Below are 457,804 nucleotides of genomic sequence, written 5' to 3'. Positions count from 1 at the left end.
ACACCTTGACCTTGTCGGCGTAGTTCGACAGGGACGTGCCGCCGGGCAGCGACGCGGTCGACGTCGGGGTCTGCGAGACGCCGAGGACGTTGGTCCACTGGTCGCGCAGCTCGGTCGCGTTCGCCGGGGCGACGGTCGTGTCCGACGTGCCGTGCCAGATCGACACCCGCGGGCGGGCGCCGGTGTAGCCGCTGTAGGCGTTGCGGACCAGGTCGCCCCAGGCCGCGGGGGTCTTGTCGACGCCCGGGTTCATGCAGCTGAAGGCGCTCGTCGTCGAGGTCGCGCAGCGGTACGGGATGCCGGCCATGATCGCGCCGCCGGCGAAGACGTCCGGGTACGTGGCGAGCATCACGGCGGTCATGGCGGCACCGGCGGACAGGCCCGTCACGTACACCCGGCCGCGGTCGATCTGGTAGTTGGTGGCGGCGTAGTCGACCATCTGCTTCACGGACAGGGCCTCACCGGAGCCGCGGGCCGTGTCGCCGGTCTCGAACCAGTTGAAGCAGCTGGAGCTGTTGTTCGCGGACTTCTGCTCCGGCAGGACCAGGGCGAAGCGCCACAGGTCCGCGTACTTGCGCCAGCCGGCGTTGGTGAAGTAGTCGGTGGCGTTCTGGGTGCAGCCGTGCATGGCGACGACCAGCGGCGCGTTCGCCGGCAGGCCGTCGGGGCGGTAGCTGTACATGGCGAGGTTGCCGGGGTTGGAGCCGAAGCTCGACACGGTGGTCAGCGACGCGGCATAGGCGGGGGTGGACACGACGGTCAGGCCGACGGCGGTGCCCACGGCGGCGAGCACGGGCAGGACGAAGCGCAACCAGCGGGGCATGGCGGTGCCCTTTCCTCTCGGGGGATGCCCACGCTAGGTGTGACGCTTCACGCACCACTATGTCCGTTGTCCACACATTCCGGCCCGGTTCAGCGTGCGGGGGCGGCGTTAGGCTGAGGCGTGACCAGCATTCTGGGTTTTGAGGTTGTACGGGCCGGCCTGGTCGACTACGAGACGGCCCTGGCCGAGCAGCGGCGGATCCACGAGGCCGTCGCGAGCGGCGCCGCACCCGACACGGTGCTGCTGCTGGAGCACCCGAGCGTCTACACGGCGGGCAAGCGGACCGAGCCCGCGGACCGCCCGTTCGACGGCACCCCGGTCGTCGACGTCGACCGCGGTGGCAAGATCACCTGGCACGGGCCGGGGCAGCTGGTGGGCTACCCGATCGTCAAGCTGCCCGACCCGATCGACGTCGTGGCGTACGTGCGCCGCATGGAGCAGGTCCTGATCGACGTCTGCGCCGAGTTCGGCCTGGCCACGGCGCGGGTCGAGGGGCGCAGCGGGGTGTGGGTCGCCGCCGACGAGCGCGGGCCGGACCGCAAGGTCGCCGCGATCGGGATCCGGGTCGCCCGGGGTGTGACGCTGCACGGGTTCGCGATCAACGCCGACTGTGACCTGTCCCGCTACGACATCTTCGTCCCGTGCGGCATCCGCGACGCGGGCGTGACGTCGCTGTCGGCCGAGCTGGGCCGCGACGTCACGGTCGCCGAGGTCCTGCCGGTGGTCGAGCGGCACCTGGCGACGCTGCACCAGAGCTGACGCGGCTGGTGGGGGGCCTGTCCGCACCGGGCAGGCCCGCCGGACATCGACCTTGCCGGCCGCGGACATAGACCACCGACGTGTCGTCGAGCACCACCGTTTCGTGATTGCCGGGTGTACGGATCGGGAACCTCGCGGACGTGACGTCAATCGCGTTCCCGGCGGCTGGGCAGGCCTCGGGCGTAGGCTTTCCCGTGTGACCGCCGTTGTTCCGGAAGGCCGTCGTCTGCTGCGCATCGAAGCGCGAAATGCGGAGACGCCGATTGAGCGCAAGCCGCCGTGGATCAAGGTCTCCGCGAAGATGGGGCCTGAATACACGCACCTGCGAGGCCTCGTGCAACGCGAGGGCCTCCACACGGTGTGCCAGGAGGCCGGCTGTCCCAACATCTACGAGTGCTGGGAAGACCGCGAGGCGACGTTCCTCATCGGCGGCGACCAGTGCACGCGCCGGTGCGACTTCTGCCAGATCGACACCGGTAAGCCCGCCGAGTTCGACGCCGACGAGCCGCGCCGGGTCGCCGAGTCCGTGGCGACGATGGGCCTGCGCTACGCGACGGTGACCGGTGTCGCCCGCGACGACCTGCCCGACGGTGGCGCATGGCTCTACGCGGAGACCGTCCGGCAGATCCACGGCCTGGTCGACGGCTGCGGCGTGGAGCTGCTCATCCCCGACTTCAACGGCGAGCCGAAGCTGCTCGGCGAGGTCTTCGAGGCCGGCCCCGAGGTGCTCGCGCACAACGTGGAGACCGTCCCGCGGATCTTCAAGCGGATCCGTCCCGCGTTCCGCTACGAGCGCTCCCTCGACGTGATCACGCAGGCCCGCACCGCCGGCCTCGTCACCAAGTCCAACCTGATCCTCGGCATGGGCGAGGAGCGGGCCGAGGTCACCCAGGCGCTGCGCGACCTGCACGACGCCGGCTGCGAGCTGGTGACGATCACGCAGTACCTGCGGCCGACGCCGCGGCACCACCCGGTGGAGCGCTGGGTGAAGCCCGAGGAGTTCGTGGAGCTGCGCGAGGAGGCCGAGCAGATCGGCTTCGCCGGCGTGCTCAGCGGGCCCCTGGTGCGCTCGTCCTACCGGGCCGGCCGCCTTTACCGCCAGGCCCTGGACAGCCGCGCACTGAAGGCGTGACAGCCGGGCGCTGAAGGCGTCAGCGGCCAGCGAAGCGGCTCGGGCCGCGCACCAGGAAGCACGGCATCGGCTCACGCCGACGCCGAAGGCGGCGACGTGAGCGCTTCCCATTAGAGTGGGAGGTATGGCAAAGGCCCAGGAGCCGGAGAAGGTCTCCTTCTTCACTCGGCTCAAGCAGATCGGCATGGTGTTCTCGTTCACCGCCAAGCGGGACAAGCTCTTCGTTCCGCTGGTCCTGGTGGTGGTCCTCGTGCCGCTCATCGCCGTCGGCGTGGCCATCGGGCTCGGGGTGTCCTGGGTATGGGCGCCGATCGGTGTCCTCGCCGCGCTGCTGGGCACCGTCATCGTGCTCAACCTGCGCTCGCAGAAGGCCATGATGCGCGAGGCCGAGGGGCAGCCGGGCGCGGCCGCCTCGATCATCGAGAACATGCGCGGCGACTGGCGGGTCACCCCCGCGATCGTCTCCACGACGCAGTTCGACATGGTGCACCTGGTCATCGGCCGGCCCGGCGTGATCCTCCTCGGGGAGGGCAACCCGAGCCGGGTCCGCGGCCTGATCAACCAGGAGCGCCGCCGCCTGGTGAAGGTCATCGGCAACGCGGAGCTGCGCGACTTCGTGATCGGCAACGAGGAGGGGCAGCTGCCCCTCGCGAAGCTGCGCAACACGCTGGTCCGGCTGCCGCGCACGATCACCGGCAAGGACGTCAACGCGCTCGACAAGCGGCTCACGGCCCTGTCCGCGCGCCCGCAGATGCCGCGCGGCGCGATGCCGAAGAACATGAAGCCCCCGAAGGGCGCGTTCAAGGCCATGCGCGGCCGCTGAGCGATCCGCTGCGGGACCTACGAGGCCGCCGGCTGGGTGTTCACGACCCAGGAGCCGGCGGCTTTGTCGTGCAGTCCCCGGCCGTCCCTGTCCATGATCAGCGCCGGTACGAAGAGCAGCAGCAACGCGCCCCGCAGGATCGCCCGGGGCACGCCGATCGCGCCGCCTGTGGCCATTGACACACACCGGATGCGCAGCAGCCGCATCCCGAGGGTCTGGGCGAAGAAGCCGAGGAACAGCCCGTACACCACCAGCAGCAGCCCGGGCGCGAGCCACGGCACCTCGACCGGATCCGCGAACGCCCTGCTGATGACCAGGCACAACAGCCAGTCGACGAGGATGGCGCAGAAGCGCCTGGACAGCGATGCAGCGGTGAGCTCCACGGCAGGCAAGCCTACCGGGCGCCTCACCTGTCACTGATTTGTCAAACGACTGTGGCGAAACACAGTGGAAACAATCGAGACATGCCCGGGCAATCGCACGGTTCTACGGTCGCCCTCAACCAGCCACCTTCACACTGAAGTGATCACCACGAGACTGGTACTGCCTGCGACCTGGAGGACGAGTGTTCGCCAATTCTGACGAGCTGCTGCGATACGTGAAGGACGAGGGCGTCCGCTTCGTCGACATTCGCTTCTGCGACCTGCCGGGCGTCATGCAGCACTTCAATGTCCCCGCCGAGGCGTTCGACGAGAGCGTGTTCAGCGACGGTCTCGCGTTCGACGGTTCGTCCATCCGTGGCTTCCAGGCGATCCACGAGTCGGACATGATGCTGCTGCCGGACCCGACGTCCGCCTTCATCGACCCGTTCCGGATCGAGAAGACCCTGGCGCTCAACTTCTTCATCCACGACCCGTTCACGCGCGAGGCCTACTCGCGTGACCCGCGCAACGTGGCGAAGAAGGCCGAGGCGTACCTCGCGTCGAGCGGCATCGCCGACACCGCCTACTTCGGCCCCGAGGCCGAGTTCTACATCTTCGACTCGATCCGGCACGAGACGTCGGCGAACCAGGCCTACTACTACATCGACTCGGTCGAGGGCTGGTGGAACTCCGGCAAGGAAGAGCCGGGCGGCAACCGCGGTTACAAGACCGCCTACAAGGGTGGCTACTTCCCGGTCCCGCCGGTCGACCACTACGCCGACCTGCGTGACCAGATCGTCCAGCGCCTCCTCGGCGCCGGCTTCATCGTCGAGCGCTCGCACCACGAGGTCGGCACCGCCGGCCAGGCGGAGATCAACTACCGCTTCGGCACGCTGCTGCAGGCCGCCGACCAGCTCCAGCTCTTCAAGTACATCGTGAAGAACACCGCCTGGGCCGCCGGCAAGACCGCGACCTTCATGCCGAAGCCGCTCTTCGGCGACAACGGCTCCGGCATGCACACCCACCAGTCCCTCTGGCTGGGTGGCGAGCCGCTGTTCTACGACGAGGCCGGCTACGGCGGCCTGTCGGACACGGCCCGCTGGTACATCGGTGGCCTCCTGCACCACGCTCCGTCGCTGCTGGCCTTCACCAACCCGACGGTCAACTCCTACCGCCGCCTGGTCCCCGGCTACGAGGCCCCGGTCAACCTGGTCTACTCGCAGCGCAACCGCTCCGCGTGCACCCGTATCCCGGTCACCGGCACCAACGCCAAGGCCAAGCGCGTCGAGTTCCGCGTCCCGGACCCGTCGGCCAACGTCTACCTGGCCTTCGCGTCCATGCTGATGGCCGGCCTGGACGGCATCAAGAACAAGATCGAGCCGCCGGCCCCGATCGACAAGGACCTCTACGACCTCCCGCCGGAGGAGGTCGCCAACGTCCGGCAGGTCCCCGCCTCGCTCGACGAGGTCCTCGACACCCTCGAGGGCGACCACGGCTTCCTCCTCGAGGGCGGCGTGTTCACCCAGGACCTGATCGACACCTGGATCTCCTACAAGCGGGCCAACGAGGTCGACCCGGTCCGCCTGCGCCCGACCCCGCACGAGTTCGCCATGTACTACGACGTGTGAGTTGACGTCAGCGCGCTGATCCGGCGCTGTCCCCGCTGACCAACTTCGCGGGGACAGGCTCCGGCCAGACGCACGAAACGGCGGTCACGCCAGGCTCCCAGCCGGCGTGGCCGCCGTTTCGCGTGTCTGGCGGGCCCGTGCCGACCCGGGCCGACCCGGGCCGGCGCGGTCAGGTGGCGAAGACCCGTTCGACGGCCTGGCGGCCCCGGCGGGCCACGCGCAGGTACTCGTCCAGGAACTCCTGGGGCTCCACGCCGCCCAGGATCCTCGCCACCGCCGCCAGGTCGGGGCCCTGGCGGGGCAGCTGGTCGGTGGCGCGGCCACGGACCAGGGTCAGCAGGTTGCGGACGTGGGAGGCCTGCTCCCAGGCGGCGCGCAGCGCGGCCGCGTCCGCCTGGTCGACGAGGCCGGCGTCGGTGGCGGCGGCCAGGGCGTCCAGGGTGCGGGTGGTGCGCAGGGCGGGGACGGTCCGGCCGTGCAGGAGCTGCAGCAGCTGGACGGTCCACTCCACGTCGGCGAGGCCGCCGCGGCCGAGCTTCGTGTGGGTGGTGGGGTCGGCGCCGCGGGGCAGGCGTTCGGAGTCGACGCGGGCCTTCAGGCGGCGGATCTCGTGGATCTGGTCGCGGGTGAGGCCGCCGTCGGGGAAGCGCATCGTGTCGGCGAGCTCCAGGAAGCGTTCGCCTACGCCCGCGGAGCCGGCGACGTGGCGGGCGCGGAGCAGTGCCTGCGCCTCCCAGACCTTCGACCAGCGGGCGTAGTACTGCTGATACGCGAAGAGGCTGCGCACCAGCGGGCCCTGGCGGCCTTCGGGGCGCAGGTCCGCGTCGACGCCGAGCGGCGGGTCGGGGGCGGGGCGGGCGAGGAGGCGGCGCAGGTCCTCGGCGACGGTGAGGGCGAGCCCGCTGGCCGCGTCGTCGGCCATGCCGGGTGGGGGTTCGTAGACGAAGAGGACGTCGGCGTCGGACGGGTAGCTGGTCTCCTCGCCGCCGAGCCGGCCCATGCCGATGATCGCGAACTCGAGGCCGCGGTCGGCGGCGGGCGCCGACGTGACGCCGAGAGTCGCGCGCAGCGTCGCGTCGATGACGGCGGACAGGGCCACGCCGACGGCCGAGACCTCGAGGAAGCCGAGCAGGTCGGCGCAGGCGATGCGGAAGAGCTCGCGGCGGCGGGAGGCGCGGACGGCGTTGATCGCGGTCTCGGGGTGGTCGTGGCGGGCCGCGGCGGCGGCGAACTGCGTCGCGAGCTGCGCGGCGGTGCGCGGGACCAGCTCGGCGTCGTCGGCGAGCAGCCGCAGCGCCTCCGGATCGTGGACGAGCAGCTCGGTGACGTAGCGGGACAGGGCGAGCAGCCGGGCCAGGCGCAGCGCGACCGGGCCCTCGTCGCGCAGGAGCCGCAGGTACCACGGGGTGTTGCCGAGCTTGTCGGACACCTGCCGGTAGGCCAGCAGCCCGCGGTCGGGCTCCGGGGCGTCGGCGAACTCGCTGAGCAGGACCGGCAGGAGCTGCCGCTGGATCGCCGCGGTGCGGGAGACGCCGCCGGTGAGGGCCTCGATGTGGCGCAGCGCCCCGGCCGGGTCGGCGAAGCCGAGCAGTTCGAGGCGGGCCTTGGCCGCGGTCGCGGTGAGCCGCAACTGCTCGCTGGGGACCCTGGCGACCGCCTCCAGGAGCGGGCGGTAGAGCAGTTTCGCGTGCAGCCGCCGTACCTCCTGAGCGTGCCGGACCCAGTCGGCCCGGAAGGACTCGACGGCGTCCCGCGCGGCGTTGGGACGGTAGCCGAGGGCGTGCGCGAGCCAGCGCAGCGCGGCCGGGTCGTCGGGCACCGTGTGGGTACGCCGAAGGCGCTGCAGCTGGAGGCGGTGCTCGACGGTGCGCAGGAACCGGTACGCGCGCAGCAACGCCTCACCGTCGGCGAGGCCGACGTAGCCGCCCTCGATGAGGGCCCGCAGCCCGGCGATCGTGGTCGGGGTCCGCAGCGACTCGTCGGCGCGGCCGTGGACGAGCTGCAGCAGCTGCACCGCGAACTCGATGTCGCGCAGCCCGCCGGGGCCGCGCTTGATCTCGCGGTCGAGCTCGCTGCGCGGGATCTGCTCGATGATGCGCCGGCGCATCGCGCGGACCTCGTCGACGGCCTCGGGGCGCTCGGCGGCGGACCAGATCAGCGGCTGCAGCTCCGCCAGCCAGCGGGCGCCGAGCTCGAGGTCGCCGGCGGCGGGCCGGGCCTTCAGCAGCGCCTGGAACTCCCACGTCTTCGCCCACTTGCGGTAGTACGCGAGATGCGAGGCGACGGTCCGCACCAGCGCCCCGCGGCTGCCCTCCGGGCGCAGGGCCGCGTCGACGGGCCAGGCGACGAAGCCGCAGATCTCCATCATCCCCGACGCGAGGGTGCTGCCGGCCCGCATCGCGACCTCGACGTCGGCGCCGCCGACCGGCTCGCAGACGAACACGACGTCGACGTCGCTGACGTAGTTGAGCTCCCGCCCGCCGCACTTGCCCATCGCGACGACCGACACCGTGCAGACGTCGGCGAAGGAGGGGTGCTCGACCTGGACGATCGCCAGGGCGGCCGCCAGCGTGGCGTCGGCGAGCTCCGTGAGGCGGCGCATCGTGACGTCGACGTCCGCGGCACCCGTCAGGTCGGCCGCGACGATGCGCAGCAGCTCCCGCCGGTACGAGCTGCGCAACGACGGCACGGTCGACACGTCGCGGGTCGTGAAGCCGGCGGGGCGCTTGTTCTGCTCGCCGAGCAGCTCCTTCCACTCGTCGGGGTTGGCGACGAGCAGGTCGCCGAGGGTCGCGGACACGCCGAGCACCCCGATGAGCCGCTGCCGCAGCGACCGGTCGGTGAGGACGGCCTCGCGGACCTCGTCCCCGGCCGCCGCTCCTGCTGCCTCGATGAGCCGGTGCAGCTGGAACAGCGCCAGGTCGGGGTCGGCGGCGAAGTACAGCGTGTCGAGCAGCGTCGCGGCGTCGTCGTCGACGGGCCGGCGCGCCTCGGCGTCCCACAGCCGCAGCCCCTCGGGGCCGGCGAGCGCGGACGAGCGGGCGTCGTCGGTGAAGCCGAACCGGGCGAGGTGGCCGGCGGGGGGCATCAGGCGGGCCCCAGCAGCGGCAGGGACCGCGGGCCGCCGTCGCCACCCTGGAAACCATCGGGGGCGCGGCCCAGCGCGACGGCCGCGAACCGCTCCGCGAACGGCTGCCACACCTCGGCGACGTCCGGCAGCGCCTCCTCGACGCTCTCGAGCAGCTCGATCGGGTCGATGCCGAGCTCGCCCAGCGTGCCGACGCCGTCCATCGCCCACGCGGCGAACATCTCCAGGTCACACTCGATGTGGAACTGCAGCCCCCACGCGGACGGGCCGATCCGGAACGCCTGCACCGGGTAGTGGGTGGACGCCGCGAGCAGGGTCGCGGTGACGGGCAGCTCGACGATCTCGTCGTGGTGCCAGTGCAGCACATCCGGGGCGAACGGCACCGCGGCGAACACCGGGTCGTTGTCGGCGACGTCCCGGCGGGCCACCAGGCGCACCCCGATCTCGGGCCCGGCGGCGCTGCGCTCGACGGTCCCGCCGTGCGCCTGCGCGAGCAGTTGCGCGCCGAGGCAGATGGCGAGGGTCGGCACCTTGTGCCGGACCGCCTTGCGCAGCAGGCCCTCCAGCTGGGCGAACCACGGCGCGCCCCGCTCCCCGTCCGGCCCGGGGAACGCGTCCTGCTCGCCGCCGAGCACGACCAGCGCGGCATACCCCTCCAGGTCGGCGGGCAGCTCCTCACCGGCGTGCGGGCGGACGACGGTCAGCTCCAGGCCGCCGCCGGTCAGCCAGCCGCCGAGGCGCGCCAGGCCGTCGCTGGGGTCGTTCTCCACCACGAGCGCCACCCGTCCCCGCGGGGACCCTTCGATCGTCACGACCCGACAATAACGGCGTGCGAACGCTGCGGCGCGGAGACGTGGTCGGACTGGTGTCACCGTCGGGCCCGACCAGGCCGGACCGGGTGGCCCGCGGCATCGAGCTGCTGTCGGGCTGGGGGCTCGAGGTCCGTGCGGGCCGGCACGTGTTCGACCGCAGCGGCTACCTGGCCGGGCACGACGACGACCGGCTCAGCGACCTCAACGAGGCGTTCGAGGATCCCGAGATCCGCGCCGTCGTGTGTACGAGAGGCGGCTACGGCGCACAACGCATCGTCGACGGGCTGCGGCTGGCGTCGCCGAAGCATCTGGTCGGGTTCTCCGACATCACCGCGTTGCAGCTCGCGGTGTGGCGGCGGACCGGCTGGGCGAGCGTGCACGGGCCGGGCGGCGCGTGGTTCGACGACCGTCTGCCGGCCTCCTCGGCGGAGTCGTTGCGGGCCGCGCTGTTCACGTCGGGGCCGCTGCGGTCGTACATGGGCGACGACGAGGAGACGAGTGCGGTGACGGTGCCCGGGCCGGCGGTCAGCGGGGTGCTGCTGGGCGGGAACCTCTCGATGCTGGCCAGCACGGCCGGCACCGTCGACATGCCGTCGTTCGCCGGGGCGATCATGGTGCTGGAGGACGTGGGCGAGGCGCCGTACCGGGTGGACCGGATGCTCACGCACCTGCGGCGGGCGGGCGCGTTCGAGGGCGTCGCCGGGGTGGCTGTGGGGCAGTTCACGGACTGCGTGGGCGCGGGGCCGACGGTCGTGGACGTGCTGCGCTCGTGCCTCGGTGGTCTGGGGGTGCCCGTGCTGGGCGGGCTGCGGATCGGGCACGGGGTCGGTCAGGAGACGGTGGTCCTGGGCGCCCGGGCCGAGCTGGACACGACCGTGGGCTGCCTCACGTCACGCGCCGACCAGTCTTTTGACTGATGGCGTGGGGGTGTTGCTGGGGCAGGATTGCGGCATGAGTGAGCTTCGCGAACGAATCATGTTGCAGGGTGAACTTGGCGCTCATGTCGTCGGGGAGCGAAGCGAGCCGGCGGCATGAGTTTCGTGACGACGGGGTTCGGTGGCAGGCGGCGTTCGCAGGAGCCTGACCTGCCGCCGGGGCAGTATCTCGCCCATGACTTTCCCGTGCTGTCCGCCGGGCCGACGCCGAAGCTGAGCACGGACCGGTGGGAGTTCGTCATCACCACCGAGACCGGGGCGCGGACGACCTGGACGTGGGCGGAGTTCACCGCGCTGCCGCACGAGGACGTCACCGTCGACATCCACTGCGTCACGAAGTGGTCGAAGCTGCAGACCGGCTGGCGGGGTGTCGCGATCGACACGCTCATGCAGGACGTCGAGTCGGCCGCCGACTTCGTGATGGCACACTCCTACGACGGCTACACCACCAACCTCCCCCTGGAGGACCTCCTCGACGGCCAGGCGTGGGTGGCCTACCGCTACGACGACGAGCCGCTCACCCCCGAGCACGGCGGCCCCGCGCGGCTGCTGGTCCCGCACCTGTACTTCTGGAAGTCCGCGAAGTGGGTGCACGGCCTGCGGCTGATGCTGGAGGACGAGCCGGGCTTCTGGGAGGCGGCCGGCTACCACGACTACGGAGACCCATGGCGCGAGCAGCGGTACCAGGGAGACTGAACGGTCCGGAGCGGAGCGGAGGAGCCGTGCAGCATGGGCACAGTCCGGAGGTCAGGCGGCCGGAGCGCAGCGGAGGGCGACTGACCTGGCGTAAGGCGACGCTTCTGGAGGCGCGCTGGGAGACGTCTTCGGCGCGGACCCTGGTCTTCGACGTGCCGGAATGGCCGGGGCACCTGCCGGGGCAGCATGTCGACCTGCGGTTGACGGCCGAGGACGGTTACACGGCGCAGCGCAGCTACTCGATCGCGTCGGCGACGGGTCCTGCCGCGTCGGGTGCCGCCGCGTCGGGTCTCGCTGCGCCGGGTGGCGACGGGCTGGGGGCGGGTGTCGTGGAGATCACCGTCCAGCGGCTCGACGACGGTGAGGTCAGCCCGTTCCTCGCTGACGTCTACGACGTCGGCCAGCCCATCGAGCTGCGCGGGCCGATCGGCGGCTGGTTCGTGTGGCGACACACCGACCCCGCCCCGGTCCAGCTGGTCGCGGGCGGCTCCGGCATCGTCCCGCTGATGGCGATGATCCGGTCCCGCGCGGCGCACGGCGTGCGGACCCCGTTCCGGCTGCTCTACTCGGTGCGGACCCCGCAGGACGTCATCTACGCCGACGAGCTGCGCGAGCGCGCCCGCGACGACCGCGGTCTCGACGTGCAGTTCATCTACACGAGGGTGCGCGGCTCCCGGATCGGGGTCGCCGACGTCAACACCCACGCCTGGCCGGCCGACTTCGCCCCCGCCGTCTTCGTCTGCGGCCCGACCGGCTTCGTGGAGACCGCCGCCGACGTCATGGTCGCCCTCGGCCACGACGCCAGGAGCATCCGGACCGAACGCTACGGCTGACGCCACCCGGGCAGCATCCACCGGCCCCGGCCGACCACCGCCGGGGCGTCCGGCGGCGGCTCGGCCTGTCCGGGCGATGCGGGCCGCTCACGAAGGATCCGGCCCGCCTCGGCAGCGGAGCTACATGATGCCGAGGTAGCGCTCGCGCTCGAACGGGGTGACGACGCGGCGGTACTCTTCCCACTCGGTGCGCTTGTTCTTCAGGAAGAAGTCGAAGACGTGCTCGCCGAGGACCTCGGCGACCAGCTCCGAGCCGGCCATGGCGTCGACGGCCTGGGACAGGTTCTCCGGCAGCGACTCGTAGCCGGCGGCGCGGCGCTCGCCGTCGGTGAGGGCCCACACGTCGTCCTCGGCGCCCGGGGGCAGCTCGTAGCCCTGCTCGATGCCGCGCATGCCGGCGCCGAGCATGACGGCGTAGGCGAGGTAGGGGTTCGTGGCGGAGTCCAGCGAGCGGACCTCGACGCGGGCCGAGTTGGGCTTGCCGTAGGCGGGGACGCGGACCAGGGCGGACCGGTTCGTGTGGCCCCAGCAGACGTAGGCGGGCGACTCGGTGATCCGGTTCGGCACCGACTGCGGGAAGAGCCGCTTGTAGGAGTTGACCCACTGGTTGGTGATCGCGGTGTACTCCCGCGCGTGCACCAGCAGGCCGGCGATGAACGCCTGGCCGACCTTCGACAGCTTCATCGGGTCGCTCGCGTCGTGGAACGCGTTGCGCTCGCCCTCGAACAGGGACAGGTGCGTGTGCATGCCGCTGCCGGGCTGGTCGGTGAACGGCTTCGGCATGAAGGTGGCGTGCACCCCGTGGGAGAGCGCGACCTCCTTGATGACGTGCCGGAAGGTCATGATGTTGTCGGCGGTGGTCAGCGCGTCCGCATACCGCAGATCGATCTCCTGCTGGCCGGGCGCGACCTCGTGGTGGCTGAACTCGACCGAGATGCCGATCCGCTCCAGGGCGAGGACCGCCTGGCGGCGGAAGTCGCGGGCGACGGCGTGGGTGGTGTGGTCGAAGTAGCCGCCGGTGTCGACCGGGGTCGGCACCGAGCCGCGCTCACCCAGCGACTCCAGCAGGAAGAACTCGATCTCGGGGTGGGTGTAGAAGGTGAAGCCCTTCTCCGCCGCCCGCGACAGGGCCCGGCGCAGCACGTGGCGCGGGTCGGCCCACGACGGCGAGCCGTCGGGCAGGGTGATGTCGCAGAACATGCGGGCGCTCTCCCCCGACATGCCACCCTCGAACGGGAACACCTGGAACGTCGTCGGGTCCGGCTTCGCGACCATGTCCGACTCGTACACGCGGGCGAAGCCCTCGATCGCCGAGCCGTCGAAGCCGATGCCCTCCTCGAACGCCGACTCCAGCTCGGCCGGCGCGACCGACACGCTCTTCAGCGTGCCGAGCACGTCGGTGAACCATAGGCGCACGAAGCGGATGTCGCGCTCTTCGAGCGTCCGGAGCACGAACTCCTGCTGACGGTCCACGGTGGTTCCCCCACGAGCTGCGGTATTCGGCTGATTCGGGCAAGTCTCGCCCGGACGTGTTACGCCCAAGTTACCGGACCTACCCATCCCACCCCGCACTGGAGTGAACGTCACAGGAGCACCCCGTGCGGCGTTGGTCCACACTTGAGGCATGCCACGGTTGCGCCTCGCGCTCGCCCAGATCGACCCGACCGTCGGGGACCTGCCCGGCAACTCGTCCCTGGTGCACGGCTGGACCAGCAAGGCGGCCGGTGCGGGCGCGCACGTCGTCGCGTTCCCGGAGATGATGCTGACCGGGTATCCGGTCGAGGACCTCGTGTTCCGCCGGTCCTTCGTCGCCGCCTCCAAGCGGGCCGTCGACGACCTCGCCGCCCAGCTCGCCGGCGACGGCCTCGGCGAGACCGTCGTCATCGTCGGCTACCTCGACGCCGACGAGGCCGGCCCGCGCAACGCGCTCGCGGTGCTGCACCGCGGCACGCAGGTCGCCACGTACTTCAAGCACCACCTGCCCAACTACGGCGTCTTCGACGAGGACCGCTACTTCGAGCCCGGCGACACCCTCACCGTCATCCGGGTCGGCGGCGTCGACATCGCCCTCACCATCTGTGAGGACCTGTGGCAGGAGGGCGGCCCGTTCGCGGTCGCCGCGGCCGCGAAGGTCGGCCTGGTCGTCAACATCAACGGCTCGCCGTACGAGCTGAACAAGGACGACACCCGCCTGGCGCTCGTCGCCCGCCGGGCCGCGGAGGCGCGGGCGACCATCGCCTACGTCAACACCGTCGGCGCGCAGGACGAGCTGGTCTTCGACGGCGACTCGATGGTCGTGCGCCCCGACGGGTCGCTGATCGCCCGGGCGCAGCAGTTCGCCGAGCAGCTCATGGTGCTCGACCTGGACCTGCCGGCCGCGGAGCCGGTCCCGCCCGTCGTCGAGGACGCCGAGATGCGGGTCGTCAACGTCCTCATCTCCGACAGCGTGGTGGCCGCCGACCAGCCGGCGCCCGCCCCGGAGATCGCCGCCCGCGTCACCGACGAGGCCGAGGTCTGGCAGGCGCTCGTCGTCGGCCTGCGGGACTACGTGCGCAAGAACGGCTTCCGCGGGGTCGCGGTAGCCCTGTCCGGCGGCATCGACTCCGCCGTCGTCACCGCCATCGCCTGCGACGCCCTCGGCCCGGCCAACGTCACCGCGGTGTCGCTGCCGAGCGGCCACTCCTCGCAGCATTCCAAGGACGACGCCGAGGACATGGCCCGCCGCACCGGCCTGGACTACCGCGTCGAGCCGATCCAGCCGATGGTCGACGGCTTCCTGGCCAACATGGCGCTGTCCGGCCTCGCTGTGGAGAACCTGCAGGCCCGCGTCCGCGGCGTCATCATGATGGCCATCTCCAACCAGGAGGGCCCACTCGTCCTCACCACCGGCAACAAGAGCGAGCTCGCGGTCGGCTATTCCACCTTGTACGGCGACTCCGTCGGCGCGTTCAACCCGCTGAAGGACGTGCCGAAGACGCTGGTGTGGAAGCTCGCCCGCTGGCGCAACGAGGAGGCCGAGCGGCGCGGCGACGTGCCGCCGATCCCCGAGCGCTCCATCTCGAAGCCGCCGAGCGCCGAGCTGCGCCCCGGCCAGCTCGACAGCGACTCGCTCCCCGACTACGAGGTCCTCGACGCCATCCTCGCCGGGTACGTCGACGGCGACCTCGGCCGCGACGACCTGATCGCCGCCGGCCACGACCCCGCCGTGGTCGACCGCACCCTGCGCATGGTCGACCTCGCCGAGTACAAGCGACGCCAGAGCGCCCCCGGCACGAAGATCTCCATCAAGGCCTTCGGCCGCGACCGCCGCCTCCCCATCACCAACCGCTTCCGCGAGACCCCCTCCTGACGCTCCTGTTTCCGCTCACCACGGGACAGGGCAGGTCAACGGTGCGGGTGGGAATCCGCGCCGGGGATCCGTCGCGCCCGCGGTGCGGCGGGTGCACAGTGAGATTCAGCATCCGTACTGCCGGAAGGTGGGGTGCGGTGCGACCATCGGGGGTGTAAGGCCCGGGGACCCCACGACGGGGCCTCGAGGAACCCGAAGGAGGACAGTGATGTCCGAGGTTCAGTCGCTGTACGGCGGTGCCGTCAACCGCCGGGTGCGCACCAGGGACCTGCTCGCCGCCAAGGAGCGCGGGGAGCGGTGGCCGATGCTGACGTCGTACGACCAGTACACGGCGGGCATCTTCGACGAGGCCGGCATCCCGGTCCTGCTGGTCGGTGACTCGGCCGCGAACAACGTGTACGGCTACGCCTCGACGGTGTCGGTCACCGAGGACGAGCTGCTGCCCCTGGTCAGGGCCGTGGTCCGGTCCACGCGGCGGGCGCTGGTCGTCGGGGACCTGCCGTTCGGCTCGTACGAGGAAGGGCCGGCGCAGGCGCTGCGGACCGCGGTGCGGTTCATGAAGGAAGGCGGCTGTCACGCCGTCAAGCTGGAGGGCGGCGTGCGGGTCGCGCCGCAGATCGCCGCGCTGACCGGGGCCGGGATCCCGGTGATGGCGCACATCGGGTTCACGCCGCAGAGCGAGCACACCATCGGCGGCTACCGGGTGCAGGGCCGCGGGGACGCCGCCGACGAGGTGGTCGCGGACGCGCACGCGGTCGCGGAGGCCGGCGCGTTCGCGGTGGTCCTGGAGATGGTGCCGGGCGAGGTCGCCAAGCGGATCACCCACGAGCTGCGGATCCCCACGGTCGGGATCGGCGCCGGAGGGGACACCGACGCGCAGGTCCTCGTCTGGCAGGACATGGCCGGGATGCGGACCGGGCGGATGCCGCGGTTCGTCAAGCAGTACGCGGACCTGGCCGGCGTGCTCGGCGACGCGACCCGGGCGTTCGCCGACGAGGTGCGCTCCGGGGTGTTCCCGGCCCAGGAGCACACCTTCTAGCTGGCCGTCCTAGCTAGAAGGTGTGGGCGCCGGTCGTACACCGGCGGAAACGGCGAACCGCTCAGCGCTCGGGACGCGAGCCCGGCCGGCGCAGCCCCTGTGACATCTGCGCCGGCTGGTCGGGCTGCCCTACAGGGAGACCTCGAGCTTCTCCAGGCCTCTGATCACGAATCCGGGCTTCCACTGCGGCTCCCGGTCCAGCCGCAGGCCGGGGGCCTTCGCCAGCAGCGCGCCGAACGACGCGGCGAGCTCGATCCGCGCGAGCGGCGCGCCGAGGCAGTAGTGGATGCCGGCGCCGAAGGAGATGTGCGGGTTGTCGCGGCGCTCGATGTCCAGGCGCTCCGGGTCGGTGAACACGGCGGGGTCGTGGTTCGCCGAGCCGAACAGCAGCGCCACCTCCTGGCCCTTGCGGATGGTGTGCCCGCGCACCTCGATGTCCTCGAGCACCCACCGCTCGAACATCTGCAGCGGCGTGTCGTAGCGCATCAGCTCTTCGATCGCCGTCGGTAGCAGCGCCGGATCCGCCCGGAGTTTCCGCAGCTGATCCGGGTTGCGGAACAGGGCCCACCAGCCGTTGCCCGTCACGTTGACGGTCGCCTCGTGCCCGGCGTTGAGCAGCAGCACGCAGGTGCCGATGAGCTCGTCCTCGCTGAGGCCTTCGACCGCGGTGAGGGCGCTGATCAGGTCGTCCTGCGGGTCGCCGGCGCGGTGCCGGGCCAGGCCGCGCAGGTAGTCGGAGAACTCCTCCGAGGCGCGGACCGCCGCGGCCGCCGTCTCCCGTGGCGGATTCAGCTCGTACATCCCGCAGATCGCCGCCGACCAGGGGCGCAGCAGGTGCCGATCCGGCTCGGGGATGCCGAGCAGCTCGGCGATGACGGTCACCGGGAGCGGCTCGGCGACCTCCGCGATCAGGTCGCCGCCGCCCTTGGCGACGAACGCGTCGACGAGGCCGTCGGCGAGCCGCTGGACCACGGGGCGCAGCGCCTCGACCCGCCGCGGCGTGAACGCCTGCGACACGAGCCGCCGCAGCCGGGTGTGGTCGGGCGGCTCGCGGTCGAGCATGCCGTTGTTGTTGAGCGTCCAGAACGGCTCGTCCTGCGGCGGCGGGGGCGTGCGCCCCATCTCCTCGTGCGTGGCCACGTGCAGGTAGGTGCGGCCGAGCCGCCGGTCCCGCAGCAGCGCGTTGACGTCCTCGTGCCGCGACACGAGGAACTGGCCGCTCGGCTCGAACCAGCTGACCGGGTCCTGTTCCCGCAGCCGCCGGTACCCGTCGTAGGGGTGCGCGACGAACGCCGGCGACCACGGGTCGAAGGCGCTCACAGGTCCGTCACCCGCACGCCGGCGTGGACCTTGTACCGCTTGTTGATCGCGATCAGGTTGGCCGTGAGCGCCTCGACCTGCCCCGCGTTGCGCAGCCGGCCCGCGAACACGCCCCGCATGCCGTCGACCTTCCCGGCGATGGCCTGCACCTGCAGCGCCGCGTCGCGGTCGTCGCCGAGGACGAGCACGTCCAGGTCGATCTTCTCGATCTCCGGGTCGGTCAGCAGCGCGGCGCTGACGTGGTGGAACGCGGCGCACACCCGCGCCTCCGGCAGCAGCGTCGCGGCCTGCTCGGCGGCACTGCCCTCGGCCACCGGCAGCGAGAACGGCCCCTGCTTGTCGAACCCGAGCGGGTTGACGCAGTCGACCACGATCTTGCCGCCGGTCAGGTGCGGCGCCAGCTCCGCGACCGTCGCCGCGTGGCCCTCCCACGGCACCGCGATGACCACGACGTCGGCCTGGCAGGCGAAGGCGTTGTCGCCGCCCTCCGCCGGCTGCTGGACGCCCGGCAGCGCGTTGAGGTCCTCGGCGGCCTGCGCCCCGCGCTCCGTGGAACGCGACCCGAGGACGACCCGCAGGCCCGCCCTGGCGAACCGGTACGCGAGACCGCGCCCCTGCGGGCCGGTGCCGCCGATGATGCCGACCCGCAACGCCGAGACGTCGGGCAGTTCGATCTGGTCGTAGGTCATGACTCAAGTCTTACCGTGCTGAAGAGCACCTTGCGGCTGGCGGGGTCCGCAGCTGTGAGGATTACCCGGATCCGCTCCCCCAGCGGCAGCCCGTCGCCCTCGCAGCGGGCCCGGACCGCCGGCTCGTCGAGGGCGATGTCCGCCCGGTGCTTCTCGACGTCCAGCACCGCCGCGTCGAACTCCTCACCGATGCGGTGCTCCAGCAGGACGGCCTCGACCAGGTCGATCGCGCCCCGCTCGGCGGCGTTGGCGACCCGGTCGGTGCGGCTCATGACCTCCGGCAGCCGCGGCAGCGCCTCCCGCGCCCACCCCGGCACCTCGGCGCCGTTGTGCAGGGCCAGGCAGACCTCGGTGACGTACCGGTCGGCGAGGCGCCGCAGCGGCGCGGTGACGTGGGCGTACGGGGCGGCGACGGCACCGTGCAGCGGCTGCTCCGGCCGCGCGCCGTCGAACGGGGTGTAGCCGGCGCCGCGCATCATCTCGGCGGCCTGGTCGATGAGCGCCGCCGCCCGCGGGTCCATCGGGTCGAGCGCCGCGATGACCTCGCCCGGGCCCTTCCCCTCGGGCCAGTCGAGCCGCAGCGCCTTCGCCGCCAGCCGCAGCCTGCGCACCGCCTCCTCCTCCGGCGGCGGCATCGTGCGCAGCAGCCCGATGCCGTGCTCGAGCATGATCTGCGCGGCGGCCATGCCCGTCAGCAGCGAGATCTGCGCGTTGTACTCCTCGACCGGCACCGGCCCGCGGATGGCGAGCCGCCAGCCGTCGCCGTCGGGCTCGATCTCCTGCTCGGGCATCGGCAGGTTGATCGCGCCGCGCTCCAGCCCCTTGCCGGTGAGGAGCCGGCCGATCTCCGGCAGGAGACTGATCGACGCGTGGGCCCGGCCGGCGTCGACGTCGCGCTGGACCTGCTCGTAGCTCAGCTTCGCCCGGCTGCGGACCGTCGCCCTGCGCACGTCGACCGCCGTGGTGGTGCCGCTCTGGTCGATGTCGATCGTCCACAGCACGGCGGGCCGGTCCTGGTCCGGCAGCAGGCTGGCGGCACCCTCGCTGAGCACCGCAGGGTGCAGCGGGACCTTGCCGTCCGGCAGGTACACCGTCTGCCCCCGCCGCCAGCTCTCCTGCTCGATCGCGGGCGCGTTGCCGGTGAACGCGGCGACGTCGGCGATGGCGTAATACACCCGGTAGCCGCCGTCGCGCCGCTGCAGGAGCAGTGCCTGGTCGAGGTCCTTGGACGTCGGCGGGTCGATCGTCACGAACTCGAGCGCCGTGCGGTCCTCGCGGTCGTCGTGCGGGTCCTTGGCGGCGGCTTCCGCCTCCCGATCGGCGGCGTCGGGGAAGCCGGTGGGCAGGTCGAGCTCTCGGCGCAGCCCGGAGAAGTCGATGCGGGCGGCTCGGATACGTCGTAAGGCCACCGCACAGTCTTACCACCGGCACCCCGTCGCACGGCAGCGCCACGGTCCCTCGTTCCGGACCGTGGCGCTGCCGTGTGGTTGTCGCTGTCCGCCGTTACGGGCGGGCGAGGCTCGCCCAGTCCTCGGGCGTCATGCTCGCGGCCTCTTCGACGTTGTTGCCGTTCTCGCGGCCGGGGATCGCCTCGGTGGCGGCACCACCGGCGGGCGCCACCGGGGCACCCTCGACGTCACCGATGCTGCCCGCGTCGAGCCCACCCTCGGACACGACGGCCGGCGGGGTCGCCGCCTCCGCGGGGGCCGGCGCGCTGGCGGCCGGAGCCGGCGTGTCGGAAGCCTCCGAGGCCGCCTTCTTCGCCGCCGTGGACCTGGCCGCCTTGCTCGGCGCGGCCTTGGCGGCCTTGCTCGGCGTGGCCTTGCTGGCCGTGGCCTTGCTCGGCGTGGCCTTGGTGGCCCTGGTGGCCCTGGTGGCCCTGGCGGCCTTCGCGGGGGCCGCCTTGGCCGCGGCCGGCGCCGCCGCCGACTCGGTCGCCGCCGGGGTCGCCTCGGTCGCCGGCGCCTCGGTCGCGGCCGGGGCCGCCGTCTCGGTCGCCGCCGGGGTCGCCTCGGTCGCTGCCGACGCGGTCTCGGTCGCCGCCGGTGCGGTCTCGGCCGGAGCCGGGGTGGCCTTGGCCGCGGCCGACTTCGCCGCCCTGGCCGGGGCGGCCTTGGCGGTCTTCGCCGGGGCTGCCTTGGCCGCCTTCGCCGTCTTGGCCGGGGCCGCCTTCGCCGTGGCCTTGCTCGGCGCCGCCTTGGCAGCGGTCGACTTCGCGGTGGCCTTGGCCGTGGGGGCCGTGGCGGTGGCGGTGGCGGGCGTCGCCGTCTCCGCGGCGGCGGCCGTGCCCGTGGCCGCGGCCGCCTTCGCCGGGGTCGCCTTGGTGCCGGTCGCCTTGGCGGCCGTCGACTTCGCAGCCGTCGACTTCACAGCCGTCGACTTCGCAGCCGTCGACTTGGCGGCCTTTGCCGGGGCGGTCTTCGTGGCCGGGGTCGCCTTGGCGGTGGTCGCCTTGGCAGCCGTCGACTTGACGGTGGTCGCCTTGGCAGCAGCCTTCGCCGGGGCCGCCGCCGTCTTGGCCGGAGCCGCCTTCGCCGTGGCCTTGCTCGGCGCCGCCTTGGCAGCGGTCGCCTTCGCAGCCGTCGACTTGGCGGCGGTGGCCTTGGCAGCGGTCGTCTTCGCGGCGGTGGCCTTGCTCGCGGTCGCCTTCGTGGCTGCCGCGGGCGCCGCCTTGGCCGTGGCGGCCTTCGCCGGGGCCGCCTTCGCCGTCGTCGCCTTCGCCGTCTTGGCCGGGGCTGCCTTCGCCGCCGTGGCCTTCGCCGTCTTGGCCGGGGCCGCCTTGGCCGTGGCCTTGCTCGGCGCCGCCTTGGCCGCCGTCGACTTCGCGGCGGTCGTCTTGGCAGCGGTCGCCTTCGCGGCGGTGGCCTTGGCGGTGGTGGCCTTCGTGGCCGCGGGCGTCGCCTTGGCCGCACCCGCCTTAGCCGGAGCCGCCTTCGCCGCGGTGGCCTTGGCCGCCGTGGACTTGGCTGCGGTCGCCTTGGCAGCCGACTTGGCCGGAGCCTTCGCCGGAGCCGCCTTGGCGGTCGTCGCCTTCGCGGTGGTGGCCTTGGCGGTGGTGGCCTTCGCGGTCTTCGCGGGGGCCGCCTTCGCCGCCGTGGTCTTGGCAGCGGTCGCCTTGGCAGCCGACTTGGCCGGAGCCGCCTTCGCGGTCGTCGCCTTGGCGGTCGTGGCCTTCGCGGGGGCCGCCTTCGCCGTGGACTTGGCGGCCGTCGACTTCGCGGCGGTCGCCTTGGCAGCGGTCGCCTTCGCGGTGGTGGCCTTGCTCGCCGTGGCCTTCGTGGCCGCGGGCGTCGCCTTGGCCGCACCCGCCTTCGCCGGAGCCGCCTTCGCCGTGCTCTTCGCCGCCGTGGCCTTGGCCGCCGTGGACTTGGCAGCGGTCGCCTTGGCAGCCGACTTGGCCGGAGCCTTCGCCGGAGCCGCCTTCGCGGTCGTCGCCTTCGCGGTCTTCGCGGGGGCCGCCTTCGCCGCCGCGGACTTCACGGCTGCCTTGGCGGGGGCGGGGGCCGACTTGGCCGCAGCGGCGGTCTTCGCCGGAGCCGCCTTCGCCGCCGCGGACTTCGCCGCCGTGGACTTGGCCGGGGTCGCCTTCGCCGCCGTCGCCTTCGCCGCTGCCGTCTTGGCAGTGGTGGCCTTCGCCGCCGGAGTCGCCTTGGCCGTCGTCGCCTTCGCCGCCGTCGACTTCGCTGCCGGAGTCGCCTTGGCCGTCGTCGCCTTCGCCGCCGTCGACTTCGCTGCCGGAGTCGCCTTCGCCGTGGCCGCCTTCGCCGCCGTCGACTTCGCTGCCGGAGTCGCCTTCGCGGTGGTGGCCTTGGCTGCCGTCGACTTCGCGGCAGGGGTGGCCTTCGCCGTGGCCGCCTTCGCCGCCGTCGACTTCGCTGCCGGAGTCGCCTTCGCGGTGGTGGCCTTGGCTGCCGTCGACTTCGCTGCCGGAGTCGCCTTCGCCGTGGTCGCCTTAGCTGCCGTGGACTTGGCGGCGGGGGTGGCCTTCGCGGTGGTGGCCTTGGCCGCCGTCGACTTCGCGGCGGGGGTGGCCTTCGCCGTCGTGGCCTTGGCGGCCGTGGACTTCGCGGCGGGGGTCGCGGACTTGGCCGCGGCTGCCTTCGCGGCAGGGGTCGCCGACCTCGTCGTGGCCCGGCCGGTCGTGGACTTCGCCGCCGGAGCCTTCGCCGCGGAGGCGCCCGTCGTCTTGGCCGCCGGGGTCTTCGCGGTCGTGGTGCCCGCGGCCTTCGCAGCGGGGGTCTTCGCCGCGGAGGCGCCCGTCGACTTCGCCGCCGGAGCCTTCGCCGCGGAGGCGCCCGTTGCCTTGGCCGCCGGGGTGGCCGACTTCGCCGCCGCCGACCTCGCCGCCGGGGTCTTCGCCGCGGAGGCGCCCGTCGACTTCGCCGCCGGGGTGGCCGCCGTCGCCGACTTGGTGGACGGGGACTTCGCGGCAGTGGCCGTGGTGGCGGTGCCGGTGGCGGTAGCCTTGGAAGCGGCCGGGGTCGTCTTCGTCGCGGTGGCCCGCTTGGCGGCGGGGCGCGCCGCCCTCGTGGACCTCGGCGACGACGAAGACGGGGACGCGGCGGCGGGAGCCGCCGTCGTGGAAGCCTCGGACGTGGCTGCCGGGGTGGTGGCGGTGGGCTGGGCCACCGTCGAGCTGGTCGCGCGCCGGCGGGGAGCGGCGGCGGCGACGGTCTTCGCGGCCCTGGCGGGGGTCGCGGTCAGTGCAGCGTCCGCTGCTGGAGTTGTCGTGGCCGCGCTCGTTGCGGCCGATCTCGTGGTGGCCTTCTTAGCTGCGGCCATCGTGGTCCTCCTGGAGGAGTTCTCCCGCATCCTGCGGGATGTTCGCGGTTGGGTTGTGCGGATGGAGACGGGTCGGACCGGAGTCGTATGCCGGGGCGGTTCGCGGTCGCCTTCGGCTCCGACGTGTTGCTAGCGCTTGCCTTCCCACCGTTCGTCTTCGGCATCCCACGCCTCGTTGCGTTGCTGGACTGTTTCCAACGCCCGCTGCGCTTCTGACGCCGAATCATAGGGGCCGAGTCGATCCCTTCCGGCGCACATGTCTGCCTCGGACTCGACCCGATGGTGGGAAAGGCACCAGTAGTACCGCTCAGCACCGCTGCTGCTCATGACATCACTGTGCACCGCAAATGAAACACGCGCCACCGAAACCGGCAAATAGCTGGTTGGGATTCCACAGTAGACGCAACCGCCCGACTCCGGGAGCGGACGCCCGCAGAAGGTCCGGAAGTCGTCGCGAACCACCCATCGGGTGGCCGGAAATCCTTGTGAGTCAACGATTCCGTGAATGGGCCGGCGGCGGCGGACGGCTCGCGGCAGGCACCGATGAGCACGGATGCCTGTGGTCACGATCACCCGAGGGTGAGCCGTTCGGTGGAGCGAGATTCGAGTCGGACGGGCGATCCTCCCACCATCGTTAGGAGGCGAACAGTCCACGGTGGACGCGGGGCTGCGGGGCCCCGATACTCGGTGCCGTGAACCTGAACGCAGCGGTCCTCGCGATCGGCGGCTCGGCCGCCCCGGGCGACGTCGTGAAGTCCCTGACGGGCGGGCGTCCCGCACTCGCCGCCGACGGGCACGCCCTCGTGCTCTACGACGACGCTGCGGCAGCCGTACGGGACGTCGCCGGCTACCTGCGGCCGCGCGCCATGACGATGGTCCGGTTCGGCCTGCACGTCGGCGGAACACCGCAGGGCGAAGAGCGACTGACCGGGCCCGTGGTGGCCGCCGCGACCCGCCTCGCCGACCTCGCCGGGCCCGGGCGGCTGCGCGTCTCCGCCGACGCCGCCGGAACGCTCGGCGACACGGTGCCGCTGGACCCGGCCGGCGACGGCTCGTACGAGATGCGCAAACGCTAGCGGGGTGGGGTTGCCCCGCGGGGCGGCGGCGGGCTGCGGGACAATTGAGGGGTGAGCCTCCATGCCGATGACCTGCCGGACGTCCTTGCCATCACGCCGCTGACCGCGCCGCCCGACGTGTCGCTGCGGCCGCCGGGCTCCAAGAGCATCACCAACCGGGCGCTGATCTGCGCGGCGCTCGCTCCGGGACGCAGCACGCTGACGGGGGTGCTGTTCGCCGACGACACGCACGCGATGCTCGGCGCCGTGCAGGCGCTCGGCGCGACGCTGACCGTCGACGAGGCCGCGCACACCGTCGTCGTCGACGGCGTCGACCCGCGCACGCAGACCACGCCGGCGAGCATCGACGCCCGCCAGTCGGGCACCACCGGCAGGTTCGTGGTGCCGGCGGCGGCGCTGCGCCCGGCGCGCAGCGTCGTGGACGGCGCGCCGCAGCTGCGGGCACGGCCGTTCGGGCCGCTGACCGACGCGCTGCGCGAGCTCGGCGCGACGGTGGAGGACCTGTCCGAGGCCGGGCCCGGGCTCCTGCCGATCGCGGTGACCGGGCCGGTCGCCGGCGGGAAGGTCGCGGTGCCGGGCCACCTGTCGAGCCAGTTCCTGTCCGGGCTGCTGATGGCCGGGCCGCTGATGTCCGACGGCCTGTCGGTGGAGCTCACCTCGCCGCTGGTCTCCGTGCCCTACGTCGAGGCGACCACCGCCGTCATGGCCGCGTTCGGGGTCACCGTCGACGGCCTGCACGTGCGCCCGGGCGCGTACCGGGCGACGGACTACGCGATCGAGCCCGACGCGAGCGCCGCGTCCTACGTGCTCGCCGCCGCCGCGATCACCGGCGGCCGGGTCACCGTCGAGGGGCTCGGCACCAGCAGCCTGCAGGGCGACGTGCGCTTCGCGGACCTGCTGGAGCAGATGGGCGCGCGGGTCGAGCGGACCGCCGACCGGGTCACCGTCACGGGCACCGGCACGCTGCACGGCATCGACGTCGACATGGCCGACATCTCCGACACCGCGCAGACCCTGGCGGCGGTCGCGGTGTTCGCCGACTCCCCCACGCGCGTGCGCGGCATCGGCTTCATCCGCAAGAAGGAGACCGACCGGATCGCCGCGATCGTCACCGAGCTGCGCCGCGCCGGCATCGACGCGGTCGAGGACGAGGACGGCTTCACGGTCAACCCGGGGACGCCCGCGCCGACGGCCTTCCACACGTACGACGACCACCGGATGGCGATGAGCCTGGCGCTGCTCGGCCTGCGCGTGCCCGGCATCGAGATCCGCGACCCGCGCTGCGTGTCGAAGACGTACCCGACGTACTTCATCGACCTGGCGCGCCTGTGAGCGACCTCCTCCTCGCCCGGCGGGCCGCGCTCGCCGGGGCCGAGGTCGGCATGCGCTACTTCGCCGCCCTCGCCGGGCTGCCGAAGGAGATCAAGGCCGACGGCAGCGTCGTCACCGAGGCCGACCGCGCCGTCGAGGCCGCGATCCGGGCCGTGCTGGCCGAGGAGCGCCCCGGCGACGCGATCCTCGGCGAGGAGGGCGGGCTCACCGGCACCGGCGGCCGGCGCTGGATCATCGACCCGATCGACGGCACCGCGATGTTCGTCGCCGGCGACGACCGCTGGCTCGTGCTCGTCGCTCTGGAGGAGGACGGCGAGATCGTCGCGGGTGTCGCCGCTGTACCGGCGCAGGGCACCATCTGGTGGGCCTCGCGAGGCGGCGGCTCGTTCCAGGGCGGCATCGGCGGCGACGACGCGCGGCGGCTGCGGGTGGCCGCCGACGGCGCCGAGACGCCCGAGGGTGCGACGCTCGGCGTCATCCCCGACGACTACGTCTTCCGGCCCGAGCGGGCGATGCTGGAGCCGCTGACCGCCGTGGCGCGCAAGGAGCCGTGGCCGGTGCACGCGGCGCTGCTCGTCGCCGACGGGCGGCTCGACCTGTGCGTGCAGACCCGGGGGCAGATCTGGGACTTCGCGGCGACGTCGCTGATCGTGCGGGAGGCCGGTGGGCGGTACAGCGGCCTCGACGGCCGGCCGGAACCCGGTCCCGGCCCGTCGGTTTTCGCACGGAGCGCCACTTTGCACGCCGCAACCCTGAAGCTTTTCGACGGGCCTTGACACTCATCGATGCATTCGTCCAGCATGTCCGGCGGGGTCGTACTACATCACGCTTGGAGTCGCTGTGCGCCGTGCCCGGGGGTTGCTGTCCGCTGTCGTTGTCCTGCTCGCGTTGCTGGTCCCGGCGTCCGCGCACGCCGCGCCCAGCCCTGGCGCGTCCCCCACGGCCGCCGAGGACGATCCCGCCACGAAGGGGTTGACGCGCACGTCGCTGGACCTCGGCGGCGGTGAGGCGCAGGCGAACGCCCTCGGGCCGGTCGGCATCCCGGGCGCCTCGATCTGCCAGCGGTTCTACATCTACAGCTACCGCGCGGCGCGTTACGTCTCGGAGGAGCAGGGGTACACCGGCAGCAGCCACAACATGCTGCGGGCCCGCTCCACGGCCGGCGCGCTGGGCACGTGGGAGCACTTCCGCCTCTGCGCCTACAACGGCCGGACCGACACCATCTACATCCAGGCCAGCTCCGGCTACCTCGTGACCGCCGAATACGGGTACAGCGGCAACCTCCGCGGCATGATGCGCGGGCGGGGCGAGTGGCCGGGCGTCTGGGAGGTCTTCGAGGTCTGGTCCGACGCCGGCGTCTACTACCTGCGCAACCAGTCCACGAAGGGCTGGGTCAGCGTCCGCGTCGACATGACCGGCAGCTCCGCCAACATGTTGCGCGCCAACGGCGCGAGCGCGGGCCCGTGGGAGATGCTGGCGTTCACCTCGGTGGCGTGAGCGCCGGCAGGTCCCGGCCGGCCAGCTCGTTGGCCTCGCGCCAGGCCTGGATCCACAGCGGCGTCATCCGGAAGTACACGTAGCCCTTCCCCGGCCGGAACCCCGTCTTCTCGGCGAACGCGTCCTTCGTGCCGTCCGTCAGGTCGCCGGCCGGCACGGTCTGCACGGCACACTCGATGAGGACCACGTCCCGCGTCGGCCCCACACCGACGCGGGCCCGGCCGTTGGCCGCCAGGTTGCGCGCCGTCGGGTTGTTGACGGCCGTCGAGAACAGCAGGGTCGCCCCGTCCCACAGGAACGACAGCGGCACCATGCACGGCTCCCCGTCCGCCGACGCCGTCGCCACCCACGCGTCGACGTCCTCCTCCAGCCGCCGTACCGTGTCCGCCACGCGCTGCTCGGTGCTCCGTGCCGCCTGTGCTGTCATCGCCACTCCCCCTGGTCCCGGTCCCCTCAGTATCCGGGGCGCCTCAGCGCATCTGACACAGCACCCGCACGTCGTGCAGCCCTTCCGGCGGGACGACCACGGGCTCGTCGGCGCGACACCATGGAGCGCCGCTGTTCACGGGCGCTCCGGTCGCGACGTACCGCCCCGGCGTCAACCTGATGCTGAACCGCCCGTCGGCCGCCGAGGTGGTGCTCGTGGTCGTGCCGTCGGCAGCGTCGAACCACACCGTCCCGGCGGTGCCGCGCGAATACCCTGGCATCGGCCCGCCGACCATCAGGAGCGTCCCGGTGACGACCGCTCGGGCCGCGCCGGCCGGCTGCTGCTTCTGCCCCCACAGCGTGGGCCCGGCGGTCGCTCCCAGCGCCACCGCCACGACCGCCCCCACGACGGCGAGGTGCCGCCGGTCCCGGTTCCGCCGCTTCCGCACCACCTCGTCGAACGCCGGCGCCTGCCCCGGCTCGTGCCGCTTCGCCTCGGCCGCCAGCAGATCCCCGAGCTCAGACATTCGACGCCTCCTCTCTCAGCAGCCCCGCGAGCGCGCTCCGGGCCCGGCTCAACCGCGACTTCACCGTCCCGGGCGCGACGTCCAGCAGCTCGGCGGTCTGCTCCACGCCGTACCCGAGCAGGTGATGCATGACGACCACCTGCCGCTGCCCGACCGGCAACCGCCGCAGCGCCGCCGTGAGATCCACCCGGTCCCCACTCGGCGGCGACGCGTCCACCGGCGGCCCGTGCCGCAGCAACGCCCGCAGGGCACTCCGCGCGTTCCGCCGCCGGTTGGCCACCAGCCTGATCGCCACCGTCCGCACCCACACCTCCGGCGACTCGAGCCGGGACACGTGCTCCCACCGCCCGAGCAGCCGCACGAACGCCTCCTGCACGCACTCCTCGGCCTCCGCCCTCCCCCCGGCGACCAGCGCCACCACACCGACGAGCCTCGCGTAGCTGGCCGCGTACAAATCAGACACCGCATCGCTACTGGTGGACCTGCCCATACTCCTGTCACCCCCGAACCCCCGCCCCGGTTCCACCCCCGACCGACAATTCTTCGAACCCCGGCCTGGGCGTGGAGGTCGTGGTCGGCGTCGTCCTCATCGCTGTGGCCGCCATCCGAGCCGTCAGCTGAAGGCCCCCTCCGGCACAACCGCCGCCGCGGCGGCGGCCACGCCGACGATGAGACCGGACGCGGAGTGGAGCAACGGACGCGACCGGACGGGCCGGCGGCGATGGCGCGCGGGACGCGTAGGTCCTGCCGCGCGCTCAGCGCGCCGGCAGTGCGCCGCCGCGGCGGCGCATGGGGGTGCGGGTGGGAACCCCCGCCGGGGCCCCGCCGCGGAGCGGTGGGGGGTGTCGCAGCGACGGACGAGTCGACCTGTACGCCGGGTTCTGTCCTCGCCCGGAGGGGCGGGGGCGGCCATCCATCTCGGCCTGCCGTTGCCGGCAGGCTCCAGCGGTCTACCCGCAGGCTCGGGCGGGCCGCCCTCGAACGCCTGCGTCTGACCTTGCTCCGGGTGGGGTTTACCTAGCCGCCCCGGTCACCCGGGGCGCTGGTGGGCTCTTACCCCACCGTTTCACCCTTACCCGGCCCCGAGGGGCCGGGCGGTCTGTTCTCTGTGGCACTGTCCCGCGGGTCGCCCCGGGTTGCCGTTAACAACCACCCTGCCCTGTGGAGCCCGGACGTTCCTCGGCGGCACCGGTGAAGGTGCCGACGCGGCCGCCCGGTCGACTCGTCCGTCGTGATGACTATGGTAGGCGGCACCATGAACCTTGCAGACATCGCGCTCCTGTCCGGGGCCGGGCTGGCCGCCGGCACGGTCAACGCGATCGCCGGTGGCGGGTCGCTGATCACGTTTCCGGCGCTGATCGCGACGGGGTTGAGCCCGGTGGCGGCGAACGTGACCAACTCGGTGTCGGTGTTCCCGGGGTACGTCGCCTCGGTGTACGGCAGCCGGATGGACCTCAGCGAGCTGCCGCGGCGGACGGTGGCGGGCATCGTGCCGACGTCGGTGGTGGCCGCGGCGCTCGGGTGTGTGCTGCTGCTGATCACGCCGGCGAGGGCGTTCGACCTGGTGGTGCCGTTCCTGGTACTGGCGGCGGCCACCACCCTGGCGTTCCAGGACCGGCTGCGCAAGCTGGTCGGCAACCCGCGGGACATGTCGCCGGCGCGCAGGACGCTGAGCCTGCACGCGATGGTGTTCGCCGGTTCGCTGTACGGCGGCTACTTCGGTGCCGCGCTCGGCGTCATGCTGGTCGCGGCGCTGGGTCTGGTGCTCGACCAGTCGATGGCGAGGATCAGCGCGCTGAAGAACGTCGTGTCCGCGATCGCCGGCCTGGTGACGGTCTGCGTGTTCGCGCTGTTCGGGCCGGTCGAGTGGGTGGACGTGCTGGTGGTGGCGCCGACCGCGATGCTCGGCGGCTACGTGGGCGCCCGCCTCGCCCGGCGGCTCCCGTCCGCGGTGCTGAAGTGGCTGATCGTGGCGTTCGGCACCGGCGTCGGCCTGATCCTGCTGTACCGGGCGCTGACCTGACCTTCCGCGCCGGCAACGCGCGAGCGGCCTGCTGTACCGGGTGCTGACCCGACCTCCGCGCCGGTGACGCGCCGGCGGCCAGCACCAGAGCCGCCGCGGCGCCCGTTATGAGGCGGTTGCGCGGGCCTGGCATCAGCTCAGGTGTGCTGTGTCGTTGACGGTACGCACGGCGACCCCGCCGTCAGGCCATGAGTCGACGATCGAGAGGCCGGCGGGGTCGAGGTACAGGCGGTACATGAACGCGTCGCCGGCGGCGAGGGCGTCGCGCAGCATCGACTTGATCGGGGTCACGTGGCTGACGACGGCGATCCGCTGTCCCGCGTACTGCTGCTGGAGCCGCCGTACCGCCCGCCGCACCCGGATGGTGACCTGCTGCAGCGACTCCCCGCCGGGCGGCGCGACCAGGGGCGAGGCGAGCCAGCGGTCGAGCTCGGCCGGGTACGCGGCCCGCACCTCGGCGAACGTCAGCCCGTCCCACTCGCCGAAGTCGCACTCGACGAGGTCCTGGTCGGTGACGATCTCGACGTCGCCGACGAGGCCACGCACGGCGGCCGCGGTCTCCAGGCACCGCCGCAGCGGCGAGCTGACCACGGCGGCGAGGTCGGGGGCGAGGTCCCGGATCCGGACGGCGGCACGACCGGCCTGGTCGCGACCGCGGTCGGACAGCGGGATGTCACTGCGCCCCGAGTAGCGTTTCTCGGCGGTGTACGCCGTCTCGCCGTGCCTGACGAGCAGCATCCGCAACGGCGACCCGGTCGACGGCGGCGCCCAGGACCGGGCCACGGGCTCGGCGGGCGCGGCATCGACGCCCGACGTATTGACCAATGCCTGTGCTGTGGCGTCCGTGGAACCGGACGAGCGGGCAGGACCGGCCGATCCCGCGCCCGAAGACGAGCCTTCAGAAGAAGACAGGCCCCGAGACGAAGACGAGTTCGCGGCGGCGGCGACGGCGCGGGCGGCCGCGCGGCCCGGTGAGTCGGGGCCCGCGACCGGAGCGGCATCCGCAACAGCGGAACCAGAAGCAGCGGCGGAACCAGCAGCGGCGGCCGAACCAGCAGCGGCGGCCGAACCAGAAGAGGCGGGAGAGCCAGGAGTGGCGGGTGGGGTGGAGGCGCCGTCCATGGCGGCGTTCGCCAGGCGGTCGGCGTGCTTGTTCCGCTCGCGGGGGATCCACGAGTAGCGGACCGAGCGGAACGAGCGGGCCAGGTCCCCCGCCTCCGCTGCCAGGGGGACCAGCCCGGGGTGCTTGATCTGCCAGCGGCCCGACATCTGCTCGACGACCAGCTTCGAGTCCATGCGGACCTCGACCTCGTCGGCGCCGAGCTCGGTGGCGGCGCGGAGGCCCTCGATGAGGCCGGTGTACTCGGCGACGTTGTTGGTGGTGACGCCGAGCCGGCCGAGGCGTTCGGCGAGGACCTCGCCGGTGGTGGAGCGAACGACCGCGCCGTAGCCGGCGGGGCCGGGGTTGCCCCTGGACCCGCCGTCGGCCTCGATCGTGACCTTCACAGGCCGGACTCCGCGGTCCGGACGAGGATGCGCCGGCATTCTTCGCAGCGGACGACCTCGTCGGCGGCGGCGGCCTTGACCCGGGCCTTGTCGCCGCCGGCGAGCTCCAGGCGGCAGCCTTCGCAGCGGCCGTGGCGGAGCATGGCGGCGCCGATGCCGCCGCTGGACTCGCGGATCTTGTCGTACAGGGTGATGAGGTCGGCGGGGAGGTCCGCGGCGAGGGGCTTGCGGCCGGAGCGGCGGAACTCCTCGTCCTTGGCGATCCCGGCCAGGGCCTCGTCGCGGCGCTGCTCGGCGGCGGCCCGCACGGAGCGGGTCTCGGTGAGCCGGCCGGCGACCTCGTCGAGGGCTGCCTGCGCGGTCTCCCGCTGCTCCATCAGCTCCAGCTCGGCGTCCTCCAGCTCGCCCTGGCGCCGCTTGAGCGTGGCGATCTCGTGCTGCAGGGCCTCCAGCTCGCGGGCGGGGCCGGTGCCGGCGTCGAGACGCGCCTGGTCCTTGTCCTTGCGGGCACGGACCTGCTCGGCGTCGCGCTCGAGGCGGCTGATGTCGCGGTCGAGGTCGTCGACGGCGACCTGGGCGCGGACGCGCTGGTCCTCCATCGTGGACAGCTCGCGGGCCAGCCGGTCGAGCTCCGCGTGCTCGGGCAGCGACTTGCGCTTGTGCGCGAGCTGGGTGAGCGCGATGTCGATCGCCTGCAGGTCGAGCAGGCGACGCTGAGCCTCTGGGTCGGCCTTCACTGGTTGCGGTCCTCCAAGGTGAACGTCCACGGTGAGGTGTCCACATCGGACACGATGGTCTGCAGGCCGGCTTCCTGCCGCAGGAACGCCGCCACGTCGTCGAGCCACGGCCGCTCCGACGCCCAGTGCGAGACGTCCAGCAGTGCGGGGCCGCCGTTGGCCAGGTGCTCGTGCGCCGGGTGGTGGCGCAGATCCGCAGTCAAGTATGCGTCAACGCCGGCCCGCGCCGCGTCGGCCAGGAACGCGTCGCCCGCACCCCCGGACACGGCAACCGTCCGGACCGTGTCCGTGGGGACCCCTGCCACCCGTACATCACCCACTGCCGACGACACGAGCGCGGCCAGGTCCGACAGTGCCATCGCAGATGGCAGCTCGCCGACGCGCCCGTGGCCGCGGTCTTCGGCGGTCGGGACCAGCGGCCGGAGGCCGGCGAGGCCGAGCCGTGCGGCGAGCGCGTCGGACACGCCGGGGGCGGCGACGTCGCCGTTGGTGTGCGCGGTGTACAGGGCGATGCCCGCCTTGATCATCCGGTGGACGATCGCGCCCTTGTACGTGGTGGGCGCGACGCTGGACACGCCGCGCAGCAGCAGCGGGTGGTGGGTGAACATCAGGTCCGCGCCGGCGGAGACCGCCTCCTCGACCGTGCGGGGGTCGCAGTCCACGGCGAGGAAGACCTTGGTGACCTCCGCGGACGGCTCACCGAGGGTGAGACCGACCCGGTCCCAGCTTTCGGCCCACGAGGTCGGGTAGCGCTGCTCGATGAGTTCGACGAGTTCGGCGACTAGCACGGCGCGACGTTACTCCACCCGCGGCGGGCCGAGCGCCTCGACGGGCAGATGCCAGGGAAAGCGGTCCGTGATCCGCTCGCCCGTGCCGGGCGGGTGGAGGGGCAGGACGTCGGGGCCGTAGAGGACGGTGACGCCCCAGGCCCGCAGCTTCTCGATCGACTCGCCGAACGCGGGGTGCCGGGCCATGGCGGCGTTGGTGAAGGGCACCGCGACGATCGGCAGGCCCATGCCGAGGCCCTCGACGACGAGACCGAGGGCCAGGGTGTCGGCGATGCCCGCGGCCCACTTGTTGATCGTGTTGACGGTGGCCGGGGCGACGATCATGGCTTCGGCCTGCGGGAGGATGTCGGGGTCTCCGGGGTACTTGTACCGGTGCCGGACGGGGTGCCCGGTCTGGGCGATGAGGCTCGGGATGTCGAGCCACTTGAGGGCGTCCGGCGTGGCGACCACGCAGACCTCCCAGCCTTTCGCCTGGGCGAGCGACACCAGCCTGCTGGCGTGCTGCGTGACAGGCGATCCGCACATCACGGCGTAGAGGACATGACCGGCCATGCGGGCATTGTGCTACCCCGTGCCCTACACCCCCACGCTCATGTGCTCGGCGAGTTCAGCGACGGGTGCCGAGGGGGTGCCTCGGGTGCGCCGCAGGACGTCGCTGAGCACCTCCCGGGCCAGCGGCCGGCAGCGGATCTCCGAGGGGGCGAGCCGGTCGCCCTCCAGGAGCATCTCGCTGGCCTGCTCGATGTCGCCGAGGAGGGCGTGGGCGCGGGCCTGGTCGAGGTAGTGGTGCGCGCGGCGCTCCGGCAGCAGCGCGTGGAACGCCTCCAGGTCCAGCGACTCGTGCACCTCGATCGCGTGGCGGCCCTCGCCGAGCTCGACGGCGGCGGCGGCGCGGTGCAGCTGCACGTTCGTCGGCCCGAAGCAGGACCAGTAGTAGTTGTGGTCGCCGTCGAGCCCCCGGGCCGCCTCCTCCGCCCCGCCGAGCAGGTCCCGGACGGTGGCGCCGTCGCCGATGCGGGCGGCGGCCATCGCGCCCTGCAGCAGCAGCGTCCCGTAGACCGACAGGCGCTCCGGCGCGCAGTCGTTGCCGTCGGAGCCGGGGGCGAGCCGGTTGGCGATGTTGACGTTGATCTCGAGCGCCGGGCGGGACCGGCCGAGGGCGAGCAGCGCGAGGGCGACCCTGGTGGTGGCGGAGCCGGCCAGGAGCTGGTCGCCGGCGCGCTGCGACACCGCGATCGACCTGTCGGCGGCGAGCCAGGCCAGCTCGTGCTCGCCGAGCTTGCGCAGCGCCGACGAGGCGATCTGGTAGACCTGCCCGAGCAGGTGGGCGGCCTCGCGGCCCTGCCCGCCGTCGGCGTAGGCGGTGTCGGCGGCCTGGGACTCCCGCAGCAGGCGGGGCAGGGTGCGGGCGAGCATGCCGTACTTCGCGTGCTGGTAGCTCAGCCACGCGTGGGTGACGGCCTTGCGCATCTCGGCGAGGGGCGGCGGCTCGGGCGGCGCGTAGAAGAAGGCGCTGATCTGGTCGTAGCGCTCCAGGGCGGCGCGGATCTCCTCGACCTCGACCTGGTCGACGCAGTTGACGCTGTCGGGGCGCCGCTCGGGGTCCTTGCCCAGCAGGATCTGCACGTCGAGCTGGAGCACGTCGGCGATCTCGTAGACCACCGAGAACTTGTCCAGGCGTCGCACGCCGCGCTCGACCTTGTCGACCCAGCTCTTCGACTTCCCGAGCCGGTCCGCGAAGACCTGCTGGGACATCTTGCGCCGGTTCCGCCAGTAGGCCACGCGCCGCCCGATCGGCAGCTCATCCACGCCGCTCACCTCCGGAGGTCACCCGCTCGGCCGAAATCGCACCTTTTGTGCGGTTCGTCCGGCGTTCGTGCTCATACGTTCTGAAGTGCAAGTTGCAGACCCCGTTGCCATTGCCAACGACGCACACGTCGTCCGGTGACGCGACGTGGTTCTGTGCGCACTTTCGAGTGATCTCCGCTGCTAGGAGGAGCACATGCGGTCCTGGGAACGCGCCAAACTCCGCAAAGCGGCCGTCCGGTACGCCGAACACGGCTGGCACGTGCTGCCCGGCGCCTTCCTGGTCGGCCAGCACGCGGGCCGGCACGCCAGGGAGCGCCGCTTCGACTGCGGCCAGCCCGGCTGCCGCACCGTGGCGTGCCACCCCACCGCGAACACGCCGAGCCGGTCGCCGGCGGCCGTCGCCGAGTGGTGGCGCGTACACCCCTACAGCGTCCTGTTCCCGACCGGGTACGCCTTCGACGTCCTGGAGGTCCCCGGCGCGCTGGGCCGGGCCGCGCTGCTCGGCGACGGCTTCGTCGCGGCGCGCGGGCCGGTCATGGTGGCCCGGCAGAAGGGTCAGGGGGACCGCTGGTCGTTCCTGGTGCTGCCCGGGCACGGGCTGCTGCCGGAGCTGGCCCAGCAGCCCGGCGTGGTGCTGCACGGGCAGGGGTCGTGGGTGCCGGCGGCGCCGAGCCCGCAGTTCGGCGGGCGGGTGCGCTGGGAGCTGTCCCCGGAGTCGCACGGCTGGCGGCCGGCGGAGCCCTACGCCGTGCAGGCCCTCATGCTCGACGCGATCGGGGCCGGACCCATGGCGGGCGCGGGACACCGGGGCATCTGGCGCACCGCCGCCTGACCCCACCACAGCAGACGGCCGGTCCTCTCGGGGGGACCGGCCGTTGCCGTTGTCCGCGACCGGGCCGACGCTCAGGCACGAGCAACCAGCGCCGTCGATGGCCGAACGCCCGCGACCAGTGCCGCGACGGTCGTCGGCGCCCGGGGGCGGGAGGCCTCCGCCGCTCGGGCACGGGACGTCGCCCGAGCGGCGGGGGTCGACGAGCGCGCTAGGCTTCGGAAAAAATTCACGTGCAGAATTCATGCCGCTGCCCAACGTAGCGTCGGTGTAGCCCTACGTCGACCCTTGTCCTCCGACTGGGCTACTCAAGGGTTGCGTGAATACCTACTCAACCCTGAGTGTTGATCTACTCAATTGATCAGTAACTCACCAGGACATCCACGGTGGCCACCACCCGGCGGACGTCGGCGCCCGCATTCCGGTCGGGCACCTCCACCGGCTGGGCGGCGGGGTCGACCCGGACGATCCGGCCGCCCTCGGGCAGCCTGACGCCGCGCGCCGCGAGCAACGCGGTCAACGCACCGTAGACGACCGCCTCCGCCCGGTCGGCTGCGGCCCACACCTGGAGCCCGATCCGCCAGCGGACCTGACGTGCCCACGGCAGGCGGGAGCGGACCGGCTCCCCCACCGCTTCCACGAGCAGGACCGGTGGATCACTCGTCGGACTGGCCGGTCGCGAGGTCACCAGGGTCGCGTCGGACAGATGGTGTTGTGCGCGCAGGTACGCCACGACGAGGCCGACCGCGTCCGGCTGCGCCACGGCCGTCACCGCCCCCGTCACCCTCGTCCCCCTCGCCCGTGTCCTTGTCGAGGACAACGGGACGCGCACCGCCTGGTCGCGGTACCAAAGATACATTTCATATTCCCCGAAGAAAGGATTCATGTGTGATCGGAGAAACGGCGCGTCCGGTCGAACGGTTCGTTGATTTCCGCCGCCAGTGGTTGCCACCGCCCCCCACTCCAGGGTAATGACCAGGAAAGATCGGGTGGGTGCTTTTGCGACAAACATCGGCGCCCCCCAATCGGCATTTTGCCGCCGACCGGAGGGCGCCGGAGCGCGGATCAGCTGAAGCGGGCTCCCTCGTCGCGGCGGTGCGCCCAGGCCGCGAGTCCTGCCGCCGCGACCGTCCAGGCGGCCAGGGACACCATCGCGGTGGCCGACACCGTGAAGTCGCCGACCGCGGCCCAGAGCAGCTCGGCGGCGCCGCGGGTCGGCAGGAACGGCGCGATCGTCTCGACGAACCCGGGCGCGTCGCCGGGCGCCGACAGCAGCCCGCCGCCGAACGCGAGCGGGAAGAAGATGATCTGCGCGACGGCGAGGGCGGCCTTGGTCGGCAGGGAATAGCCGATCGCCAGGCCCATGAACGTGAACGGCAGGGCGCCGAGCACGACCGCGCCGAGGGCGAGCAGCAATTGCACCGGGGAGGCGGTGGCGGCGGTCAGTGCCGCGCCGATGACGACGACCGGGATCAGCGACAGGAACATGAACGTGAGCCCGGACAGGACCCGCCCGGTGAAGGCGACGGCGGGCCCGGCCGGCAGGGTGCGGCTGTAGGGGTCCCACGGCTGGGCGCGGTCCTCGGCGACGCCGACGCCGTAGGTGAACAGCGAGCTGGTCATCACCGCGAACATGACCATCGAGGCGGTCGCGTAGGTGGCGCCGGCCGGGTCCTCCCCGGCGAACGGCACGACGAAGAACAGCATCGACGCGGCCGGGAAGAACGCCCCGCCGACGACGGCGACGGGGATGCGGGCGGTCTCCAGGATGCGGAACCGGGCATGCGTGAGCGCGAGCGACATGATCAGCGTCCCGTCAGGGTCAGGAATGCCTCTTCGAGGCTGGTGGGCCGGACCTGCAGCCCGCGGAACGGCACGCCCGTGGTGACGAGGTCCCGCACGAGCTGGTCCGGGTCGGCGGTGAGCAGGGAGGTGCGGCCGTCGGCCTGCTCGACGCCGACGACACCGGGCAGCGCCGGCAGCTCGGGCAGCGTCTCGCTGTCGAGGCTGACCCGGTGGATGCCGACCATGGCGCGGATGGCGGTGACGGTGTCGTCGGCGAGGACCCGGCCGCCGGCGAGGACCACGACCCGGTCGGCGAGGGCCTCGATCTCCTCCAGGTAGTGGCTGGTCAGCACGACGGTGCCGGTGCGCCCGTACGCCCGGATGTGGTCCCACAGGTCGCGGCGCGCCTGCACGTCCAGGCCGGTCGTCGGCTCGTCCAGGAACACCAGGTCGGGGCGGCCGACGAAGGCGAGCGCGACGGCGAGGCGGCGCTTCTGGCCGCCGGACAGGCCGCCCGTCTGCCGCCCGGCGACCTCCGTCAGGCCGAACCCTTCCAGGAGCTCGCCGGTGGGGACCGGGTCGGCGAAGTGGGCCGCGACGAACGCCACGCACTCGCGCACCCGCAGCGTCGCGGGCAGGCCGGTCTCCTGCGGGGTGACCCCGATCCGGCGGCGGGCGGCCGGGTCGCGGGGGTCGCCGCCGAAGAGCTCGACGGTGCCGCTCGTCGGGCGCCGCAGGCCGACGAGCAGGTTGACGAGTGTCGACTTGCCGGCGCCGTTGGGGCCGAGCAGCCCGACCACGCCGCCGGCGTGGATGTCGAGGCTGACGCCGTCGAGCGCGACCTGGGCCTTGGCGCCGGTGCCGTAGCGCCGGGTGACGTCGACGGTGCGGGCGAGGAGCATGAGGACTCCCTGGTGGGGTCTAGGTGTTGGGATCCAGGAGGGCGCGGACGGCGGCCGTGTAGTCGTCGAAGGCGACCCGGCCGCGGTCGCTGAGGGCGGCCGAGGTCGTCGGGGTGCGGCCGCGGAAGGACTTGACCAGGTCGACATAGCCGGCCTGCTCGAGCTTCGTCAGGTGCACCGACAGGTTCCCGGCCGTCATGTCGAGCAGCTCCTGCAGGCGGGGGAAGGTCATCCGGTCGCCGGCGGGCAGCCCGGACAGCGCGGCCATGATCCGCAGCCGCGCCTGGGCGTGGATCACGGGGTCGAGCTCAGCCACGCCGCCGTCCCCGCCACCAGAGGACCACCGCGAGCAGGCACAGACCGCCGCCACCGCCGGCGGAGATCAGCAGCGAGTGCCAGCCGGGGCCGAGGGCGACGCCGGCGATGTTGATGACGGTGAGCCAGGCGCCGAGGACGAACATGTCGCGCGACAGCCAGATGGCCGCGCCCGCCATGTACATGACGGCGACGGTGCCGACGGAGACGCAGGCCCACAGCAGGCCCTGCTCGTCCTGGGGCAGGTATCGGACGAAGCGCCCGGTGGTGGAGCCGACGCCGGCGAACGCGAGGAACCAGGCGATCCCATAGGCCGTGCCCTGCCACGACGAGCGGCCCTCGACGCCGCGCCCGCGCCGGACGGACGCGACCAGGGTGCTCACCATCGCGGCCGCCATCGCCGCGAACAGCACGACCAGCGGCAGCCACTCGGGCAGGTCGACGAAGACCCGGCCGCCGGGGCCGAACCGCAGGAACAGCAGCCCGTGACCCACCAGCCAGGCGAGACCCCAGGGCAGGTAGTAGACGAGCGGGTTGAGGGTGATGGTGCTGGTGACGGCCGTGCGCTCCTGCTGGATGAGGGCGAGGGACTCCGCCGGCGAGGCGGGCGGCGCGTCGTCATCGACCGGGGTCATGCAAACTACTTTACGCCGCAAACCTATTTGCCGGAAGAGAGGGCCGCCCATGCGGACGGCCCTCGCTACCCGTCGATCAGGAGTCGCCGCCGGTCTCCCCCACCGGGGCGGCGTTGACGTCGTCGATCGCGTACTTCTTCGCCGCGTCCGCGGCGGCCGACGCCGGCACCTCGCCGCGGCGGGCGAGCTGGCGCAGCGTGGCGACCACGACCGACTCGGCGTCGACGTGGAAGTGCCGGCGCAGCGCGTGCCGGGTGTCGGACAGGCCGAAGCCGTCGGTGCCGAGCGACGTGTAGTCGGTGGGCACCCAGCGGGCGATCAGGTCCGGCACGGCCCGCATGAAGTCGGAGACCGCGATGACCGGGCCCTCGGCGCCCTGCAGCGCCTGGGTGATGTACGGCACCAGCGGCTCGTCGGCCGGGTGCAGCAGGTTGTGCTCCTCGGCGAGGATCGCGTCGCGGCGCAGCTCGGTCCACGACGTCGCGGACCACACGTCGGCGGCCACGCCCCACTCCTCGGCGAGCAGCTTCTGCGCCTTCAGCGCCCACTGCATGCCGGTGCCGGAGGCGAGGATCTGCGCCTTCGGGCCCTCCTGCACCGGTGCGGGCAGGTACTTGTAGAGGCCCTTGAGCACGCCCTGCACGTCCAGGCCCGCGGGCTCGGCCGGCTGGAAGATCGGCTCGTTGTAGACCGTCAGGTAGTAGATGAGGTCCTCGGGCTTCTCGCCGTACATCCGGTTGACCGCGTTCTCGGTGATGTGCGCGATCTCGTAGCCGAACGCCGGGTCGTAGGCCACCACGGCCGGGTTCGTCGCCGCGATGAGCAGCGAGTGACCGTCCTCGTGCTGCAGGCCCTCACCGTTGAGCGTGGTGCGGCCCGCGGTGGCGCCCAGCAGGAAGCCGCGTGACATCTGGTCGGCGGCCGCCCAGATGCCGTCGGCGGTGCGCTGGAAGCCGAACATCGAGTAGAAGATGTAGACCGGGATGATCGGCTCGCCGTGGGTGGCGTAGCTGGTCGCCGCGGCCGTGAACGACGCGACCGAGCCGGCCTCGTTGATGCCTTCGTGCAGGATCTGCCCGTTGGTGGACTCCCGGTAGCTCAGGAACAGCTCCCGGTCGACCGGCGTGTAGTTCTGCCCGTGCGGCGAGTAGATCTTCGCGGTCGGGAAGAGCGAGTCCATGCCGAAGGTGCGGGCCTCGTCGGGGATGACCGGCACCCAGCGCCGCCCCATGCCCTTGTCGCGCATCAGGTCCTTGAGCATGCGGACGAACGCCATCGTGGTGGCGACCTTCTGCTTGCCCGAGCCGCGCTTGATGTCGCCGTACACCGACGACTCCGGCAGCTTCAGGTCCACGTGCTTGGTGCGCCGGTTCGGCACCGGGCCGCCCAGCTGCGCGCGCCGCTCGCGCATGTACTGCATCTCGTCGGACTTCTCGTCGGGCCGGTAGTACGGCACCGCGTACGGGTTGTCGCCGATCGCGCTGTCCGGGATGTCCAGGTACAGCCGGTCGCGGAAGTCCTTGACGTCCTGCAGCGTCAGCTTCTTCATCTGGTGGGTCGCGTTGCGGCCCTCGAAGTGCGAGCCGAGCGTCCAGCCCTTGATCGTCTTGGCCAGGATGACCGTCGGCTGGCCGGTGTGCTCGGTGGCCGCCTTGTACGCCGCATACAGCTTGCGGTAGTCGTGGCCGCCGCGCTTGAGGTTCCAGATCTCGTCGTCGGACAGGTGCTCGACCATCTTGCGCGTGCGCGGGTCACGGCCGAAGAAGTGCTCCCGCACGTACGCGCCGGACTCCGCCTTGTAGGTCTGGTAGTCGCCGTCCGGGGTGACGTTCATCAGGTTGACCAGCGCGCCGTCGGTGTCGGCGGCCAGCAGCGGGTCCCACTCCCGGCCCCAGACGACCTTGATCACGTTCCAGCCGGCGCCGCGGAAGAACGCCTCGAGCTCCTGCATGACCTTGCCGTTGCCGCGGACCGGGCCGTCGAGGCGCTGCAGGTTGCAGTTGATGACGAACGTGAGGTTGTCCAGCTCCTCACGGGCGGCGACGCCGATCGCGCCGATCGACTCCGGCTCGTCCATCTCACCGTCGCCGAGGAACGCCCATACGTGCTGCTGGCTGGTGTCCTTGAAGCCGCGGTTGTGCAGGTACCGGTTGAACCGCGCCTGGTAGATCGCGTTGATGCCGCCCAGGCCCATCGAGACGGTCGGGAACTCCCAGAAGTTGGGCATCAGCCGCGGGTGCGGGTAGCTGGGCAGGCCCTTGCCCATGCCGCCGTGCGACAGCTCCTGGCGGAACCCGTCGAGCTGCTGCTCGCTCAGGCGGCCCTCCATGAACGCGCGCGCGTACATGCCCGGCGAGGCGTGACCCTGGAAGAAGATCTGGTCGCCGCCGCCCGGGTGGTCCTTGCCCCGGAAGAAGTGGTTGAAGCCGACCTCGTACAGGCTGGCGGCGCTGGCGAAGGTCGAGATGTGACCGCCGACGCCGACATCGGGGCGCTGGGCGCGCTGCACGAGCATCGCCGCGTTCCACCGGATGTAGGCACGGATGCGCCGCTCCACGTGCTCGTCGCCGGGGAACCAGGGCTCACGCTCCGGCGCGATCGTGTTGATGTAGTCGGTGGTCGTGAGCGGCGGCACGCCGACCTGTCGCTCCCGCGCGCGCTCCAGCAGGCGCAGCATCACGTACCGGGCGCGCTTCGTGCCGCGCTCGTCGATCACTCCGTCCAGCGACTCGACCCACTCGGTGGTCTCCTCCGGGTCGATGTCCGGCAGTTGACTCGGCAGGCCGTCGCTGATCACTGGGCGCTTGCGTTCGGTGGACACAGGCGTTCCTTCTAGGTGTAGGACCGGTCGCCCCCGAGGTAGGACGGTGGTGGCCGGTCGGGATGGCCTCTGGGTGTTCGGGTTGAGGCAATGTGTGAGCCCATGTCCCATCCTGCCTGCCCTCAGTGCAATCCGTCACGTCTACGGGGCGTCAACTGCGACGCGCGACACGATACCGGCGGGTAACTTCTGCGTGACAAAACCGCGACTGATCGACCGTACCGCGGGTCCGGATCGGCTACGGTCCGGCCGTGTCCGACAACTCCGCCTGGTGGCTGCTGGTCCCGGTCCTCTGCGTCACCGCCTCGATCATCACGGTGGTCGTCGTCATCACGTTCGTCGTGCGCCGGGTGGTGCGCGGCGCCGTGAGCTCCGCCTTCAACAACACGACCGGCGGCGGGCTCCGGCGCGGCGGCCCGTCGTCCCCGTCCCCCTTCGGCGCCGACCCGCTCGGGCCCGACTGGACCCCCGACGGTGGCGGCTCCGGCCCCTCGGGCGGGCACCACGGCCCCCACGGCTCCCATGACTCTCACGGCGGCCACGTCCATGGCTGGGGGCACAGCATGGACCACGGCCACTCGCACTCCCACTCGCACGACTCCGGGTCGTCCTGGTCGTCCTCCGACTCGGGCTCGTCGTCGTCCAGCGACTCCGGCTCCTCGTCCTCGTCGGACTCCGGCTCCTCGTCCTCGTCGGACTCCGGCTCCTCGTCCTCGTCGGACTCCGGCTCCTCGTCCTCGTCGGACTCCGGGTCGTCGTCCTCTTCCTCCAGCGACTGAGGCCACCGGCCTCCCGTTGCGCGCGTTGACTACCGTGCGGCTGTGCCTGACAACGCGCCCTCGGGCCCACCGTCCGAAATGATCGCCGTCATCGTGATCTTCCTGGTCGTGGTGGTCGTGGTGGCCGCCATCGGCGCCGCCCGCGGCGGCGGCCGCCGCTCCGGGTCCTCCTCCGACGCGACCTCCTCCGACACCGGCTCCTCCGGCTTCGACTGGTCCTCCGGTTCCTCGTCCGACTCAGGCTCCTCCGACTCGGGCTCCTCCGACTCGGGCTCCTCGTCGTCGTCCTCGTCCGACTGACAGACTGGGGTCCATGCACTCCGAGGTCATCACCGTGCGCACCGGCTCCCGGCCGGTGGTGCGCGACATCACGGACGAGGCGTCGCGGTTCGTCGCCGGGCACGCGCCGGACGGCGACGGGCTGCTGCACGTGTTCGTCCCGCACGCGACCGCCGGCGTCGCGATCATCGAGACCGGCGCGGGCAGCGACGACGACCTGCTGCGCGCCCTCGACGACGTCCTGCCGGCCGACGACCGCTGGCGGCACCGGCACGGCTCACCCGGCCACGGCCGCGACCACGTCATGCCGGCGTTCGTCGCGCCGTACGCGACGCTGCCGGTCGTCGGCGGCCGGATCGCGCTGGGCACCTGGCAGTCGATCTGCCTGGTCGACCCGAACGGCGACAACGCCACCCGCCAGGTCCGTTTCAGCTTCCTGACCGGATGAGCGCGTTTCCTGCCGGGGTTCCCGGCCCCGGCGCGGGAGGATTCTGACGTGATCGAGCGTCGCGTCGCCGTCGTGTTCCTCGTCGACCCGCAGGGGCGGGTCCTGATGCAGCACCGTGACGCCCACGCGAAGGTCTCGCCCAACCAGTGGGCGATGCCCGGCGGCAAGATCGAGGACGGGGAGACGCCGGAGGAGGCGGCCCGCCGCGAGGTGCGGGAGGAGACCGGACTGACCGTCACCGACCTGGAGCACTACGTCACCGGTACAAGACCCTCGGTGACGACCGCCGACGGTCTGGTGGAGATGCACGTGTACTACGCGGCCACCGACGCCACCCAGGACGACATCGTGCTCGGCGAGGGGCAGGCAATGGTCTTCCTCACACCTGAGGAGGCACTCGCCCGCGACCTCGGCGTGACCGCGGCACTTCTGGTGCCGGGCTTCCTGGAGTCTTCGCAGTACAGAGCCCTGGCGACGCGCAACGGGCCGTGACCGTCGCGACACCGGGCGACGCGTCGGACTGGCAGACGAAGACCAAAGTCGGCCATGCTGTCGAGCGTGACCACCCCTCAGGACCTCGACGAGCGGTTCCGCGCGGAGCTCGCCGGGCTCGTCGCCGCCACGGTCATCCGGGACCTCGACGAGCCGGTGCGTGACGACACCGCGCTCACCGGTGTGCAGGCCCGCGAGTTGTACGACGCCCAGTGCACCAGCCGGCACCTCGACCTCGCGGCCCGCTGGCTGCGCAGCTTCAACGCCGGTTACTACACGATCGGCTCGTCCGGCCACGAGGGGAACGCGGCGGTCGCCGCGGCGCTTCGCCCGACCGACCCCGCCCTGCTGCACTACCGCTCCGGCGGCTTCTACTGCATGCGCGCCGCCCAGGTCCCCGGCAGCGACCCCATCCGCGACGTCATGCGCGGGGTCGTCGCCTCGGCGAAGGAGCCGATCGCCGGCGGCCGGCACAAGGTCTTCGGCCACCCCGACCTGCACGTCGTGCCCACCACCTCGACGATCGCCTCGCACCTGCCGCGCTCGATCGGCGTCGCGTACGCGCTCGGCCGCGGCCGCCGGCGCACCGGTTCACACGCCGACGCCGGTGCCGGCACCAACGGCCACGGCTGGCCCGGCGACGCCGTCGTCGTCTGCTCCTTCGGCGACGCGTCGATCAACCACGCCGCCGCGACCGCCGCGTTCAACACCGCCGGCTGGTGCGACCACGTCGGGCTGCGCCTGCCGCTGCTGTTCGTCTGCGAGGACAACTCCCTCGGCATCAGCGTCCGCTCCCCCGAGGGCTGGGTCGCCGCCGCCCTCAGCAGCCGCCCCGGGCTCCGGTACTACACCGCCGACGGGTGCGACAGCGCGGCCACCTACGACCGGGCCGCCGAGGCCGCCGCCTGGGTGCGCCGCTTCCGCCGGCCCGCGATCCTGCACCTCACCACCGTCCGGCTGATGGGCCACGCCGGCGCCGACGCCGAGATGGCGTACCGCACCCCCGTCGAGATCGCCGCCGACCTCGCCCGCGACCCGCTCGTGCACACCGCCCGGCTCATCGTCGAGGCGGGCGTCGCCACCCCGTCGGAGCTGATGGCCCGCTACGACGAGCTCGGCTGGGACGTGCGCCGGGTCGCGGAGGAGGTCCTCGGCGAGCCGAAGCAGGCCAGCGCCTCCGAGGTGACGGCGCCGCTCGCGCCGCGCCGGCCGGTCCGCGTGTCCCGCGCCGTCGCCGACGCCGCCGCCGACCTGGTCGACGAGGCCGTGGACCCCGACGCGGGCAGCGACATCGGCGACGACCTGGAGTTCTCCGAGGCGTACGAGCCGCCGCACTCCCACCGCGCCCCCGACACCGACGCGCCCGCGGCGCCGTCGCCTTCGGATTCGCCGTCGCCTTCGGATTCGCCGTCGCCTTCGGATTCGCCGTCGCCGTCGCCGTCGCCGTCGCCGTCGGATTCTCCGTCGTCCTCGGATTCGCCGTCGCCTTCGGATTTCACGGCGACCGAGGTGCCGGACGCATCGGAACTCTCGGAAGTGCCGGAAACATCGGAAGCGTCGCCGGAGCCGGCCGACACCCGCGCCAACGGGCATCCGCCGACCCGCGCGGCCGCCTTCAACGGGAAGCTCCCCGAGCGCGCCGGCCCGCTCACCCTCGCCCAGACGATCAACGCCGCCCTGACCGACGCGATGCTCGCGTACCCGCAGATGGTGGTCTTCGGCGAGGACGTGGCGGCCAAGGGCGGCGTCTACGGGGTGACGAAGGGCCTACGGGACCGCTTCGGCAGCGCGCGCGTCTTCGACACCCTCCTCGACGAGACCTCCATCCTCGGCCTCGGCCTCGGCGCCGGGCTGGCCGGGATGCTGCCCGTGCCCGAGATCCAGTACCTGGCCTACCTGCACAACGCCGAGGACCAGCTGCGCGGCGAGGCCGCCACCATGCAGTTCTTCTCGCAGGGCGCCTACCACAACCCGATGGTCGTCCGGGTCGCCGGCCTCGCGTACCAGCTCGGCTTCGGCGGGCACTTCCACAACGACAACGCCCTCGCGGTGCTCCGCGACATCCCGGGGCTCGTGGTCGCCGCGCCGGCCAGGGCCGAGGACGCGGCCCCCATGCTGCGCACCTGCCTCGCCAGCGCGGTCGTCGACGGCAGCGTCTGCGTGTTCCTGGAGCCGATCGCCCTGTACCACACCCGCGACCTGCACGGCGACAGCGACAACTGGTGGCTGTCGGAGTACGCGCCGCCCAGCGAATGGTCGGCCATCCACGTGCCGATCGGCCGGGCCCGCGCGTACCACAGCGGCCCGAACGACGACCTCACCATCATCACGTTCGGCAACGGCGTCCGGATGTCGCTGCGGGCCGCCGCCCGCCTGTCCGAGGAGGGCGTCGCCTGCCGGGTCGTCGACCTGCGCTGGCTGTCGCCCCTGCCCGTCGGCGACATCATCAAGCACGCCTCCGACACCGGCCGCGTCCTCGTCGTCGACGAGACCCGCCGCTCCGGCGGCGTCGGCGAGGGCATCATCGCCGCCCTGGTCGACGCCGGCTACGTCGGCGTGGCCCGCCGGGTGGCCGCGGTCGACTCGTTCGTGCCGCTCGGCCCGGCCGCCAACCACGTCCTCGTCTCCGAGGAACAGATCGTCCAGGGAGCGAAATCGCTGTTGGCCCGGTAGTTTGGACCTTTAGTTTTTCGATCGCATCGGTGCGCCACTTGCGTTGACGGCCCGTACTGTGTGGACTACGCGCTAACAGTGGTGTTGCGACAGGAGGCAGTGGACAGTGAACGCGACCGCGGGTCAGGCCGAGGTGAAGAGCCTGGCGGACCGGTTCGGCGTCGAACCGGGCATGGTCGTTATGGAGATGGGGTACGACGACGACGTCGACCAGGATCTCCGCGACGTCCTGATCGACCGGTGCGGGGACCTGGTTGACGAGGAGACCGACGAGGTCGTAGACGTCGTGCTGCTGTGGTGGCGCGACGACGACGGTGACCTGGTCGAGACGCTCATCGACGCGCTGGGCCCGCTCGCGGACAACGGCGTGGTGTGGCTCCTCACCCCGAAGGCCGGCCGCCCGGGGCACGTCGAGCCGAGCGATATCAACGAGTCGGCCCCCACCGCCGGGTTGCAGCAGACCTCGACGGTCAACGCCGGCAAGGACTGGACCGCGGCGCGCCTGGTCGCCCCGCGCGCCGCGAGGTCCCGCCGCTAGCTTGTCGGTGCGCTCGCCTTCCCCTCCGCAAGGAGCCATTGAAGGCGAGCCCTGACCCCCAGCCCGGCCTCGCCACCTTCGTCAGGCACCCGGGCCGTTCCCTCCTGCGCTCAATCCGCTCCTCGCCCACCCGCCGAGGTGCCGTTCCCCGCTGGACCGTGGCCACGCCCTGGCCTTCCTCGCCGCCACCCCCATGATCGTCTCGCGGATCGGGTCGCCCGGGCAGCCAGATCCGCTATCCGATCACTGCGCCACCCCACCGGCCGGCCGCCCCGCGCCACCACGATCGCGCACAAGTCCGCCCCTGTCCCCCGATCGTGGACACGCGCGGCCCCATCCCCCGGCTTCACCCACACCCCGCGTCGGCTCGCACCAGCCGGGGGCCGCGGACTTCGCACCCACGCTGGCGCTGCCCGGCAATGCCACCCTCCTCAGGCCGACCGCTCGCCACCGCCGGGAACCATGACCGACGGACAGCGATCCGCCCTTCAATCCGCGAGAGGGCGCGGAGTCCGGCATCCGGAGCGTGGCACCGGTCGCCCGGAGCCCGCACGGCTTGTGGTCGTGCGGGGTCCAGCAACCACCATCGCGGTGAGCGTGGCGCCCGGCCACATGAGGCGAAGGGTGCGGCAGGTCGGCGGTGGGGTCAGGCGGCTGAGGAGCGGGTCTGGGTCGGCTTCCAGGTCGGGGTCGGGGACGGGGAGTTGGACCAGGACTTCGAGGGGGTCGGGGACGGGGACGGGTTGCCGCCGCCCGAGTTGGACTGGGGCTGGTAGATGCGGACGTCGGAGAACGTGACGTCGGCGGCGTCGCCGCTGGGGGTGAAGGCGCCGAGGTTGACCTTGCCGCGCTTGATCGATTCGTTGACCTTCGAGCCGAGCTTGACGCCGTTGGCGTAGACGGTGATCTCCGAGCCGATGACGACCAGGGCGACGTACGGGTCGCTGGTCATCTTGACCGGCCAGGACGCCAGCTCGTTGCTCTGGCTGGGGGCGGCGTCGCCCAGGGCATACAGGCGGATCACGCCGTCGCAGACGCCCACCGTGTACGCCTCCTGGCCCGCCCTCGCCCACATGCCCGCGCAGCCGCTCACGCGGTGCACCTTCGCCTCGATGCCGGCGTCGGTCATGTTGACGTTGAGCGTGTCCTTCAGCGTGCAGCCGGTCAGGCCGCGCGGGTCCGACACGACGTGCAGGTCGTCGCTGGACGCGTCGCACCTGCCGCCCTCGGACTCGTCTTGGGAATACCACAGCTCGTGCAGGCCCCGGTCCTGGAACTGCTTCCAGTTGCCGGGCACCCACGACGGCCGGTCCTGCTGCGAGTACGGGGGAAGCGTCTGCCCCTCGGCCGCCGTCGGCGCCACGGACCCGCCGCTCGTCACGGAGGTCGTGGGCTGCTGCGCGACGTCGTCGTCCTTCTTGTTGTCGCCGACCTCGGTGTACACCACGTAACCGGCGAGCGCGAGCGCCAGCACCAGGATGCCGACGAGCAGCGGGATCGCCACGTTGCGCCGCGCCGGCGGGGGCGGCGGCTCCTCCCGCGGCATCGGCGCGTATTCCATCCGCGACGCGGACGGCGAGTCGTAGACGCGCTGGACCGGCTGCGGCGGCTGCGCGACCCTCGGCGGCTGCGGCGGCGGCACGGGAGCGTGCCCCTGCTGATACCCCTGCGGCCCGCCGCGGTGCCCCTGCTGAACGGGTGGCGGTGCCATCGGGCGGAGCCGCTGCGTCGCCTCCGCGTCGCCGAACGCCGGGCTGACCGGCGCCGCGCCGGCCTGGAAGCCACCCGCCTGGTATCCGCCCTGGTATCCACCGGGCCCGCCGCTGACGGGCGGCGGCGCGCTGACGGGCGCGTTGGCAGCGGGAGGCGCGCTCATCGGAGGCCCGCTCATCGGCGGCGCGCTCATCGGCGGGCCACTCACCGGCGGACCGCTCATCGGCACCGCGCTGACCGGCGAGACCCCACCGGGCGGCGTGCCCTGCCCGTGCTGGAACCCGGCGGCGCCCTGCCCGCCCTTCCCCAACTGCGCCGCCGCCTGCTGCGCCGCCGCCTGCTGGGCTGCTTGCTGAGCCGCCGCCTGCTGCGCCGCTGCCGCCTGAGCAGCCGCCGCCTGGGCCGCCGCCGGTCCCGTCTGCTGGGCGCCGGCCGCCGGCGCACCAAAAGCGCCGGCCGCGCCGGCCACTGCGGCACCCGCGACACCCGCGACACCCGCCGCGGCAGCACCCGCGACACCCGCGACACCCGCCGCGGCAGCACCCGCGACACCGGGCGCCTGACCCGCCGGTCCCCCGCCGGGCACAGGCCCGCCGGACCCGGCCGGTGGCCCGGACTGCGGCGGCGCCATACCGGGCTGCACGCCCACGTTGACCCAGGCGCGGAGGCTGCCCTCGGCGACCACCATCTCGGGCTGCTCGATGATCGTCGGCGCGACGCCGAGCTCCTTCTGCAGCAGCGTCGCCACGAGCGGGATGCGGCTGGACCCGCCGACGAGGAACAGCCCGGCGAGCTTGCTGTTGTCCAGGCCCGCCCAGCGCACGACGGCCGCCGTGGTGCGGACCGTCTGCTCCAGCATCGGCCGGGCCAGGTCCTCGAACGCCTCGCGGGTGATCTCGACGTCCGCGGCCGCGATCGGCACGTGCAGCCCGGTCGACGGGGTCCGGGACAGCATCTCCTTCGCCACCCGGGCGTCGTCCCACAGCAGCCGCCGGTGCCGCCGGTCCTCGGTGGTCTGCGGGCTCTCCAGCCGCGCCCACACCGGCGGGTCCTCCAGCTTGCGCTTCGCGTGGTCCACGATCAGCGCGTCGAGATCGATGCCGCCCAGGTCGTCGATGCCGTCGACGGCGCGGACGTCGAACCCGTCGCCCGCCCGGGTCACGACGCTCGCGTCGAAGGTGCCGCCGCCGAAGTCGTACACGAGCAGGCCCTGCTCAGCGGTGAGCGGGCGCTGCAGGACACCCGCGAAGTAGTGCGCGGCGGCGACCGGCTCGGGCATGAGCGCCGGCTGCGGCAGCCCCGCGATCGTCGCGCCCTCCACCAGCGCGAGCCGCCGCGACACGCCCCACGCCGCCGGGTGCGTCATCGTCACCGCGCCGATCTGCCCGCCGGCGACCCGCTTGGCCTCCGCCGTGACGTGCGACAGGACCGCCCCGATCAGCGCCGGCACCGTGAACTCGCGGTCGCCGAGCAGCACCGTGCCGTCGTCGATGCGGCGCTTCGGGCTCGCCTCGAAGCGCGCGGGGTCGACCCGCGCGGCGTGCACCGCGTCGCGGCCCACCAGGACCTGCCCGTCTGGCTGCGCATAGACGCAGGACGGCAGCAACGGCGAACCGTCGAACAGCAGGGGGCGGACCCGCCCATCCGGCCACGCAAGCAGCGCAACGGTGTGGGAGGTCCCGAAGTCGATGCCCAGACGTGGACCGGCAGTCATGCGGGCGAGTGTAGGCCCCCGGTACGACAAAGTGGCATGCTCGTGCCATGACCCTGGACGTCGGTGCCGAAGCGCCGGACTTCGCACTCAAGGACCAGAACAATCAAGAGGTCCGCCTGTCGGATTTCCGCGGGCAGAAGGCGGTGCTCCTGGTCTTCTACCCTCTGGCCTTCACCGGCACCTGCCAGGGCGAACTCGCCTCCGTCCGGGACGGGATCGCCGACTTCCAGTCCCCCACCGTCCAGGTGCTCACGGTGAGCGTCGACTCGCCCTACAGCCACAAGGTGTGGGCGGACCGTGAAGGATATGACTTCCCTCTCCTGTCGGACTTCTGGCCGCACGGCGCGGTCGCCCAGGCGTACGGCGTCTTCAACGACAAGGCCGGCTTCGCCAACCGCGGCACGTTTCTCATCGATTCGACCGGCGTCATCAGGTTCACCGAGGTCAATGGCCCAGGTCAGGCCCGCGACCAGGACCGGTGGCGCACGGCGATCGCATCGTTGCAGAGCTGATACAGACCTGATACCGACTGGGGCGGATGAGGCGCGGCAGGTAGCATCCTGGGGTACCCGGGTTCGCGTCGCCGTGACAGCAGTTCGGGGCGCGTAGCTCAGTGGAAGAGCACCCGCCTTACAAGCGGGGGGTCGTTGGTTCGAACCCAACCGTGCCCACCAGCACACACCTGGCATCAACGCGGTCGAGAAGGCCTTGAGAGGGCGCGGCGATGTCCGCACGGCTGGAGGACTACCTCGACGGGCCGCGGTTCGTGGGCACGGTCGTCTACGAGCCCGGCTGGTACCTGCTGAGCGTGCCGGACGAGGCGCACGCGGAGCTGCTGGCGCTGGTCGGGGAAGGCGTGGAGCTCAAGCCGGCGGCGCGGCCGCACGTCTCGGTCATGAAGGGCGAGGCGCCGTGCCGGAACGCGCGCGACTGGGGGACGGCGTTCGCCGGGGAGGCCGTCGCGTTCCGGGTCGCGCCGGTCGTGCACGGGGAGAACGGGCTGCACCTGTGGGTCGACTGCCACAGTCCGCGGCTGTGCGAGATGCGGGAGCACTTCGGGCTGAGCACGCTGCGGCGGGAGGACGGGGCGTACCTCGTCAACTTCCACCTGACGGTCGGGCGACGGAAGAAGGCCGTCGGCGCGCGCAAGCGGCCGCAACTGCGGCTGTCACCGCAGAGCCACATCGACGTCGAGACCGGCATGCAGCACCTGTAGGGCGGCCTACGGCTTGTGCGGGCACTGGTGCAGCGGGCGCCGCGGGATGCGGGCCGGGCGGCGGATCGAGACGAGCCGGGCCGGGCGGATCGACGGAGCGGCGTGCGGCGCGGAGGTGGAGGTCGCGGTGCGGGACACGGCGGCCAGGTGCGAGGAGAGCGCGGCGTGCAGGAGCGTCGGCGACTGCTGCGGCATCGGCTGCATGCGCCGGTTGCTGCCGGTGTACGTCGAAACCGCCGGCGCGGGCGTGTACACCCGCTGCGCCGGGATGCGGGGCGCCGCCGGGACCGCGTCCGTGGCGGCAGGCTCGTCCTTCTCCGGCCTGGTGACCACGAACGCGACGATCGCCGCCACGACGACCGGGACCAGGTAGAGGAGGGCTCCGGCGTATTGCTCGGTCACGACGACGACTCCCAACGCTGCGCACAACTGACCTGCGCAACGCTACGGATTGCCCCGCATCGACGATGTCATCCGGTCGGTTCGCCCTGCAAGTCCGGGCGGGGTGCAGCTGAGGTGCAAACCTCCCGGAACCAGGCGAACGACGCCCGCCGCGTCCGCTCCTGCGTCTCGAAGTCGACGTGGACGAGGCCGAAGCGCTGGTCGTACCCCTCGGCCCACTCGAAGTTGTCCAGCAGGGACCACGCGCAGTAGCCGCGGACGTCGACGCCCGCCTCGACGGCCTCGCGGACGGCGGCGAGGTGCCCGGCGTGGTAGTCGATGCGGAACTGGTCGTCGACCGGCGCGTACGAGCAGCCGCTCTCGGTGATCCAGATCGGCGGGAGGCGATCGCCGTACACCTGCCGCAACTGCACCAGGAGATCCTTCAGCGCGGAGGGCACGACGGGCCACCCGAAGTCGGTGGTGGGGTAGCCGGTGATGTCGAGGCGGCTGAACGGGAGGTCCTCACCCTCGACCGGGGCGCTGATGAGGCTCGGGTTGTAGTAGTTGACGCCCAGCGCGTCGATCGGCTGGGAGATGACCCGCAGGTCGCCGTCCATGACGATCGAGTCGATGTCGGCGGTGGTGAGGGCCTCGACGATCGGCGGGTACTCGCCGAGCAGGACCGGGTCGGTGAAGAGCCGGTTCTGCACCAGGTCGTAGAACATGGCGGCGGCCTGGTCGTCGTCGGACCCGCTCTTCGGCCACACCGGCGAGTAGTTGTTGGCGAGGGTGATCGGCGAGGACGAGACGCGGCGCAGCGCCGACACGGCCAGGCCGTGGCCGAGGAGCTGGTGGTGGATGACCGGCAGCAGGTCCATGCCGAGCTGCTGGCCGGGCGCGTGGACGCCGAGGACGTGCCCGAGCACGAGGTGGATGTACGGCTCGTTGAGCGTCACCCACAACTTCACCCGGTCGCCGAGGGCCTCGCCGACGAGCTCCGCGTATTCGCCGAAGCGCATCGCGGTGTCGCGGTTGCCCCACCCGCCGAGGTCCTGCAGGGCCTGCGGCAGGTCCCAGTGGAACAGGGTCGCGACCGGGTCGATGCCGCGGGCGAGCATCCCGTCCACGAGCCGGTCGTAGAACGCGATCCCGGCGGCGTTGGCGGGGCCGTCGCCGGTCGGCTGGATGCGCGGCCACGCGATCGAGAACCGGTACGCGGTCGCACCCAGCTCCTGGATCAGGTCGAGGTCGGACTCCCACCGGTGGTAGTGGTCGCAGGCCACGTCGCCGGTGGCGCCACCGCGGGTCGTGCCGGGCGTGCGGCTGAACGTGTCCCAGATGGACAGCCCGCGGCCGTCCTCCTCCGCGGCGCCCTCGATCTGGTACGCGGCGGTGGACACACCGAACTGGAACCCCATGGGGAAGTTCTTTGGAAAGTCCGACATGATCGCACGCTACCGGCTGCGGCAGTATTGGGCCATGGCACACGAGATCCCAACCGCCGAGCTCGCCCCGGGCGTGCAGCTGCCCACGATCGGCTTCGGCACCTGGCAGATCACCGGGGCGTCCGCGTACGAGTCGACCCGCACCGCGCTGGACGTCGGCTACCGGCACATCGACACCGCGACCATGTACGGCAACGAGGAGGACATCGGCCGGGCGCTGCGCGACAGCGGCGTCGACCGCTCCGAGGTCTTCATCACCACGAAGCTCCCGCCGTCGCAGGCGGGCCGCGAGCGGCAGACGATCGAGGCGAGCCTCAAGGCGCTCGGCGTCGACGCCGTCGACCTCTGGCTCATCCACTGGCCGCCGTCGCGGGGCAGGTCCGTGCCGGTGTGGGCGGAGTTCCAGCAGCTGCGCGACGCCGGCCTGACCCGCACCATCGGGGTCAGCAACTACGACGCGGCCCTCATCGACGAGCTCGTCAAGGAGACCGGTGAGACCCCGGTCGTCAACCAGGTCTCGTGGAGCCCCGGCGAGCACGACGAGCGCTTCCTCGCCGACATGCGCGACCGGCGGGTGGTCGTCGAGGGGTACAGCTCGCTGAAGAACACGCCGCTGGACGACCCGCGGCTGGTCGCGATCGCCGAGGCGCACGGGGTGACGGTGCCGCAGGTCGTGCTCCGGTGGCAGCTGCACCACGACATCGTCATCATCCCGAAGTCGACGCACCGGGACCGGATGGAGCAGAACCTGTCGGTGCTCTCCTTCTCCTTGACCGCCGAGGAGCTGGCGACCGTCGGTTCGCTCTAGGCCACCCGTTTCTCCTCAGTTCTCCTCAGTTCTCCTCAGTTTCTCCGTACAGTCCGGTCCACGCGCGCCCGCCAGCCTCCGTCGCGGGGCTGGCGGCGCAGCTTGGCCAGGGCCTCGACCGCGCCGGTCACCAGCTCGTCGTAGTCCGGCTCCGGCCCTTTCTGGATGAGGAACGCCAGGCCGGCGGAGTTGCTGACGGCCCACCCCGCCCGCCGGCCCAGACGGTGCGCGGCGTCCGCGCCGTGCGCCGTGACGAGCTGGATGTCGAAGGGGTGCCGCACCTCGCCACCCTCCCTGGTCACAACGATCCTCGCCTGTGCCAGGGTGTCGTCGCGGTTGAACAGCGCCTGCCACCATCGGGTCCTCGGCGCCTCGACGACGACCTCGACGCCCTGGCCGTGCTCGCCCGGGTCGCCGGCGGCCGCGACGGCGCGCACGAGGTCGACCACCCTCGCCGTGTCCGACCTGCGGAACGGCACCCAACTGTTCACGGCGACATCTTCGCGCACCATTTTCCTCAGGTGTCTCTGCCGTCGGTCGTTCAGCCGGACAGAACATCCGAAAGGACGTCTGTCATGCGCCGCTGGCTCGGCTCCCGCCGCCTGTACACCAAGATCCTGTTCGTGGCCGCGGTGGCGGTCGCCGGGACCGCCGCCACCGGGATCGTCGCCCTGGTCGGCATCTCCGGTCTGAGCGACACGCGCAACACCGAGGTCGGCAGGTCCGCGCCGTACATCGCGGCGCTGCACTCCGCCGCGCTGACCGCCAAGACCGCCGCCAACGACGAGCGCGGCTACCTGCTCGGCGGCGACACGCAGTTCCGCGACGAGGCCCTCGGCCGCAAGACCGGCGTCGACGCCCAGCTCGCGACCGCCCGCCGGCTCGCCCCGTCCGGTCAGGCCGTCGAGGAGATCCAGGCCGCGACCGACGCCTGGTTCGCCGCCCTCCAGGCCGAGTTCACGCTGTTCACGACCGACCGCGCGGCCGCCGTGACCGCCGCGTTCGGGCCGAACCGTGACCTGCGCAAGTCGTACGAGACCCTCCTCGACAAGGAGATCACCCGGGCCGACCAGGCCCTCGTCGCCGGGCGCGACTTCAGCGACACGGTCTCCTCGGTCCGCCGCACCGTCGTCACCCTGCTCGTCGTCGCGCTCGCCCTGGCCGTCGCGCTCGCGCTCTACATCGCCCGGCTCATCGTGCAGCCGCTCAGCCGCGTCTCCCACGTGCTGCGCGCCGTCGCCGACGGCGACCTCACCCAGGACCCCGACGTCGACCAGCGCGACGAGGTCGGCCGGATGGCCGCCGACCTGCGGACCGCGACCGGCAACCTGCGCCGCACCGTCGCGACCCTCGCCGAGCACTCGGCGGTCCTCGCCAGCGCCTCCGAGGAGCTCGCCACCACCAGCCGCGCGAGCTCCGAGGGCGCCGCCACGGGCGCCCGCCAGGCCGCCGCCGTCGCGACCCTCGCCACCGAGATGTCCGGCGCCATCTCCACCGTCGCCGCCGGCGCCACCGAGATGGGCGCCTCGATCCGCGAGATCGCCCAGAGCGCCACCCAGGCCGTCACCGTCGCCGGCCGCGCCGTCGAGGTCGCCGGCACCACCAACACCGTCATGAGCAAGCTCGGCGACTCCTCCGCCGAGATCGGCAACGTCATCAAGGTGATCACCTCGATCGCCGAGCAGACCAACCTCCTGGCCCTCAACGCCACCATCGAGGCCGCCCGCGCCGGCGACGCGGGCAAGGGCTTCGCGGTCGTCGCCTCCGAGGTCAAGGACCTCGCTCAGGAGACCGCCCGCGCCACCGACGACATCAGCCGCCGCGTCGCCGCCATCCAGTCCGACACCACCGGCGCCGTCTCCGCCATCGAGGAGATCAGCGCCATCATCGGCCAGATCAACGAGTACCAGACGACGATCGCCTCCGCCGTCGAGCAGCAGTCCGCCACCACCGAGGAGATGAGCCGCAGCGTCGAGCAGGCCGCCGCCACCGGCAACCAGGTCGCCTCCACCATCGGCGAGGTGTCCACCTCGGTCCAGCTGACCACCTCCGGCCTCACCGAAGCCGACCGCGCCGCCGGCAGCCTGGCCGAACTCTCCGGCAGCCTCCGCACCATCGTCCAGACGTTCCGCTACTGACAGCCCTCACCCGGTCGCAGGTCGCAGCAGCACGACCGGCGATCCGGCAACGCTGAGGGGGCGGGAAGCTCAGATCCGGGGCGAAACGCCCGATGGGTGGGGTAACCCCTTTGGAGGGCACCCGGATGAGCGCGACCACAGGTGTGCGGGGGCGGATCGGTGACGTGCCGGTCGGCGTGAAGTTCTTCGGTGCGGTGCTGATCGTCATGGTGACGTCCGCGGTCGTGGTCGGGTTGGGTATCGCGGGGCTGAACCGGCTGGCGGCGGGTGGGCAGACCGTGTACGACGACGGGGTCCGGCCCACGCAGACGCTCGCCCAGCTGCGCGCGGACGTGCTGGCGGACCTGAACACGACGGTGAAGTACTTCATCTCCAACGCCGAGTGGCGGGCGAAGCACAAGGAGCAGATGCAGCAGCTCGACGCCTCCATCGCCGCGTCGATGGAGCGGTATGCCGGCGAGACCGCCGACCCGGCCAGCCTCGACAGCCTCCGCAAGGACTGGGCGTCGTACATGCAGATCCGCGACACCGAGGTGCTGCCCGCCGCCGACAAGAACGACCTGAACGGGTTCTGGGACGGCTACAACAAGTCGGAGCAGCTGACCGACGACATGAACAAGCGGTTCGAGACCCTCGTGGCCGGTCAGGCCGGCGCCGCCGCCGCGGAGGCGAAGGCGCTGCGCGACCGGCGGGACAGCACCAACTGGCTGGTCGTCAGCGGCGCGGTGGTCAGCCTGCTGCTCGGCCTCGGCGTGGCGTGGCTGGTCACCCGCGCGGTCGTCGGCCCGCTGCGCCGGGTCACGGGGGTGCTGGAGGGGGTGGCCGACGGTGACCTGACCCGCACCACCGACGTCGGCGGGCGCGACGAGGTCGGCAAGATGGCGTCGGCGCTGAACCGGGCGATCGGCAGCATGCTCACCGCGGTCACGACGATCAGCACCAACGCCGCCGCGCTCGGCGGGTCGTCGCGGAACACGGCCGGTCTCGGCGACACCCTCGCCGGCGGCGCCGCGCAGACGGCGCAGCGGGCCGGCGCCGTGCGCCACGCCGCCCAGGAGGTGTCGAACCACGTGCAGACCCTCGCGGCCGCCGCCGAGGAGATGGGCGCCGCGATCCGCGAGATCGCCTCGAGCGCCGGCGACGCGGCGACCGTGGCGGGCGAGGCCGTCGCCTCGGCGCACGAGACGACCGGCATCGTGGGCCGGCTGGGCGAGTCGTCGTCGGAGATCGGCAACATCGTCAAGGTGATCACCTCGATCGCCGAGCAGACGAACCTGCTGGCCCTGAACGCGACGACCGAGGCGGCCCGGGCCGGCGACGCGGGCAAGGGGTTCGCGGTCGTCGCCTCCGAGGTGAAGGACCTCGCCCAGGAGACGGCCCGGGCGACCGAGGACATCGCGGCCCGGATCCAGACGATCCAGGCGGAGACGTCCGCGGCGGTGGCCGCCATCGAGGGGATCTCGCAGATCACCGACCGGATCAGCGACTACCAGACGACGATCGCCTCGGCGGTCGAGGAGCAGACCGCCACGACCGGCGAGATCAGCCGGAGCGTCTCGGAGGCCGCCGCGGGCGCCGACGAGATCGCCCGCACGATCGGCGGGGTCGCCGACGCCGCCGAGTCGACGAGCCAGACGGTCGAGGAGTCGCGGGCGACCGCCGACTCGCTCGCCCGCATGGCGTCGGACCTCAACGAGACGGTCGGCCGCTTCCGGGTGTGAGGTGGCGCGCCGCCCTACCCGACCACGATGAGCGACCCGATCGCGGCGCGGTGCGTCACGTACTCCTGCGCGACGACGTTGACGACGGCGACGGTACAGTCCGCCGGCCCGTCCTTGACCGTCGTCACCACGTCGAACTCCCCGTACGCGTCGGCGCGCCCCTGCTCCACGGTCAGCACGCCGATCCGGACGAGCAGGTGCGCGCCCGGCCGCAGCCCCCAGACGTGGACGTGCACGTCCGAGTCGCGCGCCGCGGTGCTCGGCGTGACCCGCAGCTCGGGCTTCGTGTCGAGCTCCCGCCGCAGCTCGGCGGTCGCCGCGGCGAGCTCGCGGGTCTCCTCCCGGAGCGGTCGCGTCCCGGAGATGAGCGACACCGAGGCGATGACCCCCACGACGCAGGCCGTCAGCGCCGCCAGCATGGCCCGGCGGGCGTCGCGGGCGGAGCGCTCCGGGATGTCCTCGACGGCTTCCCAGACCAGCGCGGTGTCCACCAGCGGCGACGAGAGGTTGTGCCGGTGGAGCGCGGGCTCGCCGTCCGTCAGCACCTGCAGCTGGACCGCGGCTCTGCGGCGCAGCAGCCCGGGTGCGACGCGCACCGACGTGCCGCCGCCGGTCGCTTCGAGGCCGGCCGACGCCGGGTCGAGGTTCACCACCTCGACCACCGGCACCGTCAGGTCCAGCGTGATGGGGCTGCCGGCGCTGAACTGCTCCCGGGGGATGTCGTGCCGGCCCGTGTTGCGGACCGAGACCCACACCACGAACGGGTCGGCGACCGGCGTCCCGCCGTGCTGGACCGTGAGCGACCCGGCCCGGAGGAACGCCGCGGGGGTGCCGAACCGGACCGTGATCCGCCGCTTCGGCGGTAGCAGCGCCGAATACCCGAGGCGCGCCGAGATGACGGCGAGGACCAGGCTCGCGACCGTCAGCGCGATGGTCAGGCCGTTGAACGCCGGGCCGTCGAGCAGGTTGAGCGCCAGTGACATGGGGGTCCTCGCCTGCCGGGAGTAGGGCCGCGACGGCAGACATTACTGTTCGTCGAACTCTTGCGGATCGGTCGAGCGCACAGACGCAACCGGCCACCCGTCGAGGTGACGGGTGGCCGGTCGGTCGTGCGGTGCGGATCTAGTGCGACGGTGCGGGCTCGAGCGGGTCGACGCGGTGCCGGCCCTCGGCGTCCACCGCGGCCGGCCCGCCCGTCTCCGACGGGGACGTGGGGGCGGCGTGCCGGCCCTCACGCTTGAGGCGGCGGCGCTCCTTCACGCCTTCGACCATGGTGTACAGCGTGGGCACGAGCACCAGCGTCAGCAGGGTCGAGCTGACCAGGCCGCCGATGACCACGATCGCGAGGGGCTGGGAGATGAACCCGCCCTCGCCGGTGAGGCCGACGGCCATGGGCAGCAGGGCGCAGATCGTCGCGACGGCCGTCATCAGGATCGGGCGGAGCCGGTGCCGGCCGCCCTCGATGACCGCCTGCCGGACGGGCATGCCGCTTTCCCGGTACTGGTTGATGAGGTCCATCAGCACGATCGCGTTGGTGACGACGATGCCGATGAGCATCAGGACGCCGATCATCGAGGGCAGCCCCAGCGGGGTGTCCGTGATGAGCAGGAGCAGGATCGCCCCGGTCGCCGCGAACGGGATCGACACCAGCAGGATGAACGGCTGCGCGATGCTGCGGAACGTCGCCACCATGATGATGAAGACGATCGCGATCGCGGCGAGCATGGCCAGGCCGAGCTGCGCGAACGCCTCCTGCTGGTCCTGGGTGACGCCGCCGAGGGTGACGGTCGCGCCGGCCGGCAGGGTCAGCGTGTCGATCTTCTTCTGCAGGTCCGCGGAGACCGTGCCCAGGTCGGAGCCCTCGGCCCGGCCGGTGACGGAGGCGCTGCGGTTGCCGTCGATGCGGGTGATGGCGACCGGGCCGGCGCCCTCCTTGACGTCCGCGATCTCGTCCAGCCGGACGAACGGCGTCTTGCCGCCCTGGACGGGGATCGCGAGCGCCTTGAGCGCGTCGAGCGTGGCCGGGGCCGGGCCGGAGCGCAGGATCAGGTCGCGCTCCTGGCCGTCGACGGTGAGCTGGGCGAGGTTCTGCCCGCGGTACGCGGCGCTGACGATGCCGCCGACGGCCGCGTCGGACAGCCCGTACTTCGCCGCGACGTCCCGCTTGACCCGCACCTCGATGCGCGGGTTGCTGGCCGCGAGGTTGCTCTCCACGTCCGCGATGCCCGGGGTGCCGGTCATCGCCTCCTGCGCGGCCTTCGCCGCGGTGGCCAGGTCCGTGGTGTTGTTGGCCTTGACGACGACCTCGAGCTGGTCGGTGGAGCCGCCACCACCGCCACCGGCGGCGATCTTCACGGTGCCGAACGCCTTCTGGTCGGTGACCTGCTTGCGCAGCTCCTCGATGACCTTGTCGACGTCGGCGTTCTCCTTCGCGGTGACCGAGAAGTTGGACGTGTTGCCCGCCTGCGCGCCGGCGAAGCCGAAGCCGGCCGAGGCGCCGATGGTGACCTGGTAGGACTCGATGTCGGAGCGGGCCCCGAGGAGGTCCTCGACCTTCTTCGTGGCGGCGTCGGTGACGGCGAGGCTGGAGCCGACCGGCAGCTCCTGCGAGATGGAGAACTCCGTCTGGCCGCTCTGGTCGATGAAGTTGGTCTTCAGCTGGCCGGCCAGGATGAGCGTCGCGACGAACACGAGGAGGCTGAAGCCGACGGTCGCCCAGCGGGTGCCGCGGCTGCGGGTGACCCAGCTGACGATCGGCACGTAGGTCCGCTGGAGGCGGCTGCGCTCCTCCTTGTCGAGGGCCTTGGCGAGGATCGCCTCCCGCTCCAGGGCGCCGACCTGCTTCGGCGGGCGCAGGAACCAGTACGCGAGGACCGGCACGACGGTCAGCGAGACCAGCAGCGACGCGAGCAGCGCCACGGTGATGGTGATCGCGAACGGGCGGAACAGCTGCCCGGCGAAGCCGCCGACGAGACCGATCGGCAGGAACACCGCGACCGTGGTCAGGGTGGAGGCGACGACGGCGCTGGTGACCTCGCGGACGCCGGTGAGGATCGCGTGGCGTTTCTCCTCGCCGTACTCCAGATGTCGTTTGATGTTCTCCAGCACGACGATGGAGTCGTCGACGACGCGGCCGACGGCGATGGTGAGCGCGCCGAGGGTGAGCAGGTTGAGCGAGTAGTCGCCGGTCCACAGGCCGATCAGGGCGACGACGACCGACAGCGGGATCGACACCGCGGTGACGAGCGTCGAGCGCAGCGAGAACAGGAAGACCAGGATCACCAGCACGGCGAAGAGCAGGCCGAGGGCGCCCTCCGTGCTGAGGCTCTTGATGGACTTCTCCACGAACGGCGCCTGGTCGAAGACGGACGTGATCGCCACGTCGCCGCCGAGCTCCTTCTTGAGGCCGTCGAGCTTGTCCTGCACCTCGTGGCTGATCTTCACCGCGTTGCCGTCGGGCGAGGCGGTGACCGCGATGCCGAGGCTGGGCTTGCCGTTGGTGCGGGTGATCGACGTCGTCTCGGCGGTCTTCAGCTCGACCTTGGCGACGTCACCGAGCTTCGCCGTCGGCGTGACGTTGAGGTTCTTCAGGTCGTCGAGGGTCGCGAGGGTACCGCCGACCTGCACGGAGAGGCTGCGGTCGCCCTCGGTGAGGGTGCCGGCGGGGAACGACACGCCGTTGGACTTCAGCGCGGCGGTCACCGTCTGGGAGTTGACCCCGGCCGGGAACGCCTTCGCCGGGTCCAGCGTGATCTCGACGTCCTGCTTCCCGGCGCCGGTGACCTCGACGGCGCGCACGCCCTCGATCCCCTGCAGCGCGGGCACGACGATCGCGTCGAGCTGCTGCGCGAACGCGACCTGGTCGCCGGACTTGCTGGCGGCGAGCACCACGGCCGGCAGGTCGTCGGTCGATCCGGCGATGACCTGCGGGTCGACGGTCGACGGCAGCGTCGACTTGATCCGGTTGATCGCGGTCTGGATCTTGTTGGTGATGTCGTCGATGGACGAGCCGAACTCGAACGACACCTGGACCGTCGCGACCCCCTCACGCGTGGTGGAGGTGATGTCGGTCAGCCCCGGCACGCCTTGGAGCGCGTTCTCGATGGGCTGGGTGACCTGCTCCTCCACGATGTCCGGCGACACGCCCGGGTAGGGCGCCAGCACGAACGCGGCGGGGAAGTCGATCGACGGGATGAGCTGCTGTTTCAACGAAGGGATGGCAATGGCGCCGAAGCCCAGGACGACGATCGCGATGATCGCGACCAGCCCCCGGTTCGCCAAACTGAGCCGGGCGAGGAACGACATGTCTGGAGTCTTCTTCCGATCGGCTAAGACAGACGTTAGTTCGTGTGATGCTAACCGTTCGCCTCGCACAAAATGGTTACAGGGGGTACAACTTCCCTGTGAAGACTCACAGGGAAGCGCTGCTGCTGCGCGTGATGACGGCCGAGCAGCGTCTGCGCACCCTGTTCGCGTACGACCGGACCAACCGGCTGTTCTCAGTAAACCTCACGATGCAGCAGCTCAAGGTGCTTATTCTGCTGGCCCGACACGATGGGATCGCCTCGCAGGAGCTGACCCGGCACCTCGGCGTGACGTTGGCCACCCTGTCCGGGATCGTCGACCGCCTCGTGACGCACGGCTACGTCACCAGGGCCGAGGACCCGCACGACCGCCGGATCCGCCGGCTCCACCTGTCGGCCGCCGGGCAGGAGCTCCTGGTCGAGATCATGGACAGCGGCGCCCGCGCCCAGCAGCGGCTGCTGAGCCGCGTCGACGACGACACGCTGCTCTTGCTGGAGACCGTCCTGGCCCGGCTGCTGGAAGCGGCCCGTGAGGATGCGCTGGAGCAGGGCATCGCAATCCCGGATGACCTCGAAAATGCCAGCCACTAGGCTGGGGGTGTGACGGTTCGCGTGCGTTTCGCCCCCTCCCCCACCGGGATGTTCCATGTCGGCGGTGCCCGTTCGGCCCTGCAGAACTGGATCTATGCCAAGCAGCAGGGCGGGGTGTTCGTGCTGCGGATCGAGGACACCGACGCGGCCCGCAACCGGCCTGAGTGGACCGAGGGCATCCTCAACGCCCTCGCGTGGATCGGCATCGCCCGCGACACCTACGAGGGGCCGTATTTCCAGTCGTCGTACGCGGAGCAGCACACCGCCGCCGCGCACGAGCTCTACACCGCCGGGAAGGCGTATTACTGCGACTGCACCCGGGAGCAGATCCAGGAGCGGTCCGGCCCGCAGTTCCGCGGCTACGACGGGTTCTGCCGCGACCGGTCCCTCGGCCCCGGCGAGGGCCGCGCGCTGCGCTTCCGCACCCCTGACGAGGGCTCGACCGTCGTGGTCGACCTGGTCCGCGGCGAGCCCACGTTCGACAACAAGCTCATCGAGGACTTCGTCATCGCCCGCGCCGACGGCTCCGCGGTGTTCCTGCTCGCCAACGTCGTCGACGACATGACCATGGGCATCACCCACGTCATCCGCGCCGAGGAGCACCTGCCCAACACGCCGAAGCAGCAGCTGCTGTGGGCGGCGCTGGGCAAGACCCCGCCGGTGTGGGCGCACGTGCCGGTGGTGGTCAACGAGAAGCGCCAGAAGCTGTCGAAGCGCCGCGACAAGGTGGCCCTGGAGCAGTACCGCGACGAGGGCTACCTCGCCGACGCGATGCGCAACTACCTGATGCTGCTCGGCTGGGCGCCGTCCAACGACCGCGAGATCGTGCCGTGGTCCGTGATCGAGGACGAGTTCCGCCTGGAGGAGGTCAACCCGTCGCCGGCGTTCTTCGACGAGAAGAAGCTCCGCGCGTTCAACGGGGAGTACATCCGCGCCCTGACGCCGCAGGAGTTCACCGACGCCTGCCGGCCGTGGCTGACCGGCACGCCGGTCGCGCCCGGCGGCACCCCGGTCGCCGCTCCCCCGTGGGACCCGGCCGACTACGACCCGAAGGTCTTCGACGCGCTCGCCCCGCACGCGCAGACCCGCATCGCGCTGCTCGCCGAGATCGTGCAGAACGTCGACTTCGCGTTCCTGCCGGAGCCGGCCGTCGACGAGGCCGCCTGGGCGAAGGCGATGAAGGACGGCGCGGCCGACCTGCTCGGCGCGGCGATCGCGGCGTTCGGGACGGCGGCGTGGGACGCGGAGTCGCTGAAGTCGACCCTGGAGGCGGTCGGCGCCGAGCGGGGGCTGAAGCTCGGCAAGGCCCAGGCGCCGATCCGGGTCGCGGTCACCGGCCGGTCGGTGGGGCTGCCGCTCTTCGAGTCCCTCGAGGTCCTCGGCCGCGACCGCACCCTCGCCCGCCTCCGCGCGGCCCTCGACAAGCTCTGACCGCGCGACCCCGGGCAGGGTTCGTCCGGCGGCTTCACCCTGCCCGCGGGTGTGACCCGGACCCGCCCGGGTAGCGGTTCGCCTCGTGAGAAGCCTGGTCGTGCTCGCCGTGCTCGCCGGTGCCCTGCTGACACCCGCCCGGGCCGCCCATGCCGAGGCCGAGGCCGCCCCGCGCACCGGGATCCACGTGCGCGACGGGCGGCTCGTCGAGGCCAGCGGCAGCGACCTCGTGCTGCGCGGCGTCAACCACGACTTCATGTGGTACCCGGACCGCAACAGCTCGTTCGCCGCGATCAAGGCCGCCGGCGCCAACGCGGTCCGGCTCCCGCTCGGCATCGGGCACCAGTGGCGGCGCAGCGGCACCGAGGACATCGCGAAGGTCGTCGGGCTGTGCAAGGCGAACCGGCTCATCTGCATCCTCGACGCGCACGACACGACCGGCTTCGGCCAGGACCGGAAGGCCGCGACGATGGCGCAGGCCGTCCAGTTCTGGCTCGACGTCCGCGAGGCCCTCGCCGGCTCGGAGGACCACATCATCGTCAACATCGCCAACGAGCCGTTCGGCAACGGCACGACGATGCCCTGGGTGCAGCAGACCTCCGACGCGATCCGGGCGCTGCGCGCCGCCGGCTACCGCAACGCGCTCATGGTCGACGCGCCCGGCTGGGGCCAGGACGAGTCGTTCGTGATGCGCGACAACGCGGAGAAGGTCCGCGACGCCGACCCGCAGGGCAACACGCTGTTCGACATCCACATGTACGGCGAGTTCGGCACCGCCGGGAAGGTCAACTCCTACCTGAGCTCGTTCACCGAGCGCCGCCTGCCGATCCTCATCGGCGAGTTCTCCGGCGAGCACCAGTGGGGCGACCCCGACGAGGACGCGATCATGGCCTTCGCGGAGGCCCGCGAGCTCGGCTACTTCGGCTGGTCGTGGAGCGGCAACGACAAGCAGTACAGCTACCTCGACCTGGTCGACGACTTCGACGCCGGGAAGCTCACCGCCTGGGGCCGCCGCTTCATCTCCGGCCCCAACGGGCTGACCACCGGCACCCGCGAGGCCACCGTCTACCGCAACAGCGGCGCCGCCTCCCAGCCCCGGGCACCGCAGCAGGTGCGGGTCCTGGACGTGACCAGCTCGCAGGTCGTGCTGTCCTGGAAGCCCCGGCGCTACGCGATCTACCAGGTGGTGGCGGTCGACGGCGCCGCGGAGACCCGCGTCCTCACGACCAACCGGTCGACGGTGACACTGCGCGGGCTGCGCGGCTCGACCGAGCACACGTTCGCCGTGTACTCCAGGGACCTCCTCGGCACCCGCTCGCCACGCTCCGCGCTCGTCGCCGCCGTCACCACACCGGCGAGCTGACCGGCCGCCCGGCCGTTGTGTCTCCGGTCTCCGGTCACCGCGCCGCGGTGACCAGTCGCTGGCCACTGCCGTGCATCAACGAGCCGCGCCGTCCCGGCGACACGGGCCGATCGGGAGAACGACACCAGGTCTGCCCGACCCGGTGACGGATCCGCGCCGGAACAGGCGCGCACGCACCGTGACGACCGATGTCCGCAGCGGGCACGCTCAATAGGCTCGTCCGGGTTCACCGAAGGTAGCGCCGACGTCACGCGCACCCGGTCTCGACCCGTCAGAGGAGTGCCCGCAGATGCACTTACCGTTGAAACCCGCCGTCTTACTCTGCGCGGCGCTCGCCGCCGTCCTGCCTGCCGTCGCCCCGGTGGGCGCGGCGCCGGCCGCCGCGCACGCCCCAGTCTGCGACGACCTCGTCGAGGTGATCGCGTTCCGCGGATCCGGCGAGGACCAGAACACCAAGGACGGCGAAGCCCACGAGTGGATGGGCCCGCGGCTCAAGGGCATCGTCGACGAGGCCCGGACGATGACCACGTCCGACGGCGTCAACCTCAACCACGCACCCGTCTGGGGCGTGCCGCTCGCCGACTACCCGGCGATCCCGCTCGAGGACTACCTCAACCTGTCGCCGCTCAGCTTCAAGGCCGAGCCCGCGAAGATGCTCGAGTCCGCCGGCAAGGGCGGCACCGCCGCCTGGAAGCACATGGTCGAGTCGCGCCGCGCCTGCCCCGGCCGCCGGTTCGTGCTGCTGGGCTACTCCCAGGGCGCGACCGCGGCCCGGATCGCGCTGAAGTACACGCCCGACTCGTGGATCGCCGGCACGTTCCTCATCGGCGACCCGGAGCTGCACCCGGGCGCCGGCTACGCGAAGGGCACCGGCGCGACCGGCGGCGGCGGTTCGCTGCTCGCCGCGTACCGGACCATGGGCGGCGACGTCGACGCGCTGCTGCCCGACCAGCTCGCCGGGCGGAAGTTCGCCACGTACAGCTTCTGCCACGTCCACGACCCGGTCTGCGACGCGCGGCTGCTGTGGAACTCCGACGAGCACACCAACTACGGCGTGGCCGCCGCGGAGCGCAGGACCCTCGCCACCGTCATCGTCGACATGTACCGCACGGCGCGGAACAACCCGCCGCCGGCGACGGAGAAGGTCGCCCTCGACGTGGTGTTCGCGATCGACACGACCGGCTCGATGACGCCGTACATCACCAACGCCCGCAGCTCCGCGGCGAGCATCGCGGACAAGCTGCGCACGTCGTCCTCCAGCTTCCAGGTGGGGCTCGCCGAGTACCGCGACCACGGCGACGAGTTCGTGGCGCGGGTCGTCACGCCGCTCACCGGCGACGCCACCGCCTTCCGGTCGGGCCTGGACAAGCTCATCGCGGCCGGCGGTGGCGACACCCCCGAGGCCGTCTACTCCGGCATGATCACCGCCGCGGGGGTCGCGTGGCGGCCCACCGCCCGCCGGGTCGTCATCGTCATCGGCGACGCCCCCGCCCACGACCCGGAGGCGGTCACCGGCTACACGAGGGACGACGTCGTCAAGGCGTTCAACGCCGCGGGCAGCTTCGCCTCCGCCAAGCTGGCGCCGTCGTCGACCGGGCCGATCCGCCTGTACGGGCTGGCCGCCGACACCACCCTGCAGGCCCAGCTGAGCGCGATCGCCACGGAGACCGGCGGCGAGGTCGCCCCGATCGGCGACCCGGCCGACGTCGCCGCGAAGATCCTCGAGTCGCTCGCCGACGCCACGTCCGCGCCGGTCGTCACGCTGGGCGTGCCGGCCGCGTTCGCCGGGGTCCCCACGACGATGACCGCGACCGACGCGAACGCCGCCGCCGGTCTCACCTACGAGTGGGACGTCGACGGCGACGGCACCGCCGACGAGACGACCGCGACCGGGCAGCTGACGCACACGTACGCGAAGGCGGGCTCGTACAAGGTGACCGTGCGCGTCAAGGACGGCGAGGGCCACGAGACGGTCGCCACGGCAACCCAGACGGTGACGGCCGCCCCCGGCGTGGTGACCGTGCCGCTCGGCGGCCCTTCCGAGCCGCCGGGGAGCGCCACCCCGACCGCGCCGGCGACGACCCCGCCGGCGACGCCCTCCGGTACGCCGGCCTCACCGGTACCGGCGACGACACCGAAAGCCGAGGACCAGCTCGGACGTACGGGCTCGAACCTGATGCCCCTGCTCTACGCCGGCTTCGGCCTGATCGTGGCCGGCGCGGCGCTGCTGGTGACGATCCGTCGCCGCCGCCTGCGCTAGCCGTCACTCCACCGGCTGACCGTCGCCGCATCGCTCGCGGCGGCGGTCAGCCGGAGCGCCGCGTCGTGTCAGGCGCCCGCGGTGCCGTCGGTGGCCCGCCGACAACCCGGGTGCCCTGGTCCTGGCCGGGCTCACCCGCGGGGCTCCTCCGCGAGCGGGAGCAGGGTGCGGCTGCGGCCGGGGCGCGGGTACTCGACCGCCGCGGCGGCGAGCCGGGTGGCGTGCTCGCGCTGCTTCTGCCAGTGCCCGTACAGCGCCCCCTGCTGCGCGAGCCGCGACACGGCGCGGATCGTCTCGGGGTCGACGTCCCCGGGCGGCGCGTCCCGCCACGGCGTGCCCGGCAGCGGCATGAACACGTGCGAGTGGATCCTGGCGCCGAGCCCCGCCAGCTCCTGCGCCAGCCGCAGCGACGCCTCCGCGTCCGCCGGGTCCTCCCCCGGCATGCCGAAGATCATGTCGACGTTGATCCGGAACCCTTCGGCGATGCCGATCCGCACCGCCCGCCGCACCGACTCGACGTCGTGCCCCCGTTTCGCGGCCGCCAGGACGCGCTCCGACCCCGACTGCGCCCCGACGATGAGGTTGTCGTTGGCGCAGTACCGCTTGACGAGCCGCAACGCCTCGACGGTCATGTGCTCGGGCCGGATCTCGCTCGGGAACGACCCGAAGAACACCCGCCCGTCCGGGCCGATCCCTTCCTTGCAGCTCGCGAGGAGCTCTTCCACCGCCGCGAGGTCCGGCTCCTCCCCGTCGGTCCCGTAGGACAGCGACGTCGGCGTGATGAACCGCACGTCCCGCTTCCCGAGCTCCCGCATCCGGTCCACGTGCCACCGCACGTTCTCCACGCTGCGGTGCCGGAACCGCGCCGAGAACATGAACGGCGTCTGGCAGAACCGGCACGCGTAGATGCAGCCCCTGGTGATCTCGATCGGGTTCATCCGCTTGTACGACAGGGGGAACGCCCGATAGGTCCCCAGCGGCTCCTTGTGCGCCTTCCCGTTGCGCCGCACCGCGCCGGTGCCGTCCCGGTGGACCAGCCCCGCGATGCCCTCCGGCTCGCCGCCGCTGTCGACGAGGTCGAGGAACGTCCGCTCCCCCTCCCCCACCGCCGCGACGTCCCACCCGGCGTCGAGCGTCTGCACGGGCTCCGCGGTCGCGTGCACCCCGCCGGCGACGTGCACCGCCCCGGGCGCCTGCTCCTTGATCGTCGCCAGCTCCTCGGCGAGGGCGGCGGCGTCCGGCGAGTAGAACGACCACAGCACCAGCTTGCGCCCCGGCCGGTCGTTGATCGCCTCGATGGTGGCCCGCGCCGACTCCGCGAACACCACCTCGTACCGCGTCTGCGTGACGTGCTCTTCGAGCGCCGCCAGCAGCGTGTGGAACCCGTAGGTCACCGCCTTGCGGTACCGCAGAATCAGGACCAGGTCGCTCACACGGTGCAGTGTAGGCAGCCCGCGGCGGGGCGCCGCCGCGTGCCGTGCCGCTCGCGCCCTCGGTCAGTCGACGAACTCGATCGGCACGCGCGTGTACCCGGGGACGTCGTCCGGGATGCGGAACTCCTGGGCGCTCGCCGAGGCCACGAGGGTGTTGAGCAGGCTGGTGAGCATCGAGACGATCGCCTCCTTCTCCTTGTCCACGTCGGTGGCGAGGTAGGCGGCCTTCGTGGCGATCTTCCCGAGCACCGTCGCGTTGGCGGTGCCGAAACCGTAGGAGATGATGTGCGGCCTGCGGCGCCACGAGGCGTCGGTGAGCGCGTTGAACTGGGTGGCCCAGTCCTTGTCCATCGGCTCGCCGTCGGTGAGGATGAACACCGCCGGCCGGAGCACGGCTCGGCGGCCGTCGTGCGTCAGCCCGCTGATGTCAGCGTCGATGCGCTGCTTGACCAGCTGGAACATCTTGCCGTAGTTGGTCGTGCCCTGGCACGTGATGGTGGGCAGGTTCTCGACCGTCTCGATGTCCGACAGCTCCAGCACGACGTGCGCGTCCGTGTTGAAGGTGATGATGGAGACGTGTGCGAACTCGGCGACGCGCGGGCTGTTGCCGACCACGTCGAACACGTGGTCGACCGTGTCGTTGAGCAGACTCTCGTGCGATTTCATCGATGACGAGGTGTCGATGACCAGATAGGTCGGCAGGCACTTCGACTTCAGTGCTGGCGCGTTCACGGCGCTCGATCCCTTCGGTTGTCGGACGTACCACGGTCACCCGGCTCGCTCGTGTACTGACGGACGGCTGGCACGCACGCGCTCAGAGCGACGACAGCAGGGCGTAACCGCCGCAGAACAGCGCCACCGCGATGGCGATGAGGATGGCGATCGCGATGAACCCCAGAACCGGGTTCCCGCCGGCGGACGACGAACGCGTCGCCCTGGCGCTGACCCGCGGCGGCGGCCGGCGGATGTTCCCAGTGCCGCCGGCCGGCCGGGTCGGCGAGGTGCGCGCCGGGTTCCTTCCGGCCGGTCCGGGCACGATCGAAGGGGTGGCCCGGGTGCCCTGGGTGCCGGCGGGCGTCCGCCGCGGCTGCGTGGGCATCGGCCGGATCGAGCCCGTGACCGTCGCCCGGCCGGTGGCGGTGACGGGCCCACTGGTCAGGGTGGGCGGGCCGGGCCGGCTGGGCTGGTTGGGCGGGCCCGGCCGGATCGTCTGGGTGGGGGTGACCGGCGCACCGGCTCGGGTGGGCGGGCCCGTCCGCTGCCGTGGCCGCCAGTCGATGACGCCGGACGGGTCGACCGTGCCGAACGCCTGCAGGAGCTGCCGGAGGCTCGGCCGGCCCTGCCGGGTCGGGGCCGTCAGCATCCGCAGCAGGGTGTCCGGGACGTCGCCACCCGAGCCGGAGAGCGCGGCCGTGACCTCGGGCACCTCGCGCTTCGCGGTGAGCACCCGGGCGATCAGCAGCGCGACCCGGTACCGGTCGACGTACGTGTCGACCTGCTGCGGCATCGGTGTGAGCGGGTCCTCGAAGTTCGCCGTGTTGACGTGCGGGCGCGGCCCGTAGGAGCTGCCGTCGATGTCGATGAGGTACACGGTGTGCCTGGTGGGGTGCCAGAACGCGTTGGCGTAGGACCAGTCCGCGTAGACGATGCCGCAGCGCTCGAAGAGCCCGGCGAGCTGGGCCAGCATGACGCAGAACTGGGTCCGGTCGGGCGCGGACTGCTCCGGCACCCCGCGCTTGACGAGGTAGTCGTTCGGCTTGGCGAGCCAGTCGATCGGGAGCCGCTCGCGCCGGATCGACGCCGTCTTGGAGTTCGTCGACTTCCAGGAGACCAGCAGGTCGTCGGGGGCCTCCGGCATGACGACGCCGACGGTGCGGTCGCCGTCGGTGACCCGGCTGACCGGCCAGGCGGTCGACTGCGCCACGAGCGTGCGGTCCGTGGCGTCCGGCAGGGCCGCGGGCTGGGCGATCAGGCGGTCCATGGCGGCGATGTCCAGGGCCGCCGCCGCGTCCCAGGTGTACCGCTTGAACAGCAGCCCCGGGCGCGCCGGGATGCGCCAGACGCCCTCGCTCTGCCCGCCGCCCTGGAACTGGGGCGGGCCGTCGAACCTGCCGAGCACGGGGATCTGCACCACGGCCGGCAGGTGCATCACGCTCATGGCCGTGCCGCTTCCGGGCCGCCGGGCGCGTGCGGCCAGACCACCACCGCGGTGCGGTCGTCGAGCAGGCCCTTGGCCTGGAAGTCGACGTCGAGCATGAACGACGCGAGCGGCGGCGGATCCCGCCACCGGTCGGCGAACCAGTGCTCGGCGCCGTCGACCTGGCTGAACGCGTCGGCGACGCCGTCGGAGAGCAGCGCGACCGCCACCGCCTCGTTCAGGTCGAACAGGATCGCCCGGGCGGCCTGAGGGTAGTGCGGCAGGAACGCGCTGAGCACGCTGCCGTCGAACTGCTCCTTCGCCTCGCCGGTCAGGCACTGCCAGCGCTGCCGCCGCAGCATCCACAGGTGGGTGTCGGCCAGCTGCCCGGCCCAGGCGATGCGCCGTACGCCGGTGGAGCGCGTCGGCAGCACGGCCAGGGCGAGGGTGGTCCGGACGTGTGCGGGGTCGAGTCCCCGCTCGCGGGCGGCCGCGGCGATGTTGCCGGCGACCTCGGCGAAGATCCGCTCGACCGACAGGCGGTCGGGCGGCACCCCCTGGTCCAGCTCCCGGCGCAGCAGCCCGACGGCGGTGCCGACCGCGACCGACGCCCCGAGCTCCGCGCGCGAGCTGTCCGACATGCCGTCGGCGACCGCGATGATGAGGTGGTCGCCGGTGGCGTCCTGGGCGACCCGGTAGGCGTCCTGCCTCGGCTTCGCGGGGCGTTCGCACCGGTGTCCTGCGCCGACCACGGACGCCGCGCGGATCCGCAGGTCGCCCACGCGCGCCTGGTCGGCCGCGACGCCGGGCGGCGACGCCGGCTCCTGCGGCAGCAGCCACGCCATCTGCGAGGCCCGTGACACGGGGGCGAACCGGGGCGGCACGGCGTGCGCCGGCACCAGGTCGCTGTGCGCGGGGCTGCCGGCGTGGGGATCCTGCACCGGTTCGGGCCGGCCCTGACGTGGCGGGGGCGGCGCCTGGTCGGTGCCGTTCCTGCCGCGCTCCGCGGGCGGCCGGCCGTCCCTGTGGTCGTGGCCCGGCGACGGGTACCGGCGCTCGAACTCCCGGTCGATCGGCGGCGGGACCGGCGCCGGCGGGCCGTCGTCGGCGCCGTCCGGGCCCGTGACGCGGCCGCCGGCGCGCTCCCGGCCGCCGCGCTGGGCCGAGCGGGCGTGCTCCCGCCACCCCCGGCGGGCTTCGCCCTGGTGCATGTCCCGGCGCATGCCGTCCTGGCGTGTGCCGTCCTGACGCGCGGTGTCCCGGTCGTCCGGTTCTGAGGCGCCGGTGGCGCCGGTGGCGGTTCCCTGGCCGCGCAGCACGCTCGAGATGCCGTGGCGCAGCCGCGTCAATATCTGCATGGACATCGATCTCTTCTCGTTCGCCAGGGTGCCCACCGCGATGGGCACGAACACCGGGTAGGGACGGCGGTCAGTTGCTGGTCGGCCCGGACTGGGCCGGCCTGCGCTTCCGCCAACCGGCGACACCGGTCGGGTCGGCCGGCGGGGCGGCCTGGTGCGGGCCGGGCGCCGCGGTCGCGTTCCGAGGCTCGGGTGGCGATTGCGGTGTCGAGCGCGGCGCGGTCGGCGGGGCGGCCTGGTGCGGACCGGACGGCGCGTCCGGGGCGGCGGCCGGCGGACCGGCGACCGGCCCGCCGAGCCTCGCGTTCACCGGCGGCGGCCCGCCGGTCGCCATGTTCCGGGTGTTGCGGAGCAGCTGGTCGCGGATCTCCTCGATGTCCATGTTCTGGATCAGGCCGGCGTCGAGCATCCTGCGGAACATCTCGTCGGAGCTGCGGAACACCGCGTCCTGCCGCTGCTCGAGCTCCTGCTGCCGGGCGTGCATCAGCCGCAGCACCTGGAGAGTCTGGTCGGGGTGGTGCCGCAGGTGGGCGGCGAGCGACCCGAACTCCCCCCGCACCCCGGCAGCCACCGCGCGCATGCGCTCGCGCTCCAGCTCCTGCTCCGGCTGGAGGGGCGCGGCGTCGAGGGCGTGCCCGCGGGCGGCGTCGTCGCGCGTGACGTGCGCGGAGACGTGGTCGATCGTCAGGCCGTAGCCGAAGATGCGGACCGGCGGGTCGTAGAGTTCGTTGATCTCCTGTTCGACCTGGTCGCAGTCGGTGATCTCGTACTTCCTGCCGACCTTGCGCATGGCGTCCATGACGCGCCGGACGACGACCTGCTCGCCGTCGCGGACCCCCTCGCGCACGACCTTGACCGGGTCGGTGACCTGCCAGCCGATGTCGACCTTCGCCGCGAAGAAGGAGCTGTCGCTCTTCGCCGGCAGCGGGTCCCGCCCGGTGGAGACGGTGCACTCGTGGTGGGAGATGTCGACCTCGTACATGGTCTTGTACCGGCCGGACATCGCCTCGCCGAAGGTCAGCAGCCGGCCGAGGTCCTCCAGCTTGCCTTCCTGGGTCGAGTACACCGCGGTCACGCCGGCCCTGAGGATCGGCCTGGCGAGCAGCTGCACCCTGGCGACCGGCTGCTCGCTCAGGATCAGCGAGCGGGGCTGCGCCGGGTGGCCCTGTCGAGGGTCCTGTCGAGGCATCGGGTACATCACCGGTCTCCAACCTTCAGGTGACGGCGGCCAGAACGGCCTGCGGATGCCGGCCGCCTACGGACGTCAGGCGATCCCGCCCGCGGTGACCCGCCGCTCCGGAACACCTGGCCGGCGCCGAGCTCGCGGCCGGGCCGCCCGACGACGAGCGGCGCCACGCGATGACTGATGCATACGCCTGCCATTGAGGGCCCTCCGGAGGATTCCGGTCATGCCGACGACGGCGGCGGGCCGGGCGGCCGCGGCGTGACGCACACGGTGCCCATCGGCATCCTCCGGTCGGTCGCCTGTCGCGGTCCTCCCCCATCTGACGGACAGCGGCGCAGGCGGGCACGACCGGCCCTCAGGTCCTCAGGTCCGGCCGCGACCGACACCGGGGTCGAGGCGGTGCCACGACCCCGGCGGTCATCAGGACGTCACGGACGGCCTCGTCTCATCGAACGGCGCGGAAGATCCCGCGCACGAGGTCCTGGATGTCGTGCCGTTCGTCGCCGGCGGTCGCCGCCCTCCGGTGGTCGTGGCGCGCGCCGAGCCCGCGGATGACCGCGGGGAAGAGCCACAGCATGCCCGTGACGATCGTGACGCGCGCCGGCGCCGCGTGGCGTGGCGGTCGGCGTCTCCTGCAGAGCGCGACGAGCGCCCCGACGGCCGTAGGCCGGTAGTGCATGGGAACCCCCTGGTTGATCGCGGATCTTGTCCTTGTTCGCGGTTAGGCATATTGAGCTGGACCGACGTCAATCGGTCCAGACTCCGGAACAATTCCGGATGACCTCGAATAGGCCATTCGGCCGACCGTGCCGCCGGCGCTGGGTATGGCTTTCCGGATCGACGGTTCGTAGGCTGTTCCGGAACGTTCGGCGCCGCGAGTCGAACGTGATCGAGGTGGTCTCAAGGGGGTTGAGCGATCTGACGATCGTCAGTGCCGCCGATCTTTCGACCGCCAGGGATTGGGCGGATTTCGGGCGGCTGCTCAGCCGGTTGAAGCTCGACCGTGGGCTGTCATTCATCCAGATCCAGAAGCGGGCAGAGGCGCTGAGCCTGCAACGGAGCCTCCCGCCAGCGACGGTGAATCCGATCATGAAGGGGATGCGGCGACCGGCGAAGGAGTCGCTGGAGTGCCTGCTCGAGGTCTTCGACGTGCGGCCGGCGGAGCGAACTGCCTGGCTGTCGGCGTGGCAGCGGCTCGTCGAGACGCTGTCGGCCACATCCCTGCCGCGCTTCGACGAGGTGTCGCCGCGGCAGCTCGGAGTGCATGCGGCGATCACGGCCGGCGACAGCAGCGGGGAGCTGCCGGTGTACGTGCAGCGCGACTTCGACGATCATCTCCGCAGCCATCTTTCGGAACAGATCGATCGAGGCCGTTTTGTGCTGCTGGTCGGCCGGTCATCGTCGGGCAAGACGAGATCGCTGTATGAGGCGGTGCGGGTCGTCGCTCCGAATTGGCCGATTGTGCAGCCCTCCGGAACCGCCGAGATCATCGATCTCCTGCACGGCACGCGGCAGCGGATCATTGTCTGGCTCGACGAGATGCAGCGCTTTCTCGGTGCCGATCCGCGGCTTACCAAGGAACACGTCATACGGCTGCTCCAATTCCCCGCGCTGGTGGTCGCGACGCTGTGGTCCGACGACTACCTGATGCGGAGGTCGCCGGGTGGGTCCGGCGTCCCGGCAGACCTCCAGAACGACCGCAGGCTCCTCGATCTCGCAGAGGTCGTGAGCGTGTCCGCGGAGCTGTCCGGCGAGGAACGCGCCGCGGCCGTCCAGGCCGCCAGGACCGACCCCCGGATCCGGCTGGCGCTCGCCGTCCAGGATGCCGGGCTCACGCAGGTGCTCGCGGCCGGGCCCGACCTGCTGCGGCGCTGGGAGCACGCGCCGGACCCCTACGCCAAGGCGGTCATCAGCTTCGCCGCCGACGCGCGGCGGCTGGGGGTGCTGTCGCCGATCACCGAGGCCACGTTCGAGTCGGCGATCGGCGGCTACCTGACCTCGTCGCAGCGCGTCAACCGGCCGCCGCGGTGGCTCGCCGACGCTCTGGCGTTCAGCCAGCAGGAGGTGCACGGTGCGGTGGCGGCGCTGGCGACAAGGGACGATGGCCGGACAGGCCGGCTGACCGGCTATGTCGTCGCGGACTACGTGGCGCAGCACATCCGGCGTGCGCAGTGCCCTCCGGCCGGTGCGTGGGAGGCGCTCGTCACCGGTGTCGAAGACGCGGAAGACCTGCGTCGCCTCGCCTTCGCGGCCACCGCCCGCATGCGCTACCGCCACGAGGAGCAGGCGCTGCGGCGGCTTCTGGAGCTCCACGGAGAGGGCGTCGTCGAGCTCGCCGGGGTGCTGTTGCGCAGCGGGCGTGTTCAGGAGGCGCTCGACCTGCTGCGCCAGCACCTGGACGCGACGCCGGACGACCGCGTCGCGGCGGCCCGCCATGCCCACATCGCCACGCTGGCCCGGCGGGTCGGCGAACTGCGCACCGCCGCGGAGGCCGGCGATGCCGAGGCTGGCCGGCGGCTCGCCGAGCTGTGCGCCGACGGAGGCGTGGCCGATGCGCTGCGAGCCAGGGCGGATGCCGGCAGCCTCCTGGCCGAGGAGGACCTCGCGGCGTTGCTGGCCGACCGTGGCGCCGTCGACGAGCTGCGGTCGCGAGCCGACTCGGGCAAGCAGCCGGCCGCCGACGCCCTCGCCGAGCTGCTGGCCTCGCACGGCCGCAGAGACCTGCTGCAACAGCGGGCCGAAAGAGGAGATCAGGCCGCCGCGCGGCAGCTGATGAAGCTCCGCGACTCGACCACTGCGGCGGACGGCGCCGCGGTGCAAGCGCAGATCGCTCACCTGCGACGCGGGATCATCGGCGGCGACGATGCGGCGGCCCGGCAGCTGACCACTCTGCTGTTCGACCTTCGCAACGAGGCCGAGCTGCGGCGCGAGGTCGACGCCGGCACACTTCAGGCCGCCGAGCGGCTCGTCGCGCTGCTCAACGCCGACGAGAACGTCGACCGTTCGTTCGTCGACCGTCTCCGCACGCACGGCCTCGAAGCGGACGGCGCCCCCTGTGTGCCCGGGGAGGCGTGACGATGGACGCGATCACGATGCCGCGCGGCGAGATGGCCTGGCACAAGCAGCTGGCGGGGATTCCGGTCGACCGCGTCGTGCACCTCGGCGGCGTCCCCGCCGCTGACATTGTCGCGGCGACGGCCCGCTTCGACGACCTCCCGGCGGCGGTCGTGGTGACGTCCGCGAAGGCGGCCGCCGGAAGCGTCGCGGTGTTCGTGTCCGAGGTGATCGACGCCCTCGATGTGGTGGCGCGGCAGCTCCTGCACGGATGGCTGCCCGAGGCCGAGCAGCTCGACGGTCCGCAGGGGGCCGCTGTGGCCGCGATCCGGGCGATCGCGATCGAGCGGGCCCGCGCCGCAGGGCTTCCGAGCGCCTTCCTGGCCGATCTCGCGGAGCGTGCGTTGACCGGCCGGCCGTCACCGCGGGTGCGGTTGCGGCCGGGGACACGGGTCGCAGGGCTTGCCCGTGTCGTCGCGACGGGCTTTCAGCGCGATCGGTTGGTGTTGTCCATGCCGGTCGGTCGCGTCGCTGTCGCGGGCGCGGAGTGGCTCGCCGATCACGGACGGCTGGGCGTCTGGCTCACCGGGGCCAGGCCACCCGGCCCCGAACGCTGCTGCACCGTCCACCTCACGCCACCACCACCGGCGGAGAACGGGGTCGCGGCGGCCGTCGGAAGGCCGCATCCCAGGAGCACGGTCGAGGCCGCCCTCGAGTCCGTGTTGCGGCAGCAGCACGAGCGGTGGGCGTATGGCCGGGCCTGGAACGCGACCTACCAGCCGTCGCCGGTACGCGGCGCGATCCGCCCGGATCTGCTGTGGGCGGCTGAGCGCGTGGTGGTGGAGTTGGACGGGCCGGAGCACTGCCGGCCCGCGCAGTACGACGCCGACCGGTCCGCGACGTCCAGCTCCAGCTGGACGGTTATGCCGTGCTCAGGTTCACCAACGCGCGGGTGCGGCACGACGTGCAGGCGGTGGCGGCGCAGATCGAACACCTCATTCGGACCCGAAGGCACGACTTGGCGAAAGGACAGCAGGGTGGCTGACGACCTCACCCCCTCGGAGAGCGCGCTGCTCATCGTATTGATGGCGGAGGACCGGAAGATTTCCGGACCCGAGCTGAAGGACCTCTACCAGGTCGAACTCAAGAAACCGAGCCGGGACAAGCTCAACCAGGCTGGCTTCATCAGGAGCGAGAAGGTGGGCCGGTCCTATGTCCATGAGCTTGTAGACAAGGGCTGGGACCGGATGCACCAGCCGCTCAACTTCGACAGTCCGCGAGCCCGGACGCTGGGCGCGGCGTTGAGCGCGTTGCACGTCAACCTCCGGGAGCGGGTGCTGGGGCGCGGTGTGTACCACCGGTTCAGCGAGATGTTCGCCCGCACGGCCGAGCCGTCGCACGACGACGTCGACCTGCGGATCCGTGACGCCTACTCCGCGCTGACGCCGCACCCGGGCGCGTGGGTGAAGCACACCGATGTACGGGCAAAGCTCAGCGACGTGCCCGTGGCGACGTTGGACGAGGCCTTCACCCTGCTGAGCCGGGCCGAGGACGTCGAGATGATGCCGGAGTCCAACCAGAAGACACTGTCCGCCGAGGACCGCCGCAACGCCGTGCGCGTCGGGGGGCAGGACACGCACCTCATGGCCATCGGAACGCGATGAACGAAGATCAACGCAAGGCACTGGCGGCGCTCAGGTTCGACTGGGCGCCCGTGCCCGACGACGTCTGGCGCCCGTCACTGTTCCACGTCGAGGGGCTGCACCAGGGCGTCATCAACGACGTCCTGGCGGGGCTGACGGACGCGCACGCGAGCGCCGACGGCAGCCCCTTGGGCCTGGTGCTGAAAGGCCGCCGTGGCTCGGGCAAGACCCACCTGCTGGGCTGGGTCCGGCAGCAGATCCAGGACCAGGGCGGCTACTTCTTCCTGGTCAGCGTGCTGGATGCCGAGGGGTTCTGGGCGAGCGTCCTGGACTCGATGCTCAACGGCCTCTTCCGTACGGTCCCGGACAGCGACACCCAGCTGCGGCTGTTCCTGCGGCGGCTCGCGTCGGTGGTCGGCGCCCCCCGGACGGCGCGCCGAGCCGTCATGGGCGAGACCGAGCTGACCCCGGCCGCGCTGGACGCGTTCCTCCTCGGCCTGGCCGAGCACCACCGGGAGGTCGCACGCGAGTGCGACGACACCCTCCGTGCGCTCGCCCTGTCCGCTTCCGACGACGTCGCGCACCGCGACCTCGCGGAGAACTACTTCAGTTCGGAGCCGGACGCCGACCACGAGGAGCGCGCGCGCTGGCGTATGCGACGCCGTCCCCGCCCCGCACAGATGATCGTGCGTGACCTGTCCCGGCTGCTGGCGCTGACCGGTCCGACGGTGATGGCCGTCGACCAGATCGACACGCTGATCTCGCAGTCGTCGATCACGTCGCAGGACGGCCAGCCGTTCGAACCGGCGGACACCGGCGACTGGGCTCAGCTCCTGGTGCTGGAACAGCTCGCGCACGGCCTGATGGCGCTCCGCGAGATCACCCGCCGGACCCTGACCCTGGTGGCATGCATCCCTCCGTCATGGATGCTCATCAAGAGCCGGACGACCGACACCGTGCGCGACCGGTTCCGCGAGCCCGCCGAGATGCTGACGATCCAGCAGCCGGCCGTGGCCCGGAGCATCATCGAGAAGCGGTTCGCCCACAGCTACGGTCAGATCGGGTTCACGCCGCCGTATCCGACCTGGCCGGTGCGTCCCGAGGCGTTCGAGACGGCGGCCAAGCACACGCCGCGGCAGTTGCTCATCGAGATCGACGAGCACGTCCGGAGCTGCCTGCTGCACGACGAGGTCCGCGAGCTCGAGCGGCTCGGCGAGGCGCCGAGTACCGGACCGAGCCCCGCGCCGCCGCTGGCACCGCCGAGACTCGCGGATGAGGCGCGCGAGCGGTTCGACGCGCGATTCGCCGAGCTCCGGGATGAGGCCGACGTCGCGACACCGCTCGACCCCGACCGTGAGGATGCGATCGTTCCTGGCCTGCTGTCCGCCGGGCTGACGGCGTGGATCATCGAGCAGGGGATGGCCGAGGAGACCCTGAGCCAGGACGGCCCACCCGGCGCGAAGCCGATCCTCCACGCGCGGCTGCGCCGCACGCTCGACGAGGACAACGAGGACCAGGCGCACTGGTCCTTCCGGGCGATCAGCGCCCGGCATCACGGTGTCGCCGCGCTGCACCGTATCAACCGGGCGGTCACCGCGGCGGGCGTCGACAGCAGAGTGGCCAAGCGCCGGCTGTTCTTCCTGCGCAACGGCGCCTGGTCCGGCGCCAAGACACTCGCCGTCATCAAGGAGCTCAAGGGCAGGAACACGGCGACGCTCGCCTTCGGCGAGCCCGACCTGCGCACGCTCGCCGCACTCAAGGTCCTGCTCGACGAGTCCCATGCCGACCTTCCGGCGTGGTTGATGGCCCGGCGACCGGCCAGCGAGGTGCAGGTCTTCCGGCAGGCGATGGCGGACCTGGAAACGCCCGCGCAGCCCGACGCGAGGACCCTCGGCGGCGAGCCGCCGGCCGTTCCCCGGCAGGCCGGCGGCGACGCGCCGTCCGCGGCGCCGATGCTGACCGTCGGCCACGACTTCTCCACCGGCGCGCCGGTTCGGCTGGCCGTGGAGTCGTTGCGTAAGCACGTCGCGATCTTCGCCGGCTCCGGGTCGGGCAAGACGGTCCTGATCCGGCGCCTCGTCGAGGAGTGCGCGTTGCAGGGTGTCTCCGCCATCGTGCTGGACCCGAACAACGACCTGGCCCGGCTCGGCGATCCCTGGCCGGTGCAGCCCGAGGCGTGGGGGGCCGGTGACGCGGACAAGGCCGCGGCTTACATCGCCGGCACCGAGGTCCTGGTGTGGACCCCCCGCCGGGAGACCGGACGGCCGTTGAGCTTCCAGCCGCTGCCGGACTTCAGGAGCGTGCTCGACGACCCGGACGAGTTCAACGAGGCCGTGGACTCCGCGGTCGCCGCACTGATCCCGCGGGCGCGCCTGGACAGCCGGGCGGCCAAGGCGCACCTCGGCCTCGCCGTCCTACGGCGTGCCGTCGACCACTACGGCCGCCGCGGTGGCGGCACCCTGCGCGGCCTGATCGACACGCTCATGGATCTGCCCGACGGTGTCAGCGAGCTCGACGGCGCGGACAAGATCGCCGGCGGGCTGGCCCAGACATTGACCGCGTCCATCGACAATGACCCGATGTTCGGCGGCGACAGTACACCGCTGGACCCGGCGGTCCTGCTGCAACCGTCGGACGGCAGGCGGGCGCGGATCTCGGTGATCAGTCTCGTCGGGCTGCCCGCCGACGACATGCGCCAGAGCTTCGTCAACCAGCTCCAGATGGCGCTGTTCGCGTACATCAAGAAGCACCCTGCCGGCGACCGGCCGCTGCTCGGCCTCTTCGTGATGGACGAGGCACAGACCCTCGCACCGTCGGGGACCATGACGGCGTGCACGCAGAGCACGCTCGCGCTGGCCTCACAGGCCCGCAAGTACGGCCTCGGGCTGGTGTTCGCCACCCAGTCGCCGAAGGGGCTGCACAATCGCATCCCGGGCAACGCCGCCACCCAGTTCTACGGTCTGCTGAACGCCCCGATCCAGATCGACGCCGCGCGGGAGATGGCGAAGGCGAAGGGTGGCGACGTCCCTGACATCTCCCGGCTGCGCTCCGGTGAGTTCTACGTCGCAGCCGAGGGCGAGGCGCCCCAGAAGGTCCGGACGCCGCTCTGCCTCAGCCACCACCCGAAGAGCCCGCTCACCGCCGAGGAGGTGCTCGGCCGGGCCCGGGGGCGGGCAGGTGCCGGCGGCGTCAGCTGAGGACGGGCTCGGTGCGCAGCTCGTGGGCGCCGTCGGGGCGGGTGACCTCGTAGTACAGGCGGCCCGGGACGGTGGTCAGGTAGCGCAGGCCGTGCGGCGGGTGGGGAGAGCCGCAGGGGGCGGCGGGCGCGGCGGTCAGCGGGCCGAAGAGGCCGTCCGGGCCCAGGGCGCCGGTGGCGGTGCCGGTGCGCTCCTCCCAGTTCTCCTCGGCGGTGGCGCGGCCGTCGTACGTGGCGGTCAGCGTCCCCTCGTGGACCGAGACGGCGGAGAGGCGGACACCGCGGGCGTCCCAGTGGCCGGGCCGCGGGGCGAGGGCGACGCCCTGCCAGGCCCAGTCGACGCCGTCGGGGCTGGTGGCGTACCAGGTGGACATGCGGTCGGCGTGTTCGGGGGTTTCCAGGGGGTGGACGGAGGCCCAGAGGTGCCAGCGGAGGCCGTCGAAGTGCAGGACGGGGTCCTTGACGCCGATCTCGGCGGAGCCGGGCAGGACGGTCAGGGCGGGGGCGTCGCCGAGCTTCCCCGGCTCGTCGGCCTCCAGGAGGTCGACCCGCCAGTGCTTGGTGCCGGGGGTGGCGACGCTGACGTACAGGCGCCAGCGGCCCTCGGGGGTGACGACCAGGGCGGGGCGCTCCAAGGAGGCGCCGCCGAAGCGTTCCCTGGTGACCTCGGCGACCGTGGTGAAGTGCACGCCGTCCGACGAGCGGGCCACGACGTTCGCGTACCCGCGGCCCGAGCCGATCGGGCGGCGCAACCGGTACGCCAGGAACACCGACGAATCGAACATGATCGCGCTCGGGCCGCCGGCCCAGTTGCCGGGCCCGCCGGCGGGTGGGGCGACGACGACGTCGGAACCTGTCAGGCGGGGCAGTGCGGGCAACGAAGGCTCCTAGCGGTAGTTGCTGGCGTGCTCGAGGCTCAGCCAGTCGGCGTACGACTCGCCGGAGACCTCCTGCAGCAGCTCGATCTCCTCGACGAACCGGGGCAGCAGCGCGGCACGCTGCTCGGCGGTGACCTTCGGCCGCCGGCCGTGCTGGCGGTGCAGGAGCGCGAGCAGCGGTGTGCTGAACGCCCGGCGCACCGGCACGGGGAACCGATGCCCGATCCTCCCACCGGTGCGCAGCAGGAGGCGCAGGCCGGCGTTGACCCGCGTGTCGGCGACGTACCGGCGCACGTTCTCCGGCGGGATCTGCGCCACGTGCCCGGTGCTGACGCCCAGGAACGCGCAGACCCGGTCGACGGTGGCCGCGGGGTCGTCGCGGAGGTCCTTGTAGCGCAGCAGCAGGAGCCGCTCACGAGGGAAGAAGCGCAGCAGGTGGCGCAGCTGGCTGCCGTACCGGCCGAGGGCCGTGTAGTGCCAGAAGTCCGCCCAGCCGGCCGCCTTCCTGGTCTCCTCCAGCTCGACCGCCCGCAGGAAGTCCGCCTCGGACTCCAGGCCGGCGCCCCACAGGTGGGACCAGTTGGAGTGGGCGCGGTCGACCGGGTCGCGGAGCACCAGGACGAGCTTCGCGTCCGGGACGAGCTTCGCGATGCGTTCGTGCGCCGCCAGGTCGTACAGGTAGAACGGCGTCGCCTCGCCCCGCAGCGCCCCTGCCGGTGCGGGGTCGAACAGCGCCTCGTAGTCCGCCCGGCGCCACACGTGCTCCTGGTAGGTCTGCCGGTCGCCGGGCCCGCCGGTCGTGGGCGGCGGGCCGTCGGACAGGAAGAACTTGGGCTCCTTGACCTCTGGGAGGAAGAGCTGCGGGTGTCGTACGAGTGCCGCGTGCAACGCCGAGGTGCCCGCCTTCGGCACCCCGGCGACCAGGAAGTCCGGCAACGCCATCACAGTCTCCTACCTATCTTTTCGATAGGAAAGATAGCCTAACTGCCACGGGCGGGGGACGACAACGGAGTCCGCCGATGGCATGCTGCGGGGATGAGCGTGGTCTCTGTCATCAACTACAAGGGCGGGGTCGGCAAGACCACACTGACGGCCAACATCGGCGCCGAGCTCGCCGCCCGCGGGCGCACGGTGCTGCTCATCGACCTCGATCCGCAGGCGAGCCTCACGTTCTCCTTCTACCGGCCCGCCGAGTTCGAGTCGCGGCCCACGATCCTGCCGTGGTTCGCCGGTTACCTGGCCACCCGCGCCGCCGAGCCGCTGCACAAGTACGTGGTGAGCCCGCGCGAGATCAACGCCGTGGTGCAGCCCCTGGGTGGCCGGCTGGACCTGCTCGCCGGTGACCTCGGGCTCATCGAGGTCGACCTCGACCTGGCCGCGGCGCTCGGCGGTGCCCGCCTGCGGGCCGGCAGCCCCCGTTACCTGCCGGTGCACCGGCTGCTCGCCGACGCCCTCACCGACCACGCCTTCGACGGGTACGACTCGATCCTCATCGACTGCGCACCCAACTTCAACATGGTCACCCGCACCGCCATGGTCGCCAGCGACCACGTCGTGGTCCCGGCCCGTCCCGACTACCTGTCGACCCGCGGCATCGACTACCTGCGGGCCCGCATGTCCCGGCTGGTCGAGGAGTACAACGCCGCCGCGCCCCACCCGATCAACCCGGAGATCATCGGCGTCGTCTACACGATGGTCCAGTACACCGGCGCGGGCCCGCTCATCTCGCAGCGCACCTCGGTCAACGAGACCTCCCGCATCGAGATCCCCGTGTTCCGCCAGACCATCCGCGACAACAAGACGGCCGTCACCGACGCCGGCGAGCGCAGCCTCCCCGTCGTGCTCGCCCCGCCCGGCACCGCCTCGATCGAGACCCTACGATACGAGTTCCAGCAGCTGACGAGCGAGTTCCTGGCGCGCACCCGGATCTGAGGAGCCTTCCGCGATGACCGACCCCGCCGACCTCGCCCACGACGTCCTGCTCAAGGTCGCGGCGTTCGTGAAGTCCCTGCCGGCCGCGCAGCTGGCGGACCTCGCCTCCGGCGCGGCGAAGCTCACCCTGGTGTCGAAGGCCGGCGCTCCCGCCACCGCGTCGAGGCCCCTGTCCCGCCCCGTCGCCGAGATCGAGACCATGCTGTCGGAGATCGGCACCCGCGCCGCGGCCGTGCAGTACCTCAACGACGAACGCCTCACGGTGGCCCAGCTCCGCGAACTGGCCAAGGTCCTCGGCGTCGCCCTCCCCGGCAAGTCGACGAAGTCCGACATCACCACGAGAATCGTGGACTCCGTCGTCGGCCGGCGCCTGGACGCCTCGGCCATCGACCGCCTGGGCGGCCGCTGACCATCAGCATCGGGCCGGCCGCCTCCGACCGGGTGAGTCGGTCAGTCGCGGCGGTGGCGGCCGGTGGGGTGGGGGCGGTCGGCGCGGGTGTCGAGGAGGGCGGCGGTGCGGTGGAGGACCTCGTCCCACATGGACGTGGGGATGTTGCCGGCGATGAGGGTGGCCAGGTCCTCGGCTAGGCGGTCCAGCTGGGTCAATTCGAGGGTCGGGTCGGGGTCGGGTTCGATGACGGCGCGCTGGCGGGGGATGCGGGCGGTGACGTCGGGGCCGGGTTCGACGGGGAGGGGGTCGCCGGAGCAGACGATGTCGAGGTAGCGGATCGTGCGGGTGAGGGCGACGAACAGCAGCCGGTGGCCGCGGTCGTCCTCGGCGACGATCTCCTCCGGTTCGACGACGATGACGGCGTCGAACTCGAGGCCCTTGGCCTCCTGGGGGCTGACGAGGTTGATCGGGTGGTCCAGCTCGCCCTGGTCGGCGCGGCCCCACTGCAGGTCGTTGGCGTGCAGGGCGAACTCGAGCTCGGACCGGCAGGCGGCGGGGCAGACGATGCCGACGAAGCGGCCGCCGAGGGCGTGGTCCTTGGCGACGAGGGCGGCGCGGCCCGCGCGTTCGGCGGGCTCGACGACGTGGATGCCGGGGTCGGCGGGGCCTTCGCGGACGGCGCGGGTCGGCTCGACGTCGGGGGCGGCGACCGGTAGCAGCTCGGCGGCGAGCTCGTAGACCTGGCGCGGGACCCGGTAGCCGTACCGCAGCCCGACGACGACCTGGGGCAGCACCGCGGGCAGGTGTTCGGTGACCTCCTCCCAGTGGTCGCGGGCCCAGGCGCCGGTGGACTGGGCGAGGTCGCCGACGACGGTGAGGGAGCCGGTCGGGCAGCGGCGGGCGACGGCGCGCAGCTGCATCGGGGAGAGGTCCTGCGCCTCGTCGACGACGACGTGGCGGTACCGCCGCTGCACGCCGTTGAGGAGATCCTCCAGCTCGTCGAGCAGCGGCAGGTCGGCGTTGCTCCAGATCTGTTCGGAGAGCTTGTCGGCGCCGCGGCGGTGCAGCAGCGCCACCTCGTCGGCGGTGAACTCGTCGCCGGCGGCGCCCGCGAGCCTGGCCCGGGAGCCGAGGAGGGCGCGCAGGAACGCGGCGGCGCTCTGCAGGGGCCAGAGGCGTTCGAGGAGGTTCTCGACCGGGCCGAGGCGCTCCGGGTCGGTGGGGCCGCCGCGGGCGCGGACGAGGTCGGCGAGCTGCGCCCTGAGCCGCTGTCGGCGTTGCGCGTACGGGCCCCCGGCCTGCCGTGCGGACGCGACGGCGGCGGCGACCTCGACGCCGGAGAGGGTGAGGAACGTGCCGTCGAAAAGCATCCGCTCCGCGGGCTCGGGGGTGCCGACCCGGTTCTCCAGGGCCCGCGCGAGCAGCCGGGCCATCCTCGCCTCACCCTTGATCCGCCGGGTCTGCGCGGGCTCCGGGCGTCCACGTTGTACGGGCGGCGCCAGCTGGTCGATGTCGAGCTGCACCACGTCGGCGTCGCCGAGGCTCGGCAGGACGGTGCGGATGTAGCGGGTGAAGGCGGGGTGCGGGCCGACGACGAGCACGTCCTGGGGGCGCAGGCGGTCGCGGTGGTTGTACAGCAGCCACGACACGCGGTGCAGCGCGACGGCGGTCTTGCCGGTGCCCGGGCCACCCTCGATGACGAGCAGCTGGTCCAGGGGTGAGCGGATCAGCCGCGACTGGGCGCCCTGGATGGTGGCGACGATGTCGGTCATCGTGCCGGTGCGGCCCCGGTCGAGCTCGGCCAGCAGCGCGTCGTCGGGGCCCGCCTCCGCGAGGGCGGCGACGGCCGTCGCGAGCTGGGCGAAGACGACGTCGTCGAAGTCGCGGATCCGGTTGCCGTCGCAGTGGAACGTGCGCTTGCGGCGCAGCCCGCGCGGGTCCTCGTGGGTCGACTCGTAGTACAGGGCGCCGATCGGGGTCTGCCAGTTGACGACGAGCACCTGCCGCTGGTCGTCGAAGACGGTCTCGCGGCCGATGTAGAACGTGTCGTCGACGCCTGAGCGGCCGGGCGGGTCGGCGGGCAGGCAGTCGATCCGGCCGAACGCGACCTGCTCCTCCGGTGGGGCGATGGCCTCCTTTCGGCTGCGGCGGAAGACCGCGAGCCGGCGGCCGGCGCCCGCGTTGGCGGCCGCGTCGGGGACCTCGCCGAGCTCCGCCCGGGCGCGTTCGCGGTGCTTGCGGGCGAGGTCGAAGTGCTGCTGCTCCAAGGCGATCTCGGTGGCCAGCTCAGCCGGCTTGGACTCCACGGCCCGCCTCTCGCACGATCTTGACCACGCTACGTGATCTCCAGGTTACCCGCCGACAAGGACCTCGGTCGATCCCCCGTTTCGTGCGCAGATCGGCGGGTAGCGCCCGGCCGTGCTGATCAGAGCGGCGTTCCTCGCCCTGCTGCTGTCGTTGCTCGGGGCCGCATACGTCTCGGTGGAGCCCGCCTACGGCGCCAGCGGCATCAAGGCCGAACGTGGGCATCTCGTCGAGGCGAACGGCGAACGGCTCGTGCTGCGCGGGGTGAACCACGGGTACTACTTCGGCAAGGGGCCGAAGTCGGTGTTCGCCGACATCAAGGCGGCCGGGGCCAACTCGGTGCGGGTCGCGCTGTCCAGCGGCACCGGGTTCCCCGCGACCACCCCCGCCGAGGTCGCCGGGATCATCGGGCAGTGCCGGGCGAACCGGCTGATCTGCGTGCTCGACGTGCACGACACGATGGGGTACGGCACGGAGCCCGGCGCGGCGACCATCGCCCAGGCCGTCGACTACTGGCTGACGCTGCGCAAGGTGCTGCTGCGGCAGGAGTCGTACGTCATCATCAACGTCGCCAACGAGCCCTCCGGCCACGCGGTGAACATGGACTGGATCGGCGACACGAAACGGGCGATCGAGCGGCTGCGCGGCGCCGGCCTGCTGCACGCGATCATGGTCGACGCGCCGAACTGGGGCAACGACTCGTTCCACGTCATGTACGACCACGCGGCGGAGGTGTTCGCCGCCGACCCGGAGCACAACACCATCTTCGACGTGCACATGTACGGGCCGTTCAACACCCCGGACAAGGTCTCCGGCTACCTCGACACGTTCGTGCGGCAGCGGCTGCCGATCGTCGTCGGGGAGTTCTCCTCGATGCACCAGTACGGCGACCCGGACGAGGACGCGATCATGGCGTACTGCCAGCAGCACGACCTCGGGTATCTCGGCTGGGCGTGGAGCGGCAACAGCGCCGAGTACCACTACCTGGACATGGTCGACGCGTTCAGCCCGGCCCGCAGGACCGCCTGGGGCAGGCGCCTCATCGACGGCCCGGACGGCCTGCGGCAGACCTCCCGGGAGGCCGGGATCTACGGCGGCTTCTGGTTGGCGGCCAGACGATGAAAAGCTGTGCGGGTGACGAACCAGGAGTCGCCGGCAGGGCGTGACACCCGCCGAAGCCTCGAGGCGAGCGTGCGCTCGATCGAGCGGGCCGCCGGCGCCCTCGCGACCGCGAGCGTGGCGCGGATGGACGAGACGCTGCCATGGTTCCGGGACCTCCCCGCCGACCAGCGGGCGTGGGTGATGCTGGTCGCGCAGGCCGGCGTCCGGTCCCTGGTCGACTGGCTGCGCAACCGGCAGGAGGGCGCGACGCTGCCGCCCGACAGCTCCGACGAGTTCTTCGACGCAGCCCCGCGCGCCCTGGCCCGCTCGATCAACCTCGGCCAGACCGTCCAGCTGATCCGGGTCACGATCGAGGTCGTCGAGGAGCAGCTGCCGCTCCTGGCCGCCGAGGGTGAGGAGGCCGGGATCCGCGAGGCGGTGCTGCACTACAGCCGGGAGGTCGCGTTCGGCGCCGCCCGGGTGTACGCGCGGGCGGCGGAGACCCGCGGCGCCTGGGACGCGCGGCTGCAGGCGCTGCTCGTCGACGCGCTGCTGCGCGGCGACTCCTCCGACGTCCTCGCCAGCCGGGCGGCGGCACTCGGCTGGGCGGACGCGCCGCCGGTCGCGGTCGCGGTCGGCCGGTCCCCCGGCGGGGAGGCGACCGCGGTGCTGCACACCGTCTACCGCGCGGCCCGCCGCATCGGGGTCGAGATCCTCGGCGGCGTGCACGGCGACCGCCTCGTCGTGGTCCTCGGCGGCGCACCCGACCCGATCGCGGCGACCGAGCGGCTCCTCGTCGGGTTCGGCGAAGGCCCGGTCGTGGTGGGGCCGGCGGTGCCGTCGCTGGACGAGGCGACCGAGTCGGCCAGGGCCGCCCTGGCGGGGTTCCGGGCCGCGCCCGCGTGGCCGGCCGCGCCCCGCCCCGTCGCCGCCGCGGACCTGCTGCCGGAGCGGGCCCTCGCCGGCGACGCGGAGGCACGGCGGATCCTGCGGCAGGACATCTACGGCGCGCTCGTGCGGGCCGGCGGCGAGCTGCTGGAGACCCTGGACGCGTTCTACGCCGGCGGCGGCGTCCTCGAAAGCGCCGCGCGCGGGCTGTTCGTGCACCCGAACACGGTCCGGTACCGGCTGCGCCGCATCGGCGAGGTCACCGGGTTCGTCCCGCTGGTGCCACGTGACGCGTTCGCCCTGCGGATCGCGCTGACGATCGGCAGACTGGATCCGTTCGCACCCGCACCCTCGAGTCCGCCGTCCCAGTGATGCACCGGCAGCTGTGACGCAGTCGCGTGACGCATGTCGCAGCGCCACGTGACGCACGTCGCAGGACAGGTGAACAGAGCGTTGCGATGGGTGACGGCGTGGATCTGTTGGGGCAACACCACGCAAACTCTTGTAGGGTTCCTACAAACGACCTGGTTCACTTTGGTGCGTCGCGCTACCCGCGCGATTGACGGAAATCCGGAAAAGTCATAGACGTGCTCGCCGTACTCGCCCCAGGGCAAGGCTCCCAGAAACCCGGCTTCCTGACACCGTGGCTCGCGCTGCCCGGCGCCGAGGCCCGCCTGCGCTGGTGGTCCGTCCTCGCGGGCGTCGACCTGGTCCACCTCGGCACGGAGGCCGACGCGGACGAGATCAAGGACACCGCGAAGACCCAGCCCCTGCTCGTCGCCGCGGCACTGCTCGCCGCGGAGCAGCTGCCGATGTACGACACCACGATCGTCGCCGGGCACAGCGTCGGCGAGCTCGCCGCCGCGTCGCTGGCCGGGGTGCTCAGCCCCGAGGCCGCCGTCACCCTCGCCGCCGTCCGCGGCCGGGAGATGGCCGCCGCGTGCGCGCTGGAGCCGACCGGCATGAGCGCGGTCCTCGGCGGCGACCCCGACGAGGTCATCGCCGCCATCGAGGCCGCCGGCCTGTACCCGGCCAACCGCAACGGCGCCGGCCAGGTCGTCGCCGCCGGTTCCCTCGCCGGCCTGGAGAAGCTCGCCGCCGCGCCGCCCGCCCGCACGCGGATCATCACGCTGCAGGTCGCCGGCGCGTTCCACACCCCCTACATGGCACCGGCCGAGGAGGCACTCGCCGCGATCGCGGCCGGCGTCCCCACCGCCGCCCCGGCGAAGCTGCTGCTGTCCAACCGGGACGGCGCCGTCGTCGAGCACGGCCCGAGCATGCTCCAGCGGCTCGTCAAGCAGGTGACCGCGCCGGTGCGCTGGGACCTGTGCATGACCGCCCTCGCCGACCTCGGCGTCACCGCCGTGATCGAGCTGGCCCCCGCCGGCACCCTCGCCGGGCTCGTCAAACGGACCATCAAGGGCATCGAGATCGTCACCGTCCACACGCCCGACGACCTGACCGCCGCCCGTGACGTGATCACCCGCCACGGCAGCGCGCCGGTCCTCGAGCCGCACCCGCAGGGCAACGTGGTCCTGGCGACGGCGGCAGGCACGTTCACCCCCGCCGAGGACCTGGCCGAGGGCGCCGAGGTCGGCGGCGGGCAGCGCATCGGCACGGTGCAGACCCCGCAGGGCCCGGTCGACGTCACCACCCACGGCGCCGGTGTGCTCGCCGAATGGCTCGTCACCCTCGACGACCCGGTCGCGCCCGGCCAGCCGCTCGCTCGCATTGGAGACCAGCTATGAACCAGCCGACCGGGTCGAAGATCCTCGCGTTCGGGCACTACCAGCCGTCGCAGGTGGTCACCAACGACGACCTGTCCAAGGTGATCGAGACCAACGACGCGTGGATCCGCGACCGGGTCGGCATCGCCGAGCGCCGCGTCGCCGGTGCGGAGACCGTCGCCGACATGGCGACCGCCGCCGCCGGGAAGGCCCTCGCCGCGTCCGGGCTCACCGCCGCCGACATCGACCAGGTGATCGTCGCGACCTGCAGCTCGGTCGACCGCTGCCCCAACGTGGCGACCCGGGTCGCGGCGAAGCTCGGCATCCTGGCGCCCGCCGCGTATGACCTGAACACCGCCTGCTCGGGCTTCTGCTACGGCCTCGCGAGCGCCGACCACGCGATCCGCGCCGGGGCCAGCCGCAACACCCTCGTCATCGGCGCGGAGAAGCTCTCCGACGTCGTCGACTGGACCGACCGCACGACCGCCGTGCTCTTCGGCGACGGCGCCGGCGCCGCGGTCGTCACCGCCACCTACGGCGACGAGCCGACGGGTGTCGGACCGGTCGTGTGGGGCTCCGCGCCCGAGAAGGGCGACGTGCTGAAGATCGAGGGCTGGCGCCCCTACATCAAGCAGGAGGGCCAGTCGGTCTTCCGGTGGGCCACCACGGCCATCGCCCCGTATGCGCAGGCCGCCCTCGACCGGGCGGGCGTGCAGGGCAAGGACATCGCCGCGTTCGTCGCGCACCAGGCCAACACCCGGATCATCGACGGCATCGTCAAGCGGCTCGACCTGCCCAACGCGATCATCCTCAAGGACCTCGTCGAGTCCGGCAACACGTCGGCGGCGAGCATCCCCCTCGCGCTGTCGAAAGCCATCGAACGGCGTGAGGTACCCTCCGGCGCGCCGGTGCTGCTGTTCGGCTTCGGCGGCGGCCTGACGTACGCGGGCCAGGTCGTCCGCTGCCCCTGAGGCACGCCAGCTTTTGTTTCGCCAGCGTTCGACTTCAGGTCGGTGCTGCGTCAACCCAAGGAAGGAAAGCTCTATGTCCACCCGTGAAGAGATCGCCGGCGGTCTCGCCGAAATCCTCGAAGAGGTCGCCGGGGTCAACCCCGACGACGTCGCCGAGGACAAGTCGTTCACCGACGACCTGGACGTCGACTCGCTGTCGATGGTCGAGGTCGTGGTGGCGGCGGAGGAGAAGTTCGGCGTGAAGATCCCGGATGACGAGGTGCCGAACCTCAAGACCGTCGGTGACGCCGTGTCGTACATCGTGAAGTCGCAGGCCTGAGAGCCGTTGCCGCGGTCTCGGGTCGTGGACGGTCACCCCGGACCTGCCCGAGACCGCGTCAAGAAGGTCAGCCCTCATGTGGGTCAGCCAGAGAGGTGTAGTGCTGTGAGTGTTGAGGTCGTCGTCACCGGACTCGGGGCCACCACGCCCCTGGGCGGGGATGTCGCATCCACCTGGGACGCCATGCTCGCCGGGAAGTCGGGCGTGTCGGCGCTGACCGAGGAGTGGGCCGCGCAGCTGACCGTGCGGATCGCCGCGCAGCTGGCCGTGGAGCCCAGCACGGTCATCGACCGGGTGCAGGCCCGCCGCCTGGACCGGTCCGAGATGACCGCGATCATCGCCGCCCGCGAGGCGTGGGCCGACGCCGGCGCCCCCGAGGTCGACAAGCTGCGGCTCGCCGTCAGCGTCGGCTCCGGCATCGGCGGCGCGCAGACCCTGCTCGCCCAGGACGACATCCTGGAGGCCAGCGGGCCGCGCAAGGTGTCGCCGCACACCGTCCCGATGCTCATGCCCAACGGCCCGGCCGCCTGGGTCGGCCTGGAGCTCGGCGCGCAGGCCGGCGTGCACTGCGTCGCCAGCGCCTGCGCCACCGGCGCCGAGGCAATCGCGCACGGCCTGGACCTGATCCGCCTCGGCCGCGCCGACGTCGTGGTCGCCGGCGGCACCGAGGCCGTGATCCACCCGCTGCCGATGGCCGGGTTCGCCTCGATGCGCGCCATGTCGATCCGCAACGACGAGCCCGAGCGGGCGTCCCGCCCGTGGGACAAGGGGCGCGACGGGTTCGTGCTCGGCGAGGGCGCCGGCGTCATCGTCCTGGAGCGCGCCGACCACGCCCGCGCCCGCGGCGCCCGCATCTACGCCCGGCTCGCCGGCTCGGGGCTCACCTCCGACGGCTACGACATCGTCCAGCCGCACCCGGAGGGCGACGGCGCCGTCCGCGCCATCGACTTCGCGCTCCGCGACGCCGGGATCGCCAAGTCCGACGTCGTCCACGTCAACGCGCACGCCACCTCGACGCCCGTCGGCGACCTGGCGGAGATCAAGGCGCTGCACCGCGCGCTCGGCGACCACCCGCTGCTCACGTCCACCAAGTCGATGACCGGGCACCTGCTCGGCGCGGCCGGCGCGGTCGAGTCGATCGCGACGATCCTCGCGATCTACCACGGGGTGGTCCCGCCGACCATCAACCTCGACGACCCCGACGAGGGCCTCGACCTGGAGGTGGCCGCGCACAAGGCCCGCCACCTGGACATCCCGGCGGCGCTGAACAACTCGTTCGGCTTCGGCGGCCACAACGCGGCGCTGGTCTTCGCCCGCGCCTGAGGTTTCGCCTGATCGGACCGGGGGCCTACGGGCCTCCGGTCCTTTCTCGTCTCCCGGCTTCGCGTATTCGGACGCATCGCGCGTACTACGGCTTCCCGGACATGTCTGCTGTGCGAAGTCCTCCGGCTTCGCCCGTACAGGAGCCGCATCACGCACACCGACGGCTCTCCCCGGATATGTCCGCTGCGCGAACATATCCGAAATTTCGGTTATGTCGGGGAGCGCGAGCGAGCGCGGGTCAACCGGCGCCAGTGGCCGGTTTCGCGTCAGCTGCAGGCGCTCGCCGGCAGGCCCTGCACCGGCACCGGTGAGCGGCCCGGGGCCTTCGCCTTGCCGACCAGGACGTCGGCGAGGGCCAGCATCGACGCCTGCGTCGAGGAGTAGGTCGCGACCAGGGTCCCCTTCGCCGAGCGCAGCACGTACGGGGTGTCCACCGCCACCGTCACCGCCGCCGACGAGGACAGGTCGGAGGTGCCCTTGCCGTACCCGAGCAGCCGGACCTCCGAGCCGCCCTGCTTCACCACGGTCGCGCCCGCCGCGGTCAGCGCCGCCTCCAGCCAGCCGCGGGCCGTCTCGCTGCCGGCGCTGGTGACCCGGACCGGTCCGGTGACGAGCGCACCCGTACAGGGGCCGCGCAGGACCGTGACGGCCGCGGCGGCGCTCGCCCGGGCCGCCGCCTTGCCGGCGTCGCCGTCGACGACGGACGCCTCGGGTCGTGGCACCGCGGCGAGCCGGAACTTGAGCGTCAGGATGCGGGTCGCGGCCTCGGTGAGGCGCTGCTTCGTGATCCGGCCGGAGCGCACCGCGTCGAGGAGGCCCTTGTACGCCTCGGTCAGCTTCGGCGGCATCAGCAGGATGTCGTTGCCGGCCAGGACGGCCCGTACCGCGGCCTCGCCCGGCCCCCACTGCTCAGCGGGCTCCATGTTCAGCGCATCGGTGACCACGACCCCGGTGTAGCCGAGTTTCGTCCGCAGCAGGTCGATGAGCACCTTGCTGGAGAAGGACGCCGGTACACCCGGATCCACCGACTTGACGTCCAGGTGTCCCGACATGACGAGTCCGACGTCGGCCTGCGCCGCGGCCACGAACGGCGGCAGGTCACCGGACTCCAGCGCCCCGGCGCTCTGGCCGAGGACGGGCAGGCTGCTGTGGCTGTCGACGGTGGTGTGGCCGTGCCCCGGGAAGTGCTTCACCGTCGCGGCGACACCCGCCGCCTGCAGGCCCTTGACCGCGGCGGACACCTGGGCGGCGACGAGCTTCGGGTCGCTGCCGAACGACCTGGACCCGATCACCCCGCCCGGCTGCGTGCCGAGCACGTCGGCGTCGGGGGCGAAGTCGAGGTTGATCCCGATGGCGGCGAGCTCGGTGCCCGCGGCCTTCCACGCGGCCTCCGTCAGCGCCGGGTCACCGCCCGCGCCGAGGGCGAGGGCGCTGGGCAGCTGCACCATGCCCTCACGGATGCGGGTGACCTGGCCGTACTCCTGATCGGTGCCGATGAGCAGCGGGACCTTCGCGGGCAGGCTGAGCGCGGCGGACTGCAGGCCGGCGGTGAGCTTCGCGACCTGCGCCGGCGACTCGACGTTGGTGGTCTTGTTGGTGCCGGCGGTCGGGTCGTCGGCGCTGCTGGACACCAGGATGATCCCGCCGAGGTGGTACTTCTTGACGATCTCCGCCGGGGTCGCGGCGCCCGCGTACGCCTTGTTGGCCGACACCGAGCCGGACGACACCTTGTCGGCGTTGTTGCCGTACGCGTACGGCATCAGCAGCTGCCCGATCAGTTCCTCGTCGGACAGCTTGGCCACCAGGTCCGCGGCCTGCTTCGCCGGGTCGCCGCCGGGCTTGACCGCCGAGTCCTGCGCCGTGGCGGACGGCGCCGGCGAGCCCGGTTTCCCGTCGGAGCACCCGCTCACGAGGACGGCGACGGCCGTCACGGGCACGAGCAGGCGGGACATGGATTCCAGACGCGGCACCGTGCCACTCAACCATGCACATGCAACTCACGCTGTCTGCATCTTCACCCGACCCGGGTCGTTCTTCAGATCACCCGGGTCCCGTCTCGGCTCGCCGGTACCGTGCTCAGCGTCGCTCAGCTCGCCGCGGTCTGCCCGCCGTGTTCGCTCTGCTCGCCGGGCCTCGCTCAGCCGACGCGGGTGAGCAGGGTCATGGGGACGCCGTCGGCCGCGTGCCGGTAGGGCTCCAGCTCCGCGTCCCACGGGCCGCCGAGGGCCTTCTCCATGGCGTGGGCGAGCGTCTCGTACCCCCGCGACGTCGCGATCAGGCTGCGGAGGCGGTCCTCGGACAGGACGATGTCGCCGTTGGCGCTCGTGGAGCCGTGGAACAGCCCGCGCCCCGGCACGTGCATGAACCGCTCGCCGTCGACGCCGTTGCTCGGCTCCTCCGTCACCTCGAAACGAATCATGGGCCACTGCCGCAGGGCAGCCGCCAGCTCGCCCCCGGTGCCGGACATGCCGGACCAAGAGCACTGCGCCCGGCGAGCCGACGGCTCGACAGGCTGCGGCGTCCACTCGAGTCTGACCGGCGCTCCGAGGACGCGTGCGATCGCCCACTCGACGTGTGACGACACGGCGAGCGGTGACGAGTGGACATATATGACGCCACGCGTGGGCACGTACAACCTCCCGGAGACCGAGGTGCGTCTTCCCCTACGACCTCGAACCCGGCACGGTCTGCCCTGTAGCTATGTGCTTGTGGGACTCATGATGACGATGATGCTCTCGGTGCGCCAGAGAATCGGCAACTCGGGTCCTACGAAATGTCCAACGGGTGGAGCCTCCACCAGGTAACTCACTTTTTTGGGCCGGACCCGTCGGGTGTTACAGTTTTGCTGTCTTTCCTGGGCAGCAGTCTGCGATCTTCGCGGTTCGCGGCCCCATGGGTAGTACAGCACGACCTTCCGTAGTTACAGCCTCGACAAGGAGTTCCCGCCGTGGCGAGCAACACCTCAAAGACCGCGCGGGCCTCAGTCCGCGCAGGCCAGGCCGCAGCCGGCGCCCTGAGCGTGCTGGGTGAGTTCAAGTACCTCATCCCGCTCAACGGCGGCAAGCACGTCTACGTGCGCAACCTGACCAACGGCAAGACCAACCGCCTGGCGACCTCGTCCGACGCGTTCATCGAGGAGATCCGCGTGCTGGCCGGCGCCGGCCACGCGACCAAGGTGCGCGTCGAGCTGCAGGCCCTCAACACCGCCCACCCCGGCCACGGCTGGGACGCGACCGAGCAGCGCCTCGTCGACGCGGGCGTGTTCGAAGCCGCCTGATCGCCTCCTCCGCACAGCTCTTCCACACGGCCGCCGCCCGGGACCCGGGCGGCGGCCGTGTCACTCCATCACTCCGGAAATGCTCCCGAAGATCGCCGGGGTAGTTCGACGTACTTCCGGGTAACAATGGTTCATGGGTACCGTCGTCTCATCCCCCAGTGTGAGGCTCCCGGACGGCGCCCGCCTGTACAGCGTGCTGCACATGCCTGACCCCGCTCCGGCGGCGCACGGTGCGGCACGGACCCCCGTCACGGTGGTCCTCCTGCACGGCTGGACGCTCGACAACCGCCTCTGGCGGCAGCAGATCGCCGATCTCCCGGCCCGCCTCGCCACGTTCACGACGAGGCCCGTCCAGCTGCTCGCCTTCGACCTGCGCGGCCACGGCCGCTCCTCCGCGACCTCCGGCACCGACGCGACCCTCGAACAGCTCGGCGACGACCTGGCCGAGGTCGTGACCCAGCTGGTGCCCGAAGGCCCCGTCGTCCTCGTCGGCCACTCCCTCGGCGGCATGGCGATCATGGAGTACGCCCAACGCCACGCCAAGGCCTTCGCCGCCCGCGTCGTCGGCGTGGTCCTCATCTCGACGTCCGCGGAGGGCTCGTCCCGCACCAGCTACGGCCTGAGCCCACGCCTCGCCCGCGTCATGCGGATCCTCGAGATCCAGGGCGCCGGCCTGCTCGCCCGCTCCGGCGCATGGCGCCCCCACCGCCGCCTGATGCCCCTGCTGTCCCCCGGCGTCCGCTGGCTCGTCTTCGGCGACCGCGTCGACACGTCCTGGGTGGCCCTGACCGCCTCGATGGTCGGCAACGCCCCCCTGTGCGCGATCGGCGGCTTCCGCCCTTCGGTCGACCTCCACCACCGCGTGGAGACCCTGGCCGCGATGCGCGGCCTGCCGGTCGCGGTCCTGGTCGGCACCCTGGACCGGCTGACACCCCCCGCCTGCGCCGAGACGATCACGCGCGAACTCCCCGACGCCGAGCTGATCACCTGCGACGACGCCGGCCACATGCTGCCCATCGAACGCCCCGACGCCGTCACCGACGCCATCGCCGATGTGATCCGCCGCGCCGCGAACACCATCCGCATGGCCCGCCACCGCCCGCGTACCGCAACCCCACCCCCCAAGCCCGTCAAGCTCCCACCCACCGCAAACCCCACGCACACAACCGTCAAGGTCACGCCCACCGCAACGCCGGCGCGCAGCACCGTCAAGGTCACGCCGACCACAACTTCTGCCCGCAAGACCGTCAAGGTCACACCCACCCCAACTCCAGCACCCAAGACCGTCAAGGTCACGCCCGCCGCACCGTCTGCCCGCAAGCCCGCCGCAGCCACGCCCACCGCACCCTCGGCCCGCAAACCCGTCAAGGTCACGCCCACCGCACCCACAGCCCGAAAACCCGTCAAGGTCACGCCCACCGCACCCTCGGCGCGCAAGACCGTCGAGGTCACGGCTGCCGCAACCTCAACGGTGACGGCCGTCAAGGTCACGAGCGGCACGACCACGGCCGCCGAGTCGGCCACCCCCGCGCCGACCGCGACCACACCCGCCGCGAAGACGGCCGCCGGCCCTCCACCATCCACTCCCGCGGCCACCGAACCCCCGCAGTCCCTTCCCACTGTCATCGAGACCGGCGCCGGCGAACCCGAGATCAGCGCGACGGCGGCCTGACGGCCGACCCCGAGACAGCGCGACGGCGGCCCGACGGCACAGGCAAGGCACAACGACGGCGCCGACAAAGCAAATCGACGGCGCGGCAGCGGCGCACAACGACGGCGCGGGCAAAGCACATCGATGGCGCGGCAGCAACTGCCGCGCACGCGTGCACCGCCGCAGCGACGTCGACCCGTGCCGCGCACGCGTGCACCGCCGCAGCGACTCGACCCGTACGCCGTCGCAAGCAACGGCGGACCCATGCACCGCCGCAGCCGACCCATCCACCGCCGCAGCCCCGTGCACCGCGACAGCGATGCGCACGGGTCCGTGCGACGCCCGCGATGCCCGCGACGCCCGCGGTGCCGCGGGCCCGTGCGCGGGGGCGAGCGGTGCTGCGGGCAAGGCCACGTCCACGTCCACGTCGACCGGCGTTGACGCGAGGTCCGCTCCGAGACGTCGACCGGCGTTTGACGCGAGGTCCGCTCCGAGGAGTGTCTGGAGTCCGACCCCGGCGGCGCGACCGGCTCATCCGACCGTAGCACAGCCGAAAAAATTTCTTGTCGGCGTGGCACCCACAGTACCCCCGCCGTCACAGGGCCGGTCAGTGGGGTGGGGTGACGGTCACGCCGTCCAGGGTTTGTACGAAGGCCGGGCCCAGTGCGGTCGCCGGGGTGTGTGTGCCTGGGGGGATGCCGCCGGCGAGGACTGCCTGGACGGCGCGGAGGGAGGCGTCGGCGGTCAGGGCGTAGGCGTTGGGGCCGGTCAAGGTGGCGGTGAGGGTGGCGCCGGAGGCGTCTGTCACTTCGCCCCAGACCTCGCAGCCGGTTGTCGCGCGGCGGGTCTCGGAGGGGCCGCCGGCAGGGATCAGGGCTCGGGCGACCGCGCGCAGCGGGGCGAGCCGGAGCAGCCGCACGAGCGGCGACGCGGCGTTGCGGGGCAGCCGCATGTACACGGTGATGTCGGGCACGCCGGTCGAGTGGTAGGCGGTCACGAGGTCGCCCCAGCGGGTGGCGCCGACGGGGCGTGGGCCTGACGGGAAGGGGACGGTGCGGGAGGGGGTGCCGAACGGGGTCTCGACGAGGCGGCCGTCCACCCGGCGGCGGGCGCCGGACGCGGCCTCGGCGAGGCTGGTGCGGGCGGTGCCGCGGCTGAGGCCGCCCGGGGCGTCGAAGGCGAGCTCCAGCCGCACGGCGCCGGGCATGGCGGCGGTGAGCATCGCGGCGAGGCAGTCGGTGGGGACGACATCGAAGCCGGCGCCGGTCAGAAGGACCACGCCGGCGGTCGCGGCGCGGGGTGACTGGGCGAGCATCCAGTCGAAGACGTCGAGCTCGCCGGTGATGTCGAGGTAGTGCACGCCGGCGGCGAGGCAGGCCTCGACGATGGGGCGGGCGGTGGCGGCGAACGGGCCGGCGCAGTTGACGACCGCGCTGACGCCGGACAGGTCGGGTGCGGTGAGCGGGAACGACCGGTGCGGCAGGCCGAGCGGGTCCGCGATGCCGGCCACGGCGGCGGAGCGGCCGGCGAGCACGGGGCGCTCACCGCGGGCGGCCGCGAGCCGGGCAAGTAGTGACCCACTGTAACCGTTGGCGCCGTACACCATCCATGTCACGGTCGCCACGGTATGAGAAGGTGGAGGCCGCGGCAAAGGTGGAGCCACAGCGAACGCACAGCACGAAGGCACGACAATAGCCAGCGGGGCGACCGCGGGGAGGCGACTGTGCATCACATCGAGACGTGGATGGCGACGCTGTCGCCGATCTGGGTCTACCTGCTGGTCGGCGGCGTGATCGGGATCGAGAGCATGGGGATCCCGGTGCCGGGCGAGATCACGCTCGTCACGGCGTCGTTGCTGTCCGTCACGACGAAGATCGACCCGTGGATGGTGGCCGGGTCGGCGTCGGCGGGGGCGATCATCGGTGACTCGATCGGCTACTTCATCGGCCGGCGGGGCGGGCGGCACCTGCTCGAGCGGGTCGGCCGGCGGTTCCCGAAGCATTTCGGGCCCACGCACCTGGCGAAGGCCGAGCGGGCGTTCCAGCGGTGGGGCGTGTGGGCGGTGTTCTTCGGCCGGTTCATCGCGCTGCTGCGCATCCTCGCCGGTCCGCTGGCCGGTGCGCTGCGGGTGCCGTATGGCAAGTTTCTCGCCGCCAATGCGCTGGGCGGTCTGACCTGGGCGTTCGGCACGGTGTTCGCGATCTACTCGGTGGGCCGGGTGGCGGAGAAGTGGCTGAAGGACTTCTCCTGGATCGCGCTCGCGGTCGCGGTCGTCGCCGGTCTCGCCACGACGTGGTACCTGCGCCGCAAGGCAGCCGCGGAGGCCCGGGCAATGCGCGAGGAAGCCGAGAAGACCCCCGCCACCACCCCGTAAAAGCGCGAGAAGCCCCGCCAAGGACCCTGTAAAAGCGCGAGAAGCCCAGGCAAGGGCCCCGTAGAAGCGCGAGGAACCTCGCCAAGGATCCCGGAGAAGCGCCGGGAAGACCCCCGCGACCACTTCGCGGGAGCGGCGGCGCAGTAGGCTCGTAGGGTTGTTTTTAACCCGGTGCATAGGGGTGGGGCGTTGAACGACGCGGTTCGCGAGTCGGAGATCGCCGCCGAGCAGGCTTACCTCGACCGGGTCTACACCCGCCTCGACCAGCTGCGGATCAATGCGGCTGAGGTCGAGCGCGAGGGTTACAGCCTCGCCAGGGTCGGCAACTTCGGCGCGCTGGTGGAGCGCGACGCGATGGTGTATCACGCCGCGAAGCGCCGCCGCGCCCTGGAGAGCGAGCACGACGGTCTCGTCTTCGGCCGCCTGGACCTCGGCCCCGACGGCCGGTCCGGCGACGGCAAGGACGCCGCGTCCGCGGACCCGGTCGTGCCCGGCGGTGAGGTGCGTTACATCGGCCGGTTGGGGCTGCGCGACGAGACGTACGAGTCGCTCGTGGTCGACTGGCGGGCGCCCGCGGCGGCGCCGTTCTACCGGGCCACCCCCGCCGACCGGATGGGGGTCGTGCGGCGGCGCAGCATCCGCAGCAGCAACGAGAAGGTCGTCAGCATCGAGGACGACCTGCTGGATCCGGAGGCGGCGCCGAGCGACATGGCGGTGATCGGCGACGGGGCGCTGCTGGCGAACCTGTCGCGCGCGACGGGCACCGGCATGAAGGACATCGTCGCCACGATCCAGCGGGAGCAGGACGACGCGATCCGCTCCCCCAGCCTGGGTGTGACGATCGTCCGTGGCGGGCCCGGCACCGGCAAGACGGCGGTCGCCCTGCACCGCGCCGCGTACCTGCTGTATGCGGACCGTAACCGGTACGAGTCGGGCGGGGTGCTCGTCGTCGGCCCGTCGGACGTGTTCGTCGGGTACGTGTCGCGGGTGCTGCCGTCGCTCGGCGAGGACACCGCGTCGCTGCGGTCGCTGGGGCAGCTGCTCGAGGGGGTCCAGGGCACCCGGCACGAGCGGCCGGAGGTGGCCGCGATCAAGGGTTCGCTGCGCATGCAGCGGGTGCTGAGCCGTGCCGCCCGCGGCCCGGTGCCGGACTCGCCTGAGCGGATTCGGCTGTTGTACCGCGGGGAGCTGCTGGTCCTGGAGCGTCCGGCGCTCGACGAGCTGCGTCGCACGGTGCTGAACCTGGGGGTGCGCCGCAACGCCGCGCGGGCGAAGGCGGCCGGGCACGTGCTCGACGCGTTGTGGCGGCAGAGCGTGGAGCTGCTGCCGTCGGGCCGGCAGCAGAAGCGGGAGGAGTTCGCGCCGGACATCGCGGAGCGGCCCGAGTTCGTAACTTTCATGCGGGGCTGGTGGCCGGTGCTGCGGCCGGCGGAGGTGCTCGGCTGGCTCACGGACCGTCACCGGTTGTCGCGGTGGGCGAACGGGGTGCTGAGCAACCGGGAGATCGCGGTCCTCGCCGGGTCGATCCGGCCGGACGACCCGTCGGTGGAGGACGTGGCGCTGCTCGACGAGCTGCAGGAGCTGCTCGGCGACCCGCCGGTGCGCAAGCGGGTGGCGCGGGATCCGTTCCATGTGGCGGAGGGGGTCCGGGAGGTCACCACGTACGCGGACCGGATGGCGGCGGCGCGGGCGCAGGCGGTGGAGCGTCCGGCGGACTACCGCGACTACGCGCACATCATCGTCGACGAGTCGCAGGACGTGTCGCCGATGCAGTGGCGGATGATCGGCCGTCGCGGGCCGAACGCGACGTGGACGATCGTCGGTGACCCGGCGCAGGCGGCGTGGGACGACGCGGCGGAGGCGGAGCGTGCGATGGACGGCGCGATCGGCACCCGGCGCCGGTCGGCGTTCACGCTGACCACGAACTACCGCAACTCGGCGGAGATCTTCGAGGTGGCGGCGCGGGTCATCCGCAAGGCGCAGCCGGACATCGAGCTGCCGACGGCAGTGCGCTCCTCAAACGAGAAGCCCGTACTGACGACCGTGACGGCACCGGAGCTGGAGGCGGCGACCCGGGCGGCCGCTCAGACGCTTCTGGACCAGGTCGAGGGCACGGTCGGGGTGATCACGCCCACGGCCCGCCGCGACGAGGTCGCCAAGTGGGTCGCGGGGCTGGACGAGCGGCTGCAGACGGTGGGTGCGCTGGACTCGAAGGGCATGGAGTACGACGCGGTCCTGGTGGTCGAGCCGGCGCAGATCAGGGACGAGGCGAAGACCGGGTTCAGGACGCTCTACGTGGCGTTGTCCCGGGCCACCCAACGTTTGACCACGGTAGGAACCACACCCTTCTGAACATCGTTCGCACAGTTCTCTGTTCGAGTTTGTTGACTTCTGGTCGGCTAGGTTCGAAGCTGTAGCGCATGCGAGCGCACCTTGCCGCCCTTCAAGGGGGTGTCCACCCGGCCGTCAGTTTCGGCCGGGCCACCGGGGTGCACACCGTCTCTGGCGACGTAACGTCTGCGTTGGAATCTGCGATGGGATTTGCCATCCGCGCAGCCGCGCCAGCCGCTGCGCCTGCGAAGGGAACGGCGTGATGCTCGCACAGCAACGTCAAACGGCCATTCTGGATCTGGTGCGCCGGCACGGTGGCGTTCGGGTGAGCCAGTTGGTGCGCCAGTTCGGCGTATCCGACATGACCATCCGCCGCGACCTCGAGGCACTGGCCGACCGCGGCCTGGTCGACAAGGTGCACGGCGGTGCCACCATCGCCGGCCCCGGATCCACCGAGGAGCCCGGCTTCGACGCCAAGTCGGTGCGTCAGCGCAACGAGAAGGCCGCGATCGTCGAGCGGGCCGCCAAGCTCATCGAACCCCACACGGCGGTGGCGCTGTCCGCCGGCACCACCACGGCGGCGCTCGCCGCGCACCTGGTCGATGTCCCGGGACTGACCATCGTCACGAACTCGATCCCGGTCGCCGACACCCTGTACCACGCCGGCAGGCCCGACCAGACGGTCGTGCTCACCGGCGGTATCCGCACCCCGTCCGACGCCCTCGCCGGCCCGGTCGCCGAGGCGGCGATCGGCTCCCTCAACGTCGACGTGCTGTTCCTCGGTGTGCACGGCATGAGCCCGCGCACCGGTTTCACCACGCCGAACCTCATGGAGGCCGGCACCAACCGCCTGATGGTCTCCGCCGCCCGCAGGCTGGTCGTGCTCGCCGACCACACCAAGTGGGAGATGGTCGGCATCGCCACCATCACCCCGCTCGACGAGGCGGACATCCTCATCACCGACGTCGGGCTTCCCGCCGAGGCACGGGTGCAGCTCGCTGAGCGCGTCGGTGAACTCATCGTGGTCGATCCGAACGGTTAGCCACCCCAACTGGAGAACGAGTGAAGCGCACGGTCACCCACCTCGCCGACGGTCGGGAACTCATCTACTTCGACGAACGCGACGACGCGTCCAGGGACGCCGTCGACCTGCGGGAGCTACCGCCCCCGCCCGCCGCGTCAGAGATGCGTCACGACCCCATCCTCGATGAGTGGGTGGCCATCGCCGCGCACCGGCAGTCCAGGACGTTCCATCCGCCGTCGGACGAGTGCCCGCTGTGCCCGTCATCGCCGGCGTGGCAGAGCGAGATCCCCGCGAGCGAGTACGACGTGGTCGTGTTCGAGAACCGGTTCCCGTCGTTCAGCCACCGGGTCGGGCCGGAGCAGGGCGACATCCTGCCGGGGCTGGTGCCGACCCGGCCGGGCGCGGGCCGTTGCGAGGTCGTTTGCTTCACCTCCGACCACAACGCGTCGTTCGCGTCGCTGTCGCAGGCCCGGGTCCGCACCGTGATGGAGGCGTGGGCGGACCGCACCGCCGACCTGTCGACCCGCGACGACGTCGAGCAGGTCTTCTGCTTCGAGAACCGGGGCACCGAGATCGGCGTGACGCTGTCGCACCCGCACGGGCAGATCTACGCGTACCCGTTCGTCACGCCGCGCACCCGCCGGATGCTGGAGTCGGCCCGGGCGCACGAGGGCAACCTGTTCGCCGACGTGCTGGCGGCCGAGCGCGCCGACGGGTCGCGGGTCGTCGCGCAGAACGTGCACTGGACGGCGTTCGTGCCGGCGGTCGCGCGGTGGCCGTTCGAGGTCCACCTGTACCCGCACCGGCAGGTCCCCGACATCCCGGCGCTGACCCCGTCGGAGCGCGACACGTTCGCCCCGATCTACCTGGAGGTGCTGCGGCGCCTCGACGGCATGTTCGGGCTGCAGATGCCGTACATCGCGGCGTGGCACCAGGCGCCGGTCCGGGTCGACCGGCACCTGGCCTACCTGCACCTGCAGCTGTTCAGCACCCGGCGGGCGCCGGGCAAGCTCAAGTACCTCGCCGGGTCCGAGTCCGGCATGGGTGTGTTCGTCAACGACGTGCGGCCGGAGCAGGCCGCCGCGATGCTGCGGGAGGTCCAGCTGTGACGACGGCCGCGGAGCGCCTCACGAAGGCCGCCAGCATGTGGGCGAGCCCCGGCAGGGTCAACCTCATCGGCGAGCACACCGACTACAACGACGGCTTCGTGCTGCCGTTCGCCCTCCCCCACGCGACCGCCGTGAGCGGCAGCCGGCTCGCTCAAAAAAGCTGGCAGGTCACGTCCGAGCAAACGGGCGAAACAGTGATCTTCGATCTGGAAGACAAGGTCGAAGGCTGGGCGTCCTACGTGGCGGCCGTCGTGTGGGCGCTGCGCGAGGCCGGCGTCGACGTGCCGGGCGCGACCCTGACCATCGCCTCCGACGTGCCGTTCGGCGCGGGGCTGTCGTCCTCGGCCGCCCTGGAGTGCGCCGTCATGGCCGTGCTGGTGGACCTGGCCGGCGTGGACGTGCCGATGCGGGACCGGCCGCGGCTCGCGCAGCGCGCCGAGAACGAGTACGTGGGCGCCCCGACCGGCATCATGGACCAGGCCGCGTCGACGCTGTGCCGGGAGGGTCACGCCCTGTTCCTGGACTGCCGGTCCCTGGCGACGGAGCAGGTGCCGTTCGACCTCGCCGGCGCCGGTCTGAAGATCCTGGTGGTGGACAGCAAGGCGCCGCACGCGCACGTCGACGGCGAGTACGCGGCCCGCCGCCGGGCGTGTGAGGAGGCGGCGGCGATCCTGGGGGTAACGGCGCTGCGCGACGTCGACGTCGACGGGCTGCCCGACGCCCTCGCCAAGCTCGACGACGAGACCATGCGCCGCCGGGTCCGGCACGTGGTGACGGAGAACCAGCGGGTCCTGGACACGGTCGACGTGCTGCGCGCCGGTGACCTGCGCGCGGCGGGACCGCTGATGACGGCGTCGCACGAGTCGATGCGCGACGACTACGAGATCACGGTGCCGCAGGTCGACACCGCGGTGCGGGTGGCGCTCGAGCACGGCGCGCACGGCGCCCGGATGACCGGCGGCGGTTTCGGCGGCTGCGTCCTGGCGCTGGTCGACGAGGAGGGCTGCGACGCGGTGGAGACGGCGGTGCGGGAGGCGTTCGCCGCGAACGGCTTCACGCCTCCCGACACCTTCGTGGTGACACCCGGTCAGGGCACCTACAGCCTCAGCAGGTGAGGCAGGTGAGTCAGCACGTCAGCCGGGCGTCGGCCCAGTCGGCGTGGTCGTAGTCGATCGAACCGGCCCCCGCGGTCACGAGCCGCAGGTTGGTGCGCCCGCTGACGGCCACGTCGACGGCGACGGGTGCCGCCGCGGTCACGGTCGGGCTGGTCCACAGCGTGACGCCGTCGGCGACGACGCTGAACACCACCCCGGTCGAGGACGTGCCGACCTCCGCGTCGATGCCGGCGACGGCGGTGAACCGGCTGCACGTGCCGCCGAGGGGCACGGTGACGTCGCCGGCGGCGTGGACGCCGACGCCCTTCGGGTAGCTGACCCCGCCGACGGTGATGACGCTGCCGTCGCCGGCGGCCTGCTCGCCGTTGGAGGTGTCGCGCTCCGCCGGCCCCCAGCCGTTGGTGGCGGTGCCCCAGGTGCGGTCGCTGACGGCCGTACCGGCGCCGCTGCCGCCGCACACGAGCGTGGGTGCGCCCCAGTCGGCGTGGTCGTAGCTGATGCCGTTGCGAGCGTCGGTGGCGCGCAGCTCCAGCGTCAGGTAGCCGCCGGTGGACACGGTCAGCCTGGTGGGTGCCTGGCCGCCGGTCTTCACGCCCGTGTACCCGAGGAGCCGGCCGTCGCCGTACACCGCGAACCGCACGGAACCGTTGGCGCCGGCCTCGGCGTCGACGCCGACCTGGGCGGTGAACGTGCGGCAGGCGCGGCCGAGCCAGACGTGGACGGCGGCGTCGGCGTGGGCGCCGATGCCCTTGGTGAACGCGGTCCCGCCGATGTTCAGGGCGGCGCCGTCGCCGGCGGCCTGTTCACCGTTGGCGCGGTCGCGTTCGACGGGGCCCCAGCCGCCGCTGGAGGCGAGCCACGGCAGGTCGCTCACCTGGAGGGTGCCGGCGGCGGGCGCGGCCGCGAGGGTCCCGGCGCGGGTCACCCGGAACATCGCGACGCCGTGCGACGGGACGGTCGCCGAGAGCGTGCCCGACGTGGTGCCGGTCGCTCCCGTCCAGAGGTTCTTCGTGGTGTACGAGCTGGAGCCGCCGATGCCGAGGGCGGCGGTCGTGGTGCTGATCGAGGCGGCGGCGCCGCCGCGGTTGAACAGCACGGCCGCGACCGACCCGTCGCTCATCGGTTTCGCCCACACCTCGGTGTCGCCGAAGTCGGCCATGCGGCGGCCCTGTGAGCCGCCCCAGTCCTGGTTGACGGCGATGACGTCGGCGTTGCGCAGCACGTTGAGCGTGGCCGCGGGGACGCTGCGCAGGTCGTTGCCGAGCAGCAGCGGCGAGGACAGCAGCGACCAGAGCGAGAAGTGCGCGACGTTCTCGTCGGCGGTGAGCGGGCCGTTGCCGACCTCGAGCATGTCGGGGTCGTTGTAGTACCCCTTGCGCGCGAACGTCTCCAGGCCCGCCTGCTGGTCCAGCAGCGACGTGACGCTGCCCCAGCTGGCGTTGATGTCGCCGGTGGTGCGCCACAGGCTGCCGCCGGTGTTCGGCGCGAACTCCCACGGCGCGTCGTCGCCCCAGTTGCAGATGCTGTAGACGATGTGCCGGCCGGTGGCCTTCAGCGCGTCGCCCATCGCCTTGTACCGCTGCGCGGCGGGGCGGCCCTGGTTGTTGCAGTTGTCGTACTTGAGCAGGTCGATCCCCCAGGACGCCCACGTCTGCGCGTCGACGGTCTCGTGGTCGAGGCTGGCCGGCAGGCCCTGGCAGGTGGCGGTGCCCGCCGAGGAGTAGATGCCGAGCTTCAGCCCGCGGGCGTGCACGTAGTCGGCGATGGCGGCGATCCCGCCGGGGAAGCGGACGGGGTCGGGGCGCAGGCGGCCCTGGGCGTCGCGGGTCGAGGCCATCCAGCAGTCGTCGATGTTGACGTACGTGTACCCGGACGCCTTCAGCCCGGTGCTCACCATGGCGTCGGCGGTCGCCTTGATGAGGTTCTCGTCGATGTTGCAGCCGAACCGGTTCCAGCTGTTCCACCCCATCACGGGGGCGGTGACGGGACCGGGCTGCGGGGTGGCGGTGGCGGACGCCGGTTTTGTCGCGATCGAAGTGATGACTGTTGATGCGAGCAGGGCCGTGGCGGCGGCCGTCAGGGCGCGCGTCAGCGCCCGGGGACTTCGGTTCATCCCAGCTCCCAGGTTGAGTAAGATCGAAAGTGTTGAATATTGTGGCATACGCAAGCGCGAATGGACACGATCGATCGCCTCGGTGTCGGGACAACTTCGGCAAGGTCTCGAACATGTGACAGTTGGTGTTTGGTTTTGGTCGGGTGGGTGGAAAGTCTTGACAGAAAAAGTTGGAGGATGAGTGAATGCGGTACACCCCGAACGCGGCGTGCCTCACGCCGCGGTCCCCCTCGCTCAAGGGAGTGACCCGACATGATCGATTTGCGTGGCCGCTGGCGGCCTGCCCTGGCCGTTCTCAGCGCCTCCGCCCTGCTGCTGACCGGCTGCGCGAAGTCCGAGGACGACCCGGCCGCGAAGACCACCGCCGACAGCTCGGCCGCGGTGCAGACGACGAAGTCCGCCGCCGCCGGAGGCTCCACCTGCACGCTCACCAAGTTCGGCGGCACCAAGATCGACCTGAAGACGGCCACCATCGGCTTCTCCCAGTCGGAGAAGGAGGCCAACCCGTTCCGCATCGCCGAGACGCAGTCCATCAAGGACGAGGCGGCGAAGCTGGGCATCCCGGCCGCCAACCTGAAGCTGACCAACGCGGACACGAAGTTCGACAAGCAGATCACCGACGTCAGCACCCTGATCGACCAGGGCGTGCAGCTGCTGATCATCGCGCCGCTCAACTCCGACGGCTGGGACTCGGTGTTCCAGAAGGCCGCCGCGAAGAAGGTCCCGATCGTCACGATCGACCGGAAGATCAACGCGAAGCACTGCACCGACTTCCTGACCTTCATCGGTTCGGACTTCTACGAGCAGGGCAAGCGCGCGGCCGACAAGATGGCCAAGGCCCTCAACAACACGGGCACGGTCGCCATCCTGCTCGGCGCCCCCGGCAACAACGTGACCACGCTGCGGACCAACGGGTTCAAGGAGCAGATCGCCAAGGTCGCCCCGAACATCAAGATCGAGTTCGAGCAGACCGGCCAGTTCTCCCGCGAGGAGGGCCAGAAGGTCTCCGAGCAGCTGCTGCAGTCCAAGCCCAACATCAACGGCATCTACGCCGAGAACGACGAGATGGCGCTCGGCGCGATCACGGCCCTGAAGGGCGCCAGCAAGAAGGCCGGCGACGTCAAGATCGTCACCATCGACGGCACCAAGGGCGCCGTGCAGGGCATCGTCGACGGCTGGATCTACTCGGTCATCGAGTCCAACCCGCGCTTCGGCCCGCTCGCGTTCGGCACCGCCGCCAAGTTCTTCAACGGCGAGGAGATCGCGGAGAACATCATCATCTCCGACCGCGAGTACGACTCCACCAATGCCGCGGCCGACCTGGGCCTCGCGTACTGACCCACTGACCGTTCGCAGCTGGCTGTCGCAGCATGGCCCAGGTCGGGGATGATCCCGGCCTGGGCTTTCTTCTAGATGGGACCTCTCGCATGTCCGCTCCGGACGCGCCGCTGCTCGAAGTGGCAGGCGTCAGCAAACAGTTCCCGGGGGTGCGCGCCCTCGACGACGTCTCGTTCACCCTGCGCGCCGGCGAGGTGCACGCCCTCGTCGGTGAGAACGGGGCCGGCAAGTCGACCCTGATCAAGGTCCTCACCGGCGTCTACCAGCCCGACGGCGGCGACCTGCGGCACCTGGGGCAGCCCGTCACGTTCAACGGCCCGCTCGACGCGCAGGCGGCCGGCATCTCCACGATCTACCAGGAGGTCAACCTCGTCCCGCTGATGAGCGTGGCGCGGAACCTCTTCCTCGGCCGGGAACCCCGCAACCGGCTCGGCCTCGTCGACGTCTCCCGCATGAACCGGGAGGCGGCCGAGATCCTCGCCGGCTACGGCATCACCTCCGACGTGCGCCGCCCGCTGGGCCTCATGGCGCTCGGCGCGCAGCAGATGGTCGCCCTCGCCCGGGCCGTCACGGTCGACGCCCGCGTCGTCGTCATGGACGAGCCGACCTCCTCGCTCGAACCCCGCGAGGTCGAGACCCTCTTCGGCGTCATCGCGCGCCTCCACGAGCGCGGCGTCGGCATCATTTACGTCAGCCACCGCCTCGACGAGCTGTACCGCATCTGCGACCGTGTCACCGTCCTGCGCGACGGCAAGCTCGTGCACACCGGCCTCATCAAGGACCTCGACCGGCTGCAGCTCGTCTCGCACATGCTCGGCCGGCCCATGTCCGAGGTCCGCAAGGAAGGCTTCACCAGCTTCGGCGGCGAGCACGCGGCCGCCGACAGCAAGCCCGTGCTGCGGGTCGCCGACCTCAACAGCCGGCACAAGCTCACCGGCGTCAGCTTCGAGGTGCTCCCCGGCGAGGTCGTCGGCCTCGGCGGCCTGCTCGGCGCCGGCCGCAGCGAGACCATCAAGGCCGTCGCCGGCGCGCTGCCGCTGGACCGCGGCACCGTCGAGATCGACGGCACCGTCGTGCGCCGGCCCAACCCGGTCGCCGCCCTGAAGGCCGGCATCGCCGTGCAGCCCGAGGACCGCAAGGCCGAGGGCCTCGCCCTCGGGCTGTCGATCCGGGAGAACATCGCCCTCGCGGTCCTGCCCCGCCTGTCGACCGCCGGCATCGTCTCCGAGCGCAAGATCGACAAGATCGTCGAGACCTTCATGACCCGGCTGCGGGTCAAGGCGTCCGGCCCGCACCAGCGCGTCGGCGACCTGTCCGGCGGCAACCAGCAGAAGGTCCTCCTCGCCCGCCTCCTCGCGACCGGCCCGAAGGTCCTGCTGCTGGACGAGCCCACCCGCGGCATCGACGTCGGCGCGAAGGCGGAGGTCCAGGCGCTCATCGACGAGCTGGCCGCCGAAGGCCTCGGCGTCGTGCTGGTCTCCTCCGACGCGGAGGAGCTCATCGAGGGTTCCGACCGTGTGGTCGTGCTGCGCGACGGCGCCGTCGCCGGCATGCTGCGCGGCGAAGAAGTGACAACGGAGCATCTGATGAACGTGATCGCGACGGCGGCGTCATGACCACCGCCGTGTCCTCCTCCTCGTCGTTCAACAGCGCCACGGTCCGCCGGCTGCTGCCCCTGTACGGGGTGTACGTCGCCCTCGCCGCCCTGGTGCTGTTCAACATCGTCTACACCGACAACTTCCTCGCCTGGAACAACCTGCGCATCCAGCTGGTCCAGGTGACGCCGGTCGTCATCGTCGCGCTCGGCATGGCGCTCGTCATCGGCACCGAGGGCATCGACCTGTCGGTCGGGTCCGTGATGGCGCTCGGCGCCGCCCTCATCCCGCTGTACCTCGGGTACGGGATGGTCCCGGCGATCGTGCTCGCCCTCGTCGGCGGCGTGGTCGTGGGGCTCATCAACGGCGGCCTCGTCGCGTTCGTCGGCCTCCAGCCGATCGTGGCGACCCTCGCCATGCTCGTCGCCGGCCGCGGCGTCGCCCTGGTCGTGTCCAACGGCAAGTACAAGGACATCCGCGACAAGGACTTCCTCGCCATCGGCACCGACGCGTTCCTCGGCGTGCCCTACACCGTGTGGATCGCCGCCGTCCTCGCCGTCGTCGTCGGGTTCGTCGTCCGACGCACCGTGTTCGGCCGGCGGCTGCTCGCCATCGGCGACAACCGGGCCGCCGCGCAGCTCGCCGGCGTCCCCGTCAAGCGGGTCCTGGTCGGCGTGTACATGATCGCCGCGGTCCTCGCCGCCGTCGCCGGCGTGATCCAGGTGTCCCGGATCGGCTCCGCCGACGCGTCCCGCATCGGCCTGCTCATCGAGCTGTCCGCGATCACCGCCGTCGTCGTCGGCGGCACGCCGCTGACCGGCGGGAAGGTCCGCGTCCTCGGCACCGTCGCCGGCGCGTTCCTCATGCAGCTGCTGACCGCGACGATGATCGCCAACAACCTGAAGGACTCGACCGCCCAGATGGTCCAGGCGGTCATCATCCTGGTCGCGGTCTACACGGCCCGCGAACGGAGGACCCGATGACCCTCGTCGCCGAACCCCAGCTCGAGAAGGCCGAGGCGGCCTCGCTGCGCACCGAGCGGATCGTCGAGCTCGTCCAGCGCCAGGGCGCCCTCGCCGTCCTCGGCATCGTGCTCGTCGTCGGTCTCGTCGCGTACGACAACTTCCGCAGCTTCGACAACGCCGCCACCATCCTCGTCTCGGCGGCGCCGGCGGCCCTCATCGCGCTCGGCATGACCTTCGTGATCATCACCGGCGGGATCGACCTGTCCGTCGGCTCCCTCTACGTGCTCGGCGGGGTCCTCGCCGCGTGGGCGTCGCAGTACGGCGTCGCCGCCGCGTTCGCCGTGCCGCTCGCCGTGTGCGGGGTGTTCGGGCTCGTGCAAGGGCTCGTCATCGCGTACGCGAGGCTGGCGCCGTTCATCGTCACCCTCGCCGGGCTGCTCGGCGCGCGCGGGCTCATGCTCGCCCTGTCCAACGAGGGCGGCACCACGTACCTCGTGGACCCCGGCGCCTTCAAGGACTTCGGCAAGGGCGAGCTGCTCGGCGTCAAATACTCCGTCTACCTGGTCGTGGTGCTCTTCGTGATCGGCATGATCGCGCTGTACCGCACCCGCTTCGGCCAGTCCGTCTACGCCCTCGGCGGCAGCGAGGACGCGGCCCGGCTGATGGGCGTGCGGATCCGCGGCACCCAGATCAAGGTCTACGTCCTGTCGGGGCTGCTCGCCGGCCTCGCCGGGGCGATCAACGCGGCCCGGCTCGGCTCCGGAGTCACCGTGCTGGGCACCGGCATGGAGCTCGACGCGATCGCCGCCGTCGTCGTCGGCGGGACCCTGCTGACCGGCGGCGCCGGCACCCTCGGCGGCACGATCGCCGGCGTCCTGCTGCTCCAGGTGATCCAGAACCTGATCAACCAGGACGGCAAGATCACGTCGGCGTGGCAGACGGTGATCAGCGGGGCGTTCATCGCGCTCGTCGTCGTCGCGCAGACCTACCTGGCCCGGCTGCGACGGGTCGCGTCAGGCTAGCGTCCCGGCCCTGCACGGCGTCTCCGTATGGCACTCCGGTCGTCCTTTCGGCCGGGGTGCCATGCCGTTTTGCACCTTGCATTGCTGACTGCCCGACATGTTGCGCACACGGTGTGCGACTCTCACGATGGCCCGGCACACAACATGAACTCCTTGCCGCGTCGGGACCCCCGTCGGCGTTGGGAGGCCAGTATGAGTGTGCCTGGATACCGTGACATGCCAGGTCAGCAGTGGGATCCGCGGCAGCCCGTGGATGCCCGCGAGGCCGAGGACTTCCTCGACCTGTTCCACCGGGAGAACCCGCAGCGCGGCGACGTCCGGGAACGCCTCGCCCGCGTCGTCGACGAGATCGCCGAGACGGGCACGTACACCCACACGTACGCCGAGCTGGTCTTCGGCTGCCGGGTGGCGTGGCGCAACGCGAGCCGCTGCATCGGCCGGCTCTACTGGCGCAGCCTCGTCGTGCGCGACCTGCGCAAGGTCGGCGCCCCCGACGAGATCTTCGAGGAGCTCGTCCGCCACCTGCGCCTCGCCGGCCAGCGCGAACGCAACGTGATCCGCCCCGTGATCTCCGTCTTCGCGCAGCACGTCCCCGGCCGCGCCTCCGCCCGGCTGTGGAACGAGCAGCTCATCCGGTACGCCGGCCACCGCGAGCCCGACGGCCTGATCACCGGCGACCCGCGCAACACCCAGTTCACCGAGACCCTGCAGCAGTACGGCTGGCGGGGCAAACCGGACAACCCCTTCGACGTGCTCCCCCTCGCCATCGAGGGCCCCGGCGGCGACGTCAACCTGTACGACCTGCCCGAGCACGCGGTCTGGGAGGTGCCGATCGAGCACCCGACGCTGCGCTGGTTCGCCGAGCTGGGTCTGCGCTGGCACGCAGTCCCGGCGATCGCCAACATGCGCCTCACCATCGGCGGCGTCGACTACCCCCTGGCCCCCTTCAACGGCTGGTACATGGGCACCGAGATCGGCGCCCGCAACCTCGCCGACCCCGACCGCTACAACCTGCTGCCGGTCATCGCCGAACGGATGGGCCTGGACACCAGCACCGAACGCTCCCTCTGGCGCGACGGTGCCCTCCTCGAACTCAACCGCGCCGTCCTGTGGTCCTTCGACCAGGCGGGCGCCCGCATCAGCGACCACCACTCCGAGTCGGAGCGCTTCCTCGCCCACATCGCCAGCGAGGAACGCGCCGGCCGCGAGGTCCCCGCCGACTGGTCCTGGATCGTCCCCCCGATGAGCGGCTCCACCACCGGCGTCTTCCACCGCTACTACCACGAGGCCGACCAGCGACCCGCCTTCTACCTGGACTCCGAGGCCCGCGACCTCGGCCGCCGCGGCCGCTCCCCGAACACCGCCGAGCCTTCTGAAGCCCCACCCTCATGCCCGTTCCACGAACCCACCCCACCCGCCACACCCCCCGAACTCCGCGGCTGGTTCGGCCGCCTCTTCCACCGCCCCTGATTCCCTATCGGGGATCGGCTGTCAAGGCCCGGCGTGACCGGGCTGGTTTCCGGTCGGAGGATCGTTGGTGGGGAAGGTTGCCTCGTTTGTCCGCGCCTTGTGCGTGTGACCTGTCATGCCCTGTGTGGGCTTGCTGAGCGGCCTTCCCCGCCTTGGTCTTGCTGCTGCGGCATCGGCGTCGGATGTCCTCGGTCACGGTCCACTGCTCGGCGATGATGCTCTTGGCCTGGTCGGGGGCGACCGGTCGGCCGTCGGTGTCGCAGATGACGTAGGGCATGCCGCGGTGCATGACGGTCCAGAGCCGTTCAGCGAGCCGCCCGGCGACGACGCAGAGGGCTTTGAGGCATGACGTGAGCGGCAGCGTGGCGTGGGCGGCAGGATCAGGCGGCGTGACGCGCGTAAGACAGCTGCTGACGACGGCGCAGCCCGTCCGGCCGGAGGCGTCGCCCACCACTCCCCTGCTGATGACGGCGCAGCCGGCCGGCCGGAGGCGTCGCCCACCACTCCCCGTTGCACGGGCCCGACACGCCGGCCACCCCCACGCCAACACCGCGGCTGATTCGGTTGCCTCTTCCACCGCTCCTGACACCTGCAGCAGCGCCTCGCGCGGACGAGCAGCGCGCCGGGCCAATCGCGAGCGACGCGGCCGAGCGACGCGGCCGAGCGACGCGGCCGAGCGACGCAGCCGAGCGACGCAGCCGAGCGACGCAGCCGAGCGACGCAGCCGAGCGACGCAGCCGAGCGACGCAGCCGAGCGACGCGGGCGGCATGACGTGGGCAAGACGCTTGACGACGGCTCGGCCCTGGTCAGGCTGGCGACGTCGTCCACCGCCCGCCCGCACCCCGAGCCCGAACCGCCGGCCGCTGTGTCGCTGTGGCCGAACGGCGCCCTCGTCGGTGGTGCGGGACCCGCTGCCAGTCCTGCACCGCGGCGGCAGGCACTCCGCATCGCGGCTGGGCCGGGCGTCGCTTCCGCTGCACCCGACCGCCTGCACCTTCCGCCGCACCCGATCGCCCGCAGCGGTGCGTTGCGCCGTGGCGAGCAGCGCGCCGGGCTATCGCGCGCGACACGCGCGCGATACGCGTGAGGCGGCCGACGAGTGCTGCGGCGAGCCGCGGGGTGTCGTCCACTGCAGGCGGCGAAGTCGACGTGACGGCTCGACGGTCCCGGTGACTGCTTCCTAGACCGTACCAACAGCCACCTAATCGATCTCCAATCCGGTAAGCAGAACAGTACCCTCCGCAACAAGAAGCCGCCCCAGGTCAGGTGCGAACCGGGGGCGGCCTTGAAACAGCGCAGGAAAGCGCAGGGAAGCGCGGGTGTCAGGACTTCAGGACGGCGTGGAGGGCGTCGACGGCGACGTCCACGTCCTCCGCGGTCACGTGCAGCGGCGGGGCGAGGCGCAGGGTCGAGCCGTGGGTGTCCTTGGCCAGGACGCCGCGGGCCATGAGGGCCTCGCAGGCCTGGCGGCCGGTCATCAGGGCGGGGTCGATGTCGATGCCGGCCCACAGGCCGCGGCCGCGGACGGCGGTCAGGCCGTGGCCGACCAGGGCGTTGAGCCGCTCGTGCAGGTGGGCGCCGACGGTCCGCGCGTTCGCCTGGAACTCGCCGGTGTTCAGCAGCGCGATGACGGCACGGGCGACGGCGCACGCGAGGGGGTTGCCGCCGAACGTGGAGCCGTGCTCGCCGGGGCGCAGCACGCCCAGGATGTCGTGCGAGGCGGCGACCGCCGACACGGGCACGATGCCGCCGCCGAGGGCCTTGCCCAGCACGTACATGTCGGGGACGACCGGCGACGAGGCGAAGGTCGAACCGGTCCGGCCCAGGCCGGACTGCACCTCGTCCGCGATGAACAGCACGTTCTTCAAGGTGCACACGTCGCGCACGCCGGGCAGGTAGTCCGGTGGCGGGACGAGGACGCCGGCCTCGCCCTGGATGGGTTCGATGAGCACGGCGACGGTGGTGTCGTCGATCGCCGACGTGAGGGCGTCCAGGTCGCCGTACGGCACGATCCGGAACCCGGGCGTGTAGGGGCCGTAGTCGGCGCGCGCGTCGGGGTCGGTGGAGAAGCTGATGATCGTGGTGGTGCGGCCGTGGAAGTTGTCGGCGGCCACGACGATGGTGGCCTGGCCGTCGGGGACGCCCTTGACCTTGTAGCCCCACTTGCGGGCCACCTTGATCGCGGTCTCGACGGCCTCGGCGCCGGTGTTCATCGGCAGGACGAGGTCCTTGCCGCACAGCGCGGCCAGCTCCTCGCAGAAGGGGCCGAACTGGTCGTGCACGAACGCGCGGCTGGTCAGCGTGATCCGGTCCAGCTGGGCGTGTGCGGCGGCGATGAGCGCCGGGTGGCGGTGGCCGAAGTTGAGCGCGGAGTAGCCGGCGAGGCAGTCCAGGTAGCGGCGGCCGTCGACGTCGGTGACCCAGGCGCCCTCACCGGAGGCGATGACGACGGGCAGCGGGTGGTAGTTGTGCGCGGTCCAGCGCTCGGCCTGGTCCAGGAAGGGGCCGGTCGACGAGGAAACAGCGGTGGTCATGCGCGCACCTCCAACGTGCAGCACTTCGGGCCGCCGCCGGCCTTGTGCAGTTCGGACACGTCGACTGGCACCGGCTGGAACCCTTTCGACGCTAGCTCCCGCGCGAGGCGGGTGGCGGCGGATGGCAGGACGACCCGGTGGCCGTCGCTGACGGCGTTCAGGCCGAGGACGGCGGCGTCGGCGGCGGTCGCGATGACGGCTTCGGGGTACAGGCGGCGCAGCACCGCCTGGCTGCCCGGCGAGAACGCGCCCGGGTAGTAGGCGACATTGGTCGGCGACAGGACGGTCAGCGCCGTGTCGAGGTGGTAGTAGCGCGGGTCGACGAGCTGCAGGGTGATCACCGGCCGCCCGAAGAGTTCCTGCGCCTCGGCATGCGCGGCGAGCTCGGTGCGCAGGCCGGTGCCGGCGAGGAGGTGCTCGCCGGCGAGGAGGATGTCGCCTTCGCCCTCGTTGACGCTCTTCGCCGGGTGGGTCTGGAACCCGTTGCGCTCGAACCAGGCGAGGTAGGCGGGGCCTTCGTCGGCGCGCTCCGGGTGGCGGAACTGCGCGCCGTAGACGACCCCGTCGACGACGGTGGCGCCGTTGGCGGCGAAGACCATGTCGGGCAGGCCGGGCACCGGGTCGATGAGGTCGACGGTGTGGCCGAGCGACAGGTAGAGCTCGTGCAGCCGGGTCCATTGCGCGACGGCGAGGTCGGCGTCGACGGGCGCGGTCGGGTCCATCCAGGGATTGATCGCGTAGTCAACGGCGAAGTGCGTAGGTCGACACATCAGGTAGCGACGGCTCATGCGATCCAACGTAGGCGCCGCCCGCCCGGCGTTCCATTGCGGAAAGCTGCTTCTTGCCGGCGTTTTCCTGTCTTGTACCGCGATCAGACGGCGATTCGTTGCGTCCAGAACCAAGCGGGACCCGAACGGGACCCGAGCCGGGTGGCCGGGACGGGCAACCGCGCAGCCACCGCCCACACCCGGCACGCAACCGCGCAGCCACCGCCCCGCACCCGGCACGCAACCGCGCAGCCGCCGCCCCGCACCCGGCACGCAACCGGCTCAGCGCAGCTCGCGCCAGTCGCCGGGCTGGGCGAGCAGGCCGGATACGCAGTCCATCGCCGGCTCTTCGGCGTCGAACTCGTAGGTGCGGGAGCGTCCGTCGGCGCCGCCTTCCCGCGACTCGACCCACCAGTGGCCGGCGTCCTCGAAGAGATAGACGTCGCGGCGGGCGAGCCGCCCCCAGGTGCCGTTCCACCAGTGCTTCCTGCGCTCCATGAGGAGACATTCGAACACACGTACCAAGGCAGATGGAAGCCCGCCCCGCTGAAATCGATCAGGTCTGCTTCGTGACGGTTAGCCGGGTGGCGGGCAGGGTACGCCAACGCATGCCTGTGCCACGGAATCTGGGGAGCTGACCATGGAGCAGGACCTCATCGGCCTGCTGGTCGGCGAACACCGCCGGCTCGAGTCGCTGTTCGCCGAGATCGAGACCGCGCGGTCGCCGGTCGCCCGCCGGAGCGCGCTGGACGCCGCCGTCACGATGCTGGCCTCCCACACGGCGACCGAGGAGCGGCTGCTGCACGCGCACCTGCCGGCGGAGCTCGCCGACTACGAGGCGGCCGAGCACCGGCGCATCGGCGAGCTCGTGGCGCGGCTGACGGAGCTCAACGACGTGGATCCCGCGTTCGGGATGCTGCTGGCGGCGCTCCTGGAGGCGGTGCGGGAGCACGTACAGGAGGAGGAGACCGAACTCTTCCCGCGGCTGCCGCAATCGGTGCGTGTGACGGAATGACCAGACGGGTAAGCCGTTCTGCATGGCAGTTCCGGAGGACAGGCAGCCGCTGATCGCGACGCTGAAACGTGCGGCGTTCCACTTGAAGGACGCCGGCATCCCGTTCTGCCTGGCCGGCAGTTTCGCCGTGTACGCGCGGGGAGGCGAGTCCGTCGACCACGACATCGACTTCCTCATCAAGGCCGAGGACGCGGAGCGGGTCCTGACGGCGCTGGCGGAGGTCGGGTTCCGCGGCGAGGTGCCGCCCGAGGGCTGGCTGGTGAAGGCCTGGGACTCGGTGGAGAACGAGGACAACCTCATCGACTTCATCTTCTGCCCGGTGCAGCGGCCGGTCACCGACGCGACGCTCGCCGACACCGACGTGATCGCCGTCAACGCGTGCCACATGCCGGTGCTGTCCGCGACCGAGCTGATGATCCACAAGGTTCTGACGTGGTCGGCGCACTACTGCGACTACGCGCGCGGGCTGCCGGTCGCGCGGTCGCTGCGGGAGCAGATCGACTGGCCACGGGTGTACCGGGAAACGGCCCACTCGCCGTACGCGCATGCTTTCCTGTTCTTGATCGACCGCCTCGGCGTCATGTCGCTGGACGAGACCAGCGCCCTCGCCGCTTCCCTGTGAGGAGGCACTCGTGATCATCGACCAGCACGTCGAGAGCGAGCTGCACCAGCTGCTCATCGAGGACGCCCGCATCGCCGAGCAGGGCATCCGGGTGGTCCGCACCGAGGACGGGGTCAGCCTCGTCGGTGAGGTGGAGAGCGCCGAACGCCGCGACCTGATCTGCCAGGTCGTCCACGAGACGTTCCCGGACCTGCCGGTGCACTGCAACATCGGGCTCACCAGGGTCAACGAGCCGCAGGACGTGGAGGAGCTATGACGTTCGACGAAGGCAGTGTCAATGGCAGTGTCAGAGTCGCCGCGGTCGGCGACGTCCACCTCGACGCGGACGTCCTCGGCCGGTACCGGCCGGCACTGGAGCACATCGGCGACAAGGCCGACATGCTGCTGCTCGCCGGTGACCTGACCCGGCACGGCACCGCCGACGAGGCGCACTGCGTCGCGGAGGAGTTCGGCGGCCTGGCCGTGCCGGTGATCGCGATCCTCGGCAACCACGACCACCACTGCGACCAGCCGGCCGAGGTGACGAAGGTCCTGGAGGACGGCGGGATCACCGTCCTGGAGTGCTCCGGCACAGTCCTGGACGTGGACGGTGTGCGGGTCGGGGTCGCCGGCACGAAGGGCTTCGGCGGCGGGTTCGCGGGCGCGTGCGCCAGCGAGTTCGGCGAGCCCGAGATGAAGGCGTTCACCCGGCACAGCCGCGAGCTGGCCGAGCGCTTCGGAGCCGCACTGTCGGCGTTGGACGCTGATGTACGGATAGCGCTCACCCACTATTCGCCGGTCCCCGAGACGCTGCTGGGTGAGCCGCTGGAGATCTACCCGTTCCTCGGGTCGTACCTGCTCGCGCAGGCGATCGACGCGACACCTGGGGTCGGGCTGGCCGTGCACGGGCACGCGCACGCGGGGTCGGAGCGGGGGACGACGCCGGGCGGGGTGCCCGTCCGCAACGTCGCCCACCCGGTCATCAAGCAGGCCTACAACGTGTACCAGCTGTCGTCGGTACTGACGCCCGCCTAGCTCCTGGGAGGGGCGTCACAGCGGCGTTACCAGTGCGCCCCTCAGGTGGGCCAGGGCGTGGGCGAGCAGGCGCGACACGTGCATCTGCGAGATGCCGAGCCGGTCGGCGATCTGCGTCTGTGTCATGTTGCCGAAGAACCGCATCGCGATGATCTTCTGCTCGCGCTCCGGCAGCTCCGCGATCAGCGGCCGCAGCGACTCGCGGTCGTCGACGGCCTCCAGGTCGCGGTCCATGCCGCCGAGCAGGTCGGCGAGCTCGGGGCCGGCCTCCTCGTTGCCGGTCGGCGCGTTGATGGACAGCGCCCGGTACGCGTGCCCGGACTCGATGCCCTCGATGACGTCCTCCTCGCTGACGCCGAGCTTCTCCGCGAGGTCCGCGACGGTCGGCGAGCGGCCCAGCCGTTGCGCGAGGTCACCGGACACCTTGGAGATCTCCAGCCGCAGCTCCTGCAGCCGGCGGGGGACCCGGACGTCCCAGCCCTTGTCGCGGAAGTGCCGCTTGAGCTCACCGACGATCATCGGGATGGCGTAGCTGGTGAACACGGCGCCGCGCGCCGGGTCGTAGCCGTCGACGGACTTGATGAGCCCGACGTTGGCGACCTGGGTCAGGTCGTCGAGGGGTTCGCCGCGGTTGCGGAACCGGCGGGCGAGGTACTCGGCGAGCGGCAGGTGCAGCTCGATGACCCTGGCCCGGATCCGGTCGTGGTCGGCGCCGCCGGCGGGCAGCTCGCTCAGCAGCGCGAGCAGCGCGCGGGCTTCGGTCTCGAGGTCCTTGTGGTTGGCGCGGTGGCCGGCGCGGGGCCGCGGGGCTGGGCGGTGGACGGTGGCGGTCATGGGGGAACCCCCTGCCTGCTGCCGCGATCCGTCCGCCCTTGGGTGCGGGCAGCGGTCACGGAAGAGATTTCGCCGGCAGACGCCCTGGTCTCGAACGTCCGGCGCGCAACCCGGCACGGCGACCGCGACTGGTTTGACGGTCGAGCCAATCAGCCGTTCAGCTGATGTTGCGGGTCATACAAACGTACGCCTGTCGCCCTGTGATGACAAGGCTACGAAGAGACGTCGGTGAGGGCCTCGTCGTCGGCGTCGGCGTCCGCGTCGCTGTCGGCGTCGCCGGTCCCGCTCTGCCCGGTCACCGCCCGGTAGATCCGCTCGACGTCGGTCGCGGTGCGTTCCCAGGTGTACCGGGAGCGAACCCGGTCGATCGCGGCGCTGGCGTAGCTCATCCGGCGCACCTCGTCGCCGAGGAGCCCGCGCAGCGCGGACGCCATCGCCGGCACGTCCCGCGCCGGCACCAGCAGCCCGGTGACGTTGTCGATGACGCTCTCGCCGATGCCGCCGACCTCGTACGCGACGACCGGCACACCGCAGGACATCGCCTCCAGGGGCGTGAGGCCGAACGGCTCGTACCACGGCGCGCAGGCGAGCACGTCGGCGGAGCGGTACCAGCTGGGCAGGTCCTGTTGAGCGACGGCACCGATGAGCCTGACCCGGTCGCCGACCCCGGACCGGTCGGCGAGCTCCATCAGGCGGCGGGCCTCAGGGTCGCGGTGGATCCGGTCCGGTGCGGGCCCGCCGACGACGACGAGCTCCGCGCCGGGGACCCGGCGCAGCGCCTCGACCAGGTCCGCGAAGCCCTTGCGCGGCACGAGCGGCCCGACGCTGAGGATGCGGCGCATGCCGGGGCGCAGGTGGTCGGCGCGGGGACCGTTCGGCGCGAACACCTCCCCGTCGACGCCGGACGGCACGACCACGGTGTCGGACCGGCGGATGCCCATCCGGCCGAGCTCGACGACCTCGTCCTCGCACTGCGCGACGACCCGGTCGACCATCGTGCCGAGGGTCCGCTCCAGGCCGATCCGCGCCTCGGGGCTGGCGTCTCGGTCCTTCAGCATGCGCCGCTTGACCGTGCCGAGCCCGTGGTACGTCTGCACGACCGGGATCCGGTGCTCCGCCGTCGCGGTCAGGGCGGCCAGGCCGCTGAGCCAGAAGTGGGCGTGGATCACGTCGGGACGGGTCGCGTCGCCGCGCCAGTGGGCGGCGAGCCATCGCCCGAAGTCGCCGACGTGCGGCAGCAGCGCGTCCGCCGGCAGCTCCTCGACGGGGCCGGCCGGCACGTGCTCCACGGTGAACCCGGCGCCCGTCATGACGACGTCGTCGGGGGCGGCGGCGTCCCGGCGGGTGTAGACCCGCACGTCGTGCCCGCGGCGCCCGAGGGCCTCGGCGAGGGCGGTGACGTGGGTGTGCTGGCCGCCCGTGCCCGAGGTACCGAGCGCCAGGGGGCTCGCGTGCACGGACACGATCGCGATCCTCAAGCCGCACCCGCCCGCGGCGAAGACGCCTGTTGCACTGCGCGCACCTCCACGTGGCCGACCGTGCTGACCTGCCAACGCCCCTACCCTGGCCGGTTGGTGGTAAACATCAACGGTCGAGTCGCAACCGGCTCGGGTGACTTCTAGGGTCGGCTGCACGTTCAACTGCACAGGACCGGGATGTGGAGGGCATGGTGGCCAAGCCGTCGGGCACAGGTCGGCCGGGTGCGTCGACGCCGTCTGACGGCGTGGGCACCTCGACGCCTGAGGGCACCGCGCCGTCTCGGGCGGCCTCGGCGCCGGCCGGTGGTGCTGATGGTGGCAGTGCCGAGCCGGCGGAGGCCCTCGCCGCGCTCGTCGCCAAGCTGCGGGCCGAGCTCACCGGCGTCCGCACCGCCATGCGGAACCGGGCCGTCATCGAGCAGGCCAAGGGGGTGCTCGTCGAGCGGCTCGGCGTCAGCCCCGACCAGGGGTTCGACCAGCTGGTCCGGCTGTCGCAGCGCACCAACATCAAGCTGATCGAGGTCGCCGCCGCGATCGTCGGCACCACCTCGCCCGACCCGGACGCCCCCGATGTGGTGAATCTCATCGACGACGAGCTGCGCCAGCACGTCGCGCGCAGCCGTACCCGTACCGCGGCACCCTCCGGCGTCCCCGCACCGGCCGCGGAGAAGCCCCGCCGGCGGGCCAGCCGCTCCCCCGAGGTCGAGGCGCTGCAGTCCCAGCACCAGCTGCTCAGCGCCCGGATCGCGGCCGCCCGCGGCTACGACGAGATCGCCGAGGTCCTCGGCACCGCGCCGACCGCGTGGCCCGCCCCCACCTCGATCATGATCACGCTGCTCGACCCGGACGGCGCGCAACGCGGCGTCGGTGCGTTCGGCATCCCCGGCGAGGTCCGCAGCCGCTGGTCCCGGATCCCCCCGGACCCGGCGCTGCCGCTCGTCGTCGCCGTCCAGGACGTCGAGACGATCTGGCTCGTCGGCGGCGAGGAGGTCACCCGCCGGTTCCCGGTGATGGACCAGCTGCCGTTCAACGGCGACACCGTCCTCGCCTCGCCGCTCATCTCCGGCGAGCGGGTGCTCGGCGCCATCATCATGAGCTGGGCCGAGGGCCTCCCCGACGGCGACGAGCTGCGGCGGTACGTGGCGGCCCTGCTCGAACCCGTCGCGCGGCAGGTCGACGCGCTCATCGGCGACGAGATCGCCAGCGCCTGGTTCCACGTCGAGGGCGAGGAGAGCGCGCAGGCCGCCCCGGCGCAGGTGTGGCTGCCGACCGTCGTCGACGTCCTGCACAACCCCGCCGCGCTGCTGTCGCCGGTGACCGTCGACGGCCAGCTGGTGGACTTCCGCGTCGAGTACGCCAACGTCATGGCCAGGCAGGTCCTCGCCACCGCCCGGGTCGACCCCGACGAGGCGACGCTGCTCGCCGCCTACCCGACGCTCGGCAGCGCCACCCTGCTGCCGGAGTTCGCCCGCATGCTCCAGGACGGCCAGCCCCGCCGGCTGGAAGGCCTGCGGGCCGACCCGCGGGCGGACGGCGTGCCGACCACACAGTCGATCTCCATGCACGCCGTGCGCCTGTGGGACCGGGTGTTCGCGGTGTGGCGGATCGCGACCGAGGCCGACCTCCTGTACGACCAGCTCCTGCAGGCCGAGCGGATCGCCGGCGTCGGCTCGTTCTGCTGGGAGCTGCGCGACCCCGAGCCGCGCTGCTCACCGGAGCTGATCCGGCTCTTCCACGGCGGCCGCGACGCCGCCCGCGTCCCCGTCGACGAGCTCACCGCCAGCGTGCACGCCGACGACCTCCTGGCCGTCCAGGACGCCGTCCGCCGCACCGTCGTGGAGGGCAAGCACCTGCTCGCCGAGGTCCGCGGCGCCGGCCGGGTCAACGGCCGCCGCCTGCGCCTCACCGCCGAGCCGCTCTTCGACGACACCGGCAACGTCACCGCCGTGCGCGGCACCGTCCAGGACGTCACCGAGGAGCGCGCCATCGAGGCCCGCCTCCGCCGCGCCGAGGAGGCCCTGGCCGCGCAGCGGCACCGGGTCGCCGACGAGCGCCGCGCCGCCCAGGCCCTGCAGAAGGCGCTCCTGCCCACCGACCCCGAGCTCGGCCACATGGAAGGCGTCGAGATCTGCGGCCACTGCCGCTCCCCCGAACGCGTCGGCACCGTCGACGGCGACTGGTTCGACGCCACCTCCCTCCCCGACGGCGGCACGATCCTCGTCCTCGGCGACGTCGACGACCGCGGCCTGTCCTCCATGACGACGGCGGCGAGGCTCCGGTACGCGGTGCGCGCCTACGCGGCCCTGGACATGACCCCCGGCGACATCCTCAGCGCCGTCAACGGGATGCTCTGCGCGATGGAGGTCGAGCACACCGCCTGCCTCGTCGTGGCCCGCTACTCCCCCACGACCCGCGAGCTCCGCTGGGCCGCCGCGGGCCAGGTCGCCCCCATCCGCTACACCGCCACCGGCCAGGGCACCGTGCTGTCAGGCCCCCTCGGCCTCCCCCTGGGCGAGGTCACCGAGATGCGCTACTCCGACACGACCGTGACGCTCGAGCCGGGCGACCGCGTCCTGCTCTACACCGGCGGCCAGGCCCGCGTCGACCGCCGCCGCGGCGGCGGCCTGGACCTCGTCCGCCGCGCCGGCGAACACATCGACCTGTCCAACTTCGACGCCGTCGTCACCCACCTCGTCACCAGCCTCAACATCCCCGACGACGAAGACGTCTGCGCCATGCTCGTGCACGTCCCCTGACCCACCTGGGGCGCTTGTGCTCACATGATGATACCGCGCTGGACGGGGGTTTGGGCGGGCGGGAGAATGTGGGAGGCGGCTATCGGGGGAGGCAGCCTGTGCCACGACCATGTTTTTCGCTGGAAGCACCGGGCGCGGGGTCGTTGTGCCCGACCACCCGCGTCCCCACGCAGGCCGCACTGCTCGCCGCCCAGGCCGCCCGCCTCGCCACGCAGGCCTGTGAGTCCGCCCGCCGCCGCACGGACCGCCACCGCGCCAAGGCGGAATTCGCGGCGGCTCGCGCACACGGCCTGGCCGCCCGCCACACCACGAAGCTGACCCGCCTGCGCAACGCCCGCGAGCTGGCCGCCGCAACCCCCTCCCCAACCATCCCGCCGCCGACAAGCCGCCCAACCGCGCCGCCCCCAGCACCTCCCACCACCCCGGATCCGCCAGCCACCACTCCGACAAGCAGCCCCCCAGCCCAAATCCCCGCCGCCGCAACTGCCGCAGCCCATCCAGCACGCCCGAAGCCACCACCCACCGGACCGACACCACCGCCAACGAGTCGCCCGACGACGCCGCCCCCAGCACCTCCCACCAGCGCCAATCCGCCGACCACCACGCCCACACCGCCGACGAGCGGGCGCCCGGCCTCGAACCCCGCCACCACAACACCTCCAGCCCTTCCAGAACCCCGAAGCCACCACCCGCAGGGCCGGCACCATCGGCCGACAAGTCGCGCGGCTGCGCCGTCCGCTGCTGCACCACGCACAGCACAGCACCGCCCGGACCTCACCGGCCACCAGGTCGACACCGCCGGCGAGCAGCCGTCCGGGCGCGTCGCTCACCACAGCGGCACCCAGTCTCTCCGGGGTCACCGAAGCCACCGGTCACCATGCTCACGCCGCCGACGAGCGGGCGCCCGGCTCCGATCTCCACCAACTTCCCGGCTGTCCCGGGACTCCCAAAGCCGCCACTACCCAGCGCCGGGTCTCGGTCGTCCGGGAGTCGCGGCACCCATCCACACCCCGAGCCGCCGGCGGCCGCGGGCTCCGCCATGCGTGGCGCGGGCCGCTGCTTGCCTCCGTCCCAGGTCGCGGGGTGGCTCGTCCGTGTCGTGGTCTGGGGCGGGGTCAGGGGGTTCGGGAGTCCCAGGTCCAGGGGAGGTTGAGGTTGTCGAAGCGGCCCAGGGCGTCTCGGTGGCGGGCGGAGATGACGATGCGGTCGGGGCCGAGGTGGGCGAGGAGGTCGTCGTCGCCGTAGTAGCGGGTGTCCAGGGACGGCCAGTGCCACAGCGGGTCGTCCAGTTCGCGGAGGCGGAGCTGGACCTGGCGGAGGCCGTCGGGGTCCGGGGACAGGCAGACGAGGCCGTGCAGCGGGGTGTACGTGGCCTCGTAGACAGCGGCGTACACGAGAAACCTCGACAACGGCAGGCCGGTCGCGATCGTGTCGCTCTCCACGACGAGCGGGTCGGTGGGGCCGGGGGCGTACGAGTACCAGTCGTCGGTGCCGGACCAGAAGCGGACCAGGCCGGCGGACTCCGTGAGGTCGGCGGGGGCGAGCATCACGTGGTCGCGGCTCAACGGCAGGGAGTAGCGGGACGCGACGCGGTGCCAGTCGGCGAGCGCGGCGGGCAGGCCGGGCGGCAGGTCGAGGTCGCGGCGGGGGCGGTCGGGCAGGCCGTACCAGCGGGAGACGAAGCGGCCGAGGCTGTCGTCGGCGATCACGTCGAGCTCGTACACGCCCCAAATCATGCCCTGTGACCCACCGTTGCCCGTTCGCGACCAAAGCGGCGGCGGCGACCTGGGCAAGACCACCGAGGCGATGAAGACCGGCGCGATCGACGCCTTCTTCTTCTCCGGCGGCCTGCCCACCGGCGGCGTCACCGACCTGTCCACCACCAGCGCCGACAAGGTCCAGCTGTGCGGCCTTCCTCCGGAGCGGGATGCACGATGCCGGCGCGGACGCCCGCGGTGCGCGGCCGAGTGGGTGGGAACGCCCTCGACGGGCGCTGGTCCATGCGAGAGCGGCGCAGCGGACGGCGCGGTCAGGGAATGAGGGTTGTGGCGGGGCGTCAACAGGCGGCCGCGTCAACAGGCGGCCGCGTCAACAGGCGGCCGCGTCAACAGGCGGCCGCGTCAACAGGCGGCCGCGTCAACAGGCGGCCGCGTCAACAGGCGGCCGCGTCAACAGGCAGCAGCGTCAACGGGCAGCAGCTCGCCGACCTGCCGGCGGCGGGCCGCCGCGTCAACAGCGGCGGCGTCAACAGCGTCAACGGGCAGCAGCGTCAACGGGCTGCGGCGGGCGGGGGCGGGCGGGGGCGTCAACGGGCGGCGGCGCGGTGATGGGCGATGATCGTGGACAGGGCGGTCTGGATCTCGCGGGCGGCCAGCTCGGCGCGGCGGAGGGACGCCAGGTCCTCGGCGTCCGCGGGGTAGAACGTCAGGCGGCCGTCCTCGTGCAGGGTCATCGGCACGTCGAGCCGGTCCAGGATCGCGGTGAGCAGCTCCTGGCCGTGGCGCAGCGTCGCGGCGGATCGGCGCAGGGCATCGGCGGTCGCGGCGGCAGCGGTCGGTGCGGCGCCGGTCGCGTCGGCGGTCGCGCGGCGGGAGTCATGCAGCCGCAGCGCCGCCTCGCGCATCGCCCGCCAGTCGCCGCGGACCCGCCACACGTCGTCGACCGTGACCGCAGCGGCCGTCGCGCCGCCGGCCGGAAGAGCCGTGACCGTCACCGCCGCACCTCCAACCGGAAGAGCCACCACAACCACCGCCGACCGGAAGCCACCAGCTGGAGACCGCCGGACGCCGGGCAGCGCCGTCATGGCACCAACCGTAAGAGCCGCCCGGCACCCACCGGAAGCAAGATCTTCTTCCTGTGGATAAACCCCGGCTACTCGGCCCGGTCCTGCATCTCCCACAGGTGGTCCAGGACGTGCCAGGCGTAGCGGCGGGTGGCGTAGCGGCTGGTCCAGCCGTTGTCGGTGAGCGCCGAGCCGTCGCTGGGGCAGCCCAGGACGGTGAGGATGTCCTCACGGAGCGCGGCGATCGCCTCCGTGTCGGTGATCGCCGGCTGCGGATGCTTGATGCCGATCTTGCGACCGTACCCGGCCTCGGCGCCGACGACGTGGTCGATCATCTTGTCGCGGTCCCGGCCGCCGCCGCGCGGGCCCTTGCGCAGCGAGGCGGGGGCGGTCGCGGAGAACGCCCCGAACGCCGCCCACGCGGCGGTGAGCAGCTTCTTCTGCCGGGTCGCGACGGCCCGGGAGACCGCGCGGCCGTCGGCGTCGGGGTGGGCGTCGGGGACGCCGAACTGGGTGGCGGAGGTCCCCGGGCACCGTTCGACGACCTTGAACGTCGGCGAGGCGGGGAACGAGTAGCCGGCCGCCGTGGCGATCGGCTCGTACCGCGCGCCGTACGCCGCGAGGGCCTCCAGCGCGTCGTCCTCGGTCTTCGCGAAGCGGCCCCAGCCCGGCCAGTCCAGGCAAGCCGCGAACACCTTCTTGTCGGTCACCTCGAGATACACGTCGGCCATGACTGTGACCTTAAGCCGCATTCCTCGGCGCCGCAGGGGTGCTTGCATACCATGGGTCACATGCCTGAGCTCGTGAGTTATCTTCGTGACGCACTTCTTGCCGGCGATGTCGAGACCACCCGGGCATCCAACCACGGCAACGCCGCGGCGTTCGCCGACGGACATGAGGGCTACCTGTTCGGCCTGCCGCCGCTGAAGACCTGGACGCTCGCCGAGGTGCTCGGCGTGATGGCCGAGCGGGTCGGCATCGACCCGGACCCGGAGCGGTCGACGGGCACGGACGTGATCGACCCGTACAAGACGGTGGCCGCGCTGGACAGGATGCGTGACCGGTTGCGGGAGGCGGCGCACCGCAAGGAACGCGTCCTGGTGGCGTCCGGCCACCCGGCCGGGATCGTCGAGGTGCACCTGGCGGTCGTGGTGGCGCTGCGCGCCGCGGGGTGCGAGATCCTGACCCCGGCGGCGGGCGCCCCGTTCGCGAGGCCGGGCCGGTATGACGGCCGCGAGTTCCCCCTCGCCGTGCGGTACATCGGCGGCGTGGCCATGGGCGCGGAGCGGGGCATCGCGATGTGGCACACGCACTCCCCGGACGGGATGCGGGAGATGCTGGGCGAGCTGGAGCGCACCGGACAACCCATGCCGGACCTGGTGTTCGCCGACCACGGGTTCGCCGGCGCGGCCGCCGCGGCGGGGCTCGACGTGGTGTCGTTCGCCGACAGCAACGACCCGGCGCTGTTCGTGGGCGAGGCCGAGGGGCGGGTCTCGGTGACGGTGCCCATCGACGACAACGTCCAGCCGCACCTATATGGGCCAATCAGCGCATACCTGCTAGAAGGGATAGCCGCTTAGTGATATGACACGGGTGCTATGGGGCAATTTGGACGAGATTCTTGTGCGCCTCCCCTGCCGATGACAGCATCGGTCGCGGCCGATATTTATCGGTACCGATACAGGGGAGGCTCACGTGAGACTCACAAGGTCCAGACTCCGTAGCGCCGCGGTCATCGCCGCGGGCACCGCCCTCGTCGCAGGCTCGGTCCTCATGCCGTCGCCGGCCCAGGCCGCGCCGCTCGGCAGCACCGACGCGCTCGTCTCGCAGCTCGGGCTCGCCACCGCCGGCTCGTACTGGGACGCCCAGCTCGGCAAGATGGTCGTCACCGTCACCGACGCCAACACCGCCAAGAGCGTCGAGGCGACCGGCGCCGTCGCCCGCAAGGTGAAGCACAGCGGCGTCGAACTGGCCCGCATCACCTCGACGCTCGACGCGAAGGTCTCCATCCCGGGCACCGCCTGGGCCGTCGACCCGGTCGCCAACCAGGTGGTCGTCTCCATCGACCCGACGGTGTCGCCCGAGCATGTCAAGACGATCGAGGCGACCGTCGCGTCGCTCGGCAGCGGCGCGAAGATCGAGCGGCTCCCCGGTGAGCTGCGGCCGACCATCTCCGGCGGCCAGGCGATCTACGCCGGCGGCTCCCGGTGCTCGCTCGGCTTCAACGTGGTCAGCGGCAGCACGTACTACTTCCTGACCGCGGGCCACTGCACCAACATCGGCGCGACCTGGACGACCAGCAGCGGCTCCGTCCTGGGCACCCGGACCGGCACCAGCTTCCCCGGCAACGACTACGGCATCGTCCGGTACGCCGCGGGTGTCGCCCACCCCGGCAACGTGTCGCTGTACAACGGCTCGTTCCAGGACATCACGGCCGCGGGCAACGCGACCGTCGGCCAGTCGGTGCGCCGCAGCGGCTCCACCACCGGCGTGCGCAGCGGGTCCGTGACGCAGCTCAACGCGACCGTCACGTACTCGCAGGGCCAGGTCAGCGGCCTGATCCGCACCACGGTCTGCGCCGAGCCCGGTGACAGCGGCGGCTCGCTGTTCGCGGGTTCGATCGCACTGGGTCTCACGTCCGGCGGCAGCGGCAACTGCAGCAGCGGCGGCGTCACGTACTTCCAGCCGGTCACCGAACCGCTGAGCGTGTACGGCGTCAGCGTGTACTAAAGCACCCCGGGAAAAGCCCTGTGCCGCCCTCCACCCGGAGGGTGGCACAGTGGTGCGCATGCGGGTGGGCATGCGGGTCGGCATTCTGGGGCCGTTGACGGTCGACGTCGGCGGGCAGCCGGTCGACGTCGGCGGCGCCAGGCTCCGGACGCTGCTGATCCGGCTCGCCTGCGAGCCCGGCCGGCTCGTGTCCGTGGAGCAGATCGCGGTCGCGCTGTGGCCCGACGCCACCCCCACCGACCCCGCGAACGCCGTGCAGTCCCTCGTGTCGCGGCTGCGCAAGACCCTCGGCGGCGACCCGGCGCTGGTGTCCGGCACCGGCGGGTACAAGCTGGACCTCGCCCCCGACGACGTCGACGCCTACCGGTTCGAGCGGCTCGCCGCGGCCGGCAAGGCACAGCTGCGCGACGGCGACCCGGCCCGCGCCGCGACGCTGCTCGCCGAGGCCCTCGACCTGTGGCGGGGGCCGCCGGCCGTCGACGACGCGCTCGCCGCCCGCTGGGAGGAGCTGCGGCTCGCCGCGACCGAGGACCACGTCGAGGCCGCCGGCCCGCGCGCACCCGGGCTGGTGGCGCGGCTGCGGGAGCTCACCGCCGCCCACCCGCTGCGGGAGCGGCTCGCCGCCCACCTGGTCGAGGCGCTGCACGCCGAGGGCCGCCGCGCGGAGGCCCTCGCCGCGTTCGAGGAGTGCCGGCACCACCTCGCCGAGGAGCTCGGCGTCGACCCGTCGCCGCGGCTGCGCCGGGCGCACCTGCGGGCCCTCACCGACCGCCCCGCCGGCAACCTGCGCACCCCGTTGACCAGCTTCGTCGGCCGCGACGACGACGTCGACCGGCTCGGCACGCAGGTCCTCGACCGCCGGCTCGTCACGCTGGTCGGGCCCGGCGGCGCCGGCAAGACCCGGCTGGCGACGACGGTCGCCGCCCAGGACCCGCACGCCGCGTGGCTGGTCGAGCTCGCGCCCGTCGCCGAGGCCGCTGACGTGCCCGCCGCGGTCCTGCGCGCCCTGGACACCGGCGGGCAGCTCGAGCCGCCGCAGGTCGCCCGCCGCCTCGACGTCCCCGGCCGGATCGCGGAGCTGCTCGCGCCGACCGACGCGCTGCTCGTCCTCGACAACTGCGAGCACGTCGTGGCGGCCGCCGCGGCACTCACCGAGGACCTGCTCGGCCGCTGCCCGAAGCTGCGCGTCCTGGCGACCAGCCGCGAGCCGCTCGGCATCCTCGGCGAGTCGCTGTTCCCCGTCGGGCCCCTCGCGGCGGACGCGGCGGTGCGGCTGCTGCGGGACCGTGCCGAGGCGGTGCGGCCCGGGTTCGAGGTGACACCGGCCGCGGCGGAGATCTGCCGCCGGCTCGACGGGCTGCCCCTCGCGATCGAGCTCGCCGCCGCCAGGCTGCGGTCGTTCACCGCGGAGCAGCTCGCCGCCCGCCTCGACGACCGGTTCCGGCTGCTGACCGGCGGCAGCCGCACCGCGCTGCCGCGGCACCGGACCCTGCACGCGGTCGTGGCCTGGAGCTGGGACCTCCTGGAGGAGCCGGAGCGCGAGTTCAGCGCCGCCATCGCGGTGTTCCCCGGCACGTTCGACGCCGAAGCGGCAGCGGCGGCGGCAGGTGTACCGGATGCCGAGCCGCTCCTGGACGCCCTGGTCGACCGTTCGCTGCTCCAGGTCCTCAACGACGGCACGGCGGGCGACACCGTCCGGTACCGGATGCTGGAGACGATCCGGGAGTTCGCGCTCGACGAGCTGGCCCGGGACGGCCGGGCCGGACAGGTCAGGTCGGCGCACGCCGCGCACTTCCTCGCGCTCGCCGAGCGGGCCGAGCCGCACCTGAGGACCGCGGCGCAGGTCGACTGGCTGGCCCGGCTCCGCCCGGAGCGGGCGAACCTGCACGCGGCCGTCACCCACGTCTGCGACAGCGGCGACGCCGTCACCGCGTTCCGGCTCGGGGCGGCGTGCGCCTGGTTCTGGACGTTCGAGGACAACCACGCGGAGGCCGCGGCCCTGCTCGGCCGGATCCTCGCCGTCCCGGACCAGGACCCGGCCGAGGTCCCGCTGGACGCGCGCACCGTCGTCTTCGCCGTGTACGTCATCAACAGCGGCTTCGCCGGGGACTTCCAGTACGCCGAAGGACTCCTTGACGACCTCATCGCGCTGGCCGCGCGGGTGCCGCCGGGCACCGGCCACCCGTTCGTGTCCCTCGTCGAGCCGGTCGTGATGATGTTCCGCGACGACGCCGAGCTCGGCGAGGCCGCGATCCAGCGCCGCCTCGCCGCGCCGGTCGAGCCGTGGTCGCGGGGCATGCTGCTGTCGATCCTCGGCCACCTGCGGGAGAACGACGGCGACATCGCCGGCATGCTCACCGCGCAGGAGGCGGCGGCGGTCGCGTTCCGGGAGGTCGGCGAGCGGTGGGGGCTGTCGATGACGCTCGCGTCGATCGCCGACGCGCGGGCCCGCCGCGGCGACCACCCGACCGCCGCGGCGCTGTTCGCCGAGTCGATCGAGCTGCATCACCAGCTCGGCGTGCACACCAGCGAGGCGTACCAGCGGATCCGGCTCGCCGCGCTGCGCCGCCACATCGACGGCCCCGCCGCGGCCCGCGCCGAGCTGCTCCGCTTCACCGAGGACCCGACGGTGCTGCCCCGCGACGCGTCCCACGCGCTGCTGGAGCTCGGCCACCTGGCCCGCCACGACGGGGACCTCGACGAGGCGGAGCGCTGTTACACGACCGCGTGGCGCAAGCAGGAGCACTCGCCGCTGGTCGCACCGCAGTACCAGGCGATCCTGCTGATCGGCCGGGCGCGGCTCGACCTGGCGCGCGGGGACCTGCCGGCGGCCCGGGAACGGCTGTCGGAGGCCCTTTCGCTGGCCGTACCGGCGAGAGACATGCCTGTCGTGGCACAGGTCGCGATCGGGTGCTCGGCGCTCGCCGCCGCCGCGGGGCTGCCGGTGACCGCCGCCGAGCTGCTCGGGGTGGCCCGCGCGATCGGCGGCGGCGACGACCTGTCCAACGCGGACCTGCCGCTGCAGGCGGCGGCGCTGCGCGAGGCCCTCGGCGACGCCGCGTTCGACGACGCCGTGCGCCGCGGCGCGGAGATGGACCGCGCCGCGGCGATGTCGCTGATCTCGGACCCCGCGCCGGCGGTTCAGGCCTTGCGGCGGTAGGCGCGGACGGCGAGCGGCGCGAAGACCGCCAGGATGCCCACCGACCACAGCAGGGTCTTGACCACGGCGTCGAGCACCGGCCCGCCGACCATCAGCCCGCGGGCCGCCTGCATCGCGTCGGCGACCGGGTTGACCTTCACCCACGCCTGCAGCCAGCCGGGGAGCGTGTTCGTCGGCACGAGCACGTTGGTGCCGAAGGTCAGCGGGAACATGATCACGAAGCCGAGGCCCTGTACCGCGCCGGGCTCCCTGACCAGCATGCCGAGCAGCACGAACATCCAGCTGAAGCTGAACGCCATGAACATCACCAGCAGGCACCCGGCCAGGACGGCCAGGGCGTTGGTCCCGAAGCGGAAGCCCAGGGCGTACCCGAAGCCGAGCATCACCACGATCGACACCACGAACCGGATCATGTCGCCGAGCACGCCGCCGATGAGGGGCGCGGACCGCCCGATCGGCAGGCTGCGGAACCGGTCGAACACGCCGGTCTTGATGTCGGTGTTGAGGCTGACGCCGGTCGGCGCCGACGCGAAGAGCACGTTCTGCACCAGCAGCGCCGGCAGCAGGAACTGCAGGTAGTCGTGCCGGGAGCCGGCGATGGCGCCGCCCAGCAGGTACACGAACAGGACGATGAAGATGATCGGCTGGAGCGTCACGTCGAGCAGCTGCTCAGGGGTGCGCATCGTCTTGATGAGGCTGCGCCGCGCCATCACCAGGCTGTGCCTGACCAGGCCGAACGGCCGTCCCGGCACCGCGGCCGTGAGCGTCGTCATGCCGCCACCTCCTGCTTCCTGTCCGTGCCCCGGGTGAGCGTGAAGAAGACCTCGTCGAGGCTCGGCAGGTGCAGGGACAGCTCGATGACGTCGATGCCGGCCTCCTCCAGCCGGCGGACCACGGTGCCGAGCGCTTTGGCGTCGTCGACCGGCACCGACAGCACGCCGCGCCCCCGCGACTCGACCCGGCCCTTCGAGATCGCCCCGAGGACCGCCTCGACCGTGTCGAGGTGCGCCGGGTCGGCCGGGCGGACGCTGATCGTCTGGCCGCCGACGATGTGCTTGAGCTGCGCCGGCGTGCCGTGCGCGATGACCTTGCCGTGGTCGATCACGGAGATCTCGTCGGCGAGCGCGTCGGCCTCCTCCAGGTACTGCGTGGTCAGCAGCACCGTGGTGCCCTCCCGCACCTGCGCCCGGACCATGTTCCACACGTCCTCGCGCTTCGCCGGGTCGAGGCCGGTGGTCGGCTCGTCCAGGTAGACGATCGCCGGCCGGCCCACCAGGCTCGCGGCCAGGTCGAGCCGGCGCCGCATGCCGCCGGAGTACGTCTTGACCGGCCGGTCGGCGGCCTCGCTGAGGTCGAACTCGGCGAGCAGGTGGGCCGCGCGGCTCTTCGCGTCGCGCCGGCGCAGGTCCAGCAGCTGGCCGATGAGGACCAGGTTCTCGGTCCCGGTCAGGTCCTCGTCGACGGAGGCGAACTGCCCGGTCAGCCCGCTGATGCGGCGGACCTCGGCGGGGCGCTTGACGACGTCGTGCCCGCCGACGACCGCGGTGCCCGCGTCGGGGCGCAGCAGGGTGGCGAGGATGCGCACGGCGGTGGTCTTGCCGGCGCCGTTGGGTCCGAGGACCCCGAGCACGGTGCCCGGCTCGGCGGCGAGGTCCACGCCCGCGAGGGCGGTGGTGCTGCCGAAGCGCTTGACCAGGCCGGTGGCCTGGAAAGCGAAGGTCATGGTGGTGTTCCCCCTTTGGTGTGTCCTCCGCCAGGGTGCCTGACGCCGCTGTCATTTCGCGCACATCCGCCTGTCCCGTCGCGCACGGCGATCAGGTGTGGTACTAATTCCTACTAAGTAGATGCGAATACTGGAGAATCTGCGATGACTGTCGCTACCCGGACGGACCTGCTCTCCGTCGCACGCTGGCACGCTTCGGATCCTGCGGACTGGCCGATCGAGCCTCGTTACGATCCGCGCACGCGCTGGTACGGCAAGCTGTACGCCGCCGACGACCACGAGGTGTGGCTGCTCACCTGGCTGCCCGGGCAGGCCACCGACCTGCACGACCACGGCGGGTCGTCCGGCGCGTTCACCGTCGTGTCCGGCGAGGTCGTCGAGCAGACGGTGCAGGACGGGTCCCTGCTCAACACCACGATGTCCGCCGGGTCCGGGCGGCGCTTCGGCGCGCACCACGTGCACCGGGTCGTCAACGCCGGGGCACGGCCCGCGATCACCGTCCACGCGTACAGCCCGGCGCTCACGGTGATGACCCGCTACCGGTTGCACGAGGGGCGGCTTAGTGTGGAGGCCATCCAACAGGCGGGGGCGGACTGGTGAGCGGGCGTTCCATCGACGAGATCCTGGCGTCCGCCCGGTCGCGGCTGACCCGGGTGACGCCGGCCGAGGTGCCCGGGGACGCGGTCCTCGTCGACATCCGCCCAGCCGCGCAGCGGGCGCTCGAAGGGGAGATCCCCGGCGCGCTGATCGTCGAGCGCAACGTCCTGGAATGGCGCTTCGACCCCCGCAGCGACGCGCGGCTGCCCATCGCCGACCGGTTCGACCTGCCCGTCGTCGTCTTCTGCTCCGAGGGCTACACGTCCTCGCTGGCCGCGGCCTCGCTGCAGGACCTGGGCCTGCACCGGGCGACCGACCTCGCCGGCGGCTTCCAGGCGTGGAAGCGTGCTGGGCTGCCGGTGTCCGGCGGGCCGGTGTCAGACTAGGGGCGTGAAGCTCAAGCTGGACCTCCACGACATCTTCAACCGCCGCGGCGACATCGACCGCGCGTTGAAGGGGATCATCGACGAGGCGGTGGCCAAGCGGGCCACCCTCGTCGAGATCATCCCCGGGAAGGGGTCGGGGGCGCTGAAGAAGCGGGTCCTGCGCTTCCTCGACCAGCGCGAGATCAAGGCGCTGTACCACCGGGTGGAGAAGGACTCCGACAACTTCGGCCGGCTCTTCGTCCACTTCCGGTGGAACGAGTCCTCGGGTCGCGGCCGCCGCTAGACCCGTATGTCCAGTGCGACCACGTTCGTCCCGTCGGGGCGGGTGCTCTCCCCGTACCGGACCTGCGCGGCGCCCTCGACGCCGAGGCCGTAGCTGACGTAGCCCTCGTAGTCGCCGACCTGCTCGTAGCCCCGCAGGCGGCGGTAGCCGACGTCGCGCGGGCCGGTGCCGGCCTCGCTGCGCGCCGGGGTGAAGACGATGCTCAGCTTCGTGGTGCCGGGCAGGGTGACGGGGTCTCCGGAGCCGTCCCGCACCACCTGGCGCACGATCTGGAAGCTGTACGAGGGAAGCGGGCCCCTGAACGCGAACGTGATCCGCTCGTAGCCGTCGCCGGCGTGGTCACCGGTGCGCACCTCGACCAGGACCGGCACCGGGGGGACGGCCGGGTTGTGCGGGACGGTGACCTTCTGCGTCGGTTCCGTCCAGCTTCCGTCGGCCTTCTTGGTCGTGGAGGCGTTCGGCGTGGGATTCGAGCGCTCCGTTGCGCCGGCGGTCGCGGCATCTGTGGGTCTTTTGTTCGCTCCTGTACCGGTGGCCTCCGGGGTACAGGCGGCGAGCAGGACGATCAGTGCGAGGGACGGCAGGCGTGTCATGGCACATCGACGCGCGTGCGGGTGGTTCGGTTGTCCTCTGCTGGTGGTTCGGTTGTCCTCTGCTGGTGGTTCGGTTGTCCGCTCAGAACGCGTCCACCGCGTCCGCGAGGGAGCAGACCGCCACCAGGCGCAGGACGGTCCAGTCGGCGTCCTGCCAGTCGATGGTCTCCGGGGTCGGCAGCGGGCGGCCGTGCCTCTGGTGGACGGCGATGACGCTCCGGGCGTACCCGGCGAGGGAGATCGAGTCGACGGCCTTCCCGGCGGCGGTGATGCTCTGCCGGACCGCGGCGGCGTGCTGGTCGACCTTCGCCAGCAGGAACGGCTGCGCCAGGGCCGCCACCAGGCCGTCGACGCCGACCATCGCCATGACCTGGTCGAGGTGGAAGCGGGCGTCGAGCTCGGCGGTGGCGAGGTAGCTCGCGTCGAAGGCGGTCGGGGCGGCGGGGGTGAGTTCGTTGTTCATGGACGATGACGCTAGGCAGTCCGGAGGGCTTCCGGGCCCCCAACAACCATCCGGCACCCGTTCATGACCCACTGCACTCCGTTCGGGTCGTCGGACGCGGGTTTTTGTCGGTGGGGGCGTGCAGAATGTGCTCACCCCACAGGAGGCACACCTTGTCCGACCGAAGCTTCGCCGCACCGTCGCGGCGACCCCTCACGGCCGCGGCGGTCCTCGCGGTCCTGGCCGTGCTCGCCGTCCTCGGCATCGCCGACGTCCAGCCGCCGGCGCCCCGGTCCGCCTCCGCACCCGCCGGTGAGTTCTCCGCCGCCCGCGCGTTCACCCACGTCGAGCGGATCGGCCAGGAGGTGCACGTCACCGGCAGCCCCGCCGCCGACCGGGTCCGCGAGCACATCGTCGCGACCCTCACCGGCTATGGGCTGCGCCCCGAGGTCCAGGACACCGTGGGGGTCAATGCCGGCAAGTTCGGCGACGGCGGCATGGCCCGCGTGCGCAACGTCGTCGCGGTCCTGCCCGGCTCCGCCTCCACCGGCCAGGTCGTCCTCATGGCGCACTACGACTCCGTCCAGGTCAGCTTCGGCGCCAACGACGACGGCGCGGGCAGCAGCACCCTGCTCGAGGTCGCCCGGGCCCTGACGACCGGCGCCCCGCCGCGCAACGACGTCGTGTTCCTGTTCACCGACGCCGAGGAGGCCTGCCTGTGCGGCGCCGAGGCGTTCGTCAGCCGGCACCCCCTCGGCCAGAAGCCGTCCGTCGTGCTCAACTTCGAGGCCCGCGGCAGCAGCGGCCCCGCCGTCATGTTCCAGACCTCCGTGGGCAACGCCGACCTCATCGACGTCTATGCCCGCACCCCGCACCCGGTCGGCACCAGCCTCGCCGTCGAGGTCTACCGGCTGCTGTCCAACGACACCGACTTCACCCCGTTCCTGGCGCAGTCGCGGTTCACCGGCCTCAACACGGCCTACATCGACGGCTCCAGCGTCTACCACAGCCCGTTCGACCGGCCCTCGACGATGAACCGGGCCAGCCTCCAGCACCACGGCGACAACGCGCTCGCCCTCGCCCGCACCCTCGGCGCCGCGGACCTCCCGCCGCTGCTGCGCCCCGCCGCCGGCGACGCGGTGTATTTCCCGTTCGCGGGCCTGCTGGTGCGCTACCCGGCGGCGCTCACCTGGCCGATCGCCGTCCTCGCCCTGCTCGCCGTCGCCGCCCTGGTGTTCCTGGCCCGCCGCCGCGGCCTCACCTCGGTCCCCCGCAGCCTCGCCGGCCTCGGCCTCGCCCTCGTGCCGCTCATCGCGGTCGCGGTCGCCGCCCAGCTGCTGTGGACGCTGCTGGTCGCGCTACGCCCCGGCTATGGCGAGCTGCTCGACCCGGCCCGGCCCACCTGGTTCCGCTTCGGCGTCGTCGCGCTCACCGCCGCCGTCCTGCTCGGCTGGTATGCGCTGAGCCGCCGCCGGCTGGGCCCGGTCCCGCTGTTCACCGGCGCCCTCGGCCTGCTCGCCGTGCTCGGCCTGGTCTTCGCCGCGGCGATCCCCGGCGGCTCCTACCTGGTGGCGCTGCCCGCCCTGTTCGGCGCCCTCGCGGGGATCGCCGCGCTGTACGTGCCGCGCCCCTGGCTCGCCACCGCCGTCCTCACCGCCGGCGCGGGCGTCGCCGTGCTGATCCTCGCCCCGACCGTCGCCCTCTTCTTCCCCGCCCTGGGCCTCGCGACCGGCGCCGCCCCCGGGCTCTTCGCCGCACTGCTCGGCCTCGCCGCCCTGCCCGCCCTGGAGCCGCTCTTCCGCCCCGCCGGCGCCGACCGGCACCGCCTGCTCGGCGCCACCCCCGCGCTCGCGGCGCTCGTGGTCGCGCTCGTCTGCACCACGACCGGGATGGTCGCCGACCGTTTCGACGCGACGCACCCCGAGCCGACCCACCTCATGTACGCCCTGGACCGCGACACCGGCACCGCCCAGTGGGTCAGCCTGGAGCAGTCCCCGGGCGCCTGGACCTCGCGGTATGTCCGCGACCACCGCTCCCTCGACGAACTCTTCCCCGTCCTGCCCGCCGGCGAGCTGTCCACCGGCCCGGCGGAGGCCGCCCCGCTGCCCGCCCCCACCGCCACCGTCCTGTCCGACACGACCACCGGCGACCGCCGCACCGTCACTTTCCGCCTCGCCTCCCAGCGCCCCGTCCGCTTCGTCTCCTTCTACGCCGAGCCGGGCTCCCACCGCGTCCAGCAGGCCACGGTCGCCGGCCGCGACGCCGTCCCGTTCCTCCCCGACCAGAACCGCTTCGGCGTCGTCTTCCACGGCCCACCCACCGACGGCATCGAGGTCACCCTCGTCCTGCAGGGCTCAGGCCCTCTGAAGCTCCGCCTGGTCGACGGCAGCGACGGCCTCGACACCCTGCCCGGCTTCACCCCCCGCCCACCGACCGTCGGCATCTTCGGCAGCCACTCCAGCGAACTCACCGCCGTCGCCGCCACCACCACCATCTGACCCACCCCCGTGGCCGCCCTTCTTTTTCCGGGGGGCGGCCCACCTCCCACCAACCTCGCCAACCGCCACTCCATCGCCCACGCCCGTCGCCGCCCCGACGGTCTGCCCTCCACCGCCGGCGGGGCCGTCCTGTCCGACACGAACCCCCGCCCGGTCCCACAGGGGCCCGCTCCACTGAACCCGCCCTGCTCGATGGCAGGCCTCGACCCCGCCCGCCTTCACCCAGCCCGCCCACGCCCGGCACCACTCCGGCAAGGGCGGTAACGCCACCGCCAGGGAGGCCACCCGCTCTCCTCGGAGACCTGACGCACCACGCGATCGACACCAGCTACGCCCTCAACACCCTGCCCGGCGCCACCGCCACTTCCCCCAGCATCGTTCGGCGGCCACTCCACCACTCGCTCCGTCGCCACCACGACCTGACCTCCACCGCCACGAACCCCGCCCGCCCCTCACTACCTGGCAAACCCCGGCTCCCCTGACACCCCGCCGGCTCGATGGCAGCGACGAGGCCTCGACACCCCGCCCGGCTTCGCCCGGCCCGCCACGCCGGCACCTTCGACAGCCGCCCCGGCAACAGGCGTCCCTCGCCACCTGACTCACCGCCACTTCCTCCCACAGCCCCAACAACCACCCCTCCCCTAGGGCACCCGCAGCCCGCCGACATCGTCAACAGCCATTCCAGCAAGCCCGCAGCGGCCATCACCACGTCCGACCCTCCGGCCGCTCTCGCTCTTTTGTCCCCGGCAGCCCGCCCGCGCCCTCGGGAGGGCTATCTCCTCGGCCGGCGTCGTCGGCAGCCAGTCCGGGACGGAAGGTGACACCGCCACCACCGCGATCTGGCCCCGTCCGCCACGCAGCCACTCCCCGGTGCCACCTCGCGCATCGAGCCGCAGCCCGCCCCAAGGTCAGTGCTGCACCTCTCGACGGATCACCAACTTCGCTCGACCGCCGTCCTCCGGGAGGAGCCGTCCGCGCTCGCCCGCCATCTGTGCGGCAGAGGCGTACACCTGCCATGCAGCATCAACTCCGCAGTTGAGGCCGCATCTGGTCCGTGTTCCGCCCCGAGCTCCGCCAACGCCACGCTTCGGTTGTCGAGCCGCCGGGCGGACGGGGCGTCGCGCTCCGGATGCCGGTCTTCGCGGACCCAGCTTGATCAAAGGACGGTTCTGGCCGTCGGCGTCGCCGGATCCGTCCTTTGATCATGAGCCCGGGCCCGGGCGCCATCCGTGGGTGCTGGTTTCCGTGAACGGCCCGCACCCGCAAGGCCGGCCACCGGCTGCGGTGCGCACGCGCGATTCCCGCCGGGACCCGCCGCGTCAGTGGTGGGGCGGCAGGACGGTCAGCTGGAGATCAGGGCGGTGTGCTGGGACATGAAGTCCTGGACGGTGTTGGTGCGGATCGCGTCGAGCAGGGCGAGGGTGGTGGGGTCCAGGGCTTCGGCGGCGGGGTTCTGCGGGGACGAGAAGAAGGTGCCGTTGTTCGTCTTGATGGTCAGCAGGTTGTCGCCGGTGATGCCCTTCATGGCGAAGATCCAGTCGTCGAGGCCGATGCCGCCGGAGTCGATGGTCATGGACTGGCCGATGACGTCCAGGATCTTCTTGAGTTTCACGGGGTCGGTGAGGACGTCCTTGCTGAGGATCTGCTTGAACAGGGCCTTGATGAACTGCTGCTGGTGCCGCTGGCGGTCGTAGTCGCTGTTCGGGAGGGTCTCGCGCTGGCGGACGTAGTCGAGCGCCTGCCAGGGCTCCAGGTGCTGGAAGCCGACGTGGTACGTCTGCGGGGTGACACCGGAGATCGGGATGAGGGTGGTGCCGCCGGTGCCGTTGTCGCGCTGGAGGTAGGGGACCTTGGTCTCGCCCTTGGCGTCGTGGCCGATGTGGACCGACTTGACCTCCTGATCGACGTACATGTCGACGCCGCCGAGGACTTTGACGACGTTCTGGAAGCCGGTGAAGTCGATGATGGCGGCGGCGTCGAAGGTGACGCCCCAGTTCTCCTTGATCGTGTTGGCGAGGAGAGTGACGCCGAACTTGCGCTGCTCCTTGCCCGTGGTGTCGAGGCCACCGACGGCGAAGGCGCCATTGATCTTGTCGTGGCCGCCGGCGTACGAATGCTTGCCGTTGTCGAACTTGGGGATCTTCACCCAGGTGTCGCGCGGGATCGAGACCAGGTAGGCGGAGTCGTGCGAGGCCGGGATGTGCAGGATGATGATCGAGTCGGAGCGGATCGCCTCGGACTCGTCCTGGCCGGGGCGGGGGTCGATGCCCATGAGCAGGATGTTCTTCTCACCGCTGATCGTGACGTGGCGGCCCTGCTGCTCGGCGGCCGAGACGATCAGGTCCTCCTGTTTGACGTTGCTCGTGGCATAGCCGATCACGGCGTCCTTCGCCACGAACGCGCCGCCCGCGACGATCATCATGAGCGCGCCCGCCACCACCAGCGAGCGCGCCCACCACGGATCCTTGCGGGAACGCCGCAGCGAGAAGGCCGGGTCGTCGGCGAGATGCTCGTGGCGTTGGAACACGTCCCGCAGCTCCTGTTCGAGCGAGGCGTCGGAGGTCATACCCCCATGACGGAATGAAGGGTCCCGCTGATTGCAGTTTCTACGAAAAGACAGGAACCCGGTCAGCCGCCGACGACGAACACGCCGATCACGCTGAGCAGCACGAGCGCGGCGAGGAACACGAGCATGCCCTGCTCGCTGTCGAGGTTGGTGAGCTTGCGGGTCGTGGTCGGCGTCGGGGTGGTCATCGGGGGCCTCCTGTTGCGGTGTGGTGACTCAAACGGTAGGTACACCGTGAACAGGTTTGCTCCCGTCATCGTGCCAGCCCTCTGACCTGCGTTTACAAGCTTGCAAGGGTCTAACCGATGCGGGGTACCCCCTGGTGACGGGTATCCGCGAACAGCTCTGGAAACACCTTGCCCACCTTTGCTACCAGATACTCGCCGTACGTCCCGGTGAATGCCCGCAAATCCTGCCCGTCCCAGCGCGGGCCACCCTCGGAGCCGCCGGAGCTCGGCAGCGGCGGCACCTGCTGGGTGAAGTCGGGATCGAAGAAGAAGGGGAACGACAGCCGTTCGTTGCCGCTGACGTTGCGGACCCGGTGGGGTGTCGAGCGGTACCACCCGCCGGTCATCCGGTCGAGCATGTCGCCGATGTTGCACACGAACGTGCCGGGGATCGGCGGGGCCTCGAGCCAGCCGTCGGGCGTGCGCACCTGCAGCCCGCCGTTGCCGTCCTGCAGCAGCAGCGTCAGCAGCCCGTAGTCGGTGTGCTCGCCGACTCCCCACTCGTCGCTGTCCGGCGGGGACGGCGGGTAGTGGAAGATCCGGAACAGGACGGTGGGGTCGGCGGTGTACGACTCCGCGAAGTACCCGGCCGGCAGCCCGAGGCTCAGCGCGACGCCTCGCAGCACGGTCTGCGCGACCGTGGTCATCCGCGTGACGTACGACAGCACCGCCGGCCGCAGGTCGGGCACCTGCTCCGGGAAGAGGTTCGCGCCGTGCAGCGGCAGCCCGGCGCGGACCTGCGGGGCGTCGGGGCCGAGCTCGGTGCCGAAGTAGAGCCCTTCCTTGCGGTCCGGGACGCCGGAGGTCAGCTCGGCGCCGACGGGGAAGAACCCGCGCCACGCCCGGCCGCCGCGGGCCATCGCGATCTCCATCTTGGCGGGCAGCGGCAGGTCGAAGAACGTCCGCGCCGCCGCGTCGAGCCGGCCGGTCAGCGACGACGGCACGCCGTGCCCGGTGACGTAGAAGAAGCCGTTGTCGCGGCAGGCCGTCTCGATGCCGCGGGCGGCGGAGTCCAGGTCGGAGATGTCGATGACCGGCAGCGCGTCCATGCCAGGAGCTTAGTTGTCAACCGTGGTTGACACGTACCGAAGCTGTCAACTACGGTTGACACATGACGGAAGCAGGCGATCTCGCCGACGCCGCGGCCAGCCCCGATCCCAGAGTCGGGCTGCGGGCGGCGGTGGCGCTGCGCCGCCTCGCCGACGCGCTCGAGGTGCTCCAGGTCGACAACGCCCGCCGGCACGGCTGGTCGTGGCAGGAGATCGCGGACGCCCTCGACGTGACGCGCCAGGCGGTCCACAAGAAGCACGCGAGCCGGGCAGTGACACCGGTACAAGAGACAGGAGCACAGTGATGTTCGAACGGTTCACCCAGCGCGCCCGCACCGCGGTCCAGAACGCGCACGAGGAGGCCAACGCGCTCGGCCACCGGACGGTCGGCACGGAGCACCTGGTCCTCGCCATGTTCACCACCGGCGGGATCGCCGCCGACGTGCTGCAGGCGTGCGCCGTGGAACGTGAAGGGTTCGTCGCCACCCTCACCGGCACCGACGACGCGGCCGCGCTGCGCTCGATCGGCATCGACCTCGACGCGGTCCGCAGCAGCGTCGAGCAGACGTTCGGCCCCGGCGCCCTCGAGCAGGCCGAGCCGCCCCGGCGCGGCGGCTTCCTGTTCCGGCGCAGCAAGCTGCCCAACCGCTTCGGCAACGACGCGAAGAAGGCGCTGGAGCTGTCGCTGCGGGTCGCGCTGTCCATGAAGCACAACTACATCGGCACCGAGCACCTCCTGCTCGGCATCCTGCGCGAGGAGCGCGGCACCGGCGGCCGGCTCCTGCGCGAGCAGGGCATGAGCTACGACCGCACCATGGAGCTCGTCAAGGCCGCCCTGCGCAACGTCGCCTGATTCTTGTCATACCCCTGTGCTTGAGTGTCTGCATGGAACGGACACTGACGTGGCGACACCTCAACCGCGCTTTGCTGGCCCGGCAGTCGTTGGCGTCTCGTGTACGAGCTGACGCCCCCACCGTCCTGGAGACGATGGCTGGGCTCCAGGCGCAGTATGCCCCGTCCATGTACATCGGGCTGTGGACCCGGATCGAAGGCTTCGAGCGCGAGTCGCTGACCCGGCTCCTGGAGGCCCGCGAGGTCGTCCAGGCGACCATCCTGCGCGCCACCATCCACCTCGTCTCACGGGCCGACTTCTGGCCGTTCCTGATCGCGATCCGGGATGCCCGGCGCGACTGGTATCACCGCGTCATCCGCAACAGCGTCGGCCCCGCGGAGCTCACCGAGGCCGCGCAGAGCCTGCGCGAGCTCCTGCGGGAGCGGCCGGTCAAGCGGGCCGAGATCGACCAGCTCTTCGGCCCGGAGGTCCGCGGCGGTGTCGGCATGCATCTCGACATGGTCCGCGTGCCCCCGACCGGCACCTGGGCCCGCCGCCGCGCGGACCTGTTCGGCTTGGCGGAGGACTGGGTCAGCCCGCCCGAGATCACCGTCGAAGCAGCCCGGGAGCTGCTGGTGCGCCGGTATCTCGGCGGGTTCGGCCCGGCGCACCGCTCCGAGATCGCCGACTGGGCCGGCCTGAGCGTCACCGACGTCGCCAAGGTCCTGGCGACGATGGAGCTGCGCCGGTTCCGCGACGAGCGCGGACGGGAGCTCGTCGACCTGCCCGACCAGCCGCTGCCGGACCCGGAGACACCGGCGCCGGTGCGGTTCCTGCCCACCTACGACGCGACGCTGCTCGCACACGCCCGGCGGACCCTGATCCTGCCGGAGGAGCACCGCACCAAGGTGTTCCACGTGCGGATGCCCCAGTCGATCGGCACGTTCCTCGTCGACGGCCAGGTCGCCGGCACCTGGACGGTGAGCAAGACCGGCGTCGTGTCGTGGGAGCCGTTCGACAAGCTACCGGCATCGGTCCGCCGCCAGGTCGACACCGAAGCCGAGGCCCTGACCGCCTTCCACACAACACCGCCCCCACCCCGCACCACGCCACCACCAAAGCCAAGGCCCTGACCACGTCCCACCCACCACCGCCGCCACACACACCCGCGCGTTGCCCATCACCGCAACGGCCGAGACGGGTGCCGCGCGGGAAGCCGCCAGCACCGGTCCCCCGCCACGTCAACACCGAAGCCGAGCCCCTGACCGCGCTCCACTCAACACCGTCGCCACACGTCCCCCATCTCCGCAAACCACCGGAGCGGAAGCCGCCAGCGCCGCTCCACCGACACGTCAACACCGAAGCCACGACGCTAACGGCATTCCACCCAACACCGCACCCGCCCGCCGTCACGTCGCCACCGAACCACAGCGCTGACCGTGTCCCACTCGACGACGCCGTCACCCATCCACGCGCCGCCCATCACGCAAACCACCGGGACAGAAGCCGCCAGCGCCGATCCGCCGTCTTGTCAACGCCGAAGCCAAACGCTGACCACGTCTCAGTCGACACCGCCCCTACCCCGCGTCACGCCGACACCGAACCCACGGCACGGACCGAACACCGCACCCGTGCACCAACACGCAGCCATCGCCGCGAACCACCAGAACGGAAGCCCGCCGAGAAGCCACCGGCGCCGATCCACCGTCATGTCGCCACCAAAGCCGCGACGCTGACGGCATTCCACTCAACACCGCACCCGACCGCTGTCACGTCGACGCCGAAGCCGGAGCGCTGACCGCAGTCCACTCGACACCGCAACCGTCATCCACGCGCCGCCCACCACCGCAAACCGCCAGAACGGAAGCTGGCCGAGAAGCCGTCGGCGCCGGTCCACCAACACGTCAAACACCGGAGTGGCGATGCTGACGGCCCTCCACCCAACGCCGCACCCGCCCCGCATCAACACCGACACCGCGGCACTGACCGCGTCCGACTCGACACCGCACCGTGCGCCAACGCGCCGCTCATCTCCGCAACCGCCGGAACAGGAGCCGTCGAGAAGCTACCGGCATCGGTCCGCCGCCACGTCAACGCCGAAGCCGAGGTGTTGGCCGCTTCCACTCAACGCCGCACCCGCCCCGCGTCACGCCGGATCCGAAACCGAAACTGCGGCACTGACCGCGGTCCGCTCGATGGCGCAACCGTGCATCCACGCGTCGGACTTCTGTGGGAGCGGGCGGCTGGCGTCAGGTTGACGACGGGGGCGGGGTGCTGGCCTTGTTCCATTCGACGTCGTAGTCGTGCATCCAGGCGCTGGACTTCGCTGCGAATCGGCGGAAGAAGAAGGGCATCGTCAGGTCGCGGATGCGGGCGGTGACGGGGCCGGAGATCTTTGCGTCGCGGTTGGCGCCGGCGAACTTCAGCATCTGGGTGGTCCGGGGGCGGCGCAGGGTTTCGTAGTGGGTGAGGGCCGTGTCCATGTCGGGGGTGTCGCGTAGGCAGCGGGCGAGGACGACCGCGTCCTCGACGGCGAGGTTGGCGCCCTGGCCGGCGCCCATCGGGTGGGCCGCGTCGCCGAGGACGACCATGCCGTCGCGGTGCCAGCGTGGTACGCCGGCCGGCAGCGCCTGCATCACGGTGCGGGGGTGCCAGTGGTCGGTGGTGCGGACCAGGGTGGCCGCTGGGCCGTGGTCGGCGTCGAACAGAGCCGCCAGCGCGGCGTGGTCCAGCGGGCCGGTGGGTGGTGCGGGCGAGGGGACCTGCGCCGCCCACAGGGTGCCGGCGGGGGTCGGGGCACACACCATCGTCGCCCTCGCGCCGAACGTGATCGTGAACGCGTCCGGGTCGACCGGGTGTGGTGAGCGGCCGCCGGCCGTCCACAGGCCCGCGTAGTGCGCGGCCGGTGCGGCCGGGTCGATGACGGTCCGCAGCCGTGAGTGGATGCCGTCGGCGCCGACGATGAGGTCGGCGGTCGCGGTGGTGCCGTCGGCGAACACGGCCGTGCGCCCGTGGCCGACGCCGGTCAGCCGGCGGCCGGTGACGATCCGCGCGCCCGACTCCAGGGCCAGGGCGCGCAGCGTCTCGACCAGGTGCCCGCGCATGAGCGTCACCCGTCCGCGGGCGGCCTCGCCGAGCAGCTTGCCGCGGCCGCTGCGCAGCCGTAGCCGCGGCAGCCGCGTGCCGCGGGCGGCTACCGCGTCCCGGCAACCGATCGCGTCGAGGGCCCGCAGCCCGTTGTCGCCGAGGCTGACGAACGACCCGACGTCGCCCGCCGGGTCCGCGTACGCCTCGTGCACCGTCACGTCCCACCCGATCCGTCGCAGCGCGATCGCCGCGACCGGCCCCGCGACCCCGCCCCCGATGACCATGGCCTCCATGCCCGCCTCCAAAACTGAATCTTTATTCGGTGAACTACGATTCAGTTTTACCGACTGCTACGGTCGACCGTCAAGAGGGGAGGTCGCGATGGCTACGCGCAGGGAGAAGGCGGCCCACACCTCCGCCGCCCTCAAGGAGGCGGCCCGGCAGCTCTTCGCCACCCGTGGCTACCTGAACACGAAGATCAGCGACATCACGGCCGAGGCCGGGCGGGCGGTCGGCTCGTTCTACGACCACTTCGCGAGCAAGGAGGAGCTGCTGCGGGCGCTCCTGGCCGACATGCAGGCCACCGCCGGCGAGGCACTCCCCGACCACGACCCGGACCACGACCTGTCCGACGAGACGCAGCTGCGCTTCCACGTCGCCGCGGCCTGGCACACGTTCAAGACCCACCTGCCGGTGATGGTCGCCCTCTTCCAGTCCTCGCTGCTGGAGGCGCCGTTCAGCGGGCAGGCCCGGACCCGCCTCGCCGAGGACACGGAGATCCTCCGGCAGCACCTGGAGCTCCTCGCGTCACGCGGCCACCAGCTGCCGGGCCGCCCCGCCGTGGTCGCCGAGGCGATGGGGGCGATGCTGGCGATGTTCGCCTACGCGCACCTCACCGCGCCCGAGCCGCGCCTGCCGGACGACGAGGCGATCGACACCCTCACCGCACTGCTGCACCGAGGCCTGCGGTAGAAACGTAGGCATGGCACGGATCGTCGTCACCGGAGCACACGGCAAGACCGGACGGGCGGTCGTCGCCGACCTGCTCGCCCACGGCCACCACGTCGTCGCCACCGACGCCGTCGGCAAGGCCGGCCACCTCAGCGAGCTCGGCACCCCCATGGTGGTCGCCGACCTGACCGACTACGGCCAGGCGGTCGAGGTCGTGCAGGACGCCGACGCCGTCGTGCACCTCGCCAACATCCCGGCGCCGGGCATGTATCCGCCGGCGGTGACGTTCAACCGCAACTCGGCGATGAACTTCAACGTGTTCCACGCCGCGCAGAACGCCGGCGTCGGCCGGGTCGTGTGGTCCTCCAGCGAGACGACGCTGGGCCTGCCGTTCGACACTCCCCCGCGCTACGCGCCGGTCGACGAGGAGCACTACCCGTTCCCGACGACGACCTACGCGCTGTCGAAGGTCGTCGGCGAGACCCTGGCCCGGGAGATCTCCGGGTGGAGCGGCATCCCGTTCGTCGGTCTGCGGCTGTCCAACGTCCACGCGCCCGAGGACTATGCCGCCGTCCCCGGCTACTGGAGCGACCCGCACTCGCGGAAGTGGAACCTGTGGGGGTACGTCGACGTGCGCGACGTGGCCGCCGCCTGCCGGCTCGCGCTCGACGCGCCGGTCGAGGGCGCGAGCTCGTACGTGATCGCCGCCGCCGACACGATCATGGACCGGCCGTCGGCGGAGCTGATGCGCGAGGTGTTCCCGGAGGTGCCGCTGACCCGCGAGCTCGGCGAGTTCGAGACGCTGCTCTGCATCGACCGGGCCCGCGAGGCCCTCGGCTACGACCCGCGACACTCCTGGCGCACCGAACTGCGCCACTGAACGCGAACTGCAACGCGAAGCTCGCCACAGCAAACCCGAAGCGCGCCAGTGAACCCCGAAGCGCGCCAGTGAAGCCAGGAAAGCCAGGAAAACGCTAGCTGGACAGCAGCGCCAGGAGCTCTGGCAGAGCGGTCGGCGAGACCGCCAGCTCGTGCAGATTGCACTCCATGCCCGACTCCGAGGCCAGGACGCCGGGCGTGGCGGGGTGGACGCGGCGCCAGCCGCGGGAGGTGAGCGCCGCCTCCATCACCACGACCACGGACGGGGTCGCGTCGAGGTCCTCGGGCTCGGTCGGGGGTTCGGGCTGCGCCGGCCAGTTCGCGGCGACCAGCTCGTCGAGGCGGGTCAGCAGCACCTCGACGACCTCCGCGTCGCCGTTCGCCGGGCGGCCCAGCAGGGTGGCGACCTGGTCGTGCACGGCGCGCGCCTGCCGGACGACCCAGCCGGGCCAGGCGGTGGCCGGCACCGCGGCGAACGTGGTCCACTCCGCCGGCGAGCGGCGCAGGACGTGCCGGGCCAGGGCGCGCTCGTCGGCGGCCGGGAGCGGGTCGAGGGGCACGAGGTCCGCGGCCCGCAGCGCCAGGTGCGCGGCGGTCAGCGGCGCGATGGCGCCGGCGAGGTTCGGGTGCCGGTTCATCAGGGTCGTCCGGGTGTCGTCGTCGACGGACGCGAGGATCGCGCCGACGCGGATCGCGGCACGCCAGCCGTCATGGACGTCCTGGATCGCCGCCGACGCGTGCTGCCACACCTGCTCCTCCAGGTCGAAGGCGAGGTCGGCGAACTCGAACTCGGCCAGGTCGGCCTTCACGACCGCACGGGCCGCGGTGTGCAGCCCGGAGGCGCTGCTGGCGGCCTGGTCGGCCTTGCGCTCCAGGGCGGTGGCGAACTCGCGGGTGGCGCGCAGCACCGCCGCCGCCCGCGGGGGCAGCTCGACGCGCGACGGGTCGGCGGCCTCCTCGTACAGGTCCCGCAGGCGCGCGACGAGGTGGGCGCGGCGGTGGTCGACGACGGCGAGCTCGTGCGCGACCAGCGCGCGGATCTCGTCGATGGTCAGGCAGTACAGCAGCGGCAGCCCGACCAGCAGGACCCGCCGGCGGCGGCTGGCCCAGGCGCGGACGACGCCGTGGCCGGTGAGCAGGACCGCGTCGGGGGCGGCCACCCCGACCCGGGCGGCGACCTCGGTGACCAGGGCCAACAGCGTTCCGGTCGCGGTGACTCCCTCCGGTGGGGCCCCTGGGGGGCGTCCGTAGCGCATCAGGACCCATCTCGCGCGCCACACACTGATTTTGCCGGGCAACGGATCTTCGACGACGGCAACCGACACAGCGAAGCATCCTCATGACGGGGACGCGGCGCGTCAACGCGCACCGACCATCCGGCGGGGGTGAATCCCGAAAGTCACCCGGATCGGTGCCGATGATGCCGTTGAGGACTCGGGGGTGAGATGTACCAGACGTTCAGTCCGTTGCTGGACGCGCTGAAGGAACGTGGAGCGGATCCGCAGGCGGTCGACCGGGCGGCGGAGGAGGCGGAGCGCACGGGGCGGTCGATCCGCGCCGTGCTCATCAACGACCACATCGTCACCGAGGATCAGCTCACCGAGGCGTCCGCCGATGCGTACGGGATCCAGACGCTGGACCTGGTCGGTTACCCGATCGATCCGGCGGCGATCACGAAGATCCCGATGGCGCTCGTCCTGAAGCACCGGGTCCTCGGCATCGCCCTCAACGATCTCGAAATCACCGTCGGCATCACCGACCCGGGTGACGTCCTGGCGCTGGATGACGTCCGCGCCGCGACGGGCCTCACGGTCCGCCCGGTCGTGGTGGCCCGCTCCGAGCTGCGCAAGATCATCGACCGGTTGAAGCGGGAGGAGAACGACCTCGGCGACGTCGCGGAGAGCCTGCGGGCGGAGTCGACGCCGGCCGTCTCGGCCCTGACGACGCTCAACGAGGACGCGCCGATCGTCCGGTACGTCAACTCGCTGCTCGAACAGGCGATCGTGAACCGCGCGTCCGACCTGCACCTGGAGCCCGGCGAACACAACATGCGGGTGCGGTACCGCATCGACGGCGTCCTGCACGAGGTCGACACCGTGCCCAAGCACGTCCAGTCGGCGCTGATCTCCCGGTTGAAGATCATGTCGAACGTCGACATCACCGAGCGGCGCGTACCGCAGAACGGCCGGATCACCGTCGAGATCAACCAACGGGCGGTCGACCTGCGGACCGCGACGCTGCCGACGGTGTGGGGCGAGAAGATCGTGCTGCGCGTCCTGGACACCAGCGGCATGGACCTGAAGCTGGCGAAGCTCGGCTTCAGCAAGGCCAACGCGGAGCGCTTCGCGGCGTCCTACAACAAGCCGCACGGCATGCTGCTGGTCACCGGCCCGACCGGCTCGGGCAAGTCGACGACGCTCTACGCGACCCTCGCCGAGATCAGCAAACCGACGGTCAACATCATCACCGTGGAGGACCCGGTCGAGTACCGGCTGCCCGGCGTCAACCAGGTGCAGGTGGACCACAAGGCGGGCCTGACGTTCGCGGCGGTGCTGCCCGCGATCCTGCGCTCCGACCCCGACGTGGTGCTCATCGGCGAGATCCGGGACCGCACCACCGCGCAGCTGGCGGTCGAGGCGGCGCTCACCGGCCACCTGGTGCTGTCGACCCTGCACACCAACGACGCGCCGAGCGCGGTCACCCGGCTCGTCGAGATGGGCATCGAGCCGTTCCTGGTCGGCTCGTCGGTCGACTGCGTGCTCGCGCAGCGGCTCGCGCGCCGGCTGTGCGACTGGTGCCGCACCGAGTACGGGCCGAACGAGGCGGAACTGGTCAGCGCGCGGTGGCCGTACGAGATCCTCGGCGCCCCCAGCACGCTGTGGCGACCCGTCGGGTGCCGCTCGTGCGCCAACACCGGCTACCGGGGCCGGATCGCGCTGCACGAGGTCATGCCGGTCTCCGCGGAGATCGAGAAGCTGGCGATCGACCGGGCCTCGGCGCACGAGATCCAGGCCGTCGCCCGCCAGGAGGGGCTCATCGACCTGCGCCTCGACGGCCTGGCGAAGGCCGCGGAGGGGCAGACCTCGATCCCGGAGGTGGTCCGGGTCGCCGTGTAACCCTCAACACAGCCGGGGCACTGCCGATGGGCCGCGTGTGGAGACCATGGTGACCAGCGACGAGCGCGCCTCGCTCGACGCGATGCTGGTGTCGCTCGTCCGCGTCGGCGGCTCCGACCTGCACCTGACCGTCGGGGCGCCGCCGACGGTGCGGATCAACGGCGGGCTGCGGTACCTGCCGGGCTACGACGACCTCACGCCCGCCGACACGGAGATGCTGGTCCGCGCCGCCGTGCTCAACGAGAGCCAGTGGAAGCACTTCGAGCAGATCCAGGAGCTGGACTTCGCCTACGCGATCGAGGGCGTGTCGCGCTTCCGGGTCAACCTGTACGCGCAGCGCGGCTCGTTCGGTGCGGCGTTCCGGGCGATCCCGCACAACATCAAGCCCCTCGACCAGCTCGGCGTGCCGGAGCAGGTGGCGCGGTTCGCGCACCTGCACCGCGGGCTGGTGCTGGTGACCGGGCCGACCGGCTCGGGCAAGACGACGACCCTGGCCGCGATCCTGGACCTGGCGAACCGCACCCGCTCCTCGCACATCGTGACGATCGAGGACCCGATCGAGTTCCTGCACGAGCACAAGCGCTGCCTGGTGAACCAGCGGGAGGTGGGCGCGGACACGACGTCGTTCTCGATGGCGCTGAAGCACGCGCTGCGCCAGGACCCCGACATCATCCTCGTCGGCGAGCTGCGCGACCTGGAGACGACGTCGACGGCGCTGACCGCGGCCGAGACCGGCCACCTGGTCCTGGCGACGCTGCACACGCAGAGCGCGGCGCAGACCGTCGACCGGGTCATCGACATCTTCCCGCCGCACCAGCAGCAGCAGGTGCGGGCGCAGATGTCCAACGCGCTGCAGGGCGTCGTCACGCAGGCCCTCGCGCCGCGCGCCGACGGGCAGGGCCGCACGATCGTCGCGGAGATCATGTTCGCCACGCCGGCGATCCGGAACCTGATCCGTGAGGGCAAGAACCACCAGATCCCGTCGTTCATGCAGTCCAGCGGCAACGACGGGATGCTCTCGTTCGACCAGCACCTGGCCGAGCGGGTCCGCCAGCAGCTCGTCACGTACGAGACGGCGCTGGAGATGTGCCACTCGGCGGAGGAGTTCCGCCGTCTCGCCGGCCGGATGTGATGTGAGTCGTCATGACAGCGACGAAGACGTACGACTACCAGTCGATCGACCACGACGGGAAACGCGCCAAGGGCAAGATCGAGGCGTCCAACGAGCTCGCCGCCGCGCAGCTGCTGCGCCAGCAGGGCCTGACGCCGCTCGCCATCACCAGCGCCGACACGCTGATGAAGCGCGACATCACCATCCCCGGGCTCGGCGACCGGACGACGCTCAAGGACCTGTCGGTGTTCTCCCGGCAGTTCGCGACGATGACGCAGTCCGGCATGTCGCTGCTGCGCTCCCTGGCGGTGCTGGAGGAGCAGGCGCAGAAGCCGTCGCTGAAGAAGGCGGTCGGCGAGGTCCGGCTCGACATCGAGGGCGGCATGTCGCTGTCCGGCGCGCTCGGCAAGCACCCGAACGTCTTCCCGACGCTGATGGTGGCGATGATCCGGGCCGGCGAGACCGGCGGCTTCCTCGACAGCGCCCTGGACCGCATCGCCACGAACTTCGAGAAGGACGCCCAGCTCCGCGGGAAGATCAAGAGCGCGCTCACGTACCCCGTGATCGTGCTCCTCTTCACCGTCGTGATGATCAGCGCGGTGCTCATCTTCATCGTGCCGATCTTCGAGAAGATGTTCAAACAGCTCGGCGGCGAGCTCCCGCTCCCCACGAAGATCATCGTGAACGCCAGTCACACGCTCTTCTGGCTGGGCCCGCTCATCATCGCCGTGTTCGTCGTCGTCACGGTGACACTGCGGAAGATGATGGCGGTGAACCCGGCGGTACGGCTGCGGGTGGACAAGATCAAGCTGAAGCTGCCGGTCTTCGGGCCGCTGTTCACGAAGATCGCGCTGAGCCGTTTCTCGCGCAATCTCGGCACCCTGCTCGGCGTCGGCGTGCCGGTGCTGCAGGCCCTGGATGTGGTCGGCGCCACCACCGGAAACGCTGTCATCAGCAACGCCATGGCCGATCTCCAGAACGCGGTGCGCGAGGGCCGGCCGATGTCCTCGCAGCTCGGCACCCACAAGATTTTTCCATCGATGGTCGTGCAAATGGTCGAAGTCGGCGAAGAAAGCGGCCAAATCAGTCAGATGTTGGAGAAGGTTGCCGATTTCTACGACCGAGAGGTGGACAGCGCGGCAGACGCACTCACCGCGTCCATCGAACCGATCATGGTGCTCGTCATGGGTGGCGTGGTCGGCGGGATGATCATCTGCCTCTACCTGCCGATGTTCTCGATCTACCAGAACATCCAGAGCAGCTGAGAACAGCACCTGAGAACCACCGAAAACGAACGGCGCGCCGGGCAGCGGAGCCTCGCCGCAACCACCACCACACCCCATGCAGGAGCAGGAGGCTCACCCATGAAGGAAACGCTGCGCAGGATGCAGAAGAAGCGTGCCGCCGGAGACGGTGGATTCACGCTCGTCGAACTCCTCGTCGTTGTCGTGATCATCGGCGTCCTTGTCGCGATCGCCGTTCCCATGTACCTCAACTACCGCAAGGGCGCGGCGAACAAGTCCGCCGAGTCCGACGTGCGCGCCGCGGTCAGCGCCGCCGAGCAGTTCTACACCGAGAACGGCAACAAGTACCCGGCCGACGTTCAGAGCGCGAACGAGGGTGACGCGATCGACATGTACCTCGTCGTCGCCGACAAGTCCGGCGTGAAACAGACCGCCAACGCGTCGCCGGGCAACAAGCTGTATTTCCACAACTTCGGTGACGGCACGTACCGTATCTGCGGCCAGAACGCGGACGGCAAGACGTTCTACACGTACTTCAGCGGCACCGGCGGCTCGGTGAAGAAGTCGTCGAAGACGGACCTCAAGACCTGCGCCGAGGAAGGCGCCCCGGCCACGCCCTGACCGGTTCCCTGCGTCCGAGGCTTCGGTGGCGGCTCGCGGTGACGCGGGCCGCCACACCGATCTCTGCACGGATCTCCTCACGGACCTTCACGGGAAGGAGCACGCTGATGCTGCTCGCGCTCGTCGGCGTGCTCGGCCTCGCGATCGGGTCGTTCCTCAACGTCGTCATCCACCGCGTCCCCCGCGGCGAGTCGCTGCTGCGGCCGGCCTCGCACTGTCCGCAGTGCACGGCGCCGGTCCGGCCCTGGCACAACGTCCCCCTGCTCGGCTGGCTGCTGCTGCGCGGCCGCTGCGCCGACTGCGAGGCCCCGATCAGCGTCCGCTACCCCCTGGTGGAGCTCGGCACGGCCGCGCTGTTCGTCGCCGTCGCGGCCCGTCTGGGCTGGTCGGCGGCGCTGCCCGCCTGGCTGTACCTCGCGGCGATCGCGGTCGCCCTGGCCCTCATCGACCTCGATGTGCTGCGCCTGCCCAACGCGATCGTCCTGCCGTCCTACCTGGTGGTGCCGGCCCTGTTCCTGCCCGCCGTGGTGCTGGAGGGGGACTGGTCCGCGGGGCTGCGTGGCCTGGTGGGCATGGCGGTGCTCTTCGCCTTCTATCTGCTGCTGTCCCTGGTGTACCCGGGCGGCATGGGCTTCGGCGACGTCAAGCTCGCCGGCGTGCTGGGCCTGTACCTCGGCTGGCTGGGCTGGGCGCCGCTCGCCGTCGGCACCCTGGCGGCGTTCCTCCTCGGCGGGATCGCCGGGATCGCGCTGATGGCCGGCGGCCGCGCCGGGCGCAAGACCGCGGTGCCCTTCGGCCCGTCGATGCTCGCCGGGGCGCTGGTCGCGCTCTTCGCGGCCGCGCCGATCGCCGACTGGTACACCTCCATCCTCCTGCCCGCCTGACGGTTTTTTCTAAGGAGCACGATGGCTGCCGTCAACCTCATCGGACTGGACATCGGCACGACGTCCATCCGTGCGGCGGAGACCAGCAACAGCAAGGACGGGCCGGTCATCAGCAACTTCGGCCACATCCTGCTGGGCCCCGGCGTGGTGCAGAGCGGTGCCGTCCAGGACGAGCACGCCGTCACCACGGCGCTGAAGCAGCTGTGGTCGACGCATCGGTTCCGCAGCCGCAAGGTCGCTCTCGGCGTCACCCACCAGCAGGTCGTGGTCCGCGAGACCTCCGTCGCCAACCTGCCGGCGAAGGAGATGCGCAAGGCGCTGCCCTTCCAGGTCCGCGACGCGCTGCCGCTGCCGCCGGAGAAGTCGCTCATCGACTTCTACCCCCTGGAGGACCCCGGCTCCGCCGACACCGTCCGCGGGCTGCTCATCGCCGCACCCAAAGAGCCGGTCCTCGCCGCGATCCGCGCCGTCGAGGCCGCCAAGCTGCACGTCGCGCGCGTCGACCTGGCGTCCTTCGCCCTGCTGCGGGCCGCGTCCCGGCTCGACGAGCAGGTCGAGGCGCTCGTCGACATCGGCGCGCACGCGACCAGCGTCGTCGTGCACCACGACGGCGAGCCGCTCATCGTGCGGACCATCCCCCGCGGCGGCAACGAGATCACCCGGACCGTCGCCGACCGGCTCGACGTGCCCCTCGAGCAGGCCGAGGAGGTCAAGTGCCGGGTCGGGCTGCGCACCGACACCGACGGGCGGACCGCCTCGGCGCTCAAGGACGCGGTCCGGCCGCTCATCAACGAGATCGGCAGCTCGTTCGCGTACCTCACGGCCGCCGGCCGGCAGGCCCGGGTCAGCCGGCTCGCGCTCACCGGCGGCGGCTCGATGCTGCCCGGCCTCCTCGAGGCCCTGAGTGCCCAGCTGCACGTGGAGGTGATCGCCGTCGACCCGGTCATGCGGGTCCGCGGGCTGCGCCGGGTCCGCCACGGCAGCCTCGAGCACGTCCGCGCCTCGGCGGCCGTGTCCGTCGGCCTGACCCTGGGAGCGTCGTCGTGACCGGGCCGTGGTGGAAGGACGAGCCGGAGCGCAAGCTCACCGGCATCGTCCTGCCGTCCTGGGACGACGACCAGCCCGGCGACCAGCCCGACGACGAGCCCGGCCCGCGGGCCCGCCCCGCCGACCGGCCGCGCACCCGCGCCGCCGACCCGCTGTCCGCCGCCCCCTCCCCCACCGGCCCGCCGCGCACCCGTGACGCCGGCCCGCCGCCCGGCTGGACGGCCGACCTGCCACGCACCCATGACGCCGGCCCGTTGACCGCTGACCAACGGTCCGCCGACCCGCGACCCACCCGCGCCGCCGACCCGCTGACCGATCCGCTGACGGGTCCGCTCGACGCGTTGACCGGCCCGCTCGACGCGTTGACCGGTCCGCGCGGCGCCTGGCAGGACGAGGCGCCGGCCGCGGACGGGCAGCGCCTGGTGCCGCTCGTGCCGTCCGGACCGCCGCCGGTGTGGCCGCCCGCGGACTTCGCTTCGCCGGCCGGCGACGCACCGGACGCGCCGCGGGCAGCGGTGCGGCTGCCGTCCCTGGGCGAGCCGCTCGACGCCCCCCACGGCAGCGGCCCGCTCGAACCGCACCGCGACGACACCCTGGTCGGTTCGCGGTCGCCGCAGGCCACCCGGGCGGCGGCCACGGAGACGGCCGCTCCTCGGCGCGAGTTCCCCCGGTACATCGCCGGCGAGCTCGTCCTCCCCGGCACCGCCCCGCAGCCGCAGGCAGCACCGCAGCCCGCGCAGTTCACCGACGCGCCCACGGCACCGCTCCCCGCGACCCTGCCCACGACCCTGCCCACGACTCAGTCCACGACTCAGTCCACGACGCTGCCGACGGCCACCATGCCCACGGCGACGCCGCCGCCCTCGACCTGGGCGCCGCAACCGGCGTCGTCCCCGCCGCCCGCCGAGCGGACCCCCACGCTGTCCCCGCAGGCCTCCGCCCCCACCACCCGGGAACCCGGACAGGACGCGGGGAAGGCCGCGCCGGTGCTGCCGGGCGTCCAGTTCACCGCGCCCGCCAGGTCCCCGCTGGCCCGCCCCCTGCAGGAAACACGGCCGGACGAACGGCCGGAAGCGCGGCCGGAAGAGCGGCGGGACGCACGGCCGTCGGGGCAGGCCGGCGCGGCCCAGGACCCGGCGCTCAAGGCGCCCCCGCACCACCCGCCGGCGCCGGCCCCCGCCCCCACCGGGCTGCCGCAGTCCGACGTGCCCCCACCACCCCGCCCGACACCGCCGTCGGTCCCGCCGGCGCAGGCGGGATCACCGGCGGCGGGGCCGCAGCCGGGACCGCAGCGCGCGCCCCTGGCCGGACCCGGTGACGCGGCGACCGTGACCCAGCCCGCCGTCCCGGCCGCCGTCCACGCGGCGCAGCAGGGCGCCCCGGTTGCGCAGCAGGACCAGGAGGCACCGGCGCGGAAGAGCCGGGACGGGGCACCGCACCCCGCGTTCCCGGAGGCGACGGCCCGCTCCATGCGGATCCTGCCGATCGCGGCGGACCTGCTGCCCATGGAGATCACCGACCGGCGCCGGCTCAGCACGGTCCGGCGGCTCGTCGTCACGGCGCTGGCCGTGTTCGCGCTGCTGCTCGCCGGCTGGTTCGTGGTCGCCTACCAGCACACCCAGCAGGCGTACGACGAGGTCGACCGGATCAACGACACGAAGGTCGACCTGCTGCGCGAGAAGGCGAAGTACACCGAGGTCGACAGCATCCAGAAACAGCGCAAGGCGATCGCCGACCAGCTGCGGCTCGTGATGGCGCGGGACCTGTCGTGGTCGGCGCTGCTGACGTCGCTGCAGCAGGCGGCGCCGAAGGGCGTCGCGGTGCAGAGCGTCACCGGCTCGCTCGCCCAGACGGACAGCACCGCCGACCCCGACGTGGTCGGCCTGATCACGCTGACCGGCACGGCGCCGTCGAAGGCGGCGATCGCCGCGTACGTCGACACCCTCGGCAAGGTCACCGGGATCGGCAACCCGTTCCCGACGGACGCGACCGAGAGCGACGAGGGTCTCACGTTCACGATCCGCGTCGACATCACCCCGGCGGCGCTCGGCGGCAGGTTCACGTCGCCGAGCGCGGCACCGAGCGCCTCGGGAGGCAAGTGATGCGACCGGAGCGCCTGTGGCTGCTCGGCGGCGCGTTCGGCGCGCTGCTCCTGCTGGTCTTCACCTACTTCTTCGTCATCCAGCCGAAGTACCAGAAGGCCGACGACCTGCGGGGCATCGCCGACGACACCACGACCGAGGTGACCAGGCTGCGCAGCGTGATCGCCGGCCTCGACGAGCAGAACCAGCACATCGCCGAGTACCGCAAGGAGCAGGCCACCAACCTCGCCGCGCTGCCGCAGACCGACTCGGTCGCGGCCCTGCTGCGGGAGCTGCAGACGGCCGGCGAGCTGACCGGCGTCACGGTGAGCGGGGTCAGCGTCGGCGGCGCGGCGGAGGTCACCGTCGGCGGGCAGAAGGTGCAGGCGCTGCCGATCAGCCTGACCGCCGCCGGACCGGCCGCGAAGGTCAACCCGTTCCTGGACCAGCTGCAGAAGGTGCAGCCGCGGGCGCTGCTCATCGGCAGCCTGAACGTCGCCACGACGTCCGCCGGCAAGGCGACGCTGACCCTGACGGTCCAGGCGTTCTACGCCGGTGGGAAGTAGCGCCGGGATGCGACGGACTCCCCCCTCTGACGCCGGGTTCACCCTGGTCGAGACCCTCACGTCGATCGCGATCATCGGCGTGGTGATGACGGCGCTGACGACGTTCTTCGTCTCCACGACGGCGACGCTCAACAAGCAGCGCGGCCTGCAGATGGCGATCCGGCTCGCCCACGACGGTGTCGAGCTGGTCAAGTCGATGCCCGGCCCGTCGCTCGTCACCGGGCGCAGCGCGAAGGACGTGACCGCGCAGTTCGGCAAGCTCAAGAAAGGCCAGATCCCCGGGCTGGCCGGCTTGGACGTGGCCGGCCTGCTCAAGGCGATGACACCGGCCTTCGACACCAACCTCGGCCCGCTCGCGGACAGCGTCACGCCGGTCCTGCCGATCGTGCCGGAGGTCATGAAGGTCAACAACACGGCGTTCGACCGGCAGTGGTTCGTCGGCTCGTGCCAGATGCCGCTCGGCAGCGACGTGTGCGGCCTGCTGTCGCTGCCGGGCACGCTGCTGCCGTTCTACCGCGTCGTCGTCGCCGTCACCTGGCCCAACGACCGGGCCTGCAAGAGCACCGGCGGGGTCTGCTCCTACGTGACGCAGACCCTCGTCAGCGCCTCCGTCGCGGACCCGATCTTCAACCCGCTCGTCACCGTCACCGCGCCGCTGCCGGACAACCCCGGCAACCAGACCGACGAGGTGTCGGTGCCGATGGCGAAGGCGATCACGCTCACCGCGACGACGGCCTACCCGCCGCTGACCTGGACGGTGGAGAACCTGCCGCCGGGCCTGTCCTACACACCCGCCGGGGTCATCACCGGCACGCCGACGGTCGCCGGCACCTACGTGGTCCGGGTCGTGGTCACCGACAAGGCGTCCAGCAACGACGCCTCGTTCAACTGGACGGTGGTCCCCACGCCGGTCGCCGCGCCCGTGGACCAGACCTGGGACGCCGGCTCGGCGGTCTCCTACACGCTGCCGGTCACCGGCGGCATCGGCCCCTACACGTGGGCGGCGACGGGCCTGCCGGCCGGGCTGACGCTGAACACCGCGACCGGGGTGGTGACCGGCACCAGCACCGTGAGCGGCGCGGCGGCGGCCGCCACCGTGAGCGTGACGGTGACCGACAAGAACGCGAAGAAACACACCGCCGCGTTCAAGTGGAACACGAAGGTCGCGGTGCAGTTCCCGACCGCCAACACGCCGATCGCCCTGACGAAGGGCTCCGGATACACCGGCAACGTCGGCGCGGCCGGCGGGTCCGGCGGCTACACGTGGACGGCGACCAACATGCCGCCCGGGCTGACGCTGTCCGCGTCGGGCGCGCTCACCGGCACGGTGACCGGCTCGACCCGCTACCTGGTGACGCTGACGGTGAAGGACAGCAACGGCGTGACGAACTCGGCCGTCGTCCCGGTCAACGTGACCACGCCCGTCGCCACCGACCTCCGGATCGTCACGCCGACGACCGCGGCGCCGGACAAGACCGGGACGAAGGGCACCGCGATCGCCTCGCAGGCGTCGGCGGCGGCCGGCGGCACGACGCCCTACACGTGGGCGGCGACGGGTCTGCCTGCGGGGCTGTCCATCAACGCCAGCACGGGCGCGATCACCGGCACGCCCACGACCGCCGGGACCTCGACGGTGACGCTGACGGTCACCGACAAGGTCGGCGCCACGTCCGTCTTCATGTTCGCCTGGAAGATCACGTGAACGCCTTCCTGTCGCGGCTGCGCCGCGAGGACGCCGGGGTCACCCTCGCCGAGATGGCGGTGACGACCAGCATCATGTCCGCGGTCATGGCCATCTTCACCACCGGGGTCATCCAGCTGTTCCAGGCCGGCAACAACAACGAGCTGGTGGCGCTGACCGAGTCGCAGCTCAACACCGCGTTCCTGCGGCTGGACCGCAACCTGCGCTACGCGGCCGGGATCGGGCCGGTGCACGCCGACGCGGCCGGCAACCAGTTCGTCGAGTACCTCAACACCGAGGTCAGCGGCAAGCCCGAGTGCGCGCAGCTGGAGATGAACGTGGCGGCCAAGGTGCTGCGCCGCCGGGTGTGGCCGCAGACGACGACGCCGACGGCGAAGTGGGTCGTGCTGGCCAACGAGGTCGACGTCGCGAAGAGCTCGTTCACGCTGGTGCCGTCCGGCAAGTACACCGGGTTCCAGCGGCTGCGGATCGTCCTGTCGGTGACCACGAACCCGGGCCGCGGCCACACGGAGGCGCTCACCGACCTGACGTTCACCGCGCTCAACAGCAGCTTGAAGGACGACCCGAACAAGTTCTGCCCGGAGGCCCGAAAATGAGCCTGTTCCGACGGTTCAGAGTGCGCGACGACCGGGGGTCGCTGCCGCTCGCCATGATGCTGACCCTGGTCGGCACGTCCCTGTCGACGCTCATGGTGCCGGTGGTGATCGGGCAGGTGCGCGACACCGCGTCCACGATCGAGCGGGCCAAGGCGCTGCACGCCGCCGAGGCCGGCATCGACGTCGTCATGGGCGGCATCCGCGCCTCCCTGGGCAGCATCGCCAACCTCGTCTGCCTCCCGGTCGTCTCGCCGCTGCTGGGCGTCGTCGGCTCGGGCCTGCCGGGCCGCTACCAGGTGTCGGTGGAGTACCAGGACGCGGTCGGCACCCCGCTGTCGTGCGCGTCGAAGACCTCGCACCTGCTGGCGGTGCCGGCGTTCGCGGTGATCACGTCGACGGGCACGGCGAAGGGCGACCCCGGCGACCAGTTCCCGGCCGGTGACTCGCGGACGCTGACCGCCACGTACGTCTTCCGCACCACCAACGCCAACGTCGAGGGCGGCCTGGTGCGCTTCTACGGCGGCGCGTTCTGCCTGGACGCCGGGTCCGGCTCGCCGGCCGTCGGCACGAGCGTCACCACCCAGCCGTGCAACCCGGGCAGCTCGCGGCAGACCTTCACGTACACGACGGACCTGACGCTGCAGCTGGTCTCGTCGAAGACCGCGGCCAACCCGTCCGGCATGTGCGTCGACTCGGGGCCCAGCCCGGTGTCGGGTGCGCTGCTGCAGTTCCAGGTGTGCGGGAAGGTGACCGTCCCGTACTACCAGCGGTGGAGCCTCAACGACAGCTCCAACTTCCAGAGCACCTCGTCGACCGGCGGGCTCGGCTCGTTCTGCATGCACGCGAAGGCCGGCAGCACCGCCGGCGCGTTCATGGAGCTGATCGGGTGCGGCGGGGCGTCGGACAACACCCGCACGTTCGCGCCGGAGGCGAGCGTCGGCGCCGGCAACGCGGGCGCCCCCAACAACCTGGTGAACTTCAAGCAGTTCGGGCGGTGCGTCGACGTCACCAACTTCGACACCACCCTCGGCTTCCTCATCGTGTGGCCGTGCAAGCAGGCGCCGAACCCGCTCAGCGTGGCGTGGAACCAGCGCTTCACGGTGCCACTGTCTGCCAACGGGAAGGACACGGTCAGCGGGCGGATCACCACGTACGACAACACCAAGACGAACACGCTCTACTGCCTCACGACCTTCAAGCCCGGTGGCAGCACCCACTTCGTGACGATGCAGAAGTGCCCGGCCGCGGGCAAGGACCCGAACGTCGAGTGGGACGTGTCGTACCAGATCGACAACTCCTACCCGACGAGCTACGTCATCAAGGACGCCTACGGCCAGTGCCTGTCCCCGGCGAACCTGGACGACCCGAAGCTGCCCCCCGGCGACATCTTCAAGGGCAGCACCGTCGTCAGCAAGCTCACCACCGCCGTGTGCGACGGCAGCAAGCTGCAGAAATGGAACGCGCCGGCGAACATCGAAGATCCGACACCCCTGAAGAACATCGGGGAGAAGTGACGATCCCGTAAGGGACCTCCTGACGCCCGGCCACGCCGGAGATCAGGGTGCGGTCCGTGCATCGCCTGGATGGCTTCCGGCCTCGCGGTGACGAGGCTGGACGCCATGACCATCACCTGGGAGAAACCGGCGCTGCGGCCGGTCGGCCTCGGCCGGCAGGTCGGCATCGTGACGGCGGCGGTGGCCGCGTACTTCGGGGTCCGCGGCGCCACGGAGGCCGCCACGGACCAGGCCCTCGCCAACGCGGCGAAGGTCGTCGACTTCGAGAAGTCGGTGGGGCTGTTCCACGAGTCGTGGCTGCAGTCGACGCTCGCCGGCAGCCCCGCCGTGGCGACGTTCTTCAACTGGATCTACATCTACGGGCACTGGCCGGTCATCGTCGCGACGCTGATCTGGCTCGCGCGGACCAACCCGGCGATCTACTACCGCACCCGCAACGCGATGCTGCTGTCCGGCGGGATCGGCCTGGTCGTCTTCATGCTCTTCCCGCTCGCCCCGCCGCGCCTGGCGGAGCTCGGCCTGGTCGACACGGTGACGCAGTCGGACGGCGCGTACCGGGTGCTGCAGCCGACGATGTTCACCAATCAGTACGCCGCGATGCCGAGCCTGCACGTCGGCTGGGACCTGCTCATCGGCCTGGCGATCCTGGCCGCGGCGCGCGGGTCTGCCACCAGACCGCTGCTGCGGGCGTTCGGCGCGGCGATGCCCGTGCTGATGGTGGCCGCCGTCGTGCTGACCGCGAACCACTACATCGTCGACGCGATCGCCGGCGCCGCGCTCACCACCACCTGCTGGCTCGTCCTGCGGGCCCGGGAGCGGCGCAGTCCCCGCGGCTATGCCGGATGGGACGGTCTGGCCCTGCGTTAGGGCCTACGCTTTGCACATGGAACACCTGGAGCTGGAGCACCTCGGGTTCCCGGCGGACGTGATCCCGTTGCAGTACCAGGCGCTGCTGCTGTCCGACGACCGCCGGATGGAAGCCTTCGCCGGCGCGATCGCCCACACCGTCCAGCCCGGGTCCAGGGTCCTCGACCTCGGCTGCGGGACCGGCGTCCTGTCCTTCTTCGCCGCCCGGCAGGGCGCCACCGTGACCGCGATCGAGCGCGAGCCGCGGGTCTTCACGACCGCCCGGGCGGCCCTGCGGGCGGCGGTCGGCGACGCCGTCACCGTCGTGCACGCCGACGCCCGCGACTACCTGCCCGAGGAGCCGGTCGACGTGGTGCTGTGCGAGATGCTGCACGTGGGCCTGCTCCGCGAGCGGCAGATCGAGGTCATCAACAGCTTCAAGCGCCGCTACCTGCGGCACATCGGCGGGCCGCTGCCGCGCTTCGTGCCCGAGGCGTGCGTGCAGGCGGTGCAGCCGGTCGAGCAGGACTTCACGTACTTCGGCTACACGGTGCCGGCCCCGGTGTTCCAGCTGCCGGAGAACCTCCAGCCGCGCACCGTCGAGGCCGCCCCGCCGCAGGTGTTCCAGCAGTTCTTCTACACCGACCCGCTGCCGCACGACTGCGTCGGCGACCTGACCTTCGTCGCGGAGCGGCCGGCCGTGGTCAACGCGGTGCGCGTCATCACCAAGAACCTGTTGTCGCTGCTGTACGAGCCGCCCGGCTCCGTCGACTGGACCATGAACTACCTGGTCGTGCCGATGCGCGAGCCGGTCGAGGTGCTCCCCGGCGACGAGGTGCGGATCCGGTTCGACTACTGCCCCGGCGACGAGATCACCGTCCTCGCCGACAGCCTGACGGCCAGCGTCCCCGCCCACGCGCACTGATGCTCCGCTGGCTCACGGTCCTCGCGGTCTTCCTGGTCCTCGGCGGGCTGTGGTGGCTCGTCGCCCGGCGCCGCTCCCCCGACCGGCGGCGGACGTTCGGCCTGGTCGCGTCGGTGTCGGGGACGCTGCCGTGGATCTGGATGATCCTCACGCCGTCGTCGCACGCGCGTCGGGTGCACCTGGACCCGGTCAGCGGCCTCGGCGGGATCCTCGCGTCCGGGTTCGCCGAGGCCGCCGTGCAGATCGTCGGCAACCTGCTCGTCTTCGCGGCGTTCGGCGCGTTCGCCCCGCTGCGCTGGCCGCGGCTCACCCTGGGCCCGGTGCTGCTGCTGGCGGCCGCCGGCTCGGCAACCGTCGAGCTGCTCCAGTACGTCCTGGACCTGGGCCGGGTCACCGCCACCGACGACGTGCTGGTCAACACCCTCGGCGCGGGTCTCGCGTACGGGGCCGGGCGGCTGCTGCCACCCGGCCCTGTGTCACGAGGCCTTGATGTGGAACCGCTCGTCGGCCACGAGGGCGGCGAGCCGGTCCTCGGGCAGCGGTAGCGCGGCGAGGCTCCTGTCGCCGCCGCCGGGCCGGTCGTCCGACTTCGCCTGGGCCAGGAAGACCACCGTGCCGTCGGGGTACCGGTAGGCCGCCCACTGGTCGAAGTCGCGGCCAGGGGCGCCGGTCGCGACGCCGACGGTCACCCCGGCCGTCGTCGTCACCAGCTTGCAGCTCGCCGGGGCGGTCCAGAACCCGCCCGCGACCGCGCAGGCGTCCCCGGTCGCGGCGACCAGGCCCGGCTCGTACACGGTGACCAGCAGCTGACCGACGCCGCCGTCCTTGCCGAGCTGGGTGCTGGCCAGGTAGGACCAGGCGTCCTTGCCGCCGACCTTCCCCTCGTACTGGGCCTGCGACATGCGTGACGAGACCAGCTGGTCGGTGCCCGGGTTGTCCAGTGCCGTGTACGCCGCGGGCACGATCGCGAGGAGGTCCCGCATGAGCTGCTCGCCCTGGTCGAACTTGTGGCCGGCGCGGGCGGTGCGGTCCTGCTGCGGCTGCCCGTCGGGGCCGGTCGGCCAGACCTCCTTGGTCTCGGTGCCCGCCCCGGGCGCGGTGACGGTCCCGGACGCGTTGGCGGGCGGCGGCGTCTGCCCCGGCGCCCCCACCTGCAGCGGCGCGCCCGCACCGGGCCCGCCGCCGGCGACCGCGACCGCCACGGCGGCGACGACCGCGGTCACCCCGAGGCCGGCACCGCCGGCGACCAGGTTGCGGCGGCGGACCGCCCGGCGGCCGGTGGTGACGGCCACCGCCGGCGACATCGGCGGCGGCGGGGTGGAGCTGTCGAGGGCGTCGCGTAGCGACACCCGGAAGTCGTCCTCGTTCATGTCTGCGTCCTCGTCGCTTGCGAGTGGCTGCTGGTCTGCAAGTGCGTGCGAAGGGTCTGCAGCCCCCGCGCGGCCTGGCTCTTCACGGTGCCGGTGGTGCAGCTGAGCAGGGCCGCCGTCTCCTCGACGGACAGGTCCTCCCAGTACCGCAGGATCAGGACCGCCCGCTGCCTGGCCGGCACGGTGGCGAGGGCGGCGAGCAGCGCGATCCGGTCGTCGGGCTCCCGGTCGTGGCTGACGGCGTCCAGCGGCCGGTCGGTGACCCGCACCCGGTGCCACCAGCCGAGCCGGCGATCGTCCAGGAACACCCGGAAGAGCGTCTGCCGCAGGTACCCGTCGAGGGCCTCGTGCCGGCTGACCCGGTCCCACACCACGTACAACTTGGTGAACGCCACCTGCGTCAGGTCCTCGGCCCGGTGCCAGTCGCCGCACAGCAGGTACGCCGTGCCGCGCATCGCGTCCGACCGCGCGGCGAAGTACTCGGCGAACGCCGTGTCCCGATCCGTCATGCGTAACTCACGGGTCCGGCTGTCCGATCGGTTGCACGGACCGCCGGAAAACATCCGTCCCGATACAGTCGGTACGTGACCACGGACAACCCGTTCTTCGCCGCGAGTGACCTGCCATACCAGCTGCCGCCCTTCGACCGCATCGAGACCGGGCACTACCTGCCCGCGTTCGAGCGGGGCATGGCCGAGCAGCGGGCCGAGGTCGAAGCCATCGCCAGCCTGCCGGAGCCGCCGACGTTCGACAACACCCTCGTCGCGCTGGAGCGCTCCGGGCGCGTCCTGCAGCGGGTGTCGGCCGCGTTCTTCAACGTCACCAGCTCAGACACCAGCCCCGAGCTGCAGGAGATCGAGTCGCGGGTGGTGCCGCTGCTGTCCGCGCACGGCGACGCGATCATGCTGGACCGCCGGCTCTTCGAGCGCATCGAGCAGCTGTACGCCCAGCGCGACGCCCTCGCCCTCGACGCCGAGCCGGCCTGGCTGCTGGAGCGGTACCACACCGAGTTCGTCCGGGCCGGGGCGCGGCTGTCCGAGCAGGAGCACGTGCGGCTCCGGGAGCTCAACGCGGAGCTGGCTGCCCTCGCGACCGAGTTCGGCAACAAGGTCCGCGACGGCATGAAGGCCGCCGCCGCCGTCGTCGAGGACGCCGCCGACCTGGCCGGGCTGTCCGCCGACGCGGTCGCCGCCGCCGAGGTCGCCGCCCGCGACCGGGGCCTGACCGGCGGGTATGCGCTGAACCTGATCCTGCCGACGGCCCAGCCGGCGCTCGCGTCGCTGCACAACCGCGAGGTCCGGGAGCGGCTGCACACCGCCTCTGTCGGCCGCGGCTCCGCGGGTGGGGACCACGACACGACCGCTCTGGTGCTGCGCATCGTGCGGCTGCGGGCGGAGCGGGCGCGGCTGCTCGGCTTCGAACACCACGCGGCCTACAACATCGCCGACAACACCGCCCGCAGCGTCGACGCGGTCCAGGAGATGCTGGCGAAGCTCGCCCCGGCCGCGGTCGCCAACGCCCGGATCGAGGCCGAGGACCTGCAGGAGGCGATCGGCGACGCGTTCACCCTGCAGCCGTGGGACTGGGCGTACTACACCGAGCAGATCCGCCGGGACCGCTACGCGATCGACGAGGCGGAGCTGCGGCCGTACTTCGAGCTGGAGCGGGTGCTGTGCGACGGCGTCTTCCACGCCGCCGGCCAGCTGTACGGCATCCGGTTCCAGGAGCGGCCGGACCTTCCCGCGTACCACGGCGACGCCCGCGTCTTCGAGGTCTTCGACCGCGACGGCGGGCCGCTCGGGCTGTTCATCGGCGACTTCTTCACCCGGCCGTCGAAGCGCGGCGGGGCGTGGGCCAACGCGCTCGTGCCGCAGTCGCGGCTGTTCGGCACCGCGCCGGTCGTCGTCAACAACCTCAACATCAACCGGGCGCCGGAGGGCGAGCCGACGCTGCTGACGCTCGACGAGGTCCGCACCCTGTTCCACGAGTTCGGCCACGCGCTGCACACCCTCTTCTCGCAGGTGCACTTCCCGAAGTTCGCCGGCACGCGGGTGCCGCGCGACTTCGTCGAGTACCCGTCGCAGGTCAACGAGGTGTGGATGCTGTGGCCGGAGGTCCTGGCCAACTACGCCACGCACCACCGGACCGGCGAGCCGCTGCCGCAGCCGGTGGTGGAGCGGCTGCAGGCCGCGGAGCAGTTCAACAAGGGCTTCGCGACCACCGAGTACCTGGCCGCCACGCTGCTCGACCTGGCCTGGCACACGCTGACCGTCGAGGAGGCCGAGGCGGTCACCGACGTGCTCGCCTTCGAGGCAGCGGCGCTGGAGCGGGCCGGCGTCGCGGTGCCGTTCGTGCCGCCGCGCTACCGGACCGCGTACTTCGCGCACATCTTCAGCGGCGCCGCGTACAGCGCCGGCTACTACTCCTACATCTGGAGCGAGGTCCTCGACGCCGACACCGTCGACTGGCTCACCGAGCAGGGCGGCCTGCGCCGCGAGCTCGGGGACGCGTTCCGTGACGGACTGCTCGCCAAGGGTGGCAGCGCGGACTCGATGGAGGTCTACCGGGCGTTCCGCGGTCGCGATCCGTTGATCGAGCCGCTACTCAAGCGTCGCGGACTGATCAGCGTTCCTTAGGTTTTGTTAAGACGACTACCGGATGGGGCGCCGCGTTCCCTAAGCTTGCGCGGTGCGTGGCGCCACCCCCCGGCGTAGGCCCGCCGCCGCACGCCGCCTGCATTTCAGCAGGATGGCGCTGCTTGCTGCGGTCGCTCTCGTCGCCTCACTGGTCAGCGTCGGTGTCTCCTGGGCGATCTTCCCGGAGGAGCCGGCGGCGGTCACCGACGACACCTCCTTCGATGCCGCCAAGTTCTACGAGACGAACGCCCGGGCCAACGCGGCCCGCGGGGTCGAGCTGGCCTCCGCCCCGGGCGCGTCCCTGGTGCCGAAGCCGGTCGCCGGGCTGACCCAGGCGGCGACCAACAACGCGTTCATCGTCATCGAGGTCGGCCGGCAGATGGGGCTGCCCGAGCGCGCGTACGTCGTGGCGATCGCGACCGCGCTGCAGGAGACGTACCTGAAGAACATGGCCAACCCGAAGGTCCCCGCGTCGCTGAAGCTCCCGCACGAGGGCAGCGGCACCAACTACGACTCGATCGGCATCTTCCAGCAGCGGGTCAGCATCTGGGGCACCGTCGAGCAGCTGATGGACCCGGCGATCGCGTCGGCGAAGTTCTACACGAGGCTGATGAAGGTCTCCGGCTGGCAGTCGATGAGCGTCACCGGCGCCGCCCAGGCCGTGCAGCGCAGCGCCTTCGCCAGCGCGTACGCCAAGCACGCCACCACCGCGCAGAAGATCGTCGACCAGCTCACGCAGTAGCGGCTCCCGGTTTTCTGCTGTTGTGGCACCACTGGTCCAACCAGTTGATGTGTGAGACAGTCACCGCGTGACATTGACGCCGGCCCCGCGCAGCTCCGTGTCCGACCACGTGTTCGCGCAGCTGCGCGACGCGATCCTCAGCGGCGCCTACGCACCCGAGTCCGCGCTCCCCAGCGAGCGGGACCTGGCGGCGACGTTCGAGGTGAACCGGCACGCCGTCCGGGAGGCGCTGCGGCGGTTGCAGCAGCTCGGCCTGGTGAAGGTCAGCCAGGGCGGCGCGACCCGGGTCCTCGACTGGCGGGCGCACGCCGGCCTCGACCTCGCCATGTCCAGCGGCGACATCCTGCCGGTCGGCACCCTCGTGCGCGACATGATGGAGATGCGCGCCTGCCTGGGCGCCGACGCCGCCAGGTTGTGCGCGCTGCGCGGTACACCAGCCGCGAAGGAACACGTGACCGCCTGCGTCGACGCGGTCGCCGCCGCCGCGCCCGACCTGGACCGCATGGGCGAGGCGAACATCGCGCTGTGGCGGGCGATCGTGGCCGGCAGCGGCAACGTCGCGTACCTCCTCGCGTTCAACAGCCTCGTCAGCGGCGCGCTCGCCGTCGGGCACGTCCCGCCCACGCTGCGCACCGCCGAGCTGCTCGACGTCGCCGGGCACCGCCGGCTCGGCGCGCACATCACCGCCGGCGCCGCCGACTCGGCCTTCGCCGAGGCCCAGGCCCTGCTCACCGCCCCGCTCTCGGATCGCAAGGAGACCCGAGCATGATCCCCGCCGTGCTCTACGCCGTGCCCGCGTTCCTGCTGCTGATCGTCATGGAGGCGGTCTCGTACCGCTTCCTGCCCGACGACGAGGAGCGCGGCTACGAGGTCCGCGACACCACCACCAGCCTGTCCATGGGCCTCGGCAGCCAGATCATCGGCGTGCCGTGGAAGATCCTGGTCGCGCTCGCGTTCGCCGGCCTCTACGTCCTCACCCCGCTCAAGCTCGACCCGACCAGCCCGTGGACGTGGGTGCTGCTGTTCTTCGCCGACGACTTCGCGTACTACTGGTTCCACCGGCTGCACCACGAGGTCCGCGTCTTCTGGGCCGGCCACGTCGTGCACCACTCGAGCGTCTTCTTCAACCTGTCCACGGCGCTGCGGCAGAGCTGGACGCCGATGACCGCCACCCCGTTCTGGCTGTTCCTGCCGCTGCTGGGCATCCCGCCGTGGATGGTGTTCCTGCAGCAGTCGATCAGCCTCGCCTACCAGTTCTTCCTGCACAGCGAGCGGGTCGGCCGCCTGCCGGCGTTCATCGAGTGGTTCTGGAACACCCCCTCGCACCACCGGGTCCACCACGGCGCCAACCCCGAGTACCTGGACCGCAACTACGGCGGCATCCTCATCATCTGGGACCGGCTCTTCGGCACGTTCGAGCCGGAAGAGGCCCGCGTCGTCTACGGCCTGACGAAGAACATCGGCACCTACAACCCGCTGCGTGTCGCCACCCACGAGTACCGCGACATCTGGCGCGACGTGCGGACGGCGGCCACGTGGCGGCAGCGGCTGCGGTTCGTGTTCGGCCGTCCCGGCTGGCAGCCGGCCGCATGAAGCTCTGGCTCTTCTTCGCCGCCGCGGCGGTGGAGCTCACGGGCGTCGCGCTGTCGTGGGAGCCGCTGCAGTGGGTCGCCAAGCCGCTCCTCGCGCCGCTGCTGCTCTGGCACCTCGGACGCTTCTGCCTCGTCGGGTGGGGGCTGGTCTTCGCGACCGCGGGCGACGTGGCGCTCCTCGTGCCGGGCACCGTGCCCTTCCTGCTGGGCATGGCGTGCTTCCTCGGCACGCAGATCTGCTTCCTGGTCGCCTTCCTGCGGCACGGCCGTCCCCGCCGGCTCGTCGCGCTCGGCTACGGGATCCTGTGGGCCGTGCTGAACGCCGTGCTCTGGCCGTCGCTGGGCGATCTGCGGGTGCCGATCCTGGTGTACAGCCTGGCGTTGAGCGCGATGGCGGCCGCGGCGTGGTCGGTCTCCCCCGTCGTCGCCGCCGGCGGCTTCCTGTTCCTGCTCTCCGACCTGCTGATCGGCCTGGGCGCCGCCGGTCTGGGCTTCCCGGGTCGCAACCTGGTCGTCATGGTGACCTACATCGCCGCGCTGTTCCTCATCGTCACGGGCGTCCTGTCACGCGACGGGACCGGCGACAGGGCCGGCGGACGGGTGGCGCGGGCGTAGCGCCGGCCTCAGAGCATGCCGTGTTCGATGATCCAGGAGAGGTTGGCGGTCTCCTCGAAGGAGAAGTCCAGGCTCACGATGACGGCGAAGCGGCGGTCGATCTGGTACGGGGTGTAGCGGTGGACGGCGCACTCCATCCAGATCGGGATGCGCGACGCCGGGTTGGCCAGGACGGCATGCTTGCCACAGCGGTGCTCCATGGGCCGAAACGCTAACCAGAGACGGCGGGCATGCGTCAGCCTGCTGCCTGATACTCCATTTGGTGTACGGGACGGTGCCTCCACGCGGACGACGAACTGGCGACGCCGCGCTCATAGCGTTCGGCACCATGACGAAGAGGAAGATGGTCGCCGCGTTCGCCGCGGTCACGTTCATCGCCGTGCTCAGCGGGTCCGGCGAGCACCTCGCGGAGGGGTCGCTGCCGCTCGCCACGACCCTGGCCGCACTGCTCTGGACGCAGCTGCGGTGGCCGATCACCGGGCTGGTGACGGGCATCTGCAGCGTCGTGGCGATGCGCGTGGCGGAGCTGACGACGGGCGGCTGGCTGTGGCCGGTGACGCTGCTGTACGTGTCGGCGACGCTGGCCCCCAAGCCGCGCCTGCGGGTCGTCGTCGCGATCGGGGCCGTCCACGCGGTCACGGCGTTCAACCTGGAGTGGACGGTGCTGCAGCACGGCGCGGTGCGGACGCTGCAGCACGTCGGGCCGGACGCGCTGTGGCTGACGGCGGCGCTCGCCGTGACCGTCGCGGCCGGCAGCTGGCAGCGCTGGACGCGGACGGCGATCGAGCAGCAGCGGGCCGAGGAGCGGCTGCGGGTCGCGCGGGAGGTGCACGACACGGTGGCGCACACGCTGACCGTCGTCGGGGTGCACCTGAACGTGGCCGCGGACGCCCTGGACAGCGCGCCGGACGAGGCCCGGGAGGCGCTGCGGCTGGCCCAGGACGTACGCCGCAAGGCGATGGGCGACCTGTCCTCGCTGGTCGGGGTGCTCCGCGACGACCGCCGGCCGCCCGCCGAGCCGCTGGACCTCGCGGCGCTGGTGTCGCAGGTACGCGAGGCGGGGCTCGACGCGCGGCTCACCGTCGCCGGCGGGGACGCGCCGCTGCCGGTCCGCACGGCGATCGGCCTGGTGGTGCGGGAGGCGCTGACGAACACGGTCCGGCACGCCGGCGCGCGGACCGTCACCGTCGACGTCCGCTACGGGCCGGTGACGGAGGTGACGGTCACCGACGACGGCGCGGGCTCCCGGCGGGCCGAAGGGCACGGGCTGACCGGGATGCGCGAGCGCGTCGAGGCGCTCGGCGGGTCGCTCACCACGCGGGGCGACGGGAGTTTCACCGTGCACGCGACAATTCCCGCATGACGGTCAACGTGCTGCTCGCCGACGACCAGGCCCTCGTACGCGCCGGGTTCAGCAGCCTGCTGCGGCGCACGAGGGACATCACGGTCGTCGGCGAGGCGTCCACCGGCGACGAGGCGGTCCGGGAGGCCCGGCGGCTGCGGCCCGACGTGGTGCTGATGGACATCCGGATGCCCGGCCTCGACGGGATCGCCGCGACCGGCCGGATCGTCGCGGACCGGGAGCTCGCCGGGACGAGGGTCGTGATCCTGACGACGTTCGAGACGGACGAGAACGTGTTCGCGGCGCTGCGGGCCGGCGCGAGCGGCTTCCTCACCAAGGAGGTCGAGCCCGACGAGCTGCGCCGCGCGGTCCGGGTCGTGGCGGCCGGCGAGGCGCTGCTGTCGCCGAGCGTCACGGCCCGGGTGATCGGGCAGTTCGCGCACCGTCCGGCCGGGCCGTCGGGAGTGCCCGACGACCGGCTCGCCGGGCTGACCCCGCGGGAGGTCGAGGTGGTCCGGCTGGTCGCCGCCGGGCTGTCCAACGAGGAGATCGCGCGGGAGCTGTTCATCAGCCCGCTGACCGCGAAGACCCACGTGACCCGGGCGATCGCGAAGGCCGGCGTCCGCGACCGGGTGCAGCTGGTGATCCTCGCCTACGCCACCGGGCTCGCCCCGTCCTGAGCGGCCGCCGGGCCCACCGCGCCGATCACGGTTTGTGCTGGTCGATGCCGTAGCCGTTGCACTGGCGGCCGCCGTTGATGCAGTGGGCGACGAGCGCGGCCTGGCGGGCGGCGCGTGCCGGCCGGGTCGGGTGTCGCGGACACCGTCACGCGCAGGACCGTGCCGTGGACGCGGCCGCCGTAGACGCGGAACGTGAGCCGGGTCGCGGCCACCGGGGTGGCGGCGACGAGGGCGACGGCGGCGGTCTTCTCCTTCGGCTCGACCCGCAGCGCCACCTGGTCGGTGCCGGGCACGACGCCGTCGGTGACGACCTTCACCCCGACGCTGCGGACGCTCCATCCGGTGCCGACGGCGGCGCCGTAGACGGTGCAGGCTGGCCTGGCGCTGCCGGCGGTGCCGCACGGGGACGCCGCTGGAGCAACCGGGGACGCGGGCTGCGACTGCGCCGCAGACCCACCCGAGTTGCCGACCGCGGACGGCGAGGCGCCGGCCGCCGGTACAGGCGGAGCAACCGCTGCGGGAGCGGCTGAGGGCGACGGGTTGCGGTCGCGCGGCAGCAGCAGCGGTGGCACACCGACCGTGACCAGGCCGATGGCGACCGCCAGCATGCCGAGCCTGACCCGTCGCGAGAATATGCGGCGACCCTACTGGAATCCGCGGTTATGGTGGACGGACCATGACGACGACGAGCGCGGCCACGCGACGACGACGGTAACCACACCGCCGTCCGTCCCCGCCTCTGCCTTCCTCGTCTGGAGTCTCACGATGGTCGTGCCGTCGTTCGCCGCGCTGCTCGCCGCCCGGATCACCGCCGCCCTCCCGTCCGTCCCGGCCGGCTTCGACCCTCAGGTCCGCCTGTCGGAGCACGCCGACCTGCAGGCCGACGGCGTCCTGGCGCTCGCCCGGCCGCTGCGGCGGCCCCCGCGGCAGCTCGCCGCTGAGGTCGCCGCTGAGGTCGCCACTGGGCTGCCCGGCGGCATCGTCGCGGACGTGCGGGTCGCCGGGCCCGGCTTCCTCAACGTCACGCTGACCGGGGAGGCGCTGCTCGGCCGGGTCGCGGAGCGGCTCGCCGACCCGCGGCTCGGGGTCGGGCTGCCGGAGACCGGCGTCCGGACGGTGCTGGACTATTCGCATCCGAACGTGGCCAGGGAGATGCACGTCGGGCACCTCCGGTCGACGATCATCGGCGACGCCCTCGCCCGGGTCCTGACCCACCTCGGCGGCACCGTCGTGCGGCAGAACCACATCGGCGACTGGGGCACCCAGTACGGGATGCTCATCCAGTACCTGGCGGAGCACCCGGCGGACACGGCGGCGCTCACGCAGCGGTACAAGGCGGCGTACGCGCTGTTCCAGGCCGACCCCGCGTTCGCGGCGCGGTCGCGGGCGCGGGTCGTGGCGCTGCAGGGCGGCGACCCGGGCAGCCTTGCCGTCTGGCACGCGATGGTCGAGGAGTCGACGCGCTACTTCTCCGACGTGTACGAGCGGCTCGGCGTCCTGCTCACCGCCGCCGACATCGCCGGGGAGAGCAGCTACAACCCGATGCTGGCCGGCGTCGCCGGGGACCTGGCCGCCGCGGGCGTGGCCCGGGTCAGCGACGGGGCGCTGTGCGTGTTCGCCGACGGCGCCGACGCGCCGCTCATCGTGCGCAAGAGCGACGGCGGGTTCGGGTACCCCGCCACCGACCTGGCCGCCGTCCGGCACCGGGTCACGACCCTGCGGGCCGACCGGATCGTCTACGTCGTCGACGCCCGGCAGGCGCCGCACTTCCGGATGGTGTTCGACACGGCACGGCGGGCCGGCTGGCTCCCGCCGGAGGTCGAGGCGGTGCACGCCGCGTTCGGGGTGGTGCTGGGCGCGGACGGACGGCCGTTCAAGACCCGGGCCGGCGACACGGCCCCGCTCGTCGGGCTGCTCGGCGAGGCGGTCGAGCGGGCCACGGCGGTCGTCGCGGCGAAGAACCCGTCGCTGCCCGCCCAGGAGCTCGCCGAACGGGGCCGGGAGGTCGGGATCGGCGCGGTGAAGTACGCCGACCTGTCCACCAGCCGGACCCGCGACTACCTGTACGACCCGGACCGGATGATGGCGCTGACCGGCAACACGAGCGTGTACCTGCAGTACGCGCACGCACGGCTGCGGTCGGTGCTGGCGAAGGCCGGCTCCGCCGTGCCACCGGTGCGGGCCGACGCGCCGCTGGAGGACGTGGAGCGGGCGCTGATCCTGCGGCTGGACGGCTTCGGCGACGTCGTCGCGGGCGTCGCGGCCGGCTGCGAGCCGCACCGGCTCTGCACGTACCTGTTCGAGCTCGCACAGGCGGTGACCGCCTTCTACGAACGGTGCCCCGTGCTCAAGTCACCCGAACCCTTGCGGGGAAACCGGATCGCGCTGTGCGCACTGACCGCCTCGACGCTGGCGACCGGCCTCGGACTGCTCGGGATCGCGGCTCCTCCGCAACTCTGAGCCCGCCCTCCGTCACCTTCCGCCGCTCTTGCCGCCCTTTCCGCAACGGTACGGCGGCCCGCCACGGCGGTGGACGGACAACACCCCGGTTCGCAGCTCTCCGCCTACACATGCGCTGATCAATGCCCAGGTTTGTGGCTTCTGGTCCCTGAACGCCGCAGCCCGTGGTGCGGACATTGATCGCTCCTGGTGTCAGTCGTGCCCGGTGTCAGCAGCGCATGACGCCAGCCGCACGGGATTGGTCGCGCTCGGCGTCGCTCTCGCGCGGAACGCCCGGGTCGGCACCGCCCGATTCGGCAGACACGGCACCGGCGGCCATCACATCGGACGCCGCGCCGGAAGCCGGGTCAGACCCGTCGGCCGAATCGTGTGTCGCGCCGGCCGCGGGTGCCGGTCCGTCGGCAGGGACGGCTCGGGCGGCAGCCGCATCAGCCCCCTGCGCCGGGACGGCTGCCCGGCAGACGTCGACATCGCCCACCACCCGGTCATCGGCATCACCGACCGCCGGGACGTCGGCGCCGCCCACCACCCGGACGGCGGCATCACCGCCCGCCCGAACCGCGACATCGCCCACCGGCCGGACGTCGGCGTCGACGGCCACGCCGGCGCCGGCATCACCCACGGCCCGGACGTCGGTGTCGCCCACCGCCTCGACAGAGGCGGCGTTCTGGTCGGCGATGTCGTCGGGCGCCGGCTTCGAGACGGCGGCACACGGCGAGACCTGGTCGGCGGGGCCGGGCTGCGACGGGACGGTTGGCGTAGCGCTGACGGCGGCGGGCGTGGTGCCGGCCGCGGCGAGCGTGACGCCGGCGGCGGACTGCAGGGCGGCCGCCTCGCCGCGCCACGGGCGGCCGAGGCGGGCGTGGCGGTGGCGGTCGGCGGCGCGGGCGGCGCGGTAGAGCCGGACGTACAGCGCGGGGGCCGCCCTGATGAGCAGCACCGCCGCGGCGAGGACCACCTGCCGGTGCCGGAGCGCGGCCCAGGCGTCGCGGGGGCGCAGGCCGCGGCGGGCGGCGCCGACCGCGTCCCAGGCGGCGGCGGACAGCTCCCCCGCCGACGAGCGGGCCGCGGCGCCCGCGACCGCCAGGGCGCCGGCCCGGAGGCGGAAGTGCTGCCGGGCGGCGGGCGAGCCGGCGCCGTCGAGGACGAACAGGGCCTCGTCGACGGCGGCGGCGCGCTCGGCGGTGCGCGGGTTGAAGCGGGACACGGGGCGGCTCAGGTGGAAGTACGCGGGGCCGGCGACGAACGCGACCGTCCGCGCCCGCAGCAGCAGCCAGGCCATGACGGCGACGTCCTCGTGGCGCGGCCCGTGCGGGAAGGTGAGCCCGTCGAGCAGGTCCCGGCGGACGAGCTTGTTCGTCACGCCGGAGCGGATGCGGCGGAAGAGGAACTCCTCGACGGCCTGCTGGCCGGTCCACACCGTGGCGGTGTCGCGGGACGGCAGCGGCGGGCCGGTGACACCGTCCTCGGTGACGGGCACCGTGCCGGCCACAACGATGTCAGCACGGTCCTCGTCGCCGAGCACGGCGAGCACGGCCGACGTGAGCGAGGCGAGCAGCTCCGGGTCGACCCAGTCGTCGCCGCCGACGAACCAGACGTACTCGCCGGTCGCGGCGGCCAGTCCCGTGTTGCGGGCCGCGGCCAGCCCGCGCGGGGTGTCGTGCCGCAGGACCCGCACCGGGAACGGCGCGTCGGCAGGCACCGGCCCCAGCTCGTCGGTGTCGTCGACGACGACCAGGTCGACGGTGACGCCGTCGGGCACCCGGGTCGCGAGCAGTGAAGGCAGGGCGCGAGCGGTCCTGCAGACGGGCATGATGACGCTGACCGTGACACTCATCGCCTGGTCACCTCCACTTCGGTCAACGATCCAGCCGCGGGGTGCGACGCGCGCGGGACCGGGGCGGGGATCGCGCCCAGGGCGGTGGCGTAGGCGTCCGCGAGCGCGGCGGCCTGCGCCTGGGGCGTGTGCCGGGCGGCGAACGCCTCCTGCAGCCGCGGCCGCGACGGTCGCCCGGTGGCGAGGACGGTGGCGAGCTCGGCGGCGACGGCCTCGGCGGTGCCGAGGTCCGGGTCGAGGCCGAGGGAGTCCAGGGCGGGGATGCTGCGGGCGACGAGCGGCAGCCCGGCCGCGGCCGCCTCCAGCAGCGGCAGCGGGCAGCTGTCCCAGGCGGCCGTGTGCAGGTACGCGTCGGCGGCGGCGAGATGGTTGCGCACCTCCGCCGGCGACCGCCAGCCGGTGACCCGGACGCCGGCGGCGCGCAGGGCGGCCTCGCCGCGTGGGTCGCCGTCGCCGACCCACGTCCAGGTGACCCCCGGCGGGTCGGGCAGCAGGGCCTTGACCCGCAGGAGGAACTCGAAGTCCTTCTGCGCGCCGACCCGGCCGACGGTGACGACCGACCCCACGTGCCGGGTGCGGTCCGGGCGGGCGGTGCGGGCGCGGGTCGTGTTGGGCACGACGACGGCGGGGATGCCGAACTCGGTGGCGAGGCCGGCCTCGCGCGGGCTGACGCAGACGGCGAGGTCGGTCGAGGCGGCGACGGCCCGCTCCGCGCCGCGCAGCAGGCGCAGCGCGACGGCCGGCAGGTCGGTGCGTTCGAAGCCGAAGCAGTGCGGCGTGTAGAGGATCGCGGGCCCGGTCGCGGAGCGGGCGACCGCCGGGATCACGGTGCGCCCGACGAGGCCGGCCCGGCCGCCGTGCAGGTGCACGATGCGGGGCGCGACGGCGGGCAGGGTCTCGCGCAGCGCCCGGCCGAGCGAGAGCAGACCCCCGCCGGCGTCGCGGCTGCCGGCGAACAGGTCCTCGAACCGGACCGGCAGGTCGGGGGCCACCGTGCGGGCGCGGCCTCCGCCGGCCCTGCCGCGGAAGAGCAGGTGGTGCTCGAACTGGGGCGTGGAGCGGACGAACTCGACGATCGCGGCGGCCGTGCCGCCGTTCATCGACTCGGTGACGTGCAGGATCCGCGGGGTCTCTCGCCGCATGGCAACCTCCCGTTCAGCCGTGCACGGAGAGTATCAGTCAAACCACGCTATGTAGGCGCAAATCGGGCACGCCACACGATCGACTGGAGAGCGCTCTCCACTCGCGCCTTAAGTTCCGCTGAGCTGTGCCCGGAATGTGTACTTTCGCACCCGCCGAGCGTCGCCACGTATTGACGGACCGGCCACACGGGCGCAACATTTGGGAGAGCGCTCTCCAACGGGCGCTTCCCCGCCACCCGGTACCACCGCCGGCACCGGCGACGCGCGTGACCGCCTCACGCGCGTCAGGCAACACCGGACCGGCGACGGCGCCCGCCCACACCCTGGGAGCTCGATGAGTACACGACCGAGTACGAGACGGCTCAGAAGAATCCTGGCCCCCATCGGGGTCACCACCGCGGTGGTCGCATCGATGGTCGTCGGCGCGTTCCAGCTGACCGCCGCCGACGCCGCCGACGCCACCCTGCTCTCGCTCAACAAGCCCTCGCTCGCCTCCTCGCAGGAGCTCGGTGAGTCGCCGCCGGCCGGCGCGTTCGACAACAACCCGAGCACCCGCTGGGGCAGCCAGTGGAGCGACCCGCAGTGGCTGCGCGTCGACCTCGGCGCCACCGCCACCATCACGCAGGTCGTCCTGCAGTGGGAGAACGCCTACGGCAAGGCGTTCCAGATCCAGACCTCGCCCGACGGCAACGCCTGGACGAGCATCTACAGCACCACCACCGGCACCGGCGGCACGCAGACGCTCAACGTCAACGGCTCCGGCCGCTACGTGCGGATGTACGGCACGCAGCGCGGCACCGGCTACGGCTACTCGCTGTGGGAGTTCAAGGTCTACGGCACGTCCACCGGCACCCCGCCGCCGACCAGCGGCCCCGGCTGGGTCGACGCGCCCAACCCGGTCACCGGCGTGACCCCGTCGACGGCGACCCCGCCGGCGACGAACCCGCCGACGACGCACCACGAGTTCCAGGCCAACTGCGAGGTGAGCCGCAGCAACCTCAACGACGACCCGATCGTGTTCTTCGGCCTGCCGGGCGCGTCGCACTCGCACACGTTCATGGGCAACAGGACCACCAACGCCAACACGACCCTGTCGTCGCTGCAGGCCGGCACCACCGCCTGCATCACGCCGGGCGACAAGACCGCGTACTGGATGCCGACCCTGCTCAACAACGGCGTCGCCGTGCAGCCCGTCGGCCGCCAGGTCATCTACTACAAGAGCGGCGTCCTCGACTGGCGCAGCGTCCGGCCGATGCCGGCCGGTCTGCGGTACGTCGTGGGCAGCCCGTCCTCCACGCTCGACCAGTTCAAGAACCACCCGGGCGCGGTCGAGGGCTTCGAGTGCGGTGACCTGACCCGCCAGTGGGACATCCCCGCCAACTGTGTCGCGGGCAGCCAGCTCAACGTCCGGTTCCAGGCCCCCAGCTGCTGGGACGGCCTGCACCTGGACTCGCCCGACCACAAGGCGCACATGGCCTACCCGGTCGTGGGTGTCTGCCCGTCGTCGCACCCGGTCGCCGTCAACATGATCGAGTTCAAGATGGCGTGGCCGGTCAGCGGCAACATGGCGAACGTGGCGTTCTCCAGCGGCCGCGGCTACTCGTTCCACTACGACGTGTACAACGCCTGGGACCCGCCGACCCTGGCCGCACTGACCACCCACTGCATCAACGGTGGTCTGCAGTGCAACCCGCGCGGCTTCGACCAGTACAAGCCGGAGCGCGGCGCGGCGCTCAACGAGAACTACATGCTGCCGTAACGCACGAACACCGGTCGGCGCCCCGTTCCGTCATGGCGGGGCGCCGATCGCTGTCTATGTGACCAGCGCCGGAACGCGTAGAGTCCCGGCCGTGGGGCAGCATGTCGACAGGGTCGTGGCACCGGCCGCCCTGGGACGTGCGGTGCTGCTCGCCCGGGCCGCCGCCACGCTCACCGCCGGCGCCGTCGGGGTCCGCCTCGTCGCCGACCCCCGCCCGCTCCTCGCGGCCCTGGCCGTCGTCGCCGGCACCACCGCCGCCGGGCTCGCCGTGCTCTCCCGCCACCCGCACGTCGCGGGCCACCCGGTCCCCGTCCTCGCCGCTGACGCGCTCGCGGTCGCCGGTGTGCTCGCCCTCGACGGCGGCGGGGTCGCCTTCCACTGCGGCGCCGTCGGCGCGTCCGCCCTCGCCGGGGTCCTCGCCGGCATGCGCGCGCTGCCGCTCGCCGCCGGCTACACCGCGCTCGGCTACACCGTCGCCGCCACGGTCCTGCCCGCCGGCGCCGACCCGGAGCTCGCCGGCTTCATGCTCACGTTCCCGATCGGCTGCGTCCTCGCCACCGCCGGCGCCGCCGTCGCGACCGCCGCCCTGCGCCGCCACATGGAGCTGTCGGTGCGGGTCGTCGCCTCGGCACAACGTACCGCCGCCGCGTCGGAACGCGCCCGCCTCGCCCGGGAACTGCACGACTCCGTCACCAAGACGCTGCGCGGGGTGAGCTTCGCCGCGCTCGCGCTGCCCCAGTCCCTGCGCCGCCACCCAGACCTCGCCGAGCAACTCGCCGGCACCGTCTCCCGCGGCGCGGAGGTGGCCGCCCAGGAGGCCCGCGAGCTCGTCGACGGCCTGCGCCTGGACACCCTCGACGGCGACTTCGCCGGCACCGTCCAGGCGATCTGCCGGCGTTGGTCGCAGGTGTACGGCATCCCGGTGCGACTCGTCACCGCCCCGGTCGACCCGCCGGTCGCGGTCCGCTACGAGCTGTGCCGCATCCTCCAGGAGGCCCTGCAGAACGTCGCCCAGCACGCGTCGGCGGCCGGGACCACCGTCAGCCTGCACCAGGGCCGCCGGCACCTGCTCCTGCGCATCCACGACGACGGCCGCGGGTTCGGGCTGCCCGCCGACCTCTCCGAGCTGCGCACCGCACAGCACTTCGGGCTGATCGGCATGTACGAGCGGGCGAGCACCATCCAGGGGAGCCTGCACGTCGCGTCCGCCCCCGGCCGCGGCACGACCGTCGAGGTGACGGTGCCGGCATGATCGAGCTGCTGATCGTCGACGACAACCCGATCGTCCGGGCGGCGCTGCGGGGTTACCTGGACGGCCTCGACGGCGTCCGCGTCGTCGCCGAGGCCGCGGACGGGCGCGAGGCCGTCACGCAGGCACAGGCGCACCGCCCGGCCGTGACGCTCCTCGACCACCGGATGCCGGTCGCCGACGGGCTGTCCGCCCTCGCCGAGCTGAGCCGGCTCAGCGGCGTCCTCGTCATCACCAGCGACGCCGACCCCGACCTCATCGGGCGGATGCTGCGCGGCGGCGCCCGCGGGTACCTGGTGCACGGCGCGTTCGACCCCGACGAGCTGCGCCGGGCCGTGCTCGCCGTGGCCGCCGGGCACGGGTGGCTGTCCCCGGTCGCGGCGGCCGTCGCGACGGCGACCGTCCGGGCGCAGGCGTCGCGGGAGGAGCTGGCGGAGCGCCAGGAGGAGACGCTCGGCCGGTACCGGCTGACCCGCCGCGAACGGGACGTCCTGGACCTGCTCGCGGAAGGGCTGTCCAACGCGGCGATCGCGCACCGGCTGCTGCTGACCGAGAAGACGGTGAAGAACCACCTCCACCACATCTTCGCGAAGCTGCACGTCCGCGGCCGCATGGAGGCGGTCCTGCTGTGGACCGGCCGCCGATGACCGCCCCGTCCCCCGCGCCCGACCCGTCCTCTGCATCCGGTGCGCCCGCCGCTTCTGGTGCGCCCGCTGCTTCTGGGGCTGGCTTTGGAGCGGCCGCTGCATCCGGCGGGTCGTCTGCGCCCGGCGTGCGCTCCACGTCTGCGGCGGCCGCCGGGTCCCTTGTGGATGGTCCGCGGCGGGAGTGGGCACGGCGGGCCGGCTGGGTGGCCCTCGCCGCCGCGGTCGTCGCCACGGCGACGGTCGTGCCGCCGCTGGTGCTGCCGGACGGTCGCGGCCACCCGCCGGCCGCGACCGCCCCGACACCCCCGCCGGGCGGGCCTTCGCCGACGCCGGTCCCGACGACGCCGACCCTCACCACACCCGCCCCGACGACGCCGCTCTCGGCGCTGCCACGCACCTCGGCGCCTGCCCCGGGGGCCTCGCCACCCCGGACACCTGCCGCGTCCTCGACCTTCGCGGCGATCAGCCTGCACGCAGCCGACGCGGCCAACCTGCGCAACGGCGCCCGCGTCATCGAGTGCCCGACCTGCGTGGGCGGCAGCCGGGTCGGCTACATCGGCGGACCGAACACCCTCGCCATCCGGGTCACCGGCGTCACCGCGGCGGGCGAACGGACGATGACCGTCACGTACGAGACCGCCGAATCCCGCACGCTCCGCGTCGCCGTCAACGACGGCCCCACGCAGTCACTCACGCTGAGCGGCGCCGGCGACTGGCGCATCCCCGCCACCGTGACGCTCCGCGTGCACCTACCGGCCGGCACCAGCTGGATCCGGTTCTTCAACGACGAGGGCCCAGCCCCCGACGTCAACCAGATCCAGCTGCACTGACGACCCGCCGATGCCGTGCCCACACCCGCTCGGCGGGGTTGTGGGCGTGTCCCCCCGACCGACCCCCACCCAACCGGACCAGACCCCCACCAGCATGCACCGGCATCCACCGGACCAGGCTGCCGCCAGCGCCCCACCCCACCGGACCGAGCCGCCACCGCGTCCAGCAGACCAAGCCACCACCAGCGTCCACCGGGACCAAGCTGCCGCCGGCACCCACCCCACCGGACCGAGCCGCCACCGCGTCCACCGGACCAGGCCGCCACCAGCGTCCACCGGGAGCCCCACCTCTGGTGACCAAATCCACCAGACCGAGCCGCCACCAGCGTCCAGCAGGCCAAGCCGCCACCAGCGACCACCCCACCGGACCCGGCCGCCACCGGCGACCACCCCGCCAGAACAGGCCGCCCCGCTGGCATCCACCCCACCGGACCAGGCGGCCGCTGGCGTTCACCGGCTGCGACGAGCAGGTCGGACCCGTCGTCGGGCGGCACGGCCCGTCGTCGCGAGCCGGGCCGAGTCGTCGAGCCACCGGCGTGTGCCGGCCGGACGGCGCGGACGGCAGCGGGATCGGCCCGGCCGGCTGAGGCCCGCCCACCGGTGGGGAGTCGCCCGGCAACACACCGCGGCGAACGAACCACACCGGTGAGCGCTCACGGTCACGGCATCAGAACGTCCCGGCCGTGTTGCACTTGGCCTTCTGGACGATGCAGTTCTTCACCCGGTGGCCCTGTGCGGCGTTGTCCCAGGCGAGGAACGCGTCACCGTGGAACGACGACGCCATCCCCGACGACAGCGTGAACCCGTCGATCGACCCGGGCGTCGGGTAGGCGATGACGAACGACACCGACGGGATCGCCACCGGGAACGCGCCACCGCACTTGCCGTCGTACGTGTAGGCGACGTGCCCCTTGTGCGTCGGGCTGTCCAGGTGGACGCCGTCCCAGCAGTCCTGGAACACGAGCTGGAACAGCAGCGAGGCGCCCGGCGCGCACCGCGGCCAGTTGCCGTCGGCGCTGCGGCCGATCTCGCCGCCGGGGCCCGCGCAGTAGAACTGGTTGACGGTCCCGGCGGGGGTCGGCGCCTGCAGCTTCGCGTCGCCGGCGATCATCCGGAAACCCTGCGGGAACGGCACCGTCTTGCTGGAGTCCGTGAGCCTGGAGCCGTAGTACACGACGACGGCCTTCGGCTCGACCGGCTGGCCGTGCTCGTACAGCGTGGGCACCCAGTACGCGGAGAGGTCCGGCGCCGGCGCACAACTGGTGCCGGCGTTGGCGAGCAGCGTGTCGGCGGTGCTGTTCGCGTCGGTGCTCCGGTTGCCGATGAAGCTGTGCATGTGCGACGCGCCCGGCAGGCCGGGGAAGACGATCGGGTCGTCCTTGCGGGAGTGGCTGTACGTGCAGGACGCGTTGAACTCCGGGACCCGGACGGCGCCGGCGGGCGCGGGGTCCATGGGCATCGCGTTGAACGCGGCGAGTTGCGCGCCCCACTTCGCCTGGTCGACGTCGACCCAGCCGGTCGCCGCCGGGCTGCTGCTGCTCGATGTGGCCGCGGTGAACGAGAACCAGTTGATGTTCACGAAGTCGCCGCCCGCGCCGCTGCGCAGGACCGCGAACACCGGCTGCGGGCCGGCGGTGGCGTGGGTGCCGGTCGCGGACAGCGTCGTCCACGCCTGCCAGCCGCCGGTCGCCGCGATCGGGAACTGCGCCAGCAGCGGCCCGGTCAGCGAACCCGTCCGCAGCTCGACGGTGCCGTTGCCGACGGCGGAGGCGACCCGGGCCGCGGCGGTGACGGTGCCGGCGGGGCCGAGATCGACGCCGTCGAACCGCATCCAGTCGCCGTTGGCGAGATACGCGACGTTCTGACCGCCGCCGGTGTCGACGGTGGTCTCCACCTGTACGCCGGACTGCGCGGCGAACGACTCGGCCTGCACGACGAGCGGGGTGGCGGCGTCGGCCATGTTGACGGCGGAGACGGTGACAGCGGCGAGCACGACGGCGATGACGCCGGCCGCGCGCCTGAGTCTTGACATGAGGCTCCTCCTGGCGGGGAAGGGGGATTGACCGCTTTCCACGCTAGGACCGGCACGACCGCGGCACCTGAGCCCGAAGACCCATTTTCGGGGTCCCAAATTTCGTTCTTCCGGTCAGGTGCGCAGGTACTTGAGAACGGCAAGGACGCGGCGGTGGCCGTCGTCGGGGCCGGGCAGGTCGAGCTTGGCGAAGATGTTGCCGATGTGCTTGGCGACGGCGGCGTCGCCGATGTGCAGGGCGCGGGCGATCCACGCGTTGGACCGGCCCTCCGCCATCAGCCCCAGCACCTCGCGCTCCCGCGGGGTGAGCCGTGCCAGGGGGTCGGCGGCGCGCTGCCGCGTCAGCAGCTGCCGCACCACATCCGGGTCGATGACGGTCTCGCCCGCCGCGACCCGCGCGACCGCGTCGGCGAACTCGGTGATGTCCCCGACACGGTCCTTCAGCAGGTACCCGACGCCAGCCCGTCCGGCGGGCGCGAGCAGTTCTGCGGCGTAGGCGGTCGCGGGGTACTGCGACAGCACCAGCACCGCCGGCTGCGGGTCGTCCTCCCGCAGCGTGAGCGCCGCGCGGAGACCCTCGTCTGTGTGCGTCGGCGGCATCCGTACATCGGTGATGACGAGATCTGGTCGGTGTTCCCGTGCGGCGTCGAGCAGCGCCTCGGCGTCACCGACGGCGGCCGCGACCGTGTGGCCGAACCGTTCGAGCAGGCTGGCGAGCCCCTCCCGCAGCAGCACCGCGTCGTCGGCGAGCACGATCTTCATGCCGGCCGACCTTAGGTCAGGCCGCACGGCAGGTCCACCCGCAGCGTCGTCGGACCTCCCGCTGGGCTGGTGACGGTGAACGTGCCGTCCATGACCGCGGTCCGGTCGGCGAGGCCGCGCAGCCCGGTGCCGGTGGCGGGGTCGGCGCCACCGCGGCCGTCATCGGTGACCGTCAACGTGAGGACGTACCGCGTGATCCGGCCGCTGACCGTGATCCTGGACGCGCCGGCGTGGCGGACCGCGTTGGTCAGCGCCTCGCACACGACGAAGTACGCCGTGGTCTCCACCGCCGCCGGCAGCCGCCGGTCCAGGGGCAGGTCGATGACGACGGGCACCTGGCAGCGTTCGGCGAGCTCCCCGACTGCGGCCGGCAGGCCCAGGTCCGTGAGCACCTGCGGGTGGATGCCGTGGATCAGCTCCCGGATCGACGCCAGGGCCTGCCGCGCCTGCCGTTGCGCGTCCTCGAGCAGGTGGGCCGCCTTGCCGTCGCCGACCTCCAGCCTCGCCAGCCCGAGCGTCATCGCGAGCAGCACCAGGTGCTGCTGGGCGCCGTCGTGCAGGTCCCGCTCGATCCTGCGGCGCTCCGCCTCGAACGCGTCGACCAGCCTTTTCTGCGACTGGGACAGCTCCTCGACCCTGCGGTTGAGCTCGGCGTCGCGCGGCGCGAGCAGCCACCGGGCGAACGCGGCCTGCGTCGCGGCGACGGCGCTCAACGCGTACAGCCCGACCGCCGTCGCCGGCACCGCGAACGCCGTCGCCGCCAGTGCCTCCCCACGGGTGTCGACGACCAGGTCGCCGAACTGGAACGGCACCCCCGCCTGCACGAACACCGGCGCCGCGGCCACGATCAGGCAGTCGACGAGCAGGCCGAGGCTGACCCACCGCGACGACGACGCTGCCCAACAGGTACAGCAGACACCGTAGCGGCCAGCCCGACAGCAGGAACCGGTGCGGTGCCCTCGCCATCGCCTGCCACACACCGCTCACGGCACCGACCATACGGACGTCACCGGCACCGTTCAGTAGACCTGGCTCCACCATTTTTTGTCGTACCTGGTGGATAGTCTGGCGGCGTGAATCGGACGGATCGGTTGTATGCGCTGGTCGAGGAGCTGCGCGCGGTGGCGCCCCGCCCCCGCAGCGCCCGCTGGCTCGCCACCCGGTTCGAGGTCTCCACCCGCACCATCGAGCGCGACATCAGCGCCCTGCAGCAGTCCGGCGTCCCGATCTGGGTCTCCCTCGGCCGCACCGGCGGCTATGCCCTCGACCGCACCCACACCCTGCCCCCGCTCAACATGACCCCCGCCGAAGCGGTCGCGATCGCCGTGGCCCTGCACCGCCTCCACGGCACCCCCTTCCACGCCCCAGCCCGCACCGCCCTGCACAAGCTCCTCGCCGTCATGTCCCCCGCCGACGTCCATCGCGCCACCGAGCTCGCCGCCCGCATCCACCTCGTCGACGGCGCCGACCCCGGCCCGGCCCCCGTCTCCCCCGCGGTCGTCGAGGCCTTCACCACCGGCCGCGTCCTCGACATCGCCTATGCCGACCGCTTCGGCACCACCACCCGCCGCCACATCGAACCCGTCGGCTATCTCGGCGGCCCCACCGGCTGGTATCTGCTGGCCTGGTGCCGCCTCCGCGACGCGGTCCGCTCGTTCCGCGTCGACCGCATCCACGACGTCACCCCCACTCCCGAGCTCACCACCCCACGCCCGCTGCCACCCAACGCCCTCGACATCCCCGGCAAGCTCATCACCCGGATCGCCATCGCCGCCTGACCCACCTCCCGCCACACCCCCGACCGACCTTTCCCGGTCGCCACGCCTCTTCGGCGCCGGCCGATTCCAGGTCGTGGCGTGGGCCGCGGTGGTGTTCGCCGTCCTCACACCGTGGAGCGCGTCGCCTGGTGCTTCTTCCACAACCAGCGCAACGCACTCCGCCCTGGTGGTTGCTGTCCGCGTACGGGTTCGCCGACCCGTCTGGTCGCAGGTCAGGCCAGCGCGGAGGTGGGGGTTCTTCCCGCCCGTCCGGAGGCCGGGCGCCAGGTGGCGTGGTAACCCTCCGTGCCGTGGTCGCGGTGATGTTCCCCGGCCGCCGTCCTCGCATGGTCCAGCGCCGTCGAGGGCGTCATTCGGTGCTTCCACACCGTCGTTGGCTTTCACAATCCACCCACATCCCACCGACCGGCGGAATCGCACCCTCTGCCGTGGTTCACAATCAGCGAAGCGCACCCGGCTGCGGACTTGACCTCCGCCGTCGCGGCTGTCTCTGTGGGTCGGTCGTGGCCGTGGTTGGCATGATCGAAGTCGCTCGGTGGCTGCCCGGACGGCCAGGACCGTCCTTCGATCACGGTGGCGGTCTGCCCTCGTGGTCGCCGTCCGCGCCGTGGTCGCAGTGATGTGGCCCGGCCGCCGTTCTCACATTCCCTGTGGGGCGGCCGGGGGCGTGATCGGCGTGATCGAAGTCGCGGGGTGGCTGTCTGGGCGGCCAGGGCCGTCCTTTGATCACGGTGGGGGTTCGGCTGGCGCCTCGCTGGTTGTGAGGTGAAGGGAAATGCCGACAGGACGGTGTCGTGGGAGGGGGTGAAGGTGGTGGGCAAGTGGCCGGGCGGGAGGACGTGCGGCTCCAGGACGACGGGGTTGAGGAGTGGGAATGAACGGCATCGGGTGGTTTCAGGTCGGGGTCAGTGACGCGGCGGTGGCGCGGCGGTTCTACGGGGAGTTGTTCGGGTGGACGTTCGGCGGGGACGGGGCGTACCAGATGATCACCACGCCGGACGAGAGGTCGGTCATGGGCGGGTTGGCGGTGGGGCAGCCGGGGCACGCGATCTTCTACGTCGTCGTCGAGGACGTGCCGGGGGTGTGTGAGCGGGTCGAGGCGGCCGGGGGCAAGGTGCTCGTGCCGCCGACGCAGACCGAGGACGGGCCGGTGTTCGCCAGCATCACCGATCCGGAGGGCAACCACTTCGGGATCTTCAAGCCGCGGGGGTAGCGCGGCCGCCACGCCGGCGGGGCACGCAGGGGCCCCGCCGGCACGGTCCGGAAGCGGACTGAGCGGCCGAATTGTCCAATATGTGGAATCAGTCGCAGATGACGGCTGTGTATCATCGCCCGGGTGAAGGTATGCGTCGTGGGCACCGGTTACGTCGGCCTCACCACCGGCATCTGCCTGGCCTATCTCGGGCACGAGGTCACCTGCGTCGACCTCAGCCAGGAGAAGGTCGACCTGCTGCGGGCGGGGCGTTCGCCGATCTACGAGCCGTTCCTCGACGAGCTCATGCACGAGGCCGCGCACAACCTGACGTTCACCACCGACTACGCCGAGGGTGTCCCGGGCGCCGAGGTCGTGTTCGTCGCGGTGCAGACGCCGTCGCTGCCGGACGGGCAGCCCGACCTGCGGTTCCTGCGGATGGCCGCGGAGAGCATCGGCAAGACCATCGACGGCGAGTTCACCGTCGTGGTCAACAAGTCGACGGTGCCGATCGGCAGCGGAAACTGGGTCGAGTCGATCCTGCGGGAGTCGTTCGAGGAGTTCCACTCGCGGCGGGCCGCGGGCGAGTTCGCGGTGGCGTCCAACCCGGAGTTCCTGCGCGAGGGGTCGGCGATCCACGACACGCTGTTCCCGGACCGGATCGTCATCGGGTCGGACAACCCGCGCAGCCTCGACGTGCTCAACCGGCTCTACCGGGCGGTGCTCAACCAGTCGTTCACGGCGCCGACGTTCCTGCCGCGCCCCGAGGAGGTCGGCGCGGTCCCGCTCGTCTCGACGGACCTCGCTTCGGCGGAGCTCATCAAGTACGCGGCGAACGCGTTCCTCGCCCTGAAGATCAGCTACATCAACGAGATCGGCAAGCTGGCGAACAAGGTCGGCGCCGACATCAACCAGGTCGCTCGGGGCACCGGGCTCGACGCGCGGATCGGTTCGCGGTTCCTGCAGCCGGGCGTCGGCTGGGGCGGGTCGTGCTTCGGCAAGGACACCGCGGCGCTGATCGCGACCGCCGCCGAGTACAGCTACGACATGCCGATCGTGTCCGCCGCCCGCGAGGTCAACCAGCGCCAGCGCGAGGAGGCGGTCAACAAGCTCCTCGACGAGCTGCGCATCCTCAAGGGCCGCAAGATCGGCCTGCTCGGCCTGGCGTTCAAGCCCAACACCGACGACCTGCGCGACTCTCCCGCGATCGACATCGCCAAGCTGATGATCGCCCGGGGCGCCCGGGTCAAGCTGCACGACCCGGTCGCCGCCGAGCGGTTCCGGGCCGAGGAGCCGGAGCTCGCCGCGAGCCTCTGCGAGAGCGTCGACGAGGTCTTCGACGACAGCGACGCCGTCGTGCTCGTCACCGAGTGGCCGCAGTACCTGGAGCTCGACTGGGGCAAGTACGTCGGCCTCATGCGCACCCCCGTCGTCCTCGACGGCCGCAACGTGCTCGACCCGCAGCGGCTGAGCAGGCTCGGCTACACGTACCTCACCATCGCCGGACGACCCGTCGGCCTCTGAGGAGACGGGCGGCGGAAGAAGCCGCCGCCCGCCCGTACCGGCGAACCCTAGGCGAACCCGACGACCCAGCGCTGCGCGAGGGTGCCGTTGCAGCGGTAGATCTGCATCGCGAGGCCGGCGGCCGCCGACCCGCCGGGCACGTCGACGCAGTAGCCCGTGTCACGGAACCCGACCCGCGACTGGATCTGCACCACGTTCGGCAGCGTCGAGCCGGTGTTGAACTCCTCGTTGCTGATCGCCACGCACGTCCCCTGCAGCAGCCGCGCGTTGTTGAGCGCCCCGTCGAAGGCGTCGAAGCAGTACCCGCTGAGCTGGTTGAGGAAGCGGTACTTGGTGCCGCCGAGGCTGACCGTCTGCCAGCCCTGCGCGATGCTGCCCGCGACGCACGGCTGCTGCACGATCGCCGCGAACTCCGCGGTCGACGCCGGCTGGAGGCACATCCCGTTGCCGACGTTCTTGATCGGCCGGAACACGCCCGCCGCCAGCGGCGCCGCCTTCTCCGCCGGGGCGGCCGCCGCCGGTGCCCCGCTCAGCACCAGCGTCATCCCCATCAGCGCCACGGTGGCCGCGAGACCACCGAGCACCTTCCGCAAACTGAGCCGCATGTCCGCTCTGCTCCCTTCGACAGTCCTTCCCGGCGGAACCCCGCCGGCCTGCCGAAAGCGTCGTCCCCGGCCCTGATCCGCCGTTGACGCGCCGCTGACGCGCCCCCGCAAAGCCGACGCGGCCCGCAAAGCCGACGCGGCCCGCAAAGCCGACGCGGCCCGCAAAGCCGACGCGGCCCTGCAAAAAGGAAGGTCAGTGGGGTGGCGGCTGGTACTTGACGCCGAGGTGGGGACGGGCGATGGCCGCCACCACGGTGTCGGCGCCGGGGTGCCAGCCGAGCCAGGCCTCGCGGCGGCCCTGGAGGCCGAGGCGTGGCGGGCGGGGCATCGGGACGGTGGTGCGCAGGTGGTACAGGTGGCCGCCGGCGGACGGGACGGCACGCAGCTCGTCGATGTCGAACCAGCCGATCGTCGCCTCGTGCCGGCCCGACCGCAGGACGACGCCCCGGTCGGTCAGAGTGGTCGTGCCCGTCAGCCAGCCGAGTTCGGCGGCGACCAGCAGCAGCGCCAGCGCGGCCCAGAGCACGGCGAGGACCGTCCAGCCCCAGCGCAGGCCGAACGTGAGCGCCGACAGGAACGCGGGCAGGTCGTGGTCGCGGCTGTCGATCACCGCAACGGCGACGCTGAACGCGGTCATGAGGACGAGGAACGCCAGCACGAGCAGGCTGACCCGGTGGCTGCGGTGCAGCGCCCGGGCCCGCCGCAGCACGACCGGGGACATGATCAGAATCCGCCCTGGCGGCGGAGCCGTTCGAGGGTCTCCATCGCCTCGTCGGCGGAGGCCTGGAAGCGCTGCTCGGCCTCGGCGACCAGCTTGCTGGGGTCGCCGGTACCGTCGACGACGCCCATCACGTCGTCGCCCAGGATCTCGCGCATGGCCTCCATCGTCTGGCGCCGCAGGTCCTCCAGGGCGCCCTGGGCGGCCCGGAGGGTCGCGTCGCCGAGGTCCTGCGCGGGGCTGCGCATCGCCCGCGGGTCGATGGTGATCCGGGAGAGCCCGGCGTCGCCGCGCGCCTCCGCGGTGACGAGGCCGTCGAGGGCCTCGCCACGGCCGACCATCGCCGCCGACCGGCGCTGGAAGTCCTCGACCTGCCGCATCTGCCGCAGCGACTCCTCGACCAGCCGGTCGGGGTCCATGTTCGGGTCCACGTGCTGTTCCTATCTCATTTCGCCGGGCCGGGCAGCTCGCGCCGGGGCGCGACGTACCCGTTGCCGCCGGTCAGCGGGGAGTAGTCGATCGTGATCACCTTGAAGTCGGCGCCCTTGACGCCGCCGGGCTGCGACTGGAAGGCCTTCGACAGCGCCACGCCCGCGAGCAGGATGGCGGTGGCGCCGCCGGCGATCGCCGTGATGGTCTTCGCGGCCGCGCCCGCGGTCATCGCGACCGCCGACACCGCCGTCTCGGCCGCCGCGCGCACCGCGGGGAACGCCGGCGTGGCCATCGCGAGGCCGACGGCGACGGCGCAGGCGAACGCGAACGTCCCCGCCACGATCGCCATCACCGCGAACGCGTAGTAGGCCGCGGCGACCGTCTGCAGGCCGGTCCCGACGTTCTCCAGGTACTTCTTCAGGTCTTCGACCTCCTGGTTGTACACCGTGACGGCGTTGAGGTAGGCGTCCTTGTCCTCCGCGATCCACTGCGGGCCGACCTTGGCGTTCGCGTTGACCATCCGGGACTTGACCACCTCGAGCGCGGTGGCCGCCTGTTTCCACTCGTCGCCGGCCTGCCAGATCGAGCCGGGGTTGGAGATGCCCAGGCCGACGGCGAGGCCCAGCCGGATGGCGCTGGACACGAACGGTGCCGCCCCGAACGACGAACCCAGCGCGAACCGCAGCATGATGACACCAGAGGTGAACGGGTTCATGACGCCTCCTAGCGGTACATGACCTGGTTGGTCGACTCGGCCTGCTCCCACGTGGTCGCGATGCCGTCGAGCTTGCCGCGGAACGTGCCCAGCTGGTCACGGCCCGCCTTGACGTAGTCGGCGAGGTAGGCCTGGGCCTGCTCGTACGCGTGCTGCAACGGGAACCCGACCAGCCCGAACCCGGGCGACTCGATCACCGCCTCCGCCACCTGCCGGGCCACCGGGTCGAACGCGGGTGCGACGTCCTCCACCAGGTCCTTGCCGAGCTGCCGGATCGCGTTGGACGTGACGTGGATGTCCTGTGCCATCGACCCTCCCCGAATCGTCGTCGAAGATGCGACTGTAGCGGAACCAGGTGGCCGCCGGACGCGTCGGACCTGGTATGGAAGCACCCGGCGACATCCCGCCGCACTGGGACCCGAACAGCCGCAGCCGCGTCGGGCCGGCGGTCGTGACCCTCGCCGCGCTCGCGGGTGCGGGATGGCTGACGCTCGGGTTGGTCTGGCTCACGTACCGCGACGCCCTCAACGATCCGGAAGGGATGGCGGCGATGGGCGCCGGCTTCGCCGGCCTGGCCCTCTCACTGGTCGTCATGCCGCTGACCGCGCTCGCCACGGGGTTCGCCGCCTACCACCGCGCCGTCACCGAGGAGCGCTGGCCCCTGGTGGTCGCCCTGGCCGGGACGGTGCTGACGCTCGGGCTGTGCGGCTGGTGGAGCGTGGTGTTCGCGACCTGAGAGGGCTACACCACGGCGAGCATCAGGTCGTGCGTACGGCAGAACTCGAGCTGGTCGAGCAGCTCCGCGGCGTCGTCGGCGGCGTAGTCGTAATCGCCGCGGTCGATCTCCGCCAGCACCTCGCGCATCCGCGAGACGACCGGCTCGATCGGCGTGTAGTACCAGCCGTCGACCGGTGACCCCGGCGCCTCGACGTTGCCGGCCTCGGGCGCGGTGCAGTTGGGCACGAACAGGTCGTGATCCATCGCCGCCGGCCAGCCACGGTCGGCGTCTCCGAAGCACGTGCCGGCCGCCAGGATCGGCGCCGCCTCGTCGCCGGGCAGCCACCGCCACCCGACCCGCCCGTCGTCGTAGGTGAACTCGGCGACCCGCTCGTGGACGGCGACCCGGAACCGCCGGCTCAGCCCGTTCGCGGCGAGCTCCAGCAGCCACGCGACCCCGTCCCCGCCGGTCGGGTCGCCCTCCAGGACGTCAGCGTCGGGGATCAGATCGAGCAGGCCCGGCCCGTACGAGGTCACCCGCACACCCTAGAACCGGCCGTCAATCCGTCGCCTCACCCCGAGCGGCATGGCGGCCCGCACCGCGGATAGCGGGGCTCCGGGTGGGTAGGAGGCCTCGCCTGCGCACCGCTGCCGGTCACGCGGGTCCCGACCACAGAACGGAAACCCATGAGCAATCCCCCGGTCGCCGTCGTCACCGGCGCCTCCCAGGGCATCGGCGCGGCCGTCGCCGCCGCGTACCGCAAGCTCGGCTACGCCGTCGTCGCCACCTCCCGCTCGATCGGACCGTCCGGCGACCCGCTGCTGCTGACCGTCGCCGGCGACATCGCCGACCCCGCCGTCGGCGCCCGCGTCGTCGAGGAGGCACTGCGCGCGTACGGCCGCGTCGACACCCTCGTCAACAACGCCGGCGTGTTCGTCGCCAAGCCGTTCACCGGCTACACGTCCGCCGACTTCGACCTCATGACCGGCGTCAACCTGCGCGGGTTCTTCGACGTGACGCAGCGGGCGATCGCGGCGATGCTCACCCAGGGCGGCGGCCACGTCGTCAACATCACGGCCAGCATCGTCGACCACCCCACCTCCGGGGCGCCGGCGGCGCTCGCCTCACTCACCAAGGGCGGCCTCAACGCCGTCACGAAGTCCCTGGCCATCGAGTACGCGGCGCGCGGCATCCGGGTCAACGCCGTCTCGCCCGGCGTCATCCGCACCCCGATGCACCCGCCGGAGACCCACGACGCCCTGGCGGGCCAGTCCCCCGTCGGCCGCATCGGCGACCCCTCCGACATCGTCGACGCCATCCTGTACCTGGAGACCGCCGGCTTCGTCACGGGCGAGATCCTGCACGTCGACGGCGGCCAGAGCGCCGGCCACTGAAGAGAGGTGACGCTCATGTCCGACGAAAGCGTGCTCCGCGACGTCCTGGACGGCTGGAAGTCCGCCGTGGACGCCCACGACCCCGACCGCGTCGCGACGCACTTCACCGACGACGCGATCTTCCAGGGCGTGCACCCGTACGGCGTCGGCCCGGCCGCCGTCGCCGCGTACTACGCGCCGCAGCCGATCGGCCTCACCGCCGCCTACGACCTCCGGGAGACCCGCCACCTGTCCGACGACCTCATCCTCGGCTACGCGGCGGTCGAGTTCACGTTCACCGAACGCCCACCGGTACGCGGCTTCCTGGGCGTGCTCGTCCGCCGCTCCGGCGACACGTGGCGGATCGCGCACTACCAGTTCTCGCGTCCCGCCTGATACGTCAAAAAACCGACGTCCGGACCGCCGCCGACCGCCGTCCTCGTTACGACCTTCCGTTCAGGACCCCTCAGGGCCCTGCGGGATACCGGTTCAACGAGGAGAAGCAATGCGTACTGCGGGAACATCGGCAACGCGGTGGCTCGGCGCGGGCCTGCTGGCGATCTCGGCCGCGGTGGCGGTGAGCGGCTCCCCCGCCGCCGCGGCCGGGACCTGCACCGGCACCAACCCCGCCGACGTGGCGATCGCCGACCTGGCGACGGTGGAGAGCACGATCACCCTCGCGGGCTGCGCGGGTAACGCGGCGGCCACGAGCACCGCCGAGGTCCACATCGTCCACACGTACCGCGGCGACCTGGTCGTGTCGCTCGTCGCACCCGACGGCAGCGTGTACATCCTGAGCAACCGCCAAGGGGGCAGCGCCGACAACATCGACCAGACCTACACCCTGAACCTGTCCTCCGAGCCCCTCAACGGCACCTGGCGGCTGCGCGTGCAGGACGCCGCGAACGGCGACAACGGCTACATCAACACCTGGACCCTCAACCCGGTACCGACGAACGGCACCACCTGCACCGCCACCAACCCCACCGACGTGGCCACCGCCGACCTGTCCACGGTCGAGAGCAGGGTGACCATCGCCGGCTGCGCGGGTAACGCGGCGGCCACGAGCACCGCCGAGGTCCACATCGTCCACACGTACCGCGGCGACCTGGTCGTGTCGCTCGTCGCACCCGACGGCAGCGTGTACATCCTGAGCAACCGCCAAGGGGGCAGCGCCGACAACATCGACCAGACCTACACCCTGAACCTGTCCTCCGAGACCCGCAACGGCACCTGGCGGCTGCTCGTGCAGGACGCCGCCGCATCCGACAGCGGGTTCATCAACGTCTGGACCCTTTCCGTCTGACGCACCGCCGGACGGGGCACTCCCGGTGCCCCGTCCGTTCGCAGCATTGACAGCAATGATTCAGGAAGCTTTCCTTACAGAATCGCGGCCGACAGGCCGGTCCGGTTCCGGGAAAGGGGCCACGCTGTGCGCCGGCTGACCACTGTCGCTCTCGCGACCTGCCTTTGTATCGCCCCGTTCGCTCCCTCCGCGGCCGCGGCCGGCGAGGTGAACCTGCTGGCGAACCCGGGGTTCGAGACGGCGGCCGCCCGGTGGACCTGCGCGGCCGGCACGGCCACCACCTGGGGCGGGCACTCCGGCCAGTACGCGCTGACCGGCACCCCGACGCTCGCGTCGACCGCCGAGTGCGCGCAGGTCGTGCCGGTGCGGCCGAGCTCCTCGTACACCGTCTCCGGGTGGGTCCGCGGCGGGTACGCCTTCCTCGGCACCGAGCTCGGCGGGACCTGGTCGCCGCCGAGCGGCCAGTGGACCCGGCTGTCGGTCCCCTTCACCACCGGCCCGGCGACCACGACCGTCCGGGTGTACGTGCACGGCTGGTACGCCCAGGCCGCGTTCGAGGCCGACGACCTCGTGCTCTCCGGCCCGGACAGCCCCAGCACCGTCCCGGCGCCCCCGACCGACCTGAGCCCGTCCGAGACCACCAGCCACTCGGTGCGGCTGACCTGGACCGGCTCGCCGGGCGCCGGCCAGTACCGCGTCTACGAGGGCGGCGCGCTGCGGGCCACCACCGGCTCCGAACCGTCCGTCACGCTGACCGGGCTCGCTCCCGGCACCTCGCACACGTACGCGGTGTCGGCGGTCACCACGGCCGGCGAATCGGCCCTGTCGCAGCCCGTCACCACGAACATCATGCCCGCCCAGACCGCCCCGCCGTACGCTCCCCGCTCGGTCGCCACCTCCACCCCCGCCCCGGGCCAGGTGTGGCTCGCCTGGGAAGCGGTCCAGACCGCCACCGACGGCTACGACGTGTACCGCGACGGGGTGCGGATCGCCTGGAGCTACGGCCCGGCGTACCTGGTGACGAGCGTCCCGCCGGGCGCGCACACGTTCGAGGTGACCGCCCTGAACTCCGCCGGCGAGTCCCCCCGCTCCCACCCGGTCACCGTCACCACCTGACCACCCCGCGCGGCAGCACCGCCCCGGCCGGTTCGGCCCGGGGCGGCGTCTGGGGCGCTACCGCGTGTCGCCGGGGCGGTCGACGATGGTCATCTTCGAGTAGATGACCTGGCGGTACACGTCGCCGCGGTGGCTGACGTGGTCGCCGTCGTCGCCGTGGCTCACGTGGTCCTTGACGGCGACCAGCCGCTCGCCGATGAACTGGTACGTCTGCTGGTCGAACAGCAGCTCCTGCGACAGGTAGCCCTCGACGATCCGGCCGAGCCCGACCGCCGGGCGGCCGTCGATGTTGACCGCGTCGGGGTTGATCGTCATCCCGGGCGCCTGCGCCAGGTGCCGGAAGATCGCCGCCTGCACGTTCGGCGGCACGACGTACTGGCCGATGAACGCGTCCAGCTCGATGCCCATCGAACCGGGTCCGGGCACGGCGTCCGGAACCTTGTCCGGGCGGGTCATCGACGTGATCGTCGACCACGCGATCCGGTCCCAGTACTCGCCGCCCTGCCCACGCCTGGTCACCACGAGCCGGCCGTCCTTGTAGCCCGCCCTGGTCTGCCCGTCGATGCTGTTCCACTCCTGGATCTTGCGGTTCTCGCCCATGCCGGTCCTGATCGGATCGTTCGGGTGCTCGTTCTCGTAGGCCGGCTTGTTGCGCAGCTCCAGCGTCTCGATGTACATGAACTGGTCGGGGCGCGGGTCCTTCCACGGCTTGCGCTCGGCCGTCCAGGCGGCGTTCTCCAGGTACTCGGCGGCGCTGGCCGGGCGGGCGAACGGCAGCACCCCCTTGGCGGCCGGTGCGTTCAGCGTCGGCGCGGCGTCCGGCACCGGCGCGTGGCCGCCGCCTCCCCGCACCACCATGACCGCGGTGACGGCGACCGCGGCGGCGGCCGCCACGACGACCCCGGCCGTGATGGCGAAACGCTTCCGGCTCATGCTGGTCACTCGCTGCTCCTTCGACGACATCCGCTGGTGGAGGGCCGCGCGGGCCCGGTTCTCGGCTGCCTGGCCGGGGACCTCGTCGCCCCCGAACGCCTCGCGCAGCGCGCCGATCTCGTCCATCACTCGCTCACCTCGATCTCGGCGCCGAGCGCCTGCCGCATCTCCTGACGCGCCCGGTGCAACCGGGACCTGGCCGTGCCGGCGGGAATGTCGAGCGCCGCCGCGACCTCCTGCTGGCTGAGCCCCGCCCACGCCACCAGCAGCAGCACCGCCCGGGCCGGCTCGGGCAGCCGTCGTAACGCCTCCGCGAGGCGGCCACGCACGGCCGTCGCGTCGAGCCGCCCGGCGACGGCGTCGGCGTGGTCGCCCGTTTCCTGCGCGTCGACGGCCTTGGCGAGGGCCTTGTACCGCCGCGTCTCGGCCCGCGCGTGACGGGCGATGAGATTGGAGGCGATGCCGTACAGCCACGGCCGCACCCCGGCCCGCGCACTGTCGTAACTGTGCCGGCGGTCGAACGCGACCAGGAACGTCTCCGACGCCACGTCCTCGGCCAGGTCGGGACCGAGCCGTCGGGCCGCGTACGCGTAGATCTGCCGGTAGTGCTGGTCGAACACGGCGGTGAACCGCTCAGGCACGCGTTTCGCCTGTTCAACGAGGTCGGCGCCAGCGTCCTGTCCCTGCGCTGCGCCGGGCTGCGTCATCACGGCCAAGTCCGCCTCCCCCACGTCGTCCACAGTTGCATCACACCTGTAGTTCGCCGGAGGCACAGAAAGTGTTCAGCCTCACCGGGCGCCCGTGACACTGATAGCGGTCAGGGAGCGCGGTGATAGCAGTCAATGAAATCCTCGCCTTCGTCAGTTGCACTGCGTCACCTGCCCGAAGGAGCAAGATGAAGAACCCGAAAACGCGGATGCGAGTCGTTCGCGGCGTCGTGGCGCTCACGGCTGCGGCCGGTGCGGCGTTCGTCGCTCCCGCCGCGGCAATGGCCGAGCCCACTGACTGCACGTACAGCTGGAGCGACGCCCAGCGGGCCGGCGATGCCGCGGTCCGATGCGAACAGGGAACGGGCCGGTACAGGATCGCCATCTCCTGCTCGTACGGGCTCAACGACAATCTCCGATACCTCTACTACGGTGGGTGGCTGTACGCGGGTGGCGGCTGGTCGGCCAGGGGCTGCCCGAACGACATGTACCGCAGGTCATTCAGCAAGCAGGTGGGATAGCGACGCCGGGGTCTGAGTGACCGGCGACGGCCGTGCGTCGGGGCCGCACGGATAGCGCGAGGGCTCTTCAGCGGTGACCACTCACAGCGGTGGTGCCCTCACCGGTGCCAGGTTCTTGTGATGGCGGCGGGGAGGGTGTCACCGCACCGCAAGTTCCGCTCAGACCTTGCGTTTTTCTCCCGATCGACGTTTGCGCCCTGGTCCTCGGTTTCGCCGGCGGATCGGGGCTTTGTTGTGTCTACAGGTTGATCCTGCGTCGCTGACTCCGGTGCGGGCGCCGGGGTTGCCCACGTGTCGCCGCCAGGCGTAACTTCCTCCGCTTGAACCGCGTCGTTCAGGCGCAGTAGTTGTGGAACGTGACGCGGTTCGACTCCTTGCTCGTCGGCTTCGTCACCCGGAGCCAGAACGTCACCGTCTCGGGTCGGCCGGGCCCGACCTTCACGACTGTCGACGCGGAGCCCGTGGCAACACCATCCTCTGTGGGGGTGCCGTAGGACGTGCCACTGCGGACCAGGCCGGCGCTGGACTCCACGTCGAACTTCACCTCGCTGCGCGCCGTGGAACTGACCTGGATGGTGAAGTCGAGCCGGACCGTCTGATCCCACTGGATGCACGGCAGGATGCCATACGACTCAGGGCTCATCTTCAAGGTCGCGCTGGTGACCGTCATCGCGGGCGGCGCAGCACTGGACGGCTTCGGCGCAGGCTTCGTCGTCGTCGTCGTGGTGGTCCGCGTGCCGGAGGGACGCACGCTGACGCTCACCTGTGGTGACCCGCCGGTCGGCGCGCTGACGGGCATGGAACTGCCCGGCGCCGCACTGCCCCGCGACAGTGGTGCCGCAGCACCGCTCGCAACCGGCGTGCCGCCGCAACCGGCGGCGCCGATGACGATCAGCAGACACGTCGAGGCAAGGCGAAACCGGATGCGCATCGCTGGATCGTAGAGGGATTCATCAGCGCCCACCGCCCCGCCACCGGCGGAACAGCGAGCAATCACGCGAGGCGGAGCCGAGCGTCGGGGCGTCGCACCACGGTGCCTGTGCACGGCAACCGCCACGCCGCGAAGGGGCACCGTCAAACGCCTCCGGCAACTTCGCCACCGGAGCGCACCGCCCATCCGGCGAGCAGCGAGTCACAGTGATGCTCGCGCAGCGCGAGCAGGGATCGACCCAAACCGAACCGGACGACCGACATCGAACGCCAGTACCCACCACGCACCCGGCTGGCCGAACGCACGAAGTCGGCGCAGCGACGGTCCTGAGGGGGCGCGGGTGGAGCGCAGCTCCCCCGATGGGGAGCAGCCGGAGGCTGCGCGGGGAATCCCGCCGACCGCCGGCGAGCGGTCCCGGAGGGACCACGAGCAGGGTCCACCCAGGTCGGTGGAGCGCACGACGCACCATGCGAACCGGACAATGACAGCTCTTGGCACCACAGTGAGCACTCGCATCGCCATTCGGGGCCGAAGCCATGCGTGAGGCAGCGCCGAGTCTGCCAGAGTGTCACTATGTAGTTATCTAAGCAACATCTACGATAGAATGTTGCTATGTTAACAACATTAAGCTTCCATGATCTACGTTAGCCCTCCGCTAAGTAGCGAGGATCAGGCAGTCCTGGCGGAGATCCACGAGATGCGACGACAGCTTGCCAGCGTCCTTCGTGCACCACGCCGCTGGCAGGGTGGCCTGCGGCGCACCATGCTCGCGCGCGCGATCCGTGGCTCCAACAGCATCGAGGGATACGTGGTGGCCGAGGATGACGCCGCAGCAGCACTGGACGACGAAGAACCGTTGAGCGCCGACGATCGGACCTGGGCGGAGATCCGGGGCTACCGCCAAGCGCTCGGCTACGTCCTGCAGATGGCGAACGACCCTCATTTCAAAATCGACATCTCGGCGATGCGTGGCATGCACTACATGATGCTCGCGCACGACCTGAGCAAGAGCCCAGGCCAATACCGGACCGGCCCGATCTACGTCCATGACGAAAAACAGGATCTCGTGGTCTACGAGGGCCCCGACCCCGGCAGAGTCCCGGCACTCATGGAGGAGCTCGCTGCCAGCCTCCAAGCAGACCTCGACATCGACCCGCTGGTGCGCGGTGCGATGGCACACCTCAACCTGGTCATGATCCATCCGTACCGCGACGGGAGCGGCCGAATGGCCCGCGCTCTGCAGACCTTGACGATCTCGCGACAGACGATCGTCGAACCGGCCTTCTCAAGCATCGAGGAATGGCTGGGACACAACACGGACGACTATTACCAGGTGCTCGCGATCACCGGTCAAGGCTCGTGGCGCCCCCGACCCGACGCACATCTGTGGGCGACCTTCAACATCCGGGCCCACCACATGCAAGCACAGACAGTGGCTCAGCGGGTCAACGACGCGTCCGAAATCTGGGGGGAGCTCGACACGCTGGTCAGTACGAGTCAACTGCCAGAACGGGTGACCGGGATCCTCTACGAGGCGGTCCTCGGGTACCGGGTTCGCCGCTCTGGCTACATGAAAATGACAGAGGTTGAAAAGCACACAGCGACACGGGATCTCGGCCGGCTCACTGATCTGGGACTGCTGCATCCGCAGGGAGAAACCCGCGGACGGCACTACCTGGCAGGAGACCGACTTCGCGAACTGCGGGAGGAGTGCCGACGTCGGCGCCGCCCTCTCGTCGACCCGTACCCCTGGATGCGCGCACGACTCGCCGAAGGTCACTGACCCTTCCCGATTCGATTCCGGTAGACGGAGCGACTCGAACGCCCGAGCGGAGTGAGCCCGCGGGTGCGGGTCGACGAGAGGGCAGCGATGCACCATGCGAACCGCACGATCCGCGTCGAAGGCTCGCCGCTCACCCCACACACAGCCGGGAACCGACGCCACCAGACCAGCCCGCGACGGTCCTGAGGGGGCGCGGGTGGAGCGCAGCTCCCCCGATGGGGAGCAGCCGGAGGCTGCGCGGGGAATCCCGCCGACCGCCGGCGAGCGGTCCGGAGGGACCACGAGCAGGGTCCACCCAGGTCGGTGGGGCGGGCGGGACTCGAACCCGCGACCGAGGGATTATGAGTCCCCTGCTCTAACCCGCTGAGCTACCGCCCCGAGCGATGGCAAGCTTACCGACCTGCGCAAGCGGGACGCCGCCCGGAAAGGGTCCGGGCAGTAAAATGGCCCCGGTAAGGGGCCGTTTGGAGCTCCCGCGATAGGACTCGAACCTATAACCTGCCGGTTAACAGCCGGCTGCTCTGCCAATTGAGCTACGCGGGATTGCAGCGCTCAGACCCCCCAGGAAACCCGGTGAATCAGGGCGACCGGCAAAGAGTACAGCACGCACCCCGGGGTCGCGCCAGCGGGTTGTGCGCGGCGCGGCGGAGACCATCCCATCGTGTGCCAGATCTCGGCAAACGGGTACATGATCGATGTGTCGGAACGAGGATGGACGGGTAACTCAGGACCAGGACGGCGCTGAAGACGTAACGATGACCGGGCGCCGCTCAGAAGGAGGTTCGTCGCTATGCGCGGCAAGCTACTGTTCCTCGGCGGACTGGCCGCGGGCTTCGTGCTCGGCGCCCGGGCCGGTCGGGAGAAGTACGAAGAGCTCAAGGCGACTGCCCTGAAGATCAAGGAGAGCCCGACGGTGCAGGAAGCCGCCGGGGTCGTCCAGGAGCAGGCGACGCGGCTCTACAGCGAGGGCAAGACCATGGTGACCGACAAGCTGGCCAACAGCCGGTTCGCTGAGAGCGATCTCGGGCAGCGGCTGATGGGCTCCTCGGAGACGACCACCACGCCGGCCATCGAGCGGGACGTGCTGGCGACCACGGGTCCGTCCAAGACGACCCCCAGCGGCGGCACCAGCTACTAAGCGAAAGAAACGACAACACACGAAAGGCCGGCCGCGAGGCCGGCCTTTCGTGTGTGCAGGATCAGGACGAGGACGAGAACGCCGCGTCGAAGGCGGCCGCCGGGGCGTCGAACGCCAGCCGGCGCACGAACGAGAGGGCCTCGGGCGCGCCGATGAGGCGGTCCATGCCCGCGTCCTCCCATTCGATGGAGATCGGGCCGTTGTAGCCGATCGCGTTGAGCGCCCGGAAGCAGTCCTCCCACGGTACGTCGCCGTGGCCGGTCGAGACGAAGTCCCAGCCGCGGCGCATGTCGGCCCACGGCAGGTGCGAGGCGAGCCGCCCGCGGCGCCCGTCGCCGGTGCGGACCTTCGCGTCCTTGCAGTCGACGTGGTAGATCCGGTCGGCGAAGTCGAAGATGAAGTTCACCGGGTCGAGCTCCTGCCACACGAAGTGCGACGGGTCCCAGTTGAGGCCGAACGCGGGCCGGTTGCCGATCGCCTCGAGGGTGCGCTTGGTGGTCCAGTAGTCGTAGGCGATCTCGCTGGGGTGCACCTCGTGCGCGAAGCGGACGCCGACCTCGTCGAAGACGTCGAGGATCGGGTTCCACCGGTCGGCGAAGTCCTGGTAGCCGTCCTCGATCATCTGCGGCGGCACGGGCGGGAACATGGCCAGGGTGTGCCAGATGGACGAGCCGGTGAAGCCGACCACCACGTCGACGCCGAGCTTGCGGGCGGCGCGGGCGGTGTCCGCGATCTCGGCGGCGGCCCGCTGGCGGACGCCTTCCGGCGACCCGTCGCCCCAGATGCGGGCGGGCAGGATGCCCTGGTGCCGCTGGTCGATCGGGTGGTCACAGACGGCCTGGCCGACCAGGTGGTTGGAGATCGCGTAGACCTTCAGGTTGTGCTTGGCCAGGGTCTCCAGCTTGCGGTCCACGTAGGACTCGTCGGAGAGCGCCTTGTCGACCTCGAAGTGATCACCCCAGCAGGCGATCTCGAGGCCGTCGTAGCCCCATTCCGAGGCCAGCCGGCAGACCTCCTCGAAGGGCAGGTCGGCCCACTGGCCGGTAAACAGCGTGATCGGACGCGCCATGAGAGTTCCTCCGGTGTAACGGCGGTGATGAGGGCGCGAGGGAGAGACCTGAAAAGAGGCCGATGAACGCAACCAGCGGCGCGGGTGGGTTGCGCCTCCCACCCGCACCTGTCCAAGGGCCGACCAGGTGCAACACCCAGTTTAGGAACCAGGCGATGCCAGTACAACAGCCAAAAAAGGCGACCCGTCCGCCCGGATCGCACCTGCCCGGCCACGGGGGGAGTCGGCGTCACCACCCGGGACGTTGTGCAGGTGCTGTGGTGCATCCGAGCGGACGGGGCCCGGACAGCGGGGCCGGTCGGCGTCGCGACCCCGCCACCCGTCTGTCCGGTCGCGGGAGAACCCGCGACCGAAGTTCAGGCGCTGAACACCGTGAATTCGTCGACGTCGAAGAGCGATCCGCTGCCGCCGCGGAACACCAGGCACAGCGTGGTCGACGCGTTCGGGACCAGGGCGACCGAGGCCGTGCGGAACGTGTCCCAGCTGCCCGTGTTGGCGACCGCGAGCGTGCCGAGCAGCGCGCCGGTCGCCGAGCCGGCCCGGAGCTCGATCGTGCCGCCGGGGCCGGCCGAGGACCACTTGACGCGGACGCCGGCGGCGGTGCCCAGCGACAGTCCGGTGTACGCGGCCCAGTCGTTGTTGTCGATGAACCCGGCGGTCTGCCCACCGGTGGCGGGGGCGTGCCCGGCGACCTGCAGGCCGCTCATCGACGACCACGCCTCGCCCTGGCGGGTCGTGGCGGAGCGCGTCAGGGTGAGCTGGTCGAGGTCGAACAGGGAGCTGCCGGTGCCACGGAAGACCAGGAACAACGAGGTGCTGGCGTTGGTCGACAGCGGCGTGAACACGTCGCGGAAGGTCTCCCAGCTGCCGGTGTTGGCGATCGCGGCGCTGCCGAGCAGAGTGCCGGTGGTGCTTCCGGCGCGCAGTTCGACGGTACCGCCCGCGCCGGCCGACGACGAGCGCAGGCTGACGCCGGTGACGTTGGACAGGTTCACGCCGGTGAACGAGATCCAGTCGTTGTTGTCGATGTAGCCGGCGGTCTTGCCGCCGACGGCGGCCGCGTGGTTCGCGACCTGGACGCCGCCGGTCGCCGACCACGCCTCGGCCTGGTAGACGCTGCCGGACGGCTGGACCGGCGCCGCGCAGTTGCCGTCGACGCGCTTCGCCGTGTACCGGATGGCACCGAGCAGCAGGTTGCGGAAGTTGGTGTCGGCGTAGCTCTCCTCGGTGTGCCCGAAGCCGGTGTAGAACGACCGGCCGCTGTCGATGGTCTTGCACCAGGTGATCGGGTGGTCGCCGCTCATCGATCCACCCGAGTACGACGACTCGTTGAGCGAGGCCAGGACGTGCGCCGTGGCCCGCGGGTTGGTCTGGTAGTTGTACCACTCGTCGGTGCGGGTCCAGGTGGCGCCGAGGTGGGCCGTGGCCGGGTGGCTGCGGTCCTCGACGTTCACGCTCGCCTGCTGGATCGCCGGGTGCGACGCGAACCAGGCACCGGCGAGCGTGCCGTAGAACGGCCAGCTGTACTCGGTGTCGGCCGCGGCGTGCACGCCGACGTACCCGCCGCCGCCACGGATGTAGGCCTCGAACGCGGTCTGCTGGGCGTCGTTGAGCACGTCCCCGGTCGTCGACATGAAGACGACCGTCTGGTACTGGGCCAGGTTGGCGGCGGTGAACGCGGCGGCGTCCTCGGTGGCGGTGACGGTGAAGTTGTTGGTGGAGCCGAGCGACTGGACGGCGGCGATGCCGTTGGGGATCGACGAGTGGCGGAAGCCCGCGGTCTTCGAGAAGACCAGGACCTTGTACGGGGCATCGGCGGCGCTGGCGGGCACCGGGTTCAGTGTGGCCGCGGCGAGCAGGCCCGCCGTAGCGGCGGCGAACCAGTTCCGGGCTGTGCTTCTGGGCATGACAGATCCTTCACGATGGGCGTGAGCGCGCGCCGTCGCGCCGTCATGATGTCGTCTTCAGTTGTTGCCCGTCCGCCGGCGCGGCACACGTGCCGCGCCGGCCCGACGGACCCTTCCCCGCCGGCTACCCTGCCGCGGGGCGCAACCGCGGCAAGGCCCTCGCTGCCGGCGAGGAAAAGCTTCGTTTTATGCGGTGCTCATCCCCTGATCCCCAGGAGGTGTTCCATGGCGAGCTGGTCGAGGCGTTCGAAGGCCATCCCGCGGGCGGCCACCGCTTCGACGTCGATCTCCTCGGCCCGCAGCGCCGAGAGCGACTCCCCCGGCATCAGCGTCGGCACCGAAAGCTCGTCGACGCGGGCCGTCGCGAGCGCCGCCGACACCTCGGGGTCGTCACGGAACGCACGGACCTTGTCCTTGAGGATCAGGTAGTTGCGCATGCACGCTGCGGCGGTGACCCACACCCCCGCGGCGTCCTCGGTACGTGGTGGCTTGTAGTCGAAGTGGCGGGGTCCCGCGTAGGCCGTCGGGTAGCCGGAGCTGTTCTCCAGCACGTCGACGGTCCAGAAGGCGCCGCGGAGGTTGCCGGCGCCGAACCGCAGGTCCTGGTCGAACCGCGGGCCGTGCTGGCCGTTGAGGTCGACGTGGAAGAGCTTGCCGTGCCACAGCGCCTGGGCGATGCCGTGGGCGAAGTTGAGCCCGGCCATCTCCTCGTGGCCCACCTCGGGGTTGAGCCCCACCCGCGACGGCTCATCCAGGGTCGAGATCAGTGCGAGGGCGTGGCCGATCGTCGGCAGCAGGATGTCGCCGCGGGGCTCGTTGGGCTTCGGTTCGATGGCGAGGCGGATGTCGTAGCCACGCTCGCGGATGTACGCGCACAGGGCGTTGATGGCCTCGCGGTACCGGTCGAGCGCCGCCCGCATCTGCTTGCCGGCACCGGACTCGGCGCCCTCGCGACCGCCCCACAGCACGTAGGTCGGCGCGCCGAGCTCGGCGGCGAGGTCGATGTTGCGCAGCACCTTCTGCAGCGCGAACCGGCGGACGGCACGGTCGTTGGCGGTGAACGCGCCGTCCTTGAAGATCGGGTGGCCGAACAGGTTGGTGGTGGCCATCGACACCACCATGCCGCTGGTGTCGAGGGCCTCGCGGAAGCGGCCGATCAGCTTGTCCCGGACGGTTTCGTCGCTGCCGAACGGGATCAGGTCGTCGTCGTGGAAGCTCACCCCGTACGCCCCCAGCTCCGCGAGCCGGTGCACGGACTCGACCGGGTCGAGCGCCGCGCGCGACGCCGAGCCGAAGACGTCCTGGGCCTGCCAGCCCACCGTCCAGAGCCCGAACGAGAACCGGTCCGCGGGAGTGGGGGCGTAGGGATCGTTCATGCCAGCACGCTCACCCAGGAGGCGTCGGACTTCTCCACGGCGTCGAGCACGAGTTGTACCTGCAGCGCGTCCTCGAACGACGGCGTCGGATCCGATCCGGTGGCCACCGCCTCGATGAAGTCCCGCATCTCGTGGGTGAACGAGTGCTCGTAGCCGATGATGTGGCCCGGCGGCCACCAGGCGGAGAGGTACGGGTGCTCGCCCTCGGTCACCAGGATGCGGCTGAAGCCCTGCTCGGCGGCCGGCTTCGTGGCGTCGTAGTACTCGAGCTCGTTGAGCCGCTCCAGGTCGAAGACGAGCGAGCCGAGCTCGCCGTTGATCTCGACCTTGAGCCCGTTCTTGCGGCCGGTCGCGAAGCGGGTCGCCTCGTAGGTGGCCAGGCCGCCGCCGGAGAGCCGGGCGACGAAGACCGCGGCGTCGTCGACGGTGACCTCACCCGTCGTGGCGCCCGCGCTCGCGGAGAGCCCGCTGGACGCCTCCGGCAGCGGGCGCTCCTTGATGAACGTCTCGGTGATGCCGGTGACGCCGGTGATCTGCTGCCCGGTGACGAACTGGGTCAGGTCGATGATGTGCGCGCCGATGTCGCCGAGCGCGCCCGAGCCGGCCTTGTCCTTCTGGAGCCGCCAGACGAGCGGGAAGTTGGGATCGGTGATCCAGTCCTGCAGGTAGACGGCTCTGACGTGCCGGATGGCGCCGAGCCGGCCGTCGGCGATGAGGTTGCGCATCAACGAGACGGCGGGGACCCGGCGGTAGTTGAACCCGCAGGCGGACCGGACGCCGAGCGCCCGGGCCTTCGCCGCCGCCGCGACCATCGCGCGCGCCTCCTCGACCGTGTTGGCGAGCGGCTTCTCGCACAGCACGTGCTTGCCCGCTTCGAGCGCGGCGATGGCGATCTCGGCGTGGCTGTCGCCCGGGGTACAGACGTCGATGACGTCGATGTCGTCCCGGGCGATCAGCTCGCGCCAGTCGGTCACCGCTTCGGCCCACCCGAGCCGGCTGGCGGCGTCCGCCACCTTCGCCCCATCGCGGCCGCAGACGGCGACCATGGTCGCCCGCACCGGCAGGTCGAAGACCCGGTTCACGGTGCGCCACGCCTGTGAGTGCGCGGCGCCCATGAATGCGTATCCGACCATGCCGACGCGCAGCTCCCCGCTGCTGCCCTGAGTGGACACTGGCGGTTTCCTTTCTGGTGGTTGGCTCTACCTGACGACCTGCTAGGACTTGAAGCCGAGCGGCAGGTACTTGTCGACGTTGTCCTTCGTGATCGTCTCGGACTGCAGGACGATCAGCTTCGGCACCTGCAGCTCGACCAGGTCGCCCATGCCCTTGCCCTGGGCGGCGAGGCGGGCCAGGATGATCGCCGAGGACGCCATCGACGGCGGGTAGGTGACCGTCGCGGTCAGCACCGTGTCGCCGGCCTTGATGTGGTCCATCGCGTCGCGGGAGCCCGCGCCACCGACCATGAAGAACTCCTTGCGGCCCGACTGCTGGATCGCGGCGAGGACACCGACGCCCTGGTCGTCGTCGTGGTTCCACACGGCGTCGAGCTTCGGCGCGGCCTGCAGCAGGTTGGCCATGGACTTCTGGCCGGACTCGACGGTGAAGCCCGCAGCGACGCGGTGCTTGACCGTGAGGCCGTAGGTCTTGAGCGCGTCGGCGAAGCCCTTCGACCGGTCCTTGGTCAGCTGGAGCTCGTCGATGCCCGGGATCTCGCCGATGACGGCGTCGGTCTTGCCCTTGAGCTTCTCGCCGATGTACTTGCCGGCGGCGATGCCCATGCCGTAGTTGTCGCCCTTGATCAGCGAGAACGAGGCGGCCGAGTCGGAGAACTCACGGTCCAGGTTGATGACGATGATGCCGGCCGCGGTGGCCTTCTTGCCGATCTCGGTCAGCTGCGCGCCGTCCTGCGGCAGCAGCACGATCGCGTCGGGCTTCGAGCCGATCAGGGTCTCCAGCGCGGCGATCTGCGCGGGGGCGTCCTTACCGGCGTCGACGACCTTGAGGGTCACGTCGGAGAACTTGGCGGCCTGCGCCTTGGCGTTCGCGGTGATCGCGCCGATCCAGCCGTGGTCGGCGGCCGGGGCGGAGAAGCCGATGGTGACGGCCTTGCCGGGCGCCTCGGTGGCGGCGGCGTTCTCCTTGGTGGTGGTGCCGGCGTCGCTGTCCTTCTTGTCGTTGGACGTGCAACCGGCGAGCAGTGCACCGGCGCCGAGGGCGGCCCCGCCGAGGAGAAGCTTACGGCGGGACATGTCACCCGAGGATGCGCTCATCACGACCTCCTGGTCGTCTGTGGGATGGGGGGGCGGGTAGGTTTTGCTGCATTTTGGGCGTGTTGATCCACACTGCCGTCGACGACGGCGGTGCTGGGTGTTCGGTGGCGATGCGCCCTATCGGGGTGGGACCGAAGTGCCTATCTGTTGAGGCGGGTCCGGAGGAAGGAGCCGACCCGGAACTGCTGGATGAGGACCGCGGCGACGATGATGCCGCCGTTGATGATCCGCTGGACGTCCAGCTGCAGGTTGTTGACGATGAACAGGTTCGTGATCTGGGTGAAGATCAGCACGCCGAGGAGCGAGCCGACGATGGTGCCGCGGCCGCCGGTGAGGGCGGTGCCGCCGATGATCGCGGCAGCGATGGCGTTGAGCTCGTACAGGTCGCCGTGGGTGTTGCTGCCGGAGGTGGTCTGGGACACGATCATCAGCGCGGCGATGCCGCAGCAGAGGCCCGACAGCACGTACAGCAGCATCGTCTGCAGCCGGACGTTGATGCCGGCCAGGCGGGCGGCCTCGGCGTTGCCACCGATCGCGATGGTGCGGCGGCCGAAGGTGGTGCGGTTGAGCAGGACCCAGCCGAGCGCGGTGACCAGCACGAAGATGATGACCATGTACGGGACGCCGAGCAGGCGGTCGCCGGCGAGGCTCTTGATGAACGGGTCCGACGTGATCTGGGTGTGCGACCCGGAGATGTTCTGGGCGAGACCACGGGCGGACAGCATCATGGCGAGCGTCGCGATGAAGGGCACCAGCTTGCCGTAGGCGATCAGGCCGCCGTTGACGAGGCCGGCGGCCGCACCGACGGCGAGCGCGGTGAAGACCATCGCGGCCGGCCCCATGTCCTGGGTCGCCACGGTGGTGCACCAGACGCTGGCGAGGGCCAGCAGCGCGCCGACCGACAGGTCGATGCCACCGCTGATCATCACGAACGTCATGCCGACCACGATCACGCCGATGCTGGACGCCTGGGTCAGCACGGTCAGCTCGTTGGACCAGAGCCGGTCGAGGTCGAGGAAGATGTCGGGACGGGTGACGGCACCGATGATCAGCAGCAGCACCAGGACCCCGATGAGGGCGAGGTTGCGCTTGACGGAATCGGCACCGTCCCGCTGCAACCAGCCCTGCCCGGCGGCGTTCGCCGCGCCCTTGCTCAGCTCCACGGAGTCGGGTGTGGTCGCGGTGCTCATGCTGCGGTCCCTTCAGGGGCGGTGCTCGCCAGATCGGCCCCGTCCAGCAGTGAGCCGGCCATCACGAGGTCGAGCACGGTGTCTTCGTCGAGTTCGTCCGCCGGAGCCTCCCGTACGAGCCGTCCCTCACGCATGACGAGCACACGGTCGGACAGGCCCAGCACCTCGGGCACCTCGCTGGACACGAGCAGCACACCGACACCCTCGTCGGCGAGTCTGCGGATCACCTGGTAGAGCTCGGCACGGGCGCCGACGTCGACGCCTCGGGTGGGCTCGTCGAGCAGGAGCAGCCGGGTGCCGCCCAGCAGCCACCGGCCGACGACGACCTTCTGCTGGTTGCCGCCGGAGAGGGTACGCACGGGGCGCCGGACGTCGTTCGGGCGCAGGTCGAGGCCCTGGGTGATCTTCTGGGCCTCGGAGCGCTCGCGCCCGGCGTCGGTGAAGCCGGCGCGGGCGAAGCGGGTGAACCCGGCGAGGGTGACGTTGCGGTAGATCGGCTCGCCGAGCAGCAGCGCCTGGCTCTTGCGCTCCTCGGGGGCCATGCCGATGCCGGCCTTCACGGCGGCGTTGACGCTGCCCTTGCGCAGCACCTTGCCCCCGATCGCGACCGTGCCGGCGGTGGCGCGGCGGGCGCCGAAGATGGTCTCCAGCACCTCCGACCGCCCGGAGCCGACCAGGCCGGTGATCCCGACGATCTCCCCCGCGTGGACGTTCAGCGAGATGTCGCTGAATCGCCCTTCCAGGCTCAAGCCATCGACGCTGAGCAGCAGCTCTTCCGCCGGCTTGTCCGACTTATTCGACTTATCCGATTTATCCGGGAAGACGTACTCGATGGTGCGGCCGGTCATCTTGCTGACCAGCTCGCGGGTCGGCGTGGCCTTCGCGTCGAGGTTGGCCGCCGTGGTGCGGCCGTCCTTGAGCACCGTCACGCGGTCGCCGATCTCGCGGATCTCCTCCATACGGTGGGAGATGTAGATGACCGCGATGCCCTGCGCCGTCAGCGCGCGGACCATGCGGAACAGGTTCTGCACCTCGTCGTGGGCGAGCACGGCGCTCGGCTCGTCCATGATGAGCAGCCGCGCCTCGCGGGACAACGCCCGGCCCATGCTCACGATCTGCTTCGCGGCGGCCGGCAGCTTGCCGACCTCCCGGCCCACGGGGATCTCCGCGTGGCCGAGCCGCGCGAGGATCTCCGCCGCGCCGTGGCGCATGGTGCGCCGGGCGACGAACCCGGCACTGTGCGGCTCGTGACCGAGGTACATGTTCTCGGCGACGCTGAGGCCGTCGACGAGGTCGAGCTCCTGGTAGATGGTGGCGATGCCGGCCTTCATGGCCGTCTGCGGGCTGTTGAACGTGGCCGGCTGACCCAGCCACATGATCTCGCCGGAGTCCGGGGTGTGCGCGCCCGAGAGCACCTTGATCAGCGTGGACTTGCCGGCGCCGTTCTGCCCGAGGAGGCAGTGCACCTCCCCGGCCCGCACCTCCAGCTGGACCCCGTCGAGCGCACGGACGCCGGGGAAGGTCTTCACCACATCGGTAAGTTTCAGGACGATGTCGTCCGTAGTTGTCATGATGGCCGTCCATATGCGAGTTCGCTGGCCAGGACCGCGGCGCCAACAACGCCGGCGCGGGGGCCGAGCTCGGACAGGACGACCGGCAGATTGCCGGTCGCGAGGGGAAGCGAACGCCGGTAGACGACGCTACGAATCTCCGCCAGCAGGATGTGACCGAGGCCGGCGAGACCGCCGCCGATCACGATCATCGACGGGTTGATGAAGCTGACCAGGCCGGCCAGCACCCCACCCACCCGGCGCCCACCGTCACGGATCAGGCGGATGCACGTGACGTCACCCTCGGCGGCGCCGTCGGCGACGTCCTTGGCGGTCACGATGCCGTTGGCGTTCAGCCGGTCCGCGAGCGCCGGTGAGGCACCGCTGCGGGCCGCCGCCGTCGCGTCACGCGCCAGCGCGCCGCCACCGAACAAGGCCTCCAGGCAGCCGACGTTGCCGCACGAGCACACCGGCCCGTGACTGTCGACCTGGATGTGCCCGATGTCGCCGGCACACCCGTCGGTGCCCCGGTACACCTCACCGTTGAGGTAGATGCCGCACCCGATGCCGGTCCCCACCTTGAGGAAGAGCAGGTTGTCCACCGAGTGCGCGACGCCGCCGTAGCGCTCGCCGATGCTCATGATGTTCACGTCGTTGTCGACGACGACCGGGCAGTTGAACTCGCGCCCGAGCACCTCCCGCACCGGGAACCTGTCCCAGCCGGGCATGATCGGTGGCGAGACCGGAACGCCGTCCCGGAAACTGACCGGCCCTGGCACGCCGATGCCGATGGCGTGCAACCGCTCGAACGAGCCATCCACACGGAACTTGTGCAGAATCTCGTTGACCCGTTGCAGTATTACTTTCGGTCCCGACCTGATGTCGGCGGGTTCCCCGTACGCCGCGACCGGCTCCAGCCGCCCGTCGGTGATCTCGACGTCGATCGAGCTCGCCCCCAGGTCCACCGCGGCGAACCGCAGATCCGGGTTCAGCTCCACCAGCGTCGACCTGCGACCACCCCGGCTCGCCGCCGGGCCCGCCTCGCGGATGAGCCCGGTCGCGACGAGCGCGTCCAGGTCCGCGAGCAGCCGCGGCCGCGGCACCTCCAGGCGATCCGCCAGCTCCGCACGCGACAACGCACCGGTGTCCCGCAACAAGCGGAGCAGGCGCGACTGAACGGGGCCGTCTACCGCACTGACCGTGTTCACAATGGCACCTCCTCATCTGGTCGCAGGCAGGCGTCCGCGACACGCGGCTACACCACCACACCTCCGTTGAGGTGCCGGTTGCCGGGTCGTGTGCCATGCGTTACACCCGTGTTGCGTCGAGACTTTAGGCCCTCCGAAGCGCCGCGTCTAGGTCTTCTATCTCCCGTTACCAAACTTTTGCTGAATCCAACGGAAGTTGACCCTTTTCCGAACGTTACCGCGTTTCCCCAGCTCAAGCTGTAATTCCCCCCACCGCTGCCGCGGCGGACCCCTGCGGGGATCCTCACCCGCACCCCAATGCGCCGCTCCGCGACGCACTGCCCGCACCGAGGCTCGAGCCAGGCCGAGCGGCGCATGCGCGCCGCATCCGGTGGCCGCCCTCCGCAGTGACCAGGGCTCCCCATGCTCCGGGAAGACCTTGCGCCACCTGGGCTGCACAAACCCTTCCGGATCACGGACCCCGTCAGCCCCGACCCGCACCCAGCGAACAGACGTTGACCAATACCCCGCATGCCCCCGCCGCGCGATGGACGTTGCGCGATCCACCCACAGCTCGATCGCTCAACCCGCCGCGGATCCCACACCGCCTGTGGACAAAAGCCGCAAAGCTGGGCATTGATCAACGTCTGTGGCGGCTGGGCGAACAGCGTCTGCCCGCACCGCCAGATCCGCCCCTGGACCAGGCAACAGCCCCGTCACCGAACGCACCACCGCACCCGGACCAGGGCAACGGCCCCGTCGCCGGACTCGACCACATGATCCAAGGACAACCCTGGCCACGCGCACGACCAGACCCGTCCTTGGATCAAGCCAGCACCCGCGACGGCCAGTCACCCGACACCGTGCACACACCGATCCCGAGCACCCGATCGAAGGACAACCCTGGCCACCCCCACCGCCACATCCGTCCTTGGATCAACCGGGCCGGCGCACACCGCAACAGCGCGGTCGCCGATCCCGAGCACTCGATCAAGTGCGGTCATGGCCACCCGCACCGCCAGATCCATCCCTTGGATCAACTGGTCCGGCGCACACCGCAGCTGCGCCGCTCACCGGTCCCGGGCGCTTGATCGAAGGACAACCCTGGCCGCCCACACCGCCAGATCCGTCCTTGGATCATGCGGTCCGGTGCACATCGCGGCGGCGCGGTCGCCGGTCTTGAGCGCTTGATCGAAGGATGGTCATGGCCGTGGGCCTGCCCAGCGCCGCCGGTCCATCCGGATGCCGACGGTCACGGCCGTTGCAACATCCCGCATCGACATCACCACGGCGGCTCGGCCAGGACCCCGCGACAGACCCGAGCCCGGAGCACGGTCCAGCCCCACCCAGCTCGGCCCGACCCGGAAACTGCATCACCCGAGCCGCGCCGCCCGAAGGCCACACCATCCGCAACCACACCGCCCGAAGTCGCACAGCGTGGAGCCAGACAGCGTGGAGCCGGACAGCCCGAAGCCCCGATGCCCCGCTGCCATGCCTCAGCGGCGGCGGGCAAACTCCCACCAAGGCGGAGCCGTCAGCCGGCTGGACGACGCGGGTCGCTCACTTCAGCAGCAGGGTGCCCATCCGGCGGCTGGCCATCGTCAGGCCGACCGCGGCCAGCGCGGCCAGGTACGCCACGTGCCACAACAGCGTCCAGTCCGGCGAGCCCGTCGTGATCGCCCGGAGCAGGGCGACGCCGTGATACAGCGGCGTCAGCTCGATCAGGACCTGCAGCGGCGCGGGGAAGTCCGACGGTGGGGAGAACGTGCCGCTGAACAGGAACAGCCCGAACTGGGTCACGTTGATGTAGTCGAAGTCCTGCCAGGAGCGCAGCAGCGTCGACAGCCCCATCCCGAGCGCCCCGAACGCGAACCCCACCAGCAGCGTCACGGGTAAGGCCACCAGCGCCCACCCCCACGTGGTGAGGTCCAGCGCCGCCATGACCAGGAGGAAGACGGCGGAATACATGCCGCCGCGGCACATCGCCCAGACGAGCTCGCCGACGGAGACCTGCATGGGCGTGATCGGGGTGGCGAGCGTCGCATCATAGATGCGCATGAACTTGAGCTTGCCGTAGAAGTTCATGGTGGTCTCCGCGAGCGCCCCGTTCATCGCGGAGGCGGCCAGCATCGCCGGCGCGACGAACTGCGCATAGGTCACGAGCCGGCCGTCGGGCAGCGCGATGTCCCCGACGAGCCGCCCGACGCCGACGCCGATCGACAGCAGGTACAGCAGCGGCTCGACGAAACCGGACAGCAGCACCCACCAGTACGCCGCATGCCTGGCCGCCGCGAGGTTACGCGCGGTGACGGAGAGGGCCCCGGAGGCGCGGTGGTCGAGACGGGACATCGCCCGCGGGAAGATCAGTGTCGTGACCATCAGTCGCCCAGCTTCCGGGTGAACGAACGCACCGCCAGCACATAGCCCACCGCGCACCACACCGCCAGGACCGCGACGTGGGCGGGCGGCCCCCAGGCGGTCGTGGTGCCCAGTGTCGCGGCCCGGGAAAGCTCCACGCCGTGCCACAGCGGCGACACGTACGCCAGCAGCCGAGCCGCCACAGGCAGGCTCTCCACGGGGAAGAACACGCCGGCGAAGAGCGTCATGGGCACCACCGCCACGCGGAACAGCACCGCGAACGCCCCATCGGTCTCGGTCCGCGCCGCGAACGCGAAGCACGGCGCCGCGCACGCCACGCCCAGCAGCATGGAGACCAGCGGGGTCGTGAGCGCCCACCACGAGTGCAGCGCGCCGAACAGCGCCAGCACCACCAGGAACCCGATGCTCGACAGCGCGACCCGCAGCGTGACGAACGCCAGATGCCCCCGCAGCACGTCACCCACCGTGAGCGGCGACGCCCGCATCGCGTGGTAGACCCGTGTCCAGTTGAACCCGCCGAACACCGGCCACGTCGAGTCGGCGACCGCGACCTGCAGGGCGGTCGAGGCGAGCAGCCCGGGCCCGAGATAGTCCAGGTACGGCACGCCGATCGACGTCGACCGCTCGTCGATGTAGTGCCCGACGGTGATCCCCATCGCGACCAGGAACATCGCCGGCAGCGCGAACGAGCTGAACACGCTCGCCCGCCAGGTGCGTTTGTAGGACACCAGGTGGTATTCGAGCGCCAGGGCGGTCCGGTGAGCCATCAGTCCACCAGCGTCCGACCGGTGAGCTGCAGGAACACGTCTTCGAGCGACCCGCGCCGGACCAGCACGCTCGACGGCGTCAGCCCCCGCGCGTGGACCTGCGCGGCGGCCGCGTCGCCGTCGCCGGTGTAGACCAGGATGCGGTCGGGCAGCACCTCGGTGCGCTCACCGATGCCCTCCAGCTTGCCGGCCAACCCGTCGAGCGGCTCGTTGCCGAACCGCACCTCGAGCACCTCCCGCGTCGAGTGCCGCTCGATCAGCTCGCGCGGCGAGCCCTCCGCGACGATCCGGCCGCCGTCCATGACGACCAGGCGGTCGCACAGCTGCTCCGCCTCGTCCATGTAGTGCGTGGTGAGCACCAGCGTGACGCCGCGCTGCTTGAGCCGGAACAGCCGCTCCCACACCAGGTGCCGCGCCTGCGGGTCGAGGCCGGTGGTCGGCTCGTCGAGCAGCACGATCTCGGGCTCGTTGACCAGGGCCCGCGCGATCGTCAAGCGGCGCTTCATGCCGCCCGACAGCGGCTCGACCTTGTCGCCGGCGCGGTCCGCCAGCTGCACGAACTCCAGCAGCTCCATCGCCCGCGCCCGCGCGACCCGGCGCGGGATGTTGAAATACCGCGCATACACCGTCAGGTTTTCCAGCACGGTCAGCTCGAGGTCGAGCGAGTCCTGCTGCGGGCACACCCCGAGCCGCGCCCGGATCGCCGAACCGTCCCGCGCCGCGTCCATGCCCAGGATCCGCAGCGAGCCGCCGGTCGGTCGCGACACGCAGCCGATCATGCGCATCGTGGAGGACTTGCCCGCCCCGTTGGGCCCGAGGAACCCGAACGCCTCCCCCGCCCGCACCCGCACGTCGATCCCGTCGACCGCGGTGAAGGCACCGAACTGTTTCACCAGCCCGGTCGCCGCGATCAACGCTCCGTCATCAGCCACGTGGCGACACTAACCCGGGGGTCTGACAAAAATCGGTCCGATTTGCCGCCGGCGACGGCCGGTTGGCACCATGTGCTGGTGAGCGTCAACCCGCGCTGGCTCGGGCTGGCCGCTTCCGTCCTCCTCGCCACCAGCGGTTTCCTGGCTGGCAAGCCGGTGCCGCACGACGGGCCGTGGCTGCTCGGTGTGATCGTGTGGTTCGTCGCCCTCGCGATGCTGATCCGCGCCTGGTGGACGCTGCGCGACGCGACCGACCAGCGCGGCCTGCTGGTCACCGCCGCGCTCTGGAGCGTCCCGCTGCTGGTCGCGCCGCCGCTGGGCAGCCACGACATTTACGCGTACGCCTGCCAGGGCCAGCTCTTCGACGCCGGCTTCGACCTCTACGAGGTGGGGCCCGCCGCACTGCCCTGCACGTGGCTGTCCGACGTGCCCGAGCTGTGGCGCGAGACCCCCACGCCCTACGGTCCACTGTGGATCGCCATGGAGGGCGCCGCGGCCTGGCTCGCGCACGGCAGCCTGCCCGCCGCCGTGCTGTTGCTGCGCCTCGCCGCCGTGCTCGGCCTGGTGCTGTGCGTCGCCGCCGTGCACCGCCTCTCCCGCGGCAACGCACTGCTCGCCGCCAGCCCGCTCGTCCTCGTCCACGTCGTGTCCGGCGCTCACAACGACGTCGTCCTCGCGGGCCTGGTCCTGGCCGGTTTCGTCGCCGCGAGACGGCCCGGCTTCGCGGCGGCCGCCGCGTCCGGGCTCGCCTTCGGCCTCGCCGTCGCCGTCAAGGTCACCGCGCTCGGCGCCGTGCCGTTCGCCCTCCTGTTGGTGTTTTTCGCCGGTACGACCAGAGCCCGCTGGACGAGCACCCTCACCTTCGGCGTGACGATCGGAGCGACCTACGCCCTCCTCGCGGTGCTCACCGGCCACGGCCTCGGCTTCCTGCACGCCCTCGGCTCGACCAGCACCATGGTCCAGTGGCTCTCCATCCCCACCGGCGTGGGCATGGCCGTGGGTTACGTGCTGCGCGTGCTCGGTCACCCAGAGTCGTTCGCGACGGCGGTGGCGGTCGCGCGGGCCGTGGGACTGCTAGCGTTGGCGGTGATCCTGCTGGGGCTGTGGTGGCGGACCGCGACCACCTTGGCCTCGCTCAAACGCGCCGCCCACCCCGGCGGCGCACCGATCAACAGCGGCAGCGCGACGGGCCCCGAGCCAGGGGACAGCGTCACCACAGGCCGCGATGCCACGGCCGACCGCGCGACGGCCAGCAGCGCGACGGGCGGCATGACCGGCGGCGACGCGGCTGACGGCGTGACCGGCGGCGCGGCTGACGGCGGCGCGACGGGGCGGCGGGCGCAGGACGTGGTGCTGACCGCGGCGGGGTGCGGCATGCTCGCGGCCGCGGTGCTCGGCCCGGTGTTCTACGCCTGGTACGCGATCGCCGGCATCGCCCTGCTCGCGGGCACGACGCTCACCGGCCGGCTGCGCACGGTCGTGCTGGTCGCCGCGGCCGGGTTGCCGCTGCTGACGCTGCCCGACAGCCTGGGGCTGGCGACGAAGACGAAGGTGCCCGGGGCGTTCCTGGACGTCGCGCTCGTCACGGCCGCCGCCGTCCACCTGGTCCGCCGCCGTCGCCGATCCGCGCCCCCGCCTGCCGCACACTCGACCCAGGGCACACCCGCCGTCAGCGGGCCGGCCACCGACTGACCGACCCAACCAGCCAGCACCGCAGCCACCCCTCGCCGCAGTCCGCCCAAGCGACACTCCCACCCTCAGCGGACCAGGCTCCCGACCGCCCACACAGCGTGGCAACCATCCCACGTCGCGAGCCACCCAAACGGCACCCCACCGTCGGCGGACCAGGCTCCCGACCGCCCACACAGCGCGGCAACCGCCCCCCGTCGCGAGCCGCCAAAAATGGCACTCCACCGTCGGCGGACCAGGCTCCCGACCGACCGACCAGCCAGCGCGGCAACCATCCCACGTCGCGAGCCGCCAAAAACGGCACCCCACCGTCGGCAGACCAGGCTCCCGACCGACCAGCCAGCGCGGCAACCATCCCACGTCGCGAGCCGCCCATGCAGCATCCCACCATCAGCAGACCAGGCTCCCGGCCTGCCACTCCGACCAGCCAGCGTGGCAACCACCCCACGTCGCGGGCGGCTCAGCGGCACCGCCGTCAGCGGACCAGAGGACCCTCCCAACCGTTCAGCGGCGCGGGCGACCCACGTTGTGAGCCGCCCGGTGGTATCGGCGACAACCGGCCGGGGTTCGGGTCGGGTGCTGGGTGGCGGACCGTCCACCCGAAGGGCCGGCTGGGGCGAAACGTTGCGGGCGCGGTCGCCGTCGGGGGCAGGTGGGTGGGGTCAGGCGGGGGTGCCGATCGACTGGCGGGCGGCGGCGACCAGAGCGGCGGTCTGTTCGGTGACGGCGGGGGCGGTGGGGTCGACGCCCTCGTCGTAGCGGACGGTCCAGCGCAGGCCGTCGACGCCGCTGACGCGGCGGGCGACGACGCGGACGCCGAAGCCGGTGGTGAGCGGGTGGTGCGAGGTGTGCGCGATGGACTTGTTGACCCGGGTGCGGACCTGCTCAGGCACCCTGTCGGGGTCGAGCAGCGTGATGACCAGCGGCGTCAGGTCCTCCATGACGACGTACCCACCAGGGCCGTCGACGGGCAGCTCCCGGGCGGCGATGAGGGCCAGCTGCCGGCCCGACCACGTGGCCTTGTGGATCTCGTGCCAGCCGAGCCGCTCGCCCGCGCCGGGGAGCCAGAGGCCGAGGTTGGTGACGACGACCACGGTGTCGCCGGTCGCGCCCGCCCACGACACGACGCGCTCGTCGGCGGCGAGGGCGGGCCGCCGCGCGGGTGGCAGCCGGCGCTTCTTCAGGAAGCCGAACACGACGCTCTCCTTCTGTCGGACGACCGCAGGACCAGACCCCGGCCGCACCCCACCGACCTGCTACCCACCGCGAACCGGCCACGCACCACCGCCGGCAACCCGCCGCCGACCACCGGACCCCCGCCGCGAGCCGACCCCGAGCCGGCCACCACAAACCCGTCGCAAGCCGACACCGCACCGACCACCAGCAGCGACCGCCCGCCTGCGCCGAAGCGGCCACGAGCGCCAGAACGGCCACGAACGCCGGAGCGGCCAGGGGCTCCGGGACACCCGCCCCGCACGCGCACGGTCACCAGCGGCTGGCACTGCGGTCGCGCAGCGCCCTCGCGTGCTGCTCCAGGGAGACGAGCTCGCTGAAGAGGCGCAGATACTCGTCGGCGTGGGTGACCGGGTTGATGCGCTGCTGCTTGGACTTGAGGTCGGCGATCCGGCGGTTGAGGGCGGGCAGCTGCAGCCGGACGATCGTGGCCTCGACATAGCGGGGGTCGGGCTCGCCGTCGAGGCGGAGCGGCTCGACGGCCAGCTCGGTGACGAGGGCCGCGGCGGCCGGGTCGGGGCACGCCTCGCGGACCCGCTCGATCCAGACGGCCCCGCCGGTCGCGGACGAGGCGCCGCCGGCGTCGGCGATCGCGGCGCGCAGCGCCGTGTAGGTGGGGTGGGCGTAGATGTCGGCGCCGATGACGTCGAACATGGGGCCGGCGAGGGCGGGCTGCTGGAGGGCGAGCTTCAGCGCCTCGCGCTCGACGAGGGCCTCGGCGCTGTCGGGCGCGAGGATCTTGCGGGTGGAGGCGGCGGGCGGGGGCTCGACGACGCCCTTCGCGGCGGCGCCGACGGCGCGCTGGACCGTCTCCAGCTCCATGCCCAGGTCGCCGGCGAGCTTGCGGGCGTACTCGGGGCGCAGGGTGCGGTCCTTGATCTTCGCGACCAGCGGGGCGGTGGCCTTGAGGGCGCCGACGCGGCCTTCGGCGGTGTCGAGGTCGAAGCGCTGGATGACGGAGCGGAGGGCGAAGTCGAGCAGCGGCTGGCGGTCGGCGACGAGGTCGCGGACGGCGACGGGGCCCTTCGCCATGCGCAGCTCGCACGGGTCCATGCCGTTGGGGCCGACGGCGATGAACGTCTGCGCGACGAACCGCTGGTCGTCCTCGAAGGCGCGCAGCGCGGCCTTCTGCCCGGCGGCGTCACCGTCGAAGGTGAAGATGATCTCGCCGCCGTAGCCGTCGGCGTCCAGCAGCAGGCGGCGCAGAACCGCGATGTGGTCGGCGCCGAACGCGGTGCCGCAGGTGGCGACCGCCACGGGCACGTCGGACAGGTGGCAGGCCATCACGTCGGTGTAGCCCTCGACGATGACCACCTTGCTCTGCTTGGCGATCTCGCGCTTGGCCTGGTCCACCCCATACAGGACGTGGGACTTCTTGTAGAGCGGGGTCTCGGGCGTGTTCAGGTACTTCGGGCCGTCGTCGTCGTCGAACAGCTTCCGTGCGCCGAAGCCGATCACGTCGCCGGAGATGTCCTTGATCGGCCACAGCAGGCGGCGGCGGAACCGGTCGATGAGGCTGCCCGAGCGGGCCTCCTTCGACAGCCCGGCGGTGATCAGCTCCTGCGCGGAGAAGCCCTTCAGCCGCAGGTGCTTGCTCAGCGGGTCCCAACCCTCGGGCGCGAAGCCGCAGCCATAGCGCTCCGCCTCCTCGCGGCCGAAGCCGCGCTGCGCGAGGAACTCGCGGGCCAGCCGGGCGCCGGGCGAGCCGAGCTGCTCGGCATAGAAGCGGGCCGCCTCGGCGTGCGCGGCGATGAGCCGCTGCTTCTGACCCGTCTGGCGGACCGGCGCGCTGCCCGCCTCGACATACTGCAGCTGCAGGCCGGCGCGGCCGGCGAGCCGCTCGACCGATTCGACGAACGTCAGGTGGTCGTGGTCCATCAGGAACTTGATGGCGTCGCCGCCGGCACCGCAGCCGTGGCAGAAATACACGTTGCGCGCGGGCGAGACGTTGAACGAGGCGGTCTTCTCGTCGTGGAACGGGCACAGCCCTTTCAGGTTGCCGCCCCCGGCCGACTTCAGCGTCACGTGCTCGGAGATCACATCCGCGATCGCGGTGCGCTCCCGTACCAAGGCGATGTCCTCGTCCTTGATCTTGCCGGCCACCCGACGCCACCTCCCCAACCCGAGGCCTACATCCTGCCTCGCGCCTACGACAATTTACGACCTCACCCGTGCAACACCACACCGGCCACGGCCTCGCCCGGACAAAACCACACAGCCACGGCTTCACACGGCCAACACCACACGGGCACCATGGGCGCACATCACCGTGCGATGCTGGCCGCCATGCCGAAACTGCGGGACGAGCGGGTCGCCTGGCTGGCCGTACAGGACCACCTGCGGCGGCGCAGTCGGCGGCTGGGGCCGTGGGGCTGGCTGCTGACGATCGCCACGCTGGGCGCGTGGGCGGTGCTGCGGTCCCAGGGGCGCGGGGCGGCGCGGATGGCGGCGTATTCGCTCGCCGTCGACCACGTCACCGGCTACCTCGACGACGACGAGCGCGAGACGCTGCGCACGCACGGCACGGTGCCGCCGTGGTTCCTGTTCGAGGTCGAGCGGGCCAGGTGGGCGGCGCGCGACAAGCAGTCGCTCCCCGCCGGCCGCGAGACCCGCCTGGAGCGGCGCCGCCGGATCCTGCTCAGGGTCGTCCTCACGGGGACCGTCGCGGCCACCGTCCTCGTGTTGTCACCGACCGTGTGGGTACGGGCGGCCTCCCTCGGCCGTATCGGTCCTGCCTCGACGGCCCCGGACGCGGGCGTCGCGATCGTGTTCGGGGCCCAGGTCGCGCCGGGCGGGCAGGAGCCGATGCCGTTCCTCAAGGGGCGGCTCGACGTCGCCGCGCAGCTGCTCACGTCCGGCAAGGTGAAGGCGCTGCTCATCTCCGGTGACGCGCAGGGCGGATCCGGAGATGAGGTCCGGGTCATGCGCGACTACCTGGCGGGCAAGGGCGTCGATCCGGCCAGGATGGTCGTCGACCCGCACGGACTCGACACCTATGACACGTGCCGCCGTGCCCGCGACGTGTACGGCGTGACGAAGGCCATACTCGTCAGCCAGGAGCTGCACCTGCACCGTGCGGTGACGCTGTGCCGGCGGCTGGGCGTCGACGCGTACGGGGTGCCCGCCCTCTGCGAGGGATGCCAGCAGGTGACGATCTGGTACAACACGGCCAGGGACGTCGCGGCCGGGCCGAAGGCCGCCTGGGAGGCCCTCCGGCACCGGCAGGCCGCAGTCGTGTCACCACCGGATCCATCCCTGCTGCAGGCGATGCGCTGACCCGCCCACCATCGTGGTTTTGGGCACGCCCGGCAGGCACCGGCGGCATACTTGACCCGTCCACGGCGCCGACATCAGATCGGCGCTTGTCCATGCCTGGCCCGATGGGTGGTGCGTTACCGGTGATGATCCCGCGTCCGGGGGTTTCCGGCTGATGGTCACCGTGCTGCGCACCGTCGACGACGTCCTCGCATGGGCGGAGCTGCTGGTCGGGCCGCCGCTGCGCACCGCCGTCGGGCGCCTCCCGGAGCCGTCGCGCGAGGTGGCCGAGCTGCAGCTCGGCGGGCTCGACGAGGACCCGCCCGCCGCCCGTACGCGCGCCGCACTGACACTCGTCTGCGCGGGCGCCGTCGGTGGTGACCCGCACGACGCGGTGGCGGGCGCCGTCGCGGTGGAGCTGGTGCACCACTGGTCGGGGCTGCAACGGGACCTGTTCGACGGCGACCTGACCCGCCTGCACCGGCCGACCGCCTGGAGCGTGGTGGGGCCGCACCCGGCGACGCTGGGCGGGCAGGCGATGCTGGCGCTCGCGTTCGACGTGGCGGCGACCGGCGACCCGACCAGACGCGTGCCACGCCCGCTGCGCCAGGCCAGCCGCGCCACGCCCGACACCGCGCCGTCCGTGCCGGCTGCGCCGTGCAGGGAGCCGGTGCGGCAGGACCGGGCGACGCGGGACAGGTTCACCGAGCAGCACGGCACCCCCGACCCGTGCACCGACGCGCGGCGGCAGTCCGGGGCGGCGTCCGTCGACCGGGCCGGCGTCCGCATCCTCGGCGACACCGTCCAGCAGCTCCTGCACGGCCAGCACACCGACCTCAGCACGGCCCTGGACGCCGCGCTGCCCCGGCACCGCTCCGGCAACGACCTGCTCCGCACGTGCATCTCCGCGGTCGAGCAGCGCAGTGGCGCCCTCTTCGGCTGCGCGTGCGCTCTCGGGGCGCTCGCAGGCGGCGGCGACCCGGCGCGGGTGGAGCAGCTGCGGCTGTTCGGGGTGCGGCTCGGGCTGGCCGTCCGGTTCGCCGAGGACCTGCAGGGCATCTGGGGCGACCCGGCCGTGACGGGCCGCCCGGCGTTCGCCGACCTGCGCGGCCGCCGCCGCTCGCTGCCGGTCGCCGCCGCCCTCGCCGCGGGCGCCGACGAGCTGGCCGACCTGCTGCACCGCGAGACCCGCCTCAGCGAGGCCGACCTGGAGCGCGCCGCGAAGGTCGTCGAACGCTCCGGCGCCCGCTCCTGGTGCGCCCAGCAGGCCGACGACCTCCTCGCGCAGGCCCTGGTCGCCCTCGACCTGGCGATCCCCGAGCCGGCCGCGGTCGCCGAGCTCGTCGCCCTGGCCCGCTGGGCGACCCGCCACCCGGCCTGACCAACACCCCCGCCGGCGATCCACAAAACCCGCGCCTGACCGGCGGCCCATGAAACCGGCGCCTGACCGGCGCGACCCGAGAAGGCGCGCCGGCCGGGTGCGGGTGAGCGTCAGGAGAGGGCGGCGACCACCTGCTCCGCGCGGGTGGCGTGCTTCTGGTACGCGCCGGGGAACGCCGACCGCTGCACCGCCTGGGCCGCGGCGGTCACGCTCATCCGCTGCCAGCCCTCGACCCGGTTGAGGGCGTTGTAGAAGAGCATCGCGGAGTGGGCGGGGTTCATCAGCTCGGCGACGGTGCCCCAGCCCTGGCTGGCCCGCTGCTGGAAGAGCCCGACCGAGTCGTGGTCGGTCGAGGTGCCGTCGTGCGGCAGCCCGAGGGACGCGGGCACGGCGGAGCTGGCGACGTTGTACAGGTCGCTCTCCTGCATCGCCGTCGCGATCGCCACGACCAGGGCCCGGTCGGGCATGCCCTGCGCCCGGCCCTGCTTGACGATGATCGCGGCGTTGTCCATCTGCCGCTGGTCGAGGCCGGCGACGGGCTTGACGACCGGCGGCGCCGGCGGCACGGGCGCGGCGGGCACCGCGACGGCCAGGGGCCCCGTCGCGGGCGCCGGCGCCGCGTCGGCGGAGGGCGCGGACGACGGCCCCGAAGCGGACAGGGACGACGGCGACGGCCAGGACCAGGCGGCCGCGGACTCGGCATACGCGGGGCCGGTGAACATCGACGCCGGCGAGTCAGCCGGCAGGGTGCCCAGCAGCGTGGCGGACAGGACGGCGACCGAGACGGTGCCGGCCCTGGCGCCGAGCACGGGCACCAGCCGGCGATGTCGCGGGTGGAACTGGCGTGGCAACACCTTCAATATGGGCTTCACTACTGATGTTTCCTTCGTTGGCAGGCAGAAGACATGCGGCATCGGCACGCCGCCCGAGGGCGGCATGCTGGAAGGGGGGAACCAGTGGTGAGGTGTTACGAGGGCGCGCGGGCGGCCGGCATCGACGCAGACTCCTTCCGGTGCCGCCTACCGGGTTAGCTGACGGGTTCGGGCGGGAAGTTTCGCCCTACCGCGGCCAGGCCGCGGATACACCCCAGAGGACGCGCATGGGTCCCCGGCTCGCGAAGATCGCGACTCGACGGCGCCCGCCCGGCAGCACCGATGCGGTGCAGGTCGACCGGAGCGGACTCAACGACCCTACTGGGCCGTCTCGGGCCGGGCCAACCGCAGCAACGGCATACCACCCTGAGCACCCGAACGCTCACCGAACGCCGTCACCCGTCTGGTCACCTCGCCGGCGTGACGACCGCCCTTGACCAGGTACATCGCGCGGTCGGCGGCCCGCAGCGCGGCGCCCGCGTCCTCGACCGTGTCATCGATCACGGCCACGCCGACGCTGACCCTGACCCGCATGATCTGCCCCTGGTGCGTGACGGGTGCGCAGACGGCGCGTTCGAGGCGGTCGACCAGCACGCCGAGGTCACCGGCGGCGACGTTGCCCATGAGGACGACGAACTCGTCGCCGCCGAGGCGCGCGACGGTGTCGGTGGGCCGCACCAGCGACTGGAGGCGCTGCGCGACGGCGACGAGGACCGCGTCGCCGGCCTCGTGGCCGAGGGTGTCGTTGACGATTTTGAAGTCGTCGAGATCGCAGAAGAACAGCACGCTGATCACCTGCTCGGTGCGGGCCCGCCGGATCGCGGCCGCGAGGGGTTCGGCGACGGCCTCGCGGTTGGCCAGGCCGGTCAGCGGGTCGCGGGAGGCCCTGCGCACCAGGTCGGCCTCGGTGGCCTTGCGGCTGGTGATGTCCTGCACCTGCGTGATCGCGAACGCGGGCGACCCGGCGACCACCGACATCGTCGCGGAGATCCAGATCGTCTCGCCGTCGCCGCGGACGCAGCGCACCTCGTAGTCGCGGATCGTGCCGGCGCCGCCGGCGAACACCTCCCGGCTGCGCTCGAAGTCGTCAGGGTGGATGAAGTCGCCGAAGCGCATCGAGACGAGCACGTCCTCGTCCCGCCCGAGCAGCTCGCACAGCGCGGGGTTGACCCGGACGAGGCGGGTCGTGTCGGCACCCTCCAGGCCGATCATGCACATGCCGGTGCCGGCGCCGTTGAACGCGAGCCGGAACGCGGCCTCGCTCGCCTCCAGGTGCTGCCGCTCCCGGCGCAGCGCCTCGACCAGGTTGGCGTTGTTGATCGCGATGCCGGCCTGCGCGGCGAGCATCTCCAGCAGCTCGCGCTGGAACGCGCCGGGCCGCCTGCCGTCGGCGGGCAGGTCGACGCTGAGCACGCCGACGAGCGAGCCGTCGGGCGCGCACAGCGGCGCGAACAGGGCGTCGAGGGGGTGCCAGCGCTCCTCCTCCGGGATGCCGTCCGCGCCGTCGGGGGCGGCGGGGATCCAGGACTGGATGCCGTCGTTGTGCCGCTCGTGCGGCAGGAACCTCAGCTGCCCCCACTCGTCGGCGGCGGCGAGGTGCGCGTCGAACTCCGCCGCCGGGTACCGGACGCCGAGCAGCTCCGCCCGCGCCTCCTCGGACCCGGCGATGGCGACGGCCTCGTACACACCCTCCGGATGCAGGTAGTTGACCACGGCGGCGCCGAACCCGACGTGCTCGACGACGGCGTCGGCGATCCGGTTCAGCGTCTCGACGACGGTGCTGCCGGTGTTGATCCGCCCCGTGATCCGGTAGACGGAACGGATGGCGGCCATCGCCATGTCCCGATCTCGATCCACGGCTCGCCTACCCCGATCCGGCCGACCCTGCAGCCCTCACATCGACGCAACGCCTCCGATCCTAAGCAATTACGGGCGCGGTCCGCCGCCACGCGGACCCGGGTCAGCGCCGCGGCTGACGACGGCACGGCGGCGGCCGGCTTACGGTTCCGGCTCGACATCCCGTCGAGCCACACAAAATCGCCTGAAAGGTCGCTATGCCACACAAACTCCGCCGCCTCGTCGCCGGGGGCTGCCTGGTCGCCGCCCCGCTGGTGTACGTGGCGGGCCTGCTCACCGACCCCGCGCTGCGCGCCGGCGACGCCGCGGACGGCGCGTACGGCCGCCACCCCGGTCAGGTCTCGGTGAGCGCCGCGCTGCTGCACTGGAGCTGGGTCCTGCTCGTGCCCGGCATCATCGGCATGATCCACCTGGTCCGCCGGCGCGCCGTGCTCTTCGGGCACATCGCCGGGCTCGTCGCGCTGCTGGGCGTCGTCAACTTCTCCGCGCTGATGCTCGGCGACTTCTTCTACGCCCGGCTCGAGGCGGACCTCGGCACCGCGGCGGGCGACCGCCTCGCCGACGCCGCCTTCGCCGCCGGCGGGGCACAGTGGGGGTTCCAGGTGCCGGGCTTCCTCGGGCTGCTCGGGGTGCTCCTGCTGGGGTTGGCGCTCGCGTACGACCGGCGCGTCCCCTGGTGGGCACCGCCGGCGATGCTGGCCGGGATGCTGGCCGGCCCCGTCTACCCGATCGGCATGATCGCCGGCAGCCTGCTCTACATCGCGGGCTCGGGTGTGATCGGCGTGCGGATGCTGCGGATGACCGACGCCGAGTGGGCTCAGGAGCCGGTGGCGGGCGGGACCGCCGCGGCGCCGCCGAGCGGGAACGTGGCCGCGACGGTGTAGCCACCGCCGGGCCGGGGCCCCGCGTGGAGGGTGCCGCCGTGCAGGGCCGCCCGCTCCCGCATCCCGGCGAGCCCGTGCCCCGTGCCGGCGACCGCGGCCGACCCGTCGTCGCTGACCTCGACGGTCAGCGCGGGCGGCGGGAAGCCGATCTTCACCTCCACCGTCGCGGCCCGGGCGTGCTTGAGCGTGTTGGTCAGCGCCTCCTGGACCACGCGGTACGCGGCCAGCCCGAGCGCCGGCGGCACCGGGCGCGGCGTGCCGGTCGTGCCGATCCTGACCTCGAGGCCGGCGGCGCGCAGCGGCGCGGCGAGCCGGTCCAGCTGGTCGAGGCCGACCGGCGCCCGCCCGTCACGCAGGACGCCGAGCAGCATCCGCAGCTCCTCGACCGTCTCCCGGCCGGACCGCTCGACGCTGTGCAGCAGGTCGCGTTCCCGTTCGCGGGCGGGATCGCCGGCCAGCAGCATCCGCACCCCGCCGGCCTGCAACGTCATCAGGCTGACGTGGTGGGAGATGACGTCGTGCAGCTCCCGCGCGATGCGGGTGCGCTCCTGCGCGGCGGCGACCGCGGCCCGCTCGGCCATCCGGATCGTCCGCTCCGTCTGGCGCCGCAGCAGGACGCCGCTGCCGTACGCGACGCCCATGAAGATCGCGCCGATCAGTCCCTCCGCGAGGTCCTGCCCCGGCAGCGTCTGCAGCAGGGCGTAGGCGGCCAGGACGGTGGCGGCGCCGGCGGCCCGGGCCCGCCGCCCTGACGCCGCGCTGCCCACGGTGTGCACGAGGATGAGATTGGAGTAGAACTGCCAGGCGGTGAGCGGGTAGTCGTCGTCCAGGACCGCGAACCGGAACAGGGCCGACAGCACCGTCAGCACGGCGAGGGTCGCGATCGGGAACCGGCGGCGCGGCAGCAGGATCACGCCGGCGAGCAGCGCCCCGGCGGCGACGAGCCCCGGCCGGTGCACCTGCCCCGGGCCGGCACCGGCCCGCCCGTACGCCTCGACGACACCGGCCCCGGCGACCGCGAGCGCCAGCACGGCGTCGAGCCAGGACGGCCGCGACGGCCCGGGAGCGCCGGTCATCCGCCCGGCCGGACGAGGCCCGCCTCGTAGCCGTACACCACGGCCTGAATCCGGTCGCGCAGCCCGAGCTTGGTGAAGATCCGGCCGACGTGGGTGCGGACCGTCGCCTCCCCCATCAGCAGCCGCGCGCCGATCTCGGCGTTGGACAGCCCGCGGACGAGCTGCTCGAGGACCTCCCGCTCCCGCCCGGTCAGCGTGTCCAGCGCGGGCGGCGCGACGGGCTCGGGGCGGGCGGCGAACGACGCGATCACCCGGGTGGTCACCGCCGGGTCGATAAGCGCGTCGCCGGCCGCCGCGATCCTGACCGCGTCGACGAGCTGCTCCGGCGGTGACACCTTCAGCAGGAACCCGCTGACCCCGAGCCGCAGCGCCGCGTGCAGGTGCTCGTCGGTGTCGAACATGGTGAGCAGCACGACCTTCGGCGGCCGCGGCCCGGCGAGCACCTCCCGGGCCGCGGCCAGCCCGTCCAGCCGCGGCATGGCGATGTCCATCACGAGCACGTCGGGCCGCAGCCGCTGGACGGCCGCGACCGCCTCCACGCCGTCGGACGCCTCGCCGACGACGGTGATCGATCCGGCGGCCGCCGTCTCCACGACCAGCCGCAGGCCGGCCCGGATCATCGCCTGATCATCGGCGATGACCAGCCTGACCTGCTCAGACATACCTGCAGGATAGCCAGCGCGGGCTAGCCCAGCAGCTCGCCCAGCGGCACCTTCGGGTCCTCGAGGCGGACCAGGTCGACGGTGGTGCCGGCCCAGCCGGCGCGGACGAGGGCCTGGATGTCGTCGGTGACGTCCCAGACGTTGACGTTCATGCCGGCGAGGACGCGGCCGTCCTGGACCCAGAAGGCGATGAACCCGTCCGCGACCGAGGTGCCGCCGCGGAAGACGACCCGGTCGTAGCCGCCGGGTGCGACGAAGCCGGAGTACTCCATGCCGAGCTCGAACTGGTCGGAGTAGAAGTACGGCACCCGGTCGTAGGTGGCGTCGCCGAGCAGGGACTTCGCCGCGACCTTGCCGCCGTTGAGGGCGTTGGCCCAGTGCTCGACGCGGATGCGCCGGCGCAGGCCGGGGTGGTCGAGGTTGACGACGTCACCGGCGGCGTAGATGTCGGGGTCGGAGGTGCGCAGGGCGGCGTCGACGAGGATGCCGTTGTCGACCTCGAGTCCGGCGTCGACGGCGAGCTCGGTGTTGGGCTGGATGCCGACCCCGACGACGGCGACGTCCGCGGGCAGCTCCGTGCCGTCGGCGAGCACGACCGACCGCAGCTTGCCGTCGGCGCCGCGGAACTCCGCCACGGAGGCGCCGAAGCGGAACTCGACGCCGTTGGCGCGGTGCAGGTCGGCGAAGACGGTGGCGACCTCGTCGCCGAGGACCCGCTGCAGGGGCAGGTCGGCGACCTCGACGACGGTGACGGTCGCGCCGTGCTTGCGGGCCGCGGCGGCGGTCTCCAGGCCGATCCAGCCGGCGCCGACCACGACCACGCGCTCGGCGCTGCCCAGGTGCGCCAGCAGCGCGTCGGACTCGTCGACGGTGCGCAGGTAGCGCACGCCGGTCAGGTCGGCGCCCGGCACGTCGAGGGTGCGGACCCGGGAGCCGGTGGTGAGCAGCAGCTTGTCGTAGTGCAGCTCGTCGACGCCGTCGAGGGTGACGGTGTGCGCGGACGGGTCGACGCGGGTGACCCGGGTGGCGAGGCGCAGGTCGACGCCGTTCTCGGCGTACCACGACTCGGGGTGGACGAACGCCTTCTCACGGGCGTCCTTGTCGCCCTGCAGGTAACCCTTGGACAGCGGGGGCCGCTCGTAGGGGCGCTCGGTCTCCTCGCCGATCAGCACGATCCGGCCGGTGAAGCCCTCGGCGCGCAGCGTCTCCGCCGCCTTCGCCCCCGCGAGGCTCGCGCCCACGATCACAAATGTCCGCTCGTCAGCCATACGTCCCAGCCTTCCCTACCGGTCCGCGATCCGCCATGGGTTCACACGCCCACGGAACCCGCCGGATCCAGCAGCCGCTGGTGCCAGGCCGTGGCGGACAGGTCGGTGAGGCTGGCCACCTGGTCGATGACGACCCGCAGCCGGGCCGCGTCGTCGGGGGCCGCCCGCCACATCGGGGCGAAGACTGCGTCGAGGCCGTCCGGCGCACGGTCCGCCAGGGCGGCCACGAGCTCCTGGAGGACCGTGACCTCCTGCGCGTAACGCTGCTTCGAGCCCGGGCGGCGCATCACGTACCGCAGTGCCATCCCCTTCAGCAGCGCGCACTGCGCCCGCACGACGGGCGGGACGACCAGGTCGGCCCCGTAGCGGCGGACCGGCGCGTCGCCGTGCGCGGCCCGGGTGGCGGACACGGCGGCCGCGGCGAAGCGCCCGGTGAGCACGCTCGTCACCCGCTTGAGGGCGACCTGCGCGGCGTGGCTGCCGTCGTAGTGGCCCAGCGGCACGAGGACCGGGTCGGCGAGCAGGTCGAGCAGGACGGTCTCCAGGTCCGCGGCGCGTTCGGAGGAGTACGCGGCGGCGACGTCCTCGCACAGCGCGGCCCGCTCGCCGCCGTCGGCGCGCAGCGTGGCGAGGTTGACGTAGCCGCCGTGGACGCCGTCCTCGACGTCGTGCACCGAGTAGGCGACGTCGTCGGCCCAGTCCATGACCTGCGCCTCGAGGCATCGTCCGGCATCGGTGCGGCCCGCGCGCAGCCATTCGAAGACGGCCGCGTCGTCGGCGTACACGCCGAACTTGCGGTAGCCGTCGCGCCGCGGCCACGGGTACTTCGACACCGCGTCGAGCGAGGCCCGGGTGAGGTTCAGCCCGGCGGAGGCGCCGTCCGGCGCGAGGACCTTGGCCTCCAGCCGGGTGAGGACCCGCAGGGTCTGCGCGTTGCCCTCGAAGCCGCCGCACGCCTGGGCGACCTCGTCGAGGGCGTCCTCGCCGTTGTGCCCGAACGGCGGGTGGCCGAGGTCGTGGGCGAGCCCGGCGGTGTCGACCACGTCGGGGTCGCAGCCGAGCCGGGCGCCCATCTCCCGGGCGATCTGCGCGACCTCCAGGGAGTGGGTGAGCCTGGTGCGCAGGAACGCGTCGGCGCCCGCCGTGTGCACCTGGGTCTTCGCGGCGAGGCGGCGGAACCCGGCGGAGTGCAGCACGCGGGCCCGGTCCCGCTGAAACGGGCTGCGGCCGTTGTCCGCGCTGGTCGTGGTGCGGTCCTTCTGCGGCTCGTGCACGTAGCGTTCCGCGTCCGGGTTCACGTGTCGAGCTTAGAGGTCTTCCCGGGTTCTTCGTCCCGCGCCGCAGGAACCGGACCGGACGGCGACGCGGGCGCCTCGCGGCCGGCAGGCGCCTCGCCGGCGGCGGGTGGGGCACGACCGGCAGGCGCCTCGCCGGCGGCGGGTGGGGCACGACCGGCAGGCGCCTCGCCGGCGGCGGGTGGGGCACGACCGGCGGGTGGCTCGTCGAGGGCGTCGACCATCGGCGTCATCAGCACCTTGATCGCCGCGGCGACCGGGATCGCCATGAGTGCGCCGACGACGCCGAGGACCGCGCCGCCGGCGAGCGCCGCCAGCAGCACGGCGATCGGCGACAGGTCGACGGTGCCGCGCAGGACCCGCGGGGCGATCAGGTAGTTCTCCAGCTGCTGGTACAGCAGGAAGAACGCGACCACGACGACGGCGGCCGGCCAGAGCCCACGGGTCACCAGCGCGACGACCGTGCAGCCGACCGCGCCGACGGTGGCGCCGATGAGCGGGATCAGGTCGGTGACCGCGACGAAGAAGGCGAGCGGCAGCGCGAACGGCACGTCCAGCAGGAACAGGCAGGCGAACGACGACACCCCGGCGAACAGCGAGATGATCAGGTTGCCGATCATGTAGCCGCCGACCTTGTCGATCACGACGTCGATCGCCTGCGCCGCGTGGGGGCGGCCCCGCCGGGGCACGAGCCGCACGACGCCGCGCCGGATCCGGGGCAGGTCGGCCATGAAGTAGACCGTGAGCACGGTGACCAGCAGGACGTTGAGGACGGCGCTGAAGACGCTGGTGATCACGCCGAGCGCGCCGCCGCCGATCCTGCCCGGCAGGGTCCTGGCGAGCTCGGTGAGCTTCGCCGTCAGTCCGTAGCGGTCGGCCACCTCGCGATAGGCCCGCGACCGTTCGGGCAGCTCCCGCAGGTACTGCGGGACGTTGCGCAACAGGTCGCCGGCCTGCCCGACCAGCGGCGGGGCCAGCGACCAGACGAACCCGGCCAGCAGCGCCACGGCGAGCACCATGATCACGGCGACCGCGACCGGGCGGCGCACCCCGCGGCGGACCAGCAGCCGCACCGCCGGGTCGAGGCTGACGGCGACGAAGACGGCGACCGCGACCTGCACGAGGATCTGCCGGACGTTGTACAGCGCGAACGCGCCGGCCGCGACGGTCAGCAGGCCGAGCCCGGTGGCGACGGCCCGGCGGTACGCCCGGCCGAAGTCCGTTACCGGGGGTGGCGCAGGATGCAGAACTCGTTGCCTTCCGGGTCGGCGAGGACGAGCCATTCGGTGTCCTCGTGCTGACCGACGTCCACGTGGCGGGCGCCCATGTTGACCAGGCGCTCGATCTCGGCGTCGAGGTCGTCGGGGCGCAGGTCGAGGTGGAGCCGGTTCTTGGCGTGCTTGGGGTCCTGGTGGCGCAGGAAGATCAGCCGTGGGTGGCCGTCGGCGCCGGGGCCGACCACGACCTCCCGCGCGGACACGCTCTCGACCCGCTGGTCGAGGACCTCGGCCCACCATCGGCCGAGCCGCTCGGGGTCGAGCGCATCGACGATCAAGGCATCCCACCGGCTCCCCATGCGCACCTCCGTGGACGGCGTGGGGACCCACCATACGCCGCGCCGTCGGGCGTCGCAGCCATGCCGGAACGCGTGGGGGGACGGCACTTTAGTCGCTTCCCGACCCCCATGTCCCGTAAACGTGCAAATTGCAAAAAGCAGTAACCGATCGGATCAGCGTTATCGCCCGAACGCACGGAGTAGATGATCAAGTGGCTTGGGGTAATTTGCCGGAAGCGCATCGTTACGGCCCCTCCCTCACTTCTGCCGCTGTGCGCCACTTCCTCCTGCCCGCCGGCCTTGTACCGGCCCCCCGCCCGCGAACGGGAGACTCCGTGCCTGCAATCGATGACTGCCTGCGACGCGCAATGACGATCCGGGGGGCCATCGGGGCCAGCCTCATCGACTACACGACCGGACAGTCGCTGGGCATGCAGGGCGGACAGGAGCAGGTCGCGCCGCACGCCGACCCGGCCGCGGCAGCGCTGGGCACCGCGAGCGTCATCCACGCCGCGATGCAGACCGCCGCGTACGCCCCGGCGGTGCCCGGCGACACGGTCGAGGACGTCATCATCAGCACCTCGGCGGCATATCACCTGATCAGGCCCGTCCGGACCGGCTTCGACTCGCGGCTGGTGCTCTACGTGTGGCTCGATCGGGCAGAAGGCAACCTGGCCATCGCAAGGCGCCGGATCCGCGCCCTCGCCGAGGAACTTGCATGATGACAAGTATGTCGGAGGTGGCGGCGTGACCAGTCGGGGCAGGGCGACCGTGAAGGACGGGCGGCAGCAGCCCAAGCTCGGCCGTGGCGTCACCCCGGTGAAGGCGCTCCAGCAGCTCGCCGGCCTCGGCGTGACCGGCGCGCTGACCGTCGTCGGCCAGCCCGGCGGCGTGATCTTCCTCCGCGACGGCCTGGTCAACGGCGTCGAGTCGCCAGCCGCGCCGAGCGTCGACCGGCTGCTCACCGCCGCCGGGGTGGTCGACGAGCGGGTGTGGGAGACGATCCCGTCCCGGCCGGCCAGAGCCCTCGTGGAGGGCGGGCACCTCAGCGCGGCCGAGGTCGAGCTGTGCGCGATCAACGCGTTGTACGACGCGGCCTGGTTCGTGCTGTCCACCGAGCGGGCCGAGCTGCGCTTCGCCCCGGACATCGAGCACTGGCTCGGCGCCGAGAGCACCGTGACGGCGGACCAGTTGTGCGACCATGTCGCCCGGCAACGGCGCATCCTCGACGAGGTGCACCCCTCTGACGTCACTGACACAGCCGCGGTCAGGCCGGTCCTGCGACCGGGCCTGGACCGTGTGCTGCTGTCCGGGCTGCAGTGGGAGATCGTGCTGCACGCCGATGGGCAGCGTACCCCGCAGGACCTGGCCGGCCTGCTGGGGCGCTCCGCGTACGCGGTGACCCTCGACGTGCGGCGGCTCGCGGCGGCGGGCCTGATCGAGTCGCCGCCGCCCATCGGGGACGAGCTCCCGTCGTCGTCAGCGCCGTCGTCGACGCCGTCCTCGTCGGTGGTTGCGGCGTCGGTACCGGCGGCGCCGGCGTCTTCCCCGTCGGCGGATCCGGCGTCGGTACCGGCGGCGCGGGCGGCAACGGCGTCGCCTCCGGCCTCGTCGTCATCGGCTCCATCGCCATCGGCCGCGACGGGACCGGCCGCGGCGGGGCAGCCGGCCGGCTCGGCACCGGTCAGCGGCGGCGGCGAGGAGTTCCTGCCGCAGCGGGTGCCGGGGACGTTCACGTTCGAGGATCCGGCGACCGACACCCGCAGGCACCTGCCGGCGGGGGTCACCGCCCTGGCGGTGCTGCCGGGCGCGATCGACAAGGCACCCGACGACACGCTGCTCAAACGCATCCGCTCGGCGCTGCAGTCCCTGCGATGAGCCGACCGGGAGATGGAGGTAACGCGACGATGACCACCGATGCGGAACTGCGCGGCGCGCTCCTGCTGGAGCTCGGTCGCCTGCGCCGGGCCGTGCCGGAGCTCACCGGGTGCCTGGTCGCCAGCACCGACGGCCTGCTGATCGTCGACGAGGCCGAGACGGTCGTCGCCGAGGGGATCGCCGCGCTCGCGGCGGCGTGCCTCGGCGTCAGCCAGCGGATCGCCGACAGCGCCGGCCAGGACGACTTCCAGGAGGTGTTGATCAGCAGCATGGGCGGGCACGTCGCCATGTACATGGCCGGCCACGGTGCCGTGCTGGTGCTGCTGGCCGCCGCCGACGCGAACGTCGGGCGGCTGCACCACGAGGCGCGACGGTCGATCAGCGTGGTGTCCCACGTGGTGGCCACCGCCGCGCTCACCTTCGCGCAGGCGATCCCGGAGCCGGCCCGGTGGTAGGCCGCAACGGCGGGGCGCACCGGCGACCCAGGCGAACGAACGAACCAACCCCCAAGACCATCGACAGTTCCCCCACGAACAAGCTCACGGAGGTAGCCATGGCGGACATGGAAACGGCGCTCAAGGAACTCATGACCATCGACGGCGCGATCGGCGTCGCGCTGGTGGACTACAACAGCGGCATGGCGCTCGGCGTGCTCGGCGGTTCGAAGGACCTGGACCTGACCGTGGCGGCGGCCGGCAACACCGACGTGGTCCGCGCCAAGATGCGCACCATCGAGATGCTGAACCTCAAGGACGGCATCGAGGACATCCTCATCACGCTGAACAACCAGTACCACCTGATCAGGCCCCTCACCGGGCGCTCCGGCAAGGGGCTGTTCCTGTACCTGGCGGTGCTGCGGTCCCGGGCCAACCTCGCGCTGGCCCGGCACCAGCTGACCCGCGTCGAGGAGGACCTCGACGTCTGACCTCAGCGCAGCGGTTCCGCCCTAACGGGTGTCGGAGGTCGGCTGCTCGGCGACGGCCGCGCGGCCGGCCTCCAACCGCGCCACGGGCACGCGGAACGGTGAACACGACACGTAGTCCAGGCCCACCTCGTGGAAGAAGTGCACCGACTCCGGGTCGCCGCCGTGCTCGCCGCAGACCCCGAAGTGCAGCTCCGGCCGGGCCGCCCGGCCCTCGTCGACCGCGATCCGCACGAGCCGGCCGACGCCGTCACGGTCGATGGACTCGAACGGTGACACACCGAAGATGCCGAGCTCCAGGTAGCGCCAGAAGAACGCCCCCTCGACGTCGTCGCGGGAGAAGCCCCACCCCATCTGGGTGAGGTCGTTGGTCCCGAACGAGAAGAAGTCGGCGGCCTGGGCGATGTCCCCCGCGGTCAGCGCGGCCCTCGGCACCTCGATCATCGTGCCGATCTTCACGTCGACGTCGTGCTCGCCGATGATCTTCTCGGCCTCGGCGCGGATCGTCTCCAGCTCCTGCACCGCACCGACCAGCGGCACCATGATCTCCGGGTGCGCGCCGTCGACCTGCGCGGCGGCCTCGACGATCGCCCGCACCTGCATCGCGAACAGGCCGGGGATGACCAGCCCGAGCCGCACGCCGCGCAGCCCCAGCATCGGGTTCTCCTCGTGCATGCGGCGCACCGCGTCCAGCAGGTCCTTGTCGTGCCCCGGGTCCTGGCCGCGCTCCTCCGCGACGGCGACCTTCACCGCGAGGTCCTCCAGCGGCGGCAGGAACTCGTGCAGCGGCGGGTCGATGAGCCGCACCGTCACCGGCAGGTCCCGCATCTCGCGGAAGAGCTCGACGAAGTCGGCCCGCTGCAGCGGCAGCAGCTCCTCCAGCGCCGCGTCGCGGTCCTCCGCGGTGCGGGCCAGGATGAGCCGCTCGACGAGGGACCGGCGCTCGCCGAGGAACATGTGCTCGGTGCGGCACAGCCCGATGCCCTGCGCCCCGAACCGGCGGGCCCGCGCCGCGTCCTCGCCCGTGTCGGCGTTGGTGCGCACCCTCAGCCTTCTGCTGCCGTCCGCGTGGGTGAGGACCCGGTGCACCGCGCTGACGAGCGGGTCCGCCTCGGCGTCGAGGGTGCCTTCGAAGTACTGCACGACCGGCGACGGCTGGACGGGCACCTCGCCGAGGTAGACGCGGCCGGTGGTGCCGTCGACGGAGATGACGTCCCCCTCGGACACCACGTGACCGTCCACCGTGAACTGTCCCTTGTGGAGGTTCACGTCGAGGTCGTCGGCGCCGCACACGCACGTCTTGCCCATGCCGCGGGCGACCACCGCCGCGTGCGACGTCTTGCCGCCGCGGCTGGTCAGGATCCCCTGCGCGGCGATCATGCCGGGCAGGTCGTCGGGGTTGGTCTCCCGGCGCACCAGGATGACCTGCTCCCCCTCCTTCGCCATGGCCACCGCGTGCTTGGCGTCGAACACGGCCTTGCCGACCGCCGCGCCCGGCGACGCGCCGACCCCGCGGGTGAGCTGCTCGGGCTCCCCGTTCGGACCTCCTGAGAGGTCGAACGTCGGGAACATCAGCTGCGCCAGCTGGGCGCCGTTGACCCGGCGCAGCGCCTCGTCGAGGTCGATGACGCCCTCGTCGACGAGCTGCGTGGCGATGACGAACGCGGCCGCCGCGGTCCGCTTGCCGACGCGCGTCTGCAGCATCCACAGCTTGCCGCGCTCGATGGTGAACTCGATGTCGCACAGGTCGCGGTAGTGCTCCTCGAGCTTCGCCATGATCTTCAGGAGTTCGTCGTACGACTTCTGGTCCTTGTCGGCCAGCTCCTGCAGCGGGATCGTGTTGCGGATGCCGGCGACGACGTCCTCACCCTGGGCGTTGGCGAGGTAGTCGCCGTAGACGCCCGGCTCACCCGTCGCGGGGTCCCGGGTGAAGGCCACGCCCGTGCCGGAGTCGGCGCCCAGGTTGCCGAAGACCATCGCGACCACGTTGACGGCGGTGCCGAGGTCGGTCGGGATCCGCTCCTGTCGCCGGTACAGCACGGCGCGGTCGGCGTTCCAGGACCGGAAGACGGCGCTGACGGCGAGGTCGAGCTGCTCCCGCGGGTCCTGCGGGAAGTCGCGGCCGGTGTGCTCGTGGAAGATCTCCTTGTACGTCCGCACCAGCGCCTTCAGCGCGGCGGCGTCGAGGCCCAGGTCGTCCTTCGTCTTCGCGGCGTGCTTCGCGTCGTCGAGCGCGTGCTCGAACTCCTCGCCGGGCACGTCGCACACGGTCTTGCCGAACATCTGGATCAGCCGCCGGTAGGAGTCCCAGGCGAACCGCTCGTCGCCGCCGGCCTGCGCGGCGAGCCCGTCGACGCTGCGGTCGGTGAGCCCGACGTTCAGCACCGTCTCCATCATGCCGGGCATGGAGAACTTCGCCCCCGACCGCACACTCACCAGCAGCGGGTCGTGCTGGTCGCCGAGCCGGCGGCCCATCTTCGCCTCGAGGCCGGCGAGGTGCTCGCCCACCTGCGGGTCCATGCCCTCCGGCGGGCGGCCGGTCTTCAGGAACTCCCGGCACGCGTCGGTGGTGATCGTGAACCCCGGCGGCACCGGCAGGCCGAGGTTGGTCATCTCGGCGAGGTTGGCTCCCTTGCCGCCGAGAAGGTCCTTGAGATCCCGGTTACCCTCTTCGAAGTCATAGACGAACTTCTCCACTGAAGCCTCCATGGTTGACTGAGCCATCGTTAGGGTTCCCGTGTGCGGGACACCGTAAAGCGGCGTTCCGAGCTTTGGCATGGCCTTGAGACAAGTCGCACAAGGAACGGCACATTCGCCTCTTACGGGTGCAGTTGGGAGCGCTCCACCAAGCACCTTCGCGCATCGTTGCGTTTCGTGTCCGTTTTACGGCTTCCGCATTCCCGCACGTCGTGACGCTTGGACCTGCTCCGTCTCCCCGCTTTTCGATCACGTCCGAGCATCGTTTGTGCGCGCTGCCACCGGCTATCCGAGTAGCCCGGCATGGCATGCTCGAAGGCGTGACGTTGAAGCTCGGTCCCTATGTCGTCGACCCGCCCGTGGTGCTCGCCCCCATGGCAGGCATCACCAACGTCGCCTTCCGGCAACTCTGCCGCGAGCAGGGCGCCGGCCTCTACGTCTGCGAGATGATCACCACCCGCGCCCTGGTCGAGCGCAACCCCAAGACCATGAGCATGATCCAGTTCGGCGCCCTGGAGAAGCCGCGGAGCCTGCAGCTGTACGGCGTGGACCCCGCCACCATCCGCAAGGCCGTCGAGATGGTCGTCGAGCAGGACCTCGCCGACCACATCGACATGAACTTCGGCTGCTCCGTCCCGAAGGTGACCCGCCGCGGCGGCGGCTCGGCGCTCCCTTGGAAGCGCAAGCTGTTCGGGGACATCGTCCGCTCCGCCGTCGAGGGCGCTTCCGGTCTCCCGGTGACGATCAAGATGCGCATCGGCATCGACGACGACCACAAGACGATGCTCGACGCCGGCCGTATCGCCCAGGACGCCGGCGTCGCGTGGGTCGCCCTGCACGCCCGCACCGCCGCCCAGCGTTACTCAGGCACGGCTTCGTGGGAGGCGATCGCCGAGCTGAAGCAGGCCCTCGACATCCCGGTCCTCGGCAACGGCGACATCTGGGAAGCGTCGGACGCTCTGGACATGATGGCGCAGACGGGCTGCGACGGCGTGGTGATCGGCCGCGGCTGCCTGGGCCGCCCCTGGCTCTTCGCCGATCTCGCCGCCGCCTTCGCCGGACGCACCGACCGGGTTCTGCCCACCCAGGGCGAAGTCGCGGCCCTGATGCTGCGCCACGCGACGCTGCTCGTGGAATGGTGGGGCCGCGAAAAGGAAGGCGTCACCGACTTCCGCAAGCACGTCGCCTGGTACCTGAAGGGCTTCCCCGCCGGCGGCGAACTCCGCGCCGCCATGGCCACCAGCTCATCCCTCGCCGATCTCGGCGCCCTACTGTCGCAGCTCGACCCCGACGTGCCCTTCCCCCGCGAAATCCTCGGCCAGCCGCGCGGTCGCACCGGCACCCCCGCGAAGGTGGTCCTCCCCCAGGACTGGCTCGCAGACCGCGACGACGACACCATCCCCGAAGGCGCCGAACTCGACGACAGCGGCGGCTGACCGCGCTGGTATGAGGTGGCAATTCCGCTCACCGAAGCGCGGCTTTGCCGAGCATCTGGCCGCGGTGCACGAGCTCATCCAATGTCGCCGTCGTGGGACGAGGTTCCGGGAGCGTTCCGCAATCGCGTAATCTGCGGTCAGGTGTGCCGGGAAGTCTGGTCGGCGATGTCTTTGTCGACCCCTCCCATAGGAGCTGTATGCGACCCGCACCCGACCAGCCCAGGGGGTCTCGTCAGCGTTCGTTGCTGCTGGGGCGGGGGACGTGGGGTGAGGTCAGCCGGATCGGTGACATCCTGCGCACCGAGACGGTCGGTGGGGCGTTGTTGCTGGTCGCGGCCGTGGTCGCGCTGGTGTGGGCCAACACCCCGTGGCGGGATGCCTATCACGGTCTGAGCGCGGTCCGGGTCGGGCCGCATGGGCTGCACCTGGATTTGTCCCTGGCCCAGTGGGCGGCCGACGGACTTCTGGCCGTGTTCTTCTTCGTCGCGGGTCTTGAGCTCAAGCGGGAGTTCGTCGCCGGGGATCTACGGGATCCGCGGCGGGCGGTGCTGCCGGTCCTTGCCGCCGTCGGAGGCATGATCGGCCCGGCGGTGATCTACGTGGCTGTCAACTCCGGCGCTGGTGGTGCGCTTGCCGGGTGGGCGGTGCCGACCGCGACCGACATCGCCTTCGCGGTCGCTGTCCTCGGCGTGATCAGCACCCACCTGCCTGCGGCGTTGCGGACCTTTCTCCTGACCTTGGCAGTCGTCGATGACCTGCTCGGGATAACGATCATCGGGTTGTTCTATACCGACGACGTGCACCTGGCGCCCCTTGCGCTGATGCTGGTGCCACTCACGCTGTTCGGCGTGCTCACCCACCGGCAGGTGCGGGCGTGGTGGGCGCTGCTGCCCCTCGCCGTGGCGACCTGGGCGCTGATGCACGAGTCGGGGGTGCACGCGACGATCGCCGGGGTGCTGCTCGGGTTCGCGGTGCCAGTACGGCGCCGGCAGGACGGCTCCGGTTGTGAGCTGGCGCAGCGGTTCGAGCGGCGGTGGCGGCCGATCTCCGCGGGGGTGGCGGTACCCGTGTTCGCGTTCTTCGCCGCCGGTGTCACCGTCATCGGCGACGGGCCGCTCAGTGCCCGCTTGACGAACTCGGTGACCCTCGGTGTGGTTGCCGCGCTGGTGGTGGGCAAGACGGTCGGCGTTCTCGGCTCGACGTGGCTGGTGCAGCGGTTCACCAGCGCCCGGCTCGCGGCGGAGCTGAGCTGGTGGGACGTGTTCGGGATATCGATCCTCGCGGGTATGGGCTTCACCGTGTCCCTGCTGATCGGTGAGCTCGCGTTCGGCGCGGGCACCGAACGCGACGCCGAGGCCAAGGCCGGCATCCTGCTCGGGTCGCTGATCAGTGCTGTGCTCGCCTCGATCGTGCTGCGGATCCGCGACGCGCACTACCGCCGCGTACAGAAGATCGAGGAGCTCGACCTCGACGAGGACGGGATCCCCGATGTGTACCAGGCCGGCGATCCGAGGCGCTGAGCCATTCACAGACGTGCGTCGCACGCGTATACCGCGCCCGACCTACCGGCCGTCGCCGGCATGCTCGGCTTCCACCGGCGTGACCTCCGGCTGTGAACCACGACCGGGTCGCCGGCCGGTGTCCGGGGTGTGCTGGTAGACGTCGGGGATGCCGTCGTTGTCGGTGTCGGCGGTTTCCTGCTCGCGCAACTGCCGGTAGTGGCGGTTGCGGAGCCGGAGCAGGACGGCGGCGAGGAGCGCGGCGCCCAGTGAGCCGGTGAGGACGCCGATCTTGGCGTGGCCGTCCAGGGTGGTGCCGGGGCCGTAGGCGAGTTCGCCGATGAGCAGGGAGACGGTGAACCCAACGCCGCTGAGGACGGCGAGGCCGGTGACGTCGAGCCAGGCGAGGCCGTCGGCAAGCCGGGCGCGGGTGAAGCGTTGCACGAGCCAGGTCGCGGCGGTGATGCCGATCGTCTTGCCGGCGATGAGCCCGGTGATGATGCCGAGCGTGACGGTGTCGGTGAGGCTGGCCCGCAGACCGCCGGTCGCGCCGAGGGAGACGCCGGCGGCGAAGAACGCGAACACGGGCACCGCGACCCCGGCGGACAGCGGCCGCCACCGGTGTTCGAAGTGCTCCGCCAGGCCGGTCTGAGCTGCGGGTCCGGTGTCCTGGGCGCCGTCGCGCCGCATGACGGGCACGGTGAAGGCGAGCAGGACCCCGGCGACGGTGGCGTGGACCCCGGATGCGTGCACGAGCGCCCAGGCGGTGCCGGCGAGCGGGAGCAGCAGCCACCAGGACCGGACCCGCCGCTGGACCAGGACGCCGAACAGGGCGAGCGGTATGAGAGCGAGGGCGAGCGCGGTGAGGTGCAGGGTGGTGGTGTAGAAGACCGCGATGATGATGATGGCGAGGAGGTCGTCGACGACGGCGAGGGTGAGCAGGAACGTGCGCAGCGAACTGGGCAGGTGGGTGCTGATCACGGCGAGGACAGCGAGGGCGAACGCGATGTCGGTCGCGGTCGGCACCGCCCAGCCGGACAGCGCCTCGCTCCCGGCCCGGGCGTTGACCGCCACGAAGAGCAGCGCTGGCACGGCCATCCCGCCGACCGCGGCGGCGACCGGGAGCGCGGCGCGGCGCGGGTCGCGGAGGTCACCGGCGACGAACTCGCGTTTGAGTTCAAGACCCGCGACGAAGAAGAAGATGGCGAGGAGCCCGTCGGCGGCCCAGCCGGCGAGAGTCAGGTCGAGGTGCAGGGCCGCGGGTCCGACCCGGACGGCGGCGAGGCCGGTGTATGCGTCGGCCCAGGGTGAGTTCGCCCAGGCCAGCGCGATGACCGCGGCGGCAAGCAGGAGCATCCCGCCGACGGTTTCGGTGCGCAGGACCTCGGCGATGCGGCTGGCCTCGGCCCAGCTGCCCGGCCCGAAGAGACGGTTGCCACGACGGCGACGCGACAGCTGAGGTGGTTGTGGCACAGGTTCCTCCGGAAGGGCTCGGCGAAGACACCGCCGACCAGACTTCCCGGCACACCAAAGTCCATTGTACGGGTTGACTCAGCTGGCGAGGAACCGGCGGACGCGGTCGGTGACTGCCGGCCAGTTGGTGCCGAACCAGACGAAGTGGCTGTCGGCGTCGCTTTCGACGAGTTCGGCGTGGGTGATCGACCTGGTGAGCGCCTCGGCGTGGGCGAAAGGGACGGCGCCGTCGTTGCGGGTGGCGATGACCAGTGCCGGCTGGCTGACGTCGCCGGTCAGGTCAAGTGAGGGGCGCAGGTCGTTGACGAAGCCGTGCCCGGATCGCATCCGGGTGAACAGGTCGATCAGTGCGGCGCGATCGGCGGGGGCGAGCCGCCGCAGCACCGCCTCAGCGGGCAGGGTGGACAGGTCGTCGAGCAGAAACTTGAGGACGGTGTCGGGTGCGCGGTGCAGGAGACGCCGGACCTGCGCCCAGGTCGCACCCTCCAGTCGAGGGGCGAACACGACGTGGGCGCCGAGCCGGGTCCGCCGGTCGGGCCAGGGCAGCGGCCCGACCGCGCTCTGCAGCACGAGCCGACGCACGAGCCCGGGGTGGCGGGCGGCCATCGCCACGGCGGTCGGGCCGCCGCCGGAGACACCGACGACGGCGGCGAGCGAGGTTATGCCGATGTGCTCGCACAGGTCGCGGGCGGCGTCGGCGAAGCCCACTGGCGTGGTGCCGGTCGACAGCGGCGTGCGGCCGTAGCCCGGTCGGGAGGGCACGAGCAGTGTGTGCCCGTCGAACACGTCCTCACCCAGCGACAGGCCGGCGCGCATGTGCCCGCCGTGCAGGAGCAGCACCACGGGGGCGGAGCGGCGCTCCAGGCGATACTCGACGGGTCCGGCGCGAAGCCGCGCGATGTCGGTCATAGGGTCGGATTCGTGGGCGCGCACCAAGGTGCTCCTTGCCGGATCTGGGCGTGGCGGCTGACTCGCCGACCAGACTTCCCGGCACACCGGCATTCACGGTACCGGAGGATCCGGCGGGATGGTCAGGTGTTGATGTCTCGGCGGTTGAACCAGACGGTTCCGGCGGCGACGAGGACGATCGATGCGATGGCCAGGACGGCGGTGTGGGTCCATTGGAAGCCGTTGCGGAGGGGTTCACCGCCGATGTAGTAGTGGAACGGCGAGAGCCGGGCGGCGCCTGGCACTCCGATGGGGCGCGCGAAGGCGTGCAGGGCGTAGGCGAGGACGCCGATGATCGCGGTGAGGGCCAGGACCAGGGCGCGGCGGCCGGTGGCGGCGCTGATGCCGATGCCGAGAGCGCCGAAGACGATGGCGAGCAGAGCGAGGTTGAGGCATTGGGCGGCGAAGCCGGCGACGGCGATGCCGGTCAGGTCGGCGGAGGTGCGGATGGCGAGCATCGCCACGAACACGGTGGCGGCGATGCCGGTCGCGCCGGCGGCGAGTGCGGCGAATCGGGACAGCACGAGGCCGGTGCGGCTGGCGGGATGGGCCAGGAGCAGGTCGAGGTAGCCGGTCTCCTCGTCGCCGGCGACGGCGCGAGAGCCCGTGAAGGCGCCGTAGAGCATGGCGGCGAGCGGCAGGATGATCCCGAACACTGTGGAGCCGAGGTAGCCGGCGGCCGAGGTGAGGTCGTCCATACGCAACGCGTCGCGCATGGCCTGCGGATAGCTGGCGACGGCTTCGGCCATCTGCCCGTCGGCGAGCTGCGGGTAGAAGCTCGCGTACATGACGGCGGCGAGGGTCGTGCCGGCGATCCAACCGGTGAGGCTGCGCCAGTTGTCGGCGAGGGCGCGGATGGTGATCTCAGGTCGCATCAGAAGCTCCCGTGCTGGGCGCGGTGTAGTAGTCGTGGAACAGGTCCTCGAGGGACGGTTCGGTCGCGGTGATGCCCTCCACGGTGAGCCGGACCGCGGTGCGGAGCAAAGCGTCGGGGCTGCCGGTGAGCCGGCACCGCAGGACGGTGCCGTCGATGCGCAGGTCGCTGACGCCGGGCAGGGCCTGGAACGGTGCCAGGTCGGCCGGTTCGGTGAAGCTGAGCTGGATCCGGCGGACCGCGGACGCGCGCAGGGCGGTCACGGTGTCGCAGGCGACGAGCCTGCCGTCGCGGATGATGGCCACGCGGTCGGCGACCGCCTCGACCTCGGCCAGGACGTGGCTGGACATGAAAATCGTGGCCCCACGGGCGGCCGCTTCACCAACCATGGACAAGAAGGTCTGCTGCACCAGGGGATCAAGGCCGGAGGTGGGCTCGTCCAGGATCAGCAGCTCCGGGTCGTGGGCGAATGCCTGCGCCAGGCCGATCTTCTGCCGGTTGCCTTTCGACAGACTCTTGATCCGAGCCTTCTGGTCGAGGTCGAGCCGCTCCGCGAGAGCGTCGATCCGGGCCTGCGGCACGCCCCCGCGGAGCGCAGTCAGAAATCTGAGGCAGGTGCCGACGGTCTGCCGGCCGTCAACGACGAGGTCACCGGGCAGGTACCCGATCCGCCGGTGCAGCGTCACCGCATCGGCGCCGGGGTCGAGGCCGAACACCCGGACGGTCCCGGCGCTCGGCCGGATCAGATCCAGTAGCAGCCGGATCGTGGTGGTCTTGCCGGCACCGTTCGGGCCGAGGAACCCGAGCACCTCCCCGCGCCGGACGGTGAGGTCGAGGCCCGCGAGGCCGCGACGGCGGCCGTAGGTCTTGGTGAGGTTCTCGGCGACGATCACGTCTACGGTCACCCGGCCAACTGTACTGAAAGTTCAGAGTTTTGTGAAGATTCAGAGATCTTCGGTTTCCGGTAGCATGATCGGGTGGACACCAACCTCGTCGACGCCGCCGAACGCTTCGCCCTGACCCTCACCGGCCACGGCCTGCAGCGAATGATGGCCCGGGTCATGGCGGCACTGCTGTTCAGCCAGCAGGAGTCGATGACCGCCGGCGAGATCGGCGCCCAGCTCGGCGTCAGCTCCGGAGCCATGTCCGGAGCCCTGAAGCAGCTCACCGCGGCGGGCCTGGTCGAACGGGTCCCGGCGCCCGGCAGCCGCCGCGAGCACTTCCGGTTCCGTGACAGCGCCTGGGCAACGCTCATGTCGAGCCAGAACGCCGTGCTGACCATGATGACCACCGCCGCCGACGAAGGCCTGACCATCGCCGGTAGCGACAGCCCAGCCGGGCAACGCCTCACCGAGATGCGCGACTTCTACCAGTACATGCTCGACCGCATGCCCGCCCTCATCGACGAATGGCGCCAAACGAGACCGACCCGATAGAGGACCCGGCCCGCCCCCGTGACGCTGGAGTTGGCGAGCGTGACACCGGACGTCAGGACGCCGGACGCGCGGGTCGGTCTCGATGGCGACGGCGTCCAACAGGTCGAACGGTATGTCGTCCTCGGCTGCCTCGCCGACGGACCGACTGGCGGCGGAAGCCTGCTCGTCCATCTCCGCCATGAGGTCGACGACCTCCCACAGCTGCGGCTCGTCGACCCCATCGCCGATCTCGAACCCGTGGGCCACGCGGGTGCAGGTGTCGCCGTTGCGCAGCCGGGTCAGGGCGAGCAGGGGTTCACGGCCGGGTTCGAGGCGATGCCGGCGGGATCGGCGCTGGTCACGTTACCGGCAGATGAGGCCGGCAAGGTGATTCAGGGTCCGGGTGGACAGCGGAATCCATCCCCCACCCATGACCTGCACCGTCACGATGAATGGCTCAACGATCAGGATTGGTCGATACGGATCATCGCAATACCCGGTCGGACCTTGGCGATCGAGTCGAAGTCGGCGTCGACGTGCAGCAGCGTCAGACGCTGCTCCTGCGCTGTCAGCGCGATGACGATGTCCATCGGCGAAGGTCCGCGGTGATGGCCGATCTTGATGAGATCACGCTGAACAGCAAGGACATGACGCCAAGGGTCGTCGAGCGTCGGGCACCAGCCGAACGTTCGGCGCAGCACGGCGAAGAACGGCTCATAGTCCCGGTCAGCACGCACCGAGACCATGAGCTCAGCCTCCACTGGCGGGCAGAGCGCGACGACACCTTGGGCCACATAACGGGGCCATGGATCTGGGATCTGTTTCCTCAGCAGGCGCCACGCAGCTGAGGTGTCTGCCAGATAGGTCATCGTCCAGCCCGCTCGCCGTCTTCCAGCACGTCGAAGTCGAGGATCAGTTCCGCGTTGTCCTGGAGCCACGCGAGCCCTCGGGCACGGTCGTCCGCACTGGTTCCGGCCGCGATCGCGAGCGCTCGGTTGATCGTCTCGCGCTTGGTCTTGGTGCCGAGCTGGCGCTGCGCGAACGCCAGCGTCGCTTCGTCGAGATCAATGACGGTACGAGCCATGACAACCTCCTGATATACATGCGTGTGTCCTGATACCAATCGCAGCATACCTGGGTCAAACATGTCCCGACCAGCGCAAAAGTGGACCCGGCCATGCGGAGCTGTCCGCCAGATCGCAAAGTTCGGCTGTTCCGTCCCCAAGGTCACCCGCCGCGGGGGCGGCTCAGCCCTGCCTGGAAGCGGCGCTTCTTCCGCGATATCGTCACGTCCGCCGTCGAGGGCGCCCAGGGCCTGCCGGTCACCATCAAAGATGCGCCTCGGCATCGACGACGACCACATCACGATGCTCGAAGCGGGCCACATCGCCCAGGACGCCTGGGTCGCCCTGCACGCCCGTACCGCAGCGCAGCGCTACTCAGGCGAGGCTTCGTGGGACGCGATCGCTTCGTTGAAGCAGGCCCTCGGCTTCCCGGTCCTCGGCAACGGCGACATCCGGGAAGCCGAAGACGCCCTGCACATGATGTCCTCCACCGGGTGCGACGGCGTGGTCATCGGCCGTGGCCGCCTCGCCCGACCCTGCCTCTTCGCCGTCTTCGCCGGCCGCTCCGACCGGCAGCTCCCCACCCAGGACGAGGTCGCCACCCTCATGCACCGCCACGCCACCCTGCTGGTCGAGTGGTGGAGCGAGGAGAAGGAGGGCGTGACGGACTTCCGCAAGCACGTCACCTGGCACCTGAGGGCTTCCCGGTAGTCGTCGAACTCGACGACTCCGGCGGCTGACGGACCATTCGCCGGGGGTGGCGGTGGGCGGGCGTGGATGGGCCGAGCATGGGGGCATGGCGCGGGACACGGTGCTGGTCACCGGGGCGGCGGGTGGGGTCGGGTCCGTCGGGCGGACGGTTGTGGAGCTGCTGCGGGAGCGTGGTGTGCCGGTCAGGGCGATGGTGCACCGGGAGGACGGGCGGGCCGAGGCGCTGCGGGCGACCGGGGCCGAGGTCGTGGCCGGGGACCTCACCGACGCGGGTGACGTCGTGCGGGCGCTCGACGGCTGTGGGCGGGTGTACTTCGGGATGGGCGTGTCGGCGGGGTACCTGCAGGCGACCGTCACCGTCGCGGCCGCGGCGCGGGAGGTGGGGCGGCTCGCGGTGCTGGTCAACATGTCGCAGATGACGGTGTCGGAGATGACGCTCACCAGTACCGCGGAATCGGCGCAACAGCGGATGCACCTGCTGGGTGAGCGGGTGCTGGACTGGTCCGGGCTGCCGGTCGTGCAGGTGCGGCCGACCGTGTTCCTCGAGAACCCGCTCTTCAGGGTCACCGGTGGGGAGTTGCGGCTGCCGTTCGGGCAGGCGCGGACCTCGCCGGTCGCGGCGCGTGACGTCGCGGGGGTCGTCGCCGCGGTCCTGGGCGAGCCCGGGCCGCACGTGGGGAAGGTGTACGAGCTGACGGGGCCGCGGTCGCAGGACATGACCGCGATGGCGGCGGAGATCGCGGCGGCGGTGGGGCGGCCGGTCACCTACGTCGACGTGCCGATGCGGCAGTGGATCGACGAGACGCTGGCGCCGCTCGGGCTGCCGGAGCACCTGCGCGACCACCTGGTCACCATGGCGAAGCTGCACCGCGAAGGCCGGTACGACCGGCTGACCCACGACGTCGAGGCGATCCTCGGCCGCCCGCCCACCGCCGTCCGCGACGCCGTCGCCGTTGCCGGCGCCGGAGTCTGACCAGGCTCAGCCGGAGAACCCCAGAGTCAGGTCGGCGGTGGTCACGGCTTGCGGCCCACCGCCGCGTACATGGCGACGTCCGCGGGGGTGGCGTCGGGGTAGGCGTCGCGCCAGTCGCTGACCGCGACGATCCCCGGCGGCACGAGGTCGAGCCCCTCGAAGAAGGCGCCGAACTCCGCCGCGGTGCGGGCGTAGCCGTCGGTGCGTCCCGCGGCGAACATCGCCCGGTAGGCGGCCGCGCCCGCCTCGTCGGCGAAGTCCACGGTCGCGTTGGTGGCGACCAGGTAGCTGCCGGAGGGCAGCGCCGACAGCAGGGTCCGCACGATCGGCAGCGCCTCGGCGTCGGTGTGGATGAAATGCAGGATCGCCACGAGGAGCAGGCCGACCGGCTGGTCCAGGTCGAGGGTGGCGCGCAGGTCCGGGTGGGCCAGGATCGCGGCGGGATCGCGCAGGTCCGCCTCCAGGTAGGCGGTCCTTCCCTCGGGTGTACCGGTGAGCAGCGCCCTCGCGTGGGTCAGCACGATCGGGTCGTTGTCGACGTAGACGACGCGGGACGCGGGGTCGGCGCGCTGCGCGAGCTCGTGCGTGTTGTCCGGGACGGGCAGGCCGGTGCCGATGTCGAGGAACTGCCGGACACCGGCCTCCTGCGCCAGGAACCGCACGGCGCCGCGCAGGAACGCCCGGTTGGCCAGGACGGCGGTGCGCACGGTCGGGAACGCGGCGGCGATCTCGTCGCCGGAGGCGCGGTCGGCGGCGAAGTGGTCCTTGCCGCCGAGCCAGTAGTTGTAGCGGCGGGCAGGGTGCGGCACCGTCGTGTCGATCCGGTCCTGTCCGGTCACGACCGACCCCTCACCGTGAGCGACGTCGAAGCGTCGATGCTGCCGAGATTAGTCGATACGTGCCGCACCAGTGCCCGCCCCCGTGCAACTTCTAGCAGCCCTCCTGCTTCGGCCCCGGCTGCGCGGCCGGCGCCGTGTCGGCCACGGTCACGGACAGCTGCGCGGTGCCGCCGACCTGGGCGCCGGTCTCGTTGACGGTCCGCGAGCCGAGGAACGCGAACGTGACCGGGTCGAAGATCAGGTCACGGCGCCACCCGTCGGGGCCGACGCGGCCGACGGCGGTGCCGGTGCGGCCCGCGGTGTCCTGCGCGTCGCCGACGAGCGTGGCGCCGGGGATGAGCTTCAGCGCCTGGAACACCGCCGCGTGCTGCGCCGCGGGCATCGGGGCCGCGGCCAGCTCGATGCCGGCCTTCCACAGGTAGTGGTTCTTGTCGGCGCCGCCGCCGGGGAACCGGGCGAAGACCTTCAGCATGCCCTGGGCGTCGGTGGGCAGGGTGCCGTAGTACGCGTAGTCCCGCCGGGTCACGTCGCCCTTCACGGGGCACAGGACGCGCACGTCGACGCTGCCGGCCTTGGGAAGGTCCGCCGGGAGCGGCTGCCCCGGGTACGGGCGGGGCTCCAGCTGCTCGGTCCTGGACACGCCCGGCTTCGAGTTGTCGGACGCGACCCAGGTCGTGACCTTCATCGCGTACAGGAAGCGCCCGCCCTCGCCGAGCTCCGCCATGTCGGACATCAGCGACTCGGTGACGACGAACTGCCCCGGTCCCGGGTTGATCGCGCCGGGCGCCGCGGCCGCCAGGTCGAGCAGCTCCGCGACCGAGACGGGCTTGATCTTCACGGCCGGCGGGGCGGACGAGCCGGCGGCCGGCGGCGACCCACCGGCCACCCGCGGCGTGGGCGTGGGGGCCGAGGTCATCATGACGGCCACGGCGACGGCGGCCGCCGCGGTGGCGAGCCCGGCGGCGAAGATGAGCGGCCGGTGCGACCGGGGCCGCGGCGCCGACGCGCGCATCGCCGTCACGAACGCCCGCTCGGCACGCGTCACGTCGGCCATCTCGGGCACCTCGCTGCGGAAGTCGCGCAGTGGTTGCAGGTCGTTCACAGGTCCTCCTGAATGGATGTCGGGTCCGCCCCGCCGAGTGCCGCGCGCATCCTGCTTCGAGCCCGGTTCACCCGGGACCGCACCGTTCCCACGGGCACGCCGAGCGCGACCGCGATCTCCTCGTACGTGAGGTCGCCCCACGCGACCAGCAGCAGCACGTCGCGGTACACCGGACGCAGCGCCGCCAGCGCCGCGGCGAGCCGCCGGTCGACGGCCCCCGCACCCAGCCGCGCGTCGCTGGACACCTCGAACGCCTCCGTCACCGGGTCGACGCCGGTGCGTTCGAGGGCCTTGAGCGCCCGGATCTCGGCGCGCCGGTGCCGGCCCACCAGGTTGGTGGCGATGCCGAACAGCCACGGCCGGGCGTCGAGCCGGTCCGCGGCGTAGCGGTGCCGCTGCCGGAACGCCGCGAGGAACACGTCGGCGCAGACGTCCTCGGCGACGGACGGGCCGAGGCGGCGGGTCACGTACCGCTGGATCACCGGCGCGTGCCGGCGGAAGATCTGTGCGAAGAGCTCGGGCTCATCCTTGGACCGCGCGATGATCACGGCGTCGCCCACCGGTTCGGTGGCCACCGCCGTCTCGGTTGGTCTGGTCATCGGACATCAGGCCTCTCGGCTGTCGGTCAGTACATCTGGTACTTGCCCGACAGCCGAGAGACGGTTCCCGACTTTCTCAGATCACGTGAACGGTCCGCCCAGCCACTGCGGGAGCGCGTTCTGCCAGCGGAAGGACTTGCCGTCGCCGAAGTCGCCGCTGGCGCTCTACACCGGCGACACCGCGACCGGCACCCCGGCCGGCACGGCCGCCCCGGTCGTCTACGCCGCCAGCGGGTTCGACGCCAACACCGTCCCGGCCGTCACCGGCGCCGACGCCCGGAAGTGGATCGTGCACTGATCCTGGTGGCACCCACGGTCGCCGCCGGCGCCGGGAACTTTCCGGACGCCGGCGGCGACTACCCGTCCGTGGAGTGCATGCGGTTCCGGGAAGCGCTGTCCGCACGGATGGACGGTGAGGAAGAGCCGGTCGCGCCGGCGCTGGTCGACGCGCACCTGTCGCACTGCGGCGGGTGCCGGCAGTTTCAGCGGGACGCGGTCGCGGCGACGCGGCTGGTCCGGCTCCAGCCCTTGCACGCCGCACCGATCCCGGCGGAGCGACTGCTGGCGGGCTTCTCCGACCAGCCTTCCGGGGCACGGTCCTTCGTCCTGCCGTCCTTTCGCGGACGGTCCTTCTTCAAACGGTCGCGTCTGGTGTACGCGCTGCGGGTGCTGCTCGGTGCCTTCGGCGCGGCGCAGTTCCTGCTCGGCATCGCCCAGGCCGCGAACGCCGCGACCACGCACGCGCACCAGGCCGGCCACGTGTTCCACGAGTCGGCGGCCTGGAACGTGGCGATCGGCGCCGGCTTCGCCTGGATCGCGACCCGGCGGGCCACCCCGGCGGGGGCGCTGCCGATGCTGACGGCGTTCGTGGCCCTGCTCGCGCTGCTGTCGGCCAACGACCTGCTCGCCGGGGCGGTCGAGACGGCGCGGCTGGTGAGCCACGGGTTCGTCCTCGCCGGCTACGCCATCGTGCTCGCCCTGTCCCGGCCCGCGCTCGACCCGGCCGGCCCGCCGTCGGACCGGCAGCGCCCGCCACGCCGCTGGGGGCGCCCGCCCGCGCTCGACGAGGTCCCGCCGCCGCCCGCTCCCGCTCCCGCGCCGCTGCGCCTGGTGCCTGGCCCCGCCTCCCGCCTCGACCGGGCCGCCCCTTCCTGGGACCGGGCCGTCTCTTGCGGGGACCGGGCCGCCTCTTTCGGGGACCGGGCCGCCTAGACCCGTCGTAGCAGGTACGTGTCCATGATCCAGCCCTTGCGGGCGCGGGCCTCCCGCCGGACCGTCTCGATCTCGTCGATCACCTTCCCGAGCCGCCCGGCGACGAGCAGCTCGTCCGGCGTGCCGAGGTACGCGCCCCAGTAGATGTCGACGTCCTCGTCCCGGTACGCCCGGCAGGCGAGGTCCGCATCCAGCATGACGACGACGTCGTCGCAGCCCTCCGGCCAGCCCGCGCCGAGCCGCCGCCCGGTGGTGATGTGGACCGCCCCGGCGACCCGGTTCAGCATGATCCTGTGCCGGGCGGTGAGCGCCTGCACGCTGGTGATGCCCGGGATGACGTCGTAGCCGACCGCCACATTGCCCCGCGCGGCGATCGTGTCCAGGATGCGGATCGTGCCGTCGTACAGCGCCGGGTCGCCCCAGGCGAGGATCCCGCCGACCCCGTCCTCACCGAGCTCGGCGAGCAGCGCCTCCTCGATCAGCCTGGCCCGCTCGTCCCGCCAGTCCCGCACCGCCCCCTCGTAGTCGGCCGCGGTCCTGTCCCTGGGCGGATCGGCGATGACCACCGTCCGGAACTCCCGCTCCGTCGCGAACCGGTCGCAGATCTCCCGCCGCGCCTCGGTCAGGTCGGCGGTCGTGTCCCCCTTGTCCAGCACGAAGAACACATCGACCGCGTTCATGGCGTTGATTGCCTGCACGGTCACGTGCTCCGGGTCGCCCGCGCCGATTCCGATGATCAGTACCTTCCGCACCGCCCCATGATGTCAGGCCCCGCCCGCCCCTCTGCATGATGGACCGATGACACAGGACCGCTGGGACGAGGTCATGACCCTCCTCGTGGAGTCCGTCCCCGCCGGCCGCGCGACAGTGGTCGTCGACGGCACGGACGCCACGATCGGCCCGGCGGCCGACCGCCTCGCCGCCGCCCTCCGCGCCGCCGGCCGCCCCACCACCCGCTCATCGACCGCCACCGGTTCACCGGCCGCCGCTGGCTCTGCGGGCGCCGTCGGCGAGGTGCTCGTCGCCGATGGGGCTGAGGCTCGGGCGGGGGCGCCGGACGGGTGGGACGTGGTGGTCTGGTTGCGCACCTCGCGGCGCGAGCACGCCGCCGACGGGGCGCGGGGCGACACGGCGGACGTCGTCGTCGACCTGCACGACCCCGCGTGGCCCGTGATCCGGCACGTCGACCCGCGGCTGCTCGACCGGCGCCGCTGGCACCTCGTGGAGTCCCGCGCGTTCTTCGGCGTACGCGCCGGCACGTGGGACGCGAAGTTCGGCGACGACCTGCCCGCGTACGCCGCAGCCGTCGAGGCCGCCGGCCTGCCACCGGGCGGGGTCGTCGTCGACGCCGGCTGCGGCACCGGCCGTGCCCTGCCCGCCCTGCGCACCGCGGTCGGCCCGTCCGGCACGGTCATCGGCCTCGACCACACGCCGCAGATGCTCGCCAAGGCCCAGGAGAAGGGCAACACCGGACTGGTCCTCGCCGACGCCAGCAGGCTGCCGTTCGCCGACGGAAGCATCGACGCCGTGTTCGCCGCGGGTCTCGTCATGCACCTGCCGGACCCCGTCGACGGCCTGCGCGAACTCGCCCGGGTCACCAGGCCCGGCGGCCGCCTCGTGCTCTTCCACCCAACGGGCCGCGCAGCCCTCGCCGCCCGCCACGGCCGCGTCCTCCGCCCTGACGACCCCCTCGCCGAAGCCCCCTTGGCCGCGACGGCCACCCTGTCCGGCTGGCGCCTCACCACCTACGACGACGCCGCCGACCACTTCCTCGCCCTGGCCGACCGCCTCCCCTGACGTTGCCCCGCCGGTCGGTCAGTGCCGACGGGCGGACGGCCGTGTTACGAGGTTGGGGTGTGACGGGCGGCGAGGAGGCCGCGGGCCACCAGGAACTCCCTGGCCTCGGCGGCGGCGGCCGGGGGCAGCTCCGTCCATGGCAGGACCAACGGGTTGATCTTGGCAACGGTCAGGATCCAGAACTCGGGTGTCTCCTTGACCGCCTGGACCGACTCCCAGGTGTACCCGACGTTGAGGCTCTTGGTGTGCGCCTGCACGTCGACGTCGGTCAGGTCGTACGTCACCGTCTCGCCGAGCAGACCGGTCTTCGCCTGCGCTGCGGCGCGCGAGACGAGCCACGGGAAGCAGAACACCCCGGCGCCGATCGCGGCCGGCGCGGCACCCGACGCGACGTCATTGGCGAACATGACGATCCCGACAGCGGCGAGGACCGCCCCCAGGACGTACAGGCGCAGCAGTTTGCCGCCCATGGTGGCCCTGATGGCTCGACGCGCCCGACCCGGCTCCGGCTCGACCGTGAAGCTGATTCGCATCTTTCCCCCATCGACGCGCACACGGTACACCGGCGTGATCGGCACTGGGGGGGCCTCACATCCCGTCGGTGGCGGAGCCGACCGTCCAGTAGACCCGGTTGTAGTCCTCCAGCTCCAGCCGGTCGCCGGACTCCGCCACCCGGTAGGTCGTGACGCCGCAGTTCGCCGGCGTCTGACCCTCCGGCCAGCGCTGCGCCTCCTGGTAGCCCCACCGCTCCAGCAGGAACCGGAAGCACCGCAGCGTCCCGCCGTGCGTGACCACCATGACCTTCTGCCCCGCCCGGTCGCGGAACAGCGTGTCCAGGAACGTGTGCACCCGACCCGTCACGTCCGCGAGGCTCTCCCCGCCCGGCGGCCGCGCCATGAACCCGCCGAACGTCTGCCAGTACTCGTTCAGCCACGGGAACGCCGCTTCCGCCTCCGCCGTCGTCATGTCGTAGGCGAAGCCCGGATCCCGCTCCCGCACGAAGATGTTGGTCCGGACCCGCATCCGCTCCAGCTCCGCCGCCGGATACGCCGCGAGCAGGCCCTCAGCGGTCTGCACCGTCCGCGCATACCCGCTGGTGTACACGTAGTCGAACACCCCGAACCGCTCCCGGATCGCGTGCCCCGTCTGCTCCGCCTGCTTGCGCCCGTCGGCCGTCAGCTCGATCAGGTGATCCGGCACGCCCCGCACCACCTGCCGCGCCGCGTCGTCGGCGAAGTAGACGCTGCCCTTCTTCGCCTGGTTACGCGCCGATTCGGCATGCCGCACGAGCACCAGCAACGCCGGCCGTTTCGCTTCCATCTCCGGATGCCTCTTCTCTGAACGTCGGCTCGGTCAGGACTCGTACTGCTCGGCGGGCGCCTGGATCGCGGTCGAACCCGACACCTCGATGAACGGAATGGTCTCGCCGTTGACGGTGTCCTTCAGCTGGCGGTCGGTGTACGTGCCGGTGAGCCGCAGCCACTGCTCCTCGCGCAGCCCGTCGGGCAACTGGCCCGCCAGGGCGACCTTGACGGGACGGGCGTCGGCGGCGCAGCAGCTGACCATCATCCGGGCCAGGAGCCAGGTGCCGCCGGGGCCACGCATCGCGAAGCCGGTCAGCTCGACCCGCCGGTCACCCAGCGACGTACCCCGGTCGAACACGGCCCTGGACGCATAGTCGAGCATGGTCAGCTTGACCGGGTCACCGGCCGGCAGCGGCGCGAAGTCGGACTTCGCGACCAGCGCCGCCCCCGACCGACCGGCCGCATACGATCCGAGCGCGGGCGGCGCGACCAGCAGCAGCCCGAACACCGGAAGCAGCAGCAGCCACGCGACCTTCGGCCCACCGCTGCCATGCCCGTGCCCGTCGTCATCCTGCTCGTGCTCGTGCCCGTGTCCGTCGTGCGCCGAGACGCCGGCCGCGCCCTCCGGAACACCGGCGGAACCCCCCGACGCGCCGGCAGCGCTCTCAGCGACGGCGAGCCTGGAGGGGCGCAGCTCGTACCAGAGCGAGAAGAGCCCGGCGAGCACCAGGATCGCCCCCGACAGGATCAGGTACGGCTGCAACCCCGGCTTCACATAGTTCAGGTACTGGTCGGTGAGGCTGGCCCGCAGCACCGCACCACCGACGAGCAGCAGAATGACCGCCTGCGCCTGCCTGTTCACACCAGCACCGTCCCGCCCGTCGCCGACATTCTCTCCGCATTCATGACCGCTCCCAAGGACCGCCCCACGACCCGCCCACCGCCGACCGCCCACCCTCCCGCCGCGGCCATCACGCCGACCCCACCCGCACCTACCACAGCGACCCTCAACGGCGTGGTCATAGCAGGACTGTCCCGACCAGGGCGGACACGGCAACCGCGAGGACGAACGTGGCCGGGGCGAAGCGGATGGCGAAGCCGCGGCCGAAGATGCCGGCCTGCATAGCGAACAGCTTCAGGTCGATCATCGGGCCGACGACCATGAAGGCGAGGCGGGCCGTCAGCGAGAACTGGGTCAGCGAGGCGGCGACGAAGGCGTCGGCCTCCGAGCAGATCGACAGCAGGACGGCGAGCAGGCCGAGCACCAGGATCGCGACGAACGGGTCGGCGGCGAGGCCGGCGAGCCACGACTTGGGCACGGCGACGGCGATGACGGCGGCCGCGGCGGCGCCGATGACCAGGAAGCCCCCGGCGTGCAGGACGTCGTGGCGGACGCTGGCCCAGAACGCCGGCCACTTCCGCATCCCGTCGAGGTGCGCCCGGGAGGGCATGCGCAGCCAGCTGCCCTTGCCGAACGCCTGCCACAGCCAGCCCATCAGGCACGCCACGACGAGGCTGGCGAGGGCGCGGGCGACGACGACCCGCGGCTGGCCCGGGAACGCGACGGCGGTCGAGACGAGCACGATCGGGTTGACCGCGGGCGAGGCGAGCAGGAACGCGAACGCGGCCGCCGGGGTCACGCCGCGGCGGACCAGGGCGCCGGCGACCGGCACGGACGCGCACTCACAGCCGGGCAGGACGACGCCGGCGACGCTCGCGGTCGGCACGGCCAGGGCAGGGTGCTTCGGCAGCGCCTTCGCGAAGAACGACGGCGGCACGAAGACGGCGATGACACCCGACAGCACGACCCCGAAGACGAGGAACGGGATCGCCTGGGTCATGACCGACACGAACACCGTCAGCCAGGTCTGCAGCGCCGGCGCCGACAGCGACTCGGTGAGCGGGTCGCGGAACAGGACGACCAGCACGAGCAGCGCGGCGAGGACCTCGACCGAACCGATCCTCCGCCGCCGCGGTCGAGCGGCGGCGGCCGGAGAAGATGGCTCCTGTGTCATCGTCACGCCTGGAGGCTACCGTCCAGGTATGACAGTTCGGCGAACCGCATGAACACAACACGGGCACTGGTGGCGGTGTTCGACACCCCGGTCGCCGCGCACCTGCTGGACTTCGCGACGACGCTCGGCTTCCGGGTCGCCCTGGCCGATCCCGACCTCGAGCGCGTGGTCGTCGACGCCGACACCGACGTCGTGGTCACCGATCACGATCGGCCGGAGCTGGGTGCCGTACTGCGCGACGCCCTCGCCTCGCCGGCCCGCTGGATCGGCGTGATGGGCAACCCGAGGCACCCCGGACCACACGTCGAAGCCCTGCGTGGCCTCGGCGTCCCCGACGACGAGATCGCCAGGGTGCACCGCCCGATCGGCCTGAACATCGGCTCGAGGACGCCGCCGGAGATCGCGCTCGCGACCCTCGCCGGGCTCGTCGCCGACCTGTAACGGCCGACCGGGCGGAACCGACTTCCAATAAGCGCTAGAGACCTTTCGGGGTCAGGGTTTGGGTGGGGATAGGCCGGTGGCGGTGAGGTAGCTGTCGAAGAGGCCGTGGCGGTATTGCATGCGTTTGAGGCGGTTCTTGACGGTGTGTTCCAGGGCGGTGGCGGTCCGGGTGGCGAGGTTGGCCAGGCTGCGTTTCAGTGCCGACCAGACCTTCTCAGTCGGCTTGTCACAGTGCGAGGATCGTTGGACAAGTGGGTGTGAGCACGCCGATCATCGGTAGTGAGGGCCTGCTTCGGCTGGCCAGGTTGGTCGAGCGGCTGCGGGCGCGCGACCTGGACGAAGGCGGCGTGTCATGGACGGCGCACGCATGGATACCCTCCCCAGATCCGCACGTTGACGGGGATCCCGGCGGCGGGGCTGTGGGGGTGGTTGCCGCAGAGGAACCGGCGGGATGCGCTGCGGACCCTGAGCATGCTGCTGGAGCGAGCGGCGGCTGCGCCTGGCCCGGTGGTCAGCGGGAACGGCGGTGATCATGATGCCGCTGCGTGAATGTGGCCAGGAGAAGATCGAGGGTCGGCACCACGATCGGCTGGCGGTGGTGTATGTCCGGCAGTCTTCCCGGCAGCAGGTGCTCGACCACGGCGAGTCGACGCGGTTGCAGTACGGCCTGGTCGAGCGGGCGACGGCGTTGGGGTGGCCGGCCTCGCGGGTGCTGGTGATCGACGAGGATCTGGGGCGGTCGGCGGCCAACGCGGCGGCGCGGCCGGGGTTCGCCCGGCTGGTCGCGGAGATCACCATGGGGCATGTCGGCCTGGTGCTGGGTCTGGACATGTCCCGGCTGGCCCGGGCTGGGCAGGACTGGTATCAGTTGATCGAGTTGTGTTGCCTGGCTGGGGCGCTGCTGGCCGACGGTGATGGCGTCTACGATCCGAATTGGTACAACGATCGGCTCTTGCTCGGGTTGAAGGGCACGATGACGCAGGTCGAGCTGCATCTGATCAAGCAGCGGATGGCGTCGGGTCGGCTGGCCAAGGCCAGCCGGGGCGCGTTGGCGGTCCCGCTGCCGGCCGGGTATGTCCGTCGGGCCGGTGGTGAGGTCGCTTTCGACCCCGATGAGCAGGTGCAGGCCGTGATCCGCCTGGTGTTCGCGCTGTTTGAGCGGTTGGGCACGGTGCATGCGGTGCTGCGGTTCCTGGTCGAGCACCAGGTGCAGATCGGGATGCGGCAGCGCAGTGGCCCGGACCAGGGCGGGCTGGTCTGGCGGCCGCCGCACCAGCAGGGGTTGAGCAACATGCTGCGCAACCCGGCCTATGCCGGGATCTACGCCTACGGGCGCAGCCGCACCGATCCGGGACGGCGGTACCGCAGCGGCGAGGCGGTCCGGGTGCGCCGGCTCGACGCCGAGCAGTGGCTGGTGCGCATCGAGGACGCGCTGCCGGCCTACATCAGCGTCGAGCAGTACGAGCGGAACCTGGCCCGGCTGGCCGCCAACCGGGCCACCGCCGACGCGGTCGGGGCGCCCCGCGACGGGCCTGGTCTGCTGGCCGGGCTGGTGATCTGCGGTATCTGCGGGCGGCGGATGCAGACCATCTACGAAGCCAACCAGCACGGCGGCATCCACCGCTACGCCTGCACCCACCGCCGCCACACCTACGGCGAGCCGCTGTGCCAGCAGATGGCCGGTGCCTTCCTCGACGACTACGTCGTTGCCCAGGCGTTGTCGGCGTTGGCCCCGGCCGCGTTGGAGCTGTCGGTGACCGCGGCGACGCAGATCGAGGCGCACCGCACCGAGGTCGACCGGATCTGGCGGCAGCGCCTGGAACGCGCGGCGACCGCCTGCGACCGGGCGCGGCGCTGCTACCAACTGGCCGAGCCGGAAAACCGCCTCGTCGTGCGGCAACTGGAACGCGACTGGGAAGACACCCTGGCCGCGCACGCACGACTGGCCGACGAATACGAGCGGCACCAGCAGGCCCGCCCCGCCCGGTTGACGGCCACCGAACTCACCCAGATCCGCGCCCTGGCCACCGACATCCCGGCACTGTGGGACGCGTCAACCACCACCCACACCGACCGCAAAACGCTGCTGCGCACCATCATCGACGGCGTCCGGGTCACCGCTGAGGGGGCCAGCGAGCGGGTCCACGTCACCGTGGTCTGGGCCGGCGGCGCGCACACCGACGCCGACCTGACCCGGCCGGTCGCCCACATCGATCAGCTGTCCTACTACCCGCGGCTGGTCGACCGGATCCGAGACCTGGCCGGTCAGGGGCTGACCAGCGCCGCGATCTCGGCGGCTCTGGCCGCGGATGGGCTGCGCCCGCCCCACGGCGGCGAACGCTTCAACCCAGGCGAGATCCAGCACCTGATCCGCCGTCTCGGCATCCGCCCCGGCCTCGACACCGACCGGCGCACCGACCACGGCGAACTCGCCGGCGACCAGTGGTGGCTGTCCACCCTCGCCGCCGAGATCGGTATGCCGATGGCCACCCTGTTCACCTGGCTACGACGGGGCTGGATCAACGGCCGGCAGGACACCCGCCCGCCCTACCGGTGGGTCATCACCGCCGACCAGGCCGAGGTGCAACGGCTCCGGACACTGCACCAACTCCCCGCCGGCTATCACAACCGCCGCCACTGGCTCGACCGAGCCAACCCAGTCAACCCAACCCACACGCCAGACGAACGAGGAGGCCAGCCCTGATGCATAGCGAGACCTACAACACTCGCACTGAGACAACCCCATCTCGGTCGGGTTGAGCTCGGGGGCGTAGCCCGGTAGCCGGTAGGCGCGCAGCCATGGCCGGGCGGCGATCAGCGTGCGCATCCGGGCGGATCTGTGGGTGTTGAGGCCGTCCCAGATCAGGATGATCGGTCCGTGAAGCTGCTGGTGAGCGGCGTCGAGCATCCGGGCGAGGTCGTTCTCCCGGAAGCCTTTCGGTTCACCTTTGCGGCCCCGGTGCAGCATGGTGCGGTAGATCAGCCGCGAGCGGTCACCGGGCCGGTAGCAGACCAGACCCGCCACCGAGACCCGGACGTTGCCGGCGGCGGTCACCGACACCACCGGCGTGCCCCCGCGCGGTGCCCAGGTCGTGGCCTTCCTCGCCCGCAACGTCTGACCGCACTCGTCGGCGAAACAGATCCAGGCGCTCAGCCGCCGCGCGACCCTTTTAGCGCCGGCCACCGGCGCCGCCGCCAATGCGTGATGGCCTGCTCGTCACGCTCCACAGCACGATGCACCGGCAGCTGGGCGGTGTAGCCCAGGCGACGCATCACCTGCCACGCCGTGGCGATGCTGACCCGCTGATGGAACATCGTGGCGATCAACGCCGCGATCCGCTGCAAAGTCCACCGCTGATCCTCGCCGTACCCGGCAGCGGCCGGCCCCAGCTCCAGCTGTTGCCGTAACCGGACCAGCTGCGCCTCGGACAGCACCGGGTCCGGCCCCGGCGGGCCCTTCGACGCCAGCGCCTCGACCCCACCGGCCGCCCACGCCCGCCGCCACCGGTACGCGCTGTTCGCCGAGACCTCCAACACGGCAGCCACACCCAACGCCGTGACACCCTCCGCGAACAGCTCCCCGGCCCGACGACGCACCAACTCCCGCCGCTCCCGCGCAGCCGAGTTCAGACCACCGCCATCGCCGTACCGCATACCCCCAGCACACCGCCGCCACAGGCCAAAGCGATCACCCACAAAGAAGGAGCAACCCAAACCCTGACCCCGAATGGTCTCTAGCGGTAGTTTGTTGCCTGCGGCTTCTGGGCAGTAATAGCCGTGAAGTGTTCGGACTTTTGTAGGTTTGCTGAGGTGTGAGCGATGACTGTGCGTCGTCGGTGTCCACCGGCGCCGGGTTCGTTGGAGGGCTACGCTGCCCGCTTCGATGATCTGTTCGGCAGGCTGGCCCAGCGTCGGGGGTTTCGTGAGTACCTGACCGGGCTGCTCGCGCCGCGTGACCGGAACAAGACGTTGACCTGTCTGGCCGGGGCTGAGCCGGTCATCGGGGCTCAGCATCCGGCGGTACAACGGCTGCAGTTCTTCCTGTCGGAGTCCACCTGGGACCATGAGCAGGTCAACGCCCGGCGGGTGGAGTTGCTGCTGGCTGATCCCGCCACCGCGCCGCATGCCGGTGGGGTGCTGGTCGTCGACGATTCCGGTGACCGCAAGGACGGTACCGCCACCGCGCATGTGGGCAACCAGTGGCTGGGCCGCTATGGCAAGACCGACCGCGGGATCGTCACCGTGACCACCCTGTGGGCCGACGAGCGGCTGTACTACCCGCTGCATGCGGTGCCCTACACCCCCGCGCACCACTTCCCGAAAGGCAAGCACGACCCAGACTTCCGCACCAAGCTGCAGATCGCTGCCGACCTGGCCGTGCAAGCCCGTCAGTCGGGCGTGGTCTTCCGCGCGGTGGCCGCCGACTGTGCCTACGGCGACCAGGACGGCTTCCGGGCCGACCTCCGCGCGGCGGGACTGCCATTCGTCATGGCCCTCAAACCGCACCGGGGGACATGGGCCTACGCAGACCAGGCGTACACCCCCGTCGACGCTGCCCGCGACCTGGCCTGGAACAGTCCCGAAGAGCCGGGCGACTGGACGCCGGCGCCCCGGACGTTCCGCGACGGGCATACCCAGACGTGGTGGGCCGCCGAGGCGCGGCTGGGCTGGTGGGGGCCGGACGGGACGACCCGGCTGGTCGTGGCCACCGCCGACCCGGCCACCCTGCCGGAGAAGGCCACCTGGTATCTGGCCACCGATCTGCCTCGACTCGGCGGCCCCCGGGCTGTCGACAGCCCTCATCCACCCGCGGACCTGGCGGAGATCGTGTGGATCTATGGGATCCGGCACTGGATCGAGCAGGGCTACAAGCAGGTCAAGGACGAACTCGGGTGGGCCGATTTCCAAGCCCGTTCCGACACCGCCATCCGTCGCCATCAGACCCTGGTCAACTGCGCGTTTTGCTTCTGCTGGGATGCCTGGTTAGCAGATCGAGCACCGTCACAGCCAGCAGCACCACCCCCTGATCCCGGTGCTCGAGAGGGGGACCCGCACCCGGCAGGCCGTCGGCAGCCCTGTGCTGGCCCCGAACCATCCGGGAGGTCCGCGGCTGGCTCGTTCCCTGGATCATGTTGCGGCGCTGTTGGCGGGCGTGGTCGAACAGGCCCCCACCCGCCGAGCTCCAGGCACTCCTCGACGCCGTCGCAAGTGGACAACCCCTGTACCTGTACCACCTGAGCTAACAAACTACCGCTAGCAGCCGGGCAGGCGCTCGATCAGGTAGGTCTCGACCTGGTCGAGCGACACCCGCTCCTGCGTCATCGTGTCGCGGTCGCGGACGGTGACGGCGTTGTCGTTGAGCGTCTCGAAGTCCACGGTCAGGCAGAACGGCGTGCCGATCTCGTCCTGCCGCCGGTACCGGCGACCGATGCCCTGCGCGTCGTCGAAGTCCACGGTCCAGCGCTTCCGCAGCTGGGCGGCGAGGTCGCGCGCCTTCGGCGACAGGTCCGCGTTGCGCGACAGCGGCAGCACGGCCGCCTTGACCGGGGCGAGCCGCCGGTCGAAGCGCATGACCGTGCGCTTGTCGACGCTGCCGCTGGTGTTGGGCGCCTCGTCCTCGTCGTACGCCTCGAGCAGGAACGCGAGGACGGCCCGGGTGAGGCCGGCGGCGGGCTCGATGACGTAGGGGACCCAGCGCTCCTTCTTCTCCTGGTCGAAGTAGGACAGGTCGACGCCGGAGTGCTTGGAGTGCGTGGTCAGGTCGAAGTCGGTGCGGTTGGCGATGCCTTCGAGCTCGGAGAACTCCTGGCCACCGAAGCGGAAGCGGTACTCGATGTCGACGGTGCGCTTCGAGTAGTGCGACAGCTTCTCCTTCGGGTGCTCGTAGAAGCGCAGGTTGTCGGCGGAGAGGCCGAGGTCGATGTACCAGTTCCAGCGCTCCTGGAGCCAGTACTCGTGCGCCTCCTCGTCCTTGCCCGGCTCGACGAAGTACTCCATCTCCATCTGCTCGAACTCGCGCGTGCGGAAGATGAAGTTGCCGGGGGTGATCTCGTTGCGGAAGCTCTTGCCGACCTGCGCGATGCCGAACGGCGGCTTCTTGCGCGCGGCGCCCTCGATGTTCTTGTAGTTGATGAAGATGCCCTGGGCGGTCTCGGGCCGCAGGTAGTGCAGGCCCTCGTCGTTCTCGACGGCGCCCAGGTAGGTCTTCATCAGGCCGTTGAACATGCGCGGCTCACTGAAGGTGCCCTTGTTGCCGCAGTTCGGGCAGTTGATCTCGCTGAGGACGAACGGCTTGCCCTCGCCGTGCTTCTCGACGAACGCCTCTTCGAGGTGGTCGGCGCGGAAGCGCTTGTGGCACGACGCGCACTCGGTCAGCGGGTCGACGAACGCGTCGACGTGGCCGGAGGCGACCCACACGTCGCGGGACAGGATGACGGCGGAGTCCAGGCCGACGATGTCGTCGCGCTGCTGGACCATGGTGCGCCACCACTGCCGGCGGACGTTGTCCTTGAGCTCGACACCGAGTGGGCCGTAGTCCCAGGCGGACCGGGTGCCCCCGTAGATCTCACTGGACGGGAAGACAAAGCCGCGGCGCTTCGCGAGGCTGACGACGGAATCGATGCGATCGGCGGCCATGGTTCCTCCTCGGCCTCACGGCGACTGGCTGTCGGCAAGGCATGCTGAAAGTTGGTCAAGACGGGTAAACCGTCAACGTCCACGTCGACGGTACGGTTACGCCCGGGCGAGCCGCACCAGATTAACCGCAGGGCCACGGGGCGGGATCAGTCGACCCCTCCGCAGATCACCCACCGCGTCGTCTGCTGCTCCATGGTGAAGGTCATCAGGGTCTCGGGCAGCCCGCGGCGCTTGACGGTCGCAGGGACCTGCACGAGGTTCACGTCGACCCGGTCCTCGTGCACGACGTAGGCGATGACCTCGGAGCCCTTGTAATGCTCCTCGTACCAGGCGAGGCTGTGGCTGCGCTGCAGCTCGGGGCACAGGTGCCCGCGGGCGGTCTCGTACTCGGTCGCCTGGACGGCGCCCAGGTAGTCGTCGACGACGCTGGTCAGCTGGGAGCGGGCGACGCCCTCCAGGCCGGAGAGCAGGAACCCGCCGCCGAGGACGCCGCCGACGCAGCACAGGACGAGCACGAGCCCGCCCACGCCGAGGCCGATCCACAGGCCGCGCAGGTCCCGGTCACGGGGCGGCGCCGCGAACGGCGTCACCACACCGGGGCCGGGTGGCGGCGCCGGCACCTCGGTCGGCGAGGGCATCATGCCCCCAACAGTAGCCAACTACCCCATCACCTACGCGCGGTCGCTCGCGGTGACCGTGAGCGCGCCGCCGGGGGCGACCTCGGCGAGCTCCTCGAACGCCGACGGCTCGTCGAGCGACTGCGCGAGCAGCGGCGTCGCGTGCATCTTCACGTCGAAGTTGGACAATGCCCGCCGGTACGCGCCGACCGACTGCCACTCCGTGACGATGCTCCAGTGCGCCGGGTCGTCGAACGCGCGGGCCAGGCGTCCGCGGAGATACCCTGGGCAGGCCGCGAGCGCACCGAGCGCGGCGTGGGCCCGCTCGACGAAGCCTTCGTCGTCGCCGTCCAGCACGAACCTTGTCACCACCAGCATGACGCGAGCATACGGACGCGCATTCGGACCCTGAGGAGCTGCCCGAGATGACCCAGCGTGTTCTGTCCCGGCTGGGCCGGATCGGCCCGACCGCGGCGTTCCTCGGCGTCGGCGCGCTCACGTTCCTGGGGCTGGTCCTGCCGGGCGCGCTCGGTGCCGCGGTGCTGCTCGCCCTGGCCGCCGGCGCCGGGTGGCTGCTCGCCCAGACGTGGCACCTGCACCCGTCCCGCGCACGGGTGATGCGGCTGGTGGTCCTCGGGCTCGTGGTGGCCGTGGCCGTCGTGAAGCTCACCTGAAGTTGACAACGATTCCCATTATCAGGCACGCTCGGCAGCGTGGTACTTGAGGTGGACCGGGCCGTCGTCGCCTACGACGGCCGACCAGTGCTCGACGGGGTGACGCTGAGCGTCGCCGCCGCCGAGGTCGTGGCGATCCTCGGTGCCAACGGCTCCGGCAAGTCCACCCTCGTGAAGTCGGCACTGGGTCTGGTACCCCTCGCGAAGGGCGAGATCCGCCTCTTCGGCACCCCGCTCAAACGGTTCCGGTCCTGGCACCGACTCGGCTACGTCCCGCAGCGCGTCGGCGCCGGCAGCGGCGTCCCGGCCACGGTCGGTGAGGTCGTCGCGGAGGGACGGCTCGCGCGGCGGGGGTTCCTGCGCTTCCCGTCCCGCGCCGACCGGCGCGCGGTCGAGGAGGCGCTCACCGCGGTCGGGCTCGCCGACCGCGCCCGCGAGCCCGTGTCGGTGCTGTCCGGCGGGCAGCAGCAGCGGGTGCTCATCGCCCGCGCCCTCGCCGGCACCCCCGAGCTGCTGGTCCTCGACGAGCCGACGGCCGGGGTGGACGCCGGCAGCCAGGAGGCGTTCGCGGCCTGCCTGCACCGCTTCGCCGATCAGGGCGGCACCGTCGTCTTCGTGGCGCACGAGCTCGGCCCGCTGCGGCCGCTGATCACCCGCGCGGTCGTCGTGCACCACGGCGAGATCATCCACGACGGGGCACCCCCGGAGCCCGCCGGCCACCACGCCGAACCCGGCCACGACCACGTCCACCCCCACGCCGCCGTCGAGGCGCCCGGCCTCCTGGGCAGCGCATGAGCCTGTTCACGTACGACTTCATGATCCGCGCTCTCGTCGGCGCGCTGATCACGGGTGCGTCGGCGCCCGCCATCGGCATCTACCTCGTCCAGCGGCGGCTGTCGCTGATCGGCGACGGCCTCGGCCACGTGGCGCTCACCGGCGTCGGGTTCGGGCTGCTGCTGCACCAGTCGCCGGTGCTGATGGCGGTCGTCGCGGCGGCCCTCGGCGCCGTCGTCATCGAGCTCGTCCGCGAGCGCGGCAAGACCTCCGGCGACGTCGCCCTCGCCATGCTGTTCTACGGCGGCATCTCCGGCGGCGTCGTCCTGGTCAACCTGTCCGACGAGCAGGGCAGTCGCAGCCTTGTCACGTATCTCTTCGGCTCGCCGCTGACGACGAGCCGGCAGGACCTGTCGGTGATGCTCGTCCTGGGCTGCGCGGTGCTCGCCGTCGCCGTCCTGCTCCGCCCGTGGCTCTTCGCCGTCTGCCACGACGAGGAGTACGCGCGGGTGTCCGGCCTGCCGGTCCGCGCCCTCAACCTCATCCTCGCCGTCACGACCGCCGTCACCGTCACCGTGGCCATGCGGGCCGTCGGGCTCCTGCTGGTCAGCGCCCTCATGGTCGTGCCGGTGGCGACCGCGCAGCAGATCACCCGCGGCTTCAAGGCGACGATGCTCGTCGCGGTGCTGCTCGGGCTGACCGTCTCCGGCGGCGGCATCTGGATCTCCACCGAGGCCGACACCGGCCCCGGCGCCACCGTCGTCCTGCTCGCCATCGCCGGCTTCTTCGTCGTGACGGTCGGGGCCGCGGCCTGGAGGGCGGCGCGCCGTCGTACAACAGCCGGAAACGCCACCGAGGAGCGCTCCACACCTGAGGTGGTGCTCGACCGTGGTTACTGACAACGGTTACCGTTGCGCACATGTCGAGCATTGAGGGTTACGAGGCGGCCGGCGAGCTGTTGCGTGCCCTCGCCGCCCCGCTGCGCATCCGCATCGTGACCGAGCTCGCCGGCGGCCCCCGCTGCGTCCACGAGCTCGTCGACACCCTCGGCGCGCCGCAGCCGCTCGTCTCGCAGCACCTGCGCGTCCTGCGCGGCGCGGGCGTGGTGCGGGGCTCCCGCCGGGGCCGCGAGATCGCGTACGCGCTGACCGACGACCACATCGCCCACATCGTCGCCGACGCCGTCTCCCACGCCCGGGAGTCGACCGGCTCCTGACCGCCACACAGTGCGGTCACAGCGCCTGTCCGTCAGGCTGGAACGGTGAAGCTCTATGCCGACCGTGCCCCCACCGCCCTGCGGCAGTTCCTCACCGACGTGTTCGTGGTCGCGTGGGTCTATGTCTGGGTCAGGCTGGGGATGACGCTGTTCGACCTCATCCAGAAGCTGGCGGTGCCCGGGCAGAAGCTCGAGAGCGCCGGGACCGGGCTGGCCGACAACCTCAAGGGCGCCGGCGACAAGATCAACGGCGTGCCCGGCGTACCCGACTCGGTCGCCGCCCCCTTCACGAGCGCCGCGAACGCCGCCCGCTCCCTCGCCGACGCCGGCCACCAGCAGCAGCAGATCGTCAACGACCTGGCCTGGATCCTGTCGGTCCTGATGATCGCGGCGCCGGTCGCGATGCTGGTTCTGGTGTGGCTGCCGCTGCGGATCCGCTGGATCCGCCGGGCCGGCTCGGCGGCCCGGCTGCGCAACGCCACCGCCGGCCGCGACCTGCTGGCCCTGCGCGCCCTGGCCACCCAGCCGCTGGGCAAACTGGTGAGGATCGACCCGGAGATCGCCGCCCTGTGGCGCAGGGGCGACAAGCAGGCGGTCGAGGCCCTCGCCACCCTGGAGCTCCGCAGCCTCGGCCTGCGACCTGCGGTGACATCGCTCGGTGAGCGCCCTGCTACCCGCCTGGAGATCAATTAGGCGCGGTGGAGTAGCGTGTTGGTGAAGCGGAACGCCGACGCGCCGCCCGGCTCGGTGCCAGCCTCGGGTCGCCCCGAGCCCGGGCCTAGGTGGAGCGACGACGCCCCGCTCGCAAGCCGCCCGCCCGCGCGCGGGACACGGGCGTGGCGGCCCGCCTCGTGCGCGGGCTGATCGCAAGCAGCCCGGCCGCACACGCGAGGCACGGGCATGGGTGGCGGCCTGCCTCGGCGCGGCTTGATCGCAAGCGGCCCGCCCACGCACGCGAGACACGGGCGGTCAGCCGGGTCTCCGGCTGACCGCCGCACGCGCGGGAAGCCCGCACACGTGGGAAGCCCGCACACGTGGGACGCCCGCACACGCGGGAAGCCCGCACACGCGGGAAGCCCGCACACGCGGGAAGCCCGCACACGCAGGACGCCCCCACGCGTGGAGGTCAGAAGCGGCGGCGGACGTCCTCCGCGGCCGACGCGCCCGGCTCCCAGTCCGCGAGCCACGGGCCTGCGGCCGCGGGCGGGATGATCCCCTCCTCCAGGGACAGGTAGCGGCCCGCGATGACCCGCTTCGCGGCGGCGGACTCGATGGCGTCGGCGTTGTCCCACAGCTCGCGGAAGAGGGCCTCGGCGCGCAGGGTGGCCTGGCGGCAGAACAGGTCGGCGAGCTCGACCCCTTCGGGCCGGGTCGCGCGCTCGCTGCGGGCCTTCACGCACGCCGCGGACATCGCGAACAGCTCGGCGCCGATGTCCACGACGCGGCCCAGGAAGCCCTGCTTGTGTTCGAGTTTGCCCTGCCAGCGGGCCATGCCGTAGAAGGTCTCGCGGGCCAGGCGGCGAGAAGCGCGCTCGACATAGCGCAGGTGCTGGGCGAGCAGGCCGAACTCGCTGTAGCCGGACGGCAGCTGGCCCTTGCCGGCGACCAGGGTCGGCAGCCACCTGGCGTAGAAGCCGCCGGCCCGGCCCGCGGCCTTGGCCTTCGCGCCCAGGCCGGCGTCGGGGTCGATGATGTCGCCGGCGACGGAGAGGTGGGCGTCGACGGCCTCGCGGGCGATCGCCAGGTGCATGATCTCCGTCGAGCCCTCGAAGATGCGGTTGATCCGCACGTCGCGGAGGATCTGCTCGGCCGGGATGGGGCGTTCGCCGCGGGCGGCCAGGGAGTCGGCGGTCTCGTAGCCGCGGCCACCGCGGATCTGGACCAGCTCGTCGGCGACCTTCCAGGCCAGCTCGCTCGCGTACAGCTTGACCAGCGCGGCCTCGATGCGGATGTCGTTCTGGTCGTCGTCGGCGAGGCGGCAGGACAGCTCCAGCATCGCCTCCATGCCGTACGTGGAGCCGGCGATGAACGCGATCTTCTTCGCGATCGCCTCGTACGAGCCGATCGGGCGGCCCATCTGGACCCGTTCGGCGGCCCACTCACGGGCGACGTTGAGGCACCACTTGCCGGCGCCGACGCACATGGCGGGCAGCGACAGCCGGCCGGTGTTCAGGGTGCTCAGCGCGATCCGCAGGCCCTGCCCCTCACCACCGATGACGTTGGCGGCGGACACCCGCACGTCGTGGAAGCGCGTCACGCTGTTCTCCAGGCCGCGCAGGCCCATGAACGCGTTGCGCCGCTCGATCGTGACCCCGGGCGCGTCGCCCTCGACCACGAACGCCGTGATGCCGCCCCGGTGCCCCTCGGAACGGGGTACCAGCGCCATCACCACGAACAGGGTCGCGAGAGTGCCGTTGGTGGCCCACAGCTTGACCCCGTTGAGCAGGTAGTCGCCGTCCCCGGTCGGCACGGCGGAGGTGCGCAGGTTCGCCGGGTAGGAGCCGACCTCGGGCTCGGTCAGCAGGAACGCGGACACCTCACCGCCGGCGAGCCGGGGCAGGAAGCGGGACTTCTGCTCATCGGTGCCGACCAGCTTCAGCGGCTGCGGCACGCCGATCGACTGGTGCGCCGACAGCAGCGCGCCGATCGACGGGTTGACCGACCCGACCAGCGCGAGGGCGCGGCAGTAGTCGAGGTTCGACAGCCCCAGGCCGCCGTACCTGGTGTCGATCTTCATCCCGAAGGCGCCGAGCGAGCCCAGGTCGCGGAGCACCTCATCGGGGATGCGCGCGTCGCGTTCGATCTGCTGCCCGTCGACGCTGCTGATGTACGAGTGGAGCTTCGCCAGGAACTCCTGGCCTTCGGTGGTCTGCTTGTCGGCCGGCGGTGGGTCGATCAGGTCGAGGCGGAAGCGGCCGAGGAACAGCTCCTTGCCGAAGCTCGGCTTGCGCCATTCCTGCTCGCGGCTGGCCTCGATGACCTTGCGCGCCTGTTTCTCCGTGTGCGTACTGCTAGCGGTTGGCGAGGAAGCGACCTGCGTCATTGCGGCACCCCCAGGTGTCAGTCCAGTACCGACCAGGCTATTACCCGCCAGTAGCGAAGGCCATGCCTCGCCGGAGAGGATCAAGCGCCGTGATTTTCATGACGGGAACCTACGAGTGGGAAACGTTCACTGTTACCGTCGGGAAACAACTTCACATCCGACAGGGGAGCGCACAGCGCTGAGAGTGCGGCGAGCAAGCCGCAGACCCTCGAACCTGATCTGGGTAATGCCAGCGCAGGAAGCTCGGTCACCTCAGGCCACGCGCCACGTCCGCACCCGCGGGCGTGGCGTCGCGTCTCCTTCTGGCTCACCCCCGGACCAGGAGGCACCGAAATGGAAACCCGTTGGCGGACCGTCGACATCATCGTCGCGTCGGTCATCGCGGTGGCGTTCGCCGCCGTGTTCTACGCATGGAACAACCTGTGGAGTGCCATGGAGAGCGTCGCCCTGCCGTGGCGCGCGTTCATCTACGGCGTGTGGCTGATCCCGGGCGTGCTCGGCCCGCTGGTCATCCGCAAGCCGGGCGCCGGGCTCTACACCGAGTTCGTCGCGGCGCTGGTCTCGGCCCTGTTCGGCTCGACCTGGGGCCTCGGCGTGCTGCTGTCCGGCCTCGTGCAGGGCGTCGGCGGCGAGTTCGGCTTCGCGTTCACCGGCTACCGCAGCTTCAAGCTCGGTAACGCCCTCGTCGCCGGCGCCCTCGCCGGGGGCGGCGCGGCCCTGCTGGACCTCAACATCTACTACGGCGCGTTCAGCAACACCGACAAGGCCCTGTACGCGGCGATCGTCATGGCCAGCGGCGCGGTCGTCGCCGGCGCCGGCTCGTGGGCGCTGCAGCGCTCGCTCGCCACGACCGGCGTCCTGGACCGCTTCCCCTCGGGCCGCGAGCGGGCCGCCGTCTAAGCACCGTCGAAGCAACAGTGAGCACCGTCGAGTTCAAGGGATTCGGGTGGCGGCACGCCGGGCGCAAGGCCTGGGCGGTCCGCCACTTCGACCTGCGGATCGAGCACGGCGAGCGGGTCCTCCTGGCGGGTGCCTCCGGCGCCGGCAAGAGCACCCTGCTCGCCGCGCTCGCCGGCCTGCTCGCCGAGGACTCCGGCGAGCAGGAGGGCGAGGTGCTCGTCGACGGCGCGCCGGCCCGGCAGCGCAGGGCGGGCACCGGCATCGTCTTCCAGGACCCGCAGACCCAGCTCGTCATGAGCCGCTGCGGCGACGACGTCGCGTTCGGCCTGGAGAACCGGGGTGTGGCCCGCGACGAGATCTGGCCGCGGGTCGACGCCGCCCTCGCCGCCGTCGGCTTCCCGTACGACCGCGACCGCGACACGGCTCAGCTGTCCGGCGGTGAGCAGCAGCGGCTCGCGATCGCCGGCGTGCTCGTGTCGCAGCCGCGGCTGCTCCTGCTCGACGAGCCGACCGCCAACCTCGATCCGGCGGGTGCGCAGCTGGTACGGGCAGCGCTCGCGAAAGCCCTGCACGACGTCGACGCCACCATGATCCTCGTCGAACACCGCCTCGAGGACGCGCTGACCCTGGTCGACCGGGTGGTCACGCTGGGCGAGGAGCAGGAGCCGGTCGTCGTGCCACACCGTCCCGGCTCCGGTCCCGGCCCGGTCCTGCTGACCGCGGAGCGGCTGGCGCTGCGGCACACCGGCAACGTCGTCGACGAGGTCGTCCGCGCCGGCGAGGCCCTCGTCGTCGAAGGCCCCAACGGCGCCGGCAAGTCGACCCTGGCGCTGCTGCTCGGCGGGTTGACGAAGCCGGCGAAGCCCGGCCGGGTGCACGCCCCCGGCGAGCGGCGGCCGCCGCACCGCTGGCGGGCCTCGAAGCTCGCCGGCCGGATCGGCTCGGTCTTCCAGAACCCGGAGCACCAGTTCGTCACCTCGACCGTCCGCGACGAGCTGCTCCTCGGCGGCCGCGACCCGAAGGTCGTCGACGACCTGCTGAGCCGGCTGCGTCTCGACAGGCTCGCCCTCGCCAACCCGTACACCCTGAGCGGCGGCGAACAGCGCAGACTCAGCGTCGCCACGGCCCTCGCCGCCGCCCCGGACCTGCTGATCCTCGACGAACCGACGTTCGGGCAGGACCCGCGGACGTGGCGGGAGCTGGTCGACCTCCTCGCGGACCTGCGGGACGAGGGCCGCGGCCTGGTGATCGTCACCCACGACCGTGACCTCGTGCGGGCACTCGGCGACCGCCGGCTGCGGCTGGACCGCGCATGACCGCCTGGCTGCGCCGTCGCGACGCGACCGCGAAACTGCTCGCGGCGGCGCTGCTCACCGCCGCCGTGCTGTCGACCGTCGACCCGTTCGTCACCGCGGTCGCGATCGGCGTGGAGCTGGCGCTGCTGCCGCTCACCGGCCTGAGCGCGGCGCAGCTGTGGCGGCGCGGGTGGCCGCTGCTGCTGTCCGCGACCGTCGTGCTCGTCTTCACGGTGCTGCTCGGCGCCCGTACGGGACCGGTCGTCGGCACCGTCGCCGGCTTCGAGGTACACGAGCCGGCACTCGGCTACGCGCTGCGGCTCGTCGCGATCGGCCTGCCCGGGTTCGTGATGTTCGCGACGATCGACCCCACCGACCTCGCCGACTCGCTCATCGCGCACGCGAAGGTGCCGCCCCGGTTCGCGATCGGCGCGCTCGCCGCGTTCCGGCTCGTGCCGCTGCTCACCGACGAGTACCGGCTGATCCGCCTCGCCCGGCGGGCCCGCGGCATCGACGCCGGTTGGAACCCGGTCGCGCACCTGCGGCTCGCGGCGTCGGCGACGTTCGGGTTGCTCGTCGGCGCGATCCGGCGCGGCATCCGGCTCGCCACCGCGATGGAGGCCCGCGGTTTCGACCGGGGGCAGCCCCGCACCAGCGCCCGCGAGACCCGTTTCGGCTGGTCCGACGGATCGGTCGTGCTCGCCGGCGCGACCCTAGCGGCGGCATTGATCTTGCTGAAGTTCGTGCATACATAGCCACGTCGCTACCTGATGTTCGTTCAGGCGGTCGAGATTCCCCGGTGAGGACCATCGACACTGAACGGAGCCCCCAATATGGGCCACGGCCACCACCATCACCACGAGGACATGCCGCAGGCTGCCGGCGACGTCCCCGCGGTGCTCGACGCCTCGATCCCCGACAGCGAGCTCTCCCCCGGCGACGTCTCCCGCCGCGGCTTCCTGCGCCGCGCCGGCCTGCTCGGTGCCGCGGCCGCGGCCGGCGGTGCCCTCGCCGGCGCCGGGACCGCGCACGCCCACGGCGACGACGACGACGACCACGCCGGCTTCGACGGCTACGACCGGCACGGGCACGGCCGCCCGCTGGGCAACGGCTACAAGTGGCTCGCCGGCGACCACCACATCCACACCCAGTTCTCCAGCGACGGCATGTACCGGGTCTCCGACCACGTGCGGCACGCCTCCGCGTACGGGCTGGACTGGATGGTCATCACCGACCATGGCAGCACCGGCCACGTGAAGATCGGCGTCGACAAGGTCAACCCCGACATCCGGGCTGCCCGCGACGACTACAAGGACGTCCTCGTCTTCCAGGGCCTGGAGTGGAACATCCCGGCCGCCGAGCACGGCACCGTCTTCGTGCACCCCGGCGCCAACGAGGTCGCGGTCCTGAAGGAGTTCGAGAACACGTTCGACGGCTCCGTCGTCGGCGCCGTCGACCCGTCCCTGGTCACCGAGGCTCTCGCCATCGCCGGCGTGAAGTTCCTCGGCGAGCAGGTCACGAAGCGGCGGGTGCAGGACGCGCTGTTCCTGGCCAACCACCCCGCCCGTAACGGCATCGACTCGCCGCACGAGATCCGCGGCTGGCGCGACGCCAACCCGCGCATCGCGATCGGCTTCGAGGGCGCCCCCGGCCACCAGGCCGCCGGCATCGCCAAGCCGACCGGCGGCGGCTCCGCCCGCGGCTTCTACGGCAACGCGCCCGGCGCCGCCTCGTTCCCCGGCTACCCGCTGGAGAGCTACCGCACCTGGGGCGGCTTCGACTGGATGACCTCCACCGTCGGCGGTCTCTGGGACAGCCTCCTCGCCGAGGGCAAGGCGTGGTGGATCACCGCGAACTCGGACTCCCACGTCGTCTACGAGGAGACCGCGAAGCGCCCCGACAACACCGACTTCAACGCCAACGGCTACCACTTCGACCCGGTGTACGGCCAGCCGGCCAGCCTCACCCCCGGTGACTTCTGGCCCGGCTACTACAGCCGTACCCACGTCGGCGCGCGCAACTTCGGCTACGCCGCCGTCATGGAGGCCCTGCGGGCCGGCCGCGTCTGGGTCGACCACGGCGGCCTGATCAGCGCCCTCGACGTCCAGGTCCGCGCGGGCGGCTCCGGCGTCACCCTGGGCGACTCGCTGGTGGTCCGCCGCGGTCAGCGCGCCGAGCTCACCATCCGCATCAAGCTGGCGAACACGCCGAACTGGGCGAACTTCGTGCCGACCCTCGCCCGCGTCGACGTGATCCGCGGCGCCGTCACGGGCGCCGTCTCCGACAAGGACACGTTCAAGGCCCCCGACACGAAGGTCGTGAAGTCCTTCGAGGTCAACAAGTCCACGGGCACGGTCGCGTTCACCTACGACCTCGGCCCCGTCGACCAGCCCTTCTACGTCCGGCTGCGCGGCACCGACGGCAACCGCACCGCCCCCGGCTACCACGGCCCGGCGGTCGACCCGGCGGGCCCCGCGATCGACGTCGTCGGCGACGCCGACCCGTGGAAGGACCTCTGGTTCTACGCGAACCCGATCTGGGTCTACCCCCGGTAATGGGATTTCCCGACGTCACGGCGGCCGACCACCAGATCCTGGTGGGCGGCCGCCCCGCGTTCACGTACTTCGAGGGCGGCGAGGTCCAGGTCGGCACGGGCACTGCGCCGGAGGGCGCCCGCGCCGTGCTCTTCCCCGGCTGGGAGAAGCTCACCGGCGTGCTGGCGGTCTCGACCGTACTGGCGGACTCCGCCATCGACCGCGTCGTCATCCTCGGCGGCCTGACCGCCGTCCCGGAGATGCTGATCGACACCGGCGACTTCGTCCGCCCCATCTGGCGCGACGGCGTGCTGACCCTGGTGACCCAGTTCGCCCGCGGCGGCGTCCTCGTCCCGTTCGAGTCCGCCTCCCAGCGCCCCTGCTGCCAGGACCACTGATCGCCGCCGGCGGTGCCGTCTCCGGCCCTGCCTGGGACCGCACCGCCGGCGAGTGCCACCCCTGCCAGCGCCGCTCCTGCCAGGATCACCGACCACCGCCGGCATGCCTGCGGGCCTGCGGGGCTGCGGGGCTGCGGGGCTGCGGGGCCTATTGACCACCCTCGGCTGGCGGGCCTGTCAGGACCACCACCGGGGCCAGCACCCCTGCCGCCAAGGCCCCTCTCAAGACCACCGTCCGCCAGCGCCCCAGCCGCCAGGGCCACTGAACCCTCGTCGGAAAAGCGGGGCTGCCAGGACCGCCGACCCGCGCCAGCCGGTGGCAGGGTTCGGCCGCATGCCCGGAGGCCGCCTGCCGACAGAGGCCGCACGCCCGCCGAACGCCGCATGCCCGCCGAACGCACGTCGACCGAACGCACGCCGAACGCCGACCGAGCGCCGCGGCCCACCGGAGGCAGCGTGCCCACCGGAGGCAGCATCGCCGGCGGTGAGCGATCTACGCGCGCGGGCGAGCGATGCAACCCCGAAGCGATCCGTGGCAACGGGCCGATGCCAGCGACCCACGGCAGCGGGACGAGGCGGGCCCCGGTGACGGCCGGCTGCTTCTCACACCGTACCTCAGCTCACCTAATTGATCTTCAATCCGGTGACGGGACAGAAACGCAGTGCAGTTTCAGCTGGTCAAGGTTGGTACGACGGGGTTGGGGATGGCGCCGCCGAAGCGGCGGTCGCGCTTCGCGTAGACCTCGCAGGCGTACCAGAGGTGGCGGCGGTCGAAGTCGGGCCAGAGAGTGTCGACGGAGACGAACTCCGCGTACGCCGCCTGCCAGATCATGAAGTTGCTGGTGCGCATCTCGCCGGAGCTGCGCACCAGCAGGTCGACGTCGGGCAGGTCGGGCTCGTCGAGGTAGCGGGCGAAGGTCTTCTCCGTGATGCGGTCGGGCTTGAGGCGGCCCGCCTGCACGTCCGCAGCGATGCGGGCGGCCGCGTCGGCGACCTCGGCCCGGCCGCCGTAGTTGACGCACATGGTGAAGGTGAGCTTGTCGTTGCGCTTCGTGAGCTCCTCGGCGTACTCGAGCTCGTTGATGACGCTGCGCCACAGCTTGGGGCGGCGGCCCGCCCAGCGGACGCGGATGCCCATCTCGTGGAACTCGTCGCGACGGCGGTGGATGGTGTCGCGGTTGAAGTTCATGAGGAAGCGGACCTCCTCGGGGGACCGCTTCCAGTTCTCGGTCGAGAAGGCGTAGGCGCTGACGTACTTGACGCCGAGCTCGAGCGCGCCTTCGATGACGTCGAAGAGGGCGGCCTCGCCGGCGGTGTGGCCGGCGGTGCGGGGCAGGCCGCGTTGCTTCGCCCAGCGGCCGTTGCCGTCCATGATGATCGCCACGTGCTGCGGCACGGCCTCTTTCGGCAGCGCCGGCGGGCGGGCGCCGGTGGGGTGCTGCGACGGCGGACGGAATCTGCTCACGAACTGTCCTTTCGATCCCGGGCGCGGCCACGGGTGGTGTCGTCCCGGTCTACCAGCGGGAGCGAGCGTAGCGCCCGCTCCAGGTGCCACTGCAGATGCGCCGCGACCAGCCCGCTGGCCTCGCGCCGATGGTTGGGCTCGCTGGCGTCGGCGACCAGCCAGTCCGACGAAGCGAGCGCCGCCATCAGTTCGATCGTCGCAGGCGCCGGGTGCGACGCGCCGGGCGGGCGGCAGTCGGGACACACGGCGCCGCCGGCGGGCACGGAGAACCCACGGTGCGGGCCGGCGGTGCCGCAGACGGCGCACTCCCGCAGCGCGGGTGCCCAGCCGGCGATGCCCATCGCGCGCAGCAGGTAGGCGTCCAGGACGAGGCTGCTGCCGTGCTCACCGAGGGCGAGGGCCTTGATGGCGCCGAGGGTCAGCTGAAACAGGCGCAGCGCCGGCTCCTGCTCGACGGGGGTGAGCCGTTCGGCGGTCTCGGCGATCGCGGAGGCGACCGTGTACCTGGGGTAGTCGTCCATGATGCGGCGGCCGTACAGGTCGACGCCCTCCACCTGGCTGATCACGTCGAGGCTGCGGCCTTCGAGGAGCTGCACGTCGACGTGGCCGAAGGGTTCGAGGCGGCCGCCGAACTTCGACATGGTCTTCCGGACACCCTTCGCGACGGCGCGGATGCGGCCGTGCCGGCGGGTGAAGAGGGTGATGATCCGGTCGGACTCGCCCAGTTTCTGCACCCGCAGGATGACCGCGTCGTCGCGGTACAGCTTCCCCTTGAACCCGGCCCCGGACACCGAAGAACCCTCAGAAGCCCAGGCGGCGCAGCTGCTTCGGGTCCCGCTGCCAGTCCTTGGCGACCCGGACGTGCAGGTCGAGGTAGACGCGGCCGCCGACGAGGTCCTCGATCGCCCGGCGGGCGCGGGTGCCGACGTCCTTGAGGCGGCTCGCCTGGTGGCCGATGACGATCGCCTTCTGGCTGGAGCGCTCCACGTAGACGTCGGCGAAGACCCTGGTCAGGCCGCCTTCCTCGACCAGCACCTCCTCGACCAGGACGGCGATCGAGTGCGGGAGCTCGTCGCGTACGCCTTCGAGGGCGGCCTCACGGATGAGCTCGGCCATGAGGACGTGCTCGGGTTCGTCGGTGAGCATGCCGTCCGGGTACAGCTGCGGCGACTCCGGCAGGTGTTTGATCATGACGTCGACGAGGGTCTGGACCTGCGCGCCGGAGACGGCGCTGACCGGCACGATGTCGGCGAAGTCGCCGAGCTCCTGCACGGCGAGGAGCCGCTCGGCGAGCTTGCCGCGGTCGACGAGGTCGGTCTTGGTGACGACCGCGACGAGGGTGGCCTTCAGCTCGGCGATCTCGCCGGTGATGAAGCGGTCACCGCGGCCGATCTCCTCGTCGGCGGGCAGGCAGAGGCCGATCACGTCGACCTCGCTCCAGGTGGCCCGGACGAGGTCGTTGAGCCGCTCCCCCAGCAGGGTCCGCGGCCGGTGCAGCCCGGGGGTGTCCACGAGCACGAGCTGCGAGTCCGGCCGGTGTACGACACCGCGGACAGTGTGCCTGGTGGTCTGCGGCTTCGCCGACGTGATCGCGATCTTCTGGCCGACGATCGCGTTGGTGAGCGTCGACTTGCCCGCGTTGGGCCGGCCGACGAAGCACGCGAAGCCTGCGTGGTAGTTGTGCTGCACGGTGGTTCAGCGTACTCAGACCTCGAGCTGCAACTGGCGGGGGCGTTGTGCAGGTGTTGTGACGGTGCGTGCGTCGGGTGGTGTGGCGAGGGCTGTCTGCAGCTCGATCGTGCCCTCGACGAGGCCCCGGCCGGCGGATCGGAGCACGATCCGGCCGGGCATGAGCCGGGACAGGGCCGTCGGCACGGCGCTGCGTTGCTCGGTCGCGAGGACCAGGTGCACGCCGACCGCCTTGCCGTCGCCGGCGAGCCGGATGAGGGCGTCGTTGAGCCGTACGTCGTGGCCGTCGACGAGGACGAGGACGCGGGCGCCGGCGTGCTCGGCGAGCGCGGCCCGCTCCACGACCAGCTTGTCGATGGTGGCGAGCAGCGCCTCGGCCTGCTCGACGGCGGTGCCGTCGACGCGGTACACGCGCAGCCTGGTCCCGTCGAACCGGGCCGAGAACGAGGCGGCGACCGTGTCGAGCAGGCTGCTCTTGCCGCCGCCGGTGGGTCCGAAGACGAGCAGGTGGCCGAGCTCGTCGAGGTCGAGCTGCCAGACCTGGCGGGCCTGCGAGTTGGGCAGGTCGACCATGCCGATCGCGGCGGAGAACCCCGACCCGTGACCTGCCGTCTCCGGCTGGGTCAGCTCGTCCAGCGTGTACGACTGGGCGAGCGGCGGCTGCCAGGGCCGCGGCTGGTCGGGGACGCGGGCCTCGCGGTGCGCGGCGCTGATGGCCTCCACGAGCCGCTGTAGGTCCGTCGGCGCGGACTCGTCGCCGCCGACGGGTGCGTCGAGGGCTTCGCGGTCGATGAGCCCGGACTCGAAGCGGACCTCGGTGACCGTGGTCGGGGTGGCGCGGCGGCCAGCTGGGGACCGGAACCCGCCGTAGGCGACCTGGACGGCCTGGAAGCCGCCCTCGGTGGTCCGCACGAACGCCCGCCCGGCGAGCAGCGGCGACAGGTGCGCCGCGTCGGGGCGTTCGAGCACCTCGAGGCTGTCGGCCTCCTCCTCGACGCGCAGCGCGATGCGCAGGTCGGCCTCGGCGCGCAGGTCGTCGTCGACGGCGCCGTGCGGTTTCGCGGTCGCCAGCAGCAGGTGGACGCCGGCGTGCCGGCCGCGGCGGGCGAGCTCCCGCAGGGCGGGCACGAAGTCGGCGGGGGCGTCGACGAACTCGGCGACGACGACGAGCAGGTTCGCCGGGGCCGCCGCCGGGAACTTGCGTTCCATCTCGACGATGTCCTTGACCGAGTGCCGGCGCAGGACGGCCTCGCGGCGGCGCAGCTCCGCGTTGAGCGACACGAGGACCCGGCGGGCCTGGTGCGGGTCGGTGTCGGTGAAGACGCCGACGGTGTGCGGCAGCGAGACACATTCAGCGAAGGTGCCGACGGGCGCGGACCCCGGGTCGGCGTCGGCGGCCGGATCCGACCCGGAAACGGAATCGGAGGCGGGCGGGAAGTCCATGAGGACGAACGTGAGACGGTTCGCCGGGTAGGTGGCGGCCAGCGCGGCCAGGTAGGACCGCAGCAGCCATGAGCGGCCCGAGCCGCCCACCCCCGCGACGAGCCCGTGCGGCCCGTCCCGGCGCAGGTCCACGCTGACCGGCCCGACCCCGCCGGCTGCCATGCCGCCGAGCCCGATCGGCGCGGCCAGCCCGCGGTCGCGGGTCGACGGCACCCAGCGCTTCACGATCGCGCTCGGGCTCAGCTCGGTCAGGTTCAGCACCTCGGCGAGGGGCGCGACCCGCGGCGCGGCGCTGCCGGCGGCGTCGGGCGTGGCGGCGAGCGCGTGCGCGACCCGTGTCGCGACGTCCGCCGGCAGCGGCTCGCCGTCCTGCACGGAGACGCCCGGGGGCAGCTCGTCGCGGGTCGGCGCGCCGACCAGCAGGCTGATCCCGCAGCGCGGGCCCTCCTCGACGAGGCGGGTCAGGGACGCCGGCGGCACCAGCGACGGATCGGGCAGCACGACGACGACGTGCGGCACGAACGACTCGGCGATCGCGTGCCGGCCCCGGCGCCGCTGGCGCAGCAGCGCCTCGACGAGCGCCAGGACCTGCAGCCGGTCCTCCTCGCCCGCGGCGATCGTCCGGGCGCCGGGGGCGATCGCCGCGGTCAGCGTCCGGGTGTGCGGCAGCCAGCCGGTCCAGGTCCACTCCGGCGCGTCGCTGAGCACGACGACGGCGAGGTCGGTGGGGTTGGCGAGGGTCGCCAGCTGGGTCAGCCAGGAGCGCAGCACCCCGTCGGTGACGCCGGTGGGGCCGGCGACGCCGAGCGCGCCGAGGACCCGCAGGTCGGCCTCGACGGGCACGTCCCGGTCGACGGCGTGCCGGGCCCGCAGCGTCTCGGTCCGCTCGACGTGGGCCGGGTCGGCGTCGGGGCCCGGCGGCGGCTGTTCGAAGCGGAGCCGGCCCGGCAGGTCGGCGGTCCGCAGCCGCAGCGTGAGGAAGTCGCGGTCGTCGGGGCGGCGGGCCCAGAGGCCACCGGCCCGCACCGCGGCGAGCTCCGGGTTGTCGATGCTGCCGGCGTACCGGTCGGCGGCGCGGGCGAGATGCGCCAGGCTCGGTGTCGCGGCGCGGCGCATCCGCAGCACCGCCCGGTGCTTGACGGCGGCGTCGGCCTCGGCGCGTTCGACGGCGGCGGCGAACTCGGCGACCGGGTCGAGGGTCGAGCGCCGGAACGCCAGGCGCCGCTTCTTCGGTGGCTGCGGCACCGCCGGCAGCCACACGGCCGGCGCCGCGCCGACGGGCATGTCGAGGGCGGGTGTCTCCTCGACGGTGACGAGGGTGCCGGCGAGGCGCAGCAGCTGCCCGGGGGCGAGGGTGACGGTGCCGGTCAGCGGCTCGCCGTCGATGGTGGTGCCGGCCGGCGAGCGCAGGTCGGTCGCGGCGACCTCGTGGCTGCCGATGCCCAGGTGCAGGTGGCGGCGGCCGGCGGCCGGGTCGGCGAGGACCAGGTCACCGGAGGGGTCGGTGCCGATGACGAACTCCCCCGCCGGCAGCGGCAGCCACCGTCCGGCGTCGGGCCCGGCGACGACGAGCAGCTCGAAGCGGTGCTCGGCGGGCGCGACCGGCGTTTCGGGTGCCTGCTCGGGGGGGCCGAGCACGATCGTGTCGCCGCACCGCAGCCCCTGCGCGCCGAGCGGGCGGGCGGGGTCGAGGCGGCGGCCGGTGCGCAGGTTCCACGCCCAGGTCGCCTGCTGCGGCCGGTCGGCGGGGTCGAGGTCGCTCAGGAGCGCGGTGATGAGGTCGGTGACGGTGCCGCCGTGGTCGGCCCGGAGGCGGACCGTGCGGTCCCGTCCGGTTGACAGCGACGACGGCGTCGTGCCGTCCCGTCGCGCCACTCGCACGTCGATCAGCAGGTCCATGGACCGGCCCCTTCCTTCCCGCGCAGTGCGTCCGTCGGCTACCTGTCGGCGTTGTCCAGTAGGCCTGGTGGCGGGGCGGGCGCACTGCAGGGCTCCGCATCCGACAGTAAGCGCCGGAAGGCCGAGTGGATCGCATCGACGCGCACCAGGATTCCGTCACATACAGCAGTAAAACTGGCGGAAAGCCGCGTCGGTTACCCTCGTCAGCCATGACGGTACGAGTGGCGATGTGGTCCGGCCCCCGCAACATCTCCACCGCGATGATGCGCAGCTTCGGCGCGCGGGCGGACACGGTGGTGGTCGACGAGCCGCTGTACGCGCACTATCTGGCCGCGACCGGCATCGAGCACCCGGGCCGGGAGGAGATCCTGGCGTTCCAGCCCGTCGACTGGCGGGAGGCCGTGTCGGCGCTGGTCGCGGACGTGCCGGCGGCGGTGCACTACCAGAAGCACATGACCCACCACCTGCTGCCGGACATCGGCCGGGACTGGCTGGGGGCGGTCCGCAACGCGTTCCTCGTCCGGGACCCGGCGTACGTGGTCGCCTCCTACGCGAAGGTCCGTGGCGAGCCGACCCTCGCCGACCTCGGCTACGAGCAGCAGGTGGAGATCTTCCGCGCGTACGGCGGCCCGGTCGTCGACGCCGCGGACGTGCTGCGCGACCCGGCGGGCACGCTGTCGCGGCTCTGCACGGCGCTCGGCGTCCCGTGGGACCCGGCGATGCTGGCGTGGCCGGCGGGGCGGCGCGACACCGACGGGGTGTGGGCGCCGCACTGGTACGCGGCGGTCGAGTCCTCGACGGGCTTCGCCGCCTACGACCCGCGCCCCGCCGACGTCCCGGAGCGCCTGCGGTGGCTCGTCGACGCGGCCGCCCCGCTCTACGCGGAGCTGTCCGCGCACAGCCTCTGAGCCGCTACAGCCGCTGGGCGTGCTTGCGGGCATGCTCGCGGTACGTCTCGGCGAGGCGGGTCGTGACGGGGCCGACGGTGCCGTCGCCGATGGGGCGGCCGTCGATCCGCACGACGCCGGCGATCTCGCCCATCGTGCCGGTGCAGAAGACCTCGTCGGCGGTGTACATCTCGACCTGCGACACGTCGCGGACGGCCACGCTCAGCCCCTCGCCGGGCGCGAGCCGGATGACGGTGTCGCGGGTGATGCCCTCCGGGCAGGCGACCGCCCGTGGCGTGACGAGGCCGCCGTCGACGACCGCGAACAGGTGCGTGGCGTTGGTCTCCGCGACGAACCCGCGGCCGTCGAGCATCATCGCGTCGTCGGCGCCGGCGAGGTTCGCCTCCATCTTCGCCAGGATCGAGTTGATCAGGTTGTTGTGGTGGATCTTCGGGTCGAGCACGTCCGGGCCGGGGCGCCGCACGCTGGAGGTCACCAGGGAGAGGCCGCCCGTGTCGTACACCGGCGGCTTGTGCTCGGCGAGCACGATCAGCGTGCAGCCGGACGCGTTGAGCCGCGGGTCCATGCCGCTGGTGACCTTGACGCCCCTGGTCAGGGTGAGCCGCACGTGGACGCCGTCGCGCATGGCGTTGGCGTCGAGAGTCGCCCGCACCGCGGCCACGATCTCCTCGTCGGCGGGGATCCGCTCGAAGCCGAGCGCCAGGGCCGAGCGCCGCAGCCGCGCCAGGTGCTCGCGGAGGCCGTAGACGCCGCCGTCGTAGACCCGCAGCCCCTCCCAGACGGCGTCGCCGCCCTGCACCACCGAGTCGAACGGCGAGATCCCCGGCTCGTCGCGGTGCCGCAGCACGCCGTCGACCCAGTAGCGGATGTCGGCGTTGCGGGGGTCGTACTGCTGCAGCACGTGTTCAGGCTCCTTCGGATACGGCCTCAGCGGCCTCGATGGCTTCGTCGCCCAGCTCCACCAGCAGCTCCCTGAGGTGGCCCGCCGCGGTGAGCAGCAGCTCGTCCGGCACGGGGGCGAAGAGCCGCGCCTGCGCCCTCGTCACGGCCCGCACGACCCGCTCGGCGACCGTGACCCCCTTCGGCGTCAGCCTGACCCAGGCGACGCGGGCGTCGGCGGCGTCGGCGGCCCGCTCGATCACGCCGTCCTGCTGCAGCCTGCGCAGCACGTTGCTGATCCCGCCGGACGTGAGCAGCAGGCTGCCGGCCAGGTCGGAGGGTTTCAGCGCGTACGGCGCACCCACCCGCCGCAGCGCGGACAGCACGTCGAACTCGGCCGGCGTCAGCCCGACCGCCGCCGTCTCGGCGCGGACGACCTCCTGCAGCCGGCCGGCGAGCCGGTGGATCCGCTTGCCGAGCTCCATCGCGGGCCCGACCGTGTCGGGCAGCTGCACCCGCCACTCGTCGACGACGTCGTCGACCCGGTCTCTGCGCACCAACGTCGATCCCCGGCGTCAGTCCGCGATGGTGGCGAAGACGACTGCGTCGGGGGCGGCCAGGTGGATGGGGGCGGACGGCGACACGTCGCGGACGGCGGCGCGGCCCAGGGTGTCCAGCGACGACGCCTCGGTGACGACGGCGGCGGCCTCGATCTTGCCGGCGCCGGACGCGACCGCCATCGCCACCGCCAGCTGCAGCGCGGTGAGCGACAGGGACGGCAGGGCGACGGAGGCGGCGTTGTAGGTGCGGCCGTCGCCGTCGCGGACGGCGGCGCCCTCCGCGGCGCCGATCCGGGCGCGGGCGGCCCGGGCCAGGGTCACCAGCTTCGCGTCCTCCGCGGAGAGCTGCGAGGGCTCTGACTCAGGCATCGGCGTGCTGCCTTTCGCTGTCGTGGCTGGCCTGCTCCTCGTCGTCGGGGTCGGCCCGGCGGACGAGCAGGGTGTCGATGCGGTTGCGGCGGCCGGCGGTGCCCTCGGCGAGCAGGTGCAGGCCGCCGACGACGGCGGCGGCGCCGGGGATCGGGACGCGGCCGAGGGCCTGCGCGAGGAGGCCGGCGACGGTCTCGACCTCGTCGGCGGGAAGCTCCACGTCGAACAGCTCGCCGAGGTCCTCGACCGGCAGGCGGCTGGTGATCCGGTACGCGCCGTCGGGGAGCTCCTCGACCGGGGGGCGCTCGGCGACGTCGTACTCGTCGGTGATCTCGCCGACGATCTCCTCGAGGATGTCCTCGATCGTGACGAGGCCGGCGGTGCCGCCGTACTCGTCGATGATGATCGCCATGTGGGTGCGGGCGGCCTGCATCTCGCGGAGCAGGTCGTCGACGGGCTTCGACTCGGGGACGAACGTGGCGTCGCGCATGATCTGGGCGACGGGGATGTCGCCGGCGGCCGCGTCGCCGGAGGTGCGGCGGACGAGGTCCTTGAGGTAGGCGATGCCGAGGACGTCGTCGACGTTCTCCCCGACGACGGGGATGCGGGAGAACCCGCTGCGCATCGCGAGCATGAGCGCCTGGCGGACGGTCTTGTGCGTCTCGATCCAGACCATCTCGGTGCGCGGGACCATGACCTCGCGGGCGATCGTCGTGCCGAGGGCGAACACCGAGTGGATCATGTCGCGCTCGCCGTGCTCGACGACGCCGCGCTGCTCGGCGAGGTCGACGAGCTCGCGGAGCTCGATCGTGGTGGCGAAGGGCCCCTCGCGGTAGCCCTTGCCGGGGGTCACGGCGTTGCCGATGAGGATCAGCAACCGGGCCAGGGGGCCCAGGGCGGTGCCGAGCCACCGGACCGGGGGCGCGGCGATCCGGGCGACCGCGTAGGCGTGCTGGCGGCCGATCGTGCGCGGGCCGACACCGACGACGACGAAGCTCACCACCGTCATCGAGCCGGCGGTGATGAGCGCGGCGAGCCAGTCGCGGTCGCCGCCGACGGCCGCGGCGCTGACGAGCGCGACGAGCGTGGTCGCGGTCAGCTCGCACAGCAGCCGCAGCAGCAGGAGCAGGTTGATGTAGCGGGCCGGGTCGGCCGCGATGACCTGCAGGGCGTTGGCGCCGGGCTTGCCCTCCCGGGCCAGCTCGTGGGCACGGGCCGGCGACACCACGTTGAGCGCGGCGTCGGACATCGCGAACAACCCTGCCACCACGACCAGCCCTGCGGCGGTCGTCAGCAAGGTCACGTCACTCACTTGCGCCAGCTCTCCAGAAGCCGTGCCTGCAGGCCGAACATCTCGGCCTCCTCCTCGGGCTCGGCGTGGTCGTAGCCCAGCAGGTGCAGGGTGCCGTGGACGGTGAGCAGCGCCAGCTCGTCGATGGTGGCGTGCCCGGCGGCGGCGGCCTGCTTCGCCGCCACCTCCGGGCACAGCACGATGTCGCCGAGCAGCGCGGGCTCGCCGCCGCCCTCGCCGGGGCCGTGGTCGACGCTGCCCTCGTCCATCGGGAAGGCCAGCACGTCGGTCGGGCCGTCGCCGTCCATCCAGCGGTGGTTGAGCTCCGTCATGTACTCGACGTCGACGAGCAGGATCGACAGCTCGGCGAGCGGGTTGACCCCCATCTCGTCGAGCGCGTGCCGCGCCACCGCGAGAATGGTGTCGGAGTTGACGTCGACGCCGGACTCATTGGCGATCTCGATGGACAACAACTGCTCCTGTTAGCCGGGGTTACCTGCGGCGCCCGCGGTCGGGCACAGCACGCACCGGCGGCTTCTGGGCCTCCTGTGCCTCCTGCGCCTCGTCCCACTTGGCGTAGGCGTCGACGATCTCACTGACCAGCCGGTGGCGCACGACATCGGCGCTGCCGAGCTGGGCGAAGTGCACGTCTTCGACGGCACCGAGGATCTCACGGACCACCCTGAGGCCACTGCGGGTGCCCCCGGGTAGGTCGATCTGCGTCACGTCGCCGGTGACCACGATGCGCGAGCCGAAGCCGAGCCGGGTGAGGAACATCTTCATCTGCTCGGGCGTCGTGTTCTGCGCCTCGTCGAGGATGATGAAGGCGTCGTTCAGCGTGCGGCCGCGCATGTACGCCAGCGGCGCGACCTCGATCGTCCCGGCGGCCATCAGCTTGGGGATGGACTCCGGGTCGAGCATGTCGTGCAGCGCGTCGTACAACGGGCGCAGGTACGGGTCGATCTTGTCGTAGAGCGTGCCGGGCAGGAAGCCCAGCCGCTCGCCGGCCTCGACCGCCGGCCGGGTCAGGATGATCCGGTTGACCTGCTTGGCCTGCAACGCCTGGACCGCCTTCGCCATGGCGAGGTAGGTCTTGCCGGTGCCGGCCGGGCCGATGCCGAACACGATCGTGTGCTGGTCGATCGAGTCGACATACCGCTTCTGCCCGAGCGTCTTCGGCCGGATGGTGCGGCCGCGCCGGGAGAGGATGTTGAGGGTCAGCACATCGGCGGGGCGCTCCGTCGTGTTCTGCTGGAGCATCCCGACGGTGCGCCGGACGGTGTCCTGGGTGAGCGTCTCCCCCTTGCGCACCAGCTCGATGAGCTCGCTGAAGATGCGCTCGGCCATGGCGTTGTCCGCGGCCGCGCCGGTGATGGTGATCTCGTTGCCCCGCACGTGCACGTCGCTGCTGACGGCCCGCTCGACGAGCTTGAGGATCTCGTCTCCGGCGCCGAGCAGCCTGACCATCGTGTGCGGGTCGGGGACCGTGATCTTGCTGATGGCCCGCACGGGCGGCTCCGACGACACTGCCGGTGCGGGGGTTGGGGTCTCGGTCATACGTCGGCCGCGTAGGGCCTCAAGCACCTGCTTCCGGGGCTCGCTCCTGCTGGGGTTGTCCAGGCTCTTCATGGTATCGGCTGACCGCCCCTGAAGCCGTTCCCATTTCTTGCCGATGCCCGGTTCAAGCCTTATAGGCTTTATATCCGGTTGGTTGTCGCCCGATCATGTCCTTTGCGCTGAAAGTCCGGACAGGCCCCTCCGCCCGGTGGTACTGAGGCAGAGGACCACATCGACAGGGAGGCCTGATGGTCGAGCGCAGCGGATACGTCGACGGTGAGCCCTGCTGGGCCGACCTGGTCGCCCCCGACCTCGCCGCCGCCCAGCGGTTCTACTCGGCGCTGTTCGGATGGACGTTCCTGGACACCGGCGCCGACTTCGGGCATTACGTCATGTGCCTCAAGGAAGGCAAGGTCGTGGCGGGGATGAGCCCGCCGATGCCCGGCGCGGAGCAGACGCCCGCCGCCTGGAGCCTGTACCTCATGTCACACGACCTGGAGGACACCGCCCGCCGGGTCGACGCCGGCGGCGGCAAGATCATCGTCGCGCCGATGGACATCCCGGGCAACGGCCGGATGCTCTTCGCCCTCGACCCGTCCGGCGCCGCGTTCGGCGCGTGGGAGCCGGGCCAGCACACCGGCTCGCAGCTGTTCGACGAGGACGGCGCGCTGTGCTGGGCGGAGGTCAACACCCGCGAGCCGGACCCCGTCGACGCCTTCTACCAGGGACTCTTCGGCTACCGGCAGGCCCGGGTCGAGGCCGACGAGCAGTTCGACTACACGGCGTGGAGCCTCGGCAACGCCGATCCCGTCGCCGGGCGGCTCACGATGACCGACGCGTGGGAGGGCATCCCGCCGCACTGGATGGTCTACTTCGCCGCCGCCGACACCGACCGCGCCGCCGACCTGGTCCGGTCGGCGGGCGGCCAGGTGCAGCACGGGCCGTTCGACTCCCCGCACGGCCGCATCGCGGTCGTCGTGGACCCCAACGGCGCCGTCTTCACGATCATCTCCCGCTGACCGCGCCCGGCCGTGCGGCACGGCCGGGCGCAGGGCGGCCCGCAGCGGCCCGCAGCGACCCGCAGCGACCCGCAGCGACCCGCAGCGACCCGCGGCGGTCAGAAGCGGTACTTGTCGAACGTCTCCTGGCCGCGCGTGAAGCGGTACGTCGCCCAGTGCAGCCGCTCGACCGTGCCGTCCCCGGCGCGGGTCAGCCGCAGCAGCTCGCCCGCCTCCCGCCCGGACACCGTGCGGAACACGTCCGGCTGGCCGTCGACCGGCGCGAAGACCGCCGGGGGCCGGTTCGCGGGCTGGTCCGCCTGCCGTGCCTGCAGGGCGCCGGAGTGCCAGCTGAAGACGTACTCGAAGCCCTCACCCCACCAGCGGCCCAGCAGCGAGCGGTACCGCTGCGGCGGCGGCTCGGCCGGCTGCCACGGCGCGATGTCGGCCGGGTCGCTCTCGACCGCCGCGGCGAGCAGCCGGTGCGTCAGGTCGATGACCTCACCGGCGGTGCCGGACGAGCCGAGCGCCGCCGCCCCGAACGCCGCGGGGGTGCCGGCGCCGCCGACCCGCCCGTAGGCGCCGGCGAGGAACCCCGGCATCGCCCCGTCGTGCCCGACGTGCACGATCCGGTCGCCGCCGGGCTGCGGCTGCAGGATCAGGCCCAGGCCGATCCCCCGCGCCCACAGCACGTCCTCGGTGACGGCCCGCGGCGCCCGCATCTCCTCGACCGTCTCCGCCGCCAGGACGCCGCCGGAAGGGTCGACCGCGCGCGGGTCGGCCAGGAACGCCGCCCACTTCGCCAGGTCCGCGGCGGTGCTCCACAGCTGCGCCGCCGGGCCGACCGCGCCGAAGTCGTCCGGGGGCTCCGGGTGCGCGTAGTCGGACCAGGCGTCGACCTGGTAGCCGACGACCGGCCGGGCCGGCGTGACGACGACGTCGTCCAGGCCGAGCGGGTCGAGGATCCGCTCCCGCAGCACCTCCTCCCAGGTGCCGCCGCGCAGCCGCCCGGCGAGGTGCCCGAGCAGCGCGATCGCGAGGTTGGAGTAGTGGAACCGCCGGCCGGCCGGCAGCACCCGCTCGGCCCGGTCGAGCTGGTCGAGCAGCGTGTCCACGTCGGGCGCCTGCATCGTGTCCCAGACGTCGCCGAACGGCTCACGCTGCAGCCCCGACAGGTGCGACAGCATCCTGCCGACGGTCAGGTCGCCGTGCGCCTTCACCGGCAGGTGCCGGGAGATCGGGTCGTCGAGGTCCAGGAGCCCCTCGTCGCGGCACTGCATGACCAGCACCGCCGTGAACGTCTTGGTGACCGAGCCGATCCGCAGCTGGCTGCGCTCGTCGACGTCCGCGCCGACGGTGAACGTCCACAGCGGCCGGTCCGCCCGGTGGATCGCGACGCTCAGCGCCGGAACGCGGGCCTCGGCCTGGACCTGACGGGCGAGCCGCTCGTACTTCTCGAGCGCGGTCATGCCGCCAGCATCCGGCCGAGCGGGCGGCCGCCGAGCACGTGCCCGTGCACGTGGAAGACCTCCTGGCCGCCGAACCGGCCGGTGTTGAAGATGAGCCGGTACCCGTCGCCGGTCAGCCCCTCCTGCTCCGCCACCGCGGCGCAGGCGGCGAGCACCTTCCCGGCGAGCGCCGGGTCGGCGGCGACGAGCGCGGCGACGTCGGCGTGATGCGCCCTCGGGATCACCAGCACGTGCGTGGGCGCCTTCGGGTCGATGTCGCGGAACGCCAGGGTGTCGTCGGTCTCGTGGACCACGGTCGCCGGGATCTCGCCCGCGACGATGCGGCAGAACAGGCAGTCATCAGTCACAGTCGCATCGTATGTGTCCTGCGGCCCTTGTACGGTGCTGCCATGGCTGGACGCAAGGTGTTGGTGACAGGGGCATCCCGCGGCATCGGCGAGGCGGTCGCGCACGCGTTCGCCGCGGCGGGCGACACGGTCGCGGTGCACCACCGCGACTCGGCGGACCTCGCCGAGAAGGTCCGGGCGGCGCTGCCCGGCGACGGTCACGTGATCGTCTCCGGCGACCTGACCGACCCCGCCGCCGTCCAGGCCTTCGTCGACGGCGCGGCGCTCTCCCTCGGCGGCCTCGACGTGGTCGTCAACAACGCCGCCGTCGCCGTCGAGCACCCGATCCTCACCGACGACTACGCCACCTGGCAGGCCGCCTGGCAGGTGACCCTGGCCGCCAACCTGACCGGCCCCGCCAACGTCTGCTGGTGCGCCGCCCGCCACCTCGGCGAGGGCGGCCGGATCGTCAACGTCTCCTCGCGCGGCGCGTACCGCGGCGAACCCCGCTACCCGGCGTACGGCGCCGCCAAGGCCGGCCTGAACTCGCTGACCCAGTCCCTCGCCCTGGCCCTGGCCCCTCGCGGCATCGCCGTCAACGCGGTCGCCCCGGGCTTCGTCGCCACCGACATGGGCAACGCCGTCATGGCCACCGGCGACGGCGACGCGATCCGCGCGCAGAGCCCGTTCAACCGGGTCGCCCGGCCCGAGGAGGTCGCCGAGGCGGTGCTGTTCCTCGCGGGCTCGGAATGGTCCTCGGGCGCCGTCCTCGACCTGAACGGCGCCTCCTACTTCCGCTGAGCGGTCCTCACCAGCGGCCGAGGCGGACCGACAGGGCGGCCAGGGCGGCGGCGCCCGCCGTCGACGTGCGCAGGACCTCGGGGCCCAGGCGCACCGGGACGGCGTCGGGGAACGCGGCGAGCTCCTCCGGTGCGATGCCGCCCTCGGGGCCGACGACCAGGGTGATGTCGCCGTCGAGAGGGACGGTCGACAGCGGTTCCGACGCCTCCTCGTGCAACAGCAGGACGGTGCCGGTGAGGGAGAGCTGCTTCGTGGTCCGCGCGTCGGTGACCTCGGGCAGCCAGGCGCGGCGGGACTGCTTGACCGCCTCGCGGACCGTGGACCGCCACCGTTCGACCGGCTTGGCGTCCTTCCACCGCGCGATGCTGCGGGCGGCCTGCCACGGGACGATCCGGTCGACGCCGAGCTCCGTCATCAGCTGCACGGCCAGCTCCGCCCGCTCCCCCTTCGCGATCCCCTGCACCACGGTGATCCTCGGGTCGGGCGCGGGGACCTGCTTCAGTTCGCCGAGGTCGAGATCGAGCGCACCCTTGTGCGCCGCCGCGACCACCGCCTGCCGCAGGCCGCCGCGGCCGTCGCAGAGCAGGAGCGCCTCACCGGGCGAGAGCCGCTGCACGTTGGCCGCGTGATGCCCCTCGGGCCCGTCGAGCCGCCAGTGGTCCCCGACAGGAAGATCGGGGACCAGGAAGAGCGGAAGGCTCACGCGTGTCCGTTGAACGCGTCGCGCACCCGGGAGAAGAAGCCGCCCTGCTTGGACAGCTCGGCGACCTCCTCGCCGCGGGTGCGGGCGAAGTCGCGCAGCAGCTTCTCCTGCTCCGGCTCCAGCCGCGTCGGGGTGCGCACGTCGAGGTGGACGTGCAGGTCACCGCGGCCGGTGCCGCGCAGGTGCGGGACGCCCTTGCCGCGGATGCGCAGCGTCTGGTTGGGCTGGGTGCCGGCCTTGACGTCGACCGTCTCCTCGCCGTCGAGGGTCTTGATCGTCAGCCGGGTGCCGAGGGCCGCCGCCGTCATCGGGACGGTGACCCGGCAGTGCAGGTCGTCGTCCTTGCGGGAATACACGTCGTGCGGGCGCTCGTGGATCTCGACGTAGAGGTCCCCGGGCGGGCCGCCGCCGGGGCCGACCTCGCCCTGCTGGGCGAGGCGGATGCGCATGCCGTCCTCGACCCCGGACGGGATCTTCACGGTCAGCGTGCGGCGGGTGCGGACCCGGCCGTCGCCGCCGCACGTCGCGCACGGGTGCGGGATGACGGTGCCGAAGCCCTGGCAGGCCGAGCACGGCCGGGCCGAGACGACCTGGCCGAGGAACGTGCGCTGCACCGACTGGACCTCGCCGCGACCGCCGCAGATCTCGCAGGTGGTCGGGTGGGTGTTGGGCGCGGTGCCGGCGCCGGTGCAGGTGCTGCACACGACGGCGGTGTCGACGGTGATCGGCGCCTCGACACCGAACGCGGTCTCGTGCAGGTCGAGGTCCAGCCGCAGGATCGCGTCGGCGCCCGGCCGGATCCGCGGGCGAGGCCCGCGGCTGGCGGTCGTGCCGAAGAACGCGTCCATGATGTCCTGGAACCCTACGAACGCCCCGCCCTGCGGGCCGGCCCCGCCGCCACCGGGCGCGAGCGGGTCGCCGCCGAGGTCGACCATCTCCCGCTTACGCGGGTCGGACAGCACCTCGTAGGCCGCGTTGATCTCCTTGAACTTCTCCTGTGCCACAGGATCGGGATTGACGTCCGGGTGGAACTCGCGCGCCAGCCGCCGGTAAGCGCGCTTGATCTCGTCGGCCGTGGAGTCCCGTTTGACACCGAGAATTCCGTAGTAGTCCTTCGCCACTGAGTCCTATGCCCCTGACTCGTCCATGAGGTTCAACCTTGTCCCAGCAGATCGCCGACGTAGCGTGCCACGGCACGCACCGTGGCGATGTTTCCGGGGTAGTCCATCCGCGTCGGCCCGAGCACACCCATGCCGCCCACCACGATGGAGCCCGGCCCATAGCCGGTCGCCACGATCGACGCGCTGCGCAGGTCCTCGATCTCGTTCTCGTCGCCGATGCGGACCCGGGTCATGCTCGGCTCGACCTCGCCGAAGAGCTTGAGCAGGATGACCTCCTCCTCGAGCGCCTCGAGGATCGGCCGCAGCGAACCCTGGAAGTCCAGCAGGCCGCCGCGGGCCAGGTTGGCGGTGCCGGCGAGCGCGATCCGCTCCTCGGTGCGCTCGACCAGGGTCTCCAGCAGGACGGTCGACAGGACGGTCATCGGCGGGCGCAGGCTCGGCCCGGACTCCTCGACGAGCGCCTGGACGAGTGGCGGGGTGTCCACGAGGCGCTTGCCGACGAGCTTCTCGTTGATTCTGCGGCGCAGCTCGGTGACGTCGTCGGCGAGGATCGGGCCGGGCAGGTCGACCATCCGCTGCTCGACCCGGCCGGTCTCGGCGATCATGACCACCATCAGCCGGGTGGTGGACAGCGGCACCAGCTCGAAGTGGCGCACGCTGGCCCGCGACAGGCTCGGATACTGCACGACGGCGACCTGCCGGGTCAGCTGCGCGAGCAGCCGCACGGTGCGGTGCACGACGTCGTCGAGGTCGACGGCGCCGATCAGGAACCGCTCGATCGCCCGGCGCTCGGCGGGGCTCAGCGGCTTGACGCGGGACAGCTTGTCGACGAAGAGCCGGTAGCCGGCGTCGGTGGGCACGCGACCGGCGCTCGTGTGCGGCTGCCGGATATAGCCCTCCTCCTCGAGGACGGCCATGTCGTTGCGGACCGTCGCCGGCGAGACCCGCAGGTTGTGCCGCTCGACGAGGGCCTTGCTCCCGACGGGCTCCTGGGTGGCGACGTAGTCCTCGACGATGGCACGCAGGACCTCGAGCTTGCGCTCGTCGAGAGCCATGCGCACCTCCTCGAGAAACTGGCACTCCCACTTTGTGAGTGCCAGTCTACGTCGCCCGCGCCGCCCACGGAATGATCGTCATGTGTGCGAACCGCCGCTATTGGACTGGTCTGCGCCAAGTTTGTCCAAAGAAGTCATGCCACGTCGCTGGCGATAGTTGATCGGTACCCCTACCGTGGCCCCCATGAGTGAACCACCTCGCCCCGGGGAGTACGGCGTGCCGCAGGACCCCAACAACCCCTATTCGATGCCGGGCGGGGCACAGTATCCGCCGCCGGGCCCGGACTACGGCCAGCAGCCGCCGGTCTCCGGTGGAGGTTACCCGCCGCCGACCAGCGGCGCGGGCTACCAGGACCCGAACGCCTACCAGCAGGGCGGTTACCAGCAGCCCGGTGGCTACCAGCAGCCCGGCGGTTACCAGCAGCCGGGTCAGTACGGATACCAGCAGCCCGGTGGATACCCCGGCGCCGGCCCGGTCGGCTACGCGAACAGCGACGAGAAGACCTGGGCCCTGATCGCGCACTTCGGTGGCATCTTCATCGGCTTCATCGCCCCGCTCATCGCGCTGCTGGCCAAGGGCAACGAGTCGCCCACGGTCAAGGCGCACGCCAACGAGGCGCTGAACTTCCACATCACGTGGGGCATCATCCTGTTCGTGGGCGCCCTGCTGTCGGTGTGCACCTTCGGCCTCACGCTCATCGTGCCGTGGATCGTCATCGTCGTGTTCGCGATCATCGCGGGCATGAAGGCCAACGGCGGCGAGCTGTACCGCTACCCGATGACGTACCGCTTCATCAAGTAAGGCATCCGATCGTTCGAGGGGCGGCCATCGAGCCGCCCCTCGCCATGTCCGGCCCCTCTGAGTTCAGGTCAGGGCAGGTCAGGTCAGGTCGCGGGCCACGGCGTCCGCGAGCAGGCGGCCACGCAGCGTGAGCACGGCCCGGCCCTCGGCGAACGGACCGGCCTCCAGCAGCCCGTCATCGAGGCAGCGGCGGGCGCCCTCCAGCGCCGGCGGCTCCAGGACGGCCAGGGGCAGGCCCGAGGCGAGCCGGATCCGCAGCAGCACGTCCTCGAAGCGCCGCTCCTCCTCGGTCAGCACCTCCCGCGCGTGCCCCGGCGACGCACCGTCGGCGAGGCGCGCCGCGTACGTGTGCGGGTGCTTCACGTTCCACCACCGCACCCCCCGCACGTGGCTGTGCGCGCCGGGCCCGAGGCCCCACCAGTCGCCGCCGCGCCAGTAGAGCTCGTTGTGCCGGCAGGGCGAGTCGCGGGACCAGTTCGACACCTCGTACCACGTCATCCCGGCCTCCGTCAGGGCCTGCTCGGCGGCGAGGTAGCGGTCGGCGGCCACGTCGTCGTCCGGGTACGGCAGCTCACCGCGGCGCATGCGGGCCGCCAGCCGGGTCCCGTCCTCGACGATCAGGGCATACGCGCTCACGTGGTCCACGCCCGAGCCGATCACGGTGCGCAGGGACGCCGCGAAGTCCTCGGGGCGCTCGCCGGGCGTGCCGTAGATCAGGTCCAGGTTGACCCGCTCGAACCCGGCCGCGTGCGCCTCCGCGACCGCCGCCGCCGGCCGCCCGGGGGTGTGCCGGCGGTCGAGCACCGCCAGGACGCCCGGCGCGACGGACTGCATGCCCAGGGAGATCCGGTTGAACCCGGCCGCACGCAGGTGCCGCAGCCCCGCCGCGTCGACGGACTCCGGGTTGGCCTCCGTGGTGACCTCGGCGTCGCCGGCGAGGCCCCAGGTGCGGTCGATGCCGTCGAGGATGCGGGCCAGCTCCGCCGGCGGCAGCAGCGTCGGCGTGCCGCCACCGAAGAAGACCGTGTCGACCCGCGGCGGCGCGACCACCTTGGCGGCCAGGGCCAGCTCATCGAGGACCTGCTCGGCATAGCCGGCGCTCAGGACGCCCTCGTCGGCGGTGTACGTGTTGAAGTCGCAGTACCCGCAGCGGGACGCGCAGAACGGGACGTGGACGTAGACCCCGAACCCCGCCTCCCCCGCCGCGTCGGCGACCCCGTCGGGCAGCGCGCCGTCCCGCGGGATCGGCTCACCTTCTGGCAGTGTTCCGGGCATTTCACTAGTGTGCCCGCATGCCACTCGTACGGTCACAGACGGCGCATGGCGTGGCGACGGTCACGCTCGACAGCCCCGCCAACCGCAACGCGCTGTCGACGGCCCTGATCGAGGAGCTTCTCGCTGCGCTCGCCGCCGCCACCGCGGACGACACCGTGCGGGTCGTCGTGCTCACCCACACCGGGCCGGTCTTCTGCTCGGGCGCGGACCTGAAGGAGACCGCGGCCGCGTTCGGCTCGGGCAAGCCGCCGATCAACCGGCTCGGCGAGGTGCTGACCGCGATCTGGGAGTGCCCGAAGCCCGTCGTCGCGCGGCTCACCGGACCCGCCCGCGCGGGTGGCCTGGGCCTCATCGCCGCCGCCGACATCGCGGTCTGCTCGCTCGAGGCGACATTCGCGTTCTCCGAGGTGCGCATCGGCGTCATCCCGGCCGTGATCTCCGCCACGGTGCTGCCGCGGCTGTCCCCGCGCGCCGCCGCGGAGCTGTTCCTGACGGGGGCGACGTTCGACGGCGCCCGGGCCCGCGAGATCGGTCTGGTCACCGCCGCCGTCGCCGCCGACCAGGTCGACGAGGCCGTCTCGGCGTTCGTCGCGTCGCTGGCACGGGGAGCGCCGGGCGCCCTGCGCGGCACGAAGGAACTGCTCCGGCGACGGAAAGCCGACACGTTCCGTGACGAGCTGGCGGCCATGACGGAACTTTCCGTGTCGTATTTCGGTTCCGCCGAGGGAATCGAGGGAATCATGGCATTCCGGGACAAACGAGACCCAAACTGGATCCCTGACGGCGTCGCCTGAACGGCCGGACCCGTCCCGTCCCGGTGTGTAGCGCGGGGATGTGGTGGCGGGTGGGACGTACGCTGGTCGAGTTCTCAGGTCAGGAGGTGACGATGCGTACACGACACGTGCTGATCGCGATCGTGGTGCTCGGCATCGTCGCGACCGCCGGCATCTACGCACTGCTGCAGAAGCTCGGCGACCACCTGCCGGCGCTGCTGCCGCCCGGCCGCGCCTGCGTCATCGACGCCGGCAGCGCGCCCGTCGCGTCGTCCGGCTCCTCCTCGACCGTCACCTCCGTGCCGCTGGACTCGGAGCAGGTCGCCAACGCCGCCACCATCACCGCCGTCGGCCTGCGCCGCGGCGTGCCCCGGCGGGCGCTGGTCGTGGCCCTCGCCACCGCGTGGCAGGAGTCGAAGCTGGAGAACCTCGCCGGCGGCGACCGCGACTCGATCGGCCTCTTCCAGCAGCGGCCCAGCCAGGGCTGGGGCAAGCCCGAGCAGATCGCCGACCCGCGCTACGCGGCGAACGCCTTCTACACCGCCCTGCTGAAGGTCAAGGGCTGGGAGAAGATGCGCGTCACCGACGCCGCGCAGGAGGTGCAGCGCAGCGCCCATCCCGAGGCGTACGAGAAGTGGGTCGACGAGTCGGAGATCATGGCCCGCGCCCTGAGCGGCGAGGCCACCGGCGCCGTCTCCTGCACCGTCACCGAGTCCTCCAGCCACGGCGTCGAGGCCGCGCAGACCCTCGCCGCCGGCGTAAAGCTCGACTGGGGCAACGTCAGCACCGCCGACGTCACCGACCTCGTCGGGGTCGCGCTCAAGGTCCGCGAGCAGAAGACCGGCTGGCAGTACGCGCACTGGATGGTCGCCCACGCCCAGGACCACGGCGTCAAGCGGGTCGCGTTCAACGACATGGAGTGGACCGCGAAGAGCGGCAGCTGGGCCCGGATCACGCAGCGTGGCGGCGCCGGCGGCGACCGCGTCGTCGCCGAGGTCTACTGACGCGCAGGTTGCACGCCGTTCGGACGGGATTTCGCACTGTCCGGTGGAGAACTCCCGACTCGGTCCGTTGTACACCTCGCGTTACCATCGGTCGTTCCCTGGTTGACGAAAGTAAGGGGAGGACATGACGTCCGCTGCACCCGACTACGGCGGTCTGACCGGCTATGAGCCGATCAGCGAGGCCGACCGCAAGGAATTCCTGGACCAGGGCTTCCTGCTGGTCCGCAACGTGTTGAAGGAAGACCACCGCGCGCAGCTCGAAGCCGCCATGGACCGGGTCTACGCCGAGGAGCAGGCGGCCGGCTCCAGCAGCATGAAGAAGGACGGCACGCTGCACCTGCTGGGCTTCCTGAACCGTGACGAGCTGTTCGGGCACCTGCTGACCCAGCCGACCCTCTTCCCGTACATGTGGGGCCTGGCCGGCTGGAACATCTACACGCACCACAACCACCTCGACATCACCCCGCCGGCGGCGATGACGGAAGCTCCCTCGTGGGGCTGGCACCAGGACGGGTACCGGCAGAACTCCGACCCCGAGACCATGGACCCGAACCTCCCGCGGCCCATGTTCTCGCTGAAGATCGCCTACGTCATCTCCGACCTCTCGGAGCAGGGCCGCGGCGCCACCAAGGTCATCCCGGGCAGCCACCTCTGGAACTCGCTGCCCCGCCCGGCCGACACCACGGTCGAGAACCCCGACCCCGAGGGCACCGTGGAGATCACGGCCAACCCGGGCGACTGCTTCATCTTCGACCGGCGCCTCTGGCACTCCCGGTCGCCCAACTACTCCGAGATCACCCGCAAGATGCTGTTCATCGGTTACACGTACCGGTGGATCCGCAACCTCGACGACATGCCGATCGACTACGACGGCGAGTGGTGGGCCAACCGCACCCCCGTCCAGCGCCAGCTCCTGGGCGAGGCCACGCACACGGCCAACTACTGGGGCATCAACTGGAACGGCTACATCGACGAGGAGATCCCCCTCCGCAAGGAGCTCAAGACCCGCGGCCTCCTCGACCGCTCCATCCCCTGGCTCCGCTAGCTTTACCCCCCTGCCTGACCGAAGCGGCCGTGCCCCTCAACCCCTGAGGCGCACGGCCGCTCCGCGTCCACCGGGGTCATGGCGCGCGAAGGCCCCCAGTCCGGGGAGGCTGGGGGCCTGACGCGATGGGGGTGTTACAGGGTGCTGCGGCGCCCGCGACCGGACACGCCGACCACCAGGGCCACACCGACCGCGGCGACCAGCACCTGGATCAGCAGCTCGCCCCAGTCGACACCGGGGGTGTCGGTGGAGATGCCGATGGCGTTCGCGATGACGGTGCCGAGCAGGGCGGCGACCACGCCGATCACCATGGTCAGCCAGATCGGGATGTTCTGGCGGCCGGGGACGACCAGGCGCCCGAGCGCACCGACGATCAGGCCGACGATCAGTGCCGTGATGATTCCGGTGACAGTCACGGTGTCCTCCTTCAGAGCCTCAACCTGGGGGATTGCAGTTGCGGTTGCGCTCTTATTGCCCGTGACCTCAGGGGACCAAACGCCCCGGCGATCGACGAACCTCGCGTATGGCCGACTCCATCGTGATGAACGCGAGAGGGGGCGGATCGGACAAAGGCACCCAGGCGTACTCGGTGCCTTCGGACGTGTCGAGGGTGATGGTGGCGCCGGGGGCCAGCCGGGCCAGCCAGAAGCAGTCCAGGACGGACAGCTGTTCGTTCTGGTACTCGTAGGTGCCGATCCACATGCCGACGAAGTCGCCGAGACGGACCTCGACGCCGAGCTCTTCGCGGGCCTCGCGGACCGCCGCGTCGCGGGGGTGCTCCCAGCCGTCGCAGAAGCCGCCGGGCAGGTCCCACCAGCCGACCTGCGGCGGGCGGGCGCGGCGGATGACGACGAAGCGGTCGGCGTCGTCGAAGATTATGGCGGTGCCGGTCGGGCGGGGGTTGAGGAAGACCTCGTAGCCGCAGGTGGCGCACTCCACCGGCGGGGCGTCCGTGGACGCCCCGCAACGGGGGCAGTGCTTCACTTCTTCGGCTTGTCCGCGGTGGGGGCGTCGGACGTGGACAGTGCGGCGATGAACGCCTCCTGCGGCACCTCCACGCGGCCGACCATCTTCATCCGCTTCTTGCCTTCCTTCTGCTTCTCCAGCAGCTTGCGCTTCCGGCTGATGTCACCGCCGTAGCACTTGGCGAGCACGTCCTTGCGGATGGCGCGGATCGTCTCGCGGGCGATGATCCGGCTGCCGATCGCGGCCTGGATCGGCACCTCGAACTGCTGGCGCGGGATGAGCTTCTGCAGCTTGGAGGCGATGGTGACGCCGTAGTTGTACGCCTTGTCCTTGTGCACGATCGAGCTGAAGGCGTCCACGGGCTCGCCGTGCAGGAGGATGTCGACCTTCACCAGGTCGGCCTGCTGTTCCCCGCTGGGCTCGTAGTCGAGGCTGGCGTAGCCCTTGGTGCGGCTCTTCAGCTGGTCGAAGAAGTCGTAGATGATCTCGCCCAGCGGCAGCGTGTAGCGCAGCTCGACGCGGTCGGCCGACAGGTAGTCCATGCCCTGCAGGGAGCCGCGGCGGCTCTGGCACAGCTCCATGACGGCGCCGACGAAGTCGTTGGGGGTCAGGACGGTGGCCCGGACGGTCGGCTCGTAGATGTTGCTGCTCTTGCCGTCGGGGAACTCGCTCGGGTTGGTGACGGCGTGCTCCTTGCCGTCCTCCATGATCACCCGGTAGACCACGTTGGGCGCGGTGGAGATCAGGTCGAGGTTGAACTCGCGTTCGAGGCGCTCCTGGATGATCTCCAGGTGCAGCAGGCCGAGGAAGCCGCACCGGAAGCCGAAGCCGAGCGCGGCGCTGGTCTCCGGCTCGTACACCAGGGCGGCGTCGTTGAGCTTGAGCTTGTCCAGCGCGTCGCGCAGCAGCGGATAGTCCGAGCCGTCGATCGGGTAGAGCCCCGAGTAGACCATCGGCTTCGGGTCCTTGTAGCCGCCGAGCGGCTCGGTGGCCGGCTTGGCGTTGATGGTGACCGTGTCACCGACCCGGGACTGGCGCACGTCCTTCACGCCGGTGATGAGGTAGCCCACCTCGCCGGCGCCGAGCCCGTCGCTCTTGATCGGCTCGGGCGAGATGACGCCGATCTCCAGCAGCTCGTGGACCGCGCCGGTCGACATCATCTTGATCCGGTCGCGGGCGCCGAGCCGGCCGTCGACGACCCTGACGTACGTGACGACGCCGCGGTACACGTCATACACCGAGTCGAAGATCATCGCGCGGGCCGTGCCGTTGTCGCTGCCGACGCCGGGGGTGGGCAGCTGGCGCACGATCTCGTCGAGCAGGTGCGCCACGCCGACGCCGGTCTTGCCCGACACGCGCAGGCAGTCGTCGGGCTCGCAGCCGATCAGGTGGGCGAGCTCCTCGGCGTACTTCTCGGGCTGCGCGGCCGGCAGGTCGATCTTGTTGAGCACCGGGACGATCGTCATGTCGTTCTCGAGCGCGAGGTACAGGTTGGCGAGCGTCTGCGCCTCGATGCCCTGCGCCGCGTCGACCAGCAGCACCGCGCCCTCGCAGGCGGCCAGGCTGCGGGAGACCTCATAGGTGAAGTCGACGTGGCCCGGGGTGTCGATCATGTTGAGCACGAACTGCTCGCCGGTCAGGTCCCCCTCGCGGACCCGCCACGGCATGCGGACGGCCTGGCTCTTGATGGTGATGCCGCGCTCGCGCTCGATGTCCATGCGGTCGAGATACTGGGCCCGCATCTGCCGAGCGTCGACCACCTCGGTCAGCTGCAGCATCCTGTCGGCCAGCGTCGACTTGCCGTGGTCGATGTGCGCGATGATGCAGAAGTTGCGGATCCGGTCCGGCACGGTGGCACCGGGACGGTTCACGCCGGGGTCGTTCGTCGGTGGCACAGGCGTCCGTTCTCCGAGTTGGCGGGGATCAGACCCCTATCGTCCCATGCCCACGGATCACGTCGAAGCGGCGCCGGTACGAGGCCCCGCCGTTACCGGAAATGTCCGGAAAAGGCGGGGCACACAGCAGCGTCAGAGCAGTGCGCCCTCGTCGTGCAGCCAGTCGACGAACCCCATCGCGACGACGGCCGCACAGTCGACGAGCTCGGCGATGAGCTCGGGATGGGCACCGGACAGCAGGGGCACCTGCATCTCGGCGTAGATCGGGAGCTGGCCGCGGTCGGTGGGGTCGCCGACGTAGGCCTTGTAGAAGCGGCGTGTGTGGTTCCACTCGTTGACCACCCGGTAGGACCGGTCGGCCCAGTCCGGGGGCACCGTGGCATGCGGCCTGGCACGCACGACGAGGATCTCGTCCGACGGCCCCTCGAGGGCGAACAGCACAGCGTGGCGCTCCCACAGCGCGAGAAGGCTGCCATCCCCATCTGTCAGGTATCGAATCTCCAGCTGCTCGAGGGCCTCAGCGACCCGCAGCAACGTCACCGGTGCGATCACGCCCGCACCCACGTCCGGGGCTCCGTCGCACACCGCGTCGGTCACCGGAATCGGCTCTTCCCGTGCCAGCTGCGCGACGGTCGTGTCGGTCTGCGACCCGTCCGTCTGCTCGGCACGCCATGGCCACTTTGGCATCGTCCCGCGCTCCCTAGCTCCCCCGTGGCCTCCACCCGCAATTGCGGTCCGTCGCCGAGTGATTTCGCTCGGCGGTGGACCCGAATGAGGACGGTACCCGTTCGGACGAGTTTCAGCAGCCCCCAATTTCACCCTCGCCCCACCCGTTCGGGTGAGGGTCTTACCACCGTCTATCCGATGAAGAGAGTCTTGGCAGCACGATGCCAGGCTGAGCCATATGCGCAGGCCAGAGCCGTCCATGGACCCGATTTCCGAACATCGACGAAGTCTCGTGCAGGTGCACGTTCGCTCGTCATGAACCCCATTCGCACGACCGCCTGCACGAGCCGTTGGGGTATCTCGACCCGCTCCCCGCCGTCAGTCGTCACGACGATCGGCACATGATCGAGCAGCGCGTCGCGGAGCACCCGGGAGCCGACCGCGCGGCCACCCACGCCCTCCGCGGCGGCGGTCCGCAACGTGTCCGCCGCGGCCGCCCCGACCCGCCGGATGTCGGCACCCGGGATGCGCTCCACGACCACACCCGCGTCGCCGGGGATGGACCACCGCCACTCGCTGTCCCGGAATGCGGGAAGCTGGTCATCGAGCATCACCAGCAGCTCGCGGGCCAGGACGGTGTGATCGCCGTCGACGTGTCCGGGGACGCCGCGGCTCACCAGGACGCCCCACGGCAGGCGTGACCAGAGGGTGACGCGGTCGTCACCGGCCGGCCGCAGCCGGACCATCGCGCCGGCGTCGAGCCGGACCGCCCGGGCCAGGAATGCCCGGGCGTCCGCGGCCCCGAGGCCGTCCAACCAAGCCACGGAGCGCCCGCTAACCGAGCCACGGGGACAAGAACTCGCGCTCGATGTCCTTGACCCGGCGCGGCCGGCCGGCGGCAAGGTCGAAGGGCACGCAGACGGTCCGCGCGCGGGACGCGACCACGTCGCCGTCGAAGAGCTCGTAGGCGACCGTCAATCGACTCGCCTTGATCTCCTCCAGCCACAGCTCGATGCGCACGGGATCGCCGTAGTCGATGGGCCGCAGGTAGTCGATCTCATGACGTGAGATGACGATGCCGTCCTCGAACGTCTGCAACCCGGCCGACTTCGCCGCGGTGAACATCAATGCCACGCGCGCTTCCTCGTACAGGGTGAGGAAGCGCGCGTTGTTGACGTGCCCGTACGCGTCCAGGTCGGACCAGCGCAGGGCGCAGTGGTAGACGAAGCGGGCCACCTCAGTCGCGGGTGAGCTTGCGGTAGGTGACGCTGTGCGGGCGCGCCGCCTCCTGGCCGAGCCGGTCGACCTTGTTCTTCTCGTACGACTCGAAGTTGCCCTCGAACCAGAACCACTTGGCCGGGTCCTTCTCGTCGCCCTCCCAGGCGAGGATGTGGGTCGCGACCCGGTCGAGGAACATCCGGTCGTGGGAGATGACCACGGCGCAGCCCGGGAACTCCAGCAACGCGTTCTCCAGCGACGACAGCGTCTCGACGTCGAGGTCGTTGGTCGGCTCGTCGAGCAGCAGCACGTTGCCGCCGATCTTCAGCGTCAGCGCCAGGTTGAGCCGGTTGCGCTCACCGCCGGACAGGACCTTCGTCGGCTTCTGCTGGTCGGGGCCCTTGAAGCCGAACGCCGCGACATACGCCCGGGACGGCATCTCGACCTTGCCGACCATCAGGTGGTCGAGGCCGTCGGAGACGACCTCCCAGACCGTCTTGTCGCCGTCGAGGCCCGACCGGCTCTGGTCGACGTAGGACAGCTTGACCGTCTCACCGACCCGGACCTGGCCCGCGTCGGGCTGCTCGAGGCCGACGATCGTCTTGAACAGGGTGGTCTTGCCGACGCCGTTGGGGCCGATGATGCCGACGATCCCGTTGCGCGGCAGCGAGAACGACAGCCCGTCGATCAGCACCCCGCGCTCGTCGAAGCCCTTCACCAGCTCCTTGGTCTCGATGACCATGTTGCCCAGGCGCGGGCCCGGCGGGATCTGGATCTCCTCGAAGTCGAGCTTGCGGGTCTTCTCGGCCTCGTTGGCCATCTCCTCGTAGCGCTCGAGGCGGGCCTTCGACTTGGTCTGGCGGGCCTTGGCGTTGGAGCGGACCCACTCCAGCTCCTCGGTGAGGCGCTTCTGCAGCTTCTGGTCCTTGCGGCCGGCGACCGCGAGCCGCTGCGCCTTCTTCTCCAGGTAGGTGGAGTAGTTGCCCTGGTAGCCGTGGACCTGGCCGCGGTCGACCTCGGCGATCCACTGGGCGACGTGGTCGAGGAAGTACCGGTCGTGGGTGACCGCGAGCACGGCGCCCGCGTACTTCTGCAGGTGCTGCTCCAGCCAGTTGACACTCTCGGCGTCGAGGTGGTTGGTGGGCTCGTCGAGCAGCAGCAGGTCGGGCGCCTCGAGCAGCAGCTTGCACAGCGCGACGCGGCGGCGCTCACCACCGGAGAGGGTGGTGACGTCGGCGTCCGGCGGCGGGCAGCGCAGCGCGTCCATGGCGAGGGCGAGGGCGGAGTCGATGTCCCACGCGTCGGCGTGGTCGAGCTCCTCCTGGAGCTTGCCCATCTCCTCCATCAGCGCGTCGGAGTAGTCGGTCGCCATGAGCTCGGCGATCTCGTTGAACCGGGCGAGCTTCGCCTTGGTCTCCGCGACGGCCTCCTCGATGTTGCCGAGGACGGTCTTGGTCTCATTCAGCGGCGGCTCCTGCAGGAGCATGCCGACGGTGTAGCCGGGCATGAGCCGGGCCTCACCGTTGCTCGGCTTGTCGAGCCCGGCCATGATCTTGAGCAGGCTCGACTTGCCGGCGCCGTTGGGGCCGACCACGCCGATCTTCGCGCCGGGCAGGAACGACAGCGTGACGTTGTCGAGCACGACCTTGTCGCCGTGCGCCTTGCGCGCCTTCTCGAGCACGTAGATGTACTGCGCCACGGTGCGCCCCTACCTCCGGTAAGTCTGTGTTCGCGTCGGGTCAATCTTTCCAGGCCCCCGGCCCCGCCCCCAAATCGGGCGTCACTTCTTGGGCTGGAACTCCCGTACGTCCTCCGAAGTGGTCTGCTTGCCGGCGATCACGAGCTTGTCCCGGGAGACGGTGTACGTGGTGCCCTCGTTGGTCGCCGTGTACTTGTCGTTGTTCGCACTACCCGAGAACGAGACGGTGCTCACCAGCAGGCCGTTGTCGCCCTCGAGCGGCGTCTCGCCGGAGCCGTCGACGCCGGAGAAGCGATTGCGCTTGTCGTGCCCCTGGTACCACAGCCCCTGGCCGTCGGCCTCCAGGCAGATCCAGACCTCGTGCCGGTCGGTGCGGACGTAGAGCTGCAGGACCAGTGGCAGGGCCGCCTTGGCGTCGCGGCTCTTGACCCCGTCCTCCATGAAGGCCGGGCACGGCATGCCTCTCGGGGCGGCCTGGCTGGTGACGGAATCGACAGGCCGGGAAGACTGTCCGTTGCCGGCATTTGACTTAGGGTCATCAATGTCTCGACGCCCTAGCACGAATCCGAACAATGCACCGATGACGGTCAGGATCAGCAAAGCGAGCAGGACGACGGTGAGCGTCCGGCCCCGTTCGGGCTCGGCGTAGGCATCGTGCGAGGACATGCCCAGCAGGATCGCACCTGTGAGCCAGGACGCTGCATGCTGCCGGGCACTTCGCGGATCAGTAGGCTGAAAGTACGAGGGTGGATCACCCAGGGGGAGGACACGACACGTGGCTGGAAACAGTGCATTCGTGGTGGTCGCCAATCGACTGCCGGTCGACAAGGTGGTCGGACCGGACGGCGAGGTCAGCTTCCGCAGGAGCCCAGGAGGCCTCGTAACGGCACTGGAGCCGGTCCTGCAGCAGCGCAACGGGACGTGGGTGGGCTGGTCGGGCGGCACGGGGGACGCGCAGCTGCCCGAGGAGACCTTCGAGGCGGGCGGGGTGCAGCTGCACCCGGTCGCGCTGAGCGCGGGCGAGGTCGAGCGGTATTACGAGGGGTTCTCCAACTCCAGCCTGTGGCCGCTCTATCACGACGCCGTGGAGACACCGATCTTCAAACGACGATGGTGGGAGTCGTACCGGCTGGTCAACGAGCGGTTCACGAAGGCCGTCGCCGACGACGCGGCACCCGGCGCCACCGTATGGATCCAGGACTACCAGCTGCAGCTCGTGCCGGCGCTGCTGCGCGAGACCCGACCCGATCTCAAGATCGGGTTTTTTCTGCACATCCCATTTCCCCCGGTCGAACTGTTCATGCAACTACCCCGCCGGGCGGAACTTCTCAAGGGTCTGCTCGGTGCCGATCTGGTTGGTTTCCAACGGCCACTCGGCGCACAGAACTTCGTCCAACTGTCCCGACATCTGCTGGGGACCCGGGTGCGGCGCGGCGTCGTGGAGTGGGAGGGCCGCACGGTGCGTGCCGAGGCCTTCCCGATCTCGATCGACGTCGAGGAGATGGAGCGGCTCGCCGCCTCGCCCGAAGTGCAGGCCAGAGCCAAGGCGATCAGGACCGAGCTGGGTGAGCCGAAGACGATCATCCTGGGAGTGGATCGTCTCGACTACACCAAGGGGATAGAAAGAAGGCTGAAGGCCTTCCGTGAATTGTTGTCGGATGGGCGACTCACGGCGCCGGATACGGTGATGGTACAAGTGGCTACGCCGAGCCGGGAGCGAGTGGAGCACTACCAGACGCTGCGGGTGAACGTTGAGCGTGAGGTCGGGCGGATCAATGGGGAGTACGGACGAGTTGGCCAACCGGCCGTGCACTACCTGCATCAGTCGTACAGTCGGGCTGAGCTGGCCGCGTTGTACGTCGCGGCCGACGTCATGATGGTGACTCCCCTGAGGGACGGCATGAATCTCGTTGCCAAGGAGTATGTCGGCGCCCGCGCCGACGGTGGCGGCGCGCTCGTGCTGTCGGAGTTCGCCGGCGCGGCGGCCGAGCTGCGACAGGCCTTCCTGTGCAATCCGCACGACCTCGACGGGGTGAAAGACGCACTCATGCGTGCGATCCACGTCGACCCGGTCGAAGGGCGCAAACGGATGCATGCTATGCATTCCCACCTGCGCTCACACGACGTCCGCGCCTGGGCGGACGCGTTTCTCGACGCTCTCGGCGCAGCATCATGACGACCACACGACCGCCCTTGCACCGCCGTGTGCACGTCAATTGCCCAAACGACCTCCATCGCTCCCACGAACAGGCCGGACATGAACCAACACTCGGCGACAGGCAGCGTCCTCTCGCTCGACCCGGACCTCCGCGCGGCGGTGCTGCGCGTCGCCCGCGTGCCGAACCTTCTGGTGGCATGTGACTACGACGGCACTCTCGCCCCCATCGTCGCCGACCCTACGAAGGCGACCCCCAGCCCAGAATCCGTAGCGGCCGTCCGCGCGTTGTCCTCGTTGCCACAGACGACCGTCGGCGTGATCTCGGGCCGCGCGCTGCGCGACCTCGCCGCACTCTCGCGCCTGCCGGCCGAGGTGCGGCTGGTCGGCAGCCACGGCTCCGAGTTCGACGTCGGCTACGTCGACGAGCTGCCGCCGGAGCGCCAGCAGCGCCGCGCGGAGCTGCACGCGGCGCTCACCGCGATCTGCCGCGACCAGCCGGGCGTGCGCCTGGAGGCCAAACCGGCCAGCGTCGCGGTGCACACCCGCGCGGCGCCGCGCGACGTCGCCGGGCGGGTCTTCGACGCGGTGCGCAGCGGTGCGGCGCTGTGGCCCGACATCGAGGTGACCACCGGCAAGGAGGTCATCGAGCTGTCGGTGGTGCCGACCGACAAGGGCCTCGCGGTCGACGCGCTGCGGATGCAGGTGTCGGCGAGCGCCATCGTGTACCTCGGCGACGACGCGACCGACGAGAAGGCGTTCGCCCACCTGCACGGCCCCGACCTGGGCATCAAGGTCGGCTCCGTGGACGGCGGCACCGACACGCTGGCCCGCTTCAGCATCCCCGACGCCGAGGCGGCCGTGAGCGTGCTGGAGCTGCTGCTGCACACCCGGCGGCGCTGGCTCTTCGGCGAGCAGGCGGTGCCGATCGAGCGGCACTCGATGCTCTCCAACACCCACACCGTCGCACTGCTCACGCCGGCCGCCCGGGTCACCTGGCTGTGCCACCCGAAGCCGGACTCCGGCGCGGTCTTCGCCGACCTGCTCGGCGACACCGCCGCGGGGCACTTCACGGTCCAGCCGGAGAAGGGCGGGATCCCGCTGGGTCAGCGGTACCGCCCGGGCACGATGACCGTGGAGACCCGCTGGTCGGGCCTCACCGTCACCGACTGGCTCGACCATCACCGCACGGGCAACTCGCTGATGCGGGTGCTGTCGGGCAGTTCCCGGGCCCGGGTCGACTTCGTGCCCCGGCCCGACTTCGGCCAGGTGCACATCCGCCTGCAGCCGCTCGGCGACGACGGCCTGCTGGTGCTCGGCTCCAACGAGCCGATGGTGCTCTACTCCCCCGGCATCGAGTGGGAGATCAGCTCCGACGGCCACAGCGACCTGGCCCGGGCCACGGTCGACCTCGGCGCCACCGGCGGCAGCGCCATGCTGGAGCTGCGGCTGGGCACCGACTCGATCGAGCCGCCGCGGGTGCAGCTCGAGGAGCGGCAGATCGCCGCGGAGGCCGCCTGGCGGGACTGGTCCGACGCGCTGAAGCTGCCGTCGGTCGCCCGCGACCTGGTCCGGCGCAGCGCGCTGACGCTGCGCGGCCTGTGGCACAAGCCGACCGGCGCGATCCTGGCCGCGGCGACGTCGTCGCTGCCGGAGGAGGTCGGCGGGTCGCGCAACTGGGACTACCGGTACTGCTGGCTGCGCGACGCCTCGCTGACCGCCAAGGCGCTCGTCGACCTCGGCTCGACCGAGGAGGCCGAGTCGCTGCTGAAGTGGACGCTGAAGGTCGCCGACAACACCGACGGGCACCCGGAGCGGCTGCACCCGCTGTACAACCTCGACGGCACGGAGCTCGGGCCGGAGGCCGTCATCGAGGCGCTGCCCGGCTACGCGGGCTCCCGCCCGGTGCGGGTCGGCAACGCGGCCAACGGCCAGGTGCAGCTCGACGTGTTCGGCCCGGTCGCCGACCTGGTCACCACGCTCGCCGAGCTGCGCCCGCCGGAGGACGGCGACTTCGCCCTCATGGAGCAGATGGTCGAGGCCGTCGAGCGGCGCTGGCACGAGCCCGACCACGGCATCTGGGAGGCGCGCCGGCGGCCCCGGCACTACGTCTACTCGAAGGTCATGTGCTGGATGACCGTGGACCGCGGCATCCAGCTCTTCGAGCGGGTCGGCCGTCCCGTGCCGGAGTCGTGGGGGCCGCTGCGCTCCACGATCGCCGAGAACGTGCTCGACAAGGGCTGGGACGAGAAGCTCGGCGCCTACACCGTCGCGTACGGCTACGACGAGATGGACGCGTCGGTGCTGTGGATCGGCCTGTCGGGGCTGCTCGCCGACGACGACCCGCGGTTCCTCGCCACCGTCCTGGCGGTCGAGGCCGACCTGCGGGAGGGTCCCACGGTGTACCGGTACCGCTGGGACGACGGGCTGCCGGGCGTCGAGGGCGGCTTCCACCTGTGCACGACCTGGATGATCGAGGCGTACCTGCGCACCGGCCGCCGGGCGGACGCGGAGGAGCTCTTCGCCCAGTTCATCGAGTGTGCCGGCCCGACGGGCCTGCTGCCGGAGGAGTACGACCCGCTGACCGAGCGGGCCCTGGGCAACCACCCGCAGGCCTACTCGCACCTGGGCCTGATCCGCTGTGCCCTGGAGCTCGACCGCTCCTGACGCGTCTTCCCCATGATCCGGAAGACCTTGTGCACCTATAGCTGCACGAAGTCTTCCGGATCATGGGGAACGGCTCAGGCGGCGAGGGCGTCGACGACCGGGCCGACGACGATCACGGCCGGCGGGCGCAGCGCCGCCTCCTTCACCGCGTCGGCGACCGTGGAGAGCCGCGCGCGCACGACCTTCTGGTCGCGGGTGGTGCCCTCCTGGATCACCGCGACGGGAGTGTCGGGCGCGCGGCCGTGCTCCTGGAGGACGGCGGCGATCGCCGGCAGGTTCTTCAGGCCCATCAGGATGCTCAGCGTGCCGCGCAGCCGTGCGAGGGCCGCCCAGTCCACCAGCGACTCGGGGTGCGCCGGCGCCAGATGGCCGGAGACGACGGTGAACTCGTGCGCCAGCCCCCGGTGGGTGATCGGGATGCCGGCCGCGGCGGGCACCGCGATGGAGCTGCTGATCCCGGGGACGACGCTCACCGGTACACCGGCCGCGACACAGGCCAGAAGCTCTTCACCGCCGCGTCCGAAGACATACGGGTCGCCGCCCTTGAGCCGGACGACGAACTTGCCCTGCCGGGCGCGGTCGACCAGCACCCGGTTGATCTCCTCCTGCGCGGCGGACGGGCCGTAGGGGATCTTCGAGGCGTCGAACAGCTCGACGTCGTGGCGCAGCTCGTCGAGCAGCAGGCCGGCGGCGAGCCGGTCGATGACGACCACGTCGGCGGCGGCGAGGAGCCGGCGGCCGCGGACCGTGAGCAGCTCCGGGTCGCCGGGGCCGGAGCCCACCAGCGCGACCCGCCCCGGGCCGGCCTCCGGCGGGGTGGTCGCGAGGATCGAGCCGGTCGCGAGGTGCTCGCCGATCGCGTCACGGACGGCGACGGCACGGGCGGGGTCGCCGCCGCCGAGCACGGCGACGGTCACCGGCCCCTGGCGGGTCACCGCGGGGGTCCAGGCGGTGGCGGCGTGCCGGTCGTCGGCGCGGACGCAGAAGACCCGCCGGGCGGCGGCCAGCTCGCTGATCTCGGCGGCCGCGGCGGGGTCGCTGACCGCCACGTGGACCAGCCACGCGTCCTCGATGTCGCCCGGCTCGAAGCGCCGCGCGCGCCAGGTGACCCGGCCCGCGTCGACGTGGGCCTGCAGGGCGGGGGTGATGTGGGGGGACACCAGCACGACGTCCGCGGCGGCGTCGAGCAGTGCGGGGACGCGCCTGGTGGCCACGGCACCGCCGCCGACCACCAGGACACGCAAGCCGTCGAGCACCAGACCGAGGGGGTATGGGTTCACTTGTGGGCTACTCCAGCTGAGTCGAAAGTGGCTACCTCGTGCAACACGCGGACAGCACTGGCCACGATCGGCAGCGCCAGGACGGCGCCGGTGCCCTCGCCCAGGCGCAGGCCCAGGTCGACGAGCGGTTCCAGCTCAAGATAGCCGAGCGCCACGCCGGCTCCGGGCTCGGCCGACCGGTGCCCGGCGATCATCGCCGAGGTGCTGGCCGGGGCGAGCGCGGCGGCGGCGAGGGCCGCGGACGCGGCGATGACCCCATCGATGATCACGGGTACGCGCAGCGCCGCGGCCCGCAGGATGTAGCCGACGAGGGCGGCGTGCTCCAGGCCGCCGACCGCGGCGAGGACGTCGACCGGGTCCTCGGCGTGCAGCGCGACGACCGCGGACGTGACGACCGCCACCTTCCGGGCGTGGGTCTCGCTGTCGATGCCGGTGCCCAGCCCGGTCACCGACGCGGGGTCGGCGTGCGTGAACGCCGCGATCAGCGCCGCCGACGGGGTGGTGTTGGCGATGCCCATGTCGCCGGTCAGCAGCACCTTCGCGCCGCCGTCGACGAGCTTCTGGGCGATGTCGATGCCGACCTCGATCGCCTGGAGCGCCTCCTCGCGGGTCATCGCCGGCCCGGCGCTCAGGTCCCGGGTGCCGGGGCGGACCTTGCGCAGCTCCAGGCCGTCGGCGGGGTCGAGGGTCGCCTTCACGCCGACGTCGACGACGGTCACGCTCGCGCCGCACTGCCGGGCGAACGCGTTGACGACCGCGCCGCCGGCCAGGAAGTTGGCGACCATCTGCGCGGTGACCTCCTGCGGCCACGGCGTCACCCCCTGCGCGTGCACGCCGTGGTCGCCGGCGAAGATCGCCAGCGCGGCGGGCTGCGGGATGGGGGGCGGGCAGGCGCCGGCGAGACCCGCCATGCGCACCGCCAGCATCTCCAGCGCGCCGAGCGACCCCGGCGGCTTGGTCAGCCTGGCCTGCAGCGCCCTGGCCGCCGCGATCGCCTCGTCGTCGAGCGGCCTGATCGCCGCGATTGTCCCAGAAAATGTCTCAGTCAGCACTTCACCCTCCCAGTACCTTGGACAACACCGCGACGAACGCGTCACTCGTGGCAGTGTCCCGCACCGCAATACGTAACCAGTCCGGGCCCAGTCCCGGGAACGTTTCGCCACGTCGCACCGCGAACCCGTGCCCGCGCAGGGCGTGTCGGACCCGCCCGCCATCGACGACCCTGACCAGGACGAACGAGCTGCGCGGTACACCGGCGATCTCCACACCGGCGGCTCGCAGCGCGGCGACGAGGTGGTCGCGGTCCGCCGTGAGCCGCTCGGCGATGGCCCGCTCGGTCTGGACCGCGAGGGGCGACGCGCAGGCGGTGGCGGCGGCGAGGGCGGGGGTGGAGACGCTCCACAGCGGCGCGTGCCGGTCGAGCTCGGCGATCAGGTCGCGGGGGCCGAGGACGTAGCCGATGCGCAGGCCGGCGAGGCCCCAGGTCTTGGTCAGGCTGCGGATGACGACGACGTCGCGGTTGCCGCTGAGCGACTCGGGCTCGCCCGGGACGGTGTCGGCGAACGCCTCGTCGACGACGACCGTCCGGCCGGGCCGGACCCACCCCGCGATTTGTCCGGATTTATGCAGACATGAGGTTGGATTGGTGGGGTTGCCGACTATGACGAGGTCGGCCGATTCCGGCGGATTTTTCAGTGCAAATCCGTCGTCGGCCGACAGCAGCAGCCGGTCCACGGCGTGCCCCACGGTCAGCAGCGCGCTCTCCGGCTCGGTGAACTGCGGATGCACCACCACCGCGTGCCGGGGGCGCAGCACCTGAGCGAGCAGCGTGAACGCCTGCGCCGCGCCGGCCGTCAGCAGCACCTCGTCCACCGGCCGGCCGTGCCGCGCCGCGATCGCCGCGGTCGCCTCCGTCCGGTCCGGGTACCGCGCGAGGTGCGCCAGGGACGCCGCGACCGGCTCCGTGAGCCACGACGGGGGCGTCTCCTGTCGCACGTTGACCGCCAGGTCGACCAGACCGGGCGCGACCTCGGCATCGCCGTGGAACCGCAGCATCAGGCGATCGTCGCGTACGGCACGGCGAATTGTCCTAGCTTGGAGGTGTGATCGCGCGCACGCTGCGAGTGGCCGGCGGATTCCTGGCCCTCGTCCGGACCGGCCTCATCGTCGGGCTCGCGATCGCCGCCCTGGTCTATCCCATGGTCGCGCTCACCGGCGTGGGCGTGAAGCGCGGCACCGACGCCCTGTCGATGCCGGTCGGCGCGCTGCGGTCCTCCCTGCCGGCGCAGACCAGCCACGTCTACGCCGCCGACGGCACGACCCTCCTCGCCCAGTTCTACGAGGAGTACCGCACGTACACCACCATCGACACGATCTCGCCCACGATGCAACGGGCGATCGTCGCCGCCGAGGACGCCCGCTTCTGGGAGCACCACGGCGTCGACTTCAAGGGTGTCGCGCGGGCGTTCGTCGCGAACCAGAAGGCGGGCTCGGTGTCGCAGGGCGCGTCGACGCTCACCATGCAGTACGTGCGCAACGTGCTGCGCGACAGCGCCGACACCCCCGCCGAGGTGTCGGAGGCGACCGAGCAGACCGGCGCCCGGAAGCTGCGCGAGATGAAGCTCGCCATCGAGCTCGAGAAGCACATGAGCAAGACCGAGATCCTGGAGCGCTACCTCAACGTCGCCTACTTCGGTCACCGCGCCTACGGCGTCCTCGCCGCCGCCGAGGTGTACTTCTCGAAACGCCCCGCCGACCTCACCGTCCCCGAGGCGGCGCTGCTGGCGGGCCTGGTGCAGGCGCCGTCCTCGTACGATCCGGCGGCCACCGACGCGGCGGCCGCCACCGCCCGGCGCGACTACGTCATCGACCGGATGGCCGAGCTCGGGTACCTCAACGCCACCGACGCCGCCGCCGCGCGCGCCACCCCGATCGCGCTGAAGCTCAGCGAACCGCCGAACGACTGCCTGGAGACCCGGGCCGGCTGGGGCTTCTTCTGCGCGATGTTCCGGTCCTGGTGGGCCGCGCAGCCCGGGCTCGGCGCCAACCCGCAGGAGCGCCTCGACCGGCTGCGGCGCGGCGGGTACACCGTGACGACCTCCCTCGACCCGCGGGTCCAGGACATCGCGCAGGCGCAGGTGCTGAAGCGGGAGAAGACGCGCAGCGCCTACGCCCTCGGGCAGGTCGCGGTCGAACCCGGCACCGGGCTCGTGCGGGCGATGGCGGTGAACCGCACGTACTCCCTCGACCGCGCCAGCAACGGCCCGCACTCCGACCCGCGCCAGCGCAAACGCCTCCGCGGCAACTACCCGAACACCGTCAACCCGCTGCTCGGCGGCGGCGACATGGCGGGCTACCAGGCCGGGTCGACGTTCAAGATGTTCACGATGCTCGCCGCCCTCGAACAGGGCATGCCGCTGGACACCGCGATCAACTCGCCGAAGACGTTCGTCTCCAAGTACAAGACGGGCCGCGACAGCCCGGCGCGCTGCGGCGTCGACAGCTGGTGCCCCTCCAACGCCTCGGCCTCCATGACCGGCCGGCACACCATGTGGTCGGGCTTCGGCAGGTCCGTCAACACGTTCTTCGTGCAGCTGGAGCAGCGCGTCGGCGCCGAGGCCGCGGTCCGCATGGCCGAGCGCCTCGGGCTGCACTGGCGCACCGGCATCGACAAGCTGCAGGCCTCCCCCGCGAAGGCGAAGACCTGGGGCGCCTTCACCCTGGGCGTCGCCGACACCACCCCCCTGGAGATGGCCGGCGCGTTCGCCACGGTCGCCGCCGACGGCACCCACTGCGAGCCGATCCCCGTCGTGTCCATCCGGCAGCAGGACGGCTCCGAGGCCCTGGATGCGCAAGGTGTACCGGTGGCCCGCCCCCGCTGCGCCCAGGTGATCTCGCCGGACGTCGCCCGCGGCGCGATCGACGCGGCCCGCTGCGTCACGGGGTACAAGGCGGCGACCGGCGACTGCGGCGGCGCGGGCACGGCGGCGCGCGTCTACTCGACGGTCCAACGGCCCGTCGCGGGCAAGTCAGGCACGACGGACGACAACCGGGCCGCGTGGTTCGTCGGCATGACGCCGGGGCTGACGATCGCCGGGTTCATCGCCGACCCCGACAACCCGCTGCACCGGGTCGGCTCCGCGAACGCCGGCAAGCCCCGCGAAACGGTCGCCGAGACGCTGCGCGACGCGCTCGCCGGCACCGCCGTGCGCCAGTTCACGCCGCCCAGCAATCTCGTCGCCCACGGCACGAGCGCCAAGCCCCGCGTGCTCAAGAACCGCCGCTGACGCCCGCTGCTGGCCTTTTTGTTTGCTGGCCTTTGTTTGCTGGCCTTTGTTTCAGGCACCGCCGCTGATGTCGGCCGGGACCAGGGACCAGCTCTCGAGGTCCACCCGGCCGGTGTGCAGCGACCCAGCGTTGCGCATGAGCCCCTCGTACGTGAAGCCGGCCTTCTCCGCGACCCGCCGCGACGCGACGTTGCCGGGGGCGACCCGCAGCTCGATGCGCTGGAACCGGTGCTCCAGCAGCAGCGACAGCGCCAGTACGTCGACCGCCTCGGGCGCGACGCCGTAGCCGCGGGCGTCGGCGGCCACCGCGTACGCGATCTCCGTCGACCTGGTCAGCCAGTCCGTGTTCTTCGTCCACAGGCAGCCGACGAGCCGCTCGTCCTCACGCCGCACGATCCCGTAGTGGTCGCCGGCGCCGCTGTCCCGGCGCTCGACGGCCAGCTCCGTGCACCAGGCGTAGCCGTCGAACTCGCTGTTGTCGTCCTGCGCGATCGGCAGCCACCGCCGGACGAGCTTGTCGGCGAAGATCTCACCGACCCGCTTGTCGTCGTCGGCGCACAGCGGGCGCACCGTGAGCCTGGGCGTCTGGACCGACAGCGACGGGAAGCGGCGCAGCGCCACCGACCAGGTCGACACTAGGCGGCCTCCGTCGCACCGCCGGCGGGCGGACCCGACGTCGGCGGCCCGTCCCCCTCGCCCACCTCGGTCGCCGGCCTCTGCACCACGGCCTGCGGCGTGGCCGGCGGCGCTTGCGTCGTGGCCGGGGGTGCGGAGACCGGGTCGCTCTCCTGGACCGGCAGCTGCAGGTACGCCGTCGGCGCCTCCTCCAGGCGCTCGGCGGCGGGGATCGCCGTCATCCCGCCGGGCGCCGCCGACACGGGCGCGGCGACGGTCGGCATCGGGGCGGGCGAGACCGGCACGGCCGCCGACGTCGCCGGATCGGCCGGCCACTGGTGGCCGCTCCCGGCGCTCGACGGCGGGGTCGACACCGGCCCGGACGCGCCGACGGATCCGGCGGCCTCGGCGGCGCCGGCCTGGCCGGCCGCGATCACGGCGTCGACCGCGACGGCACCCGCGCCGGCCACGCCGGGCCCGGACACAGGGCTGGACGCGGCGACGGTCCCGGCCGCCTCGGCGGCGTCGCCGGGGGCCGTGCCTGCGGGTGGGGTCGAGACGGACATGGGCGGAGCGGAGACAGTCGTCGGCACAACCCCAGACGATGGCAGCCCGGAGGCCGTCGCGGGCGCGTTCGCGGAGGAAGACACCCCAACGCTCGCCTCAACAGCCGCGGTGTCCGCTCCGGCGCCGCCCGCCACCGCAGTTTCGGCTCCGGCGGTCTGGCTCGCGGACGCCAGGGCGACCGCCACCCGGCTGGTAGGGCCGAACGGGCTCGACGCGATGCCGTCCTGGTCTTCGTGCAGCTCGTCCTGAGCGCCGCCGGCCGCGGCCGGCGGCTGGGGCCGCCGGGGCTCCTGGGTCGCGATGGCCGCGATCGGCGCCTGGGGCCGCCGGGGCTCCTGGGTCGCGATGGCCGCGGTCGGCGGCTCCTCGGCGTCCGCCACTGGGAGCGCGCCCGGGCCGACCACCGGAGCGGGCGGCGAGTACGTCGTCGGCGGGGCGGTGTACCCGGCAGGTGCCGAGACCGGGCCGGGGACCGACACGGGGCTGGCGGCCGGGGGCGTTCCCAGCCCGGACGTGCCCAGGCCGGACGGGGCGAAGCCGGCCGGTGCGGAGACGGGGCTCGCGCCGGGCGGGGCCGGGGTGCGCGCCGGGTCGGGCTTGGTCAGGCCGATCCGGGCGTCGCCGGTGTCCGCCGCTGCCGGCACGGCGGCGGTGCCGCTCACCGGGGCGGCCGGGAACTGCAGGGTCGTGCCGCCCGACGGGGCTTGCGCCGCCGGTGCCACGGACGGACGGCCATACGGATGGGTGCTCGGTGTCGTCCACTGCCCGTGCACCGGCGTGGCGGCGGCGCCGGCCGAGGCCACGAAGCGGGACGCGATGGACGGCGTGCCGGCCCAGTGCAGGCCGAGGTACGACGCGTGGACGCCGCGGTGCACGAAGCCCTCCGCGGGGCCGCCGGCCCAGGTCCAGGCGGCCTGCAGGCCGGCCCGGGGGCTGATCGTGGTCCGGTGCATCTTGTGCCCGACGACCTGGGCACCCACCGGGAGCAGCACCGACGAGCTGCGGGCGGTCGCTTCCCGGTACCCCAGGACGACCAGGTCGGTCTCGCGGGCCGAGGCGTCGACGACACCGCACATGGGCCGGCCGTTGAAGTCGCGGCAGAGCCACACCAGGCCGGTGCCCTCCGCGGCGATCGGCTTGCCGGCGGCGGCGTGCGCGGCGACGGCGGCGCGGAGGCGGGTGTTGAAGCCGAGCTCCTCCGCGTACGACTCGGGGAGCGCGCCGCCCACGACGAGACCGTCCACGCCGGCGGGGAGCGCCTCGTCGCGCAGCGGGTCGAACGGCACGACCTCGGCACCGGCGGCCGTGAGCAGCTCGGCGGTCTCCGGGTAGGCGAACGCGACCCCGATGACCGGGCGGCGGCCGATGCGCGTGACGGCCGGCTCGGCGACCCGCGCGGCGGCGACCTCCTCGGCGGCGTTCCACGGGTCGGTGGTGAGCCGGGGCGCGGAGCGGGCCAGGGCCATCACCCGGTCGATGTCGACGGCGCCCGCGATCACCTCGCCGAGGCGCCGCACCGCGCGGACCGCGTCGAGGTTGTGGTGGACGACGGGCGCGACCCCGTGGTGCCGCGACGGCAGCGGCGCGCCGGCGTCGCCGATGTCGGTGAGCGCGTGGCGACGCAGCGCGCCGAGCACCGGCACCCCGATGTCGTCGAGCGCCTCGCGCAGCAGCTGCTCGTGCCGCGACGAGGCGACCCGGTTGAGGATGACGCCGCCGAGCCACAGGAGCTCGTCGTACGCCCGGAAGCCATGCACCAGAGCGGCGACCGACTGCCCCATGGCGCCGACGTCCACGACCAGGACCACGGGCGCCCGCAACAGGCCGGAGATCTGCGCCGTGGACTCGCTGTCGGTGCGGCCCGCGAGCCCGTCGAACAGCCCCATCGTGCCCTCGACGACCGCGATGTCCAGCGACTGGGCCCCGTGCGCGAACAGCGGCCCCACCCGCTTCGCCCCGATCATCCGCGGATCGAGATTCCGCCCGGGCCGCCCCGCGGCCAGCCCGAGATACGCGGCGTCGACGTGGTCCGGACCGATCTTGAACCCGGCGGCCCGGTAACCCCGGGCCGACAGCGCGGACAGCAGGCCTACGGAAACGGCAGTCTTGCCGTGACCGGAGGATGGCGCGCTGATCACCAGCCTCGGGATCGTGCTCATGATGCTCCTCTGGCGCTGGGGCAAACGTGTGTCCCGGACGATACCGGGTGGGCGCCACAGCAACTGTCCGGAACGCACCGGATACCGTTCTTGCTTGTGTACCGGTTTCTCGCGTCGCCCCGGTGGCTCGGCTACGCCGCGCTGACCGTCGCCGCCGCGACGGTCATGGTGCTTCTGGGCCTCTGGCAGCTCGACCGCTATCACCAGCGCGCGTCGATCAACGCCCGCATCACGGCGGGCACGTCGGCCACCCCGGTCCCGCTCACCGAAGCCGTCCCCCGCCCCGCCGGCACCCCCGGCACCACCGGCCCCGCCCCCCACGCCGACACCGAGTGGCTCCGCGTGCAGGTCACCGGCCAGTTCGACCCGTCCCGCGAGATCCTCGTCCGCGGCCGCACCGTCGAGGGCCGGGTGGGCTTCGAGGTACTCACCCCACTGGTCCTGCCCGACGGCACCGCCGTGCTCGTCGACCGCGGCTGGGTGCCCCCCGCCGAGTCAGGCGCCCTCGCCATGCCGTCGGTCCCTCCCGCCCCGCCCGGCGAGCAGACCATCCTCGGCCGCCTCCGCCCGTCGGAGAGCCGCGGCGGCCCGCCGAAGGAGGTCAACGGCCGCCTGGAGATCCGCCGCATCACCCCGTCGGCCCTCGCCCCGTCGATGCCGTACCCGGTGTACAACGCCTACATCAGCACCGACCAGCCCGCCCCCGGCCTGACCGCGGTAGCCCCCGAGAAGCAGAACGCCCTGCAGAACGCCGGCTACGTCCTGCAGTGGTGGCTCCTGGCCATCCTCACGCTGTTCGGTTTCGCCTACCTCGCCCGCAAGGAAGCCCGAGGCCCTGAACCCGAAGACCTCCTCGACGACCTCGCGGACTCCCCCGCATAACCCCCACACGCGCCACAAGCCACTGATCCCGCGCGGTTCCGGTATCCAGGACCACCAGAACAGTTCGGGATCACGAGCAGCCGACCTGTCGCCCCGCTCGAGCCCAGAAGCCGACAGCGCGGCACCCCCGGACCCCGCTCGACGCACGCACAGCCCGGTTCACCCCTGGGCCGGCCGTCACGACGACCAAGACCTGCGGGCGAGTCGTCGTACACCACCTGCGTGGACGCGACCCACAGAGACCGGCCCCACGACCGACCCGCCAGCGGAGATCGGCACCACAATCGGCCTATCCGCGGAGGCCAGCGACACGACCCGCCCGCGGAGGCGGGACGCCGCCCGCGGAGGCCGGCGGCACCACAGTCCACCAACGGAGGCCAGCGCCACTGCCGGGCTGCCCGCGTCGGCGACAGCACAGCGGCCCACCCGCGCGAACGGCACCAACGTCACGACCCAACCCGACCCCGAACCCCAGCGACCGAACCTGCCCGCGGAGGTAGGACGCCGCCCGCGGAGGCAGGACGCACGCCGTGGGGCAAGGGCGCACGAGCCAGGACGCCCGGCTGCGAGGTGGGTGGGTGGCGAGGTCAGTGGGGATCGGGTCAGGAGTCGGTGGGGTGGGTGGAGGTGTGGATGGCGCGGACGGCGTCGATGGTGTCGGCGTCCTCGGGGCGTTTGTCCTCGCGGTAGCGCAGGACGCGGGCGAAGCGCAGGGCCACGCCGCCGGGGTAGCGGGGAGACTTCTGGACGCCGTCGAAGGCGATCTCCACGACCAGCTCGGGGCGGACCTTGACGACCCAGTCGGACTCTTCGACGGCGAGGGACTTCAGGCGGTCGGTCTGCCAGCGGAGCATCTCGTCGGTCATGCCCTTGAAGGTCTTGCCGAGCATGACGAAGCCGCCGGTGTCGGGGTCGCGGGCGCCGAGGTGGAGGTTGGACAGCAGGCCCTTGCGGCGGCCGTGGCCCCACTCGACGGCGAGGACGACCAGGTCGAGGGTGTGGCGGGGCTTGACCTTGACCCAGGCGGAGCCGCGCCGGCCGACGTCATAGGGGGCGGCGGCGGACTTGATGACGAGGCCCTCGTGGCCGGCGGCGACGGCGGCGGCGAAGACGCGCTCGGCGTCGTCGGGCGAGGTGAGCATGGTGCGCTCGACGCGCAGGCCGGCGGGGACGGCGCGCTCCAGGGCCGCCCAGCGCACGGAGGCCGGCTCGTCGAGCAGGTCGGCGCCGTCGAGGTGCAGGATGTCGAAGAAGAACGGCTGGAGCACGGCGGTGCCGTCGCGGCGGGCGGCGCGGCTGGAGGTCTCCTGGAAGGGGACGGCGCGGCCGGTGTCGTCGACGCCGACGGCCTCGCCGTCGAGGACGATCGAGGTGACGTCGAGGGCGCGGACGGCCTCGACGACCACGGGGACGCGGGCGGTGAGGTCGTCGAGGCTGCGGCTGAAGACCGAGATCTGGTCGCCGTCGCGGTGGACCTGGATGCGGACGCCGTCGATCTTCGTGTCGGCGGCGGCGGGGACGCCCGTGTCGGCGAGGGCGTCGGTGGGGGTGGCGGCGCTCTGGGCGAGCATCGGGGAGAGCGGGCGGCCGACGGTGAGCGCATAGCCGGCGAGGGCGTCGGTGCCGCCGGTGAGGGCGTCGACGGCCACGAGCTTCAGGTCGCCGGCGAGCAGCAGGGCGCGGCGGACCTGGGCGATGGGGACACCGGAGGCGCGGGCGACGGCGTCGACGAGGAGGCCGGCCTGGGCGCCCTGCCGCAGCTCACCGCTGAGCAGGCCGATCAGGAAGCGGCGCTCGGGCTCGGTGGCGGCGCCGAAGAGCTCGGCGACGGCCTGCCGCCGGGCCGCCTGCGAGCCCTTGCCGGACAGCCGCGACATGGCGGCGAAGGCCTCGTCGACGTCGGTGACGGACAGGGAGGCGGTGTCGGCGGGCGGTGGCAGCTCCCGCAGCGACGCATAGCCGACGCCGGTCTGGCGCTGGCGCAGCTCACCGGACAGGTAGGAGGCGCCCGGCGAGAGCTCGGAAGGCTCCAGCTTCCGCAGCGCGTCGGCGAGTAGGTCGATCTTGGCGTTGCGCCCCGGGGTCCGCGCGACGTCGGCGGAGACGGAGGCCAGCTCGACGAATCTCATACCCCGGATTCTCACCCAGGGGTACGACAAGAACACCTCAGGCGGCGTACGCCAGCCGCACCGCGCCCAGAACCCAGCCCATCCGGCTGACGGCGGTGTCGGGGTGCTCCCCGAACTCGTGCGCGACCAGTGCGGCGCAGCCACGCGGCCCGTGCCGCCGGACGCTGCGCATCACCGCGGTGCGGATGTGCTCGGGGCTCATCTGATCGGAGGACTGCACGTCGGAGACGAACAGTGCTTCGGCCCGGACGTGTTCCAGAAGCTGCGGCGTCATCTTGTACCCCCTTCGGCTCCTCCAATCACACGCTCCCGCAGGTGTACCGCCGTGTCCGCCGGGTTGCGGACAGGGTGACACCGTCAAAACGACAGTTGCGCCGCCGGCACCGGCCGGGAGTACAGGTAGCCCTGCGCGTACTGGCAGCCCAGCGCCTTCAACGCCTGGGCCTGCGCGGCGGTCTCGACCCCCTCGGCGACCGTGTGCAGCGACAACCCCTCCGCCAGCTGCAGGATCACCTTCATCAGGGTCGAGTCGACACCCGAGGCCGTGAAGGTCCGGTCGATCTTGAGGATGTCGACCGGGAGGTGCACGAGGTACGCCAACGACGAATACCCGGTGCCGAAGTCGTCGACGGCGATCCGCACGCCCCGCTCCCGCAGCAGCCCGAGCCGCGCCGTGCGCTCCGCGTCGTCGACGAGCACCGACTCGGTGAGCTCCAGGACCAGCGCGGCCGGCGGCAGCCCGGTCTCGTCGAGCACCGCGAGGACCCGCTCGGCGAAGTCCTCCTCGCGCAGCTGGTGCCCGGACACGTTGACGGTCACGGCGACCCCGTCGCGCTCGAACCACGCCCGCGCGTCGGTGCACGCCTGCCGCAGCACCCACCAGCCCAGCGGCACGATCATCCCGATGGCCTCGGCGACCGGGATGAAGGTCAGCGGCGGCACCCCGCCGGCCGGCCAGCGCAGCAGTGCCTCGACCGCGGTGACCCGCTCGTCGAGCAGGCGGACGACCGGCTGGTAGTGCAGCTCGAACTCGCCCGCGGCAAGGGCCCGGCGCAGCCCCGAGGCCAGCTCGCGGTGGCGGGCCGCGGCGGTGCGCAGGTCGGGCTCGAAGCGGACGACCCGGTCCTTGCCGGCCGTCTTCGCCGCGTCCAGGGCCAGGTCGGCGTCGCGCAGCACGTCGGCGGAGCTGCGCTGGTCGCCGACCGCGACGAGCCCGGCGCTGCCGGTGAGGTGCACCTGGCGGCCGGCCACCGGGTACGCCGGCCGCAGCTGCGCGAACGCCGCCTCGAACGCGTCCGAAGCGCCGCGCCAGACGACCGCGAACTCGTCGTCGCCGAGGCGGGCCAGGACGTCGGCGTCGGGCAGCGCCGCCCGCAGCCGGTGCGACACCTGCTTGAGCAGCTCGTCGCCCGCCTCGTGGCCGAGCGTGTCGTTGACGTCCTTGAAGCCGTCGAGGTCGAGGAGCGCGACCGTGAAACCCGGCGGCGACGCCCCGGTGAGCACCCTGTCGAGCCGTTCGGTGAGCTGCCGCCGGTTGGCCAGCCCGGTCACCGGGTCACGGGTGGCGCGCTGCCGCAGCTCCCGCTCCAGCCCCTTGCTGCGCGCCGACGAGCTGGCGAGCGACTGCCTGAGCCGATCGGACCGCTGCCGCACCAGCAGCACCGCCGCGCCGGCCGCGGCGAGCGCCACGAGCATGGCGAGGCCGGACAGCGCTTGCTGGAGCATCGCCGGTACAGCCAGCGAAAACGCGACGAGGAACACTCCGGCGACGGCGAGCAGGGCGGCGGGCCGGCCCACCATCGGGGCGGGTCGCGGATGAGGGCTCGGCTTGCGTCGCACGCTCCGATGCTATCTATCACAAATCCGATTTTTCGCTACCTAACGGACAACACGCGCGCAAGCAAAAGGCGGGCCTCCCCGTGGGGAAGCCCGCCTTCGCGGGTCGGCGTGTCAGCCGCGCCAGTCGAAGCCCGCCTCGACCACGATCTTGTCGGCGGTGGCGGCGATCCGGTCGGCGAACTTGTTGGTGTGGTGCCCGCAGAAGGCCAGGTCACCGGCGGCGCCAAAGGTCACACGAGCCTTGGCGGCGGCACCGCAGCTGTCGCAGCGCTCCCCCGTCAGCTCGGGGACGACGTGAACGGCCGGGCGCGAGATCAGCATCGGGGTCATCTCAGTCTCCTCGAGTCGAAGCGGTCAGCTGCTGCTTGAAATGTGGCTTTTCTGAGTGTTGAGCCTTACCTACCTAACAGTACGTTCGCCTGAATTAAGCGACTAGTTCGTAAGCGTTGGCTTTTGGTCACAGGCAGGTTGCCGACTCCGTCCGTTCGTCTGATGCATCACGGGTGAACGTCACATACCCGCCCGGCAACTTCCCGACACCACCTGGCATTTCCGCACCGTGCACGTCTGCCAGGTCCACTGTGGACAGCTCGCACAAGGACCGGGCACCCGAACGGCAACGCACGGCGAACCAGGGGTGTACCCCGAGGTGCCGAATCTTGTGGAGGTCCGGATGACACCGGCCGGACGGCAACACCGCTCCACAGGATCTGCATCCACGGAAGGGCCTACATACATGATTCGCCGCCACACCCGCGCATTGATGCCGCTCGCCGCGCTCACCATTGGTGCCACCGCCGGCGCCGTGTCCCTCACCGGCATGGCCGGCGCGGAGACCACGGGCACCGCCGGCGCCGCGACCACGGGCGTCGTCCGCACCGGAGCGGGTGAGGACGGCTACAGCTCCAGCAGCCGCCCGTCGTTCAACTTCGGCGCCTCGGACACCCTCGTCGCCGGCCGCTCCGGGGCCGACACGATGGTCACATACCTGAAGTTCACGGTCGCGAACCCCGGCCCCGGCGCGACCGTCAAGAACGCCCAGGTCGTGCTGACCCGGGAGAGCAAGGCGCTGCCGAACACCCTGTCGCTGAGCCGGGTCGCCGACACGACCTGGACCGAGAAGTCCCTGACGGCGAAGAACGACCCGGCGATCGGCGCGGTCGTCAGCAACGCCAAGCCGAAGAGCGACGCGGCCACCGTCACCTTCGACGTCAGCGCGGTCGTCAAGGGCGCCGGGACGTACACGTTCGCGGTGACCTCCCGGGTCGCCAACACCCCGGCCCGCTTCAGGTCCTCCGAGGCGGCCACCGGCAAGCCCAGCCTGAACCTCACCGTCGCCCGGCCGGCCGCCACCAAGCCGCCGGTGGAGGCCACCCCCACGCCGACCAAGCCGGCCCCCACCCCGAGCAAGCCGGCCCCCACCCCGAGCAAGCCCGTGGTCACGCCGACGACGCCCGCTCCGACCACGCCCGCCCCGACCTCGCCGGCCGGTGGCTGCGCCGTCGACGCGAAGCTCGTCCCGTCCTGCGGCGTGCTGTGGGGCGCGGCCGCCGGCGGCTTCTCCGACGTGCCGCGCGACGAGGCGCTGAAGACCTTCGAGCAGAAGAGCGGCCGGACGTCGACGATCTATCACACGTACCACAAGGGCGACGAGCTCTTCCCCACCAAGAACGAGATCGCGATGACCAGCGACCCGGCCAACCCGCGGACGCTGATGCTGAACTGGAAGGTCGGCTACGGCACGAAGTGGGCCAACGTCGCCAACGGTGACCAGGACGCCCGCATCGACCGCCTCTCGACCTACATCAAGACCAACTACGGCACGAAGAAGTTCTTCATGGTCCTGCACCACGAGCCGGAGAACGACGTCGTCGCCACCGCGGGCTCGGGCATGACCGCCAAGGACTACGCCGCGATGTTCCGCCACACCGTCCTGCGCATGAAGGCCAACGGGGTCACCAACGCCGTCTTCGTCGTCGCCTACATGAACTACGAGAAGTGGAACAACACGTCCTGGTGGGGCGACCTCTACCCCGGCGACGACGTCGTGGACTGGGTCGGCGTCGACACCTACAACAACGCGCAGCCCGGCGGCTTCCACACCGGTGACTTCAACTACATGATGAACCGCACCAACGCCCCGGCGAAGTTCCCCGGCTGGTACACCTGGGCCACCACCAAGCACCCCGGCAAGCCCATCATGGTCGCCGAGTGGGGCGTCTACGACTCGTCGACGGTCGTCGACGGCAAGAACAAGGCGAACGTGTTCGCCACCGTCCTGCCGCAGCTGGCGAAGATGCCGCAGATCAAGGGCCTGGTCTACTTCGAGACCGCCAAGGACCAGAACGGTCACGACATCCGCATGGACGACACCCCGGAGGCCCTCGCGGCGTTCCAGAAGATCGCCGCCGACCCGCGTTTCAACGTCAAGATCTGACCCCGTCTCCGAAGAAAAGGGCCGCCCGTCCCGGGCGGCCCTTTTTCGGTGTCCACCGGTCGCCGACCAGCGGCCCGAACCGGGGGACGGGGCAACTGCGCTGCTACCCGGCGGGTCCCGGGAGCACCACCGACGGCCCGCAATCTTGTTTCTGCAAGGCAATGACAGCAAATGTGAAAGCAAGGGATGTAGACATATGATGAACCGCCGCGTCCTCACTGTTCTGGCCATGACCGCCGCCGCTGCCGGCTCCTTCTCCTTCGCATCCGCCGCCGCGGCCGCCCCCGCCGAGGGCACCGTCCGCGGTGCCGGCGAGGCCGGGGTGCTCAAGGACCGCTACATCGTGGTCCTGAAGGACGGCTCGACGACGTCCTCCGACGCCCTCGCGGGCAAGGTCGGCGGCTCGGTGAGCACGCGGTTCGACAGCACCGTCAAGGGCTTCTCCGGCAGGATGAGCGCGACCTCCGCGCGCCGCCTCGCCGCCGACCCGGCCGTCAAGTACGTCGAGCAGGACCGCATCGTGCAGGTCGAGGCCACCCAGTCCGGCGCGACGTGGGGCCTGGACCGCATCGACCAGGCGGCCCTGCCGCTGAACGGCAGCTACACCTACGGGCCGGCCAGCAACGTCACCGCGTACATCATCGACACCGGCATCCGGCTCACCCACAGCGAGTTCGGCGGCCGCGCCAAGTCCGGCTACGACTTCGTCGACAAGGACTCGGACGCGACGGACTGCCAGGGCCACGGCACGCACGTCGCCGGCACCGTCGGCGGCGCCACCTACGGCGTCGCGAAGGACGTCAAGCTCGTCGGCGTCCGGGTGCTGGACTGCCAGGGCAGCGGCTCCTACTCGCAGATCATCGCCGGCGTCGACTGGGTGACGAAGAACGCCGTCAAGCCCGCCGTCGCCAACATGAGCCTCGGCGGCTCGGCCGGCTCCACGCTCGACGACGCGGTGAAGAAGTCGATCGCGTCGGGCGTCACGTACGTCGTCGCCGGCGGCAACGACTCCGCCAACGCCTGCACGAAGTCCCCGGCCCGCCTGCCCGAGGCGATCACCGTCGGCGCCACCGACAGCAAGGACGCCCGCGCCAGCTTCTCCAACTTCGGCAGCTGCCTGGACCTGTTCGCGCCCGGCGTGAGCATCCTGTCCAGCGCCAACAGCGGCAACACCGGCACGACCAAGATGAGCGGCACCTCGATGGCCAGCCCGCACGTCGCCGGCGCGGCCGCCCTCTACCTGGCCGGTCACCCGACCGCCACCCCGGCGCAGGTCCGCGACGCGATCGTCAACGGCGCCGTCAGCGGCAAGGTCACGGGCGCCGGCTCCGGCTCGCCCAACAAGCTGCTCAACACCACCGCGCTGATCTCCACGACCGCGCCGACCAACCCGCCGACCACCACCCCGACCACGCCGACGACGCCGACCACCCCGACCACCTGCGCCGCGGCCTCCAACAACGCCGACTACTTCATCGCCGACCGGGCCACCGTCAACAGCAAGGTCACCATCGCCGGCTGCGCCGGGACCGCCTCCAAGACCTCGACCGTCAAGGTGGCCGTGAAGCACACCGACCGTGGCGACCTGCGTGTCGACCTGATCGCCCCGGACGGCACCGCGTACAAGCTGAAGTCCTCGATCTCCGGTGACGACGTGGCCAACCTGACCGCGACCTACACCGTGAACCTCTCCACGGAGACCCGCAACGGCGTGTGGACCCTCCGCGTGCAGGACGTCTTCGCCGGCGACACCGGCACGCTGGACACCTGGACCCTGACCGTCTGATTGCTCACCTCCCCCTGGTGACCGATGGCCCCCGCGCGATGGCGCGGGGGCCATCGGCGTTGTCAACCGTTGCAGAAACCGCGAATCGGTCTCAACTAGGTCTAACCCGTCGGTACGGTGTTTGGGCATCCGAGACTAGGGGGTCGCCATGAGCACAGCGAGAGAGTCCATTGAGGTGGCCGTCCCGGCCGGGGTCGCGTACGAGCAGCTCACCCACTTCGAGAACTACCCGCAGTTCATGTCCGGGGTGATGAGCATGGCGCCGATCGACGCCTCGACGGCCCACATGGTGCTGGACATCGGTGGCAACCGCGCGGAGTTCGACGCCCGGATCACCGAGACGCGCCCCGGCGAGTTCCTGTGCTGGGAGGCCCTCGACGGCCCGCAGGTCAGCGAGGCGCTGCGGCTCGAGCCGATGGCCGACGGCATGACCAGGGTCATCGCCGAGCTGCAGATCGACGCCCGCGAGCTGATGCCGACCGAGCAGCACGCCGTCGAGGTGCTCAACCGGCGGCTCAAGGCGGACCTCAAGGGCTTCAAGCGCTTCTGCGAGGAGGCCGCCACGAAGACCACGGTCAACCGCCCGGCGGCGACGGCCACCAACCGCCCCGTGACGGCGACGCCGGCGACCATCGCGCGCGGCATCGCGTCCGCGTCCGGCATGACGCACGCCTCCAACGAGCGCCCGCCGCAGGGCCCGCCCGCCGCCGGCAACCTCGGCCCCATGCAGCACATGCAGGCCCGCGGCCGGCAGACCCGGATCTGAGCACTCCGGACAGGACAGAAGGGGCGCCGGCGCAGGCCGGCGTCCTTTGTCGATCAGCGAACAATCACCCGAAAAGCCACATATGATGGAATCTCATGAAGGGTGAGAGGGGCGAGGACTGCTCATGACCGCCATCCTGGTCGCCGACGATGACATGGACATCAGGGACCTCGTCGCCTTCAAGCTCGAGCAGGCCGGTTACGACGTCGTCGCGGTCGACAACGGGCTCGCCGCGCTCACCGAGGCGACCCAGAACCCGCCGGACCTCGTCGTGCTCGACGTCATGATGCCCGGCATGTCCGGCATCGACGTGTGCCGCCAGCTGCGGCAGGACGCCGGCACGAAGGCGCTGCCGATCATCCTGCTCACGGCCCGCGCCCAGGAGGGCGACGTGGAGGTCGGCTTCGGCGCCGGCGCCGACGACTACATCGTCAAGCCCTTCAGCCCCAGGGAGCTGGTGAGCCGCGTCGAGGCCGTGCTGGCGCGGATGCGCACGTGACGCTCGCCGGCGCCGCCCTCGTGGCGCTGGCCGTCCTGCTCGTCGCGGCGCTGGTCTTCGGCGGCCTCATCGTCGGCGGCAGGGCCGTGCGCCGCGCCCGCGAGGCCCGCCGCGCCAAGCTCGCCACGCCCGCCCGCCGGCTGCTGCTCGCCATCGCCGCCGGGGACGACGACCCCGAGCAGGTCGAGGCGCTCGTGCGCCTGTCCGACGAGGTCTGGCAGGCGGTGGAGCCCAACGCGATCGCCCTGCTGGGCAAAGTCCGCGGCGAGGCGCACACCACGCTCGTCGACGTGTTCGAGCGCCGCGGCGCCGCCTGGCGGGCCCGCAGCCGGCTGCGGCGCCGCGACCCGGTGGCCCGCGCGCAGGCCGCCGAGGTGCTGGGCAACCTGGGCCGCAAGGACGCGCTGCTGCCGCTGTGCGACCTGCTCGGCGACCCCGACCCCGACGTCCGGGTGGTCGCCGCCCGCTCACTCGGCCGCATCGGCGACGCCGGCGCGACCCAGCCGCTGCTCGCCACCCTGGCCAGCCGGCGCATGGTCCCGCAGCAGGTCGTCGCGACCGCGCTGACCAGGCTCGGCACCGCCGCGCAGGGTGCGCTGCTCGCCAGCCTCGACGACCCGCGGGCACCGATCCGCGCGACCGCCGCGGAGGTCCTCGGCCTCATCGGTGCCGTCGGTGCCACCGTACGGGTGGAGAGCGCGCTGCGCGCGGACCCGTCGCTCGACGTGCGGATCAGCGCCGCCCGGACCCTCGGCCGCCTCGGCACCCGGACCGCCCTGGCGCCGCTGCTCGACTCCCTCGAGCCGGACCGCCCCGTCGCCCTGCGGGCGGAGGCCGCGAAGGCCCTCGGCGAGCTGGGCGCCGTCACCGCCGCGTCCGCGCTGACCGTGCTGCTGTCCGACATCGAGTACGTGGTGGCCCACAACGCGGCCCGCTCGCTGCTGCGCCTCGGCGGCGCCGGCCGGGCGGCGCTCACCGCGGCGGAGCACCGGGCCGAGACCGAGCCCGACGACGAGCGGGTCCTGCTCGGCGCCGCGCACGCCCGCGAGGCGCTGGCCGCGGCCGAGCTCGACGACCACCGCAGGCAACTCGTGCCATGACCGGCCCGCAGCGGAGCGAGGAGCCGGTCATCAGGAACACAGCCCGACGGTCAGGCCGACGCCGGAGCGCAGCGGAGGTGGCGGCATGACCGCCGACTGGGTCCGGCAGATATTGACCGTCACGGACGTGTTCATCCTGACGTACTTCCTGCTGATCAACTCCAGCTACCTGGTGCTGATCGTGCTCGCGTCGGCCGAGTTCGTGCACCACATGCGGCGGGTGCCGTTCGCCGGGCACGAGGAGACGTACCGCAGCCCGCTCACGCAGCCGGTCTCGGTGCTGGTACCGGCGTACAACGAGTCGGCCGGCATCGTGCAGTCGGTCCAGGCGATGCTCGCCCTGCGCTACCCGGTCTTCGAGGTCATCGTCATCGACGACGGGTCCACCGACGACACGTTCGAGCGGCTGCGGGAGGAGTTCGGCCTGGTCGAGGTGCCCCGCGTGGTGCCCGACGCGACCCCCACCCGGGGGCGCATCCAGTCGGTGCACGTGCCGAGGGAGCGGCCGGACCCGCTCGTCGTGGTGCGCAAGCAGAACGGCGGCAAGACCGACGCGGTCAACACGGGCATCAACGTCGCCCAGTACCCGCTCGTCTGCATGGTCGACGCCGACTCGGTGCTCGACCCGCAGGCGCTGCTGTCGGTGGCGAAACCCTTCACCGACGACCCGATCCGCACCGTCGCGTCCGGCGGCGTCATCCGCGTCGCGAACGGCTGCACGGTCGTCGCCGGCCGTATCGTCGACGTCCGGATGCCGCGCAACTGGCTGCCCAGGGTGCAGGTGGTGGAGTACCTGCGGGCGTTCCTGCTGGGCCGGACCGGCTGGTCGAGGATCGGCGGGCTGCTCATCATCTCCGGCGCGTTCGGCATCTTCCGCCGGGACCTGCTCGTCGAGGTCGGCGGGCTCGACCACGACTGCATCGGCGAGGACGCGGAGCTGGTCGTCCGGCTGCACCGGCACCTGCGCCGGCAGCGCCGCGACTACCGGATCGTGTTCGTCGCCGAGCCGGTGTCCTGGAGCGAGGCGCCCAGCTCGCTGAAGGTGCTCGGCAAGCAGCGCCGCCGGTGGCACCGGGGCATCACCGAGATCCTCCGCAAGCACCGGTCGATGATCCTGAACCCGAGGTACGGGCGGATCGGGCTCGTCGCGATGCCCTACTACGTGCTGTTCGAGCTGCTGGCGCCGATCGTCGAGCTGGCCGGGGTGGTCCTCGTCCCGCTCGGGCTGTACGTCGGCGCTATCGACGCCCGGTTCGCGCTCGTGTTCGTCGCCGTCGCGTACGGCTACGCGCTGCTGCTGAACCTGATCGCGCTGACGGTCGAGGAGTACTCGTTCCACCGGTACCACCGCTGGACGGACCTCATCGCCTCGGTCCTCGCGTCGGTGCTGGAGAACTTCGGCTACCGGCAGCTGACCGCGATGTGGCGGACGATGGGCATGTGGGCCGCGATCAAGGGCGGCAAGCACGAGTGGGGCCAGATGACCCGCACCGGCTTCCAGACGGTCCTGACACCGGAGAAGGCCCCGGCGAAGACGCCCGAGAAGACGCCCGGGAAGTCACCGGCCGAGCAGGTCACAGCCAAAGAGGACGTTCACGTGGAATCCTGATCGTGAAGGTGGTGCCGGCGCCGACGACGCTCTCGACGGCGATCTCGCCGCCGTGACCCTCCACGATCGTCTTCGTGATCGCCAGGCCGAGCCCGGCGCCCTGCACGGCCTCGCGGACGGCGAACGTGCCGCGGAAGAACCGCGTGAAGAGCTTCCCCTGCTCCGCCTCGTCGATGCCGACCCCCGTGTCGCGGACCACGATCACCACGTGGTCGCCGTCGTGCTGCGCGGTCATCTCGATGAGCCCGCCGTCGGGGGTGAAGTTGATCCCGTTGACCAGCAGGTTGACCAGGGCGCGCTCGAGCTGCTCGGGGTCGGCGTCGACGGTGCCGAGGTGCGGGGCGGTGCGCAGCTCCAGGCGGTGGCCGCGGCGCTTGGCCCGCGGCTCGACGGCCTTGCGCGCGGCGACGAGCACATCGGTGAGGTCGGTGCGGACCAGCTCGAGGTCGAAGACCCCGGCCTCGACCTTGGAGATGGTGAGGAGGTCCTCGATGAGCGCCCGCAGCCGGTCGGAGTTGCGGCCGATGACCTGCAGCATCCGCGCCTGCGCCGGGTTGAGCTCGCCGGCCTCGCCGGAGGTGAGGACCTCCAGGTGGCCGATGACGTTGGTCAGCGGCGTGCGGAACTCGTGCGACACGGTCGCCACGAAGTCGCTCTTGACCAGGTCGAGTTCGCGGAGCCGGGAGACCGCCTCGCGCTCGTGCTCGTAGGCGGCGCGCAGCGCGTCCTCGGTGCGCTTGCGGTCGGTGATGTCGTGCACGAAGGCGTTGAAGCTCCAGCCCTGCATCGCGTCCCGCACGGCCCAGATGGCGAGCTCGATCGGGAACTCGTAGCCGTTGGCGTGCCAGGCGGCGATCTCGATCCGGTTGTCGAGCACGTGCCGCTCGCCCGTGGTCAGGAAGCGGCCGACGCCGAGGTGGTGGGCCTCGCGGAAGCGCGGCGGCACGATCGTGTCGGCCAGCCGGCGGCCGATCGCCTCCTCCTTCGACAGGCCGAAGACCTTCTCGGCGGCGGCGTTCCAGCCGGTGATCATGCCGCCCTCGTCCATCGCGACGAAGGCCTCGATGCAGCTGTCGAGGATGCGCTCCATGCGCTCGGTGCCGAAGCGAAGCGCCTGGGTGGCGGCCATGCGGTCGGCGACCCGGCCGAGCTGGATGCCGACGTCGGCCATGATCTCCAGCAGTCGCGGGTCGGGGTCCGCCGGCTCGATGGTGAAGAACTCCAGCACGGCCGCGACGACCCCGCGGGCGGTGATCGGGAAGGCGATGGCGGCGCCGACGCCCGCGGTCGCGCCCGGGATGCGGGCGCGCATGAAGTTGACGTCCGTGGAGACGTCCGCCGTCCAGACGGGGCGGCCGGTGCGGGCGGCGCTGCCGACGATGCCGCCGCCGTACGTGAACCGGAGCCCTGCGCTCGCGCTGCGCAGCCCGCCGAAGGAGTCGGGGACCTCCTCGTACCAGATGTCCGTGGACACGAAGACGCGCCGGTCGCGCTCGTCGGGCAGGCACAGGTGGCCGGCGTCCCAGCCGGTGGCGGCGCAGACCGCCTTGATCACCGGCAGCCCGGCGTCGGCGATGCTGTCCGCCTCGTTCGCGATCCGGGTCGCCTCCTGCAACAGGGAGACGAGGACGAGTTCGCGATCCTTCGACACATCTTCGATCCTAAAGTCGGACCCGCCGCGATCTGCCCTTTTCGAGCGGATAACGGCGGGTCCTGACTGGATCGCGGGCTGCGGGCCGCGTGCCCGTGGGTGAAACCGTTCAGGCCGTGGCCGGCGAGCACTGCAGCGCCGCCGCGACCTCGCGGACGTAGCGGTAGAAGCCGACCTCGCTGGCGCGGACGCCGTCGCTGACCGCGACCAGCCGCACGCCGCCGTCGGCGCACGCCTGGGCGAAGCGCAGCCCGGGCAGCCGGTGCCGCTCGCTGACCTCGACGACCGTGCCGTTGGTGCGGCACGCCTCGACCAGGTCGGCGATCGCCGCGTCCGGCACCGCGGACTCGTCGATGCCGGCCCGGGCGAGGAAGTCCAGCGGGCGGGCGAGGCGGGTCGGCGCGTAGCGGGAGACCCGCTCCACGGCCAGGCCCGTCACGGTGACCACCTGGTCGATGACGTCCAGGGCGCGCATGGTGCCGTTGTCGATGAGCCCGCGCACGGCGTCGGGGCTGAGCAGCCCGGCGGGCAGCGGCAGCCGGTTGAGCCCGACGGAGATGACCTCGAGGCCGTTGAGGTCGGACGGGAACGCCAGCCAGCCGTCGATGCCGATCGCCTCGACCTCGACGCCGCGGCGCAGGACGAGGTCGGTGCGCTGCTGGGCGCGCTGGATCGAGGCGAGGTACGGCGACAGCCAGCTCGTGTCGGGACCCACGCGGTCGGCGAACGTCACCTCGGTCAGCCCCGCCTGCTCGGCGCTGGCCACGAGGACGCTGACACTGTCCCGGCCGGACGAGAAGGCGGTGTGGACGTGGCCGTCAACGAGCTGGTCGATCATGTGGGCTCTCTTCCCTGGGGCTGGCTGCTCTTTCCAGGTATCAGGTTGCCGGGCCTGGGGCCCCTCCCCCGGTCCCGGCCAGTTGCGCTTGGGTTGACGGGGCCCCTCACTCGCCGGCGCGGTCCAGGACCGGCCGCCGGTACCGGTAACCGAACCCCCGCACGGACTCGATCGGCGACGCGTCCGGGTCGGTCCAGCCGAGCTTGCGCCGCAGCCGCAGGACCGCGAACTTGACCCGCTCCGGGCCGATGCCGGTCGGGTCGTCCCAGGCCTGGGCGAGCAGCTGGTTGGGCGACAGCACCGCGCCGGCGTGCCGGACCAGCACGTTCAGCAGTCGGAACTCGGTGGGCGTGAGCCGCACCTCGTCACCGGCCACGAAGGTGCGGCGGGCGGCCGGGTCGATGCGCAGGACGCCGTCGTCGTACACCTCGTCGGCCCAGGACGCGGGTCCGGCGCTGCGCCGCAGCAGCGCCTCGACCCGGGCCACGAGCTCCGCGTTGGTGAACGGCTTGGTGAGGTAGTCGTCCGCGCCGCCGCGCAGGCCGCGCACCTTGTCGGACTCCTGCCCGTGCGCGGTCAGCAGCAGCACCGGGACGTCACTGACGTCGCGCAGCCGCTCCAGGACCTGCCAGCCGTCCATGCCGGGCAGCCCGATGTCGAGGATGACGAGCTCGGGGCGCTCCGTGTAGGCGTCCCTGAGTCCGGTCCTGCCGTCCTTGGCGTGTGCGACCTGGTGTCCGGCCCGCGTCAGCAGCAGGCGCAGAGCCATGGCGATATCTGGATCGTCCTCGACCACGAGAAGCCGGCTCACGATCATCCCCCATTTCGTGCTGGTCGCGAAGGCAACGACAGCGTGACCGTCGTGCCGACCCCTTCGGTGCTGGCGACGCTGATGCCGCCACCGTGCAGTTCGACGATGGCCCGGCTCACCACGAGCCCGAGCCCCGTGCCGGGCATGACCTGCCGCCCGACCGCCGCGGCGACGTTGGAGCCGCGGAAGAATGCGCTGAAGAGCCGGGGCAGGTCGGCGGCGGGTATGCCGACGCCCGAGTCCGCCACGGCGACCGTCCAGCCGTCGCCGTCGGGCCCGGCCCGGACGGTGACCCTGCCGCCGCTCGGCGTGAACTTCACGGCGTTGCTGACCAGGTTGTCCACCACCTGGTGCACCCTGGTGTCGTCGCAGATCATCTCGGGCCCGTCCTCGCACTCCAGCACCAGCTCCAGCCCGGCCGCGAGCGCCGCCGGGGTCCGCTCGGCGACGGCGACGGCGAGGAGCTCCGGCAGCCGGGTCGGCATCGGCCGCAGCTGGAGGGTGCGCGCCTCGAGCCGGGACAGCAGCAGCAGGTCCTCGATGAGGCGCAGCAGCCGGTTGGCGTTGCGGTCGATCACGTCGAGGTAGGTGCGCTGGTCCTCGCTGAGGTCGCCGGTGGTGACGTCGCCGAGCAGGTGCGCGAACGCGACGACCGACGACAGCGGGCCACGCAGCTCGTGCGAGACGGTGGCGACGAACTCGTTGTTGAGCGCGGTCGCCTCGATCAGCGCCTGGTTGCGCTCCTCCAGCCCGCGGCTGCGCTCCTCCAGGCCCCGACTGCGCTCCTCCAGCCCGCGGTGGACCGCGACCCTGGCGGTGACGTCCCGGAGGTGCACGAGGGTGCCCGAGTCCGTCTCGCCGGGGCCGGCGACCGGCACCAGATCGATCTCCAGGACCCGACCGTCGTCGAACGGGATCTCCTCGCCGACGATCGCGCGCCGCAGGATGAACGCCTCGCGCAGCCGCTGGATCCGCGCCGAGTCCCGGCCGACCCGCTCGACCGCGCGGCCGATGACCGCGGCCCAGTCGAGCGGGTCGTCCTCGGCCAGGTCGCTGCGCGACGCGCCGGGGCCGACCATGCCGGTGTCCAGGAGCCGGTGCGCGGCGAGGTTCGCCAGCCGGACCCGGCCCTGCTCGTCGAGCAGCAGCAGCCCGTCGTCCATCGTCTCGACGAGCCGCGCGAGGCGCTGCCGCTCGACGGCGGCGGTGCGCTCGGTCTCGCGCTGGCGGGTGACGTCGATGCCGAAGAAGACGACGACACCGACCTGGGCGTCGTCGACGAACGTGCGGGCGGCGACCTCGATGACGCGCCACCGGCCGGCGGCGGTGCACAGCCGCAGGTCGGTGGTCCCGGACGGGTGGTGGCCGGCGCAGCAGGTCAGGAACATGGCGACGGCCGCGGGCCGGTCGTCGGGGTGGATCAGGTCGACGAGGCGGTAGTCCGGGGGTCTGTGCCGGTCGTGCCCGAGGACCGTGCCGAACGAGTCGGACAGCGCGCTCCATCCCCGGGCGGGGTCGACGGTCAGGATCATGGCCCGCGCGCCGGTGGTGATCGCCCACGCGAGGGGCGAGCCGAGCATCGGCGGTGGCGGCACGGCGCGGCACGGCTGGACGAGGGCGCGGTCGGCGGCGGCGGCGATCTCCGCGGCGGCGGCGAGCAGCTCGGTGCGGGCGGGCGCGGCGCTGAACTCGACCCGCAGCTCCTGGCCCCACTGGGCCGGGCCGACCGGGAGCCGCTCCAGCAGGTCGAGCTCGCCGACGACCGGGGTCAGCGCGGCGACGATCTCCGCGGAGCGGACACCGGAGAAGCCCCGCAGCTCCGCGACGAGGCGCTGCGCGTCCACCACGGTGGTCGCGTTCGCGGCACGGACCACCAGGTCGACCACAGCGCCTTCAATCAGGCCCGTGTCAACCAGACGGTCGGTCTCTCCACGCAAAGCTCTCCTCGGCCGGCAGCCTTTGCGACATTCGTCGCTTACTGTCGGTACACACATATCCTACGCAATGTAATGACATGTCCTGTAACGTTTCCGAAGGACCGAGGGGGTGCTCATCGCTGACGACACCGCCACAGAAGCCACCGGATCGCCCGACGCGGCCACCGGCTCCGGCATGTCCCAGCTGGGGACCGAGTTCATCCGGGTGGCCGCGCACGAGCTGCGGACACCATTGACGTCGATCATCACGTTCGCCAACATGCTCGACGCCGCCGAGGACATCCTCGAGCTCGACCCGGCCGACCGGCACGCCGCCCTCGCCGCCATCCGGCGCAACGCGGAGCGCATGCAGCTCACCGTCGCCGACCTCATGCTGCTGGCCGAGCTGGAGTCCGCCGAGGCGCCGCTCGACGCGGTCCGGGTCGACCTTCGGCCGCTGCTCCATGAGGTCACCGGCGGGCTCGCCGTCGCCCTGGACGTGCCGGACACCGCGCACCTCTTCGGTGACGGGCCGCTGCTGCGGCAGCTGCTGCGCACCGCCGTGGACGTCGCCGGCCTGGTCAACGACGCGGACCGGCCGATCGCCGTGACCGCCGCCCGCGCCGGCGGCACCTGGACGGTGCTGGTGGCCGCCACGGTCGCGGGCCCGCTGAGCGCCGAGCGCCTGCTGTCGATGCGGATCCCGCACCCCGACCACCCGGGCGAGCACCGCACCGCGGCGCTCGCCCTCATGCTCGGCCGCGAGATCGCCGCCCGTCACGGCGGCGGCATGGTGACCTGCGTGGAGCAGCGCGGCGTCACCGTCCGGATCACGCTGCCCCATTCCTGACGGCGGTTGTCAGGTTCGTACGGGAGGCTGCCACCCATGGAAACCAAGGCCGTCGCGCCGTTCACGATCGAGACCTGGGAAGACGACCTCTGCGACGAGCGCGCCGGGGCCCGCCTGTCGCGCACCAGGATCACCAAGACGTTCACCGGCGACTTCGCCGGCACCAGCGAGGCCTTCACGGTCATGTGCCAGGCGACGGTCCAGGAGTCCTCCGCGTACGTCGGCTTCGAACGCTTCCTGGGCAGCCTCCACGGCCGGGCCGGGACGTTCGTGCTGCACCACACCGCGTCGGGCGCCGGCGCCTCCTGGACGGTCGTGCCGGACACCGGCACAGGCGAACTGACCGGCATCCGCGGCGTCGCCGAAATCTCGATCGCCGAGGGCGGCGCGCACACCCTGACCCTGCGGTACGAACTGGGCTGACCAGCAACTTTCGGCGCCTATGGTCGCACCATGACCAGCACATCGCACACGAGCACGAAGACGCGCGCCTTCCCGGCGCCGGCCGACGAGCAGGAACGGCTGCGGTCCCTCGCGGACTACGGCATCCTCGGGGTGCCCTCGCTGCCGGACCTGCCATCGGTCGTCGAGCTCGCCGCCTACATCTGCGGCGTGCCGAACGCGGTCGTCAACATCATCTCCGCGACCCAGCAGCACCAGATGGCCGCCTACGGCTTCGAGCCCGGCGTCTGCGACCGCGAGGACTCGATGTGCGCGATCAGCATCGTCGAGCCGGAGACCGTCGTCGTCCGCGACGCGACCCTCGACCCCCGCTTCAACCGCAACCCGTTCGTCACCGGCGAGATCGACGACGTGCGCTTCTACGCCTCCGCGCACCTGCGCGACCGGGACGGCCACGTCCTGGGCAGCCTCTGCGTCTTCGACCAGCAGCCGCACGAGCTCACCGCACAGCAGCGCGAGGGCCTGGAGAAGCTGGCCCGCATGGTCATGGACGTGATGGACCTGCACCGGCACGGCCAGATGCTCGAACAGGCCCTCAACACGGTGCAGCGCACCACCCGCGAGCTGCAGCGCTCCAACGCCTCCCTGCAGCACTTCGCCGGCCAGGTCAGCCACGACCTCAAGAACCCGCTCACCGGCGTCCTCGGCTTCGTGGCGATGCTGGCCGAGATCGACGCCGTGCTCGAGGACGCCACCGCGAAGCGCTGCGTCGACAAGGCCCTGTCCTCCGCGACCCGGATGTGGCGCATGATCGAGGACGTCCTGTCGCACGCGTCGCTCGGTGGACGCCCGTCCTTCGCCCAGGTCGACCTCGGCGCCGTCGTGCAGCAGGTCCTCGACGACGTCGGCGCCGCGATCTCGGCCGCGCAGGCGACGGTCGACACCGGTCCGCTGCCCATGGTGTACGGCGACGCCACCCAGCTGCGCGTCCTCGTCCAGAACCTGGTCAGCAACTCGCTGAAGTTCCGCGACCGCGGCCGCGCCTGCCACATCTCGATCACCGGCAGCGAGGACCCCGACGGCTGGACCTTCGCCGTCGCCGACAACGGCATCGGCATGGCCGAGGAGGACCGCCCGCGCGTGCTGGAGATGTTCACCAGGCTGCGCACCGACGTGGAGGGCTCCGGCATCGGCCTCGCCACCTGCCAGCGCATCGTGGAGGCGCACGACGCCAGGCTGGTGATCGACGGGACCCCCGGCGGCGGCACCACCGTCCGCATCACGCTGCCCCGCAACGCCCTGCCCTTCCCGGTGCTCCTCTCCTGAGCTGCCGGGCTTTTGGGAGGTGTGATTCCGGCCGGAGAGCCGACGGTGTCCACCGGTGTCCGATTGTCCTGCGGTGCAGCACGGTTGCCGACGAGCGCAGGTCAATTGCAGCGTCTGGCACCCGGCCGGTGCGGCCTGCGACGCTTACCTGGCAATGATCCACGCCGTAAACGTCCAGGCCACGACACACTTTCCCAAGGAGCCCAGATGACGATCCGATTGGTCGCCGTCGATGAACACGTCCTTCTCCGACTCGGCCTCAACCGTGTCGTGGCGACCGTCCCGGACATCACTCTGGTCGGCGAGGCAGGCAGCGCCGCCGAAGCCGAGCGCGTCGTCGCCGAGACCCGCGCCAACGTCGTCACCATCGACGCCTCCCTCGCCGACAGCGACGGCATCAGCCTCGCCCGCCGGCTCCGCGCCGCCAGCCCCGACCTCGGCGTCGTGCTGCTCAGCGCCGTCAGCGACGACAACCTCCTCTACCGCGCCCTCGACGCCGGCCTCTCCGCCTACGTCACCAAGGCCGCCCCGATCCCGTCGGTCCTCGCCGCCATCCGGCACGCCGCGGTCGCGCCGCACTCCTTCACCGCCCCGGGCCTCTCCTCCGCACTCTCCCGCCGCCGCGGCCAGACCGGCCTGCTCAGCCAGCGCGAGCAGGAGGTCCTCTCCCTCATGCGCGACGGCCTGAGCCTGCCGACCATCGCCCAGCGCCTCGCCGTCTCCGAGGCCACGGTCAAGACGTACGTGTCCCGCCTGTACAGCAAGCTCCGCGTCAACAACCGCTCCCAGGCCCTCATGGCCGCCGTCAACCAGGGCCTCCTCGTCTCGGTGGACGCCGCCTGAAATTGCCCCACAGACGAAAACGCGGACCGGCACCCCTCGCCGGTCCGCGTTTTTGCCGTCTGTACGCCATGCTGCTGCGATGGACCGCTACGAAGGCATCTGCCACCTCGACTGGTGGGCGAACTCCTCCACCGCGTTCGGCGCCGGCGAGGTCTCCGTCGTCATCACCTCGGACGGCGACACCTGGTCGGCCCACGGCCATCTGCTGGACCCCGATCCCGAGGCCCTGGAAGGCTTCACCTTCCTCTGCGACCTCGACCCCGTCTTCACGCTCCGCTTCCCCGACGACGCCACCATCGAGGTCACCGTCCACCCCGCGGCCGAACCGGGCCACTTCACGATGGCCGAGTACACCGGCCCGGCCACCCGCCCCGTCTCCCTCTGACCCCCGCTTCAGCTCCCGGCGCGGATGTCCCCGGACGCTTCGACCGTCGCCACAAAAGCGCCGGAAGACGGGCCAGGGAACGGTCCACGCGCCGCGCATCGTCAGCATCGCGCGGTCGGACGGACCCGGCACGAACGGTCCGCCATCCGGCTGGAGGATCGCACTTGCTCGTGGGTCGACCGCGCGCTCGGAACACGGAAGCGGCGGTCACGTCCGGGGTGAGCCGGGCGTGACCGCCGCCGTTGTGCGTATGGGCCGTACGGGCTTACAGGGCGAGGTCGTACTGGTAGAGGTTGTACTTCTGCATGAGGGCGACCAGTTTCGTGGTGTAGAGCGGGTCGGTGGCGTAGCCGCCCTTGTGGACCTCGGCGACGAACTGGTTCGGGTCGTTGAGGTAGTTGAAGGCGGCCGCGTAGCGGGACAGGTTCTTCAGGGCCATGCCGTGGTCGGTGAAGGAGGCGGTGGCGGTGGCGTACGTGCGGAACGTGGCGACCGTCGTGCTGCAGACGCCGGCGGCGTTGCACTCCTGGGTGCTGTAGGACTTGCAGCCGGCGGCGTAGGCGCCGGGGGCGTTGTTGAAGCACTTCATGCCGAAGAAGTTGCGGTCGTTGGCCGACAGGGAGCTGCGGCCCCAGCCCGACTCGAGGATGGCCTGGGCGAGGGTGACGGACGTCGGCACGCGGGTGTCGCGCTGGCTCCGCTGGGCGGCGGGGATCGACGCGGCCAGGAACTGCGCGTTGGTCATCGTGCCGGTCGGGCCCATCGGGACCGCGGCGACCGGGGTCGCGACGGGCGCGGCGGTCGTGGGTGCGGGGGCGGGGGCGCAGTTCGGCAGCTTGGGGTTGCCGGAGACGTACGCGTGGGAGATGAAGTCACCGATCGCGGTGCGGTCCCACTGGGCGGTGCGCCGGACGTTGCCGCGCAGGTACTGGCCGCTGACCTTGCAGGTGACCGTCACCTTCTGCTTGTTCTTGATCTTCCGGGTCTGCGTGAACCAGTTGGCGGCGCCGTTGCGGGCGGCAAGGGCGCCGTTGACGCGGACGGAGATGACGGCCGCGTCGGCCGGGGCGGTGGTCACGACGAGCGTCGTCGCCGTCGCGGCGAGCGCCAGGGCGGGCACGAGGACGTACTGCTTGAGACTGCGCAACATGAACTGATCTCCCATGAGGGGTGGGTGGTCCCCTCAAAGGTCGCCGGCTCAGGTAGCGCGGCCAGGTACACGCCGGGTTGCCGCAACGTTGCTCGCGGCACGAGCCGGTCCCGTGTGTCAGTTCGTGCCGTACTGCTGCTTCAGCGTCAGGTAGTCGCCGAGGCCGAGCCCGCGGTAGGCGGTGGAGCAGTCCGGGAGCCCGTCGGTCATCGTCTGCGACCCGTGCTCGGCGAACGGCACGTGCCCCAGGCCGAACGCGTGGCCGAACTCGTGCGTGACCGTGCCTTCGAGGTCCCAGCGCGACGAGCAGTCCGCGGGCGTCGTGGTGAAGAACAGGCCCTCGGTGTCGTCGATGAGGATGTCGGTCTCGACGCTGCGGCCGTTCTCCTTGCCCCCGAACCACCAGATGCAGGTCACCGCGAGCAGCCCCTTCTCCAGCCGCCCGAACGAGACGGTGTTCTGGTTGTCCCGCTCGCCGCAGCCACCCGCGGGGGTCACGCCCGCCTTGTGGTCGGTGCGTCCGGCGTACGACTCCTGGATGCCGAGATTCGCCGGCAGCCCGCAGTCGTTGCGTCCGGTGTCCACGGTGGTCGCCGCGCTGCGCAGCGAGTTCACGACGGTGGTGCGGTCGCCGAGGTACGCGGGGATCGTCTGCTCGTTGACCCGCCAGCGCAACTCGTTGCGCCAGTGCATGCCCAGCCACGTGCCGGTCGGATCCGCGCACCGGCCGCCACTGTCGGCCGCCCCGGCGAGCTCGGCGGTGGGTGGACCCGGAATCACCGGCAACCAGCCGCGCGCGACCGCGGCACGTGACACGTTCACCGACGCCGTTGGTGCGGTCAGTGAACCGGCCACGAGGACCAGCGCGAGCAGCTTTGCCAGACCAGTGTCGATCTTTGGCACAGAATCATTCTGGTCCGCGCGCCACCCCGAAGGGGTGACTTTCCGCAAACAGGGTGCCGACATGGCCCGCTGGATTCCCTTCTGCCGCCCATCGACACCTCCCCGGCAACCCCATGTCAGACGTTCATCCCACCCTCACCGCACCCGCATCGGACAGCGCCGCACGGTCACGTTCCGTCATGCTTGCATCACCGAAAGCCGCCCCCGAGGGAGTTGAAGATGACGAACCTGATCGCCAGGCTGCATGCCCGTCTCGTGCGCGACGACCGCGGCGCCGCCACCCTCGACGTCGGCCTCGTGGCCGTCCTGGTCGGCATGACCTCGGTGGCCGCCGTGACCCTGATCGGCGGCGACATCTCCACCTGGTGACCCTCCGTCCGCGGCTGCGCGCCGGCGTCAGACGGTGCGGGCGGGGACCGGGGCGTCGTGCAGGGGCAGGAGGCAGGTGACGATGGTGCCCTGGTCGAGGGCGGGGCCGGCCCAGATGTGGCCGCCGTGGCGTTCGACGATGGACTTCGTGATGGCCAGGCCCAGGCCGGTGCCCTGGCTCTGGAGCTCCTGCGAGCGGCTCGAGCGGAAGAACCGGTCGAAGATCTGGTCGAGCTCGGCCGGCGGGATGCCGATGCCGGTGTCGGCGACGGTGAGGCGGACCTGGGCGCCGTCGAGGTCGGCGGTGAGGCGGGCGCTGCCGCCGGGTGGGGTGAACTTCAGGGCGTTGTCGAGGAGGTTGATGAGGACGCGTTCGAGCTGGTCGCGGTCGCCGTGCACGACGATGGGGGGATCGGGCAGGTCGATGTCGAGGTGGACGTCGCGCTGGCCGCGGACGGACTGCAGGGCCTCCAGGGCGCCGGAGACGACGGCGCGGAGGTGGACGGGGCCGGCGTTGATCTTCACCTGGCCGGCCTCGATGCGCGACAGCATGAGGAGGTCCTCGATGAGGGCGAGCAGGCGGCGGGCGTTGCGTTCGACGGCGGCGAGGAGACGGGCCTGGGGGCGCTGCACGGGGCCGGCGTCGCCGTCGACGATGACCTCGACGTTGCCGAGGATGCTGGTGAGCGGGGTCCGCAGCTCGTGCGAGACGGTGGCGACCAGGTCGGCGCGGACCTTGTCGAGCTCGCGCAGGCGGGCGGCGGCGGCCCGTTCGCGGTCCAGGGCGTGGCGCATCGCCTCGACGGTGCGGCGCTCCCGGGTGATGTCGCGGGCGACGGAGAGGTAGCCGGTGACCTCGCCGGACTCGCCGCGGATGACGCTGACGGTGAGGGAGACGGGCAGCGTGGCGCCGTCGCGGCGCACGTAGGTCCACTCGCGGGGCTCGGAGTCGCCGGCCTGGGCGGGCTCGAAGAGGGTGGCCAGGCCGGGCACCTCGGCGGGCAGGTGGAAGCGGTCGAGGGTGACGGCGCCGACGACGTCGGCGGCGCGGTGGCCGAGGAGGCGTTCGGCGCCGGCGTTGAAGACGGTGACGGTGCCGCGCCGGTCGGTGCCGATGATGGCCTGCTCGGTGGCGGCGGCGAGGACGTCGGCGAAGAGGCGCTCGGTGTGCCGTTGCGTGGTGACGTCGAGGCCGGTGCCGATGACGTGGGTCAGGAGCTCGTTCTCGTCGGTGAGGGCGGTGTTGCTCCAGACGATGCGGTGGTGGCTGCCGTCGGCGGCGAGCCAGTCGTTCTCGAACGTGTTGGGGAACGCGTCGGCGGTGAGGTGGGCGAAGGCGTCGTCGCCGCGGCCGGTGTCGTCGGCGGACATGCCGGCGCTCCAGAAGGGGCGGCCGATGACCTCGTCGGCGGCGAAGCCGGTGACCTCCTCGCAGCGGCGGTTGAAGGCGGTGATCCGGCCGTCGGTGTCCAGCACCATGACGAGGAACCCGGCGCTGTCGAGGATCGCGCGGTTGAAGTCGCGTTCGCGGCTGACCTCGCGGGTCCGGGCGGCGAGCTCCGCGGCGGCGGCGCGGCTGCGGCGGACCCAGCTCTGCGCGGCCGACGCCATGAGGGCGCCGATCGCGAACACCAGCAGCCCGCGGCGCCACTCGTGCTCGAAGACGGCGGCGCTGCGCAGCATCGGCAGGGAGAAGACGACCGCCATCGCGACGACGCCGATCGCGGTGGCCGCGCGGCCGTGGTACAGCGCCAGCCAGAAGACGGGCAGCAGCGCGAGCGCGCCGTACCCGGCCGGGTCGTCGCCGGTCTCGGGGATGTTGAGCAGCGCGACGACGCCGAAGAAGCCCAGCGGCGGCGCGGCCTCGTAGATGGCCGGCAGGCGATGCCACGGCACGGTGACGGCCAGGCCGAGCAGCAGGGCGAGCACGACCACGGCGGACACGAGGGCCACGCGGTCGACCACGGGCCGGAAGAGGGCCGTGCCACAGGCGAGGATCGCCACGGTGAGGAACGGCGCGATGCGCCGCCAGCGGTCCGGGGCGCTCAGCGTCCGCAGGTCAGCGTCGCTGTAGAGCATGCCTTCAATTTTCGGCGGTGACGGCCCTAACGTCTGCCGATTGCGCCAGAACGAAGGCCGCGAGCAGCCAGAACGAAGTCCGCCAGCAGCGCCCGGAACGGAAGGCGGGCAGCGTCAGTACGGAAGGCGGGCAGCGGCGCCGGACGGAAGGCGGGCAGCGTCAGATACGGAAGCGGGCGACCAGGGCGTTCATGTCCTCGGCCATGCCGGCGAGCTGGCGGGCCGCCGCGAGCGACGTGTCCGCCTCCGTGGTGTTGCGCCCGGCGACGTCGGCGATGTCCGCGATGGTGGCGGCGATCTCGCCGGTACGGACGGCGACGTCGCTGACCGTCCGGCTGCTCTCCTGGGTCGAGGCCGTCTGCTCCTCGACGGCGCTGGCGATGGTGACCTGGAAGTCGTTGATGCGGGCGATGATCGAGCCGATCTCGCTGATCGCCTCGATGGCGTGCTCGGCGTCGGCCTGGATCTGCTCGACCCGCCGGCTGATGCCGTCGGTGGCGCGGGCGGTCTCCTGGGCGAGGTCCTTGACCTCCCCGGCGACGACCGCGAAGCCCCTGCCCGCGTCGCCGGCGCGGGCGGCCTCGATGGTGGCGTTGAGGGCGAGCAGGTTGGTCTGCTCGGCGATCGAGGTGATCACCTTGACGACGTTGCCGATCTCGACGGACGAGGTGCCGAGGCGCGACATCATCGCGTTGGTCTGGTCGGCCATGCTGACCGCGTCGCCGGCGACCCGCAGGGCGTCGTTGGCGTTGCGGGAGATCTCCGCGATGGAGCCGCCCATCTCCTCGCTCGCCGACGCCAGCGTGTCGACGTTCCGCGAGACCTCGCCGGCGGCGTGGTTGGCCGCGCCGGCCCGGTCGCTGGCGAGCGCGGCCGCCGACACGATCCGCTGGGACGCGCCGGACAGCTCGTCGGCGGACGTGGCGACGGTGCGCGCCGACGTGGACAGCGCCTGCACGGTGCCGCGGACGCTGTCGATGGCCCGGTTGAGGTCGCGGGCCATCAGTCCGACCTCGTCGGTGGAGCCGACCGCCGAGGTGCGCGAGAGGTCGCCCTCGGCCATGCCGTTGAGCACGGAGGACACGTCGCGCAGCGGCACGACGATGCCGCGCATGACGAGCCAGCTGATCGCGACGGTGAGCAGCAGGCCGATGGCGCCGGCGGTGGAGAGGACGAGGACGGCCCGGTCGCGCTCGTCGCCGACGGACTTCGACGCGGCCGAGGCGACCCGTTCGAGGGCGTCGCCGACGCCGGGCAGCTTCGCCTCCACCTCGGAGAAGGCGGTCTGGAACTTCGCGTACGACGCCGGGTTGCGGTCGCCGCCGGCCGCTGCGGTGACCGTCTGGCCGGCGAGGTCGATGTAGTTCGCGATCGCCGGGGCGACGGCCTGCGCGGCCGCGCGGACGGAGGCATCCATGCCCGGGGCGGTGAAGGTGGCGTGGACACCGCCGAGGATCTCGCTGTGGCTGGCGAGGTCGGCCCGCACCTCGGCCACCTCGGTGCCGGTGTCGCCGCCGCGGGAGACGGCCAGGAGCATGCGCAGCACGTCGCCGCGGATCGCGTCGTGGGCCATGTCGGCCTCGAGGGTCTCGCGGGTCAGCTTGCCCACGTGCTCGAGCTCCCGGGCCCGCTCCTCGCCGTCGGTCAGGGCACGCACCCCGACGAAGAGCAGCGCGCCGACGGTGACCAGGGCGACCGCGAGGACGGCGCCGAGTTTGACGGCGATCGGCCGGTTTCGGAGCCAGTTGCGCAGAGCGCCCATGACGTGCCCTTCTCGAGGCGTTATCCACCTGCCTATCGGCATCGGCGGAGACGTCCTGAGAAGTCGGGTTTGAACCCCGCTACTGCTGTTCGACGTCGGCGCGGAGCATGCGGCTCAGGGCCCGCACGGCGACGTCGCTGGGCGACGCGGCCTCGCGGTTGACCTTCTGGAGCTCGCGGTAGACCTCTTCGCGATGGACCTGGATGCTGCGCGGTGCCTTGATGCCCAGCCGCACGACGTCGCCGCGCACGTCGAGCACGGTGACGACGACGTCGTCACCGACCATCACGCTTTCCCCGGGACGTCGGGTCAGGACGAGCACAAGCCGCTCCTTCGCTGGGCGATACGCGAACAGTACCCGATATGCCGGTTGTCCGGGGTGAAAGACCCGATCAGGCGACGGCCACGAGCTTCTGCCGCACGGACAGGCCGCTGCGGGTCAGCACCAGCTGCACCGCGCGGCGACTCTGCTGGTCGAGCACTATGGGCGCCATCAGGTTGACGGTGGCGTCCTGGACGCCGTCGCCCGCGGTGACGACGAGCAGGACCAGCAGCCCGTCGGCGTCACTGACGCCGAGGGCGGCGAGGGAGTCGTCGTCGACCTCCGGCGCGTAGTCGGGGAAGAACTGCGCCGGCGGCACCACCAGGAACCGCAGCCCGGCGGAGTCGACGGAGGTCAGGGCATACAGCGCGCCCGTGTCCTCCAGGCGGACGAGCACGAACCGGCGGTCGTCCGGGAAGCCCGGCATCGGCGCAACGAAGTCGATCACCGGCAGCGTGGTGGTCTCTGGCTGTCCCACGGTCGCGACGCTCATGGATTCCTCACGTGTGTGCTGGCGGCGGGCCTACCGCAGGAAGTCGACCAGCGAAGGCTGGATCACCTTCGCGGTGGCGGCGAGAGCGGCCTGGTAGGCGGTCTGCTGCAGGGCGAGTTCGGTGATCGTCTTCGGCAGGTCGATGTCCTCGACATCGGACAGCTGCGCCTTGAGATCGAGCACCCGATTCTGGGCAGTTTGCTGCATTTCGGACACTTGATTGTATCTGGAGCCGACCCCGGAGAGGCCCGCCTGGATGCGTTTCTGCGCCGTGTCGACCTCGGCGAGGTCCGACTGCAGGCCCGAGGGATTGTTGCGCAGGTGGTCGGCGATCGAGCCGAGCAGCTTGAACACGTTGCCGTTGCCGGCCTCCGGGCCGAAGACGTCCTCGGCGCCGGTGTCGACGCGGACGGTGGCGTTACCGCTGATCGTACGGTTGATCTTACCGTCGTCGCCCTGGTAGTCGCCGTTCTTGTCGTAAGCGATCGTGCCGGGGGTGCTGCCGCCGAAGATCGGCCGGTCGAGGTACGTGGTGTTCGAGAGGTTGATCATCGAGTCGCGCAGGTTGTCGACCTCCAGCGCGATCGCCTCGCGCGCCTCCGGGCTGCCGCCCGAGCCGCTCGACAGACCGGAGAGCACCAGCTCGCGCGCCCGGTTCATCTGCGTCGAGGCACTCTTCAGGGCCGTGTCGGCCATGTCCAGCCATCCCATTCCGTCGTCGGCGTTGCGCGAGTACTGGTTGAGCGTCGCCACGTCGGCACGGTGCTGCATCGCGATCACCGCGCCGCCGGGCGAGTCCGACGCCTTGGTGATGAGCTTGCCGCTGGACAGCTGGTTCTGCAGTTGCTGGTTGCGCGCGAGGTTGACCTGAAGGTTCGCCAGCGTGTTGCTGGCCATGGATCGTTCCGTGACGCGGAAGCCGGGCATCCGTTCCCCCTACCGTTTCATGTTGATCAGCGAGTCGAGCGTGCTGTCGACCACCGAGATGACCTTCGCCGCCGCCTCGTACGCGCGCTGGAACTGCAGCATGTTGGTCATCTCCTCGTCGAGGCTGACGCCGGACCCCGCCTGTTCGGCGGCGGTCACGTCGTCGGAGATGACCTGCTGCGCGTCGGCGCGCCGGTTGACCGTCTGCGCCGCGATGCCGATGTCGACCACGTAGTTGCGGTACGTGACGTCGGCGCCCGTCTGGTCCTTCGCGAGGTCCGCCAGCGCGGTCGCGTTGTCGCCCTGGAACGGGTTGCTCGACGTGCTGGACGCGGCGACCTTCGTCGGGTCGGTGATCGCCACGCCGATGTCCCGGGCGTTCGTGCCGGAGAAGAAGTCACCGCCCTGCTGCGGCGTCGGGACCGTGGCGGGCGGCACGACGGTGATGTCCCAGCCCTGGGCGTGCTGGTCGTTCACGGTCTGGATGAGCAGGCCGGCGACCGTGTCGAGGCCCGTCACCGCGTTCGGGATGGTCGTGGTGAGCGACTCCAGCCGCGAGGCGATCCGGCCGGTGGAGATGGACACGGCCATGCCGTCGCTGAAGGTCACCGTCGACGGCGCGACGAGCCGGCCGTCGACGGCGGGCGAGCCGGACGCGACCAGCTCGCGTGCCGTGTCGCCCTGCACCAGCACTGCGCCGGCGAGCAGCACGTCCGTGGTGCCGTCCTCCTTGGGCCGGGCGGTCGCGCCGGTCAGCTCCGACAGCCGCAGCACCAGCTGGTCGCGCTTGTCGGTCAGCTCGTTCGTCGGCATGTCGGCGACCTTCGCCAGGGCGATCCGGGCGTTGAGGTCGGCGACCGAGGCGGTGGTCTGGTTGACCACGTCGACGTCGGCGGTGAGCTGCTCGCGCGTGGCGGAGTACAGCTGCTCCAGGTTGGCCCGGGTGGTGCGCATCGACCCGGCGACCGTGTTGGCGCGGGAGAGCAGCTGGGTGCGGGCGGAGGTGTCGCCGGGGCGGTTCGCCACGTCGGACCAGGCGGACCAGTAGTCCGACAGCTGCGCCTGCAGCCCGGTGTCGCTGGGCTCGCCGAGCGCCTGCTCCACGTTGGCGTAGACGGTCTTCTGCGCCTGGAGGTACTCGTTGAGCCCGCGCTCGGCGCGGGTGCGGTTGGTCATGAACTCGTCGTGCAGCCGGGTGACGCCGGTGATCCTGACGCCGTCGCCGACGCCGCTGCTGATCGAGTAGCGGGCCGGCTCGGTCACGTTCTCGACCGGCGTGAGCTCCACCCGCTGCCGCGAATAGCCCTCGGTGTTGACGTTGGCGATGTTCTGGCCGGTGATGTCCAGTGCCCGGCGCTGCGCGTAGAGCGCGGACAGCGCGGTGTTCAGGCCGGAGAAGGTGCTCATCTACATCGCCTCGTCAATCAGCCGGTTGCGGGGGGCCGAACCGACGGTCTGCCCCCGCCGCCCATAGGTCTCGACGGAGCCCGCGACCGCCAGCATCGTCTCGCGGGCGGCCCGTGCGCCGGTGGTGAGGATGTCGCGGTTGGCCTCGGCAAGCGCGCTGACCTCGGCGGTCAGCGTCAGGAACGCCATACGGTGCTGGTTGAGCAGGTCCGACCAGGGCGCCGGGGACGCCTCGGCGAGCTGGCTGAGGCTCGGGTTCGGGCCGAGCCCGAGGGAGGCGCCGATCGCCTCGACCTCGGCGGCCCGGACGACCTCCGTGCGCCGGATCTCATCCAGCACGACCTCGACCTCACGGGTGGCGTGCGCGAGCCAGCGGGTGCGCCCACCGGCCAGCACCAGCTGCTCCTCCTCGAGCTTGAACAGCAGCAGCTCCAGCATCTCGCGTTCCCGCCACAGGATGCTCGCGAGATCCGCCAGCCCCATGCCCGCTCCGCCCTTCACCGTGTCATCGATCGCTTCACCCATAGAGGTCGGCAGGTCGATGAGGGCCTTGAGTACAACCTCCCCGCAACTTTGCGTCACCGCGACCTGCACCCGTGGCTACCGAGGCTGGTTCTCGACCAACTCCTGCCACGAAGAGGTTGCCGTGACTGTCACCAGCGAAGCCCAGACCGAGACCCGGACCTCCCTGAACGCCGCGGAACTGGACGCCGCCGTGCGCAGCCACCTGCCCCTCGTCGGGCACCTGGTGCGCGAGATGCTCGGCCGGCTGCCCACGCACGTGTCCCGCGAGGACCTGATCTCGGCCGGGATGGCGGCGCTCGCGCACGCCGCGAAGGGCTTCGACCCCAGCCGGGGCATCCCCTTCGGCAGCTTCGCCACCACCCGTATCCGTGGCGCCCTCCTCGACGAGCTGCGCGGCCTCGACTGGGCCAGCCGCTCCGTGCGCACCCGCGCCCGCAAGGTGGAGCTCGCGCAGCAGGAGCTGACCGCCGCCCTGGGGCGCACGCCGACCCAGGCGGAGCTGGCCGAGTCGCTCGGCGTGGCGCCCGAGGAGCTGAAGGCGATCGGCGACGACGTGCAGCGCGCGGTCGTGCTGTCGCTGCAGGGCTTCACCGCCGGCACCGCCGAGGACCTCGTGCCGGAGCGGACCCCGGGCCCGGAGGACCTGATCCTGCACCGGGAGAAGATCGGCTACCTGCACCACGCCGTCAACGCGCTGCCGGAGCGGCTGCGGTACGTGGTCACCGCGTACTTCTTCCAGGAGCGGCCGATGACCGACATCGCCGCGGAGCTGGGCGTCACCGAATCGCGGATCAGCCAGCTGCGCTCCGAGGCGCTCGTGCTGCTGCGCGACGGGCTCAACAACCACCTGGACCCGCAGCTGCTGAACGCCCCGGAGCGGGGCAACGGCTGCGTCGCCCGCCGGCGGGAGGCGTACTACAGCCAGATCGCGCGACAGGGCGACCTGAGCGCCCGGCTGGCGCACACGACGGCGCTCGGCATGCCCACCTCCGGCCTGGGAGACGCCGCCTGAGGACAACAACCAGTTAGCAACCCAGCGCGACCTTTTGTGTACCCAAAGTGACAGAGGCTGGATCTTGCCGGGGTTCCCGGCCCACGAAGACCCACTCCTGCCACGAAGAGGTTGCCGTGACTGTCACCATCCAGGAACGCAGCGCCAGCAACACGACCGCCCGCGAGCGGGACGACCTCGTCCGCGCGCACCTGCCCCTCGTCGGGCACCTGGTGCGCGAGATGCTCGGCCGGCTGCCCGCCCACGTGTCCCGCGAGGACCTCGTGTCCGCCGGCATGGCCGCCCTCGCCCACGCCGCGAAGGGCTTCGACCCCTCCAGGGGGATCCCCTTCGGCAGCTTCGCCACCACCCGCATCCGCGGCGCCCTCCTCGACGAGCTGCGCGGCCTCGACTGGGCCAGCCGCTCCGTGCGCACCCGCGCCCGCAAGGTCGAGACGACCACCCAGGAGCTGACCGCCGCCCTCGGCCGGACGCCGACCCAGACGGAGCTCGCCGAGGCCCTCGGGGTCGCGCCGGAAGAGCTCAAGACGATCGACGACGACGTCCAGCGGGCCGTGGTGCTGTCGCTGCAGGGCTTCACCGCCGGCACCGCCGAGGACCTCGTCCCTGAGCGGACCCCGGGCCCCGAGGACCTGATCCTGCACCGCGAGCGGATCGGCTACCTGCACCACGCGATCGGCGCGCTGCCCGAGCGGCTGCGCGCGGTCGTCACGGCGTACTTCTTCGAGGAGCGCCCGATGAACGACATCGCCCGCGAGCTGGGCGTGACGGAGAGCCGGGTCAGCCAGCTGCGGGCGGAGGCGCTCATGCTGCTCCGCGACGGGCTCAACAACCATCTCGACCCGCACCTGCTGAACGCGCAGGAGCGTGCCGGCGGCTGCGTCGCCCGCCGCCGGGAGGCCTACTACAGCCAGATCGCCGGCCAGGGCGACCTGAGCGCCCGGCTGGCGCACACGACGGCCCTCGGCATCCCGTTCAACCTCTGACCGAAAGACCCGGTTCCGCAGCGGAACCGGGTCTTTCGCGGTTATAGTTGAGTTGCGGAATATTTCCTCGGCAGATTCCTCATGCCCCGGACGCTGACGCCGATGTCATCGGCGAGCGAGCCAAGGACGGCTCGCGCAGCACGGCCCGGATCAAGGAGGAATCACCATGGGTCTTCGTATCAACAACAACATCGCCGCGCAGAACGCCTACCGGAACCTGTCGACGACCGACAGCCAGATGAGCAAGTCGCTGGAGCGCCTGTCGTCCGGTTACCGGATCAACCGCGCCGCGGACGACGCGGCCGGCCTCTCCATCAGCGAGGGTCTCCGGTCCCAGATCGGCGGTCTGAAGGTCGCGGTCCGCAACGCGCAGGACGGCATCTCGGTCGTGCAGACCGCTGAAGGCGCGCTCACCGAGACGCACTCGATCCTGCAGCGCATGCGTGACCTCTCCGTTCAGGCGTCGTCCACGGGTTCGCAGGACACCGACGCCCGTACCGCGGCGCAGACCGAGTTCACGCAGCTGAACGCCGAGCTCGACCGCATCTCCACCACCACGTCCTTCGGTGGCCAGAAGCTGCTCGACCCGTCGGGCGCCTACACGGGCACCTTCCAGGTCGGCGCCAACACGTCGACGGCGGACTCCATCGCCGTGAACCTCGGCACCGCCGCCTTCGGCAGCGTCACCGGCGTCACCGGCTTCGACTCGACCGGCCTCGGCACCGCCAGCCTCGACCTGGTGACCGGCGCCTCGGCCGCCATCACCGCGATCGACACCGCGATCAAGGGCATCTCGACCGCCCGGGCCACGCTCGGTGCGTACCAGAACCGGTTCGAGCACACCATCAACAACCTCAACACCACCGTGGAGAACCTGTCCGCGTCCGAGTCCCGCATCCGCGACACGGACATGGCCCAGGAGATGGTGTCCTTCACCCGCTCGCAGATCCTGACCCAGGCCGGCACCAGCATGCTGGCCCAGGCGAACCAGGCGCCGCAGAACGTCCTGTCCCTGCTGCGTTAACAGATCCCCCCAACCACACGAGCAACACACACACGCACCATCCTCCTCAGTCGATGACACACGGCGGCGCCCCCACCCACGGGGGCGCCGCCGCTGTTTTTCCCGGGAAATTGCTGCCCAGAACCCTTATGCGGCACGACCGGGTGCCGATGTTGAGAACGACCGGGCCACGGATGGCCCGGCCAGTGACCCGATTCAAGGAGGAACTTCATGGGTCTTCGCATCAACAACAACATCGCTGCTCAGAACGCCTACCGTAACCTGTCGGTCACGGACGGCCAGATGAGCAAGTCGCTGGAGAGGCTGTCGTCGGGTTACCGGATCAACCGTGCCGCCGACGACGCGGCAGGTCTCTCGATCAGCGAGGGTCTTCGGTCCCAGATCGGCGGCCTGAAGGTCGCGGTGCGCAACGCGCAGGACGGCATCTCGGTCGTGCAGACCGCTGAAGGTGCTCTCACCGAGACGCACTCGATCCTGCAGCGTATGCGTGACCTCTCCGTTCAGGCGTCGTCCACGGGTTCGCAGGACACCGATGCGCGCACGGCCGCGCAGACCGAGTTCACTCAGCTGAACGCTGAGCTGGACCGGATCGCGACCACCACGTCGTTCGGCGGGCAGAAGCTGCTCGACCCGACGGCAAGCTACACGGGTACTTTCCAGGTCGGCGCCAACACGGCGTCCGCCGATCAGATCGCGGTCAACCTCGGCACCGCCGCCTTCGGTGGGGTCGCCGTGACCGGCTTCGACTCGACCGGCCTCGGGGTCGACTCGCTCGACCTCGTGACGGGAGCGTCGGCGGCCATCACCGCGATCGACACGGCGATCAAGGGTATTTCGACCGCTCGGGCCACGCTCGGTGCATACCAGAACCGGTTCGAGCACACCATCAACAACCTGAACACAGCCGTGGAGAACCTGTCCGCCTCGGAGTCGCGCATCCGGGACACGGACATGGCCTCCGAGATGGTGTCGTTCACCCGCTCGCAGATCCTGACCCAGGCCGGCACGAGCATGCTGGCCCAGGCCAACCAGGCGCCGCAGAACGTCCTCTCCCTGCTGCGCTAGAGGAGCTGGAGTCGATGGCCTGACGAGGGCATGACAGGGCACGGCACCCACCCAGGGCGCCGTGCCCTGCCAGTCTCCAGCCGCCCCACCGCGAGCGGCGGGTCCCGCGCGGGGGGTTCCCACCCCGCGGCCCCCCATGCGCCGCTGCGCGGCGCACTCAAGCCTTTCTTCTCAACTCCTCCCGGGCTCGGCCGATCTGCCCCGTGAACAGGCCACGGAGGGCCGGACCGAGCTCAAGGAGGAACTGTCATGGGTCTCAGGATCAACAACAACATCGCCGCGCAGAACTCCTACCGGAACCTGTCGGTGACCGACAACCAGATGAGCAAGTCGCTGGAGAAGCTGTCGTCCGGCTTCCGGATCAACCGGGCCGCCGACGACGCGGCCGGCCTCTCCATCAGCGAAGGCCTGCGCTCGCAGATCGGCGGCCTGAAGGTCGCGGTCCGCAACGCGCAGGACGGTATCTCGGTCGTGCAGACCGCTGAAGGCGCGCTCACCGAGACGCACTCCATCCTGCAGCGCATGCGCGACCTGTCCGTGCAGGCTTCCTCGACCGGTTCGCAGGACTCCGACGCGCGGACCGCCGCGCAGACCGAGTTCACGCAGCTGAACGAGGAGCTGAACCGGATCGCGACCACCACGGCCTTCGGCGGGCAGAAGTTGCTCGACCCGTCGAGCAGCTACGTGGGCACCTTCCAGGTGGGCGCCAACACCGCGTCCGCGGACCAGATCGCGGTCAGTCTCGGCACCGCCGCCTTCGGCGGGGTCGCGGTGACCGGCTTCGACTCGACCGGCCTGGGGACCGACGCGCTGGACCTGGTGACCAACGCCTCCGCGGCGATCACCGCGATCGACACGGCCATCAAGGGCGTGTCGACCGCCCGGGCGACGCTCGGTGCGTACCAGAACCGGTTCGAGCACACCATCAACAACCTGAACGTCGCCGTGGAGAACCTGTCCGCGTCCGAGTCCCGGATCCGTGACACGGACATGGCCCAGGAGATGGTCTCGTTCACGAGATCGCAGATCCTGACGCAGGCCGGCACCAGCATGCTGGCCCAGGCCAACCAGGCGCCGCAGAACGTGCTGTCGCTGTTGCGCTGACAGCGCTCGTAAGGCGGGGAGGGGACCGAGGTTTCCTCCCCGCACGCGTGTTTCGCAGTTCTTCTGCAGTTCTTCTAGGGGGTTCCACCATGGGTAGCGTCGACGGCCTGATCTCGGGCATGAGCACCTCGTCGGTCATCAGCGGGCTGATGCAGGTCGAGGCCGCCCCACAGACCGCCCTCAAGGCCAAGGTGGCCACGCAGCAGAAGGTCGTCACCGCGTACCAGGGCATCAACACCAAGATGAAGGCCCTGCTCACCGCGTCCAAGGCGCTGGTGGACCCCACCGCCTGGAAGGGCGGCGTCGCCACGTCGAGCTCGGACGCCGCCACCGCGACCACGACGTCGACCGGCGCGCAGAGCGGTGCGCTGTCCTTCCGCGTGAACAAGCTGGCCGCCGCCCACGCCGTCGTCTTCAACGGCACGGTCGGCGCGACCACCGACACGATCATGAGCGGCTCGTCGTTCCAGATCGACGTCAACGGCACGCCGAAGACGGTCAACGTCACCGACACGTCGCTCAAGGGTGTCGTCGACGCCATCAACAAGACCGCCGACCTCGGCGTGAAGGCCACCGCGTTCCAGGTCTCCCCCGGCCAGTACACGATGCAGCTCACGTCGACCACGACCGGCTCCGCCTCGACCTTCGACTTCACCAGCGGCGGCAACCCCTTCACCCTCGGCGCCGAGCAGATCGTCTCCACGGGCGCGGACGCCGAGCTGCTCGTCGGCGACCCGGCCACCCCGCTGAAGGTGACGTCGTCGACGAACACGTTCAAGGACCTGATGGACGGCCTGACCGTCACCGCCACGAAGGTGCAGCAGCCGACCGACCCGCCGGTGACCGTCACCGTCTCCCGCGACAACGAGGGCATCGCCGGCAAGGTCCAGGCCATGATCGACGCGGCGAACCAGGCGCTGTCGGAGATCTCCAGCCAGACCAAGAACAAGAGCGGCTCGGTCCCCGGCGGCCCGCTCGCCGGCAACAGCATCATGTCGCAGGTCGCCAGCAACGTGCTCAACACCGTCTCCGGCGGCACCGCCAGCAACGGCAGCTACAAGGACGTCGGCATCGAGCTGACCCGCGACGGCCAGCTCACGTTCGACAAGGCGAAGTTCATCGCGGCGCTCGACGCCGACCCGGAGAAGACGCAGGCGCTCTTCATCGACACCGCCCAGACGGACGTCACCCTGAAGACGGGCCTCGCCGACAAGCTGTCCGGCGTGGCGGACACGGCCACCCAGACCAACACCGGCACGCTGTCCCGGCTGATCACCAGTGGCAACGACGCGATCACGGACCTCAACCACCGCGTCGACGACTGGGACGTCCGGCTGCAGGCGCGGCAGGCGACGCTGCAGAAGCAGTTCGGCGCCATGGAGACCGCGCTCGGCAAGCTGAAGAACCAGGGCAGCTGGCTGTCCGGCCAGCTCGCCTCGCTCGGTTAGGCCCTGCTCCCCCTCAGGCCACTGGAGATCGAATGACCACACAAGCCCTGCGCAACCGCTACGTCAGCGACAGCGTCGCGACGGCGCCCCCGTCCCGGCTGCTCGTCATGCTGTACGACCGGCTGGTGCTCGACCTGATGATCGCCGGCCAGTCGCTGGAGACGGGCGACAAGCCGACGGCGTCGGCGCGGATCCAGCACGCCCAGGAGATCATCATGGAGCTGCGGGCGACGCTGGACCCCACCGCGTGGAGCGGAGGGCCGGGCCTCTCCTCGCTGTACAGCTACCTGATCACCGAGCTGGTCCAGGCCAACGTCACCGGTGACCGGGGCAGGGTCGAGGCCGTGCAGAGCTTCGCCGAGCAGTTGCGCGACGCATGGCGGGAGGCGGCCGCGCAGGTGATCGGGTCCGGGCCGTGACCACGCCCCAGGGCGAGGCCAGCGGCGAGTGGGACGAGGCGTGGGTCGCGGCGCTCGACGCGATGGAGCTCGAGGCCGACGAGGTCGAGCAGATGCTGCGGCACCGCGACGTGCTGGAGGCCGCACCGGTGACGGCGGTGACGTTCAGCCCGCCGGAAGGGCTCGGCCCGCTGCCGATCGCGCTCGCGGACCGGGCGCGGCGGCTCGTACAACGGCAGCTCGACCTCTCCAGGGAGCTGACGATCGCGATCGCCGGCAACCGCCAGCAGGCGCGGCTGGTCAACCGGCTGCACCGCGAGGCGGCCGAGACCGTGCCCGTCTACGTGGACAACCGCACCTGAAGGATCCGGGGCAGAAAGCGCCCGCAACCGAAAAGCACTGCGAATGCGCCCGAAACTGCCGATGACACCGGCATGACCCACATCCCGGTGTCCGTGATCGTCGCCGCTGGGGGCAGCGCTGACGACTTCCACGCCTGCCTGCTGTCGCTGCGCGCCTCCCTCGGCCTGCGCGACGAGGTGGTCTGCGTGCTGCCGTCGGACCGCGCCGACCTGCGCGCCGAGCTGCGCGGCGAGCAGTGGCTGAAGGTGATCGAGTCGCCCGCCGGGGCAGGGGCCGCCGAGCGGTGGGCCGCCGGCGTCGACGCGACCCGCCACCCGATCATCATCCTCGTCGACGGTGACGTCGTGCTGTCCGCGCACTGGCTCGACCCCGTCCTGGAGCCCTTCGGCGACCCGTCCGTGGTCGCCACCGGCCCGCGCTGCCACAACAGCTTCGGCCCCCAGCAGGCCGAGCTGCCGAAGGAGGCGATGGCCAGCGCGGCGGCGTTCAAGGCGTTCGCCAGGCAGTGGCGGCAGGACCACCGCGGCGAGTTCAGCGACGTGAACCGGCTCGGGCCCGTGTGCGTGGCGATCCGCCGCGACGCGCTCGCGATCGCCGGCGGGCCGACCGCCGACCTGCCCTGGGACGGGCTCGCGGTGCAGGGACGCGTCACCGTGGCGCACGCGGCGCTGGTGGCGCACGTGGCGTCGACGGACTGCGGGCTGCGCGGCGAGTTCACCGACGAGCCCGGCGCACCGCTGATCAGCGCGGCGCTCATCGTGAAGGACGAGGCCGACGTGCTGGCCCGGTCCCTGGACGCGCTGCGCGACCTGGTCGACGAGATCGTCGTCTACGACACCGGCTCGACCGACGACACGGTCGCGATCGCCCGCGCCCACGGCGCCCGGGTCGTCGAGGGGTACTGGAACGAGCACTTCGGCGACGCCCGCAACCGCTGCCTGGAGCACTGCCGCGGCACGTGGGCGCTGTGGGTCGACGCCGACGAGATCTTCACCGGCGACGCGAAGGCGGTGCGGGCGGCCGTCGCCGCCGGTGGCGACGCCCGTGCCTTCTTCGTCACCATCGACAACCAGGAGGGCCACGAGGGCGGCTCCGGGCACAGCACCATCTACTTCCCCCGGCTCTTCCGCAGGTCGCCGTCGCGCCTGTACGGGCGGCTGCACGAACAGGTCGTCGACCGGGTCACCGGGACCGCCATGGTCGGCCCGCAGCTGACCACGGCGGTGCTCACCCACGTCGGCTACACCGCGCTGCGCAGGACGGTGAAGAGCAAGGCCGAGCGCAACCTGCGGCTGGCGGAGCTCGCCGCGGAGGACGTCAGCGGGATCACCGCCATCGGCAACCTCGCCCGCGCCCAGATCGGCTCCGGGCACATCGAGGAGGCCATCGAGACGTCCCGCCGCGGCCTGGAGCAGGCGAAGGAGAACAGCCACCGGGTCCTGTTCCTCAAGATCCTCGCCGACGCGTACCTCGCCCTGAAGCGCCTGACCGAGGCGAACGAGACCATCGAGGAGCTGCGCAGGATCGCCAGCACCGCGTTCACCGTCGACGAGCACGAGGTCAAGCTGCGCTTCGCCGAGGGCGACTACGAGCGGGCCCTGGAGATCGTCGCGGCGCTGCCGGAGTCGGGCATGAACGACCTGCTGTACGGCGTCGGCAAGGGCCGCTTCGCCGGGCTGCACATCGACGCGCTCAGCCGGCTGGACCGGAACCAGGAGGCGGCGGAGCAGCTGCGGCGGTCGCTGCGGGAGGGGCGGGTGCCGGTGCCGGTCGCCCGGATGGCGCAGGTGCTGGGCGCCGCGGACGGCAGTCTCGCGGAGGTCGCCGAGCTGCTGCCCCGCGAAGGGGTGCGCGGGCTGCTCTTCGGCATCGCGGAGGCGCCGCCGGAGGCCGCCGACGAGCTGCTGGAAGCGTTGTGGCGCCGGTACCCCGGCGAGCCGACGGTGCTGACCGTCGCGGCCCGGGTCGGCCGTCTGGTCCCGCTGATCCGGGCGATGGAGTGGTCGGCGCGGCTGCGGCAGCACGGGTTCGCGGAGCGCTGCACGCTGCTCGCCCTGTCCGGCAACTCGCGGCGCACGCCACGGGAGCGGACCCTGGCGGCGGCGATCGCCCTGGAGATGTTCCACGACGAGGCCGCGCTGCCGCTGCTGAACGAGGCCCTCGCGGCGGTGCCCGACGACCAGAGCGCCCCGGTCCTGGAGGAGATGCGCATCCTCGCCCCGAAGGTGTCCGACTCCATCGAGCTCGCCGACGCCTGAACACCGCTGACTGAGCACCGGCACGCAGCCGCCAACGCGCAGCAAGGCCGACATGCCGGCACCTCGAACGGCCGGACGGTCAACCTCCCCGGACATGTCCGCTGCGCGAACATGTCCGACATTTCGGTTATGTCGGTGAGCGGAGCGAGTCGACATAACCGAAGCAGTGTCCGCGGCACCGAAGCAGTGTCCGCGGCACCGAAGCAGTGTCCGCGGCACCGAAGCGGCGTGCGCGGAACCGAAGCGGCGGAAAAGCGGCCGGCACCGCCCCTTGTGGGACGGTGCCGGCCTTTGCGTGGCTGCGGGGTCAGCGGCCCGCGCCGACCAGCTCGCCCTCGATCACCGGGGCGGGCGGCCGCGGCGCCTCACGGGGGCGCATGAAGCGCGGCGCCCACCAGTTGGCGTTGCCGAGCAGGGTCATCAGCGAGGGCAGGACGACCGCGCGGATGATCGTCGCGTCGAGCAGGATCGCGGCGGCGAGGCCGACGCCGAGCTGCTTCATGTCGATGGTGCTCAGCGTCGCGAAGATGGAGAACACCGCCACCATCACGATCGCCGCGCTGGTGACCACGCCAGCGGAGCCCGTGATGCCGTGCGCCACCGCCTCGCGGGTCGGCATGCCCTGCTTGACCGCCTCGCGGATGCGGCTGACGACGAAGACGTGGTAGTCCATCGACAGGCCGAACAGCACCACGAAGAGGAACAGCGGCAGCCACGACACGACCGCGTCCATGGACGTGAAGCCCAGGATGCCCTCCGCCCAGGTGCCCTGGAAGATCAGGACGACCAGGCCGTAGGACGCGCCGGCGGAGAGCAGGTTGAGCGCGATCGAGGTTACCGCGACGACCACCGAGCGGAACGTGAAGGCCATCACCAGGAACGTCAGCACCAGCACGAACCCGACGACCAGCGGCAGCTTGTGCTTGACGTGGTCGGCGTAGTCGACGTCGGCGCCGACGAACCCGCCGACGGCGGCGTCCGAGCCCGCCTTCACGCCCGGCACCTTGCCGACGGTCTGCGGGACCATGACCTCCCGCAGCTTGTCGAGGGACTCCTTCGCCTGCTCGGAGCGGCCGGCGAACGGGGTGGCGACGTCGAGCACGGCGACCTTGCCGTCGGCGGACACCTCGACGTCGGGCGCCTCATCCAAGGGCGCGAACAGCGGGTCGGCGGCGGCCGCCTTCGCCAGCTCGGTCAGCGCGGCCTTCGTGGCGTCGAGCTGGCCGGCCGGGACGCGGACGGCGACGGTGTGCACGGTGCCGTTGCTGGGGTACGCCTTCACGAGCCGGTCGTAGGCCTGCATGGCGGGCGTGGTGCGCGGCAGGTCCTCCATGCCGGGGAAGCTCAGCCGCATGCTCAGCGCCGGCGCGGCGAGCGCCAGCAGCGCCAGGACCGAGATCGCCAGCGTGGCCACCGGGCGGCGCAGGGCGGGCCGGAGGATGAAGCTCCAGACCTTCGACTGGCCCTCGCCCTCGGCGCGGGGCCGGGTGAGGCGCCACAGCACCGGGACGCGGGGCCGGTCGATCCAGCGGCCGAGCTTCGACAGCAGCGCCGGCAGGACGGTCAGCGAGCCGATCACGGAGACGAGCACGACCAGGATCGAGCCGACGGCGAGGGACGAGAAGACCACGTCACCGGCGAGGAACAGGCCCGCCATCGCGATCGTGACGGCGACGCCGGAGACGACGACCGCGTGCCCGGACGTCTCGGCCGCGATCTCGACGGCGTCGAGGTGCTTGCGGCCCTTCGCCCGTTCCTCGCGCTCCCGGCGCAGGTAGAACAGGGAGTAGTCGACGCCGACGGCCATGCCGATGAGCAGGATGACGCTGGCGGTGGTGTCGGTCGACGGCACCAGGTGCGAGGCGAGCGTCGAGAGGCCGAGCGCGGCCGCGACCGACGACAGCGCCAGCAGCACCGGCACGCCGGCGGCGATGAGCGCGCCGAACGCGACGATGAGGATCGCGAACGTCACCGGCAGGCTGAGGAACTCGGCCCGCTGGAAGTCCTTGCCGAGCGTGTCGTCCATGGCCTGGCCGATGGACTCGCCGCCGGTCTCCTCGACCCGCAGCCCGGGGTGGGCGCGCTGCACGCCGGCGGTGGCGTCGCGCAGCTTGCCGACGCGGTCCTGGGCGGTCTCGGGGTCGCCGCTCATGGTGACCCGGACCAGCAGCGCGCCGCCGTCGTGGGAGGGCAGCGGGTCGCTCACCGAGGCGACCTCGGGCAGCGCCTTCATCGCGGTCGCCACGTCGGCGGCGGCCTTGTCCGCGGCGGACCGGTCCAGGGCGCCGGACAGCGGGGTGATGAGGACGCTCTCCGTCGCCGGGTTGTCGAAGTGGCCCTCGTCGACGATGACCTCGGCCCGGCCGGACTCGCCGATGGCCTGGTCGGAGTTGCTCGCCTCGACGGTGCCAGCCATGTTCCCGCCGATGAAGCAGACAGCGACGAACACGACCCACAGAGCGATTGCGCGCCAAGGGTGCTCCGCGCTCCAGCGCGCCACCCGTACGGTAACTGGTCTCTTCTCCACGCAAGAGACGCTATGGATTCCGCGCCCCGCGAACATCCGGGCTGCACCCGACCCGCACCCGGATTCGGGCATTGGGGGTTTTCCCCGAGGCTGATTTCCTCAACCCGGGCCGACGAGCGCCGATGGCTCCAATGAGCAAGGATCGCTCACTCCAGGTGCCAGGGACCGGCGACACACCGCAACAAGCCGTTTTTCGGTGGACGGGAGCGTCCCAGCCGTGTTCGAAGACGTCACGTCGGTCACCCTGCACAGCGCCCTGACGGGGCTGGCGAAACGGCAGCGGGTGATCGCCGACAACATCGCCAACATCGAGACGCCCGGCTTCCTCGCCGGGCGGGTGTCCTTCGAGGACTCCCTGCGCACCGCCGTCGAGGCCGGCCGGCCGCAGGACACGACGATCGCCGTGGCCCGGTCGCTGGAGCCGACCCGCGAGGACGGCAACAACGTCAACCTCGACCACGAGGTCCTCTCCAACATCGACACCGGTCTGCGGTACCAGACGATGCTGCGCGGCGTGGACGACAAGTTCGGCCTCCTGCGGACCGCGATCAGGGGCTGACGATGACCATCTTCAGCGCCATCGGCATCGCCGGCACGGGCGTCACCGTCTACCGCAAGTGGCTGGACGCGGTCGCCGACAACGTCGCCAACATGAACGACGCGCAGTCGACGTCGGGCCAGGTGTTCCGCGCCCGCTACGTGCAGGCCCGCGCCGTCGACTACGGCACCGGGGAAGGCGGCGCGGTCGTGGCCGGCACCGCGCTGGGCGATCCGAAGGGGCGTCTGGTGTACGAGCCGGAGAACCCCCTCGCCGACCGTGAGGGCTACGTCAAGTACCCCGACATCGACCTCGGCTCGCAGATGACACAGATGATCATGGCGCAGCGCGCCTACCAGGCGAACCTCACGGTGGTCGACCGGGCGAAGGACGCCTACCAGGCCGCGATCCAGATCGGGAAGGGCTGAACATGACCATCGACGCCGTCGGGGCCGTCAGTGCCCTTCCCGCGCTCCCGCCGATCTCCGCGTCCGACTCGAGCGCCCCGTCGTCGTCCGGCACCGACTTCGGCGCCATGGTCACGCAGGGCCTCCAGCGGCTGCAGCAGGTGCAGGACAACGCCGACCACCTCGCCGTGCAGGCCGCCACCGGCAGCCTGACCGACGTGCACGACTACATGATCGCCGCGACCGAGGCGAACCTCGCGACCAGCCTCACCGTCGCCGTGCGCAACCGGGCCCTTGAGTCCTTCAACGAGATCATGAGGATGCAGGCCTGATGCGTGACCGGCTCACCGCCCTCATGCGGCGGGGGACCGACGGCTGGAAGGCCTTCACCCCCGGGCAGCGGGCGGTCACGATCGTCGCCGTGCTCGCCCTGGCGATCGGCGGGTACTTCTTCGCGACCTGGGCCGGCAAACCGACCATGGCGCCGCTGTTCTCGAACCTGGCCGCCACCGACGCGAGCGCGATCGTCGACAAGCTCAACGCCGACGGCGTCACCTACACGCTGTCCGACGGCGGCAGCACCATCAACGTGCCCAGCGACCAGGTGTACAGCCTGCGGATCTCGATGAGCGGGGCCGGCCTGCCCGCCGCGGGCGACGCCGGCTACTCGCTGCTGGACAAGCAGGGCATCATGACCAGCGAGTTCATGCAGCAGGTCACCTACCGGCGGGCCCTGGAGGGCGAGCTCGGCAAGACGATCGAGGCGATCAACGGCGTCAACAAGGCCACCGTGCACCTCGCCATCCCGCAGAAGGACGTCTTCACCGACGACCAGGTCGCGCCGACCGCGTCGGTGCTCGTCGACACCGGCACGAAACCGCTGCCGGGCGGCGCCGTCACGTCGATCGTGCACCTGGTGTCCTCCAGCGTCGAGGGGCTCGAACCGGACGCGGTCACGGTCGTCGGCGCCAACGGCAAGGTCCTGTCCAGCGCCGGCGACGGCCCGGGGTCCGCCCCCGACGGGCAGTCCGGCCAGACGACCGCCTTCGAGCAGCGGCTCAACAGCGCGCTGCAGAACATGCTCGACACCGTCGTCGGGCCGGGGCACTCCGTCGTGCAGGTGACCGCCGACCTCGACTTCGACGCGACCGAGACCAAGACGCAGAAGTACGTCGCGGACCCGGCCGTGCCGCCGCTGTCGGAGTCCAAGTCGTCCGAGCAGTACACGGGCGGCAACGGCACCCCGGTCGGCGGCGTCCTCGGCCCGGACAACATCCAGGTCCCCAACGGCACCGGCGCCGGCGGCGACGGGACCTACCAGCAGTCCACCGAGACCCGCAACAACGCCGTCGGCATGGTCACCGAGACGAAGAAGACCGCGCCCGGCGCGGTGCGCAAGCTCGCCGTCGCCGTCATCGTCGACAGCTCCGTGGCGAAGGTCGACGAGGCGCAGCTGCAGCAGCTCGTCTCCTCCGCCGTCGGCCTCGACGCGACCCGCGGCGACCAGATCGCGGTCAGCTCGATGGCGTTCGACACGACCAAGGCCACGGCCGAGCAGAACGCGCAGGCGGAGGCCGCGAAGGCCGAGAAGAGCGAGCTGCAGCAGAAGTACATCCAGATGGGCCTGATCATCCTGGCCCTGCTGGTCCTGCTGATCCTCGCGGCGATCTCCAACCGCCGCCGGCGCAAGCGGGAGAAGGTGCAGCTGACCGAGCAGCAGAACGCGGCTCTGGAGGAGATGCAGGCGGCGATCGAGGCGGCCCGCGCCAAGCTCGCCCTGGAGGGTCACGGCGGCATCGGCGGCGCCCACGAGCTCGAGGGCGCCGGCGGGCCCGGCGAGGAGTTCGACCGCGACGGGCGCTTCCGGGACATCACCCAGATGGTCGAGAAGCAACCCGACGAGGTCGCGCAGCTGCTGCGCGGCTGGCTCGCCGACCGGCGCGGCTGAGCGGGCCGGTTGACCGATGACGACCGGGGAGATGACGGGGCTGCGGAAAGCAGCCATCCTCCTTGTCCAGATGGGCAAGGAGGATGCCGCGAAGATCATGGCGCATCTTCGCGAGGCCGAGGTCGAGGAGCTCACCGCCGAGATCATGCGGCTCGGGCAGGTCGAGGGCGACATCGCCGACGTGGTGCTCGAGGAGTTCCACGACATGGCGACCGGCCACCGGTACGTGGGGCAGGGCGGCCTCGACTTCGCCCGCGACCTGCTGGAGGCGTCGCTCGGCCGCGAGCGGGCCGGCGAGATCGTCGGCCGGCTCAACACCGTCTTCATGGACGTGCCGTTCGGCTTCCTCGGCCAGGCCGACCCGCGCCAGCTGCTGTCGTTCCTGCAGGACGAGCACCCGCAGACGATCGCGCTGGTCCTCGCCCACATGACCGCCACCCAGGCGTCGCAGATCCTCGGCGGGCTCGCCCCCGAGCTGCAGGCCGACGTCGCGCACCGCATCGCCGTCATGGACCGCACCTCCCCCGAGATCATCCGCAAGGTGGAGGCGACCCTGGAGCGCAAGATGTCCTCGGTGCTCCAGCCGAGCGACCTGTCCGCGGTCGGCGGCCTCGAACCGCTCGTCGAGATCATCAACCGGACCGACCGGGCCACCGAGCGGCTGATCCTCGAAGGGCTCGCCGGGCGCAACCCGGAGCTGGCGGAGGAGATCCGCTCGAAGATGTTCATGTTCGAGGACATCGTGTCCCTCGACGACCGCTCCATCCAGCTGGTGCTGCGCCAGGTGGAGACCAACGACCTCGCGACCGCGCTCAAGGGCGTCCGCGAGGAGGTCCGCCAGAAGGTCATGAAGAACCTCTCCGAGCGTGCCGCGGAGAACCTCGCCGACGAGATCGAGATGCTCGGCCCGGTCCGCCTGCGCACCGTCGAGGAGTCCCAGGCGAAGATCGTCCAGGCGATCCGCACCCTGGAGGAGTCCGGCCAGATCACGATCCGCCGAGGGGACGACGATGAGTTCGTCGGCTGAGTATCCGCTCGCCTTCCCGCCGCCGGCGAAGAAGCGCGCGGGCACGCCACGCCCGGCGTTCCCGCCACCGCCCCCGCCGCCACCGACACCCGCGACCCGCGCGTTCCCGCCGCCGGAGACCCCCTCGACCGTCCAGTACGGCGAGAGCGTCCTCACCGACGACCGCGCCGGCGCCGCGCCGCAGGCCCGGTTCGACGTCGACCTCCGGGAGCGCGAGACGTTCCCGCCGGAGCTCGTCGAGCGGGTCCGCGAGGAGGCGGAGGCCGCCGGGTACGCCGCCGGGTGGGCACAGGGCATGCGGGAGGCGAAGACCGGCGCCGAGGCGCAGGCCGCGAGGGTCGCCGCCGAGGCCGCGGCGGCCGCCGAGGGGCACCGCCGCCGCATCGAGTCGGCCCTGCGGGCGATCGACGCCGCCGCCGGCACGCTGGAGCGCCGGGCGGTGCCGGCCGCGCAGGACATCGAGGACCAGATCGTGGCGACTGCGTTCGCGCTCGCCGAGGCGGTCCTCGGCCGGGAGCTGCGGACCGCGACCGAGCCCGGCCGGGAGGCCCTCGCACGGGCGCTCGCACTCGTGCCCGGGACACGTCCGGTGACGGTCAGGCTCAACCCGGCGGACCGGTTGACGATAGGACAGACGGAACTGGTCATGGACGGCCGCACGGTGTCCCTCGTGGACGACCCGGCGCTCGGACCGGGCGACGCCCTCGCACTGTGCGACGCCACGTCGGTCGACGCCCGGCTCGCGCCGGCGCTCGACCGGGTCCGGGAGGTGCTCGAACAGTGACGTCGTCGCTCCAGCAGCGCATCGCCGCCGCCCGCCAGGCCGCCAACCCGCGCGTCAGCGGCCGGGTCACGTCGATCGTTGGCCTGTCGGTCACGGTCGCCGGCGTCGACGGCCGCGTGGGCGACCTCGTGGAGATCGGCGACCCGGGCGGCCTCGGCCCGACGGTCCCCGCGGAGGTCGTCTCCATCGACGGCGACCGGCTCGCTTGTCTGCCGCTCGGCGCGCTCACCGGCGTCGGCACCGGCAGCCCCGTGCGCAGCACCGGCTCGCCGCTGCAGATCGCCGTCGGCCCGCAGCTGCGCGGCCGCATCCTCGACGGGCTCGGCCGCCCGATGGACGGCGGGCCGGCGCTCACCGGCCTGGAGCGGGTCACGGTCGAGCACGACGCGCCCGACGCCCTCGCCCGCGGCCGGGTCCAGGAGCCGCTGTCGCTCGGCGTGCGCGCCCTGGACACGCTCGTGCCGTGCGGGCGCGGGCAGCGCATCGGCATCTTCGCCGGCTCCGGCGTCGGCAAGAGCAGCCTCATGTCCATGATCACCCGCGGTACGGACGCCGAGATCTCCGTGATCGGCCTCGTCGGCGAGCGGGGCCGCGAGGTCCGCGAGTTCATCGAGAACGACCTCGGGCCCGAGGGCCTCGCCCGGTCCGTCGTGGTGATCGCGACCTCCGACCAGCCGCCGCTGGTGCGGCTGCGGGCCGGCTTCGTCGCGACGCGGATCGCCGAGTACTTCCGCGACGGCGGCCAGGACGTGCTGCTGCTGATGGACAGCCTCACCCGCACCGCGATGGCGCAGCGCGAGGTCGGCCTGTCGGCGGGCGAGCCGCCGGCTACCCGCGGCTACCCGCCGAGCGTGTTCGCGCTGCTGCCGCGCCTGCTGGAGCGGGCCGGCCCGGCGCCGGTCGGCTCGATCACCGGCCTGTACACGGTCCTCGTCGAGGGCGACGACCACAACGAGCCGATCGCGGACACCGCCCGGTCGATCCTCGACGGGCACATCACCCTGGACCGGCGGCTCGCCACGTCCGGGCACTTCCCCAGCATCGACGTGCTGGAGTCGGTGTCCCGGGTCGCCAACGCGGTCACCACCCGCGAGCAGCGCGCCGACGCCACCGCCATGCGGCGGATGCTCGCCGCCCACCGCGACGTGCGGGAGCTGGTCGAGATCGGCGCGTACGTGAGCGGCACCAACCCCGACGCCGACCGCGCCCGGGCGCTGTGGCCGCAGATCAACGACTTCCTGCGACAGGACATGGACGACACCACCCCGGCTCCGCGGGCGTGGTCGATGCTGGATGCGCTGGTGAACTCCTGATGGCGAAGAACGGTTTCCGGCTCGGTGCGGTCCTGCGGGCCCGCAAGGCCCAGGAGGACGCGGCGAAGGCGGCCGTCGTCCGGGCCCGTGGCGAGGCCGCGGCGGCGCACGGGGCGGTGCACGCCCGGGAGCGCGACCTCGACGGCCGGCGCGTCCCGGACGGGGCGACGTCGGCGGCGTTCGCCGCGAACCTCATGGCCCGGCAGGCGACGGCGACGGCCCTCGCGGCGGCGATCGGCGCGGCGGAGCTCGCCGACCAGACCGTCCAGGACCGGCTCGACGACCTCACCGACGCGGCCGTGCAGCGCCGCACGATCGAGAAGCTCCAGGAGCGGCACGACCTGACCCGCAAGCGGACGGCGGCCGCGATCGAGGCCAAGGCGGTCGACGACCTCACCACCTCCGCCGCCTTCAACCGCAGGGGTGACGCATGAGCGGGCCGGAGCGCAGCGGAGGAGCCGCGAATCAGCATTGCAGGTCGCAGGCAGGCCGACGCCGGAGCGCAGCGGAGGTGGCGGCATGACGGTGTACGAGGCGCAGGCCCGTGTCGCGGAGATCCGGACCCGGATCGGGCTCGGCGCGCCCGCCGCGGCCGGCAGCGGGGAGGCGTTCGCGGCGACCCTGAAGTCCACATTGGACAGCACCTCCGCGGTCACCGGCGGGGACGTCGTGGACGCGGCGAAGCGGTACCTCGGCACGCCGTACGTCTTCGGCGGCACCAGGCCGGAGAGCGGCCTGGACTGCTCCGGCCTCGTCCAGCGGGTCTACGCCGACCTCGGCGTCACGCTCCCCCGGGTGGCGAAGGACCAGGCGCGCCAGGGCACCGCGGTGGCCGACCTGGCCCACGCCCGCCCCGGCGACCTGCTCGCCTTCGGCAGCCCCGTCGACCACATCGCCATCTACCTCGGGAACAACCGCATGATCGCCACGCCGCACGCCGGCGACGTGGTGAAGGTCCAGGACGTGTACGAGACGCCCACCGCCATCCGCCGGATCGTGAACACCTCGCTGGACCCGGCGTGGTCCTCCGCGCTGTCCGGCGCGACGGGCGCCGGCTCGCGCTCCGCGACGGCGATGGCACTGCGGCCCGCCGCCCTCACCGGGGCGACGGTGGCGACGCCGGCGGAGGTGCCCTATGCGGAGCTGTTCCAGCAGGCCGGCGCGAAGTACGGCCTCGAGCCCGCCCTCCTGGCCGCCGTGGCGAAGGTCGAGTCCGGCTACGACCCGGCCGCCGTCAGCGGCGCCGGCGCGCAGGGCCTCATGCAGCTGATGCCGGCCACCGCCCGCGGCCTCGGCGTCGACGCCCTCGACCCGGCGCAGGCGGTCGACGGCGCCGCCCGGATGCTGTCGTCGAACCTCGAACGCTTCGGCTCGATCGACCTCGCCCTCGCCGCCTACAACGCGGGCGGCGGCGCGGTCAGCCGCTACGGGGGCATCCCGCCGTTCGCGCAGACCCAGGCCTACGTCCCCAAGGTCAAGGCGGCCATGGAACAGCTCGCGGGAAGGGGTTTCGCATGACCGCACCACTGGACGTCACCCGGCTGGCCGCCGCCACCCGCGCCGCCGACCAGCCTGCCGCCGCCGGCCCCTCGGACGCGTTCGCAGCGGCCCTGGCGGCCGCCACCCACGGCCGCGCCTCCCAGGGCGCACCGACCCAGGGCGCCCGCGACCGCCGCCTCGATCAGCGCTTCGAGCAGCGCCCTGAACAGCGCCCCGAGCAACGCCCCGTGCGGCGCCCAGAGCAGGACCGCGACCGGGACAGGACGGACAGGACGGACAGGACGGACAGGACGCAGGACCGGCGCTTCCCGGTGCGGGACCGCCGGGCCGACGACCGCCGCCGCGCCCCCGAGGCCGACGCCCTCGCCTCCACCGCGGCCGCCCAGCAGCACCGGGAGCCCGTGATGCGGCGCCCCTCCTCCGAGCGGCCCCAGGAGCCCCGCGATGCCGCCGCCGCTCCGGTACGGCAAGCGCCCCGCCCGGCGGACCCCACGCCCGGCGCTTCGCGGCCCCTCGCGCACGCCCCCGGCCACCCGGCCACCGAAGCGCGTCCCGGCCCGGCCGGCGAGGCGGGCGTGCGGCGCCCTCTGGAGGCCATGCTGAGGGCCGCCGCCGAGACTGGCCCGACGGTCGTGACCGTCCCGCTCGTCGCCACCGAGCCAGGACCCCAGCCGGCGCTTCCCGCCACCCTCCGGCCGGCCGGGCACCAGCTCGACGCCCGGGCCGTGCCCCAGGCCGGGGCAGCACCGCAGGAACAGGACCCGGCGCAGACTGCGGCCCAAGCCCAGCTCGGTCCGCGGCCGGGCGCCCTCACCGGGACCGCGCTCGGGACCGGGATCGGTGCTGCGACCGGGGCGCAGCCTGAGGGGCAGGCCGGGTCCCGGACCGCGGCTCACTTCGGGGCACAGCTCGCGGCACAGGCCGGGTCACAGCTCGCGGCACAGCTTTCGACGCAGGCCGACGTCCAGGTCGCGGCGCAGGCTGGGACACAGGTCGCGGCGCAGGCTGGGGCACAGACCGCGGCGCAGGCCGGGGCACAGCTCTCAGCTCAGGCCGGAGCGCAGCTCGCGGCGCAGTCCGGAACACAGGCAGGAACGCAGGCCGGGGCACAGCTCCCAGCGCGGGCTGAAGCGCAGCTCGCGGCGCAGGCCGGAACGCAGGCCACCGGGCAGGACGCGGCACGGACCGGGGCACAGGCAGCCGGGCAGGACGCGGCTCGGATCGGGGCGCAGCTCGCGGCGCGCGCCGGGGCGCAGGCCGCCGCCGGACAGGACGCGGCGCTGACCGGGGCGCAGGCCGCCGCGCAGGCGCTGACCGACCCGGCGACGCGACTCGCCACACCGCCGCAGGTGCCGGCCGATCCCCGAGCCGCGCGGCCGGCCGGCGAAGGGCAGGACCTGACCGCCTGGACCGGCAACCCGCTTCCCGGTGCCGGCCTGACCGCCACCGCGGCGACCACTCCGGTGGCGGCGCCCGTCGTGGCCGCGTCCGGCGCCACGCAGGCGCTCGGCTCCGGGGCAGCATCCGCCACCGTCCCGGCCGCCCCCGCGCAGGGCCTGCTCGCCCAGGCGGCGGCGCTGCTGACGGCGCAGGAGGCGGCACCGGCGGCCGACCCGGCCCAGCTCCCCCGGGCGCCGCGGACCACCGACCCGGCGACCGCCCAGCTCACCGGCAATGCCGCCCTGACGGCGCAGGCAGCGCCGCCCGTGGCGACGCCGGCCACCACACCGCTCGACCCGCAGCACCAGACCCAGCCCACCACGGCCCAGCCCACCACCGCCGCCCAGTCCGCGCCCCAGTCAGCCGCTCAGTTCGCGGCCCAGTCAGCCGCCGCCCAGTCAGCCGCTCAGGCCGCGGCACGGTCCGCCGCCGAGGCCGGCGGCGCAGCGAGCCCGCAGGGGCTCCCCCAGTCCGTGCCCACGGCCGCCATCGCCGCCACCGACGCGGTGCCGGCCGAGGCGCGTGGCGGGGCGGTCGACGGCGGTCAGCAGGCGGCGCAGCTCGCGGCGCAGCAGGCGGCACAGGGAGCCGCACAGGGCGCGCTCGCCGGCGACGCGCAGGGCCGGGGCGGCCAGAGCGGGACACCCGGCGGCAACGGTCACGCGCGGCACCCCGCGCGGATCGAGGACGGTGCCGGCGGAGGGCAGGCGGTGGCCGTACAGCTGCCGCAGCCGCCGATGACGCAGGCCGTCGCGGCAACTCCCGCGCCCGCGCAGGCACCGCCGCCGGCACCGGTGGCGACGCAGGTCGCGATGGTGCTGACGCCGCTGCGGAAGGGGCCCGACGGGGTGCACCGGATGACGATCCAGCTCAGCCCCGGGGACCTGGGGCAGGTCAGCATCGTCGCCGAGGTGCGGGACGGGACGATCGCCGTGCAGCTGGCGGCGGGCAGTGACGCGGCGCGGGCCGCGCTGCAGGCGGCGCTGCCGGACCTGCGGCAGGACCTGCGGGACGCGGGATTCGGGCAGTGCTCGCTGGATCTGCACCAGGACACTGACCGGCCCGGCAACCAGTCGCAACAGTTCTCAGGTTGGCAGTCGCAGGGTCGATCTCATCAGCAGGCACCCGAGTCGCGGGCGACCGAACCGGTCCTCGACCCGGACGCCCTGGTCGACGTGCGCATCTAGGTAGGGGGTTTCGCCATCACCACCCCGATCACGCCGGTCTCCGGCCCTGTCACCGGCCCTGCCAGTGGCCCCGCCCGCGCCCCTGTCAGCGCCCCTGCCAGTGGTCCTGCCAGTGGTCCTGCCAGTGGCCCCAACAGTGGCGCTGCCAGCGGTCCTGTCAGTGGTCCTGTCAGTGGCAACGTCGGCGACTACGTCCCGAAGCCGGTCCCCGGCAACGTCAGCGACTACGTGCCGAAGACGAACGCGCCCGGCGACGTCGCGAAGACGGACGGCACGAAGCAGGAAGCACCCGCGAAGCCCGGCGGCGACCTGGGCAAGGACGCGTTCCTGAAGCTGCTCGTCGCGCAGCTGAAGTACCAGGACCCGATGAAGCCGATGGACAACTCGGAGTTCCTGGCGCAGACGGCGCAGTTCACCACGGTCGAGAAGCTGACCGATCTGGCGACGGCGCAGCAGAGCCTGCTCACCGCGCAGCTGCAGCTCGGCGCGAGCAACCTGATCGGCAAGACCGTCGCGTACACCGACAAGGACGGCAAGGAGCAGTCCGGCGTGGTGACCGCGGCGACGTTCTCGGGCACCAGCCCCACCCTGCGGGTCGGCGACACGGATGTCGCGCTCACTGCGGTCAAGGAAGTCCGCAACCCGGCATCCTGAAAGGACCCCTCCCCTATGCTCCGCTCACTCTTCTCCGGCATCAGCGGTCTGCGGGCCCACCAGCAGATGATGGATGTCACCAGCAACAACATCGCCAACGTCAACACCGTGGGGTTCAAGTCGTCGCAGGTGGTGTTCCAGGACACGCTGAGCCAGATGATGCGGGCCGCGGGCGCGCCGCAGCAGGGGCAGGGCGGCACGAACCCCGCCCAGGTCGGCCTGGGCGTGCGGCTCGGCGCGATCAACACGAGCTTCATCCAGGGCTCGGCGCAGACGACGGGCCGCGCCACCGACGTGATGATCTCCGGCGACGGGTTCTTCGTCGTCAACTCCGTCGACGAGATGCTCTACACGCGGGCCGGTGCGTTCAACTTCGACGCCGAGGGCAAGCTGGTCACGCCGACCGGCGCCGCGGTGCAGGGCTGGCCGGCGGTGAACGGCACGGTCAACACGAACGCGCCGATCGGCGACATCCGGCTGCCGATGGGCACACTGATCGCACCGAACGCCACCCGCAACATGGTCATCGCCGGTAACCTGCCGGCCGACGCGCCGCTGAACACCACGATCCCGCGGTCGATCAAGACGTACGACGTGCAGGGCAACGTGGTGACGCTGACGTCGACGTTCACGCTGACCGCCGGCGGGTGGGAGGTCAGCGTCAGCGACGGCACCACGCCGTCGTCACCGGCGAGCCTGACGTTCCTGCCGAACGGGCAGATCAGCGGGCCCACGTACACCGACTCGAACGGCAACACGAAGATCGGCCTGCTGTACGACCCGGACAGCGACGGCAACGGCGTCGAGGTGGACCTGGCGGGCCTGACGGAGTACACGGGCAGCACGACGGTGAGCCCGCTGAGCCAGAACGGTTCGCCGGCCGCGACGCTGCAGTCCTTCAGCATCAACCCCGACGGTCAGCTCGTCGGCGTGTTCTCCAACGGCAACAAGCAGACGGTGGCGCAGCTCGCCCTCGCCAACTTCAACAACCCGCCCGGTCTGGAGAAGGTCGGCGACTCGCTGTACCGCTTCACGGTGAACTCGGGCCTGGCGCAGGTCGGCGTCGCCGGGACGGCGGGTCTCGGCACGTTGCAGAGCGGTGCGACGGAGATGTCCAACGTCGACCTGGCGCAGGAGTTCACGAACCTGATCGTGGCCCAGCGCGGCTTCCAGGCGAACTCGAAGGTGATCAGCACGTCGGACGAGGTGCTGCAGGAGCTGGTGAACCTGAAGCGGTAAGGGATTCCATCGGACAAAAGGCCCACCCTTCGGGGTGGGCCTTTTGCGTAGCACCTCCACGGCAACCGTCAACTCCTCACCTGTCGGCCGATCGGTCCGATGTGAACTCCGAAGGCACCACGGAGGGGGCCTCGCCCACTACCACCAAGGACGGGAGCGCGTCGATGATCCTGCTGACCCGACTCAACGGCCCGGTGTTCGCTCTCAACCCCGACCTGGTCGAGCGGGCCGACTGCACCCCCGACACCGTCGTGACCCTGGTCGACGGCACCAAGTACCTGATCGCCGAGTCACTGCCGGAGCTGGTGGCGCTGATCCGCCAGTACCGGGCGCAGGTGGTCGTGGACGCGCAGCAGCTCGTGGGGCAGACGTCGGCGGAGCGCGCCGACGAGGCCCGGGAGCGCGCCAAGGAGACCAACGTCGTCCATCTCCACCGTCGGGAGCGCTGACACATGGATCCGGCAACCATCATCGGGGTCGTGCTCGCCTTCATCGCGATCTTCGTCTCGATGATCCTCGAAGGCGGCAGCCCCGGCTCCATCTTCCTGTTGCCTCCGCTGATCCTGGTCTTCTTCGGCACGCTCGGCGCGGCCATGGCCGGCGGCATGCTGAAGGACACGATCGCGCTCGGCGACTCGTTCAAGCGGGTGCTGCTGGGCAGCGTGCAGCCGGCCGACGCGCTGGTCGACGACATCGTCAAGCTCGCCGAGAAGGCCCGGCGCGAGGGGCTCCTCGCGCTGGAGGACGCGATGAAGGAGGTGCAGGATCCGTTCCTCAAGAAGGGCCTGCAGCTCGCCATCGACGGCACCGACTCGGAGGAGCTCGCGACGATCCTCGAGGCCGAGGTGGACGCGAAACGCAAGGCCGACAAGCAGGCCGCGACGATCTTCACGGGCATGGGCGGGTACGCCCCGACGATCGGCATCATCGGCACGGTCATCGGCCTGATCCACGTACTGGAGAACCTGAGCCAGCCGGACAAGCTCGGCCACCTCATCGCCGGCGCCTTCGTGGCGACGCTCTGGGGAGTTCTCTCAGCAAACGTCATGTGGCTGCCGATGGGAGCCAAGTTGAAACGGCTGTCCGAGCTCGAATGCGCACAGATGGAGCTCGTGATCGCCGGCATCATCAACATCCAGGCAGGGGCCAACCCCCGCCTGGTCGCACAGAAGCTCCGAAGCCTGCTGCCGCCGGGCAGCGTCACTGAGAAGAAGGAGGCCGCCTGATGAGCGGACAGCGAAGCGGCTCGGTCCGCTCATCATGTGACAGGTTTGGCTCAGGCCGACGCCGGAGCGCAGCGGAGGTGGCGGCATGAGCGGAGGTGGGCACGCTGCCAAGGGCGGCACCAAGGGCGCGCACGCGAAGGGCCACGGCAAGAAGCACGGCGCGCACGAGGAGGAGCACGAGAACCACGAGCGCTGGCTGGTCAGCTACGCCGACATGATGACGCTGCTGATGGTGCTCTTCATCGTGCTGTTCGCGATCAGCCAGGTCGACCAGAAGAAGTTCGCGGAGCTCAAGAACGGTCTCGCGGTCGGCTTCGGCTCCCCCTCGGTGGCGTTCGACGGCGGCGAGTCCAACCTCATGGAGTCCTCCGACAGCGACTCCCCGATGGACCTGTCCTCGGGCATCGGCGGCACCACCAGCGACGCGACGGCGATCCAGGAGGCCGTGGCGGCGAAGGAGCGGGCGACGGCGTCGGCGAAGCAGAAGGCCGCGCAGCAGGAGGTCGAGAACTTCGAGAAGATCAAGGACCAGATCGAGAAGAACCTCGAGAAGAACCTCGAGAAGCAGGGCCTGCAGGACTCGGTGAAGTTCAGCATCGACGAGCGCGGCCTGGTCGTCACCGTCGTCACCAGCGCGATCGTGTTCGACGGCGGCGAGGCGCAGCTGCTGTCCGCCGGCCGGGAGATCATGGCCGGGATCGGCCCGGCGATCGCCGGCCTGCCCAACAAGATCGAGGTCGACGGGCACACCAACCAGCTCGCCGCCACGACCGGCAGCTACCCCAGCGGCTGGGAGCTGTCCACGGCCCGCGCCTCGACGGTGGTGCGCTTCCTGCACAGCAACGCCGGCATCCCGGAGACCCGCCTGCTGGCGTCCGGCTACGCCGACACGAAGCCGCTGTACGCGGCGGACGACCCGCGAGCGGCGTCGCTCAACCGGCGGGTGGAGATCATCGTCCTGTCCTCCCTTCCGGCCGACACCCGGGCGCTGCTGCCCTCGGCCACCCCGACCTCGTAAGGAGCGGCCTGGATGGCGAAGGACGAGAAGGCGGCCCAGGCGGAGACCGAAGAGGCGCCGAAGAAGAGCAGGAAGAAGCTCATCATGATCATCGCGATCGTGGTGGTGCTGCTGGGCGGCGGGGCGGGCGGCTACTTCATGTTCAAGCCGTCCTCCGCGACCGCGGCGCCCGAGCCCGAGCCGGGCGCGGTGGTGCCGCTGGACCCGGTCACGATCAACCTGGCCGACGGGCACTTCCTGAAGCTCAGGCTGTCGCTGCAGGCGACCGCGGACGCGGCCGAGGCCCCGGACGGCAGCAAGGCGCTGGACATCGCGATCGAGCTGTACAGCAACCGGCCGATGGCGGAGCTCATGTCCAACACCGAGCGGGAGCGCTCGAAGGCGGAGCTCCGGGAGAAGATCGAGAAGGCGTACACGGTGGACAAGACGAAAGAGATCATGGACGTGTACTTCACGTCGTTCGTGATCCAGTAGGCCCGAACCGGCGGATCTGGGGGTTTCAAGGAAACCTCTAGGTCCGTTTCGGCCGTTTTACGTCAAGCTGCACCCAAAAAGACCGATGGTAAGAGAGTGACGCAGTCAACGTCGGCGACCGGGAGCGGCCGCACGCCCGGCAAGATGAGCCGGCGTGGCGGCAAGAGCTCCGGTCCTGAGCCGTATGACTTCCGGCGTCCGACCAAACTGTCCCGCGAACACATCCGAACCCTGCAGATCTCCTACGAGACCTTCGCCCGCCAGTACGCCACGCTGCTGACCACCAGCCTCCGGGCGGTGTCGCAGGTCAGCCTGATCTCCATCGAACAGCTGACCTACGACGAGTACATCAGCGGCCTGTCCAGTCCGACCGTCGTCGCCATGTTCAGCATCGACCCATTACCCGGCACTGCCATCCTGGAGTTCTCCCTGAGCACCGCCATGGCCTGCATCGACCACATGCTCGGCGGCCCGGGCGGCCCGCAGCCCCAGCGCCCGCTGAGCGACATCGAGATGCCGTTGCTGCACGGCCTCATCGAGCGGACGCTCGGCGAGCTGCGCTACGCCTTCGAGGGCATCGTGGCGTTACGGCCGGAGATGACGACGATCGAGTACAACCCCCAGTTCGCCCAGGCGGGCGCGACGTCCGACGCCGTGATCGTGGCGTCCTTCGAGATGCGGGTCGGCAGCGAGGAGTGCGTCGCCAGCATCTGCCTGCCGTTCGGCTCGATCTTCCCGAAGCTGCAGGGCGAGCAGGGCAGCGCGGTGCTCACCGAGGCACAGCGGGCGGCCCGTGAGATCGCCTACCGCAACGTGGTCGCCGGCCTGGAGGGCGCGCCGATCGAGGTCGCGGTGCGCTTCCAGCCGGTCCGCATGCACCCCGCCGACCTGATCGGGCTGCGGCCGGGCGACGTCGTGCCGCTCGCCCACACCACCTCGACGCCCCTGGCGGTGACCACGGCGGACATCACGTTCGCCTACGCCGTCCCGGGCGCGCAGGGCAACCGTCTGGCCTGTCTCGTGGTGCCGAGCCCGCAGCCAGGTCAACGACCGACACACCGGCCCGCAGGACAGCCGGCCGGACAGCTCGGCCAGAACCGCGCTGAGGAGAACCGCCGATGACCATCGCCACCAACGAGGCACTGCTGGCCCGCGCCGAGGCGGCCGCACAGGCCGCCGTGGCGCTGCTGCCCGCCAGCTCCCCGCTCTCCGTCGGTGCGCCCACGCAGAACGTCGACGAGCTCGCGATCGACGGCCAGGCCGTCCGCGCCCGGTTCGCCGGCACCGCGCAGGGCGAGGTCGCCATCGTCGTCACCCAGGACCTCGTCGAGGCCCTCGCGAACTCCCCCATGGGCGCCCTGGACCTGAGCCAGGCCGTCCGGCCCGCCCTGGAGGCCGCGGCGACCACCGTCGGGCCGGTCGTCGTCGACCCGGGCGAGGTGCTTCAGCCGGCCGCCGCCATGGGGCAGGTCGTCGCCGCGGGCGGCGTCCTGGTGCCGCTCACCACCGACGAGGGTGCCGTCCACGCCGTCGTCGCGCTGGCCGTGGCGGTCGAGGTGACCTCCGGCGGGGGCGCCGGCGACTTCCGCGACGACCGCGACGACCGCGGCCGGCCGCCGGCCTTCGACCTGCTGCACGACGTCGAGATGGAGGTCACCGCCGAGCTCGGGCGGACCCGGATGAGCGTGCGGGAGCTGCTGTCGCTCGCCCCCGGCGCGGTGATCGAGCTGGACCGGGCCGCCGGCGGCCCCGCCGACCTGCTCGTCAACGGGAGGCTCATCGCCCGCGGCGAGGTGGTCGTGATCGACGAGAACTTCGGCATCCGGATCACCGAGATCGTCGGCCCTTCGGACCGGGCCTAGTCGCTGATGTTCGAACTGGCTTTGCGCGTCCTGTGCTCACTCACCGTGGTGTTCGCCCTACTGTGGGCGCTGGCGCGGCTGGCCCGGCGCGGGGTCGGCGGCGGCCACGGCGCGGGGCTGGTCACCGTGCTCGCCCGCCAGCAGCTCAGCCGGGGCTCGTCGGTCGCGGTCGTGAAGGTCGCCGACCGGGCCCTCGTGCTCGGCGTCAGCGACGCGGGGGTGTCGCTGCTGGCCGACGCGGACGCCGCGGTGTTCTCAGCCGGCGCGCCGGAGGATCCGCGCCCGTCCCCCCTGGCCGGCTCGCTGCTCTCGGCGGAGGCCTGGCGGTTCCTGAGGGGCAGGCGATGAGGCTCCTGCTGGCTCTTGCCGCCTTCGGTACGGCGCTGCTCCTGCCCGCCGCCGCCCACGCCGCACCGACGCCGAAGCCACCGGTGTCGCCGACCCCACCCGACGGCACGGTCAACATCGACGTCGGCGGCGTCCAGCCCAGCCAGTCGATCACCATCATCATCCTGCTGACGCTGCTGTCGATCGCGCCGTCGCTGCTGCTGATGACGACCAGCTTCACGAAGGTCTTCGTGGTCCTGTCGATCACCCGCAACGCGCTCGGCCTCAGCAACGTGCCGCCCAACCAGGTCATCGCAGGCCTGGCGCTGTTCGTCAGCCTCTTCATCATGTCGCCGGTCGTCTCCGAGGTGAACGACGTCGGGCTCCAGCCCTATCTGAAGGGAGAGAAGACCCAGGCGGTGGCCTTCAAGGACGGGATGCAGCCGCTCGAGGCGTTCATGCTGAAGCAGACCCGCAAGGACGAGATCGCGCTCTTCACGAAGATCGCCGACCGGCCGCTGCCGAAGAACAAGGACGACGTGCCGCTGTCGACGCTGATCCCCGCGTTCGTCCTGTCCGAGCTGCGGGCCGCGTTCATCATCGGCTTCGTCATCTACATCCCGTTCCTGGTCATCGACATGGTCGTCTCGGCGGCCCTCATGTCGCTGGGCATGATGATGCTGCCGCCCGTCACCATCGCGCTGCCGTTCAAGCTCCTGCTGTTCGTCCTGGTCAACGGGTGGGGGCTGATCCTCACCGCCCTCGTGGCCAGCTACCACTGACGAGGTGTACCCCGCATGACCGACACCAAGATCCTCGAGCTCAGCCTGGAGGCCATGACGATCGCCGCGAAGCTCGGCGCGCCGATCCTGCTCACGGCGCTCGTCGTCGGCTTCGCCATCTCGCTCTTCCAGTCCGTGACCCAGATCCAGGAGTCGACGCTCTCCTTCGTCCCGAAGGCGGCCGCCATCGGGCTGGCGCTGCTCTTCGCCGGCAACTGGATGCTGCACGAGATGGTCACCTACACCGAGCAGCTCTACGCCCAGATCCCGGACCTGATCAAGGGTGCCTGAGTCCTACACCGTGCCGCTGAGCACGGTCCTGGCGATCCTGCTCGGCTCGATCCGGGCGGGCGTGTGGCTCGCCCTGTGCCCGCCCTTCAACAACCGCGGCGCGCCCGCCGCCGTGAAGGCCCTGCTGTCGGTGGCGATCGCCCTGCCCATCGCCCCGCGCCTCGCCCCGCAGATCCCGCCGGGCATGTCCACCGGTGTGCTCATCCTCAACGCCGTCGAGCAGGCCGTCATCGGCGCGGCGCTCGCCTTCATCACCGCGCTGCTCTTCGCCGCGGTCCAGATCGCCGGCAACATGATCGACCTCGTCGGCGGCTTCAGCCTGGCGTTCTCGATGGACCCCTTCATGCTCCAGGGCAACGCCGTCTTCGGCCGCTTCTACAACCTCATCGGCATGGCGCTCATGTTCGCCACCGACTCGCACCAGCTGATCCTGCGCGGCTTCGCCCGCTCCTACACCGCGATCCCGCTCAACGACGCCTTCTCCCTGGAGACCTTCGCCGGCATCATCAAGGACGGCTTCGGCGAGATGTTCCTGGCGGGCCTGCAGATCGCGGCCCCCCTGGTCGCGATCATGCTCGCCGTGGACGTCGCCCTGGGCCTGCTGACCCGCGCCGCCCCCGCCCTCAACCCGTTCTCCTTCGGCTTCCCGGCGAAGGTCCTGCTCACCCTGGTCATCGTCGGCACCGCGATGATGCTCCTGCCGAACGCGATCGCCAACCTGACCGACCGCTCCGTGACCCTGGTCCTGAAGCTCCTGGCCGCCTGACCGCGGCGCGGGGCGTCAGCGGTGCGGGTGGGTCAGGGGTTGTCCTCCGCGCGGCGCTGGGGGAAGGGCTCGCCGGCCACTGCCTCGGCGCGCAGCGGCTCATCGCCGGTGGCGGCGTCCGGGGACGGCTCGCGCTTCTTGTCGGGCTTGCCGTAGCTGCGGGTCACCATCCGGAAGACGGCGAGCATCACCGCGGCCACCGGCACGGCGATGAGCAGGCGGAGCAGCCCGGTCTGCAGGTCGAGGTGGTGGGTGACGAACGTGGCGTAGAGGGCGGGCGACGCGATCACCACGGCGAGGAACAGCGTGGAGAAGCGTGCCATCCCCAGCACGTCAGCCGCCCACCAGGCTCAGGCGCTCGCAGAGCATCGCGGCCCATTGGAACGGTGTCGAGGGCCGGCCGTCCAGGAGGGCGACGGGCACCCGCAGCGACAGCGGGCTGGCCGGGTCGCCGCTGGACATCGTGCCGCGCAGGCAGATGGCGTCGACGCGGCGCAGGCCCTGCAGGTGGTGGGCGACGTCGGAGGTCTTGCGGCTGGCGTCGACGACGACCCAGACCGCGACGGGGCGGACCGCCTCGACGATCGCGGCGGCCCAGGCGGACTCGTCCAGGGCGGCCTCGACGGCGACGACGCTGGGCGCGTCGGACTTGCGCAGCTTCTTGGCCCAGAGGCGGGCGTCGTGGGCGCCGGTGATGCGGCGCTTGGCGTCGATTCCCGCGGCGGCGGCGTTGCGGCCGGCGAAGAGGATGTGGTCGCTGTCGAGCCGCTGGGTCTCCGCGACCCACCGGGCGACCTCGACCGCGTGCGTCGACTCGCCGACGACGATGAGCGTCTCCCCCGGGCCGTCGGGCGCGGGCTCGGCGACGGGCAGCGCCGCGAAGGCGTCGACCACGGCGCTGTAGGTGTCGGCGGCGTTGGCCCGGAACGCGATGTCCGACGGCACGCCCAGCGACTGCAGCCGGCGGCCCAGCGCGGTCTGCCGCTCGGACTTCTCCGCGGCGGTCCGGTCGCCGCCGGCGCGTTCGGCCGCGGCGGCCCGCTCGGCGGCGGCCGCCTCCGAACGCGCCGCCCGCTCGGCGGCGGCGGCCGTGCGCTCCGCGGCGGTGCGCTCGGCAGGGGCCGCCGCCGCCTGTGCGGCGGCCGCGGCCTGCGCGGCGGTGTGCGGGCTGTAGGCCCCGGCGAGCCGTTCGCTCTGATCCGGTGTCCGCGGCTTCTCCACGGTGGCGGTGGCTTCAACAGGCATTGAGGACTCCTGCCAATATTCGATCTCGTCGTCGGACAGTGGGCGTGGCGGGTTCGGTCGCGCCGGGGCGCGCCGTCGCGGGTCCATCCGCGTCTGTTCGGGCCAGATCCCTCCGCCGTTCGGTGCGGCGGGCGGCTGATACCGCTGTGGTTGCGGCAGATCGTGGTGTTGCTCGTAGCGCGGGTCCAGGTCCGGCGCGGCGGGCGGCGGCGGCTGAAACCGGGCCGCCCGTGGCGCGTCGCGGCGCGGGTCGACGCCCGCCGGCGGCTGCGACCGTGGCGCCTGCGGCACGTCGCGGCGCTGGTCCATGTCCGCCGGCGGCTGCACCCGTGGCGCCTGCGGCACGTCGCGGCGCGGGTCCACGTCCGCCGGCGGCTGCACCCGTGGCGCCTGCGGCACGTCGCGGCGCGGGTCCACGTCCGCCGGCGGCTGCACCCGTGGCGGCTCCGCCATCGGCGGCGGCTGGAACCGGGCCGCCTGCGGCACGTCGGGGCGCTGCTCGAAGCGCGGGTCCACGGTGACCTGCTGGACGCCGAGCTTCGCGATCGGCTGGCCGGCCGCCGGCCGGAACGGCCGCACCGACGGCGCGCCCGCGGGCGCCTCCGGGGCGGGGCCCTCGGCGAGCAGCCGGTTGAGCGCGTCGGCGGCCGTCGGCGGCCGCGGAGGGCCACCGGCCGGTGGCCGGGAAGGACCGCCGTCGGACGGCCGCGCCGCCGCACCCGCGGGTGGACGCGGCTGCCCGCCACCGCCCGCCGGTGCCGGCCCGGAGGCCGCCTGCGGCGGCCAGGCCCCACCGGCAGGCGGCTGGGGCGCACCTGAAGGCCCAGGAGGCCCAGGAGGCCCAGGAGGCCCAGGAGGCCCAGGAGGCCCAGGAGGCACTGGAGGCACTGGAGGCACTGGAGGCACTGGAGGCACTGGAGGTCCGGGCGGCCCGGGAGGTCCTGGCACCGGCGGCCGCTGCGGCCCACCGGCGGGCGCCGCGCCGGGGACAGGCGCGCCGGCGGGCGGCCGGGGCGTGGCGGCCCGCGCATCCGCGAGCGCGTCGGCGAACGTCGGATTCCTGCCCTGCGATTCGGCGGCATCCGCCAGCGCGGCCAGATCCTCGATACTCAGTGTGCGATTCGGCGTGTCGCCTTTGCGCGGTGCCTGGCCTGATGATTGAGTTGTCGCAACGGCATCGGGGACCTCCACCGTCAGCTCATATTTCTGAGTTCCGAAAAGGCCACCGACCCCGCCGGTGCGCACTTTTTCGGCAGAGACGATGACAGCATCCGGCCCGTGCTCCGCGCGGACCTGCGCGAGCAGCTCTTCGAGGTCACGACCCTCAAGCAGCAACCGGGTAGGCACCATTCACCACCCCAATAGTCTCAATCCGCAGCGTACTCCCGGCGATCTCTGAGTAGGACAGAACCGGTAAACGCGGCAATGCCATCTGCACCAGTTTCCGCAGAGCGTTGCGCAGTTGCGGTGAGCAGACGAGGACGGGACTGACGCCCCGTTCCTCGCCGAGTTCGGTGATTCTGGTCAGGTCGGCGAGCATCGACTCGGCGCGTGCCGTGTCGATCAGCAGCTGCAGTCCGCTGTCGGTCGGGCGCAGCGATTCCAGCAGCTGCTGCTCCAGCCTCGGCTCGAGCGTGATCGCCGTGAGGGTGCCGTCGTGGGCGTACCGGGAGGCGATCGCCGGCCCGAGTGACGCCCGCGCCGCCTCGACCAACGAGTCGGGGTCGGTGGACTGCTTCGCCTGCAGCGACAGGGATTCGAAGATGCGCACCAGGTCGCGGATCGGCACGCCCTCGTCGAGCATGGTCTGCAGCACCCGCTGGACCTGCCCGAGGCTGAGCGCCGCCGGGGTCAGCTCCTCCACGACGACGGGGTGCGTGCGCTTGACGATCTCGGTGAGCGCGCGGACGTCCTCGCGCCCCAGCAGGCGGCTGGCGTGCAAGCGGACGATCTCCGCCAGGTGCGTGATGATGACGGACGCCCGGTCGACGACCGTCGCGCCGGTGAGGTCCGCCTGGTGGCGCAGCTCGGCCGGCACCCACTTGCCGGCCAGGCCGAAGACGGGCTCGACGCCGGCCCGGCCGGGCAGGAAGTCCAGGCCGTCGCCGATCGCCAGGACCGTCCCGGGCGGCGCCTGGCCGCGGCCGACCTCGACGCCGCTGATGCGCACCGCGTACGTCGACAGCGGCAGCTCCAGGTCGTCGCGGGTGCGCACCGGCGGCATGACGATGCCGAGCTCCAGGGCGACCTTGCGGCGCAGGGCCCGGACCCGCTCCAGGAGGTCGCCGCCGCTGGCGTCGACGAGGTCGACGAGGTCCGGCGCGAGGGCCAGCTCCAGCGGGTCGACCCGCATCTCCCCCAGCAGCGTCTCCGTCGGGTCCGGCGGTGGCGGCTCGGCCTCGGCGGCGGCAGCGTCCTGCTGGTCGGCCTCGCTGACGGGTTTCGGCAGGCGCTGGGCGATGATCAGCACCGCCGCGCCGACGAGCAGGAAGGGCAGCTTCGGCAGCCCGGGGATGAGGCACAGCGCGAGCGCCGCGCCGCCGCCGATCTGCAGCGCCCGGCGGTTCTGGCTGAGCTGCTTGCTGACCGTGGCGCCCATGTCGCCGTCGTTGGCGGAGCGGGTCACGATGAGGCCGGTCGCCACGGACAGCAGCAGCGCCGGGATCTGCGAGACGAGGCCGTCGCCGACGGACAGCAGCGAGTAGGTCTGGATCGAGTCGGTCGCCGACAGCCCGCGCTGCAGCATGCCGATCGCGAAGCCGCCGATGAGGTTGACCAGCGTGATGATGATGGCGGCGATCGCGTCGCCCTTGACGAACTTCGACGCGCCGTCCATCGCGCCGTAGAAGCTCGCCTCGGAGGTGATCTCGGTGCGGCGCTTGCGGGCCGTGGCCTCGTCGATGAGGCCGGCGTTGAGGTCGGCGTCGATCGCCATCTGCTTGCCGGGCATCGCGTCGAGGGTGAAGCGGGCGCCGACCTCGGCGACGCGCTCCGCGCCCTTGGTGATGACGATGAACTGGACGATGAACAGGATCAGGAAGATGACGAGGCCGACGATGAGCGAGCCGCCGACGACGAAGTGGCCGAACGCCTCGATGACGTCACCGGCGAAGCCCTCGGTCAGCACCAGCCGCGTCGCGCTGATGTTGAGCGACAGGCGGAAGAGCGTCGCGATGAGCAGCAGCGAGGGGAACGACGAGAACTCCAGCGGCCGCTTCACGTACATGCTGACCAGCACGATCACGAGCGCCAGCGTGATGTTGGCGGCGATGAGCGTGTCCAGCAGCACGGCCGGCAGCGGCACGACCATCATGAGGATGATCAGCACGATGCCGATGGGCACGATGAACTGCGACAGGCGTTTGGGCACGCTCTCCCCGTCTTTCCGATGTGACGCGTTCACCTGATCGGTGCCGAACGGGTAGTTCTGAGGGTTTTCCTTTGGTTGCAGGGCCGGGTGCCGATCGTCAGGGGCGTGCAGCCCGCAACGACCTCCACTTCCGACTCGACGCAGCTCGTCCACATCGGACGCCAGCCGCTCTACGACTGGTCCGGGCACGTCGTCGGCTACGAGCTGCTGTTCCGTGGCGCCGCGGACGAGGTGGAGGCGTCCCGGCGCAGCGCGTACGCGACCAGCCAGGTCATCGTCAACGCGTTCACCGAGTTCGGCCTGGAGCAGCTCGTCGGCGGCCGCAAGTGCTTCATCAACCTGACCCGCGACTTCCTCGTCGGTGACCTGCCGCTGCCGTTCGACCCGGACCACGCGATCCTGGAGATCCTGGAGACCGTCGAGATCGACGACGCGGTGCTCGCCGGGACCGCGAGGCTGGTGCAGCAGGGGTACGAGATCGCCCTCGACGACTTCGTGTTCGGCCTCGGCCACGAGCGGCTGCTGGGCCTGGCCTCGTACGTGAAGCTGGACCTGCTCATCCGCGAGCCCGAGGAGCTCGTCGAGGTGGTGGCCCGCTGCCGCCGCTACCCGGGGATCAAGCTGGTCGCGGAGCGGGTGGAGATCGAGGAGCACATCCTGCTGGCGCAGCGGCTCGGGTTCGACCTGCTGCAGGGGTACGCCGTGGGCCGCCCCCAGGTGCTGACGGCGGTCGCGCTGTCACCGTCGCGGTTGCGCCGCCTGGAGCTGCTCGGCGCGGTCACCGCGGAGGACGCCGACATCGCGAAGGTGTCGGCGATCGTGCAGAGCGACCCGGCGCTGTCCTACCGCGTGCTTCGGGCGACGAACTCGGCCGCGTCCGGGCTGCCGCGCAAGGTGGCGTCGGTCCGCGACGCGGTCGTGCTGCTCGGCTCGGCGAAGATCCGGCAGTGGGCGGCGCTGATGCTCGTCAGCGACGTGGCGGAGTCGGCGACCGAGGACCAGCTGTCCACGACGATGGCCCGGGCCCGGCTGTGCCAGACCGTCGCGGAGCGGCTCGGGCTGCAGGGCGACGCGGCGTTCACCGTCGGCCTGCTCGCCGGTGTCGCCGAGCTCATCTCGGAGCCGGTCGCGGAGCTGGTCACCCGGCTGCCGCTGACGGTCGAGGTGGCCGACGCGCTCGTCGACGGGCACGGCCGGCTCGGCCAGGTCCTGTCGATCGTGCGGGCGTACGAGGTGGCCGACGAGCACGCCCTCGCCGCCGCGCCGGTGTCGTCGGCGGACCTGGCGAAGGCGTACCTGGCGGCGGTCGGCTGGTCGATGCGCACCATCGAGGGCGCGCTGGGCCGGTAATGGCTGGTGAGAAGACCGAGCAGCCTACCGAGCAGAAGAAACGGCAGGCGCGGCGCGAGGGCACCCGGGCCCGCACGCCGGATCTCGGCGCGTGGGGTGGGGTGCTGCTGGCCAGCATGCTCCTGCCGATGACGGCCCGCAGCGTCATGGCACGGACCCAGGACCTGTTCTCCAAGAGCACGCAGGCGTTCACCGACCCGGAGCCGGCCAAGGCCCTGGAGCTGCTCAAGACCGGCATGACGGACATCGCGATCTGCGCCGCGCCGATCACCGTGGGCCTGTTCGTGTTCGCGATCGTCGGCACCGCCGCCCAGGGCGGCCTGCGCCCGGCGACGAAGCAGCTCAAGCCCGACTTCAAGAAGCTCAACCCGCTCAAGGGCCTGAAGCGCACGTTCGGCGGCCAGGCGGCGTGGGAGAGCGTCAAGTCCCTGGCGAAGGTGATCATCCTCGGCGTCGTCGTCTACAACACGATGCACACGCTGGTGCCGACGCTGCTGGGCGCGACCGCGATGCCGCTGCAGACGATCATCGGCCTGGTCGCCGACACGGTGCTGAAGGTCATCCGGATCGCCGCCGTCACCGGCCTCGTGCTCGCCTTCGCCGACTACTTCGTGGCCAAGCGCCGGGTCAACAAGCAGCTGATGATGTCGAAGGAGGAGATCAAGGAGGAGCACAAGAAGTCCGAGGGCGACCCGCACGTGAAGGGCCACATCCGGCAGCGGCAGCACGAGATGGCCCGCAGCCGGATGATGGCCGACGTGCCCAAGGCCGACGTCGTGGTGGTCAACCCGACGCACGTCTCGGTGGCGCTGCGGTACGACCCGACGAAGGGCGCGCCGCGGGTGGTGGCGAAGGGCCTGGGCGTGATCGCGCTGAAGATCCGCGAGGTCGCCACCGAGCACCGGGTGCCGATGGTCGAGGACGTGCCGCTCGCCCGGGCGCTGCACGGCGCGTGCGAGATCGGCGACGAGATCCCGGCGGAGTTCTTCGGCGCGGTCGCCCGGGTGCTCGCCTTCATCATGATGCTCAAGTCGAAGGGGTCCGCCGCCGGCGTGCACACGGTGCCGGAGCACCGTTAGCGTGCTGGCATGGACGACTTCGACGTCGTGGTGGTCGGTGCCGGTCCGGCGGGCGCGGCGGCGGCGCTCGCCGCGCGGCGGGCCGGCGCGAGCGTGCTGCTGCTGGACAAGGCCGGCTTCCCGCGCGACAAGCCGTGCGGTGACGGGGTCGCGCCGCACGCCCTCGACGTGCTCGCCGGGCTCGGCGTGACCGGCGTCGAGGACGGCTTCGCGCCGGTGCCGTCGCTGCGGCTCGTCGGGCCCGCCGGTGGGGCGGTCGCCCGCAGGCACGCGCGCCCCGCGTACACCATCCCCCGGCTGGTCCTCGACGAACGGATCGTGGACGGTGCGGTGGCGGCCGGGGCGGTGCTGCGCCGCCACACCGTGCGCCGCATCGAGGAGCGCCCGGACCGGGTGGTCGTCGACGGGATGGTCTCGGCGCGGGCGGTCATCGGCGCCGACGGCGCGTATTCGGCGGTGCGCAAGGCGCTCGGGCAGCCGCCGAACGGCCCCGGCCACCTGGCGCTCGCCATCCGCGGCTACGCGCCCTTCGCGGGGCAGCCCGCCGAGCAGCGGATCGTGACCGCGTCGCGGGAGTGGCCGGCCTACGCGTGGGCCTTCCCGATCGGGGACGGCACCGCCAACATCGGCTACGGGGAGGTGCTGCACGGCCGGCCGGTCTCCCGGGCGCACCTGCTGGACCGCCTCGCCGAGCTGCTGCCCGACGTGGACACGGCGGCGGCGACCGGGCTGCGGGCGCACCACCTGCCGCTGTCGACGCGCCGCCCGGCGCCGGCCCGGGGCCGGCTGCTGCTCGCGGGCGACGCGCTGTCGCTGATCAACCCCTTCACCGGCGAGGGCATCTTCTACGCGGTGCTGTCCGGCGCCCTGGCCGGTGCGGCGGCGTCCGGTGACGCGCCGGGGCAGCGGTACGCCGCGGCGCTGCGCGGCCGGCTCGGGCGGCACCTGCGGCACTCGCGGGCGGCGGCGCTGCTCGGCGGCCGGCAGTGGATCGTCAACGCCGCGGTGCGCGCCGCCGACCGGCGCCAGGCGGTCTTCGACGACCTGATCGAGCTCGGCCTCGGCGACGGCACGCTGACCCCGCGCACGGTCGGCGCCATCGCCCGCCACGTGGTCACGCGCTGAGGTTCTCCGCCATCCGGGCCAGGGTGCGCACGGTGGTCAGGTAGTCCTCGTCGGGGACGCCTTCGGCGACCCGCCGGCGGACCGCGGCCACGTCGGCGGCGATCGCCGCCCTCGCCCGCTCGCCGTCATCCGTGAGCGCGCCGTCCTGCCGCATCCACCCCCGCTGGACCAGGTCCTGCCGGCACTCCCCCTGCCCTTCCCACAACGGATCCTCCGGTCCGAGGCCGTTGAGCAGCTGCCAGTGCCGGCGGCGCAGCCCCTGCCGGTCCAGCGCGGCCCCGAACGCGCCCTCGATCCGCTGGTCGAGCTCGCGCAGCCAATAGCCGATCGGCCTGTCCTCTGGTTTCATGGGTTCCACCTGTACATGCCTCCAGAATGTAGATAACAAAAATTATGCATCCTTCCCTTGCCGCCGTCGAGACCGCGATGGTGTCGATCCGACGCAGCCAGACCCGGCGCGCACTGGCCCGCAGCGGCCCGGCCAGCGGGGTGGACCCAGCGGTCTTCGACGTCGTGGACGCGGTCGAGGGGCTGCGCGACCGCGCGACGGTGACGGCGGTCGCCGCCGCGCTCGACGTGGCGCAGCCCCGCGCGAGCAAGCTCGTCGCCGCCGCCGTCGAGGCGGGCTGGGTGCGGCGGGAGGCCGACCAGGACGACGGCCGCCGGTCGCTGCTCGTGCGCACCCCGGCCGGGCTGGCACTGTGCGAGCGGGTGCACGCCGCGCGGCGGGCGAGGTTCGCCGCGGCGACCGCCGGTTGGACGCCCGCGGAGGTGGAGACGTTCGCCCAGCTCCTGACCCGCTTCGTCGCGGGCCTCACCGAAACGGCCGGACAACGGCACTGAGCGTCGATTCTTCAATGCTCCGGCGCACGGTAATCTTCGCGCCAGAGGTGATGTGGTTGACCGGCGCCGACGGCCAGGACGATGCGCTCATCGAGCCTGCGCTGTCCGATCTCGCGCACCGGTGGGTCGCCGCCGTCCGCCGGACCAGCTTCCTCGACGTGGGCGCCGAGACGCTCCGCGACCGCTTCGAGCAGCTGGTCACGCTGCTCGCCGGCGTGCTGCGCGCCGACCCGTTCGACCCCCGGCCCGCCGCCGGAGCCGGCGCGGCGCTCATCGATGTCGGGCTGTCCAGCCCCGAGGCGCTCCAGCACTCCATCGCCGTCCTCGCCTCGCTGCCCGCCGCCGCGGACGTCAAGCCCGACGACGACAGGATCGGCGCGGTCCTCGGCGCGGTCGCGGCCGGCTTCACCCGCGCCGGCCGGCAGCGGATCCTCGACGACCAGGAGCGCATCCGCCGCGCCTGGGCCAGGGCGCTCACCGACGCCGAGCACAGCCTGCAGCTGGAGCTGCACCACCAGGCGCACCACGACCCGCTGACCGGGCTGCCCAACCGGGTCCTGCTCTACCGGCACCTCACCGACACGCTCGGTGAGGCCGGCGGGCGCGACCGGATCGGCGTCTGCTTCCTGGACCTCGACGAGTTCAAGACCGTCAACGACACCCTCGGCCACGGCTCCGGCGACCGGCTCCTCGTCGCCCTGGCCGACCGGCTCCGGGCCTGCGTCAACGGCGCCGGCCACTTCGTGGCCCGGGTCGGCGGCGACGAGTTCGTGGTGGTCGTGCGCCACAGCACCGGCCCCGGCCAGCTGACCGAGCTGGCCGAGGCGATGCTGGCCGAGCTGAGCAAGCCCGTCCGCCTCGACAGCCACGAGCTGTCCGTGTCGGCCAGCATCGGCATCGTCGAGCAGCCCTGCCACGGCGCCGACCCCGACGAGCTGCTGCGCGCCGCGGACGCCACGCTCTACCTGGCGAAGGAGGAGGGCCGCGCCCGTTACGCGCTCTTCGACGCCAAGCGCAACGCGCAGCAGGTCCTGCGGTACGGGCTGACCGGCCGCCTCGCGGGTGCCCTGGACCGCGGCGAGTTCGAGCTGGTCTACCAGCCGCTCGTGGCCCTCGCCGACAACCGGCTGCGCGGCGCCGAGGCGCTGCTGCGCTGGCGCCACCCGGACCTCGGCACCGTCTCGCCCAACACGTTCATCCCCGTCGCCGAGCAGTCCGGCATGATCCATCCGCTGGGCCGCTGGGTCCTGCGCGAGTCGTGCCGCGTGGCTGCCGACTGGCAGCGCTCGCACCCCGACACGCCGCTGCTCATCAGCGTCAACGTCTCCCCGCGCCAGTGCACCGACCCCCGGCTGCTCGACGACGTGCGCCACGCCCTCGCCGACACGGGCCTCTCCCCGGCCAACCTGCAGCTGGAGCTGACCGAGACCGTCCTCATGCAGTCGACCGGCCAGCCCATCCAGACCCTGCGCACCATCGCCGACCTGGGCGTGCGCATCGTCATCGACGACTTCGGCATCGGCTACTCCAACCTCGCCTACCTGCGCCACCTCCCGGTCCACGGCCTGAAGCTCGCCGGCGCCTTCATGGCCGGCATCCGCTCCCTGGCCAGCGACCACGTCGACGAGCAGATCGTGGAGACGGTCATCCGCCTGGCGCACACCCTGCAGATGACCGTCACCGCCGAAGGCATCGAGACGGCCGACCAGGCCGGCCGCCTCGCGTCGCTGGGCTGCGACCTCGGCCAGGGCTGGCACTTCGGCCGCCCCGTGACCGCCGGCGAGATCCCCTCCCGCTGAGGCCTACTTCAGGACCTCGCGCAGACGGGGCGCGAAGGTGGCCGGGTCCTCCACGAAGGCGATGTGCCCGCCCGGGAACACGGCGCGGTCCGTGCCCAGCTCCGTGGCCAGGGCGGCCGACGTCCGGTCACAGATCTGACCGGTGGAGTCCTCCCCGACGGCGACGACGATCCGTACACCGGACGAACGCAGCGCGGCGAGATCCGGCTGGAACAGGGTGGTGCCGCGCATCTCGTGCAGGAACCAGAACCGCTCGTCGGCCTCCTGCTGGGCGTCCGGCGGGGGCGGCGCGGCCGAGGGGTCCATCGGGATGTTGGCGTTGACCAGGAACTTCATCCAGGCGCCGGGCACGTCGCCGGACGCGTAGGTGGCGATGATGTCCTCGATCGCCACCCGCTGCCCGGCGGCGTCGGGCAGGAGCTCCGTCACCGGCGGCTCGTGGGCGACAAGCGTGTGCATCACACTGGGATGCGACTGCGCCAGCGCCAGCCCGGTGACGGCGCCGCCGCTCGTGCCGAAGACGGCGGCGGGACCGGCGTCCAGGTGGGCGATCAGCGCGGCCAGGTCGGCCGCGCGCAGCTGCGGGGTCGAGTCCGCGTCCGGGTCGTCGGGGACGCTGCCGCCGACGCCTCGAGGGTCGGTCGTGAGGACGGTATGGTCGGCGGCGAGCAGGTCGGCCAGCGGCGCGAGGAACCTGGTGCCCATCGGGGCGCCGGCGAGCACCAGCAGCGGACCCCGGCCGCGCACCTCGTAATACAGGGTGGCGTCGGGCACGCGCAGCGTGTGGTTCATGAACTCCTCCAGACAAGGGCGGTGGAAAATGTCAGTCGGAACATCGGTCGACAGTGAGACCGGCGCCGGGGCGCAGAATCGTCGCGATCCCGCCGACGAGTTCACGAGACTGGTCGAGCCGCTGCGGGCGCAGCTGCACGCGCACTGCTACCGGATGCTGGGCTCGGTCCACGACGCCGACGACGCGCTGCAGGACGCGCTGCTGCGGGCGTGGCGCGGGATCGGCGCGGTCAAGGAGCAGGGGTCGCTGCGGGCGTGGCTCTACACCGTCGCCACCCGCACCTGCCTGGACCTCGCCGCGGCCCGGGGGCGGCGGGCGCTGCCGATGGACCTGGGGCCGGCCAGCGAACGCGTCGAGCTCGCGCCCGCCCCGCTGACCGAGGTGGCGTGGCTGGAGCCCTACCCGGAGGCCGTCTATGAGCGGCGCGAGACCGTCGAGCTGGCGTTCGTCGCGGCCCTGCAGCACCTGCCGGGCAACCAGCGGGCGGCGTTGCTGCTCTTCGACGTGCTGGGCTTCTCCGCCGCCGAGATCGCCGCGATGATGCGGACCACGCCCACGTCGGTGAACTCGGCGCTGGCCCGGGCCCGCCGGCTCGTCGCGGAGCGCGTGCCGGCGCCGACCCAGCAGCGGACCCTGCGCGACGTCGGCGACGCGCGGGTCCGGGAGCTCGTCACCCGCTACGCGACGGCGATGGAGCGCGGCGACACGGCCGGCCTCGTCGCGCTGGTGACGCAGGACGTGACCTGGTCGATGCCGCCACTGCCGCACTGGTACCGCGGGAAGGCCGCGATCGAGTTCGCCGCCGAGCTGCCGCTGAAGCGCTGCGGCTCATGGCGGCACCTGCCGGCGACGGCGAACGCCCAGCCCGCCGTCGCCTGCTACCTGCACGACGGCGGCACGGGCCCGCACCGTGCCTGGTCGGTCAGCGTGCTGACCCTGCGCGGCGAGCGGATCAGCGCGATCACGTCGTTCATCGGCGAGGAGCACTTCGACCGCCTCGGGCTGCCGTTGACGCAGTGACCGTCACGCGCTGCCGCGGCGCAGGCGGATCCAGCGGTACCCGTAGCCGGCCAGCCGCAGCGCGGTGAAGTCGCCGGCCGGGTCGTACTCCCGGTCGGCGAAGACGTCGTTGGGCAGGTGCGTCTCCTTGGCGAGGTCGCCGAGGTCGACGACGGCGTCCTCGGTGCCCAGGTTGTGCAGGAACAGCACCGAGCCGGTCGGCCCGTCGGCCCGGTGGGCGAGGACCCCCGGCGGCAGCTGCCGGTCGACGCACGTACACACGCCGCCGCCGACCTCCGGAATCTCCCGGAGGGTGCGGATCATCCGCTCGAACCACGCCAGCAGCGACCGGTCGTCGTGCCGCTGGGCGGTGACGTTGACCTTCTCGTAGCCCCACTCGCCCTTGCTGATGACCGGGCGGATGGGCTCGGCGTCGCTGAACCCTCCGTTCTTCGCGAACGACCACTGCATGGGGGTGCGGATGGCGTACCGGCCGGTCTGGGTCAGGTCCTCCCCCATGCCGATCTCCTCGCCGTACCGCAGCACCGGGGTGCCCCGCAGCGTGAACTGCAGCGAGTAGGCCAGCTCCAGGCGGCTCCGGTCGTTGCCGAGCATGGGCGCGAGACGGCGGCGGATGCCCCGGTCGTACAGCCGCATGTCCTCATCGGGGCCGAACTGCGCGAACACGTCCTCGCGCTGCTCGGCGGTGAGCCGGGACAGGTCGATCTCGTCGTGGTTGCGCAGGAACGTCGCCCACTGCCCGCCCGGCGGCAGCTTCGGCGTGGTCCGCAGCCACTCGATGACCGGCTCCGGGTGCTGCCGGGCCAGCGCGAGGACGAGGCGGCCGTTGAGCATGAAGTCGAACAGCATGTGGATGCGGTTGCCCGAGCCGCCGGAGTCGCCGAAGTACTCCGGCAGCTTCTCCGGCTCCACGTTCGCCTCGGCGAGCAGGACCGCGTCGCCGCGCCGCCACTGGATGTGCTGCCGCAGCTCGCTGAGGTAGTCGAAGTCCATCGGGCTTTCGGGGACCCCGGGCTCCGTCAGCTCGATGATGAACGGCACCGCATCCATGCGGAACCCCGCGACGCCGAGCTGGATCCAGAAGGCCAGGATCTTCTTCACCTCGGCCCGCACCAGCGGGTTGGCGAAGTTGAGGTCCGGCTGGAAGTCGTAGAAGCGGTGGTAGTACCAGGCGCGGGCCTTGCGGTGGTACGTCCACGTCTCCTTCTGCTCGCCGGGGAACACCATCCCCTGGTAGCGGTCGGACGGCTCGGTGTCGGCCCACACGAACCAGTCGCGGTACGGCGAGTCCTTCGACGCGACCGCCGACTGGAACCACGGGTGCTCGTCCGACGTGTGATTCACCACCAGATCGATGATGACCTTGATCCCGCGGTTCGCCGCCTCGTGCAGCAATTCGGCGAAGTCGCCCAGCGTGCCGAGCCGGGGATCGACGTTGTAGAAGTCCGTGGCGTCGTACCCGTCGTCCTTGCCGGGTGTCGGATGGATCGGATGCAGCCACAGGCAATTGATCCCGAGCCTGGTCAGGTAGTCGAGGCGGCTGATGAGACCTTGAAAGTCGCCGATGCCATCGCCGTCGGAGTCCTGGAACGTCTCGACGTCCAGGCAATAGATGACACTCTCGGTGTACCAGCGCTCGCCCATGTGGTCCGGGGTTACCGAATCGGGCTTCACGCAAACGCGCGCTTGCGTGCCCCCGTCCCGACCGCGAGGATGGCTCCCGGGGGGCTGATGGTCGACTTCGCCGGCGCGCTACGTGACGCCATCCAGGCACGGGGCCTGGGACTGGAACGCATCCAGGAGCGGCTTCGCGCCGAGGGATATTCAGTGAGTCTCGCCACGTTGAGTTACTGGCAGACCGGACGCAGCCGTCCCGAGCGGCGTGAGTCCCTGGCCGCCCTCGCCGAGCTCGAGAAGATCCTGGAGGTCGAGCCGGGGTCCCTGGCCGCCCTCGTGGGGCCGCCGCGCCCGCGCGGCCGGCACCTGCACAAGAGCCAGGAGGCACCCGGCCTGGGTGCGTTCTGGTCCGAGCAGGACCTCATCACCGACCTGGCGCAGGGTGTCGACACCCGCTGGGACGAGCGGCTGACCCGGCTCAGTCAGCACGACCGGGTCAACGTCGGGCCGGAGCGCGAGGAGGTCTCGTTCCTCGTCCGGCAGGTGTTACGGGCCGAGGCCGACGGTCCCGACCGGTATGTCGTGATCGTGCGCCTCGACGAGCTGGAGCACCCGCTCCCGCTGATCACCGCGGTCCGCAACTGCCGCCTGGGCCGGGTGGTCGAGCACGTGGAAAGCGCGTTTCTCCTGGCGGAGCTGCTCTTCGACCGCCCGCTCGCCAAGGGAGAGACGGTCATCACCGAACATGCGCTACATAATTATCCGCCGTTTCCGACCGCGACCAATTATGAGCGCAAGTTTCGGCTTCCAGTGCGTGAATACGTGCTCGAGGTGTGTTTCGACCCGGCAGCGCTGCCGCGGGCCGTCTATCAGTTCCAGCAGATGGACGGCCAGACCGAACAGGTGACCCCTAACGAGGTCGATGTGGGCAATTCAGTCCACGCGATCGCACTGGACTACGGCCCGGGTCGTTACGGGTTCCGATGGGACTGGGACTGAAGTTCCTGCTGCTCAGATCGTCTTGGGCAGCTGGGAACAACGGGGCGCCGGTGTGACCAGCGCCCCGCCTCTGTTCCCGGACATTACCGGCGTCACCATCTGAACGGCTGGGATGTCGCCGCGACGGTAAGGGTGGAACGCATGTGCCGCCTCCACAAGGAAGTCGTTTTCCTTGCCAACGACGTTAATGGCGGCCCACGATCGACCGGAAGATCTGTCCCCCGCTTAACAGTTAACCCTCGACCCCGCCACGCCGTTAACAGTTAAGTATTGGAAATAGACCGTTCACGAAGCGACCAAGCCCTCCGCCACCCCACCCGCCCGCAGCTCAGATCCCCAACGGCCCGGCAGCCCCTGCCACCCCGGTTATGTCGACTCGCTCCGCTCCCCGACATAACCGAAATTTCGGTTATGTCCGCGCCGCGGACATAACCGGGAAGGCAGCCGGCGAGGCCGACGCGATCCCGGCCGCAGCACCACACCACCCCGCGCTGCCTGGACACCCCCGAGCAGCCGGCGATCACGCAGCTGCGACGCACACCGGACCGGCTGATCCAAGGACGGATCTGGCGGTGTGGGTGGCCAGGGCCGTCCTTCGATCAAGCACTCGAGGGCCGGCAACAGCGGTGCTGCCGTGATGTGCGCCGGACCAGCTGATCCAAGGACGGATTTGGTCGTGCGGTGGCCGCGACCGCACTTGATCGAGCGAGACCGACGGCGACGCTGCGATGTGCACCCGACCGCATGATCCAAGAACGGATCCGGTCGTGCGGGTGGCCAGGGCTGTCCTTCGATCAAGTGCACGAGGCCCGGCGACAGCGGTGCTGCCGTGATGTGCGCCGGACCAGTTGGTCCAAGGACGGATTTGGTCGTGCGGTGGCCGCGACCGCACTTGATCGAGTGCCCGAGATCGGCGGCGGCGCTGCGATGTGCGTTCTACCGCATGATCCAAAGACGGATCTGGCAGTGTGGGTGGCCAGGGCTGTCCTTCGATCGTGTGGTGAACGGCGTCGGCTTGGGTGTGCCCGCACGCTGCGGTCCGTGGGCGGGGTGGGCGACCACCGGATGCGGCGCGGATGCGGCGCTTGGCCTGGCTCGCGTCTCGGCTCGGGCAGTGCGCCGCGGAGCGGCGCACTGGGGGTGCGGATGAGAATCCCGGCCGGGACCCGCCGTGCGAGCGGTCGGGTGAGAATCCGCGCCGGGACCTGCCGCGGCAGCGGTGGGGCGGAAGCACAGCGGGGGGAATTACGGCCGGGCGGTCGCACCCGCCAACTTGTGCGACCGCCCGGGGCATGTGGGCCGTCGGGTCCGGCTGGCGCTGGGCTCGGTGGCGGCCGGGCCCAGCGCCAGGTTCCAGACGGCGTCTGCGGGTGCTGCGTGGGTCAGGACAGCCGCAGCCAGGCTGAGGCGTCCACGGGGAGTGTGCCGTCGGCGTTGAGCGGCACGCTGCTGACGAGCACCTCGCGGTGCGGCGGCAGCTGGGCCGGCGCCGTGCCGAGGTTGGTGACGTTGGCGAAGGTGTCGTCGCGGGCGAAGGCGAGGACGTCGGGCGCGGAGTCGAGCCACCGCATGGGGCCGTCGCCGAGGGAGGGCTCGGCGCGCCGGATGCGCAGGGCCTCGCGGTACAGCTCGAGGAACGAACCCTCGACGCCCTCCTGCGCGGCGACGGTCTTCGACGCCCAGGCGGCCGGCTGCGGCAGCCACGGCTGGCCGGCGGTGTCGGCGGGGCTGAAGCCGAAGGGGGCCGAGTCACCGGACCAGGGCAGCGGCACCCGGCAGCCGTCGCGGCCGGGGTTGGTGCCGCCGGAGCGGTGGTACATCGGGTCCTCGCGGAGGGCGTCGTCGAGGTCCTCGACCTCCTCCAGGCCCAGCTCCTCGCCCTGGTACAGGTAGACCGCGCCGGGCAGCGACATGATGAGCAGCGCGGCGGCGCGGGCGCGGCGGCTGCCCAGCGCGAGGTCGGAGGGCACGTTGTAGCGCTTCTCGGCGAAGGAGAAGTTGGTCGACTCGCGGCCGAAGCGCGTGACCTCGCGGGTGACGTCGTGGTTGGACAGGACCCAGGTGGCGGGGGCGGAGACCGGCGCGTGCACCTCGAGGGTCATGTCGATCTCGTAGCGGAGCTTGTCGGCCTCCCACGGCGCGTTGAGGAACGCGAAGTTGAAGGCGGTGTGCAGCTCGTTGGGGGCCAGGTAGCGGGCGAAGGCCTCGTGGTCGGGCAGCCACACCTCGCCGATGAGGGCGCGCGGCGGCGTGTAGGTGTCGGAGATGCGCCGCCACGCCTGGTAGACGTCGTGGATGCCCTCGTTGTCCTCGTACTTGTCGCTGACGAGGGGGTCCTTGATGAGGACGGCGGCCGAGTCGATACGGATGCCGTCGATGCCCCGGTCGAGCCAGAAGCGGACGATGTCCTCGAACTCGTCCCGGACCGCCGGGTGGTCCCAGTTGAAGTCGGGCTGCTCGGAGGCGAAGAGGTGCAGGTACCACTCGCCGTCGGGGACGCGGGTCCAGGCGGGGCCGCCGAAGATGGACTGCAGGTCGGTCGGCGGCTGCTCGCCTTCCGGGCCGCGCCCCTTGCGGAACCAGAAGAGGTCACGCTCGGGCGAGCCGGGCGAGGACGCGAGGGCCTTCTGGAACCAGGCGTGAGCGTCGGAGCAGTGGTTGGGCACGATGTCGCAGATGACCCGGATGCCCGCGGCGTGCGCCTCCTCGATCAGCTTCTCGGCCTCCGCGAGGGTGCCGAAGATCGGGTCGATGGCGCGGAAGTCGGCGACGTCGTAGCCGCCGTCGGCGAGCGGGGACGGGTACCACGGCACGATCCAGATCGCGTCGACCCCGAGGCCCGCCAGGTACGGCAGTCTGGATCGCAGGCCCGCCAGGTCGCCGACGCCGTCGCCGTTGCCGTCGGCGAAACTACGCAAGTAGACCTGGTAGATAGCGGCGCTGCGCCACCAAGCCTGGTGGTGTTGGTCGGCCACGTGGAACCTGCTTTCTCACACTCGGTGTTGCCTATGCCCGAAGGTGTTGCCTGTACACGACAAGGTGGATCTGACGAAGGGCTAGCCCTTCACGGCCCCTCCCAGTCCGGCGCCCGAGAGGAACAGTCGCTGGAAGGCGATGAAGAACACGACCGGGATGAGCGTCGAGATCGCGAGCGCCGCGAGGAACACGCCGAGGTCGGTCTGCGACGCGATGGCGGGCAGGCGCACCGACAGCGGCTGCTTGGACGGGTCCTTGAGCACGAGCATCGGCCAGAGGAAGTCCTTCCAGCTGGCGATGGTCGCGAACACCGACACCACGCCGAGGATGGGCTTGGACATCGGCAGGACGACCGACCAGAACAGCCGGAACGAGCTGGCGCCGTCGACCCTGGCGGCCTCGAACACCTCGCGGGGCAGGCCGTCGAAGAACCGGGTCATGAGCACGACGTTGAAGGCGCTCGCGCCGGACGGCAACCACACGGCGAGGAAGTTGTTGATGAGCGAGGTGCCGACCACTGGCGGGTTGAGGATCGTGAGGTACAGCGGCACGAGGAGCACGACGCTCGGCACGAACAGCGTGGCGATCACCAGGCCGTTGACGATCTTGCCCCAGGCGGGCCGCAGGACGGACAGCACGTAGCCGCCGGTGGTCGCGACGAGCATCTGGACGAACCACGAGCCGGCCGCGAGCCAGATCGTGTTGAGGAAGTAGTGGCTGATCTGGACGTCGTTCCACGCCTCGGAGATGTTCTCCAGCCGGACGCCGTGCGGGAAGATGGCCAGCGGCGTGCGGATGATGTCCTGCGTGGGCGTGATGGCGAACTTCGCCAGCAGCAGCATCGGCCCGACGCCGACCAGGAGGAGCAGGGCCATCAGGAGCCCGTGCAGGAGCGTCATGGTGCCGCGGATGCGCGGGTTCTGCCAGTCCTTCGCCGAGACGTAGCCGCGGGTGCCTTCCGGCTGCGTCTTCTTGGGCTTGCGCGCCGGCCGCCCGCCGAGGACGGCACCGCCCGGCCCCGCGGCGACGGGCGTCCGGATCGACCCGCCCGCGTCCGCCCGGTGCCTGGAGGGATCGGTGACGGTCATGGTGGTCCTCTTCCCCTCGGAGCTGTGCTGCCCGGTCATGCGTCCTCACTTCGTTCCGGGCGCATGACCAAACACTGCGCCACTGATGACCGGCCCGAGCCGCTTCGCTGGCCGGTCATGACTTGCTCCAGCCGGACGTGAGCTTGAAGTACACCAGCGACAGGATCGCCAGGAACGTGGCGAGCAGGACGGACAGTGCGGTCGCGGCGCCGTAGTTCCCACCCAGGGACCGGCCGAACGCGTAGTCGTAGATCATGAGCAGGATCGTGATGGTGGCGTTGGCCGGGCCACCGCCGGTGAACAGGTAGGGCTCCAGGAACACCTGAACCGTACCGATGATCTGCAGGATGAACGTGATGAGCAGGACGCCGCGCAGCTGCGGCATGCTCACGTGCCACACCTTGCGCCAGATGCCGGCCCCGTCGACCTCGGCGGCGTCGTACAGCTCGTCCGGGACGCTCAGCAGCGCGGCCAGGTAGATGATCACGGTTCCGCCGGCGGCGGCCCAGGTCGCTTCGAGCACGAGCGACGGCATGACGAGCGTCGTGTCGGACAGCCAGGAGTACGGGCCGAGCCCGACGTACCCGAGGATCGTGTTGAACACGCCGTCCGGGGAGCCGTCGTAGAAGAACTTCCACAGCAGCACCGCGACGACCGGCGGCACCACGACGGGAAGGTAGGCGAGCACCGAGAACACGCCCTTGCGCTTGCGGACCGAGCTCATCAGCACCGCGGCCACGAGCGGGATCGGGTAGCCGAAGATCAGGGCGAGAAGCGCGAAGTACAGCGTGTTGAGAATCGCCGTGGGCAGGTCCGGATCGGTGAGCACGAACTCGAAGTTCTTCCAGCCGACCCACGTCGGGTCGCCGACGAGGTTCGTCTTCTGGAAGCTCATGACGATCGACCGGAGGATCGGCCACCACGAGAAGATGCCGAAGACGATCAGCAGCGGCAGCGCGAACAGGACCGAGCTCAGCCCACCCCGCTGGACCCAGGTGACCGGGCTGCGCCGGCGGACCTGCCGGGTCACCTCACCGGTCTGCCGCAGAGCGCCGGGTGCACTCACGACCACATCACTCCTCGTCCTGGTTTCGGGGGCAGAGCCCCCGGTGTGGGCCGCGGTGTTCCCACGGCCCACACCTTGCGGGTTTGTCTGTCAGTGGAGCGAGGATCAGCCGGCGGCGTCGATGGCGCGCTGCGCCTTCGTGTTGGCGTCGGTGAGGAGCTGGTCGATGTTGGCGTCCTTGTTGGTGAGGACGGCCTGGACGACCGAGTCGAGCGCCTTGTAGACGTCCTGCGTGGCGATGGCCGGCTCGTTGACGAGCTTGGCGTCGAAGACCTTGGTGGTGAAGCCGGTCATCTGGTCCAGCGGCACGTTGACGTACGACTTGATCCAGTCCTGGTAGGTCTGGTACTGCTGCTGCGAGAAGATGGGCAGCTCAGGGGTACCGACCGGCTGCTTGCTCGCAACCTGGATCTCGGCGTTCTTCTTCGCGGCGTCCTGGTTGGTGTACTTGCGCAGGTAGTGGTAGTCGATCCACTTGACCGCCGCGGCCTTCTCGTTGGCGGTGGCCTTGTTGGACACGGCCGCCATGGTGCCGCCGCCGAGCACGCCCGCGTCGCCGCCGGTGAGCGGGATCATCGTGAGGCCGTACTGCTTCGGGTTGATGTTGTTCGTCTGGACCAGGCTCGTGTAGACGTCCTGACCCGAGGTGTACATGCCGACCTTGCCGGCGGCGAACGCCTGGTTGATGCCGGTCCAGTCGTAGTCGAAGTTGGCGCCCATGGCGTTGTCGGTCCAGCGCAGGTCCTTCAGGAACTGCAGCGAGGCCTTGGTGGCGTCGTTGGTGAGCGTGGCCTTCTTGCCGTCCTCGAGGCGACCGCCGCGGGCGTACGTGTCGACCGTCAGCTGCCAGCCACCGGTCGCGTCCTTCGCCATCTGGGCGAAGCCGGCCACGCCGGGGTTCTTGGTCGCGATCGCCTTGGCGGCGGTGCGGACCTCGTCCCAGGTCGTCGGCGGCTTGTTGGGGTCGAGACCGGCGGAGGTGAACAGGTCACGGTTGTAGTGCAGGCCGACCGCGTAGACGCTCTTCGCCGGGATGGCGTAGGTGTGGCCGTCCGGGCCCTGGCCGTACTGCAGCAGGTTCTTGTTGAAGTTGGCGGCGTAGGAGAGGCTGCTGAGCGACGACTGCATGTCGGCGATCTGGCCGTTGGCGATCAGCGTCTTCGCGTCGGTGAAGGGGATCTCGAACACCGTCGGCAGCGTGCCACCCGCGAGGTCGGCCGCGAACGTGGTGGCCTTCCACTCGTAGTCCTTGGTCTTGACCGTGATGTTCGGGTTTTCCTTCTGGAAGTCCGCCACCTCGGCCGCGAGCGCCTGCTGCGCCTCGGGCTTCGCGCCGGGGAGCAGACCCACGACGTTGAGCGTGACGGCGGCGTTGGTGTCGGCGCTTTCCTTCTTGTCGTCGCCGCACGCGGCAAGCGTGCTGGTGAGCGCCAGCGCACCCGCGACGGCCAGCGCCATCGTGGTACGTGAGTACTTCATCGTCGCTCCTTGTTTGGGGTGTGGAGAAGTTCCGGCCCTGCACTGACTGGGCCGATCGTTCGGGGCTGTGCGGGGCGGGGCCGGGGCGTCCTACCTGGACCGCTCCGCACGGATGCGCAGCATGGGGTCGGCTGCCGGTATGCACTCGTTCGTCAGGTGCGTTGCTGTTCGGTTTCCGTCGCATCGCGCCAGCGTTTCCGCCTGGCGTAGGCAAGAGATTAGGCTCACTCGCCACAAGAAGTCCATGGGCCGTTGCAAAATTTTAATGATCCACTGGCAGTCGCTTGCATGGACCCGCTCCCACGGTCCGGGGACTTGCACGAAAGCGGCCGAAAGCGCGCAGCGAGGGCCAGATGTCGTTGACCGCACGCGACCGCAGGATCGCGGTGTGCAGCGGACACCTACTTGCGGACACAACGAAAGAGCGCCACGACTCCGTGCAGGAGTCGTGGCGCTGCGCTGAAACCGGGAGGAACTACGCGGCCGAGGCCGCCTTCGTCGCCTTGGGCGCGGGCACCTTGAGCGCACCGGTGGAGCCCCGCACGACCAGCTCCGGCTCGAAGAGCATCTCCTCGGTCGGCACCAGCGTGCCGGCCACCTGGCTCACCAGAAGGGTGACGGCGGCCTGCCCCATCGCCTGGATGGGCTGACGGACGGTGGTCAGCGGCGGGTCGGTGCAGTTCATGAACAGGGAGTCGTCGAAGCCGACCACGGAGATGTCGTCGGGGACCTCACGGCCCAGCCGGCGGGCCGCCCGGATCGCGCCCAGCGCCTGCACGTCGCTGGCGCAGATGATGCCGGTGACGCCGTGCTTGATGAGGCGCGTGGCGCCGGCCCGGCCACCCTCCATGGAGAAGATGACCCGCTCGACGTCCTCGGCGTTGACCGTGTCGCTGTACTGCGCGGCCGCCTCGAAGGCGGTCAGCTTGCGGTTGGACGGGGCGTGGTCGGCGGGGCCGAGGATCAGCCCGATCCGCTTGTGCCCGAGCGACACCAGGTGGTTGAACGCCTGGTCCACGGCGTGCCCGTCGTCGACCGACACGCGCGGGAAGCCCAGGTCGTCGATCGCGGCGTTGACCAGCACGGCGGGCAGGCCGCGCTCGTGCAGCCGGTGATAGTGCTCGTGCTCCGCGGCGGCCTGATGGTAGAGCCCGCCGCAGAAGATGATGCCGGACACGTGCTGGTCCAGCAGCATCTCGACGTAGTCGGCTTCCGAGACGCCGTCCGCGGTCCGGGTGCACAGCACCGGCGTGAAGCCGCGCTTGGACAGCGCGCCGGCGACCACCTCGGCGAACGCCGGGAAGATCGGGTTCTGCAGTTCGGGCAGCACCAGCCCCACGAGGCGGGCGCGCTCGCCGCGCAGTTTCGTCGGGCGTTCGTAGCCCAGGACGTCGAGCGCGGTGAGCACAGCGGTGCGGGTAGCGTCGGAGATGCCGGGCTTGCCGTTGAGCACCCGACTCACGGTCGCCTCGCTCACGCCGGCGTACTTCGCCACCTCAGCGAGTCGTCGAGTCATGCCCGCAAGCGTAGTGCATGACTACGCAATTTTTTGCACGATGTCGCCCACCCAACCTCGGGAACACCGATCATGCGGCTGCGGCCACCGGAAAACCGGTACAAAGGCCGCAGCCGCGGCAGCGATCAGCCGGCGAGCGCGATGGAGATCTTCCCGGCGCCGTATCCGGAGACGTCGACGATCAGATCGAGCCGCCGCCCCAGCGCCAGCAGCCAGTTCACCGCGTCGGTCGGCGCCTTCTCGCCCGGCAGGAACGTCTGGTACAGCTTCAGGCGCGGCACACCCTCGCGGTTGAGCAGACCGGCGAGGATGTTGCACACCTCGATGGCGTTCTCACCGATCATCTTGGAGATCTCGTTGTCCTCGATGCAGGCCTCGGCCCCGCCAGGGGGGATCAGGCCGATCGCGGCGCCCGTGTAGGCGGTGAGCCCGAAGTCCATCCCGATCACGGCGAGCAGCTGCGAGCGTTCGTCGGTGTACAGGGCGACCAGGGTCTTGGGAACGTCGGCGGCTCGGAGGGGCTCGGCCGGGTTGACCTGGACCGGCCGGCCGAGAAGATCGTCAAAGAGATCCTTGACGGCCTTGGGAACGGGCAGAACATGCGACATAGCTCAAATCATCCCAAAATTGGGTCGAGTGCGTCCTTGAATGTGTCCGCTGTGAACGGCTTGGTGACCAGAAACAGTGCCCCCGCGTCCTCGGCGGCCTGTCGCATCTCGGGTGTGCCCTCCGAGGTGACGAAGCCGAACGGCACCTGGTCGCCGTTGGCCCGCAGCATCCGCAGCACCTCGACACCGGTCAGGTGCGGCATGTTCCAGTCCGACAGCACCAGGTCCGGTTTCTCCGACACGGCCTTGTCGAAGGCCTCCTGCCCGTCGCACGCCTCGACCAGGTCGTGGCCCTCATAGCCGGCCTGCCGGAGGGTCCGCGTCACGATCTGCCGCATGACCCGGCTGTCGTCGGCGATCAGAATCTTCATGCCATTGCTCCAGCGAGATCGGTGGTGCTTTCCAGAACGGTCACGGTGACCGACTCGTCCATCCAGGTACCTTCGAGGTGACACACCTCGGTCACGTGCGGGTAGCGGCCCTGCGTCCCCTCGACGTGCACGTGCGGCAGCGACAGCGCGCTGGGCTCCGGCAGGAGGCTCTTCACGTTGCCGCCGATGATGTTCGCCAGCTCGCCGAGGGCGTCCGCGACGTCCTCCTCCGCCACGTCGTCGAAGTCGATGCCCAGCAGCGCCGCCGCGACGTTCCTGGACGCCGCGTCGGAGCAGCTGACCAGGACGTGGCCCCGCCAGGCGCCCGTGACGGACACCGAGGCCGTGACGTCGGCCTGATGCTTGTCGGCGGGGAGCGGCACGAGCGGGCTGGCGCCGTCCAGGTCGAGATAGGAGGACCAGACCTGTTCGGCGATGACCTTCAGGTCATCCTCGGTTGGGTTCGTCATGCTGCGACTCCGTTCGGGACGAGGCCGAGCAGCGCCAGCTTGTCGATGATCGCGTCCGGTGTGAACGGCTTGATCACGTACTCGTGCGCGCCCGATGCGAGGGCCCGCACGATCTGGCTCTGTTCGCTCTCCGTCGTGACCATCATCAACGTCATCCCGCGCAGGCGGGGTTCGGCGCGGACCGCGGTCACGAACTCCAGCCCGTTCATCTCGGGCATGTTCCAGTCGACCAGTGCCAAGCCGGGGATCTCGCCGTCACCGTCGAGAACGTTGGCCGTGAGGTAGTCCATCGCCTCTTGGCCGTTGCCCGCCTCGACCACATCGAAGCCGAGCTGTGCCACGATCCGCTTCAAGATGAGGCGCATCGCGCGCGAATCGTCGATCACCATGGTGAGCATCTGGCGTCACCCCTTTCCTACTGCGCTCACGGAAGCGGCGGTCTTCGGTGCGGTCCGCAGCTTGTAGGCGGACGTCCGGCCGGCGACCACCCGTTCGAATCTGTCGTCGATGCCGATCGTGGTCTCGGCCGAGCCGAGAAAGAGCCAGCCGTCGGGTCGCAGCGTGCCCGCGACCCGCTGCAGGACGGTCCGCTTCGTCTGGACATCGAAATAGATCAGCACGTTGCGGATGAACACGATGTCGAACGGGCCCATGGAGGGAAACGGCGCGGCCAGGTTGAGCCGGCGGAACGACACGTTCTTGCGCAACGACTGCGCGACCTGCCAGTGCGCGCCGTTGCGCTCGAAGTGCTTCACCAGCAGCGGCGCCGGCAGTCCCCGGTTGACCTCCAGCTGGGAGTACTGGCCGGCCTCGGCTCGGGTCAGCATCTCGGTGGAGATGTCGGTGCCGATGATGTCGAAGGACCAGCCGGGCGGCAGGTTGTCCTGGAGCACCATCGCGATCGTGTACGGCTCCTGGCCGCTGGAGCTCGCCGCCGACCAGACCTTGATCGAGCGGGTGGAGGCCCGGCGTACCAGCAGATCCGGCAGCACGGTGTCGACGAGCTGCTTGAAGGGCTCGCCGTCGCGGAAGAACGACGTCTCGTTGGTGGTGAGCGCATCGACGATCTTGCGGTGAACCTCGGGCTCGGGCCGCTGCTGGGCGCGGGCGACGAACTCCGACACGCTCGGCAGGCCGGACTGCCTGGCCAGCGGCAGCAGGCGGGCCTCCACCAGGTACTCCTTGCCCGCCTCGAGCACGATTGCCGCGTCGCGCCGAACGAGGCCGCTGATGAAGGCGAACTCCTGGGCAGTCAATGTCATCGGGTCACCTCCATGGATTTCGCACCCCGGCCTCCGGCCGTACGGCTGATGAGATGGTGGGCGATCTCGCCCAGCGGCAGGACGGTGTGCGCGAGCCCCGCCGTCGCCACCGCGCCGGGCATGCCCCAGACGACCGAGGTCGCCTCGTCCTGCACGACGATCTCCGCGCCGGCCGTCCGTAGCTGCTCGGCGCCCCGCTTCCCGTCCTGTCCCATCCCGGTGAGGATGATCGCGAGGGTCGCGCCGCCGTACGTCTTCGCCACCGAGCGGAACAGCACGTCCACGGCCGGCCTGCAGAAATTCTCCGGCGGGCCGGTGTTGAGCTTGGTGATCACCTCGGTGCCGCGGCGGTGCACCTCCAGGTGGAAGTCGCCAGGAGCGATGTAGACCGTGCCGGGCCGCACGGCCATGTCGCCGGTCGCCTCCACGACCGTCAGCGCGGCGGTGCGGTCGAGCCGGTCGGCGAACATCTTGGTGAACACCGGCGGCATGTGCTGCACCACGACCACCGGCACCGGCAGGTTCGCCGGCAGCGCCCGCACGACGGTCGTCAGCGCGTCGGGCCCGCCGGTGGAGCAGCCGATCGTGACGACCTCGACCCGGTCCGACCGCGGCGCGGTGCGCACCGGCAGCGAGGTGGGCGGCGCGGTCACCGGCGGGCGGGTCGCGGTGGGCAGGGCGTTGCCGCCGGGGCGGGCGAGCGGCGGCGCGACCGCGGTGCCGGCGCCGAAGACGCGCGTTTTTGGCCCGATGTTGGGTCCGGTGCCGATCGGTGGCCGCGCCGGGGCGAGCGTGGAGCGCCGGCCGCCGCACAGGGCGTGGATCCGCGGGATGATCTGCTCACGGACCGACCGGATGCTCTCCGCGACGCTGCCGACGTTGGCCGGCTTTGTCACGTAGTCGCTGGCGCCCGCGGACAGCGCGTCCAGGGTCGCCGTCGCGCCCGCCGCCGTCAGCGTGCTGAACATGATGACCGGGAGCCGGGCGTACAGGGCGCGGATCGCGCGCAGCGTCTCGAGACCGTCCATGATCGGCATCTCGATGTCCAGCGTCACCAGGTCGGGGCGAAGCTGTTCGATCTTGGTCAGCGCCACCTTGCCGTTGGGGGCGGTGCCGACCACGCGGATCTCCGGGTCGTCGCTGAGCGCGTCGGTGATCAGACGCCGGACGACGACCGAGTCGTCCACCACCAGAACCGAGATCACGCGCCCTGCCTCCAGCACCGGGGGCCTCATGAAATGCGAGGCCCGTCACGTTCCAGCGGGCTAATCGGCGGTGCTCTGGGGACGATGAGGGAAATTCCAAAAGAACCGCCCCTGCCCGGAGCAAACCGGGCAGGGGCGATGTTTGAGCCGGAGAAGCCCGGTCAACAGGAACCGCGCCGTCATAACCCCGGAGCAAACCGGGCAGGGGCGATGTTTGAGCCGGAGAAGCCCGGTCAACAGGAACCACGCCGTCGTGACCCCGGAGCAAACCGGGCAGAGGGCGTCAGCGACCGCGCCGTCGCGGCCCGCGCGTTTCAGACGGACAGCGGGCCCATCGCGGTGAAGTACGGGTCGAGCAGGCGGCGCGCCGTGGTGGAGTCCAGCAGGTCGCGGACCATGAGCGCCTGGACGGCGCCGCTGAGCAGGTTCCACACCCCGCCGGCCCGGTCGCTGACCGGCACGCCGGAGCGGTCCAGGGCCTGCACGAGCAGCAGCTGCGCGGCCGCGCCGGCGCGGACCCGGCCGGAGAGGAAGACGGCCCACGACGCGGAGTGCACGGCCGGCGCCCAGTCGGTCAGGCCGGGGCGCGAGGTGTCGGTGACCTTGTTGAGCTGGCGGATCTCCGTGGCCGACAGCGAGCCGACGCGGGTCAGCAGCTGGCGCAGCTCGTCGCCCTGCGGGCCGAGGTCGTGCTCCGGCTCGGGCAGCGCGCGCAGCGCGGCGGCGTACGGGGCGCTCAGCCGGCGCCGCGACTCGTCGGTCAGCAGCTCCCGCAGGTAGGCGGCCGCGGCGGCGTCGGACAGCACGCCGGTGGCCTTGCTCGCGACCTCGCTCTGCCGCTGCCGCGGGGCGCGCACCTGCGGGGTCGGCATCGTCGCCTGCGGGGGACGGTTGCCCCAGGTCCAGTCGAGGATGTCGTACCGCAGGCAGTGCAGCAGCCCGTCGAGGGTGCCGAGCGGCGCGCGCTCGACGACGGTGAGCGCACCGGCGTCGGCGTTCACCGCGCGGCGCTCCTGAGCGGCGGCGTCGACGTCACGCCACAGGTCGACACGGTCCCAGTCGTCGTCGGCACGCGCCGACGCGACCGCGTCAAGGTCACTCTGAGTGAGCGAGAGTCCGCGAAGCAGCACATCGGCCGCGGCCGATCCGCCCTGCAGACGGGAGAGGTCGAAGCCGAGAACGGGGGCGCTAACCAGGCTGTACATGGCAACTAGTCTGCAACGCACCTGCACCCCGGTCTGTCAGCCAAAAGGGTCGCGGGCGGGGTCCTGCGAGCGTACCCCGCCCGGCCCGGTCAGATCTTGAACCGTGCGACGAGCGCGCGCATCTCACTCGACATGCGGGACAGATCAGAAGCCGCCCGTTGCGCCTCCGCTACGTTGAGTGATGTGTTCTGCGTCGCGGCGGCGACCGTGGAGACGTTCGTGGCGATCTCGACGGAGCCGGTGGCGGCCTCGCTGACGCTGCGGTTCATCTCGTTGGTCGTGGCCGTCTGCTCCTCGACCGCCGAGGCGATCGTGAGCTGGTAGTCGTTGATCCGCGAGATGATCTGGCTGATCTCGCCGATCGCGGCGACCGCGCCGGTGGTGTCGGCCTGGATCGCCTCGACCCGCCGGGAGATGTCCTCGGTCGCCCGGGCCGTCTCCTGCGCCAGGTCCTTGACCTCGTTGGCGACGACGGCGAAGCCCTTGCCGGCCTCCCCCGCCCGGGCCGCCTCGATGGTCGCGTTGAGCGCGAGCAGGTTCGTCTGCTCGGCGATCGAGGTGATGACCTTGACGACGTTGCCGATCTCCGTGGAGGACTCGCCGAGCCGGGCGACCGCCTGGTTCGTCGACTCGGCCGCCATCACGGCCTGCGAGGCGACCTTCGCCGCCTCGCTGGCGTTCTGCGCGATCTCGCGGATCGACAGCCCCATCTCGTCGGCGCCTGCGGCGACGGTCTGCACGTTGCGCGACACCTGCTCGGCCGCGGCGGCGACGAGGTTCGCCTGGTCGCTGGCCTCGCCGGTGCCGCTGGCGATCTGCGCGCTGACCCCGGTGAGCTCGCCGGCGGACGACGCGAGCGACGAGGCGGTGTGGTCCATCGTCTGCACGGTCGTGCGCATGCTCTCGGTGGCCTTGTTGAGCGCCTCGGCCATGACGCCGACCTCGTCGGTGGAGGTGACCTCGACCCGGTTGCTCAGGTCGCCGGCGGCGACGGCGCCGAGCACGTCGGCGACCCGCCGCAGCGGCCGCACGACCAGCGAGGTCACCCACAGGCCGACGCCGAACGCCGCGATCAGCCCGAGCACGGCCGCGGCGATCATCATCATCCGGCTGGCCTCGTAGTTGTCCTGCGCGGCCGCCCGCCACTGGTCGGCCTCGGCGATCTCGGTCGCCTGCAGCTTGTCGATCAGCTGCTGGGCCTTGACGATCTGCGGGGTGGCCTTGGCCGCGGCGATCTTCACGTAGAGGTCCAGCCGGCCGGCGTTGGCGGCGGGCACCATCTCGGTGTCGCGCACCGTCGCGTAGATCTTCATCGCCTCGGCGACCGCGTTGGCGTCGGCGGCCCGGTCGGCCGCGGCGCCCACGTTGTACCGGCCGATCGCCGCCGTGACGCTCGCCGCGGCGGCCTTCTGCTGGTCGGGTGACAGCGCCGCGAGGGTGTCGGTGATGCCGTCGCGGATGTCGGACAGGGCGGCGAACTGCGCGCTCTTGGCGGTGACCTTGCGGGTGGTCGCGTTGGCGTCGCTGAGCCCCTGGAGCCCGCCGACGGTCATCGCGATCATCGCGAGGCCGGCCAGGACGATGGCGCTGAGCACCTTCGTCCGCACCCCGCGGTTGGTGAACCAGCTCATGGACTATTCCTCGCGGTTGCCGGAGCCGGGCTGGCTGGTGTTGACGGCCTTCGTGGTGTCCAGCGCGAGCAGCAGCCGGCCGTCGAGCTTGAACGCGCCGGTGATGAGGTGCCGGCTCGGGCCGTGCAGCGTGTCCGGCGGCGGCTCGAACGTGTCGTCCTGCAGCGTGACGACCTCGCCGATCCGGTCGACCAGGAGCGAGACGGACTCCTCCTCGGTCTTCACGATCACGTTCATCGCCGGCTCGGCGCTCTTCGTGCGGGGTGGCAGCCCGAGCTGCACCCGCAGGTCGACCGCGGCGATCACCTGACCGCGGAGGTTGAACAGCCCGCCGACCGACTCCGGGGCGAGCGGCACGGGGGTGTACTGGTCGAAGGAGAGGACCTCCTGCACCTTGGCGACGTCGAGCCCGAAGAGCTGGTCGGCGACCTCGAAGGTGGCGTACTGGCGGCTGGCCATGGTCAGGCTCCGGCGTGCTGGTAGGTGTAGTCGGCACTGGCGTCCGACTGGTACGGGTCGTAGGGGTCGGTCGAGGTGTCGATCTTCGTGTGGAAGAGCGGGTCGGCGGCGAGGATGGCGCGGCGGACGTCGAGGAGCTCGGTGACGCGTTGCTGGATGACGGCGGAGCCGAGCAGGCCGTCGTCGCCGAAGTCGCGGCGGGAGTCGTCGAGGCCTTCCTCGACGATGTCGAGGATCTTCTCCACCGCGAGGGCGACGGACCGGCCGTTCTCGGTGTAGACGACGACCGGCACGGTCGGCCCGGACTCCGTCTCGTACGCGCCGAGCATGTGCGACAGCCGCAGCACCGGCAGGATCTGGTCGCGGTACTGCACGACCTCCCGGCTCCCGGTCCGCTCGATCCGCTCGACCGGGAACTCCTCCAGGCGCGTGACCATGTCGAGGGGGATCGCGACCCGCCGGTCACCGACACCGGCGATGAGGAGCCGGTCGCCGTTGCCGCTGCCGCGGCGCACGGTGGTGTCGCTGTCGGTCCGTTCCGCGCCGGCGGCGAGGTGCGCCCGCCGGGCGAGGGAAGCCACGTCGAGGATGAGCGCGACGCGGCCGTCGCCGAGGAGCGTGGCGCCCGCGTACGTGCCGATGTCCTTGAACCGGGATGTGAGCGGCTTGACCACGACCTCCTCGGTGTTGAGCACCCGGTCCACCACCAGCCCGAACCGCTTGCCCTCGGCCTGCAGCACCGCGACGTAGACGTCCTTGTTGTGGTCGCCGTCCCGGTGCAGCCCGAGGGTGTCGTCGAGGTAGACGAGCGGCAGGAGCTTGCCGCGCAACCGGTAGACGGGGGCGTCCATCGCGTGCTCGACGACGCGGCCGGACTGCCCGTCGAGATACACCAGCTCGTGCACCGCGACCTGCGGGATGACGTACCGTTCCTCGCCGCACTCGATCGTGAGCGCCTGAATGATGGCGAGGGTCAGCGGAATCGTCAGACGCCAGGTCGTGCCCTTACCCACCACGGAATCCACATCGACCGCACCACCGATACGCTCGATGTTGGTCTTCACCACATCCATACCCACACCACGACCGGACACATTCGTGACCGCCTTCGCCGTGGAGAACCCCGGCCGGAACACCAACGCCAGAATCTCCCGACGATCCATCGCCGCCAACTGATCCCGCGACACCAGACCCTTCTCCACCGCGATCCGCGCGATCTTGTCCGGATCGATCCCCGACCCGTCATCACGCACCTCGACGATCACATGCCCACCCTCGTGATACGCCCGCAACGTCAGCGTCCCCTCAGGATTCTTCCCAGCCGCGACCCGCTCCTCAGGCGTCTCGATACCGTGATCCACAGCGTTACGCACCAGGTGCGTCAACGGATCCTTCACCGCCTCAAGCAGGGACCGGTCCAGCTCGGTCTCCTTACCCTCCTGCGCCAGACGGATCTGCTTCCCGAACGTCGAAGACAGATCCCGCACCACCCGCGGCAACTTCGACCACAAATGATCAATCGCCTGCATCCGGGTCTTCATCACCGACTCCTGCAACTCAGAAGTGATGAGATTCAACCGCTGACCCGTCCGCGTCATCGCCGGATCCGCCACCGAACCGATCGCCCGGATCAACTGATTCCGGGTCAACACCAACTCCCCCACCAGATTCATCAACTTGTCCAGCAGATCCACATCCACCCGGATCGACTGATCCGCAACACTCCGCTTCGACACCCCTTCGTCGGCCGCGACTTCCCCACCCGGGACCGGGCCGGCCTTCCCCACCGGCGGCTTCACCCCGGACGGCGGCGCCGCGGCGGCAGCGGGCGCCGGCGCGGCGGCAGGCGCGGCGGCGGGCACAGCAGCGGGCACGGCCTCGGCGGGCGCGGCGGGCGCGGGAGCAGCGGCAGCCGGTGCGGGGGCGGGAGCAGGGGCGGCGGGGGTCGGGGCAGGGGCGGCCTCGACGACGACCACCGGCTCGACCACCACGACCTCGACGGCCGGTGTCGGGTCGACAACGGTGCCTGACACGGCCGGCGGCGCGGCGTCAGGCGCGGGGACGGCGGCAGCGGGGGCGGGAGCGGCGGCAGCGGGAGCGGGCGCCGACCCGTCGGTGATACAGGCGTTCACCGCGGCGATCACGCCCGAGTCGTCGCCCTCGAGCTCCTGCCCGTGCTCCTCGATCTCCGACAGCAGCCCGCGGACCGTGTCGACCATCCGCAGCAGCGCGTCGGTCGTCGAAGGCGTCATGCCCTGCGCGCCGTCGCGCAGCCGGGACAGCAGCGACTCGCCGACGTGCGTCACCTTCTCCAGGCGGTTGAACGCCAGGAAACCCGAGGTGCCCTTGATCGTGTGGATGGTGCGGAAGATCGACGACAGCAGCTCCCGCGATCCCGGTGCCGCTTCGAGCGCCACCAGGTCCCGGTCCAGCTGGTCCAGGTTCTCGTGTGACTCGACGAGAAACTCCTGAACGATGTCACCCAAGTCGCTCACGGCCAGGCTCCCTTCAGCCCTCACCGGGACAAACCACGCGTCGGGCCACGGCCCGGCGAAGCACCCGGAACCGGCCGAACTCACAGGGACAATCGGCACATTCGGGTGCCGGTCAAGGAGATTCGTGGCGTTACGGTAAGCAGACCGTCACGTAGGGTATTGCAGCTCTGCCGGGCGTGGACCGTCCACCGGATCGCGGCGCACCAGGGTGGCCTGCCGGATCAGCCGGCGCGACGTGCTGAGCTTCGGCTCGCAGGTGACGAGGGTGAGCAGCGGCCCGGCGCCGGGCGCGGGCGGCGCGAGCACCTCGCTCTGCTCCGGCCGCACCACGCGCGCCTCGACGACCCGGTAGACGAGCCAGGTGTCGCGGGTCTCGACCACGACCGGCGCGCTGACCTCCAGCTCGCCGAGGTCCCAGAAGACGCCCGGGTAGCGGTGCCCGGCGATGCCCGCGTTGCCGGTCTCGCCGAACGCGGCGGTGCCGGGGATGTGGCCGGGGCCGAGCATGAGGTGCGCGTCGTCGGACCCTTCGACCACGAAGAGCTTCAACCGCAGCGTCGGTACGTGCAGCACCGCCACCGGACCGGCATCGCCGCGCGGCTCGCCCGCGAGCGCCATCGGGGCCGGCGGGCGCCGGCCGGCGGCTCCCGCGGCGGCGGCCACGGCCGCGTCGGACCGCCGGGCCGGTGAGGCCCACTCGGCGGCGAGCCGCTCCTGCGCGGCGTGGACGGCGCGGACCCGGCCCCACCAGCTCCAGGCCGTCACGCCACCGGCGACCACGCCGGAGGCGAGCAGCAGGACGGCCGCGAACAGGAGCAGGCGGGTCGTCCGGTCGCCACGCCTGCCGGTATCCACAAAAAGGACTATAGGCCGCGCAATTAGGGCAGAAAGCGCTTCGCTCGCCATTCGCACCCAAGGGTGCAACCTGCCCGCTCCCCGTATCCTGCTGAATGGAAGCGTGAGGATCTGGCTGTGGTTCTTGACGTGCGCCGCCGTGGCGTCCGCCGTGGCCGCCGCCGCGCACCCGGAAGGCTTCGGCGTGTTCTGGGTCGCGGTGCAGGCCGCCTGCTTCGGCGCCGCCGTGGCCGGGCTGCGCCGGCACCGGCCGGACCCCGCCGCCGTGTACTGGCTGCTGGTCGCCGGCGTCGGCACCTCCACCGTCACGACCGCCGTCATGACCGCGGCCCCCGCGCTGTCGCCGGAGGCCGAGGCGGGCTACCTGCTGTGCTACCCGCTGACCGGCGTCGCGCTGTGGCTGCTCGCCCGCCGCCTGCGGCCATGGTCCTCGACGCGGCTGCTCGACGCCGCCATCGCACTCATCGGCATGGCGCAGCCGGCGTGGGCGTTCGTGCTGTATCCGCTGCTGTCCCGGGCCGGCCTCGACCAGGCGTCCACCGCCGGCATCACCGGCCTCGCCGTCTGCGACCTGCTGGTCGTGTCGATGCTGCTGCGGGTCGCGTTCGCGGTCCGCCCCGGTGTCGCCTCCGGCCTGCTCATCGCCTCGACCGCGGCGATGCTCCTCACCGACGCCTGTTACGTCGTCATGTACGTGTGGGGCCGCGGCGGCGCGGTCGTCAGCTCCGTGACCTCCGTCGGATGGCTCACGTGGAGCTTCCTGCTCGCCGCGGCGTGCCTGCACCCCGGCATCCGCGACGTGGGCGGGAGCGCCCGCACCACCGACGAGAGCGCCACCCCGATCGGCGGCTTCATCGCCCTGGCGGTGCTCGGACCCGCCGTCCTCATCGCCGACATCGCCCTGCACCGCGGCGCCGGCTCGTGGTCGCACGCCCTCGTCCCGGCCGCGCTCACCGCGGTGCTCATGGTGCTGATGGTGCTGCGCCTCGGCCGGGCGCTGCGGGAGCGCACCTCCCTGCAGCGGGAGCTGGCGTTCCGCGCCCAGCACGACGTGCTGACCGGGCTGGCCAACCGGGAGGAGTTCCGCACCCGGCTCCAGGCCGGCATCGCCGCCGGGGCCGGCATCGGGCTGCTCATCGTCGACCTCGACGGCTTCAAGGACGTCAACGACACCCTCGGCCACCCAGCCGGCGACGAGCTGCTGCTGCAGGCGACCGCCCGGCTGCGCGCCCTCGCCGGCCCCGGCGACCTGCTCGCCCGGCTCGGCGGCGACGAGTTCGCGGTCGTCTCCCCCGACCTGGCCGGCCTCGACGACCTCGCCGCCCGGTGCGTCGCCGACCTCGCGTGCCCGTACCTCGTCGACGGCCGCGAGCTGCGTCTCACCGCCAGCGTCGGCGTCTACTCCGGCTCCCCCGCCAGCACCGGCGAGGCACTGCAGAACGCCGACCTGGCCCTCTACGCCGCGAAGGACGCCGGCCGCAACCGTGCCGAGCGCTACGACCCGAAGCTGCGCGCCGCCCACCTCGCGCATGCCGCCCTCGCCGACCAGCTCCGCGCCGCGGTCGACGGCACAGTCGCCGGCACAGGGGGCTTCGCCGTGCACTACCAACCTGTCGTCGACATCCACACCGGCCGGGTCGCCGCCGTCGAGGCCCTCCTGCGCTTCACCACCCCCGACGGCACGGCCGTCTCGCCGGCCCGGTTCGTGCCCGTCGCCGAGGAGACCGGGCTGATCGGCCGGCTCGGCGCCTGGGTCCTGGAGCGCGCCTGCACCGACGCCCGCGCCTGGCACGCCACGCACGGCATCTCCGTCACCGTCAACGTCTCCGGCCGCCAGCTGCGCGCCCCCTCCTTCGCCGACGACGTCCTCGCCACCCTCAAGCGCACCGGCCTGCCCGGCGCCGCCCTGGTCCTGGAGATCACCGAGACCGTCCTGGTCACCGCCACCGTCGAGGAGACCGAGGCCGTCAGCCGCCGCCTCGCCCGCCTCCGCGCCCACGGCATCCGCATCGCCATCGACGACTTCGGCACCGGCTACTCCTCCCTGGCCTACCTGCGCACCCTCCCCATCGACGTCCTGAAGATCGACCGCGCCTTCGTCTCCTGCGTCGCCGACCGCCAGGAGAAGGCCCTCTTCCGCGCCGTGGTCGAGCTGGCCCGCAGCCTGTACCTCCAGCCCGTCGCCGAGGGCGTCGAGACCGACGAGCAGGCCGCCGCGCTCCGCGAGCTCGACTGCGGCTACGCCCAGGGCTTCCTCTTCGCCCGCCCCATGCCCGCCCCCGCCCTCCAGACGCTGCTGACCACCCAGCTCACCCCGGCCCCCTGAGCTGTGGCGTCTACTGTGGACAGAAACTGGCCACGACCGTCGTGGCCGGCTTCGTGCTGAAGGCCGCACAGCCTTACCTGAATTCGCCGGCGGAGGCTCGGGCGCGTCGCAGGGCGGTCACACCCTGGAGTCGGGATCACGCCGGCCGGCGTCCAGGCGCCGGGGCCTTCGCGGCCCGGTTCGCGCGCTGCGGCGGCAGGGCCTGGTGGCCGCCGGGCCGGTGGCGGCACGGCTCGGCAATGCGAAGGGCCCAGGTCCGGCAGGAGTGCCGTGGCCTGGGCCTTTGGTGCTGTACGCCGCGTAGGACTTGAACCTACAACCCGCAGATTAAGAGTCTGCTGCTCTGCCAGTTGAGCTAGCGGCGCCTGGCTGAACGGAGGAAACTCTAGCACGCCCTTCGCGCGCCCCAAAAACGAGATACCCCCGTCCGGCCTGTGCGCTGCGTTACTCCTCGTCGTCCTCCCAGAAGAAGTCCGTCGGTGTAGGTTGCTCCGGCTCCTGTTCCAACAGGTCGGTGTCGGGGCCGATCAGGTCCTCGAGCTCGTCGTCCGGCTGCTCCCAGGTAACCGGCATCTCGGTCATGTCACTAACCCCCTGAGGTACTCCCGAAGGAAATCCAACGGCCCGCGAGCTACCCGGTCCGTGCAGTCCTAACCGCAACGGGCCAGGTCGAGGCCCGTAGGACGAGGGTGGTGGGCATGAGGAGCTCTTCGGGGGTCCAGTCACTGACGGTCATGGCGCGGCGGAGCATGCCGGCGGCGAGGACGCCCTGCTCGAAGACGCGCTGGCGGACGGTGGTGAGGTCGAGGAGGGCGCTCAGCTCGTGGTCGTCGAAGCCGATGACCGAGACGTGGCGGCCGGTGCGGCGCAGGGCCGAGAGGGCGCCGAAGGCCAGTTCGTCCGACTCGGCGAAGACGGCGGTGGGTGGGTCGGGGAGGGCGAGGAGGCGGCGCATGGCCTGTTCGCCGCCGTCGAGGCCATGCGGGACGGACATGACGAGCTCTTCGCAGAAGGGCAGGCCGGCGGCGGTGAGGGTGTCGAGGTAGGCGCGGCGGCGCTCGTGCGCGACGGGAAGGAACATCGCCTGGTCGGCGTAGGTGGAGATCATGCCGATGCGGCGGTGGCCGAGGCCGAGGAGGTGCTGGACGGCGGAGGAGGCGGCGGCGACGTCGTCGATACGGACGCAGCCGGCGCCGGGCACGTCGTGGCCGACGGCGACGATCGGGACGCCGAGGCTGCGCAGGTCGGCGATCTCGGGGTCGCTGAACTGCATGGCGACCACGAGGACGGCGTCGACGCGGCGGCGCAGCGGGAGCTGGCCGAAGAAGCGTTGCCTGGCCGCGGCGTCGCCCAGGTTGTACAGCAGCAGGTCGAGGTCGTGCTCGCGCAGCACGGACTCGGCGCCGGCGACGATCTGCCCGAAGAACCAGCGGGCGGCGTACGGGACGATCACCCCGACGGTGTGGGTGCGGCCGCTGGCGAGGCGGGAGGCGATCGGTGAGACGACGTACGACAGCGACGCCGCGGCGTGCAGCACGCGGTCGCGCGTCTCGTCGGAGACGTTGGGCAGCCCTCGGAGGGTGCGTGACACGGTGGCGGTGGAGACCCCGGCCAGCCGGGCCACGTCCTCCATGCTCACGGGCACGGGAACGTCGGCCACACGGGGAGGCTAGCAACACTGACGGCAAAGGCAATGTGTCCACCGTGTTGCTAACTCGTTATCGATCAATAGTCCCGAAGGGCTCGACAAACCGACCTTGCAAACGCTTACATCCGAGGGACACAGCACACCGGTACGTGGGCGGAGCTGTTCGCCCGGACCGGGTCTAGCCAAAGGAGGCTAACCATGGCTGTCCTTTCGAGGCGGCGTCGGGCGTTCGCGCTCGCCGGTGTGGCCGCGCTGGCACTCATCGCCGCCGCTTGCGGCGACGATGCCGGCGACACCGGCACATCCAACGCCGACAAGCCCGAGTGCGCGCCCTACGCGCAATACAAGGTCGACAAGAAGAAGACCGTCTCGATCTATGCGACGATCCGCGACGCCGAGGCCACCAAGCTGACGGATTCGTGGAAGCAGTTCGAAGAGTGCACCAACATCAAGATCGACTACGAGGGGTCCGGCGAGTTCGAGACCCAGATCAAGGTGCGCGCCGACGGAGGTCAGCCGCCGGACATCGCGGTCTTCCCGCAGCCGGGCCTGCTGGCCTCGTTCGCGACGAAGAACCAGCTCAAGGAGCTGCCCGCGCCGGTGAAGGCCAACCTCGACAAGAACTGGTCGAAGGACTGGGCCAAGTACGCCACCGTCAACGGCAAGGTCTACGGCGTGCCGCTGGGCGCGAACGTGAAGTCGCTGGTGTGGTACTCGCCGCAGCTGTTCAAGGAGAAGGGCTACAAGATCCCCACCACGTGGGATGAGATGATCAAGCTCTCCGACGACATCGCTGCGACCGGCATCAAGGCGTGGTGCGCGGGCATCGAGTCCGGTGACGCGACCGGCTGGCCGGCCACCGACTGGATCGAGGACATCGTCCTGCGCGACCAGGGTCCGGACGTGTACGACCAGTGGGTCAACCACACGATCCCGTTCAACGACCCGCGCATCGTCTCGGCCGCCGAGCGGACCGCGTCGATCCTGAAGAACCCCAAGTACGTGGGCAACCCGAAGACCATCGTGACCACCTCGTTCCAGGAGGGTGGCCTGCCGGTCAAGGACAAGAAGTGCGGTCTGCACCGCCAGGCCAACTTCTACTCCAACCAGTGGGCGAAGGGCACGAACGTGGCCGAGGACGGCGACGTCTTCGCCTTCTACTTCCCGGCCGTGGACCCCTCCAAGGGCAAGCCCGTCCTGGTCGCCGGCGAGTTCGTCTCCGCGTTCTCCGACCGCGACGAGGTCGTCAAGGTGCAGACCTACCTCGCCTCCGCCGAGTGGGCCAACAGCAAGGCCAAGCTCGGTGACTGGATCTCGGCCAACAAGAACCTGGACGTCAGCCTGGTCAAGGGCACGATCGACCAGCTGTCGGTGAAGATCCTGCAGGACCCGGCCACCGTGGCCCGGTTCGACGGCTCGGACCTGATGCCCGCCGCGGTCGGCTCGAAGTCCTTCTGGACCGGCATGACCGACTGGATCAACGGCACCAAGGACACCAAGGCGACGCTGGACTACATCGAAAGCACCTGGCCCAAGTAGTGAACTGAGGTCCGGCACCGGCGCTCGCAGGCGTAGGCGGAAGCCAGCGCAGCGGCGCCGGTGCCGGCCGGTCGGAGGACACCCCCATGGAATATGACTTCTCCGAAGACATCGCCAAGATCTGGCCGGCTCTGCTGTTCATCGGCGCCTTCATCGCCGTGGTCGGCGGACTGCTGTTCGTGCTCGACATCCTGCCCAGATGGGGGAAGGGCAAGGAACGGCTGCAGATGCTGGGCTTCCTCGGCCCGGCGCTCGTCCTGCTCGGTGTCGGGCTGCTCTACCCGCTGGTCCGCACGGTCACGCTGTCGTTCTACAACAACTCCCGCGGCTCGTTCGTGGGGCTGGACAACTACAGCTGGATCGTCACCAACGACGACACACTGATCATGCTGCGCAACACCCTGTTCTGGGTGGTGTGCGTGCCGCTGCTCGCGACCGCGTTCGGCCTGATCTACGCCGTGCTGGTCGACAAGGCCCGCGGCGAGGGCATCGCCAAGTCGCTCATCTTCATGCCGATGGCGATCTCGCTCGTCGGCGCCACGATCATCTGGAAGTTCATCTACGCGTTCCGCGAGGCGGACCAGGAGCAGATCGGCCTGCTGAACCAGATCCTCGTGTGGTTCGGCATGGAACCCCAGCAGTTCCTCACCAGCTCGCCGAGCAACACGTTCTACATGATCGTCATGATGATCTGGATCCAGGCGGGCTTCGCGATGGTCATCCTGTCCGCCGCGATCAAGGCGATCCCGGCCGAGATCGTCGAGGCGGCCAAGCTCGACGGCGCCAACCCGTGGCAGATGTTCTGGAAGGTCACGATGCCGAGCATCCGGCCGGCGGTCGTGGTGGTCACCATCACCATCACCATCGCCACGCTGAAGGTCTTCGACATCGTCCGGACGTCGACCAACGGCAACTTCAAGAGCAGCGTGCTCGCCTTCGAGATGTACAACCAGGCCTTCCGGCTCAGTGACGACCCCAGCGGTGAGGGGCGCGGTGCCGCGCTCGCCGTCGTGCTGTTCCTGCTCGTCGTGCCGGTCGTCGCCTACCAGGTCCGGCAGCTGCGGAAGCGAGCGGAGATCCGATGAGCGACGTTTCCCTCGACAAGAACGAGGACAAGAACAAAGCCACGAACCAGGCCGCGAACCTGAGGAAGGCCGAGGCCGGCCCGCTGTACAAGAGCGGGCACGGCGGCGAGGACACGATGGCCGCCCGGGTCCGCCGCAAGCTGACCTCCCGCGTGGCCAGCGCCGTGGCGATCGTGATCGCGATCGTCTGGACGATCCCGACGTTCGGGCTGTTCGTCTCGTCGCTGCGGCCCGAGGAGGACATCAAGACCACGGGCTGGTGGAAGTTCTTCAGCAACCCCAGCCTGACCCTGGAGAACTACAACGAGGTCGTCTTCGGCACCTCGGCGAGCTCCGGCCGGCTGGCCAGCTACTTCATCAACTCGCTGGTCATCACCGTGCCGGCCGTGGTGTTCTCGGTCAGCCTGGCGGCGATGGCCGCCTACGCACTGTCCTGGCTCAACTTCCGCGGCCGGGACTGGATCTTCGTCGGCGTGTTCACGCTGCAGATCGTGCCGCTGCAGATGGCGCTCATCCCGCTGCTGCAGCTGCTGGGCGACTACACCAAGTGGGGCGGCGGCTTCTTCGCCGTGTGGTTCGCGCACACCTGCTTCGGCCTGCCGCTCGGCGTGTTCCTGCTGCACAACTTCATGTCGGAGCTGCCGAAGGACCTGTTCGAGGCGGCCAGGGTCGACGGTGCCGGCCCGGCGATGACGTTCCGGCGCGTCGTGCTGCCGCTCATCACGCCGGCGCTCGCCTCCCTCACGATCTTCCAGTTCCTGTGGATCTGGAATGATCTACTGGTGGGTCTGGTGTTCACGTCCGGGCCGGACACCCGTCCGCTGACGGTGCGGCTCGCCGAGCTGGCCGGCACCCGGGGCAACGACTGGCAGCGGCTGACCTCCGGGGCGTTCGTCTCGATGGTCATCCCGATCATCGTGTTCCTGTCGCTGCAGAGATATTTCGTACGCGGCCTGCTGGCCGGAGGAGTCAAGGGGTGAGTTCGCTGGTCTGGTGGCGCGATGCCGTGATCTATCAGGTCTACCCACGCTCGTTCGCGGACGCGGACGGCGACGGTATGGGGGACCTCCGCGGCATCACGTCGCGCCTCGACCACCTCGCCGAGCTGGGTGTCGACGCGCTGTGGATGTCGCCGTTCTACCCCTCGCCGCAGCACGACGCGGGGTATGACGTCGCCGACTACCGCGACGTCGACCCCCGGTTCGGCACCCTGGCGGACTTCGACGCGCTGGTCGTCGCGGCGAAGGCCCGCAACCTGCGGGTCGTCGTCGACCTGGTGCCCAACCACACCTCCAGCGAGCACGTGTGGTTCAAGGAGGCCCTCGCCGCGGGCCCGGGAAGCCAGGCGAGGGAGCGGTACCACTTCCGCAAGGGCCTGGGCCCCGACGGCGAGCTGCCGCCCAACGGCTGGCAGAGCGTCTTCGGCGGCCCCGCCTGGACCCGCGTCCCCGACGGCGAGTGGTACCTGCACCTGTTCGACACCAGCCAGCCCGACCTCAACTGGGACCTGCCCGAGGTCCGGCAGATGTTCGTCGACGTGCTGCGGTTCTGGCTCGACCGGGGCGTCGACGGCTTCCGCGTCGACGTCGCGCACGGGCTGATCAAGGAGAGCGGCCTGCCCGACTGGACCGAGGCGCAGGTGCCGATCACCAGCCCGGGCGCCGAGCACCGCACCCCGCCGATGTGGGACCAGGACGGCGTCCACGACATCTACCGTGAGTGGCGGCGGGTCCTGGACTCCTACGACGGCGACCGGATCATGGTCGGCGAGGCATGGGTGTCGCCGGCGGAGCGGATGGCCCGCTACATCCGCCCCGACGAGATGCACCAGGCGTTCAACTTCAACTACCTGATGGCCCCGTGGACCGCCGCCGACCAGCGCGCCGCGATCACCGAGTCGATCGCGGGCGTCGCCCCCGTCGGCGCCGTGTGCACCTGGGTGCTGTCCAACCACGACGTGGTGCGGCACGCGTCCCGCCTCGGCTTCGAGCCGGGGTACAGCACGCAGGGCGGCATCGGCGTCGGCGACCCGCAGCCCGACGAGGCGCTCGGCCTGCGCCGGGCCCGCGCCGCCACGATGCTGATGCTGTCGCTGCCCGGCTCCGCCTACGTGTACCAGGGCGAGGAGCTCGGCCTGCCGGAGCACACGACGCTGCCCGACGACGAGCGGCAGGACCCGACCTGGTTCCGCTCCAGGCACGAGGTCCGGGGCCGCGACGGCTGCCGGGTGCCGGTGCCGTGGGAGGCGGACGCGCCGTCGTTCGGCTTCGGGCCGACCGCCGCGTCGTGGCTGCCGCAGCCCGCCGACTGGGGCCGCTTCGCCGCCGACGCCCAGCGCGGCGTGCCGGGCTGGACCCTGTCGCTCTACACCGAGGCGTTGCGGTTGCGTCGCTCGTACGAGCTGGGCCGCGGCGTCCTCGAGTGGAACACGGCCGACGACCTGGTCGACTTCCGCAACGGCGGGATCCGGGTGATCACGAACTTCGGACAGGTGCCCGCCCCGCTGCCGCCGGGTGAGGTCCTGCTCGCCAGCGGCGATCTGGCCGCGGACGGGAGTCTGCCACCCGACACGACGGCTTGGGTTCGAGCGTGACAGAACCGGTTACCTTGACGGGATGACCGCTCTGTTCGCGTACGTCGTCAGCTACCTCCACCCGTCGGTGCTTGAAGTCACCGGCGAGCTGGCGAAGAAGAAGCCGAAGGTGAAGACCAGCGGCGGCCTCATCGGCGCCTGCTGCTGCGGCGTCGTGGTGATCATCGCCATCGTGGTGATCGTGATCGTGATGCGCCGCCGCCGGTCGAGCTCCTGACGCGAGTTGGTTCACGTGGCGGGGTCCCCTGACCGATGAGGCAACCGATGGGACGGTTGTGATCCGCCGGGAAGGGAACCCTGCTGCCATGGCACGAGTGCTGCTCGTCGACGACGACGTGGACATCCGCGAGACCACCGCGATCCGGTTGCAGATCGGGGGTCACCACGTGATCACCGCCGCCACCCCGCAGGAGGCGCTCGACGTCGCGGCGGACCAGCCGCACTTCGACGTTGCCGTGCTCGACCTGCACCTGCCGCGGGTCGACGGCGACGAGCTGCTCGACCTGTTCCGCGGCCACCAGGCGACCGCGGACCTGCCCGTGGTGTTCTACAGCGCCAACGCGCCGCACGCCACGTCGGTGCACGGACTGTCCCTGGCCGACACGAAGCTCACCCACGGCCGTCCCCTCCACAGCCTCCTGGCCACCATCAACGGCCTCTCGCACTGAGCAACCGCACGGCAACCCGCGGCGAACCGGTGCCGCACCGGCCGCTCCCGAACCTTGGTGAAGCAAGCACGTCACCAGTTCGGGAGGGTCCTGCCAGATGCGAAGCACCCTGCGCGCCACCTTCGTCGCCGCTGCCGCAGTCGCCGGTGTCGTGGCCGCCGGCACGCCGGCGCTGGCCGCCCCGGCCGAGGGGCAGATCCGCGACGCCGGCAAGCCGGGGGCGATCCGCGACCGGTACATCGTCGTCCTCAAGGACACGGTCGCGGCGAGCGACACGGCCAGCAGTGCCAGCCGGCTCGCCGACCGCTTCGGCGGGCAGGTCAAGCGCTCCTTCGGCAGCACGCTGAAGGGGTTCTCGGCGCAGCTGACGGAGCGCGGCGCCAAGCGGCTCGCCGCCAACCCGCTCGTCGAGTACGTGCAGCAGGACCGCACCGTCTCGCTGGAAGGCAGCCAGGCCGGCGCGCCGTGGGGGCTGGACCGCATCGACCAGGCGAACCGCCCGCTCGACGGCACCTACACCTACCAGGGCAGCGCCGCCGACGTCACCGCGTACGTGCTGGACACCGGCGTCCGCCTGACGCACGGCGAGTTCGGTGGCCGGGCCCGCTCCGGCTACGACTTCGTCGACAACGACACCGACGCGAGCGACTGCCACGGCCACGGCACCCACGTCGCGGGCACGGTCGGCGGCAGCACCTACGGCGTCGCGAAGGCCGTGAACATCGTCAGCGTCCGGGTCCTGGACTGCAACGGCTCCGGCAGCTACTCCGGGATCATCGCCGGGATCGACTGGGTGACCGCCAACGCGCAGAAGCCCGCGGTCGTCAACATGAGCCTCGGCGGCTCCACCAGCCCCGCGCTCGACCAGGCGGTGCGCAACTCGATCGCCTCCGGCGTCACGTACGTGCTCGCCGCCGGCAACGAGAACGTCGACGCCTGCGGTGTCTCCCCCGCCCGCACCGGCGAGGCGATCACGGTCGGCGCGACCGACTCGAGCGACAACCGGGCCTCGTTCTCCAACTACGGCGCCTGTGTCGACCTGTTCGCGCCCGGCGTCGCGATCACCTCGGCCAGCAACAGCGGCGACGCCGGCTCCGCGATCATGAGTGGCACCTCGATGGCGTCGCCGCACGTGACCGGCGCCGCGGCGCTGTACCTGTCGGCGTTCCCGTCGGCGACCCCGGCGCAGGTGCAGAGCGCGCTGCTGGCCTCGTCGGTGGCGAACGTCGTCGGCAACCCGGGCACCGGCTCGCCGAACCGGCTGCTGCAGGCGCCGGCCGTGGCCGGTCCGGCCCCCGTCACCCAGCAGCCCGTGACCCAGCCCCCGGTCGCGGTGGTCGCCGCGCCCGCCCCGGTCGCGCCGTGCAACGTGCGGACCAACGCGGCCGACGTGACGATCCGCGACCGCGGGACCGTCACCACCGCCGTCGTGGTCAGCGGCTGCGCCGGCAAGGCGTCGGCGAAGGCCCGCGTCGAGGTGCACGTCGTGCACGCCAAGCGCGGCGACCTGGTGGTCGAGCTGATCGCGCCGAACGGCTCGGTCAAGCGCCTCAAGGCCGCGAACTCGAAGGACAAGGCGAAGAACCTCGACGCCGCCTACACCGTGAACCTGTCGAGCCGCCTGAAGAACGGCACCTGGAAGCTGCGGGTGCGCGACTCGTACAAGGGCAACACCGGCTACCTGAACAGCTGGACCCTCACCGTCTGAACCAGCACGGGCTCGGCCGCACCGGTGTCGCCAAGGATGGCGGGCCGGTGCGGCCGTATGTTCACCCGGTTCAGGCCACCGTCGCGCGGCGCTCGACCGTCTCGACCAGGCGCTGCGCGACCGTGGCGAGCGGCAGCCCGAGCCGGCTCGCGGTGCCGTGCAGCACCTCCAGGGCCGCCTCCGAAGAGCAGGCCCGCTGCACCATCATGATCCCGATGGCCCGGTTGACGGTCTCGCCGTCGGCCAGGGCCTCGGTCAGCTCGGCGTGCAGGTCGGCCTGCCGGCTCCGGTCGAGGACCGCGGCGAGCAGGAGGCCGGCGTGCTCGGCGATGAGCATCGCCGTCAGCCCCGCGTCGGGGGTGAAGCGGCCGGGCTGGGCCGCGTACACCGTCAAGGCCCCGATGACCTGCTCGTCGATGTCGACAGGGACGGTCAGCACACCGTGCACGCCGGCCGAGAGCGCGTGCTCGCGCCACCCCGGCCAGCGATCGTCCGACGACAGGTCGGCGCTGACGATGAGGTCACGGGTGCGGATCGCCTCCATCGACGGGCCGGTGCCGCTGTGGTACTGGCTGTCGTGGAGCTCGGCAGGCAGCTCCGGCGACGCCGCGGCGGTCGACGGCCCCCCTGCCCGCACCAGCGTGACCGCGCACCACGACGCCCCGTCCACCAGGTCGGCAGCGGTCTCGACGAGGTCCTCCAGGGCCTCGTCGAGGTCGTCGCTGGCGATCAGGCGCGCGGTGAGCTGGCGCAGGACGGCGGCGATCTCCACCGTGTGGAGCTCCGTCACAATTCCCCCTTCAGACACGCCGCCTCCTACCCGGCGCGTCGAGATCTCAACCGTCCAGCAGCGCCCGGCGTAATCCTTCCAGGGTCCGAGACAGCAACCGCGACACGTGCATCTGCGAGATGCCGAGGTCGGCGGCGATCTGCGCCTGGGTACGGTTGCCGTAGAAGCGCAGCGACAGGATCCGCCGCTCCCGCTCCGGCAGGCGGGCGATCAGCGGCTTCACCGCCTGGCGGAACTCGACGCCGTCGATGTCGTGGTCGTCGTCGCCGAGCACGTCGGCGAGCGTGCCCGCGTCGTCGTCCCCGCCGAGCGGCGCGAACAGCGACACCGGCCGGTATGCCGAAGAGGCCACCAGGGCCTCCAGGATCTGGTCCTCGGCGACACCGAGGTGGTCGGCGACGTCCCGCGGCGTGGGCGAGCGCCCCAGCCGCTGCCCGAGCGTGTCCCGCACCCGGTTGATCTCGATCCGCAGCTCCTGGAGCCGCCGGGGCACGTGCACCCCCCAGCCCTTGTCGCGGAAGTACCGCTTCAGCTCCCCGACGATCGTCGGCGTCGCGTAGCCGCCGAAGTCGGTGCCGTAGTCGGGGTCGAAGCCGTCGATCGCCTTCATCAGCCCGAGCGCGGCGACCTGGCTGAGGTCGGCGGGCGACTCACCCATCCCGTGGAACCGGCGGGCCAGCCGGTCGGCGAGCGGCAGGCTGTGCTCGATGGCCCGCTGCCGCAGCGCGCCGCGCCTGGCGTCCTTGACGTCCATCGTGGCCGCCTGGCGCAGCAGCTCATTGACGGTCGTCCACTGGCTCTGCGGCTCTTCCTCGTCGTGTACTGGTGGTGGGGCGCCGACCGGTGGGTCGTCGTACGCACGCAGGCGTTTCGCCGCCCCGATGATCTCCAGGACGTCCAGCACCAGGTCCGACGCGCCGGGGGTCCGCAGGCCGCCGCCGCGCTCCTGGGCCTCCAGCTGCGCGCGCAGCAGCGTGTCGGCGGCGGCGCAGTCCAGCAGCCGCAGCCGCGAGAGATCGACGGTCAGGTGCACCCGTCCGGCGTCGAGCCGCTGGTTGAGCTGGATTCGCAGGTCGAGGCTCGCCGCGTGGTCGAGCACTCCCGAGGGGCGCAGGATCTCCTCGTCTCCTTCGCGCCAGGATTCCAGTGAAAGTGCCGATTCAAATCGGTCTTCATATATGGGCATTGTCTCCATGGTGGAGACTCCCCCCTATCCCATCGCGTTGCGCAGCAAGCGATTCGCGGTTGAGCGTGCGGTCGTGGAACCGGGCGGAATTGCTTTCCCGGTCACTGTACGCACGGGGGAATTGCCAATGAATATGTGAAAGGGTGAGGTCGTGGGTGACCTTTCCTGCGCGCGCGAGGTCGCCTTTGTCTTTGTGGCCGCGGGATTTACGCCCGCAGCGACGCCCAGACGACCTTGCCGTCGGGGACGGGGGTGCAACCCCAGCGCTGGGTGAGCGCCTCGACCACGAGCAGCCCGCGGCCCCCCTCGGCGAGGGTGTCGTCGGACGAGCCGCGGACGGGCAGGGCGTGGCTGCCGTCGCGCACCGACAGGTGCAGCTGGTGGCGGCGCAGGCTGACGCGGACCTCCAGCTCGGTGCCCGCGTGCCGCACCCCGTTGCTGACCAGCTCGGTGATGATGAGCTCGGCGAGGTCGGCGAGCCGGGCCACCCCCCACAGCCGGCAGGCCCGGTCCACCAGGTGCCGCGCCGCGGCGGTCGCGTCGAGCATCGGCTGGAGCCGGACGCGCATCATGGGCGGCTCGCCGCCGGGCGCCCCGGCGCAGCCGTGCGCGATCGCCGCGTCGGTGGTCGCGAAGAGGGGGATCTGCCGCGCGACCGCCATCCGGTCCAGCGCGTGCCGCAGCGGCGCGGGGGCGGCCGCCATGCTGACCGCGCTGCCGGGCCAGGCCGCGGCGTGCTGGGCGAGGGCGGGGAGCACGGTCAGCGCCACGTCCTCATGGGTCCGCAGCTCAGCGACGTCGAGCACGATGAGCGCGGGCTCCGTGGCGAGGCACTCCAGGACGGTGGTGCGCAGCACCGGCGCGGTGTTCACGCCCAGGCTCCCGGCGACGTGCACCACGGTCGCATCGCCGCGGACCTCGACGGTTGCCGCAAGACTCGCCCTCATGGGGTGACGCTCTACCCGCCCCCGGTGGGTTAAACCCCACTGGCGGCGGATAGAGCGTCCTCGCATCGTTCCGGCGAACTGGTTGTATCAGGGAGTTGCCCTTCAGACCGGCGTGGGAACCTTCACGGCGCCCCACGCCATCGCGCAGATGTCGGCGACGTCCGTGTCGGCGACCGGGGTGAAGTCGGTGTAGTACAGGCCGAGAGCGTGGAACTCCCGGGGGGAGTGGATGTCGATGACCGCGTCGACGTCACCGGCGAGCAGGTCGACCGACTCCGCGGCGCACACCGGCGCCGCGAACACGATGTGCGCCGGCTTCTGGGTCTGCAGCGCCCGGACCGCCGCACGTGCGGTGACCCCGGTCGCGAGCCCGTCGTCGACGAGGATGACCACGCGTCCGGTCACCTCCGCCGCGGGCCGCGAGCCGCGGTAGCGCTCCTGCCGGCGCCGCAGCTCCACCCGCTCCCGCTGTACCGCGGGCGCGAGGTCGCTGACGGTCAGGCCGGCGCACGCGAGCGCGCCGCGGTCGAACACCGGTGGCCCGTTCTCGGCGATCGCGCCCACCCCGTGGTCCGACTGCCACGGCAGCCCGATCTTCCGGGCGACCATGAGGTCGAAGTCGGCGTGGACGGTCTCCGCCACCGCGTACCCGACGGGGACTCCGCCCCGGGGGAGCGCGAGCACCAGCGGGGCCTGCGTCATGTCGAGCTGCCGCAGATGCGCGGCGACGGCGGTGCCGAGCAAGCGACCCGCGGCCGTCCGGTCCGCGAACCGCTCGGCCTCAGGCGGCCACATGGTCGTAGGCTTCCACTCGGGCGACCCGGAGGCCGGCCAACATGATCCGCATCAAGCGGACACCTCCTTCGATCGGCGCGGTGGGGCCGTCGCCACGCTGGGCCGTGTCCCCTGCTGGCCGCTCTGCCGCGGCCTACCTCGCCCGGTCCGAAGACTACGCCCGTTGAGCTGGGGAAACGTCCGCTTGGCATACTTCCTCAGGGGTGAAACCGGCATTCCAGAAATTCCTGTTGTCTCCCGTTTCTGAAGTGACGCCGTCCCACCCGGCCGGGCATGATGACCCGGTGGACACGCCAGCGCAGCGGGACGCGGCCATCGCCGTGTTCGACATCGACGGAGTGGTCGCCGACGTCCGGCACCGCCTCCGCCACCTCGACAGGCGCCCGAAGGACTGGGCCCGCTTCTTCGCCGCCGCCGACCGCGACCCGGTCCTCCCCGAGGGCGTCGCGCTGGCCCTGCGGCACGCCGCCGATCACGTCCTCGTCTGGCTCACCGGCCGCCCCGAGCACCTGCGCCCGGTGACCGACGCCTGGCTCCGCCAAGCCGGCCTCCCCGCCGACCTGCTCTTCATGCGCCCCGCCCGCGACCGCCGCCCCGCGAAGGACTTCAAGGCCGCCCAGCTGTCCCTCCTGGCCCGCGAGTCCCAGATCGCCGTCGTCGTGGACGACGACCCCGAGGTCATCGCCAAACTCCGCACCCTCGGCCACCCCGTCCACCTCGCCGACTGGGTCCCCCACTCCTCCACCCTGCAGGCCGCCCAGGAACAGGACGGCAAGACCTGACCTTCCGGCTCGCGCAAGGCTCTCGGCTCGCGCCAGGCTGAGGACGTTGCCGGAAGCAGTGGCTGGCGTCGGTGTTGGTCGCGGTCCAGGCGCCAAAGCTCCGCGGCGTGGACACCAGGTGGCGGCGCCGCGGGGCGTAGACCGTGGCGGCCGGGGCTGGATCGGAGGCCGTGACCGGGCTCCCACCGGTCACGGAAAGAGCCGAGGCTAGGCAGCGACTGCGGGAAACACCACGAGCGATCCGTCGCCGCTTCGTTCGATCTCGATCGCGACGTCGGCCTGGTGGGTTCCCACCTTGAGGCCATCGCCCAGGCCGCGAAGGCGATATGCGGCTTTGAGCAGGTCGTCGACCTCGCCCGGCGTGAACATGATGCTCCGGAAACCGCCGTAACGCTTCAACTCGAGCGTCGACAGCCGAAGCAGGACCGAGTCGATGCCTGACTCCAACTCGTCGACTCGGCGCTCGTCGTCCTGCAATGTCCCGATGAAACTCTTGAACGGATTGTCCGCGCCCACCAGCTGAGCGTGTTCAACTGCTTGCAGCACGAGCACCCGGCGTTTGAGAGCGATGACGAGCCGGGCAAGCTCCAGGTGCGCGCGGAATTCGCCGCCCTCCTCGTCGACACCGGGGAACGATTTCGTCAACGCACCGATCTCGACCGGGCCACCGGGCAGCGCGGCTAGGGCATCCTGCCATTTCATGAGCCGGCGCCTGGTTCGTTCGATCGCTGTGCTGATCGCGTACGACGCGGAATCCAGTCCTAACGACAGGCCGATCCTGCCCTGGTCGAGCAGAACCGACGTCGCCTTGTCGATCGCGTCACGACAACCGTCCAACTCGCTGCGTTCCCTCTCGAGGTTGTCCTCGTGCAGCTGCTCCAGGAGGTCGGTGATCCGCTCGATCGCCTGCCGGCGTTGGTGATCAGCGTAGGCGCTGACGCCGACCGCGACGGCCATCAGCACGAGCGGCGCGGCCACGGTCAACGCTCCGGCGCCGGCCGCGGCCACACCAGCCGTGGTGGCCGAGCCGGTCGCGGCACCTGCAACAGCGGCCTTGCCGGCAACGGGGACGAACGTGGGTTGGGCCACGATGCCGGTGGAGTGGTCACGTCTCGCCCCTCCCCGAGCCGACGTCCACCCTAGGTGGCGGTGACGACCCCGACAACAAAACTGGGGCCGCGGGACCGCCCCGGGGGTTGGGATGGTCCGGGGCGGTCCTGCGGGTGGGGGAAGGTCAGGCCTGTGCCGCGAGCGTGATCGAGCCGAGCAGCGCGGCGTCCTGGGCGAAGTCGGACAGGACCACCTCGGGTGGGTACGGCAGCGCGTGGGAGAGCCTGTCGGTCAGCAGCTCGCGCACCAGGTCGTCGCGGGCGACGCCGCCGACGAGCACGAGGCGCTGCGGGTCGAGCAGCAGGCAGCACGTGACGACGTGGCGGGCCAGCTCGTCGACGCGGGAGACCAGCGCGTCGCGGACCACGCCGGGCCGGGACGCGGCCGCGCAGAGGCCGGCCGCGCCGTCGGGCAGGGCGAGCCGGTCCGCCAGCTCGTCGAGGGCCCGGCCGGAGAAGTCGGTCTCGAGCAGCGGCTCGGGCGACGCGGGCCAGTCCGGGCCGGTGACGGCGTACGCGATCTCGCCGGCCGCGCCACGGTATCCGGGCACGACGGCGCCGTTGACCGTGATGGCCGTGGCGACGCCCGTGCCCAGGCCGATGACGAGGCCGGGGTCGGCGTCCCGCAGCGCTCCCCGGTGCAGTTCGGCGAGGGCCGCGGCGTTGAGGTCGTTGGCGACGCTGACGCGGGTGACGCCCAGGTGGTCGCGGACGGCCTCGGCCAGGCGCAGGCGCTCCCAGCCGGGCACGTTCGGCGCGAGGTCGATGCCGTCCTCGCGGATCACGCCGGGCGAGGCGATCCCGACCGCGTGCAGGGTGCCGCCGGTGTCGGTGACGAGCTTCTGTGCCAGGTCGAGGGCGCGGTCGAGGGCCTGCCGCGCGCCGCGGGCGGCCAGCGTCGGCAGGCGCTCCGAGACGAGCAGGCGTCCGTCGGCGTCGCCGATCCCGATCGCCATCTTCGTGCCGCCGAAGTCGATGCCCAACAGCCGCCGGTCGGCGGGGGCTTCGAGGTTCACTGTGCGGCCCTTTCCGCGACCACGGCCGCGAGCTTCGTGTCGGCCTCGCGCAGCCGGTGCCGCAGCGCGTCGACCTCGGCGAGCGTCGCGTCCAGGTGGGATCGGAGCCGGGCGACCTGGGCCCGGACGGCGGCCTCGCCCGGGCCGTCGGACTGGGCGCGGCGCAGCACCAGCTCCGGCAGCAGGGCCGCGGCGCGGAGGTCCTGCACGGCGGCGTCGCCGAGCGGGTCGATCCCGGCGACGTCGCGCGCCGCCTCACGTATGCCGTCGTCGGTCCAGGTCGCGGGAGGTCCGGAGCGGACCAGGCGGCCGATGACCGAGTGGGCGGCGCGGAACGGCAGGCCGTGCCGGGTCAGCGCGTCGGCCGCGGCGGTCGTGGTCGCGCCGGTCGCGACGATCGTCTCGGCGTTCGGCGGCCGCAGCGGCTCCAGCCGCTCGAACAGGCCGCCGAGCAGGGCGAAGAACCGGTACGCGCGGTCGTTGCTCTCCCACAGCCGCACCTGCACGTCGGTGGTGGCGTTGTTGGAGTCCTCCCACCACGCCGCGCCGACGTTGTTGAACACGGACGCGGCGTCGGCGGCCGTCGCGCCGGCCATCGAGACCAGGTGCTCCAGCACGACCGGGTTGCGCTTCTGCGGCATGATGCTGCTGCCCTGCGTGAACTCCTCGGGGGTGCGCACCCATTCCCAGGTCAGCCAGTCCATGAGCGTGCGGGCCACGCGCGCCCCGGTGGCGGTCGCCTGCGCGTTGAGCGCGCCCGTCCGCATGAGGTGGTCGGCGCCGGCGACCGCCTCGTACGAGTTGACCACCACTTCGTCGAAGCCGAGCAGCTCGGCCACGCGGTGGGGGTCGATCGCCAGGTCCGTGCCCGCGAAGGCGCAGGAGCCGAGCGGCGACCGGTTCATCTCGGCGAGCAGGCTCGCGTAGGCGGCGGCCTGGCCCGTGAGGGCCTCGGCGTATCCGGCGAGCACGTGCCCGATGGTGGTCGGCTGCGCGGGGCGGCGGTGGGTGTATCCGACCACGACCACGTCGGCGTACCGGTCGGCGCGGTCCAGCAGCACGGCGCCCGCGTCGCCGAGCGCGGCGATCACACCGAGCAGCTGGTCGCGCAGGACCATCCGGAACACGCCCGAGTCCAGGTCGTTGCGGCTGCGGGCGAGCTGGACGCTGAGCTGCCCGGTCGGGATGCCGCAGGCCTCGGCGAGCCGCTTCTCCAGCGTGAAGTACGTGTCCTCGACCGAGCCGTCGTACTCGAACGTCCCGGGCCGGTCGTCGCGGAGCTTGACCAGCCCGCGCAGCATCTGCGCCGCCGCGTCGGCGGGGACGAGGCCCTGCTCGGCGAGCATCACCACGTGCGCCTCGCTGGCCTTCACCATCGGCCCGTAGAGGTAGGCGGCGTGGTGGTCGAAGACGACGCGGAGGTGGTGCTGCTGGTAGGTGGTCAACGGCTGGTGCGTCATGCGTTCCCCTCGTGTCGTTGTGGTGCCGGATCGGCGCCGGGCGGGCCGGGCAGCGGCGCTGCGACCCAGGCCCGCGCGACTTCTCCGAGCCGGGCGGCGGCCGTCTCGCGCACCCGCCGGCCGGCCGCCTCGGTGGCCAGCGAGACGTGGCCGGACCAGCCCTGCCACGGCTCGGGTCGCGACTCGACCAGGACGTACGGAAAGGCGGTCGGCAGCTTCGGCCGGGGCGGCAGGTCGGGCGCGGCCCCCGGGTGCACCGCCTCTGGGTCGAAGCCGAGCACGGCGGACGTCTCGTAGGCGCCGCCGTGTCCGCGCGAGGGCAGCTCGCCGAACAGCTCGGTCGTCTCGCGGGCGTCGACGAGCTGGAACCAGTTGACCAGCAGCAGGCTCGCCCGCTGCCGGCCGGACACCCATTCCATCGCCGCCCGGGCCGTGGACATGTTGGCGTCGTGCCCGTTGACCACGAGCACCCGCGGGAAGCCCGCGGCGACGATGCCGTCGAGCACGTCGCACAGGTATCCGACGGCGACCTCGGGCCGCACGGCGATGGTGCCGGGCCACGGCCGTGTCTGTCCCGGGCACGCCGCGTACGGCACGGCCGGGAACGACACGGCCCGCAGCCCGGCGCCGGCGACCTCGCTCGCGAACCCGTCGGCCAGGATCAGGTCGGTGCCGAGCGGCAGGTGCGGTCCGTGCCATTCGACGGCGCCGACGGGCAGGACCGCGAAGTCGGCCGCCGCGGCGACGCGCGCCAGTTCGTGCCCGGGCAGGCGGCTCACCGGGAGGAGCCCGCCGTCCGCCTGCCAGGCCTCGATCAGTTCGTCCATTGTTCCGCCTGTCGTGCCGCGGCCCGGCCGCCGCCGTTCTCCAGCCGGCTGGAGAACCACATCACCACGAAGATCAGCACCACCTGCAGCATGCCGTACGCGGCGGCCGTGCCGATCTCGAAGGAGTACATGCGGTTGTTGATGGCCACCGAGATAGGGACGGTCGAGGAGGTGTAGATGAGCACCGATGCGACGAACTCGCCCACACCGTGCACGAACGCCAGCAGCGCGCCGACGATGACCCCCGGCAGCATGAGCCGCACCGTGATGTTGAGGAAGGCCCGGAACCACGACGCGCCGAGGTTGCGCGCGGCCTCCTCCAGCGACGGGTCGATCAGCGCCAGGGACGCGGAGCTGGCCCGGAACACCAGCGGCAGGAACCGCACGAAGTACGCCAGCGGCAGGATCCAGAAGGTGCCGATCAGCGCCTGCCCGAAGCTGAACGAGTTGCCGGTGCTGAACGCCGAGATCAGGTTGATCGCCACGACTGTGCCGGGCAGCGCCCATGCGATCATGACGCCGATGTCGAGCAGGCTCCTGCCGACGAAGCGCAGCCGGCGCACCGCGTAGGCGATCAGCACGCCGATCACGATGCACCCGGCGGTGGCGAGCAGGCTCATCTGCAGCGAGTTCAGGATCGGCTGGAACGCCTTCGGCTCGGACACGATCGTGACGAAGTTGTCGACGGAATACGCGGACGGGATGATCTCCGTCGTCCACGACCCGTCCTCGGAGAACGCCACCAGCGCGATCGTCGCGACCGGGGCCAGCAGCACGATCGCCGCCAGCACGGAGGCGACCGGCGCGAGCCAGCGCCCGACCGGGTTGGAGATCTCCCGGCGCCGCGCGGAGATGCCCTTCGACTGCGACAGGTAGCTGCGCCGCCCCTCGTACCAGCGCATCAGCAGCAGGAAGGCGATCGACACCAGGCCCAGCGCCGACGCGTACGTCGAGGCCATCGGCAGGTCGCCGTTGGTGCGGTTGATGTAGATCTGCATCGTCATGGTCTGGTCGACGCCGAACAGCAGCGGCGCCGTGTAGGACGCCAGCGACGTCATGAAGACCAGCAGCGACGCGGAGACCATCGCGGGGGTCAGCATCGGCAGCAGCACCGTGCGCCAGACCCGGACGCGTCCGGCGCCCAGGTTGTACGCGGCCTCCTCGATTGACGGGTCCAGTCCCGCCAGCGCGGCCGACGCGGCCAGGTAGAAGAAGGGGTACATGGTGAAGGTGTGCACGACGAGCACCCCGGCGATGCCGTCGAACGCGAGCACCGGCGACTCGGTCCCGAACAGGCGCTGCAGGCCGCGGGGCAGGATGCCGATCTCGCTGTACAGCAGCTGGAACGAGATCGCCCCGATCAGCGGCGGCAGTGCGGCCGGCACCAGGATGAACGCCTCGATGAGGCGGCGACCGGGGAACGAGAACCGCTTGAGCAGGAACGCCATCGCGACACCGACGACGCCGCACAGCACCACGCTGGCCACCGAGATGGCCAGCGACGTGATCAGGGAGGTGCGCGCGACGCCGGCCGAGGTGAAGAACTGCGTGTAGTTGCTGACGCCGTCCTCGCTGACGCTCTCCACGAACGTGGCGAGCATCGGCTGCACCACGTAGCCCCAGAGGATCAGGACGAGCGGGGCCACCATCAGGTACGGGAACCAGGCCGCGTTCGCGCCACCGGCCAGCCGCCGGGCCAGCGCGACCCGGCGGGACGGGACGGCGGACGACGCCGCGGTCACGGCCGGACCACCCACAGCCGCTCGGCGGTGAGCCGCAGGCCGATCCGGTCGCCGACGTCGACGCGGCCGGGCACGTCGACCGCCGCGACGGTCACCTCGCCACCCTCGGCGCCGATGTCGACCGTCAGGTGCGTGGCCATGCCGGTGAACTCGAGGGCGGTCACGCGTCCGCGGATCACGCCGGGGTCGTCGGGGCCGGCCAGCGCGATGTGCTCGGGCCGGGCGGAGACCAGCGCGGTGTCGCCGGTGCGCAGCCCGTGCCCTTCCGGCGCGCCGGAAGCGATGGTGCCGGCGCCGGGCAGCGCGACCTCGACCGTGGTGGTGTCGGCGGCGGTGACCGGCAGCGACAGCACGTTGCTGCGGCCGATGAAGCGCGCGACGAACGCGGTGGCCGGCTGGTGGTACACCTCGCGCGGCGAGCCGATCTGCTGCACGCGGCCGGCCTGCATCACGGCGATGCGGTCCGACATGGCCATCGCCTCGGCCTGGTCGTGGGTCACGTAGATGGACGTGGTGCCGGCGTCGCGCTGGATGCGCCGGATCTCGGTGCGGGTCTCCTCGCGCAGCTTCGCGTCCAGGTTGGACAGTGGCTCGTCGAGCAGGAGCATGCGCGGGCGGATCACCAGCGCGCGGGCCAGCGCGACGCGCTGCTGCTGACCGCCGGAGAGCTGCTCGATCCGGCGCGACCCGTATCCGTCGAGGTGGACCTGGGCCAGCGCCTCGTTCACCCGCCGGCTCGACTCGGCCCGCGACACCTTGCGCACCTTGAGCCCGTAGGCGACGTTCTGCGCCACGGTCATGTGCGGGAAGAGCGCGTAGTTCTGGAACACCATGCCGGTGTCGCGCTTGTTGGGGGCGAGCCGGGTGACGTCCTGCCCGCCGAAGCGGATGTGCCCCTGGGTGGGGAAGTAGAACCCGGCCACCATCCGCAGCGTGGTCGTCTTGCCGCACCCGCTCGGTCCCAGGAGCGTGAAGAACTCCCCCGCACCGATGGTGAGGTTCACGTCGTCGACCGCGGCGGCCTCGCCCGACCGGGAGAAGCGTTTGCTCACCGACTCCAACTCGACGTCGATCATCTTTCCCTCTCTGCGCTGCCATCGATGCCTGGACGGTCAGCAGACTTGAAGCGTCCGGGGCCGGGTCGCCGCGCGGCGACCCGGCCAGGGGGCGGTCAGCCCTTGTTCTTGATCTCGGCGTTCCAGTGGTTGATCCACTGGGTCTCGTTCTTGGCGATGACGTCCCAGTCGACGTCCATCGGCTTGAGGTTGAGGTCCGCCAGCCACTGCGGCTTCTCGGAGATCGGCACGGCGGGGATCTGGAAGAAGTCCTTGGCCAGCTTGGCCCGCAGCTCGCCGTCGAACAGGAACTCGATGAAGGTCTTGGCGCCCTCGGTGTTGCCGCCCTTGATCGCGGCCACGCCGTCGACGAGCACCGGCGCGCCGGACGCCGGCATCACGTAGCCGAACGGCATCTTCGACTGCTCGGACTGCAGCAGGATGTCCTGCAGGTTCCAGGCGCTGAGCACACCCTGCTCGCGGGACATCTTGACGTACAGGTCCGTCGGGTTGGCGGCGTAGTCGCCGGTGTTGGCGTCGAGCTTGCGCAGCCAGTCGTAGCCGGGCTGCGGGTTGCTGCCGTCCTTCGACAGGCGCTGGATCATCGAGGCGTAGATGGACCGCATGGTGCCCGACGCGGCCACGTCGCGGATGATGACCTTCTTCTTCCACTTCGGGTCGAGCAGGTCGTCCCAGTCCTTCGGCGCCTGGTCGGCCGGGATCGCCTTGTTGTTGTACATGATGACCTCGGGCAGCAGGATCTCGCCGAACCAGCGGCCCTGCGCGTCCTTGTACCGGGCGTCCATCTGCCCCGCGAAGGAAGGCTGCCACGCCTCGAGCAGGCCGTCGCCGGCACCGGCCGACAGGCCCTGCTGCGTGCCGCCCCACCAGACCGAGCCCTGCGGGTTGGCCTTCTCGGCGCGGGTCCGCTCGAGCACCTCCTGGGCGCCCATGTTGAGCACCTCGACCTTGCCCTTGTACTCGGGGTGCTTGGCGACGAACTGCTCGACGACGAAGTCGGTGACCTTCTTGTCGCGCGCGCTGTAGACGACGATCTTCTCGGCCGGCTTCCCGGAGGCGCCCGCCGAGGCGGAATCCTTGTTCTCACTCCCGCAGCCGGTCAGACCGGCCACTAACGTGCTGACCGCGAGGGTGAGGGCAACGCGACGTCTCATGACTTCCTCCGCATGCAGAAAGGGGGGGTGTTATCGGTGGTGGTTCGTGGTGAGGAAAGGGCCGGGTAGCCGTACCGCGGCCGACAGGGCGTAACTGATCGCGCCGTGCAGCACCGCCTGGTCCCCGAGCACGGCCCGGCGCACCTCGGTGGAGGCCGGAACCCTCGCGGAGACCAGGTCCTGGATGCGTGCCAGCGCCGCGTCGTCGAGCTCGGCCGCCGCGCCGCTGAGCAGCACCCGGCCCGGGTCGACGACGCAGGCGCAGGAGATGACGAGCCGGGCCCACGCCTCCAGCACCTCGTCGAGGTAGGCGCGGGCCGCCGCGGACGTGGCCGCGAGCTCGATCAGCTCGCTGACCGGCGCCTCGGGGCGGCGGCCGGGGTTCAGCGCGACGACCCGCTCCGCGATCGCGTTGGCCGACCAACGCGCCTCGAAGGGGCCGACCCCGCTGTAGGCGCGGTCCGCCTGCGGATCGAGCGGGAGGAAACCTATCTCCCCCGCCGCGCCGCTCGCCCCCCGCCGCACCTGGCCGTCGAGGATGAGACCGGCGCCGATGCCGTCGGCGACGTGCAGCAACAGCAGGTCGTCGACGTCCTTCCCGGCGCCCGCCATCCGCTCCCCGGCCGCCATCAGGTTGACGTCGTTGTCGACGACCACCGGCACGCCGAGCTCCTGCTGCACCGACTGGCCGATCGGCCGCGCCTCGACGAGGCCGACCGAGGGCGCCAGCCGGACCGCGCCGTCGGACGACACGCCGGGCACGGCGATCGCGACCCCGCACAGCGACGGCCGGTTGTCGGCGACCAGCTCCGCCACGAACTGGCAGACGGTCTCGACGACGTCGCGGCCGAGGCGGGACGTGCGGTGGGCGATCACCGTGCCGTTGCTGTCCGCGATCTCGCACGTGATGCGGGGCGGCTCGAGCGAGACCGCGGCCACCAGCTCGGCGCGCGGGTTGAACTCGAGCATCGCCCGCGGTCGCCCGTGCGTGTTGGCGCCCGGGCCGCGCTCGATCAGGTATCCGTCGGCGATCAGGTCACGCACGAGCGCCGTCAGCGTCGCCGCAGGAAGTCCGGTGAGCTCGGCCAGATCGACCCGGGACAGCACACGCGCTTCCCGGGCAGCCGAGATCACCGACTGGCGCTTGATCTCACGCGACCGTTCCCGGCTGACCGGACTTGTCGGTGCTCTCCCCACGGCGATCACCCTTTCTTACTAGTGCGAAGAAAATCGGGGGTCAAGTCACGGAACGATCTCGAAGGGCCACGGTGCCCCCGCGATATCCGACGAGCTGGACATGGCAAAAGGCCAGGTGGCTCGCATAAAAGGACAGTAATGTGGACAGATCATAAACACAAATATGGACATTCATGGTCGGATCGGGACCACGCTTGGGTGCTCTCGTTCGACGATTCTTTCTAGAGCGAAGAAAATGCCCGTCCGAGGTGTTGACAGCTCTTTCGGGCGGTCCCTAGCGTTACGCCACAACACCCTTCCAGTGCTGACCGGCTTGCCGGCCGCTGTGATGCATGGCGACTGTCCATTGTGGACGGTCGTCCTGCCGTGCCGGGCGCCGTCGCGTCCACGCACTAATTTCGCAGTTTGAATTAACTCGGCAAACCGCCAGCGGTCCAGGAGTACCCCCGTCTCCACCACACGAAGAAGGTTGCCCTATGAGATGGCGCGGCAAAGCCGTGATCGCCACATGCGGTCTGCTGATGGTGGGCCTGGCAAGCCCTGCACAGGCCAAACCGAACGCACCGATCGACCTGGACATCATGTTCATCGGTGCGCACCCGGACGACGAGGCCGGACAGCTCGGCATGTTCGGGTACTGGAACGAGTACCACAACATGAAGGCCGGGGTCATCACGATGACCCGGGGCGAGGGCGGCGGCAACGCGGTCGGCCTCGAGGAAGGGCCCGCGCTCGGCATCCTGCGTGAGGCCGAGGAGCGCCGTGCCGTCGGCCGGGCCGGCGTCATGAACGTCTACAACCTCGACGCGCTCGACTTCTACTACACCGCGAGCGCGCCGCTGTCCGAGCAGATCTGGAACTACGAGAAGTCCCTGTCGCGCATCGTGCGCACGATCCGGACCACCAAGCCGGAGGTCATCGTCACGATGAACCCGTCGGCGACCCAGGGCAACCACGGCAACCACCAGGAAGCCGCGATGCTCGCCGTCGAGGCGTTCTACGCGGCGGCGGACCCCAACGCCTTCCCCGAGCAGATCAAGAAGGAGGGGCTCCAGCCCTTCCGGCCCGCCCGCCTCTTCCAGGGCGGCGGCAGCGGCACCAGCTCCAACGGCCAGGCCTGCGAGACCACCTTCACCCCCTCCCAGGCGACCAACACCATCTTCGGCACCTGGCAGGGTTACGAGTCGGCCCGCAACGGCGGCATGCGGTGGAACCAGGTCGGCGTGCTGGCCCGGCGTGAGTACGCCTCCCAGGGCTGGGCGGACACGGCGGACGCGCAGACCAACCCGGCGAGCATCGGCTGCAACCGGATCACGATGATCGACAGCCGGACCCCGTACCCGGACCCGAACGTCGGCGGCACCGCCGCGCTGCAGGGCACCAGCATCCGCGCCGCCGGCGGGCTGCCGCTCGGCACGGAGCTGCACGTCCGCTCCGAGCAGTGGGAGGTGCTGGCCGGCCAGCCCTTCGAGGTCAAGACCCACGTGCGGGCCACGCAGGCGATCCCGGGCGCGAAGGTGGCCCTGGAGGCCCCGGCGGGCTGGACCGTCACGGGCAAGGGCGACATCGGCACCGTCACGCCCAACAACAAGGAGTCCGTCGCCACGTTCACCGTCACCCCACCGGCCACCCTGGTCGCGGGTCAGCGGTTCCAGCTCAAGGCGACCATGACCACCAAGAAGGACGGCACCGGCAGCAACACCACGCTGGTGCAGGCCACCGCCCCGGTCCGCGGCACGCTCGAGCCGCTGCCCGAGGTGGGTGACTTCCGCGAGTGGACGCAGCGCAACCAGGTCCAGTCCCTCGACGCGCTGATCGAGTCGATGCTGAGCATCCCCAGCGGCGGCACCCGGCCGATCCGCGTCGACCTCACCAACCACAGCGACCAGGTGCAGTCCGGCTCGGTGAAGCTCAACGTGCCCGCCGGCTTCGCCGTGGCCGAGGCGCAGCAGAGCTACAGCGGCCTGCAGCCCGGCGCGCGCGGCTCGGTCACGTTCACGGTGACCAACACCGACGCGTCGCTGCCGACCGCCAACCGGGCGCCCAACGACGGGCGCTACGCGGTGCAGATCGAGACCGGCTACGTCGGTGGCAGCGCGGTCGAGCCCGGTGTCCTCAACATCGTGCCGGTCACGTCCATCCCCAAGGCGGCGAAGGCCCCGGTCGTCGACGGCACGGCGAGCCCGGGCGAGTACGGCGGTCAGGCCATCGACATCTCCACCCGCTGGGAGGGCACCGCGGCCACGGCGGCGGACATCTCCGGCAAGGCCTGGCTGACCTACACCGACGACGCGATCTACGCACTGTTCGAGATCACCGACGACGTGCTCGGCACGGTGCTGCCGCCCGAGGACTGCAAGCGTCCCCGGCGCAACGACAACATCGAGTTCGGCATCGACCCGCGCGGCGGCTCGCCGAACACCTCCACGGTGTTCAACGTGGCGCTCTTCCCGGCGACGAAGGACCCGGCCAACGGCAACCCGCCGTGCTACGCCCGGGAGCGGGACAACCACCAGGGCGCCGGCCCGGTGACCGCGCCCGGCATGCAGGTCGCGTCCGTCGTCTCCAGCAGCCCCTACACCGGCTACCGCATCGAGGTGAAGGTGCCGTTCAGCGTCCTGCCCGACAACGTGGACGCGGCGAAGATGGGCATGAACATCCTCGTGAACGACTCCGACACGCAGGACCTGGCGGCGCAGACCCGCGTCGGCTGGTCCACCTGGAGCGGCGTGCGGGCCGACCCGTGGCGCTGGGGCGTCGCCAAGCTGGAGGGCTACCAGACCCAGCCCTCCTCGCCGAAGGCGCCGATCATCCCGGACACGGCGGCGGAGAGCGTGAAGTCGCCGCAGACGATCCTGCAGTCGAGCTCGGACATGGTCGCCCCCGGCGGCTGGACGGCGCTGCCCGAGGGCACGATCCAGATCAAGGACGCGGTCAAGCAGCAGAACGGCGTCCAGGTCGAGCTCAAGGCCCGCCAGGCCGGCACCGCCCGGGTGTTCGTCTGGGACGGCAACGCGATCCTGGCGCAGTCCACGGTCGAGTTCGACCGCAGCGGCTCGAGTGCCGTGTGGCTGCCGACGACCGGCACCCTGCCGGCCGGTGCCACGCTGCTGGTGTCGTACCAGTCCGGCGAGGCCACCACGGGCATCGCCCAGCAGCTGAGCTGAGCACGTTGAGCTGAGCACGCTGAGCTGAACGCACAAGGGAGGGGCCGGCGCACGCCGGCCCCTCCTTCACGTCCGCCTGATCCCACGAAGCGCGCGAGGACCCCCACACTCACAGTCACGTCCGCATGGCACGGCGACACCTGGCAGCTGCCACGCCCGCGCCGCCGCCACAGGCGGCACAGGCGCCTCCACAGGCGCCTCCGCCGTCGCCTTCGGCGTCGGGTCCCCGCCCCAGATGCGGCTGTTCTCCTTCTGCGCCCACTCTTGAATGATTCGTCCGGGTTTGGCCTCTTCGGGACGTCATTGGCTCCGCGCGCCTGCCATCATGAGGGTGGCACCGGCGCCCGCGCGCCGGTGGCGGTGAACATCAGAAGAACGGCCCCTGACATGCCCCGCGTGGAGGCGTGTAAGGGGTGCAAGCAGTGCCGGGCGTCACTGTGCGCGGTCAGGGCGCGCCGGTCAGGGTGCCTATACTCGGGCCGCAGCTTACGGCGAAACCAGAAGGTGACTCTCACGATGACTCTGGCTCAGCAGGCCGAGCACGACGGTGGTGTCCAGTCCGACGAACAGTCGCCCGGCCCGGTGCGGACGGCTGTCTGGAGGTCCGGATGGTTACCGGCGGTGCTAGTGGCGGTCGCCACGGTCGGAGTGCTGTGGTTCTACGACGTGTCACCGGCGACGACCGGGATCTTCGCGGCGTACATCGCGATCGGGATCACGCTGCCGGGGACGCTGTTGTGGCGGCTGGTGCATCGGGGGGCGCGGGCGCTGCCGGAGGACCTGGCGGCCGGGACGGCCATCGGGTACGCGATCGAGGTGCTCGCCTACATCCCGGCCCGCGCCCTGGGGGTGCCACTGGCGGCGCAGCTGGTGCCGCTGGCGGTCATCGTGGCGTTCGCGGGGGTGCCGAGGCTGCGGCGGTACTGGCGCGGCGCCGGCCCGGCCGCGCGGACGCCGCTGGGCTGGTCGTGGGCGATGGCGGTGCTGGCGCTCGTCATGCTGGCGTGGGCGGCCAACTACTACCGGTTCGTCGGCATGAAGTGGCCCAGCTACGGCATGACCGACATCGACCTGCCGTTCCACCTGGCGCTCACCGGCGAGATCAAGCACCACATGGACCTCGTGACGCCGTGGGTGACCAGTGAGGGCGTCTTCTACCACTGGTTCGTCTACGCGGACTTCGCCTCGACGAGCTGGGCGACCGGGATCGAGCCGTGGGTGCTGCTCAACAGGCTGTCCCTGCTGCCGATGGTCATGGCGTACGTGTTGCTGATCGCCGCGTTCGGGCGCCGGGTGACCGGGTCGTGGCTGGGCGGGGCGCTCGCCTCCCTGGCCGCGTTCCTCGTCCTGTCTCCCGACCCGTACGGCTGGCAGCTGAACGGGTTCTACCAGACGTACGCGTTCAACCCCATGGACGACGGGTCCAACCTGAAGCTGTTCCTGTGGACCAGCCCGACCCAGACGTTCGGCAGCCTGCTGTTCGTGCCGCTGATGCTGCTGCTGGTCGACCTGCTGCGGGAGCACGGCGGGGACCGGCGGCGGTGGGTGCTGTTCGCGCTGCTGCCCGGGGCGATCATGGGCGCGAAGGCGACGTTCCTGCCGACGCTGCTGTGCGGGCTGCTGCTGGTCGTCTGCGCGCAGCTGGTGTTCCGGCGGCGGCTCAACCGGGTGGCGCTCGCCGCGCTCGTGGTCGTCGGAGCCTGGATGGCGTTCGCGAACCTGGTGCTCTTCGGCGGGGAGAGCCAGGGGCTGGACATCGTGCCGCTCGGCGGGATGCGGCACAACCCGGCCGGCGGCACCACCGGCTTCGTGGCCGACCCGAAGATGTACCGCCTGGTGATCCTGCTCGCCCTGACCGTGCTGTGCTGGGTCTGCATGTGGGCCGGCGCCGCCGGGCTGCGCCGCCGGCTGTTCGACGCCGAGGTGCTGCTCATGGCCGGGCTCGGGATCGTCGGCATGGCGGCGCTGATGCTGTTCGCGCACTCCGGCGGGTCGGCCGAGGGCTTCTTCCTGATGGGCGCGCGGCCGTACCTGGCGACCCTGGCCGTCTGGGGGCTGCTGCTGCTCGCGCCGGCGCTGACCTGGCACACCGCCCGCCCGCTGCTGGTGGCCTTCGGCGCCGGCGTGCTCGTGATCTTCGCGATCCGCGCCGTCGACGGCACTCACCTGCCGAAGTTCAGCCCCACGTACCGCACGGTCCAGCTGGCCGCGAAGCTCACGTACCCGTACGCCATCCTGGCGCTGGTCATCGTCGTCGCGGCGGTCCTGGCCTGGCGGTACCGGTCCCGGCTCGGCGGCGTCAGGCCGGCGGCGCTGGTCGTGACCCTCATGCTCGGCTTCACCCTGCCGACCGTGGCCAGCCAGATCGCCAACGTGTACCCCACCGCCCAGAAGGACGGCTGGAAGAACGCCGCGAAGCTCTGGCCGATCGTCACCGAGGGCACCCTCGACGCCGGCCGCTGGCTGCGCGCCAACTCCTCCTCCGACGACCTGGTGGCCACCAACGCGCACTGCGTGTACCTCACCCCTGAAGACGGTTGCGACCGGAGGCACTTCGGCATCGCCGCGTACAGCGAGCGCCGCGTCCTCGTCGAGTCGTGGGCCTACACGGCCGAGGCGCACAGCCAGGAGCGCACGCAAGGCGTGATGCAGCAGTACTCCATGTACTGGCACCCGCAGATCATCATCGACAACGACGCCGCCTTCACCGCGCCGTCCGCGGAGACCGTCGGCAAGCTGCGCGACCAGTACGGCGTGCGGTGGCTGTGGGTCGAGGACGTCTCCAACTGGTACTACGTGGACAAGCCGCCGTACCCCGAGGAGGTCCACGTCTCACCGGACCTCGGCAAGTTCGCCCAGCTGAGGTACCGCGCCGGACACGTGGCCGTCTACGAGATCAAGTAGCCCGGCAGCGGTCTCAGAACTGGGCGTGGGTCATCGTGTACCAGGTGGGCACGAAGGTCGTCAGGGCCAGCAGGACCAGCACGGCCAGCGACGTCAGCGCGCGCCGGGTCGTGAGGCGGGCGGGCTCGGTGGGGCGCATGGTGGACCGGCCGGCGGCGACGAAGGCGGCCACCCCACCGAGCACGACGGTGGCCGGGACCAGCGCGTACTCGCCGCGGACGAGATGGAAGCCGGCGGCCAGGACCATGGTGAGCGCGAGCCCGGCGGCGGCGAGCGGGACCAGCCGCGGCCTGACCCTGGTGATCGCCGGCAGGATCAGGCCGATGCCGCCGAGCACCTCGGCGACCCCGATGAAGACGATGAGCGGCTGCGGCACCGCGGCGTACCAGGCGACGGCCCGGGGCGCCGCGACGTAGAGGGTGTCGTCGGCGAGCAGCACCTTGCCGAAGCCGCTGCCGGCGAAGAAGAAGCCCCACAGCACCTGCAGGGTCCACAGCACGCCGTTGAGCGTGAAGCGGATCCTGGCGGCGGGCCGGATCGTGGTGGCGGTCGCGTCCATGGTGTCTCCCTGATGTCGTGGTGCGGGTGTCGCTGACGGGAGACAGCCGACCACCGCGGTGGCCCGCCGCGCGCCGGCCGTGGGACACCGTGGGACACCTGGAACGCGCCCCGCCTGCGGGAACACGGGAGTGTTCCGGCGGCGCCGACCGGGACGCGGCTCAGGACGGGCGGGCGCCGGGCAAGATGTGGGGATGGACGGCGATCATCTGCCCTACCCGGCGCGGCGCGGGCTGCAGGCCGCGCGGGCCCTCGCGGGCGCGGCGGACGGCACGCTCGCCGCGACGCTCGCCGCGCTGCGCGCCGGGGAGCGGCACGAGCGCGAGGTGGCGCTGTTCATGGCGCTCGTCGGGCGGGACCGGCGGGCGGTCCTCGCCGCGCTCACCGACGAGGACCCGCACATCCGCCGCAGCGCACTGCTCGCCTGGGCCGGGTCGGCCGAGACCGCGCCGGAGCCGGTCGCCCGGGTCGTCGCGGACGCGCCCGCCGACACGCGGGTCCGGCTGTACCGGCGGATCCGCGTCCGCGGGCGGACGGACCTCGCCGAGGCGCTCGTCGACCCGGTCCGCGCCAGGTTCGGCGACGCCGAGGCCGCGGCGCTGCTGCCGGCGTGCGGCGAGGCCACGGTCGCCCGGCTGCTGCCGCAGCTGGCCCACGTGCTCGGCGACCGGGCCGCGCTGACCCGGCGCCACCCGAGGGCCTGCCTCGACCAGGCGGAGCGGGAGCTGGCGGCGCTGCCGGAGGCCGCCCGCGGACCGTGGTGGGCGCGGCACGGCGCGGGGGTGCTCGCCGCGGCGCCCGCGCTGCCGCACCGGGTGCTGGAGCTGCTGGAGCGCTATGGGCCGCGGGAGTCCCTGCCGTCCCCGTTGCGCGCCTACGGCGTGCTCACCGCCGCCGACCCGCTGCTGGTCCTGGCGCTGCTGACCCGGCCTTCGCGGGCGGCGTGGCTGGCCAGGACGGCGCTGCCGCGGGCGGTGCTGTCGCGGCTGGGCCGGCTGCCGGTGGCGGGGCTGGTGGGGCTGGCGCGCCGCCTGCGGGGGCACGGGCCGGCGTTGGCGCGGCTGCTCGCCGCGGTGCCGCCGCACGACCGGGCGGAGCTCTTCACCCGGGCGATGTCCGATGTGGACCGTTCCCGGTCGCTGCCGGAGGCCGACGTGCACCGGGTGCTGCCGGCCGGGCTGCGGGTGGCGGAGGCGCGCCGGGCGCTCACGCTCGACGCGGTGCGGCAGAGCGAGGCGCTGACCCTGGCTTACACCGCGCACCTGCCGTGGGCGGAGGCGGAGGAGCCGCTGCTCGCCGCGACCCGCCGGGCCCGCGCCGAGGACCGCGTCACCGCCTGGCAGCTGCTGATCCGGTGCGCGGCGCGCGGAAAAGACCCGGCCGCCGTCCTCGCCGCGACGCACCACCTGCTGCGGCTGCGCAACGAGCAGGACCCGGTGCGCGCCGCAGCGCTGTGGAGCCTCGCCGACGTGCGGCCGGCGCTGCTGCGGCCCGAGCTGGTCGAGCCCCTCGAGCAGGTCGTCGCGGACGTCGTACAGGCGCGGGACACCTCACCGATGGCGCTCGGCCGGCTCAGCGACCTCGCCGTGCTGGTGCTGCGCGAGCGGTTCGACTCGCCGGTGCTGGTCCGGTGGGCGCTGCACACGTTTCAGCGGCTCCTCGGCGACGACCGGGTGCCGCGCCTCGGCGACCTGCCCCGGCTGCGGCGGGGGCAGGAGACGCAGGCGTTCGAGGCGGTCCGCGGCTGGGTGCGGCTCGGCGCGGAGCGGGCGAAGTTCGAGCCGCTCTTCGCGATCGCCCGCGCCCTCGGCGAACGGGCCTGGCGGCTGCCGGACCTGCAGTCGATGCTGGAGCGCGCCACCCGCCGCGGCAACCTCGCGGGCGTCGCCCGCACCGCCGTCGACCTGTGGCTCGCCGATCCGAGGCACCGCGCCGAGCGGGTCGAGGCGGTGCTGCGCGAGGACCCCTCCGCGATCGCCCTACCCGCCGTGTGGCGGGCCGTCTGCGCCCGGCGCGGCGACCTGCTCGACGCCGCCCTGACCGGCCCGCCGCCGACCGGCCGGTTCGTGCCCGCCGGGGTCCGCTGGGTGCCGCCGCGCCCGGTGCACCTGCGGCGCTGGCTGCCCCACCAGCACCGGGCATACGTCGAACGCCAGGCCGAGGTGGTGCGGGATGTGGGCGCGACGCCGCAGGCCCGGGCGGCGGCGCTGCGCGACGCGGCCCCGGTCCCCGTGCACGGCGAGGCCCTGGTCCTGGAGTGGGTCGACGCGGGCGACGTGGTCCTGGCGGAGGCGGCCCTGGCGGCGCTCGCCTGGACCGACCGGCCGGCGGCGGCGCTGCCCGTGCTGCTCCGCCACGTCGGTGACGACCGGGCCCGGGTGGTGGTCGCGGCGGCCGGCCGGGTCAGCCGCTTCACGCCGCCGTCGGTGCTGCTGGCGGCGCTCGACCCGGCCCTCGGCAAGGTGACCGCCCGGAAGGTGACCGCCCGGAAGGAGGCGGTCCGGCTGCTGGCGGTGCGGTCGGTGCCCGGCGCGGCGGACACGCTGTGGCGGCTGTGGCAGGACCCGGGCCTGCACCGCTCCGTCCGGGTCGCGATCGTGGCCGCGGCCCGGCAGCGCGCCGGCGACCCCGCGATGTGGCGGATCCTGCGCGCGGCGGGCGCCGACCGGGACCGTGACAGCGGCCGCGACGAGCTGGGAGTGCTCCTGGCGGCCAGCCCGTGGGCGGTGCCGGTGCCGCTGCGCGGCGACTACGCGGCGCTGGTGGCCGCGGCGGCCGCCGGACCGGACAAGCACGCGGCGACGTGGGCCTGGGCGATACTGCCCGACTGGGCACCGTGGCTGGCGGACGTGACGGGCGCGGTGGTGTCCCGGCTGACCGACCTCGACGACCGGATCGTGTGGCGCCCCGTCGTGCGGGCCCTGGCCGGCCTCGTCGACACCGGCCTCGGCGAGGCGCCGCTCGTCGCCGCCGTGCGGGCCCTGGCGGCGGCCGGCACAGACGCCTCCGACACCGCGCGCGACGCCGCGCGGCGGCGGGTCGAGGCGATCGTCGACGCGGTCGTCGCGTGGTCCGACCGGGCGGCGCACGACGCGGCGGGGCGGGACGCGGCCGGTGCCGCGGGACGCGCACTGTCCACGGTGGACGGGTACGTCCCGGCGGCGGCGACCCTGCTGGTCGAGGCGGCCGACCTGGCCGACCCCGCGACCGGCTGGCTCGACGGGGTCCGCCGGCTGAC

At 71.8% G+C, this 457,804-nt stretch carries 413 protein-coding genes, 4 tRNA genes, 1 other RNA gene, 5 pseudogenes and 2 riboswitches (2 of these 425 running past the window's edge); of the genes and pseudogenes, 214 read left to right on the top strand and 209 right to left on the bottom strand.

The genetic code is table 11. The annotated features are described in order from the left end of the window. A protein-coding gene (locus tag ACQEVZ_RS35370) for an extracellular catalytic domain type 1 short-chain-length polyhydroxyalkanoate depolymerase (protein ID WP_433374618.1) crosses the window boundary here: on the bottom strand, positions 1–823 show its 5' portion. Its footprint begins 500 nt before the window's first position; the window shows 823 of its 1,323 coding nt (coding positions 1–823); its start codon is at positions 821–823; the stop codon falls past the left edge of the window. A gap of 120 nt (positions 824–943) precedes the next feature. Between ACQEVZ_RS35370 and lipB the strand changes: the two genes are divergently transcribed. The 3 genes from lipB (at position 944) to ACQEVZ_RS35355 (ending at position 3,537) form a co-directional block, all read left to right on the top strand. Further along, entirely contained in the window at positions 944–1,582 is a 639-nt protein-coding gene (gene lipB / locus ACQEVZ_RS35365; RefSeq protein ID WP_433374615.1) for a lipoyl(octanoyl) transferase LipB, read from the top strand. Positions 1,583–1,778: 196 nt separating this feature from the next. Next, positions 1,779–2,714 (top strand): lipoyl synthase, encoded by a 936-nt coding sequence (gene lipA, locus ACQEVZ_RS35360; protein WP_344506230.1) that lies wholly within the window; start codon positions 1,779–1,781, stop codon positions 2,712–2,714. A 124-nt stretch (positions 2,715–2,838) separates the two neighbouring features. Further along, positions 2,839–3,537, top strand: coding sequence for a DUF4191 domain-containing protein (locus tag ACQEVZ_RS35355; protein ID WP_344506229.1), 699 nt, complete (start codon positions 2,839–2,841; stop codon positions 3,535–3,537). A 17-nt stretch (positions 3,538–3,554) separates the two neighbouring features. On the opposite strand, the gene ACQEVZ_RS35350 is transcribed toward ACQEVZ_RS35355, so the two are convergent. Further along, positions 3,555–3,920, bottom strand: coding sequence for an RDD family protein (locus ACQEVZ_RS35350; RefSeq protein ID WP_433374610.1), 366 nt, complete (start codon positions 3,918–3,920; stop codon positions 3,555–3,557). Between the two features lie 182 nt (positions 3,921–4,102). Here ACQEVZ_RS35350 and glnA (ACQEVZ_RS35345) point away from each other — a divergent pair, with 182 nt between their 5' ends. Next, complete coding sequence (glnA, locus tag ACQEVZ_RS35345) at positions 4,103–5,527, top strand: type I glutamate--ammonia ligase (RefSeq protein ID WP_344506227.1); 1,425 nt, start codon at positions 4,103–4,105, stop codon at positions 5,525–5,527. A 169-nt stretch (positions 5,528–5,696) separates the two neighbouring features. Here glnA (ACQEVZ_RS35345) and ACQEVZ_RS35340 read toward each other — a convergent pair whose 3' ends face one another. Then, entirely contained in the window at positions 5,697–8,615 is a 2,919-nt protein-coding gene (locus tag ACQEVZ_RS35340; RefSeq protein WP_344506226.1) for a bifunctional [glutamine synthetase] adenylyltransferase/[glutamine synthetase]-adenylyl-L-tyrosine phosphorylase, read from the bottom strand. After that, the gene (locus ACQEVZ_RS35335; RefSeq protein ID WP_433374605.1) at positions 8,615–9,427 is read right to left on the bottom strand and encodes a type 1 glutamine amidotransferase; all 813 of its coding nucleotides are present in this window, start codon (positions 9,425–9,427) and stop codon (positions 8,615–8,617) included. Before ACQEVZ_RS35335 ends, ACQEVZ_RS35340 begins: the two co-directional genes overlap by 1 nt. A 17-nt stretch (positions 9,428–9,444) precedes the next feature. Between ACQEVZ_RS35335 and ACQEVZ_RS35330 the strand changes: the two genes are divergently transcribed. The 3 genes from ACQEVZ_RS35330 to ACQEVZ_RS35320 all read left to right on the top strand — a co-directional run bounded on the left by ACQEVZ_RS35330 (position 9,445) and on the right by ACQEVZ_RS35320 (position 11,891). Beyond that, on the top strand, positions 9,445–10,344 hold the full coding sequence (locus ACQEVZ_RS35330; protein WP_433374602.1) for a S66 peptidase family protein: 900 nt from the start codon (positions 9,445–9,447) through the stop codon (positions 10,342–10,344). Between the two features lie 114 nt (positions 10,345–10,458). Beyond that, the gene (locus tag ACQEVZ_RS35325) at positions 10,459–11,058 is read left to right on the top strand and encodes a sulfite oxidase-like oxidoreductase (RefSeq protein ID WP_360569040.1); all 600 of its coding nucleotides are present in this window, start codon (positions 10,459–10,461) and stop codon (positions 11,056–11,058) included. Positions 11,059–11,084: 26 nt separating this feature from the next. Further along, positions 11,085–11,891, top strand: a complete 807-nt coding sequence (locus tag ACQEVZ_RS35320) for a ferredoxin reductase (RefSeq protein WP_433374599.1) — start codon at positions 11,085–11,087, stop codon at positions 11,889–11,891. A 120-nt stretch (positions 11,892–12,011) separates the two neighbouring features. Here ACQEVZ_RS35320 and glnA (ACQEVZ_RS35315) read toward each other — a convergent pair whose 3' ends face one another. Further along, positions 12,012–13,364: a type I glutamate--ammonia ligase gene (gene glnA, locus ACQEVZ_RS35315; protein WP_344506222.1), complete on the bottom strand. Its 1,353-nt coding sequence runs from the start codon at positions 13,362–13,364 to the stop codon at positions 12,012–12,014. 151 nt (positions 13,365–13,515) lie between these two features. On the opposite strand from glnA (ACQEVZ_RS35315), the gene ACQEVZ_RS35310 reads away from it, so the two are divergent. Further along, entirely contained in the window at positions 13,516–15,240 is a 1,725-nt protein-coding gene (locus ACQEVZ_RS35310; RefSeq protein ID WP_433374595.1) for an NAD+ synthase, read from the top strand. Between the two features lie 208 nt (positions 15,241–15,448). Beyond that, complete coding sequence (gene panB / locus ACQEVZ_RS35305) at positions 15,449–16,279, top strand: 3-methyl-2-oxobutanoate hydroxymethyltransferase (RefSeq protein WP_344506220.1); 831 nt, start codon at positions 15,449–15,451, stop codon at positions 16,277–16,279. A 129-nt stretch (positions 16,280–16,408) separates the two neighbouring features. On the opposite strand, the gene ACQEVZ_RS35300 is transcribed toward panB, so the two are convergent. The 4 genes from ACQEVZ_RS35300 to ACQEVZ_RS35285 all read right to left on the bottom strand — a co-directional run bounded on the left by ACQEVZ_RS35300 (position 16,409) and on the right by ACQEVZ_RS35285 (position 20,658). Then, positions 16,409–17,599 (bottom strand): cytochrome P450, encoded by a 1,191-nt coding sequence (locus tag ACQEVZ_RS35300; RefSeq protein ID WP_433374591.1) that lies wholly within the window; start codon positions 17,597–17,599, stop codon positions 16,409–16,411. Next, on the bottom strand, positions 17,596–18,288 hold the full coding sequence (npdG, locus tag ACQEVZ_RS35295) for an NADPH-dependent F420 reductase (RefSeq protein WP_354891426.1): 693 nt from the start codon (positions 18,286–18,288) through the stop codon (positions 17,596–17,598). Before npdG ends, ACQEVZ_RS35300 begins: the two co-directional genes overlap by 4 nt. Beyond that, positions 18,285–19,697, bottom strand: coding sequence for an RNB domain-containing ribonuclease (locus ACQEVZ_RS35290; protein ID WP_433374587.1), 1,413 nt, complete (start codon positions 19,695–19,697; stop codon positions 18,285–18,287). Before ACQEVZ_RS35290 ends, npdG begins: the two co-directional genes overlap by 4 nt. 94 nt (positions 19,698–19,791) lie before the next feature. Beyond that, positions 19,792–20,658: a hypothetical protein gene (locus tag ACQEVZ_RS35285; protein ID WP_433374584.1), complete on the bottom strand. Its 867-nt coding sequence runs from the start codon at positions 20,656–20,658 to the stop codon at positions 19,792–19,794. Between ACQEVZ_RS35285 and ACQEVZ_RS35280 the strand changes: the two genes are divergently transcribed. Continuing rightward, on the top strand, positions 20,612–23,203 hold the full coding sequence (locus ACQEVZ_RS35280) for a hypothetical protein (protein ID WP_433374581.1): 2,592 nt from the start codon (positions 20,612–20,614) through the stop codon (positions 23,201–23,203). The two genes, ACQEVZ_RS35285 and ACQEVZ_RS35280, sit on opposite strands and share 47 nt — an antisense overlap. Here the strand turns inward: ACQEVZ_RS35280 and ACQEVZ_RS35275 are convergent. Next, complete coding sequence (locus tag ACQEVZ_RS35275; protein WP_344506214.1) at positions 23,200–23,397, bottom strand: hypothetical protein; 198 nt, start codon at positions 23,395–23,397, stop codon at positions 23,200–23,202. The two genes, ACQEVZ_RS35280 and ACQEVZ_RS35275, sit on opposite strands and share 4 nt — an antisense overlap. 365 nt (positions 23,398–23,762) lie before the next feature. Between ACQEVZ_RS35275 and ACQEVZ_RS35270 the strand changes: the two genes are divergently transcribed. From ACQEVZ_RS35270 to ACQEVZ_RS35255, 4 genes are all read left to right on the top strand, one after another. After that, positions 23,763–24,146, top strand: a complete 384-nt coding sequence (locus tag ACQEVZ_RS35270; RefSeq protein WP_433374578.1) for a hypothetical protein — start codon at positions 23,763–23,765, stop codon at positions 24,144–24,146. A gap of 51 nt (positions 24,147–24,197) precedes the next feature. After that, positions 24,198–25,478: a 3-phosphoshikimate 1-carboxyvinyltransferase gene (gene aroA, locus ACQEVZ_RS35265; RefSeq protein WP_433374575.1), complete on the top strand. Its 1,281-nt coding sequence runs from the start codon at positions 24,198–24,200 to the stop codon at positions 25,476–25,478. After that, on the top strand, positions 25,475–26,254 hold the full coding sequence (locus ACQEVZ_RS35260; RefSeq protein ID WP_344506211.1) for an inositol monophosphatase family protein: 780 nt from the start codon (positions 25,475–25,477) through the stop codon (positions 26,252–26,254). Before aroA ends, ACQEVZ_RS35260 begins: the two co-directional genes overlap by 4 nt. A 64-nt stretch (positions 26,255–26,318) precedes the next feature. Further along, the gene (locus tag ACQEVZ_RS35255) at positions 26,319–26,975 is read left to right on the top strand and encodes a fascin domain-containing protein (RefSeq protein ID WP_433374571.1); all 657 of its coding nucleotides are present in this window, start codon (positions 26,319–26,321) and stop codon (positions 26,973–26,975) included. Here ACQEVZ_RS35255 and ACQEVZ_RS35250 read toward each other — a convergent pair. From ACQEVZ_RS35250 to rnpB, 4 genes are all read right to left on the bottom strand, one after another. Further along, positions 26,959–27,402: a pyridoxamine 5'-phosphate oxidase family protein gene (locus ACQEVZ_RS35250; RefSeq protein WP_433374568.1), complete on the bottom strand. Its 444-nt coding sequence runs from the start codon at positions 27,400–27,402 to the stop codon at positions 26,959–26,961. The genes ACQEVZ_RS35255 and ACQEVZ_RS35250 overlap by 17 nt on opposite strands. Positions 27,403–27,445: 43 nt before the next feature. Then, entirely contained in the window at positions 27,446–27,928 is a 483-nt protein-coding gene (locus ACQEVZ_RS35245; RefSeq protein ID WP_433374565.1) for a hypothetical protein, read from the bottom strand. Beyond that, the gene (locus ACQEVZ_RS35240) at positions 27,921–28,391 is read right to left on the bottom strand and encodes an RNA polymerase sigma factor (protein ID WP_433374562.1); all 471 of its coding nucleotides are present in this window, start codon (positions 28,389–28,391) and stop codon (positions 27,921–27,923) included. The genes ACQEVZ_RS35245 and ACQEVZ_RS35240 overlap by 8 nt, the downstream gene beginning before the upstream one ends. 391 nt (positions 28,392–28,782) lie before the next feature. Next, positions 28,783–29,153, bottom strand: an RNA gene (gene rnpB / locus ACQEVZ_RS35235) — RNase P RNA component class A. A gap of 30 nt (positions 29,154–29,183) precedes the next feature. Between rnpB and ACQEVZ_RS35230 the strand changes: the two genes are divergently transcribed. Further along, entirely contained in the window at positions 29,184–29,951 is a 768-nt protein-coding gene (locus ACQEVZ_RS35230) for a sulfite exporter TauE/SafE family protein (RefSeq protein WP_354891401.1), read from the top strand. Positions 29,952–30,083: 132 nt separating this feature from the next. Here the strand turns inward: ACQEVZ_RS35230 and ACQEVZ_RS35225 are convergent, their stop codons facing one another. From ACQEVZ_RS35225 to ACQEVZ_RS35205, 5 genes are read right to left on the bottom strand one after another with little or no spacing between them, the layout of a single operon-like run. Continuing rightward, the gene (locus ACQEVZ_RS35225; protein ID WP_433374558.1) at positions 30,084–31,496 is read right to left on the bottom strand and encodes a bifunctional RNase H/acid phosphatase; all 1,413 of its coding nucleotides are present in this window, start codon (positions 31,494–31,496) and stop codon (positions 30,084–30,086) included. Further along, on the bottom strand, positions 31,454–32,194 hold the full coding sequence (locus tag ACQEVZ_RS35220; RefSeq protein ID WP_344506194.1) for a zinc ribbon domain-containing protein: 741 nt from the start codon (positions 32,192–32,194) through the stop codon (positions 31,454–31,456). The genes ACQEVZ_RS35225 and ACQEVZ_RS35220 overlap by 43 nt, the downstream gene beginning before the upstream one ends. After that, entirely contained in the window at positions 32,191–32,982 is a 792-nt protein-coding gene (locus ACQEVZ_RS35215; RefSeq protein ID WP_433374554.1) for a Nif3-like dinuclear metal center hexameric protein, read from the bottom strand. Before ACQEVZ_RS35215 ends, ACQEVZ_RS35220 begins: the two co-directional genes overlap by 4 nt. A gap of 9 nt (positions 32,983–32,991) precedes the next feature. Beyond that, positions 32,992–33,534: a flavoprotein gene (locus ACQEVZ_RS35210; RefSeq protein WP_344506192.1), complete on the bottom strand. Its 543-nt coding sequence runs from the start codon at positions 33,532–33,534 to the stop codon at positions 32,992–32,994. A 24-nt stretch (positions 33,535–33,558) separates the two neighbouring features. After that, the gene (locus tag ACQEVZ_RS35205) at positions 33,559–34,791 is read right to left on the bottom strand and encodes a helix-turn-helix domain-containing protein (RefSeq protein ID WP_433374550.1); all 1,233 of its coding nucleotides are present in this window, start codon (positions 34,789–34,791) and stop codon (positions 33,559–33,561) included. Positions 34,792–34,984: 193 nt separating this feature from the next. On the opposite strand from ACQEVZ_RS35205, the gene ACQEVZ_RS35200 reads away from it, so the two are divergent. Next, positions 34,985–35,623, top strand: a complete 639-nt coding sequence (locus ACQEVZ_RS35200) for a bifunctional DNA primase/polymerase (RefSeq protein ID WP_433374547.1) — start codon at positions 34,985–34,987, stop codon at positions 35,621–35,623. Positions 35,624–35,981: 358 nt separating this feature from the next. Here ACQEVZ_RS35200 and ACQEVZ_RS35195 read toward each other — a convergent pair whose 3' ends face one another. The 6 genes from ACQEVZ_RS35195 to aceE form a co-directional block, all read right to left on the bottom strand. After that, positions 35,982–36,392 (bottom strand): hypothetical protein, encoded by a 411-nt coding sequence (locus tag ACQEVZ_RS35195; RefSeq protein ID WP_433374544.1) that lies wholly within the window; start codon positions 36,390–36,392, stop codon positions 35,982–35,984. Between the two features lie 293 nt (positions 36,393–36,685). Further along, positions 36,686–37,423 carry an ABC transporter permease gene (locus ACQEVZ_RS35190; protein WP_433374541.1) on the bottom strand — a complete coding sequence of 246 codons (738 nt, stop codon included), beginning with the start codon at positions 37,421–37,423 and terminating at the stop codon, positions 36,686–36,688. 2 nt (positions 37,424–37,425) lie between these two features. Continuing rightward, complete coding sequence (locus tag ACQEVZ_RS35185; protein ID WP_433374538.1) at positions 37,426–38,307, bottom strand: ATP-binding cassette domain-containing protein; 882 nt, start codon at positions 38,305–38,307, stop codon at positions 37,426–37,428. A gap of 19 nt (positions 38,308–38,326) precedes the next feature. Then, positions 38,327–38,623 (bottom strand): transcriptional regulator, encoded by a 297-nt coding sequence (locus ACQEVZ_RS35180; protein WP_344506186.1) that lies wholly within the window; start codon positions 38,621–38,623, stop codon positions 38,327–38,329. Continuing rightward, a complete protein-coding gene (locus ACQEVZ_RS35175; RefSeq protein ID WP_354891382.1) occupies positions 38,616–39,257 on the bottom strand; it encodes a transporter in 642 nt (213 codons plus the stop codon). Before ACQEVZ_RS35175 ends, ACQEVZ_RS35180 begins: the two co-directional genes overlap by 8 nt. 76 nt (positions 39,258–39,333) lie before the next feature. Then, positions 39,334–42,078 (bottom strand): pyruvate dehydrogenase (acetyl-transferring), homodimeric type, encoded by a 2,745-nt coding sequence (aceE, locus tag ACQEVZ_RS35170; protein WP_360573356.1) that lies wholly within the window; start codon positions 42,076–42,078, stop codon positions 39,334–39,336. A 251-nt stretch (positions 42,079–42,329) separates the two neighbouring features. Here aceE and ACQEVZ_RS35165 point away from each other — a divergent pair, with 251 nt between their 5' ends. From ACQEVZ_RS35165 to ACQEVZ_RS35135, 7 genes and pseudogenes are all read left to right on the top strand, one after another. After that, positions 42,330–42,857: a hypothetical protein gene (locus ACQEVZ_RS35165; protein WP_433374533.1), complete on the top strand. Its 528-nt coding sequence runs from the start codon at positions 42,330–42,332 to the stop codon at positions 42,855–42,857. A 42-nt stretch (positions 42,858–42,899) separates the two neighbouring features. Further along, on the top strand, positions 42,900–43,157 hold the full coding sequence (locus tag ACQEVZ_RS35160) for a hypothetical protein (protein ID WP_354891377.1): 258 nt from the start codon (positions 42,900–42,902) through the stop codon (positions 43,155–43,157). Between the two features lie 13 nt (positions 43,158–43,170). After that, positions 43,171–43,584, top strand: a complete 414-nt coding sequence (locus tag ACQEVZ_RS35155; RefSeq protein WP_344506181.1) for a YjbQ family protein — start codon at positions 43,171–43,173, stop codon at positions 43,582–43,584. A gap of 48 nt (positions 43,585–43,632) precedes the next feature. Then, entirely contained in the window at positions 43,633–44,076 is a 444-nt protein-coding gene (locus ACQEVZ_RS35150) for an NUDIX hydrolase (RefSeq protein ID WP_433374529.1), read from the top strand. Between the two features lie 54 nt (positions 44,077–44,130). After that, positions 44,131–45,210 (top strand): annotated as a pseudogene (locus ACQEVZ_RS35145) (thiamine pyrophosphate-dependent enzyme); the annotation flags it as partial. Between the two features lie 468 nt (positions 45,211–45,678). Further along, a pseudogene (locus ACQEVZ_RS35140) lies at positions 45,679–46,749 on the top strand (alpha-ketoacid dehydrogenase subunit beta); the annotation flags it as partial. A 106-nt stretch (positions 46,750–46,855) separates the two neighbouring features. Beyond that, positions 46,856–47,287 (top strand): DUF3052 domain-containing protein, encoded by a 432-nt coding sequence (locus tag ACQEVZ_RS35135; RefSeq protein WP_033362448.1) that lies wholly within the window; start codon positions 46,856–46,858, stop codon positions 47,285–47,287. 646 nt (positions 47,288–47,933) lie between these two features. Here the strand turns inward: ACQEVZ_RS35135 and ACQEVZ_RS35130 are convergent. Beyond that, positions 47,934–50,714: an Hsp70 family protein gene (locus tag ACQEVZ_RS35130; RefSeq protein ID WP_433374524.1), complete on the bottom strand. Its 2,781-nt coding sequence runs from the start codon at positions 50,712–50,714 to the stop codon at positions 47,934–47,936. Between the two features lie 47 nt (positions 50,715–50,761). On the opposite strand from ACQEVZ_RS35130, the gene ACQEVZ_RS35125 reads away from it, so the two are divergent. The 3 genes from ACQEVZ_RS35125 (at position 50,762) to ACQEVZ_RS35115 (ending at position 51,930) form a co-directional block, all read left to right on the top strand. Further along, entirely contained in the window at positions 50,762–51,226 is a 465-nt protein-coding gene (locus ACQEVZ_RS35125) for a peroxiredoxin (protein WP_433374521.1), read from the top strand. A gap of 87 nt (positions 51,227–51,313) precedes the next feature. Beyond that, positions 51,314–51,388 (top strand) — tRNA-Val (locus ACQEVZ_RS35120). Positions 51,389–51,438: 50 nt separating this feature from the next. Further along, positions 51,439–51,930 carry a hypothetical protein gene (locus ACQEVZ_RS35115; protein ID WP_433374518.1) on the top strand — a complete coding sequence of 164 codons (492 nt, stop codon included), beginning with the start codon at positions 51,439–51,441 and terminating at the stop codon, positions 51,928–51,930. A gap of 6 nt (positions 51,931–51,936) precedes the next feature. Here ACQEVZ_RS35115 and ACQEVZ_RS35110 read toward each other — a convergent pair whose 3' ends face one another. Then, positions 51,937–52,332, bottom strand: coding sequence for a hypothetical protein (locus ACQEVZ_RS35110; RefSeq protein ID WP_433374515.1), 396 nt, complete (start codon positions 52,330–52,332; stop codon positions 51,937–51,939). A 68-nt stretch (positions 52,333–52,400) separates the two neighbouring features. Then, complete coding sequence (locus ACQEVZ_RS35105) at positions 52,401–53,759, bottom strand: GH1 family beta-glucosidase (protein WP_344506174.1); 1,359 nt, start codon at positions 53,757–53,759, stop codon at positions 52,401–52,403. Between the two features lie 34 nt (positions 53,760–53,793). On the opposite strand from ACQEVZ_RS35105, the gene ACQEVZ_RS35100 reads away from it, so the two are divergent. Further along, positions 53,794–54,567, top strand: a complete 774-nt coding sequence (locus tag ACQEVZ_RS35100; protein ID WP_433374511.1) for an aldo/keto reductase — start codon at positions 53,794–53,796, stop codon at positions 54,565–54,567. A 35-nt stretch (positions 54,568–54,602) separates the two neighbouring features. On the opposite strand, the gene ACQEVZ_RS35095 is transcribed toward ACQEVZ_RS35100, so the two are convergent. Then, positions 54,603–55,058, bottom strand: coding sequence for a hypothetical protein (locus tag ACQEVZ_RS35095; protein WP_433374508.1), 456 nt, complete (start codon positions 55,056–55,058; stop codon positions 54,603–54,605). Between the two features lie 84 nt (positions 55,059–55,142). Here ACQEVZ_RS35095 and ACQEVZ_RS35090 point away from each other — a divergent pair, with 84 nt between their 5' ends. Together ACQEVZ_RS35090 and ACQEVZ_RS35085 are read left to right on the top strand one after the other, a co-directional pair. Next, positions 55,143–56,705 (top strand): methyl-accepting chemotaxis protein, encoded by a 1,563-nt coding sequence (locus tag ACQEVZ_RS35090; RefSeq protein ID WP_433374505.1) that lies wholly within the window; start codon positions 55,143–55,145, stop codon positions 56,703–56,705. A gap of 125 nt (positions 56,706–56,830) precedes the next feature. Then, positions 56,831–58,426 carry a methyl-accepting chemotaxis protein gene (locus tag ACQEVZ_RS35085; protein WP_433374502.1) on the top strand — a complete coding sequence of 532 codons (1,596 nt, stop codon included), beginning with the start codon at positions 56,831–56,833 and terminating at the stop codon, positions 58,424–58,426. A 14-nt stretch (positions 58,427–58,440) separates the two neighbouring features. On the opposite strand, the gene ACQEVZ_RS35080 is transcribed toward ACQEVZ_RS35085, so the two are convergent. Both ACQEVZ_RS35080 and ACQEVZ_RS35075 read right to left on the bottom strand, forming a co-directional pair. Next, positions 58,441–59,409 (bottom strand): hypothetical protein, encoded by a 969-nt coding sequence (locus tag ACQEVZ_RS35080; protein WP_433374499.1) that lies wholly within the window; start codon positions 59,407–59,409, stop codon positions 58,441–58,443. A gap of 139 nt (positions 59,410–59,548) precedes the next feature. Further along, positions 59,549–62,731, bottom strand: coding sequence for an efflux RND transporter permease subunit (locus ACQEVZ_RS35075; RefSeq protein ID WP_433374496.1), 3,183 nt, complete (start codon positions 62,729–62,731; stop codon positions 59,549–59,551). A gap of 98 nt (positions 62,732–62,829) precedes the next feature. Here ACQEVZ_RS35075 and ACQEVZ_RS35070 point away from each other — a divergent pair, with 98 nt between their 5' ends. The 4 genes from ACQEVZ_RS35070 to ACQEVZ_RS35055 all read left to right on the top strand — a co-directional run bounded on the left by ACQEVZ_RS35070 (position 62,830) and on the right by ACQEVZ_RS35055 (position 68,375). Next, the gene (locus ACQEVZ_RS35070) at positions 62,830–63,321 is read left to right on the top strand and encodes a MarR family winged helix-turn-helix transcriptional regulator (RefSeq protein ID WP_433374493.1); all 492 of its coding nucleotides are present in this window, start codon (positions 62,830–62,832) and stop codon (positions 63,319–63,321) included. 9 nt (positions 63,322–63,330) lie between these two features. Further along, a complete protein-coding gene (gene gltX, locus ACQEVZ_RS35065; protein WP_344506166.1) occupies positions 63,331–64,752 on the top strand; it encodes a glutamate--tRNA ligase in 1,422 nt (473 codons plus the stop codon). An 85-nt stretch (positions 64,753–64,837) separates the two neighbouring features. Next, entirely contained in the window at positions 64,838–66,115 is a 1,278-nt protein-coding gene (locus tag ACQEVZ_RS35060; RefSeq protein WP_344506165.1) for a cellulase family glycosylhydrolase, read from the top strand. Between the two features lie 289 nt (positions 66,116–66,404). After that, complete coding sequence (locus ACQEVZ_RS35055) at positions 66,405–68,375, top strand: cutinase family protein (protein ID WP_433374489.1); 1,971 nt, start codon at positions 66,405–66,407, stop codon at positions 68,373–68,375. Between the two features lie 131 nt (positions 68,376–68,506). Here the strand turns inward: ACQEVZ_RS35055 and ACQEVZ_RS35050 are convergent, their stop codons facing one another. From ACQEVZ_RS35050 to ACQEVZ_RS35025, 6 genes are all read right to left on the bottom strand, one after another. Further along, the gene (locus ACQEVZ_RS35050; RefSeq protein WP_344506163.1) at positions 68,507–69,808 is read right to left on the bottom strand and encodes a TIGR04013 family B12-binding domain/radical SAM domain-containing protein; all 1,302 of its coding nucleotides are present in this window, start codon (positions 69,806–69,808) and stop codon (positions 68,507–68,509) included. Positions 69,809–69,871: 63 nt separating this feature from the next. After that, complete coding sequence (locus ACQEVZ_RS35045) at positions 69,872–70,540, bottom strand: vWA domain-containing protein (RefSeq protein ID WP_344506162.1); 669 nt, start codon at positions 70,538–70,540, stop codon at positions 69,872–69,874. Between the two features lie 82 nt (positions 70,541–70,622). After that, complete coding sequence (locus tag ACQEVZ_RS35040; RefSeq protein ID WP_433374485.1) at positions 70,623–71,966, bottom strand: hypothetical protein; 1,344 nt, start codon at positions 71,964–71,966, stop codon at positions 70,623–70,625. Further along, positions 71,963–73,309 (bottom strand): protein phosphatase 2C domain-containing protein, encoded by a 1,347-nt coding sequence (locus ACQEVZ_RS35035; protein WP_433374482.1) that lies wholly within the window; start codon positions 73,307–73,309, stop codon positions 71,963–71,965. Before ACQEVZ_RS35035 ends, ACQEVZ_RS35040 begins: the two co-directional genes overlap by 4 nt. 64 nt (positions 73,310–73,373) lie before the next feature. After that, the gene (locus ACQEVZ_RS35030; RefSeq protein ID WP_433374479.1) at positions 73,374–74,492 is read right to left on the bottom strand and encodes a hypothetical protein; all 1,119 of its coding nucleotides are present in this window, start codon (positions 74,490–74,492) and stop codon (positions 73,374–73,376) included. 442 nt (positions 74,493–74,934) lie between these two features. Further along, complete coding sequence (locus ACQEVZ_RS35025; protein WP_433374476.1) at positions 74,935–75,066, bottom strand: hypothetical protein; 132 nt, start codon at positions 75,064–75,066, stop codon at positions 74,935–74,937. A gap of 308 nt (positions 75,067–75,374) precedes the next feature. On the opposite strand from ACQEVZ_RS35025, the gene ACQEVZ_RS35020 reads away from it, so the two are divergent. The 3 genes from ACQEVZ_RS35020 to ACQEVZ_RS35010 are packed head-to-tail and all read left to right on the top strand — an operon-like array spanning position 75,375 to position 82,383. Then, complete coding sequence (locus ACQEVZ_RS35020) at positions 75,375–77,564, top strand: hypothetical protein (protein WP_433374474.1); 2,190 nt, start codon at positions 75,375–75,377, stop codon at positions 77,562–77,564. A 2-nt stretch (positions 77,565–77,566) separates the two neighbouring features. Then, positions 77,567–79,207, top strand: coding sequence for a hypothetical protein (locus tag ACQEVZ_RS35015; RefSeq protein ID WP_433374471.1), 1,641 nt, complete (start codon positions 77,567–77,569; stop codon positions 79,205–79,207). Further along, positions 79,204–82,383 (top strand): helicase HerA domain-containing protein, encoded by a 3,180-nt coding sequence (locus ACQEVZ_RS35010; protein ID WP_433374468.1) that lies wholly within the window; start codon positions 79,204–79,206, stop codon positions 82,381–82,383. The genes ACQEVZ_RS35015 and ACQEVZ_RS35010 overlap by 4 nt, the downstream gene beginning before the upstream one ends. On the opposite strand, the gene ACQEVZ_RS35005 is transcribed toward ACQEVZ_RS35010, so the two are convergent. Further along, positions 82,376–83,260 (bottom strand): hypothetical protein, encoded by an 885-nt coding sequence (locus ACQEVZ_RS35005; RefSeq protein WP_433374465.1) that lies wholly within the window; start codon positions 83,258–83,260, stop codon positions 82,376–82,378. The genes ACQEVZ_RS35010 and ACQEVZ_RS35005 overlap by 8 nt on opposite strands. Positions 83,261–83,269: 9 nt before the next feature. Next, positions 83,270–84,202 (bottom strand): sulfotransferase family protein, encoded by a 933-nt coding sequence (locus ACQEVZ_RS35000; RefSeq protein WP_433374462.1) that lies wholly within the window; start codon positions 84,200–84,202, stop codon positions 83,270–83,272. 93 nt (positions 84,203–84,295) lie between these two features. Between ACQEVZ_RS35000 and ACQEVZ_RS34995 the strand changes: the two genes are divergently transcribed. Together ACQEVZ_RS34995 and ACQEVZ_RS34990 are read left to right on the top strand one after the other, a co-directional pair. Next, on the top strand, positions 84,296–85,192 hold the full coding sequence (locus ACQEVZ_RS34995; protein WP_360558739.1) for a ParA family protein: 897 nt from the start codon (positions 84,296–84,298) through the stop codon (positions 85,190–85,192). Between the two features lie 13 nt (positions 85,193–85,205). Further along, positions 85,206–85,601: a hypothetical protein gene (locus ACQEVZ_RS34990; protein ID WP_433374459.1), complete on the top strand. Its 396-nt coding sequence runs from the start codon at positions 85,206–85,208 to the stop codon at positions 85,599–85,601. Between the two features lie 41 nt (positions 85,602–85,642). Here ACQEVZ_RS34990 and ACQEVZ_RS34985 read toward each other — a convergent pair whose 3' ends face one another. After that, positions 85,643–87,889 carry a HelD family protein gene (locus ACQEVZ_RS34985; protein WP_433374456.1) on the bottom strand — a complete coding sequence of 749 codons (2,247 nt, stop codon included), beginning with the start codon at positions 87,887–87,889 and terminating at the stop codon, positions 85,643–85,645. Between the two features lie 112 nt (positions 87,890–88,001). Between ACQEVZ_RS34985 and ACQEVZ_RS34980 the strand changes: the two genes are divergently transcribed. The 6 genes from ACQEVZ_RS34980 (at position 88,002) to fabF (ending at position 94,216) form a co-directional block, all read left to right on the top strand. After that, positions 88,002–89,009, top strand: coding sequence for a cellulase family glycosylhydrolase (locus ACQEVZ_RS34980; protein ID WP_433374453.1), 1,008 nt, complete (start codon positions 88,002–88,004; stop codon positions 89,007–89,009). A 12-nt stretch (positions 89,010–89,021) separates the two neighbouring features. Next, positions 89,022–90,248 carry a PucR family transcriptional regulator gene (locus ACQEVZ_RS34975; protein WP_433374450.1) on the top strand — a complete coding sequence of 409 codons (1,227 nt, stop codon included), beginning with the start codon at positions 89,022–89,024 and terminating at the stop codon, positions 90,246–90,248. Positions 90,249–90,463: 215 nt separating this feature from the next. Beyond that, on the top strand, positions 90,464–91,624 hold the full coding sequence (locus ACQEVZ_RS34970; RefSeq protein WP_344506151.1) for an acyltransferase domain-containing protein: 1,161 nt from the start codon (positions 90,464–90,466) through the stop codon (positions 91,622–91,624). After that, a complete protein-coding gene (locus ACQEVZ_RS34965) occupies positions 91,621–92,574 on the top strand; it encodes a beta-ketoacyl-ACP synthase III (RefSeq protein WP_433374446.1) in 954 nt (317 codons plus the stop codon). Before ACQEVZ_RS34970 ends, ACQEVZ_RS34965 begins: the two co-directional genes overlap by 4 nt. Before the next feature lie 73 nt (positions 92,575–92,647). Further along, positions 92,648–92,893: an acyl carrier protein gene (locus ACQEVZ_RS34960; RefSeq protein WP_033362432.1), complete on the top strand. Its 246-nt coding sequence runs from the start codon at positions 92,648–92,650 to the stop codon at positions 92,891–92,893. A gap of 105 nt (positions 92,894–92,998) precedes the next feature. Continuing rightward, complete coding sequence (gene fabF, locus ACQEVZ_RS34955; protein WP_344506149.1) at positions 92,999–94,216, top strand: beta-ketoacyl-ACP synthase II; 1,218 nt, start codon at positions 92,999–93,001, stop codon at positions 94,214–94,216. Between the two features lie 266 nt (positions 94,217–94,482). Here the strand turns inward: fabF and ACQEVZ_RS34950 are convergent, their stop codons facing one another. Both ACQEVZ_RS34950 and ACQEVZ_RS34945 read right to left on the bottom strand, forming a co-directional pair. Further along, entirely contained in the window at positions 94,483–96,168 is a 1,686-nt protein-coding gene (locus ACQEVZ_RS34950) for a glycoside hydrolase family 3 protein (protein ID WP_344506339.1), read from the bottom strand. A gap of 185 nt (positions 96,169–96,353) precedes the next feature. Further along, positions 96,354–96,845: a DUF3145 domain-containing protein gene (locus ACQEVZ_RS34945; RefSeq protein ID WP_344506148.1), complete on the bottom strand. Its 492-nt coding sequence runs from the start codon at positions 96,843–96,845 to the stop codon at positions 96,354–96,356. Between the two features lie 318 nt (positions 96,846–97,163). On the opposite strand from ACQEVZ_RS34945, the gene ACQEVZ_RS34940 reads away from it, so the two are divergent. Together ACQEVZ_RS34940 and ACQEVZ_RS34935 are read left to right on the top strand one after the other, a co-directional pair. Next, on the top strand, positions 97,164–97,493 hold the full coding sequence (locus ACQEVZ_RS34940) for a hypothetical protein (protein ID WP_433374441.1): 330 nt from the start codon (positions 97,164–97,166) through the stop codon (positions 97,491–97,493). 202 nt (positions 97,494–97,695) lie between these two features. Then, positions 97,696–99,165: an alpha/beta fold hydrolase gene (locus ACQEVZ_RS34935; protein WP_433374438.1), complete on the top strand. Its 1,470-nt coding sequence runs from the start codon at positions 97,696–97,698 to the stop codon at positions 99,163–99,165. A gap of 586 nt (positions 99,166–99,751) precedes the next feature. Here ACQEVZ_RS34935 and ACQEVZ_RS34930 read toward each other — a convergent pair. Further along, positions 99,752–100,750 (bottom strand): saccharopine dehydrogenase family protein, encoded by a 999-nt coding sequence (locus ACQEVZ_RS34930; protein ID WP_433377144.1) that lies wholly within the window; start codon positions 100,748–100,750, stop codon positions 99,752–99,754. A 117-nt stretch (positions 100,751–100,867) separates the two neighbouring features. Here ACQEVZ_RS34930 and ACQEVZ_RS34925 point away from each other — a divergent pair, with 117 nt between their 5' ends. The 5 genes from ACQEVZ_RS34925 to galK all read left to right on the top strand — a co-directional run bounded on the left by ACQEVZ_RS34925 (position 100,868) and on the right by galK (position 107,097). Continuing rightward, positions 100,868–101,518 carry a DedA family protein gene (locus tag ACQEVZ_RS34925; protein WP_433374435.1) on the top strand — a complete coding sequence of 217 codons (651 nt, stop codon included), beginning with the start codon at positions 100,868–100,870 and terminating at the stop codon, positions 101,516–101,518. A gap of 189 nt (positions 101,519–101,707) precedes the next feature. Next, positions 101,708–103,870, top strand: coding sequence for a HelD family protein (locus ACQEVZ_RS34920; RefSeq protein ID WP_344506144.1), 2,163 nt, complete (start codon positions 101,708–101,710; stop codon positions 103,868–103,870). A gap of 241 nt (positions 103,871–104,111) precedes the next feature. Continuing rightward, entirely contained in the window at positions 104,112–104,891 is a 780-nt protein-coding gene (locus tag ACQEVZ_RS34915; RefSeq protein WP_033362424.1) for a DeoR/GlpR family DNA-binding transcription regulator, read from the top strand. Positions 104,892–104,911: 20 nt separating this feature from the next. Then, on the top strand, positions 104,912–105,982 hold the full coding sequence (gene galT, locus ACQEVZ_RS34910; RefSeq protein ID WP_433374430.1) for a galactose-1-phosphate uridylyltransferase: 1,071 nt from the start codon (positions 104,912–104,914) through the stop codon (positions 105,980–105,982). A gap of 35 nt (positions 105,983–106,017) precedes the next feature. Further along, a complete protein-coding gene (gene galK / locus ACQEVZ_RS34905; RefSeq protein WP_354891446.1) occupies positions 106,018–107,097 on the top strand; it encodes a galactokinase in 1,080 nt (359 codons plus the stop codon). Positions 107,098–107,107: 10 nt separating this feature from the next. Here the strand turns inward: galK and ACQEVZ_RS34900 are convergent, their stop codons facing one another. Beyond that, positions 107,108–109,210 carry an NPCBM/NEW2 domain-containing protein gene (locus tag ACQEVZ_RS34900; RefSeq protein WP_433374427.1) on the bottom strand — a complete coding sequence of 701 codons (2,103 nt, stop codon included), beginning with the start codon at positions 109,208–109,210 and terminating at the stop codon, positions 107,108–107,110. A 252-nt stretch (positions 109,211–109,462) separates the two neighbouring features. Here ACQEVZ_RS34900 and ACQEVZ_RS34895 point away from each other — a divergent pair, with 252 nt between their 5' ends. The 5 genes from ACQEVZ_RS34895 (at position 109,463) to ACQEVZ_RS34875 (ending at position 115,600) form a co-directional block, all read left to right on the top strand. Continuing rightward, on the top strand, positions 109,463–110,548 hold the full coding sequence (locus ACQEVZ_RS34895) for an ABC transporter substrate-binding protein (protein ID WP_433374424.1): 1,086 nt from the start codon (positions 109,463–109,465) through the stop codon (positions 110,546–110,548). 89 nt (positions 110,549–110,637) lie between these two features. After that, positions 110,638–112,164, top strand: coding sequence for a sugar ABC transporter ATP-binding protein (locus tag ACQEVZ_RS34890; protein ID WP_433374421.1), 1,527 nt, complete (start codon positions 110,638–110,640; stop codon positions 112,162–112,164). Continuing rightward, positions 112,161–113,126, top strand: a complete 966-nt coding sequence (locus tag ACQEVZ_RS34885; protein WP_344506139.1) for an ABC transporter permease — start codon at positions 112,161–112,163, stop codon at positions 113,124–113,126. Before ACQEVZ_RS34890 ends, ACQEVZ_RS34885 begins: the two co-directional genes overlap by 4 nt. After that, positions 113,123–114,130 carry an ABC transporter permease gene (locus ACQEVZ_RS34880; protein ID WP_433374417.1) on the top strand — a complete coding sequence of 336 codons (1,008 nt, stop codon included), beginning with the start codon at positions 113,123–113,125 and terminating at the stop codon, positions 114,128–114,130. Before ACQEVZ_RS34885 ends, ACQEVZ_RS34880 begins: the two co-directional genes overlap by 4 nt. A gap of 192 nt (positions 114,131–114,322) precedes the next feature. Then, positions 114,323–115,600 carry a nitric oxide synthase oxygenase gene (locus ACQEVZ_RS34875; protein WP_433374414.1) on the top strand — a complete coding sequence of 426 codons (1,278 nt, stop codon included), beginning with the start codon at positions 114,323–114,325 and terminating at the stop codon, positions 115,598–115,600. Positions 115,601–116,923: 1,323 nt separating this feature from the next. Here ACQEVZ_RS34875 and rocD read toward each other — a convergent pair. The 3 genes from rocD to ACQEVZ_RS34860 all read right to left on the bottom strand — a co-directional run bounded on the left by rocD (position 116,924) and on the right by ACQEVZ_RS34860 (position 119,400). Further along, complete coding sequence (gene rocD, locus ACQEVZ_RS34870) at positions 116,924–118,135, bottom strand: ornithine--oxo-acid transaminase (protein WP_360558704.1); 1,212 nt, start codon at positions 118,133–118,135, stop codon at positions 116,924–116,926. Beyond that, positions 118,132–118,923, bottom strand: coding sequence for a dimethylargininase (ddaH, locus tag ACQEVZ_RS34865; RefSeq protein ID WP_433374411.1), 792 nt, complete (start codon positions 118,921–118,923; stop codon positions 118,132–118,134). The genes rocD and ddaH overlap by 4 nt, the downstream gene beginning before the upstream one ends. Positions 118,924–119,184: 261 nt before the next feature. Next, positions 119,185–119,400 (bottom strand): hypothetical protein, encoded by a 216-nt coding sequence (locus ACQEVZ_RS34860; protein ID WP_344506134.1) that lies wholly within the window; start codon positions 119,398–119,400, stop codon positions 119,185–119,187. Positions 119,401–119,542: 142 nt separating this feature from the next. On the opposite strand from ACQEVZ_RS34860, the gene ACQEVZ_RS34855 reads away from it, so the two are divergent. The 4 genes from ACQEVZ_RS34855 to ACQEVZ_RS34840 are packed head-to-tail and all read left to right on the top strand — an operon-like array spanning position 119,543 to position 121,553. After that, complete coding sequence (locus ACQEVZ_RS34855; RefSeq protein WP_433374407.1) at positions 119,543–119,917, top strand: hemerythrin domain-containing protein; 375 nt, start codon at positions 119,543–119,545, stop codon at positions 119,915–119,917. 22 nt (positions 119,918–119,939) lie between these two features. Beyond that, positions 119,940–120,539, top strand: coding sequence for a nucleotidyltransferase family protein (locus tag ACQEVZ_RS34850; RefSeq protein ID WP_344506132.1), 600 nt, complete (start codon positions 119,940–119,942; stop codon positions 120,537–120,539). 10 nt (positions 120,540–120,549) lie between these two features. Next, positions 120,550–120,795, top strand: coding sequence for a hypothetical protein (locus ACQEVZ_RS34845; protein WP_344506131.1), 246 nt, complete (start codon positions 120,550–120,552; stop codon positions 120,793–120,795). Then, positions 120,792–121,553, top strand: coding sequence for a metallophosphoesterase family protein (locus ACQEVZ_RS34840; protein WP_344506130.1), 762 nt, complete (start codon positions 120,792–120,794; stop codon positions 121,551–121,553). The genes ACQEVZ_RS34845 and ACQEVZ_RS34840 overlap by 4 nt, the downstream gene beginning before the upstream one ends. 15 nt (positions 121,554–121,568) lie before the next feature. Here the strand turns inward: ACQEVZ_RS34840 and ACQEVZ_RS34835 are convergent, their stop codons facing one another. Both ACQEVZ_RS34835 and ACQEVZ_RS34830 read right to left on the bottom strand, forming a co-directional pair. After that, entirely contained in the window at positions 121,569–122,387 is an 819-nt protein-coding gene (locus ACQEVZ_RS34835) for an RNA polymerase sigma factor SigF (protein WP_433374402.1), read from the bottom strand. A 212-nt stretch (positions 122,388–122,599) separates the two neighbouring features. Beyond that, positions 122,600–123,865: a glycosyltransferase gene (locus ACQEVZ_RS34830; protein WP_433374399.1), complete on the bottom strand. Its 1,266-nt coding sequence runs from the start codon at positions 123,863–123,865 to the stop codon at positions 122,600–122,602. A 245-nt stretch (positions 123,866–124,110) separates the two neighbouring features. Between ACQEVZ_RS34830 and ACQEVZ_RS34825 the strand changes: the two genes are divergently transcribed. Continuing rightward, complete coding sequence (locus ACQEVZ_RS34825) at positions 124,111–126,621, top strand: SpoIIE family protein phosphatase (RefSeq protein WP_433374396.1); 2,511 nt, start codon at positions 124,111–124,113, stop codon at positions 126,619–126,621. Between the two features lie 1,115 nt (positions 126,622–127,736). On the opposite strand, the gene ACQEVZ_RS34820 is transcribed toward ACQEVZ_RS34825, so the two are convergent. Beyond that, positions 127,737–128,345 carry a hypothetical protein gene (locus ACQEVZ_RS34820; protein ID WP_433374394.1) on the bottom strand — a complete coding sequence of 203 codons (609 nt, stop codon included), beginning with the start codon at positions 128,343–128,345 and terminating at the stop codon, positions 127,737–127,739. A gap of 28 nt (positions 128,346–128,373) precedes the next feature. Here ACQEVZ_RS34820 and ACQEVZ_RS34815 point away from each other — a divergent pair, with 28 nt between their 5' ends. Further along, positions 128,374–128,661 carry a hypothetical protein gene (locus ACQEVZ_RS34815; protein WP_433374391.1) on the top strand — a complete coding sequence of 96 codons (288 nt, stop codon included), beginning with the start codon at positions 128,374–128,376 and terminating at the stop codon, positions 128,659–128,661. A 265-nt stretch (positions 128,662–128,926) separates the two neighbouring features. Here the strand turns inward: ACQEVZ_RS34815 and ACQEVZ_RS34810 are convergent, their stop codons facing one another. Continuing rightward, positions 128,927–129,334, bottom strand: coding sequence for a hypothetical protein (locus ACQEVZ_RS34810; protein ID WP_344506123.1), 408 nt, complete (start codon positions 129,332–129,334; stop codon positions 128,927–128,929). Positions 129,335–129,492: 158 nt separating this feature from the next. After that, entirely contained in the window at positions 129,493–130,134 is a 642-nt protein-coding gene (locus tag ACQEVZ_RS34805; RefSeq protein ID WP_433374388.1) for a hypothetical protein, read from the bottom strand. Positions 130,135–130,194: 60 nt separating this feature from the next. Here ACQEVZ_RS34805 and ACQEVZ_RS34800 point away from each other — a divergent pair, with 60 nt between their 5' ends. From ACQEVZ_RS34800 to ACQEVZ_RS34790, 3 genes are all read left to right on the top strand, one after another. Next, positions 130,195–130,983, top strand: a complete 789-nt coding sequence (locus ACQEVZ_RS34800; RefSeq protein ID WP_344506121.1) for a phosphatase — start codon at positions 130,195–130,197, stop codon at positions 130,981–130,983. A gap of 115 nt (positions 130,984–131,098) precedes the next feature. Next, positions 131,099–132,133 (top strand): S1 family peptidase, encoded by a 1,035-nt coding sequence (locus ACQEVZ_RS34795; RefSeq protein ID WP_344506120.1) that lies wholly within the window; start codon positions 131,099–131,101, stop codon positions 132,131–132,133. A gap of 58 nt (positions 132,134–132,191) precedes the next feature. Next, the gene (locus ACQEVZ_RS34790) at positions 132,192–135,293 is read left to right on the top strand and encodes a BTAD domain-containing putative transcriptional regulator (RefSeq protein WP_433374384.1); all 3,102 of its coding nucleotides are present in this window, start codon (positions 132,192–132,194) and stop codon (positions 135,291–135,293) included. On the opposite strand, the gene ACQEVZ_RS34785 is transcribed toward ACQEVZ_RS34790, so the two are convergent. Then, positions 135,275–136,066, bottom strand: coding sequence for an ABC transporter permease (locus ACQEVZ_RS34785; protein ID WP_344506118.1), 792 nt, complete (start codon positions 136,064–136,066; stop codon positions 135,275–135,277). The genes ACQEVZ_RS34790 and ACQEVZ_RS34785 overlap by 19 nt on opposite strands. Next, a complete protein-coding gene (locus tag ACQEVZ_RS34780) occupies positions 136,063–137,016 on the bottom strand; it encodes an ATP-binding cassette domain-containing protein (protein WP_344506117.1) in 954 nt (317 codons plus the stop codon). Before ACQEVZ_RS34780 ends, ACQEVZ_RS34785 begins: the two co-directional genes overlap by 4 nt. A 144-nt stretch (positions 137,017–137,160) precedes the next feature. Between ACQEVZ_RS34780 and ACQEVZ_RS34775 the strand changes: the two genes are divergently transcribed. Genes ACQEVZ_RS34775 through ACQEVZ_RS34765 form a run of 3 tightly spaced genes read left to right on the top strand, consistent with a single transcriptional unit; the run spans position 137,161 to position 138,282 of the window. Beyond that, positions 137,161–137,616 (top strand): cysteine dioxygenase, encoded by a 456-nt coding sequence (locus ACQEVZ_RS34775; protein WP_344506116.1) that lies wholly within the window; start codon positions 137,161–137,163, stop codon positions 137,614–137,616. After that, the gene (locus ACQEVZ_RS34770; protein ID WP_344506115.1) at positions 137,613–137,999 is read left to right on the top strand and encodes a rhodanese-like domain-containing protein; all 387 of its coding nucleotides are present in this window, start codon (positions 137,613–137,615) and stop codon (positions 137,997–137,999) included. Before ACQEVZ_RS34775 ends, ACQEVZ_RS34770 begins: the two co-directional genes overlap by 4 nt. A 4-nt stretch (positions 138,000–138,003) precedes the next feature. After that, positions 138,004–138,282 carry a Smr/MutS family protein gene (locus tag ACQEVZ_RS34765; protein ID WP_344506114.1) on the top strand — a complete coding sequence of 93 codons (279 nt, stop codon included), beginning with the start codon at positions 138,004–138,006 and terminating at the stop codon, positions 138,280–138,282. Here ACQEVZ_RS34765 and ACQEVZ_RS34760 read toward each other — a convergent pair. Next, positions 138,279–138,875 carry an AMIN-like domain-containing (lipo)protein gene (locus tag ACQEVZ_RS34760; RefSeq protein ID WP_433374378.1) on the bottom strand — a complete coding sequence of 199 codons (597 nt, stop codon included), beginning with the start codon at positions 138,873–138,875 and terminating at the stop codon, positions 138,279–138,281. The two genes, ACQEVZ_RS34765 and ACQEVZ_RS34760, sit on opposite strands and share 4 nt — an antisense overlap. An 82-nt stretch (positions 138,876–138,957) precedes the next feature. Then, complete coding sequence (locus ACQEVZ_RS34755) at positions 138,958–139,338, bottom strand: DUF6401 family natural product biosynthesis protein (protein ID WP_344506112.1); 381 nt, start codon at positions 139,336–139,338, stop codon at positions 138,958–138,960. Positions 139,339–139,490: 152 nt separating this feature from the next. On the opposite strand from ACQEVZ_RS34755, the gene ACQEVZ_RS34750 reads away from it, so the two are divergent. Continuing rightward, positions 139,491–141,815 carry a M28 family peptidase gene (locus ACQEVZ_RS34750; protein WP_433374374.1) on the top strand — a complete coding sequence of 775 codons (2,325 nt, stop codon included), beginning with the start codon at positions 139,491–139,493 and terminating at the stop codon, positions 141,813–141,815. Positions 141,816–143,157: 1,342 nt separating this feature from the next. Here ACQEVZ_RS34750 and ACQEVZ_RS34745 read toward each other — a convergent pair. The 3 genes from ACQEVZ_RS34745 to ACQEVZ_RS34735 all read right to left on the bottom strand — a co-directional run bounded on the left by ACQEVZ_RS34745 (position 143,158) and on the right by ACQEVZ_RS34735 (position 145,657). Next, positions 143,158–144,381, bottom strand: coding sequence for an LCP family protein (locus tag ACQEVZ_RS34745; protein ID WP_433374371.1), 1,224 nt, complete (start codon positions 144,379–144,381; stop codon positions 143,158–143,160). A gap of 62 nt (positions 144,382–144,443) precedes the next feature. Further along, positions 144,444–144,569 carry a hypothetical protein gene (locus ACQEVZ_RS34740; protein WP_344506109.1) on the bottom strand — a complete coding sequence of 42 codons (126 nt, stop codon included), beginning with the start codon at positions 144,567–144,569 and terminating at the stop codon, positions 144,444–144,446. Between the two features lie 110 nt (positions 144,570–144,679). Then, positions 144,680–145,657, bottom strand: a complete 978-nt coding sequence (locus tag ACQEVZ_RS34735) for an isopenicillin N synthase family dioxygenase (RefSeq protein ID WP_433374368.1) — start codon at positions 145,655–145,657, stop codon at positions 144,680–144,682. Positions 145,658–145,719: 62 nt separating this feature from the next. Between ACQEVZ_RS34735 and ACQEVZ_RS34730 the strand changes: the two genes are divergently transcribed. From ACQEVZ_RS34730 to ACQEVZ_RS34720, 3 genes are read left to right on the top strand one after another with little or no spacing between them, the layout of a single operon-like run. Then, positions 145,720–145,962: a helix-turn-helix domain-containing protein gene (locus tag ACQEVZ_RS34730; protein WP_360563609.1), complete on the top strand. Its 243-nt coding sequence runs from the start codon at positions 145,720–145,722 to the stop codon at positions 145,960–145,962. Next, the gene (locus tag ACQEVZ_RS34725) at positions 145,962–146,510 is read left to right on the top strand and encodes a Clp protease N-terminal domain-containing protein (protein ID WP_354891274.1); all 549 of its coding nucleotides are present in this window, start codon (positions 145,962–145,964) and stop codon (positions 146,508–146,510) included. The genes ACQEVZ_RS34730 and ACQEVZ_RS34725 overlap by 1 nt, the downstream gene beginning before the upstream one ends. 32 nt (positions 146,511–146,542) lie before the next feature. Beyond that, a complete protein-coding gene (locus ACQEVZ_RS34720; RefSeq protein ID WP_433374364.1) occupies positions 146,543–147,622 on the top strand; it encodes a winged helix DNA-binding domain-containing protein in 1,080 nt (359 codons plus the stop codon). A 1,116-nt stretch (positions 147,623–148,738) separates the two neighbouring features. On the opposite strand, the gene ACQEVZ_RS34715 is transcribed toward ACQEVZ_RS34720, so the two are convergent. Continuing rightward, positions 148,739–149,869, bottom strand: coding sequence for an FAD-dependent oxidoreductase (locus ACQEVZ_RS34715; RefSeq protein WP_433374363.1), 1,131 nt, complete (start codon positions 149,867–149,869; stop codon positions 148,739–148,741). An 88-nt stretch (positions 149,870–149,957) separates the two neighbouring features. On the opposite strand from ACQEVZ_RS34715, the gene ACQEVZ_RS34710 reads away from it, so the two are divergent. Then, positions 149,958–150,548, top strand: a complete 591-nt coding sequence (locus ACQEVZ_RS34710) for a TetR/AcrR family transcriptional regulator (RefSeq protein WP_433374360.1) — start codon at positions 149,958–149,960, stop codon at positions 150,546–150,548. Positions 150,549–150,558: 10 nt separating this feature from the next. Beyond that, positions 150,559–151,407 (top strand): NAD-dependent epimerase/dehydratase family protein, encoded by an 849-nt coding sequence (locus ACQEVZ_RS34705; protein WP_433374357.1) that lies wholly within the window; start codon positions 150,559–150,561, stop codon positions 151,405–151,407. Positions 151,408–151,501: 94 nt separating this feature from the next. Here ACQEVZ_RS34705 and ACQEVZ_RS34700 read toward each other — a convergent pair whose 3' ends face one another. After that, entirely contained in the window at positions 151,502–152,662 is a 1,161-nt protein-coding gene (locus ACQEVZ_RS34700) for a hypothetical protein (protein WP_433374354.1), read from the bottom strand. Between the two features lie 189 nt (positions 152,663–152,851). Here ACQEVZ_RS34700 and ACQEVZ_RS34695 point away from each other — a divergent pair, with 189 nt between their 5' ends. The 14 genes from ACQEVZ_RS34695 to ACQEVZ_RS34630 all read left to right on the top strand — a co-directional run bounded on the left by ACQEVZ_RS34695 (position 152,852) and on the right by ACQEVZ_RS34630 (position 168,204). Then, entirely contained in the window at positions 152,852–154,522 is a 1,671-nt protein-coding gene (locus tag ACQEVZ_RS34695; RefSeq protein ID WP_433374351.1) for a GspE/PulE family protein, read from the top strand. 46 nt (positions 154,523–154,568) lie between these two features. Then, positions 154,569–155,654 (top strand): type IV pilus twitching motility protein PilT, encoded by a 1,086-nt coding sequence (locus ACQEVZ_RS34690; RefSeq protein WP_344506336.1) that lies wholly within the window; start codon positions 154,569–154,571, stop codon positions 155,652–155,654. A gap of 11 nt (positions 155,655–155,665) precedes the next feature. Further along, on the top strand, positions 155,666–156,898 hold the full coding sequence (locus ACQEVZ_RS34685) for a type II secretion system F family protein (protein ID WP_433374348.1): 1,233 nt from the start codon (positions 155,666–155,668) through the stop codon (positions 156,896–156,898). Between the two features lie 99 nt (positions 156,899–156,997). Further along, complete coding sequence (locus ACQEVZ_RS34680) at positions 156,998–157,498, top strand: prepilin-type N-terminal cleavage/methylation domain-containing protein (RefSeq protein WP_433374345.1); 501 nt, start codon at positions 156,998–157,000, stop codon at positions 157,496–157,498. Between the two features lie 107 nt (positions 157,499–157,605). Then, positions 157,606–158,382 carry a prepilin peptidase gene (locus tag ACQEVZ_RS34675; protein WP_433374342.1) on the top strand — a complete coding sequence of 259 codons (777 nt, stop codon included), beginning with the start codon at positions 157,606–157,608 and terminating at the stop codon, positions 158,380–158,382. Between the two features lie 21 nt (positions 158,383–158,403). Next, entirely contained in the window at positions 158,404–159,429 is a 1,026-nt protein-coding gene (pilM, locus tag ACQEVZ_RS34670) for a type IV pilus assembly protein PilM (protein ID WP_433374339.1), read from the top strand. Further along, a complete protein-coding gene (locus tag ACQEVZ_RS34665) occupies positions 159,426–161,531 on the top strand; it encodes a PilN domain-containing protein (protein ID WP_433374336.1) in 2,106 nt (701 codons plus the stop codon). Before pilM ends, ACQEVZ_RS34665 begins: the two co-directional genes overlap by 4 nt. Beyond that, entirely contained in the window at positions 161,531–162,076 is a 546-nt protein-coding gene (gene pilO, locus ACQEVZ_RS34660) for a type 4a pilus biogenesis protein PilO (protein WP_354891263.1), read from the top strand. Before ACQEVZ_RS34665 ends, pilO begins: the two co-directional genes overlap by 1 nt. 7 nt (positions 162,077–162,083) lie before the next feature. Next, positions 162,084–163,778: a putative Ig domain-containing protein gene (locus ACQEVZ_RS34655; RefSeq protein WP_433374332.1), complete on the top strand. Its 1,695-nt coding sequence runs from the start codon at positions 162,084–162,086 to the stop codon at positions 163,776–163,778. Beyond that, on the top strand, positions 163,775–164,374 hold the full coding sequence (locus ACQEVZ_RS34650) for a hypothetical protein (protein WP_344506092.1): 600 nt from the start codon (positions 163,775–163,777) through the stop codon (positions 164,372–164,374). The genes ACQEVZ_RS34655 and ACQEVZ_RS34650 overlap by 4 nt, the downstream gene beginning before the upstream one ends. Continuing rightward, the gene (locus tag ACQEVZ_RS34645; RefSeq protein WP_433374329.1) at positions 164,371–165,888 is read left to right on the top strand and encodes a ricin-type beta-trefoil lectin domain protein; all 1,518 of its coding nucleotides are present in this window, start codon (positions 164,371–164,373) and stop codon (positions 165,886–165,888) included. The genes ACQEVZ_RS34650 and ACQEVZ_RS34645 overlap by 4 nt, the downstream gene beginning before the upstream one ends. Before the next feature lie 105 nt (positions 165,889–165,993). Further along, positions 165,994–166,755, top strand: a complete 762-nt coding sequence (locus ACQEVZ_RS34640) for a phosphatase PAP2 family protein (protein ID WP_433374326.1) — start codon at positions 165,994–165,996, stop codon at positions 166,753–166,755. Between the two features lie 16 nt (positions 166,756–166,771). After that, positions 166,772–167,659, top strand: coding sequence for a methyltransferase domain-containing protein (locus tag ACQEVZ_RS34635; RefSeq protein WP_433374323.1), 888 nt, complete (start codon positions 166,772–166,774; stop codon positions 167,657–167,659). Beyond that, entirely contained in the window at positions 167,659–168,204 is a 546-nt protein-coding gene (locus ACQEVZ_RS34630) for a VanZ family protein (protein WP_344506088.1), read from the top strand. The genes ACQEVZ_RS34635 and ACQEVZ_RS34630 overlap by 1 nt, the downstream gene beginning before the upstream one ends. Here the strand turns inward: ACQEVZ_RS34630 and ACQEVZ_RS34625 are convergent. After that, on the bottom strand, positions 168,136–169,029 hold the full coding sequence (locus tag ACQEVZ_RS34625) for a hypothetical protein (protein ID WP_433374320.1): 894 nt from the start codon (positions 169,027–169,029) through the stop codon (positions 168,136–168,138). The genes ACQEVZ_RS34630 and ACQEVZ_RS34625 overlap by 69 nt on opposite strands. After that, complete coding sequence (locus tag ACQEVZ_RS34620; protein WP_344506086.1) at positions 169,026–169,538, bottom strand: SigE family RNA polymerase sigma factor; 513 nt, start codon at positions 169,536–169,538, stop codon at positions 169,026–169,028. Before ACQEVZ_RS34620 ends, ACQEVZ_RS34625 begins: the two co-directional genes overlap by 4 nt. Before the next feature lie 75 nt (positions 169,539–169,613). On the opposite strand from ACQEVZ_RS34620, the gene ACQEVZ_RS34615 reads away from it, so the two are divergent. The 5 genes from ACQEVZ_RS34615 (at position 169,614) to ACQEVZ_RS34595 (ending at position 174,614) form a co-directional block, all read left to right on the top strand. Next, positions 169,614–171,665, top strand: a complete 2,052-nt coding sequence (locus ACQEVZ_RS34615) for a M3 family metallopeptidase (RefSeq protein WP_433374316.1) — start codon at positions 169,614–169,616, stop codon at positions 171,663–171,665. A gap of 112 nt (positions 171,666–171,777) precedes the next feature. Continuing rightward, the gene (locus ACQEVZ_RS34610; protein ID WP_344506084.1) at positions 171,778–172,407 is read left to right on the top strand and encodes a hypothetical protein; all 630 of its coding nucleotides are present in this window, start codon (positions 171,778–171,780) and stop codon (positions 172,405–172,407) included. Positions 172,408–172,474: 67 nt separating this feature from the next. Next, on the top strand, positions 172,475–173,176 hold the full coding sequence (locus tag ACQEVZ_RS34605) for a FadR/GntR family transcriptional regulator (protein ID WP_354891257.1): 702 nt from the start codon (positions 172,475–172,477) through the stop codon (positions 173,174–173,176). After that, a complete protein-coding gene (locus ACQEVZ_RS34600; RefSeq protein WP_344506082.1) occupies positions 173,173–174,000 on the top strand; it encodes a sterol desaturase family protein in 828 nt (275 codons plus the stop codon). The genes ACQEVZ_RS34605 and ACQEVZ_RS34600 overlap by 4 nt, the downstream gene beginning before the upstream one ends. Next, positions 173,997–174,614: a lysoplasmalogenase gene (locus tag ACQEVZ_RS34595; protein ID WP_433374312.1), complete on the top strand. Its 618-nt coding sequence runs from the start codon at positions 173,997–173,999 to the stop codon at positions 174,612–174,614. Before ACQEVZ_RS34600 ends, ACQEVZ_RS34595 begins: the two co-directional genes overlap by 4 nt. Positions 174,615–174,622: 8 nt before the next feature. Here ACQEVZ_RS34595 and ACQEVZ_RS34590 read toward each other — a convergent pair whose 3' ends face one another. Further along, positions 174,623–174,814 carry a hypothetical protein gene (locus tag ACQEVZ_RS34590; protein WP_433374309.1) on the bottom strand — a complete coding sequence of 64 codons (192 nt, stop codon included), beginning with the start codon at positions 174,812–174,814 and terminating at the stop codon, positions 174,623–174,625. A 128-nt stretch (positions 174,815–174,942) separates the two neighbouring features. On the opposite strand from ACQEVZ_RS34590, the gene ACQEVZ_RS34585 reads away from it, so the two are divergent. Both ACQEVZ_RS34585 and ACQEVZ_RS34580 read left to right on the top strand, forming a co-directional pair. Further along, the gene (locus ACQEVZ_RS34585) at positions 174,943–175,977 is read left to right on the top strand and encodes a sensor histidine kinase (RefSeq protein WP_433374306.1); all 1,035 of its coding nucleotides are present in this window, start codon (positions 174,943–174,945) and stop codon (positions 175,975–175,977) included. Continuing rightward, positions 175,974–176,636: a response regulator transcription factor gene (locus tag ACQEVZ_RS34580; RefSeq protein ID WP_344506078.1), complete on the top strand. Its 663-nt coding sequence runs from the start codon at positions 175,974–175,976 to the stop codon at positions 176,634–176,636. The genes ACQEVZ_RS34585 and ACQEVZ_RS34580 overlap by 4 nt, the downstream gene beginning before the upstream one ends. Here ACQEVZ_RS34580 and ACQEVZ_RS34575 read toward each other — a convergent pair. Beyond that, positions 176,609–177,244, bottom strand: coding sequence for a hypothetical protein (locus tag ACQEVZ_RS34575; protein WP_433374303.1), 636 nt, complete (start codon positions 177,242–177,244; stop codon positions 176,609–176,611). The genes ACQEVZ_RS34580 and ACQEVZ_RS34575 overlap by 28 nt on opposite strands. A gap of 157 nt (positions 177,245–177,401) precedes the next feature. Between ACQEVZ_RS34575 and argS the strand changes: the two genes are divergently transcribed. Continuing rightward, on the top strand, positions 177,402–179,096 hold the full coding sequence (argS, locus tag ACQEVZ_RS34570; protein WP_433374300.1) for an arginine--tRNA ligase: 1,695 nt from the start codon (positions 177,402–177,404) through the stop codon (positions 179,094–179,096). Positions 179,097–179,304: 208 nt separating this feature from the next. Here the strand turns inward: argS and ACQEVZ_RS34565 are convergent, their stop codons facing one another. Both ACQEVZ_RS34565 and ACQEVZ_RS34560 read right to left on the bottom strand, forming a co-directional pair. Then, the gene (locus tag ACQEVZ_RS34565; protein WP_433374297.1) at positions 179,305–180,933 is read right to left on the bottom strand and encodes a glycosyltransferase; all 1,629 of its coding nucleotides are present in this window, start codon (positions 180,931–180,933) and stop codon (positions 179,305–179,307) included. After that, positions 180,930–182,075, bottom strand: a complete 1,146-nt coding sequence (locus ACQEVZ_RS34560) for a glycosyltransferase family 4 protein (protein ID WP_433374295.1) — start codon at positions 182,073–182,075, stop codon at positions 180,930–180,932. Before ACQEVZ_RS34560 ends, ACQEVZ_RS34565 begins: the two co-directional genes overlap by 4 nt. 334 nt (positions 182,076–182,409) lie before the next feature. Between ACQEVZ_RS34560 and ACQEVZ_RS34555 the strand changes: the two genes are divergently transcribed. The 4 genes from ACQEVZ_RS34555 (at position 182,410) to ACQEVZ_RS34540 (ending at position 186,560) form a co-directional block, all read left to right on the top strand. After that, positions 182,410–183,834 (top strand): DUF1996 domain-containing protein, encoded by a 1,425-nt coding sequence (locus tag ACQEVZ_RS34555; RefSeq protein WP_433374292.1) that lies wholly within the window; start codon positions 182,410–182,412, stop codon positions 183,832–183,834. A gap of 91 nt (positions 183,835–183,925) precedes the next feature. Then, positions 183,926–185,086 carry a sensor histidine kinase gene (locus tag ACQEVZ_RS34550; RefSeq protein ID WP_344506069.1) on the top strand — a complete coding sequence of 387 codons (1,161 nt, stop codon included), beginning with the start codon at positions 183,926–183,928 and terminating at the stop codon, positions 185,084–185,086. Next, the gene (locus ACQEVZ_RS34545) at positions 185,083–185,730 is read left to right on the top strand and encodes a response regulator transcription factor (protein ID WP_354891248.1); all 648 of its coding nucleotides are present in this window, start codon (positions 185,083–185,085) and stop codon (positions 185,728–185,730) included. The genes ACQEVZ_RS34550 and ACQEVZ_RS34545 overlap by 4 nt, the downstream gene beginning before the upstream one ends. 125 nt (positions 185,731–185,855) lie before the next feature. Beyond that, positions 185,856–186,560, top strand: a complete 705-nt coding sequence (locus tag ACQEVZ_RS34540) for a hypothetical protein (protein WP_433374287.1) — start codon at positions 185,856–185,858, stop codon at positions 186,558–186,560. A gap of 667 nt (positions 186,561–187,227) precedes the next feature. Here the strand turns inward: ACQEVZ_RS34540 and ACQEVZ_RS34535 are convergent. The 3 genes from ACQEVZ_RS34535 to ACQEVZ_RS34525 all read right to left on the bottom strand — a co-directional run bounded on the left by ACQEVZ_RS34535 (position 187,228) and on the right by ACQEVZ_RS34525 (position 190,199). Beyond that, the gene (locus tag ACQEVZ_RS34535; protein ID WP_433374284.1) at positions 187,228–188,592 is read right to left on the bottom strand and encodes a DUF1996 domain-containing protein; all 1,365 of its coding nucleotides are present in this window, start codon (positions 188,590–188,592) and stop codon (positions 187,228–187,230) included. 114 nt (positions 188,593–188,706) lie between these two features. Beyond that, positions 188,707–189,354, bottom strand: a complete 648-nt coding sequence (locus ACQEVZ_RS34530; RefSeq protein WP_433374282.1) for a response regulator transcription factor — start codon at positions 189,352–189,354, stop codon at positions 188,707–188,709. An 11-nt stretch (positions 189,355–189,365) separates the two neighbouring features. Next, entirely contained in the window at positions 189,366–190,199 is an 834-nt protein-coding gene (locus tag ACQEVZ_RS34525; RefSeq protein WP_433374279.1) for a sensor histidine kinase, read from the bottom strand. A gap of 228 nt (positions 190,200–190,427) precedes the next feature. Here ACQEVZ_RS34525 and ACQEVZ_RS34520 point away from each other — a divergent pair, with 228 nt between their 5' ends. The 3 genes from ACQEVZ_RS34520 (at position 190,428) to ACQEVZ_RS34510 (ending at position 193,848) form a co-directional block, all read left to right on the top strand. Further along, positions 190,428–191,132 (top strand): helix-turn-helix transcriptional regulator, encoded by a 705-nt coding sequence (locus ACQEVZ_RS34520; protein ID WP_344506064.1) that lies wholly within the window; start codon positions 190,428–190,430, stop codon positions 191,130–191,132. An 874-nt stretch (positions 191,133–192,006) separates the two neighbouring features. Next, positions 192,007–192,345, top strand: coding sequence for a VOC family protein (locus ACQEVZ_RS34515; protein WP_344506063.1), 339 nt, complete (start codon positions 192,007–192,009; stop codon positions 192,343–192,345). A 123-nt stretch (positions 192,346–192,468) separates the two neighbouring features. Then, complete coding sequence (locus tag ACQEVZ_RS34510) at positions 192,469–193,848, top strand: UDP-glucose dehydrogenase family protein (RefSeq protein ID WP_363396677.1); 1,380 nt, start codon at positions 192,469–192,471, stop codon at positions 193,846–193,848. 47 nt (positions 193,849–193,895) lie between these two features. Here the strand turns inward: ACQEVZ_RS34510 and ACQEVZ_RS34505 are convergent, their stop codons facing one another. From ACQEVZ_RS34505 to ACQEVZ_RS34485, 5 genes are all read right to left on the bottom strand, one after another. Next, complete coding sequence (locus ACQEVZ_RS34505; RefSeq protein WP_344506061.1) at positions 193,896–194,453, bottom strand: RICIN domain-containing protein; 558 nt, start codon at positions 194,451–194,453, stop codon at positions 193,896–193,898. A gap of 193 nt (positions 194,454–194,646) precedes the next feature. Then, positions 194,647–195,174, bottom strand: a complete 528-nt coding sequence (locus ACQEVZ_RS34500) for a hypothetical protein (RefSeq protein WP_433374274.1) — start codon at positions 195,172–195,174, stop codon at positions 194,647–194,649. A gap of 2 nt (positions 195,175–195,176) precedes the next feature. Next, positions 195,177–195,602 (bottom strand): YbaB/EbfC family nucleoid-associated protein, encoded by a 426-nt coding sequence (locus ACQEVZ_RS34495; protein ID WP_344506059.1) that lies wholly within the window; start codon positions 195,600–195,602, stop codon positions 195,177–195,179. 14 nt (positions 195,603–195,616) lie between these two features. After that, positions 195,617–196,318, bottom strand: coding sequence for a hypothetical protein (locus ACQEVZ_RS34490; RefSeq protein WP_344506058.1), 702 nt, complete (start codon positions 196,316–196,318; stop codon positions 195,617–195,619). An 8-nt stretch (positions 196,319–196,326) separates the two neighbouring features. Beyond that, positions 196,327–196,626 carry a hypothetical protein gene (locus tag ACQEVZ_RS34485; protein WP_344506057.1) on the bottom strand — a complete coding sequence of 100 codons (300 nt, stop codon included), beginning with the start codon at positions 196,624–196,626 and terminating at the stop codon, positions 196,327–196,329. Between the two features lie 74 nt (positions 196,627–196,700). On the opposite strand from ACQEVZ_RS34485, the gene ACQEVZ_RS34480 reads away from it, so the two are divergent. After that, on the top strand, positions 196,701–197,054 hold the full coding sequence (locus ACQEVZ_RS34480) for a hypothetical protein (protein ID WP_433374269.1): 354 nt from the start codon (positions 196,701–196,703) through the stop codon (positions 197,052–197,054). Positions 197,055–197,059: 5 nt separating this feature from the next. Here the strand turns inward: ACQEVZ_RS34480 and ACQEVZ_RS34475 are convergent, their stop codons facing one another. Beyond that, positions 197,060–197,572: a hypothetical protein gene (locus tag ACQEVZ_RS34475; protein ID WP_433374266.1), complete on the bottom strand. Its 513-nt coding sequence runs from the start codon at positions 197,570–197,572 to the stop codon at positions 197,060–197,062. 150 nt (positions 197,573–197,722) lie between these two features. Here ACQEVZ_RS34475 and ACQEVZ_RS34470 point away from each other — a divergent pair, with 150 nt between their 5' ends. The 4 genes and pseudogenes from ACQEVZ_RS34470 to ACQEVZ_RS34455 all read left to right on the top strand — a co-directional run bounded on the left by ACQEVZ_RS34470 (position 197,723) and on the right by ACQEVZ_RS34455 (position 200,831). After that, complete coding sequence (locus ACQEVZ_RS34470; protein ID WP_344506054.1) at positions 197,723–198,430, top strand: SDR family NAD(P)-dependent oxidoreductase; 708 nt, start codon at positions 197,723–197,725, stop codon at positions 198,428–198,430. A 15-nt stretch (positions 198,431–198,445) separates the two neighbouring features. Beyond that, positions 198,446–198,805: a YybH family protein gene (locus ACQEVZ_RS34465; protein WP_433374263.1), complete on the top strand. Its 360-nt coding sequence runs from the start codon at positions 198,446–198,448 to the stop codon at positions 198,803–198,805. A 214-nt stretch (positions 198,806–199,019) separates the two neighbouring features. After that, positions 199,020–199,715, top strand: a pseudogene (locus ACQEVZ_RS34460) (proprotein convertase P-domain-containing protein); the annotation flags it as partial. A 126-nt stretch (positions 199,716–199,841) separates the two neighbouring features. Further along, on the top strand, positions 199,842–200,831 hold the full coding sequence (locus ACQEVZ_RS34455; RefSeq protein ID WP_433374260.1) for a fibronectin type III domain-containing protein: 990 nt from the start codon (positions 199,842–199,844) through the stop codon (positions 200,829–200,831). Between the two features lie 57 nt (positions 200,832–200,888). On the opposite strand, the gene ACQEVZ_RS34450 is transcribed toward ACQEVZ_RS34455, so the two are convergent. After that, positions 200,889–201,890, bottom strand: a complete 1,002-nt coding sequence (locus tag ACQEVZ_RS34450; RefSeq protein WP_433374258.1) for a hypothetical protein — start codon at positions 201,888–201,890, stop codon at positions 200,889–200,891. Beyond that, positions 201,890–202,405: an RNA polymerase sigma factor gene (locus ACQEVZ_RS34445; RefSeq protein ID WP_344506050.1), complete on the bottom strand. Its 516-nt coding sequence runs from the start codon at positions 202,403–202,405 to the stop codon at positions 201,890–201,892. The genes ACQEVZ_RS34450 and ACQEVZ_RS34445 overlap by 1 nt, the downstream gene beginning before the upstream one ends. 254 nt (positions 202,406–202,659) lie before the next feature. On the opposite strand from ACQEVZ_RS34445, the gene ACQEVZ_RS34440 reads away from it, so the two are divergent. Beyond that, positions 202,660–202,992 carry a hypothetical protein gene (locus tag ACQEVZ_RS34440; RefSeq protein ID WP_433374254.1) on the top strand — a complete coding sequence of 111 codons (333 nt, stop codon included), beginning with the start codon at positions 202,660–202,662 and terminating at the stop codon, positions 202,990–202,992. Between the two features lie 334 nt (positions 202,993–203,326). Here ACQEVZ_RS34440 and ACQEVZ_RS34435 read toward each other — a convergent pair whose 3' ends face one another. Further along, a complete protein-coding gene (locus ACQEVZ_RS34435; RefSeq protein ID WP_433374251.1) occupies positions 203,327–203,662 on the bottom strand; it encodes a hypothetical protein in 336 nt (111 codons plus the stop codon). Here ACQEVZ_RS34435 and ACQEVZ_RS34430 point away from each other — a divergent pair. Both ACQEVZ_RS34430 and ACQEVZ_RS34425 read left to right on the top strand, forming a co-directional pair. After that, on the top strand, positions 203,652–203,936 hold the full coding sequence (locus tag ACQEVZ_RS34430) for a hypothetical protein (RefSeq protein ID WP_433374248.1): 285 nt from the start codon (positions 203,652–203,654) through the stop codon (positions 203,934–203,936). The two genes, ACQEVZ_RS34435 and ACQEVZ_RS34430, sit on opposite strands and share 11 nt — an antisense overlap. A gap of 621 nt (positions 203,937–204,557) precedes the next feature. Beyond that, entirely contained in the window at positions 204,558–205,706 is a 1,149-nt protein-coding gene (locus tag ACQEVZ_RS34425) for a Fic family protein (protein ID WP_433374245.1), read from the top strand. Between the two features lie 304 nt (positions 205,707–206,010). Here the strand turns inward: ACQEVZ_RS34425 and ACQEVZ_RS34420 are convergent. Together ACQEVZ_RS34420 and ACQEVZ_RS34415 are read right to left on the bottom strand one after the other, a co-directional pair. Beyond that, a tRNA-Ile gene (locus ACQEVZ_RS34420) sits at positions 206,011–206,084 on the bottom strand. Positions 206,085–206,176: 92 nt separating this feature from the next. Then, a tRNA-Asn gene (locus ACQEVZ_RS34415) sits at positions 206,177–206,249 on the bottom strand. A 247-nt stretch (positions 206,250–206,496) separates the two neighbouring features. Here ACQEVZ_RS34415 and ACQEVZ_RS34410 point away from each other — a divergent pair. Next, positions 206,497–206,844 (top strand): hypothetical protein, encoded by a 348-nt coding sequence (locus ACQEVZ_RS34410; RefSeq protein ID WP_344506044.1) that lies wholly within the window; start codon positions 206,497–206,499, stop codon positions 206,842–206,844. Between the two features lie 61 nt (positions 206,845–206,905). Here the strand turns inward: ACQEVZ_RS34410 and ACQEVZ_RS34405 are convergent, their stop codons facing one another. The 11 genes from ACQEVZ_RS34405 to ACQEVZ_RS34355 all read right to left on the bottom strand — a co-directional run bounded on the left by ACQEVZ_RS34405 (position 206,906) and on the right by ACQEVZ_RS34355 (position 221,471). Beyond that, positions 206,906–207,913, bottom strand: a complete 1,008-nt coding sequence (locus ACQEVZ_RS34405) for a sugar phosphate isomerase/epimerase family protein (protein WP_344506043.1) — start codon at positions 207,911–207,913, stop codon at positions 206,906–206,908. 356 nt (positions 207,914–208,269) lie between these two features. Then, positions 208,270–209,820: a ThuA domain-containing protein gene (locus ACQEVZ_RS34400; RefSeq protein WP_360563504.1), complete on the bottom strand. Its 1,551-nt coding sequence runs from the start codon at positions 209,818–209,820 to the stop codon at positions 208,270–208,272. Between the two features lie 197 nt (positions 209,821–210,017). Continuing rightward, the gene (gene xylA, locus ACQEVZ_RS34395) at positions 210,018–211,196 is read right to left on the bottom strand and encodes a xylose isomerase (RefSeq protein WP_363396714.1); all 1,179 of its coding nucleotides are present in this window, start codon (positions 211,194–211,196) and stop codon (positions 210,018–210,020) included. After that, positions 211,193–212,329 (bottom strand): Gfo/Idh/MocA family protein, encoded by a 1,137-nt coding sequence (locus ACQEVZ_RS34390; protein WP_360563635.1) that lies wholly within the window; start codon positions 212,327–212,329, stop codon positions 211,193–211,195. The genes xylA and ACQEVZ_RS34390 overlap by 4 nt, the downstream gene beginning before the upstream one ends. An 81-nt stretch (positions 212,330–212,410) precedes the next feature. Continuing rightward, positions 212,411–213,466 carry a substrate-binding domain-containing protein gene (locus ACQEVZ_RS34385; RefSeq protein ID WP_433374239.1) on the bottom strand — a complete coding sequence of 352 codons (1,056 nt, stop codon included), beginning with the start codon at positions 213,464–213,466 and terminating at the stop codon, positions 212,411–212,413. A gap of 140 nt (positions 213,467–213,606) precedes the next feature. Next, positions 213,607–214,656, bottom strand: a complete 1,050-nt coding sequence (locus ACQEVZ_RS34380) for an ABC transporter permease (protein ID WP_433374236.1) — start codon at positions 214,654–214,656, stop codon at positions 213,607–213,609. Beyond that, positions 214,653–216,227 (bottom strand): sugar ABC transporter ATP-binding protein, encoded by a 1,575-nt coding sequence (locus ACQEVZ_RS34375; RefSeq protein WP_433374233.1) that lies wholly within the window; start codon positions 216,225–216,227, stop codon positions 214,653–214,655. The genes ACQEVZ_RS34380 and ACQEVZ_RS34375 overlap by 4 nt, the downstream gene beginning before the upstream one ends. Continuing rightward, the gene (locus ACQEVZ_RS34370) at positions 216,224–217,342 is read right to left on the bottom strand and encodes an ROK family protein (protein WP_425552318.1); all 1,119 of its coding nucleotides are present in this window, start codon (positions 217,340–217,342) and stop codon (positions 216,224–216,226) included. The genes ACQEVZ_RS34375 and ACQEVZ_RS34370 overlap by 4 nt, the downstream gene beginning before the upstream one ends. Before the next feature lie 1,611 nt (positions 217,343–218,953). Beyond that, positions 218,954–219,772 carry an ABC transporter permease gene (locus ACQEVZ_RS34365; protein WP_344511867.1) on the bottom strand — a complete coding sequence of 273 codons (819 nt, stop codon included), beginning with the start codon at positions 219,770–219,772 and terminating at the stop codon, positions 218,954–218,956. Next, positions 219,772–220,539 (bottom strand): ABC transporter permease, encoded by a 768-nt coding sequence (locus tag ACQEVZ_RS34360; protein ID WP_433374228.1) that lies wholly within the window; start codon positions 220,537–220,539, stop codon positions 219,772–219,774. The genes ACQEVZ_RS34365 and ACQEVZ_RS34360 overlap by 1 nt, the downstream gene beginning before the upstream one ends. Continuing rightward, positions 220,539–221,471, bottom strand: a complete 933-nt coding sequence (locus ACQEVZ_RS34355) for an ABC transporter ATP-binding protein (RefSeq protein ID WP_354891234.1) — start codon at positions 221,469–221,471, stop codon at positions 220,539–220,541. The genes ACQEVZ_RS34360 and ACQEVZ_RS34355 overlap by 1 nt, the downstream gene beginning before the upstream one ends. A 78-nt stretch (positions 221,472–221,549) precedes the next feature. Here ACQEVZ_RS34355 and mptB point away from each other — a divergent pair, with 78 nt between their 5' ends. Next, positions 221,550–223,163: a polyprenol phosphomannose-dependent alpha 1,6 mannosyltransferase MptB gene (gene mptB / locus ACQEVZ_RS34350; protein ID WP_433374225.1), complete on the top strand. Its 1,614-nt coding sequence runs from the start codon at positions 221,550–221,552 to the stop codon at positions 223,161–223,163. A 659-nt stretch (positions 223,164–223,822) separates the two neighbouring features. Here mptB and ACQEVZ_RS34345 read toward each other — a convergent pair. Both ACQEVZ_RS34345 and dnaG read right to left on the bottom strand, forming a co-directional pair. After that, complete coding sequence (locus tag ACQEVZ_RS34345; protein ID WP_433374223.1) at positions 223,823–224,356, bottom strand: hypothetical protein; 534 nt, start codon at positions 224,354–224,356, stop codon at positions 223,823–223,825. A 289-nt stretch (positions 224,357–224,645) separates the two neighbouring features. Then, complete coding sequence (dnaG, locus tag ACQEVZ_RS34340; RefSeq protein WP_344511874.1) at positions 224,646–226,496, bottom strand: DNA primase; 1,851 nt, start codon at positions 226,494–226,496, stop codon at positions 224,646–224,648. 183 nt (positions 226,497–226,679) lie between these two features. Between dnaG and ACQEVZ_RS34335 the strand changes: the two genes are divergently transcribed. Together ACQEVZ_RS34335 and ACQEVZ_RS34330 are read left to right on the top strand one after the other, a co-directional pair. Further along, a complete protein-coding gene (locus tag ACQEVZ_RS34335; protein ID WP_433374220.1) occupies positions 226,680–227,669 on the top strand; it encodes a SanA/YdcF family protein in 990 nt (329 codons plus the stop codon). 154 nt (positions 227,670–227,823) lie between these two features. After that, the gene (locus tag ACQEVZ_RS34330; RefSeq protein ID WP_433374217.1) at positions 227,824–229,029 is read left to right on the top strand and encodes a polyprenyl synthetase family protein; all 1,206 of its coding nucleotides are present in this window, start codon (positions 227,824–227,826) and stop codon (positions 229,027–229,029) included. A 110-nt stretch (positions 229,030–229,139) separates the two neighbouring features. On the opposite strand, the gene ACQEVZ_RS34325 is transcribed toward ACQEVZ_RS34330, so the two are convergent. Then, complete coding sequence (locus tag ACQEVZ_RS34325; protein ID WP_354891230.1) at positions 229,140–229,880, bottom strand: hypothetical protein; 741 nt, start codon at positions 229,878–229,880, stop codon at positions 229,140–229,142. Positions 229,881–230,030: 150 nt separating this feature from the next. After that, a riboswitch (cyclic di-AMP (ydaO/yuaA leader) is annotated at positions 230,031–230,173 on the bottom strand. A gap of 46 nt (positions 230,174–230,219) precedes the next feature. Then, positions 230,220–231,734 (bottom strand): diguanylate cyclase domain-containing protein, encoded by a 1,515-nt coding sequence (locus ACQEVZ_RS34320; RefSeq protein ID WP_433374213.1) that lies wholly within the window; start codon positions 231,732–231,734, stop codon positions 230,220–230,222. Positions 231,735–231,955: 221 nt separating this feature from the next. On the opposite strand from ACQEVZ_RS34320, the gene ACQEVZ_RS34315 reads away from it, so the two are divergent. Further along, complete coding sequence (locus ACQEVZ_RS34315; protein ID WP_433374210.1) at positions 231,956–232,642, top strand: hypothetical protein; 687 nt, start codon at positions 231,956–231,958, stop codon at positions 232,640–232,642. On the opposite strand, the gene ACQEVZ_RS34310 is transcribed toward ACQEVZ_RS34315, so the two are convergent. The 6 genes from ACQEVZ_RS34310 to ACQEVZ_RS34285 form a co-directional block, all read right to left on the bottom strand. Beyond that, positions 232,576–233,718 (bottom strand): sensor histidine kinase, encoded by a 1,143-nt coding sequence (locus tag ACQEVZ_RS34310; protein ID WP_433374207.1) that lies wholly within the window; start codon positions 233,716–233,718, stop codon positions 232,576–232,578. The genes ACQEVZ_RS34315 and ACQEVZ_RS34310 overlap by 67 nt on opposite strands. Beyond that, positions 233,715–234,380: a response regulator transcription factor gene (locus ACQEVZ_RS34305; protein WP_344511881.1), complete on the bottom strand. Its 666-nt coding sequence runs from the start codon at positions 234,378–234,380 to the stop codon at positions 233,715–233,717. The genes ACQEVZ_RS34310 and ACQEVZ_RS34305 overlap by 4 nt, the downstream gene beginning before the upstream one ends. Before the next feature lie 23 nt (positions 234,381–234,403). Further along, on the bottom strand, positions 234,404–235,621 hold the full coding sequence (locus ACQEVZ_RS34300; RefSeq protein WP_354891226.1) for an NAD(P)/FAD-dependent oxidoreductase: 1,218 nt from the start codon (positions 235,619–235,621) through the stop codon (positions 234,404–234,406). Between the two features lie 68 nt (positions 235,622–235,689). Then, entirely contained in the window at positions 235,690–236,946 is a 1,257-nt protein-coding gene (locus ACQEVZ_RS34295; RefSeq protein WP_433374202.1) for a deoxyguanosinetriphosphate triphosphohydrolase, read from the bottom strand. Next, positions 236,943–238,226: an AI-2E family transporter gene (locus tag ACQEVZ_RS34290; protein ID WP_433374199.1), complete on the bottom strand. Its 1,284-nt coding sequence runs from the start codon at positions 238,224–238,226 to the stop codon at positions 236,943–236,945. The genes ACQEVZ_RS34295 and ACQEVZ_RS34290 overlap by 4 nt, the downstream gene beginning before the upstream one ends. Next, on the bottom strand, positions 238,166–238,519 hold the full coding sequence (locus tag ACQEVZ_RS34285) for a VOC family protein (RefSeq protein WP_433374196.1): 354 nt from the start codon (positions 238,517–238,519) through the stop codon (positions 238,166–238,168). The genes ACQEVZ_RS34290 and ACQEVZ_RS34285 overlap by 61 nt, the downstream gene beginning before the upstream one ends. A 347-nt stretch (positions 238,520–238,866) precedes the next feature. Here ACQEVZ_RS34285 and ACQEVZ_RS34280 point away from each other — a divergent pair, with 347 nt between their 5' ends. From ACQEVZ_RS34280 to ACQEVZ_RS34265, 4 genes are all read left to right on the top strand, one after another. Further along, on the top strand, positions 238,867–239,220 hold the full coding sequence (locus tag ACQEVZ_RS34280) for a hypothetical protein (protein ID WP_344511886.1): 354 nt from the start codon (positions 238,867–238,869) through the stop codon (positions 239,218–239,220). A gap of 25 nt (positions 239,221–239,245) precedes the next feature. Further along, positions 239,246–240,376: a hypothetical protein gene (locus ACQEVZ_RS34275; RefSeq protein WP_433374192.1), complete on the top strand. Its 1,131-nt coding sequence runs from the start codon at positions 239,246–239,248 to the stop codon at positions 240,374–240,376. Between the two features lie 29 nt (positions 240,377–240,405). Further along, complete coding sequence (locus ACQEVZ_RS34270) at positions 240,406–240,831, top strand: roadblock/LC7 domain-containing protein (protein ID WP_344511888.1); 426 nt, start codon at positions 240,406–240,408, stop codon at positions 240,829–240,831. A 98-nt stretch (positions 240,832–240,929) separates the two neighbouring features. Beyond that, complete coding sequence (locus ACQEVZ_RS34265) at positions 240,930–241,301, top strand: hypothetical protein (RefSeq protein WP_433374189.1); 372 nt, start codon at positions 240,930–240,932, stop codon at positions 241,299–241,301. A 21-nt stretch (positions 241,302–241,322) separates the two neighbouring features. On the opposite strand, the gene ppdK is transcribed toward ACQEVZ_RS34265, so the two are convergent. Next, the gene (gene ppdK, locus ACQEVZ_RS34260) at positions 241,323–244,007 is read right to left on the bottom strand and encodes a pyruvate, phosphate dikinase (RefSeq protein WP_433374186.1); all 2,685 of its coding nucleotides are present in this window, start codon (positions 244,005–244,007) and stop codon (positions 241,323–241,325) included. A 296-nt stretch (positions 244,008–244,303) separates the two neighbouring features. Here ppdK and dusB point away from each other — a divergent pair, with 296 nt between their 5' ends. Both dusB and nhaA (ACQEVZ_RS34250) read left to right on the top strand, forming a co-directional pair. Further along, positions 244,304–245,431, top strand: a complete 1,128-nt coding sequence (dusB, locus tag ACQEVZ_RS34255; protein ID WP_433377139.1) for a tRNA dihydrouridine synthase DusB — start codon at positions 244,304–244,306, stop codon at positions 245,429–245,431. Between the two features lie 197 nt (positions 245,432–245,628). After that, the gene (gene nhaA / locus ACQEVZ_RS34250) at positions 245,629–246,951 is read left to right on the top strand and encodes a Na+/H+ antiporter NhaA (protein WP_433374183.1); all 1,323 of its coding nucleotides are present in this window, start codon (positions 245,629–245,631) and stop codon (positions 246,949–246,951) included. A 42-nt stretch (positions 246,952–246,993) separates the two neighbouring features. On the opposite strand, the gene nhaA (ACQEVZ_RS34245) is transcribed toward nhaA (ACQEVZ_RS34250), so the two are convergent. The 4 genes from nhaA (ACQEVZ_RS34245) to ACQEVZ_RS34230 form a co-directional block, all read right to left on the bottom strand. Further along, positions 246,994–248,403: a Na+/H+ antiporter NhaA gene (gene nhaA, locus ACQEVZ_RS34245; protein ID WP_433374180.1), complete on the bottom strand. Its 1,410-nt coding sequence runs from the start codon at positions 248,401–248,403 to the stop codon at positions 246,994–246,996. A 78-nt stretch (positions 248,404–248,481) separates the two neighbouring features. Then, the gene (locus tag ACQEVZ_RS34240; RefSeq protein ID WP_433374177.1) at positions 248,482–249,312 is read right to left on the bottom strand and encodes an alpha/beta fold hydrolase; all 831 of its coding nucleotides are present in this window, start codon (positions 249,310–249,312) and stop codon (positions 248,482–248,484) included. A 122-nt stretch (positions 249,313–249,434) separates the two neighbouring features. After that, the gene (locus ACQEVZ_RS34235; protein ID WP_433374174.1) at positions 249,435–250,226 is read right to left on the bottom strand and encodes an ABC transporter permease subunit; all 792 of its coding nucleotides are present in this window, start codon (positions 250,224–250,226) and stop codon (positions 249,435–249,437) included. Continuing rightward, positions 250,216–251,130 (bottom strand): ATP-binding cassette domain-containing protein, encoded by a 915-nt coding sequence (locus ACQEVZ_RS34230; protein ID WP_433374171.1) that lies wholly within the window; start codon positions 251,128–251,130, stop codon positions 250,216–250,218. The genes ACQEVZ_RS34235 and ACQEVZ_RS34230 overlap by 11 nt, the downstream gene beginning before the upstream one ends. Positions 251,131–251,202: 72 nt before the next feature. Here ACQEVZ_RS34230 and ACQEVZ_RS34225 point away from each other — a divergent pair, with 72 nt between their 5' ends. Next, positions 251,203–251,661, top strand: coding sequence for a GbsR/MarR family transcriptional regulator (locus tag ACQEVZ_RS34225; RefSeq protein WP_433374168.1), 459 nt, complete (start codon positions 251,203–251,205; stop codon positions 251,659–251,661). 218 nt (positions 251,662–251,879) lie between these two features. On the opposite strand, the pseudogene ACQEVZ_RS34220 reads toward ACQEVZ_RS34225, so the two are convergent. The 3 genes and pseudogenes from ACQEVZ_RS34220 to ACQEVZ_RS34210 all read right to left on the bottom strand — a co-directional run. Next, a pseudogene (locus tag ACQEVZ_RS34220) lies at positions 251,880–252,072 on the bottom strand (IS5/IS1182 family transposase); the annotation flags it as partial. A 32-nt stretch (positions 252,073–252,104) separates the two neighbouring features. Then, complete coding sequence (locus ACQEVZ_RS34215) at positions 252,105–252,509, bottom strand: PIN domain nuclease (RefSeq protein ID WP_433374165.1); 405 nt, start codon at positions 252,507–252,509, stop codon at positions 252,105–252,107. Next, positions 252,506–252,724 carry a type II toxin-antitoxin system VapB family antitoxin gene (locus ACQEVZ_RS34210; protein WP_360087581.1) on the bottom strand — a complete coding sequence of 73 codons (219 nt, stop codon included), beginning with the start codon at positions 252,722–252,724 and terminating at the stop codon, positions 252,506–252,508. The genes ACQEVZ_RS34215 and ACQEVZ_RS34210 overlap by 4 nt, the downstream gene beginning before the upstream one ends. 61 nt (positions 252,725–252,785) lie before the next feature. On the opposite strand from ACQEVZ_RS34210, the gene ACQEVZ_RS34205 reads away from it, so the two are divergent. Together ACQEVZ_RS34205 and ACQEVZ_RS34200 are read left to right on the top strand one after the other, a co-directional pair. Beyond that, positions 252,786–253,415, top strand: a complete 630-nt coding sequence (locus ACQEVZ_RS34205; RefSeq protein ID WP_433374161.1) for a tRNA dihydrouridine synthase — start codon at positions 252,786–252,788, stop codon at positions 253,413–253,415. 85 nt (positions 253,416–253,500) lie between these two features. Further along, positions 253,501–254,388 carry an NAD(P)H-binding protein gene (locus ACQEVZ_RS34200; RefSeq protein WP_433374159.1) on the top strand — a complete coding sequence of 296 codons (888 nt, stop codon included), beginning with the start codon at positions 253,501–253,503 and terminating at the stop codon, positions 254,386–254,388. A 41-nt stretch (positions 254,389–254,429) separates the two neighbouring features. Here ACQEVZ_RS34200 and ACQEVZ_RS34195 read toward each other — a convergent pair whose 3' ends face one another. The 3 genes from ACQEVZ_RS34195 to ACQEVZ_RS34185 form a co-directional block, all read right to left on the bottom strand. Then, a complete protein-coding gene (locus ACQEVZ_RS34195) occupies positions 254,430–255,227 on the bottom strand; it encodes an SAM-dependent methyltransferase (protein WP_433374157.1) in 798 nt (265 codons plus the stop codon). Between the two features lie 91 nt (positions 255,228–255,318). After that, a complete protein-coding gene (locus ACQEVZ_RS34190) occupies positions 255,319–256,329 on the bottom strand; it encodes a CU044_5270 family protein (RefSeq protein ID WP_433374154.1) in 1,011 nt (336 codons plus the stop codon). Beyond that, complete coding sequence (locus tag ACQEVZ_RS34185) at positions 256,326–256,928, bottom strand: RNA polymerase sigma factor (RefSeq protein WP_433374152.1); 603 nt, start codon at positions 256,926–256,928, stop codon at positions 256,326–256,328. The genes ACQEVZ_RS34190 and ACQEVZ_RS34185 overlap by 4 nt, the downstream gene beginning before the upstream one ends. 136 nt (positions 256,929–257,064) lie before the next feature. Here ACQEVZ_RS34185 and ACQEVZ_RS34180 point away from each other — a divergent pair, with 136 nt between their 5' ends. Both ACQEVZ_RS34180 and ACQEVZ_RS34175 read left to right on the top strand, forming a co-directional pair. Next, entirely contained in the window at positions 257,065–257,226 is a 162-nt protein-coding gene (locus ACQEVZ_RS34180; RefSeq protein WP_433374150.1) for a hypothetical protein, read from the top strand. 5 nt (positions 257,227–257,231) lie between these two features. Next, positions 257,232–258,140 carry a zf-HC2 domain-containing protein gene (locus ACQEVZ_RS34175; protein ID WP_433374148.1) on the top strand — a complete coding sequence of 303 codons (909 nt, stop codon included), beginning with the start codon at positions 257,232–257,234 and terminating at the stop codon, positions 258,138–258,140. Here the strand turns inward: ACQEVZ_RS34175 and cobF are convergent. Further along, a complete protein-coding gene (gene cobF / locus ACQEVZ_RS34170) occupies positions 258,137–258,892 on the bottom strand; it encodes a precorrin-6A synthase (deacetylating) (protein ID WP_344511904.1) in 756 nt (251 codons plus the stop codon). The genes ACQEVZ_RS34175 and cobF overlap by 4 nt on opposite strands. Positions 258,893–258,938: 46 nt before the next feature. On the opposite strand from cobF, the gene ACQEVZ_RS34165 reads away from it, so the two are divergent. Beyond that, positions 258,939–259,937, top strand: coding sequence for a class I SAM-dependent methyltransferase (locus ACQEVZ_RS34165; RefSeq protein ID WP_433374145.1), 999 nt, complete (start codon positions 258,939–258,941; stop codon positions 259,935–259,937). Between the two features lie 44 nt (positions 259,938–259,981). On the opposite strand, the gene ACQEVZ_RS34160 is transcribed toward ACQEVZ_RS34165, so the two are convergent. The 4 genes from ACQEVZ_RS34160 to ACQEVZ_RS34145 all read right to left on the bottom strand — a co-directional run bounded on the left by ACQEVZ_RS34160 (position 259,982) and on the right by ACQEVZ_RS34145 (position 263,256). Further along, positions 259,982–260,470, bottom strand: a complete 489-nt coding sequence (locus tag ACQEVZ_RS34160) for a hypothetical protein (RefSeq protein ID WP_354891212.1) — start codon at positions 260,468–260,470, stop codon at positions 259,982–259,984. A 55-nt stretch (positions 260,471–260,525) separates the two neighbouring features. Next, entirely contained in the window at positions 260,526–261,257 is a 732-nt protein-coding gene (locus ACQEVZ_RS34155) for a histidine phosphatase family protein (protein WP_344511910.1), read from the bottom strand. Positions 261,258–261,290: 33 nt separating this feature from the next. Continuing rightward, on the bottom strand, positions 261,291–262,103 hold the full coding sequence (locus tag ACQEVZ_RS34150; RefSeq protein WP_433374142.1) for a TIGR03943 family putative permease subunit: 813 nt from the start codon (positions 262,101–262,103) through the stop codon (positions 261,291–261,293). Positions 262,104–262,260: 157 nt separating this feature from the next. Beyond that, positions 262,261–263,256, bottom strand: a complete 996-nt coding sequence (locus tag ACQEVZ_RS34145) for a permease (protein ID WP_360566098.1) — start codon at positions 263,254–263,256, stop codon at positions 262,261–262,263. A 48-nt stretch (positions 263,257–263,304) separates the two neighbouring features. Between ACQEVZ_RS34145 and ACQEVZ_RS34140 the strand changes: the two genes are divergently transcribed. Together ACQEVZ_RS34140 and ACQEVZ_RS34135 are read left to right on the top strand one after the other, a co-directional pair. Continuing rightward, positions 263,305–263,697 (top strand): XdhC family protein, encoded by a 393-nt coding sequence (locus ACQEVZ_RS34140; protein WP_433374139.1) that lies wholly within the window; start codon positions 263,305–263,307, stop codon positions 263,695–263,697. Positions 263,698–264,229: 532 nt separating this feature from the next. Then, positions 264,230–266,401, top strand: a complete 2,172-nt coding sequence (locus tag ACQEVZ_RS34135; protein WP_433374136.1) for a recombinase family protein — start codon at positions 264,230–264,232, stop codon at positions 266,399–266,401. A gap of 42 nt (positions 266,402–266,443) precedes the next feature. On the opposite strand, the pseudogene ACQEVZ_RS34130 reads toward ACQEVZ_RS34135, so the two are convergent. Both ACQEVZ_RS34130 and ACQEVZ_RS34125 read right to left on the bottom strand, forming a co-directional pair. Continuing rightward, positions 266,444–266,881 (bottom strand): annotated as a pseudogene (locus ACQEVZ_RS34130) (transposase); the annotation flags it as partial. After that, positions 266,848–267,351, bottom strand: a complete 504-nt coding sequence (locus ACQEVZ_RS34125) for a winged helix-turn-helix domain-containing protein (RefSeq protein WP_433374133.1) — start codon at positions 267,349–267,351, stop codon at positions 266,848–266,850. The pseudogene ACQEVZ_RS34130 and the gene ACQEVZ_RS34125, both read right to left, overlap by 34 nt. Before the next feature lie 165 nt (positions 267,352–267,516). On the opposite strand from ACQEVZ_RS34125, the gene ACQEVZ_RS34120 reads away from it, so the two are divergent. Beyond that, positions 267,517–268,935 carry an IS701 family transposase gene (locus ACQEVZ_RS34120; RefSeq protein ID WP_433374130.1) on the top strand — a complete coding sequence of 473 codons (1,419 nt, stop codon included), beginning with the start codon at positions 267,517–267,519 and terminating at the stop codon, positions 268,933–268,935. A gap of 15 nt (positions 268,936–268,950) precedes the next feature. On the opposite strand, the gene ACQEVZ_RS34115 is transcribed toward ACQEVZ_RS34120, so the two are convergent. The 3 genes from ACQEVZ_RS34115 to ACQEVZ_RS34105 form a co-directional block, all read right to left on the bottom strand. Next, positions 268,951–270,333 carry a glycine--tRNA ligase gene (locus tag ACQEVZ_RS34115; protein ID WP_433374127.1) on the bottom strand — a complete coding sequence of 461 codons (1,383 nt, stop codon included), beginning with the start codon at positions 270,331–270,333 and terminating at the stop codon, positions 268,951–268,953. Positions 270,334–270,479: 146 nt separating this feature from the next. Then, positions 270,480–270,974: a hypothetical protein gene (locus tag ACQEVZ_RS34110; protein WP_433374125.1), complete on the bottom strand. Its 495-nt coding sequence runs from the start codon at positions 270,972–270,974 to the stop codon at positions 270,480–270,482. A 30-nt stretch (positions 270,975–271,004) separates the two neighbouring features. Then, positions 271,005–271,328: an antibiotic biosynthesis monooxygenase family protein gene (locus tag ACQEVZ_RS34105; RefSeq protein ID WP_344511921.1), complete on the bottom strand. Its 324-nt coding sequence runs from the start codon at positions 271,326–271,328 to the stop codon at positions 271,005–271,007. Between the two features lie 47 nt (positions 271,329–271,375). Between ACQEVZ_RS34105 and ACQEVZ_RS34100 the strand changes: the two genes are divergently transcribed. The 5 genes from ACQEVZ_RS34100 to ACQEVZ_RS34080 are packed head-to-tail and all read left to right on the top strand — an operon-like array spanning position 271,376 to position 274,307. After that, positions 271,376–271,624: a DUF6703 family protein gene (locus tag ACQEVZ_RS34100; RefSeq protein ID WP_344511923.1), complete on the top strand. Its 249-nt coding sequence runs from the start codon at positions 271,376–271,378 to the stop codon at positions 271,622–271,624. A 39-nt stretch (positions 271,625–271,663) separates the two neighbouring features. Further along, on the top strand, positions 271,664–272,419 hold the full coding sequence (locus tag ACQEVZ_RS34095) for a metal ABC transporter ATP-binding protein (RefSeq protein ID WP_433374120.1): 756 nt from the start codon (positions 271,664–271,666) through the stop codon (positions 272,417–272,419). Beyond that, a complete protein-coding gene (locus ACQEVZ_RS34090; RefSeq protein WP_344511927.1) occupies positions 272,416–273,297 on the top strand; it encodes a metal ABC transporter permease in 882 nt (293 codons plus the stop codon). The genes ACQEVZ_RS34095 and ACQEVZ_RS34090 overlap by 4 nt, the downstream gene beginning before the upstream one ends. A 20-nt stretch (positions 273,298–273,317) precedes the next feature. Continuing rightward, positions 273,318–273,614 (top strand): ArsR/SmtB family transcription factor, encoded by a 297-nt coding sequence (locus ACQEVZ_RS34085; protein WP_344511929.1) that lies wholly within the window; start codon positions 273,318–273,320, stop codon positions 273,612–273,614. Positions 273,615–273,659: 45 nt separating this feature from the next. Then, the gene (locus ACQEVZ_RS34080) at positions 273,660–274,307 is read left to right on the top strand and encodes a hypothetical protein (RefSeq protein ID WP_433374116.1); all 648 of its coding nucleotides are present in this window, start codon (positions 273,660–273,662) and stop codon (positions 274,305–274,307) included. Between the two features lie 433 nt (positions 274,308–274,740). On the opposite strand, the gene ACQEVZ_RS34075 is transcribed toward ACQEVZ_RS34080, so the two are convergent. After that, positions 274,741–276,657, bottom strand: a complete 1,917-nt coding sequence (locus ACQEVZ_RS34075; RefSeq protein WP_344511933.1) for an acyl-CoA dehydrogenase family protein — start codon at positions 276,655–276,657, stop codon at positions 274,741–274,743. 152 nt (positions 276,658–276,809) lie between these two features. Continuing rightward, a riboswitch (TPP riboswitch) is annotated at positions 276,810–276,916 on the top strand. A gap of 74 nt (positions 276,917–276,990) precedes the next feature. On the opposite strand from ACQEVZ_RS34075, the gene ACQEVZ_RS34070 reads away from it, so the two are divergent. The 5 genes from ACQEVZ_RS34070 to ACQEVZ_RS34050 all read left to right on the top strand — a co-directional run bounded on the left by ACQEVZ_RS34070 (position 276,991) and on the right by ACQEVZ_RS34050 (position 281,784). Then, positions 276,991–277,557 carry an ECF transporter S component gene (locus ACQEVZ_RS34070; RefSeq protein ID WP_433374112.1) on the top strand — a complete coding sequence of 189 codons (567 nt, stop codon included), beginning with the start codon at positions 276,991–276,993 and terminating at the stop codon, positions 277,555–277,557. Positions 277,558–277,574: 17 nt separating this feature from the next. Beyond that, positions 277,575–278,873, top strand: a complete 1,299-nt coding sequence (locus ACQEVZ_RS34065) for an ABC transporter ATP-binding protein (RefSeq protein WP_344511937.1) — start codon at positions 277,575–277,577, stop codon at positions 278,871–278,873. Then, positions 278,870–279,607 (top strand): energy-coupling factor transporter transmembrane component T family protein, encoded by a 738-nt coding sequence (locus tag ACQEVZ_RS34060; protein ID WP_344511939.1) that lies wholly within the window; start codon positions 278,870–278,872, stop codon positions 279,605–279,607. Before ACQEVZ_RS34065 ends, ACQEVZ_RS34060 begins: the two co-directional genes overlap by 4 nt. Before the next feature lie 111 nt (positions 279,608–279,718). Beyond that, complete coding sequence (locus ACQEVZ_RS34055) at positions 279,719–281,407, top strand: PHP domain-containing protein (RefSeq protein WP_433374107.1); 1,689 nt, start codon at positions 279,719–279,721, stop codon at positions 281,405–281,407. After that, positions 281,407–281,784, top strand: a complete 378-nt coding sequence (locus tag ACQEVZ_RS34050; RefSeq protein WP_433374104.1) for a hypothetical protein — start codon at positions 281,407–281,409, stop codon at positions 281,782–281,784. The genes ACQEVZ_RS34055 and ACQEVZ_RS34050 overlap by 1 nt, the downstream gene beginning before the upstream one ends. Before the next feature lie 670 nt (positions 281,785–282,454). On the opposite strand, the gene ACQEVZ_RS34045 is transcribed toward ACQEVZ_RS34050, so the two are convergent. The 4 genes from ACQEVZ_RS34045 to ACQEVZ_RS34030 are packed head-to-tail and all read right to left on the bottom strand — an operon-like array spanning position 282,455 to position 288,280. After that, positions 282,455–283,249 (bottom strand): isoprenyl transferase, encoded by a 795-nt coding sequence (locus tag ACQEVZ_RS34045; protein WP_344511945.1) that lies wholly within the window; start codon positions 283,247–283,249, stop codon positions 282,455–282,457. Next, a complete protein-coding gene (gene recO / locus ACQEVZ_RS34040; RefSeq protein WP_344511947.1) occupies positions 283,246–284,040 on the bottom strand; it encodes a DNA repair protein RecO in 795 nt (264 codons plus the stop codon). The genes ACQEVZ_RS34045 and recO overlap by 4 nt, the downstream gene beginning before the upstream one ends. A gap of 10 nt (positions 284,041–284,050) precedes the next feature. Beyond that, positions 284,051–284,938, bottom strand: a complete 888-nt coding sequence (era, locus tag ACQEVZ_RS34035) for a GTPase Era (protein ID WP_344511949.1) — start codon at positions 284,936–284,938, stop codon at positions 284,051–284,053. Between the two features lie 15 nt (positions 284,939–284,953). Next, entirely contained in the window at positions 284,954–288,280 is a 3,327-nt protein-coding gene (locus ACQEVZ_RS34030) for an FtsK/SpoIIIE domain-containing protein (RefSeq protein ID WP_433374099.1), read from the bottom strand. A gap of 209 nt (positions 288,281–288,489) precedes the next feature. Here ACQEVZ_RS34030 and ACQEVZ_RS34025 point away from each other — a divergent pair, with 209 nt between their 5' ends. Continuing rightward, positions 288,490–289,188, top strand: coding sequence for an HAD family hydrolase (locus tag ACQEVZ_RS34025; RefSeq protein WP_433374096.1), 699 nt, complete (start codon positions 288,490–288,492; stop codon positions 289,186–289,188). Positions 289,189–289,192: 4 nt separating this feature from the next. On the opposite strand, the gene ACQEVZ_RS34020 is transcribed toward ACQEVZ_RS34025, so the two are convergent. From ACQEVZ_RS34020 to ACQEVZ_RS33995, 6 genes are read right to left on the bottom strand one after another with little or no spacing between them, the layout of a single operon-like run. Next, positions 289,193–290,089: an aminotransferase class IV gene (locus ACQEVZ_RS34020; RefSeq protein WP_433374093.1), complete on the bottom strand. Its 897-nt coding sequence runs from the start codon at positions 290,087–290,089 to the stop codon at positions 289,193–289,195. Between the two features lie 4 nt (positions 290,090–290,093). After that, complete coding sequence (locus tag ACQEVZ_RS34015) at positions 290,094–290,624, bottom strand: MarR family winged helix-turn-helix transcriptional regulator (protein WP_433374090.1); 531 nt, start codon at positions 290,622–290,624, stop codon at positions 290,094–290,096. Positions 290,625–290,642: 18 nt separating this feature from the next. Beyond that, positions 290,643–290,996 (bottom strand): cytidine deaminase, encoded by a 354-nt coding sequence (locus ACQEVZ_RS34010; RefSeq protein WP_433374087.1) that lies wholly within the window; start codon positions 290,994–290,996, stop codon positions 290,643–290,645. After that, positions 290,989–292,317, bottom strand: a complete 1,329-nt coding sequence (locus tag ACQEVZ_RS34005; protein WP_344512080.1) for a hemolysin family protein — start codon at positions 292,315–292,317, stop codon at positions 290,989–290,991. The genes ACQEVZ_RS34010 and ACQEVZ_RS34005 overlap by 8 nt, the downstream gene beginning before the upstream one ends. After that, positions 292,305–292,757 carry an rRNA maturation RNase YbeY gene (ybeY, locus tag ACQEVZ_RS34000; RefSeq protein ID WP_344511961.1) on the bottom strand — a complete coding sequence of 151 codons (453 nt, stop codon included), beginning with the start codon at positions 292,755–292,757 and terminating at the stop codon, positions 292,305–292,307. The genes ACQEVZ_RS34005 and ybeY overlap by 13 nt, the downstream gene beginning before the upstream one ends. Positions 292,758–292,779: 22 nt before the next feature. Further along, positions 292,780–293,844, bottom strand: coding sequence for a PhoH family protein (locus tag ACQEVZ_RS33995; RefSeq protein ID WP_360566033.1), 1,065 nt, complete (start codon positions 293,842–293,844; stop codon positions 292,780–292,782). Between the two features lie 248 nt (positions 293,845–294,092). Here ACQEVZ_RS33995 and ACQEVZ_RS33990 point away from each other — a divergent pair, with 248 nt between their 5' ends. After that, positions 294,093–294,863 (top strand): VOC family protein, encoded by a 771-nt coding sequence (locus ACQEVZ_RS33990; RefSeq protein WP_344511965.1) that lies wholly within the window; start codon positions 294,093–294,095, stop codon positions 294,861–294,863. 98 nt (positions 294,864–294,961) lie between these two features. On the opposite strand, the gene ACQEVZ_RS33985 is transcribed toward ACQEVZ_RS33990, so the two are convergent. Further along, positions 294,962–296,311, bottom strand: coding sequence for a serine hydrolase domain-containing protein (locus ACQEVZ_RS33985; RefSeq protein WP_344511967.1), 1,350 nt, complete (start codon positions 296,309–296,311; stop codon positions 294,962–294,964). Next, positions 296,308–296,658: a histidine triad nucleotide-binding protein gene (locus ACQEVZ_RS33980; protein WP_433374081.1), complete on the bottom strand. Its 351-nt coding sequence runs from the start codon at positions 296,656–296,658 to the stop codon at positions 296,308–296,310. Before ACQEVZ_RS33980 ends, ACQEVZ_RS33985 begins: the two co-directional genes overlap by 4 nt. Before the next feature lie 42 nt (positions 296,659–296,700). On the opposite strand from ACQEVZ_RS33980, the gene ACQEVZ_RS33975 reads away from it, so the two are divergent. Continuing rightward, positions 296,701–297,438, top strand: a complete 738-nt coding sequence (locus ACQEVZ_RS33975) for an SDR family NAD(P)-dependent oxidoreductase (protein WP_344511971.1) — start codon at positions 296,701–296,703, stop codon at positions 297,436–297,438. A 7-nt stretch (positions 297,439–297,445) separates the two neighbouring features. Here ACQEVZ_RS33975 and ACQEVZ_RS33970 read toward each other — a convergent pair whose 3' ends face one another. From ACQEVZ_RS33970 to hrcA, 3 genes are read right to left on the bottom strand one after another with little or no spacing between them, the layout of a single operon-like run. Next, positions 297,446–298,141, bottom strand: a complete 696-nt coding sequence (locus ACQEVZ_RS33970; RefSeq protein WP_344511973.1) for a 16S rRNA (uracil(1498)-N(3))-methyltransferase — start codon at positions 298,139–298,141, stop codon at positions 297,446–297,448. Next, on the bottom strand, positions 298,138–299,262 hold the full coding sequence (gene dnaJ, locus ACQEVZ_RS33965) for a molecular chaperone DnaJ (protein WP_344511975.1): 1,125 nt from the start codon (positions 299,260–299,262) through the stop codon (positions 298,138–298,140). The genes ACQEVZ_RS33970 and dnaJ overlap by 4 nt, the downstream gene beginning before the upstream one ends. A 32-nt stretch (positions 299,263–299,294) precedes the next feature. Further along, the gene (gene hrcA / locus ACQEVZ_RS33960; protein WP_344511977.1) at positions 299,295–300,317 is read right to left on the bottom strand and encodes a heat-inducible transcriptional repressor HrcA; all 1,023 of its coding nucleotides are present in this window, start codon (positions 300,315–300,317) and stop codon (positions 299,295–299,297) included. A gap of 184 nt (positions 300,318–300,501) precedes the next feature. On the opposite strand from hrcA, the gene ACQEVZ_RS33955 reads away from it, so the two are divergent. Beyond that, positions 300,502–301,119 carry a DUF4870 domain-containing protein gene (locus ACQEVZ_RS33955; RefSeq protein ID WP_344511979.1) on the top strand — a complete coding sequence of 206 codons (618 nt, stop codon included), beginning with the start codon at positions 300,502–300,504 and terminating at the stop codon, positions 301,117–301,119. Between the two features lie 78 nt (positions 301,120–301,197). Here the strand turns inward: ACQEVZ_RS33955 and hemW are convergent, their stop codons facing one another. Next, entirely contained in the window at positions 301,198–302,394 is a 1,197-nt protein-coding gene (gene hemW, locus ACQEVZ_RS33950) for a radical SAM family heme chaperone HemW (RefSeq protein ID WP_433374075.1), read from the bottom strand. Positions 302,395–302,411: 17 nt separating this feature from the next. Between hemW and ACQEVZ_RS33945 the strand changes: the two genes are divergently transcribed. The 3 genes from ACQEVZ_RS33945 to ACQEVZ_RS33935 all read left to right on the top strand — a co-directional run bounded on the left by ACQEVZ_RS33945 (position 302,412) and on the right by ACQEVZ_RS33935 (position 305,216). Next, positions 302,412–303,188 (top strand): enoyl-CoA hydratase family protein, encoded by a 777-nt coding sequence (locus ACQEVZ_RS33945; protein WP_433374072.1) that lies wholly within the window; start codon positions 302,412–302,414, stop codon positions 303,186–303,188. A gap of 92 nt (positions 303,189–303,280) precedes the next feature. After that, complete coding sequence (locus ACQEVZ_RS33940; RefSeq protein WP_433374069.1) at positions 303,281–304,171, top strand: hypothetical protein; 891 nt, start codon at positions 303,281–303,283, stop codon at positions 304,169–304,171. A gap of 124 nt (positions 304,172–304,295) precedes the next feature. Further along, positions 304,296–305,216, top strand: coding sequence for a phytanoyl-CoA dioxygenase family protein (locus ACQEVZ_RS33935; RefSeq protein WP_344511987.1), 921 nt, complete (start codon positions 304,296–304,298; stop codon positions 305,214–305,216). A 134-nt stretch (positions 305,217–305,350) separates the two neighbouring features. Here ACQEVZ_RS33935 and ACQEVZ_RS33930 read toward each other — a convergent pair whose 3' ends face one another. The 8 genes from ACQEVZ_RS33930 to ACQEVZ_RS33895 all read right to left on the bottom strand — a co-directional run bounded on the left by ACQEVZ_RS33930 (position 305,351) and on the right by ACQEVZ_RS33895 (position 312,326). After that, positions 305,351–305,632 carry a GlsB/YeaQ/YmgE family stress response membrane protein gene (locus tag ACQEVZ_RS33930; protein ID WP_360566015.1) on the bottom strand — a complete coding sequence of 94 codons (282 nt, stop codon included), beginning with the start codon at positions 305,630–305,632 and terminating at the stop codon, positions 305,351–305,353. A 67-nt stretch (positions 305,633–305,699) separates the two neighbouring features. Further along, the gene (locus ACQEVZ_RS33925) at positions 305,700–306,155 is read right to left on the bottom strand and encodes an NUDIX hydrolase (protein WP_344511991.1); all 456 of its coding nucleotides are present in this window, start codon (positions 306,153–306,155) and stop codon (positions 305,700–305,702) included. 41 nt (positions 306,156–306,196) lie between these two features. Next, positions 306,197–308,077, bottom strand: a complete 1,881-nt coding sequence (lepA, locus tag ACQEVZ_RS33920) for a translation elongation factor 4 (protein WP_433374064.1) — start codon at positions 308,075–308,077, stop codon at positions 306,197–306,199. Between the two features lie 132 nt (positions 308,078–308,209). Then, positions 308,210–308,764, bottom strand: coding sequence for a YbjN domain-containing protein (locus ACQEVZ_RS33915; RefSeq protein WP_354891200.1), 555 nt, complete (start codon positions 308,762–308,764; stop codon positions 308,210–308,212). Positions 308,765–308,934: 170 nt separating this feature from the next. Beyond that, positions 308,935–309,567, bottom strand: coding sequence for a hypothetical protein (locus ACQEVZ_RS33910; protein ID WP_433374060.1), 633 nt, complete (start codon positions 309,565–309,567; stop codon positions 308,935–308,937). Positions 309,568–309,577: 10 nt separating this feature from the next. Then, positions 309,578–309,979 (bottom strand): acyl-CoA thioesterase, encoded by a 402-nt coding sequence (locus ACQEVZ_RS33905; protein WP_433374057.1) that lies wholly within the window; start codon positions 309,977–309,979, stop codon positions 309,578–309,580. Position 309,980: 1 nt separating this feature from the next. Beyond that, positions 309,981–311,660: an energy-dependent translational throttle protein EttA gene (gene ettA, locus ACQEVZ_RS33900; protein ID WP_433374054.1), complete on the bottom strand. Its 1,680-nt coding sequence runs from the start codon at positions 311,658–311,660 to the stop codon at positions 309,981–309,983. Positions 311,661–311,741: 81 nt separating this feature from the next. Further along, on the bottom strand, positions 311,742–312,326 hold the full coding sequence (locus ACQEVZ_RS33895; RefSeq protein WP_433374051.1) for a hypothetical protein: 585 nt from the start codon (positions 312,324–312,326) through the stop codon (positions 311,742–311,744). 109 nt (positions 312,327–312,435) lie between these two features. Between ACQEVZ_RS33895 and ACQEVZ_RS33890 the strand changes: the two genes are divergently transcribed. Both ACQEVZ_RS33890 and otsB read left to right on the top strand, forming a co-directional pair. Continuing rightward, on the top strand, positions 312,436–313,836 hold the full coding sequence (locus ACQEVZ_RS33890; RefSeq protein ID WP_344512003.1) for an alpha,alpha-trehalose-phosphate synthase (UDP-forming): 1,401 nt from the start codon (positions 312,436–312,438) through the stop codon (positions 313,834–313,836). An 81-nt stretch (positions 313,837–313,917) separates the two neighbouring features. Then, on the top strand, positions 313,918–316,482 hold the full coding sequence (gene otsB, locus ACQEVZ_RS33885; RefSeq protein ID WP_433374047.1) for a trehalose-phosphatase: 2,565 nt from the start codon (positions 313,918–313,920) through the stop codon (positions 316,480–316,482). A gap of 74 nt (positions 316,483–316,556) precedes the next feature. Here otsB and cobA read toward each other — a convergent pair whose 3' ends face one another. Genes cobA through cobC form a run of 3 tightly spaced genes read right to left on the bottom strand, consistent with a single transcriptional unit; the run spans position 316,557 to position 319,847 of the window. Next, entirely contained in the window at positions 316,557–317,762 is a 1,206-nt protein-coding gene (gene cobA, locus ACQEVZ_RS33880; protein WP_360566001.1) for a uroporphyrinogen-III C-methyltransferase, read from the bottom strand. Further along, positions 317,759–318,814 (bottom strand): nicotinate-nucleotide--dimethylbenzimidazole phosphoribosyltransferase, encoded by a 1,056-nt coding sequence (gene cobT, locus ACQEVZ_RS33875; RefSeq protein WP_433374043.1) that lies wholly within the window; start codon positions 318,812–318,814, stop codon positions 317,759–317,761. Before cobT ends, cobA begins: the two co-directional genes overlap by 4 nt. 1 nt (position 318,815) lies before the next feature. After that, positions 318,816–319,847, bottom strand: coding sequence for an Rv2231c family pyridoxal phosphate-dependent protein CobC (gene cobC / locus ACQEVZ_RS33870; RefSeq protein WP_433377135.1), 1,032 nt, complete (start codon positions 319,845–319,847; stop codon positions 318,816–318,818). Between the two features lie 17 nt (positions 319,848–319,864). Between cobC and ACQEVZ_RS33865 the strand changes: the two genes are divergently transcribed. After that, a complete protein-coding gene (locus ACQEVZ_RS33865; RefSeq protein ID WP_433374040.1) occupies positions 319,865–322,048 on the top strand; it encodes a transglycosylase domain-containing protein in 2,184 nt (727 codons plus the stop codon). Between the two features lie 51 nt (positions 322,049–322,099). On the opposite strand, the gene ACQEVZ_RS33860 is transcribed toward ACQEVZ_RS33865, so the two are convergent. After that, complete coding sequence (locus ACQEVZ_RS33860) at positions 322,100–322,684, bottom strand: GNAT family N-acetyltransferase (RefSeq protein ID WP_433374037.1); 585 nt, start codon at positions 322,682–322,684, stop codon at positions 322,100–322,102. Next, positions 322,684–325,389, bottom strand: coding sequence for a cobyrinate a,c-diamide synthase (locus ACQEVZ_RS33855; RefSeq protein WP_433374034.1), 2,706 nt, complete (start codon positions 325,387–325,389; stop codon positions 322,684–322,686). The genes ACQEVZ_RS33860 and ACQEVZ_RS33855 overlap by 1 nt, the downstream gene beginning before the upstream one ends. Positions 325,390–325,485: 96 nt before the next feature. Between ACQEVZ_RS33855 and ACQEVZ_RS33850 the strand changes: the two genes are divergently transcribed. After that, complete coding sequence (locus ACQEVZ_RS33850; protein ID WP_433374031.1) at positions 325,486–326,271, top strand: SURF1 family cytochrome oxidase biogenesis protein; 786 nt, start codon at positions 325,486–325,488, stop codon at positions 326,269–326,271. Between the two features lie 602 nt (positions 326,272–326,873). Here the strand turns inward: ACQEVZ_RS33850 and ACQEVZ_RS33845 are convergent. The 4 genes from ACQEVZ_RS33845 to ACQEVZ_RS33830 all read right to left on the bottom strand — a co-directional run bounded on the left by ACQEVZ_RS33845 (position 326,874) and on the right by ACQEVZ_RS33830 (position 330,569). Next, positions 326,874–328,400 carry an ATP-dependent DNA ligase gene (locus ACQEVZ_RS33845; RefSeq protein ID WP_433374028.1) on the bottom strand — a complete coding sequence of 509 codons (1,527 nt, stop codon included), beginning with the start codon at positions 328,398–328,400 and terminating at the stop codon, positions 326,874–326,876. Positions 328,401–328,437: 37 nt separating this feature from the next. Further along, positions 328,438–328,674: a hypothetical protein gene (locus ACQEVZ_RS33840; RefSeq protein ID WP_344512018.1), complete on the bottom strand. Its 237-nt coding sequence runs from the start codon at positions 328,672–328,674 to the stop codon at positions 328,438–328,440. Positions 328,675–328,757: 83 nt separating this feature from the next. After that, positions 328,758–330,239: a putative bifunctional diguanylate cyclase/phosphodiesterase gene (locus ACQEVZ_RS33835; RefSeq protein ID WP_433374023.1), complete on the bottom strand. Its 1,482-nt coding sequence runs from the start codon at positions 330,237–330,239 to the stop codon at positions 328,758–328,760. Between the two features lie 111 nt (positions 330,240–330,350). Next, positions 330,351–330,569 carry a DUF7455 domain-containing protein gene (locus ACQEVZ_RS33830; protein ID WP_033364102.1) on the bottom strand — a complete coding sequence of 73 codons (219 nt, stop codon included), beginning with the start codon at positions 330,567–330,569 and terminating at the stop codon, positions 330,351–330,353. A gap of 406 nt (positions 330,570–330,975) precedes the next feature. Here ACQEVZ_RS33830 and ACQEVZ_RS33825 point away from each other — a divergent pair, with 406 nt between their 5' ends. From ACQEVZ_RS33825 to ACQEVZ_RS33800, 6 genes are all read left to right on the top strand, one after another. Further along, entirely contained in the window at positions 330,976–332,676 is a 1,701-nt protein-coding gene (locus ACQEVZ_RS33825) for a CBM96 family carbohydrate-binding protein (RefSeq protein WP_433374019.1), read from the top strand. 229 nt (positions 332,677–332,905) lie between these two features. Further along, on the top strand, positions 332,906–334,462 hold the full coding sequence (locus ACQEVZ_RS33820; RefSeq protein WP_433374016.1) for a S8 family serine peptidase: 1,557 nt from the start codon (positions 332,906–332,908) through the stop codon (positions 334,460–334,462). A 148-nt stretch (positions 334,463–334,610) separates the two neighbouring features. Further along, positions 334,611–335,228: an SRPBCC family protein gene (locus tag ACQEVZ_RS33815; RefSeq protein WP_344512029.1), complete on the top strand. Its 618-nt coding sequence runs from the start codon at positions 334,611–334,613 to the stop codon at positions 335,226–335,228. A gap of 124 nt (positions 335,229–335,352) precedes the next feature. Next, a complete protein-coding gene (locus tag ACQEVZ_RS33810; RefSeq protein WP_203847576.1) occupies positions 335,353–335,727 on the top strand; it encodes a response regulator transcription factor in 375 nt (124 codons plus the stop codon). Next, a complete protein-coding gene (locus tag ACQEVZ_RS33805) occupies positions 335,724–336,827 on the top strand; it encodes a HEAT repeat domain-containing protein (protein WP_344512033.1) in 1,104 nt (367 codons plus the stop codon). The genes ACQEVZ_RS33810 and ACQEVZ_RS33805 overlap by 4 nt, the downstream gene beginning before the upstream one ends. 85 nt (positions 336,828–336,912) lie before the next feature. Then, positions 336,913–338,436, top strand: a complete 1,524-nt coding sequence (locus tag ACQEVZ_RS33800) for a glycosyltransferase family 2 protein (RefSeq protein ID WP_433374010.1) — start codon at positions 336,913–336,915, stop codon at positions 338,434–338,436. On the opposite strand, the gene ACQEVZ_RS33795 is transcribed toward ACQEVZ_RS33800, so the two are convergent. From ACQEVZ_RS33795 to ACQEVZ_RS33780, 4 genes are all read right to left on the bottom strand, one after another. Next, on the bottom strand, positions 338,402–340,087 hold the full coding sequence (locus ACQEVZ_RS33795) for an ATP-binding protein (protein ID WP_433374007.1): 1,686 nt from the start codon (positions 340,085–340,087) through the stop codon (positions 338,402–338,404). The genes ACQEVZ_RS33800 and ACQEVZ_RS33795 overlap by 35 nt on opposite strands. A gap of 109 nt (positions 340,088–340,196) precedes the next feature. Then, a complete protein-coding gene (locus ACQEVZ_RS33790) occupies positions 340,197–340,925 on the bottom strand; it encodes a hydrolase (protein ID WP_363396971.1) in 729 nt (242 codons plus the stop codon). A gap of 106 nt (positions 340,926–341,031) precedes the next feature. Beyond that, positions 341,032–341,742 (bottom strand): response regulator transcription factor, encoded by a 711-nt coding sequence (locus ACQEVZ_RS33785; RefSeq protein ID WP_344512041.1) that lies wholly within the window; start codon positions 341,740–341,742, stop codon positions 341,032–341,034. Continuing rightward, positions 341,739–343,622, bottom strand: coding sequence for a PAS domain-containing sensor histidine kinase (locus ACQEVZ_RS33780; RefSeq protein WP_433374002.1), 1,884 nt, complete (start codon positions 343,620–343,622; stop codon positions 341,739–341,741). Before ACQEVZ_RS33780 ends, ACQEVZ_RS33785 begins: the two co-directional genes overlap by 4 nt. Positions 343,623–343,782: 160 nt before the next feature. Here ACQEVZ_RS33780 and ACQEVZ_RS33775 point away from each other — a divergent pair, with 160 nt between their 5' ends. The 5 genes from ACQEVZ_RS33775 (at position 343,783) to ACQEVZ_RS33755 (ending at position 347,458) form a co-directional block, all read left to right on the top strand. Further along, positions 343,783–344,502 (top strand): sensor histidine kinase, encoded by a 720-nt coding sequence (locus ACQEVZ_RS33775; protein ID WP_433373999.1) that lies wholly within the window; start codon positions 343,783–343,785, stop codon positions 344,500–344,502. A 36-nt stretch (positions 344,503–344,538) separates the two neighbouring features. After that, positions 344,539–344,925: a DUF3224 domain-containing protein gene (locus ACQEVZ_RS33770; protein ID WP_354891184.1), complete on the top strand. Its 387-nt coding sequence runs from the start codon at positions 344,539–344,541 to the stop codon at positions 344,923–344,925. Positions 344,926–344,955: 30 nt separating this feature from the next. Then, positions 344,956–346,230 (top strand): sensor histidine kinase, encoded by a 1,275-nt coding sequence (locus tag ACQEVZ_RS33765; RefSeq protein ID WP_433373995.1) that lies wholly within the window; start codon positions 344,956–344,958, stop codon positions 346,228–346,230. 207 nt (positions 346,231–346,437) lie between these two features. Further along, positions 346,438–347,073, top strand: a complete 636-nt coding sequence (locus ACQEVZ_RS33760) for a response regulator transcription factor (RefSeq protein ID WP_354891182.1) — start codon at positions 346,438–346,440, stop codon at positions 347,071–347,073. A 79-nt stretch (positions 347,074–347,152) separates the two neighbouring features. Continuing rightward, positions 347,153–347,458 carry a hypothetical protein gene (locus ACQEVZ_RS33755; protein WP_433373991.1) on the top strand — a complete coding sequence of 102 codons (306 nt, stop codon included), beginning with the start codon at positions 347,153–347,155 and terminating at the stop codon, positions 347,456–347,458. A 265-nt stretch (positions 347,459–347,723) separates the two neighbouring features. Here the strand turns inward: ACQEVZ_RS33755 and gsmA are convergent, their stop codons facing one another. Together gsmA and ACQEVZ_RS33745 are read right to left on the bottom strand one after the other, a co-directional pair. After that, positions 347,724–348,608: a sporangiospore maturation cell wall hydrolase GsmA gene (gene gsmA, locus ACQEVZ_RS33750; RefSeq protein WP_433373988.1), complete on the bottom strand. Its 885-nt coding sequence runs from the start codon at positions 348,606–348,608 to the stop codon at positions 347,724–347,726. Positions 348,609–348,725: 117 nt separating this feature from the next. Then, the gene (locus ACQEVZ_RS33745; protein ID WP_344512057.1) at positions 348,726–349,511 is read right to left on the bottom strand and encodes a hypothetical protein; all 786 of its coding nucleotides are present in this window, start codon (positions 349,509–349,511) and stop codon (positions 348,726–348,728) included. A 219-nt stretch (positions 349,512–349,730) separates the two neighbouring features. Here ACQEVZ_RS33745 and ACQEVZ_RS33740 point away from each other — a divergent pair, with 219 nt between their 5' ends. After that, the gene (locus ACQEVZ_RS33740; protein WP_344512059.1) at positions 349,731–349,880 is read left to right on the top strand and encodes a hypothetical protein; all 150 of its coding nucleotides are present in this window, start codon (positions 349,731–349,733) and stop codon (positions 349,878–349,880) included. A 27-nt stretch (positions 349,881–349,907) separates the two neighbouring features. Here the strand turns inward: ACQEVZ_RS33740 and ACQEVZ_RS33735 are convergent, their stop codons facing one another. From ACQEVZ_RS33735 to flgN, 7 genes are all read right to left on the bottom strand, one after another. Then, positions 349,908–351,959, bottom strand: coding sequence for a PAS domain-containing sensor histidine kinase (locus tag ACQEVZ_RS33735; protein ID WP_433373983.1), 2,052 nt, complete (start codon positions 351,957–351,959; stop codon positions 349,908–349,910). Positions 351,960–352,119: 160 nt separating this feature from the next. Continuing rightward, on the bottom strand, positions 352,120–353,721 hold the full coding sequence (locus tag ACQEVZ_RS33730) for a methyl-accepting chemotaxis protein (protein WP_433373980.1): 1,602 nt from the start codon (positions 353,719–353,721) through the stop codon (positions 352,120–352,122). Between the two features lie 79 nt (positions 353,722–353,800). Next, positions 353,801–354,043 carry a carbon storage regulator CsrA gene (gene csrA / locus ACQEVZ_RS33725; RefSeq protein WP_203847552.1) on the bottom strand — a complete coding sequence of 81 codons (243 nt, stop codon included), beginning with the start codon at positions 354,041–354,043 and terminating at the stop codon, positions 353,801–353,803. A gap of 70 nt (positions 354,044–354,113) precedes the next feature. Next, positions 354,114–354,521: a flagellar assembly protein FliW gene (fliW, locus tag ACQEVZ_RS33720; RefSeq protein WP_344512068.1), complete on the bottom strand. Its 408-nt coding sequence runs from the start codon at positions 354,519–354,521 to the stop codon at positions 354,114–354,116. A 45-nt stretch (positions 354,522–354,566) separates the two neighbouring features. Next, entirely contained in the window at positions 354,567–355,463 is an 897-nt protein-coding gene (gene flgL, locus ACQEVZ_RS33715; RefSeq protein ID WP_433373975.1) for a flagellar hook-associated protein FlgL, read from the bottom strand. Between the two features lie 9 nt (positions 355,464–355,472). Then, positions 355,473–356,870 (bottom strand): flagellar hook-associated protein FlgK, encoded by a 1,398-nt coding sequence (flgK, locus tag ACQEVZ_RS33710; protein ID WP_433373972.1) that lies wholly within the window; start codon positions 356,868–356,870, stop codon positions 355,473–355,475. Continuing rightward, positions 356,871–357,464, bottom strand: coding sequence for a flagellar export chaperone FlgN (flgN, locus tag ACQEVZ_RS33705; RefSeq protein ID WP_433373969.1), 594 nt, complete (start codon positions 357,462–357,464; stop codon positions 356,871–356,873). It abuts the gene before it with no gap. A gap of 52 nt (positions 357,465–357,516) precedes the next feature. Between flgN and ACQEVZ_RS33700 the strand changes: the two genes are divergently transcribed. The 9 genes from ACQEVZ_RS33700 to ACQEVZ_RS33660 all read left to right on the top strand — a co-directional run bounded on the left by ACQEVZ_RS33700 (position 357,517) and on the right by ACQEVZ_RS33660 (position 367,053). Then, complete coding sequence (locus ACQEVZ_RS33700) at positions 357,517–358,407, top strand: sigma-70 family RNA polymerase sigma factor (RefSeq protein ID WP_344512076.1); 891 nt, start codon at positions 357,517–357,519, stop codon at positions 358,405–358,407. A gap of 116 nt (positions 358,408–358,523) precedes the next feature. Beyond that, positions 358,524–359,393, top strand: coding sequence for a sigma-70 family RNA polymerase sigma factor (locus ACQEVZ_RS33695; RefSeq protein ID WP_433373966.1), 870 nt, complete (start codon positions 358,524–358,526; stop codon positions 359,391–359,393). Positions 359,394–359,559: 166 nt separating this feature from the next. After that, positions 359,560–360,417 carry a flagellin gene (locus ACQEVZ_RS33690; RefSeq protein WP_433373963.1) on the top strand — a complete coding sequence of 286 codons (858 nt, stop codon included), beginning with the start codon at positions 359,560–359,562 and terminating at the stop codon, positions 360,415–360,417. Positions 360,418–360,627: 210 nt separating this feature from the next. Beyond that, positions 360,628–361,482, top strand: a complete 855-nt coding sequence (locus ACQEVZ_RS33685) for a flagellin (RefSeq protein WP_344515690.1) — start codon at positions 360,628–360,630, stop codon at positions 361,480–361,482. Between the two features lie 249 nt (positions 361,483–361,731). Beyond that, positions 361,732–362,586: a flagellin gene (locus ACQEVZ_RS33680; protein WP_433373958.1), complete on the top strand. Its 855-nt coding sequence runs from the start codon at positions 361,732–361,734 to the stop codon at positions 362,584–362,586. 89 nt (positions 362,587–362,675) lie between these two features. Beyond that, on the top strand, positions 362,676–364,034 hold the full coding sequence (gene fliD / locus ACQEVZ_RS33675; RefSeq protein ID WP_360571433.1) for a flagellar filament capping protein FliD: 1,359 nt from the start codon (positions 362,676–362,678) through the stop codon (positions 364,032–364,034). 32 nt (positions 364,035–364,066) lie between these two features. Further along, positions 364,067–364,453, top strand: a complete 387-nt coding sequence (fliS, locus tag ACQEVZ_RS33670; protein WP_433373953.1) for a flagellar export chaperone FliS — start codon at positions 364,067–364,069, stop codon at positions 364,451–364,453. Beyond that, positions 364,450–364,794: a hypothetical protein gene (locus ACQEVZ_RS33665; protein WP_433373950.1), complete on the top strand. Its 345-nt coding sequence runs from the start codon at positions 364,450–364,452 to the stop codon at positions 364,792–364,794. Before fliS ends, ACQEVZ_RS33665 begins: the two co-directional genes overlap by 4 nt. A 72-nt stretch (positions 364,795–364,866) precedes the next feature. Next, positions 364,867–367,053 (top strand): glycosyltransferase, encoded by a 2,187-nt coding sequence (locus ACQEVZ_RS33660; RefSeq protein WP_433373946.1) that lies wholly within the window; start codon positions 364,867–364,869, stop codon positions 367,051–367,053. A 307-nt stretch (positions 367,054–367,360) separates the two neighbouring features. Here the strand turns inward: ACQEVZ_RS33660 and ACQEVZ_RS33655 are convergent, their stop codons facing one another. Continuing rightward, entirely contained in the window at positions 367,361–369,580 is a 2,220-nt protein-coding gene (locus ACQEVZ_RS33655) for an MMPL family transporter (RefSeq protein WP_433373943.1), read from the bottom strand. A gap of 217 nt (positions 369,581–369,797) precedes the next feature. On the opposite strand from ACQEVZ_RS33655, the gene ACQEVZ_RS33650 reads away from it, so the two are divergent. From ACQEVZ_RS33650 to ACQEVZ_RS33545, 22 genes are all read left to right on the top strand, one after another. Further along, positions 369,798–370,139: a flagellar basal body rod protein FlgB gene (locus tag ACQEVZ_RS33650; RefSeq protein ID WP_344515704.1), complete on the top strand. Its 342-nt coding sequence runs from the start codon at positions 369,798–369,800 to the stop codon at positions 370,137–370,139. Positions 370,140–370,141: 2 nt separating this feature from the next. Continuing rightward, the gene (locus ACQEVZ_RS33645) at positions 370,142–370,546 is read left to right on the top strand and encodes a flagellar basal body rod protein FlgC (protein WP_344515706.1); all 405 of its coding nucleotides are present in this window, start codon (positions 370,142–370,144) and stop codon (positions 370,544–370,546) included. Positions 370,547–370,548: 2 nt separating this feature from the next. Then, positions 370,549–370,857: a flagellar hook-basal body complex protein FliE gene (gene fliE, locus ACQEVZ_RS33640; protein WP_344515708.1), complete on the top strand. Its 309-nt coding sequence runs from the start codon at positions 370,549–370,551 to the stop codon at positions 370,855–370,857. Continuing rightward, positions 370,857–372,473, top strand: a complete 1,617-nt coding sequence (fliF, locus tag ACQEVZ_RS33635) for a flagellar basal-body MS-ring/collar protein FliF (protein ID WP_344515710.1) — start codon at positions 370,857–370,859, stop codon at positions 372,471–372,473. The genes fliE and fliF overlap by 1 nt, the downstream gene beginning before the upstream one ends. Positions 372,474–372,489: 16 nt before the next feature. After that, a complete protein-coding gene (fliG, locus tag ACQEVZ_RS33630; RefSeq protein ID WP_344515712.1) occupies positions 372,490–373,500 on the top strand; it encodes a flagellar motor switch protein FliG in 1,011 nt (336 codons plus the stop codon). Further along, complete coding sequence (locus ACQEVZ_RS33625) at positions 373,484–374,284, top strand: FliH/SctL family protein (RefSeq protein WP_433373937.1); 801 nt, start codon at positions 373,484–373,486, stop codon at positions 374,282–374,284. The genes fliG and ACQEVZ_RS33625 overlap by 17 nt, the downstream gene beginning before the upstream one ends. Next, the gene (locus ACQEVZ_RS33620; RefSeq protein WP_354891169.1) at positions 374,281–375,597 is read left to right on the top strand and encodes a FliI/YscN family ATPase; all 1,317 of its coding nucleotides are present in this window, start codon (positions 374,281–374,283) and stop codon (positions 375,595–375,597) included. The genes ACQEVZ_RS33625 and ACQEVZ_RS33620 overlap by 4 nt, the downstream gene beginning before the upstream one ends. Further along, positions 375,597–376,031 carry a cell envelope biogenesis protein TolA gene (locus tag ACQEVZ_RS33615; RefSeq protein ID WP_433373934.1) on the top strand — a complete coding sequence of 145 codons (435 nt, stop codon included), beginning with the start codon at positions 375,597–375,599 and terminating at the stop codon, positions 376,029–376,031. Before ACQEVZ_RS33620 ends, ACQEVZ_RS33615 begins: the two co-directional genes overlap by 1 nt. Before the next feature lie 85 nt (positions 376,032–376,116). Next, positions 376,117–377,115 carry a transglycosylase SLT domain-containing protein gene (locus ACQEVZ_RS33610; RefSeq protein WP_433373931.1) on the top strand — a complete coding sequence of 333 codons (999 nt, stop codon included), beginning with the start codon at positions 376,117–376,119 and terminating at the stop codon, positions 377,113–377,115. Next, positions 377,112–379,724, top strand: coding sequence for a flagellar hook-length control protein FliK (locus ACQEVZ_RS33605; protein WP_433373928.1), 2,613 nt, complete (start codon positions 377,112–377,114; stop codon positions 379,722–379,724). The genes ACQEVZ_RS33610 and ACQEVZ_RS33605 overlap by 4 nt, the downstream gene beginning before the upstream one ends. Before the next feature lie 228 nt (positions 379,725–379,952). Next, positions 379,953–380,378 (top strand): flagellar hook capping FlgD N-terminal domain-containing protein, encoded by a 426-nt coding sequence (locus tag ACQEVZ_RS33600; RefSeq protein ID WP_344515723.1) that lies wholly within the window; start codon positions 379,953–379,955, stop codon positions 380,376–380,378. 15 nt (positions 380,379–380,393) lie between these two features. Beyond that, positions 380,394–381,617, top strand: coding sequence for a flagellar hook protein FlgE (locus ACQEVZ_RS33595; protein WP_344515725.1), 1,224 nt, complete (start codon positions 380,394–380,396; stop codon positions 381,615–381,617). 164 nt (positions 381,618–381,781) lie between these two features. Continuing rightward, complete coding sequence (locus ACQEVZ_RS33590) at positions 381,782–382,066, top strand: flagellar FlbD family protein (RefSeq protein ID WP_344515727.1); 285 nt, start codon at positions 381,782–381,784, stop codon at positions 382,064–382,066. 3 nt (positions 382,067–382,069) lie between these two features. Beyond that, the gene (locus tag ACQEVZ_RS33585; RefSeq protein ID WP_344515729.1) at positions 382,070–382,843 is read left to right on the top strand and encodes a flagellar motor protein; all 774 of its coding nucleotides are present in this window, start codon (positions 382,070–382,072) and stop codon (positions 382,841–382,843) included. Between the two features lie 85 nt (positions 382,844–382,928). Further along, positions 382,929–383,861: a flagellar motor protein MotB gene (locus ACQEVZ_RS33580; protein WP_433373923.1), complete on the top strand. Its 933-nt coding sequence runs from the start codon at positions 382,929–382,931 to the stop codon at positions 383,859–383,861. A 12-nt stretch (positions 383,862–383,873) separates the two neighbouring features. Then, positions 383,874–384,335 carry a flagellar basal body-associated FliL family protein gene (locus ACQEVZ_RS33575; RefSeq protein WP_344515733.1) on the top strand — a complete coding sequence of 154 codons (462 nt, stop codon included), beginning with the start codon at positions 383,874–383,876 and terminating at the stop codon, positions 384,333–384,335. A 96-nt stretch (positions 384,336–384,431) separates the two neighbouring features. Continuing rightward, positions 384,432–385,457 carry a flagellar motor switch protein FliM gene (locus ACQEVZ_RS33570; RefSeq protein WP_344515735.1) on the top strand — a complete coding sequence of 342 codons (1,026 nt, stop codon included), beginning with the start codon at positions 384,432–384,434 and terminating at the stop codon, positions 385,455–385,457. Next, the gene (gene fliN / locus ACQEVZ_RS33565) at positions 385,454–386,197 is read left to right on the top strand and encodes a flagellar motor switch protein FliN (RefSeq protein WP_433373919.1); all 744 of its coding nucleotides are present in this window, start codon (positions 385,454–385,456) and stop codon (positions 386,195–386,197) included. Before ACQEVZ_RS33570 ends, fliN begins: the two co-directional genes overlap by 4 nt. 45 nt (positions 386,198–386,242) lie before the next feature. Beyond that, on the top strand, positions 386,243–386,545 hold the full coding sequence (locus ACQEVZ_RS33560) for a flagellar biosynthetic protein FliO (protein ID WP_433373916.1): 303 nt from the start codon (positions 386,243–386,245) through the stop codon (positions 386,543–386,545). Continuing rightward, complete coding sequence (fliP, locus tag ACQEVZ_RS33555; RefSeq protein ID WP_344515741.1) at positions 386,542–387,306, top strand: flagellar type III secretion system pore protein FliP; 765 nt, start codon at positions 386,542–386,544, stop codon at positions 387,304–387,306. Before ACQEVZ_RS33560 ends, fliP begins: the two co-directional genes overlap by 4 nt. Before the next feature lie 15 nt (positions 387,307–387,321). Then, positions 387,322–387,597, top strand: coding sequence for a flagellar biosynthesis protein FliQ (gene fliQ / locus ACQEVZ_RS33550; protein WP_344515742.1), 276 nt, complete (start codon positions 387,322–387,324; stop codon positions 387,595–387,597). Then, positions 387,590–388,363 carry a flagellar biosynthetic protein FliR gene (locus tag ACQEVZ_RS33545; protein ID WP_344515744.1) on the top strand — a complete coding sequence of 258 codons (774 nt, stop codon included), beginning with the start codon at positions 387,590–387,592 and terminating at the stop codon, positions 388,361–388,363. The genes fliQ and ACQEVZ_RS33545 overlap by 8 nt, the downstream gene beginning before the upstream one ends. Before the next feature lie 32 nt (positions 388,364–388,395). On the opposite strand, the gene ACQEVZ_RS33540 is transcribed toward ACQEVZ_RS33545, so the two are convergent. The 3 genes from ACQEVZ_RS33540 to flhA form a co-directional block, all read right to left on the bottom strand. After that, the gene (locus tag ACQEVZ_RS33540; RefSeq protein WP_433373911.1) at positions 388,396–388,686 is read right to left on the bottom strand and encodes a hypothetical protein; all 291 of its coding nucleotides are present in this window, start codon (positions 388,684–388,686) and stop codon (positions 388,396–388,398) included. 10 nt (positions 388,687–388,696) lie between these two features. Next, complete coding sequence (locus ACQEVZ_RS33535) at positions 388,697–390,187, bottom strand: hypothetical protein (RefSeq protein WP_433373908.1); 1,491 nt, start codon at positions 390,185–390,187, stop codon at positions 388,697–388,699. Between the two features lie 745 nt (positions 390,188–390,932). Then, on the bottom strand, positions 390,933–392,978 hold the full coding sequence (flhA, locus tag ACQEVZ_RS33530) for a flagellar biosynthesis protein FlhA (RefSeq protein ID WP_433373905.1): 2,046 nt from the start codon (positions 392,976–392,978) through the stop codon (positions 390,933–390,935). Between the two features lie 105 nt (positions 392,979–393,083). Here flhA and ACQEVZ_RS33525 point away from each other — a divergent pair, with 105 nt between their 5' ends. The 3 genes from ACQEVZ_RS33525 to ACQEVZ_RS33515 are packed head-to-tail and all read left to right on the top strand — an operon-like array spanning position 393,084 to position 396,532. Further along, positions 393,084–394,328, top strand: a complete 1,245-nt coding sequence (locus ACQEVZ_RS33525) for an EAL and HDOD domain-containing protein (RefSeq protein ID WP_433373902.1) — start codon at positions 393,084–393,086, stop codon at positions 394,326–394,328. After that, on the top strand, positions 394,328–395,407 hold the full coding sequence (locus ACQEVZ_RS33520) for an EscU/YscU/HrcU family type III secretion system export apparatus switch protein (protein ID WP_344515636.1): 1,080 nt from the start codon (positions 394,328–394,330) through the stop codon (positions 395,405–395,407). The genes ACQEVZ_RS33525 and ACQEVZ_RS33520 overlap by 1 nt, the downstream gene beginning before the upstream one ends. Positions 395,408–395,416: 9 nt before the next feature. Next, complete coding sequence (locus tag ACQEVZ_RS33515; RefSeq protein ID WP_433373898.1) at positions 395,417–396,532, top strand: geranylgeranyl reductase family protein; 1,116 nt, start codon at positions 395,417–395,419, stop codon at positions 396,530–396,532. Here ACQEVZ_RS33515 and ACQEVZ_RS33510 read toward each other — a convergent pair. Then, the gene (locus ACQEVZ_RS33510; protein ID WP_354905515.1) at positions 396,522–396,881 is read right to left on the bottom strand and encodes a hypothetical protein; all 360 of its coding nucleotides are present in this window, start codon (positions 396,879–396,881) and stop codon (positions 396,522–396,524) included. The genes ACQEVZ_RS33515 and ACQEVZ_RS33510 overlap by 11 nt on opposite strands. A gap of 44 nt (positions 396,882–396,925) precedes the next feature. Here ACQEVZ_RS33510 and ACQEVZ_RS33505 point away from each other — a divergent pair, with 44 nt between their 5' ends. Both ACQEVZ_RS33505 and ACQEVZ_RS33500 read left to right on the top strand, forming a co-directional pair. Next, complete coding sequence (locus ACQEVZ_RS33505) at positions 396,926–397,375, top strand: MarR family winged helix-turn-helix transcriptional regulator (RefSeq protein ID WP_344515630.1); 450 nt, start codon at positions 396,926–396,928, stop codon at positions 397,373–397,375. A 56-nt stretch (positions 397,376–397,431) separates the two neighbouring features. Beyond that, positions 397,432–399,174: a putative bifunctional diguanylate cyclase/phosphodiesterase gene (locus ACQEVZ_RS33500; RefSeq protein ID WP_433373893.1), complete on the top strand. Its 1,743-nt coding sequence runs from the start codon at positions 397,432–397,434 to the stop codon at positions 399,172–399,174. Between the two features lie 3 nt (positions 399,175–399,177). Here ACQEVZ_RS33500 and ACQEVZ_RS33495 read toward each other — a convergent pair whose 3' ends face one another. Continuing rightward, positions 399,178–399,966, bottom strand: coding sequence for an alpha/beta fold hydrolase (locus ACQEVZ_RS33495; RefSeq protein ID WP_433373890.1), 789 nt, complete (start codon positions 399,964–399,966; stop codon positions 399,178–399,180). Between the two features lie 28 nt (positions 399,967–399,994). On the opposite strand from ACQEVZ_RS33495, the gene ACQEVZ_RS33490 reads away from it, so the two are divergent. Next, positions 399,995–400,987: a sigma-70 family RNA polymerase sigma factor gene (locus ACQEVZ_RS33490; RefSeq protein WP_433373887.1), complete on the top strand. Its 993-nt coding sequence runs from the start codon at positions 399,995–399,997 to the stop codon at positions 400,985–400,987. A 3-nt stretch (positions 400,988–400,990) separates the two neighbouring features. Here the strand turns inward: ACQEVZ_RS33490 and ACQEVZ_RS33485 are convergent, their stop codons facing one another. After that, complete coding sequence (locus ACQEVZ_RS33485; protein ID WP_433373884.1) at positions 400,991–402,631, bottom strand: alpha-amylase family protein; 1,641 nt, start codon at positions 402,629–402,631, stop codon at positions 400,991–400,993. A 183-nt stretch (positions 402,632–402,814) separates the two neighbouring features. Here ACQEVZ_RS33485 and ACQEVZ_RS33480 point away from each other — a divergent pair, with 183 nt between their 5' ends. Next, on the top strand, positions 402,815–403,603 hold the full coding sequence (locus tag ACQEVZ_RS33480; protein ID WP_344515621.1) for a hypothetical protein: 789 nt from the start codon (positions 402,815–402,817) through the stop codon (positions 403,601–403,603). A gap of 1,382 nt (positions 403,604–404,985) precedes the next feature. Here the strand turns inward: ACQEVZ_RS33480 and ACQEVZ_RS33475 are convergent. From ACQEVZ_RS33475 to ACQEVZ_RS33400, 16 genes are all read right to left on the bottom strand, one after another. Next, on the bottom strand, positions 404,986–406,578 hold the full coding sequence (locus ACQEVZ_RS33475) for a glycoside hydrolase family 13 protein (RefSeq protein WP_433373881.1): 1,593 nt from the start codon (positions 406,576–406,578) through the stop codon (positions 404,986–404,988). Positions 406,579–406,659: 81 nt separating this feature from the next. Beyond that, positions 406,660–407,667, bottom strand: coding sequence for a carbohydrate ABC transporter permease (locus ACQEVZ_RS33470; RefSeq protein WP_433373878.1), 1,008 nt, complete (start codon positions 407,665–407,667; stop codon positions 406,660–406,662). A 115-nt stretch (positions 407,668–407,782) separates the two neighbouring features. Further along, the gene (locus tag ACQEVZ_RS33465) at positions 407,783–408,733 is read right to left on the bottom strand and encodes a carbohydrate ABC transporter permease (RefSeq protein WP_433373875.1); all 951 of its coding nucleotides are present in this window, start codon (positions 408,731–408,733) and stop codon (positions 407,783–407,785) included. 105 nt (positions 408,734–408,838) lie between these two features. Then, positions 408,839–410,212 (bottom strand): ABC transporter substrate-binding protein, encoded by a 1,374-nt coding sequence (locus ACQEVZ_RS33460; protein ID WP_433373871.1) that lies wholly within the window; start codon positions 410,210–410,212, stop codon positions 408,839–408,841. A 475-nt stretch (positions 410,213–410,687) separates the two neighbouring features. Then, a complete protein-coding gene (locus ACQEVZ_RS33455) occupies positions 410,688–411,728 on the bottom strand; it encodes a LacI family DNA-binding transcriptional regulator (RefSeq protein ID WP_360574116.1) in 1,041 nt (346 codons plus the stop codon). Between the two features lie 125 nt (positions 411,729–411,853). After that, entirely contained in the window at positions 411,854–412,336 is a 483-nt protein-coding gene (locus ACQEVZ_RS33450; protein WP_344515608.1) for a hypothetical protein, read from the bottom strand. Between the two features lie 8 nt (positions 412,337–412,344). Next, positions 412,345–412,707: a response regulator gene (locus ACQEVZ_RS33445; protein WP_344515606.1), complete on the bottom strand. Its 363-nt coding sequence runs from the start codon at positions 412,705–412,707 to the stop codon at positions 412,345–412,347. After that, positions 412,704–413,177, bottom strand: coding sequence for a chemotaxis protein CheX (locus ACQEVZ_RS33440; protein ID WP_344515604.1), 474 nt, complete (start codon positions 413,175–413,177; stop codon positions 412,704–412,706). The genes ACQEVZ_RS33445 and ACQEVZ_RS33440 overlap by 4 nt, the downstream gene beginning before the upstream one ends. Further along, positions 413,174–413,575 (bottom strand): response regulator, encoded by a 402-nt coding sequence (locus ACQEVZ_RS33435; protein WP_327008657.1) that lies wholly within the window; start codon positions 413,573–413,575, stop codon positions 413,174–413,176. Before ACQEVZ_RS33435 ends, ACQEVZ_RS33440 begins: the two co-directional genes overlap by 4 nt. Positions 413,576–413,581: 6 nt before the next feature. Continuing rightward, a complete protein-coding gene (locus ACQEVZ_RS33430) occupies positions 413,582–414,439 on the bottom strand; it encodes a CheR family methyltransferase (protein WP_344515600.1) in 858 nt (285 codons plus the stop codon). Continuing rightward, on the bottom strand, positions 414,436–415,644 hold the full coding sequence (locus tag ACQEVZ_RS33425; protein ID WP_433373864.1) for a protein-glutamate methylesterase/protein-glutamine glutaminase: 1,209 nt from the start codon (positions 415,642–415,644) through the stop codon (positions 414,436–414,438). The genes ACQEVZ_RS33430 and ACQEVZ_RS33425 overlap by 4 nt, the downstream gene beginning before the upstream one ends. 314 nt (positions 415,645–415,958) lie before the next feature. After that, on the bottom strand, positions 415,959–416,849 hold the full coding sequence (locus tag ACQEVZ_RS33420; RefSeq protein WP_344515596.1) for a hypothetical protein: 891 nt from the start codon (positions 416,847–416,849) through the stop codon (positions 415,959–415,961). 89 nt (positions 416,850–416,938) lie between these two features. Further along, a complete protein-coding gene (locus tag ACQEVZ_RS33415) occupies positions 416,939–418,480 on the bottom strand; it encodes a methyl-accepting chemotaxis protein (RefSeq protein WP_433373860.1) in 1,542 nt (513 codons plus the stop codon). A 3-nt stretch (positions 418,481–418,483) separates the two neighbouring features. Then, positions 418,484–418,939, bottom strand: coding sequence for a chemotaxis protein CheW (locus ACQEVZ_RS33410; protein WP_344515592.1), 456 nt, complete (start codon positions 418,937–418,939; stop codon positions 418,484–418,486). 2 nt (positions 418,940–418,941) lie between these two features. Further along, positions 418,942–421,434, bottom strand: coding sequence for a chemotaxis protein CheW (locus tag ACQEVZ_RS33405; protein ID WP_433373856.1), 2,493 nt, complete (start codon positions 421,432–421,434; stop codon positions 418,942–418,944). 147 nt (positions 421,435–421,581) lie between these two features. Further along, positions 421,582–422,289: a sortase gene (locus ACQEVZ_RS33400; protein ID WP_360573179.1), complete on the bottom strand. Its 708-nt coding sequence runs from the start codon at positions 422,287–422,289 to the stop codon at positions 421,582–421,584. A gap of 103 nt (positions 422,290–422,392) precedes the next feature. On the opposite strand from ACQEVZ_RS33400, the gene ACQEVZ_RS33395 reads away from it, so the two are divergent. Beyond that, entirely contained in the window at positions 422,393–424,615 is a 2,223-nt protein-coding gene (locus tag ACQEVZ_RS33395; protein WP_433373852.1) for a putative bifunctional diguanylate cyclase/phosphodiesterase, read from the top strand. Between the two features lie 292 nt (positions 424,616–424,907). Here the strand turns inward: ACQEVZ_RS33395 and ACQEVZ_RS33390 are convergent. The 3 genes from ACQEVZ_RS33390 to ACQEVZ_RS33380 all read right to left on the bottom strand — a co-directional run bounded on the left by ACQEVZ_RS33390 (position 424,908) and on the right by ACQEVZ_RS33380 (position 426,275). After that, positions 424,908–424,980, bottom strand: a tRNA-Lys gene (locus ACQEVZ_RS33390). 79 nt (positions 424,981–425,059) lie between these two features. Then, positions 425,060–425,197 (bottom strand): hypothetical protein, encoded by a 138-nt coding sequence (locus tag ACQEVZ_RS33385; protein ID WP_344512435.1) that lies wholly within the window; start codon positions 425,195–425,197, stop codon positions 425,060–425,062. Between the two features lie 49 nt (positions 425,198–425,246). Continuing rightward, positions 425,247–426,275: a LacI family DNA-binding transcriptional regulator gene (locus ACQEVZ_RS33380; RefSeq protein WP_433373848.1), complete on the bottom strand. Its 1,029-nt coding sequence runs from the start codon at positions 426,273–426,275 to the stop codon at positions 425,247–425,249. 186 nt (positions 426,276–426,461) lie between these two features. On the opposite strand from ACQEVZ_RS33380, the gene ACQEVZ_RS33375 reads away from it, so the two are divergent. The 7 genes from ACQEVZ_RS33375 (at position 426,462) to ACQEVZ_RS33345 (ending at position 433,856) form a co-directional block, all read left to right on the top strand. Continuing rightward, positions 426,462–427,802: an ABC transporter substrate-binding protein gene (locus ACQEVZ_RS33375; protein ID WP_433373845.1), complete on the top strand. Its 1,341-nt coding sequence runs from the start codon at positions 426,462–426,464 to the stop codon at positions 427,800–427,802. Positions 427,803–427,888: 86 nt separating this feature from the next. Further along, complete coding sequence (locus ACQEVZ_RS33370) at positions 427,889–428,887, top strand: carbohydrate ABC transporter permease (RefSeq protein WP_344512431.1); 999 nt, start codon at positions 427,889–427,891, stop codon at positions 428,885–428,887. A 116-nt stretch (positions 428,888–429,003) separates the two neighbouring features. Next, a complete protein-coding gene (locus tag ACQEVZ_RS33365; RefSeq protein ID WP_344512447.1) occupies positions 429,004–429,867 on the top strand; it encodes a carbohydrate ABC transporter permease in 864 nt (287 codons plus the stop codon). Further along, entirely contained in the window at positions 429,864–431,480 is a 1,617-nt protein-coding gene (locus tag ACQEVZ_RS33360) for a glycoside hydrolase family 13 protein (protein WP_433373841.1), read from the top strand. The genes ACQEVZ_RS33365 and ACQEVZ_RS33360 overlap by 4 nt, the downstream gene beginning before the upstream one ends. A gap of 22 nt (positions 431,481–431,502) precedes the next feature. Beyond that, a complete protein-coding gene (locus ACQEVZ_RS33355) occupies positions 431,503–431,697 on the top strand; it encodes a hypothetical protein (protein ID WP_433373838.1) in 195 nt (64 codons plus the stop codon). A gap of 88 nt (positions 431,698–431,785) precedes the next feature. Continuing rightward, the gene (locus ACQEVZ_RS33350; RefSeq protein ID WP_433373835.1) at positions 431,786–432,148 is read left to right on the top strand and encodes a response regulator; all 363 of its coding nucleotides are present in this window, start codon (positions 431,786–431,788) and stop codon (positions 432,146–432,148) included. 97 nt (positions 432,149–432,245) lie between these two features. Then, positions 432,246–433,856: a S8 family serine peptidase gene (locus ACQEVZ_RS33345; protein ID WP_433373832.1), complete on the top strand. Its 1,611-nt coding sequence runs from the start codon at positions 432,246–432,248 to the stop codon at positions 433,854–433,856. A 70-nt stretch (positions 433,857–433,926) separates the two neighbouring features. Here ACQEVZ_RS33345 and ACQEVZ_RS33340 read toward each other — a convergent pair whose 3' ends face one another. The 4 genes from ACQEVZ_RS33340 to ACQEVZ_RS33325 form a co-directional block, all read right to left on the bottom strand. Further along, positions 433,927–434,646: a GAF and ANTAR domain-containing protein gene (locus tag ACQEVZ_RS33340; RefSeq protein WP_433373829.1), complete on the bottom strand. Its 720-nt coding sequence runs from the start codon at positions 434,644–434,646 to the stop codon at positions 433,927–433,929. A 46-nt stretch (positions 434,647–434,692) separates the two neighbouring features. Next, positions 434,693–435,832 carry a SigB/SigF/SigG family RNA polymerase sigma factor gene (locus ACQEVZ_RS33335; protein WP_433373826.1) on the bottom strand — a complete coding sequence of 380 codons (1,140 nt, stop codon included), beginning with the start codon at positions 435,830–435,832 and terminating at the stop codon, positions 434,693–434,695. A gap of 206 nt (positions 435,833–436,038) precedes the next feature. Beyond that, complete coding sequence (locus ACQEVZ_RS33330) at positions 436,039–436,779, bottom strand: ATP-binding protein (protein WP_344512417.1); 741 nt, start codon at positions 436,777–436,779, stop codon at positions 436,039–436,041. A 102-nt stretch (positions 436,780–436,881) separates the two neighbouring features. Then, the gene (locus ACQEVZ_RS33325) at positions 436,882–437,574 is read right to left on the bottom strand and encodes a phosphoribosyltransferase (protein ID WP_433373823.1); all 693 of its coding nucleotides are present in this window, start codon (positions 437,572–437,574) and stop codon (positions 436,882–436,884) included. Positions 437,575–437,858: 284 nt separating this feature from the next. Between ACQEVZ_RS33325 and ACQEVZ_RS33320 the strand changes: the two genes are divergently transcribed. Further along, entirely contained in the window at positions 437,859–438,356 is a 498-nt protein-coding gene (locus tag ACQEVZ_RS33320; RefSeq protein WP_433373820.1) for a hypothetical protein, read from the top strand. A gap of 207 nt (positions 438,357–438,563) precedes the next feature. Here ACQEVZ_RS33320 and ACQEVZ_RS33315 read toward each other — a convergent pair whose 3' ends face one another. The 8 genes from ACQEVZ_RS33315 to ACQEVZ_RS33280 all read right to left on the bottom strand — a co-directional run bounded on the left by ACQEVZ_RS33315 (position 438,564) and on the right by ACQEVZ_RS33280 (position 447,847). Beyond that, positions 438,564–439,445: a hypothetical protein gene (locus ACQEVZ_RS33315; protein ID WP_433373817.1), complete on the bottom strand. Its 882-nt coding sequence runs from the start codon at positions 439,443–439,445 to the stop codon at positions 438,564–438,566. A 145-nt stretch (positions 439,446–439,590) separates the two neighbouring features. Then, positions 439,591–440,481: an ROK family protein gene (locus tag ACQEVZ_RS33310; protein ID WP_354905281.1), complete on the bottom strand. Its 891-nt coding sequence runs from the start codon at positions 440,479–440,481 to the stop codon at positions 439,591–439,593. Further along, the gene (locus ACQEVZ_RS33305) at positions 440,478–441,941 is read right to left on the bottom strand and encodes an argininosuccinate lyase (RefSeq protein WP_344512407.1); all 1,464 of its coding nucleotides are present in this window, start codon (positions 441,939–441,941) and stop codon (positions 440,478–440,480) included. Before ACQEVZ_RS33305 ends, ACQEVZ_RS33310 begins: the two co-directional genes overlap by 4 nt. Next, on the bottom strand, positions 441,938–442,768 hold the full coding sequence (locus tag ACQEVZ_RS33300) for a creatininase family protein (RefSeq protein WP_433373813.1): 831 nt from the start codon (positions 442,766–442,768) through the stop codon (positions 441,938–441,940). Before ACQEVZ_RS33300 ends, ACQEVZ_RS33305 begins: the two co-directional genes overlap by 4 nt. Continuing rightward, a complete protein-coding gene (locus ACQEVZ_RS33295; protein WP_433373810.1) occupies positions 442,756–444,510 on the bottom strand; it encodes an ABC transporter permease in 1,755 nt (584 codons plus the stop codon). Before ACQEVZ_RS33295 ends, ACQEVZ_RS33300 begins: the two co-directional genes overlap by 13 nt. Then, positions 444,507–445,586 carry an ABC transporter ATP-binding protein gene (locus ACQEVZ_RS33290; RefSeq protein WP_433373807.1) on the bottom strand — a complete coding sequence of 360 codons (1,080 nt, stop codon included), beginning with the start codon at positions 445,584–445,586 and terminating at the stop codon, positions 444,507–444,509. The genes ACQEVZ_RS33295 and ACQEVZ_RS33290 overlap by 4 nt, the downstream gene beginning before the upstream one ends. Positions 445,587–445,681: 95 nt before the next feature. After that, the gene (locus ACQEVZ_RS33285) at positions 445,682–446,740 is read right to left on the bottom strand and encodes an extracellular solute-binding protein (protein ID WP_344512398.1); all 1,059 of its coding nucleotides are present in this window, start codon (positions 446,738–446,740) and stop codon (positions 445,682–445,684) included. Positions 446,741–446,770: 30 nt separating this feature from the next. Further along, positions 446,771–447,847 (bottom strand): ROK family protein, encoded by a 1,077-nt coding sequence (locus ACQEVZ_RS33280; protein WP_344512396.1) that lies wholly within the window; start codon positions 447,845–447,847, stop codon positions 446,771–446,773. 611 nt (positions 447,848–448,458) lie between these two features. Here ACQEVZ_RS33280 and ACQEVZ_RS33275 point away from each other — a divergent pair. Together ACQEVZ_RS33275 and ACQEVZ_RS33270 are read left to right on the top strand one after the other, a co-directional pair. Further along, positions 448,459–451,104 (top strand): sugar-binding protein, encoded by a 2,646-nt coding sequence (locus ACQEVZ_RS33275; RefSeq protein WP_433373802.1) that lies wholly within the window; start codon positions 448,459–448,461, stop codon positions 451,102–451,104. A 516-nt stretch (positions 451,105–451,620) separates the two neighbouring features. Next, positions 451,621–454,008, top strand: a complete 2,388-nt coding sequence (locus tag ACQEVZ_RS33270) for a hypothetical protein (protein ID WP_433373799.1) — start codon at positions 451,621–451,623, stop codon at positions 454,006–454,008. A 13-nt stretch (positions 454,009–454,021) separates the two neighbouring features. Here ACQEVZ_RS33270 and ACQEVZ_RS33265 read toward each other — a convergent pair whose 3' ends face one another. Further along, complete coding sequence (locus tag ACQEVZ_RS33265) at positions 454,022–454,567, bottom strand: DoxX family protein (protein WP_433373796.1); 546 nt, start codon at positions 454,565–454,567, stop codon at positions 454,022–454,024. Between the two features lie 193 nt (positions 454,568–454,760). Between ACQEVZ_RS33265 and ACQEVZ_RS33260 the strand changes: the two genes are divergently transcribed. Further along, a protein-coding gene (locus ACQEVZ_RS33260; RefSeq protein WP_433373793.1) for a hypothetical protein crosses the window boundary here: on the top strand, positions 454,761–457,804 show its 5' portion. The gene runs 283 nt beyond the window's last position; the window shows 3,044 of its 3,327 coding nt (coding positions 1–3,044); it begins with the start codon at positions 454,761–454,763; the stop codon falls past the right edge of the window.

The organism is Dactylosporangium sp. CA-152071, from assembly GCF_050936335.1.
Classification (GTDB): Bacteria; Actinomycetota; Actinomycetes; order Mycobacteriales; family Micromonosporaceae; genus Dactylosporangium; species Dactylosporangium maewongense.
The sequence above is the reverse complement of the archived record's forward strand: the minus strand, read 5'-3'. Positions and strand labels throughout refer to the sequence as shown.

Coding starts and splice junctions, on each gene's coding strand:
- ACQEVZ_RS33375 (WP_433373845.1), top strand. CDS start 426,462: ATGGCTGTCCTTTCGAGGCGGCGTCGGGCGTTCGCGCTCGCCGGTGTG.
- ACQEVZ_RS34935 (WP_433374438.1), top strand. CDS start 97,696: ATGCCTGACCCCGCTCCGGCGGCGCACGGTGCGGCACGGACCCCCGTC.
- ACQEVZ_RS34785 (WP_344506118.1), bottom strand. CDS start 136,066: ATGACGACGCTCACGGCCGCGGTGCCGGGACGGCCGTTCGGCCTGGTC.
- argS (WP_433374300.1), top strand. CDS start 177,402: ATGGTCGTGCCGTCGTTCGCCGCGCTGCTCGCCGCCCGGATCACCGCC.
- ACQEVZ_RS33325 (WP_433373823.1), bottom strand. CDS start 437,574: ATGTGGCCGCCTGAGGCCGAGCGGTTCGCGGACCGGACGGCCGCGGGT.
- ACQEVZ_RS34800 (WP_344506121.1), top strand. CDS start 130,195: ATGCCTGAGCTCGTGAGTTATCTTCGTGACGCACTTCTTGCCGGCGAT.
- npdG (WP_354891426.1), bottom strand. CDS start 18,288: ATGACCTACGACCAGATCGAACTGCCCGACGTCTCGGCGTTGCGGGTC.
- ACQEVZ_RS34470 (WP_344506054.1), top strand. CDS start 197,723: ATGAGCAATCCCCCGGTCGCCGTCGTCACCGGCGCCTCCCAGGGCATC.
- ACQEVZ_RS34700 (WP_433374354.1), bottom strand. CDS start 152,662: ATGCGCTACGGACGCCCCCCAGGGGCCCCACCGGAGGGAGTCACCGCG.
- ACQEVZ_RS34990 (WP_433374459.1), top strand. CDS start 85,206: ATGACCGACCCCGCCGACCTCGCCCACGACGTCCTGCTCAAGGTCGCG.
- fliF (WP_344515710.1), top strand. CDS start 370,857: ATGCGTGACCGGCTCACCGCCCTCATGCGGCGGGGGACCGACGGCTGG.
- ACQEVZ_RS34675 (WP_433374342.1), top strand. CDS start 157,606: ATGCTGCTCGCGCTCGTCGGCGTGCTCGGCCTCGCGATCGGGTCGTTC.
- ACQEVZ_RS34450 (WP_433374258.1), bottom strand. CDS start 201,890: ATGGACGAGATCGGCGCGCTGCGCGAGGCGTTCGGGGGCGACGAGGTC.
- ACQEVZ_RS33820 (WP_433374016.1), top strand. CDS start 332,906: ATGACCGCCGCCGCTGCCGGCTCCTTCTCCTTCGCATCCGCCGCCGCG.
- ACQEVZ_RS34840 (WP_344506130.1), top strand. CDS start 120,792: ATGACGTTCGACGAAGGCAGTGTCAATGGCAGTGTCAGAGTCGCCGCG.
- ACQEVZ_RS34735 (WP_433374368.1), bottom strand. CDS start 145,657: ATGGACGCGCTGCCGGTCATCGACATCTCCGACCTGGACTCCGCCGCC.
- ACQEVZ_RS35105 (WP_344506174.1), bottom strand. CDS start 53,759: ATGTCGGACTTTCCAAAGAACTTCCCCATGGGGTTCCAGTTCGGTGTG.
- ACQEVZ_RS34390 (WP_360563635.1), bottom strand. CDS start 212,329: ATGGTCGGATACGCATTCATGGGCGCCGCGCACTCACAGGCGTGGCGC.
- ACQEVZ_RS34030 (WP_433374099.1), bottom strand. CDS start 288,280: ATGGACCTGCTGATCGACGTGCGAGTGGCGCGACGGGACGGCACGACG.
- hemW (WP_433374075.1), bottom strand. CDS start 302,394: ATGCCCGGAACACTGCCAGAAGGTGAGCCGATCCCGCGGGACGGCGCG.
- ACQEVZ_RS34400 (WP_360563504.1), bottom strand. CDS start 209,820: ATGCCCAGAAGCACAGCCCGGAACTGGTTCGCCGCCGCTACGGCGGGC.
- ACQEVZ_RS34085 (WP_344511929.1), top strand. CDS start 273,318: ATGTCGAGCATTGAGGGTTACGAGGCGGCCGGCGAGCTGTTGCGTGCC.
- ACQEVZ_RS33430 (WP_344515600.1), bottom strand. CDS start 414,439: ATGACATTGACTGCCCAGGAGTTCGCCTTCATCAGCGGCCTCGTTCGG.
- ACQEVZ_RS34590 (WP_433374309.1), bottom strand. CDS start 174,814: ATGGAGCACCGCTGTGGCAAGCATGCCGTCCTGGCCAACCCGGCGTCG.
- ACQEVZ_RS34630 (WP_344506088.1), top strand. CDS start 167,659: ATGCTCCGCTGGCTCACGGTCCTCGCGGTCTTCCTGGTCCTCGGCGGG.
- ACQEVZ_RS35210 (WP_344506192.1), bottom strand. CDS start 33,534: ATGGCCGGTCATGTCCTCTACGCCGTGATGTGCGGATCGCCTGTCACG.
- ACQEVZ_RS34240 (WP_433374177.1), bottom strand. CDS start 249,312: ATGACCGACATCGCGCGGCTTCGCGCCGGACCCGTCGAGTATCGCCTG.
- ACQEVZ_RS34535 (WP_433374284.1), bottom strand. CDS start 188,592: ATGTCAAGACTCAGGCGCGCGGCCGGCGTCATCGCCGTCGTGCTCGCC.
- ddaH (WP_433374411.1), bottom strand. CDS start 118,923: ATGAGCCGTCGCTACCTGATGTGTCGACCTACGCACTTCGCCGTTGAC.
- ACQEVZ_RS35090 (WP_433374505.1), top strand. CDS start 55,143: ATGCGCCGCTGGCTCGGCTCCCGCCGCCTGTACACCAAGATCCTGTTC.
- ACQEVZ_RS35130 (WP_433374524.1), bottom strand. CDS start 50,714: ATGACTGCCGGTCCACGTCTGGGCATCGACTTCGGGACCTCCCACACC.
- ACQEVZ_RS34075 (WP_344511933.1), bottom strand. CDS start 276,657: ATGACGCAGGTCGCTTCCTCGCCAACCGCTAGCAGTACGCACACGGAG.
- ACQEVZ_RS34745 (WP_433374371.1), bottom strand. CDS start 144,381: ATGACCTCCGACGCCTCGCTCGAACAGGAGCTGCGGGACGTGTTCCAA.
- ACQEVZ_RS35200 (WP_433374547.1), top strand. CDS start 34,985: ATGCGGTCCTGGGAACGCGCCAAACTCCGCAAAGCGGCCGTCCGGTAC.
- ACQEVZ_RS34995 (WP_360558739.1), top strand. CDS start 84,296: ATGAGCGTGGTCTCTGTCATCAACTACAAGGGCGGGGTCGGCAAGACC.
- ACQEVZ_RS33845 (WP_433374028.1), bottom strand. CDS start 328,400: ATGAGATTCGTCGAGCTGGCCTCCGTCTCCGCCGACGTCGCGCGGACC.
- ACQEVZ_RS34950 (WP_344506339.1), bottom strand. CDS start 96,168: ATGTCCCGCCTGCTCGTGCCCGTGACGGCCGTCGCCGTCCTCGTGAGC.
- ACQEVZ_RS34895 (WP_433374424.1), top strand. CDS start 109,463: ATGATCGATTTGCGTGGCCGCTGGCGGCCTGCCCTGGCCGTTCTCAGC.
- ACQEVZ_RS34480 (WP_433374269.1), top strand. CDS start 196,701: ATGGAAGCACCCGGCGACATCCCGCCGCACTGGGACCCGAACAGCCGC.
- ACQEVZ_RS34070 (WP_433374112.1), top strand. CDS start 276,991: ATGGAAACCCGTTGGCGGACCGTCGACATCATCGTCGCGTCGGTCATC.
- ACQEVZ_RS34805 (WP_433374388.1), bottom strand. CDS start 130,134: ATGGCCGACGTGTATCTCGAGGTGACCGACAAGAAGGTGTTCGCGGCT.
- gsmA (WP_433373988.1), bottom strand. CDS start 348,608: ATGTTGCGCAGTCTCAAGCAGTACGTCCTCGTGCCCGCCCTGGCGCTC.
- pilM (WP_433374339.1), top strand. CDS start 158,404: ATGGCTGCCGTCAACCTCATCGGACTGGACATCGGCACGACGTCCATC.
- ACQEVZ_RS34500 (WP_433374274.1), bottom strand. CDS start 195,174: ATGTCCCCGGTCGTGCTGCGGCGGGCCCGGGCGCTGCACCGCAGCCAC.
- fliD (WP_360571433.1), top strand. CDS start 362,676: ATGGGTAGCGTCGACGGCCTGATCTCGGGCATGAGCACCTCGTCGGTC.
- ACQEVZ_RS33345 (WP_433373832.1), top strand. CDS start 432,246: ATGCGAAGCACCCTGCGCGCCACCTTCGTCGCCGCTGCCGCAGTCGCC.
- ACQEVZ_RS33945 (WP_433374072.1), top strand. CDS start 302,412: ATGCCACTCGTACGGTCACAGACGGCGCATGGCGTGGCGACGGTCACG.
- fliP (WP_344515741.1), top strand. CDS start 386,542: ATGAGGCTCCTGCTGGCTCTTGCCGCCTTCGGTACGGCGCTGCTCCTG.
- ACQEVZ_RS34135 (WP_433374136.1), top strand. CDS start 264,230: ATGATGCCGCTGCGTGAATGTGGCCAGGAGAAGATCGAGGGTCGGCAC.
- ACQEVZ_RS34695 (WP_433374351.1), top strand. CDS start 152,852: ATGTACCAGACGTTCAGTCCGTTGCTGGACGCGCTGAAGGAACGTGGA.
- ACQEVZ_RS34315 (WP_433374210.1), top strand. CDS start 231,956: ATGCCACACAAACTCCGCCGCCTCGTCGCCGGGGGCTGCCTGGTCGCC.
- ACQEVZ_RS33975 (WP_344511971.1), top strand. CDS start 296,701: ATGGCTGGACGCAAGGTGTTGGTGACAGGGGCATCCCGCGGCATCGGC.
- ACQEVZ_RS33740 (WP_344512059.1), top strand. CDS start 349,731: ATGACGAACCTGATCGCCAGGCTGCATGCCCGTCTCGTGCGCGACGAC.
- ACQEVZ_RS34855 (WP_433374407.1), top strand. CDS start 119,543: ATGGAGCAGGACCTCATCGGCCTGCTGGTCGGCGAACACCGCCGGCTC.
- ACQEVZ_RS34330 (WP_433374217.1), top strand. CDS start 227,824: ATGGTCACCGTGCTGCGCACCGTCGACGACGTCCTCGCATGGGCGGAG.
- ACQEVZ_RS34320 (WP_433374213.1), bottom strand. CDS start 231,734: ATGGCCGCCATCCGTTCCGTCTACCGGATCACGGGGCGGATCAACACC.
- ACQEVZ_RS33915 (WP_354891200.1), bottom strand. CDS start 308,764: ATGCCAAAGTGGCCATGGCGTGCCGAGCAGACGGACGGGTCGCAGACC.
- ACQEVZ_RS34385 (WP_433374239.1), bottom strand. CDS start 213,466: ATGAGCGCATCCTCGGGTGACATGTCCCGCCGTAAGCTTCTCCTCGGC.
- flgK (WP_433373972.1), bottom strand. CDS start 356,870: ATGAGCACCTTCTCCGGCCTGAACACCGCGCTGTCCGCGCTCTACGCG.
- ACQEVZ_RS34620 (WP_344506086.1), bottom strand. CDS start 169,538: ATGACGGATCGGGACACGGCGTTCGCCGAGTACTTCGCCGCGCGGTCG.
- ACQEVZ_RS34380 (WP_433374236.1), bottom strand. CDS start 214,656: ATGAGCACCGCGACCACACCCGACTCCGTGGAGCTGAGCAAGGGCGCG.
- ACQEVZ_RS35025 (WP_433374476.1), bottom strand. CDS start 75,066: ATGCTGTGGCTCTTCCCCGCGGTCATCCGCGGGCTCGGCGCGCGCCAC.
- ACQEVZ_RS34755 (WP_344506112.1), bottom strand. CDS start 139,338: ATGAACAACGAACTCACCCCCGCCGCCCCGACCGCCTTCGACGCGAGC.
- ACQEVZ_RS33385 (WP_344512435.1), bottom strand. CDS start 425,197: ATGACCGAGATGCCGGTTACCTGGGAGCAGCCGGACGACGAGCTCGAG.
- ACQEVZ_RS34515 (WP_344506063.1), top strand. CDS start 192,007: ATGAACGGCATCGGGTGGTTTCAGGTCGGGGTCAGTGACGCGGCGGTG.
- ACQEVZ_RS34625 (WP_433374320.1), bottom strand. CDS start 169,029: ATGAACGAGGACGACTTCCGGGTGTCGCTACGCGACGCCCTCGACAGC.
- ACQEVZ_RS34685 (WP_433374348.1), top strand. CDS start 155,666: ATGACAGCGACGAAGACGTACGACTACCAGTCGATCGACCACGACGGG.
- ACQEVZ_RS33540 (WP_433373911.1), bottom strand. CDS start 388,686: ATGGCACGCTTCTCCACGCTGTTCCTCGCCGTGGTGATCGCGTCGCCC.
- ACQEVZ_RS33590 (WP_344515727.1), top strand. CDS start 381,782: ATGATCCTGCTGACCCGACTCAACGGCCCGGTGTTCGCTCTCAACCCC.
- fliS (WP_433373953.1), top strand. CDS start 364,067: ATGACCACACAAGCCCTGCGCAACCGCTACGTCAGCGACAGCGTCGCG.
- ACQEVZ_RS34725 (WP_354891274.1), top strand. CDS start 145,962: ATGTTCGAACGGTTCACCCAGCGCGCCCGCACCGCGGTCCAGAACGCG.
- ACQEVZ_RS35225 (WP_433374558.1), bottom strand. CDS start 31,496: ATGCCGGCGCATCCTCGTCCGGACCGCGGAGTCCGGCCTGTGAAGGTC.
- ACQEVZ_RS34640 (WP_433374326.1), top strand. CDS start 165,994: ATGACCATCACCTGGGAGAAACCGGCGCTGCGGCCGGTCGGCCTCGGC.
- ACQEVZ_RS34290 (WP_433374199.1), bottom strand. CDS start 238,226: ATGGCTCGTCCTCGCCGACCCGGAAGGCAACGAGTTCTGCATCCTGCG.
- ACQEVZ_RS34160 (WP_354891212.1), bottom strand. CDS start 260,470: ATGCGAATCAGCTTCACGGTCGAGCCGGAGCCGGGTCGGGCGCGTCGA.
- otsB (WP_433374047.1), top strand. CDS start 313,918: ATGAACCAACACTCGGCGACAGGCAGCGTCCTCTCGCTCGACCCGGAC.
- ACQEVZ_RS34965 (WP_433374446.1), top strand. CDS start 91,621: ATGAACCAGCCGACCGGGTCGAAGATCCTCGCGTTCGGGCACTACCAG.
- ACQEVZ_RS33790 (WP_363396971.1), bottom strand. CDS start 340,925: ATGATCGACCAGCTCGTTGACGGCCACGTCCACACCGCCTTCTCGTCC.
- ACQEVZ_RS33350 (WP_433373835.1), top strand. CDS start 431,786: ATGGCACGAGTGCTGCTCGTCGACGACGACGTGGACATCCGCGAGACC.
- ACQEVZ_RS33510 (WP_354905515.1), bottom strand. CDS start 396,881: ATGAAACCAGAGGACAGGCCGATCGGCTATTGGCTGCGCGAGCTCGAC.
- ACQEVZ_RS35035 (WP_433374482.1), bottom strand. CDS start 73,309: ATGTCCATGCAGATATTGACGCGGCTGCGCCACGGCATCTCGAGCGTG.
- ACQEVZ_RS34365 (WP_344511867.1), bottom strand. CDS start 219,772: ATGGTCACGACACTGATCTTCCCGCGGGCGATGTCCCGTCTCGACCAC.
- ACQEVZ_RS34780 (WP_344506117.1), bottom strand. CDS start 137,016: ATGACCTTCGCTTTCCAGGCCACCGGCCTGGTCAAGCGCTTCGGCAGC.
- ACQEVZ_RS34740 (WP_344506109.1), bottom strand. CDS start 144,569: ATGACCACCCCGACGCCGACCACGACCCGCAAGCTCACCAACCTCGAC.
- ACQEVZ_RS33955 (WP_344511979.1), top strand. CDS start 300,502: ATGAGTGAACCACCTCGCCCCGGGGAGTACGGCGTGCCGCAGGACCCC.
- ACQEVZ_RS35245 (WP_433374565.1), bottom strand. CDS start 27,928: ATGTCTGAGCTCGGGGATCTGCTGGCGGCCGAGGCGAAGCGGCACGAG.
- ACQEVZ_RS35230 (WP_354891401.1), top strand. CDS start 29,184: ATGAACCTTGCAGACATCGCGCTCCTGTCCGGGGCCGGGCTGGCCGCC.
- ACQEVZ_RS33300 (WP_433373813.1), bottom strand. CDS start 442,768: ATGGACGAACTGATCGAGGCCTGGCAGGCGGACGGCGGGCTCCTCCCG.
- ACQEVZ_RS33680 (WP_433373958.1), top strand. CDS start 361,732: ATGGGTCTCAGGATCAACAACAACATCGCCGCGCAGAACTCCTACCGG.
- ACQEVZ_RS34305 (WP_344511881.1), bottom strand. CDS start 234,380: ATGTCTGAGCAGGTCAGGCTGGTCATCGCCGATGATCAGGCGATGATC.
- ACQEVZ_RS33810 (WP_203847576.1), top strand. CDS start 335,353: ATGACCGCCATCCTGGTCGCCGACGATGACATGGACATCAGGGACCTC.
- ACQEVZ_RS34595 (WP_433374312.1), top strand. CDS start 173,997: ATGAAGCTCTGGCTCTTCTTCGCCGCCGCGGCGGTGGAGCTCACGGGC.
- ACQEVZ_RS35355 (WP_344506229.1), top strand. CDS start 2,839: ATGGCAAAGGCCCAGGAGCCGGAGAAGGTCTCCTTCTTCACTCGGCTC.
- ACQEVZ_RS33445 (WP_344515606.1), bottom strand. CDS start 412,707: ATGAAGATTCTGATCGCCGACGACAGCCGGGTCATGCGGCAGATCGTG.
- ACQEVZ_RS33410 (WP_344515592.1), bottom strand. CDS start 418,939: ATGGCCAGCCGCCAGTACGCCACCTTCGAGGTCGCCGACCAGCTCTTC.
- fliN (WP_433373919.1), top strand. CDS start 385,454: ATGACCATCGCCACCAACGAGGCACTGCTGGCCCGCGCCGAGGCGGCC.
- ACQEVZ_RS34185 (WP_433374152.1), bottom strand. CDS start 256,928: ATGACCAGACCAACCGAGACGGCGGTGGCCACCGAACCGGTGGGCGAC.
- ACQEVZ_RS34565 (WP_433374297.1), bottom strand. CDS start 180,933: ATGAGTGTCACGGTCAGCGTCATCATGCCCGTCTGCAGGACCGCTCGC.
- ACQEVZ_RS34265 (WP_433374189.1), top strand. CDS start 240,930: ATGGCGGACATGGAAACGGCGCTCAAGGAACTCATGACCATCGACGGC.
- ACQEVZ_RS33515 (WP_433373898.1), top strand. CDS start 395,417: ATGGACGACTTCGACGTCGTGGTGGTCGGTGCCGGTCCGGCGGGCGCG.
- galK (WP_354891446.1), top strand. CDS start 106,018: ATGTGGGCGAGCCCCGGCAGGGTCAACCTCATCGGCGAGCACACCGAC.
- ACQEVZ_RS35015 (WP_433374471.1), top strand. CDS start 77,567: ATGGACGCGATCACGATGCCGCGCGGCGAGATGGCCTGGCACAAGCAG.
- ACQEVZ_RS33610 (WP_433373931.1), top strand. CDS start 376,117: ATGACGGTGTACGAGGCGCAGGCCCGTGTCGCGGAGATCCGGACCCGG.
- dusB (WP_433377139.1), top strand. CDS start 244,304: ATGCTCGAAGGCGTGACGTTGAAGCTCGGTCCCTATGTCGTCGACCCG.
- ACQEVZ_RS35190 (WP_433374541.1), bottom strand. CDS start 37,423: ATGTCGCTCGCGCTCACGCATGCCCGGTTCCGCATCCTGGAGACCGCC.
- ACQEVZ_RS33365 (WP_344512447.1), top strand. CDS start 429,004: ATGGCCGCCCGGGTCCGCCGCAAGCTGACCTCCCGCGTGGCCAGCGCC.
- ACQEVZ_RS34285 (WP_433374196.1), bottom strand. CDS start 238,519: ATGGGGAGCCGGTGGGATGCCTTGATCGTCGATGCGCTCGACCCCGAG.
- ACQEVZ_RS34835 (WP_433374402.1), bottom strand. CDS start 122,387: ATGACCGCCACCGTCCACCGCCCAGCCCCGCGGCCCCGCGCCGGCCAC.
- ACQEVZ_RS34410 (WP_344506044.1), top strand. CDS start 206,497: ATGCGCGGCAAGCTACTGTTCCTCGGCGGACTGGCCGCGGGCTTCGTG.
- ACQEVZ_RS34890 (WP_433374421.1), top strand. CDS start 110,638: ATGTCCGCTCCGGACGCGCCGCTGCTCGAAGTGGCAGGCGTCAGCAAA.
- ACQEVZ_RS35040 (WP_433374485.1), bottom strand. CDS start 71,966: ATGAGCGTGATGCACCTGCCGGCCGTGGTGCAGATCCCCGTGCTCGGC.
- ACQEVZ_RS34545 (WP_354891248.1), top strand. CDS start 185,083: ATGATCGAGCTGCTGATCGTCGACGACAACCCGATCGTCCGGGCGGCG.
- ACQEVZ_RS33435 (WP_327008657.1), bottom strand. CDS start 413,575: ATGCTCACCATGGTGATCGACGATTCGCGCGCGATGCGCCTCATCTTG.
- hrcA (WP_344511977.1), bottom strand. CDS start 300,317: ATGGCTCTCGACGAGCGCAAGCTCGAGGTCCTGCGTGCCATCGTCGAG.
- ACQEVZ_RS35080 (WP_433374499.1), bottom strand. CDS start 59,409: ATGTCACTGGCGCTCAACCTGCTCGACGGCCCGGCGTTCAACGGCCTG.
- ACQEVZ_RS35075 (WP_433374496.1), bottom strand. CDS start 62,731: ATGTCGTTCCTCGCCCGGCTCAGTTTGGCGAACCGGGGGCTGGTCGCG.
- ACQEVZ_RS33615 (WP_433373934.1), top strand. CDS start 375,597: ATGGCGAAGAACGGTTTCCGGCTCGGTGCGGTCCTGCGGGCCCGCAAG.
- ACQEVZ_RS34205 (WP_433374161.1), top strand. CDS start 252,786: ATGTCCCGACCAGCGCAAAAGTGGACCCGGCCATGCGGAGCTGTCCGC.
- pilO (WP_354891263.1), top strand. CDS start 161,531: ATGCGACCGGAGCGCCTGTGGCTGCTCGGCGGCGCGTTCGGCGCGCTG.
- flgL (WP_433373975.1), bottom strand. CDS start 355,463: ATGCCCGGCTTCCGCGTCACGGAACGATCCATGGCCAGCAACACGCTG.
- ACQEVZ_RS34960 (WP_033362432.1), top strand. CDS start 92,648: ATGTCCACCCGTGAAGAGATCGCCGGCGGTCTCGCCGAAATCCTCGAA.
- ACQEVZ_RS34580 (WP_344506078.1), top strand. CDS start 175,974: ATGACGGTCAACGTGCTGCTCGCCGACGACCAGGCCCTCGTACGCGCC.
- ACQEVZ_RS34110 (WP_433374125.1), bottom strand. CDS start 270,974: ATGATGCCCTCGCCGACCGAGGTGCCGGCGCCGCCACCCGGCCCCGGT.
- ACQEVZ_RS33785 (WP_344512041.1), bottom strand. CDS start 341,742: ATGATCGTGAGCCGGCTTCTCGTGGTCGAGGACGATCCAGATATCGCC.
- fliG (WP_344515712.1), top strand. CDS start 372,490: ATGACGACCGGGGAGATGACGGGGCTGCGGAAAGCAGCCATCCTCCTT.
- ACQEVZ_RS34105 (WP_344511921.1), bottom strand. CDS start 271,328: ATGCTGGTGGTGACAAGGTTCGTGCTGGACGGCGACGACGAAGGCTTC.
- ACQEVZ_RS34560 (WP_433374295.1), bottom strand. CDS start 182,075: ATGCGGCGAGAGACCCCGCGGATCCTGCACGTCACCGAGTCGATGAAC.
- ACQEVZ_RS34125 (WP_433374133.1), bottom strand. CDS start 267,351: ATGCGGTACGGCGATGGCGGTGGTCTGAACTCGGCTGCGCGGGAGCGG.
- ACQEVZ_RS33660 (WP_433373946.1), top strand. CDS start 364,867: ATGACCCACATCCCGGTGTCCGTGATCGTCGCCGCTGGGGGCAGCGCT.
- ACQEVZ_RS34435 (WP_433374251.1), bottom strand. CDS start 203,662: ATGACGGTCACCAGCGCGACCTTGAAGATGAGCCCTGAGTCGTATGGC.
- ACQEVZ_RS34790 (WP_433374384.1), top strand. CDS start 132,192: ATGCGGGTGGGCATGCGGGTCGGCATTCTGGGGCCGTTGACGGTCGAC.
- ACQEVZ_RS34010 (WP_433374087.1), bottom strand. CDS start 290,996: ATGCCTGAGTCAGAGCCCTCGCAGCTCTCCGCGGAGGACGCGAAGCTG.
- ACQEVZ_RS35125 (WP_433374521.1), top strand. CDS start 50,762: ATGACCCTGGACGTCGGTGCCGAAGCGCCGGACTTCGCACTCAAGGAC.
- ACQEVZ_RS33770 (WP_354891184.1), top strand. CDS start 344,539: ATGGAAACCAAGGCCGTCGCGCCGTTCACGATCGAGACCTGGGAAGAC.
- ACQEVZ_RS34645 (WP_433374329.1), top strand. CDS start 164,371: ATGAGCCTGTTCCGACGGTTCAGAGTGCGCGACGACCGGGGGTCGCTG.
- ACQEVZ_RS34215 (WP_433374165.1), bottom strand. CDS start 252,509: ATGACCTATCTGGCAGACACCTCAGCTGCGTGGCGCCTGCTGAGGAAA.
- ACQEVZ_RS33800 (WP_433374010.1), top strand. CDS start 336,913: ATGACCGCCGACTGGGTCCGGCAGATATTGACCGTCACGGACGTGTTC.
- ACQEVZ_RS34930 (WP_433377144.1), bottom strand. CDS start 100,750: ATGGTGTACGGCGCCAACGGTTACAGTGGGTCACTACTTGCCCGGCTC.
- ACQEVZ_RS33285 (WP_344512398.1), bottom strand. CDS start 446,740: ATGAGACGTCGCGTTGCCCTCACCCTCGCGGTCAGCACGTTAGTGGCC.
- ACQEVZ_RS33855 (WP_433374034.1), bottom strand. CDS start 325,389: ATGAGCACGATCCCGAGGCTGGTGATCAGCGCGCCATCCTCCGGTCAC.
- ACQEVZ_RS34100 (WP_344511923.1), top strand. CDS start 271,376: ATGACCCAGCGTGTTCTGTCCCGGCTGGGCCGGATCGGCCCGACCGCG.
- ACQEVZ_RS33585 (WP_344515729.1), top strand. CDS start 382,070: ATGGATCCGGCAACCATCATCGGGGTCGTGCTCGCCTTCATCGCGATC.
- ACQEVZ_RS34760 (WP_433374378.1), bottom strand. CDS start 138,875: ATGACACGCCTGCCGTCCCTCGCACTGATCGTCCTGCTCGCCGCCTGT.
- ACQEVZ_RS34880 (WP_433374417.1), top strand. CDS start 113,123: ATGACCCTCGTCGCCGAACCCCAGCTCGAGAAGGCCGAGGCGGCCTCG.
- ACQEVZ_RS34270 (WP_344511888.1), top strand. CDS start 240,406: ATGACCACCGATGCGGAACTGCGCGGCGCGCTCCTGCTGGAGCTCGGT.
- ACQEVZ_RS34600 (WP_344506082.1), top strand. CDS start 173,173: ATGATCCCCGCCGTGCTCTACGCCGTGCCCGCGTTCCTGCTGCTGATC.
- ACQEVZ_RS34280 (WP_344511886.1), top strand. CDS start 238,867: ATGACGATCCGGGGGGCCATCGGGGCCAGCCTCATCGACTACACGACC.
- ACQEVZ_RS33460 (WP_433373871.1), bottom strand. CDS start 410,212: ATGAAGTACTCACGTACCACGATGGCGCTGGCCGTCGCGGGTGCGCTG.
- ACQEVZ_RS35325 (WP_360569040.1), top strand. CDS start 10,459: ATGAGTTTCGTGACGACGGGGTTCGGTGGCAGGCGGCGTTCGCAGGAG.
- ACQEVZ_RS34155 (WP_344511910.1), bottom strand. CDS start 261,257: ATGGAAGCGAAACGGCCGGCGTTGCTGGTGCTCGTGCGGCATGCCGAA.
- ACQEVZ_RS33755 (WP_433373991.1), top strand. CDS start 347,153: ATGGACCGCTACGAAGGCATCTGCCACCTCGACTGGTGGGCGAACTCC.
- ACQEVZ_RS34140 (WP_433374139.1), top strand. CDS start 263,305: ATGAACACAACACGGGCACTGGTGGCGGTGTTCGACACCCCGGTCGCC.
- ACQEVZ_RS34635 (WP_433374323.1), top strand. CDS start 166,772: ATGGAACACCTGGAGCTGGAGCACCTCGGGTTCCCGGCGGACGTGATC.
- ACQEVZ_RS33735 (WP_433373983.1), bottom strand. CDS start 351,959: ATGCTCTACAGCGACGCTGACCTGCGGACGCTGAGCGCCCCGGACCGC.
- ACQEVZ_RS33765 (WP_433373995.1), top strand. CDS start 344,956: ATGACCAGCACATCGCACACGAGCACGAAGACGCGCGCCTTCCCGGCG.
- ACQEVZ_RS33455 (WP_360574116.1), bottom strand. CDS start 411,728: ATGACTCGACGACTCGCTGAGGTGGCGAAGTACGCCGGCGTGAGCGAG.
- ACQEVZ_RS34310 (WP_433374207.1), bottom strand. CDS start 233,718: ATGACCGGCGCTCCCGGGCCGTCGCGGCCGTCCTGGCTCGACGCCGTG.
- ACQEVZ_RS35340 (WP_344506226.1), bottom strand. CDS start 8,615: ATGCCCCCCGCCGGCCACCTCGCCCGGTTCGGCTTCACCGACGACGCC.
- ACQEVZ_RS35100 (WP_433374511.1), top strand. CDS start 53,794: ATGGCACACGAGATCCCAACCGCCGAGCTCGCCCCGGGCGTGCAGCTG.
- ACQEVZ_RS33265 (WP_433373796.1), bottom strand. CDS start 454,567: ATGGACGCGACCGCCACCACGATCCGGCCCGCCGCCAGGATCCGCTTC.
- ACQEVZ_RS33830 (WP_033364102.1), bottom strand. CDS start 330,569: ATGACCCCGATGCTGATCTCGCGCCCGGCCGTTCACGTCGTCCCCGAG.
- ACQEVZ_RS34915 (WP_033362424.1), top strand. CDS start 104,112: ATGCTCGCACAGCAACGTCAAACGGCCATTCTGGATCTGGTGCGCCGG.
- ACQEVZ_RS33940 (WP_433374069.1), top strand. CDS start 303,281: ATGCGTACACGACACGTGCTGATCGCGATCGTGGTGCTCGGCATCGTC.
- ACQEVZ_RS34440 (WP_433374254.1), top strand. CDS start 202,660: ATGAAGAACCCGAAAACGCGGATGCGAGTCGTTCGCGGCGTCGTGGCG.
- ACQEVZ_RS35310 (WP_433374595.1), top strand. CDS start 13,516: ATGCCACGGTTGCGCCTCGCGCTCGCCCAGATCGACCCGACCGTCGGG.
- ACQEVZ_RS33330 (WP_344512417.1), bottom strand. CDS start 436,779: ATGAGGGCGAGTCTTGCGGCAACCGTCGAGGTCCGCGGCGATGCGACC.
- ACQEVZ_RS33420 (WP_344515596.1), bottom strand. CDS start 416,849: ATGTACAGCCTGGTTAGCGCCCCCGTTCTCGGCTTCGACCTCTCCCGT.
- ACQEVZ_RS34090 (WP_344511927.1), top strand. CDS start 272,416: ATGAGCCTGTTCACGTACGACTTCATGATCCGCGCTCTCGTCGGCGCG.
- ACQEVZ_RS34585 (WP_433374306.1), top strand. CDS start 174,943: ATGACGAAGAGGAAGATGGTCGCCGCGTTCGCCGCGGTCACGTTCATC.
- ACQEVZ_RS34690 (WP_344506336.1), top strand. CDS start 154,569: ATGGTGACCAGCGACGAGCGCGCCTCGCTCGACGCGATGCTGGTGTCG.
- ACQEVZ_RS34710 (WP_433374360.1), top strand. CDS start 149,958: ATGGCTACGCGCAGGGAGAAGGCGGCCCACACCTCCGCCGCCCTCAAG.
- ACQEVZ_RS34360 (WP_433374228.1), bottom strand. CDS start 220,539: ATGGCTCACCGGACCGCCCTGGCGCTCGAATACCACCTGGTGTCCTAC.
- ACQEVZ_RS33355 (WP_433373838.1), top strand. CDS start 431,503: ATGACCGCTCTGTTCGCGTACGTCGTCAGCTACCTCCACCCGTCGGTG.
- ACQEVZ_RS34115 (WP_433374127.1), bottom strand. CDS start 270,333: ATGGCCGCCGATCGCATCGATTCCGTCGTCAGCCTCGCGAAGCGCCGC.
- panB (WP_344506220.1), top strand. CDS start 15,449: ATGTCCGAGGTTCAGTCGCTGTACGGCGGTGCCGTCAACCGCCGGGTG.
- rocD (WP_360558704.1), bottom strand. CDS start 118,135: ATGACCACCGCTGTTTCCTCGTCGACCGGCCCCTTCCTGGACCAGGCC.
- ACQEVZ_RS33690 (WP_433373963.1), top strand. CDS start 359,560: ATGGGTCTTCGTATCAACAACAACATCGCCGCGCAGAACGCCTACCGG.
- ACQEVZ_RS33440 (WP_344515604.1), bottom strand. CDS start 413,177: ATGACGAACCCAACCGAGGATGACCTGAAGGTCATCGCCGAACAGGTC.
- ACQEVZ_RS34730 (WP_360563609.1), top strand. CDS start 145,720: ATGACGGAAGCAGGCGATCTCGCCGACGCCGCGGCCAGCCCCGATCCC.
- ACQEVZ_RS34335 (WP_433374220.1), top strand. CDS start 226,680: ATGCCGAAACTGCGGGACGAGCGGGTCGCCTGGCTGGCCGTACAGGAC.
- ACQEVZ_RS33490 (WP_433373887.1), top strand. CDS start 399,995: ATGTCAGTCGGAACATCGGTCGACAGTGAGACCGGCGCCGGGGCGCAG.
- ACQEVZ_RS35155 (WP_344506181.1), top strand. CDS start 43,171: ATGCACTCCGAGGTCATCACCGTGCGCACCGGCTCCCGGCCGGTGGTG.
- ACQEVZ_RS33275 (WP_433373802.1), top strand. CDS start 448,459: ATGGTGGGCCTGGCAAGCCCTGCACAGGCCAAACCGAACGCACCGATC.
- ACQEVZ_RS33895 (WP_433374051.1), bottom strand. CDS start 312,326: ATGTCCTCGCACGATGCCTACGCCGAGCCCGAACGGGGCCGGACGCTC.
- ACQEVZ_RS33415 (WP_433373860.1), bottom strand. CDS start 418,480: ATGAGCTGGTTCACCAACCGCGGGGTGCGGACGAAGGTGCTCAGCGCC.
- ACQEVZ_RS33595 (WP_344515725.1), top strand. CDS start 380,394: ATGCTCCGCTCACTCTTCTCCGGCATCAGCGGTCTGCGGGCCCACCAG.
- ACQEVZ_RS33990 (WP_344511965.1), top strand. CDS start 294,093: ATGGTCGAGCGCAGCGGATACGTCGACGGTGAGCCCTGCTGGGCCGAC.
- ACQEVZ_RS34705 (WP_433374357.1), top strand. CDS start 150,559: ATGGCACGGATCGTCGTCACCGGAGCACACGGCAAGACCGGACGGGCG.
- ACQEVZ_RS33645 (WP_344515706.1), top strand. CDS start 370,142: ATGACCATCTTCAGCGCCATCGGCATCGCCGGCACGGGCGTCACCGTC.
- ACQEVZ_RS34775 (WP_344506116.1), top strand. CDS start 137,161: ATGACTGTCGCTACCCGGACGGACCTGCTCTCCGTCGCACGCTGGCAC.
- ACQEVZ_RS34050 (WP_433374104.1), top strand. CDS start 281,407: ATGGGATTTCCCGACGTCACGGCGGCCGACCACCAGATCCTGGTGGGC.
- ACQEVZ_RS34375 (WP_433374233.1), bottom strand. CDS start 216,227: ATGACAACTACGGACGACATCGTCCTGAAACTTACCGATGTGGTGAAG.
- ACQEVZ_RS34860 (WP_344506134.1), bottom strand. CDS start 119,400: ATGGAGCGCAGGAAGCACTGGTGGAACGGCACCTGGGGGCGGCTCGCC.
- ACQEVZ_RS34055 (WP_433374107.1), top strand. CDS start 279,719: ATGCCGCAGGCTGCCGGCGACGTCCCCGCGGTGCTCGACGCCTCGATC.
- ACQEVZ_RS35030 (WP_433374479.1), bottom strand. CDS start 74,492: ATGCCTCGACAGGACCCTCGACAGGGCCACCCGGCGCAGCCCCGCTCG.
- ACQEVZ_RS33485 (WP_433373884.1), bottom strand. CDS start 402,631: ATGGGCGAGCGCTGGTACACCGAGAGTGTCATCTATTGCCTGGACGTC.
- ACQEVZ_RS35250 (WP_433374568.1), bottom strand. CDS start 27,402: ATGACAGCACAGGCGGCACGGAGCACCGAGCAGCGCGTGGCGGACACG.
- ACQEVZ_RS34425 (WP_433374245.1), top strand. CDS start 204,558: ATGATCTACGTTAGCCCTCCGCTAAGTAGCGAGGATCAGGCAGTCCTG.
- ACQEVZ_RS34505 (WP_344506061.1), bottom strand. CDS start 194,453: ATGCGGCTCAGTTTGCGGAAGGTGCTCGGTGGTCTCGCGGCCACCGTG.
- ACQEVZ_RS34900 (WP_433374427.1), bottom strand. CDS start 109,210: ATGAACCGAAGTCCCCGGGCGCTGACGCGCGCCCTGACGGCCGCCGCC.
- ACQEVZ_RS33685 (WP_344515690.1), top strand. CDS start 360,628: ATGGGTCTTCGCATCAACAACAACATCGCTGCTCAGAACGCCTACCGT.
- ppdK (WP_433374186.1), bottom strand. CDS start 244,007: ATGGAGGCTTCAGTGGAGAAGTTCGTCTATGACTTCGAAGAGGGTAAC.
- ACQEVZ_RS34610 (WP_344506084.1), top strand. CDS start 171,778: ATGGCGCTGCTTGCTGCGGTCGCTCTCGTCGCCTCACTGGTCAGCGTC.
- ACQEVZ_RS34715 (WP_433374363.1), bottom strand. CDS start 149,869: ATGGAGGCCATGGTCATCGGGGGCGGGGTCGCGGGGCCGGTCGCGGCG.
- ACQEVZ_RS33935 (WP_344511987.1), top strand. CDS start 304,296: ATGACGTCCGCTGCACCCGACTACGGCGGTCTGACCGGCTATGAGCCG.
- ACQEVZ_RS34165 (WP_433374145.1), top strand. CDS start 258,939: ATGACACAGGACCGCTGGGACGAGGTCATGACCCTCCTCGTGGAGTCC.
- ACQEVZ_RS35115 (WP_433374518.1), top strand. CDS start 51,439: ATGTCCGCACGGCTGGAGGACTACCTCGACGGGCCGCGGTTCGTGGGC.
- ACQEVZ_RS33605 (WP_433373928.1), top strand. CDS start 377,112: ATGACCGCACCACTGGACGTCACCCGGCTGGCCGCCGCCACCCGCGCC.
- ACQEVZ_RS33335 (WP_433373826.1), bottom strand. CDS start 435,832: ATGCCCATATATGAAGACCGATTTGAATCGGCACTTTCACTGGAATCC.
- ACQEVZ_RS33290 (WP_433373807.1), bottom strand. CDS start 445,586: ATGATCGACGTCGAGTTGGAGTCGGTGAGCAAACGCTTCTCCCGGTCG.
- ACQEVZ_RS34120 (WP_433374130.1), top strand. CDS start 267,517: ATGACTGTGCGTCGTCGGTGTCCACCGGCGCCGGGTTCGTTGGAGGGC.
- ACQEVZ_RS33270 (WP_433373799.1), top strand. CDS start 451,621: ATGACTCTGGCTCAGCAGGCCGAGCACGACGGTGGTGTCCAGTCCGAC.
- ACQEVZ_RS33625 (WP_433373937.1), top strand. CDS start 373,484: ATGAGTTCGTCGGCTGAGTATCCGCTCGCCTTCCCGCCGCCGGCGAAG.
- ACQEVZ_RS33575 (WP_344515733.1), top strand. CDS start 383,874: ATGGCGAAGGACGAGAAGGCGGCCCAGGCGGAGACCGAAGAGGCGCCG.
- ACQEVZ_RS34885 (WP_344506139.1), top strand. CDS start 112,161: ATGACCACCGCCGTGTCCTCCTCCTCGTCGTTCAACAGCGCCACGGTC.
- ACQEVZ_RS34850 (WP_344506132.1), top strand. CDS start 119,940: ATGGCAGTTCCGGAGGACAGGCAGCCGCTGATCGCGACGCTGAAACGT.
- ACQEVZ_RS33985 (WP_344511967.1), bottom strand. CDS start 296,311: ATGACCGCGCTCGAGAAGTACGAGCGGCTCGCCCGTCAGGTCCAGGCC.
- ACQEVZ_RS34485 (WP_344506057.1), bottom strand. CDS start 196,626: ATGGCACAGGACATCCACGTCACGTCCAACGCGATCCGGCAGCTCGGC.
- ACQEVZ_RS33825 (WP_433374019.1), top strand. CDS start 330,976: ATGATTCGCCGCCACACCCGCGCATTGATGCCGCTCGCCGCGCTCACC.
- ACQEVZ_RS33305 (WP_344512407.1), bottom strand. CDS start 441,941: ATGACGCACCAGCCGTTGACCACCTACCAGCAGCACCACCTCCGCGTC.
- ACQEVZ_RS33495 (WP_433373890.1), bottom strand. CDS start 399,966: ATGAACCACACGCTGCGCGTGCCCGACGCCACCCTGTATTACGAGGTG.
- xylA (WP_363396714.1), bottom strand. CDS start 211,196: ATGAACGATCCCTACGCCCCCACTCCCGCGGACCGGTTCTCGTTCGGG.
- ACQEVZ_RS35010 (WP_433374468.1), top strand. CDS start 79,204: ATGAACGAAGATCAACGCAAGGCACTGGCGGCGCTCAGGTTCGACTGG.
- ACQEVZ_RS35175 (WP_354891382.1), bottom strand. CDS start 39,257: ATGACCCCGGTCGATGACGACGCGCCGCCCGCCTCGCCGGCGGAGTCC.
- ACQEVZ_RS34145 (WP_360566098.1), bottom strand. CDS start 263,256: ATGACACAGGAGCCATCTTCTCCGGCCGCCGCCGCTCGACCGCGGCGG.
- ACQEVZ_RS33815 (WP_344512029.1), top strand. CDS start 334,611: ATGAGCACAGCGAGAGAGTCCATTGAGGTGGCCGTCCCGGCCGGGGTC.
- fliE (WP_344515708.1), top strand. CDS start 370,549: ATGACCATCGACGCCGTCGGGGCCGTCAGTGCCCTTCCCGCGCTCCCG.
- ACQEVZ_RS33730 (WP_433373980.1), bottom strand. CDS start 353,721: ATGGGCGCTCTGCGCAACTGGCTCCGAAACCGGCCGATCGCCGTCAAA.
- ACQEVZ_RS33450 (WP_344515608.1), bottom strand. CDS start 412,336: ATGTCGCATGTTCTGCCCGTTCCCAAGGCCGTCAAGGATCTCTTTGAC.
- ACQEVZ_RS34680 (WP_433374345.1), top strand. CDS start 156,998: ATGAAGGAAACGCTGCGCAGGATGCAGAAGAAGCGTGCCGCCGGAGAC.
- ACQEVZ_RS34025 (WP_433374096.1), top strand. CDS start 288,490: ATGACGGTACGAGTGGCGATGTGGTCCGGCCCCCGCAACATCTCCACC.
- nhaA (WP_433374183.1), top strand. CDS start 245,629: ATGCGACCCGCACCCGACCAGCCCAGGGGGTCTCGTCAGCGTTCGTTG.
- ACQEVZ_RS35085 (WP_433374502.1), top strand. CDS start 56,831: ATGAGCGCGACCACAGGTGTGCGGGGGCGGATCGGTGACGTGCCGGTC.
- ACQEVZ_RS34235 (WP_433374174.1), bottom strand. CDS start 250,226: ATGCGACCTGAGATCACCATCCGCGCCCTCGCCGACAACTGGCGCAGC.
- ACQEVZ_RS34530 (WP_433374282.1), bottom strand. CDS start 189,354: ATGAAGATCGTGCTCGCCGACGACGCGGTGCTGCTGCGGGAGGGGCTC.
- ACQEVZ_RS35000 (WP_433374462.1), bottom strand. CDS start 84,202: ATGGCGTTGCCGGACTTCCTGGTCGCCGGGGTGCCGAAGGCGGGCACC.
- ACQEVZ_RS34200 (WP_433374159.1), top strand. CDS start 253,501: ATGGCGCGGGACACGGTGCTGGTCACCGGGGCGGCGGGTGGGGTCGGG.
- ACQEVZ_RS33370 (WP_344512431.1), top strand. CDS start 427,889: ATGGAATATGACTTCTCCGAAGACATCGCCAAGATCTGGCCGGCTCTG.
- ACQEVZ_RS35185 (WP_433374538.1), bottom strand. CDS start 38,307: ATGCTCCTCGCCCGCACCGTCGACGTCACCCGGCGCTACGGCACCGGC.
- ACQEVZ_RS34490 (WP_344506058.1), bottom strand. CDS start 196,318: ATGAACCCGTTCACCTCTGGTGTCATCATGCTGCGGTTCGCGCTGGGT.
- ACQEVZ_RS34465 (WP_433374263.1), top strand. CDS start 198,446: ATGTCCGACGAAAGCGTGCTCCGCGACGTCCTGGACGGCTGGAAGTCC.
- ACQEVZ_RS34575 (WP_433374303.1), bottom strand. CDS start 177,244: ATGCTGGCGGTCGCCATCGGCCTGGTCACGGTCGGTGTGCCACCGCTG.
- ACQEVZ_RS34555 (WP_433374292.1), top strand. CDS start 182,410: ATGAGTACACGACCGAGTACGAGACGGCTCAGAAGAATCCTGGCCCCC.
- ACQEVZ_RS34875 (WP_433374414.1), top strand. CDS start 114,323: ATGAGTGTGCCTGGATACCGTGACATGCCAGGTCAGCAGTGGGATCCG.
- ACQEVZ_RS35055 (WP_433374489.1), top strand. CDS start 66,405: ATGCACTTACCGTTGAAACCCGCCGTCTTACTCTGCGCGGCGCTCGCC.
- ACQEVZ_RS34405 (WP_344506043.1), bottom strand. CDS start 207,913: ATGGCGCGTCCGATCACGCTGTTTACCGGCCAGTGGGCCGACCTGCCC.
- ACQEVZ_RS33760 (WP_354891182.1), top strand. CDS start 346,438: ATGACGATCCGATTGGTCGCCGTCGATGAACACGTCCTTCTCCGACTC.
- ACQEVZ_RS34210 (WP_360087581.1), bottom strand. CDS start 252,724: ATGGCTCGTACCGTCATTGATCTCGACGAAGCGACGCTGGCGTTCGCG.
- ACQEVZ_RS35275 (WP_344506214.1), bottom strand. CDS start 23,397: ATGAGCAGCAGCGGTGCTGAGCGGTACTACTGGTGCCTTTCCCACCAT.
- ACQEVZ_RS33505 (WP_344515630.1), top strand. CDS start 396,926: ATGCATCCTTCCCTTGCCGCCGTCGAGACCGCGATGGTGTCGATCCGA.
- ACQEVZ_RS34655 (WP_433374332.1), top strand. CDS start 162,084: ATGCGACGGACTCCCCCCTCTGACGCCGGGTTCACCCTGGTCGAGACC.
- ACQEVZ_RS33840 (WP_344512018.1), bottom strand. CDS start 328,674: ATGACGCCGCAGCTTCTGGAACACGTCCGGGCCGAAGCACTGTTCGTC.
- ACQEVZ_RS33580 (WP_433373923.1), top strand. CDS start 382,929: ATGAGCGGAGGTGGGCACGCTGCCAAGGGCGGCACCAAGGGCGCGCAC.
- ACQEVZ_RS34720 (WP_433374364.1), top strand. CDS start 146,543: ATGGAACGGACACTGACGTGGCGACACCTCAACCGCGCTTTGCTGGCC.
- ACQEVZ_RS33520 (WP_344515636.1), top strand. CDS start 394,328: ATGGCTGGTGAGAAGACCGAGCAGCCTACCGAGCAGAAGAAACGGCAG.
- fliQ (WP_344515742.1), top strand. CDS start 387,322: ATGACCGACACCAAGATCCTCGAGCTCAGCCTGGAGGCCATGACGATC.
- ACQEVZ_RS34060 (WP_344511939.1), top strand. CDS start 278,870: ATGACCGCCTGGCTGCGCCGTCGCGACGCGACCGCGAAACTGCTCGCG.
- ACQEVZ_RS33995 (WP_360566033.1), bottom strand. CDS start 293,844: ATGACCGAGACCCCAACCCCCGCACCGGCAGTGTCGTCGGAGCCGCCC.
- ACQEVZ_RS33470 (WP_433373878.1), bottom strand. CDS start 407,667: ATGACCGTCACCGATCCCTCCAGGCACCGGGCGGACGCGGGCGGGTCG.